Here is a 456,112-nt window from a genome sequence, read left to right as displayed (position 1 = left end):
ACGCCTCGCCGGAGGCGGCGGCCGGCGGCACCATCGCGCTGGTCGAGGACGGCGACATCATCTCGATCGACATCCCGGCGCGCAAGGTCGAGCTGGAGGTCTCCTTCGAGGAGCTGCACGAGCGGCGGCTGAAGCTGGAGGCCGAGGGCGGCTACCGGCCGAAGAACCGTGAGCGGGAGGTCAGCCAGGCGCTGAAGGCCTACGCGGCGATGGCCACCTCCGCCGACAAGGGCGCGGTGCGCGACGTCAGCAAGCTCGGATAGCCGGCTGGGATAATCGGCGGTGTGACCGACGATCGCACCGCCCCCGCCGCTTCCCCCGCCGCTGCCCCCGTGCCCGAGCCCATCCGCTTCTTCGGCACCAGCTGGGTGGACCGGGGGCGGGGTTACTGGCTGCGGCGCGTGCTCGTGCCGATCGGGGCGCTGGCCACGGTGGTGGCCGGCGCCCTGGTGCTGCGCTTCGCCGTGGACGGGGTGCAGATCTCCAAGGCCGGCGGTCTGGTCGACGGGCTGCTGATCGGGGCGATCGCGGTCTGCTCGTGCCTGGCCGCGCTGCGCAACTGGAAGCAGCTCGCCGAGGGCCGGGACGCGCTGACGGGCTGGATGGCCGAGGAGAAGTCGCTCGGCGCGGTCTGGCTGATCGGCTGCGTCGGCGCGGCGGCGGCGTACTTCGCCCGCAGCCTGACCGAGGCGCCCGGCGAGGCGGCCCGGCGGGCCGACTACCAGCGCGCCACCGAGCGGTACGAGCGCCGCTCGGCCGGCCGCGCGGGGCGGCCGGGCAAGCGGCGCAAGGGGTGAATCAGGTGCGGCTGGCGGTGCCGCACTTTCCGTCGTCGGGGAGCGGCTTGCTGCGGTCGTAGGGATCGCTGGTCGGCCCGCTCGAGGGGCCCGGGTCGTCGTTGCCGACCACGGTCTGCGGGAACTCGGGCTCCAGCCAGCCGTCGCCTGCTACGCAGTAGTTGTTGGCCGTGTCGCTCTGCCCCTTGCCGAAGGTGATCTTCGTCGGGTCGTTGCTGTAGCGGGTGTGGTCGAAGAAGCGGAAGTCCTGCTGGCGGCGGACGATCTCACGGGTGACCGGGGTGCTGCCACTGAGCTGCAGCCAGGCCGCGGACTGGGCCCCGCCGTCGGTCGGCGCACTGGTGGCGCCGCCACCGCCTTGCGGGGAGGGCTGGGCAGCGGGCCGGTACACATGGGGGCCCGGGACCAGGGCGTAGACGAAGGTGTAGTCGGTGTGCACCAGCAGTCCGTTGTCACCGTCGCCCTCGAAGGTGACCCGCCCCTGCACCTTGACCTCCTGGCTGGCCAGAACTGCGGTGTCAGGGTTGAAGCGACTGAACCAGCTCGTCGGATCGTGATCCGCGCTGGGATGCGAAAGTGCCTGCATGGCCGCATCGCGCTCCTCACGGGCCATCAGGTCGAGTGCGGCCTGCGGCGTCCCACCGGCCAGGGCGGTCGGGTCCAGGTTGGCCGCGACCAGGAACTTCTTGACCGTCTGGAGCTGGCCCGCCACCGCGCTCGTACTGAACGTCCCGGTGGCCTGGGACCGCCGCACTTGCCCGGAACGCGCCGGGCTCTGTCGGCTGCCGCGTGCGTCCGAGCCGGCGTCCGCGGCTACTTCCGGGCGGCCTTGACCGAGCCGACCACGCCGGCTATCAGCAGCAGCACCCCGGCCGGCAGCAGCGAGGTGAAGAACGCGCCGAACACGCCCCAGCTCCCGAGCAGGGTCAGCGCCAGGGTGTTCAGCACCAGCAGCGCGCCGGCCGCCGGGAGCACCGCCTGCCACGGATGCGCGTCCGCCCAGCGGCGCAGCCGGCGGTCGCCGGTGTCCCGGCGCAGCTGCCCGCCCACCGTGCCGACCAGGAAGAAGAAGAACAGCGCCAGCCCGGCCGGCCCGGCCAGGATGCTCGTCGACCACTTGCCCGTCAGGACGTCGACCCCGAGCGCCGCAGCGCCCACCACAGCACCGACTGCCGCGCCGGCCCGCCACGACCCGAGGGTCGTCGACGCGACGGCCAGCTGCCGGTTCTCACTCCGCGACAAATCTCCGTGTCCCATACCTCCACGGTGCTCCTCGGCAGCCCCCGAAGCCATAGGGGCAACCCCCGAGTTTTCCCCTACGGGACCCGCACCGGACCCGTACTGGACGGGCGTCCGCTCGTTGGACGCCCACCCGCCCGGGTCGGCGCCGAGTGCGAGGATGGCCCCAGTACCGTCGCGGTGATCAAGGAGCCACGCCATGACCAGCAGCGCTGCCCACCCCCAGCGGATCGCCTTCCTCGGCACCGGCAAGATCGGTGAAGCCCTGCTGTCCGGGCTGCTGAGGGCGGGCAAGGACCCGGCGGACGTCCTGGTCACCGCGCGCCGCCCCGAGCGGGCCGCCGAACTGGCCGCCAGGTACGGCGTGGGCGTCACCTCCAACCGGGAGGCGGCCAAGCTCGCCGACACCCTGATCCTGGCCGTCAAGCCGCAGGACATGGGCACCCTGATCGAGGAGCTGGGCCCGCACATGACCGCCGACCGGCTGGTGATCTCGGCCGCCGCCGGCATCCCGACCCGCTGGTTCGAGGCCCGGCTGCCGGCCGGCACCCCTGTGGTGCGGGTGATGCCCAACACGCCCGTCCTGGTCGACGAGGGCATGAGCGTGATCTCCGGCGGCTCGTACGCCCGCGAGGAGCACCTGGTGCGGACCGAGGAGATCTTCCGGGCCGTCGGCAAGGCGCTGCGGCTGCCCGAGGCGCAGCAGGACGCGGCCACCGCGCTGTCCGGCTCCGGCCCGGCGTACTTCTACTACCTGGTTGAGGCGATGACCGACGCGGGCATCCTGCTCGGGCTGCCCCGGCAGGTGGCGCACGACCTGATCGTGCAGTCCGCGGTCGGCGCCTCGGTGATGCTGCGCGACTCCGGCGAGCACCCGGTCAAGCTGCGCGAGGCGGTCACCTCGCCGGCCGGCACCACCATCTCGGCCATCCGCGAGCTGGAGAACCACGGTGTCAGGGCCGCCCTGCTCGGCGCGCTGGAGGCGGCCCGCAACCGCTCCCAGGAGCTCGCATCGGGCGGGAAGTGAGCCGGGCGGTGCGCTATGACCTGGTGATCTTCGACAATGACGGCGTGCTGGTGGACAGCGAGCCGATCTCCAACCGGGTGCTGGCCGAGTACCTGACCGAGCTCGGCTACCCGACCACCCAGGCGGACTCCTACCGCGACTACATGGGCTGCGCGGCGCACACCGTGCACGACGTGATCGGCGAGCGGTACGGCGCGACCCTGCCGGCGGGCTTCGACGAGGCCTTCCACGCTCGGGTGTTCGCGGCCTTCGGCGCCGAGCTGACGCCGGTGGCCGGCGCCGACCGGCTGCTCAAGGAGCTGGGCCGGCGCGGCCTGCCGTACTGCCTGGCCTCCTCGGCCCACCACTCCTGGATCCGCACCGCGCTGGACCTGACCGGCCTGCGCGCCTACCACCCGGAGCCGCGGATCTTCAGCGCCCAGGACGTCGGCGTCGGCAAGCCCGCGCCCGACCTCTTCCTGCACGCCGCACGGACGTTGGGCGTCGAGCCCGGGCGCTGCCTGGTGATCGAGGACAGCCGCAACGGGGTGCTGGCCGCCCGTGCGGCGGGCATGGACGTCTACGGGTACGCGGCGCTCACCGATCCGGCCAGGCTGATCGGGGCCGGTGCGACCGGGCTGATCGGTTCGCTGGACGAGGTGCCGGAGCTGCTGGGGCGCGGCTAGGCCTTAGCTCGGCTGCTCAGACCGGGTGTTGCTCGGACCGGTTGTTGCTCAGCGAGGGTGCTGCTCAGCCCGGTCGGCCTCAGTTGCCCGGCTGGTCGGGAGCGGGCTTGGGCGGCGTGCGGCGGCGGCGCCGCGGTCGATGCGGCATCAGTTCCTGCTGGCGTGCGGTGTCGGCGGCCCGGACCAGTGGTATTCGCGGCGGGAAGGCCAGCACGGTCGCTTCGGTGCCGGTGCGGGGGGAGGTGGGCTCGCGCGGTGCGGGCGGCACGATTGCTGTGGTGGGCTCCGCCGCGCGGCTGTCGTTGTGCTGCCCGGTCCTGCCGAACTCGCTGCCCGGGCCGGTCGTTCCGGCGGGCTGCTGGCGCTGCCAGGCGTAGCGCAGGGCGTCCTGCCAGCCGTCGGCGTACGCGCGCTCGCGGGTGCGGTCCAGCTCGTCCTGAGTGATCACGACGATCCCCGCTGGGAGGTTCTGCTCGACCAGCGCCGCCAGGATTCTGCTGACAGCGGCCGGTTCCAACTGCTGGCGTCCCGTGGCTCCCCCGGGGGCTGACTGTCCGAGCAGTGCGAGCAGGTCGAGATCGGACTCGTCACCTGCTGCATGCGGCGGCTTCGCCCCGCCTGCCTGGTCGTTCTGCCCCGCCACGCGCTGAACGCCTCTCGCCCATCCGGCCTCAGCCCGCTGCGAGCCGCCGTGTGGTTGTACCTCCCGCCACGCTGTCGCGGTCCGTGCCCTGCTCGGTGCCCGTCGTCTCCGGTGTGAATTGCTGGGCGACCTTGATGAACATCTCACGTCGGTCGTCAGGGATGCCCAGTGCCTCGGCTACCTGCTCCAGAGTCATCCGCGCAACGACGTAGCCGCTGTCGGACGTGCCGGAGATTACCCCCACCGCAGGGTAACCGACGACTTGTGGGAGATCTTCCTCGGTCAGCTTGCCCGACCGGATGAGGATCTCGCGGATTGGGATGTCCAAGGCGCGGGCGAGCCCGCGCATAGTGTCCAGATCGGGCATGCTCTGACGCTGGAGCAGCCGGGTCACGGCCGCCCTGTGCACCCCGGCGTCTTCGGCGAGCTTGGACTTCCCGCCGCCCCGGGGACTGTCGATGTCATAACCGCGAGTGCGCATGAGCTCTTCTACCCATGCTGCGAACCGGTCGATGTCAGTGCCTGTGGGCATCATCAGTGGTCTGCCTCCCTCCACCCTTTCGCGCATCGCGTAACCAGGTTACCGCTCGCGCGCGAGCGTAATGTGCGCTTTCGCGCGCGCAACGGTGACGTTTTGATTGAGAACGCGAGACTTTGCGGCGCGTTGCACCCATCCGTCACACGAGTCCCGGCGAGCTCCGGCAAAAAGGCGCTTGCGTGCGCAGGCGCAACGAATCAAGATGGGTGCGAGCCCGCAACATCCTGGCGGACTTCCTTCAGCTGCGCCCTTGCCGTGCCTTGCCGTGCTTTGCCGTGCCTCACCAAGCCGTGCCTTGCTGCCTCGCCGTGCCCTCGCGCCCCCCTTTCAGCCTCGCTGCCTCTCCGGATCCTGGAGCTTCCTCGCCATGCCCGCTTCTCCCACCGCCCCGGATGACGACCTGCTCGACTGGCGGCTCGCCGCGGCCTGCGCCGACCTGCCGGCCCGTACGGTCTTCGCCACCCGCGCCGCGCAGGCCGCCCCGGCGCTCGGCCGCTGCGCCCGCTGTCCCGTGCGGCGGGAGTGCCTGGACGCCGTCGACCCCGGCCACTCCTGGTTCGACGGCGTCTGCGGGGGCCGGCTCTGGCGCAACGGCCGGGTGGTCGTCCAGAAGACCAAGAAGAAGGCCGACTGACTCCGGTCGGCGCGGTGCCACCCGTTCGTCGCTCGTCGCTCGTCGCTTTGTAGCTCAGCGCACCACACTCACGGAGGACCGATCCCCATGACCGAATCGTCCGACTTCGCCGGTCGCCACGCCGCTCGCGCGGCCCTCTGGCTGGACATCCTGGACCGCCAGTTCCCTGAGCTGCTGGAGGAGTTGGTGCCGGGTCGGCCCGGCGCGCGGATCCGATCGGGACCGGCCCCCGCGCCGGCCGCGCTCGCCGCCCTGGCCGCCCGGGACCGGGCTGATCGCGCGGCGGCGCTCTGGAACGAGCAGCACGGACTCACGGCGGCCGGCGGGGGAGCGGCGCCGGTGAACCTGCACATCTCCGACGCGGTGCGCGATATCACCGACGGGGTGGTGGAGTTGGAGGAGGCGGTCTGGGAGAAGCTGCGGATGGGCCGCCCCCGGCGGGCCGACGTGCCGACCCGGCTCGGCCGACTGGCGTCGCTGCTGGGCAAGGTGGCCGAGCAGCCGGTGCTGGCGGCCCATGTGCTGGACGAGGTACGGCGGATGGCGCGCCGCTGCGCCGGTGCGCTGGGTGAGGCGGAGTCGCTGGTCAGGGTGCGCGGTCGCTGCCCGTGGTGCGACTCGGTGTCGCTGCGGGCCTTCCCGGCCTGGCGGGCGGTGCTGTGCGTCAACCCGGGCTGCCGCTGCACGGAGGCGGACTGCGGATGCACCACCAGCCCCGGGCACCGGCACTCCTGGCAGGAGACCTCGTGGGGGCAACTCGCCCTGGACGCCGGGGTGGACGAGGAGGCGCTGGCGGCCCTGGTCGACGACGCCGAGGCCGAGCCGGCCGGCAGCTGCGAGACCGTCGAGGTGGCCCGATGAACAGCGTCCTCACTGCTCTGCCCGCCGGTACGGCCCTGGTCACCGGCGTGATGGCCGCCGCCGAGGTGGAGGTGGCCCCGGCCACCATCCGCAAGTGGGTCCAGCTGGGCCACCTGGCCGCCGCCGGCCGCCGGGGGAAGGCCCTGCTCTTCCGCCTGGAGGACGTCTTCGCCGCCGAGCGGGCCACCCGCCGCCGCCACGAACGCTCCTGACGCTCTACCGCCCTACCGCTCTACTGCTCCTGCTCGACCCCGATGCCCCGCCGCAGCTCCTGTGCGGCGGGGCATCGTGCTGTCCGGGCCTGGATGGGCTGCGTCTCGATCGAAGATCTTTCCCGAATAAGTTGCGATCGCGCGCGCACTCGGCCACGATAAGTGCAGCGGCGGAGCTGTGCCCCACACCAGGGGGCGCGGATCCGCCGCTTCGCGTTGGGCGGCTCGGCCCGGCGGGTGTACGGCCTCCCTCCCTCGCATCGCACCGAGGCTCCGGTCACCCCACCGAGGTTCGAGCCGCCCAACGCAGCCAGGCTCCTGATTCCCGTCAGAGAGATCAGAGAGAAAGGAGCAGCACTCCATGACCACTCCCACCCCTGTCGCCTTCCCGGACGCCGAACGGGTCATCGTCGACTTCCTGAAGAACCGCCCGGAGCTGGCCCCGGCGACGGTCAACAACGTCGTACCGACCGGGTTCAACGGCACCCAGGCTCTCGTCCTGGTCTCGCGCACCGGCGGTTGCTGGATCGACGACCAGCATCTCGACCTCCCGCAGGTCGACCTGGAGGTCTACGGGCCGGACAAGCCCAGCGCCCAGGCGCTGATGCTGCTGGCCAGGGCCGCGGTGATGCTGCTGCGCGGCACCACGTACGGCACCGCGACGATCATGGACGTAGTCGAGACGGACGGCCCGCGCTGGCTGCCCGACTACAACAACCCGACCGGCAACCGGTACCGCAACACGGTGCGGCTCACCATCAAGCCCGCCTGAGCCACCTGAGCCACCCAGTCTTCCTTCCCCCCGAGCCTCGCTGACCCGAGGCTCCCCGTGAGCGCCCTTCGCGCGCTCACCCCCTGATCGGGCCCCGTCCACACCGGCGGGGCCTTCGTCGTTCCCGGACCCGGGAGCGGCATCGCGCTAGTACCCAAGGAGTCACCATGGCTGGTCCCAACGCCGGCGAAATCCGCGTCGCAGGCAGCGGTCGCATCCTCATCGCGCCGGTCGGCACCGCCGCCCCCGCCGACACCGTCACCGCGTGGGGCGCGAACTGGCTGGACCTCGGCTACACCTCCACGGCCGGCGTCAAGCTGACCAAGAAGGACAAGATCGACCCGGTCCACAGCTGGCAGTCCGCCAGTGCCGCGCGTCTGATCTTCGCGGAGCGCGACCTCAAGGTCCACTTCCAGATGATCCAGATCAACGGCGAGACCCTGCCGTTCTTCCTGGGCGGCGACCCGCTGATCCAGGGCATGAGCACGGCCACCCCGCCCGTGCCGACCGGCATCTACCAGTACAACCTGCCCACGATCCCGGGGGCGAACGAGAAGGCCCTCGGCATCGAGTTCACCGATGGTGCGGCCATCACCTACCGCATCGTCATCCCGCGCGGCCAGGTCACCGACACCGAGGACATGACCCTGACCCGCACCGCCGCCATCTCGCTCGGTGTCACCTACACCGCGCTGGCGACCAACGACGCCAACCCGCTTGCCACCTTCCTGATGGGTGACAAGGGGCTGGGCGACTAACACCCCGCCGCCGGCGGCAGCTTGACCCGGGCCCGGGGGCTCTCCAGCCCCCGGGCCCTCCCCTTTCACTCCCTTCTCTTCCGTAAGGAGCCCCGCATGGCCCGCTTCGATGTCAACGCGGCCCGCGCCCAGCGCCTGGAGGCGCTCGGCCGCACCTGGACCTTCGAGCTCGACGGCGACGTCTTCGAGCTCCCCACCGAGCTGACCCGCAAGGTCGCGCGCAAGCTCACCAACCTCGACGACAACGACGTCGACGGCCTGCTGAAGCTGCTGCTCGGCGAGCAGCAGTTCGAGCGCCTCAGCGAGCACGAGCTCACCATGCCGGACGTCGCCGCCATCCTGGAGGCGTACGGCAAGGAGACCGGGCTCGGCCTGGGGGAAGGCTGAGCCTCGGCGAGTTCGTTGATGAACACGCTGAGGCCCTCGAAGCCGACCTGCTCAAGCACTACGGCGTGGACCTGCTCGACTGGCACCGCGGCCGGCTCTCCTCCCGCCGGCTCGCGGTGCTGATCAGGCACCTCCCACGCGACAGCGCCCTCAACCGCGAACTCCTGGGCGAGGCCGTGGACTGGTCCGTGACGGACTATCTGCTGGCCCACGTGGTCGACCACTTGGCGGTCGCCAACTGGATGTTCGCCACCATCAACCGCGACGAGGACGCCGACCCGCTGGACCCCCCGGAGCCGGTGGCCCGCCCGGGGATCGACGGCGAACACGCGTCGGAGGACACCCTGGAGGACGCCGCGGCGGAGTCGCCGGCCGAGATCGCTCCGGGGCCCACCGCCATCGAACTGGCCGGGTTCTTCGCCTGAGACAGCTTTACAGCTCACCGCCATCCGAAAGCTGACCGGGAGCCGCGGGGCACTTCGACGCGCCGCGATTCGCCGGCATCCGCTATTCCGAGCAAAGGCTGTCGGGACTTGGGGCGGTAGGCGAAGAAACGAGATCATTGGAGGATTTCGTGGGATCTGACGATAGCAAGCCAAAAGACCCGACCCCAGACGACTTCAAAGAGTTCAAGAACATGGTGGGCCAGTGGCTCACTAATCATGGTCTCAGTCCGAATTCGTGGGCACAAGGAATCAGTAAAGCATTCCCCCATGACAGTTCGGTCAGTAATCAGGCTGTCTACTACCAGTCGCAGCTCCTGAGCATCAATCCCGACATGATGAATGCCAATCCCCACGGCCTCTCCTTCATGGGTCACGAAGTGTTCAAGTGGCCCTGGAGTGACGGCATCGAGAAGCTTCTTTCGAAGATCAAGGGGACTGAGCAGCACAAGGCCGGGACGAAGGAGGGGATCGATAGCGCCGCTGCCGACAAGGCGCTGGTGAAGGCCGGCGGCAAGTTCGATACCGAGGCGGCCAAGTTGTCCAAGAGGATAGACAACGAGCTGACGCCGCTCCGGAAGAAGCTTGCGGATATCAAGGCGCAGAAGGCGACGCTGGATAAAGACGTCGCCGAAGAAAAGGCGCAGCTCGACGCGCTCGGGGTCGATGAGAAGGTCACCAAGGGCTATTTGAGGGACAAGATCAAGGAACTGGAGACGGCCAGACAAAAGGTGCAGGGGTACGAAACAAAGGCTCAAACCTCCGCCAATAACGCTGCCGATGCGGCCAAGAAGGCAGAGGAGGCAATGAGTAACACGGAGAAGTACGTCAAGGATATCAAGACGCACCTCGACAGCATGAAAACGACGGTCGACGATCTTGCTACCGCCATCGGCAAACCATGATGGGACACGCACATGAGTAGCCTGAGCAGCGCCCTCGGGTCTGCCTCCTCCAGTCTCGCCAAGTTCAAGACCGCTATCTCCGAGGCGGCCACCGGAACCGACAAGCTCAAGACCGCGGTCTCCGGGGCAGCCACTGGAACCGACAAGTTCAAGACCGCCGCCTCCGAGGCGGCCACTGGAACCGACAAGCTCAAGACCGCCGCCTCGTCCGCCGGTACCGCGGTCAGTGGGATCAAGACCAAGACCGAGGAAGCCAGCAAATCGCTCAATCATCTCCAGGGGAGCGCGGAGAAGTCCGCGTTGGCGGTCGAGGAGAACGGCAAGGCCGGGGCCACTGCCGGTGGGCTGATGGGCAAGTTCAAGCAGGGCCTCGGTCTCGGTGAAGAGGGCATGAAGGGCCTCAATGGGGCCATGAAGGCCAACCTCATCGGTCTGCTGCTGATGCTGCTGGCGCCGTTGATCCAGAAGATCATCGACATGGCCATGCAGTCGAAGACCATGCAGAAGATCATGTCCGAGGCCTTCAAGGTCATCCACGATGTCATCGACACCGTGATGAAGGCGATCGGCCCGATCATGAAGTCGGCCGGCGACATCATCGCCAAGGTCTGGGATGGCATCAAGTCCGCCATCGAGACCGTGGTGAAGTGGATCTCGACCGCGATCTCGCTCTACTTCAATGCGTACAAGGCGGTCATCGAGACCGTCCTGCATGTCGTCCTCTCGATCGTCACCGGGGTGTGGAACGGGATCTGGGGGGCGATCTCGGGGCCGCTCAACATGATCAAGAGCGCCACTTCCACCGTCTTCAACGCGGTCAAGGACGGGCTGAGCAGCGCCTGGAACGGCCTCGCGGGGATCGCGCAGTCCGCGTTCAACGCCGTGCTGGGTGCGGTGAAGGCGCCGCTCAACGCGGTGATCGGCCTGGTCAACATGGCGATCGGCGCGATCGACGGCATCCACATCAGCATTCCGTCCTGGATCCCGGGAATCGGCGGCAAGGGTTTCGGCGTCAACATTCCGAAGATCCCGATGCTCGCCAACGGCGGCATCGTCGCGCCGAGCGCCGGCGGCACGCTCGCGCTGATCGGCGAGGGCGGCCAGCACGAGGCCGTCATCCCGCTGGACCGGCTGGGCGCGATGCTCAGCTCCGGCGGCGGCACGAATCAGACCCTGCAGCGGCTCGCCGCGGCGCTGGAGGCGCTCGCCGTGCGCCCGGTGCAGGTCCAGGTCGACTCGCAGACGATCGCCCGTTCCGTGATGGTCGGTCAGCGCCAGCTCGTCCGGCGCTGATCCGGCGATCACCCTGATCCGTCGATCGGCCGGCTCGCCCGGCCGGTCGACCGGCCCGGTCGACCGATCGGCCTGCAATCGACCCAATCAACTGACGTAACGTCAGAAAGGAGTACGGTCATGCCACACAATCTGTGGATCGGCCGCCCGGGCTCGCTCCTGGAGATCGTCCAGGCGGCGAAGAGCTTCGACCGCACCGCCGACCTCGGGGTCACCCAGTTCACCTCGCTGGGCGGCCGGGCCACCGTGGTGGTCACGCCGAAGCCGGTGCGCCGGACCAAGGTCGCCTGGGAGTCGCTGGACCAGGCCACCGCGTCGTTCCTCGACCGGTTGGCCCGCCGGGTCGACGGACCGGGTCCGATCGCGGTGATCGATCCGGTCGCGGTCAACCTGCTCGAGCCCTCGCAGGCCGCGGGCACCGCCCGGCCGGGGAGCCTGGGCGCGAACCAGTGGTTCATCAACGTCCCGTCCGGCGTCAATCCCGCGACCGCCGGCTCGATCGTCGAATCCACCTCGACGCCGGGCGCGTTCGGCTTCACCTCGCTGACCACCACCACCTCCATCGGCTGGCGCCACCCGGTGTGGGTCGGCATCCCGGTGATGCCGGGCATGACCGTGTCGTTCTCCCCGCCGGCCGGCTTCCCGGCTTCCACCACCCAGGCCGAGGTGGACTTCAAGAGGGCGGACGGCACCTACATCACCGGCTTCACCGCCATCGGAGGGCCGGTGACCGCGACCGTGCCGCCGAACGCCGCCTTCGTCACCCCGGTGGCTCAGACGGGTCAAATCGGCACCTTCTCGCTGGCCGGGGCCTGCCTCACGATCAACGGTGACGTCCCCAGTCCCGCGCTGGCCGGCGACGGCTGCCCGGGCGTGTCGATAGTCGGCTACACCGATGTGCTCGGCGCCCATCTGCCGTACCGCAACGTCTCCCTGGAGCTGCTGGAGGTGGGCAGTGCAGTCGGGTAATGCGGCCCTCAGTGCGGCGCTGGCCTCGGGGGAGCGGTCCTATGAGCACGTCGGCCGGTTCGGCGGCCAGGACCTCTCCCCGCAGATCCAGAGCTGGCAGCTCGACCAGGCCTACAACACCGATCTGCCGGACGCCATGCGGGCGTTCTCGGGCAGCTCCGCCGCCCAGTTGCAGGTTCAGCTGTCCGGCAGCTACGGCGTCCCCGCGCCGGTGCAGTACTCGCCCTGGGCGCCGCGCTCGTCCGGTGACGTGGTGCGGCCCGGCCAGTCCGTGGTGTTCAGCACGGGTCTGAACACGAACACCCAACTGCCGCTCTTCCGCGGCTCGGTGCGCAGCCGCAGCGCGGACTCCGGCACCGACGCGGTGCAGATCGTCGCGCTGGACGGCGCGGAGCGGCTGCGCGGTCCAGCGGTGCTGCCACGGCCGTACGCGGGCTTCTTCGGGCAGCGGCCGGTCGCCAGCGCGACCTGGTGCGTGGATGAACTCCTGCGCCAGGCGGGCATCTTCACCTGCCCGCAGCCTCGCTCCACGGCGTACAGCGGCCTCACCTCGCCCTACACGGTGGTCTACGCGACGCTGCACGGCGGCTTCGTGCCGGTGTACGGCATCCCGGAGGACGTGCCGGTGCCCTCGCAGTACACCTGGACCAGGGCGGCGGCGCCGTTCGAGATCGGGGTGGTGCCGACAGCGCCCGGGATGATGATGTCCTGGATGCCGCGCGAGCGCGCCACCGCGCCCTTCGGCGGCCTGCTGCTCGAGGCTTACGTCAACACCCTGGTGGGCGCACCGAACGGCAAGCAGGTCATCCTCAAGGCGGTCGTCGACCGTACCGGCGCCCAGTACGGCGCGGTGCAGGTCACGGTCGACTTCTCGACCGGCATCGTGACCGCCTGGTCGGGCATCGACGGGACGACCACCGGGACCAGCACGACCTGGACCTTCCCCCAGCTGCTGACCGAGAAGGGCAACTGGCACCTGGGCGCCGTGGTGGACTTCGAGTGGTCGGTCAACGGCACCTACGACGCCAACCACAACTGGACCAGCAACGCGCCGGTGGTCGTCCCGATCCTGCGGGCGCCCGACGGCACCATCCTGACCGGTGGCGGCGGCGAGCTGGACGGGACCGGCATCCAACTCGCGGGCGAGCTCTACAAGGTGGAGGTGGTGACGGACTTCGTCACCGAGTGCGTCCAGGTCACCGCGGGTGTCAGCGCGCAGTTCCCGGTGGCCAACTTCGAGCAGACCTGGAACCGGGGTGCCCGGCTGGACGATGTCAGCCTGCCGCTCTACTCGATCCCCCAGGTCAGCGGCAGCCAGTGGGATGTCATCACCGAGATCGCCAACGCGGCGCTCAGTACGGCCGAGTTCGACGCGTACGGCATCTTCCGCTGGCGCAACCACAACCGCTTCGACGCGGGTAACCCGGCCGAGCTGACCCCGGTCAGGACCGTGACCACCACGCAGGACATCTCGTCGATCACCGTCTCCGAGGAGATCGACGCCTGCCGGAACTACTGCATCGTGCCCTACCAGGACTGGACGCAGGTCACGGCCACGCCCAGCCTGACGCAGACCGACACCTCGGTGCGGACGATCCCGCCGGGCGGCTCGAGCACCCAGGTCAGCGTCCCGTTCCTGCTGGACGCCGCGGAGTTCGACGTCGGTCCGGTGCTGGTCGAGGACGACGTGAAGACGTACAACGGCTCGGTGGTGCGGTTCGCCAGCTCCACCGTGGCCAACAGCCCGGCCATCAAGGGGCAGGTGGAAGTCGACGTCGAGCGGTCGAACGGCGTGCTGACGCTCTACATGCGCAACTACTCGACCAACCCGCTGTACACCACCACGAAGACCGGGACCACCTCGTCGCTCACCATCGTCACGATGAAGCCCAGCGCCGACCCGGTCGAGCGCCAGGTGGTCGCCCTGGACACCACCAGCCAGGGCATCTACGGGGTCCAGAGCTACACCGCGTCCACCAGCGACTGGCTGCAGGACGCGGGAGCGGCCGCGCAGCTGTCGACCTGGCTCCTGAACGCCGGCCGGTACCCGATCCCGGTGTACAGCAACGTCGAGGTGCTGTACGACCCCAGGCTCCAACTCGGCGACGTGATCCAGCTGGTGGACTACTCCGGCGCCTACATGGCCACCCCGGTCTGGGTGGTCGGGAACTCGGTGGTGGCCGACACCGACGGCACCGTGACACAGACCCTGACGCTGCGCGGAACCCAGTACAACGGCGCCGCGCCCGCCGCGCTGACCCCGGACCCGGCGGTGGACCCGAATGCCTGGATCCTCCAGCAGTTCAGCCAACTGCCGCTGATCTACCCGACGTTCGCTGACATCAAGAGTTCCGGACGTCAGTACCAGAACCTGCTGAACCACTGATCCGTCCCTGTTCGACCTTCCCTTCCAGGAGTGGCAGATGAGTACACCCCCGGCAACCACTACGCCCACCCCGACCCCGGTGACCCTGAGCGCGGACCAGCTGACCTCGCTGGCCCAGGCGATCGCGCAGCAGCTGCCCCAGCTGCTGATGACCCGTGACCCGTCTCCGCTCTCGGCCGGCGACGCGGTCGACACCAGCGGCGTCGTAGTGAGCCCCGTCCCGGTCACCGTGGTCACCGTCGCCCCGGTGTTCCCGCAGCCGCCCGGTGCGGCGCCGACCGACGGCAGCTCGTCCACCACCACGCCGGCCCCCGGAGCGACCTCATGAGCACCACCACCCCGCTGAACGGCCTGCCGATCCCGCAGGAGACGGACCCGGCCGACGTCCCGACCGCCTTCGCCAACTTCGCCGGCGCGGTGGACTCGCGGCTCGTCATGCGCTTCGCCAGCACGACGGCGCGCGACCTGGTGATCACTTCGCCGATCGCCGGCATGATCGCCTACGTCGGCAACGGCTTCACCTACTACACCGGTTCTGCCTGGGTCCTGATGCAGGACCTGCCGTTCGCGCTCTACCAGCAGACGGTCGCGCAGAACGTCGCGAACCTCACGCCGACCGCGATGACCTTCCCCGCACCGGTGTTCGACGGCAGCAGTGGTTACAACGCGGCCAACCCGACGCGCTACACCCCTACCGTTTCGGGGTACTACCAGGTCAATGGGCAGATCTCCTACGCTCCGAACATCACGGGCGGCCGCTGCCTCAACCTGATGAAGAACGGCAACGTCATCTTCGGCCAGCAGGCGGCCTCGGCCATCCCCACCACCTACTACAACGCGACCGTCGCCGTCTCGGCGGTCGCCTACTTCAACGGCACCACCGACTACCTGGAGATCTACGCCCACCAGAACAGCGGCGCCACCCTGGCCACCGTCCCGTCGGCGACGCAGTTGAGCGTCCTGCGGGTGCACACCTGACAGCCGCGCACCTCCCGCACCTCGGGCAGCCCCCGTCCCACCGGGGGCTGCCACCCGTACCGAAGGAGAACTGACCGATGGCACGTATGCCCGGCGCCGAATGGATCGGCCCCACCCCCAACCTCTACCCGGGCGGTATGTCCGAGCACCGCGGCCTGGTCCTGCACATCCAGGACGGCAGCGAGGCCGGTACCGAGTCCTGGTTCAAGGACCCGTCCTCGCAGGCCTCCTCGCACTTCCTCAACCCCAAGTCCGGCGGGCTGCGCCAGCTGGTGGACACCGACGACGCGGCCTGGACCGAGATGGCCGGCAACCGGAGTTGGGTCAGCGTCGAGAACGAGGGGCTGGGCGGCGACAGCCTGACGGACAGTCAGATCGAGAACTGCGCACAGCTGCTGGCCTGGCTGCACGGCCAGTACGGCATCCCGGTGCAGCCCACCGACGACCCGAACGGGACCGGGCTCGGCTGGCACGGCATGGGTGGCGCGGCCTGGGGCGGGCACTACGACTGCCCGGGCAACGCGGTGCTCGCCCAGCGTCCGCAGATCATCGCCCGCGCCCAGCAGCTGGTCGGCGATCCCGTGCGCAGCGCCCCGAGCCCGGCGCCCGCGCCGCACCCGGGCTGGCCGGGGGAGTACCTGGCCGTCAAGTCGCCGATGCTGCACGACGACAACGTGCAGACCTGGCAGCGGCAGATGGCGGCCCGGGGCTGGTCGATCGCGGTGGACGGCTGGTACGGACCGGCCTCCGCCGCCATCTGCCGGCAGTTCCAGCAGGAGAAGGGCCTCGGCGTCGACGGCATCGTCGGCCCGGTCACGTGGGACGCGGCCTGGACCGCACCCGTCACCTCCTGACACGCGGTACCAGCGGGGCGCATCCGGCACTGCCGGGTGCGCCCCGACCCATGTCCCCATGTCCTCGCTTCCCCTCACCGAAAGGCCCTTACCATGTCGGAGAGCGCAACCCGCACTGTCCGTACCGCCGTTCAGACCCTGCTCGGCCTGCTCGCGGCGCTGCCGCTGCTGGTGGACGGCGGCACCGTGTCGAGAACCTTGCCCGGCCTCGGCGTGGCGCTCGCTGTGGCGACCGCCGTGACCCGGGTGATGGCGTTCCCCGCCGTTCAGCAGCTGCTCCCCGGCTGGCTGCGCACGCCTTCGGCGCCGGCCGCTGCCGCTGCGCCTGCCGCCGCTACGCCCGCTGTCGCTGAGCCCGCCGCTGCTGCGCCGGCCGCCGCCGCTGAGTCGGTGGCCGCTCAGGAGCCGCCTCGATGAGCGATCACGTCACCGGCGTGCAGTCCGTCGACGCCCTGGTCGTCTGGTGCGGCGCACTGGCGGGCCTGGCGGCGGCCGCCGGTCTGCTCTGGCGGCTGACCAGGGGGTTGCGCCGTTCGATGCGCAGGGTCGACGAGTTCGTGGACGACTGGAACGGCACGACCGGGCGCCCGGGCGTGGCGCCGGCCCACGAGGGTGTGATGGCCCGGCTCGGCGGGATCGAGACGCGGCTGACCGCTGTCGAGCACGAGCTGCGCCCCAACTCCGGGAGCAGCATGAGGGATGCCATCGATCGGGTGGACGAACGCACCCGCTCCTTCGCGGGCGGCTAGAACTGCACATCGGGGGACACCGCCATTCGGCGGTGTCCCCCGATCGTTGCGTTGGACCCCTCCCCAAAAGTCGGTCCACCCCCTACGCTCGCGCCAATATCTTCGTACCGGCCAGTAGGACTGCGTCGGTGGTGAGCGAGGTGCCGGATGTCCACCGAGGTCACGGCCCGGCTGCGGCAGGCCCGCACCGCGCTGCTGGTCAGCTTCCTGCTGCAGGGCACCACCTTCGCGCTGCTGGTCACCCGGATCCCGGGCATCCAGCGGCGCTACGGGCTGAGCGACGGGACGCTGACGATCTTCCTGGCCGCGGTGCCGATCCTGGCCGGCGTCGGCTCGATCACCTCCGAGCAGATCGTCAAGCGGACCAGCCCGCGCACCGTGCTGCGGATCGTGCAGCCGGCCGTCTGCCTGACCCTGGTCGGCGTCGGGGCCGGCGACCGGCTCTGGGCGCTGGGTCTGGCGCTGTCCGCCTTCGGCCTGCTGGTCGGCGCGTTGGACGCCAGCATGAACATGCTCGGGGTCGGCCTCCAGCACCGCTACGGACGCTCCATCATGCTCGGCTTCCACGCCGCCTTCAGCCTCGGCGGCATCATCGGCGCGCTGCTGGCCAGCGCCGGGGCGCACCTGCCGCTGCTCACCCTGTTCGGGGCGAGCGCGGCCGTGCTGATCCCGGCCGCGCTGGTGGCCGGGCGGTTCTTCGCCGGTCCGGCCGAACTGGGCGACGCCGTCCGGGAGGCCGCGCTGGCCGCCGCCCGCTCGATCCCCTGGCGGCCGCTGCTGCCGCTCTGCGCCGCGATGGCCTTCGCCTACATCGCCGACTCGACGGTCTCCAACTGGAGCGCCAAGTACCTCACCGAGACGCTGCACAGCTCCGACCAGGTGGCCGCCCTCGCGTACGCCGGCTACATGGTGGCGCTGCTGCTCGGCCGCACCGTCGGCGACCGCACCGTGCAGCGCTGGGGCGCGGTGGCGGTGGTCCGCACCGGCGCCGGGGTCGCCGCGCTCGGCTTCGCCGTCGCTGCGCTGGCCCCGGCGGCGTGGGCCGGGATCGCCGGGTTCACGGTGCTCGGCATCGGCATCTGCGCGATCATCCCGCAGGTCTTCGCGGCCGGTGGGCGGCTCTTCCCGCAGGATTCGGACGCCGCGGTGGCCCGGCTCAACCTCTTCAACTACGTCGGCTTCCTGGTCGGTTCGCCGCTGGTCGGCGCCATCGCGGGCGCCAGTTCGTACCGCTGGGCGCTGATCGCGCCGATGCTGCTGGTGCTGATGGTGGTCCCCCTCGCGGGGCACTTCGCACCGACTCAGGTCCACCAACTACCGTTGGACCATGCCCCCAGCCGAGCCTGACCAGCCCTGCGGCCTGCACCTGTTCTGGGACGAGGCCGTCACCGCCTACGACTTCGGCCCGGGGCACCCGATGGACCCGACCCGGCTCGCGCTCACCATGCGGCTGGTGGAGGCCTTCGGGCTGACCTCCGCCCCCGGCGTGCAGCTGCGCGCGGCGCCGCCGGCCGGCGACTCCACGCTCCAGCTGGTGCACCGCCCCGAGTACGTCGAGGCCGTCCACCGGGCGGCCCTGCACCCAGAGCAGCGCGACGCCCGGCACGGCCTCGGCACCGAGGACAACCCGATCTTCCCGGCCATCCACACCGCCTCCGCGCTGATCGCCGGGCAGTCGGTGGGCGCCGCCGAGGCGGTGTGGCGCGGCCCGGCCCGGCACGCCGTCAACTTCGCCGGCGGCCTGCACCACGCGATGCCAGGCGAGGCCTCCGGCTTCTGCGTCTACAACGACGCCGCGATCGCCATCGCCCGGCTGCTCGAACTCGGCGCCGAGCGGGTCGCCTACGTGGACGTCGACGTCCACCACGGCGACGGCGTGCAGCACGCCTTCTGGGACGACCCGCGGGTGCTCACCATCTCCCTCCACGAGCACCCCGGCACGCTCTTCCCGCGCACCGGTTGGCCCACCGAGAGCGGCGGCGAGCGGGCGCCGGGCTCGGCCGCCAACCTGCCGCTGCCGGCCGGTACGGGCGACGCGGGCTGGCTGCGGGCCTTCCACGCGCTGGTGCCCGAGCTGCTGGCCGCCTTCCGCCCGCAGGTCCTGGTCAGCCAGCACGGCGCGGACACCCATCTGCACGACCCACTGGCCCACCTCGCGGTCAGCGTGGACGCGCAGCGCGAGGTCGCGGTGAGCCTGCACGAGCTGGCCCACCGCTACTGCGAGGGCCGCTGGGTGGCGCTCGGCGGGGGCGGCTACGCGGTGGCCGAGGTGGTCCCGCGGACCTGGACGCACCTGGTGGCCGTGGCGGCCGGCAGACCACTGGATCCGCAGGCCGAGACGCCCCAAGCGTGGCGCGCCGAGGTCCGCCGGCTGACCGGGGGCCCGGCGCCGGAGCGGATGACGGACGGCGCCGAGCCGTCCTGGCGCGACTTCGCGGAGTCCGGCTACGACCCGGGCGACCGCCTCGACCAGGCGATCCTGGCGGTCCGGCGGGCGGTCTTCCCGCACCACGGCCTGCTGCCGTGACCAGCCGCGGCGCCGCCCGCCCGGTCAGCCGCGCCGACCTGCTGGCGCACCTGACCCGCCGCCGGCTGGCCGGCCCGGACATCCCGACGCCCCGGCAGAAGAACCTGCGCAGCTACCGGCTGTTCGGCCAGGGCGACCCGGAGGCGCTGATGGGCCTGGACCCGGAGGGCCGCTGGGGGCCATCGGTGGTCCTCGAGCTGATGGCCGAACGCTGCGGGGTGCGCCCCGAGTTCGGCTACGGCCACGGCCCGGACACCATCGACCCCGAGCGCACGGTGGCCGCCCTGGACCGGCTGGCCGCGCTGCTGCGCGCCACCGCCCGGCGCCGCGGCAGCGTGCTCGCCGGGACCGGCCACCCCACCCAGTTGGCGGGCTTCCACGGGGCGCTCGCAGGGGCGCTCGCCGCCGCGGGGTGCGCCGTTCGCACGCCTGCCCGGGGCGCGCGCCTCCGCACGCCCACGCCCGGCGGTGAGCGGTTGTGCGCCCTCGACTACGTCGGCCCGGTGGCCGTCCTGAGGGCGCTTGACGGATCCCCCCGCAGTGGAAGACTCGCCTCCGGCTCCGACCTGCTGCACACCCACTCGGCGCTGCCGGTACGGCTGGCCCTGGCGGCCCTGGCCGAGGAGGGCCATCCGCTGCCGGACCTGGTGCTGGGCGACCACGGCTGGCTCTGCGGGGCGGGCCGGCTGGGCATCGCGGCGGGCGGCCCGGCGGACTCCAACGACCCCGCGCCGTTCGTCGGCGAGGCCGAGGGAACGGTGGCGGTGGTGGTCCCGGTGGACGACGGGGCGCAGGCCGACTGCTACAGACCGCTGAGTGACTACGTACTGCAACAGGCGGATCTCTGACCGTACAAGGACTCGGCACCCCCCTCTTCCCACTGGTACCACCCGCAACTACTCTGGGGATACGCGTGTGTCGGTGGAGTCACCGGAGGGGAAGCCGGTGCCTTGCACACGGATAAAAGGGTCGGGTGAGGTCATGGGTTCCGGCGAACGCCCCTTGCAAGAGGTCAACTTTCTGACCGTGGCGGAAGTCGCCTCGGTCATGCGGGTGTCCAAGATGACCGTGTACCGCCTGGTGCACGGTGGAGAGCTTCCGGCCATCCGGGTCGGCCGCTCCTTCCGGGTCCCCGAGCAGGCGGTCCACGACTATCTGAAGGACTCCTACGTCGGCCGCCAGAGCGCGTAGGACGGGGGTCGGATGGTCCCGATTACAGGGCTGGGCGCGCGGACGGTAGGCTAGGCCCTCCGTCAGTCGTATGGACTCCGTCTCTCACGGGCGGGAGTCTCAGTGAGCGAGGGTTGTTCCGTGGGCTCTGTCATCAAGAAGCGTCGCAAGCGTATGGCCAAGAAGAAGCACCGCAAGCTTCTGAAGCGGACCCGCGTGCAGCGTCGCAACAAGAAGTAATACTGCTTGAGCCTCGCTCCAGCTGTGCTGCTGCCCGTCTCGGCCTTGGCCGGGGCGGGCAGCGTCATTTTCCGCCACCTGACGCGGTACGGTGCAGACACGGTCCGGTACAGGGAGGGCACACAGTGGGCAAGGTCGTGCTCGTCACCGGAGTGGCCCGCCATCTCGGGGCCCGCTTCGCCGAGCGGATCCGCCGTCAGCCCGGTGTCGAGCTGGTGGTCGGAGTGGACGTCGAGCCCGCGCGCCGCGTCCCCGGGCCGCCGGATGACCCGGACGGCCCCCTCGCCCGGTACGTTTTCGCGCCGGCCGACCTGCGCCGCCCGGCGATCGCCCGGGTCCTCGCGGAGCACGCCGTGGACACCGTGGTGCACCTCAACGTCAGCGCCACCAACCCGGGTGCCCCCGGCCGCGCGGCGGTCAAGGAGATCAATGTCATCGGCACCATGCAACTGCTCGGTGCCTGCCAGCAGTCGACCACGCTGACCCGGCTGGTGGTGAAGTCGACCACCGGCGTGTACGGCTCCACCCCGCGCGACCCGGCGGTCTTCGGCGAGCGGACCCAGCCCAAGCACCTGCCCTCCGGCGGCTTCGCCAAGGACGCCGCCGAGGTCGAGGGCTATGTGCGCGGCTTCGGCCGGCGCCGCCCGGACATCGCGGTCGCCGTGCTGCGCTTCGCCAACATCGTCGGCCCGGCGGCCGACACGCCGCTGAGCGAGTACTTCGCGCTGCCCGTCCTGCCCACCGCGCTCGGCTACGACCCCCGGCTTCAGTTCGTGCACGAGGACGACGCCGTCGAGGTGCTCCGGCTGGCCGCCCTGGACCCGGTCCGCGGCACCACCAACACCGGCACCTTCAACGTCGCGGGGGAGGGCGTGCTGCTGCTCTCCCAGTGCGCCCGCCGGCTCGGCCGCCCGACCGTGCCGATACTGCTGCCCGCGCTCGGCTGGGTCGCCGCGCTGGCCCGCCAGACCCGGGTCACCGACTTCTCGCCCGAGCAGATCGGCCTGCTCACCCACGGCCGGGTGGTGGACACCACGCAGCTGCGCGAGACCTTCGGCTACCAGCCGCGGTTCAGCACCCCGGAGGCGTTCGGCGACTTCGCCGCGGCGCAGAGCCGCGGCCTGCTGCCACCGGAGCGGCTGACCGCGGTCACCGACCGGCTGGCCGCGCTGCTCGGCCCCGAGCATTCGACCCGAACCGACAGGAGCTGAACCGAGGATGACGGCCGCGAGCGAGCGAGCGACAGGTCCTGCCAAGGTCATCCCGATCGAGACGGCGCCCAGCTGGACCCCGAACGACGGGGACAGCGGCGGCGCGGGAGCCTTCGCCTCGCTGCTGGCCGGGGCGGTCGGCGACGCGCTGGCCGGGCGCCTGGGGCCGGTGGCCGAGTCGGTCCTCGGCAAGGGCTGGGAGGGCCGCGCGGCCAACGGCCTGGCCTTCCTGCGCCGCCGGATCACCGGCGACTACGAGGTGGACGAGTTCGGCTTCGACCGCGAGCTGACCGAGGAGGTCTTCCTCTCGGCGCTGCGCCCGCTGGCCGAGAAGTACTTCCGGATCGAGGTCCGCGGGGCCGAGAACATCCCGGCCGAGGGCGGCGCGCTGGTGGTGGCCAACCACTCGGGGACGGTCCCGCTGGACGCCCTGATGACCCAGGTGGCGATCCACGACCACACCCCGAACCACCGTCATCTGCGGATGCTGGCCGCGGACCTGGTCTTCGTGCTGCCCGGCGTCGGCGAGCTGGCCCGCAAGGCCGGCCACACGCTGGCCTGCAACGAGGACGCCCAGGCGCTGCTGGAGCGCGGCGAGGTGGTCGGAGTCTGGCCGGAGGGCTTCAAGGGGATCGGCAAGCCGTTCTCCGACCGCTACAAGCTGCAGCGGTTCGGCCGCGGTGGTTTCGTGGCCTCGGCGCTGCGGGCCCAGGTGCCGATCGTGCCCTGCTCGATCGTGGGGGCCGAGGAGACGTACCCGATGCTCGGCAACGCCAAGACGCTGGCCCGGCTGCTCGGCCTGCCGTACGTGCCGATCACGCCGACCTTCCCGTGGCTGGGGCCGCTCGGGGCGATCCCGCTGCCGACGAAGTGGACCATCCAGTTCGGCGAGCCGATCCGCACCGACAACCACCCGCCGGAGGCGGCGGATGATCCGATGCTGGTCTTCAACCTGACCGACGAGGTGCGCGAGACCATCCAGCACACGCTCTACCGGCTGTTGGTGCAGCGCCGCTCGGTCTTCTTCTGAACAGCTGCGGCCCGCACCCCCGACTCGACGGGCGTGCGGGCCGCAGCGGCGTGCTTAGACCGACCGGTCTCAGCTGCCGTTCCCACCGCTCAGGCCGAGGCCGGGGAGCAGGCCCGGGATGAGCGGCGGCAGGTTCAGCCCCGGGTCGACCTGAGGCGTGCCGCTCGGCGAGCTGCCGACGGCCGGCGCCCCCGACTGGGCGCCGCCGACCGGGGCACCCGCCGCGCCCTGGGGCGTGCCGGAGGCCGACGCGGCGGCGTTGCCGCCACTGCCCGTCAGGCTGCCGGTCAGGCCGTTGACCAGCCCGTTCACCTGGCCGCCGACCGCGCCGCCGGAGCCCTGGCCGGTGCTCTGGCCCGCACCGCCGGCCGACGGACGACTGCCGCCTGCTGCCCCGGACGCGCCGGAGCCCGCCGCGGAGCCCGTACCGGCGCCCGGCTGCTGGCCGTCGCCGGCCGCGGACGAGGACGAGCCGTTCGGCGCGTCGGCCGACTGGACCGCGCCCGGGTGACCGGCGGCCGGGTCCAGGTGCAGCGGTGCGACGTCCTGGTCCATGGCGCCGAAGAGCTGGTCCATCTGACCGGCCATCGGGGTCAACTGCGCGGGCAGGTGGCCCTGCAGGTCGTTCCAGTGGGTGTCCTGGCCCTCGCTGAAGGCGGCCAGTCTGCGCATCGGGTCCAGCGAGCCGTTGGCCCGGTAGACCGAGCGCAGCAGGTCGCGGCCCTTGGCAGCCTCGGCGTGCATGTCGTCCAGCGCCGCGCCGAGCTCGGCCACGGTGGCCGGGCTCAGCGTCGCGGGGTCGTTGTCCTGGCCGACCAGGCTGCGGGCCTCGGCGAGCCGGGTGGACGCCTGGTCGAGCAGCAGGGCGCCGCGCTCGGAGTCCGAGTTGGCCAGGTCGAGGCGCAGCCCCTCCAGACCGCGCTTCATGCCGTACAGGGTGTCCCCGGGCAGCGCCTTGGTGCTCGCGGCGGCCACTCCGGCGAGGCTGCCGACGGTCACCCCCGCCACCAGGCCGCCGATCGCGAACCGTCTCGTCCAGCGCCGCCGCCGGCCGACCCGTTCGGCCCGGTGGCGCCGCTGACCCGGCACGGTCGGCAGTCCGCCGCCCGCCATCGCCTGCTCGAACGCGGCCATCAGTTGCGCGCGTTGGGTGACACGCACCTCAACGTCCAGTCCGGGCGCGGTGATCGCGCTCAAGGACTGGGCCGTGTTGAGGAGTTCGCCCATCCCCGGATTGCTCGCCGGTTGTCCTGTCCGGTGGGCCTCCAGCGCCTCGGCGAAGGCCTTCGCCCGCCGGTGCTCCAGCACGTTTGCCGTCACGGGCCACACCTCCCTTCGTCGTTGTCGACTCCCCGGCCTGCCGGACGGTTGCCACGGCGGGCCAAATCCACTCCATCGGGTGACAGTGCGCGACTTGGCTTGACCGCGCGACCCGAGGTGGTTTGCACGCTGGGCAACGAGTGGCGAGGGGGGTCGGTTACGCACGAGTGATCATGTGACCGCCCATTCACCCGGACGTGTAAGAACGGACCGGAGGATGACCGCTGAGCTGACGCCGGTACCGGTACCGGTACCGGTATCGGTATCGGTATCGCCACGGGTGCGGTCATCGCGCGTCGGGCGGCAGCAGACGGGCCAGCGTGCGCACGGCACGGTACTGCAGGGTCTTGATGGCCCCCTCGTTCTTGCCCATGATCCGCGCGGTCTCGGCCACCGAGAGGCCCTGCAGGAAGCGCAGCGTGACGCACTCCTGCTGCTGCGGGTTGAGTCGGTGGACGGCGTCCAGCAGGGCCGCGTTGGACAGCGACTCCAGGACCGAGTCCTCGGGGCTGCGCTCGCACTCGTTGGAGTCCAGCATCTCGCCGGTGGTGACCTCCAACCGGAAGCGGCTGGACTTGAAGTGGTCGGCCACCAGGTTGCGGGCGATGGTCACCAGCCAGGCGCCGAAGTCCCGGCCCTGCCAGGTGAAGGTGCCGATCCGGCGCAGCGCCCGCAGGAAGGTCTCGCTGGTGAGGTCCTCGGCGGTGGCCCGGCTGCCGACCCGGTAGTAGATGTAGCGGTAGACCGTGTCGCAGTAGTGGTCGTACAGCCGCCCGAACGCCTCGCTCTCGCCGGCCTGGGCCCGTTCGACCAGATCCATGATCGGATTTTCGGACTCGACGCCGGGCGGCGGCAGCGTCCTGGTCCGGCCGCGGGTGCCGGCGCCGCCCGCGGTGGTGCTGCGACTGCGGGTGCCGGCGCCGCCCGCAGCGGTGCTGCGCAGTGCCGTGCCCGGCCCGAACGAGGCACCGGCCGGGACGAGTTGGGGGGAGGCCAGGACGAACTGGTCGCGGAGCAGGGAGCGGAGCAGGCGAAGATTGCGCGAGGCGACAGCGGGCACAGCGACGGCGGGCTTGGCGACGGCGGGCGACGGGGACAAGGGGGGCGCGAAGCTCCCTGGAAGGGTGGTGGCGGGCGACGGGCGGGCGGGAGCAGGCGCGTCGTTCCGGACGGGTGGGTACACGGGACTCCCAGAGGCAGAACTGTGGACGGATCACCTCCGCCTGCGCGGAGTGCACACTCCTCGTCACCCCGCCGGGGGGACACGTGGGTTGGGCGTGCATCCAGGAGAGAATAACGCTTTGTGCAATGACAGCTACACCCTGTGGCCGAAGTGGTCGAATGGGATCCACTTCGCGTGGTATATGAGCTGAAAGTGACCGAACAAAGCTCCGAACTGCACGCCCTACGCGATCATATGGTGGCGGAGTGTGACCAATTCCGAGGTCGGCCGGGCGAATTCCCTGCCCTGGGGGCCGCCAATCCCAGACTTTCCGCGGCGTTCGAACGATCAGAACCGGTCAGTCGGGCGGCCCGGCAAGGACACTGGCAACACGTCAGGGGCGGCGGCGCCGCAGCGCCACTCCCGCCACGGTGGCACCGGCCACCACGCCGAGCAGCGCCGCCGCCGGGATACCGATCCGCGCCGCCTTGCGACCTGTCCGGAAGTCCTGCACCCGCCAGCCCTGGGCCCGCGCGTAGCGGCGCAGCGCGCCGTCCGGGTTGACCACGAAGGGATGCCCGACCAGCGACAGCATCGGGATGTCGTTGGCCGAGTCGCTGTACGCGGCGCAGTGCGCCAGCTCCAGCCGCTCGCGCCGGGCGAGCGCGCCGACCGCGGCCGCCTTGGCCGGGCCGTGCAGCATCTCGCCCACCAGCCGCCCGGTGTACCGGCCGTCCTCCGCCTCGGCGACGGTGCCCAGCGCGCCGGTCATGCCCAGCCGGCGGGCGATGATCCTGGCCACCTCCAGCGGCGCGGCGGTCACCAGCCAGACCCGCTCCCCGGCGTCCAGGTGCATCTGCACCAGCGCCCGGGTGCCCGGCCACACCTTGGCGGCGACGATGTCCTCGAAGATCTCCTCGCAGATCTCCTCCAGATCGGCGGTCCGCTTGCCGGCCACCAGCGACAGTGCGGTGTGCCGGGCGTCGGCGATGTGCTCCGGGTCCTCGGCGCCGTGCAGTCGGAACCAGGCCTGCTGCCAGGCGAACTTGGCCATCTCGCGCCGGGAGAAGAACTTGCGGCGGTACAGGCCCACGCCGAGATAGAAGACCGCGGCGCCCTGCAGGATGGTGTTGTCGCAGTCGAAGAAGGCGGCGCCCTGCGGGTGGGCCGCTGACGCCTGCCGGTCCTCGGCCTCGCCGGTCTCCTCGACGGGCGCCGGCGTGTCGCGCAGCGCCCGCTCGGCGGCGTCGGCAGCCGCCTCGCCCGCCAGGGCGGTCCGCTCGGAGGAGGAACGCCTTGCCTGGGTGAGCCTTCGCAGCGCGGCCATCTTTCTCCTTGCGTGGGATTCCGCGACTTCAAGCGAGGAGGGATACGCGTCCATCGCCCGCAGAGCCGCGAAGCGGCGTAGTAATCTGTCGCCCTGCCCTCTGGGCAGCGGTCAGGGCTTGGCCGCCATGAGGCTCGAATGGGCCAAGTGAGAAGCCACCTTGTTCGCGGGGTGGAGGAGTCACGGCACCGAGCATAGTCAGCTGCGGTGAACAGCGTGTGTGGGCGGTAGGGCACACGAGCGGTACCGGTCGCGGCGCACAATGGGGCGATGAGTCCACTGCTGCGCCGCGACAGCCGCGACAAGAGCCCCAAGCCCGCCGACCGTACGGTCACGCTGATCGGGAAGCCGGGCTGCCATCTCTGCGACCAGGCCCGGGAGGTGATCCTGCGGGTCGTCGGCGACCTCGGCTCGGGCTTCGAGGAGCGGGACATCACCCAGGACGAGGAGCTCTACCGCACGTACGCGGAGCAGATCCCGGTGACCCTGATCGACGGCCGCCAGCACGACTTCTGGCGCGTCGACGAGAAGCGCCTGCGCACCGCGCTGCTGAAGTAGCACCCGCACCGAGTAGCACCCGCCACCCCCGCCGATCGGCGGGTGGGTCGGGTCGAATCGTTGCCGGAACGACTCGATTTCGGCTCAGTAGGGGCTCTCTCATCTGTCTACGATCAACCTCGTTCCACGCGGCCGGGGTATCGAACTCAGAGGAGGGCAGCCATGGTTCCCGGGCGCGCCCTGCCTGCCGGGGTCGGCGGTTTCGCCGTGATCGACATCGAGGCCAGCGGCAACAGTCCGTGGCGCCACCGGGTGGTGGAGATCGGCGTGGTGCTGCTGGACACCGCGCTGCGGGCCGAGACGGAGTTCGCCACCCTGGTCGACCCGAACGGCCCGGTCGGTCCCACCCATGTGCACCGGATAACCCAGGACGACGTGGTCGGCGCCCCGCGTTTTCGTGAGATCGCGCCGTTTCTGCTCGAACTGCTGGCCGGACGCGTCCTGGTGGGCCACCATGTCAGCTGTGACCGGGCCTTCCTGGAGCGTGAGTTCGCCCGGATCGGGGTGTCGCTGCCGGCCGTCCCGCTGCTCTGCACGATGCGCCTGGCCCGCCACCACCTCCCGCAGGCCGGCGGCTTCGGCCTGGCCGCCTGCGTGGCGGCGGCCGGTCTCGGCGACTTCCATCCGCACACCGCGCTCGGCGACGCCCGGGCCGCCGCCGACCTCCTGCGGCACTGCGCGGCGGCGCCCGAGGCCCCGGACGCGCCCGCACAGCCGCCCGAGGCCTGGGCCGAGCCGCTGCGCGAGGCGTCCGTGCTGGCCTGGCCCCGTCTGGGCCGGTCCCGGGTGCGCGTCCTGCGGCGGGTGGGGTACGAAGCGTGATGCGCGTCACTGTGGCGGGACAAATCGGACACCATCTTTGTGCACACGTTCACAAACGCATAGCCTGGCAGCCAAAGCCCAGCTTCACCCACAGGAGCACCGTGGCAATCGGCCGATCCACCCCGAAGTCCTCGCCCCCCAGCCCTGCCGACGGAGGCTCCATGCGCCGCACCCCTGTGGGACGTCAGACGCGCGCCCGCGGTATCCCCGAGGCGACTGTCGCCCGACTCCCGCTCTACCTGCGCGCGCTGACCGCGCTCTCCGAGCGCTCGGTGCCGACCGTCTCCTCCGAGGAGCTGGCCGCTGCGGCCGGGGTCAACTCCGCCAAGCTCCGCAAGGACTTCTCCTACCTGGGTTCCTACGGAACCCGGGGCGTGGGCTACGACGTCGAGTACCTCGTGTACCAGATCTCCCGTGAGCTGGGTCTCACCCAGGACTGGCCCGTGGTGATCGTTGGGATCGGCAACCTCGGCCACGCGCTGGCCAACTACGGCGGCTTCGCCTCCCGCGGTTTCCGGGTGGCGGCCCTGCTGGACGCCGACCCGGCCGTGGTCGGCAGCAGCGCGGCCGGCCTGCCCGTGGTCCACATGGACGAGCTGGAGGCCATCGTGGAGAGCCAGCACGTCTCCATCGGGGTCATCACCACCCCGCCGGGCGCCGCGCAGCAGGTCTGCGACCGGCTGGTCGAGGCGGGCGTCACCAGCATCCTGAACTTCGCGCCGACCGTGCTGACCGTTCCGGACGGCGTGGACGTGCGCAAGGTGGACCTCTCGATAGAGCTCCAGATCCTGGCCTTCCACGAGCAGCGCAAGGCCGGCGAGGAGCCCGACCAGGGCCGCACCGGCGAGGAGTCGGTGCTCGACCGCGCCCCCGGCCCGGTCCGCGCGGCCGCCGCCAAGCTGCGCAGGGCGGCCGGCGCCGCCAAGGACGCCAAGGACGCCAAGGCGGAGAAGACCGAGACCGACGCCGAGCGGCCCGCGGTGATGCCGGCATGAGCTTGCTCGTCGTGGGTCTCAGTCACCGCACCGCCCCCGTGGGCGTCCTGGAGCGCGCCGCGCTGACCGGGGACGTCCCCAACCGCCTGCTGCACGACGCGGCCGCCACGGCCACCGTCTCCGAGGCGGCCCTGCTCAACACCTGCAACCGGATCGAGCTCTACGCGGACGTGGACAAGTTCCACGCCGGCGTCGCCGAGCTCTCGCTGCTCCTCGCCCACCACAGCGGCGTGGACCTGGAGGAGCTGACCGCCCACCTCTACGTCCATTACGAGGACCGCGCCGTCCACCATCTCTTCTCGGTGGCCTGCGGTCTGGACTCGATGGTGGTCGGCGAGGGCCAGATCCTCGGCCAGCTGCGCGACGCGCTCGCCCGCGCCCAGGAGGAGCACACCGCGGGCCGCGGCCTGAACGAGCTCTTCCAGCAGGCCCTGCGGGTCGGCAAGCGCGCCCACAGCGAGACCGGGATCGACAAGGCCGGCCAGTCGCTGGTCACCTTCGGCCTGGACCAGATCGCCGTAGGCGCCGGCGCGATCGCCGGCAAGCGGGCCCTGGTGGTCGGCGCGGGCTCGATGAGCTCGCTGGCCGCCGCCACGCTCTCCCGGGCCGGGGTCAGCGACCTGCTGATCGCCAACCGCACCCCCGAGCGGGCCGAGCGGCTGGCCGCGAGCCTGGGCGCCCGGACGGTGGAGTTCGCCAAGGTCCCGCAGGCCCTGGCCGACGTGGACCTGGTGATCTCCTGCACCGGCTCGGCCGGCGCGGTGATCGCCGCTGCCGACGTCGCGGCGGCCGTCGCGGTCCGTACCGCGCCCGAGCCGCTGGCCTTCCTCGACCTGGCGATGCCGCGCGACGTGGACCACGCGGTCCACGAGCTGCCCGGTGCGCTGCTGGTCGACCTGGAGTCGCTCTCGCAGGCGCACGCCGCCACCCCCGGCGCGGGGGACGTGGACGCGGTCACCGGGATCGTCGCCGACGAGGTGGCCGCCTTCGGCGCCGCCCAGCGCGCCGCGCGGATCGCGCCCACCGTGGTCGCGCTGCGCGCGATGGCCTCCGAGGTGGTCGGCGCCGAGCTGGCCCGCCTCGACTCCCGACTGCCCACCCTGGACGAACGCTCGCGCGCCGAAATGGCGCAGACCGTCCGCAGGGTGGTCGACAAACTGCTGCACGCACCGACGGTGCGGGTCAAGCAGCTGGCCGCCGAACCGGGCGGTGCCTCCTACGCGGACGCGCTCCGCGAGCTCTTCGATCTCGACCCGGGCGCCGTGCAAGCGGTGTCCGGTACGCCGCTCGGGCCGCAGACGCAGCCCGCCAGCGGTAGTCTCGCGGGCGGAGCGGCCCGATGAACCACCATATCGACCACCAGCACGACCGGGATGATCACGTGATGAATGGTCAGCTGAGTACCCTACAGGGCCAGTTGGACGCCGAAACGATACCGCTGCGGCTGGGCACCCGCCGCAGCGCACTGGCGATGGCCCAGTCGGGCATGGTCGCCCGGGAGGTCACCCGGGTCACCGGTCGGCCTGTCGAGTTGGTGGAGATCACCACCTACGGCGACACCTCCCGCGAGCACCTCGCGCAGATAGGCGGCACCGGCGTCTTCGTCTCCGCCCTGCGCGACGCGCTCCTCGAGGGCCGGATCGACTTCGCCGTCCACTCGCTGAAGGACCTGCCCACCGCGGCCCCCGAGGGCCTGCTGCTGGCAGCCGTCCCCGAGCGCGAGGACGCCCGCGACGCCCTGGTCGCCCGCGAGGGCCTGAACCTGGCCGAACTGGTCGAGAAGTGCGCCGGCCGTCCGGCTCGGATCGGCACCGGCTCGCCGCGCCGGATGGCGCAGCTGAACGCCTGGGCCACCGCCAACGGCGCCTCGATCGAGACCGTCGCGATCCGCGGCAACGTCGACACCCGGATCGGCTTCGTGCACTCCGGCGAGCTGGACGCCGTCGTGCTCGCCACGGCCGGCCTCAACCGGCTCGGCCGCGGCGCCGAGGTCACCGAGCACCTCGACCCCGAGCTGATGCTCCCGGCCCCCGGCCAGGGCGCGCTCGCCCTCGAGTGCCGGGCCGACGCTGTGGAGCTGGCCGCCGCCCTCGGCGCGCTCGACCACGCACCCACGCGCGCCGCGGTCGTCGCGGAACGTGCCCTGCTGGCCGCGCTTGAGGCCGGCTGCTCCGCCCCCGTCGCCGCACTGGCGACCGTGAGCAGCAGATCCGAACTGCGGCTGGAGGGCGTCGTCGGCACGATCGACGGCGCCACCTTGCTGATGATGTCCACCACTGGCCCGCTTGTCCTGGACGAGACGGCCGAACGGCAGGCGGCGGCCCTCGGCCACGCGCTCGCCGCCCGGCTGCTCGACGGGGGAGCGGCCGGTCTGATGGGGGAGCGAGCCTGATGAGCCCCACCGCCACCGCCGATCGGTCCGGACGCTGCACCTTCCTGGGCGCGGGCCCGGGTGACCCCGGCCTGCTGACGCTGCGCGCGGTCGAGGTGCTGGCCTCGGCCGACATCCTGATCGCCGACCCGCTCACCGCCGCCGCCGTGCGCACCCACTGCCCCGAGGGCGTGCAGGTGCGGACCACGGCTGCCACGGACGCGGACGCCGCCGCCACCGACATCGGCGGGTGGGGCGACGCCGCCTCGCTCGCCAAGCTGGTCGCCGACGCCGTCACGGCCGGCAAGCACGTGGTGCGCACCGTCGACGGAGACCCGGGCCTGGACGGCCGGGCCGCCGAGGAGATGCTGCTCTGCGCCAAGGCCGGGCTCGCCTTCGAGGTGATCCCGGGCGTCGCCCAGTCGGTCGGCGTGCCTGCCTACGCCGGCGTCCCGCTGCGCGGCAGCAACGGCGCCGACGTGCGCTTCGTCGACGGCGCCGCGCTGGTCGCCGGCGCCCTGGTGGACCTCGGCGCGCCCGAGACCACGCTGGTGGTGCGCACCACGCTGGGCCAACTGCCGGCCACCGCCGCCGCGCTGGTCACGCACGGCCGCAAGCCCGACGCCGCGCTCTGCGCCACGCTCTCGGGCACCACCACCCGCCAGCGCACCTTCACCGCCACCCTGGCGACCATCGCGGCCGAGCTCAAGGTGGCGCGGGTGCTGCCCTCGCCGGTCTCGGCGCCGGTCGACCCGGCCACCTCCGTGATAGCCGTGGTCGGCGAGCAGGTCGCGCACCGCTCGTCGCACTCCTGGTTCGAGACCAAGCCGCTCTTCGGCTGGAACGTCCTGGTGCCGCGCACCAAGGAGCAGGCCACCAGGCCTCTCCGAGCAGCTGCGCTCCTACGGCGCGGTACCGCAGGAGGTGCCGACCATCGCGGTCGAGCCGCCGCGCACCCCGCAGCAGATGGAGCGGGCGATCAAGGGCCTGGTCACCGGCCGCTATGAGTGGATCGCCTTCACCTCGGTCAACGCGGTGCGCGCGGTCCGCGAGAAGTTCGAGGAGTACGGCCTGGACGCCCGGGCGTTCGCCGGGATCAAGGTCGCGGCGGTCGGCGAGACCACCGCGCAGGCGCTGGTCGACTTCGGCGTGAAGCCCGACCTGGTGCCGTCCGGCGAGCAGTCCGCGGCCGGCCTGCTGGAGGACTGGCCGCCGTACGACCCGGTCTTCGACCCGATCGACCGGGTGCTGCTGCCGCGCGCCGACATCGCCACCGAGACCCTGGTGGCCGGCCTGGTCGAACTCGGCTGGGAGGTGGACGACGTGACGGCCTACCGCACCGTGCGCGCCTCGCCCCCGCCGGCCGAGACCCGCGAGGCGATCAAGGGCGGCGGCTTCGACGCGGTGCTCTTCACCTCGTCCTCGACCGTGCGCAACCTGGTCGGCATCGCCGGCAAGCCGCACAACGTCACCATCATCGCCTGCATCGGTCCGGCCACCGCCAAGACCGCCGAGGAGCACGGCCTGCGGGTGGACGTGATGGCCCCCGCGCCGTCCGCCTCCGCACTGGCCCAGGCCCTGGCGGACTTCGGCGCCGGCCGCCGGGACGCCGCCACCTCGGCCGGCGAGCCGGTGTACCGCCCCAGCGAGCGCCGCCCCGGCTCCCGTCGTAAGGCGCGCTGACCTCCAGGAGGAGAGTCATGTCCGATTTCCCGTCCGTCCGTCCGCGCCGCCTGCGCACCACTCCGGCGGTGCGCCGGCTGGTCGCGGAGACCCGGCTGCACCCGGCCGAGCTGATCCTGCCCGCCTTCGTGCGGGAGGGGATCAGCGAGCCGGTCCCGGTCAGCTCGATGCCCGGCGTCGTCCAGCACACCCGTGACACCCTGCGCAAGGCGGCGGTGGAGGCGGCCGAGGCCGGCATCGGCGGCATCATGCTCTTCGGCGTGCCGCAGACCAAGGACGCCTCCGGTTCGGAGGGCACCAACCCGGACGGCATCCTGCAGCAGGCCATCCGCGACGTGGTCGCCGAGGTCGGCGACCAGCTGGTCGTGATGTCGGACCTGTGCCTGGACGAGTTCACCGACCACGGCCACTGCGGCGTGCTGGCGGCGGACGGCAGCGTGGACAACGACGCCACGCTGCTGCGCTACGCCGAGATGGCCGTGGTGCAGGCCGAGGCCGGGGTCCACATGGTCGGGCCCTCCGGGATGATGGACGGCCAGGTCGGCGTGGTCCGCCGGGCGCTGGACGCGGCCGGGCACCAGGACGTCGCGGTGCTGGCCTACACCGCCAAGTACGCCTCCGCCCTCTACGGTCCGTTCCGCGAGGCGGTGGCCTCCTCGCTCAAGGGCGACCGCAAGACCTACCAGCAGGACCTGGCCAACGCCCGCGAGGCGCTGCGCGAGCTGGAGCTCGACCTCGCCGAGGGGGCCGACCTGGTGATGGTCAAGCCGGCCATGCCCTGCCTGGACATCCTGCGCCAGGTCGCCGACCGCTCGCCGGTCCCGGTGGCGGCCTACCAGATCTCCGGTGAGTACTCGATGGTGGAGGCGGCCGCCGCCAACGGCTGGATCGAGCGGGAGCGGACCATCATGGAGTCGCTGACCTCGATCCGCCGGGCCGGCGCCGAGCAGATCCTCACCTACTGGGCGGTCGAGGCGGCCCGGCTGCTGCGCTGAGCCGGTATGAGGGAGGGGGTGTCGGCGCGCGCCGACACCCCCTCCCTCATACCCACTCAGCTGTGGTGGTGCCAGCCGTCGAGCTCGACCTCGCCGGCGCCCTCGCCGCCGGTGGCGGTGTCGGTGGCCCAGAGGCTGTGCTCGCCCATGGTGTGGACGTGGTGGGTGCCGGCCCAGCCCGCGCCGCCGCCGGCCACGAACACCGGGTGGGCCGAGACGACGCCGCCGCCGGAGCCGCCGACGGAGACGTGGGCGTAGGCCGGTGCGGCGACACCGGCGATCATCAGTGCGCCGGCCGCGACGGCCGCGGCCCGGCCCAGGATCCTCTGCATGAGGTCGGTCCTCTCTCTGATTTCTCTGACAAGGCGTCCGGGGGGTATGGACGCGATCGGGGCCGGGGAGAGGTCCTCCCCGGCCCCGCTGTACTGCTCCGTTGAGTCAGGTACCGCTCTGGAGGGTCAGGTGCTGCCGGTTGCCCCGAAGGAGCTGGATCAGCCGATCAGGTGCGACAGCGCGCCGTCACCGTTGGACTGGGTGGCCTGGCCCACGTTGCAGGTCTGGTGCAGCTGCTGGTTGAGGACCGGCACGTCGACCTGGATCGGGATGAGGCCGACCTGGACGTGGTGGACCTCGGGCAGGCAGATGTTGGCGTTGTCCAGGGTGTGGTAGTTCGGGCTGTGGTCGCCCGCGGTGCCGGTGGTGTTGGTGCCACCGTTGCCCTGGACGGAGGCGGCCGAGCCGTCCGCGTCACCGATGGCGAGGGAGGGGGCGGCGGACATGGCGACGGCGGCAGCGGCCAGGCCGGCGACGGCGAAAACCTTCTTCAGCATGGGGAGCTCTCTTTCGAGGTAGCGCGGTGAGGGGGCGGGGTGGTGCGGGACACCGCTGGCTGCGGTGGTGGAACGGGAAGCCGGGGCCCGGCCGAGGGGCTGGGGGAGCGGCCGCGTCCGGGCCCGGAACTGAGGGAAGGTCAGCCGATCAGGTGCGAGGCGATGCCGTCACCGTTGGACTGGGTGGCCTGGCCCACGTTGCAGGTCTGGTGCAGCTGCTGGTCGCCGACCGGGATGTCCGCCTGGATCGGGATGAGGCCGACCTGGACGTGGTGGATCTCCGGCAGGCAGATGTTCGGGTTGTCCAGGAAGTGGAAGTTCGGGCTGTGGTCGCCCCAGGTGCCGGTGGTGTTGGTGCCACCGTTGCCCTGCATGGAGCCGGCCGAGCCGTCCGCGTTGCCGATCGCCATGGCGGGGGCGGCACCGGCGGCAAGCGCGGCGGCCACCAGGCCGACGGAGGCGAGGGTCTTCTTGATCATGGTGATTCCTCTCTGGATTACTTCGTCTGCTGCTCGTCTGCTGCGTCTCGGAGCATGGCGCTGAATAGATCTGGTCTGTGGTCACTGCGGACTTCGCGGCGTATTCAGGAATGCGATCACGTCCGACAGTTACTCGGGCTGCCGGCTGATCGGCTGTCCGATCCGGCCGTCGTCGTGCGGTGACATCGATATCAAAGAATGGCGGGCCGGAAAGTTACGCGAGGCTCGGCGAGAAAGTTTTCCCGGTCTCCGGACACTCGGCGTGTCGATCTGACTATTGATCCGTTCGAGGTAAGGTCCGCCCACTCCGGGGGCTCCGGATCGTTGAGGCAGATTGGCCTCGGCTGTATTCATCAGCGAGGCGCTGTCCGGAAGCTCTCAAGAGATCGGGTATGAACACGATGAAGTTCTCCAAGCGGACCGGTGCGCTGCTGCTCGCCGTCGGTGCCTCGGCGATCGCCGGCCAGGGTGTGGCGGCGGCCGCGGGGCCGCTCTCCCCGAGCAAGGTGCAGGAGCTCGAAAACGGCCTGGCCACCAAGTCGGTGCCGTTCCGGGTGCCGCTGGAGACGGTGAGCCAGGCGGCGCCGCTGCTCCCGCTGGGCGGCGACATCCGGGGCGCGGTGCCCGCCTCCCCGGTGCTGCCCCCGGTGCCGGCCACGCAGGACCGCCACCAGCTGATGCCGGACCGGGTGGTGCCCGCGCTGAACTTCAGCAAGGTCGGCCCCAGCCTGGAGACCGCGCTCCCGCTGCCGGCCGTGGCGGACGGCGTGCGCCCGGGCGACTTCTCGCTGGACGCGCCGGCCGCGCCGCTCAAGGCCGTCGGCCCGGCGGTGGGCCTGGGCCAGCCGGTGCTCTTCAACGAGGGACCGGACGGGCAGCTGCACGACGGCTCGCTCTCGGCCGGTGACCTGGACCCCCACTTCATCCCGGCCGCGGTCTCCGCGGTCCCCGGTGCCAAGGCGTCGCTGGGCGGTTCGGACCGTCACCTGTCGCTCACCGACGCGGTGGGCGACCTGCTGACCACCACCGACGCCGCGGCGGCCGAGTCCGCGGGCTGAGCAGTCCGCAGGTCCGCGCAAGGGGCCCGGTGCGTGGACGCGCACCGGGCCTCGACGCGCTCAGCCCGGCAGGGCGGAGAGCAGCAGCTTGGCGCCGGGGATGTCCTTGGCGCCGCCGCCGTTGCTCAGCCCGCTGGTCAGGCCGGTGGAACTGAGCGGCTTCATCCCGTTGTCCGGCTTCACGGCGACGACGTTGCTCAGCGGGTCGGCCCCGGACTGCGCGAACGGGTCGAGCCGCAGGTCCTTGGCCGGGGCGATCACGTACGGGAGCGCGCCCAGCGCCGGTCCGACCTGGGTCGGCTGGAGCTTGCCGCTCGGCGCGGGCTCGGCGGCCGCCGCCGAGCCGGCCTGACCGAGCAGCAGCACTGCTCCCAGCGCGGCCAGCAGACCGCTCGCGGTGGTCTTGGCGTTCAACGCGGGTTCCTTTCGCAGAGGCTTCGGTAGCGAACTTCGCGGAGACGGAACCGCCCCCCGGACAGGGGAGTCCGAGGGGCGGTGCGCACGAGACGTCCGCTGGTCAGCAGTCGTCGTCGTCGTGGTGCATGGCCTCGGCGTTGACGCAGGTGTTGCCGAACGCGGGGTTGAGCAGGCCGATCACGTCGACCGAGTTGCCGCAGAGGTTGACCGGGATGTGGATCGGGACCTGGGCGTTGTTGCCGGAGAGCACGCCGGGGGAGTTGGCGGCGACGCCCTCCGCACCCGCGCTGGCGGCGGCCGCGCCGGCCCCGCCGAGGATCAGGCCGACGGCTGCCGTCGACAGGATCGCGAGCTTCTTGGTCTTCTGCATGGGAGTCTCCTTGTGGATCATCACGAGGTGGGACGCCGCGCGCTCGGGGCGAACCGGGCGCGCGGCAGGCTGTCGCGAGGCGACGAACCGGGCTGCTGTCAGCCGTTGTTCACGCAGGTGTTGCCGAACGCCGGGTTCAGCACGCTGATGACGCCGATGCTGTTGCCGCAGAGGTTGACCGGAATGTGCACCGGGACCTGGATCAGGTTGCCGGAGAGCACGCCCGGCGAGCCGGCCGCGACGCCCTCCGCACCCGCGCTGGCGGCGGCCGCGCCCGCGCCGCCGAGGACCAGGCCGGCCGCGGCGACGGAGAGGACGAGGGACTTCGAGAACTTGCGCATGAGAGTTAATCCTCCGTTGATTTCCAGGGACGGTATTTCCCGGGCACCGGGCGAAACCGGAATGGCAGCCGAAAGGTTTCGGGTGGCCCCCGGCTGTCACTCCGGCGGCGGATGCCGAAGCCCGGCATTCGTGAACCCGGCCCGGATACCGGCGGGCGTGTTGCGTGCGTGCGTGTGCGGGATGAATCAGCTTCCGGAAGGAAGAACGACCGACGGCGCGGTGGGAAACGGGTGGCGGCGCAGCGGGCGGCCGCTGTCTGCGGATACGTCTGAACGGGTGACGGTGGCCGCCAGGGCGCAACCTCGGAGCGCGCGCATCGTTGACGATCATGCACGCATCGTGCTCAGTAACAAGGAGACTCAAATGAGCGTCAAGAAGGCTGCCGCTGTCGGCGCCGCTGTGGTCGGCATCGTTGCCGCGGGTGCCGGGTCCGCCCTCGCCAGCTCCGGTGCCGAGGGCGCCGCTGTCGGCTCGCCGGGCGTGCTGTCCGGCAACCAGCTCCAGGTGCCGGTGCACATTCCGGTCAACCTCTGCGGTAACAGCGTCGATGTGATCGGCCTGCTGAACCCGGCGTTCGGCAACACCTGCGTGAACCAGGGCTGATTCGCCCGCAGCGAGCCGCCGTCCGTTGCCTCTCCTCCTGAGGCGACGGACGGCGGCTCTGTGCTGTCCACCCAGGTCCACCCAGGTCCACCCACATTCGAGGAGAACCTGAGGATCCCTCAAGTTTCCTTGTCCCGCGTCTTGTTGTGTTACTTGTCAGTACCTACGATGTGACTCCGCTCACAGTGGAACTCCGCCCCCCACCTAGGAGTCATACGTGATCAGGAAACGTCACTCAGCTCCCCCCACCGCCCTGCTGGCCGTAGCCGCTCTGGTCGCCGCGCTCGGTCTGGCCACCGGCGCCCCACCGGCTCACGCGGCCACCCGAGCCGATCTGCCCAGCGCCATCGTCTCGATGGGAGACAGCGCGATCTCCGGCGAGGGCGCCGGAACCGACACCAGCGACGGCTACTTCCCCGGCACGGACGGCCCGTCGAACTACTGCCACCGGCACCCGCAGTCCGAGATCTTCGACACCGGCCTGACCGGCGTCACGCCCGTGGACCTCGCCTGCTCCGGCGCGCAGACCGGCGACCTGACCAGCGACCCGACCCTGGCGAAGATCACCGGTGGCGGCAGCGGTGACTACGGCGAGCCCAAGCAGGACGTCCAACTCGCCCAGACCGCAGCCAAGTACAACGTCAAGATGGTCGTCGTCACGATCGGCGCCAACGACAACTTCGACTTCAGCGGGATCATGGAGAGCTGCCTGGCGCAGTACTTCCCGATCCCCAAGTCGCAGGGCTGCCGGGACACCATCGGCAGCGCCACCATCCTCCAGCGCGCGCAGGCCGTCATCCCCAAGGTGGTCGCTGCGATCACCGACGTCCGCCAGACCATGCGCAACGCCGGCTACCCGGACGGCTCCTACCAGCTGGTCTACCAGTCCTACTTCACCCCGATCACCCCGGACATCCGCAGCAACGACTACGCGACCAAGATCAACCAGGGCTGCCCGGCCTACCCCGAGGACCTGGCCTGGGGCCACAACTGGGTGGTGCCGACCTTTGACGACGCGCTGCGCCAGGCCGCCGAACAGGTGCCCGGCGTACGGTTCCTGGACGAGCGCCGGGTCAGCTACGGCCACGAGGTCTGCGCGGAGTGGACCAGCTCGCCGTACGAGTACACCAACGGCGACGTCATCGACCTCTCCGAGAACACCCGCAACGGCTGCGACTACTCGATCGGCATCCTCTCGCTCTGCGAGAACGAGATCCGGCAGTCCTACCACCTGCGGGTGGCCGGCTACCAGGGCGAGGGCTCCTGCCTCGGCGCCTTCTACAACGGCGCCGCGCAGCAGGAGGCGTACTGCACCCTCGACCAGGCCGACGGCACCGCGCTGATGCCGCTGACACCAGGTCAGCCGTTCAACGACACGCCCGAGGACGGCGCCTGGTACCAGCTCACCAACGCCTCCAACGGCAAGGTGCTCGACCTCTCGGGCGGCGGCACCTACGGCGACAGCACCAATGGGCGGACCGCGATCAGCTATCCGGCCACCGGCGGGCTCAACCAGTCCTTCGTGCTGGAGGCCAAGACCGGCGGCAGCTACGAGATGGACTTCAGCGGCAACCGGAACATGTGCCTGGACGCCACCGGCGGCTCCACCGCGCCCGGCACGGTACTGGAGCAGTGGGCCTGCAACGGCGGCGGCAACCAGCACTGGGTGATCGAGCCCGCGGGCAACGGCCAGTACAAGCTCGCCGACTCGCAGGACACCTCGAAGGTCGCCACCGTCAGCGCCTCGGTCGACGGCCAGGGCAACCCGATCGTCCAACTCGCCGCCGACACCGGCGCGTCGAGCCAGCTCTGGCAGCTCACCAAGCTCGGCATCGTCTACCTGCACGGCTGACGATCCCCGCTCGGCCGGTGGGGTGGGAGGTCGGTCCGGCCGACTTCCCACCCCACCGTCGATTCACCCTCGGTGACGCTCCGACGTGCGGCCCGGCCAGAGCCCTGAGACCGTCGTTGGTGAGGCCCCCTCACCCAGGAGAGAGACCATGACGAAGACCAAGAACAAGACCAAGAGCCACGACGCCAAGAAGAGCCCGCAGGTCAAGGGCGCGCCGATGGAGGCGCCGCCGGCCGAGGACAAGATGACCGAGGGCAGCACGACGGAGTTCGCCCGCAAGGGCAAGCAGAAGCGCTTCGGCCACAACTGACCGCCCAGCCAGGCGCGCACCCGACCGGGGTGCGCGCCTGACTCATGGCCAGACCAGGCAGTACAGCTGGTGCCCCGCGTCGTGCAGCCGGTTGGCGAAGTCCTGCCACTCGTGCAGCATCGAGTAGATGACGAACGCGTCGCGCGGGCCGCGGCGGTCGGGGACGGTGGACCAGATGAAGGCGGCGGCGCCGAGTTCGGTCTCGTCGGCCTTGCGCAGGGGCTCCACCACGGTGTGCGGGAGCTGGACGACCGCGTAGTCGGGGTGCAGCACGACGAGTTCCAGCGGCGGGACCTGGTGCAGCGGGACGCCCTGGATGCCGGTGAGGACCATCGCGCTCATGGTCTCCGGCTTGATCTTGGTGGAGAGGTGCCCGTTGGGCGAGCCGCTGGTCTCCATCAGATCGCCGAGCCGGCCGAGCGAGCCGAGTTCGCCGGCGTCCAGACCCAGGCCGCCGGGGCCGAGTGCGGTGGGGACTCTCGCGGCGGTGGCGCGGTCGGGTGCGCCGAAGTACTTGTAGGTCACCCCCACCCGTCCTCCACCCCGCCTTCCCGCCGTGGCCTTCTCGAAGCCGTCGTGCGCCTCGGACACTCGGACCATCCTCACCGGAATTCGCCGGAACCGACAGACCTCCGGGACCCCCGGTGTCCCTCCGGCGGCCTCGTGCACGGCGAACCGTGCTCACCCCAGTGTGCGGGACGAGGGGACAGTGGCCGCACACGGATCATCGTTCCAGATGATCGGCTCCGACATGCAGAGGTAAAGGACACGATTTGAGACCGGACCGGTTTGAGAGGATGTGGTCTCGTGAGCTACCCCTATGAAGCACCTCAGTCCCAGCTGCTCTTCGACCGCGCCTCGATCGTGACCCCCGGCGGGGTGAACTCCCCGGTGCGCGCCTTCCGCGCGGTGGGCGGCACGCCGCGCTTCATGGTGTCCGGCAACGGGCCCTACCTGACCGACGCCGACGGTCGCGAGTACGTCGACCTGGTCTGCTCGTGGGGGCCGATGATCCTCGGCCACGCCAACCCGGCCGTGATCGAGGCCGTCCAGCAGGCTGTGACGCGCGGCACGTCCTTCGGCACGCCCGGGCAGGGCGAGGTCGAGCTGGCCGAGGAGATCGTCTCCCGGGTGGCCCCGGTGGAGCAGGTCCGGCTGGTCTCCTCCGGCACCGAGGCGACCATGTCGGCGATCCGGCTGGCCCGCGGCTTCACCGGCCGGGCGAAGATCGTCAAGTTCGCCGGCTGCTACCACGGCCACGTGGACGCGCTGCTGGCCGCTGCCGGCTCGGGGGTGGCCACCTTCGGGCTGCCCGACACGCCCGGGGTGACCGGAGCCCAGGCCGGCGACACCATCGTGCTGCCGTACAACGACCTGGCCGCCGTCGAGCAGGCCTTCGCCGCGCACGCCGGGCAGATCGCCTGCGTGATCACCGAGGCCTCGCCCGGCAACATGGGCGTCGTCCCGCCGGCCGCCGGCTTCAACGCGGGCCTGGCCCGGCTCTGCCGCGAGAACGGCGCGCTCTTCATCTCCGACGAGGTGATGACCGGCTTCCGCGTCTCCAAGGCCGGCTGGTACGGCCTGGAGGCCGCCCACGAGGGCTGGGCCCCGGACCTGCTGACCTTCGGCAAGGTGATGGGCGGCGGATTCCCGGCCGCGGCCTTCGGCGGTCGCGCCGACGTGATGGCCTACCTGGCGCCGGCCGGCCCGGTCTACCAGGCGGGCACCCTGTCCGGTAACCCGATCGCCACCGCGGCGGGCCTGGCCCAGCTGCGCGGCTGCACCGACGAGGTGTACGCCACCGTCGACCGGGTCGCCGACACCATCTCCGGCCTGGTCACCGACGCGCTGACGAAGGAGGGCGTGACGCACCGGCTGCAGAAGGCGGGCAACATGTTCTCGGTCTTCTTCACCGACGAGCCGGTCACCGACTACGACTCGGCGAAGCGTCAGCAGGCCTACCGCTTCACGGACTTCTTCCACAGCCTGCTCGCCGACGGCGTCTACCTGCCGCCGTCCGCCTTCGAGTCCTGGTTCGTCTCGGCGTCCCACGACGAGCGGGCGATCGAGAAGATCGCCGCCGCCCTGCCCGCCGCGGCCCGTGCCGCGGCCGCGGCCCAGCCCGCCCAGAACTGAGAGAAGCAGATACGTGAGCGCCAAAGAGATCACCGTGGTGCACCTCATGCGGCACGGCGAGGTGCACAACCCTGAGGGCGTGCTCTACGGCCGGCTGCCGGACTACCACCTGTCCGAGCTCGGACGGCAGATGGCCGACCGGGTCGCCGAGCACCTGGCCGACCACGACATCACGTACGTGGTCGCCTCCCCGCTGGAGCGCGCGCAGGAGACCGCCGCGCCGATCGGGTCCGCGCACGGTCTGGAGGTCGCCAGTGACGACCGGCTGATCGAGGCGGAGAACATCTTCCAGGGCAAGACCTTCGGCGTCGGCGACGGCTCGCTGCGCAACCCGCGCTACTGGCAGCACCTGGTCAACCCGTTCCGTCCGTCCTGGGGCGAGCCGTACATCGAGCAGGCGGTGCGGATGATGGGCGCGCTGGCCGCCGCCCGGGACGCCGCGCGCGGGCACGAGGCGGTCTGCGTGAGCCACCAGCTGCCGATCTGGACGGCCCGTTCGTTCGCCGAGAAGCGCCGGCTGTGGCACGACCCGCGCCGCCGGCAGTGCTCGCTCGCCTCGTTGACCAGCTTCACCTACGAGGGGGACAAGCTGGTGTCGGTCGGCTACCGCGAGCCGGCCCGCGACCTGCTGCCGGCTCACCTGACCGGCAAGGGTTCCAAGGGCGACGTGCCGGTGGCCAAGAGCTTCGGGGCCTGACCGGCCGCAGCACCCGCGGGATCTGATCCCGTCTTTACACCCGCAGCTCAGGGAGGGTCCGGACCGCAAGGGCGGACCCCCCTAAAGCGTCCCAAAGTCCCATGCGAAACTTTTCACATGTCTGGTACGTCGCACCCCCGGCCCTCGGCCGGGCGGACCCCCACCCGCCTGCGTCTTGCCGCGGCTCTGGTCGCCACCGCCGCCGCCCTCACGCTCGCCGGCTGCAGCTCGTCGGGCTCCTCGGGCGGCGGTGACGCGCAGGCCGGCTTCGTGATCGGCAGCGGCGGTATCGACACCGCGCCCGTCGCCGACCGCCAACCGGCCCCCGCCATCTCGGGCAAGACCCTGGAGGGCGCCAACGCCGCCCTCTCCGACTACCGCGGCAAGATCGTCGTCCTCAACATCTGGGGCTCCTGGTGCTCGCCCTGCCGGGCCGAGGCCAAGGGCCTCGAGCAGGTCTACCAGCAGTTCCAGGGCCAGGGTGTGCAGTTCCTCGGCATCAACACCCGGGACACCAGCATCACCAACGCCAAGCAGTTCGAGGACGTGAGCGGGATCACCTACCCGAGCCTGTACGACCCGGACGGCACCCAGATCCTCAAGTTCCCCAAGGGCAGCCTGAATCCGCAGTCCATCCCGACCACCATCGTGATCGACCGCCAGGGCCGGCTCGCCGCGCGGGCGATGAAGGCGCTCTCCGCCGACGACCTGACCGCGATGCTCACGCCGATCCTGGCGGAGCCGAAGTCGTGAGTGCGGCCCTGCTCGCCATCGGGGAGACCAACGGCACGGTGCTGAACGGCGCCCTGCTGCTGGCCGTGCCGGTGGCGCTGGCCGCCGGGCTGGTCTCGTTCTTCTCGCCCTGCGTGCTGCCGCTGGTCCCGGGCTACCTCTCGTACATCACCGGTTTCTCGGCCGCCGACCTCGCCGACGCGCGCGGGGCCAGGCGCGGCCGGATGCTGGCGGGCTCGCTGCTCTTCGTGCTCGGCTTCACCGCCGTCTTCGTCTCCGGCGGCGCGCTGTTCGGCTTCTTCGGCCAGACCCTGCTGACCTACCGCCACACCATCTCGCTGGTGACCGGCGTGCTGACCATCCTGATGGGGCTCTCCTTCATGGGGCTGCTCCCGGGATTCACCATGCGCGAGGTGCGCTCGCACCGCCGCCCGGTGGTCGGGCTGCTCGGCGCGCCGATGCTCGGCGTGGTCTTCGGGGTCGGCTGGACCCCGTGCATCGGCCCGACCCTGGCCTCGCTCAACGCGCTGGCCATCCACCAGGCCAGCGCCGGGCGCGCCGCGTTGCTGATGGCCGTCTACTGCCTGGGCCTCGGCGTACCGTTCGTCGTGGCGGCGCTGGCCTTCCGCCGCGCTCTCGGGGCGTTCAGCTGGATCAAGCGGCACTACCAGTGGGTGATGCGGATCGGCGGCGGCATGCTGGTCGCGGTCGGCCTGCTGCTTGTGACCGGCGCCTGGGACCAGCTGGTGAACCAGCTCCAGTACCTCTTCCCCGCCGATTCGATCGGAATCTGACCGTGAGTGACACCGACCTGAGGCCCCCGGCGGACGAGGAGTCCGCCGAGCGGATGAGCAGTGCCCCGGTCGAGGCGGAGGCCCCCGCCGGCATAGGAGTGTTCGGCTGGGTGCGCTGGATGTGGCGCCAGCTGACCTCGATGCGGGTCGCGCTGATCCTGCTCTTCCTGCTGTCGCTCGCCGCCATCCCCGGCTCGCTGATCCCGCAGACCAGCCAGAACGCCTTCAAGGTGCAGACCTGGCAGGCCGCGCACAAGACGGTGGCGCCGATCTACCAGAAGCTCCAGCTGTTCGACGTCTACAGCTCGGTCTGGTTCTCGGCGATCTACATCCTGCTCTTCATCTCGCTGGCCGGCTGCATCATCCCGCGGACCTGGCAGTTCGTCGGGGTGATCCGGGCCATGCCGCCGGGCGCCCCGCGCAACCTGACCCGGATGCCGGTGTACGCCGCCTGGCACACCGACGCGGACCCGGAGACCGTCAACGCCGCCGCCCACCGGCTGCTGCGCAAGCGCCGGTTCCGCTCGCACCTGAGCACCGGGACGAACGGCGCGGTGGCCGCCGAGAAGGGCTACCTGCGCGAGGTCGGCAACCTGCTCTTCCACCTCTCGCTCTTCGCCCTGCTGGCCGGGTTCGCCTGGGCCAGCCTGGCCAGTGGCACGGGCGGCAAGCTGGTGGTCGAGGGCGACGGCTTCGCCAACACGATGACCCAGCTGGACGACTTCACCGGCTCGGCCTTCTACGGGCCCGAGGACCTCGACCCGTTCGGCTTCAAGCTCGACAACTTCACCGCCAGCTACCAGACCAGCGGCGACCAGATGGGCAACGCCCGCGAGTTCATCGCGCACATCCGGTACTGGCAGGGCGAGGACAGCAGCAAGCTGAAGGCCGGCGACATCCAGGTCAACCACCCGCTGGACATCGGCGGCAGCAAGGTCTTCCTGATCGGCCACGGCTACGCCCCGGTGATCACCATCAAGGACGCCACCGGCAAGGTGGTCTACCACGACACCGTTCCCTTCCTGCCGCAGGACCCCAACCTCACCTCGACCGGTGTGATCAAGGTCGGCGACTACGGGGACAAGGACGGCAAGAAGGTCCAACTCGGTTTCTCGGGCTTCTTCCTGCCGACCGCGCCGGCCAACTTCGGCCCGACCACCGGCCCGATCTCGCTCTTCCCGGGCGACGCGTCCCCGCTGCTGGTGCTGACCGCCTACGAGGGCGACCTCGGCACCGACTCGGGCCTGCCGCAGAACGTGTACCAGCTGGACCTGACCCACATGACCCAGCTGCAGCAGGACGGCGGTCCGGCCAAGGCCAAGATGACGCCGGGCCAGGTCTGGCAGCTGCCGGACAACTACGGCACCATCTCGTTCGACTCCTACAAGCAGTGGGCGACCTTCAGCGTCTCGCACCGCCCGGGCAACTCCGTCGCCCTGACGGGTGCGGTGCTCGCCGTGCTCGGCCTGATCGGCTCGCTCTTCGTGCAGCGCCGCCGGATCTGGGTCCGCGCGGTGGCCGGCCCGGACGGCCGGACGCTGGTGGAGCTGGCGGGCCTGGCCCGCAGCGAGTCCGCGCGGATCGCCGAGGAGCTGGCCGAGCTGGCCGTCGACCTGCAGGACGACGCCCCGGCCCTGGACGAACCCGCAGTCGAACCTTCCGGCGCACCCTCCGCCGAACCGTCTGACGAACCATCAGACGCCGTCCCCGTCCCTGCCGACTCGGAATCCAAGGAGTAGACGGTGATCAGCGCCTCCGGGGTCAACCCCCATCTGGCTGACCTGTCCAACAAGTTCATCTACTCGGCCATGGCCGTGTACCTGCTGGCGATGTTCGCCTACATGTTCGAGTGGACCTTCGGCAGCAAGGGTGCGGTGGCGGTCCGTTCCGCGGAGCAGGCCACGCTGGCCCAGACCGCCGCCGCAGCCACCCTCCCCGAGCAGGCGAAGGCGGCCAAGGCGGCCAAGTCGGTGACCGTCACGGTCGCCTCGCCCGGCGGCGGGACCACCACGCTGACCCGGACGGCGCTGGCCGGCGAGGGCGCCACCGTGGTGACCAGCGGTCGCGGCGACGGCGAGGCGGTGGACGGTCCCGGGGCCGCCGGCACCAGCGAGAAGGGTGACCTGGCCGGCCGGATGGCCGTCTCGCTGACCGTCCTCGGCTTCCTGATCAACGCGAGCGGTGTGATCGCCCGCGGCCTCTCGGTGATGCGCTGGCCGTGGGGCAACATGTACGAGTTCTCCTGCGCCTTCGCCGTCTCCACGGTGGCAGCGTTCCTGGTCCTGTTGGCGGCGAAGAAGCCGGTCCGCTGGCTCGGCCTGCCGGTCGTGCTGACCGCGGTGCTGACGCTGGGGCTGGCCACCACGGTGCTCTACACCGACTCCGAGCAGCTGGTGCCCGCCCTGCACTCGTACTGGCTGGGCATCCACGTGACCACCGCGATCATCTCCGGCGGCGCCCTGCACGCGGGCTTCGTGGTCACCGCGCTCTACCTGGGCAAGGACACCTACGACAAGCGGATCGCGGCCGGCAAGACCACCGGGCCGTTCAACACCGCGGCCTCCGTCTGGGACCGGCTGCCCGCCGCCTCGACGCTGGACAAGCTGTCCTACCGGATCAACGCGATCGTCTTCCCGCTGTGGACCTTCACCATCATCGCGGGCGCGATCTGGGCCGAGTCGGCCTGGGGCAAGTACTGGGAGTGGGACCCGAAGGAGACCTGGTCCTTCATCACCTGGGTCGCCTACGCCTGCTACCTGCACGCCCGCGCCACCGCGGGGTGGAAGGGCCGCAAGGCCGCCTACCTGGCCTGCCTGGCGTTCGCCTGCTTCGTCTTCAACTACTACGGCGTCAACATCTTCATCACCGGCAAGCACTCGTACGCCGGTGTCGGATAGCAGCTGCCGAGTCCTGCGGAAACGGTGCAGGCCCCCGGTGCGGGTGCCTGCACCGTTTCCGTTGTCGAACAGGTGTCAGATTGCCGGTGCTGGGGATGTCTTCGGATGGACCGAGCTCCGACTAGGTCGTACGTATAGGTACCAATGGTGCGGGGAGGCCGCCGTGGACAGTGAAGAGATCATGCTGACGGTCCGGATCACCGTCCGCGAGCGCACGCTGCTGCGTCAGCTGGCGCAGGGCCACCGCAGTGATGTCTCGGAGGTGGTGGCCGACGGGCTGATCGACGTGCTGCCGACGCTGCAGGGCACCGCCAGGGCGTACGGGCTGCTCGCCGCGCTGGCCGAGCCGGCGCCGTGCGCGCTGACGGTCTGGCTGCCGGCCCCGCTGGCCGATCTGCTGGTGCCCGCCGCCGCCCAGGTGGCGCTGGCCACCGGCGTCCGACTCGGCTCGGGTTGCGCGATGCTCGGGGCGGCGCTGCGGCTCTGGCTCGCGCAGGAGCCGGAGCGCCTGGCGGCGAACCTGAGCGTGATGCACGCCGGACGCCCGGTGGGCCTGGTGGCCGCCTGAGCGCCCACCAGGCCCACCAGCTTGCTACGCGGCCTGCTGCCAGCTGACGGGGGAGTAGTACGCCGGGCGGCGCTCCAGGCGCTGCCAGCGGGCGATCGGCTCCAGCCGGGCGGCCGCCGCGGCGGCGGCCTGCTGAGTGGCCGCGCGGGCCAGCAGGACGGCGGTGAGCGCGGCGAGCTCCTCGTCGCTGAGCGTGCCTCGGGTGACGCGGATCATCGGTTCGTTGATGCTGCTCATAGTCTGTTTTCTCCCCCTGGCAGATATCTGATGAAGGGCACGGGCCGGTACGTCAGTACTGCGCCCTACATGGGCGGGTTGCCGTGCTTGCGGGAGGGCAGGTCGGCGTGCTTGGTGCGGAGCATGGCGAGGGCGGCGGCGAGGACGGTGCGGGTCTCGGCGGGGTCGATGACGTCGTCGACGAGGCCGCGTTCGGCCGCGTAGTACGGGTGCATCAGCTCGCTCTTGTACTCCTTGATCTTCTGGGTGCGCATCGCCTCGGGGTCTTCGGCGGCGTTGATGTCGCGGCGGAAGATGACGTTGGCGGCACCCTCGGCGCCCATCACGGCGATCTCGTTGGTGGGCCAGGCGTAGGAGAGGTCGGCGCCGATCGAGCGGGAGTCCATGACGATGTAGGCGCCGCCGTAGGCCTTGCGCAGGATCAGCTGGATGCGCGGGACGGTGGCGTTGCAGTAGGCGTAGAGGAGTTTGGCGCCGTGGCGGATGATGCCGTCGTGCTCCTGGTCGACGCCGGGCAGGAAGCCGGGGACGTCCAGGAGGGTGACCAGCGGGATGTTGAAGGCGTCGCACATCTGCACGAAGCGGGCGGCCTTCTCGGAGGCGTTGATGTCCAGGACGCCGGCCAGGGACTGAGGCTGGTTGGCGATCAGACCGACGACGTGGCCGTCGATGCGGGCCAGGGCGACGATGACGTTGGTGGCCCAGCGCTCGTGGATCTCCAGGTACTCGCCGTGGTCGACGATCTCCTCGATGACCTTGCGCATGTCGTAGGGGCGGTTGCCGTCGGCGGGCACCAGGTCCAGCAGAGCCTCGCAGCGCCGCTCGACGGGGTCCTCGGCGGGGGTCGCCGGCGGCATCTCGCGGTTGTTCTGCGGCAGCATCGACAGCAGGAAGCGGACCTCCTCGATGCAGGAGGGCTCGTCGTCGTAGGCGAAGTGCGAGACACCCGAGACGGCGGAGTGCACGTCCGCACCGCCCAGACCGTTCTGGCTGATCTTCTCGCCGGTGACGGCCTGCACCACGTCGGGACCGGTGATGAACATCTGCGACGTCTCGCGGACCATGAACACGAAGTCGGTCAGCGCGGGACTGTAGGCGGCGCCACCCGCGCAGGGGCCCAGCATCACCGAGATCTGCGGGATCACCCCCGACGCCCTGGTGTTGCGCTGGAAGATGCCGCCGTACCCGGCCAGCGCCGTGACACCCTCCTGGATCCGCGCACCCGCTCCGTCGTTCAGCGACACCAGCGGCGCACCCGCCGCGATCGCCATATCCATGATCTTGTGGATCTTCTGGGCATGCGCCTCACCCAGCGCCCCACCGAAGATCCGGAAGTCATGCGCGTAGGTGAACACCGTCCGGCCGTTCACCGTGCCCCACCCCACGATCACACCATCGGTGTGCGGCTTCTTCCCCTCAAGACCGAACCCCGTCGCACGATGCCGACGCAACGGCTCCACCTCATGGAACGACCCCGCATCCAACAGCAGATCGATCCGCTCACGCGCCGTCAACTTCCCCTTGGCATGCTGCGCCTCGGTCGCCTGGTCACTGGGACCACGCCGCACCTGCTCACGCAGTTCGTGCAGCTCGGCCACCCGGCCGCGCGTATCGGTCGGCCCGTCAGCGTCGGCGGGGGCGCCGTCCAGCACCGTCATCTCGAACTCCAAGGTGTGAGGCGAGTGTCCGAGCAGTCGGTGTCGGCTTTGTCTCTCCCGGCTGCGATTCGCGTCTTCACCTATGACAGTACGAGGGGAGACCGCTCCGTTTCGGCGTTGGTTCCGTACAAGGTCAAGGCTGATTACATGTCGGAGCCGTACAGAAGTGCTTCTGGGCAGGGGTAGCCGAGGCCTGGGGTAGGGGTTGTGGCGCAGTTCACTGCGGCGAGGCGGCGGCGCCGGTCGCGGTGGGCTGGGGTCGACGGCAACTGTGCAGCTCAGGGCCGGTGCGGGGGGTCGGCTGCCGGGGTGCGCGGGGCTCCGGCGGGGGCGGCCGCCGGGGAGCGGGCCGGGTGCCGGGTTTGCGGGCCGTCATCGTAGGGATGCACCAAAACCCGTGGTTGACCGGCCCGGGCGGGCGCGTACCCGATACTTGGCTGCATGGCATACGACGATCTCCGCTCCTTTCTGCGGGCTCTGGAACGAGATGGCGACCTCAAGCGCATCAAGGTCGAGGTCGACCCCCATTTGGAGATCGGGGAGATCGTCGACCGGGTGCAGAAGGCCAAGGGCCCGGCGCTGCTCTTCGAGAACGTCAAGGGCTCCTCGATGCCGCTGGCGATGAACGTCTTCGGCACCGAGCGCCGGCTCGCCAAGTCGCTCGGGCTGAAGTCCCCCGACGACATCGCCGAGAAGATCGCCGGCCTGCTGAAGCCCGAGCTTCCGCACGGCTTCACCGGCTTCCGGGACGCTTTCGGCAAGCTCGCCTCGATGGCGCACGTGCCGCCGCGCAAGGTGAAGCCTACCGAGGCGGCGGTCCAGGAGGTGGTGCTCACCGGGGACGACGTCGACCTCGACGCGCTGCCCGCGCTCTTCACCTGGCCGCTGGACGGCGGCTCCTTCTTCAACCTGGGCCTGACCCACACCAAGGACCCGGACACCGGCATCCGCAACCTAGGCCTCTACCGCCTCCAGCGGCATGACAAGCGGACCATCGGCATGCACTGGCAGATCCACAAGGACAGCCGCAACCACTACGCGGTGGCCGCCAAGCGCGGCGAGCGCCTGCCGGTCGCGATCGCCTTCGGCTGCCCGCCGGTCGTGACGTACGCCGCCACCGCGCCGCTGCCGGGCGACATCGACGAGTACCTGTTCGCGGGCTTCGTGGCCGGCGAGCGGGTGAAGATGGTCGACTGCAAGACCGTCCCGCTCCAGGTGCCGGCCGACGCCGAGGTGGTCCTGGAGGGCTGGCTGGAGCCGGGGGAGATGCTGCCGGAGGGCCCGTTCGGCGACCACACCGGCTTCTACACCCCGCAGGAGCCCTTCCCGGCGCTCACCATCGACTGCGTGACGATGCGCCGGCGCCCGATCCTGCAGTCCATCGTGGTCGGCCGCCCGCCGACCGAGGACGGGCCGCTGGGCAAGTTCACCGAGCGGTTCTTCCTGCCGCTGCTGAAGATCATCATCCCGGACATCGTCGACTACGACCTGCCCGAGGCCGGCGGCTTCCACAACTGCGTGATCGTCTCGATCGACAAGAAGTACCCCAAGCACGCGCAGAAGGTGATGCACGCGATCTGGGGTGCCCACATGATGTCGCTGACCAAGCTGATCATCGTGGTGGACGCCGACTGCGACGTGCACGACTACCAGGAGGTGGCCTGGCGCGCGCTGGGCAACACCGACTACAGCCGCGACCTGAGCGTGGTCGAGGGCCCGGTGGACCACCTGGACCACGCTTCGTACCAGCAGTTCTGGGGCGGCAAGGCAGGTATCGACGCCACTCGCAAACTGCCCGAGGAGGGCTACACCCGCGACGGCGGCTGGCCCGAGATGGTCGCCTCCGACCCGGCCACCGCCGCGCTGGTGACCGAGCGCTGGACGGAGTACGGACTGTGAGCGCCACTGCCGACGCCTTCGAGGTCCCGCCGAACAAGGCGAAAGCCTTCCTGCGCCTGGTGCTGATCGAGCACTCGGTCTTCGCCCTCCCCTTCGCCTACATCGCCACCCTCACCGCGATGTTCCTCGCGGACAAGCGGGTGCACTGGGGCGAGCTGCTGATCGTCACCGTCGCCATGGTCAGCCTGCGGACCTTCGCGATGGCCGCGAACCGGATCATCGACCGCGAGATCGACGCCCGCAACCCGCGCACGGCCGGCCGCGAGCTGGTCACCGGCGCGGTCTCGCTGCGCACTGCGTACACCGGCTCGGGGATCGCGCTGCTGGTCTTCCTGGGCGCCGCGGCGCTGCTCAACCCGCTCTGCCTGGCGCTGGCGCCGGTCGCGGTGGTGCCGATGGTGGTCTACCCGTACGGCAAGCGGTTCACCGACTTCCCGCACGCGATCCTCGGCCTGGCCCAGGCGATGGGCCCGGTCGGTGCCTGGCTGGCCGTCACCGGCAGCTGGTCCTGGGAAGCCGTGGTGCTGGGCCTCGCGGTCGGCATCTGGATCGGCGGCTTCGACCTGATCTTCGGCTGCCAGGACGTCGCGGCGGACCGCGCGGAGGGCGTGCGCTCGGTCCCCGCCCGGTTCGGCGTCCCCGCCGCGCTGTACGGCGCGCGGGCCTGCCACCTGGTCACCACCGGCCTGCTGCTCTGGTACGGAGTGCTCACGCACGCGGGTCCGGCCTTCTTCGTCGGCCTGGTCGTGGTGGTCGGCGCGTTCCTGTACGAGCACTCGATCGTCAAGCCGGGCGACCTGTCGCGGCTCAACCGGGCGTTCTTCACCACCAATGGGTTCGTCGGCGTCTCGCTCTTCGTCTTCGCGCTGCTCGACCTGGTCCTGCGTGGTCTGCGGATCGGCTGACCCGGCTCTGCGAGGCCCCCGCCCGGACGGTTCAATCCCGTCCGCGCGGGGGCTTCTGCGCGATGATTCCGGTACCCGAGCCCGGAGGAGATCGCGATGATCGGCACCCTGCAGTGCGTCGTCCTGGACTGCCACTACCCGGCCGCGCTGGCCCGCTTCTACGCCGCGCTGCTCGGCGGCGAGGTGGACCGGCCGGACCAGCACTGGTCGCTGGACGAGGGCTGGTCCACTCTGCACACCCCGGGCGGCCTGGTGCTCGCGTTCCAGCGGGTGGCGGACTTCCACCCGCCGCAGTGGCCCGATCCCCGCCACCCGCAGCAGTTCCACCTCGACGTCGGCGTCCCGGACCTCGACGCGGCCGAGCGCGAGGTCGTCGCCCACGGTGCCGCGCCGCTGGATCGCGATGGCAGCTGGCGCGTCTACGCCGACCCGGCCGGCCACCCGTTCTGCCTGGTCCATCAGCCGAATTGATCATAAGAAAATCTGTCAGTGTGACAGATCCGCTCTCCTGGTGGTGATTTCGTCCCCCGGGTGCTGCTGGATTGAGCCACACTCCGACGTGCGGCCGCCCGGGCCCGCCCGGGTGGCGGTGATCTTGGCGGTCGGGGCGCGAGGCTCGGTGACCGACCGTCCGTTCGGGGTGCCGTCGGTGAACTCGACGGCGGGTCGCCGGTGTTCGGCCCGAACGTGACCGAGGGGGCCCGAGCCCCGGCGCCGCGGTGCTGCCAAGGGGGTGGGCAGGCGGTATTGGCGAATTAAATTCGCACAGATGTTCAATAGCATGGGGGCTTTGATAGCGTCTGCTGCCGCCGGTCGGTTATTCCCGACTGCATTATTCACCTGATTTCAGCGCCCGCCGCCCCCGCATTTCCGTGACCCCGGGAGATTCGCCATGTCGACAGCAGCCGGCCAGGATGCCGAGCAGGATCGTATACAACTCAGCCTGAGCACCGCCGCCGCGCGGACCCTGGCCACCACCACCAAGTCCGTTCCGCAGATGCGCGGTATCAGCTCGCGCTGGCTGCTGCGCCGACTGCCGTGGACGGAGGTTTCCGGCGGCACCTACCGGGTCAACCGGCGACTGTCGCTGGCCGTCGGCCGGGGCCGGGTCGGCTTCGTCCAGGCCGGTGCGGACGATGTGCGGATCATCCCCGAGACACTGCGCGAGATCCCGGTCCTGCGCGGCTTCGAGGACGACGCCCTGCTCGCCGAGCTGGCCGGCCGGTTCACGGTGCGCGAGGTCCGCAGCGGCGAGGTGCTGGTCGAGGAGGGCCAGCCCATCCAGGAGGTCTTCATCGTCGCCCACGGCCGGCTCGACCGGATCACCACCGGGAAGTACGGCGACCAGAAGGCCGTCGGGGTCCTCTCGGACGGCGACCACCTGGGCGACGAGGCCCTGCTGCAGAGCGACCCGCTGTGGACCGCCACTGTGAAGGCCGCCACCGCCGGCACGGTTCTGGTGCTGCCGTGGGGTTCCTTTCTCAGCCTTTTCAATCGCGCGGAAAACCTGCGCGAGCATATTGAGGCGTATCTTTCCGGCGTCTCCCGAAAGGTCAATTCCAAGGGTGAGATCGAGGTCGCTGTCGCGGCCGGCCACGAAGGCGAGACGGAGATTCCCGGCTCGTTCGTGGAATACGAGGTCGCGCCCCGCGAGTACGAGCTCTCCCTCACCCAGACGATTCTGCGGGTGCACTCCCGGGTCGCCGATCTGTACAACGACCCGATGAACCAGTTGGAGCAGCAGCTCCGGCTGACGGTCGAGGAGATCCGCGAGCGCCAGGAGTGGGAGCTGCTGAACAACCGCGAGTTCGGCCTGCTGCACAACGCCGCCTACGACCAGCGGATCAACACCTGGTCCGGGCCGCCCACCCCGGACGACATGGACGACCTGCTGTCGATGCGCCGGGGCACGGACATGTTCCTCGCCCACCCCAAGGCCATCGCGGCGTTCTTCCGCGAGTGCACCAAGCGCGGCATCTACCCCGACCACGCCGACGTCAACGGCCACCGCGTCCCGGCCTGGCGAGGCGTGCCGATCTTCCCCTGCGGCAAGATCCCGATCACCGGCGGGCACACCTCGTCCATCCTCGCGATGCGCACCGGCGAGCAGGACCAGGGCGTCATCGGGCTGCACCAGACCGGCATCCCGGACGAGTACGAGCCCAGCCTGAACGTCCGCTTCATGGGCATCGACGACAGCGCGCTGATCAAGTACCTGGTGACCGCCTACTACTCGGTCGCGATCCTCGTCCAGGACGCCGTCGGCATCCTGGAGAACGTCGACATCGCGGCCCCCCGGTCCTGACCCGCCCGCTCCAGGAGGACCCGATGGCAGCCCTCGACGCCGCTCCGGCGGCTCGTCCGATCCCGCAGGGCCCGACCGGCCTCGGCACGTCGGCGGCCCGTGCCGCCACCCTGCTGCGGCCGCGCACCCCGGCGGCCGCGCCCGGGCCGGCGACCGGCCGGCGCATCCCCGAGCTGTACTGCCCGCCGCACCTGCGAGACGACCACGCGCTCGGCGAGGAGGTCAACGAGCGCCTGGCCCGCTGGGCCGGCGAGGTGGGCATCTACGCCGGCCGGACCGAGAAGTTCCGGCAGGCCAACTACGGGCGGCTGCTGATGCTGACCCACCCGGACACCGACGACCCGGACCGACTGCTGGCCGCCGGCCGCTGCATGGCCGCGGAGTTCGCCGTCGACGACTACTTCTGCGACGAGGCCGCCGCCGGCGACCACCCGCAGCGCCTGGGACCGCAGTTGATGCTGGCCCAGGTGGCGATCGACCCGATGCGGATGCCCACTCGCTACCACGCGCGCTACGAGCGCGAGATACGCGAGCAGCCGGTGTGGAACGCGCTGCGGCGCTCGGTGGACGCGCTCGCCGAGTACGCCAGCGGTTCGCAGATCAACCGGCTGCGCCAGGAGATCGCCGGGCTCTTCCTCGGCATGGACGCCGAGGCGGGCTGGCGGATCGAGGGCACCCCGCCGGCCGTCTGGGAGTACCTGGCCAACCGCCAGCTGAACAGCTTCCTGCCGTGCCTGACCCTGGTCGACGCGATCGGCGGCTACGAACTGCCCGCCAACGTGTACGGCCGCCCGGACGTGCGTCACGCGACCCTGCAGGCCGCCCTCGCGTCCGTGCTGCTCAACGACATCTACTCGGTGCACAAGGAGGCCGGCGCCGAGGGCATCGAGTACAACCTGCCCTCGGTGCTGATGGCGGAGGACGGCTGCTCCCTCGACGAGGCGATCCAGCGTTCCGCCGACATCCACGACGAGCTCATGCACTCCTTCGAGGCCTCTGCGGCCGCCCTCGGCCTCACCGGCGACCCCGTGCTCACCCGCTACCTGGGCGCCCTGTGGGCGTGGCTCGGTGGCAACAGGGAATGGCACGCCAGCAGCCCCCGCTACAACCACCAGTAAAGGAAACCGACATGACGATGCTCGAGAACCCCGCTGCGACCGGCTCCGAGGTCCTGGTCACCAAGTACCAGAAGTCCGTGGCGGAGTACTGGAACAAGGAGAAGGACCCGGTCAACATCCGCCTCGGCGAGGTCTCCGGCACCTTCCACCACCACTACGGCATCGGCGATGTCGACTGGTCGGTCCTCGAAGGCCCCGAGGACACCCGCGAGGAGCGGACGATCAAGGAGATGCACCGACTGGAGGCCGCCCAGGCCGACTTCCTGCTCGACCAGCTCGGCCCGCTGGGCCCGGGCGACCGGATACTCGACGCCGGGTCCGGCCGCGGTGGCACCAGCTTCATGGCCAACCAGCGGTTCGGCTGCCAGGTGGACGGCATCTCCATCTCCGAGGAGCAGGTGAAGTTCGCCAACCAGCAGGCCCAGCAGCGCGGTGTGGCCGACAAGGTGGCGTTCAACTTCCGCAACATGCTCGACAACCGGTTCCCGGACGCCACGTTCCAGGCGATCTGGAACAACGAGAGCACCATGTACGTCGACCTGCACGCCCTCTTCGCCGAGCACTCCCGGGTGCTGAAGCAGGGCGGCCGCTACGTCACCATCACCGGTTGCTACAACGATGTGCACGGCCGCCAGCCGTCCCGCGCCGTCAGCCAGATCGACGCGCACTACATCTGCGACATCCACCCGCGCAGCGAGTACTTCGCCGCGATGTCGGCGAACAACCTGGTCCCGATCAGCGTCGTCGACCTGACCGCCGCCACCATCCCGTACTGGGAGCTGCGCGCGCAGTCGGAGGTGGCCACCGGTGTCGAGTCGCCGTTCCTGACCGCCTACAAGGAAGGCAGCTTCCACTACCTGATGATCGCGGCCGACAAGGTCTGATCCGACCCGTCAGCCGACCCGTCAGCCGAGCCGCAGCCGGTCGCCCACCCGCAGAGCGCCGGGGGCGGCGACGGTGGCCAGCGCGTCCAGGCGGTTGTCATGGGCCCGGGCGATCACCCGCAGGATCTCGGGGGCGTGCGGGAGCCCGGGCTGCGCCATGCCCGTCATCGCGCAGCGCTCGCTGGCGCGGACGAACGCCAGCCGGGCGCCGGAGGTGAACTCGGCCTCCCGGCCGAACCACGCGTCCTCGACGAACGGGGGCGTCCCGGGCGGGGTGCGCAGCACGATGTTGGGGCGAAAGCGCCGCTCGTCCACCAGCGCGCCCGGCACGGCCTCGCGGACCCAGTCCAGGGTGGCGGTGCTGAGCACGCTGACGGGGAGCTGGTCGAAGTGCGAGATCTCGTCCTCGCGGGCCAACTCGACGTCCTCGCGCTGCAGGTACGCCCGCAGGAACGCGGTCGGGTCGGCCACCGGTCGCCCGAGCGGGTCGAGCAGCTCGGGCCCGCCCAGGTGGTGCCCGAGCCGGGAGCCAAGGCGCAGCAGGCCGTCCATCCGGCGAAAGCGCCGGGTGTTCTTGCCCGAGCCGAACCTGCCCTGGCCGTCCCGCACCGCGTACAACCGGTCGCCGGCCAGGCCCCGTTCGTCGACGCCGACCTGCGCCAGACGCTCACCGGCGGTGGATTTCACGGGGTATCGCCAGAGCCGCTCGACCACACCGATGATCTCTGCCATGGGCAGGCAGCCTATCGGGGGGTATCACCCTTGGTCTAGACCTATGACCGCTTCTTGCCCTGCGCCGCCCTGGACGCCTTCGCGCTCTTGGCCTGCCCGCGCCAGTACGCGATCACCTGGTCCCGGTGCACGGCGAAGTCGGGGTCGGGGTTGCTGGCCGTGTTCACCGGATACGGCAGGGTGTACTCCTTGCCGTTGGTCAGCTGCAGCTTCAGCACGGACGTGGTGCGCATCTGCTTCTCGCTCACCGAGGCGACCTCGCTCCACGGATGCCGCTTCATCGGCACGAAGAACCGGTGGATCCGGATGCCCTCGCCGCTGAGCGTGGTCCGCCCACCGGCCGCCCCCGCCGCGAACAGCGCGACCATCACCACCACGAGCGAGATCAGCCGCATCGCGGCGCTGTGGTTGACCAGCAGCGAGACGGCGGTGAGGGCGCCGAAGAGCAGCGCGATCCGGATCACGAATCGTACGAGGCGGCCCGGCGAGAGGGAGAAGTTCAGGGTGTCCACGGGAGGGAGGGTACGTCGCCGCAGCCCCGAACGCTGATCCGATCAGGTGACGTTGCCCGGATCGGTACGCATTCGCTGCCAGCAGGAGAGGATCTGGTCCCGCTGGACGTCATAGGTCGGGTCGGACTTCCCGGGAGCGCGCATCGGGCGCGGCAGCGCGAACCGCTTGCCGTCAGCCAGCTCGACCCGGAGCAGGAAGGTGCCGCCCTTCGTCGTTTCCTCCTGGATCGAGGCGATCTCGGCCCATGGGCGCAGGGCCGCCGGAACCCCGGCGCGCCGGACCTGGATGCCCGCGCTGCCGACTTTGGTACGGGTTCCGAGAACCAAGCCGAGGTAGCCGGCCATGAACACCGCGTTCCAGGCGATGGTGCTGATGGCGAAGCGATGGGCGCGCATCATGCCCAGTGCGTCCGTGAGCGCCATGCAGAGCAGCAGTCTCAACGCATAGCGACGGACCACGGCGGGGGAAGAAGTGAAGATCAGATTGTCCACCGCCGGACAGTATCGGCATCTCCCCGCGCCGCCTACCGCTTATCCGATCTTCGCCACCGCTCGGATCGGGGCGCCGTCTGCCGCCGCCAGGCGTAGCGGGAAGAGGCTGACGGAGAGCGGTTTGTCACGCGCCTGGGCCTCCAGCAGGGCGGTCAGGTCGGTGAGGTTCTCCGCGATCACCGCGCCGCCCGGGGCTCCCAGCAGGACGCGGTGGGCGGTGAGGACCGGCTCCTCGGCGGGCGGGGCGCCGTCGTGCTCGTCGGTGAGGCCGGCCAGGAGCGCGGCCACCGCCGGGTCGGCCGGGCCGGGGTCGGGGGTGGGGTCCACGCTCAGCGCGTCCACGCCCACCGTCCGCACGCCCGCCTCGACGATCGCCCGCGCCGCGCCCGGGCTGAGGTAGGGGTGGGCGAGGTAGCGCTCGGTGCCCCAGAAGCGCGGCCAGCCGGTGGCCAGCAGCAGCACGGCGCCGGGCGTCACCCGGGCCAGCGCGGGGGTCAGCTGCTCGGGGGTGATCGCGGTGCGGGCCGGCAGCGCGCGCAGGTCGGCGACGACGGCGGGGCCGGTGAAGAGCTCCAGCGGCAGCCCGTCCAGGGTCGGCCAGGTGACGTCCACGTGGTACGGCGCGTCCACATGGGTGCCGGACTGCGAGCCCAGGTGCACGCTCAGCACGTTCACCCCGGCCGTGTCGGTGGTCATCGCGGGGGTCAGGGCGACCTCGGGATCGCCCGGATAGACGGGCATGCCGGTGGTGACCTGGTGGGTGAGGTCGATCAGGGTCGGCGCCTGCTCAGGAGTCACAAGGGCATCCTCCCGCGTTGCAGGCCCTAGGGTGCGGGTATGGGCAAGGCGGCTATGGACAAGCAAGTGAACGAGGTGCGGCGGCCATGGGTGGTCGGCGTCTCCGGGGCGTCGGGGACCCCGTACGCCGCGTCGGTGATCCGCGCGCTGCTGGCGGCCGGCGAGCCGGTGGACCTGGTGGTCAGCCGCGCCGCCCGGCTGACCATCCTGGACGAGACCGGCATCGCCTTCCGGGACGCCCACTGGCAGCAGGACCTCGCCGCGTGGCTGGAAGTCGAGCCCACCGACGTCCGGTACTGGCCGGCCGGCGACTTCGCGGCCGGCCCCTCCAGCGGCTCGTACCCCGCCAAGGGCATGCTGGTCGTCCCGGCGACCACCGGCGCGGTGGCCGGGATCGCGCTGGGGCTGAGCAAGGACCTGCTCCAGCGGGCCGCCGCCGTCACCCTCAAGGAGCGCCGCCCGCTGGTGGTCTGCGTCCGCGAGGCCCCGCTCGACGGGGTGACGCTGCGGCATCTGGTGGAGCTCGACGCGGCCGGCGCGGTGGTGCTCCCCGCGTCGCCCGGTTTCTACGCCGGCGGCTCCACGGCCCGGGAGTTGGTGGACTTCGTGGCCGGCCGGGTGCTGGACGCGGTCGGTGTGGAGCACCGGCTCTACCGGCGCTGGGAGGGCGAACTGGGCGCGGCGAGGGCGGAGGGGGCGTAGGAACGCCCGCGCCGGGAGAGTATGTTCTCTGCGATATCCGGGTTGGTCCCAGGGTCGGCCCTTGGATTCCGGATAATGATCTCTGGGTCTGGCAAGGTTCGGAAGGACGCGGACGGTACATGGACACGGTGGACAGACAGCTCATCCAGGCGCTCCGCGAGAACGGCCGCGCCTCCTACGCAGAACTGGGCCGTCTGGTGGGCCTGTCGGGCCCGAGCGTCACGGACCGGATCAACCGCCTGGAGCAGGCCGGGGTGATCACCGGCTACCGGGCCACCGTCAACCCGGCCTCGCTCGGCTTCGGCGTGACCGCCCTGATCGGCCTTCAACTCACCGACGCCGCTGACCACGAGGACGTCGCGCACCGGCTGAAGGACCTCGGCGAGGTCGAGGACTGCTGGTTCATCGCGGGCGACGACTCGTACATGCTCAAGGTCCGGGTCTCCGACGTCGAGGGGCTCGAATCGGTCGTCAAGCGGCTGTCGGGCACCAAGGGTGTGGCCCGCACCAGGACCACCGTCGTACTGTCCACCAAATGGGAGAACCGGGTCAGCGAGCTGCCCCTCGACGCGGGAGAGTGAGACCGGTATGGCCCTGGTGAGCCTGGAGGACCTGCGCGCCGCCCAGCAGCGGATAGCGGGAGTGGCCGTCCGCACCCCGCTGATGCCCTGTCCGTGGGCCGAGGACGGCAACCGCCGGCTCTGGCTCAAGCCCGAGAACCTGCAGCCCACCGGCGCCTTCAAGATCCGCGGCGCCTACAACCGGCTGGCCGCGCTGACCGCCGCCGAACGGGTTCGCGGCGTGGTCGCCCAGTCCAGCGGCAACCACGCGCAGGCGGTGGCCTACGCGGCGCGGCTGCTCGGCATCAAGGCCGTCATCGTGATGCCGGACACCTCGCCCGAGGTCAAGGTGGCCAACACCCGCTCGTTCGGCGCCGAGGTGCTCCTGGTGGCCCCCGCCGAGCGCGACCTGGTGCCCGCCGAGCTGACGGAGCGCCACGGGTACGTCTGGGTGCCGCCGTACGACGATCCGTACATCATCGCGGGCCAGGGCACGGTGGGCCTGGAGATCGGCGAGGACGCCCCGGACGAGCTGGACACCGTCCTGGTGCCGGTCAGCGGCGGCGGCCTGATCGGCGGCACGGCCGCGGCGATCAAGCTGACCACCCCCGGCGTGCGGGTGATCGGCGTCGAGCCCGAGCTGGCCGCCGACGCGGGGGAGAGCTTCCGGGCCGGCGAGCGCATCGCCTGGCCGGTCGACCACACCTACCGCACCATCGCGGACGGCCTGCGCACCCCGTCGGTCGGCGCGCTCAACTTCGAGCACCTGCAGGCCTATGTCGACGACATGGTGACGGTCAGCGAGGAGGAGATCCGCTCCGCGGTCGCGGTACTGGCCCGGCGCGGCCGACTGGTGGCCGAGCCCTCCGGCGCGGTGACCACCGCCGCCTACCTCCACCGCGGCGCCGAGTTGGGCGGCCGGGTCTTCGCGGCCGTCGTCAGCGGCGGCAACCTCGACCCGAAGCTGCTGTCGGAGTTGCTGACCGCCTAGGCGTAGTCTCGGTTGCGGCCATCACCGGCCGAGGAATCGAAGACAGAGGAGGCGGGTCGCCGCATGGACGCAGGGCTCAAGCGGGAGCTGGAAGCGAAGGTCTACGCGGGTGAGCGGCTGACCCGCGAGGACGGCATCGCCCTGTACGAGAGCGACGACCTGGCCTGGCTGGGCGGGCTGGCGCACCACGTACGGACGGTGAAGAACGGCGACGTCGTCCACTTCAACATCAACCGCCACCTCAACATGACCAACGTCTGCGCGGCCTCCTGCGCGTACTGCTCGTTCCAGCGCAAGCCGGGCGAGAAGGACGCGTACACCATGCGGATCGAGGAGGCCGTGCGGCTGGCGAAGGCGATGGAGGTGGACTCGCTCACCGAGCTGCACATCGTCAACGGCCTGCACCCGACCCTCCCGTGGCGCTACTACCCGCGCTCGCTGCGCGAGCTGAAGGCCGCGCTGCCGAACGTCTCGCTGAAGGCCTTCACCGCCACCGAGATCCACTGGTTCGAGAAGATCAGCGGCCTGTCGGCGAGCGAGATCCTGGACGAACTGATCGACGCCGGCCTGGAGTCGCTGACCGGCGGCGGCGCGGAGATCTTCGACTGGGAGGTCCGCCAGCACATCGTCGACCACGAGACCCACTGGGAGGACTGGTCGCGGATCCACCGGCTGGCTCACAGCAAGGGCCTCAAGACCCCTTCGACGATGCTCTACGGCCACATCGAGGAGCCCCGCCACCGGGTCGACCACGTGCTGCGGCTGCGTGAACTGCAGGACGAGACCGGCGGCTTCCAGGTCTTCATCCCGCTGCGCTACCAGCACGACTTCCACGACTCCAAGGACGGCGTGGTCCGCAACAAGCTGATGGCCCGTACCGAGATGGCCACCGGTGCCGAGGCGCTGAAGACCTTCGCGGTCTCCCGGCTGCTCTTCGACAACGTGCCGCACGTCAAGGTCTTCTGGGTGATGCACGGCGTCACCACCTCGCAGTTGGCGCTCAGCCACGGCGCGGACGACATGGACGGTTCGGTCGTCGAGTACAAGATCACGCACGACGCGGACAACTTCGGCACCCCCAACAAGCTGAGCCGCGACGACCTGCTCGACCTGATCCGCGACGCCGGCTTCCGCCCCGCCGAGCGCAACACCCGCTACGAGATCATCCGCGAGTACGACGGTCCTGACCTCGGCCGTCGCGAGACCCCGCAGGCCATGCGGCTCTGAAGCGGAGCCTCTTCACGAGGATTTATGACGGCTCGGGTTTCCCAACTGCGGCGCGATTTGCGAGGATCGACCGCATGTCCGGATCCCATCGTGCTTCTGTACAGCGCCGCCGCAGTGCCGGTCCCGCCGCCGCGGGACCGCCAGGCGGCGCCGGAGCGGGCCCCCGGCAGCAGAGCCGGGGGCAGCGCCGCAGGGCACGCAGGCGGCGCGGGCGGGCCACTCTGGGGACGGCGGTGCTGCTCATAGCGGCCGCGGTGGGCTGGTTCAGCTTCGGCCCCGGCGGGGTGCTCAGCGCCTCCAGTACGGACGCCGCGCTGGCGCAGAGCGCGCCCGACACCCCCGTGCCCACGCCCTTGTCCACCCCGGACAGCGCGCCCGCGCCCACCGCCGGGAGCACCCACACCCAGGCGCCCACCGCCGACCGCTCGGACCGCGCGGACGGCACCTTCGCCTCGATACCCGGCCTCGGCGTGAAGTTCGCCGCCATGATCCCGGCCGGCAGCAACCAGGTGGTGCTGGCCTCCGGCGCCGGCAAGGACTCCTCCGCCTCCTCGGTGACCCTGTGGAGCCGCACCCCGGACGGCCGCTGGCGCGCCGGGACGACCTGGGCCGCGCACAACGGCTACTCCGGCTGGACCGCCGACCACAGCGACGGCGACCTGCGCAGCCCGATCGGCGTCTTCACACTCAGCGACGCCGGCGGCCTCAAGGCCGACCCGGGCAGCCGCCTCCCGTACCACCAGGACAACGGCTTCGTGGCGACCGGCAACGGCTTCAGCGGCGAGCCGCTGGCCGGCGCCTTCGACTACGTGGTCGCCATCGACTACAACCGGGTGACCGGGGACTCCCCGCTGGACCCCCGCGAGCCGCTGGGTGCGAGCAAAGGTGGCGGGATATGGCTGCATGTCGACCACGGCGGTCCGACGCATGCTTGCGTCTCGCTGTCCGAGGGCACCATGATCGAGCTGCTGAAGACCCTCGACCCGGCCGCCCACCCCGTGATAGCCATGGGTGACGCCACCTCACTGGCGGCTTGACCTGTTGATGACCGAGCCTGACCCGTTGCAGGACAAGGGCTCTTGTCGAGCCCCTACAGCATCCGGCTCGGTATCCTGTCACAGGCCGTGAGCATCTTGCGGACTGCTAACGGGTTGAGTGGCAGCATGACCGGTTCCCGCATCGTGGCGCTCGGCCACTACCAGCCGCCCAAGGTCCTCACCAACGACGACCTGGCCCAGGTGGTCGACACGGACGACGAGTGGATCCGCAGCCGAGTGGGCATCCGGCAGCGGCACATCGCGGTGGACGAGACCCTCGTCGACCTCGCCACCGAGGCCGCACAGAAGGCACTCGCCGCCAGCGGTCGGCGTGCCGACGAGATCGACCTGGTGGTCGTCGCGACCTGCACCGCCGTCGAGCGCAGCCCCAACACGGCCTGCGCCGTGGCGGCGCGCCTCGGCATCCCCGCGCCCGCCGCGTACGACATCAACACCGTCTGCTCGGGCTTCTCCTACGCGCTGGCCACCGCCGACCACGCGATCCGGGCCGGCGCGGCCCGCCGCGCGCTGGTGATCGGCGCCGAGCGGATGTCCGACACCCTGGACTGGAGCGACCGGACCACCGCCGTGATCTTCGCCGACGGCGCCGGCGCGGCCGTCGTGGAGGCCCAGGAGGACGACGCGGAGCCGGGCATCGGCCCGGTGGTCTGGGGTTCCGAGCCGGAGAAGAACGACGCGGTGACCATCACCGGGTGGAAGCCGGTGATCAGCCAGCAGGGCCAGTCGGTGTTCCGCTGGGCCACCACGCAGATCGCCCCGCTGGCCCGGCAGACCTGCGAGAAGGCCGGCATCGACCCGAGCGAGCTCAAGGGCTTCGTCGCGCACCAGGCGAATCTGCGGATCATCGACGCGATCGCCAACAAGCTCGGCGCGCCGAACGCGGTGATCGCCCGCGACGTGGTCGACTCGGGTAACACCTCCGCCGCCTCGATTCCGCTGGCGCTCAGCAAGCTGGTCGAGCGCGGCGAGCTGACCACCGGCGACCCGGTGCTGCTCTTCGGCTTCGGCGGCGGTCTCGCGTACGCCGGGCAGGTCGTGCGCTGCCCCTGAGGCGGACATGCGTGTGGGCGGGACCCGAGGTCGGGGTCCCGCCCACACGCATGTCCGGCCGGCGCGCTGCGGTACGTCGGCGAACCTCCCCCGAGGACACGGCCGCCGCCCGAGTTCCACCGGACAGGAGACCGGGGCCACGCGCAAGCACAGGTATTGCAGGGTTGTAGGACTGGTCTACTTGGGTGCCTTCTTGCCGGTGACACCCAGGTACACCAGGGGAGCGAGCGTGGGCTTGAGGTCCTTGATCTTGACCCCCCACGAGGTGAAGGCCTTCTGGTGCTCGGCTGCCGAGGCCAGCAGCGAGATCAGCGAGCCGGCGACGGCGGCGGCATCCTGTGCCTTGTCCGCCTGGCCCTTGGCCTGGAGATCCTTGACGGCATCCGCGAGCGGCTTCGCCACCGAGTTGAGGACGGTCATGCGGATCTTGAAGAACCGCTTGTCCCCTTCCGCGGCACCGAGGGTGACCACACGCAGAATGGCGTCGTTCTTGCGCCAGAAGGCAAGGAATCCGTCCACCAGTTCTTCCGAGGTGGTGGTGCCGGACTTTCCTGCCCAGGACTTTCCGTCGACGAGCTCTTTGAGCTCGACGCTGTCCTTGGCCATTTCCTCTGCGATCTCAAGGACGGCGCCCTCGACATCTGGGAAGTACTGATAGAAGGTCGCGGGGGAGGTTCCCGCCATACGGGCGACGTCGATGACCTTGACGTCCCGGTACGGCGACGTGCTGAGCATCTCGCGGAGGCAGTCGAGCAGCTTCTGCCGCGTCTCCTGTCCGCGTCGCCCGGCGACGCGACCGTCGACGGTGCGAACTTGTCCTGTCATGCCGTCAGCTTACCGCGCACCGATCATGGCGCGATTCGGTGATGCGACTATTAGTCCACTTGGGGGAGGTAATCAGGGGGGCGATAGAGATATTCGAAGCCCCCCCGTGTGCTGATGGCGGCACAGAGTGACGGCCAGTGCGCTGAAGGACAGTCGGGTAGCTCTGTGTAGTCCCGTGCGTGAATGCGGTGAACGCCGGAAGGTGCGTCAGATCGCATCATCCGGGGCGGATCCGACGCGATGACAGCGGGAACCGGCCATCGGGACGCGACACGGGGACGGGCCCGGGCAGGGGGAGATTGGCTCAGACGCCGGGCGCATTGGAGAATCAACCTCGGCGCCCGATCGGGTGGCGTGCTGACGGGGAGGTGGCAGCGGAGTGGACCAGCTGACGGCGCAGGATCCGAGGCGGATCGGGCCCTTCGAGGTGCTCGGACGTCTGGGCGCCGGTGGGATGGGGCTGGTGTATCTGGCGCGCTCCGCGTCCGGCCGCCGGGTGGCGATCAAGACGGTGCGCGGCGAGCTGGCCGAGGACGAGCTGTTCCGGGTCCGCTTCGCCCGCGAGATCGCGGCCGCCAAGACGGTCGGCGGTTTCTACACCGCGGCCGTGGTGGAGGCCGACGCGGATGCCAGGGTGCCGTGGCTGGCCACCGCGTATGTGCCCGCGCCCTCGCTGGAGGAGCTGATCGGCGAGTGCGGGCCGCTGCCCGTGGATGCCGTGCGCTGGCTGGTGGCCGGGATCGCCGAGGCCCTGCAGTCCATCCACGCGGTCGGCCTGGTGCACCGTGACCTGAAACCGTCCAATGTGCTGGTGGTCGAGGACGGCCCGCGGGTGATCGACTTCGGCATCGCAGCCGGGGTCTCCAGCTCCCGGCTGACGATGACCAATGTCGCGGTCGGCACGCCCGCCTATATGTCGCCCGAGCAGGCCAAGGACAGCCGCAGTGTCACGGGCGCCAGCGACGTCTTCTCGCTCGGCTCGCTGCTGGTCTTCTGCGCCACCGGCCACCCGCCCTACCGCGGCGGCAACCCGGTGGAGACGGTGTTCAAGCTGCTGCGCGAGCAGCCCGACCTGTCCGGGCTGCCGGTCGAGCTGGTGGACCTGGTGCGCGCCTGCATGCGGCCGGCCGCCGAGCACCGGCCGACGCCCGCGCAGATCCAGGCGGAGCTGGCGCCGCATCTCTTCTCCCGGGACGACGCGGGCGAGGAGGTCGGGGAGTGGCTGCCGCCCAACGCGCTGGGCCTGATCGAGCAGCGCAAGCGCGGCCGCCGCCAGCCGCCCGCGCCCCCGGCGCCCGTCCGGGTGCCGCCCGCGCCGACCGTGCCGCCGGCCGTTCCCGCGCCGGTCGGTCCGCTGTCCGGCGGTCCGCTGCCGGTCGCCTCGGCGGTCGTCCCCGAGCCGTACCTCTCGGCGAACCCGGTGGCGGCGAACCCGGTACCGCCCGCGCCGGACGCCCGCTGGGGTGCGCCGAACGGGCAGCGCCGGCCGGAGGCGGTCGACCCGCGCACCGGCGAGCACGGCCCGCTCGGCCGTCCGCACCGGCCTCAGCCGCCCCGCGGGGTGGCGGAGGGCGAGGCGGCCACCGCCAAGCTGGGCGCGGCCCGCAGGCACCGCGGCGGCCCGGCCGCCGAGGAGATCCAGCTCTCCGGCGGGGCCTCGGTGCGGATAGGGCCCGGCCCGCAGGCGCATGGCGTCGAGCCGGCCCGGCCGCCGGGACCGGCGCCCGCCGAGACCGACTGGGTCCGCCGGGGCGGCACCCCGTCCGCGCCGCTGCCGGTCGTCGAGGCGCCGCAGGCCCGCTGGCGGCCCTGGCGGTTCCGGATGTCCAACGACGTCTGGGGCACCCCGCTGGTGGCCGACGGCACCCTCTTCATCTCCAGCTTCGAGGTGCACGCCCTCGACATCGGCTCGGGCCGGCGCCGCTACAAGACCCGGGACGTGGCCTGGGCGGTCGCCGTCGATGCCGGGCGGCTGCACGCCGCCGACGGCCCGCACCTCTACACGGTCGACGTCGCGGACGGCACCGAGCGCTGGCGGACCTCGCTGGACGGCTGGGTCTACTCGCTGGACGCTGCCGACGGTGTGCTCTGCTGCGGCCTGCGAGGCGGGGGCGTGCAGGTGCGCTCCAGCGCCAACGGCGCGGAGCTGTGGCGCGCCGACGACGCCCAGCAGGACTACGAGAACCCGCAGTCCGGTCCGGCCCTGGTGGCCGGCGCGGTCTACTACTACGGCGCCGGCCGACTGCGCTGCGTCGACCCGCGCAGCGGGCGGCTGCGCTGGACGGTGCCGGTCGGCGAGGACGTCCCGTCCCGGCCGGTCGCTCGGGCCGGGATGCTCTATGTGACCGCCGGGACCAGGGTCTACGCGCTGGATGCGGCGACCGGCGCCGAGCGCTGGCGGTTCGAGGCGCCGGTGGTGCTCTTCACCCCGCCGACGCTGGACGAGTCGCCCGCGCCCGCCGTCTACGTCGCCGACTACCTGGGCACCCTGTACGCGCTGGACGGTGCCTCGGGCCGGGTCCGCTGGCAGGGCCGCACCGCGAGCCGGCAGGGCGCCGAACCCGTGGTCGTGGCGGACGGCACCGCGCTGATCGCCAGCGGCGAGACGCTGTACGCCTTCGAGACGGCCAGCGGACGCGAGCTGTGGCGCTACGCGGCCCGCGGCGAGGTGGTCGGCGCGCCCGCGGTCGCCGACGGCCTGGTGCACCTGGGCAGTCGCGACCACTCCCTGCACACGGTGGAGCTGGCCAGCGGCCGGCTGCGCTGGGAGCTGGGCACCAAGGGCGAGCTGACCGGCTCCCCGGTGGCGGTCGGCGGGCGGGTCTTCGTGAGCAGCAAGGACCGCTGCGTCTACGCGCTGGACGCCCGCTACGGCACCGCCGTACCGGACCAGCGGTAGCCGCTCAGGCCCGACGGGCCTCGGGGTGGCGGGCGCACCAGCCCTCCCACGCCGAGGCCACCATCTCGCGCAGGCCGTGGCGGGCGTGCCAGCCCAGCTCGGCGGCGATCAGCTCGGCCGAGGCGACCACCCGGGCGGGGTCGCCGGCCCGGCGCGGGGCGAGCTCGCCGGTCGCGTCGTAGCCGGTGACCCGGCCCACGACGTCGAGCATCTCCCTGACCGAGACGCCCTCGCCGCGGCCGATGTTGAGCACCAGTGAGGTCCGCCCGACCGGGTCCTCGCCGAGCCGGCGGACCGCGGCGACGTGCGCGGAGGCGATGTCCGAGACGTGGATGAAGTCGCGTACGCAGGTGCCGTCCGGGGTGGGGTAGTCGGCGCCGAAGATCAGCGGGGCGCGGCCGGCCGCCAGCCGCTCGAAGACCATCGGGACCAGGTTGGAGGTCCCGGTGTCGGCGAGGGCGGGGGAGGCGGCGCCCGCGACGTTGAAGTAGCGCAGCGCGGCGGTCGACATCCCGTACGCCCGGCCCGCGGCGGCGACCAGCCACTCGCCGGCGAGCTTGGTCTCGCCGTACGGGTTCATCGGCAGGCACGGGGTGGACTCGGTGACCAGGTCGACGTCCGGCATGCCGTAGACGGCGGCGGAGGAGGAGAACAGGAAGCGCCTGACGCCGCCCTCGACGCAGGCCTCCAGGACGGTCTGCAGACCGGTGACGTTCTCCCGGTAGTAGTGCAGCGGCCGCTCGACCGACTCGCCGACCGCTTTGCGCGCCGCGAGGTGCAGCACGCCGGTGATCCGGTGCTCGCGGATCACCTTGTCGAGCGCCGCGCGGTCCAGACTCGACCCCTCCACCAGCGGGACGGTCTCGGGCAGCCGGGCGGCGTCGCCGCTGCTGAGGTCGTCCAGAACGGCGACCCGCTGCCCGTCCTCGAGCAACTGCCGCACCACGTGCCCACCGATGTAACCGGCGCCGCCGACGATCAGCCATGTCATGCGGGGATCGTAGAGGCGGATCGCCGCGGGCTGCCGCGCGGCACGGCGCGCCGCTGACCGAGAAAAGGACATAACGGTGAAATGCTGACAAAAGTCGGCCCAGTGCCCGGCTTTGGCGCGCCCCGGGCGCCCTCGGCCGCGGCGCCCGGGGCCGTCCCATGCGTTTGGAACCGGAGGCAGCTCAGGTGCATCCCACCAAGGACCACAACCGTCCGATCCCGGCCGGCCCGCGCCCCACCGGGCCGAAGGCGCTCCCCGCGCTGTCCGGTGCGGCGGTGCTGGCCGCCGTGCTGGCGGTCGGCGGTTGCAGCAGCAGTGCGCCGTCCACCTCGTCCACCGCCGCCTCGTCCTCCTCGTCCCCGTCCCCGTCCGGCGCGCCGGCGCCGACCACCAGCGACCAGCTGCAGAACGAGTACCAGCAGGTGATCGCCAACGTGCTGCCGTCGGTGGTGCAGATCACCACCGCCGCCGGTCTCGGCTCGGGGATCGTCTACGACGACAAGGGCGACATCGTCACCAACGCGCATGTGGTCGGCACGGCGACCAGCTTCGACGTCACCCTCGCCAACAGCACCACGACGCTGCCGGCCACCCTGGTCGGCAGCTACCCGGACGACGACCTCGCGGTGATCAAGCTGAGCAGCCCGCCCAACGGCCTGCGTCCCGCGACCTTCGGCAACAGCGCCAAGGTCGAGGTCGGCCAGATCACCCTGGCGATGGGCAGCCCGCTGGGCCTGTCCAGCAGCGTGACGGAGGGCATCGTCTCGGCCATCGCCCGGACCGTCTCCGAGCCCAGCGGCGGTGGCTCGCCCGGCGCGACCATCGGCAACATGGTGCAGACCTCGGCGGCGATCAACCCCGGCAACAGCGGCGGCGCCCTGGTGAACCTCTCCAGCCAGGTGATCGGCATCAACACGCTGGCCGCCGTCGACCAGGAGGCCAACGGCGGCGCCGCCCCCGGGATCGGCTTCGCGATCCCCAGCGCCACCATCACCAACATCGCCGACCAGCTGATCAAGACCGGCAAGGTCACCAACTCGGGCCGGGCGGCGCTCGGCATCACCGCGCGGACCTACTACGGCAGCGACTTCACACCGGCCGGTGCGGTGGTGGTCGGAGTCACGGCGGGCGGACCGGCGGCCTCGGCCGGGCTGCAGGCCGGTGACGTGATCACCCAGATCGGCACCACCCCGGTCACCTCGCTGAGCTCGCTGACCACGGCGCTGGCCTCGCTCAGCCCGGACAGCAAGGTCACCGTCACCTACCTGCGCGGCGGGCAGACCAAGACCGCCGACGTCACGCTGGGAACGCTCAGCGCCACCTCCTGACGTCCCCTCCCGCCGGTCCGGCGGCGGTGCACCGCGCAAGGGTCACCGCCGCCGGACCTCCTGCTGCCGGCACGTGCTACGGGCGGGCGGCACGGGTGCGCCAGGGCAGTTCGACGGTGACCGTGGTCGGGCCGCCCTCGGGGCTCTCGACCAGGAAGACCCCGTCCACCGCGCGGCACCGCTCGGCCAGGCCGGCGAGCCCGCCACCCGGCCGGAAGCCGCCGTCCGGCGCCACCGCACCGCCGCGCCCGTCGTCCGCGACCTGGAGCATCAGCCGGTCGGCGGAGCGCCAGGCGTCCACGGTGGCGCTGCGCGCGCCCGCGTGCTTCGAGGTGTTGGTGAGCAGCTCGCTGACAGTGAAGTAGGCGATGCCCTCGACGGCGGAGTCCGGGCGCTCGACCAGGCCGTCGGGGCCGGTCAGGTCCACCTGGACCCGCACGCCGCCCGGCACGGTGCAGCGCGCGGCCACGGCGGAGAGCGCCGCGCTCAGTCCGCGGTCCGTCAGCACCGCGGGGTGGATGCCGCGGGCGAGGTCGCGCAGCTCCTGCAGGGCGAGCTTGACCTCGCCGTGCGCGGAGTCGACCATCCTGGCGGCGGCCTGCTGCTCGGCCGTCAGCTCGGTGTCCAGCAGCTTCTCCTTGGCCAGGCCGAGATCCATGGCGAGCGCAACCAGCCGGGCCTGCGCGCCGTCATGCAGGTCGCGCTCGATCCGGCGCAGGTCGGCGGCGGCGGTGTCGACCACCGCGCCGCGGTCCTCCTCCAGCTCGCGCACCCGCTCGGTGAGCTCGCTCGGGCCGAGCAGCAGCTCGACCATCATGCGGTCGAAGGCGGCCAGGTAGCGGGCCACCCACGGGAGCACCGGCCAGCCGACGACCAGGCAGACCAGCGTCACGGTGAAGCTGACGACCCCCCACGGCATCATCAGCAGCGTGAAGAGCACCGAGCGCCAGCTCACCCCGTCGGTCAGCGAGGCGAGCACCCAGGCCGCGGGCCCGGGCTTGGCCGGCTTCAGCGGCGCGGGCTCCTCCACCACTGCGCCCAGCGCTCGGCGGGCCCGGAACCGGGCGAACGCTCCCAGTCGGCGGGAGCAGGCCAGCGCGCCGGCGGCCAGCGGCAGCCCGACCACCGTCACCGAGAGGCCCGCGCCCACGCTCAACGTCACCGCCGTGAAGACGAAGGAGGCGATGCCGATCGGCAGGTTGAGCAGCAGGTGCTGCACCTCGCGCCACAGCTGCGCGCCGTACAGCGGTCCGCGTTCGCGCTGCTGCTTGCCGGGCTGGTCGCGCTGGGGCTTCATGGTCGGCGGTCCGTCCTGGGGGGTGGGGCGGGCGGGGTGGTGGTGCTGGGGTATCAGCTTGGCGCGGTCAGGGGGCCGGTCGCACGGGGGCTGGGGCCCCTTTTCCTCGGGGGATAACCCCACCTCGCACACGCGTAACGGCATGCTGGGGAGGGCAGCGGTGTCCACGAGGCGTCTTACGGGCCGGGCAGGGTGTGGGTGTGATCGGGCCGGGGACTTAGACTCACGGCTGAGCGAGGTTATGGAAGTGTAAAGACGTGCGGTGATCCGGGCCCCAGCAGGCCCCGGAAGCACGGCACGGCGGATCTGGAGGCGAACGCATGGAGGGGCCCTTGGCCGCTGCCGTCGCGGCCGATCCTGCGGCGGGGAGTGGCTATTTCGACGCATATGCGGCGGTTGGCCTGCTCGCTGTGGTCGGCGTGCTCTTCGTCATGGTGAGCTTCACGGCGAACCGGCTGCTGCGCCCGGCGATCTGGTCGCCGGAGAAGCTGCTGACCTACGAGTGCGGCGTGGACCCGGTCGGCGAGGGGTGGGCGCACACCCAGGTCCGCTACTACGTCTATGCCTTCCTCTACGTGATCTTCGCGGTCGACGCGATCTACCTGTTCCCGTGGGCGACGGTGTTCGCCAGCGCGGGATACGGCATGGGCACCCTGGTCGAGATGTTCATCTTCCTGGGCTTCCTCGCGGTCGGGCTGCTCTACGCCTGGAAGAAGGGCGTTCTGGAATGGACGTGACGCACTCCCACTCGCACGCGCACGGTTCTTCGGACGGGCCGGTCCCGCTCGGCATGCCCGACGCCTCGCGGCCGGGGGCCGGCGAGCTCGCCGAGCGTCGGCTCGGACCGTTGGCCCGGCTCGCGCCGGACCCGGTCAAGGTGGTGCTCAACTGGGGTCGCCGCTACAGCCTCTGGTGCTTCAACTTCGGGCTGGCCTGCTGCGCGATCGAGTTCATCGCGGCCTCGATGGCCAAACACGACTTCATCCGGATGGGTGTGATCCCGTTCGCGCCCGGCCCGCGTCAGGCTGATCTGATGATCGTCTCGGGCACGGTGACGGACAAGATGGCGCCCGCCGTGAAGCGGCTCTACGAGCAGATGCCGGAGCCGAAGTACGTCATCTCCTTCGGTGCCTGCTCCAACTCGGGCGGACCGTACTGGGACTCGTACTCGGTGACCAAGGGCGTCGACCAGATCATCCCGGTGGACGTCTACGTGCCCGGCTGCCCGCCGCGGCCGGAGGCGCTGATGCAGGGGATCCTCAAGCTGCAGGAGAAGATCGCGGCCGAGTCGCTGGCGGAGCGCTACACGGGCCCGTCGGCCGGCGCCCTGCGGCGACCGCTGGTGCCGGGGCCGGGGGGTGCGCAGTGAGCGGCGCATGGGGCGATGTCGAGCAGACCGCGGCCGCGATCGGGCCGTGGGCGACGGTCGCGCAGGCGTACGAGCTGGTGACGGTCGACGTGCCGGCCGAGCACTGGATCGAGGCGCTGACCGCTGCCCGGGACACCCTCGGTCTTGGCTACTTCGACTGGCTGAGCGCGGTGGACGAGCTCGGCGAGGGCTTCTCGGTCGCGGTGCACCTGGCGGCCGCCGGGGACGGCTCCGCCGTGCGGCACCTGCTGCTGCGCACCCGGGTACCGCGTGAGGGCGCGTCGCTGCCGACGGCCGCGGGCGTGTACGCCGGGGCCGGGTGGCACGAGCGGGAGACGCACGAGATGTTCGGGATCGGCTTCGAGGGCCACCCGCACCTGGTGACGCTGCTGCTGCCGGACGGCTTCGAGGGCCACCCGCTGCGCAAGGAGTTCGTGCTCGCGGCCCGGGTCGCCAAGGCCTGGCCGGGCGCGAAGGAACCGGGCGAGAGCGAGGGGGACGGTCCGGCGCGGCGCAAGATGCAGCCGGCCGGGGTGCCGGACCCGAACGAGTGGGGCCCCTTGAAGGGGACGCTGCCGCCGGTCGCGGAGCGGCCCGCGCGCGGTGCGCGGGCTCCGCGCGCGGGAGCCGGTGCGGAGGGTGCGCCCGCGGTGCGGGCGGACCGGCCGCGGCGTACCCGCAGCATCGCGGAGGGTTCGACCAGCCAGGCGGCTCCCACCGAGGCTCCGGTCTCGGACGCGCCGTGGCACTCGCCGGTGCCCGCGCGCGAGCCGGCGCCGGCGCCATCGCCGCAGCCCGAAGCTGAGCCCCAGAAGTCGGCCGAGCCGACGTCCGACACCAGCTCGCAGGACGGAGACAGCGCGTGAACCTGCTCGACACACTGCTGCGCTGCGTCGCCGTCCTGGTCGTCTTCCTCACCTTCCCGCTGATCATCGGTCAGACCGAGCACAAGGTGATGGCCCATATGCAGGGCCGGCTCGGCCCGATGTACGCGGGCGGGTTCCACGGCTGGGCGCAGCTCGTCGCCGACGGCGTGAAGTTCGCGCAGAAGGAGGACATCGTCCCGGCCGGGGCCGACCGGCGGATCTTCCAGCTGGCACCGGCCGTCTCGCTGCTGCCGTACCTGATCGTGTTGCTGGTGATCCCGGTGGGCCCCGACGGCTTCGTCGGGCAGTCGGTGGATGCCGGGATCTTCTTCGTGCTCGCCGTGATGGGCATCGGGGTGATCGGCAAGCTGATGGCGGGCTGGTCCTCCGCCAACAAGTACTCGCTGCTCGGCGGCCTGCGCGCGGCGGCCCAGCTGATGTCGTACGAGCTGCCGATGGTGCTCGCCGCCGCCTCCGTGGCGATGGCGGCCGGCACGCTCTCGCTGCCCGGGATCGTCCACGCCTTCCACTGGTGGTGGCTGCCGTGGCAGGCGATCGGCGCGTTCGTCTTCTTCACGGCCGGCCTGGCCGAGCTGCAGCGCCCGCCGTTCGACATGCCGGTCGCCGACTCCGAGATCATCTTCGGCGCGTACACCGAGTACACCGGCCTGCGCTTCGCGTTCTTCCTGCTCTCCGAGTACGCGGGCATCCTGGTGGTCAGCGCGCTGACCACCGTGCTGTTCCTCGGCGGGTGGCACGGTCCGCTGTCCGACAGCCTCGGCTGGCTCTGGACGATCCTCAAGACCTTCGCGCTCGCCTTCGTGGTGATCTGGCTGCGGGTCACCTACCCGCGCCTGCGCGAGGACCAGTTGATGAAGTTCGCCTGGACCGTCCTCGTCCCGCTCGCGCTCGTCCAGCTCGCCCTGACCGGCATCATCAAGGTGGCGATCTCCCAGTGAACCTCCCCGGCTCCGGCCTGGCCAAGGGCCTCGCCGTCACCCTGCGGACGATGACGAAGAAGACCGTCACCGCGCAGTACCCCGAGGTGCAGCCGCACCTGCCCCCGCGCAGTCGGGGCGTGATCGGGCTGCTGGAGGAGAACTGCACGGTCTGCATGCTCTGCGCCCGGGAGTGCCCGGACTGGTGCATCTACATCGACTCGCACAAGGAGACCCTCCCCGCGGTCGACCCGAACGCGCGCGCCCGCACCCGCAATGTGCTGGACCGTTTCGCCATCGACTTCTCGCTCTGCATGTACTGCGGGATCTGCATCGAGGTCTGCCCGTTCGACGCGCTCTTCTGGTCCCCGGAGTTCGAGTACGCGGAGACCGACATCCTGGAGCTGACCCACGAGCGGGACAAGCTGCGCGAGTGGATGTGGACCGTGCCAGCCCCGCCCGCGCTGGACCCGGCGGCCGAGGAGCCCAAGGAGATCGCCGCGGCGCGCAAGGCCGCGGACAAGCTGGCTGCCGCCGCCGCTGCCGCATCCACCGGGGGTGAGGACGCGTGAGCTTCCTCGCCGCCGCGGGCTCCCTCACGCCCGCGACCAGGGGTTTCCTCTCCCCGACCGGGGTCGAGATCGTCTTCGTCCTGGTCGGCCTCGCCGTGCTGGGCGCCGCCGTCATCTCGGTGAGCACCAAGCAACTGGTGCACGCCGCGCTCTGGCTGGTCGTCGCCCTCGGCGGCCTGGCGATCGAGTTCCTGCTGCTCACGGCCGAGTTCGTGGCCTGGGTGCAGGTGCTGATCTACCTCGGCTCGGTGGTGGTGCTGGTGCTCTTCGGCCTGATGCTCACCAAGGCGCCGATCGGCCGTTCGCCGGACGCCGACTCGGGCAACCGCTGGGTGGCCCTGCTGGTCGCGCTGGCCGCCGCGGGGACGCTGGTGACGCTGGTCGTGGACGCGTTCCGGACCTCCTGGATCGACCTGGGCGCGGGCGGCGGCAGCGCCGCCGTGACCGGGGCGAGCCTGTTCCGCACCTGGGTGCTGCCCTTCGAGGCGCTCTCCGTGCTGCTGCTGGCCGCGCTGGTCGGGGCGATCGTGCTGTCGCGCTCGCGGCAGTCCGGCGAGGCCAAGCCGCGGGCCGGCAAGCTGCGGGCCGGCAAGCCGGTCGGCGCCGTCCGTCATCCTGCAGTCTCCTCCGAGCGGGAGAGCTGACCGCCGATGCACCTCGCCTACCCCGCCGTCCTCGCCGCGCTGCTCTTCAGCGTCGGTGTCTACGGCGTCCTCGCCCGGCGCAACGCCGTCCTGGTGCTGATGTCCGTCGAGCTGATGCTCAACGCCGTCAACCTCAACCTCATCGCCTTCGACGCCTGGCTGCGCGACGCGCTGCACGCCGGGCAGGCGCTCACCCTCTTCACCATCACCATCGCCGCCGCCGAGATCGGCCTCGGTCTCGCCATCGTCCTGATGGTCTTCCGGACCGGGGGCACGGCGGACATCGACAAGCTGACCGCGCTCGGCGACCGGGTCGCCGAGCGCCACGACACCGACGACGCGTCGAAGGGCCAAGCCGTCTCGTGAACACCGCCCTCCCCGTGCTCGTCCCCGCGCTGCCCGCGCTCGGCGCCGCCGCCCTCTTCGCCACCGGCCGCCGCGCACCGGGGTTCGCCCGACCGCTGGCGATCGTGCCGGTCGTGCTGTCGGCCGTGCTGGCGCTGGTGACGGCGCTGCAGCTCGGCACCGGCCGCACCCTGGACATCGCCACCCGGCTGACCCCGACCGGCGGCCCCGACATCTCGCTCGCGATCCACCTGGACGGCTACACCTCGCTGGTGACCGTGCTGGTCGGGCTGGTCGCCAGCTGCGTGCAGATCTACTCGACGGCCTATCTGCGCGACGACCCGCGCTACCCCTCGTACGCGGCGCTGGTCTCGCTCTTCACCGCCGCGATGTTCCTGGTGGTGTACTCCGGCGACCTGATCGTGCTGCTGGTCGGCTGGGAGATCATGGGCATCTGCTCGTATTTCCTGATCGGCCACCACTGGGAGACGGCGGACGCCCGGTCGGCCTCGCTGAAGGCGTTCCTGGTCACCAAGCTCGGCGATGTGCCCTTCCTGTTCGGGCTCTTCCTGCTCGGCTCCGACGCCGGGACGTTCCGGATCAGCGGCGTGCTGGCCGCGGCGGCCGACGGGCGGCTCAGCCACCCGACGCTGATCGCACTGCTGCTGCTCGGCGGAGTGGCCGGCAAGAGCGCGCAGTTCCCGCTGCACAACTGGCTCCCGGACGCGATGGCCGGCCCGACGCCGGTCTCCGCGCTGATCCACGCCGCCACCATGGTCGCGGCCGGCATCTACCTGGTCGCCCGCCTGCTGCCGGTCTTCCTGCTGTCGGGCGCCGCGCTGGTGGTGCTCGCGGTGATGGCCGCCGTGACGATGATCGGATCGGCACTCTGCGCGCTCGCGCAGGACGACATCAAGCGGGTGCTCGCCTACTCCACGGTCGGCCAGCTCGGCTACATGGCCGGCGCGCTGGCCGCCGGCGACCGCGAGGCGGCGCTGTTCCACCTGGTCAGCCATGGTGCGTTCAAGGCGCTGCTGTTCCTGGCCGCGGGCGTGCTGATCCACGCCGCGCACACCAACTCGCTCTCCGCGATGTCCCGGATGCCCTGGCTGGCCCAGCGCGTCCCGGACGCGCGCTGGACGCTCGGCATCGGCCTGGTGGCGCTGGTCGGGCTGCCGCCGTTCTCCGGCTTCTTCAGCAAGGAGTCCGTCTTCGCGGCCGCCGAGCACGCCGCCCAGGGCGACGCGCTGACCAACGGTGTCGGCGCCGCCTCCGGCGTGCCGCAGGCGGCCGGCTGGATCGTGCTGATCGCGGCCGCGGTCACCGCGCTGCTCACGGCGGCGTACGCGACCCGGCTCTGGCTGCTGGCCTTCCCGCCGCGCGGCGCCGCCATCGCCCCCGCCGACACCGCCGTCCCGCGCGGTGCCGCCGACGAGGGGCATGCCGCCGCGCTCGCCGACACCGGCGAGGACCTGCCGGTCGCCGCGCCCGCCGTCGCGACCGCACCCTCGGTGCACACCGCCGAGCCGGCCGCGATGCGCTGGACGCTGTGGGTGCTGGCGGTCCCGGCGATGGCTTTCGGCATCGCCGGACTGCGACCGGAGTGGCTGCCCGCCCTGTTGGACGGCGGCTCGCTGCGGCCGACCCTGGCCACCGCCGTGATCGGCACCGGCCTGGCGGTGGCCGGTGTGCTGATCTCCTGGGCCGCCTGGCGGACCGTCACCAGCCGCGCCGCCCGGGCCCGACTGGCCGAGGCCGAGCGGGTCCCGGAACAGGGCACCGCGCCGCACGCCGAGTCGCTCGCGCCGGCGCCGGCGCCGCAGTCCACGGAGGCCGTCGACCCGGGCCGGTTGCTGCTCGGACCGCTCTACGGACCGGCCCAGCACGGCTTCGGCGTCGACCGGCTCTACGACCGGCTCTTTGTGGGCCCGACCCTCGGCGCCGCTCGGCTGGTCCGCTTCCTGGACCGCGAGGTCGTCGAGGGCTATGTGCAGGGCGCCGGGGGTGGCGCCCGGATGCTCGGCTGGGCCGTGCGGCGCGCCCAGAGCGGCAACGCGCAGACCTACCTCAGCGCGCTGCTCGCGGGCGTGGTGCTGATCGCCGTCTTCGTGGCGGTCGGCACATGACCCAGCTGCGACTCCACCTCCTCCTCGCCAACCCGTCCACCGCAGCACGCCCAGGGAGCCCCCGATGAACGCGGTCCTCATCGCCCTCCTGGTGCTGCCGCTGCTCGGCGCCGCCCTGACGCTGGCACCGGCCACCGTCTTCGGCGCCGAAACCGCGACCCAGGAGAAGCGCGCGCTGCGGTTCGGCGCGCTGGTCACCGGACTGGTGCTCGCGCTGACCGTGGCGCTGGCGGCCGGCTTCGACCGCGCGCACTCCAGCCGGATGCAGGCGGTCACCGACACCGCGTGGATCCCGTCCATCGGGGTCCGCTTCCACCTCGGGGTCGACGGCATCTCGCTGCCGCTGCTGGTGCTCACCGCGCTGCTCACCTTCCTCTGCGCGGTGTACTCCACCAGGCGGCTGCCGGACGGACCGGCCAGTGGGGGGCAACAGAGTCCGTCCGCCCGGGTCTTCGTCGGACTGCTGCTGCTGCTCGAAGTCGGCATGCTCTCCACCTTCGTGGTGCTCGACCTGCTGCTCTTCTTCCTGGCCTTCGAGATCGTGCTGATCCCGATGTATTTCCTGATCGCCCGGTGGGGGAGCGGGGCCAAGACGGCCTCGGCCAACCGGTTCATCCTCTACACGCTGCTCGGCTCCGCCGTGATGCTGCTCGGCTTCCTGCTGATCGGTCTGAAGGCGGGCACCTTCGACATGACGGCGCTGGCCGCCGCGCACGGCCACGGCCTCTCGCACACCACCCAGGTGCTGGCGGCGCTGGCGATCGGCCTCGGCCTGGCGGTCAAGGCGCCCGCCTGGCCGCTGCACAGCTGGCTGCCGGACGCGCACACCTCGGCCCCGACCGTCGGCTCGGTGCTGCTCGCCGGTGTGCTGCTCAAGATGGGCACGTACGGTCTGGTCAGGGTCCTCCTCCCGGTGGTGCCGCAGGGTGCGGCGACCCTCGCCCCGTACCTCGGGGCGCTCGCCGCCGTCGGCGTCGTCTACGGCTCGCTGGCCTGTCTGGCCCTCGCCCGCCCGGGCAGCAAGGGCGATCTCAAGCGGCTGATCGCCTTCTCCTCGGTCGGCCACATGGGCTTTGTGCTCCTCGGCATCGCCTCCCTCACTCCGGTGGGTGTCAATGGCGCGCTCTTCGCGAACATCGCCCACGGTCTGATCACCGGTCTGCTCTTCTTCCTGGTGGGTGCCCTCAAGGACCGCTACGGCACGGCGGACCTGGACACCCTCGCGGGTGCCACCGGCGCCGCGCTCTACGGCCGGGCACCGCGGATCGGCGCACTGCTCGCCTTCGCCGCCGTGGCCAGCCTGGGCCTGCCCGGGCTGGCGGGCTTCTGGGGCGAGGTGCTCGCGATGTTCGGCGCGTTCGACCCCGCCGCCGGGCTGTCCCGCCCCGCGTTCGTCACGTACATGGTGCTGGCCGGTCTGGGCACCCTCCTGACTGCCGCTTATCTGCTGATCGTGGTGCGCCGGGTCTGCATGGGAGACCCCAAGCAGCCCGCCCTGGTGTCGGACATCGCGGACCTGCGCCCGTACGAAGCCGTCAGCTGGACGCCGCTGGCCGCGCTGACGCTGGTCGCCGGCCTCTGGCCGGCCCTGCTGCTGGGTCTCTCCAACCCGGCCGTGAAGCACCTCCTCGGGGGTGGCTGACCGATGATCAGCTCCGTGTCCGCGCTCGTGTCCGTCGCCGCCGGCCACCAACTCCTGGGGCAGCCCGCCGTGAATTCGACCCTCCTCGCTGTGAGCAACCCCGGTGGCCTGATCCAGTCCGTCGACTGGGTGGCCATCGCCCCGCCGCTGATCGCCGCCCTGACGGCGATCGGCGTTCTGCTCGCCGACCTCTTCCTGCCGGTCCGACGGAAGAAGCTGCTCGGCCCGCTCGCCGCGGCCGGCCTGGCGCTGGCCCTGCTCGCCCTCCTCCCACTGACGGATGGTCACCCTCGGTCCACCTTCTGTGTACCGAACGTAACAGGCGCCACTGACAACGCGGGCTGCAGCTATGTCGCCGACCACTTCACGCTGGTCTTCCAGCTGCTCGCGCTGGGCGGCGCGCTGATCGCCGCGCTGCTGTCGCTGCACACCGTCGAGGAGCAGGAGCTGCCCTCCGGCGAGTACTGGTTCCTGCTGCTCAGCAGCGCCACCGGAGCCGCGCTGCTGCCCGCCTCGCGCGACCTGGCGACCCTGGTGGTGGCGCTGGAGGTGGTCTCGCTGCCGTCCTTCGCGCTGGTCGGCCTCAAGCGCGACGGGCGCGGCGGCGAGGCGGCGCTGAAGTTCTTCCTCTCCTCGGTGACCGCGACGGCCGCGATGCTGCTCGGCGTCAGCTTCGTCTACGCCGCCACCGGCAGCCTGCACCTGTCCGCCATCGCCGACGGCCTCGCGCACACGCCGGGGCAGCTCAAGCCGCTGGCCGAGGCCGGAGCCGCGCTGACCCTGGTCGGGTTCGCCTTCAAGGTGGCCGCCGTCCCGTTCCACTTCTGGGTGCCCGACACCTACACCGGCGCCCCGCTGCCGGTGGCCGGCTACCTCTCGGTGGTCGGCAAGGCGGCCGGCTTCGCGGGTCTTGCGCTGGTCACCAGCATCGCGTTCCGCCCCTACGGCCACACCTGGGGCCTGCTGCTGGCCGTGCTGGCCGCCGTCACCATGACGGCCGGCAATGTCGCGGCACTGCGCCAGCGCTCGGACACCGCGCACGGCGCCGTCCGCCTGCTGGCCTGGTCCTCGGTGGCCCAGGCGGGATACCTGCTGGTGCCGCTGGCCGCGGCCGGCTACGCCGGGACAGCGCACCCGCTGGGCGCCACCGTCGCGTACGCGCTGATCTACGGTCTGGTCAACCTCGGCGCCTTCGGGGTGGCCGCGGTGGTCGGCCGGACCAGCCCCGCCAACCGGCTGGACGACTACCAGGGCCTCTTCGCCCGCCGCCGCTGGGCGGCGCTGGCGCTGGCCTTCTTCCTGCTCTGCCTGGCGGGCCTGCCGCCGGGCGTGGTCGGGCTCTTCGGCAAGGTGGTGGTCTTCCGCGCCGCGGTGGACGCCGGCCTCGGCTGGCTGGCCGTGGTGATGGCGGCCAATGTGGTGATCGCGCTGTACTACTACCTCCAGTGGACGGCCAAGCTCTTCGCCGCACCGGCCGCCTCGGTGCTGCCCGACGAGCGCCGGCTGCCCGCCTCGCTCAGTGCCACACTGGCGCTCACCGCGGTCGGTGCGGTGGTGCTCTCGGTGGCCCCGCAGCTGGTGATCCAGGTGGTCAGCGGCTCGCTGTTCTGACCGAGGAGGTCCGCCCGGGGGCGTGAAGGGAACCAGGACCAGGCGTCCCTCCGTTGACCGGACAGAGGGATGTGAGCAGAGGCTTCCCACCGCACCACTTGGAGGGTCTGCCGTGCATCGCCAGCACAACGGGTTGAGAACGGCCGTCCTGCTCGGCACGCTGTCAGCACTGATCCTGCTGGTCGGCAGCCTGTTCGGGCGGACGGGGCTGATCATCGGCCTGCTGGTCGCGCTCGGTACCAACGGCTACGCGTACTGGAACAGCGACAAGCTCGCCCTGCGGGCGATGCGCGCCCGCCCGGTCAGTGAGATCGAGGCCCCCCGGCTGTACCGGATCGTCCGCGAGCTCTCCACCAGCGCCCGGCAGCCGATGCCCCGGCTCTACATCTCCCCGACGCCCGCGCCGAACGCCTTCGCCACCGGGCGCAACCCGCGCAACGCCGCCGTCTGCTGCACCGACGGCATCCTGCAACTGCTGGACGAGCGGGAGCTGCGCGGCGTCATCGGCCATGAGCTGAGCCATGTCTACAACCGCGACATCCTGATCTCGTCGGTGGCCGGAGCGCTGGCCTCGGTGATCATGTTCCTGGTGAATTTCGCCTGGCTGATCCCGTTCGGCCGCGACGAGGACGACGACGGACCCGGGCTCATCGGCACACTTGCCATTCTGATCCTGGGCCCGCTCGCCGCAATGCTCATCCAGATGGCCGTCAGCCGGTCCCGGGAGTACCAGGCGGACGCCGACGGCGCCCGGATCACCGGGGACCCGCTCGCCCTCGCCAGCGCCCTGCGCAAGCTGGACGCGGGCACCCAGCGTCTGCCGCTGCCGCCCGAGCCGCAGCTCCAGACGGCCAGCCACATGATGATCGCCAGCCCGTTCCGCCCGGGCGAGGCGGGCACCCGGCTGTTCTCCACGCACCCGCCGATGGACGAGCGGATCGCGCGGCTGGAGCGGATGGCCGGGCGCCCGTAGCGCGGGGCGCGGGTACTACTGTCCTCCACGACGCGGACGGTCCGCGGAGCAGACGCCAACGGAGGTCGATGTGTTCGTCGTGACCCTCACCTACACCGTGCCGCTGGAGCGGATCGACGAGCTGGTGCCCGAGCACGTCGCCTGGCTGGAGACCCAGTACGAGGCCGGCGCCTTCCTGGCGTCAGGCCGCCGGGTGCCGCGCACCGGCGGAGTGATCCTGGCCCGCGCCGAGAGCCCGGCCGCCCTGGACGCGATCCTCGCCGGCGACCCGTTCGCCCGCGCCGGGGTGGCCACGTACCAGGTGACCGAGTTCCTCCCCAGCATGACCGCACCCGAGCTCACCGCCCTGACGGCGCCCGCGCTGGTCGAACGCCGCGACGCGCGTCCTGGCGGCGCCTGACGGTCCGGGCAGGCGACCTGAGGACGTGGGAGGCTTGGAGCATGAAGGTGCTCAGCTTTGTGCTCAACGTGATCTGGCTGGTCTTCTGCGGCATCTGGATGGCCATTGCCTATGCCATTGCGGGAATCGTCTGCTGCATCCTGATTATTACGATTCCGTTTGGCATTGCGAGTTTCCGTATTGCCGGCTATGTGCTGTGGCCGTTCGGGCGCACGACGGTCGAGCGGCCGGACGCCGGGGCGCCGTCGTGCGTCGGCAATGTGATCTGGGTGGTGTTCGCGGGGTGGTGGCTCGCGCTGGCGCATATCGCGACGAGCATTCCGCTGTTTGTGTCGATCATCGGGATCCCGTTCGGCTGGGCGAACCTGAAGATGATCCCGATCTCGCTGATGCCGCTCGGCCGCGAGGTGGTCTCGACGGACGAGAAGTTCGGCGGACGCTGACGCCTAGCCGATCGCCTCACGCAGCGTGCGGAACTCGGCCGCCAGCGTGGTGGGCGTGTAGTGCGCGTTCAGGCCGCTCGGGTTCGGCAGGACCCAGACCTCGGTGTCGCCCAGCCCGTCCGGCTGGCGGCCCACCGTGGTGCGCGGCCTGCCGAAGGCCGTCCGGTACGCCCCGATGCCCAGGACCGCCAGCACCTGCGGCCGCAGCCGGGCCACCCGCTCGGTCAGCGCCGCGCCGCCCGCGCGGAACTCGTCCGCGGTGAGCTCGTCCGCCTTGGCGGTGGCGCGGGCGACCACGTTGGTGATGCCCAGGCCCAGCGCGAGCAGTTCCCGCTGCTCGTCCGGGCGCAGCTGGCGGGGCGTGAAGCCGGAGCGGTGCAGGGCGGGCCAGAAGCGGTTGCCGGGCCGCGCGAAGTGGTGACCGGTCGCCCCTGACCAGAGCCCGGGGTTGATGCCGCAGAACAGCACGCGCAGCCCGGGGGCGGTGATATCGGGAATGGTCGCGTCGCGGGCGGCGGCGAGTTGCTCTGCGCTGGGGCGGGAGGAAGTCTGCACGGAGCCAGTCTGCCCCGGGTCAGATCCTGGCCTTCGCCGGTCGGGTGACCTGGTCGTCCTGGTCCTCAGGACGCTGCGCCGCCTTGCGCTCGGCGCGCAGTCGGGCCCGGCGGTCGAGCAGGCGGGTGAGGCCGAAGTAGATCACGGCGGTGTAGGTCCAGCCCGCCAGGATGTCGACCACGAAGTGCTCGCCGCCGTAGACCAGGGTGAATGCCATCGCCAGCGGATAGGCGACCAGCACGATCCGCACCCAGCGGTTGGAGACCGGCCAGAAGAACAGCGCCAGCAGCATCGGGTACGCGGCGTGCAGCGAGGGCATCGCGGCCACGTCGTTGTCGAAGCGGCTGCCGTTCTCGAAGAGCGATCCGGCGCGCGGCAGGCCGCTCTGGTTCAGCACGTCCTGGACGATCCGGGCGATGGCCGGCAGGTGCCCGTTCTGCGCCGTGAGCCACGGCGGGTCGGCGGGGTAGAGGACGTACGTGGCGAACGCTGCGAAGGTGAGCGCCAGGTAGAGCGCCACCAGGCGGGTGAACCGCTCGTGGCGCTTGCGCCAGAGCACCGCCATGACGACGAAGACCGCGAAGAAATGCGACATGTAGACCGTGGTGGCCAGGTAGTCGTACCAGTGCAGGTGACCGGGTGTGTACAGCAGGTGCTGCAGCCGGACCGTCCAGACCTGCCCGCCGCCGACGACCTTGTCGAACGCCACCTGCGGTGCCCAGTGCACGGCCCACGGCGTGTGCGAGCCGTAGCCGCGCAGCAACGAGTACGCCCAGACCGCCGCCATCACCGGTACCCAGTCGCGGAGCACGCGCAACCAGCCGAAGCGGTTGCCGCTGTGCACCGCGGCGGCTATCAGCGCGCCGATCAGCCAGACGAAGACCAGGTCGTTGTTGTACGGGAGACCGTTGTCGTTGACGTAGCGCCACAGCGCGACGAGGTAGATCGGCCACGCCAGCAGACGCAGGTACTGGGCCTTGGCCCGTACCGCGCTCAGATGAGTCCGCCAGTCCGTGCTCCGGGGAGCGGCATGCGGCGCCTCGGAGCGCGGCGTGTCGGCGGTGGGCCGTGCGGAGTGGAACAGGCTGGTCACCGGTGGCGTCCCCTTCGCGAGGTCAGGTCGGTCAAGCCGGGTCAACGTAGCAGCGCAATCTTTAAGAATCACTGAGTGCGGAAGGACTTCTTTCGCACTGCGCTGGGTCCGGCAAGTACCGTCGTGCTCTGCGGTCTGCCCGGGTGGGTCGGAGGCCGCACACCAAAAACTCAGAAAACCGCTCCGAGCAAGTGGTCCGTTGGGTCAGCTGGTGGTCATGCACCGGGCACAGATTCGTCCCTTCACGGTTTCTGCCGCTCGGGTCCCCGGGATCTCCACCTCCCCCACCTCTCGCCTGCCCATTCGACCCCGCCGCAATCCTTGCCGGCCCGTCGGCTCAGCGGACGTACAGGTACGAACGCAAAGGGTGAGGGCGCCGCGATTGCGACGCCCTCACCCGTGCCCTGCTGGGCCGCCCTCGGCGGCCGCTACCGGCTGGCTCAGCGGTAGTTCACGAACTGGAGTGCGAAGTCCAGGTCCTTGCCCTTGAGCAGGGCCTGCACCTCCTGCAGGTCGTCCCGGCTCTTGGACGAGACGCGCAGCTCCTCGCCCTGGATCTGCGCCTTGACGCCCTTGGGGCCCTCGTCGCGGATGATCTTCGAGACCTTCTTGGCGTTGTCCTGGGAGATGCCCTCCTGGATCGTCGCGAAGATCTTGTACTCCTTGCCGGACAGCTGCGGCTCGCCGGCGTCCAGCGCCTTCAGCGAGATGCCGCGGTTGATCAGCTTGGTCTGCAGCACGTCGAGGATCGCCTTGACCCGCTCCTCGCCGCTGGCCTTCATCTCGATCTTGTCACCCGTCCAGCCGATGTACGCCCCGACGTTCTTGAAGTCGTAGCGGCTGGCGAGCTCGCGGGAGGTCTGGTTGATCGCGTTGTCGACCTCCTGCTTCTCGACCTTCGAGACGATGTCGAAACTGGAGTCGGCCATCTGTGGTGGTCTCCTTGCGGTGTCGGCGGCACTGTCGGCGCCCCGCCGGATGCGGAGCGGTCACGGGCCCAGCCTATCCAGCGGCACCGCCCGCCGACCCTTTGATCATCAGGTGACCAATCGAGTGGCGGAGCACCCCCAGTCATCAGGTATCGTTTACGACGTCGAACGGGGCGCGAGCCTCCGCGAGACAAACATCCTGGCTGGTTGCCCGAGCGGCCAAAGGGAGCAGACTGTAAATCTGCCGCGCAAGCTACGCAGGTTCGAACCCTGCACCAGCCACAGGATATGAGACCGGCCCCGAACCGTGGAAACGCGGTTCGGGGCCGGTCTTCTTTGTGCCCGGGGCTCTGAACTGGCATGGAAGGGCGGACGGTCGTTCGTGCTCTGGCCGGGCGGCGGTTGACGCGGGGTCAAGGAGGCGTCAAGGATGCCGGGCGCGGCGTATCGAACGTGTAGGGCAGGTTGGCACGGGTGGGCGTCGTGGAGACGATTCGAGCAGTTTGCCGACCACGGAGGTTAGTCAGATGTCCCCCTCGCCGCTCGCGGCCCTCGCCGAGCCTCCTGATACCGGGCTGCCTGCCAAGAAGGCCAAGGAGAACGACAAGCTCTCCGCGTTCGGGGGCCTGGCCGCGCTGTCGCTGGACGCGATGGCGTCGGTGGCGTACGGGCCGGAGTCGATCGTTCTGGTGCTGGCCGCGGCAGGCAGCTACGGGTTGGGGTTCACGCTGCCGGTGACGGCGGCGATCGCTTTGCTGCTGGCGGTGCTGACGGCCTCGTACCGGCAGGTGATCGCGGCGTTTCCGGACGGCGGCGGGTCGTACGCGGTGGCCAAGGCGTACCTGGGGCGGCGGACCGCGCTCACGGCGGCGGCTTCGCTGATCGTCGACTACATCTTGAACGTGGCGGTCTCGGTGACGGCCGGGGTGGCCGCGCTGACCTCGGCGTTTCCGAACCTCTACGACGACCGGGTGTGGCTCTGCCTGGCGGTGCTGGTGGTGGTCACGCTGGTCAACCTGCGCGGGATCGCCGAGTCGGCTCGCTGGTTCATGGCGCCGACCGCGGTCTTCGTCCTCTCGATCATGGCGATCATCGTGATCGGGCTCTTCCGCTCCGCGCCGGCCAGTACGGCGGCCGCCGCCGGGCACGCCTCGGCGCTGGCCCAGAACGCCACCGGCGTCGGCGCGCTGCTGCTGCTCAAGGCCTTCGCCTCCGGTTGCTCGGCGCTGACCGGGGTGGAGGCGGTGGCCAACGCGGTGCCGTCGTTCCGGACGCCGCGGGTCAAGCGGGCGCAGAACACCGAGATCGCGCTCGGCGCGGTGCTCGGGGTGATGCTGGTCGGGCTGGCCGTGCTGATCGGCCGATTCCACCTCCAGCCGGTGCAGGGCGTCACGGTGCTCGCCCAGCTGGCGGACGCCTCGCTGGGGCATGGATTCGGCTTCTACCTGGTGCAGTTCTCCACCGTGCTGCTGCTCGCGCTGGCGGCGAACACCTCGTTCGGCGGGCTGCCGGTGCTGCTGCGGCTGCTGGCCCGCGACAACCACCTGCCGCATGTCTTCGCGCTGCGGGCCGACCACCAGGTGCACCGGCACGGCGTGCTGTTCCTTGCGGGTGTCTCGGCGGTGCTGCTGATCGGCTCGGGCGGGGACGTCAACAGCCTGGTGCCGCTCTTCTCGATCGGCGTCTTCGTCGGCTTCACGATCTGCCAGGTCGGCATGGTGAAGCACTGGTTGACGGAGCGCGGGGCCGGCTGGCGCGGCCGGGCGCTGCTGAACGGCTTCGGCGCGCTGCTGACCGGGGTGGCCACCCTGGTGGTGACCGGGACCAAGTTCACCGAGGGCGCCTGGGGCATCGTGGTCGCGCTGCCGCTGCTGGTGCTGCTCTTCGAGCTGATCCACCGGGCGTACGGGCGGATCGGCGCGCGCCTTGAGCTCGGCCGGATCCCCGGGCCGGTGACGCGTCAGCGTTCGCTGGTGGTGGTGCCGGTGATGTCGATCTCGCGGCTGACCAGGGAGGCGCTGTCGGCGGCCGTCTCGCTCGGCGACGAGGTCCTCGCGGTGACCGTGGTGCACAGCGATCCGGACGCCGAGGACCGCCAGGCCACCGAGGCGCTGCGCCGGGACTGGGAGCTGTGGCAGCCGGGCGTGCCGCTGCTGGAGGCCCCTGACGCGCACCGACGACTGGGCCGGCCGCTGGTCGCCTTCGTCAACGAGCTCGGCACCGAGCACGCGTACGACCGGATCACCGTGCTGATCGCGGAGGTCGAGCCGGTGCACCTCTGGCAGCGGGCGCTGCAGAACCAGCGCGGGGCGCTGATCGACCGGGCGCTGCGGCAGGGCACGGACGCGGTGGTCTGCCGTCTGCGGTTGCGGATGTAGCACCGAAAGTCGATCTGAACCCCTCTGGCCTGCGGAAATCCGCAGCCGGGTGGGCGGTGCCGAGTCCGCTGGACCCCCGCGAGTCGATGGTCGTCTTAACGTCCTGCACGCATACGCTCGCGCTGTGTTCAACGTGCCCTCGGCGCTCAAGCGCCTCGTGATCGGTCGGGCCATGCGCAGCGAGGAGCTGGGCGAGACCCTGCTGCCCAAGCGCATCGCGCTGCCGATCTTCGCGTCCGACCCGCTCTCCTCGGTGGCCTACGCCACCGAGGAGATCCTGCTGGTGCTCACTGTCGGCGGCACCGCCCTCCTCTACCTCACGCCGTGGATCGCGGCCGGGGTGGTCGCGCTGATGGCGGTCGTGGTGATGTCGTACCGCCAGGTCGTGCACGCCTACCCCAGCGGTGGCGGCTCGTACGAGGTGGTGACCAGCAACCTCGGGCCGAACGCGGGCCTGGTGGTGGCGGCCTCGTTGCTGGTCGACTACGTGATGACGGTGGCCGTATCGGTGGCCTCCGGGGTGGACAACATCATCTCGGCGATCCCGGCGCTGAGCGACTACCGGGTGTTGATGGCGGTGCTGTTCGTCGCGATACTGGCGGCGGTGAACCTGCGCGGGGTGCGCGAGTCGGGCAAGGCGTTCGCCGCGCCGACGTACCTGTTCATCGGCGGCATGATGCTGATGATCATCACCGGGCTGATCAAGGCCGCGCTCGGGCACGCGCCGGTGGCCTCCAGCGCGAAGTACCCGATCATCCCGATCGACCACAAGAACACCCTGGCGGGCCTGGGCCTGCTGCTGCTGGCCCTCAAGGCCTTCGCCTCCGGCTGTACGGCGCTGACCGGTGTCGAGGCGATCTCCAACGGTGTGCCGGCCTTTCGGGCTCCCAAGTCGAAGAACGCCGCGAGCACGTTGGCGGTGATGGGCATCACCGCCGTGGTGATGTTCGTCGGGATCACCTGGCTGGCGCTGCTCACCAAGGTGCACAAGACCGTCGACACCTGCCAGTTGCTGGGCTACCCGGGGGACTGCCACACGGCCTCGCAGCCGACGGTGATCGCGCAGCTGGCGGCCTCGATCTTCGGCGGCGACCACAGCTTCCTCTTCTACTTCATCCAGGCGGTGACCGCGCTGGTCCTGATCCTGGCCGCGAACACCGCCTTCAACGGGTTCCCGCTGCTGGCCTCGATCCTGGCCCAGCACCGCTTCCTGCCACGCCAGATGCACACCCGCGGCGACCGCCTCGCGTTCTCCAACGGCATCATCGCGCTGGCCGTGGTGAACATGCTGCTGCTCTGGGCGTACAAGGCGGACGTCACCAACCTGATCCACCTCTACATCCTGGGTGTGTTCACCTCCTTCACGCTGTCGCAGATCGGCATGGTCAGGCACTGGAACGAGCTGCTGACCACCGAGACCGACGCCTCGGTGCGCGGCGCCGCCCAGCGCTCGCGGGTGATCAACAGCTTCGGTGCCTGCGTCACCGCGCTGGTGCTGGTGATCGTGATGATCACCAAGTTCACCGAGGGCGCCTGGCTCGCAGTGGTGGCCGCCGTGCTGCTGTTCGGGATGATGCGGGGGATCCGCCGGCACTACGACGCGGTTGCGGACGAGCTGTCGGTCGACGACCCGCACGCGGAGTCGGTGCGGCCCTCGAAGGTGCACGGCATCGTCCTGGTCTCCAAGATCCACAAGCCCACGCTGCGCGCGCTCGGCTACGCGCAGGCGTTCCGGCCGGACACCCTGGAGGCGCTCAGCGTCGCGGTGGAGAAGGAGGACACCGACGAACTGCGCGAGCAGTGGGCGCTGTTCGACATCCAGGTGCCGCTCAAGGTGCTGGACTCGCCGTACCGCGAGATCACCAGGCCGGTGGTGGCCTACGTCCGCTCGGTGCGCCGTTCCAGCCCGCGGGACGTCGTCGCGGTCTTCATCCCCGAGTACGTGGTCGGCCGCTGGTGGGAGCACCTGCTGCACAACCAGTCGGCGCTGTGGCTGAAGAGCCGGCTGCTCTTCACCCCCGGGGTGATGGTGATCAGCGTGCCGTGGCAGCTCTCCTCCTCCAGCCGCGCCGACCACCCGGCCCGCCGGGCCCCGGGGTCGGTGCGCCGCGGTGAGCCGCCGTCGCGCGACGACGTCCTGCCGAAGGCCGACAAGGTCGGCTGACCGTTGGGGACTGGCCCCCGGGGCGCGGCAGCAGGAACGGGCCGCGCACCGGGGGCCTCGGCGTGCCCGGGGGCGGTGCGGAGATGACGGTCCGATAACGCCGGTGCGGGTGGCCATCAAGGGGGCGTCAACGTTCCCCATACGCCCGTATGGACGGCGTCAGGACTCCGAAGTGGCGGCGAAACGGCTGGTTTGCTGCTTCAGCCGGCCCGCCGCCGGTGTCGTGAGGCCTAGCGGCCACCCACGGCCAGGCTCTTTATCGCCTTGGTGGAACCCATGCTCGATCTCGTCTTCGTCGGTGTCACGGTCGCCGTGTTCGCCGTCCTCGCGCTGGTGGTGCGGGGGGTGGAGAAGCTGTGAGTGCCGAGAACATCGCAGGTCTCATCGTCGCTGTCGCGCTGGTCGGCTATCTGGTCGTGGCGCTGATCTTCCCGGAGAAGTTCTGACATGGGCTCGACTTTGGCCGGCTGGATGCAGGCCCTTGCACTGGTGGGAGCGCTGGCCCTGTGCTACCGCCCCCTCGGCGACTACATCGCCAAGCTGCTGACGACCGCGAAGCACCTGCGGGTCGAGCGCGGCATCTACAGGACGATCGGGGTGGACGGGGACGCGGATCAGCGTTGGCCGGTGTATCTGCGGTCGGTGCTGGCGTTCTCGCTGGTGTCCGTGCTGTTCCTGTACGGGCTGCAGCGGGTGCAGAACCACCTGATGCTCAACCTCGGCTTCAAGGCCGTGGGGCCGCACGGGGCGTGGAACACCGCGATCTCGTTCGTCACCAACACCAACTGGCAGGACTACGCCGGTGAGGCGACGCTGGGCCACACGGTCCAGATGGTCGGCCTCACCGTGCAGAACTTCGTGTCGGCGGCGGTGGGCATCGCGATCGTGGCGACGCTGATCCGCGGCTTCACGCGCTCCCGCACCGACCGGGTGGGCAACTTCTGGGTGGACCTGACCCGGATCTGCCTGCGGCTGCTGCTGCCGCTGTCGATCGTGTTCGGTCTGGTGCTGGTCGCCAACGGTGTGATCCAGAACTTCCACGGTTTCCACGACCTGGCGACGCTGGGCGGCGACACCCAGTCGATCCCGGGTGGTCCGGTGGCCTCGCAGGAGGTCATCAAGGAGCTGGGCACCAACGGCGGCGGGTTCTTCAACGCCAACTCGGCGCACCCCTTCGAGAACCCGACCGGGTTCACCAACTGGCTGGAGATCTTCCTGCTGCTGGTGATCTCCTTCTCGCTGCCGCGCACCTTCGGCAAGATGGTGGGCGACCACCGCCAGGGCTACGCGATCGTGTCGGTGATGGGCCTGTTCTGGGCCGGGTCGGCCGCGCTGATGACGTTCTTCGAGTCCGGTCACGGCGGTGTGGCGCTGCAGGCGGCCGGTGCGGCGATGGAGGGCAAGGAGGTCCGCTTCGGTATCGCGGCCTCGTCGCTGTTCGCGTCCTCGACGACGCTGACGTCCACCGGTGCGGTGGACGCGGCGCATGACTCGCTGACGCCGGGCGGCGGCGGGGTGGCGATCTTCGACATGATGCTCGGTGAGATCGCTCCTGGTGGTACTGGTTCGGGTCTGTACGGGATGCTGATCCTGGCGATCGTGGCGGTGTTCGTGGCGGGCCTGATGGTCGGTCGTACGCCGGAGTACCTGGGCAAGAAGCTGGGCGGGCGGGAGATGAAGTTCGCCTCGCTGTACATCCTGACCACGCCGGCGATCGTGCTGATCGGCACGGGTGTCGCGATGGCGCTGGGCGGTGAGCGGGCGAATATGCAGGCCTCGGGGCCGCATGGCTTCTCCGAGGTGCTGTATGCGTTCACGTCGGCGGCCAACAACAACGGGTCGGCGTTCGGCGGTCTGACGGTGACCTCCCCGTGGTGGGACACCGCGCTGGGGTTGGCGATGGTCTTCGGGCGGTTCCTGCCGATGATCTTCGTGTTGGCGCTGGCCGGGTCGCTGGCCCGCCAGCAGCCGGTCCCGGCCACCGAGGGCACGCTGCCCACCCACAAGCCCCTGTTCGTCGGTCTGCTGTCGGGCGTCGTCCTGATCGTCGTCGGCCTCACCTACTTCCCTGCCCTGGCTCTCGGGCCGCTCGCGGAGGGTCTGCACTGATGTCCACCCCCACACTCGTCTCCCCGCCCCCCGTCCAGGAGGAGCAGGCCCCCACCCACCGGGTGGCGTCCAATCTGCTGGACCCCAAGGTGCTGCTCGCGGCGGTCCCCGACGCGATCCGCAAGCTCGACCCCCGGGTGATGGTCAAGAACCCGGTCATGTTCGTGGTCGAGGTCGGCTCGCTGGTCACCACGGTGGCCGCGATCGCCAGCCCCAGCGTGTTCGCCTGGGCGATCACCGCCTGGCTCTGGCTGACCACGATCTTCGCCAACCTGGCGGAGGCCGTCGCCGAGGGCCGCGGCAAGGCGCAGGCCGAAACCCTGCGCCGCACCAAGACCGACACAATGGCCCGCCGGCTGCTGGACTGGCCCGCCTCCCAGGCCGAGGAGTCCGTGGCCGCCACGGAGCTGCGCCTGGGGGACCACGTGGTCGCCGAGGCCGGCGAGATCATCCCGGGCGACGGCGACGTCGTCGAGGGTGTCGCCTCGGTGGACGAGTCGGCGATCACGGGCGAGTCCGCGCCGGTGATCCGCGAGTCGGGCGGTGACCGCTCGGCGGTCACCGGCGGCACCAAGGTGCTGTCCGACCGGATCGTCGTCAAGATCGCCTCGGAGCCCGGCAAGTCCTTCATCGACCGGATGATCGCGCTGGTCGAGGGCGCGGCCCGGCAGAAGACGCCCAACGAGATCGCGCTGAACATCCTGCTGGCCTCGCTGACCATCGTGTTCCTGGTGACGGTGGCGGCGCTGCAGCCGATGGCGACCTTCGCGGGCGCCCCGCAGACCATGGTCGTGCTGGTGGCGCTGATCGTGGCGCTGATCCCCACCACGATCGGCGCGCTGCTCTCCGCGATCGGCATCGCCGGCATGGACCGCCTGGTGCAGCGCAACGTGCTGGCCATGTCGGGCCGCGCGGTCGAGGCCGCCGGCGACGTCAACACCCTGCTGCTCGACAAGACCGGCACCATCACCCTCGGCAACCGCCAGGCCGCCGAGTTCCAGCCCGCCAACGGCGTCGCCGTCGACGAGCTCGCGGATGCCGCGCAGCTGTCCAGCCTCGCGGACGAGACGCCCGAGGGCCGCTCGATCGTGGTGCTCGCCAAGACCGGGTACGGCCTGCGGGCCCGCACCCAGGGCGAGTTGACGCACGCCACCTGGGTCCCCTTCACCGCGCAGACCCGGATGTCCGGAGTCGACCTCGACGAGCCCGAAGGAATCCACGCGGTGCGCAAGGGCGCGGCCGCCTCGGTCGCCACCTGGGTCACCGACAACGGCGGCACCGTCGGAACCGACGTGAGCGCCCTGGTCGACGGGATCTCCGCGGCCGGCGGCACCCCGCTGGTGGTGGCCGCCAAGGCCGGCACCGCACCCGCCCGCGTCCTCGGCGTCATCTACCTCAAGGACGTCGTCAAGGAGGGCATGCGCGAGCGCTTCGACGAGCTGCGCCGGATGGGCATCAAGACCATCATGATCACGGGTGACAACCCGCTGACCGCCAAGGCGATCGCGGACGAGGCGGGCGTGGACGACTTCCTCGCCGAGGCCACGCCCGAGGACAAGATGGCGCTGATCAAGAAGGAGCAGGAGGGCGGCAAGCTCGTCGCGATGACGGGTGACGGCACCAACGACGCCCCGGCGCTGGCGCAGGCCGACGTCGGTGTGGCGATGAACACCGGCACCATGGCGGCCAAGGAGGCCGGCAACATGGTGGACCTCGACTCCAACCCCACCAAGCTGATCGAGATCGTCGAGATCGGCAAGCAGCTCCTGATCACCCGCGGCGCGCTGACCACATTCTCGATCGCCAACGACGTCGCGAAGTACTTCGCGATCATCCCGGCGATGTTCGCCTCCGTCTACCCGGGGCTGAACCACCTGAACATCATGGCGCTGCACAGCCCCAAGTCGGCGATCACCTCGGCGATCATCTTCAACGCACTGGTCATCATCGGCCTCATCCCGCTCGCCCTGCGCGGCGTCAAGTACCGCCCCTCCGACGCCAGTTCCATGCTGCGACGCAACATCCTGATCTACGGCGTCGGCGGCCTGATCGTGCCGTTCGTCGGAATCAAGGCGATCGACCTTATCGTTCAGTTCATTCCCGGCCTGCGCTAAAGACACGGAAGGAGAACCCACCTCATGTCCAAGCCACTGCCCACCTCCATCCGTACACATCTGAGCGCGCTGCGCCTCCTGCTGGTGATGACCGTGATCCTGGGGGTGCTGTACCCGCTGCTGGTGACCGGCGTCAGCCAGGTCGCGTTCAGCGCCAAGGCCAACGGGTCGATCGTGAAGTCCGCGGACGGCAAGGAGATCGGCTCCAGCCTGCTGGGGCAGAACTACAACCTGCCGAAGAAGACTGCTGCTTCTGGTTCAACAACGGGCAACGACCCCAACGAGCAGGCGCAGCCGGACCCGAAGTGGTTCCAGCCGCGTCCCTCGGCGGCCGGCGCGGGCTACGACCCGCACAGCTCCTCGCCCTCCAACCTGGGCCCCAACGACGCGACGCTGCTGAAGGACGTCAACGACCGCCGGGCCGCGGACGCCGCGTTCGACGGCGTCGACCCGGCCACCGTGCCGGCCGACGCGCTGACCGCCTCGGGCTCGGGCCTGGACCCGGACATCTCCCCGGCCTACGCCAAGGAGCAGACCGCCCGGGTCGCCAAGGCCCGCGGCCTGTCCACCGACACGGTGGCCGCGCTGGTCGCCAAGTACACCGACAGCCGTTCGCTGGGCTTCCTCGGCGACCCCGGCGTCAACGTCGTCCTGCTCAACAAGGCACTCAGCGAGACCAAGTGAGCACAACGCAGCATGATTGACCGGCTGACCGGCCCAGGCTTTGTGCCCGGGCCGGTCGGTCCGCGTTTCCGCCCCTGTTCCCGTATTCCTGAAGAGGACTGATGGCCCGCGATCTCGCCTCCGACACCTCACCCCGGCGCGGCCGGCTGCGGGTGTATCTCGGCTCGGCCCCCGGTGTGGGAAAGACCTACCGGATGCTGGACGAGGCAAGGCGCAGACAGGAGCGCGGCGCGGACGTGGTGGTGGGCTGGATCGAGTGCCACGGCCGCCGGCACACCGAGAACATGCTGGACGGCCTGGACGTCGTCCCCCGGCTGACCCGCAGCTACCGGGACGCCGACTTCCGCGAGATGGACATCGACGCGCTGCTCGCCCGCAGGCCCTCGGTCGCGCTGGTCGACGAGCTCGCCCACACCAACATCCCCGGCGGGCGCAACGCCAAGCGCTGGCAGGACATCGAGGAACTGCTCGCCGCCGGGATCGACGTCATCACCACCGTCAACATCCAGCACCTGGAAAGCCTCAACGACGTGGTCCAGAAGATCACCGGCATTCCCCAGCGTGAGACCGTCCCCGACGAGGTGGTCCGCCGCGCCGACCAGATCGAACTGGTCGACATGGCCCCCCAGGCGCTGCGCCGCCGGATGGCCCACGGCAACGTCTACAAGGCCGAGAAGGTGGACGCCGCGCTCTCCAACTACTTCCGGGTCGGCAACCTCACCGCGCTGCGCGAGCTGGCCCTGCTCTGGGTGGCCGGACGGGTGGACGAGGGCCTGCGCGACTACCGCGCCGCGCACAACATCGACCGCGTCTGGGAGACCCGCGAGCGCGTCGTGGTCGCCCTCACCGGCGGCCCTGAGGGCGAGACGCTGGTGCGCCGCGCCGCCAGGATCGCCGACCGCACCGCCGGCGGCGAGCTGCTGGCCGTGCACATCACCCGCAGCGACGGCCTCGCCGGGGCGTCGCCGGGTGCGCTCGCCAACCAGCGCCAGCTGGTGGAGAGTCTGGGCGGCAGCTACCACGTGGTGATCGGCGACGACATCCCCACCGCGCTGCTCGACTTCGCCCGCGCCATGCACGCCACCCAGCTGGTGCTCGGCACCAGCCGGCGCGGCCGGATCACCCGCTTCCTGACCGGGCCCGGCATCGGCGAGACCACCGTGGACGCCTCCGAGGACATCGACGTCCACATGGTCACCCACGAGTTCACCGGCCGCGGCCGACTCCCCTCGCTCGGCCGCCGGCACTCCCGGGGCCGGACGATCGCGGGCTTCACCTCCGGCCTGCTGCTGCCCTTCGCGCTCACCGCCGTCCTCTCCCAGACACGCGACAGCCTGAACCTGACCACCGTCGCGCTGCTCTTCCAACTCGGCGTGGTGGCCGTCGCGTTGCTCGGTGGATCGGCCTCCGCGCTGGTGGCCTCGCTGATCGCCTCGCTGCTGCTCAACTACTACTTCATCCCGCCCATCCACACCTTCACCATCGGCGAGCCGAACAACGTCATCGCCCTGGTGGTCTTCGCGGTGGTCGCGCTCACCGTCTCCACCGTGGTGGACCGGGCCACCCGGCAGACCGTTCGCGCCGCCCGCGCCACCGCCGAGGCCGAGACGCTCAGCACCCTGGCCGGCACCGTGCTGCGCCGCCACGACGGGGGCGGGAACGGTGGCGGATCCGCCATCCCGACGCTGCTCGAGCAGTCCCGGACGACCTTCGGGCTCGACTCGGTCGCGCTGCTCTCCCGGGAGAGCGGTGAGGTGATCGCCCGCAGCGACGCGCAGGGGCAGCCCGCCTCGGCGCGCGACCGGGAGGTCACCGAAGTGCCGGTCGGGGCGGGCGCGTTGCTCATCCTCTCCGGCCGCAGGCTGCCCGCCGACGAGCAGCGGGTGCTGACCGCGTTCGCCGCCCATGTCGCCGCCGCCCTAGAGCGCGACCGACTGGCGGCGGTGGCCGCCGAGGTGGAGCCGATCAAGGCGGCGGACCGGATGCGCACCGCGCTGCTGGCCGCCGTCAGCCACGACCTGCGCACCCCGCTGGCCGCCGCTCTGGCCTCGGTCGGCTCGCTGCGCAGCCCGGACGTCGAGTTCTCGCCCGAGGACCAGGCCGAACTGCTGGCCACCGCCGACGAGTCGCTGATCAAGCTGACCCGGCTGGTCGACAACCTGCTCGACATGAGCCGCCTGCAGGCCGGCGCGCTCACCCTGCACCTGACGCCCGTCCACCTGGACGAGGTGCTGCCGCGCGCCCTGGACTCGCTCTCCGCCCCCCCGTCGCCCGCCACCACCCTTGCCGGAGACCCTGCGGGTCGCACCCCCTTTGACGCGCCCGTCCAGGCGCTCGACCTCGCCGAGGTGCCGCCGGTGCTCGCCGACCCGCCGCTGCTGGAGCGGGTGCTGGCCAACGTGATCACCAACGCGCTGCGCCACAACGCCCCCGGCGCCCCCGTGCTGGTCAGCGCCAGCGTCCACCTGGACCGCGTCGAGATCCGGATCGCCGACCGCGGCCCGGGCATCCCGGCCGCCGACCGCGCCCGGGTCTTCCTGCCGTTCCAGCGCCTGGGCGACACCGACAACACCACCGGCGTGGGCCTGGGCCTCGCGCTCTCCCGCGGCCTGGCCGAGGCGATGGGCGGAACCCTGGAGGTCGAGGACACCCCGGGCGGCGGCACCACCATGCTGCTCACCCTGCCGGCCGCCGAGGAGGGGGCATGACACACATCCTGGTCGTCGACGACGAACCGCAACTGCTGCGCGCGCTGCGGATCAACCTGCGGGCCCGCAAGTACGAGGTGGCCACCGCCGAGACCGGCGGCGGCGCGCTGGAGGCCGCCGAGCAGAGCCGGCCGGACGCCGTGCTGCTCGACCTCGGCCTGCCGGACCTGGACGGTGTCGAGGTGATCCACCGGCTGCGCAGCCGCCATCCGGCGCCGATCATCGTGCTCTCCGGCCGCAGCGGCGCGGACGACAAGATCCAGGCCCTGGACGCGGGCGCGGACGACTACGTCACCAAGCCGTTCCTGATGGACGAGCTCTTCGCCCGGCTGCGCGCGGTGCTGCGCCGCCCGGTCGGTACCGAGCCGACCGCGCAGGTGGTGATCGGCGAGCACGTGGTCGACCTGGTGGCCTGCACGGTGCTCCGGGCGGACGGCGCGGCCGGGCAGGTGCGGCTGACCCCGACCGAGTGGCGGATCCTCAGCATGCTGCTGGCCAACCCGGGCCGGCTGCTGCCCGGCCGGCAGATCCTGCGGGCCGTCTGGGGGCCCGAGCACGAGCACCGCGGCAACTATCTGCGGGTCTATCTCGCGGGCCTGCGACGGAAGTTGGAGCGAGACCCGGCCCGTCCGCGGCACCTGCTCACCGAGCCCGGGATCGGCTACCGCTACGAGCCCTGACCGCGGCGTGGCAGGGGAGGCGCTCATGATGCGTCAGGACGGGGACCCCGGTCGCCAAGGGAACGTCAGGGCGGAGCAGAATTGATCTCCGCACCCCGTCAGGGGGAGTACCACAGGGGGAAGGGACGCGCGGGCCATGGCAGCGGGAGTCAGAACGAGGGTTGCACCGGGGAAGACCTCGTCGGGGGAGACGGCGTCGGGTAGCGTCCGCAGCAGGTCCGTCCCGCAGCTGCTGCGGACGGCGCTCGGCGGCGGCTGGACCACCCCGCGCCGGGTGCGGGCGCTGACCGCGCTCTGCCTGGTCGCGCTGGTGGCCTTCGGCGCGGTCGCCGCCACCGTGCTCGGCGGCGCGCGCGGCAGCATCGACACCATCGGGCACCGGGCCGCGCCGCAGGCCGTCCGGGCCTCCGACCTGTACTTCGCGCTCAGCGACATGGACGCCCAGGCGGCCAACCTGCTGCTGGTCGGCGCCGATCCGGCCGACGCCGGACGCCGCAAGGCCACCCAGGACGTCTACGAGCAGCGCCGCGCGCAGGCCGACGGCGACCTCCAGCAGGCCACCGCGGCCGCCGCCGGGGACCCGGCGGCGCAGCGCGCGGTCGCCTCGGTGCTCGGCGCGCTGGGCCAGTACGAGGCCCTGGTGGCCCGATCCGAGCTGCTGGAGGACCAGGGCAAGGACCAGCCGGGCAAGCCGTCCGCCGACGCGCTGGACGCCTACCGGCAGGCCACCGGCCTGCTGCGCCAGCAGCTGCTGCCCGGCGCCGACCAGGTGGCGGCCGCCAGCGAGGCCACCGTGGACGGCAGTTACGCCTCGCAGCGGTCCGACCTGGCGGCCGGCTGGTGGTGGCTGCTGGCCTTCGGGGTGCTCGCCCTGCTCGCCCTCGGCGCGCTGCAGCGCACCCTCACCGTGCGCTACCGCCGGCTGGTCAGCCCGCCGCTGGCGCTCGCCCTGGTGCTCACCGCGGCCGGCCTGGTCTACGGGCTCTCGCTGGTCTCCGGGGCCGACCAGCACCTGAAGGTGGCCAAGAGCAGCGCCTACGACTCGGTGATCGCGCTCAGCCGGGCCCGTGCGGTGGCCTACGACAGCAACGCGGACGAGAGCCGCTACCTCAGCGACCCGGCCGGGGCCGCCGGCTACGAGCGGAGCTTCTTCGACAAGACGCAGTCGATCGCGACGATCGACGGCGCCGATCTGGCCGCCTACAGCGGCGACCTCAACGAGCGGGCCATGGCCCTCCAGGCCGACCCGAAGCAGGTGGGCTTCGGTGGCTACCTCGGCACGGAGCTGCGCAACATCACCTTCCCCGGTGAGCAGGCCGCCGCGGACAAGGTGCTGTCGACGTTCCAGACCTACCAGGCGGACGACCACAAGCTGCGCCTGCTGAACACCCAGGGCCGCCTCGCCGACGCCGTCACCTTCGACACCGGCAACGCCCCGGGGCAGTCGAACGCCGACTTCGGTCTGCTCTCGGACGCCTTCTCGGACGTCATCGGGATCAACCAGAAGGCCTTCGACCAGGCGGTCGCGCAGTCCGACGGCGACCTCGGGGCCGGTGCGACGACCGCTGGTCTGGTCCTGCTGCTGGCGGGCCTGGGGCTGACGCTGGTCGCCGTGCGGCCCCGGCTGGCCGAGTACCGCTGAACGATCAGTGGTGGCCGCTCTGGCGCGGGAGCGCCAGGGCGACCGTGTCCGCGAACTCGCGTACCGCGCTGGTACGGCTGACGACCCGTCCGCTGTGCACCACCAGCCGGCTGTGGCCGCCGGAGAGCGCGCCGGCCAGGCTGTCGCCGCGCACCGCGAGCAGCTCGGCCGGGAACCCGGCGTCCACCCGGACCGCGGGCAGGCCCATCAGCAGCCGGGCCTGGTGGCTGACCGCCTCGTACGCGGCGGCGCTGCTCAGCGCGCCGGAGGCGGCCAGCAGGTAGGCGGCCTCCAGCGGGTCGGCGCGGCCGACCGGGTTGACGGCGTCCCGCAGCGAGCCACTGCCGGCCGCCAGCGGCACCCGGGCCGCCGCCAGCTCGCGGACCAGACCGGGCCGCAGGCCCTCCGGGCGGCCGTCCACTCCACAGCAGGAGCCGCTCTGCGGCAGGCAGACCACCCGCATCCCGGCCGCTCGCAGCGCGGCCGCCGCGCCCTCCGTGAGCGCGTCGCACGGCCCGAGCGTGACCCGGGGGCGCAGCGGGGCCAACGCGGCCACCGTGCGGGCCAGTTTGGCCGGCTCGGCGCCCCTGGTGTGCAGATCCACCGGGCAGTCGAACTCCAGCGCCGCCTCGACCAGCACCTGCACATAGCCCGCCGGGTCCGGGTCCAGCTCGGGGCAGCCCCCGACGGCGTCCGCGCCCAGCCGCAGCGCCTCGCGCAGCGCGGCCCGGCCGTCGGCGCCGGCCGCCCCGGTGAGCAGCCGCGGGACCGCCACCGCCTGCAGCTCGGCCAGTCCGCGCAGGGCCTGGCGCGCGGTGAGCACCGCCTCCAGCCGGCGCAGCCCGTGGACGTCGCCGATCCGGACGTGGGTGCGCTGGGCGGTGGCGCCGTAGCCCAGCGAGGTGAGCGAGGCCTCGGTGACCCGGCGGATCAGCTCGGCCGGGCTCTCCGGGGCCGGTGGGCGGGCGAGCCGCGGTGCCCCGGCGGCGGGGGGCGGGCCGGGCTGAGCAGCCGCGGTGGGCGGCGGCAGCGCGGCGGAGAAGGCGGTGTCGTGATGGGCGTGCGGCTCCGCGGGGGCGGGCAGCAGCAGGTAGCCGGCCAGGTCGATCCGGGCCCCGGAGGCCACCGGGGGCACCGCGTGGGCGGCTCCGGCGGGCAGTGCGGTCTGCGGCAGCGGGCCCAGGCTGCCGACCGTGCCGACGGCCTGGATCCGGTCGCCGCTGATCCGTACGTCCACCACGCGCCCGTCGGCCAGCCGGGCGCCGGTCAGCAGCAGGACGGGGCCGTGGCCGAGGGGGTTGCCGCCGAACGGGCCGGGGCCGGGGGAGCCGGGCTGCGGTCCGTCGGTGGGTGCGCTGTCCGCGCTCATCGGCCGGCTCCTCCCAGCTGCGGTGCGCCGGTCCAGCGGCTGGCCGGCGCCGATAAAGATCACTGGCGGTCGAGCCTATGGTCAGTTCGGGTACGGAGCCGGGAGGCTCGCGCGAGTCGCGGGCGAGTCGAACGCGCAGCCTTGGCTCGCTGCTCTGTGCAGGCCGCCCACCTGCGATCTTGCGGCCGGGATACGGATTTCACCTCTGGCCCGGAAACGTGTAATCTCTTCCTCGTTCGCCCCTATAGCTCAGTCGGTAGAGCGTCTCCATGGTAAGGAGAAGGTCTGCGGTTCGATTCCGCATGGGGGCTCTGGTGAACGGGACTTCCGCTTCGGCGGGGGTGCTGGTCATCAAAGCGGTGTAGCTCAGTTGGTAGAGCAAGCGGCTCATAATCGCTGTGTCACCGGTTCAAGTCCGGTCACCGCTACCCCGCGTAGTCGGTCGGGAGGTCGAACTCCCGATCGGCTACTCTTGTCGTGTCATCACTCATTTGTCCAGGAAGGCACTCCCGTGGCTGCCACCGATGTCCGCCCGAAGATCACGCTGGCCTGCGTGGAGTGCAAGGAGCGGAACTACATCACCAAGAAGAACCGGCGTAACGACCCGGACCGTCTTGAGATGAAGAAGCACTGCCCCCGCTGCAACTCGCACACCGCGCACCGCGAGACCCGCTGACCCCCTAGGGCGTTCAAGTGGGCCTGTGCACTCAGGTCATAGGCTTCAGGCCGCATCCCTCATCGAGGGGTGCGGCCTGAAGTCGTATCCGCCCCAAAGGAATCCGAGGAGTAGCCATGCCGCTCGACCCCTCCTTCATCGGGCGGACGTATCCGCCCACCGAGCCGTACGAAGTGGGCCGGGAGAAGATCCGTGAGTTCGCCGTCTCGATCGGCGACACCAACCCGTTGTACACCGATCCGGAGGCCGCCAAGGCACTTGGGCACCCGGATGTGATCGCCCCGCCGACCTTCCCGTTCGTGCTCAGCTACCGGGCCGCCGCGCAGGCGGTCGAGGACCCGGAGCTCGGCCTGGACTTCAGCCGGGTCGTGCACGGTGACCAGCGGTTCGTCTACACCCGTCCGGTCCGGGCCGGCGACCGGCTCACTGTGACGATCGTCATCGACAACATCAAGTCGCTGGCGGGCAACGAGGTCCTCACCGTGCGCGGCGAGCTGCACGAGGCGAGCGGCGAGCACGTGGTGACCTCCTTCATGACGCTGGTGGCCAGGGCGGCCACCGCAGAGGCGGGGGAGTGATGATGGCGATCAGCTTCGACGAGGTCGAGGTCGGGACCGAGCTCCCGGCGCGGTCCTTCCCGGTGACCCGCGCCACACTCGTCCAGTACGCGGGCGCCTCCGGTGACTTCAACCCGATCCACTGGAACGAGAAGTTCGCGCTGGAGGTCGGCCTGCCCGACGTCATCGCGCACGGCATGTTCACCATGGCCGAGGCGATCCGGGTGGTGACCGACTGGGTCGGCGATCCCGCCGCGGTGATCGAGTACGGCGTGCGGTTCACCAAGCCCGTCCCGGTGCCGAACGACGGCGTCGGCACGGTGATCGAGGTCAGCGCCAAGGTCGCCGCGCTGCTGGAGGACCGCCGGGTCCGGGTCGACCTGCTGGTGAAGAACAACGACCTCAAGGTGCTGGGCATGTCGCGGGCCGTGGTGCAGCTCGGCTGACCGCCGCCGTACGTAGCCGAAGGGCCGGGGAGCGCTCCCCGGCCCTTTCGGCTGTCCGCAATCTGCCAGGGCGTGTCCGGGAGCTGACCGCCTGCTCCCCTGTTCGCCCCCCTCCTCCCGCTGGTGTGCTTAACAGCGTGGTCGGAACCGGTCCAGGTCCCGACGCCGGATGCGGAGGAAGGCACAGGATGTGCGGGATCACCGGATGGGTCGACTGGGAAAGAGATCTCACCGACTGCGTGGCGGTCGTCCGCGCGATGACCGACACGATGGTCTGCCGCGGGCCTGACGCCGAGGGCTACCGGATCACCCGGCACGCCGCGCTCGGGCACCGCCGGCTCTCCATCATCGATCTGGAGGGCGGCGCCCAGCCGATGGGCGACGAGCAGCGCGGCGTACTGCTCAGCTACAGCGGCGAGGTCTACAACTTCCGTGAGCTGCGGACCGAGTTGGAGGGTCTCGGGCACACCTTCCGGACCAGGTCGGACACCGAGGTGGTGCTGCGCGCCTACCTGGAGTGGGGCACCGACTCGGTCGCCCGGCTGAACGGCATGTTCGGCTTCGCGATCTGGGACGCCGAGCGGGAGGAACTCCTGCTGGTGCGCGACCGGTTGGGCGTCAAGCCGCTCTACTACGCGCAGACCCCCAGCGGTCTGCTGTTCGGCTCCGAGCCCAAGGCAGTGCTCGCGAACCCGCTGTTCCAGCCCGAGTTGGACGACGAGGGCATCTCGGAGCTGCTGCTCACCCCGCCGCTCAAGACGCCGGGGCACGGCGTCTTCCGCGGCCTGCGCGAGGTGCGGCCCGGCCACCTGGTCCGGGTGAGCCGCTCGGGCGTGCGCGAGCAGCGCTACTGGCAGCTGGTCAGCGACACCCACCAGGACGACCTGCCCACCACCATCGCCACCGTGCGCTCGATTCTCACCGACACCGTCTCGCGCCAGCTGGTCTCCGACGTGCCGCTCTGCTCGCTGCTCTCCGGCGGCCTCGACTCCAGCGCGATCACCGCGCTGGCCGCCGCCGAACTCACCGGACAGGGCGCCGGCAAGCTCTCCACCTTCTCGATGGAGTTCCGCGGCAGCGAGGAGCACTTCAAGCCGGACGCGCTGCGCCCGAGCCTGGACACCCCGTTCGCGCACGCGGTGGCCGGGCACCTGGGCACCCGGCACACCCACATCGTGCTGGACCCGCAGGACCTGCTCGCCGACCAGCTCGACACGCTGCGGGCCCGCGACCTGCCCGGCATGGGCGACATGGACGTCTCGCTGCTGCTGCTCTTCAAGGAGGTCCGCAAGCACTCGACGGTCGCGCTCTCCGGCGAGTCGGCGGACGAGGTCTTCGGCGGCTACCCGTGGTTCCACGACCCGGAGGCGCTGAAGAACCCCGGCTTCCCCTGGGCGCACGGCCGCACCGGGCGCTACGAGGTGCTCGACCCGGGCCTGCTGCAGCGGCTCCAGCTGCGCGAGTACGTCAAGGACCGCTACGTCGAGGCGATCGGCGAAGTCCCGTACCTGGACGGCGAGGAGGGCATCGACCGGCGGCTGCGCGAGGTGTTCCACCTCAACCTGACCCGGTTCCTGCCGGCCCTGCTGGACCGCAAGGACCGGATGAGCATGGCGGCCGGCCTGGAGGTGCGGGTGCCGTTCTGCGACCACCGGCTGATCGAGTACCTGTGGAACATCCCGTGGTGGATGAAGAACGTCGGCAGCATCGAGAAGGGCCTGCTGCGCAAGGCCGTTGGCGACCTGCTGCCCGAGGAGGTGGCCAACCGGCCGAAGAGCGCGTTCCCGGTGGCCCAGGACCCGGCGTACGACGCGGCGGTGCGCGACCGGCTGCGCGACATCCTCGCGGACTCCAACTCCCCGCTGCTGAACCTGGTCGACAAGGCCCGACTGACCGCCACCCTGGCGGCGCCGACCGGCGAGTGGAACGGCCCGCAGAGCACCGCGTGGCTGGGCTACCTGCTGGAGGTGGACACCTGGCTCCGCACCTACCGGGTGCGGATCCGCTAGAGCACCCGCCGGGCGCCGCAGCCGACCTGCTGCGGCGCCCGGCGCGGCTCTGCCGCAGTGCCGGCTGGTGCCGGCCGAATACCTAGGAGACTTTCATGACAGACCAGTTGGCGGCGCCGTCCGGCCCCGCGGCCGGACAGGGGCCACCGGCTCCACCGCCGCCGGCACCGGGTCGCTGGGCCGCGCTCGTGGTGCTCAGCCTGTCCCTGGTGGTGGTGACCCTGGACACCTCGGTCCTCAACATCGCCCTGCCCGCACTGGCCCGTTCACTCAAGGCGACCACCGCCGACCTGCAGTGGATCACCGACGCCTACACCCTGCTCTTCGCCGCCGCACTCATTCCGGCGGGCAACCTGGGCATGCGGTTCGGTGCCCGCCGGGCGCTGAGCGGCGGCCTGCTGGTCTTCGTGCTCGGCTCGGTGGCCGCCGCGCTGTCCTCCTCAGCCATCGAACTGGTGGGCTGGCGGGCGCTGATGGGGCTCGGCGCGGCCTTCGTGATGCCGGCCACGCTCTCCCTGGTGGTGATGCTCTTCCCGCCGCAGGAGCGGGCCAAGGCGATGGGCGTGTGGGCCTCGGCGGCCGGGGTGGGCGTGCTGCTCGGCCCGATCGTCGGCGGGGCGCTGCTCGACCACTTCAGCTGGAGCAGCGCGTTCTGGGTGAACGTGCCATTGGTGCTGCTGGCGCTGGCGGCGGTGTTCAAGCTGGTCCCGAACGTGCCGGGGATGCGCGGCGGTCCACTGGACCTGCCCGCGCTGGTGCTGGTCACCGCCGGGCTCGCGCTGCTGGTGGACGGCATCATCGAGGCGCCCGACCGGGGCTGGCTGGCGGCCACCACGCTGGGTGAACTGATCGCCGGGGTGGTGCTGCTGGCCGCCTTCGTGGTGTGGGAGCTGCGCCAGGAGCACCCGATGGTCGACGTCCGGGTGTTCCGTCAGCGGGCCTTCTCGGTGGCCTCGCTGGCGCTCGCGGTGACCTTTTTCGCGCTCTTCGGGGTGCTCTTCGCCCTCTCGCCCTACCTGCAACTGGTGCACGGCTACAGCCCGTTCAAGGCCGGTCTGGGTGGGATCCCGTTCGCGGTGTCGATGATGGCCTCCTCGGTGGGCAGTGGCGGATTCGCGGCCAGGGTCGGCGTGCGCGGCACGCTGGTCAGCGGACTGCTGCTGGCGGCGGCCGGCCTGAGCGGGCTGTCGCTGCTGGGCCCGCACACCGCGTACGTCGCGGTGGCCCTCTCGATGGCCGCGGTCGGCACCGGGATGGGCGCGATGATGGCGCCCGCCACCGTGGTGATCATGAGCTCGGTGCCGCCCCGCTACGCGGCGATGGCCAGCGCGCTCAACAGCACGGTGCGCGAGCTGGGCGGGGTGCTGGGCGTCGCGGTGGTCGGCAGCATCCTGTCGGCCGGGTACCGGGATCGGATGAAGTCGCTGGCGGGCGCGCCGGGTTCGGCGCTCAAGGACCTGCCGGGCGCCCACCTGACGGCGGCCCGGCTGCCGGCCGAGCAGGCCGGTCCGCTGGTGAGCGCGGCCGACCGTGCGTTCACCTCGGCGCTGACCACCGGGACGGCGGTGGCGGCGGTGGTGCTGGTGGTGGCTGCCGTGCTGGTGGCCTCGCTGATGCCGCGCAATGTGCCGACCGGGCCGCCGCCGGGTGCGGGTGGACCGCCGCCCGGGCACTGACGGTTCGGTAGTTGCGTTCGGAAGCGGCCCCCGGTGTCGGGGGTCGCTTCTGTCAGGTTGTCAGGTTGTCAGCTTGTCAGCAGTTCGGCGGACGGCTGCTGCGCCGCCCCGGCCGGGGCGGGGGCCTTGAACCGGCTGACCCCCGGGACGGCGAGGGCCGCCAGGCTGGAGAGCACGGTCACCACCGCCGCGGTCACCAGCACCGGCCGGTCGCCCAGCACGGCGACCAGCGGACCGGTGGCCGCCAGGCCGGCCGGCGTCAGCGCGAAGGCCGCCAATTGGTCGACGGAGAGCACCCGGCCGAGGTACTCGCCCGGCACTCCCTCGATCAGCGCGCTCGACCAGTAGACGACGGCCAGCGCGACGGCGAAGCCGCCGATCGCGTAACCACCCAGCAGCAGCGGCAGGTTGCCGCCGCCGAGGATGCTCAGGGGCACGGCCGCGTAGCAGACCAGGCTCAGCATCGAGACCAGCCCGGGCCGGCTCGGCCGCCAGCGGGAGGTGACGTACAGCGCCGGGAGCGCGCCGACGGACTGCGCGGCCAGCACCAGGCCGTAGGCGGAGGCCGGGTGCCCGCGGCCGCTCAGCACGATCGGCAGCAGCGTCTGCGCGGGCGCGGAGGCGAAGAGCAGCTGGAGGCAGAAGACCGCCATCCCGGCCTGGATCCACGGGATTCCGCCCACTACCCGCAGCCCGCCGAGGGCGGCCGCCCACGGGCGCTCGCCGCCGGCGGCGCGGGGCGCGCGGACCTCCCGTACGGCGTACAGCGTGGCGATGCTGAACAGGAAGGTGGCCGCGTCGATGCCGAAGGCCGCGCCCGGGCCGGTGAGGGTGATCAGGCCGGCGCCGCAGAGCATGCCCAGCAGGATCGACAGCCGCGAGGAGAGCGTCATCATCGCGTTGACCCGGTTGAGGTCGGCGGGCTCCACCAGGGTGGCCGCCAGGGCGCGGAAGGCCGGCTTGGAGAGCGCCTCGCCCGCGCCGACCAGGAAGGTCAGCGCGACCAGCGCGGCCGAGGGCACCGACGTGGCGGTCAGGGCGACCGCGCCGACCAGCGCGAACCGCGCCAGGTCCGCGATCATCATGATCCGCCGGCGCGGCAGCCGGTCCGCCAGCACGCCGCCCACCAGCAGGCAGAGCACCAGCGCCAGCGCCCGTCCGGCGAAGACCACGCCGATCAGGTCGGCGTTGTCGTGCCGGCCGAGCAGCAGGGCGACCACGGCGAGCGGCAGGATCTGGTCGCCGGCGGCGCTCACCGTCTGGCCGGACCAGAGCAGTCGGAAGGCCGGGTACCTGCGCAGCACCAGCATCAGCGGTCGCCGGGCCCGGTGGTGACGTAGCCCTGGAGGACCAGGCCGCCCAGCAGCCGCTCGATGCCGTCCGGGTCCGCCAGCAGTGCGCGCAGCTCGTCGGCTCGGGCGCCGGTGCGCAGCCGCTCCAGCAGCGGTGCGAGCGAGCCGGGGACGGTGATCAGGCGGTCGCCGAGGGCCAGTGCGATCCGCTCGCCCTGGTCGGCGGCGCCGGCCGTGACGCCCTCGGCCAGCCGGAAGGACGGCGCGGCCTGCTGCCAGCGGGTGACCGAGTCCAGGCCGTCCAGCAGGTCGGACAGCGCGCTGCTGGCGGGCTCGGGGCGGGCGGTGCCGGCGAGCAGGCCGCCGAGCACCGCGGTGGGGTTGAACGAGCTGAGGGCGTCCGCCAACTCGCCCGCGTAGGTGGCGAACTCGGCCTCGTACGCGTCGGTCCTCGGCGGTCCGACCGGGAACTCGGTGGACCACGCGTACTGTCCGGTCAGATCCCGGCAGAGGTCGGTGAGCAACTCGCCCCAGGCCGGCGGCCGGGCCGCGATGGAGAGGTGGATCGACATCGACTCGACCGCGACCGCGACATGCGGCGCGCAGATCGGCACATAGAGCAGGTCGCCGGGCTGGAGCAGGTGCTGGATCAGCGGCTCGCCGACGTCCTCGCTGAGCGTGCGGGCCTGCGGGCGCAGCGGCTGGAGCTGCGGGTAGACCCGCCAGGCCTTGCTGCCGGCCAGTTGCTGGACGAACACCTCCTCGCGGTCGAAGTGCAGGTCCAGGCCCTGGCTGCCGGGCGGGGTGACGAAGACCGAGGCGTGGAAGCGCAGTCCGAGCCGGGCCGAGAGCGCGTCACAGAACCGGGCCAGCCCGGGCAGGTAGTCCTGCACCTCGTCCAGGACCAGCGTCGCGCCGCGTCGGAAGGCGTCGGCGACCACCTTGGGCAGCACCGAGTCGTCGGCCCAACCATGGCCCACCGGACGGGACTTGGTGTACTGCTCCTTGGGCAGCAGGCCCTTGCCCGGGCCGCCGACCACGCGCAGGTACGGCGGCCGCAGGGCGCGCGAACGCAGCAGGTCGAGCACCTGCTCCGCGCTCGCCGGCGGGTCGAGCACCTCGGCCGCCGGGATCAGCAGCGGGGCGCGGCCCCAGTGCTCGGAGACGAAGGCGTCGTCGGCGATCAGACTCTGGACGGTGGCGATGGTCATCGGGACTCCCCTCGGGGCGGTCCGCTCAGTGGCGGGTAGCGGTAGTCCACCGGCAGCAGTCCTTCGTCGAGCAGCGGCCGCCCGGCGGACAGCGCGTAGGCGGCGAACTCCTCCTCCGGGTCGACTCCGAGCAGGGCCTCCAGTTCGCTGTCCTTGAAGGCCACCGTCTGGAAGGCGCCGAGCCCGAGGCCGGTGCAGGTCATGGCGAAGGTCTGGCCGTAGTGGCCGGCGTCGTACATCCACAGCCGGTAGGCGCGCGGGTGGCGGTACTTGTAGGCGATCCGCTGCGCGACCACGGTGGTGAAGCAGGTGAACGCCCCCGCGCAGGTCTCCTTCTGATGGTAGGTCAGATCCGCGAGCTGTTCCCGCCCGAGGTCGGGGACCAGCAGTTCCAGTGCGTGCGTGAGTGGTTCGTAGTGGTAGAGGCCCGGCGGCACGCCCTCGACGTTGAACGCGGCGACGTAGCACTCGACTTCGTGCCGCCCGCCGGCGCTGGCGCTGGCCCGCAGCTGGCGGACGCCGAAGGCGCCGGCGTCGATGGTCCGCAGCGGGGCGAAGCTGTAGTGCAGCACGGTGGCCAACTGGTCGAGCCGGACCGGCTCGGGTGAGAACACCCGGTAGGTGCGGCGGCGTTCGAGGGTCTCGCGCAGGTCGAGGGTGAACGGGCTGAGAGTCCGCGGCAGCAGCAGCCTGGGCGCGCCGGGGTAGCTCTTGCTGTCGGCGGGCTCGGGGCCGCTGTCCAGGATCGCGGCGACCACCTCGTCCCGGCCCTCGTGCACGGTGTAGTCGGCGTCCCTGGCCACCCGGTGGAAGCGGCGGGCGGCCGGACCCCAGTGCTGCCAGGCCTCGCCCTCGTGGCGCTCGACGGCCGCCTCGGTGTCCAGCAGGCCGGCTGCCACCAACTGCCGTAGCACTGCCTCTGGTTCACGTCCGGCCAGCTCGCTGGGCAGCTCGACCTCGTCGATCTCGCACCAGTCGGTGAGCTGGAGCAGGAGGCGCAGTACCGCGGGGGGAACCCGGAGCCGGGTGGGGTTGCGCGGATGGTCGATCTCGACGAACTCGGCGGTGACGGTGGAGACCAGTGGGGAGTGGGAGCGGACCTTCATGGCCTCTCACAGGGGTCGCGGAGCGGGTGGACGGGCGGAGTGGGCAGGTGGAAACGGTGGAAACGGAGAGGACAGATGGGCCGTGCCGGAGCCGGCCCACCTGTCGTCCGGGAACCACGGGGACTAGCGGCCCGGGTGGTCCAGCAGGGGGCCCTCTTCGACGACGATGATGATCTCCTCCATGGCGGAACACCTCCTTATCCATAATCGACGGGACGGGGGAATCGGCGGCCGCCGGAAAGCGGCTGGTCTGTGGTCCGGGAATGCGTGGAGAAATCCGGAGTAAAGACGCTTCAGGGTGGGGCGCCTTCGCCCCGGACGGTGTTTCCCGGTACACAGGATAAGAGCCCTCACATTCCCGGTCCGGACACCCGGCGGACATTTCTTTCGCCCGCCGACCCGCCCGCCGACCCGGCCTGCGAAACGCGAACGCCCGCACCGGCGGGCCGGTGCGGGCGTTCGGGGTGGTGGCGTCAGTCCTTGGTGGAGCGCTCCTGCTCGGTCACCCGGCGGGTCGCCTCGGCCCAGTCGATCGGTAGCTCGGAGGCGTCCGGACTCCAGAAGACGAACACCGAGTTCTTCATCACCCGGCGGATACCGGCGACGATCCGGGCATGCGGATCACTGCGCGAGAAGTCGTTCAGCGCGGACTGGTTCTCCCAGGCGGAAAGGGTCCAGAAAGTCCCGCGCAGTGGCTGGGCCCGCAGCGAAACGCCCACCACCCCCGGCGACTTCCGCACCTGGCGCCAGATGATCATCGACTGCAGAAAGAAGTTCGGGACATTGAGCAGCGATTTGACCTCCAGTTTCGAGGCCATCACCACGACCTCGCCGCCGGTGACGCGCGGTTTCGGGGGCAACCAGGGGATCGTCGGCATCTGTTGCTCTCTCTGTTCGGCTGTTCCTCCCGGCGAAGGGCGCCCTCCGTCGGACGGTGGAATCCCGGTACGTCTGCACAAGAGTCAGGACCCCGCTGATCCGGACACCTTGCCGCTCGGCGACCCAACGAAACCTTCGAACCAGCCCATCGGGCGCTGTTGTTGACGATCTTTCGGGCCGCCCATAGCGTTCGTGCCACTCGCCGAACAGTACCCCCGGGACGCCCGGGACGGGTTCGGCCGATGGACTCGCTCCAGAGGTTTCACTCCTCTGTGCTTCGCCGCGCAACGCTCCCGTACGCATGCCCGTACCGCTGTCGTACCCATGCCCGTACCCATGCCTGTGTTCCCACAGGAATCCCTAGCCGAGGGGCTGTCATGAGCACCCGTGTCGCTGTCATCGGTGCCGGTATCTCCGGCCTGTCAGCCGCCTATCACCTGCCGCCGGACGTCGAGGTGACCGTCTACGAGAAGGAGGACCGCCCGGGTGGCCACGCCAACACCGTGGAGGTGGTGGAGGGTGACCGGACGATCGGCATCGACACCGCCTTCGTGGTGTTCAACTCCCGGACCTACCCGCAGATCAGCGGCTTCTTCCAGGAGCTCGGCGCCACTGCCCTGGACCACACCGGCGGCTTCAACTTCTTCGACCTGGACCGCGGACTCGACTACGGCACCGCCGAGTTCGAGCTCTCCGAGGCCGAGATCACCGAGCGCTACCCGGCGGACTTCCTGACCCTGTGGCGCGACGCCGAGCGGTTCCACCGCGAGGCGCCCCGGGACTTCCTGCGCAAGCGCACCGACCTGCCGCTCGGCGAGTACCTCGACCGCGGCGGCTACAGCGACGCCTTCCGCTACGGCTACGTGGTGCTGCTGGCCACCGCCGTCTGGTCGGTGCCGGCCGAGCTGATCTGGGAGATGCCGGCCACCACGGTGATCGCCTTCTTCATGTCGCACGACCCCGGCGGCCTCGGCGGCCGTACGGTCTCCTGGAAGACGGTGGCCGGCGGCAGCGTCAACTATGTGCGCCGGGTGGTCGAGGCGATCAACGGCAAGGTCCGCACCGGCGCCCCGGTCACCGGGGTGCGCGAGGACGCCGACGCCGTCGTGGTGAGCACCGCCGACGGCCACGAGAGCTACGACTACGCGATCGTCGCCACCCACGCGGACCAGACGCTCGGGCTGCTGGAGCGCCCCACCGCCCGGCAGGCCACGATCCTGGAGAAGGTCCGCTACAGCTCCACCAGCGCGATCCTGCACCGCGACCCGGCGACCATGTCGCCCGACCGGGCCCGCTGGGAGAGCTGGAACTACGGGCTGAAGACCGTGGACGGGACCACCCGCACCTGGGTGGCGTACTACATGAACGCACTCCAGGGCTTCACCGCCGAGCACGACTACTTCGTCACCCTGGACTCCCCGATCGTCCCCCGCGACGACCTGGTGATCCGCGAACTCCCGTACACCCACCCGATCATCGACATGGACGTCCGGGCGATGCAGAAGGACATCCACTCGGTCAACGACACCGGGCGGATCAAGCTCGCGGGCTCCTACTTCCACTCGCCGAAGATCGGCCCCGACCTGATCGGCTCGCACGAGTCGGGATTCGTCTCCGGGCTGCGCGCCGCCGCCGCCGTCGGACGCGACATCGACCGGTCCACCGCCGGCTGACCCACCCCGGGCAGCCGCACCAGCTCCTGGGCCGTCCCGGCCCGTCCACCCGATTCCCCTGGAGGGATCTCATGCAGCACGTCACCGCCGAGGACGCGCAGGCCTGGCTCATCGACAAGCTCGCCACCCGGCTGTCCATCGACCCCGAGCAGGTCAACGTCGAGCAGTACTTCGACGAGTTCGACCTCGACTCCACCGAGGCGCTGATCCTGGCCGGCGAACTGGAGAACTGGCTGGGCTTCGAGCTGGAGGCCACCGCGCTCTGGTATACCACCCGACCATCGCCGCGCTCGCCGAGCACATCGCCGAGGAGAGCAGCAACCGTGTCGCCACTGCCTGACAGACCCCGCGCTGCGGCCCGGCCCCTGCTGGCCCGGCTACGCCCGGCCGCGGGCCACGACCGCAGCCACGTCTACGCGGTGCACCCCGGCGCGCTGGCGGCCTCCGCCTGGGCACCCGCCGCCGCGGCGCTGCCCGAGGGCGCGGCGTTCGGACTGCTCGACCTGCAGCTCGTCCCGGAGTACTTCGCCGCCGTGTTCGCTCCCGAGCGGACCGTCATCGGCATCGAGGAGCTCGCCGCCCGCTGCCTGGCCGAGCTCACCGCCGCCCGCCCGGCCGACGCGCCGTTCGCGCTGGTCGGCTGGTCCTTCGGCGGGGTCGTCGCCTTCGAGATGGCCCGGCAGGCAGAGCGGGCCGGCCTCGGCGAGCTGCTGACCGACCTCGTGCTGCTCGACAGCATCGCGCCGGTGCCCGACTACCAGCGCGGCGAGGAGCTGCTGGAGCCCGAGATGCTGCTGCGCTGGTTCGCGATGTACCTGGCGGCCAAGCGCGAGCAGCCGCTGGACTGGCAGCCGGGACCGGTCGCCGAGCGCCGGCTGCCCGAGCTGCTGGCGGCCGCGACGGCGCAGGGCGTGCTGCCCGCCGACACCGAACTGCCCGGGCTGCGCAAGCTGTTCGACACCTACCTGGCCGGACTGCGGCGCAACAACCGGTTCGCGCTGGCCTACCGGCCTGGCGCGCTGGACCGCACCATCACCCTGCTCAAGCCCGCCGACTCGCTGCTGCCGAACGACGGAAGCCTGGGCTGGGACCAGCTCAGCACCCGGCCGCTGCGTCACCTCGACGTCGCCGGCGACCACTACACGATGCTCCGCCAGCCGGCCAACCTGGCCGTACTCGCCGAGCTGCTGGCCGAGCCGGCCGCTGTCTGACACCCGCGGAGCGGTGCCCCGGGACGCAGCCGTCCCGCTGTCGAGCACCCCCGATCCCACCGGGCTGCGGCCGCAGACCGATGATTGAGAGGACCCCCGTGAACGCACCGTCGACTCCGGACGCCACCCGGCGTCTGGCCGACACGCCCGTCGCCATCGTCGGGCTGGCGGGCCTGTTCCCCAAATCACCGAATGTGCGTGATCTCTGGCGCAACGTCGTGGGCGCCGTCGACTGCATCGAGGACGTCCCGGCCGGCCACTGGAACCTGGACGACTACTACGACCCCGACCCGATGGCCGAGGACAAGACGTACTGCCGGCGCGGCGGCTTCCTGCCGGAGATCGCGTTCAACCCGATGGAGTTCGGCCTGCCGCCGAACATCCTGGAGGTGACCGACATCCTCCAGCTGCTCAGCCTGGTGGTCGCCCGCGACGTGCTGCGCGACGCCGGCGCCGAGAAGTCCTGGTACGACCCGGGCCGGACCGGGGTGATCCTCGGCATCACCGGCGCCAACTCGCTCACCCAGCCGCTCTCCGCCCGGCTCCAGACACCGGTGCTCAAGGAGGTCGTGCGCAGCTGCGGACTCAGCGAGCGGGACGCCGACGAGATCGCCGACCGCTTCAAGAAGGCCTACATCCCGTGGGAGGAGAACTCCTTCCCCGGCATGCTCGGCAATGTGGTGGCGGGCCGGATCGCCAACCGCTTCGACCTCGGCGGCACCAACTGCACGGTGGACGCGGCCTGCGCCAGCTCGCTGGCCGCCGTCAAGCTCGCGGTCAGCGAACTGGTCGAGGGCCGGGCCGACTTGATGATCTCGGGCGGCTGCGACGCCGAGAACACCATCCTGATGTACATGTGCTTCAGCAAGACCCCGGCCTTCTCCAAGAGCGGGCTGATCCGGCCCTTCGACGACTCGGCCGACGGGACGTTGATCGGCGAGGGCATCGGCATGCTGGCGCTCAAGCGGCTGGCCGACGCCGAGCGCGACGGCGACCGGGTCTACGCGGTGCTGCGCGGCATCGGCACCTCCAGCGACGGCCGGTTCAAGAGCATCTACGCACCGCGCGCCGCCGGCCAGGAGGTCGCGCTGCGCCGCGCCTACGTCGACGCCGGTGTGAGCGCCGACGCCGTCGAGCTCTTCGAGGCGCACGGCACCGGCACGGCGGTCGGTGACCACACCGAACTCACCGCCCTCAGCGCGGTGGTGGCCGAGGCGACGGACCCCGCCGCGACCGGCGCGGAGGCCCAGCACGCCGCGATCGGCAGCATCAAGTCGCAGATCGGGCACACCAAGGCCGCGGCCGGCGCGGCCGGCCTGATCAAGGTCGCGCTGGCGCTGCACCAGAAGGTGCTGCCGCCCACCATCAACGTGGTCGCCCCGAGCAGCGCGGTGGACTTCGGCAAGACCCCGTTCTACGTCAACTCCCAGGCCCGGCCGTGGATCCTGGACCCCAAGCGCCCGGTCCGCCGGGGCGCCGTCTCGTCGTTCGGCTTCGGCGGCACCAACTTCCACATGGTCCTGGAGGAGCACGGCAGCGAGGGCGGCCGGGCCACCGTGCTCGGACCGGTCGCGCAGACCGGCGTCTGGCACAGCGCTGACCCGGCCACCCTGGCCCAGCGCCTGGCGGACGGCGCCGCGGCCGACCCTGAGGGCGCCATCCCGGCCGGGCACGCCCGGATCGGCATCGTCGCGCGCAGCGCCGAGGAGTTCGCCGAGCTGCGCACCCTCGCGGCGGGCCAGCTGCTGGCCCGGCCGACGGCGGACGCCTGGCAGCACCCCAAGGGCATCAGCTACCGGCGGGCCGCGCTCGCCGGTTCGGGCAAGGTGGCGGGCCTCTTCGCCGGCCAGGGCAGCCAGTACGCGGGCATGGGCCGGACGGCCGCGCTCGCGGTGCCGGCAATTCGGGCCGCCTTCGACCAGGCCAACCAGGGCTTCACCGAGGGCGAGACGCTGGGCCGGGTGGTCTTCCCCTCGCCCGCGTTCGACGACACCACCCGGGCCGCGCAGGAGGAGGCGCTGCGTCGAACCGAGTTCGCGCAGCCCGCGATCGGCGCGCTGTCGGTGGGCCAGTACCGCTGGCTCAGTGCGCTGGGCCTGTCGCTGGACGGCGCGATCGGGCACAGCTTCGGCGAGCTCACCGCGCTGTGGGCGGCCGGCTCGCTGCAGGACGAGGAGTTCTTCGCGCTGGCCCGGGCCCGCGGCGCGGCGATGGCGCCGCCGAAGTCGGCCCCGGCCGGCTTCGACGCGGCCGGCTTCGACCCGGGGGCGATGGCCGCGGTGCGCGCTCCGCTCGCCGAGGTCGAGGCGCTGATCGCGAAGTACCGCGAGATCACGGTCTGCAACCTCAACGCGCTGGACCAGATCGTGGTCGGCGGCCCGGTCGCCGAGATCGAGCGGCTGGTCGCCGACGCGACCGGCGGCGCGGTGTCGGTACGCCGGCTGCCGGTGGCCGCCGCGTTCCACACCCGCTTCGTCGGGCACGCGGCCGAGGCGTTCCGGGCCGCCGTGGCGCGCGAACGGGTCCGGGCGCCGCGCCTGCCCGTCTACGCCAACAGCCCCGGCGCCGCGTACGGCGAGGACGAGGCGGCGAACGCCGAGACGCTGGTCGGCCAGTTGCTGAAGCCGGTCGACTTCAGCGCCCGGATCAAGGAGATGTACGACGCGGGCTTCCGGGTCTTCGTCGAGTTCGGCCCCAAGCGGGTGCTGTCGGAGCTGGTGCGGCAGATCCTGAACGACCCCGAGGTGGTCGTGGTCTCGGCGGACGCCGGGCCCAAGAAGGACAGCGAGCTGGCGCTGAAGAGCGCCGCCGTCGAACTGCGCGTGCTGGGGCTGCCGTTGACCGGGATCGACGACGACGTCGAGCCCGAGGTGGCCGAGCCGGCTCGCAAGGGGATGGCGATCCCGCTGCGCGGCATCAACTTCGTCACAGACAGTCGACGATCCGCGTATAGAGAGGCACTCGAAGTGGAATACACCCCGGAGTCCCTGGTCGCGCCGCGACCGGCGGCCGTGGCGGTGCAGCCGGCGCCTGCGCTTGCAGCTCCCGCTGCGCTTGCCGCTCCTGCCGCTCCCGCCGCGGTGCCGGTGCTGGTTGGCGCCGCTGCCGACGACGTGCCGAGCGAGGAAGGGCTGCGGCTGCAGGGGCAGATCCTCGACACCCAGCTGGACGTGGTGCGCGAGGCCCTCCAGGCGCTGGAGCAGAACGCCGCGGCGGGCGGGCGGCCGGACACGGACGGCGCGCTGCGGCTGATCCGCGAGCACGGCGCGTCCATCGCGGCGGCGCATGAGCGGGCCACCCGGCTGCTGATCGAGGTCCTGCGGCCGCAGGACGAGACGGCGGCGGTGGCGGCTCCGGTGGAGGCTGCGGTTGAGGTTCCGGCTCCCGTGACTGCGGCTGCGGTTCCTGCGCCTGCGCCTGCCTCTTCCGAGCCGGCTCCGGTTGCTGGTGTGGCTGGTGCTGCTGTGCTGGCTGCGTTGTTGGAGATTGTGGCGGAGAAGACGGGTTATCCGGCGGAGATGTTGGAGCCGGAGATGGATCTGGAGGCTGACCTCGGGATCGACTCGATCAAGCGTGTTCAGATCATGGGTGCGTTGGCGGAGCGGTTCCCGGTGGCGACGGAGATTCAGCCGGAGCAGCTGGGTGAGTTGCGGACGTTGAGCGACATCGCGGGCTTCCTGGGCGGCGCGGCCGCAGAGACCGCCTCTGCCCCAACTGTGGTGGTGGCGGCCCCCGTTGAGGCGGTGCCGGTTGCTGGTGTGGCTGGTGCTGCTGTGCTGGCTGCGTTGTTGGAGATTGTGGCGGAGAAGACGGGTTATCCGGCGGAGATGTTGGAGCCGGAGATGGATCTGGAGGCTGACCTCGGGATCGACTCGATCAAGCGTGTTCAGATCATGGGTGCGTTGGCGGAGCGGTTCCCGGTGGCGACGGAGATTCAGCCGGAGCAGCTCGGTGAGCTGCGCACGCTGAGCGACATCGCCGGCTTCCTGGGCGGCGCGGCCGCAGAGACCGCCTCTGCCCCAACTGTGGTGGTGGCAGCCCCCGTTGAGGCGGTGCCGGTTGCTGGTGTGGCTGGTGCTGCTGTGCTGGCTGCGTTGTTGGAGATTGTGGCGGAGAAGACGGGTTATCCGGCGGAGATGTTGGAGCCGGAGATGGATCTGGAGGCTGACCTCGGGATCGACTCGATCAAGCGTGTTCAGATCATGGGTGCGTTGGCGGAGCGGTTCCCGGTGGCGACGGAGATTCAGCCGGAGCAGCTCGGTGAGCTGCGCACGCTGAGCGACATCGCCGGCTTCCTCGGTGGCGCGGCGGCAGACGCCGCCCCTGCCCCGACTGCGGTCGCGGCGGCCCCCGTCCGGATCGACTACCCCACCGCCCCCGGCATCGGCCGCAGCTTCGCGACGCTGCGCGAACTCCCAGCCCCCGACACCCTGGTGGACGCCTACCGGACCCGCCGCGCGGCCCTGCTGGTCGACGACGGCTCGACCCCGGCCCGTCCGCTGGTCGCCGCCCTGAAGTCGGCCGGCTGGCAGACCCACGTGCTGGTGCTGCCCGGTGCGTTCAGCGCGGTCGGGCAGGCCGACTCGGTCCGTACGCTGCGCAGTTGGGAGCCGGCCGAGCTGGCCCGAGTGGTCGCCGAGGTGCGCGCCGCCGCCGGCCAGCTGGACCTGGTGGTCCAGCTCGCCGCCGCGACGAGCGCCGCCTGGGACGACGCCGGTCGCCGGCTCACCCACGCCCTGCTGCTCGCCAAGGAGACCCGCTCGACGCTCACCGGGCAGTCGGCGAGCGGCCGTTCCGCCTTCGTGGCGGTCACCCAGCTCGACGGTGCGAGCGGCTACCGCGGTGTCAGCGGCCCGTCCGCGCTGCTCGGCGGTCTCGGCGGCCTGGTGAAGACGCTGGCCATCGAGGAGCCCGAACTGTTCTGCCGGGTGGTGGACTTCGCGCCCGGTCTGGACGAGGCCGTGCTGGGCCGTCGCTTTCTGGCGGAGCTGACGGACCCGGCCGCCTCCCCGATCGAGGTCGGCCACGACGCCGCCGGCCGTCGCACGGTGACGCTCTCCGTCACCCCGCCCCCCGTCGCGCCCACCGGCACCCCCGCGCTGACCGCCGCCGACGTCCTGGTGGTCACCGGCGGCGCCCGGGGTATCACGGCGGACTGCCTGCACAAGCTGGTGTCCGCCTGGCCGGCCGGGCTGCTGCTGCTCGGCCGCAGCGAGCTGGCCGAGGAGCCCGCCTGGGCCCGCGGCCTGGACGCCGCGCCGCTCAAGCTGGCCATCGTCCAGCAGCTCACCGCGCAGGGCGAGAAGCCCAGGCCGCGCGACGTCGAGGCGATCTTCCGAGGGATCACCGGCAGCCGTGAGATCGCGACGAACCTGGAGCGGCTGCGGTCGGCCGGCGCGACCGTCGAGTACCTGGTCGCCGACATCGCCGACCGCGAGGCCGTCCGCCGCGTACTGGTTCCGCACCGCGACCGGATCACCGGTGTGGTGCACGGCGCCGGGGTGCTGGCCGACCGCCTGATCGCCGACAAGTCGGCGGCCGACGTCGAGCGGGTGCTCGCCACCAAGCTGACCGGCCTCGGCAACCTCCTTGAGGTGCTGGACGGCGTCGCCCTGCGGCACCTGGTGCTCTTCTCCTCGGTGGCCGGCTTCTTCGGCAACCGCGGCCAGGCCGACTACGCGATGGCCAACGACGCGCTGAACCGGCTCGCGGTCTCGCTCAAGAAGCAGAGCCCGCAGACCCGGGTCAGCTCGATCAACTGGGGCGCCTGGGACGGCGGGATGGTCACCGACGAGCTGCGGGCGATGTTCGCCTCGCGGGGCGTCGACCTGGTGCCGCTGGCCACCGGGACCGGCATCTTCGCCGAGCAGTTCACCGCCGAGCACGCTGACGACGTGGTGATCGTGGCCGGTCCGACCGGTCCGCTCTCGGCCCCCGCGCCGATGGCCAACTCCTCTGCGGTGGTCGACCGTTCGCTGACCGGCCTGGTAGCAGAGCCGATGCTTGCTGATCACCGGGTGGGCGGCTCCGCGGTGCTGCCCGCGACCATGGCGCTCGGCGCGGTGCTGAACGTGGTCGAGGCGACCACCGGCACGGCGGTCACCCAGGTGCGGTCGTTCAAGGTGTTCAAGGGGGTCGTCCTCGGCGACCAGGGCCCGGCCCGGCTGCGGCTGGCGGTCGGTACCGGCCCGAAGTCGGCCGCCGGTGAGCTGGACGTGCTGGTCTCCGCGGTGGACGAGGCCGGCACCAGCCGCCCCGCCTACGGCGCGACCGTCGCGGACGGCGCCACCACCGCCCCGGCGGATCGCGGCGACCTCGCCGCCGCTGCCCGGGCGACCACCGGAACGGACGCCGCCCACCTCTACCAGGACGGCACGCTCTTCCACGGCCCCGCCCTGCAGGGCCTGCGCCGGGTGCTGGACAGCAGCCCCGAGCGCCTGCTGCTTGCTGCGAGCCTGCCCGCGAGCGACTCCGCCAAGGGCGCGTACGGCTCGGCCGTGCACCACCCCGCGCAGGCCGACCTGCTGCTGCAGGCCGGGCTGGTCTGGGTGCGGCTCTTCCGGGGCACCGCGAGCCTGCCACTGGAGATCGAGCGGATCACCCTGCACGCGCCGCTGCCCGCCGACCAGGAGTTCCTGATCGCGGTCGAGAACGTCATCCCCGGCAACTCGGGAGTCGTTGCCACCGTGACCGCGACCACGCTGGACGGCCGGGTGCTGCAGGTCCTGGAAGGGGTCGCACTGATCGAAGACCCGGAGTTGGACGGGAAGTTCCGTCAGTCGTCGCGCCTCGGCGCTCTCGCGGTCTGACCGCGGCGTCCCGGAGGCGGATCCCATCATGGGCAACTACGCGATCGTAGGACTGGCCTGCCTGTTCCCCGGGGCGGCCACACCCGACGAGTACTGGCAGAACCTGGTAGCGGGAGTGGACTCCCGCACCGAAGGCGGCTCCCGGATCTTCGGCCACCGGCCGACGGTCCGGGAGACCGACCCCGAGGACCGGCACCGGATCTACTGCACCCGGGGCGGCTTCCTCGACTCGTACTCCTTCGACCCCGCCGGCTACCTGCTGCCGGCGGACTACCTGGCGGGCCTGGACCGCTCGTTCCACTGGGCCCTGAAGACCGCGGCGGACGCGCTGTCCGACGCGGGCGACCCGCAGCGGGCGGCCGGACCGGCCAGGTGCGGTGTGGTCTTCGGCAACTACCCGTTCCCGACGCCCGCTTCGAGCCGGCTCACCGAGCCGCTCTGGGACACCGCGGTGACCGCCGGCCTGCGGGCCGCCGGTCTGCCGGGCGGCGCCGCGTCGCTCCCGGCGCCCACCGGCGGCCCGGCCGCCGCCCACAACCTGTGGGCGGGCGGTCTGCCCGCCCGGGTGGTGGCCGAGGCGCTGGGCCTGGGCGGCCCGCAGTTCACCCTGGACGCGGCCTGCTCCTCGGCGCTGTACGCGCTCAAGCTGGCCTGCGGCTACCTGGAGGCCGGCCGGGCGGATGTGATGCTGGCCGGCGGGGTCTGCGCGCCGGACCCGACCGTCATCCACCTCTCCTTCTCCGACCTGCGGGCCTACCCCGAGAACGGCTTCAGCCAGCCGTTCGACGCCCGCTCGCGCGGGATCATCACCGGCCAGGGCGCCGGGATGATCGCGGTCAAGCGGCTCGCCGACGCCGAGCGCGACGGCGACCGGGTGTACGCGGTGATCGACGCGGTGGCGCTCACCAACGACGGCACCGGCAAGCACCTGCTCGCCCCGAACGCGACCGGCCAGTGCGGCGCGTACCGGCTGGCGTACCAGCAGGCCGGGATCGACCCGAGCGCCGTGCAGTACCTGGAGTGCCACGCGACCGGTACCCCGCTCGGCGACGGCACCGAACTCACCGGCGTGAGCGACTACTTCGGCGCGCATGGCGAGGTGCCGCTGCTCGGCTCGGTGAAGGCCAACATCGGCCACCTGCTCACCGTCGCCGGCCTGAGCAGTCTGCTCAAGGTGGTGCTCGCGCTGGCGCACGGCACGCTGCCCCCGACGCTCGGCGTCGAGCAGCCGCTGCCCGGCGCCGCCGGCGAGCGGGTGGTCCGCGCGGCCACCCCGTGGCCCGCCGGACAGGTCCGGCGGGCCGGCGTGTCGGCGTTCGGCTTCGGCGGCACCAACGCCCACGTGGTGCTCTCCGAACCCGGCGCCCGGCCCGCCCCGGCGAGTGAGCCGGCCGAGCCGGCCGCGATGCCGACCCTGTCGATCATCGGCATGGGCGCGCACTTCGGCCCGTTCACCGACCTGGACGCGCTGGAACGGGCCGGCTACGAGGGCCTCGACGCCTTCCGGGAGCTGCCCGAGCACCGCTGGCGCGGCTTCCAGGAGAAGCTGGCGGGCAGCGATCGCGCGGGGTATGTCGAGTCCTTCGAGGTCGACACCGTCTCGTACCGGATCCCGCCCAACGACCTGGAGCACTTCAACCAGCAGCACCTGCTGATGACCCGGGTCGCCGAGGAGGCGCTGCGGGACGCCGGCTACCGGCGGCCCACCGCCCAGGACAAGGGCAGCACCGGCCGCCGGGTGGCGGTCGTGCTGGCGATGGAGATGGAGCCGAGTGCGCACGGGCACGGCGCCCGCTACGACCTCGGGCGCAAGCTCGCCCAGTGGTGCGAGTCGGCCGGCGTACGGCCCTCGCCCGAGCAGCTCGCCGCGCTCACCCGGGTGGCCAGGAACGGCATCCACGACTCCATCGAGCCCAACGAGGTGCTCAGCTACATCGGCAGCATCATGGCCAGCCGGATCTCCTCGCTGTGGAACTTCACCGGCCCCTCGTTCACGCTCTCCGCCGACAGCGCGAGCGGCGCCTGCGCCCTGGACGTGGCGCGGATCCTGCTGCTCGACCCCACCGTCGAGGCGGTGCTGGTCGGCGGCGTGGACCTGGCGGCCGGGCCGGAGTCGGCGCTCGCCCGCGAGCTGCTGGAGCCGGGCGGCAACGGCCGGCCGGCCGGTGAGGGCGCGGGGGCCGTGGTGGTCACCCGTCCGGAGCTGGTCCCGGCCGGGCACACCGTGTACGCCTCGCTGGACGGCCTGGCGATCGGCTACCCCGACAGCCCGTCCGTGCTGCCCGAGGTGCGGCCGGAGCTGGTGGCCCGCACCGCCGAGGCCGCGCTGGCGCAGGCCGGGCTGCGGCCCGCCGAGGTCGAGCTGGTCGAGGCGGGCTACGCCGGGATCGGCCGGGCCGGCGCGGACGAACTCACGGGCCTGGCCCGGGTCTGGGCCGGGGACGGCAGCGGGCAACTGCGCACCGCGCTCTCCTCGGCGGCCGCGACCCTGGGCGACACCGGCTGCGCCTCGGTGCTGGCCGCCGTCATCAGGGCAGCGCTCTGCCTGCACCACGGCTACCTCCCGGTGGCCTCCCGTCCGGTGGCCGCCGAACTGGTGGAGCGCTCCGCGTTCTTCCAGCCCGGCGAGTCGCAGCCCTGGCTGCGGGCCGACCGGGAGTCCCGGCGGGCCGCCGCGGTGAGCGTGCTCGGCAGCGCCGGCACCTGCGCCCACCTGGTGCTCACCGGCCGTACGGTCCGCGGTGAGCGGGTCGGCTCCGACTGGGCGCGTTCCGGGGCACCCCTGGTGGTGCCGGTCGGCGCCGACGGGATCTCCCAACTGGTCGACCGCATCAGCTGGTTGAAGGGCCGACTGGAGAGCGGGGCGGACCTCGGCGCACTGGTCGAGGAGAGCTCGGACACGGCTGCGGCCGCCCGGCTGCGGGTGGCTCTGGTCGCCGACGACCGGGCCGGCCTGATCCGCCAACTCGCCCAGGCGGCCCGGGATCTGCCCGAGGTGCACCGCACCGGGGGCGACTGGGCCGCGCCGTCCGGCAGCTTCTTCACCTCCCGGCCGGTCGGCTCGGGCGGCAAGGTGGCGCTGGTCTTCCCGGGCGCGTTCAACTCCTATCTGGGGCTGGGCAGCGCGCTCTTCCGCGCGTTCCCCGGGCTGCTGCCGAAGTTCGAGGAGCAGACCCCGCGCCCGGCCGAACTGCTGCGCGCCGCCGCGCTCTACCCGCGCACCGCGGTGCCCGCCGACCGGCGGGAGCTGATGCGGCTGGAGGGTGCGCTGATCGAGGACATCCCGCTGATGCTGGCGGCCGGCACCAGCTTCGCCCTGCTGGCCACCGACCTGGTGCGGGAGCTGCTGGGCATCAAGGTGCACGGCGCCTTCGGCTACAGCCTCGGCGAGTCCAGCATGATGTTCGCGATGGGGGGTTGGGCCAAGGGCGCACGCAACGACGTGAAGATCAGCGCCTCGCCGCTCTTCGTCGACCGGCTGCGCGGACCGAAGCTGACGGTACGTCAACTCTGGTCCATCCCATCGGAGGTGCCGGACAACGAGGTCTGGGGCACCCATGTGGTGCTCGCCCCGGTCGGTGAAGTCCGGGCGAAACTGCCGGACTTCGACCGGGTCTTCATCACCCATGTCAACACGCCGGACGAGGTGGTGGTGGCCGGCGACCCGGCCCAGTGCAAGGACCTGATCGACGCACTGGCCTGCCGCAGCGCCCGTGCCCCGGCCAACCACGTGATGCACTGCCCGGTGGTCGACTCGGCGCTGGAGGAGCTGGCCGACCTCAACCGCTACCCGGCGGGCGAGGTCGGCGACACGGTGCTCTACAGCAGCCGGCACTACGCGCCGATCGAGGAGTTCGGCGAGGAGCAGATCGCCCGCAACATCGCGGTGACCCTGCGCGAGACGGTCGACTTCCCCCGGCTGGTGCAGGCTGCCTACGCGGACGGGTACCGCTGCTTCATCGAGGTCGGCCCGTCCAGCACCTGCGCCCGCTGGGTGCAGGAGACGCTGGGGGCCGCCCCGCACCTGTCGGCCTCGGTCGACCGGCGCGGCTCGCGCGGGGTCTCCGACCTCGCGCGGCTGGTCGCGCGGCTGGTCAGCCACGGGGTGCCGGTGGACCTGGGGGTCTTCCGGCCCGGTCCGGACGCCGCCGCGAAGCCGCCGGGTGTGCGGACCTTCGCGGTCGGCGGCGAGCCGGTCGCCGCCCTGGTCGAGGCGGGCGCCGGCGCGCTGGCCGCGACCTGGCCGACCGGTCTGCCGCTCATCCCCGAGCCCGAGCCTGCGCTCATCCCCGAGCCCGCGCCCGAGCTTGTTCTTGTGCCGGCCGCCGGCGCCACCACTGCCGCCGCCGCACCCCTGCCCCCGTCCGTGCGACCGGCCACCACCCCGGCGCCGAGGACGGCCCCCGCTCCGGTCGCCCAGGCCGCCGCCACCGAAACGGAACCCACCATGTCTCAGCGACCTGCCGCGCCGCCCGCCCCCGTAGTCGCCCTCGTCCTGGAGCGTGAGCCGATCACCATGGTGCCGCTCGCCGCCGTCCAGCTGGCCGGCCCCCCGGCGCCCGCCCCCGCGGTCGCGCCTGCCGTAGCAATCGCGACCGCGCCGGAGCCCGCACCGTGGACCGGCGCGGCGGGCACCGCCGCGAAGCCGGCCGCCGCCCCGCTGTCACCGGCGCCGACCCCGCGCCCGTCCAGCGTGGCCGAGCTGCGCCGCCAGATGCTGGCCGCCCACCAGGAGGTGCTGGCCGGTCAGCACGAGCTGCGCCGCCAACTGACCGAGCTGCTCTCGGCCGTGGCCCCCACCACCACACAGCTGAAGCCGCGCCCGCCCAAGCCCGAGGGCGTGATCTGGGACGAGCACGACCTGCTGGAGTTCGCCACCGGCCGGGTCTCGGCGGTCTTCGGCGAGAAGTTCGCCGAGATCGACACCTTCCGCCGCCGGGTCCGGCTGCCCGCCCCGCCGTACCACTTCGCCACCCGGGTCACCAAGCTGGACGCCGAGCCCGGCGAGTTCCGGCCCTCGTTCATTCGTACCGAGTACGACGTGCCCGAGGACGCCTGGTACGCGGTCGACGGCCAGGTGCCGCCGGCCGTCGCGATCGAGGCGGGCCAGTGCGACCTGCTGCTGATCTCCTACCTGGGCGCGGACTTCACCAACCGGGGCGAGCGGGTCTACCGCCTGCTGGACAGCAGTCTGACCTTCCACGGCGACCTGCCGCAGGTCGGCCAGACGCTGCGCTACGACATCTGGATCGACCAGTTCGTCCGGCACGGCGAGACCATGATCTTCTTCTTCCACTACGACTGCTACGCCGATGGCAAGCTGATCCTCCAACTCAACAACGCCTGCGCCGGGTTCTTCACCGACGAGGAGCTGGAGAGCTCGCTCGGCATCATCGAGGGCACCCTGCGCCGCAAGGACGCGGACCCCGCGCCCGACGGCATCACCCCGAGCGCCTTCAAGCCGATCGCGATCAGTGAGCGCACCACGCTGAGCGCCGCCGACCTGGCGCTGCTCGCCGAGGGCGGCATCGGCGAGGTGTTCGGTCCCGAGCACGCCCGCCCCGAGGGCACCAACCCCTCGCTGCGGCTGCCGAACGAGCTGCTGCGGATGGTCGACGAGGTCACCCTGCTCGACCGCACCGGCGGCGGTTACGGCCGCGGCCGGATCGAGGCCGTCAAGCACCTGGTGCCGGACGGCTGGTACTTCGACTGCCACTTCAGCGACGACCCGGTGCTGGCCGGCTCGCTGGTCGCCGAGGGCGCGGTGCAGCTGCTGCAGACCTATGCGTTCTCGCTCGGCCTGCACCTGGCCCTGCCGGACGCCCGCTTCCAGCCGGTGCCCGGCCTGCAGACCGAGGTCAAGGTGCGCGGGCAGATCACCCCCGACTGCGCGGAGATCCGTTACCAGCTGGACATCACCGAGCTGAGCCTGCTGCCCAGGCCCACCGTGGTCGCCGACGTCCTGGTGCTGCGCGACGGCAAGCCCGCGATCAGCGTGCGCGGCCTGGCGATCCGCCTCCAGGAGAAGCCCGGCACCCCGTTCCGCCCCGAAGCCGGCGGCGCGACCCCGCACTTCCTGGGCCGGCGCAACCGCTCGGGCGAGCCCGCGCTGCTGAACGAGTTCCACATGGCGCACGCTGCCAAGGGCGACCTGGCGGTCGCGATGGGACCGGAGTTCGAGGTCTACGCCGACAGCCGGGCGCCCTACATCCCCAACGGCGACTTCCTGTTCGTGGACCGGGTGCAGGCCCTGGAAGGCGTCCGCGGCGCGGCCAAGCCCGGTGCCGTAATGGTCACCGAGTACGACGCGCACGCCGACTCCTGGTACTTCGCCGAGAACGGCTACCCGGCGATGCCCAACTGCGTCTACATGGAGTCCAGCCTGCAGGCCGCGATCCTGCTCGGCTACTACCTCGGCGCGACCCTGGACTCGCCCGCCGAGCAGTACAGCATCCGCAACCTGGACGGCCGGGCCACCCTGGTCAAGGACGTCGACCTGCGCGGCAAGACCGTCCGCCACCACTCCACACTGCTCTCCAACGACGCCATCCCCGGCGCGATCCTGCAGAACTACCGCTACGAACTCTCCGCCGACGGCGAGGTGTTCTACACCGGCGAGTCGCTCTTCGGCTTCTTCAACGAGAAGGCGCTGGCCAACCAGGTCGGCCTGGACGGCGGCAAGCACGTCCCGCAGTGGCTGGACCAGCAGCCGGCCCGCCCGGCCGGGCTGCGCCGGATCGAACTGGCCGACTACCGCGCGGCCGAGCCGGGCCGCGGCGGCGCCAAGCTGGCGCGCGGGCGGCTCGACCTCGTCGAGTGGATGGAGCTGGTGCCCGACGGCGGCAAGCACGCCGCCGGCTACCTGCGCGGCCACCGCTCGATCCGGCCCGAGGAGTGGTACTTCAGCTGCCACTTCCACCGCGACCCGGTGATGCCGGGCTCGCTCGGGGTGGAGGCGGTGCTCCAGGCGATGCAGGTCTACGCGGTGGAGACCGGCCTGACCGCGGGCCTGGCCGACCCGCACTTCGCACTGGCCGCCGGGGTGCAGACCACCTGGCGCTACCGCGGCCAGATCCTGCGCACCGATCCGGACATGGAGTTCGACGTGCACATCCGGGAGGTCCGGCGCGAGGGCGGCCGGATCGTGCTGATCGGTGACGCGAGCGTCTGGAAGTCGACGCTGCGCATCTACGAGCTGGGCGGCGTCAGTGTCGAAATCCGCGACGGACAGTGAGGAGCACCCCCATGAACTTCCTTCAACTCCCCAGGTGGGCAGGGACGCAGGAGCCGGACTCCAGTGAGGCCGGGGTGCACCGCGCACTGCTGCGACTGACCGAGCCCTGCTACATCGTGCGCGGCCCGCGCGGCCTCGCCGCCGTCACCGGCGGCACGGTCGGCGGGTACGGCGACCACGAGATCGTCGCGGCCGTCCCGCCGCTGGGCCCCGAACGCCTCGGCAGCGCGGCCTTCCTGGCGGCGCACGGGGTCGACTACGCCTACATGGGCGGGGCGATGGCCAACGGCATCGCCTCCGCCGACATGGTGATCGCGCTGGCCCGGGCCGGCTTCCTCGGTTCGTACGGCGCGGCCGGCCTGCTGCCGGAGGCGATCGAGAAGGCGCTGACCCGGTTCCGCGAGGAGATCCCGGGCCTGCCCTACGCCTGCAACCTGATCCACAGCCCGAGCGAGGAGCGCCTGGAGCGCTCGGCCGTCGACCTGTACGTGCAGCACGGGGTCCGCTGTGTGGAGGCCTCGGCCTTCCTCGCACTCACCCCGCACCTGGTGCGCTACCGGCTGGCGGGCCTGGAGGCCGGCGGGCCGCACGGCGTGCTGGCCCGCAACCGGGTGATCGCCAAGGTCTCCCGGCCCGAGGTGGCCGAGCAGTTCATGCGCCCGGCACCCGAGGCGATGGTCAGGGCGCTGCTCGCGGCGGGGGAGATCACCGCCGAGCAGGCCCGGCTTGCCGCCCTGGTGCCGGTGGCCGAGGACATCACCGTCGAGGCGGACTCCGGCGGCCACACCGACCGCCGTCCGCTGCCCGCGCTGCTGCCGGTGATCCTGCGCCAGCGCGACCGGATCGCCCGGGAGACCGGTCTGCCGCAGCGGATCCGGATCGGCGCGGCGGGTGGCATCGGCAGCCCGGAGGCGGCCGGCGCGGCCTTCGCGATGGGCGCGGACTACATCGTCACCGGCTCGGTCAACCAGTCCTGCCTGGAGGCCGACACCTCGACCGCGGTCAAGGCGCTGCTCGCGCAGGCCGACATCGCCGACTTCGAGATGGCGCCCGCCGCCGACATGTTCGAGATGGGCGTCGAGCTGCAGGTGCTCAAGCGCGGCACGCTCTTCCCGATGCGGGCCAAGCAGCTGTACGAGCTGTACCGGACGTACGACGGGATCGACGCGATCCCGGGGCCGGTCCGGGCCCGGCTGGAGCAGCAGGTCTTCCGGCGCTCACTGGAGAGCGTCTGGGAGGAGACGGTGGACTACTTCGGCCGCCGCGACCCCGACCAGCTCGCCCGCGCCGCCGACCACCCGCGCCGGCGGGCCGCGCTGATCTTCCGCTGGTACCTGGGGATGGCCTCGCGCTGGGCCAAGGTGGGGGAGGCCGAGCGCGGTCCGGACTACCAGATCTGGTGCGGCCCGGCGATGGGCAGCTTCAACAGCTGGGTGCGCGGCAGCTACCTGGCCGCGCCCGAGCACCGCCGGGTCGCCGACGTCGGCCGCCACCTGATGATCGGTGCGGCCTTCCAGCTGCGGCTCTCCGCGCTGCGGGCGGCCGGGGTGGAGCTCTCGCCCGGCAGCTCCGGCTACCGTCCGGCGCCCGAGGAGCAGTCGGCGCTGCCCGAGCCGATCCTCCGGGGGACACCGTGACGCTGGTCCAATCCCTCAGCGCCGCCGAGCAGTTGGAGTCGGTGCTCGGCGACCCGTGGCAGCCCGCCAACCCGTACGGCTTCGCGGCCGGGGTCCAGCGCGACCTGCTGGGCCGGTTCCCGACGGCCTTCGCCCGCGAGCTGCGCCGCAACGGGTTCCAGCTCAGCTGCCTGCCGACCGCGCTCGGCGGCACGCTGGCCTCGATGGAGCAGACCCTGCTGCTGATCCGCACCGCCGCCCGCCGGGACGCCAACGCGATGCCCGCGACGCTCTTCAGCGTCTCGGCGGTGATGGCGGTGCTGGCGGCCGGGGACGCGGCGCAGCGTGAGCTGGTGGCGAGCTGGGTGGCGCAGGGCAGCACGCTGGCCTTCGCGCTCTCCGAGGAGCACGCCGGCAGCGACGTGCTGGCCAACACCTGCCGGCTGCGGCCGGCTCCCGGCGGCTGGCTGCTCAAGGGCACCAAGTGGCTGGTGGGTCGGGCCTCGGACGCGGACGCGGTCTTCGTGGTGGCGCGCACCGGCGAGCGCGGTCCGGGGGCGTTCAGCGCGGTCCTGCTGGGGCCCGAGCAGCTGGCCGACCCCCGGGTGCGGCGCCGGCTGAGCACCACGACCACCGGGATGCGCGGTGTGGACTTCGCCGACCTCTCCTTCGAGGACTGCCCGGTCCCGGCCCAGACCATGGTGGGCCGGGCCGGCGAGGGGTTGGCCGGGGCGCTGCGGGCCCAGCAGGTGGTCCGGCTGATGAGTACGGCCGGCTGCCTGGCCACCGCGGACACCGCGCTGCGCACCGCCCTGCGGTTCGCCGGCTGCCACCGGGTGGGTGGCCGCCCGGTGGTGGAACTCCCGTATGCCGAGCGCGAGTTGGCGGTGGCTGCGGCGGAGCTCTGCGCGGCCGACCTGACCGGCCAGCTGGCCGGTCGACTGCTGCATCTGGCGCCGGCCCGGTTCGGGCTGAGCTCCTCGGTGGTCAAGCGGGTCGCCACCCTGCTCACCGGCTCGGTGATCCGGCGCTGCCGCTCGGTGCTCGGCGCCCGGGCGGTGCTGGTCGGCGGGCCGGGCGCGGTGCTGGACAAGGCCGCCCGGGACAACGCGATGGTGGAGGTGATCGACACCAGCGCGCTGGGCAACCTGCGGGCGATCGCCCTGCAGCTGCCGGGCTACGCGACCCGCGCCGGAAGTCCGGCCGAGCCTGCGGGGCTCTTCGAACTGGGCACGTCGGTACCCGAGTTGGACCCGTCGCTGCTCGATCTCGGGGTGCGGCCGACCGACCCGGTGCTGCACGGCCTGTTCGGCGGCGCGGCCGCGATCGCCGAGGACCTGCGCGCCGCGGCGGTCGGCGGAGACCCGGCGGCCGCCCGTGCGGCGGAGCTGGTCATGCTGCTCGCCGAGAGCCTGGAGCGGCTCTTCGCCCAGGCTGCCGAGGCTCAGCGGGACCCGTCCCGGGCCCTGCGCTGCTCGGCCGAGCTGCTCGATCTGGCCGACCGGCTCTGCCCGTTGTACGCGGCGGCGGTCGCCGCCCAGGTCTGGCGCGCCAACCGCGGGCGCGCCCTCTACGGCGGCCCGCCCGGCGCCGCCGACTGGCTGACCGCGGTCCTGGAGGCGCTGCTCGCCACGGCCGACGGCCGCGACCCGCGCCAGGCCGGCCCCGCGGTGCTGCCCGCCTACCGCCGGGTCGCTGAACTCCTGGACACCGGAAGGCTGTTCACCGCGCTGCCGCACCGGCTCGCGGAGAGCTGGGCCGAGCCGACCGACCCCGCACCCGACCTGGAGCGCCTGCTCGCCGCGCCGTGCCTCTCGAAGGGAGAGCCGCAATGACCGACCTGCTCGCGCTGATGCGCGACCTGGAGCAGTACCTGGGCGATCCGCACGACCCCGCGAGCCCGATGCCCTACCGCCGGATCCTGGAGCTGGACGAACGCGAGGAGTACCCGCACGAGTTCGTCGACCTGCTGCAGCGCTGGGGCCTCTACGACTGGATCGTGCCGGCCGCCAACGGCGGCCGCGCGGTCAACGTCGAGGACGGCTTCAACCTGTTCCGGCTGGTCGCCCGCCGCGACCCCACCACCGCCACCGCGATGGTGCTCACCAGCCTCAGCTACATGCCGGTCTGGGTGGCCGGCGACCCCGAGCAGCGCCAGCACTACGCCGACCTGGTGATGGGCGGCGGCAAGATGGCCTGGGGCCTGTCCGAGCGCCGGCACGGCAGCGACATCCTGGCCAACGAGATGTCCGCCCGCCGGGTGGACGGCGGCTGGGTGCTGAACGGCGAGAAGTGGACGATCGGCAACGCCACGGTCGCCGACGTCGTGATGCTGCACGCGCGCACCGGCGAGAAGGCGGGCCCGGCGGCCTACTCGGTCTTCGCGCTGGAGAAGCGGCTGGTGGCTCAGGGCCAGTTCGAGGAGCTGCCGGACATGGCGCTGCACGGACTGCGCGGCCTGGACATGAGCGGCATCAGCCTGCACGACTGCTTCCTGCCGGACGCCGCGCTGCTCGGCCGGGTCGGCCAGGGCCTGGAAATCGCCCTGAAGAGCAGCCAGTTGGCCCGGGTGGCGATCAGCAGCATCGCGATGAGCTGCGCGGACACCGCGCTGCGCAGCACCCTGGACTTCGCCGCCCAGCGGGAGATCTTCGGCAGTCTGGTCGTCGACATCCCGTACTCCCGGCGCCAGTTGGCCGAGTGCTTCGCCGAACTGCTGATCGCCGACGCGGTCTCCTGGGGCGCCGTCCGCAGCCTGCAGCTGAGCCCCGACCAGACCAGTATGTGGTCCTCGCTGGTCAAGTACTTCGTGCCGGCCCTGCTGGAGGGCACCGTCAACCGCCTCTCGGTGGTCCTCGGCGCCCGCTTCTACCTGCGCGAGGACCCCCGGCACGGGATCTTCCAGAAGACGCTGCGGGACTTCCCGATCTCCAACTTCGCCGACGGCAACAGCGTGGTGAACCTCAAGAACATCGCGCTCCAGCTGGAGCCGATGTTGGAGAACGCGCTGCACGGCGACCCGGCGCTCGCCGAGCGGGCCGCCGAGCGGATCGTCCCGCTGTTCGATGCGAGCCGGCCGATGGAGCCCTACCAGCCCGTCAGACAGCAGCTGTTCAGCCGCGGCACCGACGACCTGGTGCTGTCGCTGCCCGCCGCCGTCGAGGGCCTGCGGCAGGCCGCGCAGCAGGCGGACGGACCGCAGGCCGGCTGGCTGGCCCGCGCCGCGGACGCCGGAGCGCTGCTGGTCCAGGAGCTGCACCGGCTGGGCGCCGAACGCGAGAAGCTCGTCGCGGACCTCGGCCGGGCTGCCGCGCAGTCGGCCGAACTCTTCGACCTGGCCAAGCAGTACGCCGTGCTGGGCGCCGCGACCGCCTGCATCCGGATCCACCTGGACGGCGGCGACGCCATCGACGAGCGGCTGCGCTCGGGCGCGGTGCTGCTGCTCTGCCTCGACCAGCTGCAGCAGCGGCTGCACCCGACCCGGCGGATCACCGGGCCCGCCGAGACCGACGCGGTCGCCGAAACACTGCTGGCGTTCCACCGGGAGTCCCGGCTCTTCTCCCTGCGGGCCTTTGAACTGGCCCCGGCTGCCGACTAGGAGGCCACCATGTCCCAGACGCTGTCCGCGGCGGCCGACGGGCCGTCGGACCTGCTCGCCGACCGTGCGGACGTCTGGCTGCTGCCCGAGGACAGCGTCGACGCGTTCGCCGCCGCGCTCGGCGGACTCGCGGCGCTCACCGACCAGGAGCGGCAGCGTCACGACCGGCTGATCTCGCCGGCCTCCCGCCGCCGCTTCCTGGGGGCCAGGCTGCTGGCCCGCCGGGTGCTCTCGGAGTACGCCGACGTGCCGCCCGAGGGCTGGCGCTTCAACACCGGCACCTACGGGCGACCGGAGATCGAGGGCGCCGACTGGGGGCTCGACTTCAACATCACCCACACCAACGGCCTGATCGCCGCCATCGTGGTGCGCGACCTGCGCTGCGGGGTCGACGTCGAGCAGACGCCGGCCCGCCCGGAGGCGGTCAAGCTGGCGCCCAAGGTGCTCACCCACCTGGAGACCGAGGTGCTGGCCCGGCACACCGACACCCAGCGGGGCCTGGCCTTCGCCGACTCCTGGGTGGCCAAGGAGGCCTACACCAAGGCCACCGGGATGGGCATGTGCCGGGGGTTCGACGCCTTCTCGGTGCACCTGCTGCGGGACGGCAGCTTCGCCCTGGTCGACGACGAGATCCCGGCCGAGGAGCGCCCGCTCTGGCAGGTCGAGGTGCTCCAGGTGTGGGACCGCTTCGCACTCGGGGTGGCCATCCGGCACACCGAGGCGCAGCCCGGCCCGGTACCCGTACGGCTGCGCTCGGCGATGGCCGAACTGCTGCCCGCCGGATCGTCCGGACCAGGACAGTCCGGGTCCTGACAACCTCGCTCGCTTGTCCGGACCGCTCGCTGCCCTTGCAATTGACCTGTCGCCAAGGGGGAGGCCTCACATGCACGGCACACCCAACTCGGATCTGCTGACCAGATGCTCGAAGGGAGAACAGGCGGCCTGGGACGAGATGGTGGAGCGGTTCACCCGCCTGATCGGCGCGGTGCTCCGCTCCTACCGGCTCAGCGCCGCGGACGCCGAGGACGTCCGTCAGCTCACCTGGCTCAAACTCGTCCAGAACGTGGACCGGATACGCGATCCGGAGCGGCTCGGCCACTGGCTGGCCACCGTCGCCCGGCGCGAGGCGCTCAAGGTGGTGACCCGCGGGCGGCGCCTGGTGGTGGTCGGCGACGCCGAGACGCTGGACGGCTACGTCGGCCACGGCGAGAGCCCCGAGCAGCTGCTGATCGCCGCCCAGCAGGCGGGGGAGGTGGCCGGCGCGCTTGGCTGCCTGTCCGGGCAGTGCCAGGAGCTGCTGAAGCTGGCGCTGGCCGATCCGCCCGCCTCGTACGACGAGATCGCCGCCGCGCTGGGGATGACCGTCGGCTCGGTCGGGCCGATTCGTACCCGCTGCCTGCGCCGGCTGCGCCGCGCGCTGGACGCCAAGGAGGCCGCCGAGGCCGGCCAGGAGGTGACGGTATGACCAGGTACGACGTCTCCCAGGTGGTGCGGGTCGCGGTCGAGGAGACCTTCGGCCTGCGACCGGGCGAGTACTGCCCGGACACCGCGCTGCTGGGCGAGCTCGGCGTGGACTCGCTGAGCCTGCTCGACCTGATGTTCCGGGTCGAGTGCAGCCTGCCGGTGCTGCTGTCGCCGCGCTGGTGCGCCGAACAGCTGCAGGGCCCGGTCCCGGACGGCGAGTTCTGCGACGAGCGGGGCCGGATCACCCGGCGCGGACTGCTGCAACTGGGCCGGGTGATGCCGCAGATCGTCCCCGAGGAGTGGAGCGAGGGCCGGCTCACGCTGGACCGGATGCTGCTCTTCCTGACGGTCGGCAACCTGGTCGCGATGATCGAGTCCGCGCTGGGCGCCGAGCACTGCGTCAGCCATGCCTGAGCCGGGCCGCACCGTGCTGCGGGTGGGTGCGTACTCGGTCGGCTCGGCGATGCTGGAGCGGCTGCTGCGCCACCATCCGCAGCGCGTCCGGGCGCTCTTCCGGGACTGGGACGGCGATCTCGCCGGGCTGCCGATCGACCGTCTTGCCCGGCTCTGGGCGGTGCGCCAGGCGGCCTTCCGGGCGCTGGCCGCGCCGCCGCGGATCGCCGGCCGGTGGACCGAGATCGAGGTCCGCTGCCCCGGGGACGGTCCCTGCACGCTGCTCTTCCACGGCGAGGTCGCGCGCTATGCCGCCCAGGTCCTGCGCGGCGACGTCCAACTCTCCGTGACCACCACCGGGGGCATCACCACCGCCTTCGCCCTACTGACCCGCACCGCCACCCCACCGGACGCGCCGACCGAGGAGCCCACGTGAGCGCGAGCACCACCGACCACGCCACCCCGTCCGCCCAGGCCCCCGCCCAGCTGCTGATCAGTCGCGACGCCGCCACCGGCGAGGCGCTGGGCACCGTCGAACTCTCCACCACCGGCGTCGTGCTGGGCGCCACCCGGCGGGCGGTCGCCGCCCAGGCCGACTGGGCGGCCCGCCCGGCCCGCGAGCGGGCCCGGGTGCTGCTGCGCGCGGCCGACCTGCTGATCGAGCGGGCGCCGCAGGCGATCGAGCTGCTGGTCCGCGAGAGCGGCTCGATCACCGCCAAGGCCTTCTTCGAAGTCCACGCCGCGGCAGGCGAGTTGCGGCACGCCGCCGGCCTCGCCGGGCAGCTCGACGAGAGCGCGAGCGAGGTGGCGGGCCCGGACCCGAGCCGGGTTGCCACCATCCGCCGGGTGCCGCTGGGCGTCGCGGGCGTCATCGTCCCGTGGAACTTCCCGCTGCTGCTGGGGATGCGCTCGGTGGCGCCGGCCCTGGCGCTGGGCAACGCGGTGGTCCTCAAGCCCGATCCGCACACCCCGCTGTCCGGCGGCCGGCTCTTCGCCGAGGTGCTGGCCGAGGCCGGCCTGCCCGCCAACGTGCTGCAGGTGGTGCACGGCGACGCCGAGGCGGGCCGCGCCCTGGTCGAGGCACCGGACGTCGCGGTGGTCTCCTTCACCGGCTCGACCGAGGTCGGACGCGAGGTCGGCGCGGCCTGCGGCCGGCTGCTGAAGCGGGTGATCCTGGAGCTCGGCGGGCAGAACGCCTTCATCGTGGCGGCCGACGCCGACGTCGAGCTCGCCGCGTCGGCCGGCTCCTGGGGCGCCTTCCTGCACCAGGGCCAGATCTGCATGGCCGCCCGCCGCCACCTGGTGCACGAGGACCTGGTGGAGGCCTACACCGAGGCACTGGCCCGGCACGCGGCCGCGCTGCGGATCGGCGACCCGAACGGCTCCGACGCCCAGATCGGCCCGCTGATCGACGCCCACCAGGTGCGCCGGGTGGCCGACGCGGTGGAGCGGGCCGTCGCCCAGGGCGCCAGGCTGGTCACCGGTGGCCGCCCGGACGGCGCGTTCTTCCCGCCCACCGTGCTCGCCGACGTCTCGCCGCGCGCCGACGTCTTCCACACCGAGGTCTTCGGCCCGGTCGCGCTGGTCACCCCCTACCGCGACGAGGACGAGGCGGTGGCGCTGGCCAACGACAGCGACTACGGGCTGACCGCGGCGGTCTACTGCGCCGATCCCGAGCGGGGCGCGGCGATCGCGGCCCGGCTGCGCTGCGGGACCGTGCACGTCGGCGACCAGACCGTGAACCACGACCCGGCCCTGCCGTTCGGCGGCGTCGGTGCCTCCGGCAACGGGGGCGGCTTCGGCGGCCCGGCCGGCGTGGAGGCCTTCACCCGCTGGCACACCCGCACCGTTTCCACCCCCAGCCGGGGCTACCCGTTCTAACCGGAAGAGATCGCAAGTGATCGCAAGTGATCGCAAGAGATCGCAAGAGAGAGGTCCGTCATGGCAAACAAGGTCCAGACCGTCCCGCAGATCGCGGATCCGCCGGCCGGCACGGTGGTGTTCCTGATCGGCATGCGGGTGAACAACTTCTGGCTGGTGCACCGCTGGCTGCCGTCCTTCATCGCGATGGTGCCGATGCTGATCGAGCTGAACAAGCAGCGCGAGTACGGTTTCCTCGGATCGCGGACCTGGCTGAACCGGACCGTGCTGGTGCTGCAGTACTGGCGCAGCATGGATGACCTGCTCGCCTATTCCCGCAACTCCGAGGCCTCGCACCGGCCGGCCTGGCAGCGCTTCAACCGCGCCATCGGGGACCACGGTGCGGTGGGGATCTACCACGAGGCCTACATCGTGGATCCGGAGAAGATGCACACCGTTTACCGCAACATGCCGCCGTTCGGAATCGCCAAGGCCACTGCGGGCAAGGCCCAACGCGAGGCGAAGCCGGTGCGCAACTGAACGATCAACTACCTTGTGTTTCACCTTTATTGACGATTCATCAAAGCTCTGGGCCGATGCTGGATTTTCATGCATTGGGCATGCGCGTTTCTCCTGTGTCTTGCTAGCCTGTGGCCGCTGGATGCCAGGCTGCTCCGGTGGCGGCGCCGGCTGCCGTCCGAACAGGCTCGGCGGATCATTCTTGGGGGAAGCGTGATCGAAAACGGGTTCTCGCTCGACGTGCCCAATGACCCGGAGGCACCTGCCGCCGTGCTGGATCCGGAGGACGTTCGGATCTACCGGTTCTTCCTGGAGATCTCGACCAGTCTGGAGAGCTGCCTCGACTCGCTCGATCTCGAACCCTCGGAAACCCGCCGGCGCATCGTCAAGCTGGTCTCCCAGCACCTGCTCCGCCCGAGCCTGGCCACCCCGGGCGGATACGAGGCCGCGCCGCCCGACCTGGCGGTCGCCGAACTCACCGCCCCGCTGCAGGTCGAGGCGCACCGGCTGATGCGGCACAGCGATCGGACCAGGCGCGAACTGGGCGCGCTGGGTCCGATCTACCGCTCGCAGCAGCGCAAGCAGTTCGCGAGCTCCACCACCGAGATGCTGACCGAGAGCGAGAAGGTGCGAAGACGCCTCACCGACCTCTCGGGCGCGGTGCAGAACTCCGTGCTGGCCGCCCACCCCACGATGGGACCGCCGGAGGCACTGCAGGCCGCCCTCGAACTGGACCGCGAGCTGCTCAGCCGCGGTGTCGAGTACCGCTCGGTGGTCCCGCACACCGCGCGCCGCCAGCGCGACTCCTTCCAGCACATCATCTCGCTCCAGGAGCTCGGCGCCCAGGTCAGGACGGCCGCGGTGGTGCCCGGCCGGATCATCCTGATGGACGGGTCGGTGGCCGTCGTCTCGGTCCAGGGCGGTGGCGCGGCGCTGTTCCGCGATCCGCCCGTGGTGGACTTCCTGGCCCTGATCTTCGAGCACATCTGGGACAACGCCAGGCCTGTGACCGGCGCCGAGTACGAGGAGGGCATCTTCGAGGAGATCGAGCTCTCGATCCTCGGTGAGCTCACCCGCGGCCGCTCGGACGACTTCATCTCGCGCCGGCTGGGCATCTCCACCCGCACGCTGCGCCGCTATCTCGCCAGCATGTGCGGGAAGTTGAAGGTGGAGACGCGCTTCCAGCTCGGCATGGCGGCGGCCCGTCTCAACCTCGCGGACGATGCCGACGGGCCCCAGTAGCCGCGCCCCGCCCGCCCGCTGCCCGCCCGCCGCCCTACCGCTGCCCGCCGCCCGATCGCTGCCCGCCGCCCATCGAGAGCGGCGATGCCCCGCAACGGCCCCTTGGATGGCGGCCGCCTGTACTTCCCCCGCGCCCCGGCCCGACGATGGCGAGTGCCGCGCGGTCACGTCCGCCCCACCCCGGCGCCTGTCACCGCCGCGCCGGGATGTCGCGCGCCCTCGTGAACTCCCTTTCGCAGCAACCCTTTTCCGAACGGAGTTGCCCGATGACCTGGCTACCCGACGCCCCCGAAGTGCTGAAGTTCGGCGGCTCGACCTTCCGTACCGAGGCCGGCTACCCGCAGCTCGCCGCCGCGCTGGACCGCCGGCTGACCCGCACCCGGCGCCCGCTGGTGGTGGTGGTCAGTGCGATGAGCGGCGAGACCGAACGGCTGCGCGCCCGGCTGCTGCGGACCGATCCGCAGCCGCAGGACGCCACGCTGGCAGGCCTGGTGACGCTGGCCGACACCGTCAGCGCCCAGCTGCTGGCGGCGGCGCTGCAGCGTTCCGGCCGCAGCGCGGTGGTGCTGGCCGGCCACCAGCTCGGACTGTGCACCGACTCCACCTTCCTGTGGGCCCGACTTGAGGCGGTCGATCCGGCGCCGCTGCGCGCGGCGCTGGCCGAGCACGAGGTGGTGGTGGTGCCCGGTGGCCAGGCGGTGGACCGGTCCGGCCGCCCGACCTGGCTCGGCAAGAACAGCTCCGACCTCTCGGCGGTGGTCCTGGCGATGCTGCTCGAAGCCCCGCGCTGCACCATCCACTCCGATGTGGACGGCGTCTACAGCGCCGATCCGAACCTGCTGACCGGTGCCCGGCTGATGGGTGAAGTCTCCTACCGGACAGCCGAGTTGATGTCCCAGTACGGCGCCAAGGTGCTGCACCGCGGCGCGGTCGCGCTGGCCCGCCGGCGCGGCATCGAGATCGTCTGCCGGCTCAACCGGCCGCCCTACCGCTCGGGGACGACCATCGCGGCCGGTGGTGGCGGATCCAGCGCGGTGGTGGTGGACCGCCGGGCGGTGGCGCTGGCATACCCGGACGAGCCCGCGGCGGCCGAGGCGCACCAGACGCTGTGCGGCGCCGGGGTCGAGGCCGTCCGGGTGGGCGCGGAGCCGATCGTGGCCGTCGGCGGCTATCTGGACCATGAGGCGTTCCACCGCGGCGCCGGGCTGCGCCCCGGTCGGCCGGTGGGCGTGCCGGTGACCGTGGTCCGACCCGACGGCGTCGACTGCAGGATCGCGGCCGACCCGACCCGGGCGGTCCGGCTCGCCCAGCGCCTGCACGACGAGCTCTACCCCGACCCGCTCTACGCCGACTCGCTCCACGCCGACCCGCGGGTGGCACCCCGCACCGCCCAGCTCGAAGGAGTGTGAACCGATGACCACCGTCCTGGACCCCGCGCTGACCCTGAGCGCCCTCGAACCCGCCCGCACCTTCGCCGAGTTGACCCTGCCCGACCTGGCGAGCCGCGCGCTGGGCCGCCGACTCGGCGGGCTGCCCGCCCCCGACCGGGCCACCGGCATCGACCACGCGCTGACCCGCTACCACCAGCTCTTCGCCCAACTGCCCACCGGGATCCTGTGCGAGCTGCTGGACTTCGGGCGCCATATCGACACCCCGGGCGTCCTGCTGGTCCGCAATCTGCCGGTGGACCGCGAGCTGCCGCCGACCCCGGTGGACGGCGGTCCGAGCGAGGCCAAGCGCTCCTTCGTGGCCGAGGGAGTCCTGCTGGGGCTGAGCGGTCTGCTCGGTGAGCCGATGGGCGTGCTCACCGAGAAGTCCGGCCGGCTGGTGCACGACGTGGTGCCGGTGGCGGCAGGCGCCACCACCCAGACCAACCAGGGCTCAGCGGTCTTCCTGAACTTCCACAGCGACATCGTGCACGACCCGATCGGGCGCTACGACCTGGCCAACCCGGACTTCCTGGTACTGAGTTGCCTGCGCAGCGAGCCCGAGGGCACGGCCAGCACCTACTACGCCGACGCCCGGGACGTCCGGGCCGCCCTCGACGACCGTACGTTCGCCGAACTCCGCAGCCCGCTTTACCGGTTGAACGCTCCCGGCAGCTACACCCGGGCCTTCGCGGGCGGTGGCGAGGTGCTCTCCGACGCCGTGCCGATCATCAGCGGCTCCCCGGAGTACCCGGAGATCACCGTCTCGGCGAACGGCGTGCGACCGCTGACGGAGGCCGCCGCTCTGGCGCTGGTGCGCCTGCAGGCGGTCTGCCGCGAGGTCGCGCACGAGGTGCGGCTCGCCCCGGGCCAGGCCCTGCTGGTGAACAACCGCAAGGGGCTGCACGCCCGTTCGGCCTTCTCGGCCAGATACGACGGCACCGATCGCTGGCTTCAGCGCAGCTATGTCCGGCGCAACCTGTGGAGCATCCGCTACCGGGTCACCCCTGACGACCGCCGGGTGCACTTCTGAGCGGCGCCGTTCGGTCTCACCGCCCGCTCCTGGGGGCCAGGTCCTCACCGATGAACTGGATGGTCTGGTCGATGAAGAGCCGCATCTCCCTGGTCAGTCGCTTGCCCTTGCGCCAGGCGAGCTGGGTGTGGACCTGGAACGGCACCTCCCAGGGCAGCTTGACCAGGATCCCCGCCTCGATCGCGTCCGCGACGGTCACGGTCGGCAGCAGGCTCACCCCGAGGCCGGCGCCGACTCCGCGCTTGATCGCCTCGATCGTGCCGAATTCAAGAAATGGAACCGGATCGCCCGATCCGTCACTCAATTCAGATTCGAACAACTCCCGATAGGCGCAACCCGCTTCGGTGGACAGCAGCGGCACCTGCCGCAGGTCCGCCGTGCTGATCCTGGTCGCCGAGGCCAGCGAATGGCCGGTGGCGCAGACCAGTACCAGCGGCTCCGCCCCCAGTACTTCACTCTGGACACCGGGGTGCTGCGTTTCGGCTTCCATCAGGAATCCCATGTCGTACATTCCCTGGCGCAGTGAATAGCAGGTCTCGGCACACAGGCTCGGCCGCAGCACCAGGTGGAGCAGGGGGTAGCGGTGGTGAAAGAACTCCAGGAGCGGTGGCATCCGGTAGGAGGTGATGCTCTCCATCGATCCGATGGTGAGGATCCCGGCCGGGTCGCCCGCCCCCATCGCGGCACCGCGGGCCTCGTCAGCCAGTGAGAGGAGCTGCTCGGCGTACGGCAGCAGGCGCTGCCCGGCCTCGGTGAGCTGGATCTTTCCGCTGAGGCGCTCGAAGAGCTCGACGCCCAGCGAGGACTCCAGGCCCTTGACCTGGGCAGTGATGCTCGATTGCGCGTAGCTGAGTTCGGCGGCGGCGCGGGTGAAGCTCATGACGGTCGCGACCTTGTGAAAGGTCGTCAATTGGCGGATATCCACTGCCCCTCCAGGCTGTGCGGCACAGGTATTCGCTACTACGGCCAGAGCAGCGTGTCCGTGGACGGCGCGGGAGCCGGCGCGGTGGAAACGGGGCTGCTCGGTGCGGGAGTTCCGTCCGCGTATGCGGTGTTGTGCTCGGCGAGCACGCCGATGGCCCCGAAGGCAAGCGTGATCAGAAGGGCCAGAGTGGAGACCGAACGCTTCAGCATGTGAATTCATCCTCTGTGATCGATGTCGGATCGATGTCGCCGATTTCCTTTGGCACGACTAGAACACCAGCACCGCTCAAGTGTTTCTAGAGAGGGAAGATGTCCGGCCGAGGCCTGGGCCTGTCAGCATTGGGACAGTCACCGATCAAAGCCCGGTCCGACCGAGGACACCGCCGCCGGGGCCCCGGGGATATCCGCTGATGGGAGCGGGTGCCCGGGGAAGTGGTTGACAGGGTAGTGATTGGCCACTAACTTGGCTGTCATGGCGAAGACGAGCATGCGGATGAGTGCCGAGGAGCGGCGCGAGAGCGTCATCCGGGCCGCGATCACCGAGTTCGCGAAGCACGGGTACCACGGCACCTCGACCGAGGCGATCGCCCGTCGGGTCGGGGTCTCCCAGCCGTACCTCTTCCGGCTCTTCGGTAGCAAGCAGGCGCTGTTCCTGGCCGCCGGCCGCAGCTGTACGGCCGGCATCCGGGCGGCGTTCGAGCGCGCGGCCGAGGGCTGCGACCCCGAGCAGGCCAGGGACGCGATGTCCCAGGAGTACCAGCGGCTGCTGGAGGACCGCGAGCGGCTGCTGATGCAGATGCAGATGTACGTCGCGGTCAGCTCCGCCGAGATCGAGGGCGACCACGAGTTCGGCGCGGCCGTCCGGGAGTCCTGGTCCGAGCTGTACGACTTCGTGCACCTCACGCTCGGTGCGGACTCGCGCCAGACCGCCGACTTCATGTCCTTCGGCATGCTGATGAACGTCCTGCTGCTGCTCGGCTACCCCCAGGACCACCGGGTCTGGGACGGCCTGCTGCGGGGGACTCCCGCCGACGCCGACACCCCGTAGCGTGCCCCGCCGTTCGCGGCGGCTTTCGCTGCCCCCAAAACTTAGTGACTAATAACTATCCTCGCTCCACGGGAACAGGACACAGGAACAGGACCACGCCATGGCAAAGGACAGCACCACCGCCATCAAGCCGGACCCCGGCGCCCCCGCGGCCACCCTCGGCCGTCCCGTCGTCTGGACCCTGGTGATCACCAGCCTGGCCGGCTTCATGGCCTCCCTGGACAACCTGGTCGTCACCACCGCACTGCCCTCCATCCGCGCCAACCTCGGCGGCGGCCTCTCCGACCTGGAGTGGACGGTCAGCGCCTACACCCTCACCTTCGCGGTGCTGCTGATGTTCGGCGCCGCGCTCGGCGACCGCTTCGGCCGCCGCCGCTTCTTCATCGCGGGCCTGGCCGTCTTCACCACCGGCTCCACCGCCGCCGCGCTCGCCCCGAGCATCAACTGGCTGATCGCCGCCCGCGCCCTGCAGGGCACCGGCGCGGCGGTGATGATGCCGCTCACCTTGACCCTGCTGACCACCGCCGTCCCGGCCGCCCGGCGCGGCATGGCCTTCGGCATCTGGTCCGGCGTCAACGGCCTCGCCGTCGCCACCGGACCGCTGATCGGCGGTGTCCTCACCCAGCACCTCTCCTGGCAGTGGATCTTCTGGCTGAACGTCCCGATCGGCCTGGCCCTGCTGCCGCTCGCCCGACTGCACCTGTCCGAGAGTCGCGGCAGCGGCGCGCGGCTCGACGTGGTCGGCACCGCCCTGGTCAGCTCCGCGCTCTTCGGCATCGTCTTCGGCCTGATCCGCGGCAACTCCGACGGCTGGACCAGCACCCCGGTGCTCGGCGGCCTGCTCGCCGGCGCCGTGCTGCTGGCCGGCTTCGTCGGCTACGAGCTGCGCACCGAGGCCCCGATGCTGCCGATGCGGCTCTTCCGCAGCCGGGCCTTCTCCGCGATCAACTCCGCCAGCCTGCTGATGTTCCTGGGCATGTTCGGCTCGATCTTCCTGATCAGCCAGTCGCTGCAGGGCAGCGGCGGCTACACCCCGACCGAGGCCGGCGTCCGGATGCTGCCCTGGACCGGCATGCCGCTGATCGTCGCGCCGATCGCGGGCATCCTCTCCGACCGGATCGGCGGCCGGCCGATCGTGGCCACCGGGCTCGGCCTGCAGGCGCTGGGCCTGGCGATGTTCGCCCAGGTCGCCTACCACCACGGCTCGTACGGCGCCCAGGTGCCCTCACTGGTGGTCTGCGGCATCGGGATGTCGCTCTACTTCGCGCCCACCGCCAGCCTGGTGATGGCCAGCGTCCGCCCGCATGAGCAGGGCATCGCCTCCGGCGCCAACAACGCGATGCGCGAGGTCGGCGGGGCGCTCGGGGTGGCCGTGCTCTCCTCGGTCTTCTCCGCGCACGGCGGCTACGGCTCCGCCCAGCACTTCACGGACGGCCTGGTGCCCGCGCTCTACGTCGGCGCCGCCGCGGTGGCCGTCGCCGCGGTCTGCGCCCTGCTGATCCCCCGCCGCCGCCCGGCCACCCCGCCCCACCCCGCCGCCGTCCCCGCCGACGACACCCGCACCCTCCAGTCCGCCTGACCGCAAGACCGCGAGCCGGTGCGCACCCCGCACACCGGCTCACGGTCACATCCGGATGTCCCGCACCCGCAGCTCCTTCGCCACCTCGGTGATGAGGTACGGACTCACGGGCCGAAGGCCTCGCGTTCGGCCCGTCGGCTGTCCTCGTGCGCCTTGATCGCCGCGTCGAACTCGCCTCTGCGGGCGCGCTCCGCGAGGCGCTCGGCTGCCCGGACCCGCTTGACCCGCCGGACGACTTCGAGGAGCGCGGCGTTCACGGTCTCCTTCTTCGTGCGCATCCCGAGGATCCGCATCGCCTCGGAGAGGATCTCGTCGTCGATGTCGATGTTGGTCATGCTCATCGGGGTGGCCTCCATGCGGAGTGTGACTCGGCTGTCCACATCATGTGCAAGGTAGTCCGCGCGAGGCCGGTCGCGGCGGGAGTGCGCTCGGGGGCACCCGTACGCTGGGGGCGTGCTGGTACTTGAAAACGCCCCCCTCGCCCCGCTGACCACCCTCCGCCTCGGCGGGCCCGCCCGCCGGCTGGTCACCGCGGAGACGGACGCCGAGGTCGTCGCCGCCGTCCGCGAGGCCGACGCCGCCGGTGAGCCGCTGCTGGTGATCGGCGGCGGCAGCAACCTGGTGATCGGGGACGCCGGCTTCGACGGCACCGTGCTGCGGATCGCCACCCGGGGCTTCGCGCTGGACGGCACCGCGCTGGAGCTGGCGGCCGGCGAGGTCTGGTCCGAGGCCGTCACCCGGACGGTGGACGCGGGCCTGGCCGGTATCGAGTTCCTGGCCGGCATCCCCGGCTCGGCCGGTGCCACGCCGGTGCAGAACGTCGGCGCGTACGGCCAGGAGGTGGCCGGCAGCATCACCGAGGTGGTCGCCTACGACCGGGCGGCGGGTGAGACCGTCACCCTGGCCAACGCCGACTGCGCCTTCTCCTACCGCCACAGCCGCTTCAAGGCCGCCCCCGACCGCTACGTGGTGCTGCGGGTCCGCTTCGCGTTGGAGGACGCCGCCGGCCAGTCCTCACCGATCCAGTACGCCGAGGTGGCCAAGACGCTGGGCACCGCCGCCGGCGAGCGCGTGAGTCTGCGCGCTGCTTATGAGAGCGTGCTCGCATTGCGCGCCGGCAAGGGCATGGTGCTGGACCCCGCCGATCATGACACCTGGTCCGCAGGATCCTTCTTCACCAACCCGATCCTGACCCCGGAGCAGTACCAGGCGTTCCTGGCCCGGGTCGACGCCCGCGCCCTGACCGCCCCCGCCTTCCCGGCGCCGGACGGCCACACCAAGACCTCGGCGGCCTGGCTGATCGACCGGGCCGGCTTCACCAAGGGCTACGGCTCCGGCCCGGCGACCCTCTCCACCAAGCACACCCTGGCGCTCACCAACCGCGGCCTGGCCAGCACCGAGGACCTGCTCACCCTCGCCCGCGAGATCCGCGATGGCGTGCACGCCGCCTTCGGCGTCGAGCTGGTCAACGAGCCGGTGATGGTCGGCGTCCAGCTCTGAGGCGTCAAGCTCTGAGACATCAAGCTCTGAGGCGTCAAGCGACGGACACGGGAGCCGTCAGCCACGCGTCGATGTCGGCCAGCAGCTCCTTCTGCACGCTCTCCGGGGCCTGCGAGCCGCGCACCGACTGCCGTGCCAGCTCGGCGAGTTCGGCGTCGGAGAAGCCGTGCACCTCGCGCGCCAGCCGGTACTGCTCGGCCAGCCGGGAGCCGAAGAGCAGCGGGTCGTCCGCGCCGAGCGCCAGCGGCACACCGGCGTCGAAGAGGGTCCGCAGCGGCACCGCGGCCGCCGTCTCGTAGACACCGAGCGAGACGTTGGAGGCCGGGCACACCTCGCAGGTGATCTGCCGGTCCGAGAGCCGCTGCAGCAGCCGCGGATCCTCGGCGGCCCGCACACCGTGCCCGATCCGGCCGGCCCCCAGGTCGTCCAGGCAGTCCCGCACCGACTCGGGACCGGCCAGCTCCCCGCCGTGCGGGGCGGCCAGCAGGTCACCCCGGCGGGCGATGGCGAAGGCCCGGTCGAAGTCCCTGGCCAGCCCGCGCCGCTCGTCGTTGGAGAGCCCGAAGCCCACCACGCCCTGGTCCGCGTAGCGCACCGCGAGCCGGGCCAGCGTCCGGGCGTCCATCGGCGACTTCATCCGGTTCGCCGCCACCAGCACCCGGATCCCCACACCGGTGGCCGCCGAGGCCTCCCGCACGGCGTCCAGGATCAGCTCCAGCGCCGGGATCAGGCCGCCCAGGCGCGGGGCGTAGGAGGTCGGGTCGACCTGGATCTCCAGCCAGCGCGAGCCGTCCAGGACCTCGTCCTCGGCGGTCTCCCGGACCAGCCGGCGGATGTCCTGCTCGTCGCGCAACACCGAGCGCGCGGTGTCGTAGAGGCGCTGGAACCGGAACCAGCCGCGCTCGTCGGTCGCCCGAAGCTTGGGCGGCTCACTGGAGAGCAGCGCCTCCGGCAGCCGGACCCGGTACTTCTCGGCCAACTCCAGCAGGGTGGCCGGGCGCATCGAACCGGTGAAGTGCAGATGGAGGTGGGCCTTCGGCAGGCCCAGGACGTCTCGGCGCGGCGGCTGGTGTTCCATCAGCCGATCCTGCCGTATCAACCCCCGCAACGGGAACCGCCCCCTTGAAGTCCCTCGGAAGGGTGAAGGGGGCGGCACCGCCGATGTGGACGCGGGCGGACGTCAGTCGCGGGCCTCGCCCAGCAGCTTCTGCATCCGGGCGACCCCCTCGGCCAGGTCCGCGTCACCCAGCGCGTAGGAGAGCCGCAGGTAGCCGGGGGTGCCGAAGGCCTCGCCGGGGACGACCGCGACCTCGGCCTCGTCCAGGATCAGCGCCGCCAGCTCGGCCGAGCTCTTGGGCCGCTTGCCGCGGATCTCCTTGCCCAGCAGGTCCTTCACGGACGGGTAGACGTAGAAGGCGCCCTCGGGCTCGGGGCAGAGCACGCCGTCGATCTCGTTGAGCATCCGCACGATGGTCTGGCGGCGGCGGTCGAATGCGGTACGCATCTCGTCCACGGCCTTCAGGTCGCCGCTCACCGCGACCAGGGCGGCGCGCTGCGCCACGTTGTTGACGTTGGAGGTGGCGTGCGACTGGAGGTTCGCCGCGGCGGCCACCACGTCCTTGGGGCCGATCAGCCACCCGACCCGCCAGCCGGTCATCGCGTAGGTCTTGGCCACGCCGTTGACCACGATGCACTTGTCGGCCAGCTCCGGCAGCAGCGCGGGCAGCGAGGTGAAGGTCGCGTCGCCGTAGACCAGGTGCTGGTAGATCTCGTCGGTGAGCACCCACAGGCCGTGCTCAAGGGCCCAGCGGCCGATCGCCTCGGCCTCGGACTGGGTGTAGACGGCGCCGGTCGGGTTGGACGGCGAGACGAAGAGCACCACCTTGGTGCGCTCGGTGCGGGCCGCCTCCAGCTGCTCCACCGACACCTTGTAGCCGGTGGTCTCGTCGGCCACGACCTCGACCGCGACGCCGCCGGCCAGCTGGATCGACTCGGGGTAGGTGGTCCAGTACGGCGCCGGGACGATGACCTCGTCGCCCGGGTCCAGGATGGCGGCGAAGGCCTCGTAGATGGCCTGCTTGCCGCCGTTGGTCACCAGGACCTGCGAGGCCTCCACCGCGTAGCCGGAGTCCCGCAGCGTCTTCGCCGCGATGGCCGCCTTGAGCTCCGGCAGACCGCCGGCCGGCGTGTAGCGGTGGTTCTTCGGGTCCCGGCAGGCCTCGACGGCAGCCTCGACGATGTAGTCCGGGGTCGGGAAGTCCGGCTCACCGGCGCCGAAGCCGATCACGGGCCGGCCGGCCGCCTTGAGGGCCTTGGCCTTGGCATCGACGGCGAGGGTGGCGGACTCGGCGATGGCGCCGACGCGGGCGGAGACCCGGCGGTCGGCGGGGAGGGCGTTAGCGGGGGTGGAAGCGCTCATACCTGCATCGTCGCAGACCCCGCCCGACCCGGGCATCGCTGTTTCAGCATCCGTACCTCTGACGTCTCATCGGGTCCGCCCGGTGAAGAGGTTCGACCAAACGCCTCTGAACCCGTACACTCACTGATCGATGGCTCCGGCCCGCACCGAAGCACCAGCAGCGTTCACAACGCAGACGGCGCGATGGGGTAGGTTGGGGGGCATCTCAAGTGCCGCAAGGCGCTGTAGGGCACTAGCTCAATTGGTAGAGCACCGGTCTCCAAAACCGGGGGTTGGGGGTTCGAGTCCCTCGTGCCCTGCTGCTTGATCCAAGTCCAGCCCGTTCGCTCCGACCGAGCGAGCGGGCTTGATGCGGAGAGGGCCCCACTAGCACTGCCTTTCGCCGGATCGCTCGTGCTCCCCGCGGCACGCCAGTGACACTCGGCAGGACCCGGATTCAGGTGAGGACGAGTGACGGAGACCACGGGCTCCACCGCAACGCCTGAGAGCGGCAACCCCGAGGGTGCCGAGGACGCGGCGCCCATCGAGGATGCCGCGGAAGGCACTGCGAGCGCCGAGAGCGACAAGACGCTCTCGCGACGCGCCCGCAAGCGTGCCAACAAGGCTGCCGGCGGCGTCGAGAAGGGTTCGGGCAAGCGCGCCAAGCGCAGCCTGGCCTCGCGCATCGGGCTCTACTACCGCCAGATCATCGCGGAACTCCGCAAGGTCGTCTGGCCCACCCGCAACGAGCTGATGAACTACACCAGCGTCGTGGTCGTGTTCGTCGCGGTCATCATCGGTGTGGTCGCCACGCTGGACTGGGGCTTCGCCAAGGCCAGCTTCTGGATCTTCGGCTGACCGTACGGACCTCGTGCGGACCCCGTACGGACCCTGTTCGAGCACACAGCTTTCCCCCGACCCGGATCGGCCCCTGAACGACGTCGAAGAGACGTCCGGGGGACCGGTCCGGGTCGAGCTGTCTGCACCTGCCGGACGAGCCCGCTACCGTTGACTCGGTACTGTTGAGACTTCGAGCCGCACCGAACCCCGCCCGCGCCAGCGGCGCGCGGCGCCGGAGCGGGGCGGAGCCGTACCATCTCCACACCTCCAGGAAAGAAGCAGCCACCGTGTCTGAGTCCCCCCTGTACGACGCCGACGAGACCGTCCGCGAGGCGGATGAGGATGTCGCCGCCGACCTGGATGCGGCTGAGGCTGCCGATGCCGAGGCCACCGACTTCTCCGACGAGGCCGAGGACGCCACCGAGGTCTCGCAGGACGACGAGCAGGACGCCGAGCAGATCGTCGACGCCGTGGACGGCGACGAGGACGAGGTCGAGGCTGCGGACGAGGCCGAGGCCGGCGTCCCCGCCGAGTCGGCCGCGCTGCACGAGGTGAGCGACGAGGAGGCGGAGGCCGGCGAGGCCTTCGACGAGTCCGAGCAGGCCGATGCCGCGGTCGAGGAGACCGAAGAGGCCGAGGAGGACGTCGACCCGGTCGCCAAGTTCCGCGAGGAGCTGCGCACCGCCCCCGGCGAGTGGTACGTCATCCACACCTACGCGGGTTACGAGAACCGCGTGAAGCAGAACCTCGAGCAGCGTGCCGTCTCGCTCAACGTCGAGGAGTACATCTTCCAGGCCGAGGTGCCGCAGGAAGAGGTCGTCCAGATCAAGAACGGCGACCGCAAGACGATCCGGCAGAACAAGCTCCCCGGCTACGTGCTGGTGCGCCTGGACCTGACCCCGGAGTCCTGGGGCGTCGTGCGCAACACCCCGGGTGTCACCGGATTCGTCGGCAACGCCTACGACCCGTACCCGCTGACCCTGGACGAGGTCGTCAAGATGCTCGCCCCCGACGTGGAGCGCCAGGCGGCCAAGGACGCCGGCAAGCCCTCGCCGGTCAAGCCCAGCGAGATCCAGGTCCTCGACTTCGAGGTCGGCGACTCGGTCACCGTCACGGACGGCCCGTTCGCCACCCTGCAGGCGACCATCAACGAGATCAACCCGGACTCGAAGAAGGTCAAGGGCCTGGTCGAGATCTTCGGCCGGGAGACCCCGGTCGAGCTCTCCTTCGACCAGATCCAGAAGAACTAGTAAAAGCTTCGGATTCGGGGTGGGGCCACCGGCTCCACCCCGAACCCGTTTTGGCCCAGCAGCGCATCCGCGTTAGCCTGGTCCGCTGTGTGTACTCTCGCCCGGGTGTCGCCCCGGTCCGTACACACCCATCCAACGGAAGGACCCGGAGAGACATGCCTCCCAAGAAGAAGAAGATCACGGGGCTTATCAAGCTCCAGATCAAGGCCGGCGCGGCCAACCCGGCTCCGCCGGTCGGCCCCGCGCTGGGTCAGCACGGCGTCAACATCATGGAGTTCTGCAAGGCCTACAACGCCGCGACCGAGTCGCAGCGTGGCATGGTCGTGCCGGTGGAGATCACGGTCTACGACGACCGCTCCTTCACCTTCATCACCAAGACTCCGCCGGCCGCACGCCTCATCCTGAAGGCCGCGGGCGTGGAGAAGGGCTCCGGCGAGCCGCACAAGACCAAGGTCGCGAAGATCAGCGCCGCCCAGGTCCGCGAGATCGCCACCACCAAGCTCCCCGACCTGAACGCCAACGACATGGACGCCGCGGAGAAGATCATCCGCGGGACCGCCCGGTCGATGGGCATCACGGTCGAGGGCTGAAGTCCTTCTTTTCCCATGTGGTAGGGCCCGCGCGGCCCGTACACACCACGACTCCACAACTCAGGAGCAGCAGTGAAGCGCAGCAAGGCTCTCAAGGCCGCGGACCTCAAGGTCAACCGCGACCGCCTGTACGCCCCGCTTGAGGCCATCCGCCTCGCCCGCGAGACGTCCACCACCAAGTTCGACGCGACCGTCGAGGTTGCCATGCGTCTGGGCGTCGACCCGCGCAAGGCCGACCAGATGGTCCGCAGCACCGTCAACCTGCCGCACGGCACTGGTAAGACCGCCCGGGTCCTGGTCTTCGCGACCGGTGACCGTGCAGCGGCTGCGGAGGCTGCGGGCGCCGACATCGTCGGCTCCGACGAGCTCATCGACGAGGTTGCCAAGGGCCGCCTGGACTTCGACGCCGTCGTCGCCACCCCGGACCTCATGGGCAAGGTCGGCCGCCTCGGCCGCGTGCTCGGCCCGCGTGGTCTGATGCCGAACCCGAAGACCGGTACGGTCACCCCGGACGTGGCGAAGGCTGTCACGGACATCAAGGGCGGCAAGATCGAGTTCCGCGTGGACAAGCACTCGAACCTGCACTTCATCATCGGCAAGACCTCCTTCACCGATGAGCAGCTGGTCGAGAACTACGCCGCGGCGCTGGACGAGGTCCTGCGGGCCAAGCCGTCCGCCGCCAAGGGTCGCTACATCAAGAAGACCGCGGTCTCCACCACCATGGGCCCCGGGTGTCCAGGTGGACCCGAACCGCACCCGCAACCTCCTCGTCGAGGAGGACCCGGCGTCGCTCTGATCCTCACCGGATCTGAGGCGCCGTAAGGTCTGAAGCATCATCAGGGCCCGCACTCCCACCGGGAGTGCGGGCCCTGTGCTGCTTCGGTGGGGAACCGAACCCGGCTGCGGAACCGTCCTTACCGTCAGTTAGAGTCCGCTGGTCGTTCGATCAGAAAATCCAAATGGGGGATGTTGTGCGCGTGGTTCGGATCGCTTCGGCAGTAGCAGCGTCGGCCCTGCTGGTCGGGGCCCTGTCGGCCTGCGGCAGCAGCGCGAAGAAGAGCGCGGACGCCGTGCCGGGTGCGGCGGGAGCCGCGAATTCGGCGGGTGCGGCCGCGGCGGGCGGCGGCGTCGGCGCCAAGGCGGACCTGCTGGCCGCCGCAGCCGTGATGCAGAAGGCCGCCAGTGCCAAGATCGCCGTCAGCACGGCCGGGGACAAGTCCGACCAGGGCAGCGGCCTCTACTCGTGGGGCGCCCAGCCCGAGCTCGACCTCTCCGAGCAGCAGTCCGGCCAGGCGATGAAGGTCCGGATGGTCGACAACGTGATGTACCTGGGCGTCGACGACCAGCAGGCCGCCCAGCTCGGCGGCAAGCACTGGCTCAAGCTCGACGGCAACGGCCCGGCCGGCAGCCTGAACGGCAACTTCCAGGCGCTTGCCATGATGATCAACCCGTCCGTCCAGCTGGCCGCCGCCGCGCAGGCCGGCCAGCTCAGCACCATCGGCTCGGAGTCGGTGGGCGGCGTCAGCACCAAGCACTTCCAGAGCGTGATGCCCACCGCGACGCTGGTGGCCGCAGTCCCGAACCTGCAGGACTCCGACCGCAAGGCCGTGCTCGCCGCCCTCGGCCAGGGCGGCTCGACCATCACCTCCGACTTCTGGCTGAACGCCCAGCACCAGCTGGTCCAGCAGAAGGTGGTCGGCTCCAACGGCTCCTCGGCCTCGCCGGCGGCCGGTGCGATCAACGCCACCACCACGCAGTACTCGGACTTCGGCGTCAAGGTCAGCGTCACGGCCCCGCCGGCGAGCGACCAGGTCGCCCCGGCCGACTCGCTCAAGCTGCTCGGCGCGATGGGCGGCGTGCGACAGGGCTGAGCACCGGCCGGGCGACCCGCTCAGGGCTGACCAGGCCGGGCGTGGCAACCTGAAGGGACGGCGGCGAAGCAGGAGGCAGGAATGGCGGCACAGCGCAGGGCGGCGGCAGCGGTGATCGCCGCCACGCTGATAGGGGGGCTGGCGGCCTGCGGCGGGGGAGCGGCCCAGCCGGCCCGGAACCCGGCCTCGCCGTCCGCCCCCGCCACCTCTTCGGAGGGCTCCAAGTCCGCCGACCGCTCTCCGCACGGGGTGATGCTCTCGGCCGAGCAGGTGCTGCAGACGGCCCGCCGGGCCAAGCTCAGCTACCAGCAGACCTCGACCGGGGCGAGCGCCGGACCGAGCGACACCGACAGCGGCGACGGCGCGCTCTTCTGGGCCCCGCGCACGGTCATGCAGCTGCAGCGCACCACCAACGGGGTCACCAGCGGGCTGATCGTCCTGGACACCGTCGCGTACCAGGGCGGTGACGCGGCCACCGCGGCGCGCCTGGGCGGCAAGCACTGGGAGAAGTCCGCCGAGGTCACCGGCCCGGACGGGCGGATCGAGACCCCGTTCGCCCCGCTGATCGACCAGCTCAACCCGCTGGAGGCGGTGACCGGCGCGGCCGCCGCCGGCGACCTGCAGTCGCTGGGCGAGGAGAAGCTGAACGACAGCACCGTCCAGCACTACCAGGCCACCCTGTCGGTGGCCGACTACGTCGCGGCCCAGCAGCCGCTGCTGACCGCCACCCGCCAGCAGGGGCTGACCACCGCGCTCTCCCAGGGCGGGGTGCAGACGCTCACCCTGGATCTGTGGCTCAACGACCACGACCAGCTGGTCAAGCTGCAGCGGACCGGCCAGGGCGCCAAGGGCGGCCTGAACGAGACCGTGCTCTACAGCGACTACGGCGGCGCCTTCTCGGTCCAGGCACCCGACGAGAGCGACACCCAGGACGCGGGCTAGCCGGGCCGCCCGCGGCAATTTGGCTCACGCGCCGTTGACCCGTACTCTGGTCAAAGCCAAAGACCGCTGGTTGTCGCCAGATGTCCGCAAGGACTCGGGTGACCGAAGGATCTGCGCCTAGTCGCAGGCAGCCCGCGCAGGAGTGTTTGGAGCTTGGACTTCCGGTCCGCGCGGTTCGCCGCCTGACTGTTGAGGTTCTTATGAGCCCCGTGCGCCTGCGCACCGGGGCTCTCAGTCTTTTCTGCAGAGCATTCCTTCTCCGTGCGGTCCCAGGCGTAGTAGGTCGACTTGTCCAAGGTCGGCCGACCTCGACATCACGGAAGGAGGCGTAAGCCTATGGCAAGGCCTGACAAGGCTGCTGCCGTCGCGGAGATCACGGACAAGTTCCGTACCTCCAACGCTGCAGTGCTGACCGAGTACCGCGGTCTCTCGGTGAAGCAGATCAAGAACCTGCGTCGCTCGCTGGGTGACAACGCCCAGTACGCCGTGGTGAAGAACACGCTGACCAAGATTGCGGCCAACGAGGCCGGGATCTCTTCGCTCGACGACCTGTTCGCGGGTCCGACGGCTGTCGCCTTCGTCACCGGTGACCCGGTGGAGTCGGCGAAGGCTCTGCGTGACTTCGCCAAGGAGAACCCCGCTCTCATCATCAAGGGCGGTGTCCTTGACGGTAAGGCGCTGACCGCCGATGAGATCAAGAAGCTCGCGGACCTCGAGTCCCGCGAGGTGCTGCTCGCCAAGCTGGCCGGCGGCCTGAAGGCGTCCATGGCCAAGGCCGCGGCGACCTTCCAGGCTCCGCTGGTGGAGTTCGCCCGCACTGCCGAGGCACTCCGCGCGAAGGTCGAGCAGGGCGGTGCCGGTACGCCGGCTCCCGCCGAGGCCGAGGACACCACCGAGGCTGCCGAGTAATTCAGGCCCTGGCCTGAAGAGCTCAGCGTCCGGTACCTCCGGTCGCAGCGGGCCCGTACGCCCGCCATCCCGTACATCCGGCACCTGCCGACAAAGTGGAAGGACGCCATCATGGCGAAGCTGTCCCAGGACGAGCTGCTCGAGCAGTTCGCGACCCTGACCCTCATCGAGCTCTCCGAGTTCGTCAAGGCGTTCGAGGAGAAGTTCGACGTCAAGGCTGCCGCCCCGGTCGCCGTGGCCATGGGTGGCGGCGTCGCCGTTGCCGACGAGGTCGAGGAGCAGGACGAGTTCGACGTCATCCTCGAGTCGGCCGGCGAGAAGAAGATCCAGGTCATCAAGGAGGTGCGCGCCCTGACCTCCCTCGGCCTGAAGGAGGCCAAGGACCTCGTTGACGGCACCCCGAAGCCCGTCCTGGAGAAGGTTGCCAAGGACGTTGCCGAGAAGGCCAAGGAGCAGCTCGAGGGCGCCGGCGCCAAGGTCACCGTCAAGTGATCTAGCGCTCCCCACGGAGCACTTCGGGCCGGGCCGGCCACCTGTTCGCAGGTGGTCGGCCCGGCCTGCTTTCGTTTCCGGGCATCTTCGCCGGCGGCTTCGGCCAGGCTGGCCGATTGTGCCCTCGGCACTGTCGGTCCGGCCCGGTATCGTGATCGTTGTCGTCGACCGCCGGGTCGTCACAGCCTGCCGACAGGGTCCTCACCACGGGTTCTTGTAACGCCGGGGCCGCCCGGAGCGATGAACTGCGCGAGGCCCCCACCGCAGGCGGGGGCCTTGACGAACCGCACGCGGCGCGCGATTCTCAAGGCGCGCGCCGACACCGCGGAGGCGGTCGGACGTTAGTTGGAGTGTCCCCGGATGCATAACCCGGGGTCGCGGCGGGAAATGACTCCACGTGAGTCGCGGTGCCGGCCTCGTTGCGAGGTGGGGCACCGCTGCGGTGCGTAGTGGCGGTAAGGCAGGGACCACCCTGCGGTTCGGCCCCCGGGAGGGGGCGCGGGGCCGCTCGGTTGGCTACCGGAGGGAGTGTCCGATTCGGTCTCCGAATCAGGGCTGGACAGCAGTGTGCCTATTGGCTACACTGTCCCTTTGCGCTGCCTGTTAGCTGCTCCGTGACTCGTCGCCCGGAGTTTGCGCTGCCCTGAAGGGGCCTGGCATCGCCTCCGCAAAGCGGCTCTGACCTGGGATTTCCTCCCGGCTGAGACCCACGGCGCCGGAGGCGGGACCAGCCCGACAAGAGCCGGCCGGTACGCGCGCAGTGAGCTCCGAGCCCTCGGAAGGACCCCCCTCTTGGCCGCGCCGCGCAACGCCTCGAACAACGCTAATTCCACCGCCCCGCTCCGCGTCTCCTTCGCGAAGATCAAGGAGCCCCTCGAGGTCCCGAACCTCCTGGCCCTGCAGACCGAGAGCTTTGACTGGCTGCTCGGCAATGCGGCCTGGAAGTCCCGGGTCGAGGCGGCCCTGGAGAGTGGTCAGGACGTCCCCACGAAGTCCGGTCTGGAGGAGATCTTCGAAGAGATCTCCCCGATCGAGGACTTCAGCGGGTCGATGTCGCTGACCTTCCGCGACCACCGTTTCGAGCCGCCGAAGAACTCCATTGACGAGTGCAAGGACCGCGACTTCACCTTCGCGGCACCGCTCTTCGTCACCGCCGAGTTCACCAACAACGAGACCGGTGAGATCAAGTCTCAGACGGTCTTCATGGGCGACTTCCCGCTCATGACCCACAAGGGCACGTTCGTGATCAACGGCACCGAGCGTGTCGTCGTCTCGCAGCTGGTCCGCTCCCCGGGCGTCTACTTCGACTCCACCCTGGACAAGGTGTCCGACAAGGACATCTTCTCCTGCAAGGTCATCCCCTCGCGTGGTGCCTGGCTGGAGATGGAGATCGACAAGCGCGACATGGTCGGTGTCCGCATCGACCGCAAGCGCAAGCAGTCGGTCACCGTCCTGCTCAAGGCCCTCGGCTGGACCAACGAGATGATTCTCGAGGAGTTCGGCGAGTACGAGTCGATGCGCGCCACCCTGGAGAAGGACCACACCCAGGGCCAGGACGACGCGCTGCTGGACATCTACCGCAAGCTGCGCCCCGGCGAGCCGCCGACCCGCGAGGCCGCGCAGACGCTGTTGGAGAACCTCTACTTCAACCCGAAGCGCTACGACCTCGCCAAGGTCGGCCGTTACAAGGTCAACCGCAAGCTGGGCAACGCCGAGTCGCTGGACTCCGGCGTGCTCACCGAGCCCGACATCATCGGTGCGATCAAGTACCTGGTGAAGCTGCACGCGGGCGAGACCGAGTGGCGTGACAACGAGGGTCGCGACATCGTCGTCGAGGTCGATGACATCGACCACTTCGGCAACCGCCGCCTGCGCAACGTCGGCGAGCTGATCCAGAACCAGGTCCGTACGGGTCTCGCCCGTATGGAGCGCGTCGTGCGCGAGCGCATGACCACCCAGGACGTCGAGGCGATCACGCCGCAGACCCTGATCAACATCCGGCCGGTCGTCGCCTCCATCAAGGAGTTCTTCGGCACCAGCCAGCTGTCCCAGTTCATGGACCAGACGAACCCGCTGTCGGGCCTGACCCACAAGCGTCGTCTGTCCGCGCTGGGCCCCGGTGGTCTGTCCCGTGAGCGCGCCGGCTTCGAGGTCCGTGACGTTCACCCGTCGCACTACGGCCGCATGTGCCCCATCGAGACCCCTGAAGGCCCGAACATCGGTCTGATCGGCTCGCTGGCCTCGTACGGCCGGGTCAACGCCTTCGGCTTCATCGAGACCCCGTACCGCAAGGTCGTCGAGGGCATCGTCACCGAGCAGGTGGACTACCTGACCGCTGACGAGGAGGACCGCTACGTCATCGCGCAGGCCAACGCCCCGCTGACGGACGACCTGCACTTCGCCGAGCCGCGTGTCCTCGTTCGTCGCCGTGGTGGCGAGATCGACTACATCCCCGGCTCCGAGATCGACTACATGGACGTCTCGCCGCGCCAGATGGTGTCCGTCGCCACCGCGATGATCCCCTTCCTGGAGCACGACGACGCCAACCGCGCGCTCATGGGCTCCAACATGATGCGTCAGGCGGTGCCGCTGCTGAAGAGCGAGGCCCCGCTGGTCGGCACCGGCATGGAGTACCGCTGCGCGGTCGACGCCGCCGACGTGATCGTGGCCGAGAAGGCGGGTGTCGTCCAGGAGGTCTCGGCCGACTACGTCACCGTGGCCAACGACGACGGCACGTACACCACGTACCGCGCCGCCAAGTTCACCCGCTCCAACCAGGGCACCGCCTTCAACCAGAAGGTGCTCGTGGACGAGGGCGCCCGGGTCGAGGTCCACCAGGTCCTCGCCGACGGCCCCTGCACCGACGAGGGCGAGATGGCCCTCGGCAAGAACCTCCTCGTGGCGTTCATGTCCTGGGAGGGCCACAACTACGAGGACGCGATCATCCTGTCGCAGCGCCTCGTGCAGGACGACGTCCTCTCCTCGATCCACATCGAGGAGCACGAGGTCGACGCCCGTGACACCAAGCTGGGCCCGGAGGAGATCACTCGGGACATCCCGAACGTCTCCGAGGAGGTCCTCGCGGACCTCGACGAGCGCGGCATCATCCGGATCGGCGCCGATGTCGTCACCGGCGACATCCTGGTCGGCAAGGTCACGCCCAAGGGTGAGACCGAGCTGACCCCGGAGGAGCGCCTGCTGCGCGCGATCTTCGGTGAGAAGGCCCGTGAGGTCCGCGACACCTCGCTGAAGGTGCCGCACGGCGAGCAGGGCAAGATCATCGGCGTCCGCGTCTTCGACCGCGAAGAGGGCGACGAGCTTCCCCCGGGCGTCAACCAGCTGGTCCGGGTCTACGTGGCCCAGAAGCGCAAGATCACCAACGGTGACAAGCTGGCCGGCCGTCACGGCAACAAGGGTGTCATCTCCAAGATCCTCCCCGTCGAGGACATGCCGTTCCTTGAGGACGGCACGCCGGTCGACATCATCCTGAACCCGCTGGGTGTCCCGTCCCGAATGAACCCGGGACAGGTACTGGAGATCCACCTCGGCTGGCTCGCCAAACAGGGCTGGGACGTCTCCGGCCTCGCCGAAGAGTGGGCCCAGCGCCTGCAGGGCATCGGCGCCGACAAGGTCGAGGGCGGCACCAACCTCGCCACCCCGGTCTTCGACGGCGCCCGCGAGGACGAGATCACCGGCCTGCTGGACCACACCACGCCCACCCGTGACGGTGAGCGCCTGGTGAACTCCACCGGTAAGGCCAAGCTGTTCGACGGCCGCTCCGGCGAGCCGTTCCCGATGCCGGTCTCGGTCGGCTACATGTACATCCTCAAGCTGCACCACCTGGTCGACGACAAGCTGCACGCCCGTTCGACCGGTCCGTACTCGATGATCACCCAGCAGCCGCTGGGTGGTAAGGCGCAGTTCGGTGGTCAGCGCTTCGGTGAGATGGAGGTGTGGGCCCTTGAGGCGTACGGCGCGGCCTACGCGCTGCAGGAGCTCCTCACCATCAAGTCCGACGACGTCCTGGGCCGCGTGAAGGTCTACGAGGCGATCGTCAAGGGCGAGAACATCCCCGAGCCGGGCATTCCCGAGTCCTTCAAGGTGCTCATCAAGGAAATGCAGTCGCTCTGCCTCAACGTGGAGGTGCTGTCCTCGGACGGCTCCAACATCGAGCTGCGGGACTCCGACGAGGATGTCTTCCGCGCAGCCGAGGAGCTCGGTATTGACCTGTCCCGGCGCGAGCCGAGCAGCGTCGAAGAGGTCTGACGGAGGCCGGGCCGGCCACCTACCAGGTGGCCGGCCCGCCCCCAGGCCCCCCTCAGACCAGATGAACGACTTTCGACTTACGAAAGAGGGCTTGACGACCAGTGCTTGACGTCAACTTCTTCGACGAGCTCCGCATCGGCCTCGCGACCGCCGACGACATCCGCCAGTGGTCCCACGGCGAGGTCAAGAAGCCGGAGACCATCAACTACCGCACCCTGAAGCCCGAAAAGGACGGACTCTTCTGCGAGAAGATCTTCGGTCCGACCCGGGACTGGGAGTGCTACTGCGGCAAGTACAAGCGCGTCCGCTTCAAGGGCATCATCTGCGAGCGCTGCGGCGTCGAGGTCACTCGCGCCAAGGTGCGTCGTGAGCGGATGGGCCACATCGAGCTGGCCGCGCCGGTCACCCACATCTGGTACTTCAAGGGTGTCCCCAGCCGCCTCGGCTACCTGCTCGACCTGGCGCCGAAGGACCTCGAGAAGGTCATCTACTTCGCCGCCTACATGATCACCTGGGTGGACGACGAGCGTCGCCAGCGCGACCTGCCGTCCCTCGAGGCGCATGTCTCGGTCGAGCGCCAGCAGATCGAGAACCGCCGGGACTCCGACCTGGAGAACCGCGCCAAGAAGGCCGAGACCGACCTCGCCGAGCTTGAGGCCGAGGGCGCCAAGGCCGACGTGCGCCGCAAGGTGCGCGAGGGTGCCGAGCGCGAGATGAAGCAGCTGCGGGACCGCTCGCAGCGCGAGATCGACCGTCTCGACGAGGTCTGGGCGCGCTTCAAGAACCTCAAGGTCCAGGACCTCGAGGGCGACGAGCTGCTCTACCGCGAGCTGCGCGACCGCTTCGGCACGTACTTCTCCGGCTCGATGGGCGCCGCGGCGCTCAAGGACCGCCTGGAGACGTTCGACCTGGCCGAGGAGTCCGAGCGGCTGCGCGAGATCATCCGCAGCGGCAAGGGCCAGAAGAAGACCCGTGCGCTCAAGCGCCTCAAGGTCGTCTCGGCGTTCCTGCAGACCACCAACAAGCCCAACGGCATGGTGCTGGACTGCGTCCCGGTCATCCCGCCGGACCTGCGTCCGATGGTGCAGCTGGACGGTGGCCGCTTCGCGACCTCCGACCTGAACGACCTGTACCGCCGCGTGATCAACCGCAACAACCGCCTGAAGCGCCTCCTCGACCTCGGTGCCCCCGAGATCATCGTGAACAACGAGAAGCGCATGCTTCAGGAGGCCGTCGACGCGCTCTTCGACAACGGCCGTCGTGGTCGCCCGGTCACGGGCCCCGGCAACCGTCCGCTGAAGTCGCTGTCCGACATGCTCAAGGGCAAGCAGGGTCGTTTCCGTCAGAACCTGCTCGGCAAGCGCGTCGACTACTCGGCCCGTTCGGTCATCGTCGTCGGCCCGCAGCTCAAGCTGCACCAGTGCGGTCTGCCGAAGGCCATGGCGCTGGAGCTCTTCAAGCCGTTCGTGATGAAGCGCCTGGTGGACCTCAACCACGCGCAGAACATCAAGTCGGCCAAGCGCATGGTCGAGCGCGCCCGCCCGGTGGTCTGGGACGTCCTCGAAGAGGTCATCGCCGAGCACCCGGTGCTGCTCAACCGTGCACCCACCCTGCACCGACTCGGCATCCAGGCCTTCGAGCCCCAGCTGGTCGAGGGCAAGGCCATCCAGATCCACCCGCTCGTCTGCACCGCGTTCAACGCGGACTTCGACGGTGACCAGATGGCCGTCCACCTGCCGCTCTCCGCGGAGGCGCAGGCCGAGGCCCGCATCCTGATGCTGTCCTCGAACAACATCCTGAAGCCGGCCGACGGTCGCCCCGTCACCATGCCGACCCAGGACATGGTGCTCGGTCTGTTCTTCCTCACCTCGGACCGCGAGAAGGTGAAGGGCGCCGGTCGCTCCTTCTCCTCGACCGCCGAGGCGATCATGGCCTTCGACGCCCGCGAGCTGGACGTCCAGGCCCCGGTCGACATCCGCCTGCCGATCGGCACCGTCCCGCCGCGTGGCTGGACCCCGCCGGTGGACGAGGACGGTCAGTCGACCTGGTTCGAGGGCGAGCCCTTCCGCCTGAGCACCACCCTGGGTCGCGCGCTCTTCAACGAGCTGCTGCCCGAGGACTACCCGTTCGTCGACTACGAGGTGGGCAAGAAGCAGCTCTCCGCGATCGTCAACGACCTGGCGGAGCGCTACCCCAAGGTCACCGTCGCGGCGACCCTGGACAACCTCAAGGCGGCCGGTTTCCACTGGGCCACCCGCTCGGGCGTCACCGTGTCGATCTCCGACGTCGTCGTGCCGCCGAGCAAGCCGCAGATTCTCGAGGGCTACGAGGCGCAGGCCGAGAAGGTCCAGAAGAACTACGAGCGCGGCCTGATCACCAAGGACGAGCGCAGCAGCGAGCTCGTCGGCATCTGGACCAAGGCGACCAACGAGGTTGCCGAGGCGATGAACGCCAACTTCGAGAAGACCAACCCCATCTTCATGATGGTGGACTCCGGTGCTCGAGGAAACATGATGCAGATGCGTCAGATCGCCGGTATGCGTGGTCTGGTGTCGAACGCCAAGAACGAGACGATTCCCCGTCCCATCAAGGCGTCCTTCCGTGAGGGCCTCACCGTTCTCGAGTACTTCATCTCGACCCACGGTGCCCGTAAGGGTCTGGCCGACACCGCGCTGCGTACCGCCGACTCCGGCTACCTCACCCGTCGTCTGGTCGACGTCTCCCAGGACGTCATCATTCGCGAGGAGGACTGCGGCACCGAGCGCGGCCTCAAGCTGGCGATCGGCACGGTCGAGAACGGCGTCCTGCGCAAGACGGACGACGTCGAGACCAGCGTCTACGCCCGCATGCTGGCCGAGGACATCACGATCGACGGCAAGCTCATCGCCACCGCGAACACCGACCTCGGTGACGTGCTGATCGACGAGCTCATCCGGCACGGCATCAGCGAGGTCAAGACCCGCTCGATCCTGACCTGCGAGTCCGCAGTCGGCACCTGTGCCTTCTGCTACGGCCGCTCGCTGGCCACCGGCAAGCTGGTCGACATCGGTGAGGCGGTCGGCATCATCGCCGCCCAGTCCATCGGTGAGCCCGGTACCCAGCTGACGATGCGTACCTTCCACACCGGTGGTGTGGCAGGTGACGACATCACGCAGGGTCTGCCCCGTGTCGTCGAGCTCTTCGAGGCCCGTACCCCCAAGGGTCTGGCCCCGATCTCGGAGGCCGACGGCCGGGTCCGCATCGAGGACACCGAGAAGACCCGCAAGCTCGTCGTCACCCCCGACGACGGCACCGAGGAGATCGCCTACCCGATCTCCAAGCGCATCAAGCTGCTGGTCAGCGAGGGCGAGGCGGTCTCGGTCGGCCAGAAGCTGACCCAGGGCACGATGAACCCGCACGACGTCCTGCGGATCATGGGCCAGCGTGCGGTCCAGATCCACCTGGTCGCCGAGGTCCAGAAGGTCTACAACTCGCAGGGTGTGTCGATCCACGACAAGCACATCGAGATCATCATCCGGCAGATGCTCCGCCGCGTGACGATCATCGAGTCGGGCGACGCCGAGCTGCTCCCGGGCGAGCTCGTCGAGCGCGGCCGCTTCGAGACCGAGAACCGTCGCGTGGTGTCGGAAGGCGGCCACCCGGCCTCCGGCCGCCCCCAGCTGATGGGTATCACCAAGGCCTCGCTGGCCACCGAGTCCTGGCTGTCGGCGGCCTCCTTCCAGGAGACCACCCGGGTGCTCACCGACGCGGCGATCCACGCCAAGTCGGACCCGCTGCTGGGCCTCAAGGAGAACGTCATCCTCGGTAAGCTCATCCCGGCCGGTACGGGTCTGCCCCGCTACCGCAACATCCGGGTCGAGCCCACCGAAGAGGCCAAGGCCGCGATGTACTCGGCCGTCGGCTACGACGACTACGACCTGTCGCCCTTCGGCGCCGGCTCCGGCCAGGCGGTCCCGCTGGACGACTACGACTACGGCCCCTACACGGGCTGACAGTCACCGCTTCAACGCCGCAGGGCGGCCACCCCGTTTCGACGGAGTGGCCGCCCTGCGGCGTTTCCTCCCCGGTCTAGCCCTTCCGCGGGCCCAGCAGCTTGGCCGCCAGCGCCTCCGGGGTGCCCGGGCCCGAGCCGTAGTACGGCCGGGCGGCGGTCAGCGAGGGCAGCTCCAGCGCCGCGCGCTCCTGCGGGGCCCGCTCCACCACGGTGCTGCCGGTCTCGGCCTCCAGCACCGGGGCGTAGCCGCCCAGGCGCAGCGCCGCAAGCGTGTCGGTCGGCGAGGCGGTGCTGATCAGGACGGTCGGCGCGATCCGCCGCAGGCCGAGCTTGGCCAGCACCCGGGCCCGCGAGAGCTCGGTGACCAGCGCCTCGTCGTCCGACCTGATGCAGCAGGCCGAGCGCACCACCCGGATCCGGCCGTGGGTCCGCGCGGCGTCGTTGACCAGGTACGACAGCGGCTGCGGCAGCGGCTGCCCGCCCTCGGAGACCTCGGCCAGCCGGGTGAGCAGCTCCTGCGGGTCGGCGCCGGAGTCCAGCGCGCGGCGCACCGAGGCGGCGTCGATCCGCCAGACCACGGCGTGCCCCTCGGACTCCCGGGTGGCCACCGAGCCGAGCAGCTCGGTCAGTTCGGGCGCGGCCGGTCCCGCGACGACCGCCGTCAGGTCGGCCTGGAACCGGGCGGTGGTCCGCGGCGGCGGCACCAGCTCCACCAGCGCGGCGCGTAGCGCGGCGACGGCGGCGGCCAGCGCGGGGCGGCCGGTCAGCGCGGACCCGGCCCCGGGGACGGCCGGGAAGTAGCGGTCGGCGCCGGCCCGCAGCAGGCCGAGTACGGCGTGCCCCACGGGGGTGAGCGCGCCGTGCGCGACCACACCGAGCAGCTCCGCCTCGGTCAGTGTGGCGGAGATCCGTGCCAGGGTGCCGGGTTCGCCGGTGACGGCGGCCGGGCGGTGCCAGGCGGCGGCGAGCGCGAGGTCGCCCAGCGCGTCCTCGTCGATCGCCGCCGCCTGGCCCAGGCCCGTGCCGGGCGGCAGCACCGCGAGGGCCTCAAGGACCGTGCGGCGCAGCGCCACGGCGCCCGGGTCCTGCGGGGAGACCAGCGCCACCGGGGTCTCGCTCTCGTCCGGCCAGTGGCTGAACACCTCGGGCGTCACCGCCCAGGTGGCGATCAGCGGGACCAGCCGCTCGGCGGGGGAGTCGGCCAGCCAGCTGTCGTAGCGCGCAGTCGGCAGCATCCGGGCGGGCGGCAGCGGCGCGGGCTTGCGGCTGCGGCTGGGCGGGGGCAGGTCGCGGTGCGGGGCGATCAGGCCGGCGTTGGCGCTCAGGTCCAGCCAGAGCCGGGTCTGCGCCTCCGGCGCGCCGATCAGCTTGGCCAGTCGGCGGGTGTCGCGCACCGCGATGCCGCCCGCCTTGCGCACGGCCAGCGGCCCGGCGGCGGTGGCCCGCAGCAGCAGCTCGACCCGGGTGGCGGTGCTGGTGGCGGCGGTCTGCGCCTCGCCCAGCGGGTGGGCGGGCAGCGGCCGGGAGGCCGCCACGACCGGCGGCTCGGGGTCGTAGCCGAGCGGCATCTCGCCGTCGCGCAGCGCGGCGGCGATCTCGTACGGCAGCTCGACCAGGTCGGGCCCGATCGGGATCAGCATCCCCCGGGCGGCCAGCCAGTCGGTGCCCGGATCGCCCGAACCGGCCGCCCGGAAGCGGAACTTGCTACCGGCGCTGTAGTACTGGCCGTGCTCCGAGACGAAGCAGTGGGTGCGCAGCAGCGGCGGTCCCGGCACCAGCCGCTCCAGCAGGTCCAGGGCGTCGGGCGGGGCCTGGGTGACCAGTTGGCGCACCGCGGCGCGGTCGCCGAGCCGGTCGGTGATCAACTTCTGTGCGGCGTCCCGGGTTCCGCCCGCCCCGAGGCCCAAGTCGGCGGCGATCTGGTGGATTTCGGCCGCCTTGTAGGCCGCGCTGAGCAGCACGTCCACCGGCCGTCCGTAGCCCTGGAGTTCGCCGGACTGCAGGTGCAGCAGCGGGGGGACGGTGAGCGCGGTGCCGTGCGGGGGCAGCAGCAGCGCGCGGTCGGCGAGCTCGGCGAGCACCGCGTCGAGCTCGCCGGGCTGCCCGGCCAGCGCGGCGCGCAACCGCGCGCGCGGCACCGCCCGTTCGGACGGCTCCAGGGCCGGCACGGCCGTCCGCTGCGCCGGCGTGACGGGCGACCAGCCGGCGAAGCCCGCCGCCCCCGGCCGCGGCGCGGGCACCGGTGCGGGCCCGTGCAGCTGCTCGGCCAGCACGGCGACGGCCGCCAGCACCTGGATCTGAACCTGGTTCAGGTCGTGCAGGGCCAAGGTCACCGAGGCGTCGGTCAGCAGGTGCTGGGCCAGCCGGGCCGGCGTCTCCAGACCGGGTCCGCCCGCGTACGGCAGCTCGCGCTGCTCCAGCAGTTCGACCAGTTGCTCGGGGGTGCGCCGGGTCAGCCAGGACTTGAGGGAGGTCGCGCTGTTCACCGGGCCAGCGTAATCAGTCCGGCGGACCACCCGTGTCCATCGGCCCGTTAGCCGGGTGCGCGGGCGCGCGGCAGCTCATAATGTCGGCCCCTAGGCTGACGGGATGAAGCACTTCGATCCGTGGTCGGCGCAGTTCATCGCCCACCCGTACGACGCCTACGCCGAGTTGCGCGAGCAGGCGCCGGTCTGCCGCTACGAGCCGACCGGCCAGTGGCTGATCTCCCGCTACGAGGACGTCAGCGCGCTGCTGCGTGATCGCCGGCTGGGGCGGACGTACACCCACCGCTTCAGCCACCAGGAGTTCGGGCAGCAGGAGCCCGACCCGGCGCACGAGCCGTTCCACACGCTCAACAGCAACGGGCTGCTCGACCTGGAGGCGCCGGACCACACCCGGATCCGCCGCCTGGTCTCCAAGGCCTTCACCCCGCGGATGGTCCAGTCGTTGCGCCCCACGGTGGCCCGGCTGGCCGACGAACTGGTCGGCGCCCTGCTCGCGGACGGCGGCGGCGACCTGATAGCCGCCGTCGCCGAGCCGCTGCCGGTCGCGGTGATCGCCGAGATGCTCGGCGTGCCGCCGGCCGACCGCGGGCTGCTGCGACCCTGGTCGGCGGCGATCACCGGGATGTTCGAGCTCAACCCGACGCCGGAGACGGCCCAGCGGGCGGTGGACGCCAGCGTCGAGTTCTCCGACTTCCTGCGCGCGCTGATCCGCGAGCGGCGCCGGCAGCCGGGGACCGACCTGATCTCCGCGCTGATCCAGGCGCAGGACGAGGGCGACGCGCTCAGCGAGCAGGAGATGGTCTCCACCTGCGTGCTGCTGCTCAACGCCGGCCACGAGGCGACCGTCAACACCACCGGCAACGGCTGGTGGGCGCTCTTCCGCAACCCCGAGCAGCTCGCGCTGCTGCGCTCCGACGTCCCCGCGCACCTCCCGACCGCGATCGAGGAGCTGATGCGCTACGACACGCCGCTGCAGATGTTCGAGCGCTGGGTGCTGGAGGACATCGAGGTGGGCGGAGTGCGCATCCCGCGCGGCTCGGAGGTCGCGCTGCTCTTCGGCTCGGCCAACCGCGACCCGGCCCGGTTCGCCGACCCGGACCGCCTCGACGTCACCCGCGCCGACAACCCGCACCTCAGCTTCGGCGCGGGCATCCACTTCTGCCTCGGCGCCCCGCTCGCCCGGCTCGAACTCACCGAGTCCTACGGCGCGCTGCTGCGCCGCGCCCCCGCCCTGACCCTGACCGCCGAACCCCGCTGGCAGCCCGGCTACGTGATCCGCGGCCTGACCGAACTCCTGGTGACCACCTGATGACCACCACCCGCGCCACCGGCGCCCTGCTCGGCCTGGCGGTCGGCGACGCGCTCGGCCACCCCACCGAGTTCATGCCGCTGTCGCAGATCGCCGCCTACTGCCCCGACTGGCGCGAACTCGACCTGCCCAAGCCCGCGCTGGTCACCGACGACACCCAGATGACCCTCGCGCTGGCCCGCGGCCTGCGGATCGCGCTGGAGCGCGGCCCACTCACCCCGCTGCGCCTGGAGCGCCCGGTCCGTGAGGAGTTCGTCGACTGGTGGCGCTCGCCGGAGAACAACCGCGCCCCTGGCCGGACCTGCCTGACCGGCTGTTTCCTGCTCAGCAAGCCGGAGCGGCGCTGGCAGGAGGCCAGCCAGGTCGACTCCAAGGGCTGCGGCGCCAATATGCGGGTCGCCCCGCTCGGCCTGGTCCGCGAGCTGACCGAGCGCCAACTCTCCGGCGCGGCCCAGCTGCAGTCCGCGCTCACCCACGGCCACCCCACCGCGCTCGCCGCCAGCGACCTGACCGCCTACGCCGTCCGGCTGCTCGCCCAGGGCACCGAGCCGGCCGGGCTGCCGGCCGCACTGCGCGCGTACGCACTGGCGAACCGCACCCGCTACGACGCGTTCTGGCTCGGCGACCTGGTCTTCCGTGCGCACGACCACTCGGCGGAGGAGTTCATGGCGAGGGGCTGGGACGACTGCCTGGGCGTGCTCGACCGGCTGGACGCGGCGCTCGCCGTGCCCGACCGCGAGGCGGATCCCTGCCTGGCCACCGGGGAGGGCTGGATCGCCGAGGAGGCGCTGGCCACCGGCCTGCTCTGCTTCCTGCTCTTCCCGGACGACCCGGTCGCCGCCGTGCGCCGCGGGGCGTACTCCAGCGGCGACTCCGACTCGATCGCCTGCCTGGCCGGCGCCTTCGCGGGCGCGCACGGCGGCGCGGAGGCGTGGCCCGAGGACTGGGTGCGCCGGATCGAGCACCGCGACGAGTTGCGCGCGCTCGGCGCGCTCTGGGACTGAGCGCCCGTCAGCCCGCCGGGTAGCGCCCCTCGAGGGCGCTGCCTGAGGCGGCGAAGAGGTCCACCAGGTCGTCGGCCACCCGCAGCAGCACGTCCCGCCCCTCGACGGCCGCCACCCACTCGCCCGGCAGCGCGCTCAGCCCGTACGCCGCGCCCAGCAGGTTGCCGCAGACCGCGCCCACCGAGTCGCTGTCGCCCGAGTGGTTCACCGCCAGCAGCAGCGCCCGCCGCACCCCGACCCGCTGCGCCACCAGCGCGCAGTACACCGCGATCGCCAGGCACTCCTCGGCGATCCAGCCGAGCCCGACCCGCTCGACCACGTCCTCGGACGGCTCCTCGCCGGCCGCCAGCGCCACCGCCCGGCGCAGCGCCACCACGGTCTCCGCGCTCTGCGGCCACCGCTCGACCTGCGCGATCACCTGGTCGACGGCGGTGGGCAGCGGCTGCCCCGCGACCACCAGCTCCACCAGCGCCGCGAAGGCGCCGGCCGACAGATAGCCGGTCGGATGCCCGTGGGTGATCTGCGCGCACCGCCCGGCCAGCTCGAACGCCCAGTCAGGACCCAGCCGCAGCAGCCCGAACGGCGCCGAGCGCATCACCGTCCCGCAGCCCTTGGAGTGCCCGTTCACCGGCCCGGCCTGCCCGAACGGCGCGGGCTGCGGGTAGACCGGGTGCTCCTCCAGGCCCGTCCAGCAGGCCCGCCCCGGTGCCCGGCGCGCGTACAGGAACGGCTGGCGCAGCAGCCACCCGTCGTACGGCGCGGGCAGCGGCCGCTCGTCGGGCGCGTCCTGCTGCTGGGTCAGGAACCAGCGCCGGTACGCGGCGTGCAGGGCGGGCCCGGCGCCCTCGGGGCCGCCCGCCAGCCGGGCCCGGATCAGGCCCTCGGCCGTGAACAGGGTCATCTGGGTGTCGTCGGTGACATCGCCCGGCCGGTCGTCGGTCCTGCCCCGGTAGGAGCGGTGCTGGGGCGGCTCCAGGCCGCCGACGCCGGCCGGGCCGTACTGCTCGCGGATCTGCTGCAGCTGCAGGAACTCCACCGGCCAGCCCAGGGCGTCCCCGACCGCCCCGCCCAGCAGCGACCCCCGCACCCGCTCCCGATACCCCTCCACCGACAACCCCCCCGCTCCCCTGGCGCTTGCTAGCGCTTTCCGCGCGTGACCTTACCCCGCCGCTCGTGCAGCGCGGCCTTGTCGGCGGCGGCGCGGCCGGCCGCCCAGCCCTCGCCGTCGCTCACCCGCACCCGCTGCGAGGTGAGCTTGGGGAACATCCGCCCGGTGGCCGAGTCGACCGCCTGTTCGCGCGCGGCCAGCGCCGGCAGCAGCCGCTCGTCCGGCACCAGCTGCTCCGCCGTGCCGTCCTCGCGTTCGTGCCGGCCGGCCGCGGCGTCGGCGGTGGCCTGCTCGGTGGCGGCGACCAGCCGCTCGCGGATCCGGGCCGCGTAGGACACCAGGAAGGAGTGCCGGAACGCCTTGGTCCGGGAGGCCCCGTCCAGGTGCTGGCGACTGCCGGCCTTGTTCATCGCGCTGGTGGCCTGCACCAGCAGCGAGGTGTAGAGCAGCTCGATCGCGTCCAGGTCGGAGTCGAAGCCGATCACCGTGCAGAAGCCGAACTCCTTCGCCCACACCACCCGGCACCGGTTCGCCGCCGCCACCGCGTCCAGCAGCATCGCCTTGGGCCCCTCGTACGGGTTCTCCACGCCGATCCGCAGCGCGCCCGGCGCGTCCCCGTTCGCGTGCCCGGCCGAGAGCAGCGCCTCGTCGATGCTGTGCTGCGCCATCAGCTGCTGGGCCTTGGCGGTCAGCGCCTCGGCCTCCTCGGGGAACTCGGTGGACTCGGCCTTCGCCAGCAGCCCCCGGATCCGCCCCAGCATCCGCGGCTCGCCGGGCGTCGGACGGGTCGCCCGGTGCTCCACCCGCCGCGCGCCCGGGGCCGGGGCGACCGGTGCGATCACGGGCAGCCGGCCGAGCAGCCGCAGCAGCTGCAGGACGGCCGTCGCCAGCGCGAACCGGTCCAGCCGGTGCCGCTCGGCGAAGCCCGGCAGGTAGTGCTCGTCGGCGGGCCACCAGACCTCGGCGGCCAGCTCGCGCAGCTGCTCCTGCCAGCGCCGGTCCAGCACGGCGGGGGAGTAGCGCCGGGCCTCGGCGGCGACCAGGTCCACCAGCAGCGCCAGGTGCACCGGCGCCAGGTCGCGCCGGACCAGCCGGGCCAGGTCCGCCGGGCGCCAGCCGTTCTCCCAGAGCCGGGCCAGCGAGCGGTCGGTCACCCCCACCAGCGCCCGGCTCACCTGCGGCCAGCCCTCGGCCGAGGCGGCGAGCAGCGAGGCGCCGCCGTCCAGGGCGCCGTCCAGCTGCCGGTCGGTCGCGCCGAGCACCCCCGCTATCGCCCGCTCGACCAGTTCCCCGGTCTCCGACCCCGCTGTGCCCTGCTTGTCCCTGCTCATCCCGCAATAGTGCCGCACCCGCCACCCTGCTTCGGAAACCATTCGAGTCGTCCGCTCGTCCTGCTTGGTGATGCCACGTCCGGTAGCGGGCGCGGTGATCTCTGTGACAATGGGCTTTCCGGGTCGGGAGGAGACCACATGAGCGGCATGCAGCCCTGGCAGGCTTCGCCGCCCCCGTGGGACCGCCGGTCCGACGGCTGGCAGCCGCAGGCGACCCCGCAGGCCGCGATGCGGGCCGCGCACACCGACCGGGACCGGACCGTCGACGTGCTGAAGGCCGCCTACGCGGAGGGCCGGCTGTCCGCCGAGGAGTACTCCGAGCGCTTCGACGCCGCCCACCGGGCCCAGACGTACGGCCAGCTCTCCCAGCTCGTCGCGGACCTGCCCAGCGGCCCGATCGCGGTGCCGTTCGGCCTGAGCGCCCCGGCCGTCCCGATGACCTTCCTGCCGCCCCGGCCGCGCAGTACCAACGGCCTGGCGATCGTCTCGCTGACCCTGGGCATCCTCACCGTGCCGACCGCGGGCCTGCTCGCCATCCCGGCCGTGGTGACCGGCCACGTCGCCAAGAACCAGATCCGCCAGCGCGACGAGGACGGCGACCTGATGGCCACGATCGGCCTGGTGATCGGGTGGATTGCCACCGCCGGCTGGCTGCTCCTGCTGCTGTTCGGAACGGTGCTGGCCGCGGCGCACGGCTGACCGCGCCCCATTTGTTTTGACCGCACCCGATGCGCTAGGTACGCTCTGACCTTGTGCCTGGGGTGTCCCCGGGTCCTTGTGCGTGCATCCAGACCGGCCGCCGCGCCACGCCGGAGTGCTTCTCAGAGCGCTTCGCGCGCGCGAGCTCCGTCGGTGCACATCAGCACCATGGGATTCCGCGATTCTTCCGCAGCAGCCCTCGCGGCTGGGCCGGAAGAAGCCCAACACACCCGACCTCGTGGGTCGGCGTGAGCTGGGAACACCGCAGGTTAGATCTACCAAGCGATGGCACACAGAAAACGGAGAAACGGTGCCTACGATCCAGCAGCTGGTCCGAAAGGGCCGGCAGGACAAGGTCGAGAAGAACAAGACGCCCGCGCTGAAGGGCTCCCCGCAGCGCCGTGGCGTCTGCACGCGTGTGTACACGACCACCCCGAAGAAGCCGAACTCGGCTCTCCGTAAGGTCGCCCGTGTGCGCCTCACCAGCGGGATCGAGGTCACCGCCTACATTCCGGGCGAGGGCCACAACCTGCAGGAGCACTCCATCGTGCTCGTGCGTGGCGGTCGTGTGAAGGACCTGCCGGGTGTGCGTTACAAGATCATCCGCGGCTCGCTCGACACCCAGGGTGTCAAGAACCGCAAGCAGGCCCGCAGCCGCTACGGCGCCAAGAAGGAGAAGTAAAAAATGCCTCGTAAGGGCCCCGCCCCGAAGCGCCCGGTCATCATCGACCCGGTTTACGGATCCCCCCTGGTGACGTCGCTCGTCAACAAGATCCTCCTGCACGGCAAGCGCTCCACCGCCGAGCGGATCGTCTACGGCGCCCTCGAGGGCGTTCGTGAGAAGACCGGCTCGGACCCCGTCGTGACCCTCAAGCGCGCGCTTGAGAACGTCAAGCCGGCGCTTGAGGTCAAGTCCCGCCGCGTCGGTGGCGCCACGTACCAGGTTCCGGTCGAGGTCCGTCCGGGCCGCGCCGCCACCCTGGCGCTGCGCTGGATGGTCGGCTACTCCCGCGCCCGTCGCGAGAAGACCATGACCGAGCGCCTGATGAACGAGATCCTCGACGCCAGCAACGGCCTGGGCGCTTCGGTGAAGCGTCGCGAGGACACCCACAAGATGGCCGAGTCCAACAAGGCCTTCGCGCACTACCGCTGGTAGTCCGAACCCCGTCACTAGACAGAGAGAGAACGAGCCACCATGGCTGCAACCTCCCTTGACCTCGCCAAGGTCCGCAACATCGGGATCATGGCGCACATCGACGCGGGCAAGACCACCACCACCGAGCGGATCCTGTTCTACACCGGTGTCTCGTACAAGATCGGTGAGGTCCACGATGGCGCTGCCACCATGGACTGGATGGAGCAGGAGCAGGAGCGCGGCATCACGATCACGTCGGCCGCGACGACCTGCCACTGGACGGTCGACGACAGCGACCACACGATCAACATCATCGACACCCCGGGCCACGTCGACTTCACCGTCGAGGTGGAGCGTTCACTTCGCGTGCTCGACGGTGCTGTGACGGTGTTCGACGGTGTCGCCGGTGTCGAGCCCCAGTCCGAGACCGTGTGGCGGCAGGCTGACCGCTACGGCGTTCCGCGCATCTGCTTCGTCAACAAGCTGGACCGCACGGGCGCGAACTTCTTCTTCTGCGTCGACACCATCGTGGACCGCCTCGGCGCCACCCCGCTGGTGATGCAGCTCCCGATCGGCGCCGAGGGCGACTTCGCCGGCGTTGTCGACCTGGTGCGCATGAAGGCGCTGGTCTGGACGGCCGAGGCCGCCAAGGGCGAGATGTACGACGTCGTCGACATCCCGGCCGACCTGGTGGACCAGGCCGAGCAGTACCGCGAGGAGCTGCTGGACACCGTGTCGAACGTCAGCGACGAGGTGATGGAACTCGCCATGGAGGGCGAGGACATCCCCGAGGAGCTGCTGGTCGCCGCGATCCGCAAGGGCACCCTGGCGTCGGCGTTCACGCCGATCTTCTGTGGCACCGCCTTCAAGAACAAGGGCGTTCAGCCCCTGCTCGACGCGGTCGTCAAGTACCTGCCGTCGCCGCTGGACATCGAGTCCATCGAGGGCACCAAGCCCGGCGACGACACGGTGAAGATCTCCCGCAAGGCCTCGGACGACGAGCCGCTCGCGGCGCTGGCGTTCAAGATCATGTCGGACCCGCACCTCGGCAAGCTCACCTTCGTCCGGATCTACTCCGGGCGCCTTGAGGCCGGCACCGCCGTCCTCAACGCGGTGAAGGGTCGCAAGGAGCGCATCGGCAAGATCTACCGGATGCACGCGAACAAGCGTGAGGAGATCGACTCGGTGGGCGCCGGCGACATCGTCGCCGTCATGGGTCTCAAGCAGACCACCACCGGCGAGACCCTGTCCGACGAGAAGCACCCGGTCATCCTGGAGTCCATGGACTTCCCGGCCCCGGTCATCCGCGTCGCGATCGAGCCGAAGTCGAAGGGCGACCAGGAGCGTCTGGGCACCGCCATCCAGCGTCTGGCCGAGGAGGACCCGTCCTTCCAGGTCAACACGGATGAGGAGACCGGCCAGACCATCATCGCGGGTATGGGCGAGCTGCACCTCGAGGTGCTGGTCGACCGTATGAAGCGTGAGTTCAAGGTCGAGGCCAACGTCGGCAAGCCGCAGGTCGCGTACCGCGAGACGATCCGCAAGGCCGTCGAGCGTATCGACTACACGCACAAGAAGCAGACCGGTGGCTCCGGCCAGTTCGCGAAGATCCAGATCGCGATCGAGCCGCTCGAGTCCGGCGAGGGCTACGAGTTCGTCAACAAGGTCACCGGTGGCCGCGTGCCGAAGGAGTACATCCCTTCGGTCGACGCCGGTTGCCAGGAGGCCATGGAGTTCGGTGTCCTCGCGGGCTACGCACTCCAGGGTGTCCGCGTGACGCTGCTCGACGGTGCCTCGCACGACGTCGACTCCTCGGAGCTGGCGTTCAAGATCGCCGGTTCGATGGCCTTCAAGGAGGGCGCTCGCAAGGCGTCCCCGGCTCTGCTCGAGCCGATGATGGCCGTCGAGGTCACCACGCCCGAGGACTACATGGGCGATGTGATCGGCGACATCAACTCCCGCCGTGGCCAGATCCAGGCCATGGAGGAGCGCAGCGGTGCTCGCGTCGTCAAGGCGCTCGTCCCGCTGTCCGAGATGTTCGGCTACGTCGGTGACCTGCGCAGCAAGACCTCTGGTCGCGCGAGCTACTCGATGCAGTTCGACTCGTACGCCGAGGTTCCGCGGAACGTGGCGGACGACATCATCGCCAAGGCCAAGGGGGAGTAAGTCCCGCAATCGGGACTTACCACAACCCTTAGGCTATTAGGAGGCAAACCCGGCGGGGTCCACCCCGACCCCGCCGGCGTCTCCGCCCCCACCCGCGGGACGGCATGGAGCGCAACCGCGCCCCGTACCCAACCCGATCAAAGACCAACTGACGTCGTACGGCGTACAGAACTGTCCTCAGGAGGACTGCAGTGGCGAAGGCGAAGTTCGAGCGGACGAAGCCCCACGTCAACATCGGCACCATCGGTCACATCGACCACGGTAAGACGACCCTTACCGCGGCGATCACCAAGGTGCTGCACGACGCGTACCCGGAGATCAACCCCTTCACGCCGTTCGACCAGATCGACAAGGCGCCGGAGGAGCGGCAGCGCGGTATCACCATCTCGATCGCGCACGTCGAGTACCAGACCGAGGCGCGTCACTACGCCCACGTCGACTGCCCCGGTCACGCGGACTACATCAAGAACATGATCACCGGTGCGGCCCAGATGGACGGTGCGATCCTCGTCGTCGCCGCCACCGACGGCCCGATGCCGCAGACCAAGGAGCACGTGCTCCTGGCCCGCCAGGTCGGCGTCCCCTACATCGTTGTCGCCCTGAACAAGGCCGACATGGTGGACGACGAGGAGATCCTGGAGCTCGTCGAGCTCGAGGTCCGCGAGCTGCTCTCCGAGTACGAGTTCCCGGGCGACGACCTGCCGGTCGTGCGCGTCTCGGCGCTCAAGGCGCTCGAGGGCGACGCCGAGTGGGGCGCGAAGCTCCTCGGCCTCATGGAGGCCGTGGACACCGCGATCCCGACCCCGGAGCGCGCTGTCGACCAGCCGTTCCTGATGCCGATCGAGGACGTCTTCACGATCACCGGTCGTGGCACCGTCGTCACCGGTCGTATCGAGCGTGGCATCCTCAAGGTCAACGAGACCGTCGACATCATCGGCATCAAGACCACCAAGACCACCACCACGGTCACCGGTATCGAGATGTTCCGCAAGCTGCTCGACGAGGGCCAGGCGGGCGAGAACGTCGGTCTGCTCCTCCGTGGCATCAAGCGCGAGGACGTCGAGCGCGGCCAGGTCATCATCAAGCCGGGTTCGGTCACGCCGCACACCGACTTCGAGGCCCAGTCCTACATCCTGTCGAAGGACGAGGGTGGCCGTCACACCCCCTTCTTCAACAACTACCGCCCGCAGTTCTACTTCCGTACCACGGACGTGACCGGCGTCGTGACCCTCCCCGAGGGCACCGAGATGGTCATGCCGGGCGACAACACCGCCATGACCGTCGCGCTGATCCAGCCGATCGCCATGGAGCAGGGCCTGAAGTTCGCCATCCGTGAGGGTGGCCGCACCGTCGGCGCCGGCCAGGTCACCAAGATCATCAAGTAATTGATGCTCTGACCTGTCTGCACCGCAGGCTGCAGCAGTTCCACCGAGGGCCCTGGCCCCTTCCACCGGAAGGGGCCAGGGCCCTCGGCCTTTCCCCCCGCATGCCCGCTGGGGGGCACACGCAGAAGGCCCCCGCCGGGTGGCGGAGGCCTTCTGCTGGAGCGTGGTGACCCTACTCGGAGCGCAGGCTCCGGTAGTACTCCTGGCACCGCTCGAAGGTCGGCAGGCCGTCGGCGGCGAGCACCTCGGCCAGCGACGGGGCGGCCGCGTCCCGGGCGGAGAGCAGCGGCTCGTCGGTCGGCCACTCGATCCCGAGGTCGGGGTCCAGCGGGTGGATGGAGTGCTCGGCGGTCGGGTTGAAGGTCTCCGAGCAGAGGTACGACAGCGTGGCGTCGTCGGTCAGCGCGCAGAAGCCGTGCCCCATGCCCTCGGGGATGTACACCGCCTTGCGCTCCACGTCGTCCAGCCGGACGCCCTCCCAGGAGCCGAACGTCGGCGAGCCGACCCGCAGGTCGACGATCACGTCGAGGACGGCGCCGCGCACGCAGGTGACGTACTTCGCCTGACTGGGCGGCACATCCGCGAAGTGCACACCGCGGACGACACCGCGCGAGGAGACCGAGAGGTTCGCCTGGGCGAGACGCAGCGGGTGTCCCACCGCCTCGGCGAGCCGGTCGAACCGGTACCACTCGGTGAACTGGCCGCGCGGGTCACCGTGCAGCTGCGGGGTGATCTCGAACGTTCCGGCAAAGCCCAGTTCGCGGATCTTCATCGGTTCTCCTCGGCGAGGTTCTCTTCGGTCAGCAGGTCCAGGAGGTACTGCCCGTAGCCGCTCTTGAGCAACGGGGTCGCCAGCGCCCGCAGTTGCTCGGAGTCGATCCAGCCGGCCCGCCAGGCGACCTCTTCGATGCAGCCGATCTTGAGCCCCTGGCGCTCCTCGATCACCCGGATGTACTCCGAGGCCTGGACCAGCGAGTTGAAAGTGCCGGTGTCCAGCCAGGCGGTTCCCCGGTCGAGCACGGAGACCTGGAGCTGACCCTGCTGCAGATAGACCTCGTTCACCGCGGTGATCTCCAGCTCGCCGCGCGCGCTCGGCTTGAGCCCGCGGGCGATCTCCACGACCTGGTTGTCGTAGAAGTAGAGGCCGGGGATGGCGTAGCGGGACTTGGGCCGCTCGGGCTTCTCCTCGATGGAGACCGCCTGCCCGGCCGCGTCGAACTCGACCACGCCATAGGCCGACGGATCCGACACGGGGTAGGCGAACACCCGCCCGCCGACCGGGTCGTTGTGCTCCTTCAGCCTGGTCCCCAGACCGCCGCCGTGGAAGATGTTGTCTCCCAGCACCAGGGCGACCGGCTCGTCGCCGATGAACTCGGCGCCGAGCACGAAGGCCTGGGCAATCCCCTCGGGGCGCTCCTGGGCGAGGTACTCAAGGCGCAGTCCGAGCTGGGAACCGTCGCCGAGCAGTCGCTGGAACTGCTCTTGGTCCTGGGGGGTGGTTATCACCAGGATTTCGCGGATGCCCGCCATCATCAGGGTGGTGAGCGGGTAGTAGACCATCGGCTTGTCGAAGATGGGCATGAGCTGCTTCGAGACGGCTCGGGTCAGCGGCCAGAGACGCGAGCCGGTGCCGCCCGCCAGGAGAATTCCACGCATGGCGACTACCTTAACTACTCAAAGCATCATGACTAGCTGATGATCTACCGGTCTATGTCACGGTTTGACCATGGGTCGTGCTGTGAGCGCCGACGGCCGTGCGCGGTCATCGCGGATCAGGCCGTCGGGGCGGGCACCTTGAAGACCCAGCGCCGATAGGCGAAGTAGTTCACGCCGGCGCTCAGCACGATGGTGACGGCCTTGGCGTAGAGGTAGTAAAGGCCCAGCTGGGACAGGCCGCTGACCAGCACGACCGTCAGGACCCAGTTCATGCTGGCGAGGATCAGGTAGCGGACGAACTGCCCGCCGGCGGGAGATGTGCTCCCGAACGACCAGAACCTGTTGATGGTGAAGTTGACCAGGAATGAGGTGAAGACCGAAAGGAAAGTCGCCACCCAGAGCACGACATGCAGATAGCCGTGCAGGACCACCAGGAGGCCGAGGTCGACGCCTGAGCCCGTTCCGCCCGCGATGATGAAGCGCACGAGGCTGTGCCGAAGCAGCGCCCCCCACCGACTACCCGCTATTGCGGGGGTCTCGGGCGGGACGTCCATGGTAGTCACGATTGCGTAGTCTACGGCACGGCTTCCGAAGTGCCGGACGGGGCTTATGGCCTGCGGGGTGTCAGGGTAGGGTCAGGCCCCGTGACTCCCAGAGCAGCAGCCGACGAGGCTGAGCGGCACCCCGTCCCCGGCTTCGCTGACAGTCCCACAGGTCGAAGTCGCAAGCGTTACACCTGGCTTGTCGCCTTCCTGGGCTTCTTCTTCCTCGCGGCCGGCTGGGCACTCGCCGCGCCGTTCGACGGGACTCCGGACGAGGGTGAGCACGTCGTGCGCGCCTACGGTGTGGCAAGCGGGGACTTCGCTCCGGCGCCCACCACGGCCGGCCTGGGCACAGGCGCCTTCCAGACCGTGCCGGCCTCCCTGGTGCGGGTCAACTGCTGGTTCTTCCACCCGGACACCACGGCGGCCTGTGCGGTGCCGCCCGGTGGCAGCACCCACCTGGTGAAGACCCCCACCCGGGCCGGGCGTTACAACCCCGTCTACTACCTCGTCGTGGGCTGGCCGCTGCTGCTGTGGCCGACCATGAAGGGCGTGCTGGCAGCAAGGCTGGTCAGTGCCGCCCTCAGCGCCGCGATGCTGGCCATCGCGGCCGACAGCGCGGTCCGCTGGACCCGCCACCGGGTGATGCTCGCCGGCGTGCTGGCCGCGGTGACACCGATCACCCTGAGTCTGGCCGGGGCCGTCAACCCCAACGGCCTGGAGATCGCCGCAGGCGTGGCGCTCTCCGCGCTGCTCATCCCGATCCTGCTCGACCCCGAGGTGCCGCTGCGTCGGGCGTCGCTCGTCCAGGTCGCCGTCGTGGGTGCGGTGCTGATGTTCCTGCGTGCGCTCGGCCCGCTGTGGTGTGTGGCGATCGTCGGCATCCTGCTCGTTCCCACCCACCGCGCGCTGCTCGACCGGCTCTGGCGCTCCAAGCCGGCGCGCTGGGCGACGGGTGCGATCGTGGCGGCCGGTCTCTTCGGTGTGGCCTGGACCGTGATCATGAAGGCCAGCCAGCTGGCCGTGCTGAAGCTGGGCCCCACCTACGGCTTCCAGGACATCCTGCGCTTCGAGTTCTTCAACCGCTGGGGCAACTACGTCAACGAGATGATCGGCGTGATGTCCTGGCTGGACACCGACCTCCCGGGGCCGGTGTACACGATCTGGTACATGGTGCTGGGCGTCCTGGTGGTGGGCGCGCTGGCCTTCGGCACCCGGACCGACCGCTGGCGGATGTTCGCCTTCTTCGCGGTCACCTTCGGGGTGCCCACGGTGTCCGAGATCATGACGGTGAACCAGTACGGGTTCGCCGCCCAGGGGCGCTACATGCTCCCGATCGCGGTGGCCATGCCCATCTTCGGGGCCTTCGTGCTGGGTCACCGCCGGGTACTGAACGAGAAGCACTCCGCCGGTCTGACCCGGCTGGTGGCGGTGGTGGTCGTCACGCTCCAGCTGGTCTTCCTGTGGTGGACGATGCTGCGCTGGCAGATCGGGCAGAGCGTCATGATGGCCGACACCCACCTCAACCCGCTGGCCGGCACCTGGCACCCGGAGGTCGGTTCGCTGGCGCCGCTGCTCGCCGCCGTGCTCGGTGCGGTGCTGATGATCGGCTACGCCTGGACCAGCACCAGGCCCGCCCTGCGGCCGTCCGAGCAGGACGGCGCCGGCGACCGGACCGAGACGTCGGTCATGGTCCCGGAGCGCTGACCGGACGAACAACGAGAGCGGGGCTGGGGCCTGTGGCCCCAGCCCCGCTCTCGTTGTTCCCTCGTGTTCGTTCAGTCTCCGCAGAACCCGTGACCAGCGGCCCGCAGACGGCCCGCTAGCGCGCTGCCGACTCCAGAGTGGACGGCGGGACCTGCGCGTTCTCGGTAGCGGCGCTGAACGCCTTCACCGGCCGGAGCAGCGCGAGCACCATCGCCGCGGCGACCATGAACGAGCCGCCCGCGTAGGCGATCGAGACCCGCGTCGCGAGATCGCCGGGAACCAGGGTGATCGCGGCCAGCACGGCAGTGCCGACGACCCAGCAGATCAGCTGCAGGCCGTGCCGGCGCAGCACCATCAGGGCCTGGCCCAGCACCATGGCGAGCATGTAGCTGAGGGTGCCGAGCGAGAACCAGACGAAGTTCCAGGACGTCAGCACATCCGGCGCGCGCAGCAGCGTGTGGATCAGCCACGGCCCCAGCACCACCGCCGGCACACCGCCGCTCAGACCCAGGCCCGTGACGACCACGCAGGTGCGCCGGAGCATCTTGACGAAGCCCTGCTGGTCGCCCGCCGCGGCGCTGCTGGCCAGGCCGGACAGCAGCGACGCCTGCAGGGACCCGAAGACGAAGAGCGGCACCCGGGCCAGCACCAGGGCGCTGAGCAGCGCGGTGACCAGGTCGAGCGCCTGCGGGTTCAGCAGCTTGGTGCTCATCACCGCGGCGTTGACCACGACCTGGGCCAGCACGGTCGAGCAGACCAGGATGCCAAGACCGCGGCTCAGGTCCCCCCAGCTGATCTGCGGCCCGGGCAGCGCGGCGCGCAGCACGAACGGAAGGGTCACCAGCAGGGCCGTCAGCGGCGCCACCGCCAGGATCAGGCTGAACGCCAGCGCGGAGTGCAGCCCGGCGGCCGCGCACCCGAAGGCCAGCCCGATCCGCAGGCAGCCGTCCACACCCAGCTGAATCCCGTAGATCTTGAACAGGCCGAGGCCGGCCAGGATGCCGCGGGTGACGTAGCACAGCGCCATGCCGATGAACGCGGCTCCGAGCGCCGCGACCAGCTTCACGTCACGGTCGAACAGGGTGTCCGCGATGGGCCGGGCGAAGACCGCCAGCAGGGCGAGCGTGGCGGCCAGTATCCCGGTGGTGAGCAGGGCGGCCCGGCGGAGCACCGGAGCGGCCCCCTCGCCGTCCACCGCGCGGGCCGCCACGATCCGGGTGAGCTCCTGCTCGACGGGGAAGAACAGCCCGATCCCGGCCGAGAAGACGATCGTCCAGAGCACCGAGACATCGGCCCTGGGCGTCGCCGCGAGGTTGGCGTTGGCGACCGCGATGTGGATGTACGACGCGGCTCCGAGCACCACTGTCCCGGCGCCCACCGCCTGCGTACCTGGGGGCAGCGCCTTGAGCAGTTTCGCTACTGGGTTCATCAAACGGGCTTTCCGGGAGAACGACTACCTGTGCCGACGTCCGATGGAGAGGTCAGCGCGAGCCGAAGGCGTGGCGCAGCATGGCGGCGACCCCTGGGCGGCCGGCATGCCTGGCAGCCTTGGGGAGGAGTGCGAGGGCGTGCAACCGGGAGGAGTAGTGCCGCCGGGAGGCCTTGGCCGCCCGGTGCCAGCCGAGCTCGGCCATCCGGACGGCGGTCTCCAGGAAGAACTGCTTGGCCTCCTGGAACCGGTGCCCGGTGTAGGCCTTGGCCGACGACTCGCTCTCGGTGTGCCGACGGTAGCTGAAGCAGACCTCGGGTGTGGTGGCCAGCGTCTCACCGGCCACCAGCAGGTCGACCACCAGCGCCAGGTCCTGGATCACCCCGAGGTCGGACCGGAAGCCGTAGGGCTTGACCAGGTCCGTGCGCCAGCAGATGGACGGGAAGTAGAGCCAGTTGCCGCGCAGCAGGCTGATCGCCAGTGCCTCGCCGCCGAGCGGCGCGTCCTGGGGGCCCTTGGGCGCGTACAGCTTGCGCTTGGTGCGGTCCGCCAGGGTGTCGACCGGGCGGCCGTCACTGCCGATCACCTGGACGCCGGGCTGGATCATGGCCGCCTTGGGGTCGCGGGCGACCGCCTCCCGGATGACGCGCAGGTAGTTCGGGTGCATGAGGTCGTCGCAGCCCATCAGCACCAGGTGGTCGTACTCGGCCAACTCCACACAGTGGTTGAAGTTGCCGCTGACGCCGAGGTTCCGCTCGTTGCGGAAGTAGCGGACCCGGCTGTCCCCGAGGGACTCGAACCAGCCGGGTACCTCGGGTTCCTGACCATCGTCGACGACGGTGAGTCGCCAATCCTCCCCGTCCTGAGCAAGGACGCTCCGGACGGCGTCCTGCATCAGTCGGACATCCCCGTAGTACGGAAGGAGGATCTCGAAGCGTGACACGAAGAGCACCTAGGCCTTGACGGGGAGCTGTTGCTGCTGGGAACGGATCTGCGAAGCGAACGCGTCGTAGGAGGGTGACCCGGGGGCCAGCTCGCGAAGGCTCTTCGGCATCCGGCGGATCATGGCGAGCAGGAGCACCAGGCCCGCCCGGGTCAGGTAGACCATCGCCCGGAACGGGGACGCGCTGGGACGGCCGGTGGTGCGGGCGCGCATCGCCACGGGCACCTGCCGGATGGTGAAGCCGACGCGGGCCGCGCCGACCATGCTCTCGATGGTGTCGCCGAGGTACTCGACCGGGTACCAGCGGGAGAAGAACTCGATCAGCGGCTTGTTGCAGGCACGGAAACCTGACGTGGTGTCGGTCAGCCGCGTGCCGGTTATCTTCGACAGCACGCCGGAGAGCAGCTTCATCGCCCACTTGCGCGGGCCGCGCACCTCGTAGTCGCCGGTGCCGGCGAAGCGGGCGCCGACCACCAGGTCGGCCTCGCCCTTCTCCAGCTGGGCGAGCAGGACGGGGACGTAGGCGGGGTCGTGCTGCCCGTCCGCGTCGACCTGGATCGCGACGTCGTAACCGTGCAGGGCGGCGTAGCGGTAGCCGCAGCGCATCGCTCCGCCGACACCGAGGTTGAACGGCAGTCGGGCCACCGCGGAGCCGGCCGCCTCGGCGACGGCCGCGGTGTTGTCCGAGGAGCCGTCGTCCACGACCAGGGTGTCCACGTACGGCAGGTGTTCCTGGATCTCGCGCAGAACGGAGGGCAGGCCCTCTTCCTCGTTCCAGGCGGGCAGGATGATGAGAACCCGTCGGGTGTGGCTCACGAGAGCACCTCTGGTTCGGCAGCTGCGGCGTCGTCAGCCGGGCGGGACAGCGGTATGGGATATCCGCCCTGCTGCACGAGGTGAGCGCGGATCAGTGCGACGTCTTCGGCGAGGGTCCTGGTCTCTGCCTCCAGCCGGCTGGCCTCCCAGCTGAGGTGCAGGCTCACCAGCAGGATCAGCACGAAACCGGCGAAGAGGACCAGACTGGCGCCCGACTGGACACCCAGCCTCTTGGCGGTGGAGTCGAGCAGGTCGGGGATGAATCCGAGAGGGGCGACGACTATGCCGATGGCAAGCCAGATCGCCGCGTACTTCTCTCGAAGTTGCTGACGGCGCAGCAACTCGAGGATGTACCCGAGCACCAGCAGACCGGTGATCGAGGTCAAGGTGGAGAGTTGCACGGAAGGAGAGCCTTTCGACCTGCAAACGGGGCCCAGTGTGAGAACACCATAAGGCACTCAGGCCGAACACCTGGACGTGGGGTCGCTGGCCTGTGCCCCACATCCAGGCGTTCGTGTCCGGTCTACCCGCCCGTTACGGGCTGTGCTTCTGCGGCCAGTTGAGCGAACACCGGCTGTTCCAGGGCCTGGCGCAGCAGGGTCTGCCAGGCAGGCATGGGAGCGAGTCCGGCCTCGGCCCAGCGTTCGTGACCGAGAACACTGAAGGCGGGGCGAGCGGCCGGTCGGGCGAACGCCGCCGCCGTGGTCGGCCGGATCCGCTGCGGGTCGAGGCCGGCCAGCTCGTAGGCGGCTCGCGCCAGCCCGAACCAGCTGGTGCTGCCGGCGGCGGTGCCGTGGTAGACCCCCGCGGGGGCCGCGCCGGCCAGCGCCCGGTCACCGAGGGCGACCAGCCGCTCGGCCAGGGCGTACGACCAGGTCGGCTGACCCAGCTGGTCCTCGACCACGTCGACGGTCTCCCGCACGGCCGCGAGCTTCAGCATCGTGGCGACGAAGTTGGGGCCGTGCTCGCCGTACAGCCAGGCGGTGCGCACCACATAGCCCAGCTCGGGAAGCAGCTCGGCGACGGCGCTCTCGCCCACCAGCTTGCTGCGTCCGTAGGCGTTCAGCGGGCCCGTCGCGGCGTCCTCCGGGTACGGCTCGGTGGCGTTCCCCGGCAGCACGTAGTCGGTGGAGACGTGCAGCAGCACGGCGCGGTGCTCGGCGCAGGCGGCGGCCAGATTGCGGACCCCCGCGCCGTTGATCGCGGTCGCGGCGGCCTCGGACTCCTCGGCGCTGTCGACATTCGTCCAGGCGGCCGCGTTCACGACCACGTCGTGGCCGGCCACCGCCGACCGGACCGCGGCTGGGTCGGTGATGTCCAGCTCGGCCCGGGCGAGACCCGTGACCTTGATGTCCGGACGGGCCCGCAGGACGGCCAGCAGATCCTGGCCGAGCATCCCCGCGGCCCCGGTGACCAGCCAGCTGCTCATGCGCTCAGCTCGGCCTTCGACTTCAGCGGCTCCCACCAGGCGCGGTTGTCGCGGTACCAGGCGATCGTGCTCGCCAGGCCGTCGGCGAAGGAGACCTGCGGCGCGTAGCCGAGCTCGTTGCCGATCTTGCTGATGTCGATCGAGTAGCGCAGGTCGTGGCCCTTGCGGTCAGCGACGTGGTCCACCATGTCCCAGCCGACACCCGCGGCGTCCAGCAGCAGCCCGGTGAGCTCCTTGTTGGTGACCTCGGTGCCGCCGCCGATGTTGTAGACCTCGCCGGCCCGGCCGCCGCGCAGCACCAGGTCGATCCCGCGGCAGTGGTCGGAGACGTGCAGCCAGTCCCGGATGTTGCCACCGTTGCCGTACAGCGGCACGTGCTTGCCGTCGATCAGGTTGGTGGTGAACAGCGGGATGACCTTCTCCGGGAACTGGTAGTACCCGTAGTTGTTGGAGCACCGGGTGACCACCACGTCCATCTTGTGGGTGCGGTGGTAGGCGAGCGCCAGCAGGTCGGAGGAGGCCTTGGAGGCGGAGTACGGCGAGTTCGGGGAGAGCGGCCACTCCTCGGTCCAGGAGCCGCTCTCGATCGAGCCGTACACCTCGTCGGTGGACACGTGGACGAACCGGCCGACGCCGTGCTTGCGGGCGGCGTCCAGCAGCACCTGGGTGCCGACCACGTTGGTCAGCACGAAGGGCCCGGCGCCCGCGATCGAACGGTCCACGTGCGACTCGGCCGCGAAGTGCACCACGGCGTCGTGCCCGGCCATCACCTGGTCGACCAGGTCGGCGTCGCAGATGTCGCCCTTGACGAAGCTGTAGCCGGGATGCTGAGCGACCGGCGCGAGGTTCGCCTCGACGCCGGAGTACGTCAGCTTGTCCAGCACGGTGATCCGGATGTCGGTGGTCCCGGGGGACAGCAACGACCTCACGAACTCGGAGCCGATGAATCCGGCACCGCCGGTGACGAGGATACGCATGTGGAGGGACCCTATCGATGGAGCATCGGAGACGGACAACCGGTGTGTTGGCGCACCGGGCCGCGCGAGATTGTGCCTGAGACGGCCCGAGCAGACTACAGCCGAACACCCGAACCACTTCAGAGCGAGGTACGCCGGTGCCTGTTAGCGGCTCCGGATTCCACCGACTCGCGGGCCGCCGGTGCGGGCACGACGGCCGGCGCGGCGCCATCCATGGCGGGGCCGTGCGCGGCCGGACGCCCCCGCAGGAACGGCGGGAGGAGCTCGCCCAGCGTCCGGTCCTTCCACCGGAGCGCAGGACGCTCGACCAGGTGCCACGAGCAGGCCGCGGCGCCCAGTGAGACCGTGAACGCGATGGCGAGGTAGGGCAGCAGGCCCCACCGGTTGCCGTGGAACGCCACCAGCCCCTGCTCGACGATGAAGGAGTAGATGTACAGCCCGTACGAGAGGTCGACCTTCGAGCCGATCCGGGTCAGCGGACGCGGAGTACTCACGCCGCACCAGATGACCAGGTAGACGAAGGCGGGGATCCCGACCACGGTGAAGCCGCCGTAGTGGAACGTCCCCACGCACAGCGCGGCACTGACCAGGGCAAGCGAGCCGTGCACCGGCAGCTGCTCGCGGTAGAGCTGGGCCAGGGCGCCGAGACCGAAGATCACCATCAGCGGCAGCAGCTGGCTCAGGCTGATGGCGCCCAGGAACGGCAGGGTCCAGTTGTCCGGCGTGGGTGCGTAGATGTACGACCGCAGCTGCGGGGCGCCGGCCACGATCGTCCAGAGGTAGAGCCAGCCGCCGAGCACCAGCAGCAGGACGACGGCGCGGTTGCGCCGCAACACCTCGGTGGCTGCCAGCGCGGCCACCGCGAGGTAGCAGAGCATCTCCAGGCGGAGTGACCAGATCGACCCGTTGATCTCTCCGGGGATGGGCACGTGCGCGAGGATCCCGGAGATTCCCGCCTGGCCCCAGCTGAGCGACCAGTTGGCCTGGAGGTAGGCCCAGGGCCCGCTGGGGTCGTGGAGGTACCTGTGGAGCGGGATGCCGTCGTGCCTCGCCAGGATGGGCCCGGCGATGAAGACCGTCACCAGCAGGCAGGCCCAGAAGCCGGGAAGGATGCGCACCATGCGGTGCCACAGGAAGCGGCGAAGATTGATTCGCATCGCGCTCCGGGTGATCAGCAGCCCGGAGAGGGCGAAGAATCCGCAGACGGCGAGGTCTCCCAGGCCGACCTGGTGGTGGCTCGGCTCGTAGAGCGGTGAGCTGAGCCCGAAGCCGATCTGCCGCCCGTGCGCGACGACGACGGCCAGCGAGAGCAGCAGTCGCAGCAGGCCGAACCCGTTCTGTCTCGCTGAGAGCTTATCGGCCAGGGAAGGCCACGACCGCGGGCCTGTCATGCCGGGCAAGTGAACGCATCCTCCGAAGTTGTCACGGGACACGCGCAGCGAGCGGCCCGGTGGGGTTCGCCTCACCGGGCCGCTCGCTGCCGCTGTTCTGACGGTGCCTAGGCAGTGATCAGCTTGTCGCCGAAGGCGGAGGCGCCGCCGGGTGTGTCCGCGGCTCCGTCGTCGGTGGTGCTGACCCGCTCGCCGCAGTGCGCCAGGAGCAGCCACAGGGTTGCCAGGCAGCCGAGGCCGCTGACGCAGACCCACAGCATCCAGGTCCCCGGCGGGCTCCAGTGCGCGCTCATCATCAGCAGCGAGCCGTCCTCGCCGACGGTGTAGTTGCGCAGCGTCCAGACGAACGCGAAGAACTGCGCCGCCGCCAGCATCGAGCCGAGCAGCAGGAACAGGCGGGGGCGGAGCAGACCGGCGCCGGGGGAGCGCCTGACGATCACCGCGGTGGCGAGTATGGGGAGTCCCACCGCGTAGGGGAGCAGGTAGCGGCCCTGCCAGATCATCCCGACCGAGTGGGCCTCCAGGCCCTGGGCGAAGATCGGCAGCAGCACGATGGTCGTCCCCAGGCAGGCCAGGCTCAGGATGTCCCGCCACCTCGCGCAGGTCATCGCGAGCAGGACGAGCAGCAGTACGCCGCCGATCCAGAAGGCGATGCTGAGGAACGGCGCGCTGACGTCGAGCCAGCCGAAGTTGCCGATCATCTGCTGGAGGTAGTCGCCGGTCGACAGGAAGGTGTGCTTCGCCGCGGGCGCGAACGCGAGCGACGAGGAGGCCTTGATCGTCGAGTGGTCGGGGTGCATCCGGGTCCAGATCTCCGCGGTCACCAGCGCGAGCCCGATGCCGCCGGTCCACCACCAGGAGGCCCGCTCACGCAGCACCGCGCGCACCGCGCCGCCCTCGGCCGCCACCAGCCCGAAGAACGCGATGCCGGCGATCCACAGCAGTCCGAGCGGGCGGATCTCCAGCAGGATGATCGCCGGGATGGCGATCCGGGCCAGCCGGCGCCGCAGCAGATCGGGTCTGGGATCCATCAGGACGGCCAGCGTCGCCGTCCAGCAGAGCAGCGCGGCCGAGTTCTCCAGGCCGTTGGGGTTGACCACCCCGTTGAGGAACAGCACCATCGGCGTCGCGGCGGCCAGCACGCTCAGCTGCGCCAGTGCCGGGCGCCGCGACTCGGCGGCGGTGACCAGGGCGCTGGCCAGCAGCATCGCGGCGAGTGCGGCCGAGATCAGGCGCATCAGGTAGACACCGACGGGGCCGTTAACGAACAGGCTGGGCCAGCCGACGGCGATGTAGTAGAGCGGGTTGTAGCGCCCCGCGCTCGTGGTGGTGAGGGTCGTCCCGGTGGGTGCGGGCTTCACCCGCAGAGCCGACTCGCATTCGGTGGCCGCGTGGTGCGGGATGCAGTCGGTGTAGCCGTTCAGCAGCCCGTACCAGCTGGGGACCTTGACCTGCTGGACGGCCCAGGTGGTGTCGACGTTGGCGACGGTGAGCTGCTGCATCTTCTCGGTCCCGCTGAACTCCCCCCGGACCACGGCGGCCGCGTGGATCGCGTGTGCGGGCTCGTCCGGTGCGGCCATCAGCGGGGTGCCGATCGACCAGGCTCCCCCGAGCGCGAAGAACATCAGGAAAGCGCTGACCCACAGACGGCGTCGGCTCCGTGCAGGCCAGGAGATCATGGCCCTGAAGAACGTTATCACTTTGTGGCTTTCTTAAACGGAGTCGGCGACTCTGCGGTCAACTGGTCTTCCTGCCGTGCGAATCTCAGTCCGGCGACTGCACTCTATGTACGAAGCGGCTCATTATCGCCTGAGCGCACGGGTGCGCCAGCGCCTTCCACCCCGACCGGCGTAGTGCTGCGACGAGCCGGACGCCGCGCGAGGCCGAGGTTCTTCAGGCGCAGCGCGGGCTGCTCCACCAGGTGCCAGGACAGGGCTGCCAGGACGAGCGAGCCGGCCAGGCTCAGCAGGAAGAACGGGACCACGCCCCACCGGGCGAAGTGCAGCTCGGCGAGTCCCTGCTGGACGACGAAGGCGTAGATGTAGAGGCCGTACGAGTAGTCGCGCTTGCTGCCGATCTTGTTCAGCGGTGCGGGCATCCGCATCGCCGCGAAGATCAGCAGGTAGGCCAGCGCGGGCATTCCGAACAGCGCGAAGCCGCCGTAGTGCAGGGTGCCGGCGAAGACGGCGAGCGCGACCGCGGCCAGGACGCCGCTGATCGGCAGCCGGTCGCGGAAGAGCTCGGCGAGGGTGCCCAGGCCGAACATGAAGAGCATCGGGACCAGGTAGTCCGAGGACAGCGGCCCGAGCAGCGGCAGCGAGTAGCTGACCAACCCGTGCAGCGGCGCGTATGTCGTCATCCGCAGGTGCGGGAACGTGAGCGCGGTGCTGACCAGGATGTAGTAGGCCCAGGCCATCAGCAGGACGACCACCCAGCGCGCCCGGCGCAACACGGCCGCGGCGGCCAGGAAGCCGACGCTGAGGTAGCCCGCCATCTCGTAACGCAGCGTCCACAGCGAGCCGTTGAAGGCGCCGGCGTGCGGCACGTGGCCGAGCAGGTTGGCGATGCCGTACTGGGTGGAGCCCTCGGCCCAGTTGGCCCGCAGGTAGCTCCACGGGCCCGTCGGGCTGGAGAAGAGGGCGGACAGCGACTGCTTCTCGTGGATCGCGACCAGCGGTGCCATCACGAAGGCGGTCAGGAAGAGGCAGACCCAGAGCCCGGGCAGCAGGCGAAGCGCCCGGTGCCACAGGAAGCGGCCGGTGGTCAGGCGCATCCCGCTGCGGGTGATAAGGAGGCCGGAGAGCACGAAGAAGCCGGCGACGGCCAGCGCGCCGACGTTGGTCTGGTTGTGCGAGATGCCGACACCGAGGTCGGCCTTCCCGTAGCCCAGGGGGAAGGAGTGCGAGGCGATCACGGAGATGGCGAGCAGCAGGCGCAGCAGCCCGAACCCGTTCTCCCGCGACCAGCTGCTCGCCAACGTCGGTACGTTGAAAAGACGTTGGCGGAAACCTGATGTACTCATGGTGCTCGCCTCCCCTTACCTCTCCGAGGGCTCTCTGGTCTGTTCTGTCGGTTGGCCAGGTGGGCGGCTCGGAGTCCGCGGCCGGAGTGTGGTCGAGCGGGCATCAGCACCTGGGATCAAGTCCGGTCCCTCGGTGAGATGCTGAGGTCCATTTCCGAATCAGTTCGAACCGAAGGCTACCCGCACCCCATGAGGGCTCGCGCAGGAGGTGCGCGCAGAGGGACCGTTCGGGCAGCCGTGCGTCGTATGGGGATGCGCTGGTCGGGACTGCTCCGATTGGCTTCTACGCCATCTGGTGTGGCAGACTGTCCCAGTTGCTCGGTTGAGTGCCGATGCTACGCGCCTCCCGCCGGGAGGACTGGAAGCGAGTCCCAAGTACTCGTCGTTCCCGTGATGGCCGTTCATGTGTTCACGTGCTTTGTGTGAACGCAGTGGTGTGTAAGCGACACCGCGGCAGCTGCGGGGCGGACGTACGGGAATCTTCCGGGAAGCGTGGGCGGGGCCTCGACCCGGTACCTGGTGGGTGCAATGCCTGCCGATCCCGCAGAACACCGAAAAGGCCGCCTCGAAAGAGACTGGCCCTTTGGCTTTTTGCAAGCGAGGGCGCGACACGCCCGACCGCGTGGGTCGGAGGGTAACCACCCAGGGGTGCCACCGGACCCAATCCACCAGCGGATGAAGCCGGCCGTAGAGGCGACACGGACAAAAGGACTACTAGTAGCCATGGCGGGACAGAAGATCCGCATCCGGCTCAAGGCCTACGACCACGAGGTGATTGACTCCTCGGCGAAGAAGATCGTCGAGACCGTCATTCGCACTGGTGCGCAGGTCGCGGGCCCGGTGCCGCTGCCCACTGAGAAGAACGTCTACTGCGTCATCCGCTCGCCGCACAAGTACAAGGACTCGCGCGAGCACTTCGAGATGCGCACCCACAAGCGTCTGATCGACATCCTCGACCCGACCCCGAAGACCGTTGACTCGCTGATGCGCCTCGACCTTCCGGCCGGCGTCGACATCGAGATCAAGCTCTGAGAGGCGCGACGAAGATGGCAAAGCAGATTAAGGGCATCCTGGGCGAGAAGCTCGGCATGACCCAGGTCTGGGACGAGAACAACCGGATTGTTCCGGTGACCGTCGTCAAGGCCGGGCCGAATGTCGTGACCCAGATCCACACCGCTGATGGCACCGGCTACGACGCCGTGCAGATCGGCTTCGGCGAGATCGACCCCCGCAAGGTGAACAAGCCCCTCGCGGGTCACTTCGCCAAGGCCGGTGTCACCCCGCGCCGCCACCTGGTCGAGCTGCGTACCTCGGACGCGTCCGAGTACACGCTGGGCCAGGAGATCACCGCTGAGCTGTTCGAGGCGGGTGTCAAGGTCGACGTGACCGGCACCTCCAAGGGCAAGGGCTTCGCCGGTGTCATGAAGCGTCACAACTTCAAGGGCCTCGGCGCCGGTCACGGCGTGCAGCGCAAGCACCGTTCGCCCGGCTCGATCGGTGGCTGCGCCACCCCGGGTCGCGTGTTCAAGGGCATGAAGATGGCCGGCCGGATGGGCCACGAGCGCGTGACCACCCAGAACCTGACCATCCACGCCGTTGACGCGGAGAAGGGGCTGCTCCTGATCAAGGGCGCAATCCCCGGTCCGAACGGCGGCCTCATCCTCGTCCGCACCGCGGCGAAGGGGCTGTGAGGATATGAGCACCATTGACATCCTGTCGCCCGCGGGCGACAAGACCGGCACCCTTGAGCTGCCGGCTGAGATCTTCGACGCCAAGGTCAGCGTTCCGCTGATGCACCAGGTCGTCGTCGCTCAGCTCGCCGGCGCCCGTCAGGGTACGCACTCGACCAAGCGTCGTGGCGAGGTCCGAGGCGGCGGCCGCAAGCCGTACCGCCAGAAGGGCACCGGCCGCGCCCGTCAGGGCTCGACCCGCGCTCCGCAGTTCGCCGGCGGTGGCGTTGTCCACGGCCCGAAGCCGCGTGACTACTCGCAGCGGACCCCCAAGAAGATGATCGCCGCCGCTCTGCGTGGCGCGCTCACCGACCGGGCCCGTCACGACCGCATCCACGTCATCACTGGCGTGACCGCGACCGAGGCGCCGTCGACCAAGGCTGCCAAGGGCCTGTTCGGCAAGATCACCGAGCGCAAGAACATCCTCCTCGTCGTCGAGCGTGCCGACGAGCTGGGTCTGAAGAGCGCCCGCAACCTGCCGAACGTCCACATCCTGGACGCCGGTCAGCTGAACACCTACGACGTGCTCGTCTCCGACGACGTGGTCTTCACCCAGGCCGCCTTCGAGCGTTTCGTGGCGGGTCCCGCCGCGTCCGCCAAGGCTGTGGCTGCTGAGGGCGAGCTCGAAGGGAGCGCCGCCTGATGGCTGCAGAGATCACGAGCAAGACGTTCACGGACCCCCGTGACATCTTGGTGAAGCCGGTCATCTCGGAGAAGAGCTACTCGCTCCTCGACGAGAACAAGTACACGTTCGTCGTGTCGCCGGGTGCCAACAAGACCCAGATCAAGCAGGCCGTCGAGGCGGTCTTCTCGGTCAAGGTCGAGTCCGTCAACACGCTCAACCGTCAGGGCAAGCGCAAGCGCTCCAAGACGGGCTTTGGCAAGCGCAAGGACACCAAGCGCGCCATCGTGACGCTGGCTGAGGGCAACCGCATCGACATCTTCGGTGGTCCGGTCTCCTAACGGAGATCGTGCCGTCGATAAGGACGAGGACGAGAGAGCCAAATGGGCATCCGCAAGTACAAGCCGACTACGCCGGGCCGTCGTGGCTCCAGCGTGGCCGACTTCGTAGAGATCACGCGGTCCACGCCGGAGAAGTCGCTGGTTCGCCCCCTGCACAGCAAGGGCGGCCGTAACAACGCCGGTCGTATCACCGCTCGCCACCAGGGTGGCGGACACAAGCGCGCCTACCGCGTGATCGACTTCCGTCGTCACGACAAGGACGGCGTGCCGGCCAAGGTCGCGCACATCGAGTACGACCCCAACCGCACCGCGCGCATCGCGCTGCTGCACTACGCGGACGGCGAGAAGCGCTACATCATCGCCCCCGCGAAGCTGTCGCAGGGTGACCGTATTGAGAACGGCCCCGCGGCCGACATCAAGCCGGGCAACAACCTGCCGCTGCGCAACATCCCCGTCGGTACCGTCATCCACGCTGTGGAGCTGCGTCCGGGCGGCGGTGCCAAGATGGCCCGCTCCGCCGGCGCCGGTATTCAGCTGCTGGCTCGTGAGGGGCGCTTCGCGACCCTGCGTATGCCGTCCGGCGAGACCCGCATGGTGGACGCGCGTTGCCGCGCCACCATCGGCGAGGTCGGCAACGCCGAGCAGTCGAACATCAACTGGGGCAAGGCCGGCCGTATGCGCTGGAAGGGCGTTCGCCCGACCGTGCGTGGTGTGGCCATGAACCCGATCGACCACCCGCACGGTGGTGGTGAGGGTAAGACCTCCGGTGGTCGCCACCCGGTTTCGCCGTGGGGCAAGAAGGAGGGTCGTACTCGTAAGCCGAACAAGGCCTCGAACGCCCTCATCGTGCGCCGCCGCAAGACCAACAAGAAGCGCTAGGAGCAGGTCAGATGCCGCGCAGTCTCAAGAAGGGCCCCTTCATCGACGGCCACCTCATCAAGAAGGTGGACGTCCAGAACGAAGCGGGTACCCAGAACGTCATCAAGACCTGGTCCCGCCGCTCCGTGATCAGCCCGAGCATGCTCGGTCACACGATCGCGGTGCACGATGGTCGTAAGCACGTCCCGGTGTTCGTCACCGAGTCGATGGTCGGCCACAAGCTCGGCGAGTTCGCGCCGACGCGTACGTTCCGCGGTCACGTCAAGGACGACCGCAAGTCGAAGCGTCGCTAGTCGCCAAGCGGATAAGCAACGACTCATGACTTACACCAGCAAGGGGACAACCATGGAAGCCAGGGCCCAGGCGCGGTACATCCGCGTCACGCCCATGAAGGCCCGCCGCGTGGTGGACCTCATCCGTGGCCTGAACGCCACGGAGGCCCAGGCGGTCCTGCGTTTCGCTCCGCAGGCCGCTACCGTGCCGGTCGGCAAGGTGCTCGACAGCGCCATTGCCAACGCCGTGCACAACTACAACCACAACCCCGCGGACGACCTCGTGATCAGCGAGGCGTACGTCGACGAGGGCCCGACCCTGAAGCGGTTCCGTCCGCGTGCCCAGGGCCGCGCCTACCGGATCCGCAAGCGGACCAGCCACATCACCGTGGTCGTCAGCAGCAAGGAAGGGACCCGGTAATGGGCCAGAAGGTTAACCCGCACGGGTTCCGCCTCGGCATCAGCACGGACTTCAAGTCCCGCTGGTACGCCGACAAGCTGTACTCGGACTACGTCAAGGAAGACGTTGCCATTCGTCGCATGATGACGAAGGGCATGGAGCGCGCCGGTATCTCGAAGGTTGAGATCGAGCGCACCCGCGACCGCGTCCGGGTCGACATCCACACCGCCCGCCCCGGCATCGTCATCGGTCGCCGTGGCACCGAGGCCGACCGCATCCGCGGCGACCTCGAGAAGCTGACCGGCAAGCAGGTCCAGCTGAACATCCTCGAGGTCAAGAACCCCGAGCTGGACGCCCAGCTCGTGGCTCAGGGCGTCGCGGAGCAGCTGTCCTCCCGCGTGTCGTTCCGCCGTGCCATGCGTAAGAGCATGCAGGGCACCATGAAGTCCGGCGCCAAGGGCATCAAGGTCCAGTGCTCCGGTCGTCTCGGCGGCGCCGAGATGAGCCGTTCGGAGTTCTACCGCGAGGGTCGTGTGCCGCTGCACACGCTGCGCGCGAACGTCGACTACGGCTTCTTCGAGGCCAAGACGACCTTCGGCCGTATCGGCGTGAAGGTCTGGATCTACAAGGGCGATGTCAAGAACATCGCCGAGGTCCGCGCTGAGAACGCTGCTGCCCGCTCGGGCAACCGCCCGGCCCGCACCGACGCCCGCCCCGCGCGTGGCGGCGAGCGCGGTGGCCGTGGTGGCGAGCGCGGTGGCGCAGCCCGTGGCGGCCGTCGTCCGGCGAACACCGAGGGCGCTGCCCAGGTGACCGCCGAGGCGCCGGCTGTCGAGAGCACCGGAACGGAGGCCTGACCGACATGCTGATCCCCCGTCGGGTCAAGCACCGCAAGCAGCACCACCCGAAGCGCCGCGGCGCTGCCAAGGGTGGCACCGAACTCGCGTTCGGCGAGTACGGCATCCAGGCCGTCACCCCGGCCTACGTGACGAACCGGCAGATCGAGTCCGCTCGTATCGCCGTCACCCGTCACATCAAGCGTGGCGGCAAGGTCTGGATCAACATCTACCCGGACCGTCCCCTCACCAAGAAGCCTGCCGAGACCCGCATGGGTTCCGGTAAGGGTTCGCCGGAGTGGTGGATCGCCAACGTTCACCCGGGACGGATCATGTTTGAACTGTCCTACCCCAATGAGAAGGTTGCTCGTGAGGCGCTCACCCGCGCTGCTCACAAGCTCCCGATGAAGTGCCGGATTGTCCGGCGCGAGGCAGGTGAGAGCTGATGTCGGCCGGCACCAAGGCTGCAGAGCTTCGCGAGCTCGACAACGACGGACTCGTTGGCAAGCTGCGCGAGGCCAAGGAGGAGCTGTTCAACCTCCGCTTCCAGGCGGCGACCGGGCAGCTCGACAACCACGGACGGCTCAAGCTCGTCCGTAAGGACATCGCGCGGATCTACACCCTGATGCGCGAGCGCGAGCTGGGCATCGAGACGGTGGAGAACGCCTGATGACTGAGAACACCACCAACGAGACTGAGGCGCGCGGCTTCCGCAAGACCCGTGAGGGTCTCGTCGTCAGCGACAAGATGGACAAGACCGTCGTTGTCGCCGTCGAGGACCGCGTCAAGCACGCTCTGTACGGCAAGGTCATCCGCCGTACGAACAAGCTGAAGGCGCACGACGAGGCGAACGCCTGCGGCATCGGCGACCGGGTGCTCCTCGCGGAGACCCGTCCGCTGTCCGCGACGAAGCGCTGGCGCGTCGTCGAGATCCTCGAGAAGGCCAAGTAACGAAGTTGTCCGGGTACGGCCGTATGTGCATCGGGCCCCTCGCGGGGCGCCGGTGTGAGCAGCGGCCGGCCCGTCAACTCTCGTTGACGATCAGGAGAAAGCTGTGATCCAGCAGGAGTCGCGACTGCGGGTCGCCGACAACACGGGCGCAAAGGAAATCCTTTGCATCCGCGTTCTCGGTGGTTCCGGTCGCCGCTACGCCGGTATCGGGGACGTCATTGTCGCGACCGTCAAGGACGCGATCCCCGGTGGCTCGGTGAAGAAGGGTGACGTCGTCAAGTGCGTCATCGTCCGCACCGTGAAGTCGCGCCGTCGTCCCGACGGTTCGTACATCCGGTTCGACGAGAACGCCGCGGTTGTTCTGAAGAACACCGATGGTGACCCCCGTGGAACCCGCATCTTCGGCCCGGTGGGCCGCGAGCTGCGCGACAAGAAGTTCATGAAGATCATCTCGCTTGCGCCGGAGGTGCTCTAACCCATGGCGAACAGCATGAAGATCAAGAAGGGTGACCTGGTTCAGGTCATCACCGGCAAGGACCGCGGCAAGCAGGGCAAGGTCATTCAGGCCATGCCCGAGGCCAACAAGGTTCTCGTCGAGGGTGTGAACCGGGTCAAGAAGCACACCAAGCCCGGCCAGGGCACCGCCGGTGGCATCATCACCGTCGAGGCCCCGGTGCACGTTTCCAACGTGCAGCTGGTCGTCGAGAAGGACGGCAAGAAGGTCGTCACTCGCGTTGGTTACCGCTTCGATGACGAGGGCAACAAGATCCGCGTTGCCAAGCGAACCGGTGAGGACATCTGATGTCTGAGACGACCATCGAGAACGTCGAGAAGGTGGCCCCCCGCCTCAAGACGCGTTACAACGACGAGATCAAGCCGCAGCTCAAGGAAGAGTTCTCGTACGAGAACGTCATGCTGATCCCCGGCCTGGTCAAGGTCGTGGTCAACATGGGTGTGGGCGAGGCCGCCCGCGACTCCAAGCTGATCGACGGTGCCATCCGCGACCTCACCGCCATCACCGGCCAGAAGCCGGCGGTGACGAAGGCTCGCAAGTCCATCGCGCAGTTCAAGCTGCGTGAGGGTCAGCCGATCGGCACCCACGTCACCCTTCGCGGTGACCGCATGTGGGAGTTCCTGGACCGTCTGGTGTCGCTGGCTCTGCCGCGTATCCGCGACTTCCGTGGTCTCTCCCCGAAGCAGTTCGACGGCCGTGGCAACTACACCTTCGGTCTGACCGAGCAGGTCATGTTCCACGAGATCGACCAGGACAAGGTCGACCGTCAGCGCGGTATGGACATCACCGTCGTGACCACCGCCCAGACCGACGACGAGGGCCGGGCGCTCCTGCGCGCTCTGGGCTTCCCGTTCAAGGAGGCGTAAGCACATGGCGAAGAAGTCCCTTATCGCGAAGGCCGCTCGTAAGCCGAAGTTCGCGGTCCGTGCCTACACGCGCTGCCAGCGCTGTGGCCGTCCGCACTCGGTGTACCGCAAGTTCGGCCTGTGCCGTGTCTGCCTCCGTGAGATGGCGCACCGCGGCGAGCTGCCGGGCGTCACCAAGAGCTCCTGGTAGTCCAGGACCTCGGGTAACGCCAACGCGAGACACAGTGGTGTCCGACCCCACATCACCTGCTTTTGGGCTCTCGTACGAGATCCCGTAAGGTAGTGGGGTCGGGCCCCCTGTCGCGGCAGCTCCATAGCTGCTCGTGATCTTCTTCGGAAGGCTCGCACCCAGTCTTACTAACGCCGCAGGTCCCCTGCGTCTGTGCCCCCGTCGCACTCCTCGGAGTGCGACGGGGGGACCTGGCGCGGAGAAACCACGGCGAGAGAGGCCTGAGGCCATCATGACCATGACCGACCCCATCGCAGACATGCTCACGCGTCTGCGTAACGCGAACTCGGCGTACCACGACACCGTGGCGATGCCGGCTAGCAAGATCAAGTCGCACGTCGCGCAGATCCTGCAGCAGGAGGGTTACATCTCCAGCTGGAAGGTCGAGGAGCCGCAGGAGAACGAGGTCGGCAAGAAGCTGACCATCGAGCTCAAGTTCGGCCCCAACCGCGAGCGCTCGATCGCTGGTATCAAGCGCATCAGCAAGCCGGGCCTGCGGGTCTACGCAAAGTCCACCAACCTGCCGAAGGTGCTCGGCGGCCTGGGCGTGGCGATCATCTCCACGTCTTCGGGTCTCCTCACCGACAAGCAGGCCGCCAAGAAGGGCGTAGGCGGAGAAGTTCTCGCCTACGTCTGGTAATTCGGGAAACGGAGGTACAGCAATGTCGCGTATTGGACGGCTGCCCATCCCGGTTCCCGCCGGCGTGGACGTCACCATCGATGGCCAGACGGTCGGCGTGAAGGGCCCCAAGGGCACCCTGACGCACACCGTTGCCGCGCCGATCGAGATCAGCAAGGACGAGACCGGCACCCTGGTCGTCTCGCGCCCGAACGACGAGCGTCAGTCGAAGGCCCTGCACGGCCTTTCCCGCACGCTGGTGGCGAACATGATCACCGGCGTGACCGCGGGCTACCGCAAGTCGCTGGAGATCAGCGGTGTTGGTTACCGTGTCGCAGCGAAGGGCTCCAACATGGAGTTCCAGCTCGGCTACAGCCACCCGATCCTGATCGAGGCCCCGGAGGGCATCTCCTTCGTGGTCGAGTCGCCCACCAAGTTCCACGTGGACGGGATCGACAAGCAGCTGGTCGGCGAGGTTTCGGCCAAGATCCGCAAGCTGCGCAAGCCCGACCCGTACAAGGCCAAGGGCGTCAAGTACGCGGGCGAGATCATCCGCCGCAAGGTCGGAAAGAGCGGTAAGTAAGCCATGGGTCTTTCTGTCAAGATCGGCAAGGGCAACGCCTACAAGCCCTCTGCCCGCAAGCGCCGCGCCATCCGCGTTCGCAAGCGCGTCACCGGCACCGAGGTTCGTCCTCGTCTGGTCGTGACCCGCACGAACCGCCACATCTTCGCCCAGGTCATCGACGACGCCAAGGGTCACACCCTCGCGTCGGCGTCCACTCTCGACGTGTCCGTCAAGGGCGTCGAGGGCGACAAGAGCGAGCTGGCCAAGAAGGTCGGAGCCCTGGTCGCCGAGCGCACCAAGGCCGCCGGCATCGAGACGGTCGTTTTCGACCGTGCGGGCAACCGTTACGCGGGGCGCATCGCCGCCCTGGCGGACGCCGCCCGTGAGGCTGGGCTCGACTTCTAAGCCGCTCGTCGGCTCAGTCGACGGACGTAATCGAGAGAGGTAATTCCAATGGCTGGACCCCAGCGCCGCGGTAGCGGCGCCGGCGGCGGCACCGGTGGCGAGCGGCGCGACCGTAAGCGTGACGACCGGGGCAACGCCCCCGCCGTCGAGAAGACCGCTTACGTTGAGCGCGTTGTCGCGATCAACCGTGTCGCCAAGGTTGTCAAGGGTGGTCGTCGTTTCAGCTTCACCGCGCTGGTCGTGGTGGGCGACGGTGACGGCACCGTAGGTGTCGGTTACGGGAAGGCGAAGGAGGTTCCGGCCGCCATCGCCAAGGGTGTTGAGGAGGCCAAGAAGAACTTCTTCAAGGTCCCCCGTATCCAGGGCACCATCCCGCACCCGATCCAGGGCGAGAAGGCCGCCGGCGTCGTGCTCCTGAAGCCGGCGTCCCCCGGTACCGGCGTTATCGCCGGTGGCCCGGTGCGTGCCGTCCTGGAGTGTGCCGGCGTCCACGACATCCTGTCGAAGTCGCTCGGCTCGGACAACGCGATCAACATCGTGCACGCCACCGTGGCTGCTCTGAAGGGCCTTGTTCGCCCCGAGGAGATCGCTGCCCGTCGTGGCCTGCCGCTGGAGGACGTGGCTCCGGCCGCCCTGCTGCGCGCTCGCGCGGCCGGCACCGCCGCTGCGGCAGGGGCGGGTGTCTGATGGCTCGCCTGAAGATCACTCAGACCAAGTCCTACATCGGTAGCAAGCAGAACCACCGCGAGACGCTGCGCTCGCTGGGTCTGAAGCGTATGCACGATGTGGTCGTCAAGGAGGACCGTCCCGAGATCCGCGGGATGGCCCAGACCGTGCGTCACCTCGTCACGGTCGAGGAGGTTGACTGACATGAGCGACTCTCCGCTCAAGATCCACAACCTGCGGCCCGCCCCGGGTGCCAAGACCGCCAAGACCCGTGTTGGTCGTGGTGAGGCATCCAAGGGTAAGACCGCTGGTCGTGGCACCAAGGGCACCAAGGCCCGTTACCAGGTTCCGCAGCGCTTCGAGGGTGGGCAGATGCCCCTCCACATGCGTCTGCCGAAGCTCAAGGGCTTCAAGAACCCCTTCAAGATCACCTTCCAGGTGGTCAACCTCGACAAGCTGGCCGAGCTCTACCCGCAGGGTGGAGAGGTCACCGTCGAGGGCCTGGTCGAGAAGGGCGCGGTTCGCAAGAACTCGCTCGTCAAGGTCCTGGGCACCGGCGAGGTCTCCGTCGCGCTGCAGGTTGCGGTTGACGCCGTTTCCGCTTCGGCCGCCACGAAGATCACCGCCGCCGGCGGCACCGTCACCGAGCTGATCTGACTTCAGGTCACGCGAGGCTGACACAGCTTCACGGGCTGAGCCCCGTCCCTCTTTCGAGAGGGGCGGGGCTCAGCCTTTTGTGTGTTCATCCGCACCCGATGACGGACCCGAATCCGCGCTGTTCCGGACGCATCCCCGGCCAAATGCGGGCATCCCGGCCCGGCCGGGCGAAGCGCATGGCGCACGAGCTTCATTCGGGTGGCCACACACTGTTAGAGTCCGTGGAGTTCCCTTGTAGGCTGCGACAGTCTGCCTTGTGGTAGCTGGACCAACCTCAACTCCCCCCATCAGGACCGACCCTCCCGCCGACGACGCGCGGGGGGCGCAGGAGGCACCGTGCTCAGTGCGTTCGCGCGGGCGTTCAAGACGCCCGACCTGCGCAAGAAGCTGCTGTTCACGCTGGGCATCATGGTGCTGTTCCGGATGGGTGCGCACGTTCCCGTTCCGGGCGTCAACTTTGTCGCCGTGAACACATGCGTGAAGCAGGCGAACAACGGTCTCTTCGGCCTTGTGAACCTGTTCAGCGGTGGAGCCCTGCTCCAGCTGACCATCTTCGCGCTCGGCATCATGCCCTACATCACCGCCAGCATCATCCTTCAGCTGCTGACCGTCGTGATCCCGCGACTGGAAGCGCTCAAGAAGGAGGGGCAGGCCGGTACCACCAAGATCACCCAGTACACCCGTTACCTGACCATCGCGCTGGCCATCCTCCAGGGCACCGGCATCGTGGCCACCGCGTCCAACGGCGCGCTGTTCTCCACCTGCCCGGTCGGCAACCAGGTCGTGCCGGACACCTCGGTGTTCCGGATCGCGGTCATGGTCATCACGATGACCGCCGGTACCACGATGATCATGTGGCTCGGTGAGCTGATCACCGACCGCGGCATCGGCAACGGCATGTCCATCCTGATCTTCACCTCGATCGCGTCCGGCTTCCCGGGCCAGCTCTGGGCGATCAAGAAGGCCGGCACGCTCGGTGGCGGCTGGATCGACTTCTTCGCCGTGCTCGGTGTGGGCATCGTCGTGGTGGTCCTGGTCATCTTCGTCGAGCAGGCCCAGCGCCGGATCCCGGTGCAGTACGCCAAGCGCATGATCGGACGTCGTGCCTTCGGTGGCACCTCGACCTACATCCCGCTGAAGGTGAACCAGGCCGGTGTCATCCCGGTCATCTTCGCCTCGTCGCTGCTGTACATCCCGGCTCTGGTGGCTCAGCTGACGAGCAGCAAGGCCGGCTGGGCGGTCTGGATCCAGAACAACTTCACCAAGGGTGACCACCCGATCTACATGGCGACGTACTTCGTCCTGATCGTGTTCTTCGCCTTCTTCTACGTCGCCATCTCCTTCAACCCCGAAGAAGTTGCCGACAATATGAAGAAGTATGGTGGCTTCATCCCGGGCATCCGGGCAGGCCGTCCCACGGCCGAGTACCTGAACTACGTGCTCACCCGCATCACGTGGCCGGGATCGCTCTACCTGGGCCTGATCGCGTTGATCCCGATGATCGGCCTCGTCGCCCTCAAGCAGAGCACAACCATTCCGTTTGGTGGCACCAGCATCCTCATCATCGTCGGCGTTGGACTCGAAACTGTGAAGCAGATCGAGAGCCAGCTCCAGCAGCGTAATTACGAAGGGTTCCTCCGCTGATGCGTATCGTCCTCGTCGGACCTCCCGGGGCCGGGAAGGGTACTCAGGCGCATGTTCTGGCCAAGACCCTGTCCATCCCGCACATCTCCACCGGCGACCTCTTCCGGGCCAACATCAGCCAGGGCACCCCGTTGGGGCTCGAGGCGAAGGGCTACATGGATGCGGGTCGGCTCGTACCGGACGAGGTGACCATCGGGATGGCCAAGGACCGGCTCGCCCAGGAGGACGCCGCCCACGGCTTCCTGCTGGACGGGTTCCCGCGCAATCTCGTCCAGGCCAAGGCGCTGGACGAGATCATGGCGGAGTCCGGCATCGCCCTGACCGGCGTGCTGGACCTGGAGGTCCCCGAGGACGAGGTGGTCAAGCGGATCGCCGGCCGCCGGCTCTGCCGCAACGAGGGCAGCCACGTGTTCCACGTGGACTACAACGCCCCGGCCGTCGAGGGTGTCTGCGACGAGTGCGGTGGCGAGCTCTACCAGCGCTCGGACGACACCGAGGACGCGGTGCGTACCCGGCTCGAGGTCTACCACACCGAGACCGAGCCGATCATCGCGTACTACCAGGAGCAGAAGCTGGTGACCACGATCCCGGCGCTCGGCAAGGTCGACGAGGTCACCCAGCGCGCGGTTGCCGCGCTGGAGCAGCGCAAGCAGGCCTAGTAGCGCCTGCACAGCCTTCCCCGCGTGCCCACGGCCGCGGTGCCCCGCTCGGGGCACCGCGGCCGTGTGGCGTCGTGCGGCGTCGTACGGTTGAGTCAGCGAACGGCCGCCCGGCAAGGACCGCGCGGTACACAGACGAAAGGCGTGGCCAGATGGTGGAGATCAAGACCTCCGAGCAGATCGCGAAGATGCGGGTGGCCGGCCTGGTCGTCGCCGAGGCCCTCAAGGCCTGCCGCGCGGCGGTGGCCCCCGGGGTGAGCACGCAGGACCTGGACGACATCGCGTCCAAGGTGATCGCCGAGCACGGTGCCACCTCCAACTTCCGCGCCGACCACGGCGGCCTGTGGTTTCCCGGAGTGATCTGCGCCTCGGTCAACAACGAGGTGGTGCACGGGATCCCCGGCAGCCGGGTGCTGGTCGAGGGTGACGTGATCTCCATCGACTGCGGCGCGATCGTGGACGGCTGGCACGGCGACGCCGCCATCACCGTCGCGGTCGGCGAGGTCAGCCCCGAGGTGGAGATGCTCAGCCAGGTCACCGAGGGCTCGATGTGGGCGGGTATCGCCCAGATGAAGAAGAGCAACCGGCTGGTCGACGTCTCCAAGGCGATCGAGGGCTTCATCCGCCGTCAGCCGCTGCCGCCCAAGGGCAAGTGGGGGATCACCGAGGGCTACGGCGGCCACGGCATCGGCACCGCGATGCACATGGAGCCGCACGTGCTGAACTACGTCGAGCGCGGTCGGGGCAAGGGCCCGAAGCTGGTCCCCGGCATGGTTCTGGCGATCGAGCCGATGGTGTCGCTCGGTACTCCGCACACCACCGTGCTGGAGGACGACTGGACGGTCGTCACCAACGACGGGACCTGGGCCGCGCACTGGGAGCACTCGGTGGCCGTGACCGAGCAGGGCCCGCTGGTGCTGACCGCCTTCGACGGCGGCAAGGCTCAGCTGGCGGCCCTCGGCGTGACCGCCGCCCCGGATCCGCTGGGGTAATTCGGCCCCTCGGGCAGCCGGTATCGTCTCTGGTTCGAACAGCAGACATCACCGGACATTCAGGGGAGAACAGTGCTCAAGGGCTTCCGCGAGTTCATGATGCGCGGCAACGTGGTCGACATGGGCGTCGGCATCGTCATCGGCTCGGCCTTCACGGCGGTCGTCGGCGGTTTCGTCAAGGCGTTCCTCACCCCGCTGGTGGGGGTGGTGGTCGGCGCGGCCGGTGACTTCGGCTCGGAGAGTTCAAGGATCGGCGGCGTGCTCTTCCCGTGGGGTCAGTTCCTGAACGTGCTGATCACCTTCGTGATGACCGCCGCGGTGCTGTACTTCTGCGTGGTGCTGCCGGTCGCCAAGGCCAGCGCGCGCTACCTGCCGAAGAAGCCGGCCGGGCCGGCGAAGCGTCCGTGCCCCGAGTGCCTCACCGAGATACCCGAGGCCGCGACCCGCTGCGCCGCCTGCACCGCCCCGGTGCACCCGGTCGGCGTCGGCACCCACTACTGAGCTCGGTTTGGGTTCCACGTACCGGTAACGTACGATGGACTGTCGGCTCACTCGTAGCGTGCTTTCGCACGCCCTCTTCCTTCGGGACGGGGTGAACCCAGGTTCGCACGAGCGTGCCGCATACGGTAGCCGGTCCCGGAAGGTGGATCTCGCAGTTCATGGCAAAGAAGCAAGGCGCCATTGAGATCGAGGGCACCGTGATCGAGTCTCTCCCGAACGCCATGTTCAAGGTTGAGCTGCAGAACGGTCACAAGGTCCTCGCGCACATCAGCGGCAAGATGCGGATGCACTACATCCGTATCCTCCCGGACGACCGGGTCGTTGTGGAGCTCAGCCCCTACGACCTGACGCGCGGTCGGATCGTCTACCGCTACAAGTAAGGGATGGCTTTTCGCCTTGCGGCGAGGGGCCTGTCAGATCTAGACCCGGAGAACCTGAACCATGAAGGTCAAGCCGAGCGTCAAGAAGATCTGCGACAAGTGCAAGGTGATCCGCCGTCACGGCCGGGTCATGGTGATCTGCGACAACCTGCGCCACAAGCAGCGCCAGGGCTGATCGTCCCCTCGCATTTCTCGTACGTCTTTGCGTGAACACAGTTTCGCGCGACGCACACCAAACGTCATACACGGGCTGCCCGATCCGTCCCCGCGACGGACTGCCACCCCCGGTCAGAGGCCGGGGCTCCCTCAGCGAGAGCTGTAGGAGTAGGTAGCTCGTTAGACCTCTGAAAAACCACAGGAGCCATGAATGGCACGCCTCGCCGGCGTTGATCTCCCCCGCGAAAAGCGGATCGAGATCGCCCTCACGTACGTCTACGGCATCGGCCGTACCCGCGCCCAGCAGTCGCTGGCCGAGACTGGCGTGAGCCCCGACATCCGCGTCCGCGACATCAGCGAGGAAGACCTCGTCAAGCTCGCGCAGTGGATCGACGCCAACTACACGGTTGAGGGTGACCTCCGCCGCGAGGTGGCCGCCGACATCCGCCGCAAGGTCGAGATCGGCTGCTACGAGGGTCTGCGTCACCGCCGCGGCCTGCCCGTCCGCGGTCAGCGCACCCACACCAACGCGCGTACCCGCAAGGGCCCGCGTCGCGCGATTGCCGGCAAGAAGAAGCCGGGCAAGAAGTAGTCCGCCCGTTAACCGGACATCCCTCCGGCCCGCGGGTTAGCGGACCGACCACCTCAGTAGGAGAAACAGACTTATGCCCCCCAAGGGTCGTCAGGCTGCCGGCGCGAAGAAGATCCGCCGCAAGGAAAAGAAGAACGTCGCCCACGGGCACGCTCACATCAAGAGCACGTTCAACAACACGATCGTCTCGATCACCGACCCCGCGGGCAACGTGATCTCCTGGGCCTCTGCCGGCCACGTCGGCTTCAAGGGCTCGCGCAAGTCCACCCCGTTCGCCGCGCAGATGGCCGCTGAGGCCGCTGCCCGTCGCGCGCAGGAGCACGGCATGCGCAAGGTCGACGTCTTCGTGAAGGGTCCGGGCTCCGGCCGCGAGACCGCGATCCGTTCGCTCCAGGCCACCGGCCTGGAGGTCGGCTCGATCCAGGACGTCACCCCCACCCCGCACAACGGCTGCCGTCCGCCGAAGCGTCGCCGCGTCTGACCTGAGGTCGCGGTCCGGCTTCGGCCGAATCGGTCCTTCGTGTCTGACGCACAGCGTCGCTTAGCTCTACCCCTTGCGTCGGCCTCCCGCTTCGTGCGGGAGGCCGTACGCTTGGTCTTGTTCGACGTCAAATAGTGGGCGTCGAAAACAACTGGAGGATCCAAAATGCTGATCGCTCAGCGCCCTTCGCTGACCGAAGAGGTCGTCGACGAGTACCGCTCGCGCTTCGTTATCGAGCCGCTTGAGCCGGGCTTCGGCTACACCCTCGGCAACTCCCTGCGCCGCACGCTCCTCTCCTCGATCCCGGGTGCCGCTGTCACCAGCATCCGCGTCGACGGTGTCCTGCACGAGTTCACCACCGTGCCGGGCGTCAAGGAGGACGTCACCGACCTCATCCTCAACATCAAGCAGCTGGTCGTCTCCTCGGAGCACGACGAGCCGGTCGTGATGTACCTGCGCAAGCAGGGCCCGGGTGTGGTCACCGCCGCCGACATCGCGCCCCCGGCCGGTGTCGAGGTGCACAACCCCGAGCTGGTTCTCGCCACGCTCAACGGCAAGGGCAAGCTGGAGATGGAGCTGACCGTCGAGCGCGGTCGCGGCTACGTCTCCGCCGTCCAGAACAAGGCCTCCGGCCAGGAGATCGGCCGCATCCCGGTCGACTCGATCTACAGCCCCGTGCTGAAGGTCACCTACAAGGTCGAGGCCACCCGTGTCGAGCAGCGGACCGACTTCGACAAGCTGATCGTCGACGTCGAGACCAAGCCCGCCATGCGCCCGCGCGACGCCATGGCGTCGGCCGGTAAGACCCTGGTGGAGCTGTTCGGTCTCGCCCGCGAGCTGAACATCGACGCCGAGGGCATCGACATGGGCCCGTCCCCGACGGACGCCGCCCTGGCCGCCGACCTGGCGCTGCCGATCGAGGAGCTCGAGCTCACCGTTCGGTCGTACAACTGCCTCAAGCGCGAGGGCATCCACACCGTGGGTGAGCTCGTCGCCCGATCCGAGGCCGACCTGCTCGACATCCGCAACTTTGGTGCGAAGTCGATCGACGAGGTCAAGGCGAAGCTGGCCGGCATGGGCCTGGCCCTCAAGGACAGCCCGCCCGGATTCGACCCGACCGCCGCCGCCGACGCCTTCGGCGCCGACGACCTGGACGACGCGGGTTACGCGGAGACCGAGCAGTACTGATCTTGGATGGGGGGCGGCCCTCGGGTCGCCCCCCGTTCGATGCAAGAAAGCAAGTCGTCCGGGCAACAGTGCGCGGACGCCCGTTCCGGTACCTGATACGGCCGGATTCGGAGATTTAAGGAGCTACCATGCCCCGTCCCGCGAAGGGTGCCCGCCTCGGCGGCGGCCCGCACCACGAGCCGCTGCTGCTCGCCGGCCTCTGCCGGGAGCTGTTCCAGTACGGCCGCATCACCACGACCGAGGCCAAGGCCCGTCGGATGCGCCCGCTGGCCGAGCGTCTCATCACCAAGGCGAAGGTCGGTGACATCCACAACCGTCGTATCGTCCGCAAGACGATCACCGACGTCTCCGTGCTGCACACCCTCTTCACCGAGATCGCGCCGCGCTACGAGAACCGCCCGGGTGGCTACACCCGTATCACCAAGATCGGTCCCCGTCGTGGCGACAACGCCCCGATGGCCGTGATCGAGCTGGTCGAGGCGCTGACCGTCGCGCAGACCGCCGTCGGCGAGGCCGAGGGTGCCACCAAGCGTGCCGCCAAGGACGCCGAGGTTGCCGCTGCAGTCGAGGCTCCCGCTGAGGACGCAGTCGAGACCGCCTGAACACCCTGAGGTGTTGTACGGGCCCGTTCTCCCAGTGATGGGGGAGCGGGCCCGTTCCTTTCTACCGGGAGTAGTGGCAGTGCTGAAGGATTGTGAGCAGCCGGAGCGGCAGGACGGTCCCGCCGAGGGGACCGTGCGGATCCGGCTGGACCTGGCCTACCAGGGGGCGGAGTTCTCCGGGTGGGCGCGTCAGCCCGGGCGGCGCACGGTGCAGGGGGAGATCGAGAGCGCGCTGCAGATCGTGACGCGCTCCGCCGAGCCGTATGACCTCACGGTGGCCGGCCGCACCGACGCCGGGGTGCACGCGCGCGGTCAGGTGGCGCATGTGGACCTGCCGGTGGAGCTGTGGGCCGAGCACGGCGACAAGTTGCTGCGCCGGCTGGCCGGTCGGCTGCCGGGGGACGTCCGGATCTACCGGCTCTCCGAGGCCCCGGCCGGCTTCGACGCCCGCTTCGCCGCGATCTGGCGCCGCTACGCCTACCGGGTCGCCGACCACCAGGGCGGGGTGGACCCGCTGCTGCGCGGCCATGTGCTGTGGCACGACCGGCCGTTGGACATCGACCTGATGAACGAGGCGGCCCGACTGCTGCTCGGCGAGCACGACTTCGCCGCGTACTGCAAGAAGCGCGAGGGCGCCACCACCATCCGCACGCTGCTCGACCTGCACTGGGAGCGGGTCCCGGCGGATGGCCACACCGCGGGCGTGGCGGGGGAGTTGGCGGTCGCCACGGTCCGTGCGGACGCCTTCTGCCACAACATGGTGCGGGCGCTGGTCGGCTCGATGCTGCTGGTCGGCGACGGTCACCGGCCGGTGGAGTTCCCCGGCCAGGTGCTGGCGGGCCGGGTGCGCAACAGCGCGGTCAATGTGGTCCGGCCGTACGGGCTGACGCTGGAGGAGGTCGGCTACCCGGCCGACGACCAGCTCGCCGCCCGCAACCGGGAGGCCCGCCGGATGCGTACGCTGCCTGGCCAGGTCTAATCCGTTTGGGCCAGGAGCCCTCGGCGAGGCAAAATCGCCCCCATGGGACACGTCGAGATTTCGCACCTTGAGTACTACCTGCCGGACGGGCGGGTGCTGTTCGACGACGCGTCCTTCCGGGTCGGCGAGGGCTCCGCGGTCGCTCTGGTGGGCGCCAACGGAGCCGGCAAGACCACCCTGCTGCGCATGATCGCGGGCGACACCCAGCCGCACGGCGGCACGGTGACGGTCAGCGGCGGCCTCGGGGTGATGCGCCAGTTCGTCGGCACCACCGGCCGTGAGGACCAGCGCGAGACGCCGGGCGCGCTGGCTCCCGACGCCTCGGTCCGGGACCTGCTGGTCTCGGTCGCGCCGCAGCGGATCGCGGTGGCCGCCCGCGCGGTGGACGCCGCCGAGCTGGCGATGATGGCGCAGGACGACGAGAAGAGCCAGATGGCCTACGCCCAGGCGCTCGCGGACTGGGCCGACGCCGGCGGCTACGAGTACGAGACCGACTGGGACGTCTGCACGATGGCGGCCCTCGGGATCCCCTTCGACCGGGCCCAGTTCCGCGGCCTGAACACGCTCTCCGGCGGCGAGCAGAAGCGCCTGGTGCTGGAGGCGCTGCTGCGCGGCCCCGAGGAGGTGCTGCTGCTGGACGAGCCGGACAACTACCTGGACGTCCCCGGCAAGCGCTGGCTGGAGGGGGCGATCAAGGCCAGCTCCAAGACCATCCTGTTCATCTCGCACGACCGCGAGCTGCTCTCCTGCTCCGCCGACAAGATCATCAGCGTCGAGTCCGGCTTCGGTGGCGGCGGTAGCAGCGTCTGGGTGCACGGCGGCGGTTTCGACTCCTTCCACGAGGCCCGCAAGGAGCGCTTCGCGCGCTTCGAGGAGCTCGGCCGCCGCTGGGACGAGGAGCACGCCAAGCTGAAGAAGCTGGTGGTCACGCTGCGCCAGGCGGCCTCGGTCAGCCACGCGCTGGCCACCCGCTACGCCGCCGCGCAGACCCGGCTGAAGAAGTTCGAGGACGCCGGCCGTCCCGAGGAGCCGCCGCGCGAGCAGAACATCACCATGCGCCTCAAGGGCGGCCGCACCGGCGTGCGGGCGGTGACCCTGGAGAAGCTCGGGCTCACCGGCCTGATGCAGCCCTTCGACCTGGAGGTCTACTACGGCGAGCGGGTGGCCGTGCTGGGCTCCAACGGCTCCGGCAAGTCGCACTTCCTGCGGATGCTGGCCGGCGACGACACGGTGGCCCACACCGGGACGTGGAAGCTCGGTGCACGCGTCGTCCCCGGCCACTTCCGGCAGACCCATGCTCACCCCGAACTGTTCGGCCGCAGCGTGCGCTCGATCGTCGAGGAGGAGCACGCGCTGGCCCGTGGGGCCGCGATGGGCGCGCTGCGCCGCTATGAGCTGGACCGCCAGGAGGAGCAGCGCTTCGAGTCGCTCTCAGGTGGCCAGCAGGCCAGGCTGATGATCCTCAAAATGGAGCTCTCCGGCGTCACCGCGCTGCTGCTGGACGAGCCCACCGACAACCTGGACCTGGACAGCGCCGAGGCCCTCCAGGAGGGCCTGGAGGCCTTCGACGGCACCGTGCTGTGCGTCACCCACGACCGCTGGTTCGCCAAGAGCTTCGACCGCTTCCTGGTCTTCGGCTCGGACGGCCGGGTCTACGAGTCGCCCGAGCCGGTCTGGGACGAGACCCGGGTGGTCAGGGACCGGTGACCCGGGCGGTGATTTGGACCTGCGCCGGGTGGCCGGTAAGGTAGGCCCTTGTTGTGCGTATTGGCTCGCTCCATCTCACGTGAGAGGTCGGTACGCCGGAGATACCAGGCCGATGACCAGCGGCTCCCCCTTGAATTGCGTCCAAGCGGGTCCGGGCTGATCCCTCGTCCAGGTGCTCCTGTCAGGACTCACTCACTGAAAAGCGAAGGCTACGACCGTGCGTACGTACAGCCCCAAGCCCGGCGACGTCCAGCGTCAGTGGCACGTCATCGACGCGCAAGACGTTGTGCTCGGCCGCCTGGCCTCCCAGGCCGCCAACCTCCTCCGGGGCAAGCACAAGGCGATCTACGCGCCGCACGTTGACACTGGTGACTTCGTCATCATCATCAACGCGGACAAGGTGCACCTGTCTGGGAACAAGAAGACCCAGAAGCTGGCCTACCGCCACAGCGGTTTCCCGGGCGGTCTCCGCTCGGTGCGCTACGACGACCTCCTGGACAAGAACCCGGAGAAGGCCGTCGAGAAGGCCATCAAGGGCATGATCCCCAAGAACACCCTGGGCCGCCAGATGCTCTCGAAGCTGAAGGTCTACTCGGGCGACCAGCACCCGCACGCTGCGCAGCAGCCGGTGCCGTTCGAGATCACCCAGGTCGCGCAGTAATTCCGGCCACCAAGCCCCCCATCACTGAAAAGCTGAGGAACACCGTGGCCGAGACTGCCGCTGAGACCACCCTCGAGGTCGACTTCAACGACGAGGTGGAGCTCACTGAGTACACCTCCGAGGACGAGACCTCGTACTCCACCGAGTCGCTTGCCGGCCGCTTCGCCGAGGCCATCCCGGCCGCCGGCCTGGGCCGCCGCAAGGAGGCGATCGCCCGCGTGCGCATCGTCCCCGGCACCGGCAAGTGGAAGATCAACGGTCGCACCCTGGAGAACTACTTCCCCAACAAGGTGCACCAGCAGACCGTGAACGAGCCCTTCAAGCTCCTTGAGCTGGACGGCCGTTACGACATCATCGCCCGTATCTCGGGTGGCGGCGTCTCCGGTCAGGCCTACGCGCTGCGCCTCGGCGTGGCCCGTGCGCTGAACGAGGTCGACGTGGACAACAACCGTCCCGCCCTCAAGAAGGCCGGCTTCCTGATGCGTGACGCCCGTGCCGTCGAGCGCAAGAAGGCCGGTCTCAAGAAGGCCCGCAAGGCCCCGCAGTACAGCAAGCGCTAGTCACGCCGCGGGGATGCGTACCAGGACAGGTGCGCACCCCGCAGGTGGGACAGTGACGCCCCGGAGCACTCCATGTGCTCCGGGGCGTTGTGCTCCCTGGACCGGTCAGGCGGCCAGGGACTCCTCCCCGCGGGCGGGGTGGGCGCTGGGCGCCCCCGCCGGCGGCCGGCGACAAAGGACGAAACAGTGGCACGACTCTTCGGTACGGACGGCGTACGCGGTGTGGCCAACGAGGGCCTGACCGCCGAGCTGGCCCTGAGCCTCTCGGTGGCGGCGGCCCATGTGCTGGGCGACGCCGGTGCCTTCGCCGGGCACCGCCCGGTCGCGGTGGTCGGCCGCGACCCGCGCGCCTCGGGCGAGTTCCTGGAGGCCGCCGTCATCGCGGGCCTGGCCAGCGCGGGCGTGGACGTGCTCAAGGTGGGGGTGCTGCCCACCCCCGCCGTGGCCTACCTGACCGGCGCGCTCGGCGCGGACTTCGGCGTGATGCTCTCCGCCAGCCACAACGCGATGCCCGACAACGGCATCAAGTTCCTCGCCCGCGGCGGCATCAAGCTGGACGACGCGATCGAGGACGCCATCGAGGCGCACTACCACCGCTACTCGTACGGCGCCGACGAGGACTGGACCCGCCCGACCGGCGAGGCCGTCGGCCGGGTCCGCGAGTACAACGAGGGCTTCGACAAGTACGTCGCCCACCTGGTCGCGGTGCTGCCGAACCGGCTGGACGGCGTCAAGGTCGTCATCGACGGCGCGCACGGCGCGGCCGCCCGGGTCGCCCCCGAGGCCTTCGCCCGCGCCGGCGCCGAGGTGGTCTACACGCTGGGCGCCGAGCCCACCGGCCTCAACATCAACGACGGCGTCGGCTCCACCCACCTCGACCAGCTGTGCAACGCCATGCGCGAGCACAAGGCCGACTTCGGCATCGCGCTGGACGGCGACGCGGACCGCTGCCTGGCCGCCGACGCAGAGGGCAACGAGGTGGACGGCGACCAGATCCTCGCCATCCTGGCCGTCGCGATGCGCGAGGCCGGCACGCTGCGCCGCAACACCGCGGTCGGCACCGTGATGTCCAACCTGGGCTTCAAGCTGGCCATGGAGCGCGAGGGCATCGAGCTGGTGCAGACCGCGGTCGGCGACCGCTATGTGCTGGAGGCGATGAAGGCGCACGGCTACGCGCTGGGCGGCGAGCAGTCCGGTCACGTGATCCTGCTGGACCACGCGACGACCGGCGACGGCACGCTCACCGGCCTGATGCTGGGCGCCCGACTGGCCGCCACCAAGCAGCCGTTGGCCGATCTCGCCGCGGTGATGACCCGGCTTCCGCAGCTGCTGATCAACGTCAAGGGCGTGGACCGCAGCCGGGTCGCCGACTGCGCCGAGCTGACCGCCGCCGTCGTCGAGGCCGAGGCCGAACTCGGCAGCACCGGACGGGTGTTGCTGCGTCCGTCCGGCACCGAGCCGCTGGTCCGGGTAATGGTGGAGGCGGCCGACCAGGAGCAGGCCAAGGCGATCGCCGAGCGGCTGGCCGAGGCGGTCCGTACCCACCTCGGCTGACCCGTAAGGGAGTTACAGCTTTCGCAGAAGGGCGCGACGGACCTTGTGGTCGGCGCCCTTCTGCAGCACCAGGGTCGCCCGGCCGCGGGTCGGCAGCACATTCTCCAGCAGGTTGGGCTTGTTGATGGTCCGCCAGACCTGGCGGCCGTACTCCAGCGCCTCCTCCTCCGGCACCTCGGTGAAGCGCTGGAAGTAGGAGTTCGGGTCCTGGAAGGCTGTGTCGCGCAGCTTCTTGAAGCGCGAGAGGTACCAGCTCTCGATGTCGTCGGTGCGCGCGTCGACGTAGATCGAGAAGTCGAAGTAGTCGGCCACCGCGAGCCGGGTGCGGCCGTCGGTGCCGGGCAGCGCGGGCTGCAGGACGTTGAGTCCCTCGACGATCAGGATGTCCGGGCGCTGCACGGTCAGCCGCTCGCCCGGCACGATGTCGTAGACCAGGTGCGAGTAGACCGGCGCGCTGACCTCCTGCTTGCCGGCCTTCACGTCCGCCACGAAGCGCATCAGCGCCCGGCGGTCGTAGGACTCGGGGAAGCCCTTGCGCGCCATCAGGCCGCGCCGGCGCAGCTCCGCGTTGGGCAGCAGGAAGCCGTCGGTGGTCACCAGCTCGACCCGGGGGTGCTCGGGCCAGCGGGCCAGCAGCGCCTGCAGCAGGCGCGCGCTGGTCGACTTGCCGACCGCGACCGAGCCGGCCACGCCGATGATGAACGGCGTGCGGGTGCGCTCGGTGTCGCCCATGTCCAGGAAGCTGCCGAGAGCGCCGCGCAGCTCGTGCGTCGCGTGGATGTAGAGGTTGAGCAGGCGGGAGAGCGGCAGGTAGACGTCCCGCACCTCGTCCAGGTCCAGGGCGGTGCCGAGGCCGCGAAGCTGCTCCACCTCCTGCGCGGAGAGCGGCAGCGGCGTTCGGTCGCGGAGGGCGCTCCACTCGGCCCGGGAGAGATCGACGTACGGCGACGGCGATGGGCCGGGCGCGGCGGCAGCGCCCCGCGTACAGAGTTCGGTCAGCACATCGTCCATTGTGGGCCGTCCGGAGCCGGGCGGGTGCTGTGGTGTCGGTCACGCACCGTTGCCCCGGTCGTGGCTTGGGTGAAAACAGACCGCCCTTATGCTGACACACATGTGCGGAATCGTTGGATATGTGGGCTCTCAGCCCGCGCTCGAAGTAGTGATCGCAGGGCTGCGGCGGCTGGAGTACCGGGGGTACGACTCAGCCGGCGTCGCCATTCAGACGGCTGACTCCTCAGGGCAGTGGAGTCTGGCCACCGACAAGCGGGCCGGCAAGCTCGCAAATCTTGAGAAGTCGCTCGCCGAGACCCCTCTCCCCGGCGGCACCACCGGCATCGGCCACACCCGTTGGGCCACCCACGGCGGACCGACCGATGCCAACGCCCACCCCCACCTGGACGACGCCCTGCGGGTGGCCGTGGTCCACAACGGCATCATCGAGAACTTCGCCTGGCTGCGCGCCGAGCTGGCCGAGCGCGGCCACACGCTGCGCTCGGAGACCGACACCGAGGTGGTCGCCCACCTGCTCGCCGAGGCCTACACCGGCGACCTGGCCGAGGCCATGCGGATCGTCTGCCGCCAGCTGGACGGTGCGTTCACGCTGGTCGCGGTGCACGCGGACGCACCCGACGTGGTCGTCGGCGCGCGGCGCAACTCGCCGCTGGTGGTCGGGCGCGGCGTCGGCGAGAACTTCCTCGCCTCGGACGTCTCGGCGTTCATCGCGCACACCCGCGAGGCGATCGAGCTGGGCCAGGACCAGGTCGTGGAGCTGCGCGGCGACGCGGTGACCGTCACCAACTTCGACGGCACGCCCGCCGAGGTCCGCGAGTACCACGTGGACTGGGACGCGTCGGCCGCCGAGAAGGGCGGTTACGACTACTTCATGCTCAAGGAGATCGCCGAGCAGCCGAAGGCCGTCGCCGACACCCTGCTCGGCCGGATCGGCACCGACGGCCGACTGACCCTGGACGAGGTGCGCATCCCGGACTCGGTGCTGCGCGAGGTCGACAAGGTCGTCATCGTGGCCTGCGGCACCGCCTTCCACGCCGGCATGATCGCCAAGTACGCGATCGAGCACTGGACCCGGGTGCCCTGCGAGGTCGAGGTCGCCTCGGAGTTCCGCTACCGGGACCCGATCCTCGACGACCGCACGCTGGTGATCGCGATCTCGCAGTCCGGCGAGACCATGGACACCCTGATGGCGCTGCGGCACGCCCGCGAGCAGGGCGCCAAGGTGCTGGCGATCTGCAACACCAACGGCTCGACGATCCCGCGCGAGTCGGACGCGGTGCTCTACACGCACGCCGGACCCGAGGTCGCGGTCGCCTCCACCAAGGCGTTCCTGACCCAGCTGGTCGCCTGCTACCTGGTCGCCCTCTACCTGGGCCAGGTGCGCGGCACCAAGTGGGGCGACGAGATCCGCGCTGTCATCGAGCAGCTCGCGGACGCGCCGCGGCAGGTCGAGCAGGTGCTGGAGACCATGGAGCCGGTGCGCGAGCTGGCCCGGTCGCTGGCGGACGCCAACTCGGTGCTCTTCCTCGGCCGCCACGTGGGCTTCCCGGTGGCGCTGGAGGGTGCGCTCAAGCTCAAGGAGCTGGCGTACATGCACGCCGAGGGCTTCGCGGCGGGCGAGCTGAAGCACGGTCCGATCGCGCTGATCGAGGAGGGTCTGCCGGTCGTGGTGGTCGTGCCGTCCCCGCGTGGGCGGTCGATCCTGCACGACAAGATCGTCTCCAACATCCAGGAGATCCGGGCCCGCGGCGCACGCACCATCGTGATCGCCGAGGAGGGTGACGAGGCGGTCGTGCCGTACGCCGACCACCTGATCCGCATCCCGGTGACGCCGACGCTGCTGCAGCCGCTGGTCGCCACCGTCCCGCTGCAGGTCTTCGCCTGCGAGCTGGCCACCGCCAAGGGGCACGAGGTCGACCAGCCCCGCAACCTGGCGAAGTCGGTCACGGTGGAATAGCCCCACCCGGGACACCGGCCCCTGGCGGGCCGGTGTCCCGTATCGTCGGCGGGGTGATCATCGGAGTGGGAATCGACGTCGCGTCCATCGAGCGGTTCGCCACCGCGTTGGAGCGCACGCCGGAGATGGCTGATCGGCTGTTCACCCCGGCGGAGCAGTTGCTCCCGAGCGGCGCCAGGCGCAGTGCCGCCTCGCTGGCCGCGCGCTTCGCCGCCAAGGAGGCGCTGGCCAAGGCGGTGGGCGCGCCGGGCGGGTTGGAGTGGCACGACGCGCAGGTGGTGGCCGAGGAGTCGGGCCGGCCGACTTTGCACGTCACGGGGACGATCGCGGCGCTGGCCGCCGAGCTGGGGGTCAGCTCCTGGCACCTCTCGCTCAGTCACGACGCCGGAGTGGCCACAGCCGTGGTGATCGCGGAGGGCTGAGGGGTCGGTTTCCCGGGGTTGGTTCCTCCCCTCTCCGGTAGCGTCGAGGCATGCGCCACGCTCACACGGTCGAACAGGTCCGCGCCGCCGAGGCCGCGCTGGCCGGCCAGCCGCTGATGGACCGCGCAGTGGCCGGCCTGACCGCCACCTGCGCGCGACTGCTGACGGAGCGTCGGGGGCGGGTCTACGGCAGCCGCGTCCTGGTGCTGGCCGGCAGCGGTGACAACGGCGGCGACGCGCTCTTCGCGGGCGCCCGGCTGGCCCGCCGCGGCGCGGCCGTCAGCGCCGTGCTGGTCAGCCCCGAACGGGTGCACGTCGCGGCCCTGGCGGCCCTGCGCGCTGCCGGCGCCTGGGTGACCACGGATCAGGAAGTCGGCCTGGCCGACTTCGGGCGCGCAGACCTCATCCTCGACGGCATCGTCGGCATCGGCGGACGCGGCGGTCTGCGCCCGGCCGCACAGCCGTACGCGACGGCGCCGCGCAGCGGGGTGCTGGTGGCGGTGGACGTGCCCAGCGGGGTCGACGCGGACACCGGCGAGGTCGCGGGCGTGGCGCTGCGCGCCGACGTCACGGTGACCTTCGGGACGTACAAGCCCGGCCTGCTGGTGGACCCCGGGGCCGGCCACGTCGGCGCGCTCCAGCTGGTGCCGATCGGCCTGGAGCCCCCGCAGGCCGCCGTGGAGTGCCTCCAGCACGCCGATCTGGCCGCCCTGCTGCCCTGCCCCGGCGCCGAGAGCGACAAGTACCGCCGCGGCGTGCTGGGCCTGCTGGCAGGATCCGAGCGCTACCCGGGCGCGGCCGTCCTGGCCACCGCGGGCGCGCTGCACGGCGGCGCGGGCGCCATCCGCTACCAGGGCCGGCCGGCCGAGGAGGTGGTCCGGCGCCACCCCGAGGTGCTGCTCGGCCCCGGCCGGGTGCAGGCCTGGGTGGTCGGCCCGGGCTCCGGCGACGACGCCCCCGAGGCACTCTCCGACGCGCTGGCCTCCGACGTCCCGGTGCTGGTCGACGCCGACGGGCTGACCGAGCTCGCCCGCCGCGGCCCCGCCGAGCTGGCCGGCCGCAGCGCGCCGACCCTGCTCACCCCGCACACCGGCGAGGCCTCCCGGCTGCTCGGCGGCGCCGCGACGCCGGAGCAGATCGGCGCCGCCCGGCTGCGCCACGCCCGCGACCTGGCGACCCGCTACGGCGCGACCGTCCTGCTCAAGGGCTCGACCACCGTGGTCGCCCGCCCGGACGGCGCCGTCCGGGTCAATCCCACCGGCACCTCCTGGCTCGCCACGGCCGGCAGCGGCGACGTGCTCGCGGGCCTGGCCGGCGCGCTGCTGGCGGCCGGGCTCGACCCGTGGGACGCCGCACCGGCCGCCGCCTATCTGCACGGCCTGGCCGGCCGGTTCGCCGCGGGCCCGGACGGCGGCGCCCCGATCACCGCATCCGAGGTCGCCGCCGCCCTGCCGACCGCCTGGCGGGGCATCGCCGCAGGTCTGGGAGACTGAGCAGGATGACAACTGCGACGACGACCGGGACCGCCATGCTCGCTGACGGAGTGCGCGCCGAAGCCGCCATCGACCTGGCGGCGCTGCGCGGCAACCTCGCGTCGCTGGCCGAGCGGGCGCCGAGCGCCGAGTTGATGGCCGTGGTGAAGGCCAACGGCTACGGCCACGGCGCGCTGCCGTGCGCCCTGGAGGCGCTGGCGGCGGGCGTCCGCTGGCTCGGCACCGCCACCCCCGACGAGGCGCTCGCGCTGCGGGCGGCCGGCATCGGCCCGGAGCGGGCCCGCATCCTGTGCTGGCTCTGGACCCCCGGCGGGCCCTGGGCCGAGGCACTGCGGGCCGCGCTGGACATCTCGATCAGCGGCCGCTGGGCGCTGGAGGAGCTGCTCGCCGCCGTCCGGCTGACCGGCGTCCCGGCCCGGATCCACCTCAAGGCGGACACCGGCCTCGGCCGCAACGGCTGCCAGCCGCACGACTGGCCCGACCTGGTGGACGCCGCGCTGTGCGCCCAGGCGGAGGGCCTGGTCCAGGTGGTCGGCCTCTGGTCGCACCTCGCCGCCGCCGACGAGCCCGGCCACCCCTCGGTCCGCGCCCAGCAGGAGGCCTTCACGGCCGCCCTGGAGCACGCCGAGCGGGCCGGGGTCCGGCCGGAGGTACGGCACCTGGCCAACTCGCCCGCCACCCTGCTGCTCCCGGACACCCACTACGACCTGGTCCGCACGGGCCTGGCGATGTACGGGCTGTCGCCGGTCCCGGACATCGGCGGCCCGGCCGACTTCGGGCTGCGCCCGGTGATGGCACTGAACGCGCGCCTCGCGCTGGTCAAGACCGTCCCCGGCGGACACGGCGTCAGCTACGGCCACCTCTACACCACCCCCGGCGAGACCACGCTGGGCCTGGTGCCGCTCGGCTACGCGGACGGCCTGCCCCGGCAGGCCAGCGGCGCCGGGCCGGTGCAGATCGACGGCAAGTGGCGCACGGCCGCCGGGCGGATCGCGATGGACCAGTTCGTGGTGGACCTGAGCGGTGAGACGCCGGAGGTCGGTGCGGAGGTGCTGGTCTTCGGCAACGGCGAGCGCGGCGAGCCGACCGCCGAGGACTGGGCCCGCGCCGCCGGCACCATCGCGTACGAGATCGTCACCCGGATCGGCTCCCGGGTGCCGCGCCGCTATCTGGGCGGAACTCTCTGATGGCCGAGCCCGCCGGTTCGGCCGGCCCCGCCGGGGTGAGCCGGGCCGGGCTGATCGGCATCTCGGTCGGCGTGGTCGCCGCCGGCGCGGCCGCGGGCGTCGCCATCGAGCGCCTGACGGTGGGCCGCGCCACCCGCCGCCGGGCCCGTGAGGAGCTCGACGCGACCGCCCCGTTCGGCACCCTGCGCGGGCGCCCGCGCACCGTCGCCGCCGCCGACGGCACCGAGCTCTACGTCGAGCTGGACGGCCCCGAGCCGGCCGCCGACGCGCTGACCGTGGTGTTCTGCCACGGCTACTGCCTCAACCAGGACAGCTGGCACTTCCAGCGGGCCGCGCTGCGGGCCGGCCTGCGGCTGGTCTTCTGGGACCAGCGCAGTCACGGCCGCTCCGAGCGCTCGCGCTCCTACCTCGCGGGGGAGCCCGCGAGCATCGACCAGTTGGGCGCGGACCTCGGGGCCGTACTGGACGCCGTGGTGCCCACCGGGCCGATCGTCCTGGTGGGCCACTCGATGGGCGGCATGACGGTGATGGCCCTGGCCGACCAGCGGCCGGAGCTCTTCCGCGAGCGCGTCGCGGGGGTGGCGCTGATCGGCACCACGGCCGGCGACTGGGACACCGTGACGTTGGGCCTGCCCGCGATGGGCGCCCGGGTCTGGCGGCGGCTGGCGCCGGGCGTGCTCAAGGCGCTGGGCAGCCAGGTCGGCCTGGTGGAGGCGACCCGGCGGATCGGTGCGGACGTCGCCGCGGTGCTCTACCGGAGGTTCTCCTTCGGCGCCAAGGACGTCGACCCGGCGGTGGCCAGGTTCGCCGAGCAGCTGCTGGACAGCACCCCGATCGACGTGGTGGCCGAGTTCTACCCGGCGTTCGGGGCGCACGAGAAGGCCACCGCGCTGAACGCCCTGGCCGGGCTGCCGGCCTTGGTACTGGCCGGCACCAAGGACCTGCTGACGCCCGCGGCGCACAGCGAGGCGATCGCCGAGGCCCTGCCGGGCGCCGAGCTGGTCATCCTCCAGGACGCCGGCCACCTGGTGATGCTGGAGTGCCCCGACGAGGTCGACCACCGGCTGGCCGCCCTGCTCCGCCGCGCCGCCGCCCACGCCGGCGCTGCGCCGCTACCGGCGTCCGTCCAGCGGCTGGCAGCGCGGGACTGAGCGCCCGCCGGGTGTGGCACCGTGGTGGTCCACCGAACTGTCGAGGAAGGGCACCGGCGCTGTCATGGGCTCGCACACCACTCTCACCGTCCCCACCGCCGAGCGGATGGGCGAGCTCGGCAAGCGGCTGGCCGGCCTGCTCAGGCCCGGTGACCTGGTGCTGCTCTCCGGTGAGCTGGGGGCGGGCAAGACCACGCTGACCCGCGGCCTGGGCGCGGGGCTCGGGGTGCGCGGCGCGGTCACCTCGCCGACCTTCGTGATCGCCCGGGTGCATCCCTCGCTGGTCGGCGGGCCCGCGCTGGTGCATGTGGACGCCTACCGGCTCGGCGGTCTGGACGAGATGGAGGACCTCGACCTGGACGTGTCGCTGCCGGAGTCGGTGATCGTGGTCGAGTGGGGTGAGGGCAAGGTCGAGGACCTCTCCGAGAGCCGCCTCGAACTGCGGATCGAGCGCACGCTCGGCGGCCTTGAGGAGAGCGACGAGCGCCGGGTCACCCTGAACGGCCTCGGTGCCCGCTGGGACGGCGTCGATCTCGCCGCCCTGGACGCCGGGTGACGGGTTTTCCGACGCGCTGTCGGTAAAATGTTGCGGGTACGGTGCCGGGCGTGATGGGATGGGCACGTCAGTTAGGTATGCCTAACTAGGGAGGCGCCATGTCGAGCAGCACCCCCACGCAGGAGACCGCCGCCAGGACACCTGCCCGCGAACACGAGGTCGGGATGCGTGAGCTGCTGGCCGCGGGCGCCGCGGCCGCCGCCGTCTGCACGCCGCCGAGCCGGCCGGCTCAGGCGATCACGGTGACCCGGGTGCCGGTCGGCGCGAAGTCCCAGAGCGTCTGACCGTCCTCCCGGCTCTCCCGGACGCCGCCGGTCTTCGCCTTGGGATCGGCTGCCGGGGTCGCCCCGTCGATCGCGGCACTGAAGCCGAAGACCGTGCCGTTCTGCTCGGCGAACCGGACCACGTGCTCGATCTGCCGGCCGTCCGTGCCGGTGGCCTCGGCGGCGCGGCTGTAGACGCTGAAGCTGCCGGGTGCCGGGCTGACGGAGCCGGGCTCCACCAGGAAGGCCGCCTGCACCTGCGGGGTCTTCTTGGGGTCGACCAGCCACACCTGCTTGGCGCTGACCGAGTAGACCACCCGGCGGCCGGTGCCGGAGGACGCGGGCAGCGTGGCGAGGGCGGCCGTGGGCGCGGCGCTCGGCGAGCCGGCGGCGGTCGGGGAGGCGGCGGCGGGCGATCGCGGCGCCGTCGCGGCGGTCCGCGTCTCGGCGCCGTTCGCCTGGATGGCCAGCAGGCTCACCACCGCCAGGGCGCCCAGCGTCAGACCGGTGACCACGACTCCAGGACCCAGCTTTGCCACGAGCGCTCCCACCATCGGTTGCCGTATCGGAGTGGTGCCGTCGGCCCCATCGTGCCAGGTTCGCGGGCGTGCTCGGCGACGCTGTGAACGTGTGTTCCGTACCAGGACAAAAGGTCGAGCCGCCGACCCTCTAACCTGGAGCCGTGCTGCTGCTCGCGTTCGACACCGCTACCCCCGCCGTCACCGCCGCCGTCCACGACGGCACGGCCGTCCTGGCGCAGACCCACCAGGTCGACGCCAGACGCCATGGTGAGCTGCTGCTGCCCGCCATCGGCGAGGTGCTGGCCGCGGCCGGCGTCGACAAACGCGACCTCACCGCCGTGGCGGTCGGGGTCGGCCCGGGCCCGTACACCGGCCTGCGGGTCGGCCTGGTCACCGCCGCCGCGCTCGGCCACGCGCTCGACCTGCCGGTGTACGGCGTCTGCACGCTGGACGCGATCGCCCACCAGGCCCGTGCCGAGGGACTGACCGGCGCCTTCACGGTGGCCACCGACGCGCGGCGCAAGGAGGTCTACTGGGCCTCCTATGACGCCGACGGCGCCCGCACCGAGGGCCCGGGCGTCGACCGGCCCGCCGAGCTGACGGCCTGTCCGGTGGTGGTGGGCGCCGGCGCGCTGCTCTACCGCGAGGTGTTCGGGGACGTCCGCGCCCCCGAGCACGTCTCGGCCGGCGCACTGGCCGACTTCGCCGCCACCGAGCTGGCGGCCGGCCGCGAGCTGCTGGCGCCGGTGCCGCTCTACCTGCGCCGCCCGGACGCCCAGGTGCCGGCCGGCTACAAGGCGGTGCTCCCGGCGTGACGGCTGCGAGCGTGCGGACCGAGCTGCGGCCGATGCGCTGGTGGGACATCGAACCGGTGCTGGAGCTCGAGCGCCGGCTCTTCCCCGAGGACGCCTGGTCCGCGGCGATGTTCTGGTCCGAACTGGCCGAGGCCCACCCGGGCGGCACCCGCCACTACACCGTGGCCGCCACCCCCGACGGCGCGATCGTCGGCTACGCCGGCCTGATGGCCGTCGGCGCCGAGGGCGACGTGCAGACCATCGCCGTCGACGAGCGCCACCAGGGGCAGGGCCTCGGCGCGGCGCTGCTCACCGACCTGGTCGAGGAGTCCGTCCGGCGCGGCTGCGCCGAACTGCTGCTGGAGGTGCGGATCGACAACTTCGGTGCCCAGCGCCTCTACGAGCGCTTCGGCTTCGCCCCGGTCGGCATCCGGCGCGGCTACTACCAGCCGGCCAACGTGGACGCCCTGGTGATGCGTCTCGACCACCCGAACGACGATGTGAAGGAACCCCGCCATGGCTGACGAACCGCTTGTCCTGGGCATCGAGACCTCCTGCGACGAGACCGGCGTCGGCATCGTGCGCGGCACCACCCTGCTGGCCGACGCGGTGGCCTCCAGCGTGAACGACCACGCCCGCTTCGGCGGCGTGGTGCCCGAGATCGCCAGCCGCGCGCACCTGGAGGCGATGGTCCCCACCATCCAGCGCGCCCTGGACACCGCCGGCATCAAGGCCTCCGACCTGGACGGCATCGCCGTGACGGCGGGCCCCGGACTGGCCGGCGCGCTGCTGGTCGGCGTCTCGGCGGCCAAGGCGTACGCCTGGGCGCTGGACAAGCCGCTGTACGGCGTGAACCACCTGGCCTCGCACATCTGCGTGGACCAGCTGGAGCACGGCCGGCTGCCCGAGCCGACGATGGCGCTGCTGGTCTCCGGCGGCCACTCCTCGCTGCTGCTGACCGCCGACATCACCAGCGACGTCCGCCCGCTCGGCGCGACCATCGACGACGCGGCCGGCGAGGCCTTCGACAAGGTGGCCCGGGTGCTGGGCCTGGGCTTCCCCGGCGGCCCGGTGGTGGACCGGATGGCACGCGAAGGCGACCCCAAGGCGATCCACTTCCCGCGCGGTCTGAGCGGCCCCAAGGACCCGGAGTACGACTTCTCGTTCTCCGGCCTGAAGACCGCCGTCGCCCGCTGGGTGGAGGGCAAGCGCCGGGCCGGCGAGGACGTCCCGGTGGCGGATGTCGCGGCCTCCTTCCAGGAGGCGGTCACCGACGTGCTGACCCGCAAGGCGATCAAGGCCTGCCGGGACAACGACGTGGACCACCTGATGATCGGCGGCGGCGTGGCGGCCAACTCGCGGCTGCGCGAGATGGCCCAGCAGCGCTGCGACAAGGCCGGCATCCGGCTGCGGGTGCCGCGCCCCGGGCTCTGCACGGACAACGGCGCGATGGTGGCCGCGCTCGGCTCGGAGATGGTCTGGCGCAACCGGACGGCCTCCGCGCTGCACCTGTCGGCCGACTCCTCGCTGCCGGTCACCGAGGTCTCGGTGCCGCACACCGATGTGCACGGCCAGGCGTACCGGCAGCTGGGTGGCGGGGCGTGACGACGGTCGCGGCGATGTGGGAGGCGCGCGCGGCCGAGGGCCGGGCCGGCGAACTTCTGGCCTGGGCCCGCGCGAGCGCGCTGCCGGCACTGGCCGGGGCCGATCGGGTCGAGCTGTTCAGCGCGCCGGGGGACCGGGTGCTGCTGATCAGCTGGTGGGACGGGCTCGACCCGGTCGCGGCTCCCGAGCCGCCGGCCGGGCTGCTGGCGCGCCCGGTGCACCGCTGGTCGTTTACCAGCGAGTACGTCACTCCGGCGCGGTAACGTTCGTGGTCGAAACCTGACCGAACAGCACATATGGGGGGCACCGCGCCGTGAGGACGTACGACTGGGGCCGGGCGAGGACGTATCTGGCCGGTTCGCTGGTGGTGGCCGCCGCGATCAGCGGCTGCGGCAGCAGCGCGGGCCCGCACAACGCGCAGGGCGGCCCGCCGGCGGCCGGCCAGCCCGCGCTGCCGCCGCCGGCCACCACGCTGCCGACCGGGGCACCGTCCGGGGCCGTCGACCCGGCCGCCTGGGCCAAGTGGAAGCTCCAGCCGCTGCCGGCCGCCCCGCCGGCCCCGGCGGTCAAGCCCGTCAAGCTCACCAAGACCGGCACGGTCCCGGTGATCAGCTCGATCCCGACCACCGACAAGGTGGTCTTCGTGACGATCGACGACGGCGCGGAGAAGGACCCCAAGTTCATCGAGATGATGAACGACCTGAAGGTCCCGATCACGATGTTCCTGATGAACGACACCATCAAGGACAACTACGGCTACTTCAAGCCGTTGCAGGCGCTCGGCAACTCGATCCAGAACCACACGCTGCACCACCCGGCGATGAGCACCAAGTCGGCCGCCGAGCAGAAGGCCGAGGTCTGCGGCGACCAGCAGGTCATCACCCAGCAGTACGGCACCGCGCCGTTCCTGTTCCGCCCGCCGTACGGCGACGGCGCGCACACCCCGACGCTCAACACGGCCGTCCAGCAGTGCGGTCCGCGCGCGGTGGTGATCTGGCAGGAGACCATGCAGATCCACGACATGCAGTACCAGACGGCCGACAAGAAGCTGAAGCCCGGCGACATCATCCTGGCGCACTTCCGCGGCCCGTCGGAGCTCAAGGGCGAGACGATGACCGAGATGTTCGGCGAGCTGCTCAGCCGGATCCAGGAGCAGGGCTTCGCGGTGGCCAGGCTGGACGACTACATCCAGCCGCCCAGCTAGCCCGCGGCCTTGACCGGCTGGGCGAGCATCATCATCGGGGTGCTGCCGATCCGGGTCATCACGACCGTCGCCTCGTTCGCGCCCTCGGGTTTGAGGGCGCGGCGCAGCTCCTCCGGGGTCAGGCCGATGCCGCGCTTCTTGATCACCACGGTGCCGACGCCGCGCGAGCGCAGCAGCGCCTTGAGCTTCTTGATGTTGAACGGCAGCACGTCGGTCACCTCGTACGCGTGCGCGTAGGGGGTCGGGACCAGCTGATCGGACGTCAGGTAGGCGATCATCGGATCCAGTAGCGTGCCGCCCACCTGCTCGGCGACCTCGGCGACCAGGTGGGCGCGGATCACCGCACCGTCCGGCTCGTAGAGGTAGCGGCGGATCGGGCCGGCGGGAGGGTCGGGGAGCCGGCCGCCGGTCAGCGTGCGCCCGCCCGGCAGCAGGGTGGCGCGGTGCGGCTCGGCGGCCTTGGTGCCGAACCAGAGCACGGCCTCCTTGACGTCCCCGTGGTCGGAGACCCACTCGGCCTCGGCGTCCTCGGGGACCGCGTCGTGCGGGATGCCCGGCGCGATCTTGAGCGCGCCGTACGGGGTGCTCCGGCCGGCCTCGATGGCCCAGGCGAGCGGCGGGGAGTACGCGGCGGGGTCGAAGACCCTGCCCTTGGTGGTGCGCCGGGCGGGGTCGGTGAAGACCGCGTCGAAGCCCTCGACGGCGGTCTCGGTGACGTCGGCGCAGCGCACCTCGATCAGCTCGGCGAGCCCGAGCGCGGCGGCGTTGGCGGCGGCAGCCGCGCAGGCCAGCGGGTCGCGGTCGACGGCGAGCACCGCGATCCCGGCCCGGGCCAGCGCGATCGCGTCGCCGCCGATGCCGCCGCAGAGGTCGGCCAGCCGCCGCACGCCGAGCGCCGCGAAGCGCTGCGCGCGCCACTCGGCCACGCTGCGCCGGGTGGACTGCTCGACGCCGTTGGGCGTGAAGTACATCCGGTCGGCGTCCTCGCCGAACTTGGCGCGGGCCCGCTGGCGCAGCTGCGCCTGCCCGATCGCTGCGGAGACCAGCTCGGCCGGGTGCTCGCGGCGCAGCCGGGTGGCCAGCGCCAGCTCCTGGCCGGGCGCGTGCTCCCGCAGCTCGGCCAGCAGCTGCTGGCCCCGGTCGGTGAGCAGGGCCTCAAAAATCTCGATCTCCACCCGCCCATTGTCCCCGGCGGCGGCGCGCCCGGGGACACCGCTCGGATCGAATCGCTGGGCGCGCCGTTGGCACTCTGGTTGACTGAGTGCTAACAGCGGCCTATGGTCGTTCTTGGCACTCCCCCCAGGGGGAGTGCTAACGCGAAAGAGTGGCCTGACCCCCGCGACGGCAGGCCGCAGACGTCGCCACCTACCTGATAGACAACCCCGTAATCTCCGAAGGGGAACTCGGACGTGACCACCGCCAGCAGCAAGGTTGCCATCAAGCCGCTTGAGGACCGCATTGTGGTCCAGCCGCTCGACGCCGAGACCACCACGGCCTCCGGCCTGGTTATCCCGGACACCGCCAAGGAGAAGCCCCAGGAGGGCGTTGTCCTGGCCGTCGGCCCGGGCCGCTTCGAGGACGGTAACCGTCTTCCGCTCGACGTCGCCGTCGGCGACGTCGTCCTGTACTCCAAGTACGGCGGCACCGAGGTGAAGTACCAGGGCGAGGAGTACCTCGTCCTCTCGGCTCGCGACGTTCTCGCCATCATCGAGAAGTAAGCAAGTCCGGCGGGCCCCGTGCCCGCCACCTCGCCTCGCCCCGGATCCGTGTCATCACTGACAGGGGCCCGGGGCGTGGTTGTTGGCTCACGTAGACACCCCAAGGAAACGGAACCATGCCGAAGATCCTGCAGTTCGACGAGGACGCCCGCCGCTCGCTGGAGCGCGGTGTCAACAAGCTCGCCGACACCGTCAAGGTGACCATCGGTCCCAAGGGCCGCAACGTCGTCATCGACAAGAAGTTCGGCGCTCCGACCATCACCAACGACGGTGTCACCATCGCCCGTGAGGTCGAGCTCGACGACCCGTACGAGAACCTTGGCGCGCAGCTCGTCAAGGAGGTCGCCACCAAGACCAACGACGTCGCGGGCGACGGCACCACCACCGCCACCGTGCTGGCCCAGGCCCTGGTCAACGAGGGTCTGCGCAACGTCGCCGCGGGTGCCGGCCCGGCCGCCCTGAAGAAGGGCATCGACAAGGCCGTCGCGGCCGTCACCGAGCACCTGCTCTCGATCGCCCGTGAGGTCGACGGCAAGGACGACATCGCCGCCGTCGCGTCGCTCTCCGCGCAGGACCCGCAGGTCGGCGAGCTCATCGCCGAGGCGATCGACAAGGTCGGCAAGGACGGTGTCATCACCGTCGAGGAGTCGAACACCTTCGGCGTGGAGCTGGACTTCACCGAGGGCATGCAGTTCGACAAGGGCTACCTCTCGCCGTACTTCGTGACCGACGCCGAGCGTCAGGAAGCGGTCCTCGAGGACCCGTACATCCTGATCAACCAGGGCAAGATCTCCTCGATCCAGGAGCTGCTCCCGCTGCTCGAGAAGATCCTGCAGGGCGGTGCCTCCAAGCCGCTGCTGATCATCGCCGAGGACGTGGACGGCGAGGCGCTCTCCACCCTCGTGGTGAACAAGATCCGTGGCACCTTCAACGCGGTGGCCGTCAAGGCCCCCGGCTTCGGTGACCGCCGCAAGGCCATCCTGGGCGACCTGGCCACCCTGACCGGTGCCACCGTCATCTCCGAGGAGGTCGGCCTCAAGCTCGACCAGGCCGGTCTCGACCTGCTGGGCACCGCCCGCCGGGTCACCATCACCAAGGACGAGACCACCGTCGTCGACGGTGCCGGCGACCACGAGGCTGTGGCCGGCCGCGTCGCCCAGATCAAGGCCGAGATCGCCAACACCGACTCGGACTGGGACCGCGAGAAGCTGCAGGAGCGCCTGGCCAAGCTGGCCGGCGGCGTCTGCGTGATCAAGGTCGGCGCCGCCACCGAGGTGGAGCTCAAGGAGCGCAAGCACCGCCTGGAGGACGCCATCTCGGCGACCCGTGCCGCGGTCGAGGAGGGCATCGTCGCCGGTGGTGGCGCCTCTCTCGTGCACGCCCAGAAGGTGCTCGACGGCGGCCTCGGCCTGTCCGGCGACGAGGCGACCGGTGTCGCGGTCGTCCGCAAGGCGCTCGCCGAGCCGCTGCGCTGGATCGCCCAGAACGCCGGCCTCGAGGGCTACGTCATCACCCACAAGGTCGCCGAGCTGGAGGCGGGCTTCGGCTACAACGCCGCCACCGGCGAGTACGGCGACCTGCTGAAGGCCGGCGTCATCGACCCGGTCAAGGTCACCCGCTCCGCGCTGGAGAACGCCGCGTCGATCGCCTCGCTGCTCCTCACCACCGAGACCCTCGTGGTGGAGAAGCCGGCCGACGAGGACGCCGCTGCCGCCGCGGGTCACTCGCACGGTGGCCACGGCCACTCGCACTGAGTAGTCGCCGAAGGCCCGGCCGCCCCCGCTGAGCGGGGGCGGCCGGGCCTTCGGCGTACCCGGCGCCCGCGCGGTACGGGCGCGCAGTCGTGGGGCGTAGCGTGAACGCATGATCGAGGCTCGCCATCTCCGGGTCCTGCGGGCCGTCGCCCGCACCGGCTCCTTCTCCGCCGCCGCCCGCGAACTGGGCTGCACCCAGCCGGCCATCAGCCAGCAGATGAAGGCGCTGGAGAACGCCGTCCAGCTGCCGTTGGTGGTCCGGGTGGGCCGTGGGATGCAGCTGAGCGAGGCCGGGCAGGTGCTGCTGAAGCACGCCACCGGGATCCTGGCCGGACTCTCGGCGGCCGAGGAGGAGGTGGCGGCGATCGCCGGCCTGCGGGCCGGACGGGTGCGGTTGGTGTCCTTCCCGACCGCGAGTTCCACTCTTGTGCCGCCCGCCGTCGCCCAGCTGCGGGGCGCCCATCCGGGGGTTCGCGTGTCGCTGGTGGAAGCCGAGCCGCCGGAGTCGCTGGCGATGCTGCGCGGCGGCGAGTGCGAGATCGCGCTGGCCTTCCGCTATCCGGGTTCGGCCGCCGCACCGGTGGCGCCGGCGCACTCCGGCAGCCGGGCCGCGCGGGCCGAGGCGACGTTGGCGGCCGCCGAGACGGCGGCCGCCAACGACTGGTCCGATCTGGTGGTGCGGCCGCTGCTTGACGACCCGTTGGTCGGGCTGCTGCCGGCCGGACACCGGCTGGCCGACTGCGGTGAGCAGCGGCCGGCGGCGCTGGCCGAGCTGGCCGAGGAGCAGTGGATCGCGGGCTGCCCGCAGTGCCGCGGGCATCTGGTGGAGCTCTGCGCGGGGGCCGGATTCGAGCCCCGGATCGACTTCGCGACCGACGACTACCCGGCGGTGGTCGGCTTGGTGGCGGCTGGGCTCGGGGTCGCGGTGCTCCCGCGGCTCGCGCTGGCGGCGGTCCGCTGCGACGGGGTGGCGGCGGTCCCGGTGCACGCGGGGTCGGGTGGACCCGCGCTGCGGGAGGTCGTCGCGCTGACCCTGCCGGATCTGGTCGACGTGCCGGCCGTCGCGCTCATGCTGGACCGGCTCGCCGCGGTGGCGGCCGGTCGCTGATTCGGGGGACCAAGGGGTCGGGTGTCGTCGGGTGGGCGTGCTGGGCGGAAGAAACGTTTCTGCTCACTGACGTGCGGTCAGTGGTACCTCGATCAGTCGGTTGCGCGAACGGCCCTGCAGCTCCTCGCGCTCGTCCTCGGTGAGGCCGCCCCAGACGCCGTACGGCTCGCGCACCGCGAGCGCGTGGGCCGCGCACTCGGTGCGGACCGGGCAGCGCATGCAGACCTCTTTGGCGCTCTGCTCGCGTGAGCTGCGGGCGGCGCCGCGTTCCCCCTCGGGATGGAAGAACAGTGAACTGTCCACGCCGCGGCAGGCGGCGGAGAGCTGCCAGTCCCACAGGTCCGCGTTCGGGCCGGGGAGTCGGGAGAAATCTGCCATGGCTCATTCCCTTCGGCGAGGCATCGAGGCGTCGGGGGTGGACGCCTGGAAATATGACTTACGGCGACCTACTGGACAAGTCATCCACAGAGTTACACAACAGTCAATGATCGTACAAAAGGTATGAAAACGGGCGAACGGGGCACGAGGTTTGACGGTCGCCGGTGTCGCGAGCGGGCCCCGCGGCGCGTCGGCTGCGCTGTGTGGACGGCCTCCCGATGCCGTACTCCGGCGTGCGCGTCCTGCGCCCACCGCGCGCCACGTGCGCAAAAGAGCGGCCGTTGCCCCGCGATGCGACTGATCGGTAATGGGTTGGCCACGTACAGTGGTGGAGATGGCCCTGAAAGCCGTAACTCATTCGAGTGACGGTCGTTGGAAGTGCGGAGGCGGTTGGCAGGCGCCGGGTGAACGGGAACGATCGCGCGATGGCAGCGATCCGAACGGGGTCCGGCGCCGAAGAGGCCGTGTCGGAGAGATTCGTACCAGCCAGGAGGCTCAACGTGACGCGGATCAGCTGCGGAGGACGGTCATGACATCCGTTCTCGTTTGCGACGATTCACCGCTCGCTCGGGAGGCGCTGCGCCGCGCGGTCGCCACCGTGCCGGGTGTCGACCGGGTGACCACGGCGACGAACGGTGAGGAGGTCCTCCGCCGCTGGGTGGCCGACCGCTCCGATCTCGTCCTGATGGACGTCCGGATGCCCGGACTCGGCGGGGTCGAGACGGTCCGCCGACTGCTGTCGGCCGACCCGGGCGCCCGCATCATCATGCTCACCGTCGCCGAGGACCTCGACGGCGTGGCGCTGGCGGTCGCCGCCGGGGCGCGCGGCTACCTGCACAAGGACGCCTCGCGCGCCGAGCTGCGGGCCACCGTCACCCAGGCGCTCGCCGACCCGACCTGGCGGCTGGCGCCCCGCCGGCTGCGCAGCCCGGACATGGGGGCGGCCCCGACCCTGACGGCACGTGAGATCCAGGTGCTGGAGGGGATGAGCCACGGCCGGAGCAATGCGGAGATCGGCCGCGAGCTCTTCCTCTCCGAGGACACCGTGAAGACCCACGCCCGCCGGCTCTTCAAGAAGCTCGGTGCCTCGGACCGCGCCCACGCGGTGGCTCTCGGTTTCCGCTGGGGCCTGGTCCGCTGATTGCGGTCGGCCTCGCCCTGGCGCGCCCCTTTTCCTCCGCAACGGAGGGAGGGGCGTGCCGGGATATAGGCCGTTGCGGCTCGCAGGCTGCACCATGGAGGGGTGGAACACCTCGGGGAGCAGCGGACAGGCACTGCGGCGGACCGTCCGGTCATCGACAGCGAGGACGGCGGAGGTGGGCAGGTGCCGGCTGCGGATAACGTTCAGGTGCACAACTCCGGACGCGGTGCGACGTTTTCCGCCGCGACCAGGCACCATGGACCGATGCGTGACGACGAGGCCGCCGACCCCGGCGAGGCAGACCCGGGCGGGGCCGCACCCGATGACCCGGCCCGTGAACCGTCGTCCCCAGGCGGCCGAGGCCGCCGTCAGAGCACCCACACCGGTACCTCGCCGCTGATCGCTGAGCTGGTGGGGGCCGCCGTGCGGGGCGAGGGTCCGGCGACTGACGCCCTGTTGGCCTATGTCCACCCGCTGGTGCTGCGCTACTGCCGGGGCCGGCTGGTCCGGCTGCCCGGCGGCGCCCGGCACCACGTCGACGACGTCGCCCAGGAGGTCTGCGTCGCGGTGCTCTGCGCGCTGCCCCGCTACCGGGACGAGGGCCGGCCGTTCGAGGCCTTCGTCTACAGCATCGCGGCGCACAAGATCGCCGATCTGCAGCGGGCCGCGATGCGCGGGCCCGGTTCGACGATCATCCCGCCGGACGACCTGCCGGAGCTGCCCGACGAGGCGCTCGGCCCCGAGGAGCGGGCGCTGCTGAGCAGCGACGCCGCCTGGATGCGCGAGCTGCTGTCCAACCTGCCGGCCCGTCAGCGCGAGCTGGTGCTGCTGCGGATCGCCGCCGGGCTCTCGGCGGAGGAGACCGGCGAGGTGCTCGGGATGTCGCCGGGCGCCGTCCGGGTGGCCCAGCACCGCGCGCTCAGCCGACTGCGGGCGCTCGCGGAGGAGTCCGCCTAGCGGGACCGGTCGTACCGGAATGGCCCACGCGGGGTGGGTGTTGTCAAGGGGGCGCGAGCTGACATTCCCGGTGCCAGTACCATGGGGTATCGGCGCCTGGACAGGTGGCCAAAGATTCGCACCCGAGCGCGGGGTTCTGTTGGAGCTTCCTCCAAGCGCGGTGCTTCTGGTGGCCTGGACCTGAGCCGGTGAGCGCGCGGGTGCGGTGCGGCCGTCACCACGGTCACCGATCACCCGCACGGAGCGAGCAACGCGCCCGCCACCCTCAGCGGGGCGTGCACAGATCGACAGCCGCCACGGGAAGGTGCCCAATGTCTTACAACGCCGCAGGTGTACCCGAGAAGTTCGCCATGCTCGGGCTCACCTACGACGACGTCCTGCTGCTGCCCGGGGCCTCGTCGGTGCTGCCCAACCAGGTCGCCACCGCCTCCCGGGTGTCGCGCAACGTCCAGGTGAACATCCCGCTGCTCTCCGCGGCGATGGACAAGGTCACCGAGGCCCGGATGGCCATCGCGATGGCCCGCCAGGGCGGCGTCGGCGTGCTGCACCGCAACCTTTCCATCGAGGACCAGGCCAACCAGGTCGACCTGGTGAAGCGCTCCGAGTCCGGCATGGTCACCGACCCGATCACGGTCGGCCCGGAGACCACCCTGGGCGAGGCCGACGCGCTCTGCGCCAAGTTCCGGATCAGCGGTGTGCCGATCGCCGACGAGAGCGGCAAGCTGCTGGGCATCGTCACCAACCGCGACATGGCCTTCGAGTCGGACCGCAGCCGCAAGGTCCGCGAGATCATGACGCCGATGCCGCTGATCACCGGCAAGGTCGGCATCTCCGGCGAGGACGCCATCGCCCTGCTGCGCCGGCACAAGATCGAGAAGCTGCCGCTGGTCGACGACGAGGGCCGGATCAAGGGCCTGATCACCGTCAAGGACTTCGTCAAGGCGGAGAAGTACCCGCTGGCCGCCAAGGACTCCGAGGGCCGGCTGCTGGTGGGCGCCGCCGTCGGTGCCAGCGCCGAGGCGTTCGATCGCGCGCAGGCGCTGGTCGAGGCCGGCGTCGACTTCCTGGTGGTGGACACCTCGCACGGCCACAACAGCAACGCGCTGGAGTGGATGGCCAAGATCAAGTCGGCGGTCCGGGTGGACGTCGTCGGCGGCAACGTCGCGACCCGCGACGGCGCGCAGGCGCTGATCGACGCCGGCGTGGACGGCGTGAAGGTCGGTGTCGGCCCGGGCTCGATCTGCACCACCCGCGTGGTGGCCGGGATCGGCGTCCCGCAGGTCACCGCGATCTACGAGGCGGCCGTGGCCTGCCGTGCGGCGGGCGTGCCGGTGATCGGCGACGGCGGCCTGCAGTACTCCGGTGACATCGGCAAGGCGCTGGCCGCCGGTGCCGACACCGTGATGCTCGGCAGCCTGCTGGCCGGTTGCGAGGAGTCGCCCGGCGAGCTGCTCTTCATCAACGGCAAGCAGTTCAAGTCCTACCGCGGCATGGGCTCGCTGGGCGCCATGCAGTCGCGCGGCCAGGGCCGTTCGTACTCCAAGGACCGCTACTTCCAGGCCGAGGTGGGCTCGGACGACAAGCTCGTCCCCGAGGGCATCGAGGGCCAGGTGCCCTACCGCGGCCCGCTGTCGGCCGTGCTGCACCAGCTGGTCGGTGGCCTGCGGCAGACCATGGGTTACGTCGGGGCGGCCACCGTGGCCGAGATGGAGAGCAAGGGCCGGTTCGTCCGGATCACCTCCGCCGGGCTCAAGGAGAGCCACCCGCACGACATCCAGATGACCGTCGAGGCACCGAACTACCACAGCCGCTGAGACTCCCCGCGAAGGCCCGCCGCCTGGACCCCGAGGTCCGGGTGGCGGGCCTTCGTGCGCACCGGGTCCGGTCGTCCGGGATACTGGGGGCGATCGTGAGCAGCAAGCAGCAGAGAGGCTCGAAGTGACTGAGATCGAGATCGGGCGAGGTAAGCGCGGCCGCCGGGCGTACTCCTTCGACGACATTGCCGTCGTCCCCAGCCGCCGGACCCGGGACCCGAAGGAGGTCTCGATCGCCTGGCAGATCGACGCCTACCGGTTCGAGCTGCCGTTCCTGGCAGCCCCGATGGACAGCGTGGTCTCGCCCGCGCAGGCCATCGCCATCGGCCAGCTGGGCGGCCTCGGGGTGCTCAACCTCGAAGGGCTGTGGACCCGCTACGAGGACCCGCAGCCGCTGCTCGACGAGATCGCCGAGATCCCCGACCAGGCCGTGGCCACCCGCCGGCTGCAGGAGATCTACTCCGCGCCGATCCAGGCCGACCTGATCAAGCAGCGGATCAAGGAGGTGCGCGACTCCGGTGTCGTCACCGCCGCCGCGCTCTCCCCGCAGCGCACCGCCGAGTTCTCCAAGGCCGTCGTGGACGCGGGCGTGGACGTCTTCGTGATCCGCGGCACCACGGTCTCCGCCGAGCACGTCTCGGGCGCGGCCGAGCCGCTCAACCTGAAGCAGTTCATCTACGAGCTGGACGTCCCGGTGATCGTCGGCGGCTGCGCCACCTACACCGCGGCGCTGCACCTGATGCGCACCGGCGCGGCCGGTGTGCTGGTCGGCTTCGGCGGCGGCGCGGCGCACACCACCCGCAACGTGCTGGGCATCCAGGTCCCGATGGCGACCGCGGTGGCCGATGTGGCCGCCGCCCGCCGCGACTACATGGACGAGTCCGGCGGCCGCTATGTGCACGTGATCGCGGACGGCGGCGTCGGCTACAGCGGCGACATCGCCAAGGCGGTGGCCTGCGGCGCGGACGCGGTGATGATCGGTGCCGCGCTGGCCCGCGCCACCGACGCCCCCGGCAAGGGCTTCCACTGGGGCATGGAGGCCGTGCACGAGGAGCTGCCGCGCGGCAAGCGGGTCAACCTCGGTACGGTCGGCAGCACCGCGGAGATCCTGGCCGGCCCGTCGCACACCCCCGACGGCACGATGAACCTGTTCGGCGCGCTGCGTCGGGCGATGGCCACCACCGGTTACTCCGAGCTGAAGGAGTTTCAGCGCGTCGAGGTGACGGTCAGCCACCGCTGATGAGACTCTCCGGGTGGTGGGTCATCACTCGGGCGAACGGGTGCGAGGCCGGTGCGGTCGTCCTTCGGGCGGCCGCACCGGCGTGTTTGAGGGTCGAATCCGGCCAGAGCTGACAAACCGAGGGGCCGCGTGAACAATCGCCGCGGGTACAGGGGATGATGGAGGCTTGGCCGTCCCGGTGTCCGTGCGAACCGACGGCCCGTCACCCGACCGGCAGCAGCACATGGGGGAACGCCCGAATGACCCAGCCGCAGGGCACTTCAGGACGCGTCCTGGCCGGCCGCTACCGGCTCGACTCGATCCTCGGCAGCGGAGGGATGGGGACCGTCTGGCGGGCCGAGGACGAAATGCTGGGCCGGATCGTGGCGGTGAAGGAACTGCGCATGCACGGCGGCGTGGACGATGACGAGAAGCACCGTCTGATCGTCCGTACGCTGCGCGAGGCCAAGGCCACCGCCCGGATCCGGCACGCCGCCGCCGTCACCGTCTACGACGTGGTCGAGGAGGACGACCGGCCGTGGATCGTGATGGAGCTCGTCGACGGCCGCTCGCTGGCCGAGGTCATCAAGGAGGACGGGCCGGTCGCGCCGATCCGGGCCGCCGAGATCGCGCTCGAACTGCTCGGCGTGCTCGGCGCCGCGCACAGCCACGGGATCCTGCACCGCGATGTGAAGCCGTCCAATGTGCTGATCGGCGAGGACGGCCGGGTGGTGCTCACCGACTTCGGCATCGCCAGCGTGGAGGGCGACACCTCGGTGACCTCCACCGGGATGCTGGTCGGCGCGCCGTCGTACATCTCGCCGGAGCGCGCCCGCGGGCAGAAGCCCGGGCCGCCGGCCGACCTGTGGTCGCTGGGCGGGACGCTCTACGCGATGGTCGAGGGCACGCCGCCGTACGACCGGGGCTCCGCACTGGCCACGCTCACCGCGGTGATGACGGAGGATCTGCCCGCGCCGGCCAACGCCGGTCCGCTGCGGCCGGTCATCGAGGGGCTGCTGGACAAGGATCCGGTGCTGCGGCTGGACGCCTCGGCGACCCGGTCGATGCTCAAGCGGATCGTCGCCGAGTCGACGACCAAGACGGAGTCGACGACGGTGGTGGTGGCGCCGGTGGTTGAGGCGGCGTCAGCCAAGACCGACGCCGTCGCCAAGGCGGGCCAGGGCAAGGCAGGCCAGGGCAAGGCAGGCTCGGCCAAGGGTGGTTCGCCCAAGGACGAGCCGACCAGGGCCGGCCTCGGCAAGGAGAGCGCGGCCAAGCCGAAGAAGAAGGGTGTGCCGGGCCTCGGCACCGTCCGGGTGGGCAGCGCGCTGGCCGCCGCGGACGGTTCGCCGGCGGTGGTCCCGAGCGCCGCTCCGGCGGTCGCCGACCCCGCTGCCACCGGCACGTGGTCGCGCAGCGGGACGCTGGCGGCCGGCAGTCGGCTGCGGCGCTGGCAGCTGCTGGCGGCGGTGTTGGTCGTGCTGCTGCTGATAGCCGCCGGAGTCTGGCTCGCGAAGGGCTCGAACGGGGCCGCCGACAAGGCCGCCCCGCCCGTCGTCCCGGTCCGTTCGTCGACGGTGGGCAACGTCACCTCGGCCGGGCCGTCCCCGGCGTCGCCCGCCACCAAGCCGGCGGCGGCGCCGTCGGCCAGTGCGCCGGCCACGCCCGCGCCGCAGAGCGCGGCCCCGACGCCCCCCGCCACCCCGGCTGCCTCGGCGCCCGCCTCGCCCGCCTCGCCCGCCGCGCCCGCCGTCCCCCCGGGTTACGCGGCCTACCAGGACCCCTCGGGCTTCACCGTCGACCTGCCCACCTGGCTGGTCTTCGACCAGGCGGACTCCGGCGCCACCAGCCACGTCTTCCAGGGCAACGGCCTGCGGCTGCAGATCGACTGGACCACCACCCCCGGGCCCAGCGCGGTCGCCGCCTGGCAGGCGGAGGAGCCGTCGGTCCGCGACAAGGTCAGCAACTACCAGCAGCTCCAGCTCAAGGCGATCAGCTACCGGCAGTGGAGCAACGCCTCCGACTGGGAGTGGACCTTCGGCTCGGGCACCACCAAGCACTCGCTCAATCGCGGCTTCGTGACCGGCAAGTACGGTTATGCGCTCTACTGGACCTCGAACGACAGCGACTGGAACTCAAGCGCGAACAGCCTGGCCAGGCAGACCGCCTTCGACACCTTCCAGCCCGCTCCCTAGCGAGAGGCGACAGCCGTGAGAGCCGGCCCTGGACACACGGTGGCAGGCCGCTACCAGCTGACGGCCCGTCCGGAGCCATCAGTCGAGCACGGTGAGGCCGAGCACGGTGAGCAGTGGCACGCGGTGGACGACCGGACCGGCGTCCCGGTGCTGCTGGAGGCGCTGGAACTGCCGGAGGTGCTGGCCCCGGACCTCTACGACGCCGACAGCCCGGCCCCGAGCCGCTGGCTGGACCCGGCGGAGGTCGTCGCGCAGGCGCGGGCGGCGATCGCCGCCTGCCCGGAGCACCCGCGGCTGCGGCAGGCCTTCGACGTGGTCGCCGAGGACGGCGCGGTCTGGATCGTGGGGGAGCTGCCGCCCGCCGTCGAGCTGGCCGAGCTGCTGGTGGACGGCACCCTGGCGCCCTACCGGGTGGCCGAGCTGGCCTCGGACCTGGCGGGCGCGCTGCGCGCGGTGCACACCGCGGGCCTGGTGCACGGGAACATCGGGATCGAGCAGGTGCTGGTCTGCGAGGACGGCGCCGCGCTGCTCGGCGGTCGCGCGCTCGGTGTGGCACAGGAGGCGCTGGCCCGCGCGCTGGGCGGTCCGGACGGGCGGCGCCGGACGGAGGTCAGGGCCGGGCTGGTCGGCCTGGGAGCCGAGCGCTGGGCGCCGGAGCTGCTCACCCCCGCCGGGACGGCGGAGCAGGCCGCCGACTGCTGGGCGCTGGGCGTGCTGATCTACCGGCTGCTGCTGGGGCACGGCCCGTTCCCCGAGCAGAGCCCGACCTCGCTCTTCGCCGCGGTGCGGTCCGGCTGGCCGACGTCCACCGAGGGCTGCGGGCCGCTGCGCCCGCTGGTGGACCGGCTGCTGGCCGCCGACCCGTCGGCGCGTCCGGGCGCCGAGGAGATCCGGACCTGGCTCACTGGGCTGCTGGCGACCGCGCCCGAGCCGTACCAGCCGGCGCAGGAGCCGGCGCACCTGCCGGTGCTGCGCCCCGCCCGTCCGCTGGTGTTCCGTCGGCGTGCCGCGGCCCCGGCGGTGGCGCCCGAGCACGCCGCTCGGCACGCCAGGGCGGCTTCGTCCGCGCCCTCGCCGGTGCTGCTGGTCGGCGGGGTGCTGACCGCGATGCTGCTGGCGCTGGCGGCCGTGGTCCTGCTGGGCGGCTGAGACCGGCTGAGACCGACTGAGTGCCGGCTGTGGTAACGGTCACAGGGGGGTCACGTGACCGGGTCGCGATATCGATGGCCGAACAGGGCGCCTAATCTGTGGGGAAGACATTGTTCGAACGGTGATCAGTCGCGTGGTGCACCGAAGAGGGGGAGCGGTCGCCATGAGTGGACAGGACCAGATCGGGCCGGAGAACGTGTCCGAGGCGCAGAACGTGTCCGAGGCGCAGGGCCGGACCGCCGAGCAGGAGCAGGACCAGGATCAGGCCCCGGAGCCGGCCGCCGCGCCCGCGTCCGCGGACAGAGCCGCTGCTCAGTGGCCGCAGCCCCCGCAGGCCGCCGAGCGGTTGCTGGCCGGCCGCTACGAGCTGGGGGCGCGGCTCGGGCGCGGCGGCATGGGGACCGTCTGGCGGGCCAAGGACCGGATGCTGGACCGCGAGGTGGCGGTCAAGGAGCTCACGGTCAACCACCTCCCCGAGGAGGACCTGGCGATCCTGCAGTCCCGGATGAAGCAGGAGGCCCGGGCCGCGGCCCGGATCAAGCACCCGGGCGTGATCACCATCCACGACGTGCTGGAGCAGGACGGCCGCCCGTGGATCGTGATGGAGCTGATCGACGGCCGCTCGCTCGCCGATGTGATCACCCAGGACGGCACGCTCTCCCCGCGCGAGGCGGCCGAGGTGGGCGTCCAGGTGCTGGCGGCGCTGCACCGCGGCCACCAGCTCGGGGTGCTGCACCGGGACGTGAAGCCGGCCAACGTGCTGCTGGAGCACGGCACCGGGCGCGCCGTGCTGCTGGACTTCGGCATCGCCAAGTTCGAGGGCTCCGGTGAGCTGACCCGGCCCGGTGACCTGGTCGGTTCGCCCGACTACCTGGCGCCCGAGCGGGCCCAGGGCGAGCGTCCGGGGCCGAGCTCGGACCTGTGGGGCCTGGGCGCCACGCTGTACGCGGCGGTGGAGGGGCAGTCGCCGTTCCGCCGGGACTCGCCGCTGAGCACGCTGGCCGCGGTGGTCTCCGAGCCGCTGCCCGAGCCGCGCCGGGCCGGTGCGCTCGGGCCGGTGCTGGCGGCGCTGATGGCCCGCGAGGTGGCGGACCGGCCCAGCGCCGACGAGGCGCTGCGGATGCTGGCCGAGGTGACCGCCGGGCACACCGTCGGCATCAAGCTGGCCCCGCGCGGGACGCCCCATCGGACCCCGACCCAGTCGGTGCCGGTGGTGGATCGCAACCAGGTCGAGCCGGACGCGGCGCCGACCCCTGAGTCGGTGGCGACGGCGGTGCAGGCCGACGCCGGCTCGACGCTGCCCACCGAGGTCCGTCCCGCCGCGGCCCCCAGGCGCGGGCGTACCGTCCTCAAGGTGGCGCTGGCCGGCCTGGTCGCGGCGCTGCTGGCCGGGACGGCGGCGTATGTGGTCACCCACCAGCTGCACACCACCCCGGTCGCCATCGCCCCCGGCCCCTCGCCGTCCGTGACGCCCACCGAGGACGCCACCGGCTCGCCCGCGCCGCTGGATTCGCCGCCGGCCGGCTACACCTGGCAGCAGGACGATCAGGGCTTCCGCTTCCTGCTGCCGACGGACGGCGGCAGCTGGGTCCGGACGGCGAAGGACAACAACATCTTCTACACCCCGGACCTGCAGCGGCACCTGATCCAGTTCGCGGTGTCGGTCGGCCAGTTGGAGTCGCCGCTGGCCCACGTGCAGAGTCTGGCGGCGGTCGACAGCAAGCTGAAGGACTACCACCAGGAGAGCCTGGGGGCGACGCAGGTGCACGGCCACCAGGCGGCCCGGTGGGTGTGGACCTTCACCTGCACCTCGAGCTGCCCCAACCCCGGTCCGCGCAAGGTCTTCTGGGAGGAGTTCCAGGACTCCGACGGCACCGCGTACGCGATGCTGTCCTCCGGTCCGGCCTCGGACGCCACGCTGACCGAGGCACGCTTCATCGCCCTGCTTAACAACTTCACGGTCACCCACTAGGTTTCCTGTTACCGACGGGTATCTAACTGCCGCTCCAGGGCCTAGGCTGCGCCCATGACGGACATTTCGGCAGAGAGCCGCGGCACACGCCGCAACCCCGTGGCACCGGGCGCCGGCCGTACGGTCGCCTCGGCGGTCCCGCAGTCCCTGGTCGCCCGGCTGGCCCGCGGGGTCACCGCGGGCGGCGAGGGCGACCCGGTGGAGACCACCGCGCCGCTGACCGGTGAGCGGCTCGCCACCCTGCCGCAGTCGACGCCGGCGGACGTCCAGGCTGCCTACGGGCTGGCCCGGCGCGCGCAGCAGGCCTGGGCCGCGCCGCCGGTGCGCCGCCGGGCCGCCGTCCTGCTGCGCTTCCACGACCTGCTGCTCAGGCGGCAGGACGAGGGGCTCGACCTGATCCAGGCGGAGACCGGCAAGTCCCGACTGCACGCCTTCGACGAGATCATGTCCGTCGCCATGGCGGCCCGCTACTACGGGCGCCGGGCGCCGGGCTACCTGCGCGACCGCCGCCGCGGCGGGGCGATGCCGGTCCTGACGCACACCGTCGAGGCGCGTCGGCCCAAGGGCGTGGTCGGGCAGATCTCGCCCTGGAACTACCCGCTGGAGCTCTCGGTCGGCGACGCGCTGCCGGCCCTGGTCGCGGGCAACGGGCTGGTCACCAAGCCCGACACGCAGACCGCGCTGACCGCGCTCTGGGCCCGCGAGCTGCTGATCGAGGCCGGGCTGCCGGCCGAGCTGTGGCAGATCGTGATCGGCGACGGACCGGTGGTCGGCCCGGCCGTGGTCGAGCAGGCGGACTACGTCTCGTTCACCGGCTCCACCCGCACCGGTCGCGAGGTGGCCCAGCGGGCGGCCGCCCGACTGGTCGGCGCCTCGCTCGAACTGGGCGGCAAGAACCCGATGCTGGTGCTGGCCGACGCCGACCTGGACCGGGCCGCGGAGGGCGCGCTGCGGGCCTGCTTCTCCTCCGCCGGCCAGCTCTGCGTCTCGATCGAGCGGCTCTTCGTGCACCGCTCGGTGGCGGACCGGTTCCTGGCGGCGTTCGCCGAGCGGACCAGCGCGATGCGGCTCGGCGGCGGCCTCGCATACGGCGCCGACATGGGATCGCTGGTCTCCGAGCGGCAGTTGGAGGTGGTCAGCCGGCATGTCGAGGAGGCGGTCAAGGCCGGCGCCACGGTGCTGGCCGGCGGCCGGGCCCGGCCCGATCTCGGCCCGCTCTTCTATGAGCCCACCATCCTGGACGGGGTCACCGACCAGATGCCGGTCTGTGTCGAGGAGACCTTCGGTCCGGTCGTCTCGGTCTATCGCTTCGACACCGAGGAGGAGGCCGTCGCCCTCGCCAACTCCTCGTCGTACGGCCTGAATTCGAGCGTGTGGACGAAGGACGCGCGGCGCGGCCGGGCGATCGCGGCGAGGCTGCGCACCGGCACCGTCAACGTCAACGAGGGCTATGCGGCCGCCTACGGCTCGGTGGCCTCGCCGATGGGCGGCATGGGCGACTCCGGCCTCGGCCGGCGGCACGGATCCGACGGCATCCTGCGCTACACCGAGGCGCAGACCATCGCCACCCAGCGGCTGGCCCCGATCGCCCCCTCGCACGGCCTGAACGACGAGCGGTTTGCCGCGCTGCTCACCACAGGGCTCCGGATCATGAAGGCCATCGGCATCAAATGAGCTCCGACGAGAGGGAGTTGAAGACAGTGACGGACGACGGGAGGGTCGACCCCGACCTCGGCCTCGACTACGACTACGACTACGACGTGATCGTGATCGGCTCGGGCTTCGGCGGCTCGGTCGCGGCGCTGCGGCTGACCGAGAAGGGCTACAAGGTCGCCGTCCTGGAGGCCGGCCGCCGCTTCGCCCGGGACGAACTGCCCGCCAACTCCTGGGATGTGAAGAACTACCTGTGGGCACCGGCCCTCGGGCTCTACGGCATCCAGCGGATCCACCTGCTGGCCAATGTGCTGGTGCTCGGCGGGGCCGGCGTGGGCGGCGGCTCGCTCAACTACGCCAACACCCTGTATGTGCCGCCGAAGGCCTTCTTCGAGGACCGCCAGTGGCAGCACATCACCGACTGGCAGGAGGAGTTGGGCCCCTTCTACGACCAGGCGCAGCGGATGCTGGGGGTGCGCACCAACCCCACGACCACGCCCTCGGACGTCCACCTCAAGGCCGCCGCCGAGCGGATGGGCGTCGGCGACACCTTCCACCTCGCGCCGGTCGGCGTCTTCTTCGGCGACGGCAAGGACGCCGACGGCACGGCGAAGGCCGCGCCGGGGGCGGAGGTCGAGGACCCGTACTTCGGCGGCGCCGGACCCAGCCGCAAGGCCTGCGTGGAGTGCGGCGAGTGCATGACGGGCTGCCGTCGCGGCGCGAAGAACATGCTCACCGAGAACTACCTCTACCTGGCGGAGGCCAACGGCGCCGAGATCCACCCGCTCACCACGGTGGCCCGGCTGCGCGAACACGGTGAAGGATTCGCCGTCGACGTGCGGCGCACCAACGCCCGCTCGCGCGACGCCGAGCGGGCCGGCGCGCGGACCCTGACCGCCGCCAGGGTGGTGGTCGCGGCCGGGACGTACGGCACCCAGACGCTGCTGCACCGGATGCGCGCGCAGGGCCGGCTGCCCCGGATCTCGGCCCGGCTCGGCGAGCTGACCCGGACCAACTCCGAGGCCCTGGTGGGCGCGCAGACCACCGACCGGCGCTACGGGCGTCCGGTGGACTTCACCAAGGGGGTGGCGATCACCTCGTCCATCCACCCGGACGAGAACACCCACATCGAGCCGGTGCGCTACGGCAAGGGCTCCAACGCGATGGGGTTCCTCTCGATCATCCAGGTGCCCGGCGCCGGGCGCGGACCGCGCTGGCTGCGGGCCGGGAGCACCGCCGTCAAGCACCCCGTGGTGTTCGCCCGGTCGTTGAGCAACCGCAAGTGGTCGGAGCGGACCATCATCGGCCTGGTGATGCAGTCGGTGGACAACTCCATCACCGTCTCGTTGAAGCAGAAGGGGCTCGGCAAGGGCAAGTTGACGTCCGGCCAGGGGCATGGCGCGCCCAACCCGACCTGGATCCCGGCCGCCGAGGAGGGCGCCAAGGCGCTGGCGGCGGAGATCAACGGCTTCGCCGGCGGCACCGTCGGGGACCTCTTCGACATCCCGATGACCGCGCACTTCATCGGCGGCTGCCCGATCGCGGACAGCCCGCAGGACGGCGTCGTCGACCCGTACCACCGGCTCTACGGCCACCCGGGGATCAGCGTGGTGGACGGCTCGGCGATCTCGGCCAACCTGGGCGTCAACCCCTCGCTGACGATCACCGCGCAGGCCGAGCGGGCGATGTCGATGTGGCCCAACAAGGGCGGGGCGGACCAGCGTCCGGCGCAGGGCGAGCCGTACCGCCGGGTGGCGCCGGTCGAGCCGGTGCGGGCCGCTGTGCCGGCCGGGGCGTTCGGGGCGCTGCGGCTGCCGCTGCTGGCGGTGCCCGAGGTGCCGAAGCGTCCGTAACAGCGGGCGCCGTCACGGTTGTTACAGAGTCGGCCGCCGGGTGTTACACGCCCGGCGGTCGACCGTGAGGAGCGATTCCTAGCGTAGCCAGCGTCAACCCCCGGCCAGTCCGGCCGGGGGAGACGAGCTCTCGGAGGACTCCTCATGTCAGGTGCTTTGAACGTCCGGCGTTCCGTGCGTCTCGCGCTGGTCTCCTGCGGTGTCGCGACCGTGCTGTTCGGGTCCGGCGCCGCGGCCTTCGCGGACGGCCCGAGCCCGACGCCCGCCGCCTCCGCGCCCAGTGCCGTCGCGCCCGCCGCCACGCCCACCGCCGCGCCGGGTGGCGTGATGTCGACCCCCACGCCGAGCGTGGGCGGCTCGAACGTCCCGGCCGTCAAGAACACCGCCGGCCCCGCTCCCACGCCCTCGGCCGCGTCGGGCACCCAGCAGGTGACGACCGTCCCCAAGGGCGGCGCGCAGACCGGTGAGGCGGACAGCGGCCGCTCCACCGGCACCTGGGTGGCCGGCGGGACGCTGGGCGCCGTGGGCGTGGCGGCCATCGGCTTCGCCGTCGTGCGTCGCCGTGCCGGCGCACAGGCGTAGTCGGGCCGGTCGTGGCCGGCGTCCCCGGTGGGCGCCGGCCGCGACGGCCGGCTTGATCGCGCTGCTGCTCGGCGGGCTGGTGCTGGACCACGACCCCGCGCCGCCGCCGGTCCGGATCAGCTCGGCGGCCGCGGTGCCGTCCACCCAGTCGGTTCCCGACGCCGCCGCTGACGTACCGTCCACCGCCCCGGCGGCCGCCCCCGGCCCGCCCTCCCCACCGGTCCGGCTGACCATCGCCTCGATCGGGGTGGACGCACCGGTCGCCGCAGGCGGCCTCAACAGCGACGGGACCGTGCAGACCCCGCCGCTGGACCAACCCGCGCAGGTCGACTGGTACAGCGGCGGCCCGGCTCCGGGCCAGCTCGGCCCGGCCGTGCTGCTCGGCCACATCAACACCCGTAAGGGACCGGCCGTCTTCAGCCGCCTGGTCGACCTGCGGCCGGGCGACCGGATCGACATCCGCCGGCAGGACGGCAGCACCGTCTCCTACCGGGTGCGCGGACTCGACCAGAAGCCGAAGAACGAGTTCCCCACCCAGCTGGTGTACGGCAACACCACCAACGCCCAGCTGCGGCTGATCACTTGCGGCGGAACGCTGGAGAGCGACGGCCACTACAGCGACAACATCATCGTCCTGGCGGACCTGATCGGTTCGTAGTTCCGGGCGTATTGCAGACTGGGGTCCCGCACACCGCCCCCACCTCCGGAAAGGCGCCATTCGCGTGAGGAACCGGCTCAGCGGCGTGATGCTGCTGCTTCTGCTCGCCATAGCCGCGACGGGCTGCGCCGACGGCGGGCAGCTGCACGACGCCGGACTCACCCCCGCCGTCACCGAGCGGCCCACCCCGCAGCTGCTCTGGGCGGCCGACGCGACCTCCGCACCGCCCTCGCCGGCCGCGCCGAGCAGCCCGAGCGCGCCGGTGCCGCTCACCGGGATCACCGCGACCAGCGACCGGATCGAGGATCTGCCGCTCAGCACCGTCCTGCAGAAGGACCCCGGGCTGAGCGCGGACGAGCGGTCGGCGCTGGCCGGCTGCGACGGCTGCACGATCCGCCCCGCCCAGTACCGCGACCTCACCGGGGACGGGCGCTCCGAACTGCTCGCCGCGCTGGTCACCCCGAGCCGCGCGTACCTGCACGTCTACGCCCTGAACAACCGCCAGGTCCTGCCGGTCCTCGACCTCACCCTGCAGCTCGGTTTCACCGCGGACACCGTCGGCACGGACCTGGTCGTGCATGAGCCGACGCAGGCTACCGAGATCATCAGCACCTACCAGTGGGACGGGGCACGACTGCTGTTCAAGGACCAGCAGGTGCTGGGCGCGCCGCTCTGCACGCCGGCCAAGGCGCCGGTGCCCACCCCCACGTCGTCGTCGGGGGACCGTCCCACGCCTGCCGTGGTGCCGGAGAAGTCCGGGCCTTCCGGGGTGGCGCCCGCAACACGGTCCGCGGCGCCTGGGCCCGCACCCGCGACCCAGTCCACGCCGCCACCCGGATCGCAGATCGCGGTGCCGCTCGTGCCCCCCACCACTCCCACGGCGAAGCGCTGATGAGCACCCCCGCGCCCGGCGCGCCGCGGATCCTGCTGGTCGAGGACGACGAGGTGATCCGCGAGGCGACCCGGATGGCGCTGGAGCGCTACGGCTTCCCGGTCGACACCGCCGCCGACGGCCTGGAGGGGCTGGAGCGGTTCCGCGCGGAGCCGCCGGACCTGCTGCTGCTCGATGTGATGCTGCCGCTGCTCGACGGCGTCGGGCTTTGCCGGCGGATCCGCGAGGAGAGCCAGCTGCCGATCCTGATGATGTCCGCGCGCACCGAGCCGATCGACGTGATCTCCGGCCTGGAGGCGGGCGCGGACGACTACGTGGTCAAGCCCTTCGAGACGGCGGTGCTGGTGGCCCGGATCCGCACCGTGCTGCGCCGCACCGGTCCGGCTGTGACCGCGGCCGCGCAGCCGCCGCAGCCGCAGTCACAGCCGCCAGCGCAGTCGCAGCCGGCGAGCGCGCAGCCGGAGCAGCGCTCGGTCCGGGTGATCGACGGCCTGGCGGTGGACACCGACGCGCTGGAGGTCAGCGTCGACGGGCGCCGGATCCCGCTGACGCCGACCGAGCTGCGGCTGCTGCTGGAGTTCACCGCGGCCCCGGGCGTCCTGCTGGAGCGTCAGACCCTGCTGGAGCGGGTCTGGGACTACTCCTGGGGCGCCGACAGCCGGGTGGTGGACGTCCATGTGCAGCGGCTGCGCGCCAAGATCGGGGCGGACCGGATCGAGACAGTCCGCGGCTTCGGCTACAAACTCCGGCGGGCCCGATGAACCTGCGCCGCCAGATCGCCGCCACGGTCGCCGCGGTCTCCGTACTGCTGGCCCTCGCGGTCGGCCTGCTGGTCCATCAGGCCTCGGTCCGCCAGCACGTCGAGCAGGCCCGCAGGTCCGCGCTGGCCGCGCTCTCCCAGGTGCTGAACGGCTACAGCCAGACCGGCACGCTGATGGGGTGGGACTCGAAGATCGACGACCCGGACCTGCCCCCGGCGCTGCGCCGGCTCGCGAAACAGGGGCACCAGGCCTCGATGCTCGGCCCCAGCCCGGACGGCACCGCGATGTGGGCGGCGGCCGGCACCGGCACCCGGATCTTCTCGGTCCGGGTGGACTTCGCCGACGACGAGAAGGCCATCGCCGACCTGGACCAGTCGATCCTGCTCTCCGCCTCGCTCTCGGTCGCCGTCACGGTGCTCGCGGGCGTGCTGGCCGCCGACCGGATCAGCAAACGGCTGCGCACCGCGGCCCGCACCGCCCGGACCATCGCCCAGGGCGACCTGGACGCCCGGATCGGAGCGCTGGGCGGCGCCCGTGACGAGGTGGCGGAGCTCGCGGCGGCCGTCGACTCGATGTCGACCGTGCTGCGCAGCAAGCTGGCCAACGAGCAGCGCTTCACCGCCGACGTGGCGCACGAGCTGCGCACCCCGCTGACCGGGCTGCTGACGGCGGCCGAACTGCTGCCGCCGGGGCGGCCCACCGAACTGGTGCAGGGCCGGGTGCGGGTGCTCTGCAGCCTGACCGAGGACCTGCTGGAGGTCTCGCGGCTGGACGCCCGGGCCGAGTCCGCCGAGCTGTCCGCCGTCCCGCTCGCGGCGGTGGTCACCCGGAGCCTGGCCGGCTCGGCCACCTCGGCCGGTGCGCCGGTCGAGCTGCGGATCGAGGGGCAGGCGTTGGTCAGCACCGATGTGCGCCGTCTTGACCGGGTGCTCTCCAACCTCGTCACCAACGCGCTGCGGCACGGCGCCGCCCCGGTCGAGGTGGTGGTGGACGGGCGCGTGCTGACCATCCGCGACCACGGTCCCGGCTACCCCGAGGACGTCCTGCGGGACGGTCCGCAGCGCTTTCGCACCGGCGCGCGCGAACGCGGGCACGGTCACGGGCTCGGGCTGACCATCGCTCAGGGCCATGCCGAGGCGATCGGGATCGACCTGCGGTTGAGCAACCACCCCGACGGCGGCGCGCTGGCCGAACTCACGCTGCCCGGCGCCGACGCGGGCGACGAGCCGGGGGCGCCCGGCGGGCAGGACCGCCCCGCGAGCCGCCGCCGGCTGCCCCTGCTGCTACGACGAAGCGGCCGGCCGCCGGCCGCCGGGTAAGGCAAAGGGCCCCGCGGGGGAACGGGGCCCTTTGTCGCTCAGCACGCGGCGTCAGGGCTGCGCCGGTGCTGGGACGACGGCGCCGGGGGAAGAGCGCCGTCTATTCGGTTGGCTCTGCGGGACGCGATCGCGCGCGTCGGGCGGTACCCGAGCGTGCTCTGTCCACCGGCTGCTCACTAAGCGTGAGGTGATAATCGTTACCACTGTCGGTGGGCGACGGCATTGATTCGGACGGCCCGCCGGTCTGCCGAAGCCCCCCGGTGAACCCCCTGCACAGCATCGTGGTGGACAGAGGACGTGCTCTGCAACCGATTCGGCCGAGTTCGGCACAGTCCATTTCTCGCCGGGCCCGCTCCTGACAGCTTGTCAGCACTCGGTGGCGAGGACTCGCCCGGACTGACACGCAGTGTCACGCTGTGTAGCGCCCGGGAGGGATGCGCCGGGTGGTGCGACGGCGGCCCCGGGCGTCCCCGGAACCTGCCGCCGCACCTCCTGGTGCAGTCATGGGCCGGCCGCTGTCCCCTGCCGCCGGTCCACCTCACCCGCGCGCGGTCCCAAGGCGCGCCGAACACCCGGTCGGACCGGGGACGGAGCGCCACGCGCGCGAGTGGACTGGAAACTTCCACGCGTGGTCCTGCCGAGCCGTACGTGTCGACTGCCCAGGCGCCGGGCCGGTGCGTCGTACCTGGGTGGTGCGGCGCGGTCGTACGGTCGCTGGGTGCAACGAGTCCGCTCCGTCGCCGGACACGGGCGGGCCGCCCGGCAAGCGGGTGAAACCGGCAAGTACGTACCCCCGGTAGACTCGACGTGACACCCCCACACCGCTGCCGGAAGGCCGTCCGTGTCCTCTGCTACCCCCGACCAGTCCGTACCGTCGGTCGACACCGTCCTGGTGGTCGACTTCGGCGCCCAGTACGCCCAGCTCATCGCCCGCCGGGTGCGTGAGGCACGGGTCTACAGCGAGGTCGTCCCGCACACCATGCCGGTGGCGGAGATCCTCGCCAAGAACCCGAAGGCGATCATCCTCTCCGGAGGCCCGTCCTCCGTCTACGCCGAGGGCGCGCCCTCGATCGAGCGGGAGATCTTCGAGTCCGGCATCCCCGTCTTCGGCATGTGCTACGGCTTCCAGCTGATGGCGACGGCCCTCGGCGGCACCGTCGACAACAACGGCAGCCGTGAGTACGGCCGCACCCCGATGACCGTGACGCAGCCCGGCTCCTCGCTCTTCGAGGGCACCCCGGTCGAGCAGTCGGTGTGGATGTCGCACGGCGACGCCTGCTCCGCCGCTCCCGAGGGCTTCACCGTCACCGCGAGCACCGACGGCGTGCCCGTCGCCGCCTTCGAGGACGACGAGCGCAAGCTCTACGGCGTCCAGTACCACCCCGAGGTCATGCACAGCACGCACGGCCAGCAGGTGCTCGAGCACTTCCTGTACCGCGGCGCGGGCCTGGCCCCGTCCTGGACCGCCGCCAACGTGGCCGAGGAGTCGATCGAGGCCATCCGCGCCCAGGTCGGCACCAAGCGCGTGATCTGCGGGCTGTCCGGCGGTGTGGACTCCGCGGTGGCCGCCGCTCTCGTCCAGAAGGCCGTTGGCGACCAGCTGACCTGCGTCTTCGTCGACCACGGCCTGCTCCGCAAGGGCGAGGCCGAGCAGGTCGAGAAGGACTTCGTGGCCGCCACCGGCGTCAAGCTCAAGGTGGTCGACGCGCAGCAGCGCTTCCTGGACGCGCTGGCCGGGGTCAGCGACCCCGAGGAGAAGCGCAAGATCATCGGCCGGGAGTTCATCCGGGTCTTCGAGCACGCCGCCCGCGAGGTGGTCGAGGAGGCCGGCGCGACCGGCGAGCCGGTGGAGTTCCTGGTCCAGGGCACCCTCTACCCGGATGTGGTGGAGTCCGGCGGCGGCGCCGGCACCGCCAACATCAAGTCGCACCACAACGTCGGCGGGCTCCCCGACGACATGCAGTTCAAGCTCGTCGAGCCGCTGCGCCGGCTCTTCAAGGACGAGGTCCGGATGGTCGGCCTTGAGCTCGGCCTGCCCGGCGAGATCGTCTGGCGCCAGCCGTTCCCCGGCCCGGGCCTCGGCATCCGGATCGTCGGCGACGTCACCAAGGCGCGCCTGGACCTGCTCCGCGAGGCCGACGCGATCGCTCGCGCCGAGCTGACCGCGGCCGGCCTGGACCGCGACATCTGGCAGTGCCCGGTGGTGCTGCTCGCCGACGTCCGCTCGGTGGGCGTGCAGGGCGACGGCCGCACCTACGGCCACCCGATCGTGCTGCGCCCGGTCTCCTCCGAGGACGCCATGACCGCCGACTGGTCGCGGGTCCCCTACGAGGTGCTGGCGAAGATCTCGACCCGGATCACCAACGAGGTCCCCGATGTGAACCGGGTGGTGCTGGACGTCACCAGCAAGCCCCCGGGCACCATCGAGTGGGAGTAGCCCGCAGGCTGCACCCCCGCTGATTGAACGGCCGCACCGCCATCCGCGTATCCGCGGGTGGCGGTGCGGCCGTTCGCGGTCGATCTGCGGTCGATCTGCGGTCAGATCTGACGCGGAGTGATCGGATACCGCCGAAAGCACGTGAGAACGGGCAGAATGCGGACAGTCCCCGTCTGGAACTGGCGGGCCGTACGGGAAGGTGGCGACATGATGGAGGGGACCACGGACACGGTCGAGGCCGGGGGTGCCGCCTCCGCGCCGGGCGCCGACGGCTCGGGGAACGGCGGACGGGCGGCCCGATCGGCTGCTCTCCAGGCGTTCGGGCGGCGCTATGCGCTGCTGCCGCTGCGTCTCTTCCTGGGGGTCACCTTCGTCTACGCGGGCCTGGACAAGCTCGCCAACACCCACTACCTGGCCGGTTCGAGCGATCCGCAGTCGTTCTACGCGCAGACCCTGGCGGCCAAGGCGGCCAGCCCGATCGGCTGGGCGCTGGAGCCGGCGCTGCACGCGCCGACCTTCTTCGGGCTGCTGATCGCCTTCGGCGAGCTGGCGGTCGGACTCGGCACGCTCTTCGGGCTGCTGGGCCGGGTGGCCGCGGCCGGCGGGGCCGCGCTCAGCCTGACGCTCTTCCTCACCATCAGCTGGAACGTCTCGCCCTACTACCTCGGCAACGATCTGCCCTATCTGCTGGCCTGGACGGCGCTCCTGCTGGCCGGGACGCCGTATCTCTCGGTCGACGGCTACCTGGCCCGGCGGGCCGAACGGGACCGCCAGCGCGGGCTGACCGAGAAGGAGGTGCGCCGCCGCACGGTGCTGGACGGCGGCATCGCGGCGGTGGCGCTCGGTGGGGCGGGGTTGCTGGCCGGCTCGCTGACCGCCACCTACATCCGCAGGAAGCCGAAGGCCGCGGCGGCCGGCTCCGCCCCCACCGGGGCCGGCGGCAGCAAGGTCTCGGTGGCCGTCGCGGACGTACCGGTCGGCGGCTCGGCCACCGTGAAGGACCCGTCCAGCGGCGACGCCGTCTACATCGTGCAGCCGACCACCGGGCAGTACTGCGGCCTCTCCTCGGTCTGCACCCACGCCGGGTGCACGGTCGACCCGCCCAAGAACGGCCAGCTCTCCTGCCCGTGCCACGGCTCGCGCTTCGACGCCGCGACCGGCGCGGTGCTGAACGGACCGGCCGTCAAGCCGCTGCCGAAGTACACCGTCACCAAGGACGGCGACCGCCTCGACCTCGGCGCCGTGCAGCAGTCCTGAGGCTGTGACGCTCGAGATCTGCCGCCCGCGACCTGCTGCCGCCCGCTAGTCGCTGCGGCCGCGCCGGGCCATCGCGGCCACCGCGCCCGCGAGACCCGCGCCGCCCAGCACGATGAAGGTGACCGGCACGATGATCCGGCCGTCCACCGCGAAGTTGTTCAGCGAGGCCACCAGATAGAGCGTGCCGAGCACGGTGAAGAGCCCGCCCGCGAGGAACGAGAAGAGGTCGAGCCGATGCCGCTTCATCCCTGCACCACCTGTACGTCGCCGAGGCCGACCTCGATGTCGAGGTCGATGGTTCCCTTGGACTGCTGACCCTGCGCGGGAGCCAGCTGCACCGTCCGGTCGGTGCCGAGGCCGCCGCCCAGCGTGCGGTCCGGCAGCGTCACGTCACCGGCCGCACTGCGCACCGTGAGCATCACGTCGACGTCGGGCGGCAGCGTCACATGCACGTCGCCCGCGCCGAGCTTGGCCGAGGTGGTGACGGTGCCACCGGCCGGGTTGACCGCCGAGAGGTCGAGCGAGAGGTCTCCGAGCCCCAGCGAGTAGCTGGGCAGCACGGCGGACGCGCTCGCCGGGGCCCAGCTGCGATGGCCGGCCGCGGAGTTGATCGAGGCCCCGGCGGTGCCGAGGGCGCTCAGCAGCAGGGTGATCAGCAGCGCCGGGATCGCCAGCACCCGGGCCCGGCCGAACTTCGCGCCGAGCAGCAGGGTCAGGCCCAGGCCGAGCAGCGCGGTGGCCAGCGTGGTGGAGAGCAGCACCGAGGTGCTGTGCCGTGCGCTGCCGGACCAGACGGCCGCGGCGGCGCCCGCCGAGACCAGCAGACCCAGTGGTGCGAGGAAGGAGCGCGAGCGCCGGCGGCACACCTCGGCGGGGGGCGGCGGTGCGGCGGGTGTGGCCGACTTGCGCAGCGGGTCGCCCGTCGGCAGGTCGGGCCGCTGCCACCAGGGCTGCGAGGCGTACGGGCTCTCGTAGCGGCTTTCGGCCCTGGTCTCGGCCCTGCTCTCGTACGGGTTGCGCTCGGGGTGCCGCGGGTCCCACAGGTAGCCGCTCGGGCTGGGCGGCGGGGTGTCCTGCGGGGGGGTCTCTGTGGTCGAACGCCCGCCCGGCTGGCGTTCGCCCTGCCAGTGCGAGGCGGCCTGGGCGAGGTCCTCCTTGGCCAGGCTGACCCTCTCCTGGAACTCGCTTCTGCGGGCCGTCCACTCGGTGTGGAAGTCCGCCCGCCAGGTCTTCCAGTCCGCCAGGGCGGAGGGTGCCGGCTCGCCGTCCTGCCGGGTCGGGCGGTCGTACGGGCCGCCCGGGCGCGGCGGGGGCGGGACCTGCCCGGCCGCCCGGCGGCGGCGCTCGGGGTCGTAGCGCACCGCGAAGAAGATCATCGCGCCCAGCAGCAGCAGCGGGAACACCGAGTCGCCGCTGCCCATCCAGGAGAAGAACACCCCGGTGCCGATCACCGTGAGCAGCACCGCGCCGATCGACTGGCCGTCCACCCGCCCGGTCAGCACCCGCTGCAGCTCGGTCCGGCCGTGCTTGCCGTCCGGCTCCTCGGTCGGCACGATCAGCCAGGCCAGGCCGTAGAGGAAGAGCCCCAGCCCGCCGCTGAGGCAGAGCACCGCGACCACCACCCGGAAGATCACCGGGTCTATGTCCAGGTGGCGGCCGAGCCCACCGCAGACGCCGGCCAGCACGCGGCGGTCCTCGCTGCGGGTCAGCGGCGGGCGCCCGTCCTCCAGGCCCTGCTGGATGGGCTGCGGATCCTCCGCCTCGCTCTGGTCGTCCGTCATGCCTCCATCCTGCGGGGTGCCGGAGCCGGGCGGGAGCCGTCCTGCCCCTGTCCCTACCCTGATATGTCCCTGAGAGGGGATCAGGGCCCAACCCTGATGCGCCCGTGGGCGCACCCGTGTGACCATCGGTGGCGTGGCAGCCCCCGGTAGCGACCCGACCGCAGTGCCCCCGGCCTCCGACACCGTGTCGGCGTCGGGCACCGAGCCGAGCCCGGAGGCCGTCCGGCCGCCGATCCGCAAGCTCTACCGCACCCCGCAGGGGCGGATGCTCGGCGGTGTCGCGCACGGCCTCGCGGTCCACCTCGGGCTGCCGGTGGCCTGGGTGCGGGTGGCCTTCGTGCTGCTCTTCTTTGCCAACGGCATCGGCGGGCTGCTGTACGCGGCCTTCTGGTTCGTGGTGCCGATCGGCATCGGCGAGCCCGCGCGTGGCAGCGGACTGGGTGTCACCTATGTGTGGGTCAATGGCGCGTTCGTCCCGGCGGGCGCCTCCGGCGTGAGCCCCGAGCCGCTGCTCAAGGGCCGCCGCGGCCGGATCGGGCGGCTGCGCGACCTGCTGCAGCGCACCTTCCAGGGCGAGCCGGCGCCCGCGCCGGCCGGCGACGGCTCGGCGTCCTCGGCGGGCGCCGCCAGCCGGCAGAACCTCGGGCAGCTGGCCGCCCTGCTGATGCTGGTGATCGGCATCATGGCCCTGCTGAACGCGCTGCACATCCAGTCCTCGCAGCCGTTCGCCTGGCCGCTGCTGGCGATCGGCGTCGGCGTGGCCCTGGTCTGGCGGCAGGCCGACGACTCCCGCTGGCAGCGCTGGTTCGGCCTGGACCCGGGCAGCAAGCGCAGCAGCGCCTTCGTCCGGGTCGGCGCCGGCGTGCTGCTGGTCACCGTCGGCATCATCGGCTTCCTGGTGCTGCAGGGCTCCGACTCCACGCTCGCCTCGGTGCTGCAGGCTTCGCTCGCGGTGCTGGCCGGCGTGCTGGTGCTGACCGGTCCGTACGCGCTGCGGATGTGGCAGGACCTGGGCACCGAGCGGACGGCCCGGATCCGCGCGCAGGAGCGGGCCGAGATCGCCGCGCATGTGCACGACTCGGTGCTGCACACGCTGACCCTGATCCAGCGCAACGCCGAGGACTCCAAGGAGGTGCTGCGCCTCGCCCGGGCCCAGGAGCGCGAGCTGCGGCTCTGGCTCTACCGCCCGGAGGCCGCCGCCGAGGCCGCGCCCGACACCCTGGCCGAGCGGATCCGCGAGGTGGTGGCGGAGGTGGAGGACCGGCACGGGGTCCCGGTCGAGCTGGTCTGCGTCGGCGACTGCCCGATGGACGAGCGGATCTCCGCCCAGATCCAGGCCGCGAGGGAGGCGATGGTCAACGCGGCCAAGTACGGTGGCGGTGGACCGGTGCAGGTCTACGCCGAGGTGGAGGGGCGGACGGTGTCGGTGTTCGTACGCGATCACGGGCCCGGATTCGACCCGGACACCGTGCCGGAGGACCGGATGGGCGTACGGGAGTCGATCATCGGCCGGATGAAGCGCAACGGGGGCACCGCACGGGTGCGGCCGGCGCCCGACGGCGGCACCGAGGTCGAGCTGGAGATGGAGAGAGCGGATGACTGAGCCTGTGTCGACCGACGGGATCGCGGCCGGCCGCGTGGCGCGGGTCGTGCTGGTCGACGACCACCGGATGTTCCGCACCGGTGTGCGCGCGGAGATCGGCCGGACCGAGACGACCGGCATCGACGTGGTGGGCGAGGCCGACGACGTCGAGTCGGCGGTCCGGGTGGTCGCCGAGACCCGGCCGGACGTGGTGCTCCTCGACGTCCACCTGCCCGGCGGCGGCGGGGTGGAGGTGCTGCGCCGCTCGGCCGCCGTGATGGGTGAGCCGGGCGGGGTGAAGTTCCTGGCGCTCTCGGTCTCCGACGCGGCCGAGGACGTGATCGGGGTGATCCGCGGTGGTGCGCGCGGCTATGTCACCAAGACCATCACCGGCACCGACCTGGTCAACGCGATCTTCCGGATCGGCGACGGCGACGCGGTCTTCTCGCCCCGGCTGGCCGGCTTCGTGCTGGACGCGTTCGCCGCCACCGACACCCCGCCGGTCGACGAGGATCTCGACCGCCTCACCCAGCGCGAGCGCGAGGTGCTGCGGCTGATCGCCCGCGGCTACGCCTACAAGGAGATCGCCAAGCAGCTGTTCATCTCGGTCAAGACGGTGGAGAGCCACGTCTCGGCCGTGCTGCGCAAGCTCCAGCTGAGCAACCGTCATGAGCTCACCCGCTGGGCCACCGCCCGTCGCCTGGTCTGAGCCGCCTGGTCTGACACCCGTTCGGCTGACAGCGTTGACCTGATAGAACTCCTCTGCGCGTTTCGGCGTAGCTTCACTCGGCGTGAAGCGTGCCCAGAAAGTCATCCAGGGGAGTGGGTCAGTGACCACCCAACTTGCCGGTCCGGCGGCCTCCGAAAAGGTGCGGTCCCGCTACGTGGGCCTTCGAGGGGCGGCGGGTCGCAGCGGGGGCCGCCGCCTGCTCAGGCGGCTGCTGGGCTCGGGCCGCTACGCGGCGCCGGCCCTGCTGGGCTACGCCGCGGTGCGCGCCGTCGGCGTGCTGGTGGTGCTGCTCTGGCACCAGAAGCACGGCGAGAGCGGCCTGCACCGGCTGAGCACCTTCTGGGACGCCAACTGGTACCAGGACGTGGTCAGGCACGGGTACTCGTACTCCGTCCCCGGTCCGCTGGGCCGGTACCAGGCCTACGCCTTCTTCCCGGTCTACCCGGCGGCGATCAAGCTGGCCTGGTGGGCACTGCCCGTATCGGTGAACCAGGCCGCCCTGCTGGTGGCTTGGGCCGCCTCGCCGGTCGCCGCCTGGGGCGTCTTCGCGACCGCGGCCGAGCTCTACGGGCGCCGGACCGGTGTGATCGCCGCGGTGCTCTGGGGGGTGACGCCGTACGCGCTGGTGGAGAGCCTGGCCTACTCGGAACTGATGTTCACCGCCTTCGCCGCCTGGGCCATGTACGCGGCCATCACCCGCCGGTGGATCTGGGCCGGTGTGTTCAGCACGCTCGCGGGTCTGACCCGTCCGACCGGCGTCGCGGTGGCCGCGGCGGTCTGCGCGGGCGCCGGCTGGGCCCTGCTCGCGCAGTGGTGGCAGGGCCGCCGCGCCGAGCTGCCGCAGGGCGAGCGGGTCGCCTGGTGGCGTCCGGTGCTCGGCGCGCTGATCGCGCCGGCCGGCTTCGTCGGATTCGTACTCTGGGTGGGTATTCAAAAGGGCAGTGTTGACGGCTACTTCAAGGTCCAGGAGGCCTGGGACTCGCACTTCGACTACGGACATTCGACGGTGGAGTCGCTGAAGGGCATCCTGACCACCGGCAACACGCTGTGGCTGGCCGACGCGGTGGTGGCCGCCACGCTGGCCGCATCCGTCCTGCTCTTCCTGCTCTCGGCGCTCCAACGCCAGCCGCTGCCGCTGCTGGTCTTCAGCGGCGTGGTCCTGCTGATCGCGCTGGGCGACGCCGCGTACTTCAACTCCCGGGCGCGCTTCCTGCTGCCCGCCTTCGCGCTGCTCTTCCCGCTGGCCGGCACGCTGGCCAGGGTCCGCACCCGGGGCGCGGTCGCGACGGTGCTCGGCTTCGCCGCGGTCTGCTCCGCCTGCTACGGCGGATTCCTGGCATTTGTCTATACCAACTCGCCGTGATGAAGTCAACTCCGGTATTCGGCCTGGGAGTAGCGCGTCGCGAAGCCCGGTAAGGTCTGCTTCGCCCGCCACGGGCGGGTGTGGCGCCACCCGTGCCACCGACCCGTCCCCGGACCCGAGAGCGTCACCTGTGACCGATACCGCCATCGGCCCGCCCCGGCAGCCGGCCGCCCCGGCCGCCGGCGGTGAGACCGGACCGCGCCCGGCCTCCAGCCGTCCCAGGCTCTATGTGCTGGACGGGTTGCGTCTGGTGGCCGCCTTAGGAGTTGTGCTCTTCCACTGGGTCGGCGTGCAGAGCTTCCCGGCGGTCTGGCGGGGCCAGGACGCCAAGTTGATGCCGTTCGCCCACCTGATCGGGTCGTACGGCTGGACCGGGGTCGAACTCTTCTTCCTGATCAGCGGATTCGTCATCTGCATGTCCTGCTGGGGCAAGTCGGTGGGCGACTTCGCCGCCTCCCGGGTGGCGCGGCTCTTCCCCGCGTACTGGTTCGGCGTGCTGCTGACCTCGGCGGTGCTGCTGATCTCACCGACCGTCTGGGGTGCCGACACCTCGCGGCCCACCGCCAGTCGGATCTTCAGCAACCTCACGATGCTCAACGACCCGCTGAACGTCGACCCGATCGACCCGGTGTACTGGACGCTCTCGGCCGAACTGCGCTTCTATGTGCTGTTCGGACTGGTGCTGGCCACCGGTCTGACCTACCGCAAGGTGGTCGCCTTCTGCGGACTCTGGGCGCTGGCGGCAGCCTTCACCCCCAAGGCGGACATGCCGCTGCTGGAGATCATCACGCAGTCCACCTACGCGTGGTACTTCATCGCCGGCATGGTGATGTACCTGATGTACCGCTTCAAGCCGAACCTGCTGCTCTGGGGCCTGTTGGGGATCTGCTGGCTGATGGCGCAGGAGCGGATCAGGTGGGTGATCGACGCCAACCACTACGCGACCTGGCACCACCTGTCCTGGAGCCTCACCATCGCCGCGATCACCGTCTACTTCGTGCTGGTGCTGGGGGCGGCGCTGGGCTGGTTCGACCGCGTGCAGTGGACGTGGCTGACCTTCGCGGGCGCGCTGACCTACCCGCTGTATCTCGTACACCAGGAAATCGGCTGGGAGTTGATCTCCTGGCTGCGCGGGCGCGGGCTGGCGCCCTACCCGACGCTGGTCTGCTCGCTCGCTACCATGTTGGTTGCCGCGTGGTTGATCCATCGGACGGTCGAGCGGCCCCTTGCCCCGATCATGAGCCGGGCCATGAAGGCGTCGTTCGCCCAGGTGCGCGACGCCGCCGGATCGCAGCGCCGCTGAGTGCAGCACGCCGCGGGCGCCTCGGACGCGTCCGACCAACCTCCAGACAAAGGGCGGGTCATGGGAATCAGAACAGCTGCCACGCCGGACAGCGGCGCCTGGCTGCGGGCCCGCGCCTCGGTTCCCGCGCTGGCCGCGGCGGTGCTGATGTTCTGCGTCACCGTCCGCAACGGGCGCCTGAGCGGCATCGACATGATGGACAACAGCATCGTGGTCAAGGCCGCGAAGACCTTCGTCGACGGTGGCTCGCCCTACGCGGACAAGCGGTTCCTCTACTTCCCGAGCTCGGTGCTGATCGCCGCCCCGCAGGCCTACCTCTCCGAGCAGTTGCTGAAGTGGCTGGTCCCGGCGTTGACCGCGGGCATGGTGATGGCGGGCTGGTTCTTCGCGCTGCGGATCTTCCGGGTGTCGGTGCTGAGCCGGCTCTCCGTGCTGGGCGTCCTGCTGATCTGCTTCCTCGGCTCGTTCCGCAACCTGGTCCAACTCGGCAACTGGACGGCCTACTCGGCGATGGCGCTGCCCGCCGCGCTGCTGCTGGCCCACCGCTCCAAGTGGGTGTGGGCCGGTGTCGTGGTGGGGCTGGCGATGGCGACCAAGCCGATACTCGTTCCGCTGGCCCTGCTCTTCCTGATCGCCCGGCGGCCCAGGGCGTTCGCGGCGGCGGTGGTGGTGCCGGCGGCCTTCGCGGCCGTCGCGGCCGCGCTGATGCCGCAGCCGGGCCTCTTCTTCACCAGGACGCTGCCGTTCCTGCTGCACGGCCAGGACGCCTTCGCCCGCCCGTACGACGCCTCGTTGGGGACGCTGCTGCCCCGGCTCGGCGTCCCGGACGGGGTCGCGCTGGCCGGCGCGGTCGCGCTGGCGGTGGCGCTGCTGGTCGGCGCCTGGCAGCGCTGGCGGGTGGGCGGTGACGAGGCGCTGCGGCTGGTGGAGAGCGGCGCCATGCTGATGCTGGCCGCGCTGGTCGTCAGCAAGCCCTCCTTCGACCACTACCTGTTCGTGATCCTCCCGGTGCTGATGGCCTCGGTGGTCCGTCCGGGTGCGGCCGCGCGCAGCGTCTGGATGGGTCTGGTCCTGATCCCCAGGCTCGCCGGCTTCGACTTCCCGCAGCTCAACCCCGTGCAGAACTGGGCGTATTCGGTGGCGGCCGTCAACGTGGTGTTCTCACTCGTCCTGCTGCACCGCGCGTTCTTCGCGGGCCGGCGGCCGGCGCGGGGCGGCGCCGATCCGGTCATCGGGGCGGCGGCGGAACCGGTGGAGCAACCGGTCGGTCTCTGAAGGCAGTGCCAGTACCCGTGAACGGTGACGACCGAGCCCCGGAAGGTTCTTCGAGCATGAGCATCAGTGCTGTCGCGAGTGACGCCCCCGCCGGTCCGGACGAGTCCGGGGAGCGGCAGCCCCTGGGCCCGCTCGCCCGCCTGCGGGCCCAGGGGCCGCCGCGGCTGCTGCGGCTGCTGCGGATGGACTGGCTCTGGGTGGCGCTGCTGACCGCCGGCATCGGCCGGTACCAGGCGGGCAAGCCGGAGCTGTGGCGCGACGAGCTGGCGAGTTGGAGCGCCGCCACCCGCAGCACCGGCCAGCTGCTGGAGATGCTGCGGCACGTCGACGCGGTCTCCGGGGCCTACTACCTGCTGCTGCACGAGTGGATCTCGATCGCCGGCGATTCGCCGGTGATGATGCGGATACCGTCGGTGATCGCCATGGCGGGCGCCTCGGCGTGCGTCGTACTGACGGCGCGGCGGCTCTTCGACCGGCGCACCGCGCTGCTGGCCGGACTGATCTTCGCGACGGTGCCCTCGATCTCGCGCTACGCGCAGGAGGCCCGCTCGTACGCCTTCGTGGTGCTCGCGGTCTCGGCGGCGATGCTCCTGCTGCTGCGCGCCCTGGAGCGGCCGACCTGGCGCCGCTGGCTGGCGTACGCCGCGGCCGTGACCGCGTCCGGGCTGTTCCACATCGTCTCGCTGCTCTTCCTGGCCGCGCACGCGCTGATCGTGCTGCTGCGCTGGTGGCGTGACCGCTCCCGGCGGCCGCTGATCGGCTTCACGGCGGCGGTGACGGTGGGCCTGATCCCGCTGATCCCGCTGGTGATCCTGGGCCGTCGGCAAGTCACCCGGCAGATCGGCTGGGTGCAGAAGCCGGTGCTGCAGACCTTCGCCGACATCTGGAGCCCGCTCTTCGGCTCGGCCCTGGTCTGCGGCTGTGTGCTGGCGCTGGCCGTGCTGCCGTCCGCCTGGCCGCGCGGGCGGCGCCGGGCCTTCGAGATCGGCCTGGTCGCCTCGCTGCCGATCCTGCTCAACTGGTTCGTCTCGCAGGGCAACACCTCGTACTTCTCCGAGCGCTACATGCTCTTCACCGTTCCCGCCTGGTCGGTGCTCGCGGCGGCCGGCCTCGGCGCGCTGCGTCCCCGGGTGCTCGGGGCGCTCGGCCTGGTGGGGATGGTGCTGCTCGGGTTGCCGGACCAGGGGGGCCTGCGCGACGTCAACTCGCACGAGTGGAGCGACACCACGGCCGCTGCGCGGATCCTCATCAAGGGCTACCAGCCCGGGGACGGCTTCGCGCCGCTGCGGTCCACCTCGGCCTGGATGATGATCGACTACCAGATGGAGTACGACATGCCCCCGGCGGTCAAGCTCCACGACGTCTTCACTGCCAAGACCCCGGCCCAGGCCCAGGACCTCTTCGCGGTGGAGTGCACCGACCCGGTCGCCTGCCTGGGCGACACCGCCCGGGTCTGGGTGGTCACCACCGGGGACAACCCGAGCCCGGTCTACGGCTTCCCGAAGAACGAGGCCGACGCGTTGATGTCCGCGTACAAGGCGGCGGACATCGAGCATGTGCGCGGGCTCACGGTGTCCCTGCTGGTACGCCAGTAGCCGGTCCGGCCGGTTTTCTGGACCGGCCGGCTCTGTCAGTCGCGGGTCATAGACTCGGAGGGCCATGAGTAGCCTCTTTGACGACCTCCCGCTCCCGGGCTTCGAGCTGAAGCCCTCCTTCGCGACGCCCGCGGACCACGCCGAGGAACCTCCACCGGAGGAGTACCACGGTCCGGAGGGCGGCTACGAGGAAGAGATCCCGCACGATCTCTTCCAGACCGACTACGCCGCAGCCACCGCCCGCGACGCCTTCCACCGCAACGGCGCCCACCGCACGGTCGTCGATCCGGCCCAGCTGCTGGAGGGGATGAACGACCCGCAGCGCGAGGCGGTGCTGCACGCCGGTTCGCCGCTGCTCATCGTGGCCGGCGCGGGCTCGGGCAAGACCCGGGTGCTGACGCACCGGATCGCCTACCTGCTCGGTGCCCGCGGGGTGCAGCCGGGCGAGATCCTGGCGATCACCTTCACCAACAAGGCGGCCGGCGAGATGCGCGAGCGCGTCGAGCAGCTGGTCGGGCCGCGCGCCCGGTCGATGTGGGTCTCCACCTTCCACAGCGCCTGTGTGCGGATCCTGCGCCGGGAGAGCAAGCGGCTGGGCTTCACCTCCAGCTTCTCGATCTACGACTCGGCGGACTCGCAGCGGCTGATGTCGCTGGTCTGCCGGGATCTGGACCTCGATCCCAAGCAGTTCCCGCCGAAGTCCTTCACCGCCAAGGTCTCCAACCTCAAGAACGAGCTGATCGACGAGGAGACCTACGCGGCGCAGGCCGCGAACCCGATGGAGCGCAAGCTCGCCGAGGCGTACGCGCTCTACCAGCGCCGCCTGCGGGAGGCCAACGCGCTGGACTTCGACGACATCATCATGACCACCGTCAACCTGCTGCAGGCCTTCCCCGACGCGGCCGAGCACTACCGGCGCAGGTTCCGGCACATCCTGGTCGACGAGTACCAGGACACCAACCACGCCCAGTACATGCTGGTGCGCGAGCTCAGCGGCGGCGCCGCCGGCTCGGCGCCCAAGCGCACGGTGGACGGCGACTTCGTCAACCCGGCGGCGGCCGCGCTGGCGCAGGTGCCGCCCGCCGAGCTGTGCGTGGTGGGTGACGCGGACCAGTCGATCTACGCCTTCCGCGGCGCGACGATCCGCAACATCCTCCAGTTCGAGGAGGACTACCCCGACGCCGTGACGATCCTGCTGGAGCAGAACTACCGCTCCACGCAGACCATCCTGAGCGCCGCCAACGCCGTCATCGAGCGCAACACCAGCCGACGCGAGAAGAAGCTCTGGACGGCCGGCGAGCACGGCGAGAAGGTCATCGGCTACGTCGCGGACGACGAGCACGGCGAGGCGCAGTTCATCGCCGAGGAGATCGACCGGCTCACCGACGCGGGCGACGCCCGGCCGGGCGACGTGGCGATCTTCTACCGGACGAACGCCCAGTCGCGGGTGTTCGAGGAGGTGTTCATCCGGGTCGGCCTGCCGTACAAGGTGGTCGGCGGGGTGCGCTTCTACGAGCGCAAGGAGGTCCGGGACGTCCTGGCCTACCTGCGGGTGCTCTCCAACCCCGAGGACACCGTGCCGCTGCGCCGGATCCTCAACGTGCCCAAGCGCGGCATCGGCGACCGCGCCGAGGCGATGATCGACGCGCTGTCGGCCCGCGAGCGGATCAGCTTCGCGCAGGCGCTGCTGCGGGTGGACGAGGCGTACGGGATGGCCGCGCGCTCGGCCAACGCGGTGCGCAAGTTCAACGAACTGCTGGCCGGGCTGCGCCAGATCGTCGAATCGGGCGCCGGACCGGCCGCGGTGCTGGAGGCGGTGCTCGAGGAGACCGGCTACCTCGCCGAACTGCAGTCCTCCACCGACCCGCAGGACGAGACCCGGGTGGAGAACCTCCAGGAACTCGCCTCGGTGGCCCTGGAGTACGAGCAGGATCCGGGTGAGCGCCCGGACGCGGGGGAGGAGGGCGCGCCGCCGGTCGGCACGCTGGCCGACTTCCTGGAGCGGGTCGCCCTGGTGGCCGACTCGGACCAGATCCCGGACGACGAGGACGGCTCGGGCGTCATCACGATGATGACCCTGCACACCGCCAAGGGCCTGGAGTTCCCGGTGGTCTTCCTGACCGGCATGGAGGACGGGATCTTCCCGCACATGCGGGCGCTCAGCCAGGTCAAGGAGCTGGAGGAGGAGCGCCGGCTCGCCTACGTCGGCCTGACCCGCGCGCGCGAGCGGCTCTACCTGACCCGCTCGGTGCTGCGCAGCGCCTGGGGCCAGCCCGCCTACAACCCCGCCTCGCGCTTCCTGGACGAGATCCCGGGCGAGCTGGTGCAGTGGAAGCGCACCGGCGCGGCCGCGATGCCGGGCTCGCGCGGTTCGGGGTCGGGCTCCTCGCGCGGTTCGTCCTCGCTGTCCGCCGCCTCGCCGAAGGCGGGCTGGGGCAAGTCGGCGCGCAAGGTCACCGAGCGCGAGGTGGTCGCGCTCGCGGTCGGCGACCGGGTCAGCCACGACACCTTCGGCCTGGGCACGGTGGCCGGCACGGAAGGCGTCGGGGACAAGGCCAAGGCGACGATCGACTTCGGCAGCTCGGGCCGCAAGGTGCTGCTGCTGCGGTACGCGCCGGTGGAGAAGCTTTAAAGAGGTTGGGGGCCTGTGATTTTCCCCTCCTCTTGAGGGGTGGCACGGTCATGGGCCTCCAGTGACGCTAACCTCCCCTCAGGTCTGTTATCGGTGGTTAACGTGGAGGCAGTGATGGGTGTGTCAGGCCCGATCCGGGTCGTGGTCGCCAAGCCGGGGCTCGACGGTCACGACCGGGGCGCCAAGGTGATCGCGCGCGCCCTGCGGGACGCCGGCATGGAGGTGATCTACACCGGTCTGCACCAGACGCCCGAGCAGATCGTCGACACCGCCATCCAGGAGGACGCCGACGGCATCGGCCTGTCGATCCTCTCCGGCGCGCACATGACGCTCTGCGCCCGGGTGCTCGTGCTGCTCAGGGAGCGCGACGCGGCGGACATCAAGGTCTTCTGCGGCGGCATCGTCCCGGACGAGGACATCGTCGAGCTGAAGGCGATGGGTGTCGCGGACATCTTCACGCCGGGCACCCCGACCCGCGACGTGGTGGCCTGGGTCGAGGCCAACCTGCGCGCGGCCGGCTGAGCCTGGCAGGACCGGGCCGTGTGCTGCGGCCCGGTCCTGCCCCGCCATCTCAGCCGTTGTCGTTCAACTCGGCGAGCATCGCGGCGCGGAAGCGCAGCGTGCCCGCGAGTCGCCCGAAGGTCTCGGCCCACGCGCTGTCGGGCGAGGCGTCGGCGGCCAGCGCCTCCACGGCCGGAGCCGTCGCGGGGGAGAGCGAGCGCTCGGTCATGCCGAGCACCCCGCTGTGGCTCCACGGGTACGCCCCCGAGGCAGCGGCCCGCTCCAGGGCGGCCACCACCGCCGTGCTGAGCGGCGGCGTCCACGGGGTGGCGCAGGCGCCGAGCAGCTGAAAGGCGTCGCCCAGGCCGTGGGTCTGCAGGAACGAGGACGTCCAGGCGGCCCGTTCGGCCGGCGGTAGCACGGCGAGCAGCTTGGCCGGCGAACCCGCCGTCCGCACGCTGCCCGCGCGGCGCGGGGCCGGGCCGAGCAGCGCCCGGGCCCAGCGGGCGTCCTGCTGGCGGACGGCGGCGCGGGCCCAGGCCTCGCGCAGGTCGTCACGCCAGCTGTCGCTGCCGTCCTCGCCGTCCGCCGGGTCGCCGTCGTCCGCGCTGACCGGCAGGGCGAGCAGCTGATCGTGCGTCAGGTCGAACCCCGTCGTCCAGGCGGCCAGCGGGGTGGCGGCCACCACCTCGCCGAACCACCAGGCGCGCTCGCCGCGGCCGGTCGGCGACTTGGGCGCTATGCCGTCCCGCTGCATCGCGCTGTCGCAGGCGGTCGGCGGGCTGACCAGCAGCCGCCCGTCCGCCACCTGCACGAGCGCGCGGGCCCGCTCGGCCATCCGCGCGCCCAGCGCCGAGCCGGGCAGGGTGGAGAGCAGTTCGGCGGCGGTGGTCCGGACGTTCTTGCTGCGGTCGCCGAGGGCGGCCTCCAGGAACGGCTCGTCCGCCTCGGAGAGGCCCTCCTGCAGCGCGTCCAGGAAGAGCAGCCGGTCCTCGGCGCGCTCGGTGGACCAGGTGCCGCGCAGCAGTTCAAGCGCGGCCGGCGGGTCGCTGCGGCGCAGCCGGGTGAGGTGGGTGACCCGTTCGGCGAACAGACCCTCGTGCCAGGTCTGCTCGCTGCCCGCGGCCCGGCTCTCGACGGCGGTGCGCCGGACGTAGCTCCAGTCCGGGTTGTGCTCGGCCAGCCAGCGGCCGAGCGGTCCGGCCAGTGCCACCGCGTCGCCGCGCAGCTCGCTGCGCGCCCGCGCGGCGTCCAGCAGCGCGGGGACGAGTGCGGCCGGCGGCCGGTAGTCCAACTCCCGGGCGCCGGCCAGCCACTGCGGCAGCAGCTCGGCGAGGTTGGCCAGTGCGCCGACGCCGGTTCCCGATCCCGTGCCGGAGCCGGTGCCGGATCCCCGGCCGGAGAGCAGCACCGCGAGTCGGCGCGCCGCGGCGTCGGGCAGCGCGCGGCGCTGGTCCGGCGGGGCGGCCGGTTGCGGCGGCCCGGCCGGGACCGGCAGCAGCCCGGCGCGGCGCCGGACGGTGGCGAGCGCGGCCAGCTCCAGCAGGGCCGCCGCCGGGTCGCCGCGATCCACCGCGCCGGCCGCCGCCGCCAGCGCGCCCGTCCCGGAGGCCGGCGGCAGCGGGCGCCGGTCGGTGCCCAGGAGCGCGGTGGTCCGCAGCTCCTCCCAGAGATCCGTCTGCACGCTGGTCACCCGCTCACTCCCGTCGCCCGGCCGTTCTCGCCCCACACCGTGACCGGGGCGAACCCCCGGTGCCCGCACTCGCCGAAGACCGTCACCGGACGGCCCGCGGAGATCGCCGCCAGCCGCCAGAGCGCCGACTGCGGCGTCCCGTGGACGGGCAACGCGCCCTGCCCGTCGGTCAGTTGCCAGCCACCCGGGCCGGGCACCGGGACCACCCCGGTCAGCACGGTCGGCCAGGAGTCCAGCCATGGATCGTCCGCCACCGCCTCGCCGTACCCGGCGAGCGCCCGTACGGTCGAGACGCCGGGCGGCACGGCCTCGGCCTCGGGCGGCGCCTCGGGCCCGCCGTGCCGGGTGCCGAGCACCGCGCGCAGTGGGCGCGCGTTCGGCTGGAAGGCCAGTTCGGCCTCCAGCAACTGCCCGGTGGGAATGGCCAGTTCGGGCGCCTGACCGGGGCGGCCGAAGGCCAGCAGCAGGGCCGGGTGGCCGGTCTTGGCCCCGCGCAGCCAGAGTCGTCGGGTGGTCAACCGCTCGTCCGCGACATCCTGGCGGCCGAGCACCAGCCAGCGGTCCCGGACGGTCGGGCCGGCCAGCAACTCGGCGCTGTCGGTGCTGAATCCGATCCGGGAGCGGACGGTGGCCGCCAGTGGCTCGGGCAGCTCGCCGACCCGCTCGTAGGCGGCGGCCAGCAGGTGCAGCAGCGCATAGCGGGAGAGCAGCGACTCCTCGTCGAGGTCCTCCAACTCCCGCACCCGGCTGGCGAGTCCGGGAGCCTGCGCGTCCACCATCCGCGCCGCGACCTCCTCCCACGGGCTGGCCGCGGTGCTCTGGTCGGCCAGCCCGTGCCGCACCCGGTCGGCCAGCCGCAGGCGCAACTCCTGCGCCCCGGCGGCCACGCGGGCCGAGCGCCGCTCGGCCCGCCGGCGGGCCGCCGCCGGATCCGCCTCGGCCCTGGGCGCCCGCTTCTGCTCGGCCCGGTCCTGGCGATCCGCCAACCAGGCGCCCGCCCACTCGGGCGGCTCGCCCCCGTTCGGCACCGCCTGCGCCCCGACACTCCACAGCAGGAGCAGCCCCAGCGCGTGCTTGCACGGGAACTTCCGACTCGGACAACTGCACTGGTACGCAGGCGTGGCGAGCTCGACCACCGTCCGGTACGGCGTACTCCCACTGCCTTTGCATGCCCCCCAAAGCGCCGTTCCATTGCACCCCACCCCCGACCACGGCCCCGGTCCGGACAACTTCCCGGCGGCCTTCGACGACGCGGCGTCGGGCGAGAGGGACAGGACATGCTCAGTGCTCCAGCGTTCCTCCATGCCTCGAACGCTAGGCCGGGGGACTGACAAGCGGCCTCGGTGCCCGCCGTGCAGCGGATACGCCCCGGCCGCGCCGGGCGGACCCGAGGGCTGCCTGACGAAGATTCAGGAACTTCCGCCGGATGTCTATCGATGACCTGATCACGTGGCTAGCATGAGCGAGTCGCCACGTCTGCTGTGGTGAATGATCTGTGCTCCTCCATGAACTCACACGGCAATCGAAAGAGGGTCACCATGAGTGCACTGGCATCGGACATCCGCGATGCGGGGCCGCTGGTCGTCGAGGACGAGCTGATCGAGTTCGAGGAGGAATTCGACGCTCCGCAGGCCTGCATCTACAACCACGTGACGTTCACCCCCTTCCTCACGGAGGTCTGGACCTGCGCGGGGAACTCCTGACCGACCGGTCGTAGCAGGTCCCGTGCTCGACGGTGCAGCCGTCGAGCACCGGACCCGGAGGGGTAGGGGGGATGGAACTGTACGCGCGACTGGCCGAGTTGACGGCTGAGTGCGGGCGCCGTCAGTACGCGGACGACACCTGGTTGTACTTGCAGGACCCGAAGATGCCGCCGTGCGCCCACGGCTGGAAGCTGCACCTCTCCACTCGGCCGGACCGGCTCGCGCAGCTGATGGAGCGGGTCGTGCCGGTGCTGCTGCGGTACACCTGTGACGTCAAGTTCGCCGTCGACGCCGAGGTGCTGCGCACGCTGAACGCCGGACGGCAGAACCCCGCCGCCGTCGGCAAGGCGGCCACCGTGTACCCACGGGCCGCGGATGTCGCGGGCCTCGGTGCGGAGTTGGCGCAGGCGCTGGTCGGGTGGGCCGGGCCGCGGGTGGTCAGCGATCGCCAGGTGCGGCCCGACGCGCCGGTCTACTACCGCTACGGGCCCTTTCGCGCGGGAGACGCCGAGCACACCATGGCCGGCCCGGACGGCAGTTCGTTCCCCGGTCTCGCCGAGGCGGCCTACCGGCAACCGCCCTGGGCGCGGGACCCCTTCCCCGCCGCCGGCACCAGCGCCTCGGCCGTCACCACCCGCGTCGGGGACGGCCGTTACCGGATCACCGCGGGCATCGCCCGCGCGGCCCACGGTCACGTCTACCGGGCCGTCGAGGTCACCACCGGCCGGCCGGTGGTGGTCAAGCAGGCGCGGGCCCACGTCGCCGAGGACCACGACGGCGTCGACGCGCGCGGCCGGTTGCGCCGGGAGCGTCAGGTGCTGACGAGGCTGGCCGGGGTCGACGGCGTCCCCGAGGCGGTCGACTACTTCCGACACGGCGAGGACGAGTACCTGGTCAGCACCGACTGCGGCCCGCGCGACCTGCGCCGCGACGTGCTGGCGTCCGGCCCCTACTGCGACGACAGCACCGAGGACGAGCACCGCAGTTGGCGCCTGCTGGCGCAGGGGCTGCTGCGGATCCTGGACGACGTGCACGCGCGCGGTGTGGTGCTGTGCGACCTCAAACCCGACAACGTGGTGATCGACCCGTCCGGGGGCTGCCGGCTGGTCGACTTCGGCGTCAGCGCCCTCGACGGGCGTCGCCCCGGCGGAGCGACCCCGGGCTACGGCCTGCCGCCGTCGCTCGCCGACCCCCGTACCGCTCAACCCGCCGACGACTACTACGCCTTGGGCGCCACCCTGTCCTACGCGAGCACCGGCCTCGACCCGGTGGTGATGGACCCGGACCCCGTGACCAACCGCGCCCGCACCCTCGCCTGCCTCGCCGGCGTGCTCCCCGACCCGCTCCGGCATCCGGCCCGGACGCTGATCGCCGGGCTGCTCAGCCTCGACGCCGCCGAGCGCACGGCTGCCGCCGAACGCCTGCGCAGCGGGCGGGACCCCGTCGCCCGCGCCCGCCGTGCGCTGCCGTCGCCGCCCCTGATCAGCAGCGATCTGCTCGACGACGTCATCGGCCACACCCTCGCGTTCTGCGTGCGCGCGGCGCGGGAGCAGGTCGCCGCGGGGGTGACGGACAGGGCGCCCCGGGAGTCGCTCTCCCTCTACCAAGGCAGCGCCGGCCTCGGCCTGGAGCTGCTGCGGCACCCCGACGACCCGGACGCCCGCGCCGCCGTCGCCGAGCTGGCCCGCTGGACCGCCGCCCATCCCGCCCGTCCCCTGCTGCCGCCCGCGCTCTACGAGGGCCGGACGGGCGTCGACCTGTTCCTCGCGGAGGCGGCCGAGACGCTCGGCACCGAGCCCCCGGACGCCGCCGTCGGCCCGGACGGCGTCGGCTCGGTCGACGGCTGGTTCCCCGCCGGCCTGCTGGACGATCAGATCGCGGGCGCGGCAGGCATCGGCACCGGGCACCTGCTGCTGGCCGAGCGGGCGCGCGCGGCAGGTCGGGAGCCCGAGGCGGCGTACCACCGCGCCGTGGCCGCACAGTGCGCCCGCGGCCTGCTCGAAGGGCGCTACGGCCGCGGCGTCATCAGCACGACTGCCCGGCCCGGCGCGGCGGCGGTCCTCGACGGGGCCGCCCACGGCCGCGCCGGAGTCGCCCACTTCCTGCTGGCGCACCACCACGCGACCGGCGACCCGGCCTCCGGCGCCGCCGCCGAACAGGCCGTCGCGGCGCTGGCCGCGGCCATGCCCGGCATCCTGGCCGCAGCCGCCCGCCCCGGCGCCACCCGGCGCTACGGCTCCTGGTGCCGCGGACTGGCCGGCATCGGCCCGGTCCTGCTCCGGGCAGGCGTCGGGAACGGGGACGAGCGCCTGGTGCGGCTGTCCGCCGACGCGGCGCGCGCCTGCCGGGCGCTGGCCCCCAGGATGAGCCAGGTGGTCCAGTGCTGCGGCCTTTCCGGGGTGGGAGAACTCCTCCTCGACGTGGGAGCGGTGACCGGGGACGTGGAGTTCCGGCAGGGCGCCGAGGAGGTCGCCGCGCTGATCCTGACCCGCAGCGGCGGCCCGCCGCGCCGACCGGTCCTGCCCGACACCTCGCTCAGCGCGGCGTCCGGGCAGTGGGCCGGGGGAAGCGCCGGGGTGCTGTCGTTCCTGCGCCGGCTGCGGCAGGGCGGCCCCCGGCTGGGACCGGCCTGAGTCGGTGCTCGGGGGCGGTCGTGGTGTCGCGGTGCTGCTTGGCCAGGTCGGCCACCACGGCGGCTGCCTGCTGGTCGGCCGGCAGGGGCGGCAGGGTCACGCGGCCGCGGGCGGCCTGCTCTTCGAGAGCCCGGGCCAGGGCGTCCGGGGTGCGGGGCCAGGGGGCAAGGCCGGCGCGGGCCAGGACGCCGGCGTTGGCGCGGCCGTGGCCGGACAGGACCTCGTAGCTGACCGCCGGCAGTCCGGCGACCAGGGCCTCGGTCAGCGAGAGGCCGCCGGCGTTGTGCACCAGGACGTCGGCGGCGGCCATCAGGCGCGGCACGTCGTTGCGCCAGCCGAGGGCCACCACGCCGCTCAGCGCCGCGATCCGCCGCCGCAGGCTCTCGTTGCGGCCGCAGAGCACCACCGGGACGGTGCGGTCCACGGCACGCAGTGCGCGGACGCCGGACATCACGTCGCCGAGCCCCATCGACCCCGCGGTCAGCAGCACCATCCGGTGGCCGAGCGGCACGCCGAGTTCGGTGCGCACCGCCTGCCGGTCGGCCGCGTCGACCGGTTCGGCGAAGGCGGCGGGAGCCAGCGGACCGGCGGGCCGCATCGGCACGCCGTACCGCTTGCTGCCCTCGGCGGCGGTGGCCGGGGTGACGGTGAGGTGCACATCGACGGCGGGGTGCACCCAGAGGCGGTGCGGCGCCGGGTCGGTGAGGTAGCAGACGGCGGGCGCCTTGAGCGTGCCGTCCGCCCTCAGCATGCCCAGGCTCTGCGCCGCGAACGGGAAGGTGGTCACCACCACGTCGTAGTCCTGGCCGTCCGGGCCCAGCCAGCCCGCCAGCTCGCGGGCGGCCTGTCGGCAGAGCCGCAGGGTGAGGCTGCGCACCAGTGACTCGCGCTCCTCGCAGCGGAACAGCCAGTCGAACACCTCGGGCGTCCGGCCGGCGCTGAACGTGTAGCCGTCCTGGAGCAGGCGCTGGTAGCGGCGCGGCAGCGCGTCGAGGTAGTCGCGGTAGGTGGCGTCGATGCCGCGCGCCTCCAGCCGCCGCACCAGTTCCCTGGCGGCGCCGTTGTGGCCCGCTCCGACGCTTCCGGTGATCACGAGCGCGCGCAGCGGCCGGGTCGGTCGGTCGACGTGCGAGGGCGATGCGCAGCCGCCTTCGGCGGCGACCAGGGATGCGCGGTGGAGGAGTCGCATGTTCTTCCGCTCGGCGAGGAGCGCCTCGGCCGCCGTGCGGCGGGGCGCTGTGAGCTGGTGGGGGAGCAGGCGGGAGGGGGCCACGCCCGGTGAACTGCCGTTATTCCCTCCGGCATTGGCTGAACCGTAGGGCACCCCTGAGGCGCCGCCGAGCTCGCCCGTGTGAGCAGCGAGCGGCCACTGGGTGAACTTCGCTGCGCGCGGCGGGCGACCGTGCTGGGCCACGCTGCGTTGTCAGTGCCGTACGGCAGGGTGGTTGTCGCAGGGCGGGGTGTCCGAAGCCGACCCCTGTGCCTGTCAGCTGCGCCGTTGCTCTCCTTGATTTCACCGCCCCGCCCGCGGCACGGCTGTGCCCGGTGGCCGACCCAGGAGCCGTCCTATGACCACCACCACTCCCGAGGTCCTGCGGCAGCACGCCGAGGACGCCTTCGCCGCCGAGTTGGCGGCGCTGGCCGCGCAGGACGAGCGGCCGCGGCCCGAGCGCTGGCGGCTCTCGCCGTGGGCCGTCGCCACCTATCTGCTCGGGGGTGAACTGCCGGACGGCACCGTGATCACGCCCAAGTACGTCGGTCCGCGCCGGATCGTCGAGGTCGCGGTGACCACGCTGGCCACCGACCGGGCGCTGCTGCTGCTCGGGGTGCCCGGGACGGCGAAGACCTGGGTGTCCGAGCACCTGGCCGCCGCGATCAGCGGGGACTCGACGCTGCTGGTCCAGGGCACGGCCGGCACGCCGGAGGAGGCCGTGCGCTACGGCTGGAACTACGCCCAGCTGCTGGCCCACGGCCCCAGCCGGGACGCCCTGGTGCCGTCGCCGGTGATGCGCGCGATGGCGGACGGGAAGATCGCCCGGGTCGAGGAGTTGACCCGGATCCCCGCCGACGTCCAGGACAGTCTGATCACCATCCTGTCCGAGAAGACGCTCCCCATACCGGAGTTGGGCGGCGAGACGCAGGCCGTCCGGGGTTTCAACCTGATCGCCACCGCCAACGACCGCGACCGCGGCGTCAACGAGCTCTCCAGCGCGCTGCGCCGCCGGTTCAACACGGTGGTGCTGCCGCTGCCGGCCAGCCTGGACGAGGAGGTCGACATCGTCACCCGCAGGGTGGAGCAGCTCGGCCGCTCGCTCGAGCTGCCCGAGCTGCCCGGCGGCGCGGCGGAGATCCGCCGAGTGGTGACCGTCTTCCGCGAGCTGCGCGACGGCATCACGGCGGACGGCCGGACCAAGGTCAAGTCGCCGACCGGCACGCTCTCCACCGCCGAGGCGATCTCGGTGGTCACCAACGGCCTGGCGCTCGCCGCGCACTTCGGCGACGGCGTGCTGCGGGCCGGCGACGTGGCGACCGGCATCCTCGGCGCCGTCGTCCGCGACCCGGTGGCCGACCAGGTGATCTGGCGCGAGTACGTCGAGGGCGTGGTCCGCGAGCGGGACGGCTGGAAGGACTTCTACCGGGCCGCGCGTGAACTCTCCCGCTGACAGCGGACGGCTGACAGCGGCACCGGACAGGCCCTAGCAGGGGAGGGGACCCATGACTGACGATGTGACACTGCTCGGCATCCGCCACCACGGACCGGGCTCGGCCCGCGCGGTGGCCGCCGCGTTGGAGCAGCTGCGGCCGGACGCGGTGCTGATCGAGGGGCCGGCCGAGGCCGATCCGATCATCGCCCTGGCGGCGGACCCGGAGATGGTGCCGCCCGTCGCGCTGCTCGCCCACGCGGTGGACGATCCGGCCCGGTCCGGGTTCTGGCCGTTCGCCTCCTTCTCCCCGGAGTGGGTGGCGATCCGGTACGGGCTGGCGCACGAGCTGCCCGTCCGGTTCATCGACCTGCCGGCGGCGTACGGCTTCGCCCTGGCGGCCGAAGGGGCGGCCGAGCACGAGGGAGAACCCGACACCCTGCGCCTGGACCCGATCGCGGTCCTCGCCGAAGCCGCCGGCCAGGACGACGCCGAGCGCTGGTGGGAGGACGTCGTCGAGCACCGCACGCCCGGCGCCGACGCGCTGGCGCCGTTCGAGGCGCTGGCCGAGGCCATGACGGCGCTGCGCGAGCCGCCGCCCGACACCCCGCCGCCCGGAGCACCGTCGCTCACCGCCTCGCCGCTCACCTCCCGCCGCGACGACCTGCGCGAGGCGTACATGCGCCAGCAGATCCGCGCCGCCCGCCGCGCCGGCCACCGCCGGATCGCCGTGGTCTGCGGCGCCTGGCACGTCCCGGCGCTGAGCGCGATGCCCACCGTCGCCGCCGACCGCGCGCTGCTCGCCACCCTGCCGAAGAAGCCGAAGACCGAGATCACCTGGGTGCCCTGGACGCACCGCAGGCTCGCCCAGCACACGGGTTACGGCGCCGGCATCGAGTCGCCCGGCTGGTACCACCACCTGTTCTCCACCCGAGGCGACACGCTGGCCCGCTGGCTGACCCGGGCCGCCGAGCTGCTGCGCGCCGAGGACCACCCGGTCTCCTCCGCACATGTGATCGAGGCGGTCCGGCTCGCCGAGACGCTGGCCGCGATGCGCGGGCGGCCCATCGCCGGGCTGACCGAGACGCTGGACGCCGTCCGGTCCGTCATGTGCGACGGCTCCGACGTCGCGCTCGCGCTGGTCCGCGAGCAGCTGGTGGTCGGCGAGGCACTCGGCGAGGTGCCGCCGGCCACCCCGACCGTCCCGCTGCAGCGCGACCTGACCCGGCTGCAGCGCAGCCTGCGGCTCAAGCCGGACACCGAGCCGCGCGAGCTGGTGCTCGACCTGCGCAAGGAGCTGGACGCCGCGCGCTCGGTGCTGCTGCACCGGCTGCGGCTGCTCGGCATCGCGTGGGGCACCGAGACCCGGTCCGCCGTCAACTCCACGGGGACGTTCCGGGAGAGCTGGCAGCTGAGCTGGGACCCGGAGTACGCCGTTCGGGTGGTGGTGGCCGCGCAGTGGGGGACGACGGTGGAGCAGGCCGCCACCGGCAAGGTGGCCGAGCTCGCGGCGAAGGCCGCCGAGCTCGCCGACCTCACCCGCTTGGCGGAACAGTGCCTGGTGGCCCGGCTGCCGGCCGCGCTGCCCGCCGTGATGCAGGCGCTCGCCGACCGCGCGGCGCTCGACACCGACGCCGGGCAGCTCGCCGAGGCGCTGCCCGCCCTGGTCCGGGCGCTGCGCTACGGCGATGTCCGGGGCACCGACAGCAGCGCGCTGGACGGCGTGGCGCGCGGGCTCGCGGAGCGGATCTGCGTCGGCCTGCCGCCCGCCTGCACCGGGCTCGACGCGGCGGGCGCGGCCGACATGCGCACCAGGCTGGACGCCGTGCACGCCGCCGTCGGCCTGCTGGAGCAGGGCGGCCCACCGGGGGAGCCGGTGGCCGACACACCGGCCGACACACCGGCCGACACACCGGCCGACATGCTGTCCGACACACCGGCCGACACGCTCGCCGACCGCTGGGCCGCCGCGCTGCGCTCGCTGGCCCGCCGCGAGCCCTCGGCCGGGCCGGCCACCGGCGTCCCCGGCCTGCTGCGCGGCCGCGCCGTCCGGCTGCTGCTGGACGACGCCCGGCTCGACTCGGCCGAGGCCGGCCGCCGGATGCGCCTGGTGCTCTCCACCGCCAGCGCCCCGGCGGACGCGGCCGGCTGGATCGAGGGCTTCCTCTCCGGCGGTGGCGCCCTGCTGCTGCACGACCCGCAGCTGCTCGAACTGCTGGACGACTGGCTGACCGGCGTGCCGGGCGACACCTTCACCAATGTCCTGCCGCTGCTGCGCCGGACGTTCTCGGCGCTGGAGCCGGGGGTGCGCCGGACCGTCGGCTCCCGGGTGGCCGCCGGGCCGCTCGGTGCCGCCGGGTCCGCCCGGTCCGCCGCCGCAGACCCGGTCCGGGAGGAGACGCTGGACGCCGTCCGCGCCGACGCGGCGCTGCCGACGGTGGCCCTGCTGCTCGGCCTGCGCACCCTTGCCCCCGATGCCGCAGCCCCTCGGATCCCGCACCAGTCCGACCGAAGGAGCAACCGATGAGCACGGCGACCACCCCTGAGGCCGACGAGCGGCTGCGCCGCTGGCGGCTGGTCCTGGGCGGCGAGGCCGACGGCACCGGCTGCCGGCTGACCGGCCGGGACGCGGGCATGGACCGCGCACTGACCGCGCTCTACCGCGGCACCCCCGAACCCGCGCCGCAGACCGGCCGCGCCGCCTCCCGCAGCGCGGGACTCGGCGGCTCGGCCCCGCAGGTGGCCCGCTGGCTGGGCGACATCCGCGAGTACTTCCCCACCTCGGTGGTCCAGTTGATGCAGCAGGACGCGATCTCCCGGCTCGGCCTGGACCGGCTGCTGCTGGAGCCCGAGATGCTGGCGGCGGTCGAGCCGGACGTCCACCTGGTCGGCACCCTGCTCTCGCTCAAGCACGCGCTGCCCGAGACCACCCGCGAGTCGGCCCGGCTGGTGGTGGGCAAGGTGGTGGCCGAGCTGGAGCGCCGGCTCGCCGACCGGACCAGGGCCACGCTCGGCGGCGCGTTGGACCGCAGCGCCCGGGTGAACCGCCCGCGCCACCGCGACATCGACTGGGACCGCACGATCCGGGCCAACCTCAAGAACTACCTGCCCGAGGAGCGCACGATCGTCCCCGAGCGCCTGGTCGGCTACGCGCGCGCCCAGCGCGCGGTGAAGAAGGACGTCATCCTCTGCATCGACCAGTCCGGCTCGATGGCGCCCTCCGTCGTCCACTCAGCGGTGTTCGGCGCGGTGCTCGCCTCGATGCGCAGCCTGGACACCCGGTTGGTGGTGTTCGACACCTCCGTGGTCGATCTGACGGAGCAGCTGGCCGATCCGGTCGACGTCCTCTTCGCCACCCAGCTCGGCGGCGGCACCGACATCAACCGCGCGCTCGCCTACTGCCAGTCGAAGATCACCCGTCCGGCGGAAACCGTCGTCGTCCTGATCAGTGATCTCTACGAGGGCGGGATCCGGCACGAGATGCTGCGCCGGGTGGCCGCGATGAAGGCGGCCGGCGTCCAGTTCATCGCCCTGCTCGCGCTCTCCGACGAGGGCGCCCCGGCCTACGACCACGAGCACGCCGCCGCGCTGGCCGCGCTCGGCGCCCCGGCCTTCGCCTGCACGCCGGACGCCTTCCCCGACATCATGGCCGCCGCCATCGAGAAGCGTCCGCTGCCGATTCCGGACGGCAGGTGAACGCAGGGGGTGAGCGCAGGGCGCGCGAGTCGTCCCCGCACGCCCGTTGTGACGGTTCTCACCAAAGCGGAGCCGGTCCTCGGCGAAACACCCCCCGCCGACGGGGATAACCTGCCAGACGGACGTGACGCGCGTGTTGATTGACGTGTGCGCCCGTGGCTGTGTGGGCCGCAAGGCCACAAACTCTGCGTACCCGCACCGCCCCGACGACCCGCAGCGAAGATCCTGCCGTGGCACGCTCGTAGAGACACAATCCGCGACCACGAACAAGGACGAACACACGTGGACCTGTTCGAGTACCAGGCGAGGGACCTCTTCGAAAAGCACGGCGTACCCGTGCTCGCCGGCGAGGTCATCGAGACCCCCGAGGCCGCCCGCGAGATCGCGACCCGCTTCGGTGGGCGTGCTGTCGTCAAGGCCCAGGTGAAGGTCGGTGGGCGAGGCAAGGCCGGTGGCGTGAAGCTCGCCTCTGACCCCGAGGACGCCGTCGCCAAGTCCGCCGCCATCCTCGGCATGGACATCAAGGGCCACACCGTTCACAAGGTGATGCTGGCCGCCACCGCGGACATCAAGGACGAGTACTACGTCTCGTTCCTGCTGGACCGCACCAACCGCACCTTCCTGGCGATGGCCAGCGTCGAGGGCGGCGTGGAGATCGAGGTCGTCGCCGAGGAGAACCCCGACGCGCTCGCCAAGATCCCGGTCGACGCCAACGAGGGCTGCACCCCCGAGAAGGCCCGCGAGATCGTCGCCGCGGCCAAGTTCCCGGCCGAGGTCGCCGACCAGGTCGCCGACGTGCTGGTCAGCCTGTGGAAGGTCTTCATCGCCGAGGACGCGCTCCTCGTCGAGGTCAACCCGCTGATCAAGTCCGGCGACGGCAAGATCATCGCGCTCGACGGCAAGGTCTCGCTGGACGAGAACGCCGAGTTCCGTCAGCCGGGCCACGAGGCGCTCGAGGACAAGGCCGCGGCCAACCCCCTCGAGGCGGCCGCCAAGGCCAAGGGCCTGAACTACGTCAAGCTCGACGGCGAGGTCGGCATCATCGGCAACGGCGCGGGTCTCGTGATGAGCACCCTCGACGTGGTCGCGTACGCCGGTGAGGCGCACGGCAACGTGAAGCCCGCCAACTTCCTCGACATCGGCGGCGGCGCGTCCGCCGAGGTGATGGCGAACGGCCTGGAGATCATCCTGGGCGACCCCGACGTCAAGTCGGTCTTCGTCAACGTCTTCGGTGGCATCACCGCCTGTGACGCGGTCGCCAACGGCATCGTCCAGGCGCTCGCGCTGCTGGAGAGCAAGGGCGAGGCCGTCACCAAGCCGCTCGTCGTCCGCCTGGACGGCAACAACGCCGAGCTGGGTCGCAAGATCCTGACCGACGCCAAGCACCCGCTCGTTGAGCAGGTGGACACCATGGACGGTGCCGCTGAGCGCGCCGCCGAGCTGGCGAACGCCAAGTAAGGAAGAGGGACTACTAGCATGGCTATCTTCCTTACCAAGGACAGCAAGGTCATCGTCCAGGGCATGACCGGCTCCGAGGGCATGAAGCACACCCGCCGCATGCTCGCCTCCGGCACCCAGATCGTCGGCGGCGTGAACCCGCGCAAGGCCGGCACCACGGTCGACGTCGACGGCACCGAGGTCCCGGTCTTCGGCTCCGTCGCCGAGGCCATCGAGAAGACCGGCGCCGACGTCACGGTGATCTTCGTTCCGCCGAAGTTCACCAAGGACGCCGTCGTCGAGGCGATCGACGCCGAGATCGGCCTCGCGGTCGTCATCACCGAGGGTGTCCCGGTCCACGACTCGGCCGCCTTCTGGGCGTACGCCGGTGCCAAGGGCAGCAAGACCCAGATCATCGGCCCGAACTGCCCCGGCCTGATCTCCCCCGGACAGTCCAACGCGGGCATCATCCCGGCGGACATCACCACCGCGGGCCCGATCGGTCTGGTGTCGAAGTCCGGCACCCTGACCTACCAGCTCATGTACGAGCTGCGTGACCTCGGCTTCTCCTCGGCCGTGGGCATCGGCGGCGACCCGGTCATCGGCACCACGCACATCGACGCCCTCGCGGCGTTCGAGGCGGACCCGGAGACCAAGGTCATCGTGATGATCGGCGAGATCGGCGGCGACGCCGAGGAGCGTGCGGCGGCCTACATCGCCAAGCACGTCACCAAGCCGGTCGTCGGCTACGTCGCGGGCTTCACCGCCCCCGAGGGCAAGACCATGGGCCACGCCGGCGCCATCGTCTCGGGCTCCTCGGGCACCGCGGCCGCCAAGAAGGAGGCCCTGGAGGCCGCGGGCGTCAAGGTCGGCAAGACGCCGTCCGAGACCGCTCGCCTGGCCCGTGAGCTGGCGGACTCGCTCGGTCTCTGACCGGGTCTGACCGCTTCCTGAACAACGCCTCGCCCCGGACCGGGTCTCCCGGTCCGGGGCGAGGCGTTTTCGGTCGCCTGTTCTACCGCGGCGGCCAGGCGGGGGACGGTGCGGTGCGGGCGGAGCCGGGGCAGGGGCGGGGGACGCCGAGCGGGCAGTCGGACGGTCCGGCGGCGTGCGGGGGCCGCACGGCGGTGAGGAGCAGCGGCTGCCGCGGGCGCCCGGCGGCGTCCGGGATGGTGGCGGTGGAGGGCTGCTGGATGGGGGCGTCGGCGGGCGACTGGTCCTGCGTCACACCGGGCGAGTCGCTGTCGGCGGGGCTCGGCGACGCGCCGGCGGCCGGCGTTGCGGCGCTTGCGGCGGTTGCGGCAGCCGTCGGTGACGGCTGGTCGGCGGGCAGGGCGGGACCGGCCACCAGGACCGCCGGCTGACCGGGCACCGGACCGCACCACGCGCTGCGGAGGCCGGCCGCGTCGAGGTGGCCGGGCGCGGCCGGACCGGCGCTGCCGGTCTCGGCGGTGGTGCAGACCGGCAGCGGCTGCGGCCGGGCGGCGAAGAACGTCGACGGCCCGTGCCCGGCCAGCAAGCCGCCGAGAGCCGCCCCGGTGGCCAGCACCAGCAGCCCGAAGGCCGTCGGCGCCGCCGCGGCGCGCAGCCGTCCGGCGGTCCTGACCACGGCGGGCGACGGCTGCCGCGGCGGCGGGCAACCGCGCACGGCCGCCGCGTAGAGCAGCCCGCCGAGCCGCTGCCCGAAGCCGTCGGCGGCCGGGTCGGCGCCGACCAGCCGTGGGACGGCGGCGGCGAGGGCGGCCCGGGCGGCGCGCACCCGGTCCTCGACGCCCGCCGCGCTGGTGTGCACCTCGGCGGCCACCGCGGCGGGCGGCAGGCCCAGCGCGTCGTGCAGCACCAGGTCGCGCCGCCGGGGGCGGGAGAGCCGCAGCAGCGCCTTGAGCAGCGCCCGGTCACGATCCGTCAGGCCGTCGGCCGGCGCGCTCGCGGGCTCCTCGGCGACCTTGATCCGCCGTCGTGGCAGCTGCCGGGCGCGCGTGCGGAGCGGGCCGACGCGGTGCCAGGGGGAGAGGGCCGCGTCGAACGCGCGGGCCCGGATCCAGGCCTCCGGGTCGGGCTCGGCGCAGACCGCGGGCCAGCGGTTCCAGGCGGAGCCGAAGGCCAGCCGGACGGCGTGTGCGGCGCTGTGGCGACCGGCGGTGAGCAGGTAGGTCTGCTGGACGAGGTCGTCGTGGCAGCGGGCGTAGAGCGCCTCGAAGCCGGCCCGGGTCGGTTCGGGCGCGGGGTCTGCGGGAGTGGGATCTTCGAGCGCGGGGTCTGCGGGCAGCGGCTCGGCCGGCGTGGGGTCGGTCGGCGTCGGGGCGGCGAGTGCGGCGGCCTCCGCGCGGGTGCGCACTCCGAGCTTGCGCATCGCCCGGTGCAGGTGGGTGCGCGCGGTGCTCGGGGCGATGCCCAGCGCCTCGGCGATCGCCCGGGTGTCGAGGCCCGCCACCAGGTGGGCCAGCGCCTGCGCCTCGCGCGGTGAGAGCAGCCGCAGTAGCTGCTGCTGCGATGACTCCGGCTCAGCGGTCTCGGAGGTGGTCATCGCGCGCGGCTCGCTCGAAAGTGACACATAACCAGATAATCCGGGACACGGCGAGCGCACGCTTCCTCACAGGGCAGGACGGGTGACGTTGGCACCATGGGGGGCTATGACGCACCACCTGATGGACCGTCCGCTCCAGCGCGGCGTCGACTCGCTCGCCTCCGGGCCCGTAGTCGCGGGATTCACGGCGGCGCTGGTCGGGCTCGCGACGACCGCCGCGCCCGTACTCGTCCTGTGGGTCCTGTCGCCCTATCCGCAGGACACCGCCGGCGACGCGGGCAAACTGGTCGGCGGTGTCTGGCTGCTGGCCCACGGCGGACCGCTGGTCAGAGGCGCCGGCGCGGCCCCGCTCTCGCTGACGCCGCTGCTCGCCACGCTGCTCACCGTCCTGCTGGTCTACCGGGCCGCGGAACGCACGGTCCGGCGGGCGGGCGGGCGCGCGGGGGGCGTGCCGGCCGCGCTCTGCGCCGGTTATCTGGCAGTGGCGCTGCCGGTGGCCCTGGAGTGCTCGACGGCCGCCGGGTTGCGCGCCCGCGTGCTGCCGGACCTGCTGGCGGTGGCCGCGCTGGTCTACGGCACGGCCACCGTCGGAGCCGGGACCGGGGCCGTCCCGGTCCCGCGCTGGTGGCCGGCGCGCGCGGCGCGGCTGCGGGCGTGGACGGAGCGCTGGACCGGCCCGCTGCCCGAGAGCGCCGAGCTCGCCGCGGCCGTCCGCCGAGCCGCGACGGGCGGGCTGCTGACGCTGCTGGCCGGCAGCGCGCTGCTCTTCGCGGTACTGGTCCTGCTCGGGACGGACCGCACCGACCCGGTGGTGCGCGCGCTCACCGGCGGCGGCGCCTCGGCCTCGGTCGGCCTGCTGTTGAGCTGCCTGCTGCTGGTGCCCAACGCGGTGCTCTGGTGCGCCTCGTACGCGCTGGGCTCGGGGTTCCTGCTGGGGGCCGGGACGATGGTGGCACCCGATCGGGTGACGCTGGGGGCGGTGCCGGAGTTCCCGCTCTTCGCCCTGGTGCCGAGCACGGCGTCGCTCTGGCAGTACGCGGTGTTCGCGCTGCCGGTGCTGGCGGGGTCGGTCTGCGCCGGGCTGCTCGGGCGGACGGCGGCGGCCGGGGGCCGTCCGCTGGCCGACCGGGTGGCGGGGCCGGACGACCTGTCGGAGGAGCTGTTGGAGGAGGAGGACGAGCGGGCGCCCTGGTGCTGTGCGGCCACCACGCTCGCCGGCGTCGGGGCCGCGCTGGCGGTCGGGACGGCGGTCGCGCCGGCGGCCTGGCTGGCGGGCGGCGCGGTCGGCGCGGGCCGGATGGCGGTGCTCGGGCCGTCGCCCTGGTGGGCGGGGTTGCTGGCGGCCGGGTGGTTCGCCGCGCTCACGGTGCCGGGAGCGCTCGGAGTGCGCTGGTGGCTGCTGCGCCCGGCCGGGAGTGCCGGGATCACCCGGAGCACCGGGAGCGGTAGGTGGTCCGGCTGGGTGGCCGGTGGCCGCCGCGCCCTGGACGCCGCCGTCGCCCTGGTCCGCCCTCGATCAGATGAGAGCGATGTCGAGGGCGACGGCGAGGGCGGCTGAGCTGTGCCGGCGTCAGTTCTGCGGGTCGGTCTCGCTGGCCAGCCAGTGCGGGGCCAGGGTGGAGCAGCTCTGCGTGGCGGTGTTGGTCAGCGCGTCGTTCAGGCAGGTGAAGTAGGGGCGGTAGGCCAGGCTGAGCCCGAACGAGCCGAGCACCAGCGCGACCGCGACGCCGCCGGTGATCAGCCCGCCCAGCGCGGCCGGCGCCTGCGGGCGGCTGCGCTGCCCGTACACGGGCTGCTGCGCGGCGGCGCCGGACGGGGTGCCGGTGGACGGGGTCGCTGCGCCCGTGAGGTCGGCGACGGTGGCGGCGGAGCCGGCCGGGGTCGGCGCCGGGTCCTTTCCGGCCGCCCGCAGCGCGCTGATACCCCAGTACAGCGCGAGCGCGCCGAGCAGCAGCGCCACGTCCGGGATGCCGTACACGCCGCTGAAGAGCGCGGCCATGCCGCTGAGCAGGGCGAATCGCGAGCGGCGGTGCACCGGGTCGTTGGGGTCGAACCGCGGCTGCTGCGGGGCCTGCGGGCGCTCGGGCCAGCCGGGGCCGCCGTTGCCCTGCCAGTTCGGGCTCCACGGGTGCGGCGGGGAGACGGGCGGGAGTCCTGGCTGTCCGTCCGGGCCGCCGCCGGTGGCGTCCGAGCCCTGGTCGGTGCCGTCCTGGCCGCCGCCGACAGGACGCCCGGCTGCTCCCGCCTTCGGCTGCGGGATGCGCGGGCGCCACGGCTGGTCCGGGGCGTCCTCCGGCGGCGGCGCGAAGGGGTTGCGCTCGTCGCTGTTCTTGCCGCTGCTCATGGGCGTCGGGATCCTCATCGTCGTCGGGCGTCGGCAGGGCCGGGGTGGAGCTGCGGCGGGGTCGGGCCGACCTCGCCGGCGTGCGGGTGGGCGCCCCGCGCGCGGTGCACCGCCCCCCATGATCCCGCAGCCCGTTGCGAGGCGGCGGGCGGCCTGCCGTTCGATGCGAAACCGCGTCCCGTCGGGCCGACCGAGCGGCGGAGGAGATCCCGCTCTCATCTACGCGCGTCACGCGTAATCCCAGGTAGGAACGCTGTTCAACCAGCCGTTATCGTGGTGACGGTCAGCAGCTCCCCCAGGTTCCCCGGGGCCCGCAGCGCAGCGGGGTGTCCCGGCGTACCCGTCCGACCGCTCGACCTGCCGCCCGTCCGTAGTGGCCCCACCGCCGGTGGATGTACCAGCGGGCAGGCACCCCGACATACGGAGACTCGCGCAGTGGCCGCCGCTTCCACGCTCGCCTTCCCGCCTCCCGTTGCCCGGCCGGCCCGCTTGGTGGTCCTGGTCTCCGGCTCGGGCACCAACCTGCAGGCGCTGATCGACGCCGTGGCCGACCCCGCGTACGGCGCCGAGATCGTCGCGGTCGGGGCCGACCGGGACGGTATCGCCGGCCTGGAGCGGGCCGAGCACGCGGGCATCCCGACCTTTGTCCACCGGATCAAGGACTTCCCCGGCCGCGCCGACTGGGACGCCGCGCTGACCGCCTCCGTCCAGGAGTACCGCCCCGACCTGGTGGTCACCGCCGGATTCATGAAGATCCTCGGCGACGACTTCATCGCCGCGTACACCGGACGCATCGTCAACACCCACCCCGCCCTGCTGCCTTCCTTCCCCGGCGCCCACGGCGTCACCGACGCGCTCGCGTACGGGGTCAAGGTCACCGGCTGCACCGTCCACCTGGTGGACGGCGGAGTGGACACCGGCCCGATCATCGCGCAGGGCGTCGTGGAGATCACCGACGCCGACTACGCAGATGGCGGCGAAGCGCTGCACGAGCGCATCAAGACTGTCGAGCGCACCCTGCTCGTCGACGTCGTGGGCCGCCTGGCCCGCGAAGGTCACCGCATTGAAGACCGAAAGGTATGGACACCGGCATGAGCGCCGCCCCCAGCACCACGCCTCCCGTCTCCGAGAACGTCCGCCCGATCCGCCGTGCGCTGGTCAGCGTCTACGACAAGACCGGTCTGGAGACCTTGGCCCAGGGTCTGCACGCCGCCGGGGTGGAACTGGTCTCGACCGGTTCCACCGCCGCCCGGATCGCCGCCGCCGGCGTCCCGGTGACCGAGGTCTCCGAGCTCACCGGGTTCCCGGAGTGCCTGGACGGGCGCGTGAAGACGCTGCACCCCCGCGTGCACGCCGGTGTGCTCGCCGACCTGCGCCTCGACTCGCACCGCGCGCAGCTGGCCGAGCTGGGCATCGAGCCGTTCGACCTGGTCGTGGTGAACCTCTACCCATTCGCGGCCACCGTCGCCTCGGGCGCCACCCCGGACGAGTGCGTGGAGCAGATCGACATCGGCGGTCCGTCGATGGTCCGCGCCGCCGCCAAGAACCACCCCTCGGTCGCCGTCGTGGTCGACCCGGCCCGCTACACCGACGTGCTGGCGGCGGTGAAGTCCGGCGGCTTCGACCTGCTGACCCGCAAGCGGCTGGCCGGCGCGGCCTTCGCGCACACCGCCGCGTACGACGTCGCGGTGGCGTCCTGGTTCGAGTCCTCGGGCTACACCGAGTCCGAGGAGGCGTTCCCGCAGTTCCTCGGCGCCACCTGGGAGCGCTCGAACGTCCTGCGCTACGGCGAGAACCCGCACCAGAGCGCGGCGCTCTACGTGGACGGCACCGGCGGGCTGGCGGGCGCCGAGCAGCTGCACGGCAAGGAGATGTCGTACAACAACTACGTCGACACCGACGCCGCTCGCCGCGCCGCCTACGACCACGACGGCCCGGCCGTGGCGATCATCAAGCACGCCAACCCGTGCGGCATCGCGACGGCCGCTGACGTCGTCGAGGCGCACCGCAAGGCGCACGAGTGCGACCCGGTCTCGGCCTACGGCGGCGTGATCGCGGTCAACCGCCCGGTGACGGTCGCGCTGGCCGAGCAGATCGCGCCGATCTTCACCGAGGTCGTCGTCGCCCCGGCGTTTGAGGACGGCGCCGTCGAGGTGCTGGCCCGCAAGAAGAACCTCCGCGTGCTGCGCGCCCCCGAGGCGCCCTGCGAGCGCCGCGAGGCCCGCCGGATCAGCGGCGGCCTGCTGTTCCAGGAGACCGACCGGATCCACGCGGCCGGCGACGACGCGTCCACCTGGACGCTGGCCACCGGTGAGGCCCTGTCGGAGACCGAGCTCGCCGACCTGGTCTTCGCCTGGCGCGCCTGCCGTGCCGTCAAGTCCAACGCGATCCTGCTCGCCAAGGACGGTGCCTCGGTCGGCGTCGGCATGGGCCAGGTCAACCGCGTCGACTCCGCGAAGCTCGCGGTCGAGCGGGCCGGCGAGCGCGCGGCGGGGTCGTTCGCGGCCTCGGACGCGTTCTTCCCGTTCGCGGACGGCTTGCAGATCCTGATCGACGGCGGCGTCAAGGCCGTGGTCCAGCCGGGCGGTTCGATCCGCGACGAGGAGGTCATCGCAGCTGCGGCGGCGGCCGGCGTGACGATGTACTTCACGGGGACGCGGCACTTCTTCCACTGAGGTAGCGCGAACAACTGACGGGCCGTGGGCATCGCCCACGGCCCGTCAGGGCTTTTCAGCCGACGAAGTGGTCGAACTCGCCTGCCTTGGCGCCTAGGAGGAACTTGGCGAACTTGGTGGGGGTGGTCCGGATGATCACGTCACCGGTGTCGGACTCGCGCATCTCCACCATGCCGTCCCCAGTTGCGCGAACCTCGACGCAGGCGTTACTCGATCCGCTGAACGAAGACTTCTGCCAGTAGTTCTCAGACATTGTTGCCTTTCAAATCTCTTCTATCATCCCGAGAATGAACTTCCGTGAATCCTGTGGAGCCAGGGCGACGTTTTCGGTGGTACTGAAGATCGCGCGATAGGCCAGAAGCTCAGCTTCGGCATCGATGAAGATCGGCGCGTGGTGGACGTCGATCTGTACGGTGTCCAAGCCCGGAACTTGGCCGGATGCCAGCATCATCGTCTCGCCGCTTCCCGGAAAAGTGTCAACGGCGAAGGGGATGACTCGGATGGTCACGCCGGGAATTTCAGAGTCCTCCAGCAGTGACGCGAGCTGGTTCCGTAGTCCTGACCGACCGCCGAAGCGCATGCGCAAGGCGGCTTCGTGGATGAACGCCTCATAAGGCTTGCCGGCGGCCTCGGTCAGAAGATCCCTGCGCTGTGCGCGGAAGGCTGTTCTTGCGTCGCTTTCGTGCTTCGGGAGAGCGGGGACGAGTCGGGTGAAGACCGCGGATGAGTACTCTGCCGATTGAAGCAGTCCGGGAATATAGCTCGTTACCGCCGTGCGGATGCTCGTGGAGAAGTACTCCATCTCGGCAACCTCGATGATGCCGGTCGGGATGATCCCGCGGTACTCCTCCCACCAGCCCTTGGTGCGATCCTGGACTATCTCGACCAGGGCGTCGATGAGGGGCTGATTCAGGCAGCGGCAGGCGGCGGCAAGGCTTCTGAGGCGATCGGCGCTCACGCCGATCCGGCCGCTCTCCATCTGGCTGACCTGGGTGGCCTCGATTCCCAGATGCTTCGCCAGAGCATGGCCGGTCATTCCGGCGTGCTCGCGCATCTTGCGCAGCTCGGCGCCGAGTCGACGCTGACGCAGGGTTGGCATGCTACGTGGCGGCATGACGCTCTTCCTTCGGGTGAGTAGCCACCAGTGTGCCGTGGCCCGCGTCGAAGGGTCCACCTGGTCGAGCACACCGGCAAGGCCGGACCCCCGATCGAGGGAACTTCGGCCAACCAGGTATACAGCTGTATACGTTGGCGCTACGGTCAGTCTCACATCGCTAGCCGACGGACCGTCAGTAACTGTCCCCCGACGACCGAAGAGCACCTGCACGCCCACACCCGGGCCTTGCGTCACGCTCACGGTGCCGGGCCCGAGGCGAGCACCCCCCTACCCTGCGGAGCACCCATGTGCGTCCTCAAGCCCCCTGGGCAGATCCCCAGTTGGGACCTTCACCGCGAACTCCTTGGCAACACCCTGACCGCTGCCGGGTGGCAGCGCGACGACCGGCGTGACGCCGAGACCGTCCTCTATGAGCTCCTCGCCAACGCCTACCGCCACGGCGAGGGCACGCCCACCGTCGTCCTCGTCCTCCTCACTGCCCGTGCCCTGCGGCTCATCGTCGCCGACGAGTCGCCCCGCGAGCCCATCGCCCAACCCGCCAGCGCCGAAGCCGAGTTCGGGCGAGGCCTGCTGATGGTCACCGGACTGGCCGACGCCTGGGGTGTCGAGCGCCGTACGTACGGCAAGGCCGTCTGGGCCCACCTGAGCAAGGGGGCAGCGGCATGAGCGGCGACGATGGGTGGGAGCCCAACCAGCCCGGCGACGCCGAGACCCGCGCGCTGAGCGTGGAGCAACTGCGCGGCCTGCTCGACCAGTTGCACGCCGTCGGCAAGCCCCTCGGCGTCATCTTCCCCAGCGCGGACTGCGGCGGGCGGACGATCGACGGAGGCCGGCTGGTCTCCTTCGGTGGCGGCCCCGCCTCGACCGTCGTCAACCTGCTCCACCTGCTGCGCGAGCACGTGCGCCGGGCCGACGAGTAGGGCGGGCCGAACCAGTGCGGTGCCGCGCCTCGGTGGGGTGCGGCGCCCTTTAACTGTCCCTGCGTGGCTTGCTACTTCGTGCGGATGACGACCGAGCCGACGATCTTGTCGGCGAAAGTCTGACCCTTGGCGTCCCAGAGCGGCCACAGGAAGCCGATGAGGCAGCAGAGCGCGTCGAGTATGTGCAGGAACCGGCGCCGGACCGCCTGACCCCAGCCGAGCAGCTGGCCGTCCGCCTCCCGCAGAACCTGGATCCCCATCACCTTCTTGCCCGGCGACTGGCCGGTGGTGCCCTCCATTCTGCCCAGCACCACGGTCGCCACGATGCCCACCAGGTTGGAGAGCTTCGCCGCCGGGGTCAGCATCAGCAGTGCCGCGGGGATGGTGCAGATCAGCCAGTCGAGCAGGTAGCCGGCGGCGCGGCGGCCCCAACTCGCCAGCACCGGAGGGCTCGTCGGACCGGACTGACCGTTGTAGCCGGAGTGGTAGTCGTACGCAGGGTCGAGGTTGGGCTGGTAGCCGGAGGATGTGGTGGCGGAGTCGTACGGGTTGCTCAAGGAATCCGTCTCTCGGGAAGCGGGTGGGCCAAGCGAACGGCTCGGCTCCCGTCGCGGGAGCCGAGCCGTCAGACGCAGCGGTGGTGGTACTACTGCGCGCGGATCACCAGGCTGCTGACGATCTTGTCGGCGAAGGTCTGGCCCTTGGAGTCCCAGAGCGGCCAGAGGTAGCCGATGTAGCAGACCGCGCCGTCCACGAAGTGCGCCAGGCGGCGGACGAAGGCCATGCCGAAGCCGAGCGGCTTGCCGTCGGCCTCGCGGACCAGGCGCAGGCCGAGGGCCTTCTTGCCGATGGTCTGCCCGGTGCTGCCCTCACGGGCGGTCTGCCAGAGGGCGAGGCCCAGCGTCAGCAGGAAGGTGATGCCGATGACCGCGAGGCCGCCCGAGCTGGCGCCGGCCGTGGTGTTGGAGCAGTCGGTCAGGCCGGTGGTGGGGTCGGTCTGGCAGTTGTTCTTGACCGCGCTGACGAGCATGACGCCGCCGATGATGTAGCCGATGATCAGCGGCAGGCCGATGATCAGGCCGTCGAGCAGGAACGCACCCACGCGCGCACCCCAGCTGGCGAGCACCGGCGGGGCCGGGGCGTAGCCGCCGTACGGGCCCTGCGGCGGCATGCCCTGCGGCGGAATGCCGTAGCCGGCCGGCGGCTGCTGCGGGTAGCCGTAGCCCGCCTGCGGCGGCTGGCCGTACGGGTTCTGCTGCGGCGGGACGCCGTAGGGCGCCTGCTGCGGCTGGCCGTAAGGGTTGTTGGGGTTGTTGGGGTCGGGCGGGTAGGACACGGATTGCCTCCGGGCAGCTGGGACTCAAGGGTCGTGCGGGACATGGGGACAGCGGGTGAGAGTAGCCGAGAGCGGTGACGGTCAGACGCCAAGCCGGTTGAGCTGCCAGATCCAGGCGCTGACGGCGGCTCCGGCGATCAACGCCGTACGCGTGCGCGGGGTCTGCCGCCACCACCAGGCGCCGCCCCCGAGCGGGGCGGTCAGCAGCGCGACCACGGCGACCGCGGTGACCGGGTTGGCCGTCAGGGCGGCGAGCCAGTGGCCGTGCCCGGCCTCGATGAAGACCGTGGTGCTGCCGCAGGCGGGACACGGGATCCCGGTCAGCCGGCGCAGCGGGCAGATCACCCCGGGGTCGTGCGCGTCGTGCAGCGCGCCCACCGCGAGCGCGGCCGCTGCCGCCAGCGCGCAGCGCAGCGCCGTACGGGCCAGCCGACCGGTCGGTGAGGGCGCGGCGGACGCGACCCGGACCGGGGCGATCACGGCATGGGTTGCTGCTGGTGGCCGGCCTGTTGGTACGGACTGCTCATTGGTGCTCTTCCCCCGGCGTCGGACATGTGCTTGGCCTATCGTCAACTCTCGTGCGGCGAGCTGTCCAGCCGCCGGTGCGCCGCTGAACGCAACTGTGGCGCAACCGCAACCGGACCCATACGTTCCGTTAGGCATGTTCCGTTAGGGTCGGGCCGTCCAGGCGGCGGAGTGTGCCGGAGCAGCCCCGCCGATCCGGGAGGATAGGGCCAACATCGTCATGGCGGCTGAGCGCCAGGCCGCTCGCTAGGTCGAGGGATTGCTCCATGAACGCGGTACGAGTGGGCCGGTCGCGCCGTCGGCCGGTCAAGACCACGGGCACGCTGCCGCCGGAGGGCTCCGGGCCGGCCATGGATCGCGGGCACACGCTGCCGATACGGCAGTGGCCGATAACGCTGGTGCTGGCCGTGGTCGGGATCGGCCTGGGCCTCACCGTGTACGCCGACTTCCGGTTCGGCCTGCTGGTGATCGGCGGCGGGCTGCTGATCGGCGCGATACTGCGGCTGCTGGTGCCGGAGGTCGGGCTGCTCGCGGTGCGCAGCCGCTTCACCGACGTGCTGGTGCTGCTCTTCCTGGGGCTGGTGATCATCCTGCTCGCCCTGGTCGCCCAGCCGGACCCGTGGCTTCAGGCCTCGGTGCTGGAGGACTTCGGCAAGTTCCTCGGCCGCCGCCACTGACCACCCGGCAGACCGCAGTGCCCCGGCGGCAGGCCGCTCCCCCGATCCCGCGCTCCTTGCGATAGCCTGACGCGGGGTCTCTCGATGTCGAGAGATCCTCCTCGGCTCCAGTGCGTCGGCCAGCCCTGCGTCGCTGCTGTGGAGCGTGGCACCTGGCGATCGCAGGAGTAGGAAAAATGACTCGCACCCCCGTCAACGTCACCGTCACCGGAGCGGCCGGCCAGATCGGCTATGCGCTGCTGTTCCGTATCGCCTCCGGCCACCTGCTCGGCGCGGACGTGCCGGTGAACCTCCGCCTGCTGGAGATCCCGCAGGGCCTCAAGGCCGCCGAGGGCGTCGCCATGGAGCTCGACGACTGCGCCTTCCCGCTGCTGCGCGGCATCACCATCACCGACAACGCCGCCACCGCCTTCGACGGTGCCAACGTGGGCCTGCTGGTCGGCGCCCGCCCGCGCACCGCCGGCATGGAGCGCGCCGACCTGCTGCAGGCCAACGGTGGCATCTTCGGCCCGCAGGGCAAGGCCATCAACGACAACGCCGCGGACGACATCAAGGTCCTGGTGGTCGGCAACCCGGCCAACACCAACGCCCTGATCGCCCAGCGCAACGCCCCCGACGTGCCGGCCGAGCGCTTCACCGCGATGACCCGCCTGGACCACAACCGCGCGGTCGCCCAGCTCGCCAAGAAGTCCGGCGCCGCTGTCGCCGACATCACCAAGGCGATCATCTGGGGCAACCACTCCGCCAGCCAGTACCCGGACCTCTTCCACGCGGAGATCGCCGGCAAGACCGCCTTCGAGGCGACCGGCAGCGACCTGGCCTGGGTCGAGAAGGACTTCATCCCGACCGTCGCCAAGCGCGGCGCGGCGATCATCGAGGCCCGCGGCCTGTCCTCGGCCGCCTCGGCCGCCAACGCCGCCATCGACCACGTCCACACCTGGGTCAACGGCACCCCGGCCGGCGACTGGACCTCGATGGGCATCGTCTCGGACGGCTCGTACGGCGTGGAGCCGGGCATCATCTCGTCCTTCCCGGTCACCACCAAGGACGGCAAGTTCGAGATCGTCCAGGGCCTGGAGATCTCCGACTTCTCGCGCGCCCGGATCGACGCCTCGGTCGCCGAGCTGGTCGAGGAGCGCAACGCGGTCCAGGAGCTCGGCCTGATCTGAGGCTGAGCCGAGCCCCTCGGCTCGGCCGGTAGGCACAGCGGCCGGTCACCTCCCTCGTCGGAGGTGGCCGGCCGCCGCCGTAAACTGCTCGACCGTGAACGAAACCCTCGAAGACGCCGCACTCGTCCTCGTCTTCATCGTCCTCGGTGGGCTGTTCAACATCGCCGAGATCTCGCTGATCTCGCTGCGCGAGGGCCAGATCCGCTCGCTGGCCGAGCGCGGCACCAAGCGCGCCTCGCGGGCCGCCCACCTGGCCGCTGACCCCAACAGGTTCCTGGCCGCCGTGCAGGTCGGGGTGACCTGCATGGGCTTCCTCTCCGCGGCCTTCGGCGCGGACACGCTGGCCGGCAAGCTGTCCCCGGTCTTCGTCCGGCTCGGCCTGTCCAGCGGCGTATCGGACGCCGTCGCGCTGGTCGGTCTGACCCTGCTGATCTCCTACATCTCGCTCGTCCTCGGCGAGCTGACCCCCAAGCGGATCGGCCTCCAGCGCACCGTGCCGATCGCGCTGCTCGCGGCGCCGGTGGTCGATGTGATGTCGGTCGCGCTGCGCCCGGTGATCTGGCTGCTCGGGCGCTCCACCAATCTGATGGTCCGACTGCTCGGCGGCGACCCCAAGGCCGGTCGCGGCAGCATGAGCTCCGAGGAGCTGCGCGGCCTGGTCGCGGCCAACACCGAGCTGGGCAGCGACGAGCGGGCGCTGATCGCCGACGTCTTCGCGGCCGGCGAGCGCCAGGTGATCGAGGTGATGGTGCCGCGCACCGAGGTCACCTTCCTGGACGCCGACCAGCTGCTCACCGAGGTCCGCGAGGAGACCAGCTCCTCCCCGCACTCCCGCTACCCGGTGATCGAGGGCTCCTACGACGCGGTGGTCGGCTTCGTGCACGTCCGCGACCTCTACCGGTCGCTCGGCCAGCAGGCCGTCCGGGTCCGCGACATCGCCCGGCCCGTCAAGCTGCTGCCCGCCACCAAGCGCGTGCTGGAGGCGATGAGCGAGATGCGCCGGGAGGGCCACCACCTGGCGATGATCGTCGACGAGTACGGCGGCACCGCCGGCATCGTCAGCCTGGAGGACCTGGTCGAGGAGGTGATCGGCGAGATCCGCGACGAGTACGACGCCCAGGAGACCACCACCACCCGGCAGCTGGCCGGCGGCGGCATGGAGGTGGACGGGCTGCTCAATCTGCCCGACTTCGCCGAGGAGGCCGGCGTCTCGCTGCCCGAGGGCCCGTACGAGACGGTGGCCGGCTATGTCGTCGCCGAGCTCGGCGAGCTGCCCTCGGTGGGCGACCAGGTGATCACCGAGACCGGCGTGCTGCTGACCGTCGCGGCGCTGGACGGGCGGCGGATCGACCGGATCCGGGTCAGCGCCGCACGACTGGCAGATCCTCCAAACGAAGTGGTGTCCTGACCGCTCGCCGAAGCTGGAACAATGTCCCCATGGTCAACGCAGCGGTCAACGGTCCGGTGAAGGACCGCCCTCGGGTGCTCTCCGGCATCCAGCCCACCTCCGGCTCGTTCCACCTGGGCAACTACCTCGGCGCGGTGCGCCAGTGGGTGGACCTGCAGGAGTCCAACGACGCCTTCTACATGGTGGTCGACCTGCACGCGATCACCGTGCAGCAGGACCCGCGCACGCTCCGCGACAACACCCGGATCTCGGTCGCCCAGCTGCTGGGCGCCGGCCTGGACCCGGAGCGCTGCACGCTCTTCATCCAGTCGCATGTGCCCGAGCACGCGCAGCTCGCCTGGGTGATGAACTGCCTCACCGGGTTCGGCGAGGCCGCCCGGATGACCCAGTTCAAGGACAAGTCCGCCAAGCAGGGCAGCGACCACACCTCGGTCGGCCTCTTCACGTACCCGATCCTGCAGATCGCCGACATCCTGCTCTACCAGGCCGACGCGGTGCCGGTCGGCGAGGACCAGCGCCAGCACCTGGAGCTCACCCGCGACCTGGCCGAGCGCTTCAACAGCCGCTACGAGCCCACCTTCACGCTCCCCAAGCCGTACATCCTCAAGGAGACGGCGAAGATCCTGGACCTGCAGGACCCGACCGCCAAGATGAGCAAGTCGGCCTCCTCGGCCAAGGGCCTGGTCAACCTGCTGGACGAGGCGAAGGTCAGCGCCAAGAAGTTCAAGAGCGCGGTGACCGACACCGACACGGTGGTCTCCTACGACGAGGAGCACAAGGCCGGCGTCTCCAACCTGCTGCGGATCCACTCCGCGCTCAGCGGGCAGAGCATCGACCAGCTGGTCGCGCACTTCGAGGGCAAGATGTACGGCGCGCTGAAGACCGAGCTGGCCGAGGTCTTCACCGCGTGGGTCGCGCCCTTCCAGCAGCGCACCCAGGAGTACCTGGACGACCCGGCCGAGCTGGACCGGGTGCTCGCGGTCGGCGCCGAGAAGGCCCGCGCGGTGGCCTCCGAGACGCTGGCCACGGTGTACGACCGCATCGGCTTCCTGCCGGCCGCCAAGCACTGATGCAGCTCGCCCCCGCCACCGCCGATGGTGACGGCCTGACCGAGGCCGTCACCATCGGCGTGTCCGTCTCCGTTCCCGAGCCCTTCGGATCGGCGATCCAGGACGCCCGGGCCGCGCACGGCGATCCGCTCGCGCGGGCGATACCCACCCACATCACGCTGCTGCCGCCGACCGGGATCCCGGCCGGCGCGCTGCCCGAGGTGCGCTCGCACCTGGCGGCGGTGGCCCGGGGGTACAGCTCGTTCCAGGTCCTGCTGCAGGGCGCCGGCAGCTTCCGGCCGGTCTCGCCGGTGGTGTACCTGCGGGTCGAGGAGGGCGCGCAGGAGTGCCGCGAGCTGGAGGCGGCGATCCGCTCCGGGCCGCTCGCCCGCGAGCTGGCCTTTCCGTACCACCCGCATGTGACGGTGGCGCACGGCCTGCCCGAGGCGGTGCTGGACGCGGCCTACGCCGAGGCGCGGGCCTTCCAGGCGTCCTTCGCGGTGCCCGGCTTCAGCCTCTCGCGCTTCGGCGCGGACGAGATCTGGCGGCCCTGGCAGTCCTTCGACTTCGGCGCCTGACGGGCCTTAAACCGATACGGTCTCCGGCTCCTCCCGCTGCGGCTGGGCCGCCCGAGCGGTCCCGAGCGCCTCGCGGCGGGCGGCGATCAGCCCCAGGCAGAGCGGGCCGACGAAGAGCGGCACCACGTTGTAGCGGAACAGCTCCGCCGGGTTGGCGGCGATCAGCGTCAGCTGCAGCCCGACCAGGATCCCGCCGAGCGCGTACACCGCCCGGCGCCGCCGCCCGGCCGCGTACAGCACGAGCGCCGCATAGGTGAGGTAGCACCAGGTCGCGCCGCGCCAGAGCAGCCAGTCCAGCTGGTTGACCTTGCTCGCGGTCTGCAGCCACACCCCGGCCTTGTGCAGGGTGGTGGAGAGCGGGTGGCTGCTGAGCGCGGGCAGGTACGGGCTGCCGACCATCTTGCCGTTCGGCGCCGTATGCCCGGCGCTGAGGTCGGCGGTGGCCGCCGGGGCGGTCCAGCCCCACAGGTCGGGGGAGCGGTCCAGCGGCGAGATGACGGTGCTCGCACCGTTCTGAGCGAAGTCGGAGAACGGCGACCAGGCGATGTGGGCGCGGCAGATCCGGGCGCTGATGACGATGTCCGGCCGGGTCTTGAGCACCTTGGTCCACAGCGTGAGCAGTTGGCCGTTGAGCCGGTCGGCGGCCGCCCGGTCGAACGGCGCCGAGCTGTTGGTCAGCGCGTCCCCCGAGTAGCAGTTGCCCCCGGCCTGCCAGGTGCTCAGCGGGGCCACCTCGGCCAGCAGCCGGGTGTCCGCCGGGCTGAAGAGGTACTGCGCCTCGTCGTAGGCGACCGCGATGTCCGAGTAGTTGAGCGCGAAGACCGCGTCGGCGGGCGGCTGCTTGATCCCCACCGCCGGGTAGAGCCAGAGCTGGCCGGCCAGCGGCACCAGCACGGCCGCCGCCGTCAGCGCGGCCAGCAGCGCGCGCAGCCCGGGCAGGGCCAGCAGCAGCGCCACCCCGGCGATCAGCACCATGCCCTCGTTGGCGTTGCGGAACAGGCCGACGCCGAACAGGCCGAGCGCGAGCATCAGCAGGTCGAAGCGGATCGCGCCCGGACGGTAGCCGGGTGCCAGGGCGAGCGTCCCGGCGAAGCGACGGCCCAGCAGACGCGCGCCGGCCGCGAAGACCAGCACGGCGCTGATGGTGAACGGCACGTCCTTCCACACGAAGACCACGAAGGTCCCGGTCGGCGGCAGCGCGGCGACCGCCAGCGCCGCGCCCGCGCTCCAGCGGGCGCGGACCCCGAGGCCGCGCAGCGCCACGCAGGCGTAGCCGAGGACGGCGGACATCGCGGTGGTCTGCAGCAGGGTGAGCACCGCGAACTGCCCGGGCAGGTGCAGCGCCAGCCAGACGAAGCAGTCGTAGAGCACCGAGTGGTCGGAGGCCCAGTTGCCGGTGGTGACCTGCCAGGTGTACATCACCGAGTCGAAGCTGATCAGCCCCGGATAGAAGGCGGCCCACCAGAACAGCCAGATCGCCTGCGTCCCCGCCAGCACCGCCAGCGGCAGGCGCCACGGTGCGGGGATCCGGGCCGCTGCCCGGCGCAGCTGCGCCGAGCCCGGGAGACGGGCTGGGGCGGTCTTCGGCATCGTGGTCTCCGTCGGACGGGCGGCAGCCCGGGCATGGCAGACCGGGGGTGGTGGTCGGCCGCAGGCGGTGAGCTGCGCTCCACCATAACGGTGAGTTCTGAGTGGCGGATCGCACTCTGCGATCACTCGACTGCCCTGCAACGGTTGGTGGGTATTGGAACGCGAATGGTAATGTCGCGCCGCTGAGCTATATGAGTATGAGACGACGATTCCTTGCCCCCGCTCGGCAGGGCCGGAGCAGCTGACCTCTCTCACTGCGTCCCGCGCACCAGTGTCCTAATCAGAGTCCTCCAAACGGAAGTTTCCGCGCGTGCGATCTTCGATGAGCTCCCTCGGCCGGCGGCGCGAGCAGGACAGCACCTCCCCGGCAGCTCCGGCGGCGGACACCGGGGAGGCGGGCGGAGCGCTTCGCCCGGCAGCCGGTTGGATGCGCCTCTCCGCGCTCCTGGACGCCAAGCGCTGGGTCTGGCCGGTCCTGCTGCTGCTCGGCTACCTCGCGCAGGTGGGGTTGCGCCTCTTCCTGACGCACACGCAGAACTTCCCGTCGGTCAACGCCGACGAGCCGTCGTACCTGGTGCTGGCGCGAGTGCTCGGCGGCGGCACGGTGACCGACATGCCGGTCAGGGTGCTGATACCCGGCGGCTACCCGCTGCTGATAGCGCCCGCGCTGGCGATCGCCAAGAACGCGACGAGCGCCTATCACCTGGTGATGCTCACCAACGCGCTGCTCAACTCGCTGTACCTGCCGCTGGCCTACCTGATGCTGCGCCGGCTGCGGCTGCCGAGCCTGCTGGCCTACTGCTTCGCCACCGCCGCCGCGATGCTCTCGCCGGTGGTCTTCTACGAGCAGTTCGCGATGGCGGACACCATCCTCGGCGTCGTGATGCTCGGCTGGCTGCTGGGGCTGTACGGACTGCTCGCGGAGGAGACCACCCCGCGTCGCCGGATGTTCTACGGAGCCGTGGCGGGCCTGGCGGCCGGCTACGCGCAGGCCACCCACGACCGCGGCAGCGTCGTGGTCGTGCTCACCGCCGTGCTGCTGCTGGCGACCCTGGTCCGGCGCTGGGCCCCGCGCAGCGCCACGCTGGTCGCCCTCGGCGGGCTGGCCGTCGGGGTGCTCTTCGCCCGCCTGCTGGCCGCCTATCTGGCCTCCCGGTTCCACGGCGTGCCGTCGAGCACGGTCGGCACCTCGCTGATGCACTCGCTCACCGACCTGCACGTGCTGCGCCGCACCGTCGCCCGCACCCTCGGTCAGACCTGGTACTTCGTCATCTCCACCTGGGGCGTGGGCGGCCTGGGCGTCGTGCTCTGCGCCGTCGCGCTGTTCAGGCCCACCGTGCCGCGCGTCCACCGGCTGCTCGGCGCCGTCCTGCTGGCCGCGCTGTTCGGGATCATGCTGGCCGCCGCGGCGGCGCTGCCGGGCGACGGCCGGGTCGACAACTACGTGAACGCGCGCTACGCCTCCGCGCTGGTGGTGCCGATGTTCGCGATCGGCGCGGCGGGCCTGTACCGGCTGAAGACGCGGGCGCTGCTGACCTGGGCCGCCGGCGTGGCCGGGCTGGTCGTGGTCTGCTGCGGGATGCTGCTGGCCCTGGCGGGCTCCGACCTGCGCAAGGGGTGGTTCATCCTCTGGGGCATCCCGGACGCCGCCTTCCTCGCCCAGAACTGGCACGGGCTGCAGCTGCTCCGGACGACCGCGGTCGCCCTGCTGATCTTCGCGGCCTGCGTGGCGGCGGCCGTGCTGGCCCGTCGTGCGGTGCCGCTGCTCGCGGTCGGGCTGGCTGTGCTGGCCCTGCTCTCCACAGTGGTGATCACCAAGGAGGTGGTCCGTCCGTATGTGCGCGAGCGCCGCCAGACGATCACCCGGCTGACCCAGGTGGACCAGGTCCGGCCGAGCGATCACCTGGTGATGGACGCGAGTCTCAACTGGGACATCCTGATGAGCCAGCCCTTCCAGGTCTACACCGGCTGGACCTCGACCAAGAAGCTGAAGGACGGCGAGGCGCCGCCCACCGGGGCGACCGTCGCGGTGCTGCCGCTGCAAAAGGGGCAGCAGCCCGTGGACACCTGGCCGGACGCGCCGGCCGGGTGGTCGATCCAGCTGGTGGACCCGGACTACGGGTATGCGATCTGGCGGAACCAGCAGTAGGACAGCGGGTGAAGGCCGGTCGGCCGTCGGTCCAGGACCGACGGCCGACCGGCCTTCTTGCTGCTCGTCACTGCTCGAGTATCCAGTCCACCACCCGGGCCGAGGCCCGGCCGTCGTCCTGGCCGCAGAACTGCTCGCGGAACGCCTGGTAGCGCTCCGCGTAGCCGGCGGTGGCCCCTGGGACGTCGAGCAGCGCGTCGATCAGCTGCTCGGAGGTCTCCAGCAGCGGGCCCGGCGCGTGGTTCTCGAAGTCCAGGTAGAAGCCGCGCAGGTCGTCGCGGTAGTGCTCCAGGTCGTAGGTGAAGAAGAGCATCGGACGGCCGGTGATGGCGAAGTCGAAGAGCACCGACGAGTAGTCGGTCACCAGCACGTCCGCGATCAGCAGCAGGTCGCGGATGTCCGGGTAGTCGCCGACGTCGTACAGGAAGCCGTCCCCGCTGCCGGGCAGCGCCTCGTGCACGTGCGCGTGCGGGCGCACCAGCAGCACGTGGTCGTCGCCGAGCGCCTTGCGGGCGGCGTCCACGTCGATCCGCAGGTCGAGCCGGTAGCCGCCGTCGCCCTGGTGGTCGTCGCGCCAGGTCGGGGCGTAGAGCACCACCCGCTTGCCGGCCTCGATGCCCAGCCGCTCGCGGATCCGCTGCGCCTCGGCCGGATCGCCGTCCACCAGGACGTCGTCACGCGGGTAGCCGGACTCCAGGATCTCGCCGCCGAACCGGAAGGCGCGGCGCATGATCGGGGTGGCGAAGGGGCTGGGGGAGACCAGCAGGCTCCAGTTGGGCGACTCGCGGTCCAACTGGTCGAGGTAGCCGCTGTCGGCCAGCCAGGCGCTCTCGACGTCGTAGGCGATCCGCTTGAGCGGGCCGCCGTGCCAGGTCTGTACGACGGTCTGGCCCGGGCGCCGGTGCAGGAACTCGGGGAAGTGCGTGTTGCCGACCAGGTAGCGGCTGGTGGCCAGCGCCTCGTACCACTCGGGGCTGTACGCGCGGACCGCGCGCAGCCCGTCGGGCAGCTCGGCCTGCGCGTCGTCGACCACCCAGAGGTGCTCCAACGGCGCGCCGCGGCGCACCAGTTCCTCGTGCACGGCGCGCGGGGAGTCGGCGTAGCCGCGGCCCCCGAAGACGTCGTACAGCACGGTCTGGCGCAGCGGGAGGTGACGGGCGGCCAGGTACTCCTCGGTGCGCTGGCGGGCCTGCGCCCAGCCGTTGCGCTCGGCCGGGGACAGCACCGGGTGCGAGTCCAGGATCAGCGTGTCGTGCCAGCGGCGCTGCAGGGTGACGGTCTTGCCGCCGTGCTGGACCGCCGCCGGCAGGCCGTCCAGCACCTGCGGTCCGAGCTCGAAACGCCGCTCCTGGTCGGGGCGGTTCACCGGGCGCAGCAGCAGGTCCCAGACGCCTCGGCGCAGCGGCAGCCGGCCCCCGTAGGAGGTGTCGACGCCGGCGGGCACCCGCAGGTCGAAGCGGCCGTCCGGGGCGAGCGTCACCGGGCGGTGGAACTCCGCGCTGCCGTCGCTGTGCCGCAGGACGAGTTCCAGCGGTGTGCCGTGCTGCGCCGGGCCGCTGCCGGAGAGCTCGAAGCCGTCGGAGTCGACGGCCAGCCGGTCGACGATCGGGATCGGCGGCTGGTCGCAGAACTGCATCCGGCCGTCGGCCAGCTGCTTGAGGTAGAGCACCCGCTCCTGGCCCGGCAGGGCGTACTGGCCGGTGAACCGCCCGGGCTTCTCGTCGACCATCGGCAGCAGCGTCCGGCCGCCGGCGAGCACCAGTTCGCAGTCCCAGTGCCCTATGGCGCCGGGCGCCCCGGCCGGGCGGGCGGCGATCAGCTCGTCGAACGGGACCCGGGCGGTGAACGAGCCGCCGTCGCCGGCCTGCACGGCGCAGTCGACCTCCTGCTCGGCCTCGCGGTGGCGCAGCCGCAGCACGGCCCCGGTGACGTCCACCAGCGCCCGGCCGGTCAGCACCAGGGCGTCCGGGGTCGGCTCGGCCCCGGTGATCCGGGCCCGCACGGTGGTCACCCGCAGCCGGAGCGTGCCGTCCGAGAAGTACGGCAGGACCAGCACGTTCTCGTCCACCCAGGTGAGCGGCGGGTACTCGCCGGAGCCGCACCAGTGCGCGGCGAGTGTGCCGGTGTGGTACTGCAGCCCGCTCCACAGCGTGGCCGAGACGGTCCAGGTGCCGTCCTGCCAGCGGCCGGCGCGGCGCAGCCGGCGCGGGTTGATGGTGGCGGTGAAGCCGGACCAGTCGTGGTTGAGCAGCTCCTGGCCGCTCTCCTCGGTGGCCTCGGGCAACTGTATGGGGCGGGTGAGCACCGGGATCGGCAGCCGGCCGCGGCGCCCGGTGAGGCTGAGCAGGGTCAGCGCGCTGCCGCGCCGGGCGGACGCCCGGTCATGGCGGTGCGCGAAACCGGTGAGGACGAGTCGGCCGTCCACCCAATGGGCCTCGCGGATCCCCATCCTGGGGGGTTCGACAGCGGCCGCCGCAGCCGGGGAGTCGGCCGAGGCGCGGGAGGACGTGCGGTCGGACTGGGCGGCAAGAGGCATCGGGGGGAGCGGGCCCTTCATGGCGGAAGTCCGGCCATGGCGGTGGCCGAGGAACGGGTCTGCCCCGGGGGTGGCAGAACCTGAATCCAGGGGCTATCTCATACCTCGCTACTGATCCGGGTCAATTGCCTAGTTCTAAGAGTTTCTTGAAAAAGCCATTGCTATCGAGGGATTCGATAGTTGCGCGCATGCTTAATCGGGCCCGCACAATGCCGCGCGGGCCCAAGGAAGCGTACGGCCACCGGCTCCGTCAGCGCTCCGTACCGAGCAGGGCGTCGACCACCCGGGCGGAGGCCTGACCGTCGTCGAGGTCGCAGTAGGTGGCCCGGAACGTCTCGTACTTCCCCGCGTACGGCTCGGTGGTGCTCTCCACCGAGCCGAGCGCGCTCACCAGCGCCTCGGAGGTCTCCAGCAGCGGACCCGGGGCCTGCTCCTCGAAGTCGAAGGTGAAGCCGCGCAGGTTGTCGCGGTAGTGCTCCAGATCGTAGGTGAAGAAGAGGATCGGCCGCCCGGTGTTGGCGAAATCGAACATCGACGAGGAGTAGTCGGTGACCAGCACGTCGGCGACCAGCAGTAGTTCGGCCATGTCGGGGTAGGTGGAGACGTCCCAGACGTAGCCGTTGCCCGCGCCCGCCACCTGGCCGTGGACGACCGAGTGGGCACGCACCAGCAGCACCTGGTCCTCGCCCAGCGCCTGCTGGGCGGCGTCCAGGTCGAGGCGCAGGTCCAGCTGGTAGCCGCCCTGCGGGCGCTCGCGGTCCTCGCGGAAGGTCGGCGCGTAGAGCACCACCTTCTTGCCCTCGGGCAGGCCGAGCCGCTCGCGCACCTGGGCGGCCGTCTTCTCCCGGTCGGGAGCGAAGAAGATGTCGTTGCTCGGATAACCGGACTCGACAACCGTCCCGGAATAGCGGAATGCGCGGCGCAGGACGGGCGTTGAGAAGCGATTCGGCGAGACCAGCAGATCCCAGAGCGGGACCTCGCGCTCCAGCTGGTTGAGGTACTCGCTGTCGATGAACCAGATCTTCTCGAAATCGTGCCCGATCCGCTTCAGCGGAGTCCCGTACCAGGTCTGCAGGATGACCTGCCCGGGCCGCCGGGTGACGAAGTCGGGCAGGTGGGTGCTGGTCACGATGTACTTCGAAGTGGCCAGCGCCTCATGCCACTCGGGGCTCCACTCGCGCACGGCGGTAGCGGTCCCGGGCAGCTCGGCCTGGAGGTCGTCGACCGTCCAGAGGTGCTCAAGCGGCAGGCCGCGGCGCACCAGCTCCTCGTGCACGGCGCGCGGCGAGCCGGCGTACTGGCCGCCGAGCGCCACGTTGTAGAGCACCGTGTCGCGCAGCGGGCGGCGCTGGGCGGCCGGGTAGGCGAACAGGCGCTGCTGGCGCTGGCGGTAGCCGCTGCGCTCCTCCGACGGCAGGCCGTAGTCGGCCTCCAGCGAGAGGGTGTCGTAGTAGCGCCGCTCCAGCGCGATCTCCTTGCCGCGCGAGTCCATGATCAGCGGCAGTGAGGCGAAGGACTCCGGCGCGAGTATGACCGCGGGCCAGCGGATCTCGCCGGCGTCGCCCTCGGGGCGGAAGAAGATCTCCCATGTGCCCTTGTGCAGCGGCACCTTGCCGGCGAACGAACCGGTCGGCAGGGTCGGCACCTCGACCTCGAAGCGCCCGTCGCTGATCAGCACCGGGTAGGCGTGGTCCTCCTCGCGGAACTCGTGCCGCAGCACCACCTCGTAGCGGTGCTCGCCGTCGAGCGGGAAGCGCCCGCCCAGCACGAACGAGTCCTGCAGGCCCGGCCGCACCTGGTCCACCACGGGCTGCAGCACCTGGTCGGCGAACTGCAGGTAGCCGTCGGTGTCCGGCTTGGAGGTGAGCGAGCGGGCGGTGCCCAGCGGGGCTTCGGGCGACAGCGCCAGGTCGAAGTGGGTCGGCGGCTGCCGGTCGTCCACCACGATCGGCACCACCGAGCCGTCGGCCAGCAGCAGCGCGGCGTCCCAGTGGTCGGAGGGGCGCTCGGCGGCCGCCGGGTCCAGCGCGGCCCAGGCCTCGCGGACCTCGGTGAGCTCGGCCACCGCCACCTTGGCACTGAACGGCACGGCCCGGCCGGCCGGGACGCCGAACTCGATCGGGAAGGTCAGTGCCTTGTCCGACTCCGCGTGGTTCAGCCGCAGCCGCACGCCGGCCAGGTCGGAGACCGCGCGCACCGTCCCGCTGACCTCCACCTCGCCGCCCTCGGCCCGCAGTTCGGTGACCTTGGCCCGCAGCGTCTCCACCCGCAGGTGCAGGAAGGTGTCCTTCAGCGAGGGCACCACCCGGACGTTGTCCTCCACCCAGTACGACGGGAAGCTCTGCGCGCTGTCGTGCCAGCCGCCGGAGATCCGGCCCTTGTACACGCCCGCCTTGCCGAAGCCCGCGATCAGCACCCGCCAGGTGCCGTCCTGCCACTGCCCGCGCCGCTTGAACTTCGCCGGGTCGATGACCGCGGTGAAACCGGCCCAGTCGCAGCTGTACAGGTCGTGCGGGGAGCTGGCGGTGGCTTCTGGGCTGTACCGCACCTTGGTCGGGACGGCGATCACCCGGCGGCCCTTGGCCTCGCGCAGCACGATCACCTTGACCATGTCGTGCTTGTTCTCCGCGCCCAGGTGCTCGGGGAAGGCGTGCCCGGTCAGCTGGAACCTGCCGTCCGCCCAGGCCGAGGAGTACACCCGGCTGCGCATCACCAGCGCGTTGTCCAGCCGCAGCACGTCGGCCGGCACGCTCTTGCGCCCGCCGCGCAGGAACGGGTAGTCGGCGTACGGGCGGAGCAGGCCGCGCGCGGGGGCGGCGCCGTTGCTGTCCAGCTCGAAGCGCAGCTGCTCGATGAACTCGTCCATCCGCCCCTGGAGGGTCAGGTGGTACTTCAGCTTGAGCGGTGCGCGCAGCTTGCGGACGTGCTCGGGGCCGATCGCCCGCAGCAGCCGGCTGACGCACTCCTGGTACGCGCCGCGGTACTCCTCGTCGCCCTCCAGCGTGGACTGGAAGAACATCGGGATCTCCTCGACGAGGTTGTTCTCGTCGTAGGAGTGCAGGTACTCCTTGAACTTCGGGTCGGTCTGCTTCAGCAGCCAGGCCCGGACCAGCTCCATCGAGGTCACCCGGTCGATCAGCCCGCGCGGGTTGGTGCGCATCTGGGTGATCGACATCTCGCCGACCTCGCGCTCGCGCCAGTGGTAGATCGGCTCGGAGAGCACGTCCACGCTGCGCGCCAGGTAGTGGTGCGGCACGCTGACCGGCGCGTCCTCGTAGAGGATGCCCTCGGGGTAGAGGATGCCGGCCGCCTCCCAGAAGGAGCGCCGGTAGACCTTGTTCCACGCCGTGCGGTCGGTGACCAGCGCGGGGATCTCGGTGATGTGGGTCTGCAGCCGGGTTTCCTTGAACGGCTTGCGGTGCCCGCCCGAGGGGTAGTGCCCGATGGCCCGGAACCGCAGTACGTTCCCGGTGGCGAAGTCGGAGCCGGTCTGGTCGAGCGTGGTGATCATCAGCTCGTACGCACTGGGCGGCAGGGTGTCGTCGCTGTCCACGAAGGCGATGAACTCGGTGCCCTCGGTCAGGTGCAGCAGGCCGGTGTTGCGGGCCGCGCCGAGGCCCGCGTTCTTCTTGCTGACCAGGCGGAACCGCGAGTCCTTGGCCGCGAAGGCCTCCGCGAGCGCCGCGCTGCCGTCCTTGGAGCCGTCGTCGACCATGATGCACTCGAGATCGCCCATGGTCTGGTTGGCGATGGACTCCAGGCACTCCTCCAGGTACCGCTCGACGTTGTAGATCGGGACAACGACGGAGAGACGGGGGGCCATGAGTGCGCGGGCCTTTCATCGGGGAACAAACGACCAACCTGCGGGACCGGTCCGCTGGGGACGAGTCGCTGGGCAGGCGGTACGCCGCGATACTACCCTCTGTGGCTGAGCCCACCGGGGGGTCGATCTACGGCCCCGGGGCGCGGAATCGGCGGCCGTGGAGCCGCACCCGGGGCCGGTTCCCCGTTCCGGTTCAAAACCACCACTTCAGGACTTTTCAGCAGACCGTCAGGGTAGGCGTCGGCCATGAAATTCCTGACCAGGCTGCCGGTGGTGGGCCCACTCGTGACGGCCGTGCTGCGCACCCGCGCCTACCGCAGCTACGAGCTCTTCACCGAGGCCAAGGCCAACCGGCTGGCCGGCGCCGTCACCTTCTTCGGCTTCCTGGCGCTCTTTCCGCTGCTGACCGTCGCGCTGGCCATCGCTGTGGCCACCCTCACCACCAGCCAGGTCGACGAACTCAAGCAGAAGATCTCCGACCAGGTGCCGGGCCTGGCCACCTCACTGGGCCTCGACTCGCTGATCGCCAACGCCGGCGCGGTCGGCGCGATCAGCGGTCTGGTGCTGCTGCTCTCCGGCCTGGGCTGGGTGAACACCATGCGCGGCTCGATCCGGGACATCTGGCAGCTGCCGCCGGAGGACGGCAACGTCGTCCTGCTGAAGGCCTGGGACTGCCTGGTGCTGGGGGGTCTCGGGCTGATCTCGCTGATCTCGCTGGGCGCCTCCGCGGTGGGCAGCACGCTGGCCGGCCGGCTCGCCACCTCGCTGGGCCTCTCCGACCGCGGCCCCGGCCACGACCTGCTCGCGGTGGCCGGGTTCGTGATCGCGGTCGGCGCCGACATGCTGCTCTTCGGCTACCTGCTCGCGCCGTTTCCGCGAATCGCCGGCCAGCGCCGGCGGGAGGTGGTGATCGGCGCGCTGATCGGCGCGGTCGGCTTCGAGCTGCTCAAGGTGCTGCTCGCCTCGTACCTGAGTTCGGTCTCCGGCAAGAGCCTGTACGGGGCGTTCGGGGTGCCGATCGCCCTGCTGCTGTGGATCAACTTCGTCAGCCGGCTGCTGATGTACTGCGTCTCCTGGACGGCGCTGGCCGACCCGGCCGCGGCCCGTGCCCGCGCCCGGGCGAGCGCCCAGGCCGCCTTCCGGGCCGCCCAGGATCCGGGTGAGATGGGGGGAATCTCACCCGGATGAGTGAAGGACGGCCGTCAACCATGATCGCGTCGCCCGATCGCCGTCGCGCCGGGCGGGTCCGCCGGGCCCGGACCGACCGTCCCGAGGGCGGTCGCGCTGCCGCTGCCCCGGCCGAAGGCAGCGGGCCTGCGGGCGCGCCGCCGGCGGGTCGCCAGCCAGCCGCCCGCGGCCAGCGCGCAGGCCAGCGCGGTGGCCGCGACGGTCGGCCAGCCGCCGAGACCGTACCCGGACCCCAGCAGGCGCGGGGACCCGGCCGGCGGGAGCTTGCCGACGATCTTCGACTTGGCCGGCGGCGCGGCCGCTGCGGCTGAGGCTGACGGCGCCGCTGAGGGCGGGGCCGACGACGGTGTGGCCGACGACGGCGCTGCCGTCGCGGGCACGCTGGCCGCCTCCTTCGGCGAGACCAGCACCCCGACCGGCGCGACCTTGTCCTCGGCCGCGAAGCCCCAGTCCAGCAGCGCCGCCGTCTCGTCGTAGACCTTCATATAGGTGGCCGGGTGCATCACCGCGACCAGCAGCGTCCGCCCGTCGCGCTCGGCGGCTCCGACGAAGGTGCTGCCCGCGTTGGTGGTGTAGCCGTTCTTGACCCCGAGCAGCCCGGGGTACTTGCCGAGCAGCCGGTCGGTGTTCTGGATGCCGAAGGTGCCGCGCTGCCCGTTCTTGTCCGGCGCCCCGGGGAACTGGGCGTCCCGGGTCGCGCAGTAGGAGCGGAAGTCGGCGTTGCGCAGCCCGTCGCGGGCGAACAGCGTCAGGTCGTAGGCCGAGGTCAGCTGCCCGTCCTCGTCATAGCCGTCCGGCGACACCACGTGGGTGTCCGCGGCGCCGAGCACCGCGGCGCGCTCCTGCATCTGGCGGACCGTCTGCTCGATGCCGCCGTTCATATTGGCGAGCACGTGCACCGCGTCGTTGCCGGAGCTGAGGAAGACCCCGCGCCACAGGTCCTCGACCTTGTAGTCGAGGTCCTCCTTGACGCCGACCAGGCTGCTCCCCGCGCCGAGCCCCGCGAGGTCGGACGGCGCCACCCGGTGCACGGCGGAGCGGTCGAACTTGGGCAGCACGGTGTCGGCGAAGAGCATCTTGAGGGTGCTGGCGGGCGGCAGGCGCAGGTGCGGGTTGTAGGCGGCCAGCACGTCGCCCGTCCCGGCGTCGGCGACCAGCCAGGACATCCCAGTCAGCCCGGTGGGCAGCCGCGGCGTTCCGCCGGTGGGGGTGACCTGGACGCCCTGCAGGCCCAGCCGCTCCCCGCCCACCGCGGGTCCGGCGGGCGGCGGCTCGGTCCTCGGCACGGCGGCGGCGCCCGGAGCCGCACAGAGCACCAGGGCGGCGGCCAGGGCGGCGGCCAGGGCGGCGGCCCATCGACCAGGAACGGAGGAAATCAGGTGATCAGCTGAACGCACCTGGCGACCGTACCCAGCCGCGCGCCGCCCGCCCCCGGCTCGCCGCCGACGTCCCCCGAACGGGGACCGCCCGACTGCTCCACCCGGCCGCCTGCCCATACTGGGAGGGCAGCCGGCCCCGCCCGTTAGGAACAGAGAACCCTCATGAAGCTCAGCCGCCGTACCTCCTGGTTCCTCGCCGCCTTCGGCGTCTGGTCCATGATCATCTGGACCACCTTCGTGAAGAACCTCTGGGCGGACTCCGCCGGCCAGGCCTTCGTCAACCACGACCACTCCCGCCCGACCGCCTTCTTCTGGATCCATCTGACGCTGGCCGTCACCTCGTTCGTCCTCGGCGTCATCGTCGGCCTGGTCGGGCTGCGCGGTCTCGGCGGCCTGCGCGGGCTGCGCCGTGCCGCCCCGGAAAACCTTTGACGCGTCCGGTTTGGCCTGCGAGAGTTCCTCCGGTTCGACTTGATCGAACACATTTCCACTGTGGGGGAACCACTCATGACAGACCTTCGGGGCCGCCGCCCGCGGCTCGGCCGACTGCTCGCCGGCGTGGGTGCGGCCACCTTCATGGTGACCGCCGCCGGCATGCCGACCGCCTCGGCGGCGGACCTCAAGCTGGTGATCAGCAACCCCAGCGCGCTGCCGAGCCCCGGCTTCGCCGCGAACGGCAGCCACACCGACGCCTGCGACCGCAGCACCGCGCCCGGCTGGATCAACACCGCCTCGCCCATGCTGAACGTCACCGTCCAGAACGACGACAGTGCGACCGCCAAGGTGCACTTCGACGTCCGTGACACCACCGCCAAGCCGGCCGTCAAGACCTTCCGGGGCGCGAGCCCGGTGCAGCCGGACGGCAGCGCCCACGTGCAGCTCAGCGGGCTGGTGGACGGTCACACCTACACCTGGCGTGCCAGGACCAGCGACCACGGTGACTCCGCTCGGACGGTGGCCTGCCACTTCCGGGTCGACCTGACGCCACCCACGGTCTCCGTCTCCTCCACCGACTTCCCGGCCACCGGCTCCGGCCTGTTCGCCGGCCAGAGCGGCACCTTCACCCTCGCGGGCACCGACCCGGCGCCGGCGGGCGGCACCGCCTCCGGCGTCGCGTGCTACCAGTACGCCCTCGCCCCGGCCACGCTGCCCGTCTTCACGGGCTGTAGCGCCGCCGGCACGGTGCCGGCGGCCGCCGACGGCAGTGCGAGCCTGAAGCTGAAGCCGACCGCCTGGGGCACCAACACCCTGGCCGTCCAGGCGATCGACAACGCGGGCAACGTCTCGCAGCCGACCGTCTACTCCTTCAACGCCCCGTCCAACCCCAACCCGCCGCAGGCACCGGGTGACGTCGACAACGACGGTGTGCCGGACATCCTGCTGCCGGACTCCGCGGGCAACCTGGACGTCATCAGCACCACCTCGGGCAGCACCGCGCCGAGCGAGACGGCCCTGGCGGCCAGCGCTCCCGGCGGTGGCGGCACGTGGGCCGGGGTCGAGATCAGCCACCGCGGCTGGACGCCCAACGACGCACCGGCTGACACGGTGTTCGCACGGTCCATGAGCGGCGCGTCGGGCAAGGCAAACGTCTACGTCTACCAGAACCACGGCTCGCTGCAGCTCGGACCGCAGAACGCCACGCTGCTCTCCCGGCCGACCGCCTGCCTCGACGTCACCGGCGCGACGCTCGGCTGCCCGACCGGCTTCAGCACCGACTGGTCGAGCGCCGACCAGATCGTGGCGCTGGGATCGGTGAACTCCGCCACCCCGAACGCTCCCACGCTGCTCAGCGTCGAGAACGGCAACCTGTGGCTGTTCGAGAACATGAGCTCCGTCGGCCGCTTCAGGGACGCCAAGCAGCTCACCACCGCCGGCAACTGGACCGGCTACGACCTGATCGCCCCCGGCGCCGACGCCAAGGGCAACCTGGCGCTCTGGGCCCGCGACCGGGCCACCGGCCAGCTGCACGCGTACCCGCTGCCGAAGAAGGCCGACGGTACGGTCGACTTCTCCGCCCTGGCCGACCCGACCAGCGGCGTCGTCGCGAGCGGCTTCAGCACCGCCGACTACCCCACCCTCGGCAGCTCGGGTGACATCGACGGCGACGGCACCCCCGACCTCTGGGCCGTCACCCCCACCCGTCACCTGATCACCTTCACGGGCTATGCGGTCCCCAAGGACCTCGGCGCCCTGCAGTAACCGGCAACGACCGAGGCCCTGTCCGCAGTGATGCGGACAGGGCCTCGGTCGTATCTGCGGGCGAAGCGTCAGAAGCGGCGCGTCACCAGGGCGCGCTTGACTTCCTGGATCGCCTTGGTGACCTCGATGCCACGCGGGCAGGCCTCCGAGCAGTTGAAGGTGGTGCGGCAGCGCCACACGCCCTCACGGTCGTTCAGGATCTCCAGGCGCTGCTCGGCACCCTCGTCACGCGAGTCGAAGATGAAGCGGTGCGCGTTGACGATGGCGGCCGGGCCCGAAGTACTGGCCGTCGTTCCAGAAGACCGGGCAGGACGACGTGCACGCGGCGCACAGGATGCACTTGGTGGTGTCGTCGAAGCGCTCGCGGTCCTCGGCGGACTGCAGGCGCTCGCGGGTCGGCTCGTTCCCCTTGGTGATCAGGAACGGCATGACGTCCTTGTACGCCTGGAAGAACGGGTCCATGTCCACGACCAGGTCCTTGAGGACCGTGAGGCCCTTGATGGCCTCGATCGTGATCGGCTGCTCGGGGTTGACGTCCTTCAGCAGGGTCTTGCAGGCCAGCCGGTTGCGGCCGTTGATCCGCATCGCGTCAGAGCCGCAGATCCCGTGCGCGCAGGAGCGCCGGTACGTCAGGGTGCCGTCCTGCTCCCACTTGACCTTGTTGAGGGCGTCCAGGACGCGCTCCTTGGGGTCCATGGTGAGCTGGTAGTCCACCCACACCGGCTCCGGGTGCTCCTCCGGGTTGAACCGGCGGATGCGGAGGGTGAAGGTGATCATCTGCACGCCGCCGGCCTCGGCCGCGTCCAGCGCCGCCGAGTGCGGTGCGTCGATCGTGGGGGCGCTCATCAGTACTTACGCTCCATCGGCTGGTAGCGGGTCGTGACGACCGGCTTGTAGTCAAGGCGGATGGAGGTGGTGCCGTCCTCGGCGACCTCCTGGTACGCCATGGTGTGCTGCATGAACTTCACGTCGTCACGGGTCGGGAAGTCCTCGCGGAAGTGACCGCCGCGCGACTCCTCGCGGGCCAGCGCCGAGACGACCAGCACCTCGGCCAGGTCGAGCAGGTTGCCCAGCTCGACGGCCTCCAGGAGGTCCGTGTTGTAGCGGAAGCCCTTGTCCATGATGGCCACGTGCTTGTACCGCTCGCGCAGCGCCGCGATGTCCTCGGACGCCTGCTTCAGGGTCGCGCCGGTGCGGTAGACCATGGCGTTGACGTCCATGGTCTCCTGCAGCTCCTTGCGGATCTGCGCGACGGACTCGGTACCGGTGGAGTCGCGCAGGCCGTCGACCAGCGCCTGCACCTTCTCGGCCGGGTTCTCCGGGAGCGGCGTGAAGTCCACCGTCGAGGAGTAGTCGGCAGCCGCGATACCGGCCCGCTTGCCGAACACGTTGATGTCCAGCAGCGAGTTGGTGCCCAGGCGGTTGGCGCCGTGCACCGACACGCAGGCGACCTCGCCGGCCGCGTACAGGCCCGGGACGACGTCGGTGTTGTTGCGCAGCACCTCACCCTCGACGTTGGTCGGGATGCCGCCCATCGCGTAGTGCGCGGTGGGCTGGATCGGGATCGGGTCCGTGTAGGGCTCGATGCCGAGGTAGGTGCGGGCGAACTCGGTGATGTCCGGGAGCTTGGCGTCCAGCTGCTCCGGCGGAAGGTGCGTCAGGTCCAGGTAGACGTGGTCGCCCTCGGGACCGCAGCCGCGACCCTCACGGATCTCGGTGTAGATCGCGCGCGAGCAGACGTCACGGGACGCGAGGTCCTTCATGACCGGGGCGTAGCGCTCCATGAAGCGCTCGCCGTCCTTGTTGCGCAGGATGCCGCCCTCGCCGCGAGCGCCCTCGGTGAGCAGGATGCCCATCCGCCAGATGCCCGTCGGGTGGAACTGGAAGAACTCCATGTCCTCCAGCGGCAGGCCGCGGCGGTAGACCAGCGCCTGGCCGTCACCGGTGAGGGTGTGGGCGTTGGAGGTCACCTTGAAGAACTTGCCGGTGCCGCCGGAGGCGAAGACCACCGACTTGGCCTGGAAGACGTGGATCTCACCGGTGGCCAGCTCGTACGCGACCACGCCGGCGGTCTTGCCGTCGTTGATCAGCAGGTCGAGCACGTAGAACTCGTTGAAGAACTCCACGCCGTGCTTGACGCAGTTCTGGAACAGCGTCTGCAGGATCATGTGACCGGTGCGGTCGGCCGCGTAGCAGGAGCGGCGGACGGCCGCCTCGCCGTGGTTGCGGGTGTGGCCGCCGAAGCGGCGCTGGTCGATCCGGCCGGCCTCGGTGCGGGAGAAGGGCAGGCCCATCTTCTCCAGGTCGAGGACCGCGTCGATGGCCTCCTTGCACATGATCTCGGCGGCGTCCTGGTCGACCAGGTAGTCACCACCCTTGACCGTGTCGAAGGTGTGCCACTCCCAGTTGTCCTCCTCGACGTTGGCCAGGGCGGCGCACATGCCGCCCTGAGCCGCGCCGGTGTGGGACCGGGTGGGGTAGAGCTTGGTCAGCACGGCGGTACGGCTGCGCTGGGTCGACTCGATGGCCGCGCGCATGCCGGCGCCGCCGGCGCCGACGATGACGGTGTCGTACTTGTGAATCTGCATGGTGTGTCAGTCGCCTCTGGCTTTAGCCGAGTTAGATGTTCGGGTCGAAGGTGAAGATCACCAGAGTGCCGAGCAGCACGGTGAACACCGTGGCGGCACCCATCAGGGTCTTCAGCCAGAGACGCGTGGAGTCCTTCTCGGCGTAGTCGTTGATGACCGTGCGCATGCCGTTGGCACCGTGCAGCATGGCCAGCCAGAGCATCAGCAGGTCCCAGCCCTGCCAGAACGGCGAGGCCCAGCGGCCGGCCACGAAGGCGAAGCCGATCTTGGAGACGCCGCCGTCGAGCACCAGCATGATCAGCAGGTGGCCGAGGATCAGCACCACCAGCACGACACCCGACAGGCGCATGAAGAGCCAGGCGAGCATCTCGAAGTTGGTACGGGTGCGACGAGGGGTCTTCGTCGTCCGGGTACGCGGCGGCTGGATGACGAACTCGTCGGCCGGGTTACCGGTGCCGAGCCCCTTGCCGGTGTGCGCCTGCGAAGACGAGACCAGCTCGATGTCAGAGGTGTCAGTCGACATGCCGGATCACTTCCCGAACCAGGTGAGCAGGGTGTGCTGAAGGATCGGGTAGAAGGCGCCGGCCATCAGGACGACCCAGACGCCGACGACGCTCCAGAGCATCTGCTTCTGGTACTTCGGGCCCTTCGACCAGAAGTCCACCGCGATGACCCGCAGGCCGTTCAGGGCGTGGAACAGGATGGCGGCGGTCAGGCCGTACTCCATCAGGTTCACCAGGGGCGTCTTGTACGTCTGAATGACGGAGTCGTACGCCTGCGGAGACACGCGCACCAGCGCGGTGTCGAGGACATGAGCGAACAGGAAGAAGAAGATGAGGACGCCGGTGACTCGATGAGCCACCCAACTCCACATGCCTTCCCGGCCGCGGTACAGCGTTCCAGCCGGCACGGAAAACCCTCCGGAAGCGGATGAAGGGCTCGGCCGGCTTCGGTGTCGGTCAGCCCGGCCGGGTACGGTCCACCGGCCGCGGACATCCTATCGACGCTCTGTCGGGAACCGCTCCCGGGGGGTTTGATTGTGATCAATCAGGCACGGGCGGCGTAACGCGAGGGCCCGGAGTGACGTTGAGTCACGACTTATCTCGGGAATTGTGACGGATTTTCCGCCCTCGGCACCGCGGTGCCGAGGGCGGAAAGGGCTGAGCCGCCCTCAGTGCGCCCCGGCGGTGTGACTGGCCACCAGGTGCTCCAGGCGGTTCAGTGCGATCCGGCGCAGCTCGTCGGAGGCGATCAGGCGCTCCTCGTCCGGGTCGTTGGCGAGCCGGGTGCGGATGGAGGTGAGCACGGCGTCGAGCATCTCCTCGGGGTCGACGCCGTCCAGGCAGACCACGAAGACATGGCCGAACCGCGCCTCGTAGGCGGCGTGCGCGGCCCGCAGCGCGGTGTGCGCGGCGTGGCTGCCGGGGGCGCGCATGCCGAGCAGCGGCTGCGGCATCCAGCTCTCGTCGGCCAGGGCTTCGGCGAGGTCGCTCGGCCGCAGGTCGTACGAGGCCTCGCTGGCGGCGGCCAGCAGCGAGTCCAGGTCGGGGTACGGGCGGTGCAGGGTCAGCCGCAGCGCCCAGCGGTGACTGCCGCAGCAGGCGAGCAGCGCCTCCTCGGCGGCGCCGGGGTCGGCCTCGTTGAAGCGGTGGAGCCCGACGGCGGCAGCCGGTGTCGCGGGGGCTGGAGCGGAAGCGTCGGGCCGCTGCGGAGGAATGCCGGTCGAGGGCTGTTCGGCGGTTCGGTCCGTCGAACTGTCGGCCGGAGTGTCGCTGGCCAGCGGGTCCTCCTCGTGAGGGCGGGAAGGGGCGAGCGGCGCACAGGGGAGAGGGCGTTTCGTCGCGCCGCGCCTGGAGAGCGATGGAATGGGTGGAACCGAATGGGATGCCGGGGTCGATGGGACAAGCATGGATCACAGGCGATCCATGGCGGCGATGGCCAGGGCCCGCGGGCGCTGGTTGCGCGCGAGGCGTGCGACGGCTGTCCCGGGCGTGTCCGCCCGGCTGCTGCTGCGGGTCTCCCAGCCAGCGGGACCACGGTAGTTGAGCGCTCATCAGTTGGGGAGAGTGCTCGCAGAATTCACCCTGACGAGCTATCAAGTTGTGACCCGCACACCATCGGACCATCCGACCGCACTGGTGGGCTATTCGGCGCAACGGGTCTGCGGGGCGGGCAGGGTGCCGTTGACCAGGTACGCATCAAGCGCAGTCGTCACACAGGCGTTCCCACTGCCGAAGGCCGCGTGCCCTTCACCCTCCCGAGTGAGCAGCGTCGCGTTGGCGAACCCCTTGGCGAGGTTCTGCGCCGCCGCGTACGGGGTGGCCGGGTCGTCGGTGGTGCCGATCACCAGGATCGGCGCGCTGCCCTCGGCCCGGATCGTGTGCGGGTGCTCCGGGCTCTGGAACGGCCAGTCCTCGCAGCCGGCGCCGCTGACGTCCTCGGCGGTGGTGTCGCTGTTGAGCAGCGGGGCGCTCTGCTTGAGCTCGGCCAGTACCTGCTGGACCCGGGCGGGCGAGGGGGCCGGGCTCGCGCCGTCGGCGCAGGAGATGGCCACCTGGGCGTCCTCGCTGGCGTTGTAGTGGCCGGCCGCGTCGCGTCCGTTGTAGGAGTCGGCCGCCGCGAGCAGGCCGCTGCCGTCGCCCCGGTCCATCGCCGCCGTCAGCGCCTCGCGCAGCTGCTGCCAGGACGGCCCCTCGTCGCCGTAGAGGAAGAGCAGCGCCCCGGTCCACCCCAGGGTCGAGGTGAGCTTGCGGGGGCTGCCGGTGTTCAGCGGCTTCTCGCGCAGACCGTCCAGGAAGTCGGCGGCCTTCTTGCCGGCGGCGCTCGGGTCGGTGCCCAGCGGGCAGTCACCGGGGTGGTTGGTGACGCAGTCGGCGGCGAACCGCTCGAACGACTTCTCGAAGCCGATCTGCTGCTGGACGTCGCTGTCCAGCTTGTCGGCGGCCGGGTCGATCGCGCCGTCGAGCACCAGCCGGCCGGTCCGGGTGGGGAACTGCTCGGCGTAGAGCGAGCCGAGGTAGGTCCCGTAGGAGACGCCGAGGTAGTCGAGCTTGTCCTGGCCCAGCGCCTGGCGCAGCACGTCCATGTCCCGGGCGGTGTCGCGGGTGCCGACGAAGGGGAGCAGCCTGCCGGCAGCGGCCTCGCAGGCCGCCGCGTAGTCCTTCGCGCGCTGGTCGCTCTGCGCCTTGCGGGCCACCGGGTCGGCCGGCGGGTCCTGCTGGTCCAGCGCGTCGCGCTGCTGGTCGCTCAGGCAGTGGATCGGCGAGCTGGCGCCGGTGCCGCGCGGGTCGAAGCCGACGATGTCGTAGCTGTCGTGCAGCGGGCCGTCGAAGTCACCGCGGGCGTTCTTCACCATGTCGATGCCGGACTCGCCCGGGCCGCCCGGGTTGACCACCAGCGAGCCGACCCTCCGGGCCGGCTTGGCGGCAGGCTCGCGGATCAGCGCCAGGTCGAGCGCGGCGGCGGCCGGGTGCGCGTAGTCGAGCGGGACGTGCAGCCTGCCGCACTGCAGGTCGGCCACCGCGTCCGGGCAGCCGGTCCAGGCGATCCGCTGGCCGTAGAAGGGCGCCAGCGCCGGGTCGCCGCCACCCGGCGAGGACGCCGACGCGGCGGCGGGCCGCGCGGACGAGCTGGCCGGGGCGGCCCCACCGGTGCACCCGGCCAGCAGCAGCGAGCCGAGCGCCACGGGTACGGCGAGGCGGAGGAACCAGGGGATCGTCACCGAACATGTGTAGCACCTGGTACCCCCGCCCTCTGCTAGTCCCGGTGCACCTTGTAGTTCGAGGCCTGCGCCCGCGGCCGGACCACCAGCAGGTCGATGTTGACGTGCGAGGGACGGGTGACCGCCCAGGCCACCGTGTCCGCGATGTCCTCCGAGGTGAGCGGGTGCGAGACGCCCGCGTACACCGCGGCGGCCTTGGCCTCGTCGCCGCGGAACCGGGTCACCGCGAACCCCTCCGACTTGACCATGCCCGGGGCGATCTCGATCACCCGGATCGGCTCGCCGACCAGTTCGAGCCGCAGGGTCGCGGCGATGGTGTGCGCGGCGTGCTTGGCGGCCACGTAGCCGCCGCCGCCCTCGTAGGCGGCCAGCGCGGCGGTCGAGGAGAGGATCAGCACCGTGCCGTCGCCGCTCTCCCGCAGCGCCGGCAGCAGGGCCTGCGTCACGTGCAGCACGCCCAGCACATTGACCTGGTACATCGCCAGCCAGTCGGCCGGGTCGCCCTGCTCCACCGACTCGGAGCCGAACGCCCCGCCGGCGTTGTTGACCAGCACGTCCACCCGCTCCAGCGACTGCGCGAAGGCGTCCACCGCGGCGCGGTCGGTGACGTCCAGGGTGTACGCCCGGCCGTCGATCTCCTTGGCCAGCGCCTCGATCCGCTCGGTGCGACGAGCCGTCAGGACGACCGAGAAGCCCTCGGCCGCGAGCCGCCGTGCGGTCGCCGCGCCGATCCCGCTGCTCGCCCCGGTGACCACGGCCACCTTCTGCTGCTCGGTCCCCATGGTGTTGGCCCCTCATCCGTTGTCCGTCGTGCGTGCCCTGCCATCATCTCGCAGCAGGCCCGGGCCGACCGGGCCGGGCGGGCCCGCCGCACGCGGCGGGGCCCGCAGTCCGTCCGACGGACTGCGGGCCCGCCGCGTTCATCCGGTTCAGTGCTTGAAGGACTTCAGGAAGTCCGCGCCCGGGGGAGCCGACGCCGGTCGCGGTGTCGTAGCCCGGGGTCGCCTTCAGGCCGTAGTCGGAGCCGATCTTGTACAGGCGGACCTTGAGCGCGCCGCCGACCATGCCGAGGTCCACGACGTTGCCCAGCTTGCCGTGGTCCGTGCTGTCGTCGACGTCGTTGAAGATCGAGTCGTTGTCGGCACGGTTGTACAGCGCCGGGTTGGCGAAGCCGATCGCCTTGCCGCCGCGCTCCTGGATGGCGTTGGCGAGCATGCCCGCGGTCTCCGGGGAGGAGACCGAGGTGCCGCCGTAGCCGCCCTCGCTGTAGGCGCCACCGGCCGGGGTGTAGCCGACCAGGGTGGAGGCCACCAGGTCACCGCTCATCGCGATGTCCGGGGTGGCGCGCAGCGGGGTCGCCGACTTGGTGCCGTTGGCGGCCACCATGGAGACGCTGTCCGGGACGACGCCCTGCTGGTACCACGGCTGCGGGAAGTCGGCCGAGACGCCGCCGCCACCACCGAAGTAGAAGGCGCCGGGCATCGGGGTCCAGGACTTGCCGTCGGCCGACAGCACCGAGCGCTGGTCGCCCATGCTGACCTCGTCGGCGTAGGTGCCGCTCTTGTTCATCAGCTCCAGGGCGGTGCCGCCCACTGAGGTGACCCACGGCGAGGCGGACGGCCAGTCGGCCTGCGCCTGGTTGGTGTCGGCCTGGCAGTTCACGCCGGTGGCCGCGGCACCCGGCGAGCTGTCGCCGCAGTCACCCGCGGAGACCGTGAAGCCGATGCCCTCGGCCGCACCCAGCTGGAAGAGCTGGTTCTCGGAGGCGACCACGGCGGGGTCGATGTCGCCGCTCTTGCCGTGCATGATCTCGCCCCAGGAGTTGGAGACGACATCGGCGAGGTGGTTGTTGACGATGTTCGCCAGCGCGGCGTCCAGGTCGGCGTCCTCGCAGGAGTTGGCACCCACGTAGACGACGTTGGCGTCCGGCGCGAGGCCGTGCACCATCTCGACGTCCAGCGCCTCCTCACCGGACCAGTCACCGCAGTTGGCCTGGTTGTTCCACTGGTCCGGGGTCAGCACCTCCTTGTACTGGCCCGCCGCGAACGGCTTGTCGCCGTGCGCGGTGGCGAAGGTGTTGGCGTCGGCCTGCATGGTGCCGAGACCGTACGCGTCGACGATCGCGACGGTGGCGCCCTTGCCGGACACCTTCGAGCTGGTCACGTGGTACGCCTTGCGCAGCTGGCTCGGGACGTACGCGCAGGGGGCGAACGGGTCGTTCTTCTCGTAGCCCATCGGGGCGCCCTTGGCGATGTCCGAGTCGTAGCCGTCCGCGGAGCAGGTCGGCACGGTCGGCAGGGTGGCCGGCGCCTTGCTGCTCGGCAGGGCCGACGCGGCGGCGCCCTTGGCACCGGACTCGGCGGAGGCGACCGAGACGGCCTGCGAGGAGGCCTTCTGGATCGGGTCGGCGAGGCCGCCGATGCCGATGATGGAGTTCGCGACGCTTGCCGGGACGACCGCGTCCTTGGCGGGGGCCTTGTGGGTCCCGTCCGCGGTGCGGTAGTTGCGGAACTGCGTGCCGAAGGCCTTGGCCAGCGTGCCGGTCGTGCCGGAGACCTCGACGTACTGCGCGGTGGTGGCGGTGACCTTCAGGCCCGCGCCGGTCACCCACGCGGTGACGGCCTTGACCTGCGCGGCGCTGGCGCCGAAGCGGGCCTTGGCGTCCGCGGCGGAGAGGAACTTGCCGTACAGCGGGGAGGACTCGTCCGAGACGGCCTGCGCGAAGGCGGCGAGGCCCTGCGCGTCCTGGCCGGCCAGGTAGACACGGGCGGTCGCCGGGGTGCTGTCGGGCACCGCGCCGGCGTCGGCCTTGGGGGTGGCCCAAGCGGGGCTGGAGCCGGTGAGGTCCTTGGCGACGCTCGGTTCGGCGGCGATCGCGGGATTGGCGACTGCGAACGTCCCCAGGACGAGCGCGGCGGCGGCCGGAGCCGCCACGGCTATCCGGGTGAGCCGGCTGCGAACAGCTGCTGGCACGTGGGTTCCCCACTCTCAAGACGGGCAACATCGCCTGCCGAGCAGGGATGTTGACTGCGTTTCGGGATCACCTTTGTAAGGCGACCGGACGCGGGCAGGACGGATCGTGCCGCTCACACATGGCCCCTAAGGGCACATCAGACGGTGGATACGTTTGCCTTGCGGTCGTTGTCTATTCGGTCAGACGGTCGAACCTCAAGACTTCGTCTGAATTTTTTACCTGCGCATGACCTTTGCGCCCGGACCTCGACAGATTGCCGCCATCACGGCGTCGTCTTCCGGTCGTACGGCGGGTGGCGGCGGCTGGTCAGCAGTGGTAGCAGGTCAGCGGGTTCGGACGGCCTCACGTGACCTGACGGCCGCCTGGTCGTTGCACAGGTCCAGCGCCCAGGGCGGCGGCACCGGGGAAGGCGGCCGAAACGAGATGTCATACCCACCTGCTGGCTCGCCATGCGCCAATCCGGGGACTTCTTCTGCGGAAGTCAGGCCAAACTCAAGTCGCGGACATACCCTTGTTGGGGTGAAGCATCCTCAGCCCGCCGAGCAGGCAACCCCGCAGGCACGCCCCGCCGTCGACCGCCGTTCCGCGGTCCTTGGCCGGGCCGGCTTCGACCCCCGTGCGCTGCGCGCTCAGGTCCGGGCGTACGAGGCGGAGCTGATCGCCTTCCGGCGCGACCTGCACCGCCACCCGGAGTTGGGCCGCCAGGAGTTCCGTACCACCGGTCTGCTGTGCGACCGCCTGGTCTCGGTCGGCCTGACCCCGCGCGTGCTGCCCGGTGGCACCGGTCTGATCGTCGACCTGGTGCCGCCCGGGACGCCGGCCGGCACCAAGCTGCTGGCCTTTCGGGCAGACATCGACGCGCTGCCCATCGACGACGCCAAGTCCGATGTCCCGTACCGCTCGACGGTGCCAGGGCGGGCCCACGCCTGCGGTCACGACGTGCACACCTCGATCGTGCTCGGCACCGCCCTGGTGCTGGCGGACGCGCTGCGGGCCGGCCGGCTGCGGCGCCCGGTGCGCCTGCTCTTCCAGCCCGCGGAGGAGGTGATGCCCGGCGGCGCGCTGGACGTGATCAAGGCGGACGGGATGGCCGACGTCGGCCGGATCTTCGCCGTGCACTGCGACCCCAAGGTGCAGGTCGGCCGGATCGGCCTCAAGGTCGGCGCGATCACCTCCGCCTGCGACCGGTTGGAGCTCTCGCTGGACGGCCCCGGCGGCCACACCGCCCGCCCGCACCTGACCACCGACCTGGTCACCGTGATCTCCCGGATGGCCGCCGACCTGCCCGGCGCGCTGGCCCGCCGGATGGACCCGCGCTGGGGCGTCTCGCTGGTGTGGGGGCGGATCGCCGCGGGCTCCGCGCCCAATGTCATCCCGCAGCACGCCGAGCTGGAGGGCACCGTTCGCTGCCTGGAGTTGGACGGCTGGCGTGAGGCGCCGGACGCGCTGCACGAGCTGATCGCCAAGATGGCCGAGACCGGGCGCGCCAAGTGGTCGCTGGACTACCACCGCGGGGTCCCGCCGGTGGTCAACGAGGTCGCCTCGATCGCGCAGTTGGAGAAGGCGATGACCCGTCAGTTCGGCGCCACGGGCGAGGAGGTGATCGAGGAGACCGAGCAGAGCCTGGGGGGCGAGGACTTCTCCTGGTACCTGGAGCACGCGCCCGGCGCGCTGGCCCGGCTCGGCGTCCGCGCCCCGGACGAGACCACGGTCCGCGACCTGCACCAGGGCCGCTTCGACGTGGACGAGCGCGCCATCGCGATCGGCGTCGAGCTCTTCACCTCGCTCGCGCTGGAGTACGCGCAGATCTAAGAGGTCCCGCCACGGATATGACCGGTCGACAGATCTGACACGGAGGCAACTGCGGAACGCATGGTGTGAGTCGGCCGCCGGGGCGGCGAAAGGCCGGGTCCGGGGGCCGCGTAGAGTTCCGCGGGGGAAATTCGGACGGGTTTCCCGCGGGGAGCGGCGGCGGGGGGTGGCGTGATGGCGTGCGGCGCAGCCGGCCGCCCTGGGGGGTCGACCGATCGGCCGGGCTCGGGCACGCTGGGAACCTCCGGAACCGGGCACTTTGGTCAGCCATCGGGATATGTCCTAGTTTGGCGTGCCGAAGCGCCACGGTTTGATAACAACCCCCATGGCCCGGCTACCCGTAATACAACCGTGTTCTACGCGCGTTACGGTGGCGTCCGACCACGCCAAACGGGTGTGTGAGAAGGAGATACTCCCTTGCGCCGTACAGTAAAGCTCGCCGCGGTTGTGCTCACGGGTTCCCTGGGCATTGCCTCGCTCGCCGCTTGCGGCGCAAAGAGCACCGACAGCACCACCGCTAGCGCGTCCGGCGGCTCCGGCCTCAAGGTCGGCATGGCCTACGACGTCGGCGGCCGTGGCGACCAGGGCTTCAACGACTCGGCTGCGGCCGGTCTTGACAAGGCCAAGACGGACTTCGGCATCCAGACCACCGAGGCCGAGGCCAAGACCGGTGAGGCGGACTCCGACAAGCAGACCCGTCTGGAGAACCTGGTCACCGCCGGTTACAACCCGATCATCGCGGTGGGCTTCGTCTACCAGACCGCGGTCGACAAGGTCGCCAAGGAGCACCCGAACGTCAAGTTCGCGATCATCGACTCCGACGACCCGTCGCAGCCGAGCAACGTGACCTCGCTGGAGTTCACCGAGCAGCAGAGCTCCTACCTGGCCGGTATCGCCGCCGCGAGCAAGACCAAGACCAAGGAGGTCGGCTTCATCGGCGGCGTCCAGTCCGAGCTGATCAAGAAGTTCGAGGCCGGTTACCGCGCGGGTGTCGCCTCCGTCGACCCGAGCATCAAGGTCGACGTGACCTACCTGACCACCCCGCCGGACTTCAGCGGCTTCAGCGACCCGGCCAAGGGCAAGGAAGCCGCCCAGGGCCAGCTCGACAAGGGTGACGACGTCATCTACGCCGCCGCCGGCGCCTCCGGCACCGGTGCGATCGAGGCCGTCGCGGCCAAGCCGGGCACCTGGGCGATCGGTGTCGACACCGACCAGGCCAAGCAGCCCGCGCTGGCCAAGTACAAGAGCAGCATCCTCACCTCGGCGCTGAAGAACGTGAACACCGCGGTGTACGCGTACATCCAGAGCATCAAGAACAACGCGCCGCTGACCGGCGTCCAGCGCTTCGACCTCAAGTCGGGCGGCGTCGGCCTGGCCACCACCGGTGGCTTCATCGACGACCTCCAGGCCAAGCTGGCTGCGGCCTCGACGGCGATCACCTCGGGTGCGACCACCGTCCCGACCGCTCCGCCGGCCGGCTGACCAGCCGCACCGCAGTAGCGAAGTAGTAACGCAGCAGGGGAGGGGCCCGGTGGGTCGCGCGTGAGCGCACTCCACCGGGCCCCTGCCTTCCCTGCCACGGATTCCAGGTGCCCCGAAGCGCCTGTCGCAGTCCCCCCGGAGCGCTCAGCGCATCCCCCGCAGCAACCTCGGCCTCCCCAGCGCAACGATGCGCCTGCTCACCCCCAGGAGATCGCCATCACCGCTTCCGAAACCTCCCTCAGCAAGGGGGGTAACCCCAGCGCGGGGACGGCGACCGCGGCCGTCGAACTGCGCGGCATCACCAAGCGCTTCCCCGGCGTCGTGGCCAACCACGACATCGACATCACCGTCCGCAGCGGCACCGTGCACGCCCTGATGGGCGAGAACGGCGCCGGCAAGTCGACGCTGATGAAGATCCTCTACGGGATGCAGCGACCGGACGAGGGCACCATCGCCATCAACGGCGAGCAGGTGGAGTTCAGCACCCCCGGTGATGCGATCGCCCGCGGTATCGGCATGGTCCACCAGCACTTCATGCTGGCGGACAACCTCACGGTGCTGGAGAACATCGTTCTCGGCGGCGAGAAGCTGCACGGCATCGGCGCCAAGGCCAAGGCGCGGATCAAGGAGATCTCCGACCAGTACGGGCTGAACGTGCGCCCCGACGCCCTGGTCGAGGACCTCGGGGTGGCCGAGCGCCAGCGCGTCGAGATCCTCAAGGTGCTCTACCGCGGCGCCCGGATCCTGATCCTGGACGAGCCGACCGCCGTGCTGGTCCCGCAGGAGGTGGACGCACTCTTCGGCAACCTGCGCGAGCTCAAGGCCGAGGGCGTCACCGTCATCTTCATCTCGCACAAGCTGCACGAGGTGCTGTCGGTCGCCGACGCGATCACCGTCATCCGCCGCGGCACCACGGTCGGCGACGCCGACCCGCAGCAGGTCACCGCCCGCGAGCTGGCCGAGCTGATGGTCGGCAGCGAGCTCCCCTCGCCGCAGAGCCGCGAGACGACCGTCACCGACGTCGAGATGCTCAAGGTCGAGGGCCTGCGGATCGCCAAGCTCGACGCCGAGGGCATCGAGCGGGTCGTCCTGGACGACATCTCGCTCACCATCCACAAGGGTGAGGTGCTCGGCATAGCCGGGGTCGAGGGCAACGGCCAGGCCGAACTGGTCGAGGCCATCATGGGCATGCTGGCGCTGGACGCCGGCACCGTCACGCTCGACGGCACGGACGTCAGCAACGAGCTGACCCGGGCCCGCCGCGAGGCCGGCATCGGCTACATCCCCGAGGACCGCCACCGGCACGGCCTGCTCCTCGAGGCCCCGCTCTGGGAGAACCGGATCCTCGGCCACGTCACCGAGTCGCCGAACTCCAAGGGCTTCCGGCTCGACCCGGCGGGCGCCCGCCAGGACACCCTGCGGATCGTCAAGGAGTACGACGTCCGCACCCCCGGCATCGAGGTCACCGCCGCCTCGCTCTCCGGTGGCAACCAGCAGAAGCTGATCATCGGCCGCGAGATGAGCCACCACCCCAAGCTGCTGATCGCCGCCCACCCCACGCGCGGCGTGGACGTCGGCGCGCAGGCGCAGATCTGGGAGCAGATCCGCGGCGCCCAGCGTGAGGGCCTGGCCGTCCTGCTGATCTCCGCCGACCTGGACGAGCTGATCGGCCTCTCCGACGCCATCCGCGTCATCTACCGCGGCAAGCTGGTCGCCGACGCCGACCCGGCCACGGTCACCGCCGAGGACCTGGGCACCGCGATGACCGGTGCGGCGCGCGGGCACATCGAGTCCGACGAGGTCGCGCTCGCCGAAGCCGCCGACGCCCCTGCGGGCCCCGCCACCACCACCGACACCGCTGCGGACGACGCGCAGGCGGGGGAGTGACCGACATGACCACGACTCAACCCACCTCGGGCGGCCTCGCGGCGCGCCTGCGCGGCATCGACCGCGAGAAGGTGCTGCTGGGCCTCGCCGCACCGGTGCTCGCCATCGTCATCTCGGTGCTGATCTGCTCGGTGCTGCTGCTGACCTCGGGCAAGAACCCGATCGACGCGTTCCACATCATGACCAGCTACGCCGCGGCCTCCGACGGGCAGGTGGCGATCCTCAACAAGGCGACCACCTACTACCTCGCCGGTGTCGCGGTGGCCTTCGGCTTCCGGATGAACCTGTTCAACATCGGCGCCGACGGCCAGTACCGCCTCGCGGCGCTGTTCGCCGCGTACGTCGGCAGCGTGGTGAACCTGCCCTCGTTCATCGAGGTGCCGCTGCTGCTGATCGTCGCGATGCTGGTCGGCGGGCTCTGGGCGGCCATCGCGGGCATCCTCAAGGTGACCCGCGGCGTCAGCGAGGTCATCTCCACCATCATGCTGAACGCGATCACCACCGCGGTGATCGGCATGCTGCTGGTGCCGGGCGTCTTCGCCCCGCACGCCAGCGAGAACAGCAACCAGATCCAGACCAAGATGATGGCGCCCTCCAGCAACTTCCTCTCGATCACCACCCAGGGCGGCTCGCTCTACGGCTTCATCATCATCGCGGTGATCGTCGGCGTGCTCTTCCAGCTGACGCTGAGCCGTACCCGCTTCGGCTTCGACCTGCGCGCCACCGGCAGCTCCGAGTCGGCGGCGGCCGCCAGCGGCGTCAACGTCAAGCGCATGGTGCTGACCAGCATGTGCGTCTCCGGCGCACTGGCCGGCCTGATCGGCATGCCGGACCTGCTGACCAACTCGCACTACTTCGGCCAGAACTTCCAGCCCGGCCTCGGCTTCATCGGTATCGCGATCGCGCTGCTGGGTCGCAACACCCCGCTCGGGATCGGCTTCGCGGCGCTGCTGTGGGCCTTCCTGGACGCCACCGCCGTGCTGCTGCCCCTGAAGGGCAACTTCCCGCCGGAGATCGTCAACGTCATGCAGGGCACCATCGTCATCTGCGTGGTGGTCGCCTACGAGCTGGTGCGCCGCTTCGGCCTCAAGCGCCAGCAGCAGAAGGTCGGCGCCCAGCTCGCCGCTCAGGCGGCCGCGGCCGCGAAGAAGGAGGTGGCGGCATGAGCACCGCAACCACGGCCCAGCCCAAGTCGGCTGCCAAGGCGTCCGGCAAGGGCGGTAAGAAGCTCTCGCTCCCCGTCGTCCTGCTGCTGATCGCCGGCGCCCTGCTGCTCTTCTCGGTGGTCGGTGCGGCCACCGGCAACCACGGCCTGACCTCCTCGGGCCAGATCACCGCGGCGCTCGGCGCGGCGGTGCCGATCGGCCTGGCCGGTCTGGGCGGCCTCTGGGCCGAGCGGGCCGGCGTGGTCAACATCGGTCTCGAAGGCATGATGGTGGCCGGCACCTTCGCCGGCGCCTGGGTGGGCTACCTGGTCAACCCGTGGGTCGGTCTGCTGGCCGGCATCGCGGCCGGCGCGCTCGGCGGCCTGCTGCACGCGGTGATCACCGTCGGCTTCGGCGTGGACCACATCGTCTCCGGCGTCGGTATCAACCTGCTGATCCCCGGCATCTGCCTGTACGTCAACCGGATCTACTTCCCGGACTACATCTCGGCCGGCGCCGGTGCCTCGCAGTCCCCGCCGACCAACTCGCTGCCCAGCATCACCATCCCCGGGCTCTCCTCCGGGCTTGCGGGCATCGAGAAGCACCACTGGTTCTTCGTCTCGGACATCGCGGGTGTGCTCGGCGGCCTGGTCACCAACCTCTCGGTGGTGACGGTGCTGGCGGCCGTGCTGCTGGTCGCGAGCTACTTCGTGCTCTGGCGCACCACCTTCGGCCTGCGGCTGCGTTCCTGCGGCGAGAACCCGATCGCGGCCGAGTCGCTGGGCGTCAACGTCTACAAGTACAAGTACATCGCGGTGATCGCCTCCGGCGGCTTCGCCGGCCTGGGCGGGGCCTACCTGTCGATGGTCGCCTCCAACGTCTTCCGGGACGGGCAGACCGGCGGCCGCGGCTACATCGGCCTGGCCGCGATGATCTTCGGCAACTGGCTGCCGGGCGGCCTGGCGCTGGGCGCCGGACTCTTCGGCTTCACCGACAGCCTCCAGCTGCGCGACCCCGACTCGGTGCACGTGCTGCTGCTGGTCGTGGCGATCATCATGCTGCTGATGGCCGTGTGGCACGCCTACCGCCGCAAGCTGGTCCCGGCGGTCGTCAGCCTCGTCGCCGCCGCCGGCCTGGCATTCTGGTACGCAGCCTCGGACGCTGTGCCGCGCCCGCTGATCGTGGCCACGCCGTACGTGATCACGTTGGTCGTGCTGGCGATGTCGGCCCAGCGCCTGCGGCCGCCGAAGGCCGACGGCCAGGTCTACCGCAAGGGTCAGGGCAAGTGACGCAAGAGCACGGCACGGCTGCCGCCCCCGACTGGGAGGCGCTGCGCGCGGCGGCCCGGGACGCGATGTCCCGGGCGTACGCCCCGTACAGCAAGTTCCCGGTCGGGGCGGCCGCCCTGGTGGACGACGGTCGCATCGTGACCGGCTGCAACGTGGAGAACGCCTCGTACGGGCTCGCGCTGTGCGCCGAGTGCGGCCTGGTCTCCGCGCTGCACGCCGGTGGCGGCGGCCGGCTGGTCGCCTTCACCTGCTGCGACGGTGCCGGCGAGCTGCTGATGCCGTGCGGCCGGTGCCGCCAGCTGCTGTACGAGCACGGCGGCCCGGGGCTGCTGGTCGACCTGCCGTCGGGCGTCAAGCCCATGACGGAGGTACTGCCGGACGCCTTCGGTCCGGAGCGCCTGTAGGTGTTCGCCTGCCGTTGCGGCTTTCTTGCCGCGTTGGTAGTGACGCGCGTAGAACGACGCGCGTAGAGTGACGCGGGGGCGGCCCTGAGCAGTGGCCGCCCCCGCGTCTTTCCTTTCCGTCCCCATCAGGAGCACCGCATGGACGCCATCTCCGTCATCAGGGCCAAGCGCGACCGCAACGAGCTGACCGACGCTCAGATCGACTGGGTGATCGACGCCTACACCCGCGGCGAGGTCGCCGACGAGCAGATGTCCGCACTGGCGATGGCCATCCTGCTGAACGGGATGAACCTGCGCGAGATCAGCCGCTGGACCGACGCGATGATCCGCTCCGGCGTCCGGATGGACTTCGCCGCGCTCGGCGTCCCGACCTCCGACAAGCACTCCACCGGCGGCGTCGGCGACAAGATCACGCTGCCGCTCGCCCCGCTGGTCGCCGCCTGCGGCGCGGCCGTCCCGCAGCTCTCCGGCCGGGGCCTCGGCCACACCGGCGGCACCCTGGACAAGCTGGAGTCCATCCCCGGCTGGCGCGCGCTGCTCAGCAACGACGAGATGATGCATGTGCTGCGCTCCGCCGGCGCGGTCATCTGCGCGGCGGGCGACGGCCTGGCCCCCGCCGACAAGAAGCTCTACGCGCTGCGTGACGTCACCGGCACGGTCGAGGCGATCCCGCTGATCGCCAGCTCGATCATGTCCAAGAAGATCGCCGAGGGCACCGGCGCGCTCGTCCTGGACGTCAAGGTCGGCTCCGGCGCCTTCATGAAGAACCTCGACGACGCCCGCGAGCTGGCCCGCACCATGGTGGGCCTGGGCCGCGGCGCCGGCGTCAACACCGTCGCGCTGCTCACCGACATGTCCACCCCGCTCGGCCTCACCGCGGGCAACGCGCTGGAGGTCCGCGAGTCGGTGGAGGTGCTGGCCGGCGGCGGCCCGGCCGACGTGGTCGAGCTGACCATCGCGCTGGCCCGCGAGATGCTGGCCGCGGCCGGCGTGCACGGCAAGGACCCGGCCGAGGCGCTCAAGGACGGCTCGGCGATGGACCACTGGCGCCGCATGATCAGCGCCCAGGGCGGCGACGTGGACGCCCCGCTGCCGGTCGCCCGCGAGCAGCACGTCATCACCGCCCCCGCCTCTGGCGTGCTCACCGCCCTGGACGCCTACGCCATCGGCGTCTGCGCCTGGCGCCTGGGCGCCGGCCGGGCCCGCAAGGAGGACCCGGTGCAGGCCGGCGCGGGCGTCGAGATGCACGCCAAGCCGGGCGACACCGTGACGGCCGGTCAGCCCCTGCTGACCCTGCACACCGACACCCCCGACCGCTACGACTACGCGATCGCCGCCCTGGAGGGCGGCGTCGAAGTCGCCCCGGCCGGCACCGAGTTCACCCCGGCACCGATCGTCCTGGACCGCATCGCGTAAGGGCCCTCCCGGAACCGGCGCCGCGCTCACCCCCTCGCCGTGGGTGAGCGCGGCGCCCTGCTGTCGGCTCCAACAAAGCCGCGCTACCCGGAAGTCGGCCGGGCCGACTTCCGGGCAGCAGTGGTCAGTTGATGGGTAGGAGAGACTTCTGACCGCCCTGGATCCCGCCCGTGTAGGCGCTGTACTCGGCGGGGCACTTCGTAAGTTGCGCTTCTCGCTCAGTGGTGAGGCCACCAGGATCACCTGCTGGCTGGCGCCCGGGCGCCGGGTCGTGCTGCTGACCGTGTTCGTGAAGACGAAGATGAGGGAGGCTGCTGAGGTCACCAGAGCGGCCTGGGCGCAGAAGATCTGCGAGGCCGAGCACGATGCGGCGCACGACGAGTTCAGCCGGGCGATCACGGAAGAGGAGCTGCGATGAACCACTCCCAGTGGAAGACCTCGCGGACGCATTCTCTGCTCGGCGAGCAGGTCGCAGAGGCCCCCGAAGTGGCTGCCGCGCGCCTGGAGATCCGCTATGCGCGGGCCTTCGGGCAGGCCCTCTACGACCGGCGTACCGAGCTGGAGCTGTCGCGGCTCGACGTGGCGGACCGGGCCGGCATGGCGCAGCATCAGATCGCGGAGATCGAGGGCGGTGACATCGTGCCGACCTTGCCGCTACTGGAGCGCCTGGCGGCGGCCCTGGAGGCTGAGCTGGACATCCACCTGGCGCCGGGCGCCGATGCCGAGGTGCGGTTCCACTCGCCGGCGGCCTGACGAGCGTCACGGACGCCTGCCTCTCTTATGACAGAAGCGGGGCCCACTCGATCCAGCGGGTCGCCATTCCTGTTCCGCCGGCCCGTCAGCCGTACAGGCGATCGCCGTACTGCGGGCCGTAGTAGACCTCCAGGTCGGCCAGCTCCTCGTCGCTCCGCTCCAGGCTCTTGGCGATCCGGGCGCGCGAGGGCGCGTCCTGCGGGGCCCAGGTCTCGGGCTTCCAGAGCGAGGAGCGCAGGAACGACTTCGAGCAGTGGTAGAAGACCTCCTCGATCTCCACCAGCAGGGCCAGTTGCGGGCGGTGGCCCTTGACGGTCATCCGGTCGAAGAACGGCGCGTCGCGGACCAGGCGGGCCCGGCCGTTGATCCGCAGCGTGTCGCCGCGGCCGGGGATCAGGAACAGCAGCCCGACCTGCGGGTTGCTCAGGATGTTGTGGAACCCGTCCGCGCGCCGGTTCCCCGGGCGCTCCGGCACGGCGATGGTGGTGTCGTCCAGGACCAGGGTGAAGCCGACCGGGTCGCCCTTCGGCGAGCTGTCGCAACTGCCGTCCGCCGCCGCCGTCGACAGCACGCAGAACGGCGAGGCCGCCAGCCACGCCTTGTCGTGCTCGTGCAGCCGGGTGCGCACCTTGCCCGCATCCCGGGAAGTCGGTGGCCCGAGCAGCTCCCGCAGCTCGTCCGCCGAGGTGATCTCCACCAATCCAGCTGTATCCATGGACACTTCCCCCTCAGCGCACGGTCCTGTCCCCCCGAGCCTAGGCACATGCATGGGGACGCCGTGCCGACCTCAGGGCTGCTTGAAGATGTCGTGTGTGCCGATGCGGCGCCAGATGACGTGCGGGTCACCGCCCTTGACGGGTGCTCCGTAGCCGAAGGTGGCTCGCCCGTCCGGAGCCCAGGTCATTTCCCAGATGCCGTCGTAACCCTGCATCTTCTTGACTCTGAGGCCGCGCCGGAAGCCGCTGCCGGCTCGGAGGTCTGCGACGAACTGTCCCATGGCGACGAGGAAGGCGGCCTTCTGCGCAGCGCTGAGGTTCTTCCAATCCCGTAGAAAATGGGCCAAGGACTCATACGTCGGCACGGCGCTTGACCTCCGCGAGGTCGAGACCGGCATCGTCGGCGAGCGACTGGAGGAAGGCGTCTCCGTCCATGAAGACGTCGCCGCGTTCGCCGTTGGCGAGCGCTTCGTCGACTTCCTGTTCCTTGGTCTGCCACTCGGGGGTCCAGAACCAGGCCTGATCGTCCGGGATGACCGAGGCGGGTGTCATGACGATCCGGCCGTCCTCCACGGCGACCACGAGGTGGTCCCCCTCCTGGAGATCGAGCAGTTCTCTTATCTCCTGCGGGATGGTGACCACGCCCTTCTTTCGCATCGGAGTGGACACGAGGTGCGGACGGCGGCGGCGCTTCAGGTCTGCCATACGGTAAGTCTACCTGGCAGAAAGTCTGCCGAGTGGGGTGCTCAGGCATACGTCAGCAGCTCGCCGGTGTCGAGCGTCCAGGGGCCGACGGCGATCTTGTCGCCGAAGACGAACTTCTCGCGGGCGGCGTAGCCGGGCTGGGAGTGCACGATTCCGGTGCCGTCCCGTGGGTCGACCAGGAGGTAGAGCGGGATGCCCATCGTGGCGTAGTCGCGGACCTTGGCGTCGTAGGCGCGGGAGGGGGTGGACCAGGGGACCACTTCGGTGACCAGGAGAACCGAGCGCGGTTCCTCCGCTTCGCCTGGTGCCACCGTGACGTCCGGTCGGTACAGCCGTCCCAGTCCCGGGCACTCCAGGGTGCTGCCAAGGCGGACGGTGTGCCGGGGATGGGTGTGGGGGAGTCGGGTGCGCAGCTGGTCGGCGATGTGGTGCGCCACTGTGGTGTGGGCGGCCGTCGGGGGCAGGCTCAGCAGTACCTGGCCGTCGGCGATTTCGACTTTTCCGTAGGCCGCCACCTGCTCGGCGGCTGCGCGGAACCTGGCGTACGTCGCCGGATCGGTGGTCATGTCCGGAGGGTAGCCGCGGCCGGGCTGCGGCGACTCGGCGTCGCGCGCCAGGTCGCGTACAGGGTGACGGCTGCTGCCAGGGCCATCGCGGCCAGGCCGACGGTGGCCGAGCCGGGCCAGCCGACCGAGTGGTAGGCGTCGGCGCCGAGGGTGCCGCCGAGGCTGTTGCCGAGGTAGTAGGCGATCAGGTAGAGCGCGGAGGCCTGGGCGCGGCCGTGGGTGGCGGTGCGGCCGACCGAGGACGAGGCGGTGGCGTGGCCGACGAAGAAGCCCGCGGTGATCAGGACGAGCCCGAGCAGCGCGCCTAGCAGCGAGTCGGCCAGCGAGAGCAGCAGGCCGCCGGCCGTCAGTCCGATCGCGACGTAGAGGGCGCCGCGCCGGCCCAGGCGGGCGGCGAGGCGGCCGGCGCCGGCCGAGGAGGCGGTGCCGACCAGGTAGACCACGAAGATCGAGGCGGCCATCGACTGCGGGAGGTGGAACGGCGCGGCGACCAGCCGGAAACCGACCGTGTTGTAGACCGCGCCGAAGACCGCCATGAAGAGCATGCCGAGCGCGTACAGCCGCAGCAGCAGCGGATTGTGCAGGTGGGCGGAGACCGTACGGGACAGCGCGCGGGCGTCCACGGGGGTGCGCCTGAAGTGCCGGGCGGCGGGGATCAGCAGGCGGAACGCGGCAGCGGCGAGCAGCGCGAGCAGGGCGGAGGCGGCGAGCCCCCAGCGCCAGCCGAAGCCGGCGCCGACCCAGCCGGAGACCAGTCGGCCGCCCATGCCGCCGATGCTGTTGCCGGCCACGTACAGGCCCATCGCCGAGGCGAGCGCGCTCGGGTGGACCTCTTCGGCGAGGTAGGCCATGGCGGTGGCGGGCAGTCCGGCCAGCGCCGCGCCCTGCAGGACGCGCAGGGTGACCAGGGCGCCGAGCCCGGGGGCGAACGGCAGGGCCAGCGCGATCACCGAGGCGGCGACCACCGAGCCGGTCATCACGGCGGTGCGCCCGTACCGGTCGGAGAGCGCGCTGGCCGGCAGCAGGGCCAGGGCGAGCCCGAGGGTGGCCGCCGAGGCGGTCCAACTGGCTTGGCCGGGCGTGAGGTTGAGGTCGGCCGAGAGTAGCGGCAGCAGGCCCTGGGTGGAGTAGAGCAGAACGAAGGTGGCGATGCCGGCGGCGAACAGCGCGAGGTTGGAGCGCTTGAAGTCGCGCTGCCCGGGCCGCAGTCGCAGGTCGCCGGTCGGGGCAGCAGAGTCAGCAGTGTCAGTCGGGACGGCGGCGGCGTTGGTGTCGGCGGGAGTGGTCGCGGTGCGGGCACCCGGCGCGGCGGCGACGGCTGCCCCGGGTAGGGCGGGAGGCATGGCGACGACGCTAGACCCGGCCGCGCTGATGCGTCCAATACATCAGTCGACGACAATTCATGCTGTGACGTATGAAGAGCGCTCCCCCCGCCCCGCCGAACTCGACCCGGACGCCGCCGCGGTGCTGCTGGCCCCAAAGCTGGCCCAGTTCGCGGCGGTGGCCCGGCTCGAACACGTCACCCGGGCCGCCCAGTTGCTCGGGATGCCGCAGCCCACGCTGTCCCGCGCGGTGGCCCGCCTGGAGGACGAACTCGGCGTCGCGCTGCTGGCCCGGCAGGGCCGTACGGTCCGGCTCACCCGGGCCGGGCGGCTGCTGCTGGGCTCGGTGGAGCGGGCGCTGGCCGAGATCGAGCGCGGCGCGGAGGCGGTGCGCGCCGAGGCGGATCCGGCGTCCGGGCGGGTGGCCTTCGGGTTCCTCCACACCCTGGGGACGGACGCCGTCCCCGCGCTGCTGCGCGGGTTTCGCACCGACCATCCGCAGGTGCGCTTCCAGCTCGTGCAGGACTACGTGGCCGCGATGCTCGGCCGGATGCGGGCCGGCGAGCTGGATCTCTGCCTGGTCTCGCCGATCCCGGACGACCCTGACGTGATCGTCCGTCCGCTGGACGAGCAGCGGCTCTACCTGGCGGTGCCCTCCGACCACCGCTTGGCGGGGCGGCGCCGGATCCGGCTGGCGGAGGTTGCCGAAGAGCCGTTCGTCGCGGTCGAGCAGGGCTACGGGCTGCGGTCGATCACCGACGACTTCTGCGCGCAGGCGGGGTTCGCGCCGCGGATCGCCTTCGAGGGGGAGGAGGCGGAGACGCTGCGCGGGCTGGTCGCCGTCGGCCTCGGCGTGGCGCTGCTGCCACCGGGGCTGGCGCCGCGCCCGGGGGTGGTGGACCTGGAGGTGACCGCGCCGCGGACCAGGCGGGCGATCGGCCTGGCCTGGTCGGCGGGCCGGCCGCTGACGCCGCCGGTCGAGGCGTTCCGGGATTTCGTGCTCTCCCGCCGCGGCCGACTGCTGGACCACGACTGAAGCCGACTGAGCAGCGCGGGAGGTCCGCGTGGCGGGTAGGATTCTACGCGCGTAGGCGCTACACTCCCGCAATGGAAAAGCAGATCTCTGTTCCCGCGGGCACCACGGCCCCGCGCATCCCCACCGCCGACCAGATCAAGCGCGCGCCCAAGGTGCTGCTGCACGACCACCTGGACGGCGGCCTCCGCCCCGAGACCATCGTCGAACTGGCGGCCGCCTGCGGCTACCAGGGGCTCCCCACCACCGACCCGGTCAAGCTGGGCATCTGGTTCCGCGAGGCCGCCGACTCCGGCTCGCTGGTCCGCTACCTGGAGACCTTCGCCCACACCTGCGCCGTCATGCAGACCCGCGAGGCGCTGGTCCGGGTCGCCGCCGACTGCGCCGAGGACCTGGCCGCCGACGGCGTGGTGTACGCCGAGGTGCGCTACGCCCCCGAGCAGCACCTGGAGGCCGGGCTGACCCTCGACGAGGTCGTCGAGGCGGTCAACGAGGGCTTCCGCCTCGGCGAGGCCACCGCCAAGGCGAACGGCCACCGGATCCGGGTCGGCACCCTGCTCACCGCGATGCGGCACGCCGCCCGCTCGCAGGAGATCGCCGAGCTGGCCAACCGCTTCCGCGACCAGGGCGTGGTGGGCTTCGACATCGCCGGCGCCGAGGCCGGCCACCCGCCGACCCGCCACCAGGGCGCCTTCGATTACCTCAAGGGCGAGAACAACCACTTCACCATCCACGCCGGCGAGGCCTTCGGTCTGCCCTCGATCTGGGAGGCCCTGCAGTGCTGCGGCGCCGACCGGCTCGGCCACGGCGTGCGGATCATCGACGACATCACCGTGCACGACGACGGCACCGTCACGCTCGGCCGGCTGGCCGCGTACGTGCGCGACAAGCGGATCCCGCTGGAGATGTGCCCGACCTCCAACCTGCAGACCGCGGCCGCGACTTCGTACGCCGAGCACCCGATCGGGCTGCTCAGCCGCCTGAAGTTCCGGATCACCGTGAACACCGACAACCGGCTGATGAGCGGGACCAGCATGAGCCAGGAGTTCGCCCACCTGGTGGAGGCCTTCGGCTACACGCTGGACGACATGTCCTGGTTCTCGACCAACGCGATGAAGTCCGCCTTCCTCCCGTTCGACGAGCGGCTTGCCATGATCAACGACGTGATCAAGCCGGGCTACGCGGAGCTCAAGGCCGAGTGGCTGTTCGGTGGCGTGGTCTGACGCGCGGTCTGACACATGGTCTGACGAGACGTCAGATCGCTTGGCCAATAGGTTGATCGGACTGTCCGACGAGTAACCCGAACGGGTTACACGCCTTTGGCCCACGCGCAGCACAGTGTCTACGGTGTGCCCCAGTCACTGATGACACGGTGCAGCGGCGTCCGCTCGGCGGCCGCCTCGGCGATCGCCCTGGCGGCCGTCCGTGCGCCGGCCCGACGAGGACACGAGGACGCACTCATGAAGCAGGCCACACTCAAGGTCGCCGGTACCGCGGCGCTCGGCGTTGCCATCGCTGCGGTCGCGGCCGGTTCCGCATCCGCCGCAGCCGGCACCGGCGGCCTCGGGCTCGGTGTCCCGCTGCAGGACACCGGCAGCCTGACCGGTGCCACCACCAGCAGCCTCAGCAAGACCCCGGCGGTCGGCGGCCCGGTCGCCCAGACCATGGGCACCCTCAACCCGAGCGCCGGCGCCCAGGCGCCCGCTGCGGACGCCGCGCCCGCCGGTGGCAACCGCGCGGCCGGGCTGCCGACCAACGCGCTGACCGGCGTGGCCGGCAAGGCGCAGAGCCCGGTCACCGGCCTGCTCGGTGGCGCTGTCCCGGTCAGCGGCGGCCTGCCGGGCCTCGGCGGCAGCTGAGCCCCGGCAGGCCGCCGCTGACCGACCGGTCTCAGCCGCCTCTTCCGAACGGGCCGTTCATCCTGCGCCAGCGGGGTGGCGGCCCGTTCGGCGTGCCGGGCGGCCTGGTAGGCGGGCATCAGGGTTACTGGGGGAGCAGCGGCCTGGTAGGCGGGCATCAGGGCTCCTGCGGGAGCAGCAGCCAGAGCGCCAGGTAGATCAGGAACTGCGGGCCGGGCAGCAGGCAGGATGCCAGGAAGATCAGCCGCACCGTCCACGCGGTGAGGCCGAAGCGCTCGGCCACCCCGGCGCAGACGCCGGCGATGACGCGGTTGTGGCGGGGGCGGGCGAGGGTGCGCATGACGGTCTCCGAGTGGTTGCCGGCCCTGTTCCGGCTGCTCCGGGGGCCTGTGACCATCCTGCGACCGCGGGCCGGCGCGAGCGTCGGCCGTTGTGCCGATCCGCGACCCCGGAGTCTTCCCGGGGTGTCCGGGCCGCGTCTCGGGGTCGTCCTCGGGGTCGGGCCCCGAGAGCGCGCCGCCCACGCGCCGCCCGCACGGTCAGCTTCGGCCGGCCTTGACCGCGCTCAGCGGCCGCGGGTCCACAGCCGGCCGCAGCTGCACGGCCGACGGGGTGGTGGCGGGGCGTACGTCGGGGTGCCGTACGTCGGGGTGCTGCACGTCGGGGTGCCGGACGAGCGGGCGCATCGGCGCGGCGGCGGGCGGGCTGGGCAGGTCAACTGGTGCACCGACCGGCGTGCGCTCCCGCGCGAGGCGCGCACGCAGCAGCGCGCGCCCGGCGGGCACCAGGACCAGGTGCACCGCCCCGGCGCCGAGCGCCGGGAGCAGCATGTCGTCGACGTTCAGCACCCGGCCCGCCCAGGAGGTCTCGACGAACTCCAGCGCAGTGGCGATCACTACGGTGGCCCCGACCACCTGCGCCCAGGAGGACAGCCAGGCCGTCCGCAGCCGTCCCCCCGCCAGCGGCAGCAGGACGCCCAGCGGCGCCAGCGGCAGCAGCCCGTCCGCCAGCCGCCGCAGCCCGGCGAGCCCGCCGGTCTCGAAGGCCCGGTCGACCGAGCCGAACGGCGTCAGGTTGGTGTCGTACGCCCAGGCGGTCGTAGCGGGACGCAGCGCCAGCCAGCCCATCAGGCAGAGGTAGAGCCCGAGCAGCACCAGCCCCGCGGTGCGGACCGTCCGGGACACCGGGTCGGCGGGCGCCCCGCCCGGTGGGTGCTCCGGGACGGGCGAAGCACCGAGCCCCGGCAGGGCTGCTACGGCCTGTCGACGGTTCTCGATCCGCACGCTGTCGCGCGCTCCTCGCGCGCTGGTGCCATCTCGCTGCACGTCCCCGAGGACGCGGTGACCGGGCGTCGCGGTTCCCCGCCCGCTCCGCGGACACCCGCACCCGCTCTGCTCACCCGCAGGTCGGCAGGGTGCTCGGGCTGGGAGTGGCCGTGGGGACGGCGCTGAAGAGGCTGCCGCCCGGTGTGATCCCACCCGCCGCAGCGGGGATGGGAGCGGGCGCGGCGGCGGGCGTGGAGGCGGTGCCGGTCGGTCGCGCGGTCGGCCGGGTGCCGCGCGTTCCGGGCAGCGGGTGCCCCGGAGTGATCACGACGCCCATCGCCGGACTGCTCGCAGCAGCCGGCACCTGCAGCGGGGTGGGGCAGGCCGTCCGGCTGGCGGGTGCGCCGGCGTCGACCGGGATCGCCGTCGGGCGGATCCCGCAGCCGGTGGCGAGCAGCGCCGTCAGCGCCGCCAGGCCCAGCGGCCCGACCCAGCGCGCCGCTCCTCCGGGCCGCCCGGGCGCCGCCGTCCGGTCCAGCTGACCGACCCCGTTTGGCCGACCAGCCCCGCTTGGCCGACCAACCCTGTGCAGTCGACTCACCGCCCCGACCTCCGCTCTGATCCGTCAGACGGCCCTGCCGCCCCTGCCGCTCCATCCTCGCCTGCCGACTCGCCGCCGCCCGGTTCGGGGGGTGTCAGCGGCAGGGTCAGCGTGAAGACCGCGCCGCCCCCGGCCTCGCCCGGTGCGTTGGCCGCGGTGATGGTGCCGCCGTGGATCTGGGCGTTGGCCATCGCGATCGAGAGCCCGAGCCCGCTGCCCTCCGAGCGCGCGCGGCCCTTGTCGGCCTTGTAGAACCGGTCGAAGACATGCGGCAGCACGTCCTGCGGGATGCCGGGCCCGCTGTCCGAGACGGCGACCACGATCCGGTCCGGCAGCTCGGTGACCTTGACCCGTACCGGCGAGCCGCCGTGCTTGAGCGCGTTGCCGATCAGGTTGGCGAAGACCACGTCGAGCCGGCGCGGGTCGACCACCGCCAGCACCCCGCGCGGGGCGTCCACCTCGACGGCGTCGTACCAGGCCCGGCCGTCGATGCAGGACATGATCAGGTCGGCGATGTCCATCTCGTCCGCGACCAGCCTGGCGGTGCCCGCGTCGAAGCGGGTCACCTCCATCAGGTTCTCCACCAGGTCGGAGAGCCGCCGGGTCTCGCTGACCACCAGCCGGACGGCCGGCTCGATCATCGGGTCCAGCGAGTCGGCCTCGTCCTCCAGGATGTCGGTGACCGCGGTCATCGCGGTGAGCGGGGTGCGCAGCTCGTGCGACATGTCGGCGACGAACCGCCGGCTCTGCGCCTCGCGCGCGCTCAACTCCTCGACCTGGTTGAACAGTGCCTCGGCTGTCTTGTTGAACGTCCTCGCCAGGTCGGAGAGTTCGTCGGCGCCACTGACCTCCAGTCGGGTGTCCAGCTGCCCCTCGCCCAGTTTCCTTGCGGCGTCGGCAAGTTGGCGGACCGGACGAAGGACGGTCGCCGAGGCGCCCTGGGCCAGCAGGGTCGCCGCGATCAGCGCCAGCAGCGTGGCGACGGCCAACGACCAGCCCAGCGTGTTGAGATCGGCCCGCTCGTTGTCCAGCGACTTGAACATGTACGCCGTCAGCCCGGTCGGCACGATCTGCGTCCCGCCCACCACGAACGGCTCGCCGTCCAGGTTCACCCGCTGCCAGTAGAGGTGGTGGGCGAACTGGTTCTCCGGCCCGGTCGGCCGGGTCCTGGCGACGGCGGTCATCAGGGCCGGCGGCACCTGGTCGATGGTGAACCGCGCGGTCGAACTCGCCGTGCAGCCCGGCCGGCTGCTGTCCACCACGACCACGCTGTAGTTCAGCCCGAAGGTCGCCACATCGGAGGCGAACTGGGCGAGATCGGAGCAGCTCGCGCCGGGCGGCAGGTTGGAGACGTTGCGGGTCAGCGAGGCCCGGAAGTCGATCAGCGCGTTGTCCTGGGCACGCTTGAGCACCGCGTCCCGGTTGAGCCAGTAGGCGATGCCGGAGGCGGAGGAGGCGGCGGCCAGGGCCACCACGGCGAACACCGCGACCAGCCGTACGCGAAGCGAGCTCAGCCGGAGCCGCCGCCGCCACAGGCCGGTGGCCAGGCGGCGGCCGTTCTGTTGGTCAGTCACGTGTCGGATTCGCTATCAGCAGAGGCGGTCAGGCGGGCGGGTCCAGACGATAGCCGACGCCGCGCACGGTGCGAATCAGAGTCGGGGCCGAGGGCACGTCCTCCACCTTGGCCCGCAGCCGCTGGACGCAGGCGTCCACCAGACGGGAGTCACCGAGGTAGTCGTGCTCCCAGACCAGCCGCAGCAGCTGCTGGCGGGAGAGCGCCTGACCGGGCCGGCGGCTGAGCTCCAGCAGCAGCCGCAGCTCGGTCGGGGTCAGCTGGAGGTCCTCGCCGTCCTTGGTGACGGTCATCGCCGAGCGGTCGATCACCACCGAGCCGTACGCGGAGGAGTCCGAGTTCTCCCGCTCGCCGCGCCGCAGCACGGCGCGGATCCGGGCGTCCAGGACACGCGGCTGGACCGGCTTGACCACGTAGTCGTCGGCGCCGGACTCCAGGCCGACCACCACGTCGATGTCGTCCGAGCGCGCGGTCAGCAGGATGATCGGCAGTTGGTCGCTGCGGCGGATCCGGCGGCAGACCTCGAAGCCGTCGATTCCGGGCAGCATCACGTCCAGCACGATGAGGTCGGGCCGCTGCTCCTTGAAGAGTCGCAGGCCGTCTTCGCCGGAGGCTGCGGCGGCCACACGGTGGCCCTGGCGGGTGAGAGCGAGTTCGAGGCCGGTCCGGATGGCGTCGTCGTCCTCGATCAGAAGGAGGAAAGGCACTCGCTCATTCTGGCTCACTCGGTGAGCCCCGGGAACCGCCGGGCGGGGACCGGCGTCTCCCAGTCCGACCGGAGGTACGGGACCAAGGACCCTCGCCTTGTGACACCGCTGTGACAGTTGGGGGACACGGCCAAGACGGGCGGCAGGCAGGATTTTCCATGTCGCCGCAGACGGACGGCAGCGGAGCGGCTCGAAGGAGCAGCTCAGCGGCCCCCGGGACGGCGACGGGGAAAGAACCCGCTCGTACCGATCATGGGGGCGCACGATGAACGCAACGCTTCAGACCCGGGGCATCTCGGATGCACACAACCCGGCCGTCCGCGGCGCTCGTCCGTCGGGCCGCACCCGGATCGAGCACTGCACGGGGGCCCGCCGAGTGGGCGGCGGGAGCAGGACGGGGGAGCTGTTCGGGATCGGCCGCGCGGGGAGCGCGACCGAGACCACCCAGACCCTGACGCTGCGGGGGATCCTCCCCGTGCGCGTCGAGGGCACGGACGTCCCGGCGGGGGCCGGGAGCCGTCCGCAGACCATCGGCTCGGGGGAGTCGGCGGTCGGGCCGGTCATAGCTGCGAACGTCGTCCGGCTGCTGCCGGTCGACGAGCGCAGCCGGCAGGCCGGGGCGGCGGACGTGGAGCAGGGAGGCGCGCAGGGGGAGCACTCGGCCGCCGCGGATGAGCACCTGGCGGAGTTCACCGCGTATGTGCGCGAGCGCCGCGCCTCCCTGTTCGCCACGGCCTACCACCTCACCGGTGACCGCTTCGAGGCCGAGGACCTGCTGCAGAGCGCGCTCTTCAGCACGTACCGCGCCTGGGGCCGGATCACTGACAAAGCGGCGGTCGGCGGTTACCTGCGCCGCACCATGACCAACCTGCACATCTCGGCCTGGCGCCGCCGCAAGCTCAACGAGTACCCGACCGAGGAGCTGCCGGAGACGGTCGGCGACACGGACGCGATGGGCGGCACCGAGCTGCGCGCCGTCCTGTGGCAGGCGCTCGCCAAGCTGCCGGAGAACCAGCGCACCATGCTGGTCCTGCGCTACTACGAGGGTCGCACTGACCCGGAGATCGCCGACATCCTGAGCATCAGCGTCGGCACCGTCAAGAGCAGCATCTGGCGCGCCCTGCGCCGGCTGCGCGACGACGAGCAGCTCAACCGCACCGGCGACACGGCCTTCGCCTTCGGCGAGCTGGTCGCCTGAGCACACGCACACACCACAGAACTTCCCGTCGGGGGACGGGTAAGCAGATCGCGGGGCGTCGGCACCGACTCGGGGGAGCCGCCACCGACGGGGAACCCCGCGATCGCGCAGGAACAGCTGGGCCCGGCGTCCTTGGGAGATGACGCCGGGCCCAGCTGTTTCCTGCGCGGGCAACCTCAGAGGTCGAGCAGCGCGCCGAGATCGATCTCGACGGGGAAGGGCAGCTCGACCTTCAACACCCCGGCGTGGCAAGCCCCGTCAGGCGCGGGCGCGTAGACCCCGGACTCGCGGTCGAGCCAGAACTCGTAGACCTCCGGCAGGTCGTCCTCGCCGCGCTCGACCCGCCAGTAGTAGGGAATCCCCGCCTCGGCGTACAGGCCGGGCTTGCGGAAGCGGTCGTCGGCGCGCGAGCCGGGCGAGACCACCTCGACGGCGAGCACGACCGAGGCCACCGGCAGGCACTCCAGGGTGAACACGTCCAGGCCGGTCTTGTCGAAGACCACGACGTCGGGCTTGGGCGGGTTGTACTCGTCGATGAGCACGCACTGTCCGGAGTTCACCGCGAACGGCGCCCGGCGAGCGGCCCGTAGGGCGAAGTACAGCTCATCCCGCACGGTGTTGTGCCAGTGGCTGGTCATGCCTCGGATCGCGATCGCCCCGTCCACCAGATCGAACTCGAACGGCAGGTTCCAGTCCTTGACCTGCTCGTACGTCCAGCCACGGGCCGGCGGGTGCATCCAGTCGATCGGCTCGGCGGTCATGGCTGCCCCTCACGCTGCGGTCTCACAGCAACTGCCTCCAGCCTAGGGCCTGGCCCGGACTGCCGGACCGTTTCTCCATCCGCCGAACTGGTGCGTGGGCAGCTGTCAGGCGGTGGCGACCTGGACCGGCTCGGGCCGGTGGGTGGCCAGCGCGTCGACGCGGCGGGCGGCCTCGGGGCCGGCGCAGGCGTGGGCGCCGAGGGCGACCTGGCGGGCGACGATGCCGCGTTCGGCGCGCATCAGGCGCCAGCCGCGGTGCAGCAGGTAGGGGACGGGCTTGCGGGCCTCGCGCACGTCGCGGCGAAAGCGCCGCCAGGCGGTGGTCAGCGGGCGGTTGCGCAGGCACAGCGCGTCCCCGAGCAGGCCCTCGGCCTCGCACTGGGCCACCAGTTCGGCGGCGAAGATGCCCTCGGCGATGAAGGCCGGTGCGCCGGCCAGGACGAGCGTGCGGCTGCCGGCCCGGCCGTTGGCGGGGATCGAGTAGACCGGCACCTCGGCCCGTCCGGTGTCGGCCAGCGTCCGGATGGCCGCCAGCGCGTCGGCGCGGTGCCAGGAGAGCGGCGAGTCCCAGTCGGTGCCGCCGTCGGCCAGCTGCGGCAGGCTCGGGTCGTCGCCGTCCTTGTAGAAGTCGTCGAGCTGCAGTACGGGCAACCCGGTGCGCTCGGCCAACGAGGACTTCCCGGATCCCGAGGGCCCGGAGAGCAGCACCACGCGGGCACGGGTGGTCGATGCGGGGTTCAGCGGGGAGTCACTCACGAGACACCAGTCTGACGCATAGGGCGGGGTGCTCGGAACCCATGGGACGTACATCGGTCGCACAGTGGTGGACGCCACTGGCATAGGACGGGCCCGCGCCAGGGGGGGTGAGGCGCGGGCCCGTCAGTGGCGCGTCCGGGCCCCTGGGGGGGGTAGGGGCACTGGGGACGGCCAGTCCTGTGGAGTTGTCCCGGCGGGGCCGGGGACTGTCGGGCCGGACTACTGGCCCATCGGGTGCCAGACCGTCTTGGTCTCCAGGAACGAGAGCAAACGCTCGGTGCCGGGAGCAACTGTCCAGTCCTGCGCCGACGGATCGACCGCCGGGCGCAGCACCCGCTTCAGCGTATCCGCAGCGGAGGCCTCCAGCACAGTAGCCGCGCCGGGTCCTTCGTCTGCGATCGCTCCGGTCAAGTCCAGCGCGTTCACGTCCTGGTGGGACGCGAGCGTCGGAGCGATGTCCGCGGTGCGGCCGGAGAGCAGGTTGACGACGCCGCCCGGCAGGTCGGAGGTGGCCAGCACCTCGCCCAGCGAGAGCGCGGGCAGCGGTGCGTCGGCCGCGGCGGCCACGACCACCGTGTTGCCGGTGGCGATCACCGGGGCGATCACCGAGACCAGGCCGAGGAACGAGTGCCCGTACCCCGCCTGCGGCGCCAGCACGCCGACCACGCCGGTCGGTTCCGGCACGGACAGGTTGAAGAACGGCCCGGCCACCGGGTTCGCGCCGCCGGCGATCTGCGCCACCTTGTCCGTCCAGCCCGCGTACCAGACCCAGCGGTCGATGGCCTGGTCGACCAGGGCGGCGGCCTTCTTGGCGCCGATCCCCTCGGCGGCGGCCACCTCGGCGGCGAACTGCTCGCGGCGGCCCTGCAGCATCTCGGCGATCCGGTACAGCACCTGGCCGCGGTTGTACGCGGTGGTGCCGGCCCAGCCCTTGACAGCCGCACGGGCGGCCAGCACGGCGTCCCGGGTGTCCTTGCGGGTGCCGAGCGGGGCGTTCGCCAGCCACTGGCCCTTGCTGTCGCTCACCTCGTACACCCGTCCGCTCTCGGAACGCGGGAACTTCCCGCCGACGAACAGCTTGTAGGTCTTCATCACATCAAGCCGGATGACATCAGACATCGAGGTACGCCTCCAGGCCGTGGCGACCGCCCTCGCGGCCGTACCCCGACTCCTTGTAGCCGCCGAACGGCGAGGTCGGGTCGAACTTGTTGAAGGTGTTGGCCCACACCACGCCGGCCTTGAGCTGGTTCGCCATCCACAGGATGCGCGAGCCCTTCTCGGTCCAGACGCCCGCGGACAGGCCGTACGGCGTGTTGTTGGCCTTCTCGACCGCCTCGGACGGCGTGCGGAAGGTCAGCACCGAGAGCACCGGGCCGAAGATCTCCTCGCGAGCGACCAGGTTGGCCTGGGTCACCCCGGTGAACAGGGTCGGCGCGAACCAGTAGCCACTGGAGGGCAGTTGGCATTCGGGCGACCAGCGGTCGGCGCCCTCGGCCTCGCCCGCGGCGGTCAGCTCGGTGATCCGGGCCAGCTGCGCGGCGGAGTTGATGGCGCCGATGTCGGTGTTCTTGTCCAGCGGGTCGCCGACCCGCAGGGTGGCCATCCGGCGCTTGAGCGCGTCCAGCACCTCGTCCTGGATCGACTCCTGGACCAGCAACCGGGCGCCCGCGCAGCAGACATGGCCCTGATTGAAGAAGATGCCGTTGACGATGCCCTCGACGGCCTGGTCGATCGGCGCGTCGTCGAAGACGATGTTCGCCGCCTTGCCGCCCAGCTCCAGCGACAACTTCTTGCGGCTGCCCGCCAGTTGGCGGGCGATCGAGCGGCCGACCTTGGTCGAGCCGGTGAACGCGACCTTGTTGACGTCCGGGTGCGCGGTCAGCGCGGCGCCGGTGCGGCCGTCGCCGGTGACGATGTTGACGACGCCCTTGGGCAGGCCGGCCTGCTGGCAGATCTCGGCGAAGCGCAGAGCGGTCAGCGGGGTGGTCTCGGCCGGCTTGAGGACGACCGTGTTGCCGGTGGCGAGCGCCGGGGCGATCTTCCAGGCCAGCATCATCAGCGGGAAGTTCCACGGGATGACCTGGGCGGCCACGCCGAGCGGCCGGGGGTTGGTGCCGAAGCCGGCGTAGTCGAGCTTGTCGGCCCAGCCCGCGTAGTAGAAGAAGTGCGCGGCGACGGTGGGGAGATCGAAGTCCCGGGTCTCGCGGATCGGCTTGCCGTTGTCGATCGACTCCAGCACGGCCAGCTCGCGCGAGCGCTCCTGGATGATCCGGGCGATCCGGTACAGGTACTTGGCGCGCTCGCTGCCCGGCAGCGCCGACCAGTCGCCGAACGCCTTGCGGGCGGCCTTGACGGCGCGCTCGACGTCCTCGCCGGTGCCCTGCGCGAACTCGGCGAGCACCTGCTCGGTGGCCGGGTTGACGGTCTTCAGCGCCTCGCTGCCGCTGCTGTCGACGAACTCGCCGCCGATGAAGTGGCCGTAGGAGGTGGCGATGTCGCCGGCCGCGGCGGGGGACTCGGGCGCCGGGGCGTACTCGAACAGGCCGCTCTTGCGGGCGGGTTCGGTCACCGTCGTGAGGGCCGTGGTCGGCTCGGTCTTCTTGGTGTTCTTGGCCATGGGGATCAGTCCACCGTCACGTAGTCGGGACCGGAGTACCGGCCGGTGGTCAGCTTCTGACGCTGCATCAGCAGATCGTTGAGCAGGCTGGAGGCGCCGAAGCGGAACCAGTGCGCGGACAGCCAGTCGTCGCCCAGGGTCTCGTTGACCATGACGAGGTACTTCATGGCGTCCTTGGTGGTCTTGATGCCACCGGCCGGCTTCACGCCGATCTGCACGCCGGTCTGCGCCTTGAAGTCGCGGACGGCCTCCAGCATCAGCAGTGTCACCGGGGGAGTGGCGTTGACCGCGACCTTGCCGGTGGAGGTCTTGATGAAGTCGGCGCCGGCCAGCATGGCCAGCCAGGAGGCGCGGCGCACGTTGTCGTACGTCTGCAGCTCGCCGGTCTCGAAGATCACCTTGAGGTGGGCGGCGGTCCCGTCGGGGCGGGCGCAGGCCCGCTTGACGTCCTGGATCTCCTCGAAGACATCCAGGTGCCGGCCGGAGAGGAAGGCCCCGCGGTCGATCACCATGTCGATCTCGTCCGCGCCGGCGGCCACCGCGTCCGCGGTGTCGGCCAGCTTCACCGGACGCGCGACGCGCCCGGCGGGGAAGCCGGTGGCGACCGAGGCGACCTGGATGCCGGTGCCGGCCAGCGCGGCCTTGGCGGTGGCGACCATGTCGGGGTAGACGCAGATCGCGGCGACCTGCGGGGTGCCCGGGTCGCCCGGGTCGGGGTGCTTCCCCTTGGTGCACAGGGCGCGCACCTTGCCGACCGTGTCCGCGCCCTCCAGCGTGGTCAGGTCGATCATCGAGATGGCGAGGTCGATCGCGTAGGCCTTGGCCGACGTCTTGATCGATCGCGTCCCGAGGGACGAGGCGCGGGCTTCCAGGCCGACGGCGTCGACGCCGGGCAGGCCGTGCAGGAAGCGGCGGAGCGAGGCCTCGGACGCGGCGACGTCGCTCAGGCCGCCGCCCGCAGCGCCGGGGGCGTTGGCTGCAACAGTGGACATAGTCACCACAGCAGCATATCTACGCGCGTAGCCGTCCGCTAGCGGCCCCCCTCTTCGATGCGGGAACGAGATCTGGCTACTCGGCGCCGGTTGCGGTGGAGTGCTTCGCCAGAACCTCCTGGGTGACCCGTGACAGTTGCTCGGGAGTGGGCAGCAGTGGGCGGAACTCGGCGGGCAGGGTCTGGTAGGTCGTCACGGCGAGGGGCTGGCTGCTGCTGCGCAGGGAGTACTGCACGACCTCCTCGTCCCGGTGGGCGGCGATCAGGATGCCGAGGGTGGGGTCGTCGCGCTCGGGGTCGCGGATCTTGTCGTCCACCACGGCTGTGTAGAAGCCGAGCTTGCCGAGGTGCTCGGGCTCGGCGCGGCCGATCTTGAGCTCGATGACGATGTAGCGGTGCAGGCGGAGGTGGTAGAAGAGCAGGTCGAGCCTGAACTCCTGGCTGCCGACCTGGAGCTGATACTGCCGCCCGACGAAGGCGAAGCCGACGCCGAGTTCCTGCAGGAACCGGACGATGTGCTCGACCAGCGCGGTTTCGAGATCCTGCTCGGCGTGGTCTGTGCCGAGGCGGGTGAAGTCGAGCTGGTACGGATCCTTCAGGATCTCCTTGAGGAGGTCCGAACCCTCGGGAACGGTCGCGTCGAAGTTGGTGAGCGCCATGCCTTGGCGTAGGTGCAGCCCGGTCTCGATGTGGTGCACGAGGACGTTGCGGGACCAGCCGTTCTGGACGGCCTGGCGAGCGTAGAAGTCGCGGGTGGGGCGGTCCTTGAGGGAGTCGAGCAGGATCATGACGTGGCCCCAGGGGAGTTGGGAGACGGCCTGCCTCTCGATGCCCTCCGGCCAGCTGGCTGCGGTCTTCTGCATGTAGATGAGCGAGCGCCGCGAGTAGCCCCGTTGGCCGGGAAGGTTGGTGCGTAGGTCGACGGAGAGTTGCTCGACCACCTTGGCTCCCCAGCCCTCCCGCTGTCGGCGATCCAGGATGATGCTGCCGATTCGCCAGTAGTGCGAGATCAGTTCGGTGTTCACTGCCCGGTGGACTCGGGTCTGCGCTGTGGCGATCTCTGACGTGATGTCCTGAAGAAGATCGACATAGCCGGTTGGCTGGTCGCCGCCTTCCTGAGCCGGGATACGCGCGGTGGTGTCCAATTCCTCTGTCATATGCCTCAGCGTGATGCTCGGTCATTTCGGCGGAGGGAGAACTGACGCCAAGCCCCTCGAAAGAGTGAAGTTACTCATGGGTAACAATTTGTGCAGCAGCCTGCTGCACAAATGAGAGTGATGCACGCACGGGAGAATGAGCGGGTGACCAGCGCAGAGCACCCCGTATCAGCATCCCCCCGCAAGAAGGCCGGCCGGCGTCCCGGTGCGGCCGATATCCGGCAGGTCGGGCAGCTTGCGGCGCTTGCTGCCCGCGCGACCGGGGCCTTCAGGTCAGGCGGCCGCTCTTGATGCTGTTGATCAGGCTCTGCCAGGCCGCGGTGCTGAAGACCAGGCTCGGGCCGGCCTTGTCCTTCGAGTCGCGGATGGCTATGCCTGTGGAGAGACGGGCACCTTCGATGCAGTTGCCGCCCTGCTCGCTGCTGTAGCTGGACTTGAACCAGGCGGGGTCGTGGGCGGCGGGGGCCCGGTCATGCGGCTGGTGCATCACAACTCCTTGGCTGCTTGCGTGACGATGCGGACGGATTCATCGCGGCTGGCGGCAGTAGCGATCAGGTCCGCCCACGATTCCTCGTACCGCCGGACGCGCTCACGGTCGTCTATCACCGTTGTTGAGCTGAGGGCTTCGAGGTGGATGAGCGGGCCGACCTTGGGATCCTCGAACGTCAGCATGGTGAACGCTCCGGTCATGGCCGGGTGAAAACCGGCGGCGAACGGCACGATCTGGAGCTTGATGTTGGGGGTGCTTGCGACGTCCGCGAGGTGGTTCAGCTGGTCGCGCATCAGGTCCGGACTGCCCATGACGCGGCGTAGCACCGACTCGTTGATGACGACGGCGAGCTGTGTGGGACCGCTCTCGCGCTTGAGAATCGTCTGGCGATCGAGACGGATTTTCACCAGTCGATCGACCTCGTCCTGCGGGCGGCGGGCGTGGCGAAGCAACTCCCGCATGTAGGTCTCGGTCTGGAGAAGGCCGGGCACGTACTCGGATTCGTAGGAGCGCACTTGAGCGGCGGCGCCCTCAAGTCCGAGGTAGGCCGAGAATCCGGGCGGGATGATCGACTGGTACTCCTTGCTCTTCCACTGGTCCCGATGCGTCTTGGTCACCAGGGCGTAGGAGCTGAGGAGTTCGGTCAGTTCGGGACCGGCGTCGTACAGGCGGCACAGGGCCTCGACATCCGTGGGCTGGACCCAGCCGTCGCCCGTTTCCATGCGGGTCATCTTCGCGGTGGACCACTTGACGGTCTTCGCGACCTGCGAGGCGGTCATGTTGGCGGCTTCGCGCAGGGCTCGGAGCTCGAGCCGTAGCTTCAAGCGGCACAGTGTCGGCGAACCGAGGTCGCCTGGTCCTGCCATCTATCCGCTCCCTTGGTTGCCCGTGACGCCCTTACTGCTCCCCTGCTGTGCAGAGTCGGGGCATCGACGCTGCCGACGATATCGGACACGGACCGCGTGGTGACAGCGCGTTGTGGCTCGCGCATCTAGCGCTAAAGAAATTTTCGCGAAGAGCAGTACCGAATCGAAGATTTTGGTGCATGCTATCCGTATCTGCACGGTCACACAGTGCAGTCGGCCGAAGCTGCCGTCAGATGACTCTGGTGGCGGTCCCGGCATGCCCCACCTCAGGTAAGCGCAGCAGCCCACGGAGTGCGGACCATGACCAATGCTGAGCAGCAGAACGAAGTACCCGTCCATGCGATGACTCGGCCTGCACGAGAGCGGGCGGGGGCGGAGCCTTACTGCCCGACGGCGGTGGGTGAACTCGTCCTCGATGCGCGGGCAGGACGGGTGGGGGTGTTCATGGACCGGGTCGGCGATACGGTCCACCTGCGTCCTGAGCGCGGCGGGCTTGAGTGGGAAGTGGATCCCCGCTGGCTGAGGCCGCCGCCCGCCACGCTCGCCCAGAAGAACGCACGACGAAACGGCGACTCGCGCTGCAACTCCGACAACGCCAAGGCGGCGTCGTGACCGGACGCCCGCCGAGCGTTCGCGTCCTGCTCCTGGGAGTCGTCCTCTCCCTCCTCGTCAGTGCCGCCCTGGCCTCGCTGGCGGTCGCCGCGCTCGACGCGGGCCGTTATGGCCTCCGCAGTCCGATCTGGCTGCTGACGTTCTGCGCCGCCGTCCTGGCGAGCGTCTCGGTCCTCGAACCGATCATCCGGAAGATCCAACGACGTGCCCTGCGAAGGAGCAGAAGATGAGTACTCCCCTCGGCCGTGCCATGGCCAACCCGCGCAAGGAAGCCGCCGACGCTCTGGCCGAGTTGGTCGACGCGTTGCGGGCGGCGGGCATCACGCTCCCGTCCCTCGCCATCGACTGGCGGGCGGTGTGTACGGGCATCGTGCTGGTGGAGCTGGGGGCCGCCCGGCCGGATGTGATCCGGCGGCTCGCGGCGGTCATCAGGAAGGGGGCGGCGCGGTGAAAGGAGAATTACTGGCGCATCTCGTGCACGGGGCCCGGGCGGGCGAGGCCGAAAAGTGATCGGTGTGACTCCGGGGAAGCCGGGGGTCATGCGGCAGAATCGACCCCATGACCGAATCCGACGGCACGCCCGACCCCGGCTCTGCCGCCCCCGCCGCCGAGCCGAAGTACGCAGACAACGTCTTCCGCTCGACCCCCGGCATGATCTCCGGCGTACTGCTGCTCGTGATCGCCGGTTGGCTGATTGTCGACGCCATGATCTCCAGCTCGGGCAAGACGCCCTGGATCGCGCTGGCCGCCGCGCCCGTGTTCGCGTTCCCGGTGATCGCCTACACGCTGCGCCCGGCCGTGTACACCAACCGGGACCGGATGCTGGTCCGCAACCCGCTGCGCACCATCCTCGTCCCGTGGGCGCAGGTCGAGGGCCTGCGTTCGGCCTACTCGGCCGAGCTCACGGCGGGCGGCAAGAGGTACCAGCTCTGGGCCGTCCCGGTCTCGCTTCGCCAGCGCAAGAAGGCCACCCGGACGGCCTCCCGGGCGATGGCCGACGACCGGGTCGTCCGGGTGGCCCGCGGTGCGATCCCCGGCGCCCCCGACCCCACCCGGGCGTGGTCCGACCAGGTGGTCGACGTGCTCAAGGAGTCGGTGCGGGACAACTCCGACCGGCCCACCGCCAAGGGCGAGGTCGTGGTGACCTGGTGCTGGTGGGTGATCGCGCCGACGCTGGCCGGCCTGGTGGCGCTGATCGCCATCGTCGCCGCCTGAGAGCAGCACCGGAGAAGAAGTAGACGACGGCCGCCGACCCCCCCCGGGTCGGCGGCCGTCGTGGTGACGTGCCCTGCGGCGCAGCCGTCAGATGCCGGCCGCCACCGCGAGATCCCGCTTGATCGCGGCGAGCAGCTCGGCGGCCCGCGTGCGGGCCGGGGCGAGGTCGGCGGCCGACGCCACCGGGAGGACGACCTCCAGGTAGCACTTGATCTTCGGCTCGGTCCCGGACGGGCGCACCACGATCCGGGCCGCACGCACCGCCTCGCCGCTGAGGTAGTAGCGCAGGCCGTCGGTGGGCGGCAGCTCGGGCGAGCCGGTCGCCAGGTCGTCCGCGCGGTCCACGCGCAGGCCGGCCAGGACGGTCGGCGGCTGCTCACGCAGGCGGGCCATGGCGTCCGCGATCAGCGAGAGGTCCTCGACCCGGGCCGAGAGCTGGTCGGTGGCGTGCAGGCCGTGCGCCAGCGCCAGCTCGTCCAGCAGGTCGGTCAGGGTGCGGCCGGACCGCTTGAGGTCGGCGGCCAGTTCGGCGATCACCAGGGCGGCGGTGACGCCGTCCTTGTCGCGCACGCCGTCCGGGTCGACGCAGTAGCCGAGCGCCTCCTCGTAGCCGTAGCGCAGGCCCTCGGCGCGGGAGATCCACTTGAAGCCGGTCAGCGTCTCGCCGTACGGCAGGCCGGCCGCGGCGGCGATCCGGCCGAGCAGGGTGGAGGAGACGATGGTGGTGGCGAAGGTGCCCTTGGCGCCCTGCGCGACCAGTGCGGCGCCCAGCAGCGCGCCGACCTCGTCGCCGCGCAGCATCCGCCACCCGACGGGGGACGACGCGTCGGGCACGGCCACCGCGCAGCGGTCGGCGTCCGGGTCGTTGGCGATCACCAGGTCCGGGCCGACGGCCGCGGCGGTGGCGAAGGCCAGGTCCATCGCGCCGGGCTCCTCCGGGTTGGGGAAGGCCACGGTGGGGAAGTCCGGGTCCGGCTCGGCCTGTTCGGCGACCACGGTCGGTGCCGGGAAGCCGGCCCGCGCGAACGCGGCGACCAGGACGTCCCGGCCGACCCCGTGCAGCGGGGTGTAGACCACGTCGAGGTCGCGCGGACCGGCCGGGTCGACGACGGTCAGCGCGCGCGCCAGATAGGCGTCCACCACCTGCTGGTCGAGCACCTGCCAGCCCTCGGCGGCCAGCGGGACGTCGGCCAGCGAGGCCACCGCGTCGATCTCGGCGGCGATCTGTGCGTCCGCGGGCGGCACGATCTGCGAGCCGTCGCCGAGGTAGACCTTGTAGCCGTTGTCCTGCGGCGGGTTGTGGCTGGCGGTCACCATCACGCCGGCCGCGGCGCCCAGGTGGCGGATCGCGAAGGCCAGCACGGGCGTGGGCAGCGGGTGCGGCAGCAGCGCGGCGCGCAGGCCGGCGCCGACCATCACGGCGGCGGTGTCGCGGGCGAAGTCGTACGACTTGTGCCGGGCGTCGTAGCCGACCACCACCAGATCGCCCTCACCGGCGGCGCGCACGTACGCGGCCAGGCCGGCGGCGGCCCGGATCACCACCGAGCGGTTCATCCGCATCGGTCCCGCGCCCAGCTCGCCGCGCAGCCCCGCGGTGCCGAACTGCAGCCGGTCGGCGAAGCGCTCGGCCAGCGCGGCCTCGTCCGGTCCGGCCAGCAGGGCGGCCAGCTCGGCGCGGGTCTGCGGGTCGGGGTCCTCGGCCAGCCACTGCTGCGCCCGGGTGATGAGGTCGGGGGTGCTTGCCTGAGCCATGGTGGGAATCTCCGGTGGACGGTCGGTTGGTGCGGGCAGGGCGGCCGGGGAGGGCCGGGGAGGGGTGGGCCGGGGAGGGGCAGACGGGGCGAAGAGCTGGGGGCCCGAGCCAGTGCCGACTCGGGCCCCCCGTTCAGCGCGTCAGATCCGTTCGAGGACCTTCGCGAGCAGCGCGCCCATCCGCTCGGCGGAGGCCTTGCCGGCCTCCAGCACCTCGGCGTGGTTGAGCGGCTCGCCGGTCATGCCGGCGGCCAGGTTGGTCACCAGCGAGATGCCCAGCACCTCGGCGCCGGCCTCGCGGGCGGCGATCGCCTCCAGCGTGGTGGACATGCCGACCAGCTCGCCGCCGATCACCCGGGCCATGTTGACCTCGGCCGGGGTCTCGTAGTGCGGGCCGCGGAACTGGACGTAGACGGCCTCGTCGAGGCTCGGGTCCACCTCCTTGCAGAGCGTGCGCAGCCGCGGCGAGTACAGGTCGGTGAGGTCGACGAAGTTGGCGCCGACGATCGGGGAGTCCGCGGTCAGGTTGATGTGATCGCGGATCAGCACCGGCTGGCCGGGCACCCAGCCCTCGCGCAGGCCGCCGCAGCCGTTGGTCAGCACGACGGTCTTGCAGCCCGCGGCGGTGGCGGTGCGGACGCCGTGCACCACGGTGGCCACGCCGTGGCCCTCGTAGTAGTGGTTGCGGCCGAGGAAGATCAGCGCGAGCTTGCCGTCGCTGTCACCGCCGGAGATCCGCACCGAGCGGATCTTGCCGGAGTGGCCGGCGACGGCGGGGGCGGGGAAGCCCGGCAGGTCGGTGGCCGGGAACTCGGCCAGGGTCTCGCCCAGGGCGTCGGCGGCGGGCAGCCAGCCGGAGCCCATCACCAGGGCGACGTCGTGGCGCTCGGCACCGGTCAGCTCGCGCAGGCGGGCAGCGGCGGCCTGAGCGGCGGCATAGGGGTCGGCGGTCACGGCGGACTGAGGAGATGCGTTCACAAGGTGAGGATAGACAAGAAATTCCTACGCGCGTAGACCAGCCCGTCAGGCCATGCCGGATCGTTACCCGGATGACCTAAAAACACCAGCAACGGCAGGATTTGCGGGCCTCGCTTCGGAGGATCCTTCAGCAGGGGCGTCGCCGCAGGTCGAGTACGTAGTCGTGGGGCGCGCCGGCGCTCTCCGCGGCGTCCGCGATCAGGCCCAGGTAGCGGGCGGCGGGCAGGCCGCCCTCGTAGTCGTTCAGGACGTACGTCCAGACCGGGATGTCGCCGTCCAGGGTGTGCGCGCGCAGCCGGACCTTGCGGTAGATGCCGAGCTGCAGGCCCTCCCAGCGGTCCAGGCCGTCCTCGTCCATCGGCGCCACGTCGTAGAGCGAGACGAAGACCTGCTCCTTCTCGTCCTCGACCACGGTGGCCAGCGAGCCCTCCCAGCCGAGGTGTTCGCCGCCGAAGGTCAGCCGCCAGCCGTCCAGCCAGCCGGTGCCGCGCAGCGGCGAGTGGGGGGCGCGCCGGCTCATCTGCCGGGCATCGAGATTGGTGGCGTACGCGGCGTAGAGCGACATGGCGTCAGCCTACGGGAGGCCCGGTGCGCCACCGGGCCCGGGTGTGGGCGGGATCACACACTGGAGGGTGTTCGATGTGGCGAGCATCACATCCGACTGGCCGACCGCACAAATAGTCGGCCCCGTGGTGGCGGGCCCCTCGGCGTGCGGGACAATGGTGCACGTGACTCGGATCGTGATCATCGGTGGCGGACCCGGCGGATATGAGGCAGCCCTGGTGGCGGCCCAGCTCGGCGCGGAGGTGACCGTCGTCGACCGCGACGGCCTGGGCGGATCGGCGGTGCTGACCGACTGCGTGCCGTCCAAGACGCTGATCGCGACGGCCGAGGTGATGACCGGCTTCGACAGCTCGCACGGCGAGCTCGGCATCACCCTCGCCTGCGACAGCCCCGAGCGCGCGATCAGCGTCGACCTGGGCAAGGTCAACCGCCGAGTGAAGCGCCTGGCGATCGCGCAGTCCCACGACATCACCCAGTCCGTCACCCGGGCCGGCGTCACCGTGCTGCGCGGCAAGGGCCGGCTCGGCAGTGGCGGCCAGGCCGCGGACGGCTCGCGCGAGGTGGTCGTGGAGGCCGCCGACGGCAGCACCCAGACGCTGCGCGCCGACGCCGTGCTGATCTCCACCGGCGCCCACCCGCGCGAGCTGCCGGACGCCGCGCCGGACGGCGAGCGGATCCTCACCTGGACCCAGGTCTACGACCTCGACGAGCTGCCGCGCGAGCTGATCGTGGTCGGCTCCGGCGTGACCGGCGCCGAGTTCGCCGGCGCGTACCAGGCGCTCGGCTCCAAGGTCACCCTGGTCTCCAGTCGCGACCGGGTGCTGCCCGGCGAGGACCCGGACGCCGCCGAGGTGCTGGAGGACGTCTTCCGCCGCCGCGGCATGAACGTGATGGGCCGTACCCGGGCCGAGGGCGCCAAGAGGGTGGGCGACCGGGTCGAGGTGACGCTGGGCGACGGCACGGTGATCACCGGCACGCACTGCCTGATGGCCGTCGGCTCGATCCCCAACACCGCGGACATGGGTCTGGAGGAGGCCGGGGTCAAGCTCAACGACTGGGGCCAGATCCAGGTCGACCGGGTCTCGCGCACCTCCGCGCCCGGCGTCTACGCGGCCGGCGACTGCACCGGCGTCTTCATGCTCGCCTCGGTCGCCGCCATGCAGGGCCGGATCGCGATGTACCACGCGCTCGGCGACGCGGTGCAGCCGCTCAACCTCAAGACCGTCTCCTCCAATGTCTTCACCGACCCGGAGATCGCCACCGTGGGTTACACCGCGGCGGACGTCTCCTGCGGAAAGATGGACGCCGTCGAGGTCAAGCTGCCGCTGCGGGGCAACCCGCGGGCCAAGATGCAGGGCATCCGGGACGGCTTCGTCAAGCTGTTCTGCCGCCCGGGCACCGGCATCGTGGTCGGCGGTGTGGTGGTCGCGCCGCGCGCGAGCGAGTTGATTCACTCGATCTCGCTCGCCGTGGACAACAACTTGACGGTCGAGCAGGTGGCGAGCGCGTTCACCGTGTACCCCTCGCTGTCCGGTTCCACCGCCGAGGCCGCCCGCCAGCTGCACATTCGCAAGCGTGCCGAGAACGGTTCCTGACCGTTTCACCCGCGCGCGCCCGCGTTTCGCCCGGATGGCAGGGGCGCGAGGGCGCATTGCGGCGCGCATTGTAAGGTCACACGCCGCTCCGAGGTGAGCACTTCCGGCTACTAGCGGCAAACGCCTGAAAGCAGACGGTCAGGGGCGTTACCGTCGGTTCTGTGTTTGCAGCAGAACGTCGCCAGTTGATCCTAGAAATGGTGCGCGCCAACGGAGCCGTGTCGCTCCGTGAACTGGCCCGCGTCGTCCAGACCTCCGAAGTGACCGTACGTCGAGACGTCCGGGCCCTGGAGGCCGAAGGGCTGCTCGACCGCCGTCACGGCGGCGCCGTGCTCCCCGGAGGCTTCAGCCGGGAGCCCGGCTATCCGCAGAAGACCCACCTGGCCGCCGCCGAGAAGAGCGCCATCGCCGATCTGGCGGCGACGCTCGTCGAGGAGGGCGACGCGGTGGTCATCGGCGCCGGCACCACCACCCAGGAGCTGGCCCGCCGACTCGCCCGGGTCCCGGGCCTGACGGTGGTCACCAACTCCCTCCTGGTCGCCCAGGCGCTCGCGCACGCCAACCGGGTGGAGGTGGTGATGACCGGCGGGACGCTGCGGGGCTCCAACTACGCCCTGGTCGGCAGCGGCGCCGAGCAGTCGCTGCACGGGCTGCGGGTCACCAAGGCCTTCGTCTCCGGCAGCGGGCTGACCGCCGAGCGCGGGCTCTCCACCACCAACATGCTCTCCGCGAGCGTGGACCGGGCTCTGGTGCAGTCGGCCGCCGAGGTCATCGTCCTCGCCGACCACACCAAGCTCGGCGCGGACACCATGTTCCAGACCGTGCCCACCGACGCCATCACCCGGTTGGTGACCGACGAGCACACGGCCGGCCACGACCCGACCGCCCGCGAGCTGGACGCGCTGGCCGACTGCGGGGTGCAGGTCTCGGTGGCCCCGCTCGGGCTGACGTCCGAGCCGCCCGGCCTCGCCGGCCTGCCCCAGCACCCGCCGGCCCCCGGCGTGCCGCGCCGTACGGCCGCCGCGCTGCCGCCCGCCGCCCCGCTGCCCGGTCAGCGCCGCCCGGGCACCCACGGCGGCCCGCCGGGTCACCTGCCGACCCGCTATGCCGGAGCCCGCCCCTGAACCTCGCTCCTGAACCTCGGCCTGACATGCCGGTGGCCCGCCGGTTCGTGAGAACCACCGGGCCACCAGGTGAACTGCTGTGAGATCAGTCCTTGATCTCGCTCAGTCCTTGATCTCGCAGAGCGCGGCGCCACTGCTGACGCTGGCACCGACCTCGGCACTCAGGCCGCTGATGGTGCCCGCCTTGTGGGCGTTGAGAGGCTGCTCCATCTTCATGGCCTCCAGGACGACGATCAGCTCGCCCTCAGCGACGATCTGACCCTCCTCCACGGCGACCTTGACGATGGTGCCCTGCATCGGCGAGGCGAGGGTGTCGCCGCTGACCGCCGAGCCGGCCTTCTTCACGCCTGCCCGGCGCTTGGTCTTGGCAGCCGCACCGGCGCCCGCCGCCGGAGCACCGGAGACGCCCAGCGAGGACGGCAGCGAGACCTCGATCCGCTTGCCGCCCACCTCGACGACCACGGTCTCCCGGGTGTCGACCTCCTCGCCGTCCACCGCCACGCCCGCGAACGGCGGGATGGTGTTCTCGAAGGCGGTCTCGATCCACCGGGTGTAGACGGTGAACGGGCCCTCACCGCCTTCGAGCTCGGGGGCGAAGGCGGGGTCGGTGACCACGGCGCGGTGGAACGGGATGGCGGTGGCCATGCCCTCCACCTTGAACTCGGCCAGCGCGCGGGCGGCACGCTGCAGAGCCTGCTTGCGGTCCCGGCCGGTGACGATCAGCTTGGCGAGCAGCGAGTCCCAGGCCGGCCCGATGACCGAGCCGCTCTCGACGCCGGCGTCCAGCCGCACGCCCGGACCGGACGGCGGGGCGAAGAGCGTGACCGTGCCGGGGGCGGGCAGGAAGCCGCGGCCCGGGTCCTCGCCGTTGATCCGGAACTCGAACGAGTGGCCGCGCACCGGCGGGTCGTCGTAGCCGAGCTCCTCGCCGTCGGCGATCCGGAACATCTCGCGGACCAGGTCGATCCCGGTGACCTCCTCGGAGACCGGGTGCTCGACCTGCAGACGGGTGTTGACCTCCAGGAAGGAGATCAGACCGTCCTGGGCGACCAGGAACTCGCAGGTCCCGGCGCCGACGTAGCCGGCCTCGCGCAGGATGGCCTTGGACGCCCGGTAGAGCTCGGCGTTCTGCTCCGCGCTCAGGAACGGCGCGGGGGCCTCCTCCACCAGCTTCTGGTGGCGGCGCTGCAGCGAGCAGTCACGGGTGGAGATGACCACGACGTTGCCGTGCTGGTCGGCCAGGCACTGGGTCTCGACGTGCCGGGGGTTGTCGAGGTAGCGCTCGACGAAGCACTCGCCGCGCCCGAAGGCGGCGACCGCCTCGCGGACCGCGGACTCGAAGAGCTCCGGGATCTCCTCCAGCGTGCGGGCGACCTTGAGGCCGCGACCGCCGCCGCCGAACGCCGCCTTGATGGCGACCGGCAGGCCGTGCTCGCGGGCGAACGCGACGACCTCGGCCGGCCCGGCGACCGGGTCGGCCGTACCGGCGACCAGCGGGGCACCGGCGCGCTGGGCGACGTGCCGAGCGGTGACCTTGTCACCGAGGTCGCGGATGGCCTGCGGCGGCGGACCGATCCAGGTCAGGCCCGCGTCGATGACGGCCTGGGCGAACTCGGCGTTCTCGGACAGGAAGCCGTAACCGGGGTGGACCGCGTCGGCCCCCGAGTCGGCCGCTGCCTTGAGCACCTTGTCGATGTCCAGGTAGCTGGTTGCGGGGGTGTCGCCGCCGAGAGCGTAGGCCTCGTCGGCCGCGCGGACGTGCAGCGCGTCCCGGTCGGGCTCGGCATACACGGCGACACTGGCGATACCGGCATCCGAGCAGGCCCTGGCGACGCGGACGGCGATTTCCCCGCGATTGGCGATGAGCACCTTGCGCACTGTGGCTCCCTTCTTGAACCTCGTTGAGTCTAGGGATGAGGAGGTGGTACCGGCGAGTAGCCCCAGGTGGTGAGCTTGCCCACACGGAGCGTGACCCGATTTCGTGATCACCTGCGCACGGAGCGGCAGGTCTGCAGGTGGCAACGGTACGCCCCGCAGTTCACTCCCGGTCGAGCGTGACTCCAGCCGTCAGGACCGGGTCGTGGCCTTGGCCACATCAGAGGCCCTGACCTGCGGCGGGGGCGGTTGCCGGGGCGGGGGCGAGCGAGGCCTGCCGGGTCACGTCGGCGACCTCCCGCACCACATCCGGGCCGTACGCCGCCGGGTTGACCACCCGCAGGACCAGCGCGAACGTCCCGTGCGTGCCGTAGCGGCGGGCCAACTCGCGGTGATGGGCGGTCAGATGCCGGACGGCGGCGTGGTTGGAGGTCGCGGTCTGACCCGCGATCAGGAAGGTCGGCCGCCCGTCCGGGCCGTTGTCGAGCCGGGCGAGCAGCGCGTACGCGCCGCCGAGGGCGGGGTCGTGGTCGAACAGGTAGTCCTGGCCGCCGACCCGCAGGCTCTCCCCGTACGAGCGGTCCGGGATCGGGATGAACTCCACCCCGGGCAGCCGCCAGGCCAGGTGGGCCGCCGTCCGCTCGTTGCTGGACGGCCCGCCGATGCAGAACTCGGCTTTGCCGCCCAGGCCCTGGCGCACCTGGTCGTGCGGCACGATGTCCGACCTGGCGCCGCAGTCGCGCACCAGTGCGGCCAGCTCCATCAGGGCGAAGACGTCGTTGCGCGAGACGCTCTTGGTGCTGTTGCTGCTCGTCTGCCGGTTGACCACCAGCAGACACTCGGTGCCGCCCGGCATGCCGAAGAACGCCCGGGTCCGCTCCAGTCGGCGCCGCCGCCGCAGGGTCTGCGCGAGCCAGCCGATTCCCGCGCCTATCGCGCTGGTGAGCAGCCCGAGCAGGATGTTGAGCAGACTGTCCGTCATCCCCCGTCCTCCCGATCGGCAGCGGGCGCCAGCCTAGCGGGGCGAGCGGGGCCACACCCAGCCTTCAGACCCAGAGGTCGGTGATCCGCACGTCCACGTCGGCCAGCAGCCGGCGCAGCAGCGGCAGCGAGAGGCCGATCACATTGCCGTGGTCGCCCTCGATGCCCTCGAGGAACGGCGCCGAGCGCCCGTCCAGGGTGAACGCCCCGGCCACGTGCAGTGGTTCGCCCGAGGTGATGTACGCGTCGAGCTCGGCGTCGTCGGGGGTGCCGAAGTGGACCGTGGTGGACGCGGTGGCCGAGGCGCGCCGCCCGTTGGCGCTGTCGATCACGCAGTGCCCGGTGCGCAGCACGCCGGACCGCCCGCGCATCGCGCGCCAGCGCTCCAGCGCCTCGGCCGGGTCGGCGGGCTTACCGAGCGCCTGCCCGTCCAGTTCGAGCACCGAGTCGCAGCCGATCACCAGCTCACCGTCCGTCAACTGCCCGGCCACCGCGTCGGCCTTGGCCTCGGCGAGCACCAGGGCCAGCTCGGCGGGGGTGGCGGCACTGAGGGCGTCCTCGTCCACCCCGCTGACGATCACCTGCGGGTCGAGCCCCGCCTGGCGGAGCAGCCCGAGCCGGGCGGGAGAGGCGGAGGCGAGCACGAGCGTACGGCGATCGGTCATGCCGACCAGCCTAGGGCCTGCTCACCGCACCAGCAGCAGCGCGCCCAGCACCGCCGCCGCACCTGAACGCCTGAGTACGCGTACTCAGGCGTTCAGGTGCGGCCACGCCCTAGCTGGCCCAGCCGCAGGTGCGCCAGACGTTCGGGCCGGGGTGGGGGGCCGGGGTCATCCGGCGGGCGAGGTCGTTCCACGGGGAGGCCGGGCCGCTCGCCGCGCGGCGGGCCGCCTCGGCGGCGGCCTGCGCTGCGGCGGCCCGGGCTGAGACCACCGCCAGGACGGTGGCCAGCTCCTCGGGGGTCGGCTGCCCGTGCAGCACCTGGATGGGGGGCATCTGGGGGTCCTCTCCGAGAAGTGGGGCCTACAGGGGGATGTTGCCGTGCTTCTTGGGCGGCAGCACCTCGCGCTTGCCGCGCAGGGCACGCAGTCCGCGCACGATGTGCCGGCGCGTCTCGGAGGGCGCGATCACCGCGTCCACGTACCCGCGCTCGGCGGCCAGGTACGGGTTGAGCAGGGTGTCCTCGTACTCGGCGACCAGTTCGGCCCGCCGGGCGTCGACGTCCGCGCCGTCGGCCGCGGCCTGGGCCAGTTCCCGACGGTAGACGATGTTGGCCGCGCCCTGCGCGCCCATCACGGCGATCTGGGCGGTCGGCCAGGCCAGGTTGAGGTCCGCGCCCAGGTGCTTGGAGCCCATCACGTCGTACGCGCCACCGAAGGCCTTTCGGGTGATCACGGTGATCAGCGGCACGGTCGCCTCGGCGTAGGCGTAGATCAGCTTGGCGCCGCGCCGGATGATGCCGTCCCACTCCTGGTCGGTGCCGGGCAGGAAGCCGGGCACGTCGACGAAGGTGATCACCGGGATGTTGAAGCTGTCGCAGGTGCGCACGAAGCGCGCGGCCTTCTCGCTGGCCGCGATGTTCAGGCAGCCCGCCAGGTCCATCGGCTGGTTGCCGACGATGCCCACCGGCCGGCCCTCGACCCGGCCGAAGCCGGTGATGATGTTGGCCGCGTAGAGCGGCTGGGTCTCCAGGAACTCGCCGTCGTCCAGGATGTGCTCGATGACGGTGTGCATGTCGTACGGCTGGTTGGCCGAGTCCGGGATCAGCGTGTCGAGCTCGAGGTCCTCCTCGGAGACCGTGAGGTCGGCCTCCTCGGGGTAGGCCGGCGGGTCCGAGAGGTTGTTGGAGGGCAGGTACGAGAGCAGGCTCTTGACGTACTCGATGGCCTCCTTCTCGTCCCCGGCCAGGTAGTGCGCGTTGCCGGACTTGGTGTTGTGCGTCCGGGCGCCGCCCAGCTCCTCCATGCCGACGTCCTCGCCGGTGACGGTCTTGATCACGTCGGGGCCGGTGATGAACATGTGCGAGGTCTGGTCGGCCATCACCACGAAGTCGGTGATCGCGGGGGAGTAGACCGCGCCGCCCGCGCACGGGCCCATGATCAGCGAGATCTGCGGGATGACGCCCGAGGCGTGCACATTGCGGCGGAAGATCTCGCCGTACAGGCCGAGCGAGACCACGCCCTCCTGGATCCGGGCGCCGCCGGAGTCGTTGATGCCGACGACCGGGCAGCCGGTCTTCAGAGCGAAGTCCATCACCTTGACGATCTTCTCGCCGAAGACCTCGCCCAGCGAGCCGCCGAAGACGGTGAAGTCCTGGGCGAAGACCGCGATCTGACGGCCGTCGACGGTGCCGTAGCCGGTCACCACGCCGTCGCCGTACGGGCGGGACTTCTGCTGGCCGAAGTTGACCGAGCGGTGCCGGGCGAACTCGTCGAACTCCACGAAGGAGTCCTCGTCGAGCAGTTCGACGACCCGCTCACGGGCCGTCAACTTGCCCTTGGCGTGCTGCTTCTCGATCGCGGCGGCCGAGCCGGAGTGCACCGCCTGGTCCAGCCGCTGCCGGAGGTCGGCCAGCTTGCCGGCCGTGGTGTGGGGGGCGGCCGCCGACTGGGCGGGCGGGAGAGATACGGCCTCGGTCATCCCGTGGAGTTCCTCACTCGAAAGAGTCGCGGTGGACGAGGGGAGTCCGGGCAGGACGGTACCGCGAACTACTGCGCAGTAGCGTAGCCAGCCCGGCGCCCCTGTCGTTATGGCCAGCAACACAGTGTGCTGACGGCTGGATCTGCGGGACCATGGGTCGGCCTACGGCCACGCGCTGTCCCGGTGGTGTTCACCCTAGGCTGGTGCCATGACCGAGCCGGATCGACCCCGACGCAGCGGGCTGCGTGGTTTCGGCCACGACGGCCCCTCCCCCTGGACCGACCTCGACCGACCGCCGCTGGACGCTGACGCGCTACGCCGCGACCTGGTGCTGCCCGGCGGCCTGTGGACCGCGCTGGACGTGGTCACCGAGACCGGCTCGACCAACAGCGACCTCACCGCCCGGGCGGCCACCGGCGCGCCCGAGGGCGCGGTGCTGGTCGCCGAGCGGCAGAGCGCGGGGCGTGGCCGGCTGGACCGGCAGTGGTCGGCGCCGGCCCGCTCGGGCCTCTTCCTCTCGCTGCTGCTGCGCCCGACCGTGCCGCGCGAGCGGCTCGGCTGGCTGCCGATCCTGGTCGGCGTGGCGGCGGCCGGCGCGATCAGCCGGGTCGGCGGCATCGAGGTCGGCCTCAAGTGGCCCAACGACCTCCAGGTCACCGTGGACGGCGCCGAGCGCAAGCTGGGCGGCATCCTCACCGAGCTGACCGGTGACGCGGTGGTCGCGGGCCTGGGCCTGAACGTCTCGCTGCGGGCCGACGAGCTGCCCGTCCCGACCGCCGCCTCGCTGGCGCTGGCCGGCGCCGAGGTCACCGAGCGCACCACGCTGCTGCGCGCGGTGCTGCGCGAGTTCGCCGAGCTCTACACGGAGTGGCAGGCGGCGGCCGGCGACCCGCACGCCAGCGGGCTGCTGCCCGCGTACGCGGCGCGCTGCACCACGCTGGGCCGCCAGGTCCTGGTGCAGCTGCCGGGCGATCGCGAGCTGCGCGGCGAGGCGGTGGCCGTGGACGGCGACGGCCGGCTGGTGGTCCGCAAGCCCGACGGAACCCGGCAGGCGGTCGGCGCCGGCGACGTCGTGCACGTCAGACCGGAGTAGCGCTCACCACCCGTGCGACCGGAACCGACCGATGATCGGCAGCGGATGTCCCGGATCGGACGATTCCGTGCGACCATTCCACCTGGCAACGGTGTGAGGCGCGCCACTGTCGATGCGACGGTGCGCTGCCACGCAGCAGGGCAGGACCTTGAGGCAAGTGCGGCAGACGCACGGGGACGGACCGGTGGCAGACGACGACGGCGGGGCGCCGGAGGACAGCTCGGAGGGCATCGCCACTCCTGAGTACGGCGGCGAACCCGAAGAAGCGGACGCCACCGTCGCCCTCGATCTGGAGCGGCTGATCCTGGACGCGCCGCGCCGCTACACCCCTTACCAGGCGGCCCGCGCGGCCGAGGTCCCGATGGAGCTGGCCACCCGCTTCTGGCGGGCGATGGGCTTCCCCGACATCGGGCAGTCCCGGGCACTGAACGACAGCGACGTGATCGCGCTGCGCCGGCTGGCCGGCCTGGTGGAGTCCGGGCTGATCAACGAGTCGATGGCGATCCAGGTGGCGCGCTCGACCGGCCAGACCACCGCGCGGCTCGCGGGCTGGCAGATGGACACCTTCCTGGAGAACCTCACCCAGGCGCGTGAGCCCGGCCTGACCCGCGCCGACGTCGCGTACCCGCTGGTCGAGCTGCTGCTGCCGGAGCTGGAGCAGTTCCTGGTCTACGTCTGGCGGCGCCAGCTGGCCGCCGTCACCGGACGAGTGGTGCAGGCGGCCGAGGACACCGAGATCACCAGCGGCCGGCTCGCGGTGGGCTTCGCGGACCTGGTCGGTTTCACCCGGCTCTCCCGGCGGCTCGAGGAGGAGGAGCTCGGCGAGCTGGTGGAGACCTTCGAGTCCACCTGCTCCGATCTGATCGCGGGCCAGGGCGGCCGGCTGATCAAGACCCTGGGCGACGAGATCCTCTATGTCTCCGAGGACCCGGTGACCGCCGCCGAGATCGCGCTCAGCCTGGTGGACACGCTGACCAAGGACGACACCATGCCCGCGCTGCGGGTCGGGATGGCGTTCGGCGCGGTCACCTCGCGGATGGGCGACGTCTTCGGGACCACCGTCAACCTGGCCAGCCGGCTCACCTCGATCGCGCAGCGCGACGCCGTGCTGATCGACGGCGAGTTCGCCGCCGCGCTGGAGCAGGCCGGCGCCGGCTCGCAGGGCGGCGCGGACGGCTCGGGCTCGGCCCAGTCCCAGCTCGCCGAGGCGCTGGCCGCCGCCTCCGGGGCCCCGCTCGCCAGCATGGCCAAGCAGCCGGACGCCGCGGCAGGGCCGCGCTTCCAGCTCCAGCCGATGTGGCGCCGGCCGGTGCGCGGGCTCGGCCTGGTCGAGCCGTGGCTGCTCAGCCGGCGCGTGCGCCCGCCGCGGGGCTGAGCCAGGCGAGCAGATTTGTGCAGACCTGTGCAGGTCCGCGCAGGCCTGTGAAGGTCTGCGCCGGTCGGCGGAGCAATTCCGGCAAACCGGGCATATCCTCGGCAATCCCCCCTAGTGTTGACCTCGGACGACACGAGGCCGAAATCAACGGTTGGGGCGAGCGTGGGCGGTGCGCAGGTGATGGCGGAACCCGGACATCCCGGAGCGGGCACGGCGGACCTGGTGGCGGGGGGCCTGGACCGGCGCCTACAGGCCGTCGTGGAGATGGCCCAGGAGATGGCCGGGGCGCAGAGCGCGCTGGAGGCCGTCCGGACGGCTGCCGCGCACGCCACCTCCGCGCTGAGCGCCTCGATGGCCGCCGTCTCGGTCTGGGACCGCGAGTCGGGACGGCTGCGGGTGCTGGTCAACCACGGCGAACTGGCGGCCGGCGAGGAGGAGGTCCCCGAGGACGAGTCCTACCCGGTCGCCGACTTCCCCGAGATCGTCACCTATCTGGACGAGCACTGGTCCACCGGGCGGCTGCCGCGGGCCTGGGTGCAGACCGCCGGCGACCTGGTCTCGGCGGAGGGCGCCGAACTCGGCGCGCATGCGCACGCCGGGACCGGCGCGTTCTGCCGTCAGCGCGCCGCCGGGCTGCGCCGCCGCGGCCGGTCCTGCTGCCTGGTCGCCCCGATCGTGCTGCACGGCCAGGCCTGGGGCGAGCTCTACCTGGCCCGCGGCGAGGGCCTGCCGGTCTTCACCGAGTCCGACACCCAGTACGCGACCCTGCTGGCCGCCCAGATCTCGGCCGGCCTGGCCCAGAGCGAGCGGCTGGCCGACCTGCGCCGGCTGGCCTTCACCGACCCGCTCACCGGCCTGGCCAACCGCCGGGCGGTGGACGCCCGGCTGGAGAGCGCGCTGGCCGCGCACAACCGCGACAACACGGTGGTCTCGCTGGTGGTCTGCGACGTCAACGGGCTCAAGCGGATCAACGACCAGCACGGCCACGAGATGGGCGACCGGCTGCTGGAACGCTTCGCCAACCAGTTGTCGATGGCCGGTGCCAAGCTGCCCGGCAGCCTGGCGGCCCGCCTCGGCGGCGACGAGTTCTGCCTGCTGGCGGAGGGCCAGAAGGCCGACGAGGTGGTCGCGGTGGCCGAGGAGCTGTGCGTCCGGGCACTGCAGCTCGCCGACGGCGAGGGGGTGGCCTGCGGGATCGCCTCCACCGGCGACTCGATCGGGCCGGTCACCACGCCCGACCGGCTCTTCCGGCTCGCCGACGCCGCGCAGTACCGGGCCAAGGCGGCCCGGGCGGCCCACCCGGTGGTGGCCGGCCGCAGCCACGGCCCCGGCCTCTCGCCGGACCCCACCGTGCTGCTGGCCGACGCCGCCGATCCGCACCACCGCGCCGACGGCCGGGGGCGCGCGGGTGCGGGCGGGCGCGGCGCGCACGGCGACCGCCGCCGGTTCCGCGGCGCCGCGCACAGCGCCGACCCCGGGCAGCTGCTCACCGCCGTGCTCGGTGTGCTGGACCGCGAGGGCGGCGGCCGGGTCAGCCACCCGGCGGACACCCTGGCCCGGCTGGCGGCGGTGGCCGAGACCTCGGCCCGGCTGCTGGACGCGGTGGCCTGGTGGATCAGCTACGTCCCGCCCGGCTCGCAGCTGATGCACACGGCCCGGCACGCGGTCTACCGGATGACCAAGGGCCCCGGCACCCAGGGCGAGGGTGCGGTCTCCCCGGGCGTGGCCCGGCGCGCGGAGAACCAGCGGGCCCGGATCGAGGCGCCCGACGCGGTCTTCGACCTCGACCACTACCCGCGGACCGGGCAGGCCGTGCGCGGCGGCGGCTTCGCGCTGCGCACCGGCGCGGTGGGCAACGACCCGGCCGAGGAGGCCGTGCTGGTGGTCGGCGGCTACAAGGGCATGGTCGCGGCCGGCGGCGCCAACCCGGCGGGCGGCTGGCTGCTCGAACTCTTCGCGGACGAGTCCACCCTGCCGCTGGGTCAGATCGCTCCCGCGCTTCGCGCGCTGGTCGCCGTCGCGCTCTCCGGCCCGGCCTCGCCGCCGCCGGGGTGAGCGATCCGGTCCGCGCGGGTGTAGACGTTGGCCGACTCGCCGCGCAGGAAGCCGAGCAGGGTCAGTCCCAGCTCCTCGGCCAGGTCCACCGCGAGCGAGGACGGCGCGGAGACCGCCGCCAGCAGCGGGATCCCGGCCAGTGCGGCCTTCTGGGTGAGCTCGAACGAGGCCCGGCCGCTGACCAGCAGCAGATGGCCGGTCAGCGGCAGCAGGCCCGCGCGCAGTGCCCAACCGACCACCTTGTCCACGGCGTTGTGCCGCCCGACATCCTCGCGGGCGCAGAGCAGCCGGCCGTCGGCGTCGAAGAGGCCGGCCGCGTGCAGGCCGCCGGTGCTCTCGAAGGTCTTCTGGGCGGCGCGCAGTTGGTCGGACAGGCTGTAGAGCAGCTCGGGGGCGACCCGCAGCGGGTCCTCGGCGACCGGCCAGCGCACATGGGTGCGGACGGCGTCCACGGTGTCGCGTCCGCACAGGCCGCAGGCGCTGGTGGTGAGCAGGGTGCGGTGCGCGGAGAGCGGCAGCGCGGGGGCGCCGCGCAGGGTGGCGTCGACCACGTTGTAGGTGTTGGCGCCGTCCTGGTCGGTGCCCGCGCAGTAGCGCAGGGCGGCCAGTTCCTCGGCGGAGTGCAGCAGTCCCTCGCCGACCAGGAAGCCGGCCACCAGGTCGAAGTCCTGGCCGGGCGTGCGCATGGTCACCGTCAGGGGCTCGCCGCCGACCCGGATCTCCAGCGGCTCCTCGGCGGCCAGCGCGTCCGGGCGGGTCGTCCGTTCCGCGCCCTTCAGCCGCACCACTCGTCGCCGTGCCGTCGCCCGCGCCATCCCGCCCTGCCTCCCGCTCGCCCGTTTCACCCCCCAGCATGAGGCACGCCGGGATTCCGCCGTCATGCGGTTGTCATATCTCCATTCAGCTGATCTGATAGTGCATATGGATATGCACAGTGCTGCCGCCCCCGACGCGCCGCTCGTCCTGGTCGGCAAGGCCGATGTCACCGCAGAGGACGTGCTCGCCGTAGCGCGGGGCAATGCCCGGGTCGAGATCGGCCCCGACTCGCTGGCCGAGATGGCCGTCTCGCGCGCCCGGATCGACGCCCTGGCCGCCGAGCCCCGGCCGGTCTACGGCGTCTCCACCGGGTTCGGCGCGCTCGCCGTCCGGCACATCAGCCCCGAGCTGCGGGCCCAGCTCCAGCGCTCGCTGGTCCGTTCGCACGCGGCCGGCATGGGCCCGGCCGTCGAGCGCGAGGTGACCCGTGCGCTGATGTTCCTGCGCATGAAGACGCTCGCCTCCGGCCGCACCGGTGTGCGCCCGCTGGTCGCCCAGACGATGGCCGCCCTGCTGAACGCCGGCATCACCCCGGTGGTGCGCGAGTACGGCTCGCTCGGCTGCTCCGGCGACCTCGCGCCGCTCTCGCACTGCGCGCTGGTGCTGATGGGTGAGGGCGTCGCGTACGGACCGGATGGCGCCGAGCGCCCGGCCGGCGAGCTGCTGGCCGAGGCCGGCATCACGCCCGTCGAGCTGCTGGAGAAGGAGGGCCTGGCCCTCATCAACGGCACCGACGGCATGCTCGGCATGCTGGTGATGGCCTGCGCCGACCTGGCCCGGCTCTTCACCATCGCCGACATCACCGCCGCGATGTCGCTGGAGGCGCTGCTCGGCACCGACAAGGTGCTCGCCCCCGAGCTGCACGGCCCGATCCGCCCGCACCCGGGCCAGGCGCTCAGCGCCGCCAACATGCTGGCCGTCCTCAAGGACTCCGGCCTGACCGGCCACCACCAGGACGACGCGCCGCGCGTCCAGGACGCCTACTCGATCCGCTGCGCCCCGCAGGTGGCCGGCGCCGGCCGCGACACCCTGGCGCACGCCCGCCTGGTCGCCGACCGCGAGCTTGCCGCCTCGGTCGACAACCCGGTGGTGCTGCCCGACGGCCGGGTGGAGTCCAACGGCAACTTCCACGGCGCCCCGGTCGCCTATGTGCTGGACTTCTTGGCCATCGCCGCCGCCGACCTCGGCTCGATCTCCGAGCGGCGCACCGACCGGCTGCTCGACAAGAGCCGCTCGCACGGCCTGCCGGCCTTCCTGGCCGACGACCCGGGCGTGGACTCCGGTCTGATGATCGCTCAGTACACCCAGGCCGCCCTGGTGAGCGAGAACAAGCGCCTCGCCGTCCCGGCCTCGGTCGACTCGATCCCGTCCTCCGCGATGCAGGAGGACCACGTCTCGATGGGGTGGTCGGCGGCCCGCAAGCTGCGCCAGTCGATCGACAACCTGGGCCGCATCCTGGCCGTCGAACTCACCGCCTCCGCCCGCGCGCTGGAGATCCGGACGGTCGACGGCACGGTCGCGCTCGCACCGGCCACCGCCGCCGCGCTCGCCGTGGCCCGCGAGGCCGGCGTCGGCGGGGCCGGCCGGGACCGCTTCCTGGCGCCCGACCTGGACGCGGCCGAGGCACTGGTCGCCTCGGGCGCCCTGGTGCGCGCCGTCGAGAAGGTCACCGGACCGCTGGCCTAGCGGCTACCGGCGGAGCGGGTGGGTCTCAGGCCCACTCGCTCCGCGGGGCCTGGGCCCGTTTCTGCTGCTCGCGGCGCTCGCCGTGGGCCGCGGCGAAGTTGACGCCGACGATGCCGGCCCAGCAGCTGAGCATGCCGACGATGCCCGCGGCGGAGGCGATGCCGGTGAGCGGGATCGCGAGCATCAGCGACAGGGCCGGCAGCCCGCCCCAGCCGCGCCCCCCGTGCCGCTCACGCCGACCCGGGCGGGCCTGCTCGTACGGGTTCGGCGCGTACTGGCCCATCCGCTCGGCGACCTGCTGCTCGACCCGCGCGTCGAGGCGGGCGTCGATCCGGGAGAGGAACGAGTCGACCAGCTCCGACTCGTACTCGGCGCCGAGCTCCTTGCGGGTCTGCAGAGCGGCGTCGAGATCGGTCTTCAGGTCGGACGGGCGCGGGTCGCGGCGAGGTTCCATGGAGACAGCTTGGCGGCCGGGCAAGGGCCCGGTCCACCTACCGACGGCGCTCTCAGGGGTAAATCAGGGTGACCCTGACGAACTGCCGAGCCCGCCGGCCGTCCCGGCGTACGAGACGTCATTGCCCGCAGCTGCGGACTGCTGCACAGTCGAGCGGACCACTGTGGTCCGCTCACCCCGAAGGGAGCCCCGATGACCGCGACAGCCGAACCGTCCCCCGGTCCGTCCGCCCGGTTGCTGGAGCTCTTCGACGGCCACCGCCTGACACCCACCCAGCGCCGGATCGCGCACGCCCTGGTCCGGCACGCCGGCGAGGCGCCGTTCCTCTCCAGCGTGGAGGTGGCGGAGCTGGCCGGGGTCAGCCAGCCCTCGGTCACCCGCTTCGCGGTGGCCCTGGGCTACGACGGCTACCCGGCGCTGCGCAAGCGGCTGCGCGAGCTCGGCGCGGGCGAGCCGGCCGGGCCGGAGACGCCCGCCGACGTGGTGCGCAACGAGCACCAGCAGGCCGTGCTGGCCGAGATCGCCCACCTGCGGCGGCTGGCCGAGCTGCTGGCCGACCCCGAGCCGATCGTCCGGGCGGGCCGGCTGCTGGCCGCCTCCAGACCGCTGCCGGTGCTCGGCCTGCGGGCCGCCTCGGCGCAGGCCCGCGGCTTCGCGTACTTCGCCGCCAAGGTGCACCCCGACATCCGGCTGCTGGACGAGGGCGGCAGCATGCTCGTCGACCGGATCGAGCAGGCCGCCGCGGCCGGCGCCTCGGCGCTGCTCTGCTTCGCCCTGCCGCGCTACCCGCGCGAGCTGATGGACGCGCTGGCGGTCGCCCGCGAGTGCCGTCTCACCGTGCTCACCGTCGCGGACAGCGCCTTCGCGCCGGTCGCCAAGCTCTCCGACCTGCTGCTGCCGGCCGAGGTCGGCACCGGCCTGGTCTTCGACACGGCCTGCGCCCCGATGGTGCTCGGCCGCGTGCTGCTGCAGACCATGTGCGACGAACTCCCCGGTGCGGAAGCCCGGTTGGAGGCCATCGAGCATTCCGCGGCGACCCGCGGGCTGTTCCTGGAGTAGCAGTTCGAACGCGCGGGCATCCCTTGGGTAGGACGAACGGGGGTGTCCGGATGCGCGTGATCCACGAGATGAGACCGGTCGGCCGACTCTCCTGCGGAGCGGAGGAGTGGGCCTGCCCCACCTGCGGTCGCCGGGTGACCCTGGCGGGCCCACCCGAGCCGGGTCTGACGGTGCTGGAGCCGGGCGACGAGAGCGCGGTGCACGTCGGCATCGTCGATCCCGGCCAGAGCGCCGCCGCCACCGCCGCCGAGCGCTACGGCCTCGGCCCGATCCAGGAGATCCCGCGCCCGCCGTCCATGCCGGTCCTCCCTGCCGAGCCGGCCACCGCCGCCGAGGCCGCCGAGCAGGACCGCCGCTGGCTCGCCGAGATCGGCATCGACTGGGACGGCCCGGCTGCCGCTTAGCTCTTGGCCACGCTCGGATTGCGGGCGGCGGGGACCCCGGCGCACGGTGGATGTGCGGTTTTCTTCAGCCACAGGTCTGGCTCGGTGCCTGTTGTTTGGATATATTCAGACAGACAGTTGTTGAATGAATCCATCCGGAGCGGTCCGGCCGGCAGGTAGTAGGGAGAGCGACGGCATGGTGCAGCAGCAGACGAGCGGACCTCGTGAAGTACGGGCCGCGCGCGGCACGAACCTCAGCACCCAGGGCTGGCAGCAGGAGGCCGCCCTCCGGATGCTCATGAACAACCTCGACCCGGAGGTCGCCGAGCACCCCTCCAAGCTCGTCGTCTACGGAGGCACCGGCAAGGCGGCGCGCGACTGGCGCTCGTACGACGCGATGGTGCGCACCCTGCAGACCCTGAAGCAGGACGAGACCATGCTGGTCCAGTCCGGCCGCCCGGTCGGCGTGATGCAGACCCACGAGTGGGCGCCGCGCGTCCTGATCGCCAACTCCAACCTGGTCGGCGACTGGGCCAACTGGGAGGAGTTCCGCCGCCTGGAGAGCCTCGGGCTCACCATGTACGGCCAGATGACCGCGGGTTCCTGGATCTACATCGGCACCCAGGGCATTCTGCAGGGCACCTACGAGACCTTCGGCGCCGTCGCCGCCAAGAAGTTCAACGGCACGCTGGCCGGCACCATCACGCTGACCGCCGGCCTCGGCGGCATGGGCGGCGCCCAGCCGCTGGCCGTCACCATGAACGACGGCGTGGCGATCTGCATCGACTGCGACCCGTCCCGGATCGCCCGCCGGATCGAGCACCGCTACCTGGACGTCGAGGCGACCAGCCTGGCGCACGCGCTGGAGCTGGCCACCGACGCCCGCGACCAGCGCAAGCCGCTCTCCATCGGCCTGCTGGGCAACGCCGCCGAGCTGTTCCCGCAGCTGCTGGCGATGGACGCGCCGATCGACATCGTCACCGACCAGACCAGCGCCCACGACCCGCTGGCCTACCTGCCGATCGGCGTCGATTTCGACGACATGGCCGACTACGCGGCGGCCAAGCCCGCCGAGTTCACGGTGCGCTCGCGCGAGTCGATGGCCAAGCACGTCGAGGCGATGGTCGGCTTCCAGGACAAGGGCGCCGAGGTCTTCGACTACGGCAACTCGATCCGCGGCGAGGCCCAGCTGGCCGGCTACACCCGGGCGTTCGACTTCCCCGGCTTCGTGCCGGCGTACATCCGCCCGCTGTTCTGCGAGGGCAAGGGCCCGTTCCGCTGGGCCGCGCTCTCCGGCGACCCGCAGGACATCTACAAGACCGACAAGGCCGTGCTCGACCTCTTCCCGGAGAACGAGTCGCTGCACCGCTGGATCAAGATGGCCCAGGAGAAGGTGCACTTCCAGGGCCTGCCGGCGCGGATCTGCTGGCTCGGCTACGGCGAGCGCGACAAGGCCGGCGAGCGCTTCAACGACATGGTCGCCTCCGGTGAGCTCTCCGCGCCGATCGTGATCGGCCGCGACCACCTGGACTGCGGCTCGGTCGCCTCGCCGTACCGCGAGACCGAGGCGATGCTGGACGGCTCGGACGCGATCGCCGACTGGCCGCTGCTGAACGCCATGGTCAACGTCGCCTCCGGCGCGTCCTGGGTCTCCATCCACCACGGCGGCGGCGTCGGCATCGGCCGCTCGATCCACGCCGGCCAGGTCACGGTGGCCGACGGCACGGCGCTGGCGGGCGAGAAGATCCGCCGGGTGCTCACCAACGACCCGGGCATGGGCGTCATCCGGCACGTCGACGCCGGCTACGACATCGCGACCGAGGTCGCGGCCGAGCGCGGTGTGCGCGTCCCCATGGGCGAGCTGTGACAGACACTTTCGGTGCGATGTGGGCGGAGCTGCTCCCGGTGGGCCGCTCCGCCTCGTCCGGCGGCTACCGCCGGCACGCCTGGAACGCCGCGGACGCCGAGTGCCGGGCCTGGTTCGAGCAGCAGGCCCGCTCCCGGGGCCTTGCCTACGAGTTGGACCGCAACGGCAACCAGTGGGCCTGGCTGGGCGATCCGCAGCAGGACGGCGCGATCGTCACCGGCTCGCACCTGGACTCCGTCCCGGACGGCGGCGCCTTCGACGGCCCGCTCGGCGTGGTCTCCTCCTTCGCCGCGCTGGACGAACTGCGCTCGCGCAAGGCCGAGTTCAGCAAGCCGCTGGCGATCGTCAACTTCGGTGACGAGGAGGGCGCCCGGTTCGGCGTGGCCTGCATCGGCTCCCGGCTGAGCGCGGGCGTGCTGGGCCGCGAGCAGGCGTTCGAGCTGCGCGACGCCGACGGCGTCCGGCTGCCCGACGCGATGGAGCGGGCCGGCTACGACCCCGAGGCGATCGGCGCGGACAGCGACCGCCTCAGCCGGATCGGCGCCTTCGTCGAGCTGCACGTCGAGCAGGGCCGCTACCTGACCGAGGAGCACCCGGTCGGCGTGGCCAGCGCGATCTGGCCGCACGGCCGCTGGCGCTTCGACTTCCACGGCGAGGCCAACCACGCCGGCACCACCCGGATCGAGGACCGCCGCGACCCGATGCTGACCTACGCCACCACGGTGCTCAGCGCGCGCAAGAAGGCCAAGCTGGCCGGCGCGCTGGCCACCTTCGGCAAGGTCGCCGTCGAGCCGAACGGCACCAACGCGATCGCCTCGCTGATCCGCGGCTGGCTGGACTCCCGGGCGGCCGACGAGGAGGTGCTGGACGCGCTGGTCGAGGAGATCCGCGCGGCGGCCACCGAGCGCGGCGAGCGCGACGGCGTCCGGGTCGAGCTGACCCGCGAGTCGTACACGCCGGTCGTCGACTTCGACGGCCCGCTGCGCGACCGGCTGGCCAAGCGGCTGGGCGGGGTGCCGATCCTGCCGACCGGCGCGGGACACGACGCGGGGATCCTGGCCAGCGCCGTGCCGACCGCCATGCTGTTCGTACGGAACCCGACTGGCATCTCGCACTCCCCGGCCGAGCACGCCGAGGAGGCGGACTGCCTGGCGGGTGTGGCGGCGCTGGCGGACGTTCTGGAGGATCTGGCATGTCAGTGAGCACGGTGTACTGGGCGCAGCACGCCTGGCTGCCGCACATCAACGGTCCGGTGGTCGAGCCGGACGTGCTGATCGAGGTGGCCGGCAACGGCAAGTTCGCCAAGATCACGCCCGACAGCGGCCCCTGCCCGCCGCAGGCCGTCCGGCTGGACGGCCTGGCGGTGCCCGGCCAGGCGAACGCGCACTCGCACGCCTTCCACCGCGCGCTGCGCGGCACCGTCCAGGTCGGCTCCGGCACGTTCTGGACCTGGCGGGACACCATGTACCGGTTCGCCGGCGCGCTCGACCCGGACAGCTACCTGGCGCTGGCCACCGCCGTCTACGCCGAGATGGCGCTGGCCGGGATCACCGCGGTGGGGGAGTTCCACTACCTGCATCACGCCCCCGGCGGTGCCCGCTACAACGACCCCAACGCGATGGGCGAGGCGCTGATCGAGGCGGCCGCCCGGGCCGGCATCCGGATCACGCTGCTGGACACCTGCTACCTCTCCTCCGGCTTCGGCGCCGAACTGACCAAGCCGCAGCTGCGGTTCGGGGACGGCGACGCCGACGCCTGGGCCGAGCGGGCCAGTGACCTCAAGGCCCGCGAGCACGCCCGGATCGGCGCGGCCGTCCACTCGGTGCGCGCCGTACCGGCCGACCAGCTGAGCACGGTCGCGCACTGGGCCAGGATGCGCAAGGCGCCGCTGCACGTCCACCTCTCCGAGCAGACCGCGGAGAACGACGCCTGCCTCAGCGCCCACGGGGTCACCCCGACCCGGCTGCTGGCCGACCACGGGGTGCTCGGGCCGCGCACCTCGGCCGTCCACGCGACGCACCTCACCGAGGAGGACGTCAAGCTGCTCGCCGACTCCTCCACGGTGATCTGCATGTGCCCGACCACCGAGCGCGACCTGGCCGACGGCATCGGCCCGGCCCACCAACTGGCGGGCGGCGGTTGCCCGATCACCCTGGGCAGCGACAGCCACGCGGTGATCGACCCGTTCGAGGAGGCCCGCGCGCTGGAGCTGAACGAGCGGCTGCGCACCCGCACCCGCGGCCACTGGACGGCCAACGCGCTGCTGCGGGCCGGCAGCGAGGACGGCCACGCCTCGCTCGGCTGGCCGGAGGCCGGACGGATCGAGGCCGGTGCCTTCGCCGACTTCACCGTGCTGGCGCTGGACTCGGTGCGCACCGCCGGCCCCGCGCCCCGGCTCGGCGCGGAGATCGCGGTCTTCGCGGCCACGGCGGCGGACGTCCGGCAGGTGGTGGTCGGCGGCCGGCGGATCGTCGTGGACGGCGTGCACCAGCTGGTCGCCGACGTCCCGGCAGCGCTGCGCGACTCGATCGCCGCGCTGCTTTCCTGAACGAACTCCCCGCGGGCCCGGCGGCTTTCGGGCCGCCGCGCCCGCGGGCCCGGATCCGAGAGGGCCTCATGAGCAGCACCCTGATCACCAACATCGGCAGCCTGGTCACCAACGACCCGTCCCACGACGGCCTGCTCGGCCTGGTCGAGCAGGCCGCCGTGGTGGTCGACGGCTCGGTGGTCACCTGGACCGGCCGGGCCGCCGAGGCGCCCGCCGCCGACCAGGTGTTCGACGCCGAGGGCCGCGCCCTGCTGCCCGGCTTCGTGGACTCGCACGCCCACCTGGTCTTCGCGGGCGACCGCACCGCCGAGTTCAACGCCCGGATGTCCGGCCAGAGTTACTCGGCCGGCGGGATCCGCACCACGGTGGCCGCCACCCGCGCCGCGAGCGACGCCGAACTGGACGCCAACCTGGCCCGGTTCGTCCGCGAGGCGCTGCGCCAGGGCACCACCACCATCGAGTGCAAGTCCGGCTACGGCCTGACCGTCGCCGACGAGGCGCGCGCGCTGCGGATCGCCGCCGCGCACACCCCGGAGACCACCTACCTCGGCGCGCACATCGTGGCCCCCGAGTTCGCCGACGACCCGGCCGGCTACGTCGACCTGGTGACCGGCGAGATGCTGGACGCCTGCGCCCCGCACGCCCGCTGGGTGGACGTCTTCTGCGAGCGCGGCGCCTTCGACGGCGACCAGGCCCGCGCGGTGCTGAAGGCCGGTCAGGAGCGCGGCCTGATCGCGCGGGTGCACGCCAACCAGCTCGGCCACGGCCCGGGCGTGCAGCTCGCCGTCGAGCTGGGCGCGGCCTCGGCCGACCACTGCACCCACCTGACCGACGCGGACGTGGCGGCGCTGGCCGAGAGCGACACCGTGGCGACCCTGCTGCCCGGCGCGGAGTTCTCCACCCGCGCCCCCTACCCGGACGCGCGCCGGCTGCTCGCCGCGGGCGCCACCGTCGCGCTCTCCACCGACTGCAACCCGGGCTCCAGCTTCACCAGCTCGATGGCGTTCTGCATCGCGGTCGCCGTCCGCGAGATGGGCATGACCCCGGACGAGGCCGTGCACGCCGCCACCGCCGGCGGCGCCCGCGCGCTGCGCCGCACCGACGTCGGCCGGATCGCCCCCGGCGCCCGCGCCGACCTGCTGCTGCTTGACGCCCCCTCGCCCGTCCATCTCGCCTACCGCCCCGGCGTCCCGCTCACCGCCGCCGTCTGGCGCGCGGGCGTCCGGGAGCTCTGAGGCGCATGACAAGGGCCGGTACCCCGTGCGGGGTACCGGCCCTTGTCAGCTGAAGGGCGTGATCAGTGCACGTTGCCCATGAGCTTGATGACGTTCTTGCGGTACATCACCAGCGCGACACCGGCCACGATCGCCGCGGCGCCCTGGATCGCGAAGTACCAGGTGCTGCCGGTGGCGTTGCCCAGACCCAGCTGGATGATCGCCGCGACGCAGTCGCCCGCCGTGACGGCGAGGAACCAGATACCCATCATCTGGCTGGCGTACTTCGCCGGGGCCAGCTTGGTGGTGACCGACAGGCCGACCGGGGAGAGGGTCAGCTCGCCGACCGTCTGCACCAGGTAGACCAGCGCCAGCCAGAGCGGCGAGACCTTGACGCCACCGGAGGCGGCGGCCATCGCCAGCATCATCACCAGGAAGGAGGCGCCGATCATCAGCAGACCGATGGCGAACTTCATGGTGGTGCTGGGGTTCTTCATGCGCCGGGCCAGCCAGACCCAGAGCCAGGCGAAGACCGGGGCCAGCGCCATGATGTACAGCGGGTTCAGCGACTGGAACCAGCTGGACGGGAACTTCCAGCCCAGGATCGACAGGTTGGTGCTGCTGTCGGCGAAGACGCTCAGCGTCGAACCGGACTGGTCGTAGATCATCCAGAAGACGGCCGCCACCACGAAGAACCAGATGTAGCCGCGGATCTTCGAGTGGTCGTCCGCGCTCAGGTCCTTGTCGCGCTTGATCCGGGCGAACACCACGATCGGAATCGCGATACCGGCGATCGACAGCGGCCAGACCGCCCAGTTGATGGTGAAGGTGCCGCTCAGCACGACGACGCCGTAGAAGACCGCGGCCAGGGCCAGCCAGAAGGCGCCCTTGCGCAGAATGGTGCTCTTCTCGGCCGCGCTGATCGGCGAGCTGACCACGCTGCTCTTCGGGCTGAGGTGGCGGGTGCCGAACAGGTACTGGCTGAGGCCGAGCGCCATGCCGATACCGGCGAGGGCGAAGCCGAGGTGCCAGTCGACGCTCTGTCCGACGGTGCCGATGACCAGCGGGGCGGCGAAGGCACCGAGGTTGATGCCCATGTAGAAGATGGTGAAGCCGCCGTCGCGACGCGGGTCGTTGGGACCCTCGTAGAGGTGGCCGACCATCGTCGAGATGTTCGCCTTGAGCAGGCCGGAGCCGACCGCGATGAAGACCAGGCCCACGAAGAAGGAGGCCTCGACCGGCACGGCCAGCAGGAAGTGGCCGATCATGATGATCGCGCCGCCGAGGGCGACCGTCTTGCGGGCGCCGAGGAACCGGTCGGCGATCCAGCCGCCGGGCAGGGCGAGCAGGTACACCATCGCGTTGTAGACGCTGTAGACGGCGGTCGCCGTGGCGACCGGCATCCCGAGACCGCCGTGCTTGTGATCGGCGACCATGTAGATCACCAGCAGGGCGCGCATGCCGTAGAAGCTGAAGCGCTCCCACGTCTCGGTCATGAAGAGCGTGGCGAGTCCTCGGGGGTGCCCGAAGAAGGTCTTGCCGCCAGGCGGAGCCGGCGTGATGCCGGCGTCCAGGGTGGTGGTTGACGCCATCAGTAGTGGTTCCTTGCCTGAGTCTGACTGGGACGCGCGCCAAGGGGGGTGAAGGCGGGCGTCCGAACACCGCGGGGCATCTGCACGACTTCTGGGGGGCAGGGAGCATCCGCAGCGCACGACACGGGGACGCGACTACTGTACGTCCGGTTTTTCAGTGACATCGGCGCATAAAAGACACCAAAACGGTAACGGCGTCGCAAAGTTCTACGCGCGGCGATCGTGCCAATCGATGGCAGTTTGCCATCTTATCCTTTGAAGCCATGGTCCAAGTGCGAGATCTCCGCCTCGGCCGGGTGCTCAACCGGGCGATTGCCCGATCCCGCCGCCGGTTCCCGTGGTCACCCGCTGTGAACTACTTCACACCGCCAACCGGCCGTGCGCCGCACCTCCGCGGCGACGCGATCCGGCCCGCCGCCGACCGCATCCGGCCCGGCGCGGCGCGGGTTGATCCAGGGCGACGATCAGCAGTGCCCGGGCGGACTACCATCGCCCCATGACCTGTGTGCTGCTCGCCGAGGACGATCCCGCAATCTCGGAACCACTCGCCCGTGCGCTGCGGCGCGAGGGCTATGAGGTGCTCGTCCGGGAGGACGGCCCGTCAGCCCTGGAAGCCGGCCTGGAAGAAGAGGTCGACCTGGTCGTCCTGGACCTCGGTCTGCCGCGGATGGACGGTCTCGAGGTCTGCCGCCGGCTGCGCGCCGACGGCAAGAGCTGCCCCGTCCTGGTGCTCACCGCGCGCGCCGACGAGGTGGACACCGTGGTCGGCCTGGACGCCGGCGCCGACGACTACGTGACCAAGCCGTTCCGGCTGGCCGAGCTGCTGGCCCGGGTCCGGGCGCTGCTGCGGCGCGGCAACGTCGACTCGCTCTCCACCGGCGCGCACGGCGTGCGGATCGACATCGAGTCGCACCGCGCCTGGGTCGGCGAGGAGGAGCTGACGCTCTCCGCCAAGGAGTTCGAGCTGCTGCGGGTCCTGGTGCGGGATGCCGGCCGGGTGGTCACCCGCGAGGACATCATGCGCCAGGTCTGGGACACCACGTGGTGGACCTCGACCAAGACGCTGGACATGCACATCTCCTGGCTGCGCAAGAAGCTCGGCGACGACGCCACCAACCCGCGCTACATCGCCACCGTCCGCGGGGTCGGCTTCCGCTTCGAGAAGAACTAGTTCGAGAAGAACTGAAGAGCCAGGTCAGTAGTGGTAGCGGGCCTTGAGGATCTTGATCTCCTTCTCGTCGGCCCGGTACACCAGTCGATGCTCGTCGTCGATCCGCCGGGACCAGTAGCCGGCCAGGTCACCCTTGAGGGGCTCTGGCTTGCCGATTCCGGTGAAGGGGTCACGTTGGATCTCGCCGATCAGGCGGGTGATCCGCTGCGCCATCTTCCGGTTCGACCCGAGCCAGAAGAGGAAGTCCTCCCAGCCGTCCGGGTCGAAGTGGACACTCCTCATACCTCACCGGCCAGGGCTTCCAGCTCCTCCATGGTCTTGCTGACCGCCGGGCTGGATGCCTTGTCCCTGGCGACGGCTTCCATGAGCCGCCTGGCGTTGGCGGGCGACCGCAGAAGGTAGATGGTCTCCTGCCATGAGTCGTAGTCGTCGGCCGACATGAGGACCGCGTCGCCGGCCTTCGAGGTGATCCGCACGGGAGTGTGGTCGTCGTTCACCTGCTGGATCAGAGGGAAGAGGCGTGCCCTCGCGTCACTGGCGCTTATGGCCATGGCTGCTCTCCATCTACATCAATAGGCCGTACTGACCTGGTACGAGTTAACGGTACCAGTCATGTACGTTTCTTGAGGGCCTCGACGGCCGGTCACAGGCGGCTACGCTGAGCTGGACACATTCCGAAACTGATCGCAGGGCCGCTTCGTGAAACGCAGGATGATCAACTCGCTGCTGGGCGTGGTCCTGGTGGTCGTGGTGGTGTTCTGCGTTCCGCTGGCCCTGGTCGAGAAGCAGACCATCGTCAACGCCGCCCAGGACCGGGTGGACGCCACCGCGCTGCGGGTGGCCGGCCTGGTCGAGAACCGGCTGGCGGCCGGCGAGCCGGTGACCAGCGAGCGGATCGGCAGCCAGGTCACCGAGGGCTCGTACACCGAGATCCAGATCCCCGGCATGCCGCTGATCACGATCGGCACGAAGCCCTCCGGCAGCCACCCGCTGACGGCCACCGAGTCCGGGGCGAGCGGCGAGTCGGTGACCGTCGAGCAGTCCCGCACCGACGTCGAGCACGAGATCGGCAACATGCTGCTGCTGCTCGGCGCGGTGGCGCTGCTCGCCGTGCAGGCGGCCGTCGCGCTGGCCGTCTGGCAGGCCAAGCGGCTGGCCCGGCCGCTGACCGACCTCGCCGAGACCGCCGAACGCCTGGGCTCCGGCGACCCGCGCCCGCGCGACCGCCGCTACGGCGTGCCCGAGCTGGACCGGGTCGCCGAGGTGCTGGACGCCAGCGCCGAGCGGATCGCCCGGATGCTCACGGCCGAGCGCCGGCTGGCCGCCGACGCCTCGCATCAGCTGCGCACCCCGCTCACCGCGCTCTCCATGCGGCTGGAGGAGATCACCGCGCTGGCCCAGGAGCCGGACACCGTCCGCGAGGAGGCCACCATCGCGCTGCAGCAGGTCGAGCGGCTCACCGACGTCGTGCAGCGGCTGCTCACCAACCAGCGCGACACGCACGGCCCCACCGCCGGCGGCTTCGACCTGGACGAGGTGATCAAGCAGCAGCGCGAGGAGTGGGGCCCGTCCCTGCGCGGCACCGGACGGCGGCTGGTGATCGAGGGCCTGAGCGGGATCACCGCGCTCGGCACCCCCGGGACGGTCTCCCAGGTGCTCGCGACGCTGATCGAGAACACCCTGATGCACGGCGCCGGCACGGTCACCCTGCGGGTGCGGGCCTCGGGCAGCTCGGTGGTGATCGAGGTGCAGGACGAGGGCACCGGCGTGCCGGCCGAGCTCGGCAACCGGGTCTTCGAGCGGGCCGTCAGCGGCCACAACTCCACCGGCATCGGCCTCGCGGTCGCCCGCGACCTCGCCGAGGCGGACGGCGGGCGGCTGGAGCTGCTGGCGCTTCAGCCGCCGGTCTTCGCGCTCTTCCTGGGACGGGTCGCCACCAGGTAGCCACGGACTACTTGGCGTACTGGGCGGTCTCCTCGACGGCCGGCACGCGCTCGACCTGGCTGACGATCTTGATGTCCTGCGCCTCGGGCTCGGCCAGCTCCGGAAGCGCCTTGAAGACCCAGGTGCGGTAGGAGAAGAAGCGGAACAGGGTGCCGAGGCCGGTGCCGAACGCCTTGGAGACGTTGTAGGCGATCGTGCCGTGCAGGCCCAGCGTGTAGGTCGAGAACCAGAGCGTGCCGTTCTCGATCAGCATGCCGATGGCGCTGAAGATCAGGAAGAGGGTGATCTCGCGGCGCCGCGAGGCCGCGTCACTGTCGCGGTAGACCCAGTAGCGGTAGCCGAGGTAGTTGACCACGATGGCGACCACCGTGCCGATCACCGAGCACCGCACCGGAGCCCAACCCGTCGCGTGGATCGCGACGTTGGAGACACCGAAGTTCACGAAGATGCCGACCAGACCGACTATCGCGAACTTGGCGACCTCGCCGGAGGCGCCGCGCAGCCGCTGCAGCAAGGAGGGACTCTGGTGAGCGTCGGTGCTGGTCATCGGTCGAAGTCTCCTGTGCCTGCTCAACGAGAGGAATGCAGTGTTCGCGCGGACCCAGCCCGCGCGTCACGAGCCCCTCGGCGCGGGTGCACGATCAGAACAGTGCCCGGTGGGGTCCGGCCATCCAGGCTACCGGCACTTCCTGAGGGCTTCCCGCGAGCTTCCCCCGTACCAGGGCCCGCGGGCGGCCGCGCCGGGCGCCCCGGTCGCCGGTGCACCGGCCCCGACCGGCCCGGATATCCTGGCAGCGTGACTTTCCCGGGCAGCGCAAAATTTCCAGTGGTGGGCATGGTCGGCGGCGGACAGCTGGCGCGCATGGCACACCAGGCCGGCATCCCGCTCGGAGTGCGGTTCAAGCTCCTCGCCGACACGCCGCAGGACTCCGCCTCGCAGGTCGTCTCCGACGTCGTGCTCGGTGACTACCGGGACCTGGAGACCCTGCGCCGCTTCGCGGCCGACTGCGACGTGGTCACCTTCGACCACGAGCATGTCCCCACCGAACACCTGCGCGCGCTGCAGGCCGACGGCATCGCGGTGCGGCCCGGTCCGGCGGCGCTGGTGAACGCCCAGGACAAGGGCGTCATGCGGGCCACCCTGGACGCCATCGGCGTGCCCTGCCCGCGCCACCGCCTGGTCGCCGACCCGGCAGACGTGACCCGCTTCGCGGAGGAGGGGACGGGCTACCCCGTCGTCCTGAAGACCGTCCGCGGCGGCTACGACGGCAAGGGCGTCTGGGTCGTCGACAACGAGGAGCAGGCGCAGGCGCCGTTCCTGGCGGGCGTCCCGGTGCTGGCCGAGGAGAAGGTCGACTACGTCCGCGAGCTCGCCGCCAACGTGGTCCGCTCGCCCAGCGGCCAGGCCGTCGCCTACCCCGTGGTGGAGAGCCTCCAGGAGAACGGCGTCTGCGCCGAGGTCACCGCCCCCGCCCCCGACCTCGACCCCGCGCTCGCCGGGGAGGCCCAGGCGCTGGCGCTGCGGATCGCCGGCGAGCTGGACATCACCGGGCACCTGGCCGTCGAGCTGTTCCAGACCCGGGACGGCCGGATCCTGGTCAACGAGCTCGCCATGCGTCCGCACAACTCCGGGCACTGGACGATCGACGGCGCGGTCACCTCGCAGTTCGAGAACCACCTGCGCGCGGTGCTCGACCTCCCGCTCGGCGACCCGCGCCCGCGCGCCCCCTGGACGGTGATGGTCAACGTCCTCGGCGGCGACTATCCCGACATGTACCACGCCTTCCTGCACTGCATGGCCCGCGATCCCGGCCTGCGGATCCACATGTACGGCAAGGACGTGAAGCCCGGCCGCAAGGTCGGCCACGTCACCGTCTTCGGGGACGACCTCGACGACGTGCGCGAGCGCGCCCGCCACGCGGCCGCTTACCTGAGAGGAACCATCACCGAATGAGTGCCCACCCGTCGCCCGGCCACCACCCCTATGCGGGCGCTGGCGCGCACACCTCCTCTGCTCCCGTTGTCGGCATCGTCATGGGCTCCGACTCCGACTGGTCGGTGATGGAGGCCGCCGCCCAGGCACTGGACGAGTTCGAGATCGGCTACGAGGTCGACGTGCTGTCCGCGCACCGGATGCCGCGCGAGATGATCGCGTACGGCGAGAACGCCCACAAGCGCGGCCTCAAGGCGATCATCGCCGGCGCGGGCGGCGCGGCCCACCTGCCGGGCATGATGGCCTCGGTGACCCCGCTCCCGGTGATCGGCGTCCCGGTGCCGCTGCGCTACCTGGACGGCATGGACAGCCTGCTGTCGATCGTTCAGATGCCGGCCGGTGTGCCGGTGGCCACCGTCTCCATCGCGGGGGCGCGCAACGCGGGCCTGCTGGCGGTCCGGATGCTCGCCGCCTTCGACCCCGAACTCTCCGAGCGGATGGTCGACTTCCAGGCCGAGCTGAACACCCAGGCCACCGACAAGGGCAAGAAGCTGCGCGCCAAGGTCGCCGGGTCGAGCGCTTTCGGGTTCGGCAAGTAGCAGAATCGGGGGCCATGACCCCTGAACTGCTTGCCCAAGCCCGAGCCCTTCTCGCCGACTACCCGGTGGTGGACGGCCACAACGACCTCCCGTGGGCGATGCGCTCGCAGGCCGGCTACGACCTGGACGCCATCGACCTGGCGGCCGATCAGAGCCATCGCCTGCGCACCGACCTCGACCGGCTGCGCGCCGGCGGGGTCGGTGCGCAGTTCTGGTCGGTCTATGTGCGCTCGGACTTCGCCGGCGACCAGGCCGTCAGCGCCACCCTGGAGCAGATCGACTTCGTCCGCGCGCTGGTCGACCGGTTCCCCGACCGGCTCCAACTGGCGCTGACCGCCGACGACATGGAGGCGGCCCGGGCCGCCGGCCGGATCGCCTCGCTGATGGGCGCCGAGGGCGGGCACAGCATCAACTCCTCGCTGGCCACCCTGCGCGCCCTGCACCAGCTGGGCGTGCGGTACATGACGCTGACGCACAACGACAATGTGCCGTGGGCCGATTCGGCCACCGACGCGCCGGCCGCGGGCGGGCTCACCCGGTTCGGCGAGGAGGTCGTCCGGGAGATGAACCGGGTCGGCATGCTGGTCGACCTCTCGCACGTCGCCGCCTCCACCATGCGCGATGCGCTGCGGGTCAGCCAGGCGCCGGTGATCTTCTCGCACTCCTCGTCGCTGGCGGTCTGCGAGCACCCGCGCAACATCCCGGACGACGTGCTCGCCCAGCTGCCCGGCAACGGTGGTCTGGCGATGGCCACCTTCGTCCCCAAGTTCATCCTGCCCGCCGCCGTCGAGTGGACCGCGCTGGCCGACGCCAACATGGAGGCGCACGGCCTGCACGCGCTGGAGCACACCCCCGAGGCGATGAAGGTGCACCACGCCTTTGAGGCCGAGCACCCGCGCCCGCTCGCCACCGCCGCCACCGTCGCCGACCACCTGGACCACATGCGCGAGGTGGCCGGCATCGACCACCTGGGCATCGGCGGCGACTTCGACGGCACCGCCTTCGTCCCGGCCGACCTCGGCGACGTCGCCGGCTACCCCAATCTGCTCGCCGAGCTCCTCGGCCGCGGCTGGTCCCAGGCCGACCTCGCCAAGCTGACCTGGCAGAACGCCGTCCGGGTCCTGCGCGCCGCCGAGGACGTGGCACGCGGGCTGCAGCTCACCCGCCGCCCCTCCATCGCGACCCGGGAGCAGCTGGACGCGCTCTGACCCAGCGCTCTGACCCAGCGCTACGGCAGCAGCGGTATCTCGATCGCCGGGCAGCGGTCCATCACCATCGTCAGACCGGCCGCCGTGGTGCGCTGGTACGCCGCCTCGTCGATCACGTCGAGCTGGAACCAGACCGCCGCGGCGCCGGCCGCCACGGCCTCATCGGCCACCTGCCCGGCCAGGTCACTGCGGACGAAGACGTCCACGACGTCGACCGGGAAGGGGATGTCGGCCAGCGTGGCGTACCCCTGCTCGCCGAGCACGGTCTCCGCCTTCGGGTGCACGGGCACCACGCGTTTGCCGAAGCGCTGCAGCACCTGCGCGACCCCGTACGCGGCGCGGCGCTCATTGCTGGACAGGCCGACCACCGCCCAGGTGTCCCCGGTCGTGGTCAGGATCTCGCGCGCGGTCGCCTGGTCCCGGTATTGCGGCATGCTCGTCATGCGAGCTTCAACCACGCCCCCAAGGGCGGCATTCCGTCGTCGGCGCAGTTAGCTCGGACGGCCCATCGCGCGGTACGTCCAGCCCGCGGCGCGCCAGGCGTCGGCGTCCAGCACGTTGCGTCCGTCCAGCAGCCGGCGCTCGGCGACCAGGGCGCCCAGCTCGGCCGGGTCCAGCTCGCGGAACTCCTGCCACTCCGTCAGGTGCAGCACCACATGGGCGCCCTCGACGGCCTCCAGCGGGGTGTCCGCATAGGAGAGGCTGGGGAACATCTTGCGGGCGTTGTCCATTGCCTTGGGGTCGTAGACCGTGACCTGCGCGCCCTGCAGCTGGATCTGCGCGGCCACGTTGAGCGCGGGCGAGTCGCGGATGTCGTCCGAGTTCGGCTTGAAGGCGGCGCCGAGGACGGCCACCCGGCGGCCGAGGAAGCCGCCGCCGCACTGCTCGCGGGCCAGCTCCACCATCCGGCTGCGGCGCCGCATATTGATCGAGTCGACCTCGCGCAGGAAGGTCAGCGCCTGATCCGCGCCCAGTTCGCCGGCCCGCGCCATGAAGGCCCGGATGTCCTTGGGCAGGCAGCCGCCGCCGAAGCCGAGCCCGGCCTGCAGGAACCGTCCGCCGATCCGCTCGTCGTAGGAGAGCGCCTTGCTCAGCTGGTTGACGTCCGCGCCCGCGCTCTCGCAGACCTCGGCCATCGCGTTGATGAAGGAGATCTTGGTCGCCAGGAAGGAGTTGGCGGCGGCCTTGACCAGCTCGGCGGTGGCGAAGTCGGTGACCACCAGCGGCACGCCGTCGGCCATCGGCGTCGCGTACACCTGGCGCAGCAGCTCCTCGGCCCGGCCGCCGTCGCGCACGCCGACCACGATCCGGTCGGGGTGCAGGGTGTCGCCGACCGCGAAGCCCTCGCGCAGGAACTCCGGGTTCCAGGCCAGTTCGACGCCCTCTCCGGCCGGTGCCAGCGCCTGCAGCCGCTCCAGCAGCCGGCTCGCACTGCCCACCGGGACGGTGGACTTGCCGACCACCAGGGTGGGCCGGGTCAGATGTGGCGCCAACGAGTCCACCGCCAGGTCGACATAACTCATGTCGGCGGCGAACTCCCCCTTCTTCTGCGGGGTGTTGGTGCAGATGAAATGGACGTCGGCGAACTCGGCGACCTCCTGGGAGGAGTCCGTGAAGCGCAGCCGCCCGGTCGAACCCTGGTGTCCCACGACGTGCTTGAGCAGCAGCTCGGAGAGCCCGGGCTCATACATCGGCACATGGCCGGCGGCGAGCGAGGCGAGCTTCTCGGGGTCGATGTCCATCCCCAGCACCTCGAAGCCCAGTTCCGCGAGGCAAGCGGCGTGAGTGGCGCCGAGATAGCCGGTACCGATCACCGAGATGCGCAGGGCCACGGACTTCCCCTTTGAGGGTTAGGACGAGTCAGGAGCTGATGGTATCCGCTCGGTATCGACCGACTTCCGTCGTAGGCCGATCTACCGGGAACCTCGGTGGATACCGTGTCGTGCATGTCACGTCCGGTCTAGGCAGGGCGCGGGCCTAGAATTAGGATCTACTTAACGGTAGTTAACGGTGTTGACCAAAGGGGCAATAGACCATGGCGAGCAGTTCGGACTTCGACCTCTTCCGTCTCTCGGAGGAGCACGACATGCTCCGGGAGGCGGTGCGCTCGCTGGCCGAGGCCAAGATCGCCCCCTTCGCGGCTGACGTCGACGAGCACAGCCGCTTCCCGCAGGAGGCGCTGGACGCCCTGCAGGCCAACGACCTGCACGCGGTGCACGTCCCGGAGGTGTACGGCGGCGCCGGCGCGGACGCGCTGGCCACCGTGATCGTGATCGAGGAGATCGCCCGGGTCTGCGCCTCGTCCTCGCTCATCCCCGCGGTCAACAAGCTCGGCTCGCTGCCGGTGCAGCTCTCCGGCTCCGAGGAGCTGAAGCAGAAGTACCTGGGCGCGCTGGCCCGCGGCGAGGGCATGTTCTCGTACTGCCTCTCCGAGCCGGACGCCGGTTCGGACGCCGCCGGTATGAAGACCCGCGCGGTGCGCGACGGCGACTTCTGGGTGCTCAACGGCGTCAAGCGCTGGATCACCAACGCGGGCGTCTCCGAGTTCTACACCGTCATGGCGGTCACCGACCCCGAGAAGCGCTCCAAGGGCATCTCGGCCTTCGTGGTCGAGAAGGGCGACGAGGGCGTCTCCTTCGGCGCACCGGAGAAGAAGCTCGGCATCAAGGGCTCGCCGACCCGCGAGGTCTACCTGGACAACGTCCGGATCCCCGCCGACCGCATGATCGGCGAGGAGGGCACCGGCTTCGCCACCGCGATGAAGACCCTCGACCACACCCGCGTCACCATCGCCGCCCAGGCCATCGGCATCGCCCAGGGCGCGCTCGACTATGCGGCGGGCTACGTCAAGGAGCGCAAGCAGTTCGGCAAGCCGATCGGCGAGTTCCAGGGCATCCAGTTCATGCTCGCCGACATGGCGATGAAGCTGGAGGCCGCCCGCCAGCTCACCTACGCCGCCGCCGCCAAGTCGCAGCGCACCGACGCCGACCTGACCTTCTTCGGCGCCGCCGCCAAGTGCTTCGCCTCGGACGTCGCGATGGAGGTCACCACCGACGCCGTCCAGCTCCTCGGCGGTTACGGCTACACCCGTGACTACCCGCTGGAGCGCATGATGCGCGACGCGAAGATTACGCAGATCTACGAGGGCACCAACCAGGTCCAGCGCATCGTGATGGCGCGCAACCTGCCGTAACCCGCCCTGCTCGGCACCGCGGCCCCTCCTCGATCCGTCGAGGAGGGGCCGCTGCGTTGGCCGGCTCACGTTCTCCGGCTCACGAGAAGGTCGGCACCGGGGTGTCGTTCTGGATCGCGGCGAAGACCTGCTTCGCCTTGGCGGTGTCCCACTTGACCGCCGACTCGCCCGTGGAGGTGTGGTAGTCCGGGTTGGCGATGGGGATGGTGATGCTCTTGCCGCTGCCCCCGCTGACGGTCTTCATCGCCTCGAAGAGCGAGCCGAGGTCGGTCAGGCCGGTGTTGTCGTCCACGATCAGCGTGCCCAGACCGGAGCTGATCAGCGGGTAGAGGGTGAACGGGTTGAGCAGCGTGGTCGGCGAGGCCGCCTGGTGGGCCAGCGCGCCGAGGAACTTCTGCTGGTTGCGCATCCGGCCGAGGTCCTGGTCGGCCATCTGGTGGCGCTGGCGGACGAAGGCGAGCGACTGGGTGCCGTTCAGGGTCTGGCAGCCGGCCTTGAGGTTGAGGCCGGAGTCCTGGTCCTGGATGGCCTGGGGGATGCACATGTCGACGCCGCCGACCGCGTCCACGATGCCGGCGAACCCGGCGAAGCCGATCTCGGCGTAGTGGTCGATGTGGATGCCGGTGTTGGTCTCCACGGTGCGGACCAGCAGCGGGCCGCCGCCGTTGTTGAAGGCCGAGTTGATCTTGGAGGTGGTGGCGGGGATGGTCCTGCCGCTGCCCGAGGTGTCCAGGTGGGACGGTATTGGCACCCAGGAGTCGCGCGGGATGCTCATCAGGGTGTTCCCGTTCGACCCGAGGTGCAGGATCATCATCGAGTCGCTGCGCTTGCCGCTGTCCGTGCCCGTGTGCATGGCGGTCTTCTGGGCGTCGGTCAGACCGTCCCGGCTGTCCGAGCCGACGATCAGCCAGTTGGTGCCCTTGCCGGCGGGCGGGCGGCCGTCGTACGAGGCGAGCACGTTCTGCTGGTTCAGCTTGGAGTCGGCCCAGAAGTAGGTGCCGACGGCGGTCGCGAGCACGGCGGTGACCAGGGCGAGGACGGTCACCGCGATCTTGCGGCGGCGCGGCCGGCGCGAGCGGGCCGCACCGCCCTGCCTGCTGTATCCAGTGCTGCCGCCGCCACTCGGGCGGCCCTCCTGCGACGTGTTCATGTCCCCGAGGATGCCCGATTCGTGCCCGTCCGATCCGCTTCGGACCGGCCCCCGGGGGCGCTTGTAGCAGAGTTGATGCAGGGTGGCGACGGTTCCGGCGCACGGTCACAGGCCGGCGCGGAACGCGCCCCGGGGAGCCGACCCTGAGCCGCCCGCCCGGGACCCTTAGGGGATGCGCTCACCGACCCGTACTTTTGTCCTCACCTTGGTTCCTCCCGGCGGATGACGATCCGTTCACCCCGGGCGCCTAGGTTGGAGGCATCCGCTCGACCTGGTGTGACACGGGGCTCGGGGGCGGGGGACCTAGACCTAGGAGCAACCAGTGACGACGGCAGCTGCAGCCGTGCAGACATCCGACAACCCCGGCGGCTCGCCCGCCAGTGCCGCCGCGGCGCGGCAGGTCACGAAGGCGTACGGCTCCGGGGAGACCCGGGTGACGGCGCTGGACGCAGTCGACGTGGACATCCAGCGCGGTCGCTTCACCGCGATCATGGGCCCCTCGGGCTCCGGCAAGTCCACCCTGATGCACTGCCTCGCGGGCCTGGACACGGTCACCGAGGGTCGGATCTGGATCGGCGACACCGAGATCACCGGCCTGAAGGACAAGCAGCTCACCAAGCTGCGCCGGGACAAGATCGGCTTCATCTTCCAGTCCTTCAACCTGCTGCCGACGCTCAACGCGCTGGAGAACATCACGCTGCCGATGGACATCGCCGGCCGCAAGGCCGACCAGGGCTGGCTGGACCAGGTGGTCGAGACCGTCGGCCTGGCCGACCGCCTCAAGCACCGGCCCACCCAGCTCTCCGGCGGCCAGCAGCAGCGCGTCGCGGTGGCCCGCGCACTGGCCGCCCGCCCCGAGATCATCTTCGGCGACGAGCCCACCGGAAACCTGGACTCCCGCTCCGGCTCCGAGGTGCTCACCTTCCTGCGTCGCTCGGTCGACGAGCTGGCCCAGACGATCGTCATGGTCACCCACGACCCGGTCGCCGCCGGCTATGCCGACCGCGTGCTCTTCCTCGCCGACGGCGTCATCGTCGACGAGATGCACGCCCCCACCGCCGACTCCGTCCTCGAACGCATGCGCCGCTTCGACGGCAAGCGCACCAGCTGAAGCGGGGTCAGGACTCATGCTGCTCAAGTTGTCCCTACGGAGCTTCCTTGCCCACAAGGGCCGGATGGTCCTCTCACTGATCGCCATCGTGCTGTCGGTCGCGTTCGTCTCCGGCACCCTGGTCTTCTCCAACACCGCCACCAGCACCTTCGACAAGCTCTTCGCCTCCACCGCCTCCGACGTCTCGGTCCAGGCCAAGCCCGACAAGATCGCGGGCGGCGGCGGCCAGGGCAGCGGCGACCAGAGCGCCAAGCCGCTGACCGTCCCGGCCGCGACGGTCGCCACGGTCGCCGCCCAGCCGGGCGTGAAGTCGGCCACCGGCGAGGTCATGGTCGGCAGCGCCACCCTGGTCAACCCGACCACCAACAAGTCGGTCGGTCCGACGTCCGGTGCGCCCACCCTGGTCGGCGCCTGGACCCCGACCCCGGGCAACCCGCTCAGGATCACCTCGGGCAGCGCCCCGACCGGGCCGCACCAGATCATGCTCGACGCGGACACCGCCAAGAAAGCCAAGCTCGACGTCGGCAGCCCGCTGCGGGTGATCACCACGATCGGCGACTACGACTTCACCATCTCCGGCATCGCCACCTTCACCACCACCAACCCCGGTGCGGCGATGGCGTTCACGGACGTCGCCACCGCCCAGAGCGACCTGCTCGGCAGCTCCGACTTCACCTCGGTGGAGACCTACGGCGACGGCAGCCGCACCAACGACCAGCTCAAGGCCGAGGTCTCGGCCGCCCTCGGCAGCGGCTTCCAGGTGAAGACCGCCGCCGAGCAGAAGGCCGACAGCTCGCAGAACCTCGGCTTCCTGAGCTTCATGAAGTACGCGATGCTCGGCTTCGCCGGCATCTCGCTGCTGGTCGGCGGCTTCCTGATCATCAACACCTTCTCCATGCTGGTCGCCCAGCGCACCCGTGAGATCGGGCTGATGCGCGCCATCGGCAGCAGCCGCCGGCAGATCAACCAGTCGGTGCTGCTGGAGGCGCTGCTGCTGGGCCTGCTCGGCTCCACCCTCGGCCTGCTGGCCGGCCTCGGCCTGGCCAAGGTGCTGATCCAGCTGATGAAGATGGCCGGGATGAACCTCCAGGGCTCGCTGCAGGTCGGCGCCAGCGTGCCGATCGCGGCCTATGCGATCGGCATCGTGATCACCGTGCTGGCCGCCTGGATCCCGGCCCGCCGGGCCGGCAAGATCTCGCCGATGGCCGCCCTGCGCGACCACGGCACCCCCAGCGAGGCCAGGGCCAACGCGATCCGCGCGATCGTCGGCCTGGTGCTGACGGCGGGCGGCGGCGCGCTGCTCGTGCTGGCGGCCGAGGCCAAGAAGGCCGCCACCGGCGGCGACTACCTGGGCCTGGGCGTGCTGCTGACGCTGATCGGCTTCGTGGTCCTCGGCCCGCTGCTCTCCACCACGGTGATCCGGGTGCTGGGCGCGCTGCTGCCCGCGCTGTTCGGCCCGTCCGGCAAGCTCGCCCAGCGCAACGCGATGCGCAACCCGCGCCGTACGGGTGCCACCGCGGCCGCGCTGATGATCGGTCTCTCCCTGGTGACCGGCGCCTCGGTGGTCACCTCGTCGATGGTCAGCTCGGCGACCGCCCAGATCGACAAGTCGGTCGGCGCGGACTACATCGTCAACTCGCGGACGGGTGGCCTCAGTCCGGCCATCGTGGCAGCCGCGAAGGGGGCCTCCGGCCTGGCGCACATCACCGAGGACAAGCAGCTCACCGCCGACATCACCGCCCCGGACGGCAAGATGACGCAGACCACGGTGGACGCGGCCTCGCCGACCTTCGTCGAGGACATCCACCTGCCGGTCTCGGCCGGTTCGCCGCAGGCGGCCTTCGCCGGTGGCATCTCGGTCGACCAGACCTACGCCCAGGCGCACAACCTCTCGATCGGCGACAAGCTCAGCCTCGACTACGGCAAGGGCCGCACCCAGAGCGTGCCGGTGGCGCTGATCACCACCGAGGGCAACTCGCTCTCGGACAGCCACTTCTTCACCAGCATCGACACGGTCACCCAGGCCGTCCCGGCGGCCGACCAGCCGCTGCCGAGCATGCTGCTCGGCAAGGCCGCGCCCGGTGCGGATGTCGAGAAGACCCTCAGCTCGCTGCAGGACGCGCTCACCGCGTACCCGCAGGTCTCGGTCAAGGACCAGGCCGGCTACAAGAAGATCATCCAGGACAGCGTCAACCAGCTGCTCTACATGGTGTACGGCCTGCTCGGTCTGGCGATCGCGGTCGCGGTGCTCGGAGTGGTCAACACCCTGGCCCTGTCCGTGGTGGAGCGCACCCGTGAGATCGGTCTGCTCCGGGCGATCGGCCTGTCGCGGCGTCAGCTGCGCCGGATGATCCGGCTGGAGTCGGTGGTCATCGCCCTCTTCGGTGCCCTGCTCGGTACCGGCCTGGGCCTGGCCTGGGGGATCAGCTCGCAGAAGGTGCTGGCCACCCAGGGCCTGGACACGCTGACCGTGCCGGTGAGCACCATCGTGGTGATCCTGCTGCTCTCCGCACTGGTCGGGCTGGGAGCCGCACTGCTGCCGGCCTTCCGGGCGGGCCGGATGAACGTCCTGGCGGCCATCGCCACGGACTGACCGCCCCCGAACTGCGCCGGTGGCCCCCGCGACGAGCGGGGGCCACCGGCGTTTCGCGCTTCCAGAGACGGCCCTCGGCGACGATCGCAAGGCGACACCGGTACGGTTGGCCCCGATGAACACCATGGCTGCTGAGGAGCTGCCGGCGGTCTCCGTGATCATGCCGGTGCTCGACGAGGAACGACACCTTTCCACCGCCGTCCGGCACATCCTTGAACAGGAGTACGCCGGTGACCTGGAGGTGGTGATCGCGCTCGGTCCCTCCACCGACCGGACCGACGCCATCGCCGCCGAACTGGCCGCGCAGGACCCCAGGGTCCGGACCGTGCCGAACCCCACCGGCCGCACCCCGGCCGGGCTGAACGCCGCGATCCGCGGCTCCAAGCACCCGATAGTGGTACGGGTGGACGGGCACGGCCTGCTGACGCCCGGCTACATCACCACCGCCGTGCGCCTGCTCGGAGAGATGGACGCGGCCAACGTCGGCGGCATCATGCACGCCGAGGGCGAGACCGAGTGGGAGAAGGCGGTCGCCACCGCGATGACCTCCAAGATCGGTGTCGGCAACGCGGCCTTCCACACCGGCGGCCTGGCCGGCCCGGCGGACACCGTCTACCTGGGCGTCTTCCGCCGCGAGGTGCTGGAGCGGCTGGGCGGCTACAACGAGGAGTTCATCCGCGCCCAGGACTGGGAGCTGAACTACCGCATCCGCCAGGACGGCGGCCTGATCTGGTTCACCCCGCAGCTGCGGGTCACCTACCGGCCGCGGCCCAGTGTCCGGGCGCTCGCCAAGCAGTACAAGGACTACGGCCGCTGGCGCCGGGTGGTGACCCGCTACCACCGCGGCTCGGTCAACCTGCGCTACCTCGCCCCGCCGGCCGCCCTGCTGGGCGTGCTGCTGGGCGGGCTGCTGGGCGCCGCCGTGCACCCGGCCTTCCTGGTGCTGCCCGCCGGCTACCTGCTCGGCATCCTCGGCGGCTCGGCGGTCGAGGGCCGCGGCCTGTCCCTCAAGGCCCGTGCCCAGCTGCCGCTGGCCCTGGCGACCATGCACCTGAGCTGGGGCTGGGGCTTCCTCACCTCCCCGCGCAAGCTGGCCCGCAAGGTGATCAACAGCACCTCGCCCGCCCCGGCCGCCCGCACCCACCAGTCCCAGTAGGTCGGCCGACCGCCGGTGTCCGGACTCGACCCGGACACCGGCGGCACGGGTGGGCTTCAGCCCAGGCGCAGGGTGACCCGCTCGGAGTCGATCCGGCTCTGCCACTGGTCGTCGGTCAGCGTCTCGGAGTTGCGGCACAGCACCACGGAGGCGCCGGCGGCGAGCGGCGCCAGCAAACCGGCCTCCAGCCCGGCCCAGTCGTCGTACGCCAGCGTGCTGAGCACCCGGCCGCCGCGTTCCAGGCCGAGCCGCCCGGCGCCCTCGCGGGCCAGCTGGACGGTCTGCTCGCCGCTCAACCGCAGCGGGAGCCCGTCCACCAGAGTCTCCAGCGCCGGCGACTCCGGGTCGACCGGCGAGTACGGCGCGAACCGGTCGCCCTGGCCGGGCACCTCGGCGGCGTAGTCGAGGAAGCCGTCCGGGCGCTGCGGGAAGCGGCCGCCCAGCGGGCGCAGCGCCAGGGCCACCCGTTCGCCGGTACAGGCCTGCGCCGCCTCCAGGCCGTCCGGCCCGCTGACCACCAGCCCGGCCTCGGCCGGGTCGCCGCCCGGCGCCGCGGTGACACCCACGGACCAGCAGGCCACCAGCCAGACGGCGGTCTGCCAGTGGGCGGGCAGCAGCAGCGCTGCGCGGTCCTCGGGACCGGCGTTCAGCTCGTCCTGCAGCAGGTTGGCGGTCTTGGCCACCCAGTTGTCGAACGTCCGGACGGAGAGTTCGACTCTCTCACCCGTGGCGTCGTCGTAGAACGTGACCAGGGGGCGGGCGGGGTCCTCACCGAGGGCGGCGCGCAGCAGCTCGGCGGGGGTGCGGGCGTCGGCAGCGAAAGGCGCATTCATGGTGCACCCCAGCCTAAGGCCTCGCCTGGGGGAGATGGGAGGGGCCCCGCGGGCCGTTCCTGCCTTGTCAAAGACCCGTCAGAAGTACTTGTGCGGACGGGTGGCGGGGTCGGCGATGTGGACCGATGATCCGGATTATGCGGATCTCTGTTCTCTCACTGATCGGGGCGGGCTGCACCGCCGCCCTGCTGTTGCAGGTCGCAGGCCCCGGGTCGGGCCTGTCGGTGGCCGACCAGGCCGACCCCGTGCACGGCACCGACCCGGGGATACCGGCGTCCGGTGCCGCCCGTACCACCAGCCTCGCGCTGGAAACGCCCGCCCGGGGGCCCCGCGCCGTCGGCGCGGAGCAGGACCTCACCGCGCGGGCCACGGCCGGCTACTCGCTGCTCGGCGTCAGCTGGGACGACCCGGCCGTCGCGCTGGACGGCGCCGTCCAGGTACGCACCCGCAGCGCCGGGCCCGGCGGCTGGAGCGGCTGGCGCTCGTTGCAGGCCGAGGACGAGGACCGTCCGGACACCGGTTCGGCCGAATCGACCGGTCCGCACGCGCGCGGCGCGACCGCCCCGCTCTGGGTCGGACCGAGCGACGGCGTCGAGGTCCGGGCGACCGGGCGCGGTGCGCTGCCGGCCGGGCTGCGCGTCGAGCTGGTGGACCCGGGCGCGGACGGCCCGGCGCGCGGCGGTGCGCTGGCGCCGCGGCTGCTGCCGAGGACCGACCAGGGCGCGCCGCGCCCCGGCATCGTGACCCGGGCCGGCTGGGGCGCCGACGAGTCGCTGCGCGCGTCGGGCTTCGTCTACACCGACGCCGTCAAAGTGGTCTTCGTCCACCACACCGACACCAGCAACGACTACGACTGCTCGGACAGCCCGAAGCTGATCCGCAGCATCTACCAGTACCACGTCCAGTCCAACGGCTGGCGCGACATCGGCTACAACTTCCTGGTCGACAAATGCGGCACCATCTACGAGGGCCGGGCCGGCGGCGTGGACCAGCCGGTACTGGGCGCGCACACGCTCGGCTTCAACACCGACTCCTCCGGCGTCGCCGCCCTCGGCACGTTCGACTCCGACGCGCCGCCGCAGGCCCAGCTCGACGGCATCGCCAAGATCACCGCCTGGAAGCTCGGCCTGACCGGCCGCGACGCCGGCGGCTCCGCCGACCTGGTCTCCGCCTCCGACGGCAGCCGCTACCCCACGGGCACGACGCACACCTTCGACGCGGTCTCCGGCCATCGCGACGCCTTCAACACCGACTGCCCGGGCGACGCCCTCTTCGGCCACCTGGGCGACCTGCGCGCCGAGGCGGCCCACCTCCAGGGCCGTTCCTGACGAGGTACAGACTGGACGGGTGAACGACGCCTCGTCCGAGCGCCGCTGGCAGCCCGGCCACCCTCTGGACCTGCACCGCACGCTCGCCCCGCTGCAGCGCGGCCCGGGCGACCCGGCCTGCCGGACCACCGGTGACGGCGCCGTCTGGCGGGCCTCGCGCACCCCGGCCGGGATCGGCACGCTGCGGGTGGCGAGCGCGTACGGCGAGGTGCTGGCGCAGGCCTGGGGACCGGGCGCCGAGTGGCTGCTCGACCGCCTGCCGCTGCTGCTCGGCTCGGCCGACGACCCGTCAGGGCTGCTGCTCCCGCCGGGCCCGCTGCGCGACGCGCAGCGGGCCAACCCGGGCCTGCGGCTCTGCCGGACGGGGCTGGTGCTGGAGTCGCTGGTGCCCGCGGTGCTGGAGCAGAAGGTCACCTCGGACGAGGCCTACCGGGCCTGGCGGTTGCTGCTGCGCGAGTTCGGCACCCCGGCGCCCGGCCCGGCGCCGGAGCTGCGGGTGCCCCCGTCGGCGCGTGAGTGGTGCCTGATCCCGTCCTGGGCCTGGCACCGGGCGGGTGTCGACCCCAAGCGCTCGGCCACCGTGGTGCGCGCCGCGCGGCTGGCGCCCCGGCTGGAGCAGGCATCGGGTCTGAGCGGCGCCGAGGCCGCCGCGCGGCTGACCGCGGTGCCGGGGGTGGGGGAGTGGACGGCGGCGGAGACCCTGCAGCGCTGCAACGGCGACCCTGACGCGGTCTCGGTCGGCGACTACCACCTGCCGGACATCGTCGGCTGGGCGCTGGCCGGCCGGCCCCGCTCGGACGACGCGCAGCTGCTCGAACTGCTCGCCCCCTACCAGGGCCACCGCCACCGGGTCTGCCGCCTGATCGCCCTCAGCGGCCTGCGTCCGCCGCGCTACGGCCCCCGGCTGGCGCCGAGCGACCACCGCGGGCGGTGATCACCGCACGAGCAGGAACGGCTCCGCCTCGCGGGCCGGCCGCTCCTTGGGCGCCGCCGCCGGGCGACCCACCGCGACCGCGCCCATCGGGTCCCACCCGGCGGGCAGGTCGAGCACCGCGCGCACGGTGTCCCGGCAGAACATCGTGGACGAGACCCAGGCCGATCCGTACCCCTCGCCGGCCAGCGTGACCAGCAGGTTCTGCACGGCCGCGCCGATCGCCACGGTGAACATCTCCCGCTCGGCGCCGGCCCGTCGGGCGTCGGGGTAGGCGTGCGACCCCTCGGTCACCAGGCACGGCACGACCACGTACGGCGCCGCGCGCAGCACCTCGCCGCGCGCGGTGCGCCGGGCCACCTTGGCCTCGTCCCAGCCGTCCAGCTCCCGCAGATCGCGCTGCCAGGCGGCGAGCATGGCGTCCAGCAGCGCGGTCCGCAGCTCGGCGGACTCCAGCAGCACGAAGCGCCACGGGGTGGTGTGGTGGGGAGCGGGCGCGGTGACGGCGGCGGCCACCGCGCGGCGCACGGCGGCCGGGTCGACCGGCTCGCTGGTGAACTCGCGGACGGTCCGACGCAGCGTCACCGCCTCGCGGACAGCCTCGGAGGTGCCGAGCCGGAACATGTCGTCCACGGCGGGGCGCACCAGCGGCCGGATGCCGTCGCCGTCCAGCTCGGTCACCAGCCGGGCCAGCCCGCGCACCAGCGCCACCGGGGTCCCGGTGGCCTTGCCCTTCACCAGGTCGCCGGCGGCGGCCAGTTCGTCGGCGGTGGCGGTCACCGTGAGAGCCAGCTCGTTGCCGTGGCTGTCGGCCTTGCCGCGGTGGTCCTCCAGCACATCCAGGCCCGCCGCGCCGATCGCCACGTCGGTCAGGCCGTTGCGCCAGGGCCGGCCGAAGGTGTCGGTCACGATCACCGCGACCTGGCGGCCGGTCAGCTCGCGCAGCCGCGCGCGCAGGGCGCGAGCCGAGGCGTCCGGGTCGGCGGGCAGCAGCAGCACGGTGCCCGGCGCGGTGTTGGAGGCGTCCACGCCGGCCGCGGCCATCACCAGGCCCTGCCGGTTCTCGACGATCCGGGTCGCGCCGCGCCGGGCGACCAGCCGGACGGCCTCGGCGTCGATCGCCGCCTCGCGGTCGGCGGCGTGCAGCAGTCGGCCCTCCGCCTTGCTGACGATCTTCGAGGTGACCAGCAGGATGTCCCCGTCGGCCAGCTCGGCGGCGGCCTTGGCGATCAGGGCGCCCAGGTCGGCACCCGGCTCGATCTCGGGCAGCCCGAGCACCGGCCGCACCTCGATCGACGCCGCCTCGCGGGCTGCCGCGGCAACCAGCGCCGTCACGCCCGGACCTGCTCGGCCAGCTTCAGCGCGGCTCGGGCCATCGCGGCGGTCGCGGCGGGGTCGGTCATCAGCAGCGGTACGGCCAGGCAGCGGATCCCGGCGCCGGTCACCGCGGGCACCGCCGCCGCGTCGGCCTCGTCCACCAGCCAGCCGTCCAGCAGGTCGGCGCCGTAGTGCAGGGCCACCGCCTCGGCGCTCGCCTCGACGCCCACCGCGGCGAGCACCTTGTCCGCCATCCCGCGCACCGGCGCGCCGCCGATGATCGGCGAGAGGCCCACCACCGGCGCGGCCGCGTCGGCCACCGCCCGCCGGATGCCCGGCACGGCCAGGATCGTCCCGATGCTCACCACCGGGTTGGACGGCGGCAGCAGGATCACGTCGGCGGCGGCGATCGCCTCCAGCACGCCCGGCGCGGGCGACGCGGTGTCCGCACCGACCGGGATGATCGCCTCGGCGTCCACGGCGGCGTGCAGCTTGACCCAGTACTCCTGGAAGTGCACCGCCCGGGTGCCCTCGCCGTCGGTGATCCGCACATGCGTCTCGACCCGGTCGTCGCTCATCGGCAGCAGCCGCACGCCGGGCTGCCAGCGGTCGCAGAGCGCCTCGGTGACCGCGCTCAGCGGGTAGCCGGCGCCGAGCATCTGGGTGCGCACGATGTGGGTGGCGAAGTCCTTGTCGCCGAGCCCGAACCAGGAGGGACCGACGCCGTAGGCGGCCAACTCGTCCTTGACCGCGTAGCTCTCCTCGGCCCGGCCCCAGCCCTGCTCCTCGTGGATGCCGCCGCCCAGCGTGTACATCACGGTGTCCAGGTCCGGGCAGACCTTCAGCCCGAAGAGATGGATGTCGTCCCCGGTGTTGCCGATGACGGTGATCTCGTCGCCGGGAGCGACCACGTCCTTGAGTCCGCGCAGAAAGCGCGCCCCGCCGATTCCGCCTGCCAGTGCCACGATGCGCATGCGCCCATCCTGCCAGGCCGGGCGGGCCGTTCGGGAACGGATCAGGAGAGACCGGGCTGCAACTGCGCTGCGACCGCGCCGTACTGGTTCATCTCGGTCAGGCCCGGCGAGTAGAGGTGGATGCTGACGGCCGGCTCCAGTGCGGCGTTGACCACCTCGTGCAGATAGCCCGACGAGAACACCCTCTGCCCGCCGGGGCGCAGGGTCCGCGAGTTGTCGCCCGCATCGGTCAGCGAGCGCTCGACGAGCTCGCCCTGAACCACCGTCATGACACCGGAGGAGTCGCCGTGGTCGTGGAAGCCGCTGCTCTGGCCGGGAAGCCAGCTGAGCAGCCAGACCTCGTAGCCGGGGCCGGTCTCCAGCCGGGAGTACCAGCGGGTCAGCGCGTCGTAGCGGACCAGCGGGGCCCAGCGGTCGCGGTCGGCGGCGATCTCGCGGACCAGCCGCGCGTAGCCCGCCACGGTGGTGGGGTGGCGGGGCAGGTCGGTGCGGGCCAGGTGCGGGAAGGCCAGCGGGTCCCCGGCGATGCTGACGTCGCTGAGCCCGTCGGCCCACGGGTGCAGCGGCGCGGGCAGCTGGACGGGCAGCTGCACGGTGGCGCTCGCGGCGACGGTGGCTCGGCGGGCGGGCTTGTTGCGGTCGCGATTGCGCTTGCGGGGGCGGAGGCGGTTGCGCATGGCGTGGTCCTCGGAGGCGGCTGGTGGCGGGAGGAGGGATCAGCCGGATCCGCGGGGAGTGGAGCGATGCGCGGGCGGCCTCAGTAGTCCTGCAGGCGGCGCGCAGAGGGCCGAGCGAACAGGCCGGCGCGCCTAGCGACAACAGGAACAGAGGCAGCGACAGAGCGAGCTCGCGGCATGGCGAAGCGCCAGGTGGCTGCTTCGGCGCGCGATGGACTCGGTCATGCCCAAAAGGAGACAGGCTGGAGGGGGCCGCTGTCAACTCTCTCCGACAGACATTCGGGTCACATCAGGGAGAAATCACTGGATCAGGTGATAAGTCGGCCTCTAGGTTTCGATGCGTAGATCGCCGGGAAGGCAGCCGGATGACCGGGTTGATCCCTGGTCAGGCCCGCACGGTCGACGGTGCGCTGGGCCGCATTGCCGACTGAGCGTCTGCCCCGCAACCGGAACCGGTCCGGCGTACGTCCCGGTGGGTGGGGGTTCGGATCGGCCGCCGGGTGGAGCGCGTCACCTGCGAGCTGCGGAAAGTCTGCCTTGTCCGGATATGTACACTATTTGTGAGGGCTTGGTTCCGGGGAGTGAATTCCCGACCCAATACCAGAGCTCGGCTTGACTGGGCCAGAGTGGCGCACATGTAATTTCTCTCGTGTCGTTCAGCCGATCCAGGCCAACGGCCACATGCACGGGGACGCCAAGAGTGGCAGAGGAGGCGCGCCAATGAGCGAGCTCTTTGAGCTGTTGATCGGTGAGGACACCGAAGAGGAAGAGGAACTCGGCTGGCAGGAGCGCGCACTGTGTGCCCAGACCGACCCGGAGTCCTTCTTTCCGGAGAAGGGCGGATCCACCCGCGAGGCCAAGAAGGTCTGCCTCGCCTGCGAGGTGCGTTCCGAGTGCCTTGAGTACGCCCTCGCCAACGACGAGCGTTTCGGAATCTGGGGCGGGCTCTCCGAGCGCGAACGCCGTCGACTCAAGAAGAGCGCGGTCTGACCGCCGCGGTTATTCGCAGAATCAGCCCCTTCGCAGAATCTGCGCAAGACCCACCAGCTGTGCAGGACTCACCGCAGTCGGGCAAGCGCCTCGCCGCATCGGCGGGGCGCTTTCGCGTTTTCACGCGCCGCTCGGAGCGGGGGCCGCCCGAGCTCCCGCACCGGGCTGGGCACAGCACCCCACCGGGTGGGCAACCCGTCCAGCTGGAGCCGTTAGTGTGGTGCGCCACCTGCCGTCCACCGGAACCGGGGCCTGCGCACTCGATGACTGCCTACAGCCACCAGAGCGGCTACTCAGACCAGCCCTCGTCCGCCCACCTGCCTCGCGGCCGCTACGGAGCCGGCGAATCCCGCCCACCGGCCTATCCGCGCCACCTGGTCACCGCCGTCATCGTCTCGCACGACGGCGCGCGCTGGCTGCCGCAGGCGCTGGCCGGCCTGCTCGGCCAGGACCGGCAGGTGCAGCGCGTCCTCGCGGTGGACACCGGCAGCACCGACGCCTCGCCGCAGCTGCTCGCCGACACCCTGGGCGACTGGCTCCCCGAGAGCGGTCCGATCGTCCTGGGCCGCCGGGCCGGCTTCGGCACCGCCGTGGCCGAGGCCGTCTTCAACAGCCCGCCGCTGCGCCCCGAGGACCTCCCCTACAGCCTCGACCCCTCCGGCTACGACCCGGTCACCGGCGGCTGGGACGACTTCGGCGACCCGCTCGCCTCCGAGGACGACCTGGGCTCCGGCGGCCCGCGCGAGACCCAGCCGGTCGAGTGGCTCTGGTTGCTGCACGACGACTGCGAGCCGCAGACCGACGCGCTGCGCCGACTGCTCCAGGTCGCCGACACCACCCCCTCCGCCGCCGTCATCGGTCCCAAGCTGCGCAGCTGGTACGACCGTCGCCAGCTGCTCGAAGTCGGCGTCACCATCGCCCGCTCGGGCCGTCGTTGGACCGGCCTGGACCGCCGCGAGCAGGACCAGGGCCAGCACGACCAGGTCCGCCCGGTGCTCGCCGTCTCCAGCGCCGGCATGCTGGTGCGCCGCGACGTCTTCGAGCAGCTCGGCGGCTTCGACCGCGCGCTGCCGCTGATGCGCGACGACACCGACTTCTGCTGGCGGGTCAACGCCGCCGGCCACCGCGTGGTGGTCGCCCCGGACGCCGTGCTGCGGCACGCCGAGGCCGCCAGCCGCGAGCGCCGCGCCATCGACTGCGGCGCGGCGCACCCGCACCGGGTCGACAAGGCCGGCGCCGTCTACACGCTGCTCGCCAACTCCAAGCGGACGGTCTTCCCGTACGTCCTGCTCCGGCTGGTGCTCGGCACCCTGCTGCGGGTGCTGGCCAACCTGGTCGGCAAGGACCCCAAGCAGGCGCTCGACGAGATCGCCGGCCTCGGCCACGAACTCGTCCGCCTGCCGCGCCTGCTGCGGGCCCGCAAGCGCCGTGCGCAGACCCGCAGTTACGACCCGCTGGACGACCGCAGCCTCTTCCCGCCGCCCGGTGCCACCGCCCGGCTGGCGATCGAGACCGCCGTCGGCTCACTCGGCATCGGCGGCGGTGACGACAGCAACATCGGTCGGCACGGCTCGGCCGAGTCCGGACCCGGCGAGGACGACAACGAGGTCCTCGAGGTCGAGCAGTTCGCGCTGATCAAGAAGCTCGCCCGGCGCCCGGCACCGGTGCTCTTCGCCGCCCTGCTGGTCTTCGCGCTGATCGCCGGCCGCAACCTGCTGGGCAGCGGCTCGCTGCTCGGCGGCGCCCTGCTGCCCGCCTCCGACGGCGCCTCGGGCCTGTGGAACATGTACGCGGCGAGCTGGCACCCGGTCGGCGCGGGCAGCACCGCGACCGCCCCGCCGTACCTGGCGATGCTCTCGGTGCTCTCCTGGCTGCTGTTCGACCACGCCGACCTGGCGATCACCCTGCTGCTGGTGCTCTCGGTGCCGCTCGCGGCGGTCAGCGCCTACCTGGTCTCCCGTCCGCTGCTCGGCTCCAAGCTGGTGCGGGCCTGGGCGAGCGCCACCTACGCGCTGCTGCCCGCCGCCACCGGCGCGATCGCGCAGGGGCGGATCGGCACGGCCGTGCTCCTCGTGCTGCTGCCGCCGCTGGCCCGCGCCGCCGCCGTCTCGGCCGGGCTCGGGATCCGCAAGGAGACCGCCGCCAAGGGCGCCCGCCCCGGCTGGCGGTCCACCTGGATGACCGTCGCGCTGCTCACCGCCTGCACCGCCTTCGTGCCGCTGACCTGGGCGATCGCCGTCCTGCTGTCGCTGGCCGCGCTGGTCGCGGCGGTGCTGCGCGGCGGCGCGTACGGCAGCGGTCTCGACGCGGTGCGGCTGCTCGGGCTGCGCGTCGCGGTGACCCTGGGCGTGCCGGTGCTGGTGCTCGCGCCGTGGTCCCTGCAGGTACTCGCGCACCCGTCGCGGCTGCTGCTGGAGGCCGGTCTGCCGGGCTTCGACGGCCACCAGGCCGGGGCGCTCGGTCTGCTGCTGGTCAACCCGGGCGGCGCCGGTGTGCCGCCGGTCTGGCTCTCGGCGGGCGTGCTGCTCACCGCGCTGGCCGCGCTGCTGCGCGCCGACCGCCGGCGCGCCGTGCTGGCCGCCTGGGGCGCGGCCGGCGCCTGCCTGCTCTTCGCCGTGGTGGTGGCCGGTACCAGCGTGACGCCGGCCTCCGGCGGCCTGCCGGTCGCCGCCTGGGCCGGCCCGGCCACGCTGCTCAGCGGTATCGCGCTGCTGGCCGCGGCGGCGATCGGCGCCGACGGTGCCAACGCCCGGGTGGCCGGGATCGCCTTCGGCTGGCGCCAGCCGGTGGCCGCCCTGGTGGTCCTCTCCGCCCTGCTCGCGCCGTTCGGCACCGCCGTCTGGTGGGCCGTCAGCGGCGCGGACGGCCCGCTGCACCGCACTTCGCAGTCCCAGGTGCCCGCCTTCATCGCGGAGGAGGCCGGCACCACCGACCGCTCCCGCACCCTGGTGCTGACCGGGAACGCCGCCGCCACCCAGGTGCACTTCGCGTTGGTCCGCGGCGCCGGCCTGACCCTGGGCCAGGCCGAGGGCACGGTGGACACCGGGGGCTCCACCAAGGACTCGCTGACCAAGCTGGTCGGCAGCCTGCTGGCCGGCTCCGGTGCCGACCAGGCGAGCGCGCTGGCGGGCTACGGCGTGGCGTACGTGCTGGTCGAGGACCCGATGATCGGCAAGGTCTCCGACGTCCTGGACACCACGCCCGGCCTGACCAAGATGAGCCAGGACAACGGCACCGCGCTCTGGCAGGTGACGGGCCGTCCGGCCACCCGCGCGGTGATCACCGCCGGGACCGCGCTGCCGATCCCGGTCGCCTCCGGCGCCGAGTCGATCAACACCTCGATCCCGGCCGGTCCGGCCGGCCGGGTGCTGCGACTGGCCGAGCAGGCCGACCCGGACTGGCAGGCGACCCTGAACGGCACCGCGCTGACCCGGGTCACCGTGGACGGCTGGGCGCAGGGCTTCCAGCTGCCCGCGGGCGGCGGCACGCTCGTCGTCACCCGCAGCAGCAGCCTGCTGCACACCGGCTGGATCTGGGCCCAGCTGCTGCTGGGCCTCACCGTGCTGGTGCTGGCCCTGCCGGGCCGCCGCAGCACCAAGGACGACGACCTGCCCGAGGAGGTGCTGGCCGCCGCCGCGCTGGCCGCCGCCGCCCAGGCGCAGGCGCCGGTACCCGGCAGCCGCCGGGCCCGCCGGATGGCCGAGCGCGGCGAGGGCGAGGGCGAGCAGCCGGAGACCGACCCCGGGGTCTACGGGGGCTCGCCCGGCATCCCGCAGCAGCCCACCGGCGAGCCATACCAGGCGCCCGCGCCGGTGCCCGGCTACGACCCGTACCAGCAGGCGGACCTGCAGCAGGGCGAGTACCAGCAGGTCGACCCGTACGGCTACGACCCGTACGCGGCCCAGCCGACCTACGACCCCTATGCGGCGCAGCCGCAGTACGCGGGCGAGCAGTACCCGGCGGAGCAGCCCTACCAGGGCGATCCCTACGCAGCCCAGCAGCAGCCGTACCAGCAGGAGTACGGCTACGACCCGTACGCCGCCCCGCAGGGCTACCCGCCGGCCGAGCAGCCCTGGCTGCCGGGCCAGCAGCAGCCCTACCACCCCGACGATCCCTCCTACGGCGGCGGCCACCCGCACCACGACGGAGCTGACCCGCGATGAAGAAGCCCGCCCTGAAGAAGCCGACGCTCAAGAAGCCCGAGCTCTCCCTCAAGCGCCCCGGTCCGGCCGCCCTGGGCGGCGCCAGCCGCACCGGCGTCTCGCTGCTGGCCGCCGCCGGCGTGCTGGTCCTGGTGCTGGGCGTCGCCGAGGCGCGCCCGCCGGCCGCGCCCGCCGGGCCCGCGGCGGGCGCGGCGGTCACCGCGCAGGTCGAGCGGACGGCCGCGGTCTGCCCGCAGCCGATGCAGGGGCTGACCGGCACCACCACGATCACCGCGCTCACGCCGGGCGCCGGTGGCTCGACGGCGGGCGGCAGCGGGACGGTCACGGTCGTGAACCCGCCGACCCCGGTCGCCGCGGCGCCGTCGCCCGCGCCCTCGGGTGCGCCGGCCGGCTCGCCGCCGCCATCACCCGCGGCCTCGGCGCCCGCAGCCCCGGCGCCCGCCGCGGGCCAGGCCCCGCCCGCCCCCGCCCTGCTGACGCTGACCAAGCCCGGTGTGCCGGTCAGCGTGCAGGCACCGGGCGGCGACACCGCCCCCGGCAGTTCGGCGGTCGCCACCGGTGCCTACGCGCCCGGCTTCACCGTCACCCAGACCACGATCGTCACCGACCAGCGCGGCATGGGCATGTCCGGCGTGACCTGCCAGCCCGACGGGACCGACTTCTGGTTTGCCGGCGCCGCTGCGGCGGGCGACCGGGCCGACTATGTCGACCTCACCAACGTCGGAGCGGCCTCGGCCGTGGTGGACATCAAGCTCTACGGTGCCCAGGGCGAGGTCGACAGCGACGCGGCGGCCGGCATCGCCGTCCCGCCCGGCGGCTCCCAGGCGGTCCTGCTCTCCACCCTGACCAACAACACCGCGGTGAACGACCTCGCCGTCGAGGTGGTCGCCCGCAGCGGCCGGATCAGCGCCAACCTGCACGCCTCGGACGGCTCCAACGGCTCCGACTGGATCCCCGCCTCGGTCGCCCCGGCACCCTCCCAGGTGCTGGCCGGCTTGCCCGCCGACCTCTCGGCCATGCGGCTGATCGTGATGGCCCCCGGCGGCGACGACGCCGACCTGAAGATCCAGCTCTCCGGCCAGAACGGCTGGTTCACCCCGGCCGGCCACGAGACCATCCACGTCAAGGCGGGCATGGTCAACGCCGTCGACCTCGGCCAGATCACCCGCGGCGAGGTCTCCGCGCTGCGGCTGACGCCCAGTGACCCGCAGAACGCCACGCCGGTGGTGGCCGGCCTGCGGGTCGACCGCGGGGGAAGCGGCAAGTCGGACTCCGCGTGGCTGACCGGCAGTCTGCCGATCGGCCAGCGGGCCACCGTCGCGGACGTCCGCGGCGGCGGCGCCTCCACGCTCTACCTCACCGCCACGGGCGACGCGGCGACCGTCCGGGTGACCGCCTCGGCGGGCACCGGTGGCGGCACGCCGACCACCAAGGACGTCCAGGTCCCGGCCGGCGCCACGGTGTCGCTGCCGTCGCCCGAACCGGCCGGCGGCACCGGCAACTTCGGTGTCAGCCTGCAGACGCTCACGGGCGGCCCGGTGGTGGCGGCCCGGATGCTGGCGGTGAACACCAACAGCGTGCCGATGTTCACCATCCAGGCGCTGAACGACGATCACAGCAACGTCGTGGTGCCGCAGGCGGACCAGGACCCGGGGATCCTGGCGCACTGACGGCGAGCTCAGGGCTGACGGCTGCCGGGCCGTCAGCCCTCGTCGTCAGCCCTCGCGGTCAGTCCTCGCGGTCAGTCCTCGCGGTCAGTCCTCGTCGTCGTAGCGCGGGTCGATGGCCTCCGGCGAGAGCCCGAGCAGCTCGGCGACCTGCTCGATCAGGATCTCGTGCACCAGGGCCGCCCGGTCGTCGCGGGTCTTGGCCCGGATCTCCACCGGCCGCCGGTAGACCACGATCTGGCTCTTGCGGCCCTGCCGGGCGGGCACCACCTGGCCCAGCGGCACCGAGCCGGGCACCGGATCGTCCGCTCCGGCCTCGGGCACCTCGTCGACGGCGAACTCGACGTCCATCAGCTGCGGCCAGCGCCGCTCCAGCCGCTCCACCGACTCGCGCACGTAGTCGTCGAAGAGTTCGGCGCGGCTCAGCGAGATCGGCACCTGAGGTGGCGCCAGCGGCCCGCGCAGGCCGCGACCGTGCCGGTCACGGCGCCTGGGTCCGCGCGGCGGTCCGGCGGGCGGCTGCGGTACGGGCGGCTGCGGTACGGGCGGTTTCGGTGCGGAGCTCTCCATATCACCGACGAGCCTAGCCCCAGGAGGCCCGGAAATGGACCAGACGGGCACCAACGGGCCCGCGTTCGAACGCGACACGAAACCCACTCCTGGGGGTGCGTCTTAGGCACTGGGCCATTGGTGCGGTACCGTCCACCCTCGTGAGCCCTGTACGTCGTTGTTCGCGGACCGCGTGCGGCCGACCGGCCGTCGCGACCCTGACGTACGTCTACGCCGACTCCACGGCGGTCCTGGGCCCGCTCGCCACCTACGCCGAGCCGCACTGCTACGACCTCTGCGCCGAGCACGCCGAGCGGCTGACCGCCCCGCGCGGCTGGGAGGTGGTCCGGCTGGCCGTCGACGCCGGCCCGATGCGCCGCAGCAGCGACGACCTGGAGGCCCTGGCCAACGCCGTCCGCGAGGCCGCCCGCCCGCAGGACTACGCGCCCCGCCCGGTCCGCCCCACCGAGGGCGATCCCGCCGAGGCCGGCCGCCGCGGCCACCTCAGAGTGCTCCGCTCCCCGGACAACTGAGCGTCACAACCGCGCCATCCGCACCCGGTACGCTGCTTCCCTGCCCGGACGCACGCGACAAATCGCGCATCCGCGGCGACCTATCGTGACCGTGGGCGACCAGCCCATCCCATCGACACACACCAGGGTGGAGCCGCAGTGCGCGACCTCAAGCAGCTCGTGAAGGCGTACGACGTCCGAGGCGTCGTCCCGGACCAGTGGGACGAGAGCCTGTCCCGTGCCTTCGGCGCCGCATTCGTGCAGGTCACCGGTGCCTCGGCGATCGTCGTCGGCCACGACATGCGCCCCTCCTCGCCGAGCCTGACGCGGGCCTTCGCCGAGGGCGCGGCCGCCCGCGGCGCGGATGTCACCGAGATCGGCCTCTGCTCCACCGACCAGCTCTACTACGCGAGCGGCAAGCTGGACCTGCCCGGCGCGATGTTCACCGCGAGCCACAATCCGGCCGAGTACAACGGCATCAAGCTCTGCCGCGCGGGTGCCGCCCCGGTCGGCGAGAACACCGGCCTGGCCGAGATCCGCGAGCTGGTGCAGAGCTGGATCGGTGAAGACGACACCGTGACCATCCCGGCCGTCGACGCCGTCCCCGGCACGCTGACCCAGCAGGACACCCTGCGCGGCTACGCCGACCACCTGCTCGGCCTGGTCGACCTGACCTCGATCCGCCCGCTCAAGGTCGCGGTGGACGCGGGCAACGGCATGGGCGGCCACACCGTCCCGACCGTCCTGGCGGGCCTGCCGCTGGACGTCGTGCCGATGTACTTCGAGCTGGACGGCACCTTCCCCAACCATGAGGCCAACCCGCTCGACCCGAAGAACCTGGTCGACCTGCAGGCCAAGGTCAAGGAGGTCGGCGCCGACATCGGCCTGGCCTTCGACGGTGACGCCGACCGCTGCTTCGTGATCGACGAGCGCGGCGAGCCGGTCTCGCCGTCCGCCATCACCGCCCTGGTCGCGGTGCGCGAGCTGGCCCGGGCCAGGGCGAACGGCGAGGAGGGCGCGACGATCATCCACAACCTGATCACCTCCTGGACCGTCCCCGAGGTGGTCCGCGAGCACGGCGGCAAGCCGGTCCGCACCCGGGTCGGCCACTCCTTCATCAAGCAGGAGATGGCCGAGACCGACGCGATCTTCGGCGGCGAGCACTCCGCGCACTACTACTTCCGCGACTTCTGGCGGGCCGACACCGGCATGCTCGCCGCGCTGCACGTGCTCGCCGCGCTCGGCGGCCAGCCGGGCACGCTCTCCGCGCTGACCGAGGAGTACGACCGCTACGCCGCCTCGGGCGAGATCAACAGCACCGTCGCCGACCAGGCCGACCGCTCGGCCGCCGTGCGCGCCGCGTACGGCTCGCTGGCGGGCGTCAGCGTCGACGAGCTGGACGGCCTGACCATCGCCGGCGACGACTGGTGGTTCAACCTGCGCGCCTCCAACACCGAGCCGCTGCTGCGCCTGAACGTCGAGGCCAAGGACCCGGCGAGGATGGCCGAGCTGCGCGATGCGGTGCTCGCGCTGGTCCGCGCCTGACCTCTCTCCGACCCGTGGCCCCGGCCGGTAGTCTTGCTACCGGCCGGGGCGCCGTCGCACCCCGTCGCACCCTGACGCACTGGAGTCCGCAGCCCATGACCCTCGAACCGTTCCTCCTGGAGATCCTGGTCTGCCCGCAGTGCCGGGCAGCACTGACCGAGGCCGGCACCGCCGAGCAGCTGGAACTGGCCTGCACCGGTGACGACTGCGGTCTGCTCTACCCGGTCCGCGACGGTATTCCCGTCCTCCTCGTTGACGAGGCCCGCCGCCCCGCCTGAGTCCGGAGGCCAGCCGCATGCTCGACGACAGCCTGCTCGACGACCCGGCCGCTCTGCAGCGCGCCGACCTGGACCACGCGCTGCTCGCCCTCGCCGGTGCCGGCGCCCGGGTCCGTACCGCGCTGCGGCTGGCCGAGGCGGCCGGCCTGGACCGCCTCCAGCCCGACGGCCGCCCGCGCGCTGTCCTGGTGGCCGGCCACGGCAGTGCGCTGACGGCCGGTGAGGCGCTCGCCGCGCTGGCCGGCACCGCCACGCTGATCCGGCCGCTGCCCGCTGCCGACGCCCGCCCGGCCGGCGGCAGCTCCGCCTTCAGCACCGGCCTGACCTGGCAACTGCCCGGCTGGGTGGGCCCGTTGGATCTGCTGGTGATCGCCTCGGCGGACGGCGGCGAGCGCGGTCTGATCGCCCTGGCCGAGCAGGGGTACGCGCGCGGCTGCGCCATCGCGGTGATCTCCCCGCCGGATCGACCGCTGGCCGAGGCCGCCCTCCAGGTGCGCGCGCTGCCGCTGCCGTACGTGTCGTCGGCCACCGCCGAACCGGCCGAGGCCGCCGAGCCGGACCTGCCCGCCGAGGACCCGGCCGCCCTGTGGGCCTTCCTCGCACCGCTGCTCGCGCTGGCCGCCCGGATCGGCGTCCTGCCGCTCGCCGCCCGCGCGCTGGAGGAGCTCGCGGACCTGCTGGACGAACTCGCGGTCCGCCACCGGCCGGACGCCGCCGCCTACCTCAACCCGGCCAAGGGCCTGGCCGCCCGGCTGGCCGAGACCGTCCCGCTGCTCTGGAGCGAGGGCCCGGTCGCCGCAGTGGCCGCCGACCGCTTCGCCGCGATGCTCGCGGACCGGGCCGGCCGACCCGCCGTCACCGGGCAGCTGCCGCAGGCGCTCACCGCGCACCGCGGCATGTTCGCCGGCCGGCTCGGCGCGGGCGCGGACCCGGACGACTTCTTCCGCGACCGGGTGGAGGAGCCCGATCCGCTGACCCTGCAGGTCCTGCTGCTGCGGCACGTCCCGCAGCAGGGCACCGAGCCGGACGAGCAGAGCGGCCCGGAGTCCGGCTCGGCCACCCACGGCGTGCGTCGCGCCCACCGGCTGGCGGCCAACCACGACGTGCGGCTCACCGAGTACGTCGGTCTGCGCCAGGAGCCGCTGGAGGCACTGGCCGAGCTGGTCGCGCTCACCGACTTCGCGGCCGTCTACCTGGGCCTGGCGGCGGACTCCGGGCACTGATCCGCCGGTCGGCTAGGGTCGAGAGGCCTTTTGCCACCCAGAGAACCATCCCGAACCACCCCGAACCACCCCGACCAAGGAGCAGGGCCGCGCCGATGGACCGCCTCGCCAACACCGTCCGTCCCTACGCCTGGGGCTCGACCACCGCCATCCCGGCCCTGCTCGGCGAGCAGCCCACCGGCGAGCCGCAGGCCGAGCTCTGGCTGGGCGCCCACCCCGGTTCGCCGTCCCGGCTGGACCGCGGCGCCGGCCCGCGCCCGCTGGACGAGGTGATCGCCGAGGACCCGGCCGCCGAGCTCGGCGCCGAGGCGGTCGAGCGCTTCGGCCCGACCTTGCCGTTCCTGCTCAAGGTGCTCGCCGCCGGTCTCCCGCTCTCCCTGCAGGTCCACCCGGACCTGGGTCAGGCGCGCGCCGGCTTCGCCGCCGAGGAGGCCGCCGGGATCCCGGTCGGGGCCGCCCACCGGAACTACAAGGACGCCAACCACAAGCCCGAACTCATCTGCGCGCTGGACGAGTTCGAGGGCCTGTGCGGCTTCCGCGACCCGCTGGCCAGTGCCGAGCTGATGGACAGCCTGGGCGTCCCCGGGCTCGCCCCGCTGATCGGCCTGCTGCGCACCGAGCCCGCCGAGCGCGCGCTGCGCGAGACGCTGGCCACCGTGCTCACCACCGACCCGGCGGTCGTCGAGGGCACGGTCAAGGAGGTGGCCGCGGCACTGCAGCGGGTGCTGGCCGCCGAGCCCGACTCGCCGCACGCGCCGGCCTGGGCCGGGTACGCCTACGCCGCCGAGCAGTTCCCCGCGGACGCCGGAGTGCTGGCCGCGCTGCTGCTCAACCACTTCCGGCTGCAGCCCGGCGAGGCGATCTACCTCGGCGCCGGCGTGCCGCACGCGTACCTGCGCGGAACCGGCATCGAGATCCTCGCCAACTCCGACAACGTGCTGCGCAGCGGGCTGACCCCCAAGCATGTGGACGTCCCCGAGCTGCTGCGCGTGGTGGTCTTCCAGGCCGGCGACCCGGGCGTGCTGAGCCCGGTCGAGGGCGCCGACGGCGAGGAGCTCTACCCGGTGCCGATCGACGAGTTCCGGCTCTCCCGCTTCACCCTGACGGAGGACGGCCCGGAACGCCGGGTGGACGGTCGGGCGGCGCAGATCCTGCTCTGCACCGAGGGCCGGATCCGGCTCACGGATGCCGAGGGCGAGCAACTGACCCTGGACCAGGGCCAGTCCGCCTATCTGCCCGCCACGGGCGCGCCCACCGCGCTGGCCGGCTCGGGTGTCCTGTTCCGCGCGACCGTGACCCTCTGAGGCCCGGCCGATGAGCGCCGAGGGCGGCACCCGGGCACTTGTCGCGGCGCTGTCCGCGAACCTGGCCATCGCGGTCGGCAAGTTCGCCGCCTTCGCCTTCACCGGCTCCTCCTCGATGCTCGCCGAGGGGGTGCACTCGATCGCCGACTCCGGCAACCAGGTGCTGCTGCTGATCGGCGGCAAACGGGCGACCCGCGCGGCGGACGAGGAGCACCCGTTCGGCTACGGCCGCGAGCGGTACGTCTACGGCTTCCTGGTCGCCATCGTGCTGTTCACCGTCGGCGGGCTCTTCGCGGTCTACGAGGGCTACGAGAAGATCAAGACGCCGCACGAACTGCACGGCTGGTACTGGGCGGTCGGCGTGCTGGTCTTCGCGATCTGCATGGAGGGCTGGTCGTTCCGCACCGCCTTCCGCGAGGCGAGCAAGGTCAAGGGCTCGCTCGGCTGGGCGGCGTACATCCGCCGGGCCAAGGCGCCGGAGCTGCCGGTGGTGCTGCTGGAGGACACCGGCGCGCTGATCGGCCTGGTGCTCGCGCTGATCGGCGTCGGGCTGACGGTGGCCACCGGTAACGGCGTCTGGGACGGCCTGGGCACGCTCTCCATCGGCCTGCTGCTGGTGGCCATCGCGATCGTGCTGGCACTGGAGACCAAGTCGCTGCTGATCGGCGAGTCCGCCGACGCTGCCACGGTGGCGCGGATCCGCACGGCGCTGGTGGACGGCCGCTCGGTCACCGAGGTCATCCATATGCGCACCCTGCACGTCGGCCCGGAGGAGCTCCTGGTCGCCGCGAAGATCGGGGTCCGGCACGACGACACCGCCGCGCGGGTCGCCGAGGCCATCGACGAGGCCGAGGCGAGGGTGCGCGCCGCCGTCCCGATCGCCCGCGCGATCTACCTGGAGCCGGACGTCTACTCGGCCGAGAAGGCCGCCGCCGGTCCCGACCCGGAGGCCACCCCCGGCGGCCCGGGCCACTGACGACGGGTCGGCCCCCACCCGCGTCAGTCTCCGTCCGCGTCCGTTCGGTGTAGATTCGTCCCCGTACGAGCGTCGCTGCTGATGGCGGTCGATCAGGCACCCGCGGTCACACCGCGCGCCTGGTCGAGGGAGAGAGGTCCTGCGACGGATCGTGTTGGAGCACGGCGCCCGCGGCGTCGAACGGCGGTGGACGACACCGCCGGTTCGCCGCGTCCGGACGCCCGGCTGCGACACACCCCCGGACCTTGGCCACATCCCCCCACGCAGCGAGGAGCTGACGCATGTCGTCCAACACCACCGGTGACTTCAAGGTCGCCGATCTCTCCCTTGCCCCGTTCGGCCGCAAGGAGATCCAGCTGGCCGAGCACGAGATGCCCGGCCTGATGTCCATCCGCAAGGAGTTCGCGGCCGCTCAGCCGCTGGCCGGCGCGCGGATCACCGGCTCGCTGCACATGACCGTGCAGACCGCCGTGCTGATCGAGACCCTGGTCGCGCTGGGCGCCGAGGTCCGCTGGTGCTCCTGCAACATCTTCTCCACCCAGGACCACGCCGCCGCCGCCGTCGCGGTCGGCCCCGAGGGCACCCCCGAGAACCCCTCCGGCGTTCCGGTCTTCGCCTGGAAGGGCGAGACCCTGGACGAGTACTGGTGGTGCACCGAGCAGGCGGTCAGCTGGCCGAACGGCCAGACCCCGAACATGATCCTGGACGACGGCGGCGACGTCACCCTGCTGATCCACAAGGGCGTCGAGTTCGAGAAGGCCGGTGCCGCGCCGGACCCGTCCACCGCGGACAACGACGAGTTCCGGATCATCCTGGAGCTGCTCAACCGCACCCTCAAGGACAGCCCGACCAAGTGGACCGAGGTCGCCGCCACCATCAAGGGCGTCACCGAGGAGACCACCACCGGCGTCCACCGCCTGTACGAGATGCACCGCGACGGCAAGCTGCTGTTCCCGGCCATCAACGTCAACGACGCCGTGACCAAGTCGAAGTTCGACAACAAGTACGGCTGCCGCCACTCGCTGATCGACGGCATCAACCGCGCCACCGACGTACTGATCGGCGGCAAGGTCGCGGTCGTCGCGGGCTACGGCGACGTGGGCAAGGGCTGCGCCGAGTCGCTGCGCGGCCAGGGCGCCCGGGTGATCATCACCGAGATCGACCCGATCTGCGCCCTGCAGGCGGCGATGGACGGCTACCAGGTCACCACCCTTGAGGAGGTCGTCTCGATCGCCGACATCTTCATCACCACCACGGGCAACAAGGACATCATCCTTGCCGAGCACATGGAGAAGATGAAGCACCAGGCGATCGTCGGCAACATCGGCCACTTCGACAACGAGATCGACATCGCCGGCCTCACCAAGCTCCCGGGCATCGTGAAGACCGAGGTCAAGCCGCAGGTCCACGAGTGGCGCTTCGCGGACGGCCACACGATCATCCTGCTGTCCGAGGGCCGCCTGCTGAACCTGGGCAACGCGACCGGTCACCCGTCGTTCGTGATGTCCAACTCCTTCGCGAACCAGACGATCGCGCAGATCGAGCTCTTCACCAAGACCGCGGAGTACCCGATCGGCGTCTACGTGCTGCCGAAGCACCTGGACGAGAAGGTCGCCCGTCTCCACCTCGACGCGCTGGGCGTCAAGCTCACCGTGCTGACCAAGGACCAGGCCGACTACATCGGCGTCCCGGTCGAGGGCCCGTACAAGGCGGAGCAGTACCGCTACTGACGCACGACAGCCGTACGGCCGGGGCTCCCTCGCGGACCCCGGCCGTACGGCTGTCCGCGCTGGCCTAGGCTTTCGACCATGCCCAACGGCCGATACTCGCTCCACGACCCGCACGACCACGCCCCGCTCGGCGAGGAGCGGTTCAGCTGCGCACCCGGCCCCGCCGGCTGGCGCTACGTCTCCAAGACCTACGCGCCCGACGGCAGCACGCTGGGCACCGTCGACCTCACCCTCGACTCGCGCAGCCGTCCGCTGCGGATGGAGCTGCGCTCCGGGGGCTGGCAGGTCCGCGGCGGCGCGGTGGACGGCGTCGCCTGGCTGCGCACCGATGCCGCGGATCCGGCCGGCACGCTCGCGGTCGAGGGCCACGACCGGGCACACGGCTTCAGCGGCGACTCGCCGGCCTTCCTGATCGCCACCGCGCGGCTGCTGCGCCTGACGTCGGGAGGCAGCGCCCGGGTACGACTGGTCTCCTTCACGGGCGCGGCGCTGGCCCCGCGCACCTTCGACCAGGGCTGGACGCTGGAGGGCTTCGAGGAGCATCCGACCGACAGCGGGCCGCTGCTGGTCGAGCGCTACCAGGTGGCCGACCTGGAGACGGGCGAGCAGCGGCTGGTGCACCTGGCGGGGGACGTGGTGCTGGCGGCACCGGGCATCGAACTGGAGGAGCTGCAGTCGCCGCCCAACCCGTGGCCGGCGCTCAGCCCGGGAGAGTGAACCCGCTGTCGGTGGGCTGGGGGAGGACGGGTGCGGGCGCCGCGGGCAGTGGGGCCGTCTGCGGTGCCGTCTGCGGGGCCTGGCCGGTCGTCCGGTCCCACTCTCGGCGCTGCCGCTCGGTGAGCACCGCGCCCAGGTAGCTCGCCGGGTCCAGCCCGACCGGCACCGGCCAGTTGGTCCGCGCGGCCACCTCCGCGGCCAGTCCCACCGCCATCCGGTAGGCCACCTCCGGGTCCAACTGTCCTACGCGTGACAACAGTTGACGAATCGCAAGCCAGAGCTCGGCCGGCACCGCCGACAGCTCCAACCGGACCAGCTCGGCCCCCAGCGCGTGCAGCACCTGCGGCGGGGGAGGGGCGAACGTGGTCGTCGCCCCGCGACCTGCCGCCACCCGCTCACGGATCACCAGGGTGCCCGCGAAGATATCGCCGAGCCGGCGGCCCTCGGGCGAGATCAGCGAGCTGATCGCGGCCGGAGCACCGGTCAGCATGATGATCTCGAAGAAGCCCACCAGCCCCCGGACCAGCGCATGCCGGAAGCTCACCGGCCCGCCGTCGGTCCGCACCACGCGCAGGCCGAACGCCAGCTTCCCCAGCGACTTCCCCCGTGTGAGCGTCTCGACCAGGATCGGCAGTGCGACCAGGAAGAACACCGTCAGGCTCAGCATCACCGCTGCGGCGGCAGCACCGTCCAGGTTCGGCTGGATCACCATCAGGGCCACTGCGCAGATGAAGAAGGCCGCTACCTCCACCACCAGGTCCAGCAGCACCGCGACAGCCCGGCTGGGCAGTTTCGCCGTCCGCAGACCGAGGACCACGGCCTCACCCGTCACCAGGTCGCTCACTGCACCCCGCCCGTTCCATCCGGTCCGCAACCCCACGGATCTTCAGCGGCCAACATACGGGTCCCCCCGTCGGCCGGGAAGGGCGGCATCCGGGACGACCGACCGCACCCCTTGAGCCGACCTGCCGCTCTGGCAAGCTGTGCCCCAGAGTCGGCGCCGTCCCAACCCCTTGCGCCCGTCAGCCCACTTGGAGTGAGCCGCCATGGACCTGGACGTCTTCGTCGCCGCCCACCAGGGCGAGTGGGCGCGCCTGGAACTCCTCAGCCGCCGGCGTCGACTCACCGGGACGGAGGCCGACGAGCTGGTCACGCTCTACCAGCGCGCCACCGGCCATCTCGCCCGGATCCAGTCCAGCGCCCCGGATCCCGCCCTGGAGGCGCGCCTGACCACACTGGTCGCCCGCGCCCGCAACGCCGTCACCGGAAGCCGGGCGGCCGGCTGGCGGGATGTCGGCCGCTACTTCGCGGCGAGCTTCCCGGCCGCCCTCTACCGCTCGCGCCGCTGGTGGATCCCGATCGCCGTGGTCTCTGTGCTGATGTCGGCGCTGATCGCGTGGTGGGTGTCGACCCACCCCGAGGTCCAGGCCAGCCTGGCCACCCCCGCCCAACTGCGCGAGATGACCAAGCCCGGCGGCGAGTACCAGGCCTACTACTCGGACCGCCCCGCCAGCTCCTTCGCCGCCCAGGTCTGGACGAACAACGCCTGGATCGCGGCCCAGTGCCTGGTCTTCGGCGTCTTCCTCGGCCTCCCGGTCCTCTGGGTGCTGCTGCAGAACGTCCTGAACCTCGGCATCGGCCTGGGCCTGATGGCCTCCGCCGGCCGGCTGGACCTGTTCCTCGGCCTGCTGCTGCCGCACGGTCTGCTCGAACTGACGGCGGTCTTCGTGGCCGGCGGCCTCGGCCTGCGCCTCGGCTGGACGGTCATCGACCCGGGCCCCCGCAAACGCGCCGTCGCACTCGCGGAGGAGGGGCGCGCGACCATCGGAATGGCGATGGGGCTGGCCGCCGTTCTCTTCGTCAGCGGAATTCTCGAAGCATTCGTCACCCCCTCGGGCCTCCCCACCTGGGCCCGGATCGGTATCGGGGTGACGGCGGAGACCCTGTTCCTCCTTTACGCCCTGGTCCTCGGCCGCCGCGCCGCCCAGGCCGGCCAGCGCGGCGACATCGAGGAAGCCGACCGCGCAGACCTGCAGCCTGTGGCGGCCTGACCCACTCTGACCTGGTAGTCTTCTCTCCACGCCGCAAAGACCGTTGACACGGACTGGACCGGCTAGTAGATTCGAACGGTTGGCTTCGACTGGACAACGGTCGAGAGCAAGCGCTAGTGTCCACGACACAGCAGGCTGAGGCAGGCGCATCCACGATGCGAGCCCGGCAAGCGAAACCCGGAAACAAAACCTCCGAAAGTCTTTGATAGACTTCGCTGGCAAGTTGAAGGAAATCAGCTCGGCAGAAAATGCAGCGAAGAAAGCATCGGTAAAACGGTGCGAATCGGATCTGATAAGCTGGGCGAAGAACGAAACGAAGTACTGAACGAAGCGCTCGGAGATACTGCGAAGGCAGTTCGAAGAAAGCGTCCGTTCCTTGAGAACTCAACAGCGTGCCAAAAGTCAACGCCAGATATGTTGACATCCCCGGCCTTGATCTTCGGATCGGGGTTGGAGATTCCTTTTGAAGTAATACACAGCGAGGACGCAGTGCACGTGACCACCCTATTCCGGTGGTTGTCGTGCCGCTCAACGCGGGTGTAAGCCCGGTGCTTTTAATTAGGCACAGTGGGAAGACATTCACGGAGAGTTTGATCCTGGCTCAGGACGAACGCTGGCGGCGTGCTTAACACATGCAAGTCGAACGATGAAGCCTTCGGGTGGATTAGTGGCGAACGGGTGAGTAACACGTGGGAAATCTGCCCTGCACTCTGGGACAAGCCTTGGAAACGAGGTCTAATACCGGATATGACCTGTCCTCGCATGGGGATGGGTGGAAAGCTCCGGCGGTGCAGGATGATCCCGCGGCCTATCAGCTTGTTGGTGGGGTAATGGCCTACCAAGGCGACGACGGGTAGCCGGCCTGAGAGGGCGACCGGCCACACTGGGACTGAGACACGGCCCAGACTCCTACGGGAGGCAGCAGTGGGGAATATTGCACAATGGGCGAAAGCCTGATGCAGCGACGCCGCGTGAGGGATGAAGGCCTTCGGGTCGTAAACCTCTTTCAGCAGGGAAGAAGCGCAAGTGACGGTACCTGCAGAAGAAGCACCGGCTAACTACGTGCCAGCAGCCGCGGTAATACGTAGGGTGCGAGCGTTGTCCGGAATTATTGGGCGTAAAGAGCTCGTAGGCGGCTTGTCGCGTCGGATGTGAAAGCCCGGGGCTTAACCCCGGGTCTGCATTCGATACGGGCAGGCTAGAGTGTGGTAGGGGAGATCGGAATTCCTGGTGTAGCGGTGAAATGCGCAGATATCAGGAGGAACACCGGTGGCGAAGGCGGATCTCTGGGCCATTACTGACGCTGAGGAGCGAAAGCGTGGGGAGCGAACAGGATTAGATACCCTGGTAGTCCACGCCGTAAACGGTGGGAACTAGGTGTTGGCGACATTCCACGTCGTCGGTGCCGCAGCTAACGCATTAAGTTCCCCGCCTGGGGAGTACGGCCGCAAGGCTAAAACTCAAAGGAATTGACGGGGGCCCGCACAAGCAGCGGAGCATGTGGCTTAATTCGACGCAACGCGAAGAACCTTACCAAGGCTTGACATATGCCGGAAACGGCCAGAGATGGTCGCCCCCTTGTGGTCGGTATACAGGTGGTGCATGGTTGTCGTCAGCTCGTGTCGTGAGATGTTGGGTTAAGTCCCGCAACGAGCGCAACCCTTGTTCTGTGTTGCCAGCATGCCTTTCGGGGTGATGGGGACTCACAGGAGACTGCCGGGGTCAACTCGGAGGAAGGTGGGGACGACGTCAAATCATCATGCCCCTTATGTCTTGGGCTGCACACGTGCTACAATGGTCGGTACAAAGGGCTGCGATGCCGCGAGGCGGAGCGAATCCCAAAAAGCCGGCCTCAGTTCGGATTGGGGTCTGCAACTCGACCCCATGAAGTTGGAGTTGCTAGTAATCGCAGATCAGCATGCTGCGGTGAATACGTTCCCGGGCCTTGTACACACCGCCCGTCACGTCACGAAAGTCGGTAACACCCGAAGCCGGTGGCCTAACCCGTAAGGGGAGGAGCCGTCGAAGGTGGGACCAGCGATTGGGACGAAGTCGTAACAAGGTAGCCGTACCGGAAGGTGCGGCTGGATCACCTCCTTTCTAAGGAGCACACGGCCGATTGTGAGCAAATGTCTCGCACGGTCAGCTCATGGGTGGAACGTTGACTATTCGGCACACACGGTTGGTTGATACCAGTACTGCACTTCGGTGCGTGGAACGTATCGGCGGGTCGGGTGTGTCGGGCACGTTGTTGGGTCCTGAGGGAACGGCCGTTATGGTCGTTGCTTCAGTGCCGGTCCCACGGACACTGCTCGAGTCTTCGAGTTGTGTAGGTGGGTGTCTGGTCGTTGTTTGAGAACTGCACAGTGGACGCGAGCATCTGTGGCCAAGTTTTTAAGGGCGCACGGTGGATGCCTTGGCACTAGGAACCGATGAAGGACGTGGGAGGCCACGATAGTCCCCGGGGAGCCGTCAACCAGGCTTTGATCCGGGGGTTTCCGAATGGGGAAACCCGGCAGTCGTCATGGGCTGTCACCCGTACCTGAATATATAGGGTATGTGGAGGGAACGAGGGGAAGTGAAACATCTCAGTACCCTCAGGAAGAGAAAACAACCGTGATTCCGGGAGTAGTGGCGAGCGAAACCGGATGAGGCTAAACCGTATTGGTGTGATACCCGGCAGGGGTTGCCAATGCGGGGTCGTGGGAAAGTTCTTCAGTCGTCTGCCGGCGGCTGGGTGAGTCAGAAACCGTATGGATAGTCGAAGGACATGCGAAAGGTCCGGCGTAGAGGGTAAGACCCCCGTAGACGAAATCTGTGCGGCTCACTTGAGCTTCTCCCAAGTAGCACGGAGCCCGAGAAATTCCGTGTGAATCTGGCGGGACCACCCGCTAAGCCTAAATATTCCCTAGTGACCGATAGCGGATAGTACCGTGAGGGAATGGTGAAAAGTACCGCGGGAGCGGAGTGAAATAGTACCTGAAACCGTGTGCCTACAAGCCGTGGGAGCGTCGGACACCAGCTTGCTGTGTGTCTCGTGACTGCGTGCCTTTTGAAGAATGAGCCTGCGAGTTTGCGGTGTGTAGCGAGGTTAACCCGTGTGGGGTAGCCGTAGCGAAAGCGAGTCCGAATAGGGCGTTTGAGTTGCACGCCCAAGACCCGAAGCGGAGTGATCTAGCCATGGGCAGGTTGAAGCGGAGGTAAGACTTCGTGGAGGACCGAACCCACCAGGGTTGAAAACCTGGGGGATGACCTGTGGTTAGGGGTGAAAGGCCAATCAAACTCCGTGATAGCTGGTTCTCCCCGAAATGCATTTAGGTGCAGCGTCACGTGTTTCTTGCCGGAGGTAGAGCACTGGATAGGCGATGGGCCTCACCGGGTTACTGACCTTAGCCAAACTCCGAATGCCGGTAAGTGAGAGCGTGGCAGTGAGACTGTGGGGGATAAGCTCCATGGTCGAGAGGGAAACAGCCCAGAACACCGACTAAGGTCCCTAAGCGTGTGCTAAGTGGGAAAGGATGTGGAGTCGCACAGACAACCAGGAGGTTGGCTTAGAAGCAGCCATCCTTGAAAGAGTGCGTAATAGCTCACTGGTCAAGTGATTCCGCGCCGACAATGTAGCGGGGCTCAAGCACACCACCGAAGTCGTGTCATTGCAGCAATAGGGCCAACGCCTGCTGTGATGGGTAGGGGAGCGTCGTGTGCCGGGTGAAGCAGCGGAGGAATCCAGTTGTGGACGGTTCACGAGTGAGAATGCAGGCATGAGTAGCGATACAAGAGTGGGAAACTCTTGCGCCGATTGACCAAGGGTTCCTGGGTCAAGCTGATCTGCCCAGGGTAAGTCGGGACCTAAGGCGAGGCCGACAGGCGTAGTCGATGGACAACGGGTTGATATTCCCGTACCCGCTTTGAAGCGCCAACGTCGAACCTCTGAATGCTAAAGCCGTGAAGCCGGCCCGGAGTCTTCGGACGAAGGGACGTGGTGGAGCCGCTGACCCAACAGGGTAGTAGGTGAGCGATGGGGTGACGCAGGAAGGTAGTCCAGCCCGGGCGGTGGTTGTCCCGGGGTAAGGGTGTAGGCCGAGTGATAGGCAAATCCGTCACTCATTAAGGCTGAGACCTGATGCCGAGCCGATTGTGGTGAAGTGGATGATCCTATGCTGTCGAGAAAAGCCTCTAGCGAGTTTCATGGCGGCCCGTACCCCAAACCGACTCAGGTGGTCAGGTAGAGAATACCGAGGCGTTCGGGTGAACTATGGTTAAGGAACTCGGCAAAATGCCCCCGTAACTTCGGGAGAAGGGGGGCCATTCCTGGTGATGAGTCTTGCACTCTGAGCTGGGGGTGGCCGCAGAGACCAGCGAGAAGCGACTGTTTACTAAAAACACAGGTCCGTGCGAAGCCGTAAGGCGATGTATACGGACTGACGCCTGCCCGGTGCTGGAACGTTAAGGGGACCGGTTAGTCTGGTTTCGACTAGGCGAAGCTGAGAACTTAAGCGCCAGTAAACGGCGGTGGTAACTATAACCATCCTAAGGTAGCGAAATTCCTTGTCGGGTAAGTTCCGACCTGCACGAATGGCGTAACGACTTCTCGACTGTCTCAACCATAGGCCCGGTGAAATTGCATTACGAGTAAAGATGCTCGTTTCGCGCAGCAGGACGGAAAGACCCCGGGACCTTTACTATAGCTTGATATTGGTGTTCGGTTCGGCTTGTGTAGGATAGGTGGGAGACTTTGAAGCGGCAACGCCAGTTGTCGTGGAGTCGACGTTGAAATACCACTCTGGTCGTGCTGGATGTCTAACCTGGGTCCGTGATCCGGATCAGGGACAGTGTCTGGTGGGTAGTTTAACTGGGGCGGTTGCCTCCTAAAGAGTAACGGAGGCGCCCAAAGGTTCCCTCAGCCTGGTTGGCAATCAGGTGTTGAGTGTAAGTGCACAAGGGAGCTTGACTGTGAGACCGACGGGTCGAGCAGGTGCGAAAGCAGGGACTAGTGATCCGGCGGTGGCTTGTGGAAGCGCCGTCGCTCAACGGATAAAAGGTACCCCGGGGATAACAGGCTGATCTTCCCCAAGAGTCCATATCGACGGGATGGTTTGGCACCTCGATGTCGGCTCGTCGCATCCTGGGGCTGGAGTAGGTCCCAAGGGTTGGGCTGTTCGCCCATTAAAGCGGTACGCGAGCTGGGTTTAGAACGTCGTGAGACAGTTCGGTCCCTATCCGCTGTGCGCGTAGGAATATTGAGAAGGGCTGTCCCTAGTACGAGAGGACCGGGACGGACGAACCTCTGGTGTGCCAGTTGTCCTGCCAAGGGCATGGCTGGTTGGCTACGTTCGGGAGGGATAACCGCTGAAAGCATCTAAGCGGGAAGCCTGCTTCGAGATGAGTATTCCCACCTCCTTGAGAGGGTAAGGCTCCCAGTAGACGACTGGGTTGATAGGCCGGATGTGGAAGCCCAGTAATGGGTGGAGCTGACCGGTACTAATAGGCCGAGGGCTTGTCCTCAGTTGCTCGCGTCCACTGTGTTGTTCTGAAACAACGACCCCATATCCCCACTTGGTCGGGGGTGTGGTGCGGTTGACAGTTTCATAGTGTTTCGGTGGTCATAGCGTGAGGGAAACGCCCGGTTACATTCCGAACCCGGAAGCTAAGCCTCACAGCGCCGATGGTACTGCAGGGGGGACCCTGTGGGAGAGTAGGACGCCGCCGAACAATCATTCCAAGTAACCCCCATCCGAGAAATCGGATGGGGGTTACTTGCGTTTGCGGACATTTCCCGCCCGGCGGTCTGGTGACCGGGGTGGTCGTGAGACGGCCGTCGCCCGGCATACGATCGAGGCATGGCTAGACCAGGTCCTAAGGCCCGCCCCGAACCCCAACCGCGTATCGAGCCCTTCAGCTTGTCGACCGACCCCTTTGTGATGGAGACGTCGCACGAGGTGGCCGGGATGTATCTGGCCCCGCCCGAGCGGGTCCTGGCGCTGCACGTGGACGCCGAGACGGTGCTCCGTCCCAAGCTCCGCGACGCGCTGCAGGAGCTGCGGGACGAGCCGCTGCCGCCGACGGTGACAACACTGCTCTCCAGCCTCGGCACCACCACCGAGAAGGTTCTCGGGACCCTGCACCGCCGCCGGCGCGGCGTGGAGTTCCGCCGCTTCCTGACGCAGCTGGACAGCCAGCTGCCGGAGGTCGGCGAGATCCACCTGATCTGCGACAACTACTTCACGCACAAGTCGCCGACGGTGATGAACTGGCTCCGTGCCCACCCGCGGGTGACGATGCACTTCGCGCCCACCGAGGAGGCCTGGCTCGCGCATGTCGAGCGGTGGTTCGCCTACCAGGCGGCGCGCGAGGCCTTCCACGGTGACAAGTCGTCGGCTGCCGCGCTCTCCAAGGGCATCGCGGACTGGCAGCGCGACAACCAGGCCGCGCAGGTCGAGCAGACCGAGCAGCCCGAGAGTGAGCAGGCCGAGACCGGTCGCGCGCACGTCTGGATCAAGCCGGGCCGCTAGGAACTACAGATAGGAACTACAGGCGCCCGGCGGCTTTGAGCGCGAGGTAGGCGTCGGCCAGGGCCGGCGGGAGCGCGGCCGGTGGGGCGTCCAGGACGGTCGCGCCGTGGCGGGTGAGTTGTTCCGCGACGGCGCGCCGTTCGGCCCGGGTCTGCTCGGCTGCGGCCGCGCCGTAGACGGCCTGCAGGGTGCCGCGCCCTGCGGCCAAAGTCTCCAACCGGGGGTCGGCCACGGCGGCGACCAGGACCTCGTGGCGCTGGGTCAGGCGGGGGAGCAGCGATACCAGCCCGTCCTGTGCCGAGCCGGCGTCGAGGCCGGTCAGCAGGACGATCAGCGAGCGGCGCGGGGCGAGTTGCAGGGCGGCGCTGGTGAGTGCGCGCAGGTCGGTTTCGACCAGCGCGGGCTCCAGCACGGCCATCGCGTTGGTGAACGAGGGCAGCACGTCGGCGGCGGAGCGGCCGACCACCGCGCCACGCCGGCGCAGGTCGTGGGCGAGCAGGTCCACCCGGTCACCCGCCTTGGTGGCCAGGGCGGCGAGCAGCAGGGCGGCGTCCAACGATGCGTCCAGGCGCGGGGCGTCGCCGACCCGGCCGGCCGAGGTGCGGCCGGTGTCCAGGACGATGAGGATGTGCCGGTCGCGCTCGGGCCGCCAGGTGCGGACGGCGACGGTGTGCCGCCGGGCGCTGGCCCGCCAGTCGATCGAGCGCACGTCGTCGCCCGGCAGGTACTCGCGCAGGCTGTCGAACTCGGTGCCCTGACCCCGGCTCAACAGCGAGGTGCGGCCGTCGAGTTCGCGGAGCCTGGCGAGCCGGGACGGCAGGTGCTTGCGGCTGCTGAACGGCGGCAGGGCACGCAGCGTCCAGGCGATGTCGTGCGACCCCTGCCGTCCGGCCAGGCCGAGCGGGCCGAGCGAGCGAATGGTCACCCGGTGGGCGTGCTGGTCGCCGCGGCGGGTGGGGCAGAGCTCGGTGGTGACCCGGCGCCGTTCGCCCGGCGGCACGAGCAGCCGGTGGCGGGAGGCGGTCAGCTCGGTCCCGGGTCGGAAGGCGGAGGGCGCCCAGGCGTCCCGCAGGGCGGCCCGCAGCAGCCGTCCCGAAGGGTTGGCGACGGTCAGCCCGACGCTCGCGGGCTCGCCGAGCCGCACCGAACTGTCACCCTCCCGGGTCAGCTGCAGCCCGCGGACCGGTGCGGCGAGCAGCAGATCGACCAGGACCGCCGCGAGCAGCGGCAGGGTGACGACCGCGATCCCCAGCCAGGAGGGCAGCAGAAGCCCGACCACCAGCGCGCCGAGTGCGGCGAACAGGGCAGTGCGGCCGGTGAGGGCCATGGCGGGCTCCTAACAGGGGAGTTGGCGGGGGAGGGTCAGCGCGGGGCGGGGGTCTGCGCGAGCACGGCCTGGATGACCGAGTCGGCGGTGACGCCCTCCATCTCCGCCTCGGCCCGCAGCTGGACGCGGTGGCGCAGGGTCGGCAGCGCGAGTGCCTTGACGTCGTCGGGCGTCACGTAGTCGCGGCCGGCCAGCCAGGCCCAGGCCCGGGCGGTGCTCAGCAGCGCGGTGGCGCCACGCGGCGAGACGCCGATGGACAACGAGGGCGACTGCCGCGTGGCCCGGCACAGGTCGACGATGTAGGCGAGCACCTCGGGTGAGACGGTCAGCCCGGCGATGGCGGCGCGCGCGGCGGCCAGGTCGGCGGGGCCGGCCACCGGGCGGACCCCGGCGGCGTGCAGATCGCGCGGGTCGAAGCCGGCCGCGTGCCGGCTGAGCACCTGGAACTCCTGCTCCCGGGTGGGCAGCGGGAGGATCAGCTTGATCAGGAAGCGGTCGAGCTGGGCCTCGGGCAGCGGGTAGGTGCCCTCGTACTCCAGGGGGTTCTGCGTCGCGGCCACCAGGAACGGGACGGGCAGCGGGCGCGGCTCGCCGTCCACCGTGACCTGGCGCTCCTCCATCGCCTCCAGCAGCGAGGCCTGGGTCTTGGGCGGGGTCCGGTTGATCTCGTCGGCCAGCAGCAGGTTGGTGAAGACCGGGCCGGGCTGGAAGGAGAACTCGGCGGTGCGGGCGTCATAGACCAGCGAGCCGGTGACGTCGCCGGGCATCAGGTCGGGGGTGAACTGGATGCGCTTGGTCTCCAGGCTCAGGGCGGTGGAGAGGGTGCGGACCAGCAGTGTCTTTGCCACCCCCGGAACACCTTCGAGCAGCACATGACCGCCGCACAGCAGCGCGACGACGAGGCCCGTGACGGCGGCGTCCTGGCCGACCACGGCCTTGCCGATCTCGGCGCGCAGAGCGGTCAGTGCCTGCCGGGGGTCGTTGGGCGGCGCGGCGCTGTCGGCGGGTGCTACGGGGGCGGACTGCTCGGTCACGGCTGTCGTACCTGCCTTTCCAGGGCATCGAGGTCGTCGGCGAGCCGCAGCAGTGCGGCGTCGTCGGTGGGGGGCGGGCCGTACAGCAGGGCGTGCGGCCCGCCGGGGTCGACCGGCGCGGGGAGCCGGCCGGCGAGGGCGGTGAGCAGCGCGGTGCCGTCCGGCTCGCCGACGGTCAGCGGGACGCCGAGGACGGCCGCCAGCCGGTGCCGGGCGGCCCGGCGCAGGCTCGTGGCAGCCTGTTCGCGTGCCTTGGCGCGCTGGTAGAGCCGGGCGCGGCCCTCGGTGGTCTCGGCGGCGCGGACCACCACGGGGAGGTCCTCGCTGACCACCGGACCCAGCCGACGCGCTCGCCAGAGCGCGGCCAGCACGGCCGCGAGGGCGAGCTGCAGGGCGGCCCAGGACCAGCCCCGGGGTATCAGGTCGGTGAAGCTGCGCTGCTGGGCCTGCTGCGGCGCGCTGCTGTAGTCGGGCAGGTACCAGGTGAGGTGGGGCTGCGCGCCGAGCAGGCCGAGCGCGAGCGAGGCGTTGCCGTCCTGGGCGAGTGCCTGGTTGGTGAGGAAGCGGCCCGAGCCGAGCACGATCACCTCGGTGCCGCTTGGTTCGGTGGTCCGCACCAGGGACGGATGGCCTTCGCGCGGGTAGCAGGCGAGGGTGTCGTCGTCGGCGGCGTAGAGCTGTCCGCCGAGCTGGACGCTGCCGGCCCGCTGGGCTTCGGGGAGCGAGCAGCTCGGCTGGGTGCTGGCGGAGGCGATGCCCAGCGGGACGCCGGCTGCCTCGGCGGGATGCACGTCGGGCGCCAGGATGCTCAGCGCGGCGTCGCCGGGGGATATCAGGATCACCCGGCGGTGTCCGGCGGCGGCCAGCGCGCGCAGCTGATCCGGGCTCAGCAGGTCGGGCAGCGGCAGCAGGACGGTGTCGGCGCCGGCGGAGTCGTCGAGGGCGGCGGGGGTGTCCACGGGATCGACGGTGATGCCCTGCTGGCGCAGCAGCTGCGCGGTCGCCCGGCCGCCGTCCGGGTCGGCGGAGCGCGGGTCGAGCGCGGGGTAGCCGCCGCTGTCACCGAGGCCGCCGACGAGCAGCGCGGCCAGCAGCAGGACAGCTGCGCCGAGCAGGAACCAGCGGGAGCGGCGCCAGAGTTGACGAGCCGTCGGGGACAGCGCGGTGGTCGGCGCGCTGGTCGGGGCGGCGGTCGGGGTGAGCGTCACGCCAGGCCTCCCGGGGAGGGCACGGCCGGGCGGGTGCGCTCCAGTCGACCGTCCAGCTCGGCCAGCAGCTGGTAGTCGGCGCCGGCGGCGGCGCGGTCGCCGAACGCGACGTCGTCGAAGACCCGGGCCGCCTCGCGCAGCGCGGCGGCGTGCTCGGGCAGGAACCGGCCGGCCTCGGCGGCCGCCTCGTCCGCGGTGCGGCCCGGGCGGGCATCCAGCAGGGTGCGTTCCTCCAGCGCGCGGACCAGCGCGCGCATCTGCTCCCGTACGGCCTGCGGCCAGTCGCCCGCCTCGGCGTGCCGGCGGGCCGCCGCGCGGTGCTCGGCGGCGGTGCGCGGGCCCTCGGCGCTGAACAGCGCGGCGGCGGTCTGTGCAGCACGGCCCGGCCGGCCGAGTCGCCACCACAGGCCGGCGCCGATCAGCACGGCGATCACCAGGAAGAACACCAGACCGGCGACGCCGCTGCCGGTCGTCGAGCCGATCCCGCCGAGCAGGTGGTCCAGCTGGGCCCAGAGCCAGTCGGTGACCCGCTGCGCGAGGCTCGGATCGTGCCGGTGGTAGGCCGGGTCGAGCAGCTCGTTGCGCGCGGCGTCGCGGGCCGGGTCGCGCGGCACGGCCACCGGGCTGCCGGCCGCCGCCAGTGCCCGATCCCCCCAGGTGGGCACGGCGGTCAGCCCTCCGCGGGTGGTGCGGGCCGGTCGGCCGTGCCGTAGCCGGGCAGGCCGGCCGCGCGGGCCAGCTCGATGTCCAGGGCCTCTCGGCGGATTCGCTGGTCGACGTAGAGCAGCACGTTGATGCCGGCCTGAGCCGGGATGCTCAGCATCGAGCCGATGATGGAGCCGAGGGTCGTGATGACCAGGGCCCCGAGCGGCACCGTGGCGGCCGCGGTGCCGCTCAGCGGGCTCAGCGGCGAGCCGCCCGCGGTCGCGGCCACCAGGGTGAACGGGATGGAGATCATCGCGCTGAGCATCATGGCCAGCAGGTAACCGAGCAGCGATACGCCGAGGATCCGCCACCAGGAGCCGCGCACCAGCCGCCGGGAGCGGGCCATGGCGGCGAGCACGCCCTGCTTCTCCAGCATCAGGGCCGGTGCGGACAGGCTCAGCCGGACGCCCATCCAGATGGCGACGCCCAGGCCGGCGAGCAGCACGGGGACGCCGATCAGGGCGGTGAGCGTGCTCGGGACCTGCGCCACGGACCCGACGATCAGCGGGATCGCCGAGGCGATCACGATGCCGGAGACGATCAGCGCCAGCAGCAGGCTGAGGCCCACCAGACGCCAGAGCTGCGGGCGGGCGGCGCGCCAGGCGGCGGCGACGGTGACCGGCTCGCCGACGATGGCCTTGCTGATCACGATGGTCAGCAGCGCGGTCAGCACCAGGCTGGCCAGCAGGCTCAGCAGCAGGGAGACGCCCAGCCCGATCACCGCGGGGGCGCTCGTCGTGGAGCCGTGGCTCGCCCACTCCACCGCCGCGGTGGTGCTGTTGACCAGCACCGAGACGATCAGCGACAGGCCGAGGACCGGGCGCCAGTGCTTGCGGACGGTGGAGATCGAGCCGTCCAGGATCTCGCCGATGCCCAGCGGCCGCAGCGGGATCACGCCGGGCTTGGGGCTCGGCGGCGGACCCCAGCCGGGGTACGGGCCACCGGGGCGAGCCCCCCAGCCCTGCTGCGCGCCTCCCCAGCCCTGTGGCGGCGCCCAGCGCTGCTGCGGGACCTGCTGCGCCTGCGGGGCGTGCGGGTCGCCGTAGGGCGCGCCGGTGTAGGGCGGCGGCACGGGCGCCCCACCGGGCGCGCGGTCGGCGCCTTGACCGGGGTCGGAGGGTGCCGACGTACCGTCCGGCCCGGAGGGAGTCGCGGCCGGCGGCCGGGTGTCCTCGGGCTCGGAGTCGGACGAGCTGGGGGAGACCCAGCCCGGGGTGTCGGTCATCACTGCTCCTCGGCGTGGGGCGGTGCCCCAGGATGGTGGTGTGGCGCTTTCGTGCCGCCCATCGTGCCATGGTGGCGAGAAGCACCCCAGGGGTGCCTGGTTGCTGATCGACAACGGAGTCGACGGGACCGGTCTAGTGGGGAGTTTGGGTCGATATGGGCGGTCTTGGCGCAGTGTCCGAAGGGAAAAAGGCACTGCTGTGCGGCAGGTCACAATCCGGTAATGAGAGGATGGGCGCATGAAAGGTCGCGTCCTCGTCGTAGATGACGACACCGCACTCGCCGAGATGCTCGGCATTGTGCTGCGTGGTGAGGGTTTTGAGCCGTTTTTCGTCGCCGATGGGGACAAGGCGCTTGCCGTGTTCCGGGAGACCAAGCCGGACCTGGTGCTGCTTGACCTGATGCTGCCCGGCCGCGACGGTATCGACGTCGCCCGGCAGATCAGGGCGGAGTCCGGCGTGCCCATCGTCATGCTCACCGCCAAGACCGACACGGTCGACATCGTGGTGGGCCTGGAGTCGGGTGCCGACGACTATGTGGTCAAGCCGTTCAAGCCCAAGGAGCTGGTGGCCCGGGTGCGCGCGCGGTTGCGCCGTGCCGAGGAGCCCACGCCCGAGCAGCTGACCATAGGTGATCTGGTCATCGATGTGGCCGGGCACTCCGTGAAGCGGGACGGCCGGGGCATCCCGCTGACGCCGCTGGAGTTCGACCTGCTGGTCGCGCTGGCCCGCAAGCCCTGGCAGGTGTTCACCCGCGAGGTGCTGCTGGAGCAGGTCTGGGGCTACCGGCACGCCGCCGACACCCGGTTGGTGAACGTGCACGTCCAGCGCCTGCGGTCCAAGATCGAGAAGGACCCGGAGCGTCCGGAGATCGTGGTCACCGTCCGCGGTGTCGGCTACAAGGCCGGGCCCAGCTGACGTGACGCATGACGTTCCTGCCTCCCCGCCCGGCCCGGTGGCCGGCGGGGAGGAGAGCATGGCGACGGCCGTACCGCACCGGGGCCGGATCTCGGTGTTCGGGCTGCTCGGCCGTCAGTTCCGCCGACCGGTCAACCGGATATCGGCCCTCTACCGGCGGTCCATCCAGCTGCGCGTGGTGGCCGCGACCCTGCTGCTCGCCGTCGCGCTGGTGGTGGTCCTGGGCATCGTGGTGATGGCGCAGGTCCGCACCGGTCTGCTGGACGCCAAGATGAACGCCGCACAGGAGCAGGCCCGCGGCGGCTTCACCACCGCACAGGCGCAGAGCAACGCGCTGGCCGACTCGCGTCCCAAGACCGGCAACACCGGCGACCCGAGCCCCAGCGAGACCGGGAACCTGGCTGGCCAATCAGGTCAGCAGCCTGGCCAGCGGCGGGCAGGGCGTCTACTCGGTGGTCGGGCTGGTCCCGTCCACCGACCAGAACGCGATCAGCGGCTCCTCACTGAGCCTGGCCCGGGTCACCGGCTACGTCACCCTCGCGACCATCTCCAGCCAGTTGCAGGAGGACGTCGGCAAGGACCCGGGGGTCCCGCACCAGCAGACCACCGTGATCCACCGCACCACCAGCTCGGGGCAGCAGACCTCGGAGCGCGGCCTGGTGATCGGCGAGCAGCTGCGCGGGCCCGCGAACACCGACTACCAGCTCTACTTCGCCTTCTCGTTCGCCCAGGAGGACAAGACCCTGGGTCTGGTCGCCGGGACCCTGGCGACGGCCGGGGTCTTCATCGTGGCGCTGCTCGGCGGCGTCGCCTGGCTGGTGGCTCGCCAGGTGGTCACCCCGGTCCGGATGGCGGCCGGCATCGCCGAGCGGCTCGCGGACGGGCACCTGGAAGAGCGGATGAAGATCACCGGCACGGACGACATCGCCCGGCTGGGGGAGTCCTTCAACCGGATGGGCGGGGCGCTGCACACCCAGATCCGCCAGCTGGAGGAGCTCTCCCGGGTGCAGCGGCGCTTCGTCTCGGACGTCTCGCACGAGCTGCGCACCCCGCTGACCACCGTGCGGATGGCCGCCGACCTGATCTACGACAGCCGCGAGGACCTCGATCCGATGGCGGCCAGGTCGGCGGAGCTGCTGCAGGGCCAGCTGGACCGCTTCGAGTCGCTGCTCGCCGACCTGCTGGAGATCAGCCGGTTCGACGCCGGAGCGGCGATCCTGGATGCCGAGCCGGTGGACCTGCGCGACATCGTGGCGCGGGTCGCCGACGCGGCCGATCCGCTGGCCCGGCTCAAGGGCAGCGCGGTCGTACTGCGCGGCGCCGACGAGCCGGTGGTCGCCGAGGTCGACCCGCGGCGGATCGAGCGGATCATGCGCAACCTGGTGGTGAACGCGCTGGAGCACGGTGAGGGCCGGGACGTGGTGATCCAGTTCGGCTCGGCCGAGGGTGCCGTCGCGGTCGGCGTGCGGGACTACGGCATCGGACTGAAGCCCGGCGAGGCGTCCCGGGTCTTCCACCGCTTCTGGCGGGCGGACCCGTCCCGGGTGCGCACCACGGGCGGCACCGGCCTCGGGCTCTCGATCGCCGTCGAGGACGCCCATCTGCACGGCGGCTGGCTGCAGGCCTGGGGCGAGCCGGGCGGCGGCTCGCACTTCCGGCTCACCCTGCCGCGCACCCGCGGCGGCGAGATCGGCCGGGCGCCGTTCCGCCTGGAGCCGGAGGACTCGCGCTACAACCGGGGTCTGCGGGCCCAGGGCACGCCGTACCAGCGGGCCATGCGGCCCTCCGGCGCGACGGCGCTGACCGTCACCGGCGAGCCGACGGTGGTCCCGGAGACCCCCAGCGGCACCGGCGGCGGGTTCGGACCGGGACTGGGCGGGGTGCTGAGCATCGGGCCCGGGCTCGGCTCCAAGCCGCTGCCCAAGGGACCGGTCGTGGACCCCTCGGACGTCCGTGCGGCGGCCGCCGGGTACGGCGCGGTCGGTGCCCATGTGGTGGTCGACCGTACGCTTCACCGGCCCGCTGGCGGGGCGGTCGGGCCAGCGACGACAGCGGACACGGAGGGGTCAAAGGGTGGGGACGATCAGGAGTAAGCCCGTTGCCTGGGGCGTCTGGGCTGTCCTGACCGCGCTGCTCGCGGCCGGGTGCACCACGATGCCCGACAGCGGCGATCCCGAGCGGATCGCCCCGCCGCCGGGCGCCGGGGGCGACAACGGGGTGCAGGTCAGGGTGATCCCGGTGCCGCCGCGTGACGGGCAGACCCCGCGCGAGGTGCTGCAGAACTTCCTGGACGCCTCGATCGCCGACGAGCGCGGCTACAACACCGCGCAGCAGTACCTGACGCCGAACGCGGTCAAGACCTGGCGGCCGGACGACGGGGTGGTGATCCTGCGCAACACCACGCCGGGCCCGACCGCCACCGAGAGCGACTCGGCGAGCACCCAGATATCCATCCACTCCCCCGAGGTCGGGCAGCTGGATGCCAAGCACACCTACTCGGCGGTCGAGGACGACAGTTACGAGGCTGCCTTCACCCTGGTCAATGTCGCCAAGGACGCCAGGGACGCGAGCAGGGCGCAGTGGCGGATCGACGATCTGCCGGGTGGGTTGATCGTCAACCAGACCAACTTCGCCAACACCTACCAGCAGGTGGACCGGTACTTCTACACCGCGCCCGACCCGACGCAGCCCGTCACCCAGCAGCCGGTGCTGGTGCCGGACCCGATCTACCTGCGCCGCCGGGTCGACCCGGCCAGCGCCGCGGCCACCGCCGTGGCCATGGGCCCCTCCGACTGGCTCGGCCCGGCCGTGCACTCCGCGTTCGGTGACGCCAAGATCGTCGGATCGGTCGGCGGGGACGACCCGAGGACCCCGCGGGTGCAGGTCGACGGCACCGCCGTCAACGGCGCCGGCTGCCAACTGATCGCGGCCCAGCTCTACTTCACGCTGTCCAGCCAGGCCGGCGGCAGCGGTTCGCTCGACTCGGTGACGCTGACCAACCGGCACAACTCCACGCTCTGCACGCTGACTTCGGCACAGGCCAAGGTCCTGCCGTCCGCGCCGGGAGCGCTGGCCGGCACGATCGGCGCCAGCACGCCGGCGTACTACCGCAACGAGGTCAGCGGGAGCCTGTACCGGATGTCCGGGCAGGACAACTCCGCCCCGGTGCCGGGCGCCCTCGGCGCGGCGACCCAGCCCGCCGGGCTGGCCCCGACGGCCGACCACCTGATGGGGCCGTTCGCGGTCAGCCGGGACAACAAGCAGGCCGCGGTGGTCAGCGACGATGCCAAGGACCTGTACCTGGCCGGCCTCGCGAATGGCGAGAAGCTCGGCCCGCCGGTGGCCGTCAGCCATGCCCCGAACCCCCAGCAGGGCTTCACCTCGCCCAGTTGGGACGGCTACGGCGGACTCTGGGTGGTGGACCGCGACCCGGCCGCCCCCGAGGTCCTGCTGATCCGGGGCCCGGTCCACACGGTGGTCAATGTGGACCTCCCCGCGGGTCACACGGTCGACGGGATCAAGCTCTCCTCGGACGGCACCCGGGCGGCTCTGCTGCTCAAGGACGGCAGCGGGGCGACGAGCCTGGCGCTCGGCCTGGTGCTGCGTTCCGGCACGCCCGACGCGCCGGTCGTGCAGATCGGCTCGCTGCGCCTGCTCGCCCCGCAGCTCGACGTCACCTCGGTCTCCTGGGCCGACACCGACCTGCTGCTGGTGCTCGGCAAGGAGACCGACAGCGTCCCGCAGCTGCACTACGTGCAGACGGACGGTTCGCAGATCGCCGACTCGCCGCTGCAGGCGGTGGACGGGATGACCGTGGTGGCCGCCTCGGAGTCCCGCACGGACTCGGTGCTCGCGGACTCCGCGGACCCCGAGCACGCCATCTACGGCCAGGGCGGCAACGCCGCGTGGCAGTGGCGGGCCTACGCCAAGCATGGAGCGCTGCCGGGCTACCCCGGCTGACGGCGCCGATGGACGGCGCGCGGCAGTCGCCCGCCGACGGCCCGGCGGGCGGTGGCGGCGACGGTCGCGGCGGCCAGCGGTGGCGCTCCGGCGGCGGCCAGCGCCCGGGCCGCCTCGGCGAGGCTGGCGCCGGTGGTCACCAGATCGTCCACCAGGATGATCTGACGGCCGGCCAGCCGAGGGCGCAGCGCGCGCGGGACTGCCAGTGCGCCGTGCAGATTTCGGTGCCGCGCGGCCGCACCGAGCCCGGCCTGGTCGGCGACGCCGCGGGACGGGCGCAGCGCCGGGCCGACCTGGCAGGGCAGCCCGGCGCGGCTCAACTCCCGTGCGGCGCAGCGGGCCAGGCGCAGCATCGGGTCGTGACCGCGGGCCCGCACCGCTCGCCGGGCCGAGGGGACCGGGACCAGCAGGACGCCCTGCGGGGGTCGGGTATCGGTTTCAGCCAGCGCCGAGTTGACCGCGCCGGCCAGGACGGCGCCGAGCGGACCGGCCAGCCGTAGCGCGCCGCGCTCCTTGTGGGCGAGCAGCAGCCGGCGCACCGGATCCGCGTACACCGCACAGGAGTGCACCGGCGGCAGGCCCGCCGGGGCCGGACTGGGGCCGGCCCGGCGCCCGCGCAGGTCGGCCAGCAGATCGCGGCAGGCGATGCAGAGTTGACCACCGCCGCCCTCCTCGCCGCAGCCCGCGCACGGCGTGGGCAGCAGCAGGTCGAGCAGCGCGTACAGGGGAGTGGTCAGCGTGGTGATGGGACACCTCCTGGCGGCTCGACCGGCGGCCGTAACCGGCCGCGGGTGTGCTCAGGGTGGGCCGTCTGGGCGGAGTTGTCCAGATATTTACCCTCACTTCACTCGATAGAGGGTAGACAGGGGGGAACAGCTGTCCGGCCGACTCGACTCCGCCTATGGTCCGCTGGAGAGGCGAAAAACCCGCCCGGGGTGTCTGATGAGGCTCCAGGGGGGTTTCAAGCGTCCCTGGTGGGGAGGAAGTGGAGTGAGGGCCCAGCTCGCGGCGCCGGTAGGGCGCAGTGCGGGGCCGGCGACAGATTGGCTGGCCAGGCTGGGTCTCAGCCCGGTCCGGAGAGACTCCGGATCGGCGACAGCACGAGGGATCGGAGTTCTGCGTGGACATCGTCGTCAAGGGCCGCAAGACCGAGGTGCCCAAGAGGTTCCGCGAGCACGTGGCCGAGAAGCTGGAGAAGGTCCAGAAGTTCGACGGCAAGGTGATCAGCCTCGACGTCGAGGTGTCCAAGGAACACAACCCGCGCCAGGCCGACCGGTCCGAGCGCGTGGAGATCACCGTCCGCACCCGTGGTCCGGTGATCCGGGCCGAGGCGTCCGCCGCCGATCCGTATGCGGCGCTCGATCTGGCCTCGGCGAAGCTCGACGCGCAGCTGCGCAAGTCCGCCGACCGGCGCCGGGTCCACCATGGAGCGCGCACCACGCCGCTCAGTGTCGCCGAGGCGACCGCGCGGATCGCGGCCCTGCCGGGCACGGCGACCGCGGAGGAGCTGGCCGAGCCGGCGGTGCGCAAGACGAAGGCCGGGCCGCTGGACGTCGAGGGCGACGGGCCGCTGGTGGTCCGTGAGAAGACCCACGCAGCCTCGCCGATGACGCTCGATCAGGCGCTCTTCGAGATGGAGTTGGTGGGTCACGACTTCTACCTCTTCGTGGAGAAGGACAGCGGTCAGCCCAGCGTCGTCTACCGGCGGCACGGCTACGACTACGGCGTGATCCACCTGCAGACCGACGGCCTGATGCCGAACGGCGAGGTCGGCGGCGCGGGCGGCGCGATCAACTCGCCCGGCGAACGCTGACGGCACGCACTCACCCACATCGACCCCGGCGGCCGGCCGACAGCCGGCCGCCGGGCCTGTTCGCGGCCCGTTCCGCCGGCCCTGCACCCGTCCGGGGGAGCCGGAAGATCGACAGGGCGGACCGGCTCCGGATGCCATGGAATGATGAACCCCCACAGTGACCGGTGACCGGGAGGGGCGGATGGGGGAGCAATCCGACAGGGGAGGGGGGATGAGTTCGCATCCCGAGTATGTGCCGCGGGGCGGGGAGCCGATCAGAGTTCTGGTCGTGGACGACCACGCGCTGTTCCGCCGGGGGTTGGAGATCGTCCTCGCCGAAGAGGAGGACATCCGGGTGGTGGGGGAGGCCGGGGACGGCGCCGAGGCGGTGCTCAAGGCTGCCGACCTGCTGCCGGACATCATTCTGATGGACGTCCGGATGCCGCGCCGCAGCGGGATCGAGGCCTGCACCTCGATCAAGGAGGTGGCCCCCAGCACCAAGATCATCATGCTGACGATAAGCGATGAGGAGGCCGACCTCTACGAGGCGATCAAGGCAGGCGCCACCGGCTACCTGCTCAAGGAGATCTCCACCGACGAGGTGGCCACCGCAATTCGGGCGGTTGCCGACGGCCAGTCGCAGATCAGCCCGTCGATGGCGTCCAAGCTGCTCACCGAGTTCAAGTCGATGATCCAGCGGCGCTCCGACGACCGGGACCTGGTGCCCGCGCCCCGGCTGACCGACCGGGAGCTTGAGGTGCTCAAGCTGGTCGCCACCGGGATGAACAACCGGGAGATCGCCAAGGAGCTGTTCATCAGCGAGAACACCGTGAAGAACCACGTCCGCAACATCCTGGAGAAGCTGCAGCTGCACTCCCGGATGGAGGCGGTGGTCTACGCGATGCGGGAGAAGATCCTCGAAATAGGCTGACGGACAGCAGGCCGATGGGGGCCGGTCGGGGGTGAGCCCCGACCGGGGTCGTCACGCCGCCAGCAGACGCTCCAGCTCGGGACGCAGCGCGTCCTCGTCCCAAGCCTCCACCCGGACCGCGTCGCAGCCCACCCAGTCGGCCGCCTCGCGCAGCGCCGCGGCGAGCGCCGGCAGCTGTTTGGGCTCGGCCAGCGAGAGCTGACGGGCCACCAGGGTGCGCCCCTCGCGGGCCGGGTCGACCCGGCCGATCAGCCGCCCGCCGGCCAGCACGGGCATCGCGAAGTACCCGTGCACCCGCTTGTGGCGCGGGGTGTAGGCCTCCAGTCGGTGTGCCATGCCGAAGATCCGCTCGGTGCGGGCGCGGTCCCAGATCAGCGAGTCGAACGGGGAGAGCAGGGTGGTGCGGTGGCGGCCGCGCGGCTCGCTCGCCAGCCCCGCCGGGTCGGCCCAGGCCGGCACCGGGACCCCGGCGGACGACGGGGTCGAGCCCCAGCCGGCGACGGCCACCGGCAGCAGGCCGCAGTCGGCCAGCACGGCGTCCACCTGCTCGGCCTTGAGTCGGTGATAGTCCATCAGATCGCCGCGGGTGGCCACCCCGAGCGCCTGCCCGGCCTGGCGGACCAGCCGGGTCAGGCAGTCCAGGTCGCTCGGCTCCTGGCCGTAGAGCTCGGCCGGGACGGCGAGTTCGGCCAGCTCGTAGACCCGCTTCCAGCTGCGCCGCTCGGTGCAGACCACGTCGCCGAAGGCGAGTGCCCGCTCGACGGCCATCTTGGTCTCGGACCAGTCCCACCACTCGGAGGGGGCTTCGGGGGTCCGGGGGTCGCCCCCCGAGGACTGCCGCGCGCCGCCGAGCTCGGTGGAGGTCAGCGGGCCCTCGGCGCGCAGCCGGTCCAGCACCTGCTGGTAGGCCTCGGGGCTGACCTGGTGCCCCCAGTGGTGCCCGCGGGCGCGGTAGGCGCGGCGCCGGAAGGCAAACAGCGGCCATTCCTCCACGGGCAGCAGGCAGGCCGCGTGCGACCAGTACTCGAAAGTGGTCTCCGAGCCCCAGTACGCGCGCTCCACGGCCGGGCGGCCGATCGCACCGAGCCGGGCGTACGGCACCAGCTCGTGCGAGCGGGCCAGCACCGAGATGGTGTCCAGCTGGACGGCGCCCAGCCGGCGCAGCATCCCGGGCACCCCGGCGCGCCGGTCGGGCGCGCCGAGCAGGCCCTGGGCCCGCAGGACGATCCGGCGGGCCTCGTCGGCGCTGAGGGTCAGAGCGGGGGTCGGCTGCGCTGCGGTCATGCGGGGCAGCGTAGACCCGGGCACTGACAGGCGCGGTGGTTCAGCCGGCCAGGTCGGCGGGCAGCAGCGAGCCGATCCAGGCGTCCTGGTACTCGCCGCGCTGGGCTGCGTACGAGCGCAGCGTGCCCTCGATGGTGAAGCCCGCGCGGCGGGCGAGCGCGAGCGAGGGCTCGTTGCCGACGAACGCCACCCACTCGAGGCGGCGCAGCTCGCGCTCGGTGAAGGCCCAGCGGGCCACCGCGAGCAGCGCCTCGACGGTGTAGCCGCGTCCACGCGACTCCTCGGTGGCCCAGAAGCCCACCTCTGCCGCGCCCGGCCCGCGCGCGGTCAGCGCCTGGGTGCCGACCAGCGTGCCGGTCTCCTTCTCCAGTACGCACCAGATCAGGTTGCCGCCGGTGCGCAGCCCGTCCGGAGCGAGCTGGTGGACGAAGAACTCGGCGTCCTCGCGGCGGTAGGGCGAGGGGACGACCGTCCAGCGCTGGATCGCCTCGTCCTGGCAGGCACGGTCGATCGCGTCGACGTCCGCCGGCTCGGGGGCGCGCAGCAGCAGGCGTTCGGTCTCCAGAACGGGGAGGGCGGACTGGTCGGGAGGCAGGATCGTGTACGGCATAAGGCGAGTATCTCGGCCCGCCATGGCAAGCGGAACCGAGTTTTCGTGTCCGATTTGTGATGGTACTGACAGGTATTGGCCGATCCGCTCCTACGAGTGACACGGGAATGCCGTGCTGACGCACCTCCCGGGGTGTTGGACTCCTCGCATACGATGGCCCGTGCGGTGGGGTGGACCCCGCCGTGCAGTCGTCCAGAGCCGATCCAGGCAAGGAGCCCGCTCAAGTGTCCGTCTTCGACAAGATTCTGCGCGCAGGCGAAGGCAAGATCCTTCGCAAGCTGCAGCGGATTGCCGCCCAGGTCAACTCCATCGAAGAGGACTTCGTCAACCTCACGGACGACCAGCTTCGTGAGCTGACCGACGAGTACAGGTCGCGTCTCGCCGAGGGCGAGAGCCTGGACGACATCCTCCCCGAGGCGTTCGCCACCGTCCGCGAGGCCGCCAAGCGCGTGCTCGGCCAGCGCCACTACGACGTCCAGATCATGGGTGGCGCCGCTCTGCACCTCGGCCATGTCGCCGAGATGCGCACCGGTGAGGGCAAGACCCTGGTCGGCACGCTGCCGGCCTACCTCAACGCGCTGACCGGCAAGGGCGTGCACCTGATCACGGTCAACGACTACCTCGCCGAGCGCGACTCGGAGTGGATGGGCCGGGTGCACCGCTTCCTCGGCCTCGAGGTCGGCGTGATCCTCGGCAACATGTCGCCCGCCGAGCGCAAGCGCCAGTACGCGATGGACATCACGTACGGCACCAACAACGAGTTCGGCTTCGACTACCTGCGCGACAACATGGCCTGGTCGCAGGAGGAACTCGTCCAGCGCGGCCACAACTTCGCGATCGTCGACGAGGTCGACTCGATCCTGATCGACGAGGCCCGTACCCCGCTGATCATCTCCGGTCCGGCCGACCAGGCGACCAAGTGGTACGCCGACTTCGCCAAGTTGGTGCAGCGCCTCAAGCGCGACCGCGACTACGAGGTCGACGAGAAGAAGCGCACGGTCGGCGTGCTGGAGGAGGGTGTCACCCGGGTCGAGGACTACCTCGGCATCGACAACCTCTACGAGTCGGTGAACACCCCGCTCGTCGGGTTCCTGAACAACGCCATCAAGGCCAAGGAGCTCTACAAGAACGACAAGGACTACGTCGTCATGAACGGCGAGGTCATGATCGTTGACGAGCACACCGGCCGCATCCTGGCCGGCCGCCGCTACAACGAGGGCATGCACCAGGCGATCGAGGCCAAGGAGGGGGTGGAGGTCCAGAACGAGAACCAGACGCTGGCCACCATCACCCTGCAGAACTTCTTCCGCCTGTACGACAAGCTCTCCGGGATGACCGGTACGGCCACCACCGAGGCCGCCGAGTTCCACCAGATCTACAAGCTCGGCGTCGTCCCGATCCCGACCAACCGGGACCCGAAGCGGATCGACCAGCCCGACCTGATCTACAAGTCCGAGCCGGCCAAGTTCGCCGCCGTGGTCGAGGACATCGCCGAGAAGCACGAGAAGGGCCAGCCGGTCCTGGTCGGCACCGTCTCGGTCGAGAAGTCCGAGTACCTCTCCCAGGAGCTGCGCAAGCGCGGCATCCCGCACGAGGTGCTGAACGCCAAGCACCACGAGCGCGAGGCGCAGATCGTCGCGCAGGCCGGCCGCAAGGGCGCCGTCACGGTCGCCACCAACATGGCCGGCCGCGGCACCGACATCATGCTCGGCGGCAACCCCGATCACCTGGCCACCGCCGAGCTGGCGCAGCGCGGACTCACCCCGGAGGACACCCCGGAGGAGTACGAGGCCGCGTTCCCGGCCGCGCTGGAGAAGGCCAAGGGCGCCGTGAAGGCGGAGCAGGAGGAGGTGCAGGAGATCGGTGGCCTGTACGTGCTCGGCACCGAGCGGCACGAGTCGCGCCGGATCGACAACCAGCTGCGCGGCCGCTCCGGCCGTCAGGGCGACCCGGGCGAGTCCCGCTTCTACCTCTCGCTCGGCGACGACCTGATGCGCCTGTTCAAGGCCGGCATGGTCGAGCGCGTGCTGTCGATGGCCAATGTGCCGGAGGACGTGCCGATCGAGTCCAAGATGGTCACCCGCGCCATCGCCTCGGCGCAGACCCAGGTCGAGCAGCAGAACTTCGAGATCCGCAAGAACGTCCTGAAGTACGACGAGGTGCTGAACCGCCAGCGCGAGGTCATCTACGGCGAGCGCCGCCGCGTCCTGGAGGGGGAGGACCTGCAGGAGCAGATCGGCCACTTCATGGACGACACCGTCGAGGCGTACGTCACCGCCGCGACCGGCGAGGGCTTCGAGGACGACTGGGACCTGGAGAAGCTCTGGACCGCCCTCAAGCAGCTCTACCCGCTCACCCTTGAGCTGGACGAGCTGGAGGAGGAGGCCGGCGGCTCGGGCCTGACCTCGGACTTCCTCACCAAGACGATCAAGGAAGACATCCAGGCGCAGTACGGCGCCCGCGAGGACCAGCTCGGCGAGCCGGTCATGCGCGAGCTGGAGCGCCGGGTCGTCCTCTCGGTGCTGGACCGCCGCTGGCGCGAGCACCTCTACGAGATGGACTACCTCCAGGAGGGCATCGGCCTGCGGGCGATGGCGCAGCGCGACCCGCTGGTCGAGTACCAGCGCGAGGGCTTCGACATGTTCGGCGCCATGATGGAGGGCATCAAGGAGGAGTCCGTCGGCTACCTGTTCAACCTGGAGGTCCAGGTCGAGCAGCAGGTCGAGGAGGTCCCGCTGCCGGACTCCGACGAGTCCGTGACGTTGGAGAAGGACGACTTCCGCCCGGTGCCGCAGATCGGTCAGATCAAGGCGAAGGGCCTGGAGGCTCCGGCCCGCCAGAAGCTGCACTACACGGCGCCGTCGGTGGACGGCGACGAGACCGTGATCGAGGGCGACTTCGAGGACGGCGTGGAGGACGACGACGCCGGCGACGGCCTCACCCGCGCCGAGCGCCGCAAGGCCGCGAAGTCGGCCAAGGGCCGCCGTCGCAAGGGCTGACCTCTCGGCAGTCGCATGATCAGCAGGGCGCCGCTCCGGCCAGGCCGGGGTGGCGCCCTGCCGCATGCGGGCCTGCTGGGGGCGGATCTGCCGGGCTGTCATCGGGTGTCCACGGCGGCGCACTGCCACTGCTCGGTGTCGCGGTGCTGCTCCAGCCGGAACGCCACCATGTGGTGCCGGGCCGCGAACTCGACCCGGACGCAGACCTCCAGCACGCCGGGGCCGGGCGCGAAGTCGTGCACCGGGCCCAGCTGCGGCCGCCCGGCGGCGTCCCGGCGGCGCAGCGGGCCCTCGTGCACCAGGCGGGCCAGCTGGCGGTAGCCGTCGTGGGTGGTGTGCCGGCTCAGCTGGCCGACCGGGCGGACGCCGACCAGCACCTCCACCAGACGCAGCGCGAAGCGGCCGGCCAGCTCGGCCAGGCTGCTGCCGCGGGCCGGTGCGCAGGCGGCCCGCGGATGGCGGGGCCGGCGTGGCGGGCGGTGGCCGACCCGGTGGACGTGTTCGGCCGACGGCAGGGCGGCCAGCGGATGGATCCGTGGCGGGACGGTGTCCTGCAGGGTCGCGGTCGCGGTCATGGGCGGGGTACCCCCGGGTTCGGGTGGGCGTTCGGGCGGAAGCTGTGGCACCTGTGCTATCGGCGCCGCGCGGCTGGTCTCAAGGGGGCGGCCCAGCCCCGGACGGGGGTCGCCCGAACGGCGGCTTGACGCCTGTCGCAGCAGGGTTTCGGAGCCGTTCGCGGGCCCGTACGGCCGCCGGGCAGTGGGTGGCGGTGCGCTCGAAGGGGTACACGGACGCGGGGTCCGGGGTGATCGCGCGGGCCGTATTCTGTGAAGGACCCGAAGTGGCCGAGGAACCCTGAGGAAGCGGAGCGTGCCCCCGATGCGTGTCTATGTGCCCACCACCCTGGCCGGTCTGGCCACGGCGCACCCGGACGGCGCGTTGGAGCAGTCCGCGGCGTACGCCGTGACGCCCGCGCTGCGCGAGTGGTACGTCAGCGACGACCTGGAGGAGCTGGAGTACGCCGCCCTGGTGCGCGCCGCGCAGTCCTCGCTGCGCCTGCTGGCCGCCGACCCGGCCGCCCCGCGCCGCCGGGTGGTGGTCGCGCTGGACGTCCCGGACGCCTCGGTGCGCCCGTTCGACGGCGACGAGTACCAGGACCAGGCCTCGCTGGGCCGGGTCAGCCTGCTCGGTCCGGTCCGGCTCGCCAAGGCGGCCGCCGTGCACGCCGATGTCGCGGACCAGGAGGTGGCCGAGGACGTGGCCGCCGCCGCCGCGGTCATCGCGCAGGCGGACGCGGGCGACGACGACGCGCAGTTCACCGTGGACGGCGCCGAGGACCACGAGCTGCTCTGGTACGCCACCCAGGAGATCGCCGCGCTGCTGTCGTGACGCCTGCAGTCCGGTCGCCGGCTACCTCGTTGTCAGTGTCGAGTACTACCGTGCCCAGGGTGCGAACTCATATCGTCTGGGACTGGAACGGGACCCTCTTTCACGACATGGAGGCGGTGCTCGGCGCGAGCAACGCTGCCTTCGCGACGGTCGGCGCGCCCCCGCTGACCCTGGAGCGCTACCGGGAGCTCTACGAGATCCCGATCCCGCGCTTCTACCAGCGCGCGCTGGGTTTCCAGCCGAGCAGTGCCGAGTGGGAGCGCCTGGACGCCGCCTTCCAGCAGAGCTACTCGCAGTTGAGCGGCGGCTGCGGCCTGACCGAGGGCGCCGTCGGCCTGCTCAGCGCCTGGGCGGCCGAGGGCGGCACGCAGTCGCTGCTCTCGATGTACGCGCACGAGCGGCTGGTCCCGACCGTCGAGGGCCTCGGGATAGCGGAGCACTTCCTGCGGGTGGACGGCCGCACCGGGCCCTCGCACGGCCAGAAGGCCGCCTCGCTGGTGCGCCACCTGGCGGCGCTCGGAGCGCGGGTCGAGCCGTCCCGCACCGTGCTGATCGGCGACGCGGCGGACGACGCGCTGGCGGCGCTGGAGGTCGGCGCGCACGCCGTGCTCTACACCGGCGGCTCGCACACCCGGGCGAACCTGGAGCCGGTCGGCGTCCCCGTGGTGGACAGCCTGGCGGAGGCCGTCGAGCTGGCGAGGCAACTCACAGCCTGAACCGTGTGTCGTCCCGGGCCGATCGCCGCCGCAGTCGTCAATCTGGTTTGACGCACGGGCGGACCTTGCCCGTGCGCTCTCTACGAGCGGAGCCGGCATGCCCATGGACGCGGTCACCCAGGTGCCCACCCCCAGCAACGAGCCGGTGCAGCAGTACGCGCCTGGCAGTCCGGAGCGGGCCCGGCTGGAGCTGCGCCTGGCGGAGCTGGCGGCCGAGCAGATCCCGCTGCCGATGACCATCGGCGGCGAGCAGCGGTTCGGCTCCGGCGCCCGGGTCGACGTGGTCCAGCCGCACCACCACGCCGCCAAACTGGGCGTGCTCGGCAACGCCACCCGGGAGGACGCCAAGCTCGCGGTGGACGCCGCGCTGGCGGCCGGGCGGGAGTGGCGCGCGCTCTCCTTCGACGACCGGGCCGCCGTCTTCCTGCGCGCCGCCGACCTGCTGGCCGGCCCCTGGCGGGAGACCCTGAACGCGGCCACCATGCTGGGCCAGTCCAAGACGGTCCAGCAGGCCGAGATCGACGCGGCCTGCGAGCTGATCGACTTCTGGCGCTACAACGTGCACTTCGCCCGGCAGATCCTGGCCGACCAGCCGCACTCCTCGCCCGGCGTGTGGAACCGCACCGACCACCGGCCGCTGGAGGGCTTCGTCTACGCCGTCACGCCGTTCAACTTCACCGCGATCGCCGGCAACCTGCCCACCGCGCCCGCCCTGCTGGGCAACACCGTGGTCTGGAAGCCGGCGCCCACCCAGACCTTCGCCGCCTGCCTGCTGATGCGCCTGCTGGAGGCGGCCGGCCTGCCGCCCGGGGTGATCAACCTGGTCACCGGAGACGGCCAGGCGCTCTCCGAGGTGGCCCTGGCCAGCCCGCAGCTGGCCGGCCTGCACTTCACCGGCTCGACGAGGACCTTCCAGTCGCTCTGGCAGACCATCGGCGCCAACATCGCCGGCTACCGCAGTTATCCCCGGGTGGTGGGGGAGACCGGCGGCAAGGACTTCCTGATCGCGCACCGCTCGGCCGACCCGCAGATCCTCAAGACCGCGCTGATCCGCGGCGCCTTCGAGTACCAGGGCCAGAAGTGCTCGGCGCTCTCCCGCGCCTATCTGCCGCGCAGCGTGTGGCAGCGGATCAAGGACGACTTCCTGGCCGAGGTGGACGCCCTGACGGTGGGCGATGTCAGCGACCTCTCCAACTTCATGGGCGCGCTGATCGACGACCGCGCCTTCGCCAAGAACAAGGCCGCCATCGACCGCGCCCGCCTGGACCCGACCATCGAGCTGGCGGCCGGCGGCCAGTACGACGACGCGATCGGCTACTTCGTGCGCCCGACCGTGCTGGTCTGCGCCGACCAGCGCAACGAGATCTTCTCCACCGAGTACTTCGGCCCGATCCTGTCGGTGCAGATCTACGAGGACAGCCGCTGGGAGGACGCGCTGCGCCGGGTGGACAGCGCCGCGCCGTACGGCCTGACCGGTGCGGTGATCGCCCAGGACCGCTACGCGATCGCCCAGGCCGTCGAGGAGCTGCGGTTCACCGCGGGCAACTTCTACATCAACGACAAGCCGACCGGCGCCGTGGTCGGCCAGCAGCCGTTCGGCGGCGGCCGGGCCTCGGGGACCAACGACAAGGCGGGTGCCGCGCAGAACCTGCTGCGGTGGACCTCGGCCCGTTCGATCAAGGAGACCTTCGTGCCGCCGACCGACTATCGGCACCCGTACATGCGCTGAGCGGACGACTAGTGTGACAGGTATCACATTGATCGGTCGAAGCCACGGCAGGCGACCCCAGGCACGGCTGGCACCCCCTTCCCCACCGGGTGACAGGCACATCGGCGAGTGGGCCGACCTGGGGTTCCTTGGACAAGGTGTCCAGGAATGTGCGATCTTCCTACAGCTTTGCGCCTCCCTGTCCCCTGACACCTTCGTTTCCGCCGGTTAGGCTGACTGGCGTCGTCGGGGCGTCCCGCAGGCCGAAAGACCTGTCGTACCCAGGCAAAGGGCTCTTCAAGCGTGCCTTGAGCGTCTTTCGTCCGGAATGTGCGGGAGGATTGCGGGCAGACCCGGCGGTGCACACCCACCACCACCGAGTCACGCAACGGCGCGCGACAGGAGCCAAAGAGCCATGCAGACCAAGCTGGACGCAGCCAAGGCCGAACTGCTCGCGAAAGCAGCAGCAGCCGCTGAGAACAGCCAGGTGGGGGGAGCGGCGCCAGGGGAAGGTCTCAGCAACGGTGCTCTGACCGCGTACCTGCACCACTACTACCTCCACACCGCCCCCGACGACCTGGTCGACCGGGACCCGGTTGACGTCTACGGCGCGGCCGCCTCCCACTACCGGCTGGGCCTCAAGCGCCCGCAGGGCACCGCCGAGGTCCGGGTCTACACCCCGAGCGTCGACGAGAACGGTTGGGCCAGCGGCCACACCGTGGTCGAGGTGGTCACCGACGACATGCCCTTCCTGGTCGACTCGGTCACCAACGAGTTGTCCCGCCAGGACCGGGCGATCCACCTGGTGATCCACCCCCAGCTGGTCGTACGCCGTGACATCACCGGCAAGCTGCTGGAGATCCTCGACATCGACGCCTGCTCGCGCAGTCAGTCCTCGGGCCGCGAGTGGCCCGCCGACGCGACCGTCGAGTCCTGGATGCACGTCGAGATCGACCGCGAGACCGACCGCGAGGACCTGCAGGCCATCGAGTCCGGCCTGCGCCGCGTCCTCGGTGACGTCCGCGAGGTGGTCGAGGACTGGGCGAAGATGCGCACCAGCGCGCTGCGCCTGGCCGACGAGCTCGCCGAGGTGCCCCCGGCCCACCTGCCCGAGCAGGAGGTCGGCGAGGCCTGGGAGCTGATGCGCTGGCTGGCCGACGACCACTTCACCTTCCTCGGCTACCGCGAGTACGACCTGGTCGAGCACGAGGGCGAGGAGGTGCTGCGCGCGATCCCCGGCACCGGCCTGGGCATCCTGCGCTCCGACCCGCTCAGCCACGACACCGACCACCACCCGGTCAGCGAGTCCTTCGGCCGCCTTTCCGCCCCCGTCCGGGCGAAGGCGCACGAGAAGAAGCTGCTCGTGCTGACCAAGGCGAACTCGCGGGCGACCGTGCACCGCCCGTCCTACCTCGACTACGTCGGGGTGAAGAAGTTCGACGCCAACGGCAACGTGATCGGCGAGCGCCGCTTCCTCGGCCTGTTCTCCTCCGCCGCCTACACCGAGTCGGTCACCCGGATCCCGGTGGTGCGCCGCAAGGTCCAGGAGGTGCTGGCGGGCTCGGGCTTCAGCAGCGAGAGCCACGACGGCCGCGACCTGCTGCAGATCCTGGAGACCTTCCCGCGCGACGAGATCTTCCAGACTCCCGCCGAGGAGCTGCTGGAGATCGCCAGCAGCGTGCTCTACCTGCAGGAGCGGCGCAAGCTGCGGCTGTTCCTGCGTCAGGACGAGTACGGCCGCTACTTCTCCGCCCTGGTCTACCTGCCGCGCGACCGCTACACCACGCGGATCCGGCTGCGCCTGATGGAGATCCTGATGGCGGAGCTGAACGGCGCCGCCATCGACTACACGGTCTGGTCCACCGAGTCGGTGCTGACCCGACTGCACTTCGTGGTGCGGGTGGCGCCCGGCAGCGAGCTGCCCGAGCTGACCGAGGTCGAGATCGAGCGGATCGAGGCCAAGCTGGCCGAGGCCGCCCGGTTCTGGATGGACGGCTTCAACGACCAGCTGCACATCGAGCTGGGCGAGGAGAAGGCCGCGGAGCTCGCGCACCGCTACGCCAACGCCTTCCCCGACGGCTACCGCGCCGACTTCACCGCGCGCACCGCCGTCGCCGACCTCAAGCAGATCGAGGCGCTGCACGGCGAGGGCGACTTCCGGCTGAACCTCTACCAGCCGGTCGGCGCGGGCGACGACGAGCGCCGCTTCAAGATCTACCGGGTCGGCGGCCCGATCTCGCTGACCGAGGTCCTGCCGGTGCTGCAGCGCCTGGGCGTCGAGGTGCTCGACGAGCACCCGTACGCGCTGCGCCGCTCGGACTCCACCACGGCCTGGGTCTACGACTTCGGTCTGCAGCTGCGCGAGGCCACCGAGCTCAGCGACGAGGCCCGCGAGCGCTTCCAGGAGGCCTTCGCGGCCACCTGGACCGGCCGCGCCGAGAACGACGGCTTCAACGGCCTGATCCTCACCGCCGGCCTGAACTGGCGTCAGGCCGTCGTGCTGCGCGCGCTGGCCAAGTACCTCCGGCAGGCCGGGAGCACCTTCTCCCAGGACTACATGGAGGACGCGCTCCGCAACAACGCCCACACCACCCGGCTGCTGGTCAACCTCTTCGAGGCACGCCTGAGCCCGGGTCACCAGATGGGCGCGGACGAGCTGTGCGAGGGCATCCTCGAGGAGCTCACCGGCGCGCTGGACGAGGTCGTGTCGCTGGACGAGGACCGCATCCTGCGCTCCTTCCTGCACCTGATCACGGCCACCCTGCGGACCAACTTCTTCCAGCGCGCGGCGGACGGCGACTGGCACTCCTACGTGTCGATGAAGTTCGACCCGCACGCCATCCCGGACCTGCCCGCGCCGCGCCCGGCCTTCGAGATCTGGGTCTACTCGCCCCAGGTCGAGGGCGTGCACCTGCGCTTCGGCAAGGTCGCCCGCGGTGGTCTGCGCTGGTCCGACCGGCGCGAGGACTTCCGTACCGAGATCCTGGGCCTGGTCAAGGCCCAGATGGTCAAGAACACCGTGATCGTCCCGGTCGGCGCCAAGGGCGGCTTCGTCGCCAAGCAGCTGCCGGACCCGGCGGTGGACCGCGACGCGTGGCTCGCCGAGGGCATCTCGTCCTACAAGACCTTCATCTCGGCGCTGCTGGACATCACCGACAACCTCCAGGGCGGCGCGGTCGTCCACCCGGTCGACGTGGTCCGCCACGACGAGGACGACACCTACCTGGTGGTCGCCGCCGACAAGGGCACCGCGACCTTCTCGGACATCGCCAACGGCGTGGCCGAGGAGTACGGCTTCTGGCTGGGCGACGCCTTCGCCTCGGGCGGCTCGGCCGGCTACGACCACAAGGGCATGGGCATCACGGCCCGCGGCGCCTGGGAGTCCGTCAAGCGCAACTTCCGCGAGCTGGGCCACGACACCCAGAGCGAGGACTTCACCGTCGTCGGCATCGGCGACATGTCCGGTGACGTGTTCGGCAACGGCATGCTGCTCAGCGAGCACATCCGGCTGGTGGCCGCCTTCGACCACCGGCACATCTTCCTGGACCCGAACCCGGACGCGGCGGTGTCCTTCGCCGAGCGCCGGCGGCTCTTCGACCTGCCGCGCAGCTCCTGGGACGACTACGACAAGTCGCTGATCTCGGCAGGCGGCGGGATCTTCCCGCGCAGCGCCAAGTCGATCCAGCTGACCGCGCAGGTGCGCTCCGTGCTCGGCATCGCCGAGAGCCGGGTCACCCCGGCCGAGCTGATGAAGGCGATCCTGCAGGCGCCCGTCGACCTGTTCTGGAACGGCGGCATCGGCACCTACATCAAGGCCGAGCGGGAGACCAACGCGGACGTCGGCGACAAGGCCAACGACCCGATCCGGGTGAACGGCGGCCAGGTCCGCGCCCAGGTCATCGGCGAGGGCGGCAACCTCGGCTGCACCCAGCTGGGCCGCATCGAGTACGCCCAGGTCGGCGGCCCGGCGGGCACCGGCGGCTGGATCAACACCGACGCCATCGACAACTCGGCCGGCGTGGACACCTCGGACCACGAGGTGAACATCAAGATCCTGCTCAACCGGGTGGTCGCCGAGGGCGACATGACGGTCAAGCAGCGCAACGCCGTGCTGGCCGAGATGACCGAGGAGGTCGGCGACCTCGTCCTGCGCAACAACTACGCGCAGAACGTCGTGCTGGCCAACGCCGTCGCCCAGGCGCACAGCATGGTCAATGTGCACTCGCGGATGATCAACCGGCTGGAGGCCGACGGCCTGCTCGACCGGGGCATCGAGTTCCTGCCGACCGAGCGCCAGATCCGTGAGCGCCAGCAGAACGGCCACGGGCTCACCCAGCCCGAGCTGTCCGTCCTGCTCGCCTACACGAAGATCACGCTGGCCGACGAGCTGCTCGCCACCGAGCTGCCCGACGACCCGTACTTCCGCGACACCCTGCACGCGTACTTCCCCACCGCGCTGCGCGAGCGGTTCGCCGAGGCGATCGACGCGCACGCGCTGCGCCGGGAGATCATCACCACCCTGATCGTCAACGACACGATCAACCGCGGTGGCTGCACCTTCGCGTTCCGCCTCCGCGAGGAGACCGGGGCGACCTACGAGGAGATCGCCCGTACGCACACCGCGGCCCGCGCGGTCTTCGGCCTGGAGAACATCTGGGACCAGGCCGAGGGCTTCGACAACCAGGTCCCGGCCGACGTGCTGACCCGGGTGCGGCTGCACTCGCGCCGGCTGGTCGAGCGGGCCACCCGCTGGATGCTCAACAACCGCCGCCAGCCGCTGGACATCGCGGGCACCATCGCGTTCTTCCAGGAGCGGGTGGACCAGGTGTGGAGCAGCCTGCCGAAGCCGCTGCGCGGTGAGGACCTGGCCTGGTTCGAGAAGATCTACGGCGAGCTGGTCCAGGCCGGTGTGCCGGTGGCGCTGGCCACCCGGGTCGCGGGGCTCTCCTCGACCTTCCCGGCGCTGGACATCACCGAGGTCGCGGACCGCTCCGGCAAGGACGTGCACGAGGTCGCCGACCTCTACTACGACCTCGCCGACCGGCTGGGCATCACCCACCTGCTGGACCGGATCATCGAGCTGCCGCGCACCGACCGGTGGTCCTCGATGGCCCGCGCGGCGATCCGCGAGGACCTCTTCGCGGCGCACGCCGTCCTCACCGCCGACATCCTGGCCTGCGGGCCCGAGGGTGCCACGGCCGAGGAGCGCTACAAGGCCTGGGCCGAGCTGAACGGCGGCCTGCTCTCGCGGGCCAAGACCACGCTCGACGACATAAGGGGTTCGGACACCTATGAGCTGTCCAGCCTCTCGGTGGCCATGCGGGTGATCCGCACGCTGCTGCGCACGGGTTCGATGCGCTGAGCCTGACGGCTGACGCCGACGGGACCGCACCTTCGGGTGCGGTCCCGTCGGCGTTTCCCGTTGCTACGCCTGGGTCCCTACGGCTGCGCGGCGCGCTGCAGGGCGCTGGCGAGCAGGGCCAGGTCGGTCGGGCCGTTGCCCAGCTCACGCACCGGGCGGCGGGTCGGCGGGGTGCCGAGCTGGGCCGGGTCTATCGCGACCACGGTGGGGCGCAGGGTGGCGGTGCGGGGGATCCGGCCGCTGACCCGGGCGGTCTGGAAGGCCAGCACCGCGCCGTCCGGGCGGCGCAGATAGCCGCGGCCCGGATTCTCCTCGGGCACCGCCGCGGCGTCGTCGACGCTGACCAGCAGGTCGGAGTCGGACGGGTGGTCGGTGCGCAGCGCGATCCGCCACAGCGCCGCATCGTCCACCGCGTTGCCCGCGGACAGGTCGGGCCGGCCGGTGGCGACCACCAGGTGCACGCCCAGGCGTCCGCCGCGCTCGGCCACCGCGGCCAGCGCGCGGGCCAGCGGCCGGCCGGCCGGCGAGGTGGGGGCGAGCAGCGCGTCGTAGTCGTCGACCACCACGACCAGCCGGGCGGGCAGCGCGGGGAGTGTGCTGACGGTGGCCACAGCGCCGGCGCCGGCGGCGGCCACTGGCGCGGACGCCTCGGCGGACCGCGGGCGGACCAGCGCGGAGGTGCGGGCCGTGAGCGCCTGCTCGGCGTACCAGGAGGTGAACGGGCGGCCCTGGAAGAGCTCCTCGCGGCGGGTCAGCTCCTCCAGCAGCGCGTCCGCGGTGAGCATCGCCTGCCGGGGGTCGGCGTCGGCGTCGAGATGCCCGGTGACGTGCGGCAGTTCGGCGCAGCCGGCCAGGCCGGCGCCGCGGCCCTCGATCAGCAGGACGCTCAGCCGGTCGGGGCGCTCGCCGACCGCGAGCGAGGCTACCAGGGTGCGCAGCAGCTCGCTCTTGCCCGCGCCGCGCGCTCCGCCGACCAGCAGGTGCTGGTGGCCGGCCGGGTCGGGGGCGGCCAGGTCGACGGTGCAGAGGTCGTCGCGGGTGGTGCCGAGCAGGGCGGCGGCGGTGCCGGTGGTGGCGGGCAGGTCGTCCCAGCGAGCCGAGAGCTTGGCGGGGGTGACGGTGTCCAGCTGGAGCAGGTCGAGCAGGCGCAGCGCGTCCGGCAGCGGGCCGCGGGCCGTCGGGGCGGCCTCGCGCAGCGGGGCCAGTGCCCGGGCCAGCCGTTCGGCCCAGGCGGGCGAGACGGCGTCCAGCGAGATCTCGTCGATCGCGCACCGGCTGCCGTCCGGGTCGGGCAGGTCGAGGCGCAGCTGGGTGGCGACCTCGCCGGTGACCGCCGCGGTGGCGCCGAGCCCGGCGGGCAGCTGCTCGGGGCGCTCGGCCAGGCAGAGCGGGAAGATCCCGGCCGCCGGACCCTGGCGGACCAGCAGCTCCAGCTGCCCGCGGGCCCGCTCGGAGCCCGGGTCGCCGTCCACCACCAGGACGGTGGCGGGCAGCGGCTGGTCCTCGGCCAGCCGGGCGGTCAGCTCGGACAGCCGATCCTCGGCCTGCGCGGGGTCCAGGCCGATCAGCAGCCGGCAGTCCTGGCCCTGTCCGGGGCGCAGGTGCGGCAGCCAGAGCGACCAGGCCCAGTCCTGGACCCGCTCCTCGGCGGCGCGGTGCTCGTCGGCGCCCAGCACCACCAGGCTCAGGCCGCTCGGCGGGTGCAGCGCGGCGAGCTGGCCGACCAGGGCGCGGGCGAGCCCGTTCAGCCGGGACCGCGGGCCGGTCAGGCCGAGGCTGCCGACGGCCTGCAGGTCGACGGTGACCGGGACGGCCGGCAGGACCGTGCCGGGGGTGGTGCCGGGGCCGCCCAAGGGGGTCCCCCCGGCCGAAGGCTGGGGGAGGTCGGCGGTGCCCAGGCGCAGGGTGAGCGTGTCGGGGTGGGCGGGCAGCCGCTCCCAGAGCCGGGCGCCGGGGTCGAGCGCCTCCAGCAGCAGGGCGGCCGGGTCGGGCCAGCGCTCGCGCTGGGCTGCGGCCTGCCGGGTACGCGCCCGGGCGT

General features: G+C 71.3%; 404 protein-coding genes, 4 tRNA genes, 3 rRNA genes and 8 pseudogenes (2 of these 419 only partly in view). 290 read left to right on the top strand and 129 right to left on the bottom strand.

Annotation, left to right across the window (positions count from 1 at the left end):
- Together ilvD and P3T34_RS17035 are read left to right on the top strand one after the other, a co-directional pair.
- Positions 1 to 263, top strand: partial view of a dihydroxy-acid dehydratase gene (gene ilvD, locus P3T34_RS17040; RefSeq protein WP_280666877.1) — the 3' portion only. The gene continues 1,582 nt to the left of window position 1, outside the view; 263 of the gene's 1,845 nt are visible here — the last part of the coding sequence; its start codon lies off the left edge, out of view; it ends in the stop codon at positions 261 to 263.
- A 21-nt stretch (positions 264 to 284) separates the two neighbouring features.
- Positions 285 to 797 carry a hypothetical protein gene (locus P3T34_RS17035; RefSeq protein ID WP_280666876.1) on the top strand — a complete coding sequence of 171 codons (513 nt, stop codon included), beginning with the start codon at positions 285 to 287 and terminating at the stop codon, positions 795 to 797.
- 1 nt (position 798) lies between these two features.
- On the opposite strand, the gene P3T34_RS17030 is transcribed toward P3T34_RS17035, so the two are convergent.
- Positions 799 to 1,509: a hypothetical protein gene (locus tag P3T34_RS17030; RefSeq protein WP_280666875.1), complete on the bottom strand. Its 711-nt coding sequence runs from the start codon at positions 1,507 to 1,509 to the stop codon at positions 799 to 801.
- A 101-nt stretch (positions 1,510 to 1,610) separates the two neighbouring features.
- Positions 1,611 to 2,039, bottom strand: coding sequence for a hypothetical protein (locus tag P3T34_RS17025; protein WP_280666874.1), 429 nt, complete (start codon positions 2,037 to 2,039; stop codon positions 1,611 to 1,613).
- Positions 2,040 to 2,235: 196 nt separating this feature from the next.
- On the opposite strand from P3T34_RS17025, the gene proC reads away from it, so the two are divergent.
- Both proC and P3T34_RS17015 read left to right on the top strand, forming a co-directional pair.
- Positions 2,236 to 3,063: a pyrroline-5-carboxylate reductase gene (gene proC, locus P3T34_RS17020; RefSeq protein ID WP_280666873.1), complete on the top strand. Its 828-nt coding sequence runs from the start codon at positions 2,236 to 2,238 to the stop codon at positions 3,061 to 3,063.
- A gap of 8 nt (positions 3,064 to 3,071) precedes the next feature.
- Positions 3,072 to 3,728, top strand: a complete 657-nt coding sequence (locus P3T34_RS17015) for an HAD family hydrolase (RefSeq protein ID WP_280666872.1) — start codon at positions 3,072 to 3,074, stop codon at positions 3,726 to 3,728.
- A gap of 79 nt (positions 3,729 to 3,807) precedes the next feature.
- Here P3T34_RS17015 and P3T34_RS17010 read toward each other — a convergent pair whose 3' ends face one another.
- Positions 3,808 to 4,371: a hypothetical protein gene (locus P3T34_RS17010; RefSeq protein ID WP_280666871.1), complete on the bottom strand. Its 564-nt coding sequence runs from the start codon at positions 4,369 to 4,371 to the stop codon at positions 3,808 to 3,810.
- 28 nt (positions 4,372 to 4,399) lie between these two features.
- Positions 4,400 to 4,903, bottom strand: a complete 504-nt coding sequence (locus P3T34_RS17005; RefSeq protein WP_280672168.1) for a helix-turn-helix transcriptional regulator — start codon at positions 4,901 to 4,903, stop codon at positions 4,400 to 4,402.
- A 373-nt stretch (positions 4,904 to 5,276) separates the two neighbouring features.
- Between P3T34_RS17005 and P3T34_RS17000 the strand changes: the two genes are divergently transcribed.
- The 23 genes and pseudogenes from P3T34_RS17000 (at position 5,277) to P3T34_RS16890 (ending at position 23,288) form a co-directional block, all read left to right on the top strand.
- Complete coding sequence (locus tag P3T34_RS17000) at positions 5,277 to 5,543, top strand: WhiB family transcriptional regulator (protein ID WP_280666870.1); 267 nt, start codon at positions 5,277 to 5,279, stop codon at positions 5,541 to 5,543.
- 87 nt (positions 5,544 to 5,630) lie between these two features.
- Positions 5,631 to 6,404 carry a hypothetical protein gene (locus P3T34_RS16995; protein ID WP_280666869.1) on the top strand — a complete coding sequence of 258 codons (774 nt, stop codon included), beginning with the start codon at positions 5,631 to 5,633 and terminating at the stop codon, positions 6,402 to 6,404.
- The gene (locus P3T34_RS16990) at positions 6,401 to 6,616 is read left to right on the top strand and encodes a hypothetical protein (protein WP_280666868.1); all 216 of its coding nucleotides are present in this window, start codon (positions 6,401 to 6,403) and stop codon (positions 6,614 to 6,616) included. The genes P3T34_RS16995 and P3T34_RS16990 overlap by 4 nt, the downstream gene beginning before the upstream one ends.
- Positions 6,617 to 6,977: 361 nt before the next feature.
- Positions 6,978 to 7,388 (top strand): hypothetical protein, encoded by a 411-nt coding sequence (locus P3T34_RS16985; RefSeq protein WP_280666867.1) that lies wholly within the window; start codon positions 6,978 to 6,980, stop codon positions 7,386 to 7,388.
- Between the two features lie 167 nt (positions 7,389 to 7,555).
- A complete protein-coding gene (locus P3T34_RS16980; protein ID WP_280666866.1) occupies positions 7,556 to 8,146 on the top strand; it encodes a phage tail protein in 591 nt (196 codons plus the stop codon).
- A gap of 96 nt (positions 8,147 to 8,242) precedes the next feature.
- A complete protein-coding gene (locus P3T34_RS16975; protein ID WP_280666865.1) occupies positions 8,243 to 8,533 on the top strand; it encodes a hypothetical protein in 291 nt (96 codons plus the stop codon).
- A gap of 65 nt (positions 8,534 to 8,598) precedes the next feature.
- Positions 8,599 to 8,958, top strand: a complete 360-nt coding sequence (locus tag P3T34_RS16970) for a hypothetical protein (protein WP_280666864.1) — start codon at positions 8,599 to 8,601, stop codon at positions 8,956 to 8,958.
- Positions 8,959 to 9,107: 149 nt separating this feature from the next.
- Positions 9,108 to 9,881 (top strand): hypothetical protein, encoded by a 774-nt coding sequence (locus tag P3T34_RS16965; protein WP_280666863.1) that lies wholly within the window; start codon positions 9,108 to 9,110, stop codon positions 9,879 to 9,881.
- 12 nt (positions 9,882 to 9,893) lie between these two features.
- The gene (locus tag P3T34_RS16960) at positions 9,894 to 11,174 is read left to right on the top strand and encodes a phage tail protein (protein ID WP_280666862.1); all 1,281 of its coding nucleotides are present in this window, start codon (positions 9,894 to 9,896) and stop codon (positions 11,172 to 11,174) included.
- Between the two features lie 120 nt (positions 11,175 to 11,294).
- Positions 11,295 to 12,143, top strand: a complete 849-nt coding sequence (locus P3T34_RS16955; RefSeq protein WP_280666861.1) for a hypothetical protein — start codon at positions 11,295 to 11,297, stop codon at positions 12,141 to 12,143.
- A complete protein-coding gene (locus tag P3T34_RS16950) occupies positions 12,130 to 14,529 on the top strand; it encodes a hypothetical protein (RefSeq protein WP_280666860.1) in 2,400 nt (799 codons plus the stop codon). Before P3T34_RS16955 ends, P3T34_RS16950 begins: the two co-directional genes overlap by 14 nt.
- Positions 14,530 to 14,566: 37 nt before the next feature.
- Positions 14,567 to 14,857, top strand: a complete 291-nt coding sequence (locus P3T34_RS16945; RefSeq protein ID WP_280666859.1) for a hypothetical protein — start codon at positions 14,567 to 14,569, stop codon at positions 14,855 to 14,857.
- On the top strand, positions 14,854 to 15,507 hold the full coding sequence (locus tag P3T34_RS16940; RefSeq protein WP_280666858.1) for a hypothetical protein: 654 nt from the start codon (positions 14,854 to 14,856) through the stop codon (positions 15,505 to 15,507). Before P3T34_RS16945 ends, P3T34_RS16940 begins: the two co-directional genes overlap by 4 nt.
- A 77-nt stretch (positions 15,508 to 15,584) precedes the next feature.
- On the top strand, positions 15,585 to 16,361 hold the full coding sequence (locus P3T34_RS16935; protein WP_280666857.1) for an N-acetylmuramoyl-L-alanine amidase: 777 nt from the start codon (positions 15,585 to 15,587) through the stop codon (positions 16,359 to 16,361).
- 93 nt (positions 16,362 to 16,454) lie between these two features.
- Positions 16,455 to 16,658 (top strand): annotated as a pseudogene (locus P3T34_RS16930) (hypothetical protein); the annotation flags it as partial.
- Positions 16,659 to 16,774: 116 nt separating this feature from the next.
- Positions 16,775 to 17,110 carry a hypothetical protein gene (locus tag P3T34_RS16925; protein ID WP_280666856.1) on the top strand — a complete coding sequence of 112 codons (336 nt, stop codon included), beginning with the start codon at positions 16,775 to 16,777 and terminating at the stop codon, positions 17,108 to 17,110.
- Positions 17,111 to 17,257: 147 nt separating this feature from the next.
- A complete protein-coding gene (locus P3T34_RS16920) occupies positions 17,258 to 18,457 on the top strand; it encodes an MFS transporter (protein ID WP_280666855.1) in 1,200 nt (399 codons plus the stop codon).
- Entirely contained in the window at positions 18,438 to 19,637 is a 1,200-nt protein-coding gene (locus tag P3T34_RS16915) for an acetoin utilization protein AcuC (protein WP_280666854.1), read from the top strand. The genes P3T34_RS16920 and P3T34_RS16915 overlap by 20 nt, the downstream gene beginning before the upstream one ends.
- Positions 19,634 to 20,485: a phosphatase gene (locus tag P3T34_RS16910; protein ID WP_280666853.1), complete on the top strand. Its 852-nt coding sequence runs from the start codon at positions 19,634 to 19,636 to the stop codon at positions 20,483 to 20,485. The genes P3T34_RS16915 and P3T34_RS16910 overlap by 4 nt, the downstream gene beginning before the upstream one ends.
- A 133-nt stretch (positions 20,486 to 20,618) precedes the next feature.
- The gene (locus P3T34_RS16905; protein ID WP_035802745.1) at positions 20,619 to 20,828 is read left to right on the top strand and encodes a helix-turn-helix domain-containing protein; all 210 of its coding nucleotides are present in this window, start codon (positions 20,619 to 20,621) and stop codon (positions 20,826 to 20,828) included.
- A gap of 120 nt (positions 20,829 to 20,948) precedes the next feature.
- Positions 20,949 to 21,047, top strand: a complete 99-nt coding sequence (locus P3T34_RS16900; protein ID WP_003948845.1) for an AURKAIP1/COX24 domain-containing protein — start codon at positions 20,949 to 20,951, stop codon at positions 21,045 to 21,047.
- A 125-nt stretch (positions 21,048 to 21,172) separates the two neighbouring features.
- Positions 21,173 to 22,258, top strand: a complete 1,086-nt coding sequence (locus P3T34_RS16895) for an NAD-dependent epimerase/dehydratase family protein (protein ID WP_280666852.1) — start codon at positions 21,173 to 21,175, stop codon at positions 22,256 to 22,258.
- A gap of 7 nt (positions 22,259 to 22,265) precedes the next feature.
- Positions 22,266 to 23,288 (top strand): lysophospholipid acyltransferase family protein, encoded by a 1,023-nt coding sequence (locus P3T34_RS16890; protein WP_280666851.1) that lies wholly within the window; start codon positions 22,266 to 22,268, stop codon positions 23,286 to 23,288.
- Positions 23,289 to 23,357: 69 nt separating this feature from the next.
- Here P3T34_RS16890 and P3T34_RS16885 read toward each other — a convergent pair whose 3' ends face one another.
- The 3 genes from P3T34_RS16885 to P3T34_RS16875 form a co-directional block, all read right to left on the bottom strand.
- Positions 23,358 to 24,608, bottom strand: coding sequence for a DUF5667 domain-containing protein (locus P3T34_RS16885; protein WP_280666850.1), 1,251 nt, complete (start codon positions 24,606 to 24,608; stop codon positions 23,358 to 23,360).
- Between the two features lie 286 nt (positions 24,609 to 24,894).
- Entirely contained in the window at positions 24,895 to 25,638 is a 744-nt protein-coding gene (locus tag P3T34_RS16880; RefSeq protein WP_280672166.1) for an ECF subfamily RNA polymerase sigma factor, BldN family, read from the bottom strand.
- Positions 25,639 to 26,164: 526 nt separating this feature from the next.
- The gene (locus P3T34_RS16875) at positions 26,165 to 27,097 is read right to left on the bottom strand and encodes an HAD-IB family hydrolase (RefSeq protein WP_280666849.1); all 933 of its coding nucleotides are present in this window, start codon (positions 27,095 to 27,097) and stop codon (positions 26,165 to 26,167) included.
- 270 nt (positions 27,098 to 27,367) lie between these two features.
- Between P3T34_RS16875 and P3T34_RS16870 the strand changes: the two genes are divergently transcribed.
- The 7 genes and pseudogenes from P3T34_RS16870 to hemB all read left to right on the top strand — a co-directional run bounded on the left by P3T34_RS16870 (position 27,368) and on the right by hemB (position 34,521).
- Positions 27,368 to 27,655, top strand: a complete 288-nt coding sequence (locus P3T34_RS16870) for a glutaredoxin family protein (protein WP_280666848.1) — start codon at positions 27,368 to 27,370, stop codon at positions 27,653 to 27,655.
- Between the two features lie 162 nt (positions 27,656 to 27,817).
- Positions 27,818 to 28,477: a 3'-5' exonuclease gene (locus tag P3T34_RS16865; protein WP_280666847.1), complete on the top strand. Its 660-nt coding sequence runs from the start codon at positions 27,818 to 27,820 to the stop codon at positions 28,475 to 28,477.
- 161 nt (positions 28,478 to 28,638) lie between these two features.
- Entirely contained in the window at positions 28,639 to 29,472 is an 834-nt protein-coding gene (locus tag P3T34_RS16860; protein ID WP_280666846.1) for a redox-sensing transcriptional repressor Rex, read from the top strand.
- Positions 29,469 to 30,815 (top strand): glutamyl-tRNA reductase, encoded by a 1,347-nt coding sequence (locus P3T34_RS16855; RefSeq protein ID WP_280666845.1) that lies wholly within the window; start codon positions 29,469 to 29,471, stop codon positions 30,813 to 30,815. The genes P3T34_RS16860 and P3T34_RS16855 overlap by 4 nt, the downstream gene beginning before the upstream one ends.
- A gap of 74 nt (positions 30,816 to 30,889) precedes the next feature.
- A complete protein-coding gene (hemC, locus tag P3T34_RS16850; RefSeq protein WP_280666844.1) occupies positions 30,890 to 31,864 on the top strand; it encodes a hydroxymethylbilane synthase in 975 nt (324 codons plus the stop codon).
- A pseudogene (locus tag P3T34_RS16845) lies at positions 31,864 to 33,526 on the top strand (bifunctional uroporphyrinogen-III C-methyltransferase/uroporphyrinogen-III synthase). Before hemC ends, P3T34_RS16845 begins: the two are co-directional and overlap by 1 nt.
- Before the next feature lie 17 nt (positions 33,527 to 33,543).
- On the top strand, positions 33,544 to 34,521 hold the full coding sequence (gene hemB, locus P3T34_RS16840) for a porphobilinogen synthase (RefSeq protein WP_280666843.1): 978 nt from the start codon (positions 33,544 to 33,546) through the stop codon (positions 34,519 to 34,521).
- Positions 34,522 to 34,577: 56 nt separating this feature from the next.
- Here hemB and P3T34_RS16835 read toward each other — a convergent pair whose 3' ends face one another.
- From P3T34_RS16835 to P3T34_RS16825, 3 genes are all read right to left on the bottom strand, one after another.
- Complete coding sequence (locus P3T34_RS16835; RefSeq protein ID WP_280666842.1) at positions 34,578 to 34,853, bottom strand: hypothetical protein; 276 nt, start codon at positions 34,851 to 34,853, stop codon at positions 34,578 to 34,580.
- A gap of 159 nt (positions 34,854 to 35,012) precedes the next feature.
- Positions 35,013 to 35,351 (bottom strand): rodlet layer protein, encoded by a 339-nt coding sequence (locus P3T34_RS16830; protein WP_280666841.1) that lies wholly within the window; start codon positions 35,349 to 35,351, stop codon positions 35,013 to 35,015.
- A 140-nt stretch (positions 35,352 to 35,491) separates the two neighbouring features.
- Positions 35,492 to 35,830, bottom strand: a complete 339-nt coding sequence (locus P3T34_RS16825; protein ID WP_280666840.1) for a rodlet layer protein — start codon at positions 35,828 to 35,830, stop codon at positions 35,492 to 35,494.
- A 392-nt stretch (positions 35,831 to 36,222) separates the two neighbouring features.
- On the opposite strand from P3T34_RS16825, the gene P3T34_RS16820 reads away from it, so the two are divergent.
- Entirely contained in the window at positions 36,223 to 36,888 is a 666-nt protein-coding gene (locus P3T34_RS16820) for a hypothetical protein (protein WP_280666839.1), read from the top strand.
- A 60-nt stretch (positions 36,889 to 36,948) separates the two neighbouring features.
- Here P3T34_RS16820 and P3T34_RS16815 read toward each other — a convergent pair whose 3' ends face one another.
- From P3T34_RS16815 to P3T34_RS16805, 3 genes are all read right to left on the bottom strand, one after another.
- Positions 36,949 to 37,302, bottom strand: a complete 354-nt coding sequence (locus P3T34_RS16815) for a hypothetical protein (RefSeq protein WP_280666838.1) — start codon at positions 37,300 to 37,302, stop codon at positions 36,949 to 36,951.
- A 103-nt stretch (positions 37,303 to 37,405) separates the two neighbouring features.
- Entirely contained in the window at positions 37,406 to 37,675 is a 270-nt protein-coding gene (locus P3T34_RS16810) for a chaplin (protein WP_280666837.1), read from the bottom strand.
- Positions 37,676 to 37,773: 98 nt separating this feature from the next.
- A complete protein-coding gene (locus P3T34_RS16805) occupies positions 37,774 to 38,016 on the bottom strand; it encodes a chaplin (RefSeq protein ID WP_280666836.1) in 243 nt (80 codons plus the stop codon).
- Positions 38,017 to 38,380: 364 nt separating this feature from the next.
- Between P3T34_RS16805 and P3T34_RS16800 the strand changes: the two genes are divergently transcribed.
- The 3 genes from P3T34_RS16800 to P3T34_RS16790 all read left to right on the top strand — a co-directional run bounded on the left by P3T34_RS16800 (position 38,381) and on the right by P3T34_RS16790 (position 40,782).
- Positions 38,381 to 38,620 (top strand): chaplin, encoded by a 240-nt coding sequence (locus P3T34_RS16800; RefSeq protein WP_280666835.1) that lies wholly within the window; start codon positions 38,381 to 38,383, stop codon positions 38,618 to 38,620.
- A gap of 217 nt (positions 38,621 to 38,837) precedes the next feature.
- The gene (locus tag P3T34_RS16795) at positions 38,838 to 40,472 is read left to right on the top strand and encodes an RICIN domain-containing protein (protein WP_280666834.1); all 1,635 of its coding nucleotides are present in this window, start codon (positions 38,838 to 38,840) and stop codon (positions 40,470 to 40,472) included.
- 148 nt (positions 40,473 to 40,620) lie between these two features.
- On the top strand, positions 40,621 to 40,782 hold the full coding sequence (locus P3T34_RS16790; protein ID WP_280666833.1) for a hypothetical protein: 162 nt from the start codon (positions 40,621 to 40,623) through the stop codon (positions 40,780 to 40,782).
- Between the two features lie 42 nt (positions 40,783 to 40,824).
- Here P3T34_RS16790 and P3T34_RS16785 read toward each other — a convergent pair whose 3' ends face one another.
- On the bottom strand, positions 40,825 to 41,373 hold the full coding sequence (locus P3T34_RS16785; protein ID WP_280666832.1) for a hypothetical protein: 549 nt from the start codon (positions 41,371 to 41,373) through the stop codon (positions 40,825 to 40,827).
- Between the two features lie 216 nt (positions 41,374 to 41,589).
- Here P3T34_RS16785 and hemL point away from each other — a divergent pair, with 216 nt between their 5' ends.
- The 7 genes from hemL (at position 41,590) to P3T34_RS16750 (ending at position 48,606) form a co-directional block, all read left to right on the top strand.
- Positions 41,590 to 42,918 carry a glutamate-1-semialdehyde 2,1-aminomutase gene (gene hemL / locus P3T34_RS16780; protein WP_280666831.1) on the top strand — a complete coding sequence of 443 codons (1,329 nt, stop codon included), beginning with the start codon at positions 41,590 to 41,592 and terminating at the stop codon, positions 42,916 to 42,918.
- A gap of 46 nt (positions 42,919 to 42,964) precedes the next feature.
- Positions 42,965 to 43,615, top strand: a complete 651-nt coding sequence (locus P3T34_RS16775; protein WP_280672164.1) for a histidine phosphatase family protein — start codon at positions 42,965 to 42,967, stop codon at positions 43,613 to 43,615.
- A gap of 117 nt (positions 43,616 to 43,732) precedes the next feature.
- Entirely contained in the window at positions 43,733 to 44,368 is a 636-nt protein-coding gene (locus P3T34_RS16770; RefSeq protein WP_280666830.1) for a TlpA disulfide reductase family protein, read from the top strand.
- Positions 44,365 to 45,141 (top strand): cytochrome c biogenesis protein CcdA, encoded by a 777-nt coding sequence (locus tag P3T34_RS16765; RefSeq protein WP_280666829.1) that lies wholly within the window; start codon positions 44,365 to 44,367, stop codon positions 45,139 to 45,141. The genes P3T34_RS16770 and P3T34_RS16765 overlap by 4 nt, the downstream gene beginning before the upstream one ends.
- A gap of 2 nt (positions 45,142 to 45,143) precedes the next feature.
- On the top strand, positions 45,144 to 46,880 hold the full coding sequence (locus P3T34_RS16760; protein WP_348534666.1) for a cytochrome c biogenesis protein ResB: 1,737 nt from the start codon (positions 45,144 to 45,146) through the stop codon (positions 46,878 to 46,880).
- Between the two features lie 3 nt (positions 46,881 to 46,883).
- Positions 46,884 to 48,038: a c-type cytochrome biogenesis protein CcsB gene (gene ccsB, locus P3T34_RS16755; RefSeq protein ID WP_280666828.1), complete on the top strand. Its 1,155-nt coding sequence runs from the start codon at positions 46,884 to 46,886 to the stop codon at positions 48,036 to 48,038.
- Positions 48,039 to 48,201: 163 nt separating this feature from the next.
- Entirely contained in the window at positions 48,202 to 48,606 is a 405-nt protein-coding gene (locus P3T34_RS16750; protein ID WP_280666827.1) for a hypothetical protein, read from the top strand.
- A 24-nt stretch (positions 48,607 to 48,630) separates the two neighbouring features.
- Here the strand turns inward: P3T34_RS16750 and P3T34_RS16745 are convergent, their stop codons facing one another.
- Together P3T34_RS16745 and P3T34_RS16740 are read right to left on the bottom strand one after the other, a co-directional pair.
- Positions 48,631 to 48,843 carry an acyl-CoA carboxylase epsilon subunit gene (locus P3T34_RS16745; RefSeq protein WP_280666826.1) on the bottom strand — a complete coding sequence of 71 codons (213 nt, stop codon included), beginning with the start codon at positions 48,841 to 48,843 and terminating at the stop codon, positions 48,631 to 48,633.
- Positions 48,844 to 48,908: 65 nt separating this feature from the next.
- Complete coding sequence (locus P3T34_RS16740) at positions 48,909 to 50,501, bottom strand: acyl-CoA carboxylase subunit beta (RefSeq protein WP_280672160.1); 1,593 nt, start codon at positions 50,499 to 50,501, stop codon at positions 48,909 to 48,911.
- Between the two features lie 441 nt (positions 50,502 to 50,942).
- Here P3T34_RS16740 and P3T34_RS16735 point away from each other — a divergent pair, with 441 nt between their 5' ends.
- From P3T34_RS16735 to P3T34_RS16710, 6 genes are all read left to right on the top strand, one after another.
- Positions 50,943 to 52,400 (top strand): menaquinone biosynthesis decarboxylase, encoded by a 1,458-nt coding sequence (locus P3T34_RS16735; RefSeq protein WP_280666825.1) that lies wholly within the window; start codon positions 50,943 to 50,945, stop codon positions 52,398 to 52,400.
- On the top strand, positions 52,397 to 53,305 hold the full coding sequence (mqnP, locus tag P3T34_RS16730; protein WP_280666824.1) for a menaquinone biosynthesis prenyltransferase MqnP: 909 nt from the start codon (positions 52,397 to 52,399) through the stop codon (positions 53,303 to 53,305). Before P3T34_RS16735 ends, mqnP begins: the two co-directional genes overlap by 4 nt.
- A gap of 96 nt (positions 53,306 to 53,401) precedes the next feature.
- The gene (locus tag P3T34_RS16725) at positions 53,402 to 53,776 is read left to right on the top strand and encodes a VOC family protein (RefSeq protein ID WP_280666823.1); all 375 of its coding nucleotides are present in this window, start codon (positions 53,402 to 53,404) and stop codon (positions 53,774 to 53,776) included.
- Positions 53,777 to 54,197: 421 nt separating this feature from the next.
- Positions 54,198 to 55,610, top strand: coding sequence for a family 2B encapsulin nanocompartment shell protein (locus tag P3T34_RS16720; RefSeq protein WP_280666822.1), 1,413 nt, complete (start codon positions 54,198 to 54,200; stop codon positions 55,608 to 55,610).
- Between the two features lie 23 nt (positions 55,611 to 55,633).
- Positions 55,634 to 56,728, top strand: coding sequence for a family 2 encapsulin nanocompartment cargo protein terpene cyclase (locus P3T34_RS16715; RefSeq protein ID WP_280666821.1), 1,095 nt, complete (start codon positions 55,634 to 55,636; stop codon positions 56,726 to 56,728).
- 17 nt (positions 56,729 to 56,745) lie between these two features.
- Entirely contained in the window at positions 56,746 to 57,612 is an 867-nt protein-coding gene (locus P3T34_RS16710) for a geranyl diphosphate 2-C-methyltransferase (protein ID WP_280672158.1), read from the top strand.
- 21 nt (positions 57,613 to 57,633) lie between these two features.
- Here P3T34_RS16710 and P3T34_RS16705 read toward each other — a convergent pair whose 3' ends face one another.
- The 4 genes from P3T34_RS16705 to P3T34_RS16690 are packed head-to-tail and all read right to left on the bottom strand — an operon-like array spanning position 57,634 to position 60,146.
- Positions 57,634 to 58,344 carry an MOSC N-terminal beta barrel domain-containing protein gene (locus P3T34_RS16705; RefSeq protein WP_280666820.1) on the bottom strand — a complete coding sequence of 237 codons (711 nt, stop codon included), beginning with the start codon at positions 58,342 to 58,344 and terminating at the stop codon, positions 57,634 to 57,636.
- Between the two features lie 41 nt (positions 58,345 to 58,385).
- Positions 58,386 to 58,856, bottom strand: a complete 471-nt coding sequence (locus P3T34_RS16700) for a hypothetical protein (RefSeq protein WP_280666819.1) — start codon at positions 58,854 to 58,856, stop codon at positions 58,386 to 58,388.
- A gap of 42 nt (positions 58,857 to 58,898) precedes the next feature.
- Complete coding sequence (locus P3T34_RS16695) at positions 58,899 to 59,348, bottom strand: hypothetical protein (RefSeq protein ID WP_280666818.1); 450 nt, start codon at positions 59,346 to 59,348, stop codon at positions 58,899 to 58,901.
- 39 nt (positions 59,349 to 59,387) lie between these two features.
- A complete protein-coding gene (locus P3T34_RS16690) occupies positions 59,388 to 60,146 on the bottom strand; it encodes a cyclase family protein (RefSeq protein WP_280666817.1) in 759 nt (252 codons plus the stop codon).
- 39 nt (positions 60,147 to 60,185) lie between these two features.
- On the opposite strand from P3T34_RS16690, the gene P3T34_RS16685 reads away from it, so the two are divergent.
- The 6 genes from P3T34_RS16685 to P3T34_RS16660 all read left to right on the top strand — a co-directional run bounded on the left by P3T34_RS16685 (position 60,186) and on the right by P3T34_RS16660 (position 65,734).
- Positions 60,186 to 60,848, top strand: a complete 663-nt coding sequence (locus P3T34_RS16685; protein ID WP_280666816.1) for a UbiX family flavin prenyltransferase — start codon at positions 60,186 to 60,188, stop codon at positions 60,846 to 60,848.
- 119 nt (positions 60,849 to 60,967) lie between these two features.
- Entirely contained in the window at positions 60,968 to 61,429 is a 462-nt protein-coding gene (locus tag P3T34_RS16680; protein ID WP_035800738.1) for an Lrp/AsnC family transcriptional regulator, read from the top strand.
- Between the two features lie 7 nt (positions 61,430 to 61,436).
- Positions 61,437 to 62,399, top strand: coding sequence for a threonine/serine dehydratase (locus P3T34_RS16675; RefSeq protein WP_280666815.1), 963 nt, complete (start codon positions 61,437 to 61,439; stop codon positions 62,397 to 62,399).
- Positions 62,400 to 62,462: 63 nt separating this feature from the next.
- Positions 62,463 to 63,626, top strand: a complete 1,164-nt coding sequence (mqnE, locus tag P3T34_RS16670) for an aminofutalosine synthase MqnE (RefSeq protein ID WP_280666814.1) — start codon at positions 62,463 to 62,465, stop codon at positions 63,624 to 63,626.
- Positions 63,627 to 63,859: 233 nt separating this feature from the next.
- A complete protein-coding gene (locus tag P3T34_RS16665) occupies positions 63,860 to 64,663 on the top strand; it encodes a hypothetical protein (RefSeq protein WP_280666813.1) in 804 nt (267 codons plus the stop codon).
- A gap of 126 nt (positions 64,664 to 64,789) precedes the next feature.
- A complete protein-coding gene (locus tag P3T34_RS16660) occupies positions 64,790 to 65,734 on the top strand; it encodes a beta-ketoacyl-ACP synthase III (RefSeq protein WP_280666812.1) in 945 nt (314 codons plus the stop codon).
- Between the two features lie 177 nt (positions 65,735 to 65,911).
- Here the strand turns inward: P3T34_RS16660 and P3T34_RS16655 are convergent, their stop codons facing one another.
- Positions 65,912 to 66,559: a TetR family transcriptional regulator gene (locus tag P3T34_RS16655; RefSeq protein ID WP_280666811.1), complete on the bottom strand. Its 648-nt coding sequence runs from the start codon at positions 66,557 to 66,559 to the stop codon at positions 65,912 to 65,914.
- Between the two features lie 379 nt (positions 66,560 to 66,938).
- Here P3T34_RS16655 and P3T34_RS16650 point away from each other — a divergent pair, with 379 nt between their 5' ends.
- A complete protein-coding gene (locus tag P3T34_RS16650) occupies positions 66,939 to 69,458 on the top strand; it encodes a serine/threonine-protein kinase (protein ID WP_280666810.1) in 2,520 nt (839 codons plus the stop codon).
- Between the two features lie 4 nt (positions 69,459 to 69,462).
- Here the strand turns inward: P3T34_RS16650 and galE are convergent, their stop codons facing one another.
- Positions 69,463 to 70,449, bottom strand: a complete 987-nt coding sequence (gene galE, locus P3T34_RS16645; protein WP_280666809.1) for a UDP-glucose 4-epimerase GalE — start codon at positions 70,447 to 70,449, stop codon at positions 69,463 to 69,465.
- 185 nt (positions 70,450 to 70,634) lie between these two features.
- On the opposite strand from galE, the gene P3T34_RS16640 reads away from it, so the two are divergent.
- Positions 70,635 to 71,777, top strand: a complete 1,143-nt coding sequence (locus P3T34_RS16640; RefSeq protein ID WP_280666808.1) for a trypsin-like peptidase domain-containing protein — start codon at positions 70,635 to 70,637, stop codon at positions 71,775 to 71,777.
- 76 nt (positions 71,778 to 71,853) lie between these two features.
- Here the strand turns inward: P3T34_RS16640 and P3T34_RS16635 are convergent, their stop codons facing one another.
- The gene (locus tag P3T34_RS16635; RefSeq protein ID WP_280666807.1) at positions 71,854 to 73,074 is read right to left on the bottom strand and encodes a sensor histidine kinase; all 1,221 of its coding nucleotides are present in this window, start codon (positions 73,072 to 73,074) and stop codon (positions 71,854 to 71,856) included.
- Positions 73,075 to 73,394: 320 nt separating this feature from the next.
- Between P3T34_RS16635 and P3T34_RS16630 the strand changes: the two genes are divergently transcribed.
- From P3T34_RS16630 to P3T34_RS16570, 13 genes and pseudogenes are all read left to right on the top strand, one after another.
- Complete coding sequence (locus tag P3T34_RS16630) at positions 73,395 to 73,811, top strand: NADH-quinone oxidoreductase subunit A (protein WP_280666806.1); 417 nt, start codon at positions 73,395 to 73,397, stop codon at positions 73,809 to 73,811.
- 53 nt (positions 73,812 to 73,864) lie between these two features.
- Positions 73,865 to 74,443 carry an NADH-quinone oxidoreductase subunit B family protein gene (locus P3T34_RS16625; protein ID WP_280672156.1) on the top strand — a complete coding sequence of 193 codons (579 nt, stop codon included), beginning with the start codon at positions 73,865 to 73,867 and terminating at the stop codon, positions 74,441 to 74,443.
- Between the two features lie 38 nt (positions 74,444 to 74,481).
- A pseudogene (locus P3T34_RS16620) lies at positions 74,482 to 75,171 on the top strand (NADH-quinone oxidoreductase subunit C); the annotation flags it as partial.
- Positions 75,172 to 75,311: 140 nt separating this feature from the next.
- On the top strand, positions 75,312 to 76,268 hold the full coding sequence (gene nuoH, locus P3T34_RS16615; RefSeq protein WP_280672154.1) for an NADH-quinone oxidoreductase subunit NuoH: 957 nt from the start codon (positions 75,312 to 75,314) through the stop codon (positions 76,266 to 76,268).
- Between the two features lie 50 nt (positions 76,269 to 76,318).
- Positions 76,319 to 76,819, top strand: coding sequence for a 4Fe-4S binding protein (locus P3T34_RS16610; protein WP_280672152.1), 501 nt, complete (start codon positions 76,319 to 76,321; stop codon positions 76,817 to 76,819).
- Positions 76,816 to 77,463, top strand: coding sequence for an NADH-quinone oxidoreductase subunit J (locus P3T34_RS16605; protein WP_280666805.1), 648 nt, complete (start codon positions 76,816 to 76,818; stop codon positions 77,461 to 77,463). The genes P3T34_RS16610 and P3T34_RS16605 overlap by 4 nt, the downstream gene beginning before the upstream one ends.
- Positions 77,464 to 77,469: 6 nt before the next feature.
- Entirely contained in the window at positions 77,470 to 77,829 is a 360-nt protein-coding gene (gene nuoK, locus P3T34_RS16600) for an NADH-quinone oxidoreductase subunit NuoK (RefSeq protein WP_280666804.1), read from the top strand.
- The gene (locus P3T34_RS16595; RefSeq protein ID WP_280666803.1) at positions 77,826 to 79,934 is read left to right on the top strand and encodes an NADH-quinone oxidoreductase subunit L; all 2,109 of its coding nucleotides are present in this window, start codon (positions 77,826 to 77,828) and stop codon (positions 79,932 to 79,934) included. Before nuoK ends, P3T34_RS16595 begins: the two co-directional genes overlap by 4 nt.
- A 64-nt stretch (positions 79,935 to 79,998) precedes the next feature.
- Positions 79,999 to 81,576 (top strand): NADH-quinone oxidoreductase subunit M, encoded by a 1,578-nt coding sequence (locus tag P3T34_RS16590; protein WP_280666802.1) that lies wholly within the window; start codon positions 79,999 to 80,001, stop codon positions 81,574 to 81,576.
- Between the two features lie 69 nt (positions 81,577 to 81,645).
- The gene (locus P3T34_RS16585; RefSeq protein ID WP_280672150.1) at positions 81,646 to 83,187 is read left to right on the top strand and encodes an NADH-quinone oxidoreductase subunit N; all 1,542 of its coding nucleotides are present in this window, start codon (positions 81,646 to 81,648) and stop codon (positions 83,185 to 83,187) included.
- A gap of 112 nt (positions 83,188 to 83,299) precedes the next feature.
- Positions 83,300 to 84,160, top strand: a complete 861-nt coding sequence (gene htpX / locus P3T34_RS16580; protein WP_280666801.1) for a zinc metalloprotease HtpX — start codon at positions 83,300 to 83,302, stop codon at positions 84,158 to 84,160.
- Between the two features lie 70 nt (positions 84,161 to 84,230).
- Entirely contained in the window at positions 84,231 to 84,560 is a 330-nt protein-coding gene (locus tag P3T34_RS16575) for a YciI family protein (protein ID WP_280666800.1), read from the top strand.
- Positions 84,561 to 84,601: 41 nt separating this feature from the next.
- Positions 84,602 to 85,003, top strand: coding sequence for a YccF domain-containing protein (locus P3T34_RS16570; protein ID WP_280666799.1), 402 nt, complete (start codon positions 84,602 to 84,604; stop codon positions 85,001 to 85,003).
- A gap of 3 nt (positions 85,004 to 85,006) precedes the next feature.
- On the opposite strand, the gene mug is transcribed toward P3T34_RS16570, so the two are convergent.
- From mug to P3T34_RS16555, 3 genes are all read right to left on the bottom strand, one after another.
- The gene (gene mug / locus P3T34_RS16565) at positions 85,007 to 85,558 is read right to left on the bottom strand and encodes a G/U mismatch-specific DNA glycosylase (RefSeq protein WP_280666798.1); all 552 of its coding nucleotides are present in this window, start codon (positions 85,556 to 85,558) and stop codon (positions 85,007 to 85,009) included.
- Positions 85,559 to 85,577: 19 nt separating this feature from the next.
- Entirely contained in the window at positions 85,578 to 86,651 is a 1,074-nt protein-coding gene (locus P3T34_RS16560) for a phosphatase PAP2 family protein (protein ID WP_280666797.1), read from the bottom strand.
- A 440-nt stretch (positions 86,652 to 87,091) separates the two neighbouring features.
- Positions 87,092 to 87,580 carry a YajQ family cyclic di-GMP-binding protein gene (locus P3T34_RS16555; protein WP_280666796.1) on the bottom strand — a complete coding sequence of 163 codons (489 nt, stop codon included), beginning with the start codon at positions 87,578 to 87,580 and terminating at the stop codon, positions 87,092 to 87,094.
- A gap of 201 nt (positions 87,581 to 87,781) precedes the next feature.
- Here P3T34_RS16555 and P3T34_RS16550 point away from each other — a divergent pair.
- From P3T34_RS16550 to P3T34_RS16505, 10 genes are all read left to right on the top strand, one after another.
- Positions 87,782 to 87,862, top strand: a tRNA-Tyr gene (locus tag P3T34_RS16550).
- A gap of 245 nt (positions 87,863 to 88,107) precedes the next feature.
- Positions 88,108 to 89,958: an APC family permease gene (locus P3T34_RS16545; RefSeq protein ID WP_280666795.1), complete on the top strand. Its 1,851-nt coding sequence runs from the start codon at positions 88,108 to 88,110 to the stop codon at positions 89,956 to 89,958.
- Between the two features lie 124 nt (positions 89,959 to 90,082).
- Positions 90,083 to 92,122: an APC family permease gene (locus tag P3T34_RS16540; RefSeq protein ID WP_280666794.1), complete on the top strand. Its 2,040-nt coding sequence runs from the start codon at positions 90,083 to 90,085 to the stop codon at positions 92,120 to 92,122.
- A gap of 356 nt (positions 92,123 to 92,478) precedes the next feature.
- Complete coding sequence (gene kdpF / locus P3T34_RS16535; protein ID WP_037971201.1) at positions 92,479 to 92,568, top strand: K(+)-transporting ATPase subunit F; 90 nt, start codon at positions 92,479 to 92,481, stop codon at positions 92,566 to 92,568.
- Between the two features lies 1 nt (position 92,569).
- The gene (gene kdpA, locus P3T34_RS16530; protein WP_280666793.1) at positions 92,570 to 94,231 is read left to right on the top strand and encodes a potassium-transporting ATPase subunit KdpA; all 1,662 of its coding nucleotides are present in this window, start codon (positions 92,570 to 92,572) and stop codon (positions 94,229 to 94,231) included.
- The gene (gene kdpB / locus P3T34_RS16525) at positions 94,231 to 96,345 is read left to right on the top strand and encodes a potassium-transporting ATPase subunit KdpB (RefSeq protein WP_280666792.1); all 2,115 of its coding nucleotides are present in this window, start codon (positions 94,231 to 94,233) and stop codon (positions 96,343 to 96,345) included. Before kdpA ends, kdpB begins: the two co-directional genes overlap by 1 nt.
- A 24-nt stretch (positions 96,346 to 96,369) precedes the next feature.
- On the top strand, positions 96,370 to 97,029 hold the full coding sequence (locus tag P3T34_RS16520; RefSeq protein ID WP_280666791.1) for a potassium-transporting ATPase subunit C: 660 nt from the start codon (positions 96,370 to 96,372) through the stop codon (positions 97,027 to 97,029).
- Between the two features lie 101 nt (positions 97,030 to 97,130).
- A complete protein-coding gene (locus P3T34_RS16515) occupies positions 97,131 to 99,737 on the top strand; it encodes a sensor histidine kinase KdpD (protein ID WP_280666790.1) in 2,607 nt (868 codons plus the stop codon).
- Positions 99,734 to 100,417, top strand: coding sequence for a response regulator (locus tag P3T34_RS16510; protein ID WP_280666789.1), 684 nt, complete (start codon positions 99,734 to 99,736; stop codon positions 100,415 to 100,417). Before P3T34_RS16515 ends, P3T34_RS16510 begins: the two co-directional genes overlap by 4 nt.
- Positions 100,418 to 100,553: 136 nt before the next feature.
- Positions 100,554 to 102,059: a hypothetical protein gene (locus tag P3T34_RS16505; RefSeq protein WP_280666788.1), complete on the top strand. Its 1,506-nt coding sequence runs from the start codon at positions 100,554 to 100,556 to the stop codon at positions 102,057 to 102,059.
- A 4-nt stretch (positions 102,060 to 102,063) separates the two neighbouring features.
- Here the strand turns inward: P3T34_RS16505 and P3T34_RS16500 are convergent, their stop codons facing one another.
- On the bottom strand, positions 102,064 to 103,428 hold the full coding sequence (locus tag P3T34_RS16500) for a hydrolase (RefSeq protein WP_280666787.1): 1,365 nt from the start codon (positions 103,426 to 103,428) through the stop codon (positions 102,064 to 102,066).
- A 238-nt stretch (positions 103,429 to 103,666) separates the two neighbouring features.
- On the opposite strand from P3T34_RS16500, the gene P3T34_RS16495 reads away from it, so the two are divergent.
- The 7 genes from P3T34_RS16495 (at position 103,667) to P3T34_RS16465 (ending at position 108,792) form a co-directional block, all read left to right on the top strand.
- Positions 103,667 to 103,739 (top strand) — tRNA-Thr (locus P3T34_RS16495).
- A gap of 44 nt (positions 103,740 to 103,783) precedes the next feature.
- Positions 103,784 to 103,856, top strand: a tRNA-Met gene (locus P3T34_RS16490).
- 83 nt (positions 103,857 to 103,939) lie between these two features.
- Entirely contained in the window at positions 103,940 to 104,104 is a 165-nt protein-coding gene (gene rpmG / locus P3T34_RS16485; protein WP_006604855.1) for a 50S ribosomal protein L33, read from the top strand.
- A 116-nt stretch (positions 104,105 to 104,220) separates the two neighbouring features.
- Positions 104,221 to 104,682 carry a MaoC family dehydratase N-terminal domain-containing protein gene (locus P3T34_RS16480; protein WP_280666786.1) on the top strand — a complete coding sequence of 154 codons (462 nt, stop codon included), beginning with the start codon at positions 104,221 to 104,223 and terminating at the stop codon, positions 104,680 to 104,682.
- On the top strand, positions 104,679 to 105,107 hold the full coding sequence (locus P3T34_RS16475; protein ID WP_280666785.1) for a MaoC family dehydratase: 429 nt from the start codon (positions 104,679 to 104,681) through the stop codon (positions 105,105 to 105,107). Before P3T34_RS16480 ends, P3T34_RS16475 begins: the two co-directional genes overlap by 4 nt.
- A gap of 188 nt (positions 105,108 to 105,295) precedes the next feature.
- Positions 105,296 to 107,116 (top strand): asparagine synthase (glutamine-hydrolyzing), encoded by a 1,821-nt coding sequence (gene asnB, locus P3T34_RS16470; RefSeq protein ID WP_280666784.1) that lies wholly within the window; start codon positions 105,296 to 105,298, stop codon positions 107,114 to 107,116.
- 95 nt (positions 107,117 to 107,211) lie between these two features.
- Positions 107,212 to 108,792 (top strand): DHA2 family efflux MFS transporter permease subunit, encoded by a 1,581-nt coding sequence (locus P3T34_RS16465; RefSeq protein ID WP_280666783.1) that lies wholly within the window; start codon positions 107,212 to 107,214, stop codon positions 108,790 to 108,792.
- Positions 108,793 to 108,860: 68 nt separating this feature from the next.
- On the opposite strand, the gene P3T34_RS16460 is transcribed toward P3T34_RS16465, so the two are convergent.
- The 4 genes from P3T34_RS16460 to P3T34_RS16445 all read right to left on the bottom strand — a co-directional run bounded on the left by P3T34_RS16460 (position 108,861) and on the right by P3T34_RS16445 (position 113,261).
- Positions 108,861 to 110,096: an MFS transporter gene (locus P3T34_RS16460; RefSeq protein ID WP_280666782.1), complete on the bottom strand. Its 1,236-nt coding sequence runs from the start codon at positions 110,094 to 110,096 to the stop codon at positions 108,861 to 108,863.
- A 5-nt stretch (positions 110,097 to 110,101) separates the two neighbouring features.
- Positions 110,102 to 111,295: a cupin domain-containing protein gene (locus P3T34_RS16455; protein ID WP_280666781.1), complete on the bottom strand. Its 1,194-nt coding sequence runs from the start codon at positions 111,293 to 111,295 to the stop codon at positions 110,102 to 110,104.
- Positions 111,292 to 112,401 carry a SagB/ThcOx family dehydrogenase gene (locus P3T34_RS16450; RefSeq protein ID WP_280666780.1) on the bottom strand — a complete coding sequence of 370 codons (1,110 nt, stop codon included), beginning with the start codon at positions 112,399 to 112,401 and terminating at the stop codon, positions 111,292 to 111,294. Before P3T34_RS16450 ends, P3T34_RS16455 begins: the two co-directional genes overlap by 4 nt.
- Before the next feature lie 473 nt (positions 112,402 to 112,874).
- On the bottom strand, positions 112,875 to 113,261 hold the full coding sequence (locus P3T34_RS16445; RefSeq protein WP_348534665.1) for a DUF3291 domain-containing protein: 387 nt from the start codon (positions 113,259 to 113,261) through the stop codon (positions 112,875 to 112,877).
- Positions 113,262 to 113,657: 396 nt separating this feature from the next.
- Between P3T34_RS16445 and P3T34_RS16440 the strand changes: the two genes are divergently transcribed.
- The 16 genes from P3T34_RS16440 to P3T34_RS16365 all read left to right on the top strand — a co-directional run bounded on the left by P3T34_RS16440 (position 113,658) and on the right by P3T34_RS16365 (position 143,359).
- The gene (locus P3T34_RS16440) at positions 113,658 to 114,953 is read left to right on the top strand and encodes an FAD-dependent oxidoreductase (RefSeq protein WP_280666778.1); all 1,296 of its coding nucleotides are present in this window, start codon (positions 113,658 to 113,660) and stop codon (positions 114,951 to 114,953) included.
- Positions 114,954 to 115,024: 71 nt separating this feature from the next.
- Complete coding sequence (locus P3T34_RS16435) at positions 115,025 to 116,164, top strand: thioesterase domain-containing protein (protein WP_280666777.1); 1,140 nt, start codon at positions 115,025 to 115,027, stop codon at positions 116,162 to 116,164.
- 98 nt (positions 116,165 to 116,262) lie between these two features.
- Positions 116,263 to 122,973: a type I polyketide synthase gene (locus P3T34_RS16430; protein ID WP_280666776.1), complete on the top strand. Its 6,711-nt coding sequence runs from the start codon at positions 116,263 to 116,265 to the stop codon at positions 122,971 to 122,973.
- A gap of 28 nt (positions 122,974 to 123,001) precedes the next feature.
- Positions 123,002 to 130,207, top strand: a complete 7,206-nt coding sequence (locus P3T34_RS16425; protein ID WP_280666775.1) for a beta-ketoacyl synthase N-terminal-like domain-containing protein — start codon at positions 123,002 to 123,004, stop codon at positions 130,205 to 130,207.
- 11 nt (positions 130,208 to 130,218) lie between these two features.
- Complete coding sequence (locus tag P3T34_RS16420; RefSeq protein WP_280666774.1) at positions 130,219 to 131,844, top strand: PfaD family polyunsaturated fatty acid/polyketide biosynthesis protein; 1,626 nt, start codon at positions 130,219 to 130,221, stop codon at positions 131,842 to 131,844.
- Positions 131,841 to 133,658 carry an acyl-CoA dehydrogenase gene (locus P3T34_RS16415; RefSeq protein ID WP_280666773.1) on the top strand — a complete coding sequence of 606 codons (1,818 nt, stop codon included), beginning with the start codon at positions 131,841 to 131,843 and terminating at the stop codon, positions 133,656 to 133,658. Before P3T34_RS16420 ends, P3T34_RS16415 begins: the two co-directional genes overlap by 4 nt.
- Positions 133,655 to 135,421 (top strand): acyl-CoA dehydrogenase family protein, encoded by a 1,767-nt coding sequence (locus tag P3T34_RS16410; protein WP_280666772.1) that lies wholly within the window; start codon positions 133,655 to 133,657, stop codon positions 135,419 to 135,421. Before P3T34_RS16415 ends, P3T34_RS16410 begins: the two co-directional genes overlap by 4 nt.
- A 9-nt stretch (positions 135,422 to 135,430) precedes the next feature.
- On the top strand, positions 135,431 to 136,234 hold the full coding sequence (locus P3T34_RS16405; protein WP_280666771.1) for a 4'-phosphopantetheinyl transferase superfamily protein: 804 nt from the start codon (positions 135,431 to 135,433) through the stop codon (positions 136,232 to 136,234).
- Between the two features lie 70 nt (positions 136,235 to 136,304).
- Positions 136,305 to 136,886, top strand: coding sequence for a sigma-70 family RNA polymerase sigma factor (locus P3T34_RS16400; RefSeq protein ID WP_280666770.1), 582 nt, complete (start codon positions 136,305 to 136,307; stop codon positions 136,884 to 136,886).
- Positions 136,883 to 137,299 carry an acyl carrier protein gene (locus P3T34_RS16395; protein WP_280666769.1) on the top strand — a complete coding sequence of 139 codons (417 nt, stop codon included), beginning with the start codon at positions 136,883 to 136,885 and terminating at the stop codon, positions 137,297 to 137,299. Before P3T34_RS16400 ends, P3T34_RS16395 begins: the two co-directional genes overlap by 4 nt.
- The gene (locus P3T34_RS16390) at positions 137,292 to 137,714 is read left to right on the top strand and encodes a hypothetical protein (RefSeq protein WP_280666768.1); all 423 of its coding nucleotides are present in this window, start codon (positions 137,292 to 137,294) and stop codon (positions 137,712 to 137,714) included. The genes P3T34_RS16395 and P3T34_RS16390 overlap by 8 nt, the downstream gene beginning before the upstream one ends.
- Positions 137,711 to 139,159, top strand: coding sequence for an aldehyde dehydrogenase family protein (locus tag P3T34_RS16385; protein WP_280666767.1), 1,449 nt, complete (start codon positions 137,711 to 137,713; stop codon positions 139,157 to 139,159). Before P3T34_RS16390 ends, P3T34_RS16385 begins: the two co-directional genes overlap by 4 nt.
- 60 nt (positions 139,160 to 139,219) lie before the next feature.
- Positions 139,220 to 139,678 (top strand): DUF4188 domain-containing protein, encoded by a 459-nt coding sequence (locus P3T34_RS16380; protein ID WP_280666766.1) that lies wholly within the window; start codon positions 139,220 to 139,222, stop codon positions 139,676 to 139,678.
- Between the two features lie 192 nt (positions 139,679 to 139,870).
- Entirely contained in the window at positions 139,871 to 140,899 is a 1,029-nt protein-coding gene (locus tag P3T34_RS16375; RefSeq protein WP_280666765.1) for a LuxR C-terminal-related transcriptional regulator, read from the top strand.
- A 266-nt stretch (positions 140,900 to 141,165) separates the two neighbouring features.
- On the top strand, positions 141,166 to 142,308 hold the full coding sequence (locus P3T34_RS16370) for an aspartate kinase (protein ID WP_280666764.1): 1,143 nt from the start codon (positions 141,166 to 141,168) through the stop codon (positions 142,306 to 142,308).
- 4 nt (positions 142,309 to 142,312) lie between these two features.
- Positions 142,313 to 143,359, top strand: coding sequence for a TauD/TfdA family dioxygenase (locus P3T34_RS16365; protein ID WP_280666763.1), 1,047 nt, complete (start codon positions 142,313 to 142,315; stop codon positions 143,357 to 143,359).
- Positions 143,360 to 143,375: 16 nt separating this feature from the next.
- Here the strand turns inward: P3T34_RS16365 and P3T34_RS16360 are convergent, their stop codons facing one another.
- Positions 143,376 to 144,284: a LysR family transcriptional regulator gene (locus P3T34_RS16360; protein ID WP_280666762.1), complete on the bottom strand. Its 909-nt coding sequence runs from the start codon at positions 144,282 to 144,284 to the stop codon at positions 143,376 to 143,378.
- Between the two features lie 35 nt (positions 144,285 to 144,319).
- Positions 144,320 to 144,493, bottom strand: a complete 174-nt coding sequence (locus P3T34_RS16355) for a hypothetical protein (RefSeq protein ID WP_280666761.1) — start codon at positions 144,491 to 144,493, stop codon at positions 144,320 to 144,322.
- A 262-nt stretch (positions 144,494 to 144,755) separates the two neighbouring features.
- Here P3T34_RS16355 and P3T34_RS16350 point away from each other — a divergent pair, with 262 nt between their 5' ends.
- Together P3T34_RS16350 and P3T34_RS16345 are read left to right on the top strand one after the other, a co-directional pair.
- Positions 144,756 to 145,331 (top strand): helix-turn-helix domain-containing protein, encoded by a 576-nt coding sequence (locus tag P3T34_RS16350; protein ID WP_280666760.1) that lies wholly within the window; start codon positions 144,756 to 144,758, stop codon positions 145,329 to 145,331.
- A 100-nt stretch (positions 145,332 to 145,431) separates the two neighbouring features.
- Positions 145,432 to 146,910: a DHA2 family efflux MFS transporter permease subunit gene (locus tag P3T34_RS16345; protein ID WP_280666759.1), complete on the top strand. Its 1,479-nt coding sequence runs from the start codon at positions 145,432 to 145,434 to the stop codon at positions 146,908 to 146,910.
- Positions 146,911 to 147,014: 104 nt separating this feature from the next.
- On the opposite strand, the gene P3T34_RS16340 is transcribed toward P3T34_RS16345, so the two are convergent.
- On the bottom strand, positions 147,015 to 147,251 hold the full coding sequence (locus tag P3T34_RS16340) for a type II toxin-antitoxin system VapB family antitoxin (protein ID WP_280666758.1): 237 nt from the start codon (positions 147,249 to 147,251) through the stop codon (positions 147,015 to 147,017).
- Between the two features lie 112 nt (positions 147,252 to 147,363).
- On the opposite strand from P3T34_RS16340, the gene P3T34_RS16335 reads away from it, so the two are divergent.
- The gene (locus P3T34_RS16335; RefSeq protein ID WP_280666757.1) at positions 147,364 to 148,410 is read left to right on the top strand and encodes a UDP-N-acetylmuramate dehydrogenase; all 1,047 of its coding nucleotides are present in this window, start codon (positions 147,364 to 147,366) and stop codon (positions 148,408 to 148,410) included.
- Positions 148,411 to 148,444: 34 nt separating this feature from the next.
- On the opposite strand, the gene P3T34_RS16330 is transcribed toward P3T34_RS16335, so the two are convergent.
- Both P3T34_RS16330 and P3T34_RS16325 read right to left on the bottom strand, forming a co-directional pair.
- Entirely contained in the window at positions 148,445 to 149,488 is a 1,044-nt protein-coding gene (locus tag P3T34_RS16330) for an adenosine deaminase (RefSeq protein ID WP_280666756.1), read from the bottom strand.
- Between the two features lie 102 nt (positions 149,489 to 149,590).
- The gene (locus tag P3T34_RS16325) at positions 149,591 to 150,829 is read right to left on the bottom strand and encodes a pyridoxal phosphate-dependent aminotransferase (protein WP_280666755.1); all 1,239 of its coding nucleotides are present in this window, start codon (positions 150,827 to 150,829) and stop codon (positions 149,591 to 149,593) included.
- Positions 150,830 to 151,055: 226 nt separating this feature from the next.
- Between P3T34_RS16325 and P3T34_RS16320 the strand changes: the two genes are divergently transcribed.
- The 11 genes and pseudogenes from P3T34_RS16320 (at position 151,056) to P3T34_RS16270 (ending at position 165,960) form a co-directional block, all read left to right on the top strand.
- Positions 151,056 to 151,128, top strand: a tRNA-Trp gene (locus tag P3T34_RS16320).
- A 151-nt stretch (positions 151,129 to 151,279) separates the two neighbouring features.
- Entirely contained in the window at positions 151,280 to 151,666 is a 387-nt protein-coding gene (gene secE, locus P3T34_RS16315) for a preprotein translocase subunit SecE (protein ID WP_280666754.1), read from the top strand.
- Between the two features lie 338 nt (positions 151,667 to 152,004).
- Positions 152,005 to 152,898 (top strand): transcription termination/antitermination protein NusG, encoded by an 894-nt coding sequence (nusG, locus tag P3T34_RS16310; RefSeq protein WP_280672149.1) that lies wholly within the window; start codon positions 152,005 to 152,007, stop codon positions 152,896 to 152,898.
- 155 nt (positions 152,899 to 153,053) lie between these two features.
- Entirely contained in the window at positions 153,054 to 153,488 is a 435-nt protein-coding gene (gene rplK / locus P3T34_RS16305; protein WP_280666753.1) for a 50S ribosomal protein L11, read from the top strand.
- 72 nt (positions 153,489 to 153,560) lie between these two features.
- Positions 153,561 to 154,284 (top strand): annotated as a pseudogene (gene rplA / locus P3T34_RS16300) (50S ribosomal protein L1).
- Between the two features lie 181 nt (positions 154,285 to 154,465).
- Positions 154,466 to 155,359 (top strand): hypothetical protein, encoded by an 894-nt coding sequence (locus P3T34_RS16295; protein ID WP_280666752.1) that lies wholly within the window; start codon positions 154,466 to 154,468, stop codon positions 155,357 to 155,359.
- Between the two features lie 81 nt (positions 155,360 to 155,440).
- Positions 155,441 to 156,301, top strand: coding sequence for a hypothetical protein (locus tag P3T34_RS16290; RefSeq protein WP_280666751.1), 861 nt, complete (start codon positions 155,441 to 155,443; stop codon positions 156,299 to 156,301).
- A gap of 336 nt (positions 156,302 to 156,637) precedes the next feature.
- Positions 156,638 to 157,210 carry a 50S ribosomal protein L10 gene (gene rplJ / locus P3T34_RS16285; protein WP_280666750.1) on the top strand — a complete coding sequence of 191 codons (573 nt, stop codon included), beginning with the start codon at positions 156,638 to 156,640 and terminating at the stop codon, positions 157,208 to 157,210.
- 108 nt (positions 157,211 to 157,318) lie between these two features.
- Positions 157,319 to 157,702 (top strand): 50S ribosomal protein L7/L12, encoded by a 384-nt coding sequence (gene rplL, locus P3T34_RS16280; RefSeq protein ID WP_280672147.1) that lies wholly within the window; start codon positions 157,319 to 157,321, stop codon positions 157,700 to 157,702.
- A 792-nt stretch (positions 157,703 to 158,494) separates the two neighbouring features.
- Positions 158,495 to 161,968, top strand: a complete 3,474-nt coding sequence (gene rpoB, locus P3T34_RS16275) for a DNA-directed RNA polymerase subunit beta (protein WP_280666749.1) — start codon at positions 158,495 to 158,497, stop codon at positions 161,966 to 161,968.
- A 101-nt stretch (positions 161,969 to 162,069) separates the two neighbouring features.
- Positions 162,070 to 165,960, top strand: coding sequence for a DNA-directed RNA polymerase subunit beta' (locus tag P3T34_RS16270; protein WP_280666748.1), 3,891 nt, complete (start codon positions 162,070 to 162,072; stop codon positions 165,958 to 165,960).
- Positions 165,961 to 166,036: 76 nt separating this feature from the next.
- On the opposite strand, the gene P3T34_RS16265 is transcribed toward P3T34_RS16270, so the two are convergent.
- Positions 166,037 to 168,448, bottom strand: coding sequence for a helicase-associated domain-containing protein (locus tag P3T34_RS16265; protein WP_280666747.1), 2,412 nt, complete (start codon positions 168,446 to 168,448; stop codon positions 166,037 to 166,039).
- 103 nt (positions 168,449 to 168,551) lie between these two features.
- On the opposite strand from P3T34_RS16265, the gene P3T34_RS16260 reads away from it, so the two are divergent.
- Both P3T34_RS16260 and P3T34_RS16255 read left to right on the top strand, forming a co-directional pair.
- On the top strand, positions 168,552 to 169,757 hold the full coding sequence (locus P3T34_RS16260) for a cytochrome P450 (RefSeq protein ID WP_280666746.1): 1,206 nt from the start codon (positions 168,552 to 168,554) through the stop codon (positions 169,755 to 169,757).
- Complete coding sequence (locus P3T34_RS16255) at positions 169,757 to 170,761, top strand: ADP-ribosylglycohydrolase family protein (RefSeq protein WP_280666745.1); 1,005 nt, start codon at positions 169,757 to 169,759, stop codon at positions 170,759 to 170,761. Before P3T34_RS16260 ends, P3T34_RS16255 begins: the two co-directional genes overlap by 1 nt.
- A 7-nt stretch (positions 170,762 to 170,768) precedes the next feature.
- On the opposite strand, the gene P3T34_RS16250 is transcribed toward P3T34_RS16255, so the two are convergent.
- Entirely contained in the window at positions 170,769 to 171,869 is a 1,101-nt protein-coding gene (locus P3T34_RS16250; RefSeq protein WP_280666744.1) for an ADP-ribosylglycohydrolase family protein, read from the bottom strand.
- Between the two features lie 29 nt (positions 171,870 to 171,898).
- Entirely contained in the window at positions 171,899 to 173,200 is a 1,302-nt protein-coding gene (locus P3T34_RS16245) for a DUF2786 domain-containing protein (protein WP_280666743.1), read from the bottom strand.
- A 138-nt stretch (positions 173,201 to 173,338) separates the two neighbouring features.
- On the opposite strand from P3T34_RS16245, the gene P3T34_RS16240 reads away from it, so the two are divergent.
- The 5 genes from P3T34_RS16240 to tuf all read left to right on the top strand — a co-directional run bounded on the left by P3T34_RS16240 (position 173,339) and on the right by tuf (position 178,585).
- Complete coding sequence (locus tag P3T34_RS16240) at positions 173,339 to 173,899, top strand: DUF1707 and DUF4190 domain-containing protein (RefSeq protein ID WP_280666742.1); 561 nt, start codon at positions 173,339 to 173,341, stop codon at positions 173,897 to 173,899.
- A gap of 310 nt (positions 173,900 to 174,209) precedes the next feature.
- Positions 174,210 to 174,581 carry a 30S ribosomal protein S12 gene (rpsL, locus tag P3T34_RS16235; protein WP_014144289.1) on the top strand — a complete coding sequence of 124 codons (372 nt, stop codon included), beginning with the start codon at positions 174,210 to 174,212 and terminating at the stop codon, positions 174,579 to 174,581.
- Between the two features lie 3 nt (positions 174,582 to 174,584).
- Complete coding sequence (gene rpsG / locus P3T34_RS16230) at positions 174,585 to 175,055, top strand: 30S ribosomal protein S7 (protein WP_035800817.1); 471 nt, start codon at positions 174,585 to 174,587, stop codon at positions 175,053 to 175,055.
- Between the two features lie 39 nt (positions 175,056 to 175,094).
- A complete protein-coding gene (fusA, locus tag P3T34_RS16225; RefSeq protein ID WP_280666741.1) occupies positions 175,095 to 177,200 on the top strand; it encodes an elongation factor G in 2,106 nt (701 codons plus the stop codon).
- Between the two features lie 191 nt (positions 177,201 to 177,391).
- Positions 177,392 to 178,585: an elongation factor Tu gene (gene tuf / locus P3T34_RS16220; RefSeq protein WP_280666740.1), complete on the top strand. Its 1,194-nt coding sequence runs from the start codon at positions 177,392 to 177,394 to the stop codon at positions 178,583 to 178,585.
- 172 nt (positions 178,586 to 178,757) lie between these two features.
- Here tuf and rfbC read toward each other — a convergent pair whose 3' ends face one another.
- From rfbC to P3T34_RS16205, 3 genes are all read right to left on the bottom strand, one after another.
- The gene (gene rfbC, locus P3T34_RS16215) at positions 178,758 to 179,357 is read right to left on the bottom strand and encodes a dTDP-4-dehydrorhamnose 3,5-epimerase (RefSeq protein WP_280666739.1); all 600 of its coding nucleotides are present in this window, start codon (positions 179,355 to 179,357) and stop codon (positions 178,758 to 178,760) included.
- Complete coding sequence (gene rfbA, locus P3T34_RS16210) at positions 179,354 to 180,241, bottom strand: glucose-1-phosphate thymidylyltransferase RfbA (protein ID WP_280666738.1); 888 nt, start codon at positions 180,239 to 180,241, stop codon at positions 179,354 to 179,356. Before rfbA ends, rfbC begins: the two co-directional genes overlap by 4 nt.
- A 116-nt stretch (positions 180,242 to 180,357) precedes the next feature.
- A complete protein-coding gene (locus P3T34_RS16205) occupies positions 180,358 to 180,795 on the bottom strand; it encodes a GtrA family protein (protein ID WP_280672145.1) in 438 nt (145 codons plus the stop codon).
- Between the two features lie 90 nt (positions 180,796 to 180,885).
- Between P3T34_RS16205 and P3T34_RS16200 the strand changes: the two genes are divergently transcribed.
- Entirely contained in the window at positions 180,886 to 182,490 is a 1,605-nt protein-coding gene (locus tag P3T34_RS16200; protein ID WP_280666737.1) for a DUF2142 domain-containing protein, read from the top strand.
- A gap of 115 nt (positions 182,491 to 182,605) precedes the next feature.
- Here P3T34_RS16200 and P3T34_RS16195 read toward each other — a convergent pair whose 3' ends face one another.
- The 9 genes from P3T34_RS16195 to P3T34_RS16155 all read right to left on the bottom strand — a co-directional run bounded on the left by P3T34_RS16195 (position 182,606) and on the right by P3T34_RS16155 (position 192,497).
- A complete protein-coding gene (locus tag P3T34_RS16195; protein WP_280666736.1) occupies positions 182,606 to 183,919 on the bottom strand; it encodes a hypothetical protein in 1,314 nt (437 codons plus the stop codon).
- A gap of 52 nt (positions 183,920 to 183,971) precedes the next feature.
- Complete coding sequence (locus P3T34_RS16190; RefSeq protein ID WP_280666735.1) at positions 183,972 to 184,862, bottom strand: glycosyltransferase; 891 nt, start codon at positions 184,860 to 184,862, stop codon at positions 183,972 to 183,974.
- Positions 184,863 to 184,871: 9 nt separating this feature from the next.
- Complete coding sequence (locus P3T34_RS16185; protein WP_280666734.1) at positions 184,872 to 185,678, bottom strand: glycosyltransferase family 2 protein; 807 nt, start codon at positions 185,676 to 185,678, stop codon at positions 184,872 to 184,874.
- Positions 185,675 to 186,079: a DUF2304 domain-containing protein gene (locus P3T34_RS16180; protein ID WP_280666733.1), complete on the bottom strand. Its 405-nt coding sequence runs from the start codon at positions 186,077 to 186,079 to the stop codon at positions 185,675 to 185,677. The genes P3T34_RS16185 and P3T34_RS16180 overlap by 4 nt, the downstream gene beginning before the upstream one ends.
- Positions 186,080 to 186,201: 122 nt before the next feature.
- Complete coding sequence (gene rfbD, locus P3T34_RS16175) at positions 186,202 to 187,107, bottom strand: dTDP-4-dehydrorhamnose reductase (protein ID WP_280666732.1); 906 nt, start codon at positions 187,105 to 187,107, stop codon at positions 186,202 to 186,204.
- Positions 187,104 to 188,084 carry a dTDP-glucose 4,6-dehydratase gene (gene rfbB / locus P3T34_RS16170; protein WP_280666731.1) on the bottom strand — a complete coding sequence of 327 codons (981 nt, stop codon included), beginning with the start codon at positions 188,082 to 188,084 and terminating at the stop codon, positions 187,104 to 187,106. Before rfbB ends, rfbD begins: the two co-directional genes overlap by 4 nt.
- Before the next feature lie 119 nt (positions 188,085 to 188,203).
- Positions 188,204 to 189,475 carry an acyltransferase gene (locus P3T34_RS16165; RefSeq protein ID WP_280666730.1) on the bottom strand — a complete coding sequence of 424 codons (1,272 nt, stop codon included), beginning with the start codon at positions 189,473 to 189,475 and terminating at the stop codon, positions 188,204 to 188,206.
- 107 nt (positions 189,476 to 189,582) lie between these two features.
- On the bottom strand, positions 189,583 to 191,100 hold the full coding sequence (locus tag P3T34_RS16160) for a DUF2142 domain-containing protein (protein WP_280666729.1): 1,518 nt from the start codon (positions 191,098 to 191,100) through the stop codon (positions 189,583 to 189,585).
- A gap of 158 nt (positions 191,101 to 191,258) precedes the next feature.
- Positions 191,259 to 192,497, bottom strand: a complete 1,239-nt coding sequence (locus P3T34_RS16155; RefSeq protein WP_280666728.1) for an acyltransferase — start codon at positions 192,495 to 192,497, stop codon at positions 191,259 to 191,261.
- A 723-nt stretch (positions 192,498 to 193,220) separates the two neighbouring features.
- On the opposite strand from P3T34_RS16155, the gene rpsJ reads away from it, so the two are divergent.
- From rpsJ to glmM, 36 genes are all read left to right on the top strand, one after another.
- Positions 193,221 to 193,529: a 30S ribosomal protein S10 gene (rpsJ, locus tag P3T34_RS16150; protein WP_012785157.1), complete on the top strand. Its 309-nt coding sequence runs from the start codon at positions 193,221 to 193,223 to the stop codon at positions 193,527 to 193,529.
- Between the two features lie 14 nt (positions 193,530 to 193,543).
- A complete protein-coding gene (gene rplC / locus P3T34_RS16145; protein WP_035800835.1) occupies positions 193,544 to 194,188 on the top strand; it encodes a 50S ribosomal protein L3 in 645 nt (214 codons plus the stop codon).
- Between the two features lie 4 nt (positions 194,189 to 194,192).
- Positions 194,193 to 194,870 carry a 50S ribosomal protein L4 gene (gene rplD, locus P3T34_RS16140; protein WP_280666727.1) on the top strand — a complete coding sequence of 226 codons (678 nt, stop codon included), beginning with the start codon at positions 194,193 to 194,195 and terminating at the stop codon, positions 194,868 to 194,870.
- Positions 194,867 to 195,190 carry a 50S ribosomal protein L23 gene (gene rplW / locus P3T34_RS16135; protein WP_280672143.1) on the top strand — a complete coding sequence of 108 codons (324 nt, stop codon included), beginning with the start codon at positions 194,867 to 194,869 and terminating at the stop codon, positions 195,188 to 195,190. The genes rplD and rplW overlap by 4 nt, the downstream gene beginning before the upstream one ends.
- A 42-nt stretch (positions 195,191 to 195,232) precedes the next feature.
- On the top strand, positions 195,233 to 196,069 hold the full coding sequence (gene rplB, locus P3T34_RS16130; protein WP_280666726.1) for a 50S ribosomal protein L2: 837 nt from the start codon (positions 195,233 to 195,235) through the stop codon (positions 196,067 to 196,069).
- An 11-nt stretch (positions 196,070 to 196,080) separates the two neighbouring features.
- Complete coding sequence (gene rpsS / locus P3T34_RS16125) at positions 196,081 to 196,362, top strand: 30S ribosomal protein S19 (RefSeq protein WP_030232469.1); 282 nt, start codon at positions 196,081 to 196,083, stop codon at positions 196,360 to 196,362.
- A 52-nt stretch (positions 196,363 to 196,414) separates the two neighbouring features.
- Positions 196,415 to 196,762: a 50S ribosomal protein L22 gene (rplV, locus tag P3T34_RS16120; RefSeq protein ID WP_280666725.1), complete on the top strand. Its 348-nt coding sequence runs from the start codon at positions 196,415 to 196,417 to the stop codon at positions 196,760 to 196,762.
- Positions 196,762 to 197,598 carry a 30S ribosomal protein S3 gene (gene rpsC, locus P3T34_RS16115; RefSeq protein WP_035800847.1) on the top strand — a complete coding sequence of 279 codons (837 nt, stop codon included), beginning with the start codon at positions 196,762 to 196,764 and terminating at the stop codon, positions 197,596 to 197,598. The genes rplV and rpsC overlap by 1 nt, the downstream gene beginning before the upstream one ends.
- 5 nt (positions 197,599 to 197,603) lie before the next feature.
- Positions 197,604 to 198,023 (top strand): 50S ribosomal protein L16, encoded by a 420-nt coding sequence (gene rplP / locus P3T34_RS16110; RefSeq protein ID WP_057231329.1) that lies wholly within the window; start codon positions 197,604 to 197,606, stop codon positions 198,021 to 198,023.
- Positions 198,023 to 198,247 (top strand): 50S ribosomal protein L29, encoded by a 225-nt coding sequence (rpmC, locus tag P3T34_RS16105; protein WP_280666724.1) that lies wholly within the window; start codon positions 198,023 to 198,025, stop codon positions 198,245 to 198,247. Before rplP ends, rpmC begins: the two co-directional genes overlap by 1 nt.
- Positions 198,247 to 198,528 (top strand): 30S ribosomal protein S17, encoded by a 282-nt coding sequence (gene rpsQ / locus P3T34_RS16100; RefSeq protein ID WP_035800852.1) that lies wholly within the window; start codon positions 198,247 to 198,249, stop codon positions 198,526 to 198,528. Before rpmC ends, rpsQ begins: the two co-directional genes overlap by 1 nt.
- A 103-nt stretch (positions 198,529 to 198,631) precedes the next feature.
- Complete coding sequence (rplN, locus tag P3T34_RS16095) at positions 198,632 to 199,003, top strand: 50S ribosomal protein L14 (protein ID WP_035800854.1); 372 nt, start codon at positions 198,632 to 198,634, stop codon at positions 199,001 to 199,003.
- A 15-nt stretch (positions 199,004 to 199,018) separates the two neighbouring features.
- A complete protein-coding gene (gene rplX / locus P3T34_RS16090; protein ID WP_280672141.1) occupies positions 199,019 to 199,330 on the top strand; it encodes a 50S ribosomal protein L24 in 312 nt (103 codons plus the stop codon).
- Positions 199,330 to 199,908: a 50S ribosomal protein L5 gene (gene rplE / locus P3T34_RS16085; protein ID WP_280666723.1), complete on the top strand. Its 579-nt coding sequence runs from the start codon at positions 199,330 to 199,332 to the stop codon at positions 199,906 to 199,908. The genes rplX and rplE overlap by 1 nt, the downstream gene beginning before the upstream one ends.
- 4 nt (positions 199,909 to 199,912) lie before the next feature.
- Complete coding sequence (locus P3T34_RS16080) at positions 199,913 to 200,098, top strand: type Z 30S ribosomal protein S14 (RefSeq protein ID WP_035800856.1); 186 nt, start codon at positions 199,913 to 199,915, stop codon at positions 200,096 to 200,098.
- Between the two features lie 271 nt (positions 200,099 to 200,369).
- Positions 200,370 to 200,777 (top strand): 30S ribosomal protein S8, encoded by a 408-nt coding sequence (rpsH, locus tag P3T34_RS16075; protein ID WP_280666722.1) that lies wholly within the window; start codon positions 200,370 to 200,372, stop codon positions 200,775 to 200,777.
- 22 nt (positions 200,778 to 200,799) lie between these two features.
- On the top strand, positions 200,800 to 201,339 hold the full coding sequence (gene rplF, locus P3T34_RS16070) for a 50S ribosomal protein L6 (protein ID WP_280666721.1): 540 nt from the start codon (positions 200,800 to 200,802) through the stop codon (positions 201,337 to 201,339).
- 3 nt (positions 201,340 to 201,342) lie between these two features.
- The gene (rplR, locus tag P3T34_RS16065; RefSeq protein WP_280666720.1) at positions 201,343 to 201,726 is read left to right on the top strand and encodes a 50S ribosomal protein L18; all 384 of its coding nucleotides are present in this window, start codon (positions 201,343 to 201,345) and stop codon (positions 201,724 to 201,726) included.
- Between the two features lie 48 nt (positions 201,727 to 201,774).
- Positions 201,775 to 202,413, top strand: coding sequence for a 30S ribosomal protein S5 (gene rpsE / locus P3T34_RS16060; RefSeq protein WP_280666719.1), 639 nt, complete (start codon positions 201,775 to 201,777; stop codon positions 202,411 to 202,413).
- A complete protein-coding gene (rpmD, locus tag P3T34_RS16055; protein ID WP_030300409.1) occupies positions 202,413 to 202,595 on the top strand; it encodes a 50S ribosomal protein L30 in 183 nt (60 codons plus the stop codon). The genes rpsE and rpmD overlap by 1 nt, the downstream gene beginning before the upstream one ends.
- 1 nt (position 202,596) lies before the next feature.
- Positions 202,597 to 203,049 carry a 50S ribosomal protein L15 gene (rplO, locus tag P3T34_RS16050; RefSeq protein WP_280666718.1) on the top strand — a complete coding sequence of 151 codons (453 nt, stop codon included), beginning with the start codon at positions 202,597 to 202,599 and terminating at the stop codon, positions 203,047 to 203,049.
- Between the two features lie 336 nt (positions 203,050 to 203,385).
- Positions 203,386 to 204,693, top strand: coding sequence for a preprotein translocase subunit SecY (gene secY, locus P3T34_RS16045; RefSeq protein WP_280666717.1), 1,308 nt, complete (start codon positions 203,386 to 203,388; stop codon positions 204,691 to 204,693).
- Complete coding sequence (locus P3T34_RS16040) at positions 204,693 to 205,352, top strand: adenylate kinase (protein WP_280666716.1); 660 nt, start codon at positions 204,693 to 204,695, stop codon at positions 205,350 to 205,352. The genes secY and P3T34_RS16040 overlap by 1 nt, the downstream gene beginning before the upstream one ends.
- Before the next feature lie 152 nt (positions 205,353 to 205,504).
- Positions 205,505 to 206,344, top strand: coding sequence for a type I methionyl aminopeptidase (map, locus tag P3T34_RS16035; protein ID WP_280666715.1), 840 nt, complete (start codon positions 205,505 to 205,507; stop codon positions 206,342 to 206,344).
- Positions 206,345 to 206,416: 72 nt separating this feature from the next.
- Positions 206,417 to 206,845, top strand: a complete 429-nt coding sequence (locus P3T34_RS16030; RefSeq protein WP_280666714.1) for an MscL family protein — start codon at positions 206,417 to 206,419, stop codon at positions 206,843 to 206,845.
- A 158-nt stretch (positions 206,846 to 207,003) separates the two neighbouring features.
- Positions 207,004 to 207,225 carry a translation initiation factor IF-1 gene (infA, locus tag P3T34_RS16025; RefSeq protein WP_003956442.1) on the top strand — a complete coding sequence of 74 codons (222 nt, stop codon included), beginning with the start codon at positions 207,004 to 207,006 and terminating at the stop codon, positions 207,223 to 207,225.
- 61 nt (positions 207,226 to 207,286) lie between these two features.
- Positions 207,287 to 207,400 carry a 50S ribosomal protein L36 gene (rpmJ, locus tag P3T34_RS16020; protein ID WP_003956441.1) on the top strand — a complete coding sequence of 38 codons (114 nt, stop codon included), beginning with the start codon at positions 207,287 to 207,289 and terminating at the stop codon, positions 207,398 to 207,400.
- A gap of 192 nt (positions 207,401 to 207,592) precedes the next feature.
- Positions 207,593 to 207,973 (top strand): 30S ribosomal protein S13, encoded by a 381-nt coding sequence (gene rpsM / locus P3T34_RS16015; RefSeq protein WP_280666713.1) that lies wholly within the window; start codon positions 207,593 to 207,595, stop codon positions 207,971 to 207,973.
- A 73-nt stretch (positions 207,974 to 208,046) separates the two neighbouring features.
- Positions 208,047 to 208,454 (top strand): 30S ribosomal protein S11, encoded by a 408-nt coding sequence (gene rpsK / locus P3T34_RS16010; protein WP_030232513.1) that lies wholly within the window; start codon positions 208,047 to 208,049, stop codon positions 208,452 to 208,454.
- Between the two features lie 165 nt (positions 208,455 to 208,619).
- Entirely contained in the window at positions 208,620 to 209,642 is a 1,023-nt protein-coding gene (locus P3T34_RS16005) for a DNA-directed RNA polymerase subunit alpha (RefSeq protein WP_035800873.1), read from the top strand.
- A 128-nt stretch (positions 209,643 to 209,770) separates the two neighbouring features.
- On the top strand, positions 209,771 to 210,244 hold the full coding sequence (gene rplQ, locus P3T34_RS16000; RefSeq protein ID WP_280666712.1) for a 50S ribosomal protein L17: 474 nt from the start codon (positions 209,771 to 209,773) through the stop codon (positions 210,242 to 210,244).
- 79 nt (positions 210,245 to 210,323) lie between these two features.
- Positions 210,324 to 211,223, top strand: a complete 900-nt coding sequence (gene truA, locus P3T34_RS15995) for a tRNA pseudouridine(38-40) synthase TruA (protein WP_280666711.1) — start codon at positions 210,324 to 210,326, stop codon at positions 211,221 to 211,223.
- Between the two features lie 42 nt (positions 211,224 to 211,265).
- Positions 211,266 to 212,930 (top strand): ATP-binding cassette domain-containing protein, encoded by a 1,665-nt coding sequence (locus P3T34_RS15990; protein WP_280666710.1) that lies wholly within the window; start codon positions 211,266 to 211,268, stop codon positions 212,928 to 212,930.
- Positions 212,931 to 213,147: 217 nt separating this feature from the next.
- Positions 213,148 to 213,591, top strand: coding sequence for a 50S ribosomal protein L13 (gene rplM, locus P3T34_RS15985; RefSeq protein ID WP_280666709.1), 444 nt, complete (start codon positions 213,148 to 213,150; stop codon positions 213,589 to 213,591).
- Between the two features lie 44 nt (positions 213,592 to 213,635).
- Complete coding sequence (rpsI, locus tag P3T34_RS15980; RefSeq protein WP_280666708.1) at positions 213,636 to 214,151, top strand: 30S ribosomal protein S9; 516 nt, start codon at positions 213,636 to 213,638, stop codon at positions 214,149 to 214,151.
- A 186-nt stretch (positions 214,152 to 214,337) separates the two neighbouring features.
- The gene (gene glmM / locus P3T34_RS15975; protein ID WP_280666707.1) at positions 214,338 to 215,705 is read left to right on the top strand and encodes a phosphoglucosamine mutase; all 1,368 of its coding nucleotides are present in this window, start codon (positions 214,338 to 214,340) and stop codon (positions 215,703 to 215,705) included.
- A 12-nt stretch (positions 215,706 to 215,717) separates the two neighbouring features.
- On the opposite strand, the gene coaA is transcribed toward glmM, so the two are convergent.
- Positions 215,718 to 216,716 (bottom strand): type I pantothenate kinase, encoded by a 999-nt coding sequence (gene coaA / locus P3T34_RS15970; protein ID WP_280666706.1) that lies wholly within the window; start codon positions 216,714 to 216,716, stop codon positions 215,718 to 215,720.
- A gap of 100 nt (positions 216,717 to 216,816) precedes the next feature.
- Between coaA and glmS the strand changes: the two genes are divergently transcribed.
- The 7 genes from glmS to P3T34_RS15935 all read left to right on the top strand — a co-directional run bounded on the left by glmS (position 216,817) and on the right by P3T34_RS15935 (position 223,766).
- Positions 216,817 to 218,673: a glutamine--fructose-6-phosphate transaminase (isomerizing) gene (gene glmS, locus P3T34_RS15965; protein ID WP_280666705.1), complete on the top strand. Its 1,857-nt coding sequence runs from the start codon at positions 216,817 to 216,819 to the stop codon at positions 218,671 to 218,673.
- Between the two features lie 53 nt (positions 218,674 to 218,726).
- Complete coding sequence (locus tag P3T34_RS15960) at positions 218,727 to 219,095, top strand: holo-ACP synthase (protein WP_280666704.1); 369 nt, start codon at positions 218,727 to 218,729, stop codon at positions 219,093 to 219,095.
- Positions 219,096 to 219,145: 50 nt separating this feature from the next.
- Positions 219,146 to 220,588 carry an NAD(P)H-hydrate dehydratase gene (locus tag P3T34_RS15955; protein WP_280666703.1) on the top strand — a complete coding sequence of 481 codons (1,443 nt, stop codon included), beginning with the start codon at positions 219,146 to 219,148 and terminating at the stop codon, positions 220,586 to 220,588.
- Positions 220,589 to 220,593: 5 nt separating this feature from the next.
- A complete protein-coding gene (alr, locus tag P3T34_RS15950) occupies positions 220,594 to 221,775 on the top strand; it encodes an alanine racemase (protein ID WP_280666702.1) in 1,182 nt (393 codons plus the stop codon).
- Positions 221,775 to 222,926, top strand: coding sequence for an alpha/beta hydrolase (locus tag P3T34_RS15945; RefSeq protein WP_280666701.1), 1,152 nt, complete (start codon positions 221,775 to 221,777; stop codon positions 222,924 to 222,926). Before alr ends, P3T34_RS15945 begins: the two co-directional genes overlap by 1 nt.
- Before the next feature lie 64 nt (positions 222,927 to 222,990).
- Entirely contained in the window at positions 222,991 to 223,482 is a 492-nt protein-coding gene (gene tsaE / locus P3T34_RS15940; protein ID WP_280666700.1) for a tRNA (adenosine(37)-N6)-threonylcarbamoyltransferase complex ATPase subunit type 1 TsaE, read from the top strand.
- A gap of 98 nt (positions 223,483 to 223,580) precedes the next feature.
- Positions 223,581 to 223,766: a hypothetical protein gene (locus P3T34_RS15935; RefSeq protein WP_280666699.1), complete on the top strand. Its 186-nt coding sequence runs from the start codon at positions 223,581 to 223,583 to the stop codon at positions 223,764 to 223,766.
- Here P3T34_RS15935 and P3T34_RS15930 read toward each other — a convergent pair.
- Entirely contained in the window at positions 223,712 to 224,284 is a 573-nt protein-coding gene (locus P3T34_RS15930) for a hypothetical protein (RefSeq protein WP_280666698.1), read from the bottom strand. The genes P3T34_RS15935 and P3T34_RS15930 overlap by 55 nt on opposite strands.
- Before the next feature lie 143 nt (positions 224,285 to 224,427).
- On the opposite strand from P3T34_RS15930, the gene tsaB reads away from it, so the two are divergent.
- From tsaB to P3T34_RS15905, 5 genes are read left to right on the top strand one after another with little or no spacing between them, the layout of a single operon-like run.
- The gene (tsaB, locus tag P3T34_RS15925) at positions 224,428 to 225,081 is read left to right on the top strand and encodes a tRNA (adenosine(37)-N6)-threonylcarbamoyltransferase complex dimerization subunit type 1 TsaB (RefSeq protein ID WP_280666697.1); all 654 of its coding nucleotides are present in this window, start codon (positions 224,428 to 224,430) and stop codon (positions 225,079 to 225,081) included.
- The gene (gene rimI / locus P3T34_RS15920; protein WP_348534663.1) at positions 225,078 to 225,584 is read left to right on the top strand and encodes a ribosomal protein S18-alanine N-acetyltransferase; all 507 of its coding nucleotides are present in this window, start codon (positions 225,078 to 225,080) and stop codon (positions 225,582 to 225,584) included. Before tsaB ends, rimI begins: the two co-directional genes overlap by 4 nt.
- Positions 225,577 to 226,665, top strand: a complete 1,089-nt coding sequence (gene tsaD, locus P3T34_RS15915) for a tRNA (adenosine(37)-N6)-threonylcarbamoyltransferase complex transferase subunit TsaD (protein WP_280666696.1) — start codon at positions 225,577 to 225,579, stop codon at positions 226,663 to 226,665. Before rimI ends, tsaD begins: the two co-directional genes overlap by 8 nt.
- A gap of 14 nt (positions 226,666 to 226,679) precedes the next feature.
- Positions 226,680 to 226,928, top strand: coding sequence for a hypothetical protein (locus tag P3T34_RS15910; protein ID WP_280672137.1), 249 nt, complete (start codon positions 226,680 to 226,682; stop codon positions 226,926 to 226,928).
- Between the two features lie 50 nt (positions 226,929 to 226,978).
- Positions 226,979 to 227,869 carry a polysaccharide deacetylase family protein gene (locus tag P3T34_RS15905; protein WP_280666695.1) on the top strand — a complete coding sequence of 297 codons (891 nt, stop codon included), beginning with the start codon at positions 226,979 to 226,981 and terminating at the stop codon, positions 227,867 to 227,869.
- Here the strand turns inward: P3T34_RS15905 and P3T34_RS15900 are convergent.
- Positions 227,866 to 229,044, bottom strand: a complete 1,179-nt coding sequence (locus tag P3T34_RS15900; RefSeq protein ID WP_280666694.1) for a class I SAM-dependent methyltransferase — start codon at positions 229,042 to 229,044, stop codon at positions 227,866 to 227,868. The genes P3T34_RS15905 and P3T34_RS15900 overlap by 4 nt on opposite strands.
- 234 nt (positions 229,045 to 229,278) lie before the next feature.
- On the opposite strand from P3T34_RS15900, the gene groES reads away from it, so the two are divergent.
- The 3 genes from groES to P3T34_RS15885 all read left to right on the top strand — a co-directional run bounded on the left by groES (position 229,279) and on the right by P3T34_RS15885 (position 232,449).
- Positions 229,279 to 229,587 carry a co-chaperone GroES gene (gene groES / locus P3T34_RS15895; RefSeq protein WP_280666693.1) on the top strand — a complete coding sequence of 103 codons (309 nt, stop codon included), beginning with the start codon at positions 229,279 to 229,281 and terminating at the stop codon, positions 229,585 to 229,587.
- A gap of 116 nt (positions 229,588 to 229,703) precedes the next feature.
- A complete protein-coding gene (gene groL / locus P3T34_RS15890; protein WP_280666692.1) occupies positions 229,704 to 231,341 on the top strand; it encodes a chaperonin GroEL in 1,638 nt (545 codons plus the stop codon).
- A gap of 109 nt (positions 231,342 to 231,450) precedes the next feature.
- Positions 231,451 to 232,449, top strand: a complete 999-nt coding sequence (locus tag P3T34_RS15885; RefSeq protein ID WP_280666691.1) for a LysR family transcriptional regulator — start codon at positions 231,451 to 231,453, stop codon at positions 232,447 to 232,449.
- 63 nt (positions 232,450 to 232,512) lie between these two features.
- Here P3T34_RS15885 and P3T34_RS15880 read toward each other — a convergent pair whose 3' ends face one another.
- A complete protein-coding gene (locus P3T34_RS15880) occupies positions 232,513 to 232,827 on the bottom strand; it encodes a WhiB family transcriptional regulator (protein WP_280666690.1) in 315 nt (104 codons plus the stop codon).
- 529 nt (positions 232,828 to 233,356) lie between these two features.
- Here P3T34_RS15880 and P3T34_RS15875 point away from each other — a divergent pair.
- The 16 genes from P3T34_RS15875 to P3T34_RS15800 all read left to right on the top strand — a co-directional run bounded on the left by P3T34_RS15875 (position 233,357) and on the right by P3T34_RS15800 (position 254,686).
- Positions 233,357 to 233,968, top strand: a complete 612-nt coding sequence (locus tag P3T34_RS15875; RefSeq protein ID WP_014136228.1) for a response regulator transcription factor — start codon at positions 233,357 to 233,359, stop codon at positions 233,966 to 233,968.
- A 264-nt stretch (positions 233,969 to 234,232) separates the two neighbouring features.
- Entirely contained in the window at positions 234,233 to 234,925 is a 693-nt protein-coding gene (gene shbA / locus P3T34_RS15870; RefSeq protein WP_280666689.1) for an RNA polymerase sigma factor ShbA, read from the top strand.
- A 311-nt stretch (positions 234,926 to 235,236) separates the two neighbouring features.
- Entirely contained in the window at positions 235,237 to 236,739 is a 1,503-nt protein-coding gene (gene guaB / locus P3T34_RS15865) for an IMP dehydrogenase (protein WP_280666688.1), read from the top strand.
- Positions 236,740 to 236,863: 124 nt separating this feature from the next.
- The gene (locus P3T34_RS15860; protein WP_280666687.1) at positions 236,864 to 237,979 is read left to right on the top strand and encodes a GuaB3 family IMP dehydrogenase-related protein; all 1,116 of its coding nucleotides are present in this window, start codon (positions 236,864 to 236,866) and stop codon (positions 237,977 to 237,979) included.
- A gap of 239 nt (positions 237,980 to 238,218) precedes the next feature.
- Entirely contained in the window at positions 238,219 to 240,153 is a 1,935-nt protein-coding gene (locus tag P3T34_RS15855; protein ID WP_280666686.1) for a serine/threonine-protein kinase, read from the top strand.
- A 15-nt stretch (positions 240,154 to 240,168) separates the two neighbouring features.
- The gene (locus P3T34_RS15850) at positions 240,169 to 241,302 is read left to right on the top strand and encodes a protein kinase (protein ID WP_280666685.1); all 1,134 of its coding nucleotides are present in this window, start codon (positions 240,169 to 240,171) and stop codon (positions 241,300 to 241,302) included.
- Between the two features lie 163 nt (positions 241,303 to 241,465).
- Positions 241,466 to 243,274 (top strand): serine/threonine-protein kinase, encoded by a 1,809-nt coding sequence (locus tag P3T34_RS15845; RefSeq protein WP_280666684.1) that lies wholly within the window; start codon positions 241,466 to 241,468, stop codon positions 243,272 to 243,274.
- A 54-nt stretch (positions 243,275 to 243,328) separates the two neighbouring features.
- On the top strand, positions 243,329 to 244,948 hold the full coding sequence (locus P3T34_RS15840; RefSeq protein WP_280666683.1) for a succinic semialdehyde dehydrogenase: 1,620 nt from the start codon (positions 243,329 to 243,331) through the stop codon (positions 244,946 to 244,948).
- Positions 244,945 to 246,780, top strand: a complete 1,836-nt coding sequence (locus P3T34_RS15835) for a GMC family oxidoreductase (RefSeq protein ID WP_280666682.1) — start codon at positions 244,945 to 244,947, stop codon at positions 246,778 to 246,780. Before P3T34_RS15840 ends, P3T34_RS15835 begins: the two co-directional genes overlap by 4 nt.
- A gap of 144 nt (positions 246,781 to 246,924) precedes the next feature.
- Positions 246,925 to 247,362, top strand: coding sequence for a sortase-dependent protein (locus P3T34_RS15830; protein WP_280666681.1), 438 nt, complete (start codon positions 246,925 to 246,927; stop codon positions 247,360 to 247,362).
- Positions 247,363 to 247,414: 52 nt separating this feature from the next.
- The gene (locus tag P3T34_RS15825) at positions 247,415 to 248,020 is read left to right on the top strand and encodes a class F sortase (RefSeq protein ID WP_280666680.1); all 606 of its coding nucleotides are present in this window, start codon (positions 247,415 to 247,417) and stop codon (positions 248,018 to 248,020) included.
- 64 nt (positions 248,021 to 248,084) lie between these two features.
- The gene (locus P3T34_RS15820) at positions 248,085 to 248,912 is read left to right on the top strand and encodes a hypothetical protein (protein WP_280666679.1); all 828 of its coding nucleotides are present in this window, start codon (positions 248,085 to 248,087) and stop codon (positions 248,910 to 248,912) included.
- Positions 248,912 to 249,673 carry a two-component system response regulator CseB gene (gene cseB / locus P3T34_RS15815; RefSeq protein WP_280666678.1) on the top strand — a complete coding sequence of 254 codons (762 nt, stop codon included), beginning with the start codon at positions 248,912 to 248,914 and terminating at the stop codon, positions 249,671 to 249,673. Before P3T34_RS15820 ends, cseB begins: the two co-directional genes overlap by 1 nt.
- On the top strand, positions 249,670 to 250,992 hold the full coding sequence (locus tag P3T34_RS15810; RefSeq protein ID WP_280666677.1) for a HAMP domain-containing sensor histidine kinase: 1,323 nt from the start codon (positions 249,670 to 249,672) through the stop codon (positions 250,990 to 250,992). Before cseB ends, P3T34_RS15810 begins: the two co-directional genes overlap by 4 nt.
- 841 nt (positions 250,993 to 251,833) lie before the next feature.
- On the top strand, positions 251,834 to 253,429 hold the full coding sequence (gene guaA, locus P3T34_RS15805) for a glutamine-hydrolyzing GMP synthase (protein ID WP_280666676.1): 1,596 nt from the start codon (positions 251,834 to 251,836) through the stop codon (positions 253,427 to 253,429).
- 207 nt (positions 253,430 to 253,636) lie between these two features.
- Entirely contained in the window at positions 253,637 to 254,686 is a 1,050-nt protein-coding gene (locus tag P3T34_RS15800; RefSeq protein ID WP_280666675.1) for a Rieske (2Fe-2S) protein, read from the top strand.
- Positions 254,687 to 254,731: 45 nt separating this feature from the next.
- Here P3T34_RS15800 and P3T34_RS15795 read toward each other — a convergent pair whose 3' ends face one another.
- Together P3T34_RS15795 and P3T34_RS15790 are read right to left on the bottom strand one after the other, a co-directional pair.
- Positions 254,732 to 254,932, bottom strand: a complete 201-nt coding sequence (locus tag P3T34_RS15795; RefSeq protein WP_280666674.1) for a hypothetical protein — start codon at positions 254,930 to 254,932, stop codon at positions 254,732 to 254,734.
- Positions 254,929 to 256,467, bottom strand: a complete 1,539-nt coding sequence (locus tag P3T34_RS15790) for a PspC domain-containing protein (protein ID WP_280666673.1) — start codon at positions 256,465 to 256,467, stop codon at positions 254,929 to 254,931. Before P3T34_RS15790 ends, P3T34_RS15795 begins: the two co-directional genes overlap by 4 nt.
- A 184-nt stretch (positions 256,468 to 256,651) precedes the next feature.
- On the opposite strand from P3T34_RS15790, the gene P3T34_RS15785 reads away from it, so the two are divergent.
- The 8 genes from P3T34_RS15785 (at position 256,652) to P3T34_RS15750 (ending at position 267,469) form a co-directional block, all read left to right on the top strand.
- Positions 256,652 to 258,070 (top strand): ATP-binding protein, encoded by a 1,419-nt coding sequence (locus P3T34_RS15785; RefSeq protein ID WP_280672135.1) that lies wholly within the window; start codon positions 256,652 to 256,654, stop codon positions 258,068 to 258,070.
- A complete protein-coding gene (locus tag P3T34_RS15780) occupies positions 258,063 to 258,758 on the top strand; it encodes a response regulator transcription factor (RefSeq protein ID WP_280666672.1) in 696 nt (231 codons plus the stop codon). The genes P3T34_RS15785 and P3T34_RS15780 overlap by 8 nt, the downstream gene beginning before the upstream one ends.
- Before the next feature lie 121 nt (positions 258,759 to 258,879).
- A complete protein-coding gene (locus P3T34_RS15775) occupies positions 258,880 to 260,142 on the top strand; it encodes a glycosyltransferase family 39 protein (protein WP_280666671.1) in 1,263 nt (420 codons plus the stop codon).
- 130 nt (positions 260,143 to 260,272) lie between these two features.
- A complete protein-coding gene (locus P3T34_RS15770; protein ID WP_280666670.1) occupies positions 260,273 to 261,445 on the top strand; it encodes an acyltransferase in 1,173 nt (390 codons plus the stop codon).
- A gap of 60 nt (positions 261,446 to 261,505) precedes the next feature.
- A complete protein-coding gene (locus P3T34_RS15765) occupies positions 261,506 to 262,720 on the top strand; it encodes a glycosyltransferase 87 family protein (RefSeq protein WP_280666669.1) in 1,215 nt (404 codons plus the stop codon).
- 56 nt (positions 262,721 to 262,776) lie between these two features.
- On the top strand, positions 262,777 to 264,315 hold the full coding sequence (locus P3T34_RS15760) for a glycosyltransferase family 39 protein (protein ID WP_280666668.1): 1,539 nt from the start codon (positions 262,777 to 262,779) through the stop codon (positions 264,313 to 264,315).
- Positions 264,316 to 264,379: 64 nt separating this feature from the next.
- Entirely contained in the window at positions 264,380 to 266,947 is a 2,568-nt protein-coding gene (gene pcrA / locus P3T34_RS15755; protein ID WP_280666667.1) for a DNA helicase PcrA, read from the top strand.
- Between the two features lie 114 nt (positions 266,948 to 267,061).
- Entirely contained in the window at positions 267,062 to 267,469 is a 408-nt protein-coding gene (locus P3T34_RS15750; protein WP_280666666.1) for a cobalamin B12-binding domain-containing protein, read from the top strand.
- 49 nt (positions 267,470 to 267,518) lie between these two features.
- On the opposite strand, the gene P3T34_RS15745 is transcribed toward P3T34_RS15750, so the two are convergent.
- Positions 267,519 to 269,141: a DUF5691 domain-containing protein gene (locus P3T34_RS15745; RefSeq protein ID WP_280666665.1), complete on the bottom strand. Its 1,623-nt coding sequence runs from the start codon at positions 269,139 to 269,141 to the stop codon at positions 267,519 to 267,521.
- Entirely contained in the window at positions 269,138 to 270,445 is a 1,308-nt protein-coding gene (locus tag P3T34_RS15740) for an SWIM zinc finger domain-containing protein (protein ID WP_280666664.1), read from the bottom strand. The genes P3T34_RS15745 and P3T34_RS15740 overlap by 4 nt, the downstream gene beginning before the upstream one ends.
- Positions 270,446 to 270,679: 234 nt before the next feature.
- Between P3T34_RS15740 and P3T34_RS15735 the strand changes: the two genes are divergently transcribed.
- Entirely contained in the window at positions 270,680 to 270,844 is a 165-nt protein-coding gene (locus tag P3T34_RS15735; protein WP_280666663.1) for an SflA family class IV lanthipeptide, read from the top strand.
- A gap of 71 nt (positions 270,845 to 270,915) precedes the next feature.
- Positions 270,916 to 273,477 carry a class IV lanthionine synthetase LanL gene (lanL, locus tag P3T34_RS15730; protein WP_280666662.1) on the top strand — a complete coding sequence of 854 codons (2,562 nt, stop codon included), beginning with the start codon at positions 270,916 to 270,918 and terminating at the stop codon, positions 273,475 to 273,477.
- Here the strand turns inward: lanL and P3T34_RS15725 are convergent.
- On the bottom strand, positions 273,380 to 274,750 hold the full coding sequence (locus tag P3T34_RS15725) for a glycosyltransferase (RefSeq protein WP_280666661.1): 1,371 nt from the start codon (positions 274,748 to 274,750) through the stop codon (positions 273,380 to 273,382). The genes lanL and P3T34_RS15725 overlap by 98 nt on opposite strands.
- Positions 274,751 to 275,045: 295 nt before the next feature.
- On the opposite strand from P3T34_RS15725, the gene P3T34_RS15720 reads away from it, so the two are divergent.
- The 5 genes from P3T34_RS15720 (at position 275,046) to sucD (ending at position 282,185) form a co-directional block, all read left to right on the top strand.
- Positions 275,046 to 276,140 carry an AAA family ATPase gene (locus tag P3T34_RS15720; RefSeq protein ID WP_280666660.1) on the top strand — a complete coding sequence of 365 codons (1,095 nt, stop codon included), beginning with the start codon at positions 275,046 to 275,048 and terminating at the stop codon, positions 276,138 to 276,140.
- Positions 276,141 to 276,192: 52 nt separating this feature from the next.
- Positions 276,193 to 278,646 carry a DUF5682 family protein gene (locus P3T34_RS15715; protein WP_280666659.1) on the top strand — a complete coding sequence of 818 codons (2,454 nt, stop codon included), beginning with the start codon at positions 276,193 to 276,195 and terminating at the stop codon, positions 278,644 to 278,646.
- The gene (locus P3T34_RS15710) at positions 278,643 to 279,815 is read left to right on the top strand and encodes a VWA domain-containing protein (protein ID WP_280666658.1); all 1,173 of its coding nucleotides are present in this window, start codon (positions 278,643 to 278,645) and stop codon (positions 279,813 to 279,815) included. The genes P3T34_RS15715 and P3T34_RS15710 overlap by 4 nt, the downstream gene beginning before the upstream one ends.
- Before the next feature lie 282 nt (positions 279,816 to 280,097).
- Complete coding sequence (gene sucC / locus P3T34_RS15705) at positions 280,098 to 281,273, top strand: ADP-forming succinate--CoA ligase subunit beta (protein WP_280666657.1); 1,176 nt, start codon at positions 280,098 to 280,100, stop codon at positions 281,271 to 281,273.
- A gap of 18 nt (positions 281,274 to 281,291) precedes the next feature.
- Positions 281,292 to 282,185, top strand: coding sequence for a succinate--CoA ligase subunit alpha (sucD, locus tag P3T34_RS15700; protein ID WP_280666656.1), 894 nt, complete (start codon positions 281,292 to 281,294; stop codon positions 282,183 to 282,185).
- Positions 282,186 to 282,267: 82 nt separating this feature from the next.
- On the opposite strand, the gene P3T34_RS15695 is transcribed toward sucD, so the two are convergent.
- Positions 282,268 to 283,779, bottom strand: a complete 1,512-nt coding sequence (locus tag P3T34_RS15695; RefSeq protein WP_280666655.1) for a helix-turn-helix transcriptional regulator — start codon at positions 283,777 to 283,779, stop codon at positions 282,268 to 282,270.
- Between the two features lie 106 nt (positions 283,780 to 283,885).
- Here P3T34_RS15695 and P3T34_RS15690 point away from each other — a divergent pair, with 106 nt between their 5' ends.
- A complete protein-coding gene (locus P3T34_RS15690; protein ID WP_280666654.1) occupies positions 283,886 to 285,337 on the top strand; it encodes a DUF6350 family protein in 1,452 nt (483 codons plus the stop codon).
- A gap of 12 nt (positions 285,338 to 285,349) precedes the next feature.
- Here the strand turns inward: P3T34_RS15690 and P3T34_RS15685 are convergent, their stop codons facing one another.
- The gene (locus P3T34_RS15685; protein WP_280666653.1) at positions 285,350 to 286,123 is read right to left on the bottom strand and encodes a hypothetical protein; all 774 of its coding nucleotides are present in this window, start codon (positions 286,121 to 286,123) and stop codon (positions 285,350 to 285,352) included.
- Between the two features lie 435 nt (positions 286,124 to 286,558).
- On the opposite strand from P3T34_RS15685, the gene purN reads away from it, so the two are divergent.
- Entirely contained in the window at positions 286,559 to 287,218 is a 660-nt protein-coding gene (purN, locus tag P3T34_RS15680) for a phosphoribosylglycinamide formyltransferase (RefSeq protein WP_280666652.1), read from the top strand.
- Complete coding sequence (gene purH, locus P3T34_RS15675) at positions 287,215 to 288,798, top strand: bifunctional phosphoribosylaminoimidazolecarboxamide formyltransferase/IMP cyclohydrolase (protein ID WP_280666651.1); 1,584 nt, start codon at positions 287,215 to 287,217, stop codon at positions 288,796 to 288,798. Before purN ends, purH begins: the two co-directional genes overlap by 4 nt.
- A gap of 55 nt (positions 288,799 to 288,853) precedes the next feature.
- Here purH and P3T34_RS15670 read toward each other — a convergent pair whose 3' ends face one another.
- On the bottom strand, positions 288,854 to 289,051 hold the full coding sequence (locus P3T34_RS15670) for a DUF397 domain-containing protein (RefSeq protein WP_280666650.1): 198 nt from the start codon (positions 289,049 to 289,051) through the stop codon (positions 288,854 to 288,856).
- Between the two features lie 9 nt (positions 289,052 to 289,060).
- The gene (locus P3T34_RS15665) at positions 289,061 to 289,912 is read right to left on the bottom strand and encodes a helix-turn-helix transcriptional regulator (protein ID WP_280666649.1); all 852 of its coding nucleotides are present in this window, start codon (positions 289,910 to 289,912) and stop codon (positions 289,061 to 289,063) included.
- Between the two features lie 288 nt (positions 289,913 to 290,200).
- Between P3T34_RS15665 and P3T34_RS15660 the strand changes: the two genes are divergently transcribed.
- Positions 290,201 to 290,581: an ATP-binding protein gene (locus tag P3T34_RS15660; protein ID WP_280666648.1), complete on the top strand. Its 381-nt coding sequence runs from the start codon at positions 290,201 to 290,203 to the stop codon at positions 290,579 to 290,581.
- On the top strand, positions 290,578 to 290,835 hold the full coding sequence (locus tag P3T34_RS15655) for a hypothetical protein (protein WP_280666647.1): 258 nt from the start codon (positions 290,578 to 290,580) through the stop codon (positions 290,833 to 290,835). Before P3T34_RS15660 ends, P3T34_RS15655 begins: the two co-directional genes overlap by 4 nt.
- Before the next feature lie 71 nt (positions 290,836 to 290,906).
- Here the strand turns inward: P3T34_RS15655 and P3T34_RS15650 are convergent, their stop codons facing one another.
- The 3 genes from P3T34_RS15650 to P3T34_RS15640 all read right to left on the bottom strand — a co-directional run bounded on the left by P3T34_RS15650 (position 290,907) and on the right by P3T34_RS15640 (position 292,651).
- Complete coding sequence (locus P3T34_RS15650) at positions 290,907 to 291,392, bottom strand: RDD family protein (RefSeq protein WP_280666646.1); 486 nt, start codon at positions 291,390 to 291,392, stop codon at positions 290,907 to 290,909.
- A gap of 89 nt (positions 291,393 to 291,481) precedes the next feature.
- Positions 291,482 to 292,171 (bottom strand): RDD family protein, encoded by a 690-nt coding sequence (locus tag P3T34_RS15645; protein WP_280666645.1) that lies wholly within the window; start codon positions 292,169 to 292,171, stop codon positions 291,482 to 291,484.
- 81 nt (positions 292,172 to 292,252) lie between these two features.
- Entirely contained in the window at positions 292,253 to 292,651 is a 399-nt protein-coding gene (locus P3T34_RS15640) for a DUF2752 domain-containing protein (RefSeq protein WP_280666644.1), read from the bottom strand.
- 311 nt (positions 292,652 to 292,962) lie between these two features.
- On the opposite strand from P3T34_RS15640, the gene P3T34_RS15635 reads away from it, so the two are divergent.
- The 5 genes from P3T34_RS15635 (at position 292,963) to P3T34_RS15615 (ending at position 297,577) form a co-directional block, all read left to right on the top strand.
- Positions 292,963 to 293,373: a DUF3017 domain-containing protein gene (locus P3T34_RS15635; protein WP_280666643.1), complete on the top strand. Its 411-nt coding sequence runs from the start codon at positions 292,963 to 292,965 to the stop codon at positions 293,371 to 293,373.
- 176 nt (positions 293,374 to 293,549) lie between these two features.
- Positions 293,550 to 294,542 carry a malate dehydrogenase gene (locus tag P3T34_RS15630; RefSeq protein ID WP_280666642.1) on the top strand — a complete coding sequence of 331 codons (993 nt, stop codon included), beginning with the start codon at positions 293,550 to 293,552 and terminating at the stop codon, positions 294,540 to 294,542.
- A 94-nt stretch (positions 294,543 to 294,636) separates the two neighbouring features.
- The gene (locus P3T34_RS15625) at positions 294,637 to 295,950 is read left to right on the top strand and encodes a hemolysin family protein (protein ID WP_280666641.1); all 1,314 of its coding nucleotides are present in this window, start codon (positions 294,637 to 294,639) and stop codon (positions 295,948 to 295,950) included.
- A 29-nt stretch (positions 295,951 to 295,979) separates the two neighbouring features.
- The gene (gene trpS / locus P3T34_RS15620) at positions 295,980 to 297,020 is read left to right on the top strand and encodes a tryptophan--tRNA ligase (protein ID WP_280666640.1); all 1,041 of its coding nucleotides are present in this window, start codon (positions 295,980 to 295,982) and stop codon (positions 297,018 to 297,020) included.
- Positions 297,020 to 297,577, top strand: coding sequence for a 2'-5' RNA ligase family protein (locus P3T34_RS15615; RefSeq protein ID WP_280666639.1), 558 nt, complete (start codon positions 297,020 to 297,022; stop codon positions 297,575 to 297,577). Before trpS ends, P3T34_RS15615 begins: the two co-directional genes overlap by 1 nt.
- Before the next feature lie 6 nt (positions 297,578 to 297,583).
- Here P3T34_RS15615 and P3T34_RS15610 read toward each other — a convergent pair whose 3' ends face one another.
- On the bottom strand, positions 297,584 to 299,167 hold the full coding sequence (locus tag P3T34_RS15610; RefSeq protein ID WP_280666638.1) for a hypothetical protein: 1,584 nt from the start codon (positions 299,165 to 299,167) through the stop codon (positions 297,584 to 297,586).
- Positions 299,168 to 299,477: 310 nt separating this feature from the next.
- Here P3T34_RS15610 and P3T34_RS15605 point away from each other — a divergent pair, with 310 nt between their 5' ends.
- Entirely contained in the window at positions 299,478 to 301,316 is a 1,839-nt protein-coding gene (locus tag P3T34_RS15605; protein ID WP_280666637.1) for a hypothetical protein, read from the top strand.
- Positions 301,317 to 301,383: 67 nt separating this feature from the next.
- Here the strand turns inward: P3T34_RS15605 and P3T34_RS15600 are convergent, their stop codons facing one another.
- Both P3T34_RS15600 and P3T34_RS15595 read right to left on the bottom strand, forming a co-directional pair.
- Positions 301,384 to 303,852, bottom strand: a complete 2,469-nt coding sequence (locus tag P3T34_RS15600) for a CDP-glycerol glycerophosphotransferase family protein (RefSeq protein ID WP_280666636.1) — start codon at positions 303,850 to 303,852, stop codon at positions 301,384 to 301,386.
- Between the two features lie 250 nt (positions 303,853 to 304,102).
- Complete coding sequence (locus P3T34_RS15595) at positions 304,103 to 307,675, bottom strand: bifunctional glycosyltransferase/CDP-glycerol:glycerophosphate glycerophosphotransferase (RefSeq protein ID WP_280666635.1); 3,573 nt, start codon at positions 307,673 to 307,675, stop codon at positions 304,103 to 304,105.
- A gap of 246 nt (positions 307,676 to 307,921) precedes the next feature.
- Here P3T34_RS15595 and P3T34_RS15590 point away from each other — a divergent pair, with 246 nt between their 5' ends.
- Positions 307,922 to 308,863: a YihY/virulence factor BrkB family protein gene (locus P3T34_RS15590; protein ID WP_280666634.1), complete on the top strand. Its 942-nt coding sequence runs from the start codon at positions 307,922 to 307,924 to the stop codon at positions 308,861 to 308,863.
- A 14-nt stretch (positions 308,864 to 308,877) separates the two neighbouring features.
- Here the strand turns inward: P3T34_RS15590 and P3T34_RS15585 are convergent, their stop codons facing one another.
- Positions 308,878 to 310,113, bottom strand: a complete 1,236-nt coding sequence (locus tag P3T34_RS15585) for a D-alanyl-D-alanine carboxypeptidase (RefSeq protein ID WP_280672130.1) — start codon at positions 310,111 to 310,113, stop codon at positions 308,878 to 308,880.
- 291 nt (positions 310,114 to 310,404) lie between these two features.
- Between P3T34_RS15585 and P3T34_RS15580 the strand changes: the two genes are divergently transcribed.
- Positions 310,405 to 310,674 carry a hypothetical protein gene (locus P3T34_RS15580; protein ID WP_280666633.1) on the top strand — a complete coding sequence of 90 codons (270 nt, stop codon included), beginning with the start codon at positions 310,405 to 310,407 and terminating at the stop codon, positions 310,672 to 310,674.
- A gap of 75 nt (positions 310,675 to 310,749) precedes the next feature.
- A complete protein-coding gene (locus P3T34_RS15575) occupies positions 310,750 to 312,441 on the top strand; it encodes a hypothetical protein (RefSeq protein WP_280666632.1) in 1,692 nt (563 codons plus the stop codon).
- Positions 312,442 to 312,509: 68 nt separating this feature from the next.
- On the opposite strand, the pseudogene P3T34_RS15570 reads toward P3T34_RS15575, so the two are convergent.
- The 8 genes and pseudogenes from P3T34_RS15570 to P3T34_RS15535 all read right to left on the bottom strand — a co-directional run bounded on the left by P3T34_RS15570 (position 312,510) and on the right by P3T34_RS15535 (position 321,723).
- A pseudogene (locus P3T34_RS15570) lies at positions 312,510 to 313,218 on the bottom strand (succinate dehydrogenase iron-sulfur subunit).
- Between the two features lie 68 nt (positions 313,219 to 313,286).
- A complete protein-coding gene (gene sdhA / locus P3T34_RS15565) occupies positions 313,287 to 315,029 on the bottom strand; it encodes a succinate dehydrogenase flavoprotein subunit (protein ID WP_280666631.1) in 1,743 nt (580 codons plus the stop codon).
- Positions 315,030 to 315,060: 31 nt separating this feature from the next.
- Positions 315,061 to 315,552, bottom strand: coding sequence for a succinate dehydrogenase, hydrophobic membrane anchor protein (gene sdhD / locus P3T34_RS15560; protein ID WP_280666630.1), 492 nt, complete (start codon positions 315,550 to 315,552; stop codon positions 315,061 to 315,063).
- A 6-nt stretch (positions 315,553 to 315,558) separates the two neighbouring features.
- A complete protein-coding gene (gene sdhC, locus P3T34_RS15555) occupies positions 315,559 to 315,939 on the bottom strand; it encodes a succinate dehydrogenase, cytochrome b556 subunit (protein WP_280666629.1) in 381 nt (126 codons plus the stop codon).
- A gap of 261 nt (positions 315,940 to 316,200) precedes the next feature.
- A complete protein-coding gene (locus P3T34_RS15550) occupies positions 316,201 to 316,746 on the bottom strand; it encodes a 2-oxo-4-hydroxy-4-carboxy-5-ureidoimidazoline decarboxylase (protein WP_280672128.1) in 546 nt (181 codons plus the stop codon).
- 426 nt (positions 316,747 to 317,172) lie between these two features.
- The gene (locus P3T34_RS15545) at positions 317,173 to 318,750 is read right to left on the bottom strand and encodes an alpha/beta hydrolase (RefSeq protein WP_280666628.1); all 1,578 of its coding nucleotides are present in this window, start codon (positions 318,748 to 318,750) and stop codon (positions 317,173 to 317,175) included.
- Positions 318,751 to 318,785: 35 nt separating this feature from the next.
- Complete coding sequence (locus P3T34_RS15540; RefSeq protein ID WP_280666627.1) at positions 318,786 to 319,532, bottom strand: SDR family oxidoreductase; 747 nt, start codon at positions 319,530 to 319,532, stop codon at positions 318,786 to 318,788.
- Positions 319,533 to 319,575: 43 nt separating this feature from the next.
- Complete coding sequence (locus P3T34_RS15535) at positions 319,576 to 321,723, bottom strand: S53 family peptidase (RefSeq protein ID WP_280666626.1); 2,148 nt, start codon at positions 321,721 to 321,723, stop codon at positions 319,576 to 319,578.
- Between the two features lie 622 nt (positions 321,724 to 322,345).
- Between P3T34_RS15535 and P3T34_RS15530 the strand changes: the two genes are divergently transcribed.
- The 9 genes and pseudogenes from P3T34_RS15530 (at position 322,346) to P3T34_RS15490 (ending at position 331,912) form a co-directional block, all read left to right on the top strand.
- The gene (locus P3T34_RS15530; RefSeq protein WP_280672126.1) at positions 322,346 to 323,536 is read left to right on the top strand and encodes an amidohydrolase; all 1,191 of its coding nucleotides are present in this window, start codon (positions 322,346 to 322,348) and stop codon (positions 323,534 to 323,536) included.
- A 417-nt stretch (positions 323,537 to 323,953) separates the two neighbouring features.
- On the top strand, positions 323,954 to 325,018 hold the full coding sequence (locus P3T34_RS15525) for a BMP family ABC transporter substrate-binding protein (RefSeq protein ID WP_280666625.1): 1,065 nt from the start codon (positions 323,954 to 323,956) through the stop codon (positions 325,016 to 325,018).
- A gap of 288 nt (positions 325,019 to 325,306) precedes the next feature.
- Positions 325,307 to 326,905 (top strand): ABC transporter ATP-binding protein, encoded by a 1,599-nt coding sequence (locus tag P3T34_RS15520; protein WP_280672124.1) that lies wholly within the window; start codon positions 325,307 to 325,309, stop codon positions 326,903 to 326,905.
- Positions 326,906 to 326,910: 5 nt separating this feature from the next.
- The gene (locus P3T34_RS15515) at positions 326,911 to 328,071 is read left to right on the top strand and encodes an ABC transporter permease (RefSeq protein ID WP_280666624.1); all 1,161 of its coding nucleotides are present in this window, start codon (positions 326,911 to 326,913) and stop codon (positions 328,069 to 328,071) included.
- Entirely contained in the window at positions 328,068 to 329,339 is a 1,272-nt protein-coding gene (locus tag P3T34_RS15510) for an ABC transporter permease (protein WP_280666623.1), read from the top strand. The genes P3T34_RS15515 and P3T34_RS15510 overlap by 4 nt, the downstream gene beginning before the upstream one ends.
- Positions 329,336 to 329,743: a cytidine deaminase gene (locus tag P3T34_RS15505; protein ID WP_280666622.1), complete on the top strand. Its 408-nt coding sequence runs from the start codon at positions 329,336 to 329,338 to the stop codon at positions 329,741 to 329,743. The genes P3T34_RS15510 and P3T34_RS15505 overlap by 4 nt, the downstream gene beginning before the upstream one ends.
- A 138-nt stretch (positions 329,744 to 329,881) precedes the next feature.
- On the top strand, positions 329,882 to 331,159 hold the full coding sequence (locus tag P3T34_RS15500; protein WP_280666621.1) for a thymidine phosphorylase: 1,278 nt from the start codon (positions 329,882 to 329,884) through the stop codon (positions 331,157 to 331,159).
- 184 nt (positions 331,160 to 331,343) lie between these two features.
- Positions 331,344 to 331,577, top strand: a pseudogene (locus tag P3T34_RS15495) (type II toxin-antitoxin system RelE/ParE family toxin); the annotation flags it as partial.
- Complete coding sequence (locus tag P3T34_RS15490) at positions 331,574 to 331,912, top strand: helix-turn-helix domain-containing protein (protein WP_280666620.1); 339 nt, start codon at positions 331,574 to 331,576, stop codon at positions 331,910 to 331,912. The pseudogene P3T34_RS15495 and the gene P3T34_RS15490, both read left to right, overlap by 4 nt.
- A gap of 85 nt (positions 331,913 to 331,997) precedes the next feature.
- Here the strand turns inward: P3T34_RS15490 and P3T34_RS15485 are convergent, their stop codons facing one another.
- From P3T34_RS15485 to P3T34_RS15465, 5 genes are all read right to left on the bottom strand, one after another.
- The gene (locus P3T34_RS15485) at positions 331,998 to 332,627 is read right to left on the bottom strand and encodes a pyridoxamine 5'-phosphate oxidase family protein (protein WP_280666619.1); all 630 of its coding nucleotides are present in this window, start codon (positions 332,625 to 332,627) and stop codon (positions 331,998 to 332,000) included.
- 72 nt (positions 332,628 to 332,699) lie between these two features.
- Positions 332,700 to 332,993 carry a hypothetical protein gene (locus tag P3T34_RS15480; protein ID WP_280666618.1) on the bottom strand — a complete coding sequence of 98 codons (294 nt, stop codon included), beginning with the start codon at positions 332,991 to 332,993 and terminating at the stop codon, positions 332,700 to 332,702.
- Entirely contained in the window at positions 332,980 to 333,333 is a 354-nt protein-coding gene (locus tag P3T34_RS15475; protein WP_280666617.1) for an AbrB/MazE/SpoVT family DNA-binding domain-containing protein, read from the bottom strand. The genes P3T34_RS15480 and P3T34_RS15475 overlap by 14 nt, the downstream gene beginning before the upstream one ends.
- Positions 333,334 to 333,374: 41 nt before the next feature.
- Entirely contained in the window at positions 333,375 to 333,899 is a 525-nt protein-coding gene (locus P3T34_RS15470; RefSeq protein WP_280666616.1) for a Uma2 family endonuclease, read from the bottom strand.
- Entirely contained in the window at positions 333,896 to 335,242 is a 1,347-nt protein-coding gene (locus P3T34_RS15465; protein ID WP_280666615.1) for an MFS transporter, read from the bottom strand. Before P3T34_RS15465 ends, P3T34_RS15470 begins: the two co-directional genes overlap by 4 nt.
- Positions 335,243 to 335,306: 64 nt before the next feature.
- Between P3T34_RS15465 and P3T34_RS15460 the strand changes: the two genes are divergently transcribed.
- From P3T34_RS15460 to P3T34_RS15450, 3 genes are all read left to right on the top strand, one after another.
- Positions 335,307 to 336,257: a LysR family transcriptional regulator gene (locus P3T34_RS15460; protein WP_280666614.1), complete on the top strand. Its 951-nt coding sequence runs from the start codon at positions 335,307 to 335,309 to the stop codon at positions 336,255 to 336,257.
- 71 nt (positions 336,258 to 336,328) lie between these two features.
- Entirely contained in the window at positions 336,329 to 337,477 is a 1,149-nt protein-coding gene (locus P3T34_RS15455; protein WP_280666613.1) for an adenosine deaminase, read from the top strand.
- Between the two features lie 237 nt (positions 337,478 to 337,714).
- The gene (locus P3T34_RS15450) at positions 337,715 to 338,113 is read left to right on the top strand and encodes an ATP-binding protein (RefSeq protein WP_280666612.1); all 399 of its coding nucleotides are present in this window, start codon (positions 337,715 to 337,717) and stop codon (positions 338,111 to 338,113) included.
- Between the two features lie 157 nt (positions 338,114 to 338,270).
- Here P3T34_RS15450 and P3T34_RS15445 read toward each other — a convergent pair whose 3' ends face one another.
- Together P3T34_RS15445 and P3T34_RS15440 are read right to left on the bottom strand one after the other, a co-directional pair.
- Positions 338,271 to 338,453, bottom strand: a complete 183-nt coding sequence (locus tag P3T34_RS15445; RefSeq protein ID WP_280666611.1) for a PspC domain-containing protein — start codon at positions 338,451 to 338,453, stop codon at positions 338,271 to 338,273.
- Positions 338,454 to 338,652: 199 nt separating this feature from the next.
- Positions 338,653 to 339,396: a VanZ family protein gene (locus P3T34_RS15440; RefSeq protein ID WP_280666610.1), complete on the bottom strand. Its 744-nt coding sequence runs from the start codon at positions 339,394 to 339,396 to the stop codon at positions 338,653 to 338,655.
- Between the two features lie 131 nt (positions 339,397 to 339,527).
- On the opposite strand from P3T34_RS15440, the gene P3T34_RS15435 reads away from it, so the two are divergent.
- Positions 339,528 to 339,920 (top strand): hypothetical protein, encoded by a 393-nt coding sequence (locus P3T34_RS15435; protein WP_280666609.1) that lies wholly within the window; start codon positions 339,528 to 339,530, stop codon positions 339,918 to 339,920.
- A 55-nt stretch (positions 339,921 to 339,975) separates the two neighbouring features.
- Here the strand turns inward: P3T34_RS15435 and P3T34_RS15430 are convergent, their stop codons facing one another.
- Both P3T34_RS15430 and P3T34_RS15425 read right to left on the bottom strand, forming a co-directional pair.
- Positions 339,976 to 341,553 carry a HAMP domain-containing sensor histidine kinase gene (locus P3T34_RS15430; RefSeq protein WP_280666608.1) on the bottom strand — a complete coding sequence of 526 codons (1,578 nt, stop codon included), beginning with the start codon at positions 341,551 to 341,553 and terminating at the stop codon, positions 339,976 to 339,978.
- A gap of 28 nt (positions 341,554 to 341,581) precedes the next feature.
- Positions 341,582 to 342,259 carry a response regulator transcription factor gene (locus P3T34_RS15425; protein WP_266297047.1) on the bottom strand — a complete coding sequence of 226 codons (678 nt, stop codon included), beginning with the start codon at positions 342,257 to 342,259 and terminating at the stop codon, positions 341,582 to 341,584.
- 628 nt (positions 342,260 to 342,887) lie between these two features.
- Here P3T34_RS15425 and P3T34_RS15420 point away from each other — a divergent pair.
- A complete protein-coding gene (locus P3T34_RS15420; protein WP_348534754.1) occupies positions 342,888 to 343,457 on the top strand; it encodes a SigE family RNA polymerase sigma factor in 570 nt (189 codons plus the stop codon).
- A gap of 176 nt (positions 343,458 to 343,633) precedes the next feature.
- On the opposite strand, the gene P3T34_RS15415 is transcribed toward P3T34_RS15420, so the two are convergent.
- The 8 genes from P3T34_RS15415 to P3T34_RS15380 all read right to left on the bottom strand — a co-directional run bounded on the left by P3T34_RS15415 (position 343,634) and on the right by P3T34_RS15380 (position 351,053).
- Complete coding sequence (locus P3T34_RS15415; RefSeq protein ID WP_280666607.1) at positions 343,634 to 344,218, bottom strand: Uma2 family endonuclease; 585 nt, start codon at positions 344,216 to 344,218, stop codon at positions 343,634 to 343,636.
- 105 nt (positions 344,219 to 344,323) lie between these two features.
- Positions 344,324 to 344,974 carry an ATP-binding protein gene (locus P3T34_RS15410; RefSeq protein WP_280666606.1) on the bottom strand — a complete coding sequence of 217 codons (651 nt, stop codon included), beginning with the start codon at positions 344,972 to 344,974 and terminating at the stop codon, positions 344,324 to 344,326.
- A 219-nt stretch (positions 344,975 to 345,193) separates the two neighbouring features.
- A complete protein-coding gene (locus P3T34_RS15405) occupies positions 345,194 to 346,093 on the bottom strand; it encodes an aldehyde dehydrogenase family protein (RefSeq protein WP_280666605.1) in 900 nt (299 codons plus the stop codon).
- Positions 346,086 to 347,591: an aldehyde dehydrogenase family protein gene (locus P3T34_RS15400; protein ID WP_280666604.1), complete on the bottom strand. Its 1,506-nt coding sequence runs from the start codon at positions 347,589 to 347,591 to the stop codon at positions 346,086 to 346,088. The genes P3T34_RS15405 and P3T34_RS15400 overlap by 8 nt, the downstream gene beginning before the upstream one ends.
- A gap of 5 nt (positions 347,592 to 347,596) precedes the next feature.
- Entirely contained in the window at positions 347,597 to 348,583 is a 987-nt protein-coding gene (deoC, locus tag P3T34_RS15395) for a deoxyribose-phosphate aldolase (RefSeq protein ID WP_280666603.1), read from the bottom strand.
- A 76-nt stretch (positions 348,584 to 348,659) separates the two neighbouring features.
- The gene (locus tag P3T34_RS15390; RefSeq protein ID WP_280666602.1) at positions 348,660 to 349,739 is read right to left on the bottom strand and encodes a PDDEXK nuclease domain-containing protein; all 1,080 of its coding nucleotides are present in this window, start codon (positions 349,737 to 349,739) and stop codon (positions 348,660 to 348,662) included.
- A gap of 268 nt (positions 349,740 to 350,007) precedes the next feature.
- Positions 350,008 to 350,226, bottom strand: a complete 219-nt coding sequence (locus P3T34_RS15385; RefSeq protein ID WP_280666601.1) for a DUF397 domain-containing protein — start codon at positions 350,224 to 350,226, stop codon at positions 350,008 to 350,010.
- Positions 350,226 to 351,053, bottom strand: coding sequence for a helix-turn-helix transcriptional regulator (locus tag P3T34_RS15380; protein WP_280666600.1), 828 nt, complete (start codon positions 351,051 to 351,053; stop codon positions 350,226 to 350,228). The genes P3T34_RS15385 and P3T34_RS15380 overlap by 1 nt, the downstream gene beginning before the upstream one ends.
- A gap of 342 nt (positions 351,054 to 351,395) precedes the next feature.
- Between P3T34_RS15380 and P3T34_RS15375 the strand changes: the two genes are divergently transcribed.
- The 4 genes from P3T34_RS15375 to P3T34_RS15360 all read left to right on the top strand — a co-directional run bounded on the left by P3T34_RS15375 (position 351,396) and on the right by P3T34_RS15360 (position 352,922).
- On the top strand, positions 351,396 to 351,707 hold the full coding sequence (locus P3T34_RS15375; RefSeq protein ID WP_348534662.1) for a hypothetical protein: 312 nt from the start codon (positions 351,396 to 351,398) through the stop codon (positions 351,705 to 351,707).
- Positions 351,704 to 351,937: a hypothetical protein gene (locus tag P3T34_RS15370; protein ID WP_280666599.1), complete on the top strand. Its 234-nt coding sequence runs from the start codon at positions 351,704 to 351,706 to the stop codon at positions 351,935 to 351,937. Before P3T34_RS15375 ends, P3T34_RS15370 begins: the two co-directional genes overlap by 4 nt.
- On the top strand, positions 351,934 to 352,158 hold the full coding sequence (locus P3T34_RS15365) for a hypothetical protein (RefSeq protein ID WP_280666598.1): 225 nt from the start codon (positions 351,934 to 351,936) through the stop codon (positions 352,156 to 352,158). The genes P3T34_RS15370 and P3T34_RS15365 overlap by 4 nt, the downstream gene beginning before the upstream one ends.
- Before the next feature lie 107 nt (positions 352,159 to 352,265).
- Complete coding sequence (locus tag P3T34_RS15360; protein WP_280666597.1) at positions 352,266 to 352,922, top strand: PH domain-containing protein; 657 nt, start codon at positions 352,266 to 352,268, stop codon at positions 352,920 to 352,922.
- Between the two features lie 87 nt (positions 352,923 to 353,009).
- Here the strand turns inward: P3T34_RS15360 and P3T34_RS15355 are convergent, their stop codons facing one another.
- The 3 genes from P3T34_RS15355 to P3T34_RS15345 form a co-directional block, all read right to left on the bottom strand.
- A complete protein-coding gene (locus P3T34_RS15355; protein WP_280666596.1) occupies positions 353,010 to 354,674 on the bottom strand; it encodes a phospho-sugar mutase in 1,665 nt (554 codons plus the stop codon).
- Positions 354,675 to 354,815: 141 nt separating this feature from the next.
- Positions 354,816 to 355,652: a purine-nucleoside phosphorylase gene (locus P3T34_RS15350; RefSeq protein WP_280666595.1), complete on the bottom strand. Its 837-nt coding sequence runs from the start codon at positions 355,650 to 355,652 to the stop codon at positions 354,816 to 354,818.
- 127 nt (positions 355,653 to 355,779) lie between these two features.
- On the bottom strand, positions 355,780 to 356,217 hold the full coding sequence (locus P3T34_RS15345; RefSeq protein WP_280666594.1) for a gamma-glutamylcyclotransferase: 438 nt from the start codon (positions 356,215 to 356,217) through the stop codon (positions 355,780 to 355,782).
- 154 nt (positions 356,218 to 356,371) lie between these two features.
- Between P3T34_RS15345 and P3T34_RS15340 the strand changes: the two genes are divergently transcribed.
- Complete coding sequence (locus P3T34_RS15340; RefSeq protein ID WP_280666593.1) at positions 356,372 to 357,811, top strand: NAD(P)H-quinone dehydrogenase; 1,440 nt, start codon at positions 356,372 to 356,374, stop codon at positions 357,809 to 357,811.
- Between the two features lie 161 nt (positions 357,812 to 357,972).
- Entirely contained in the window at positions 357,973 to 358,935 is a 963-nt protein-coding gene (locus P3T34_RS15335) for a DeoR/GlpR family DNA-binding transcription regulator (RefSeq protein ID WP_280666592.1), read from the top strand.
- A 102-nt stretch (positions 358,936 to 359,037) separates the two neighbouring features.
- Here the strand turns inward: P3T34_RS15335 and P3T34_RS15330 are convergent, their stop codons facing one another.
- The 5 genes from P3T34_RS15330 to P3T34_RS15310 form a co-directional block, all read right to left on the bottom strand.
- On the bottom strand, positions 359,038 to 360,813 hold the full coding sequence (locus P3T34_RS15330; RefSeq protein WP_280666591.1) for a biotin carboxylase N-terminal domain-containing protein: 1,776 nt from the start codon (positions 360,811 to 360,813) through the stop codon (positions 359,038 to 359,040).
- Positions 360,814 to 361,030: 217 nt separating this feature from the next.
- Positions 361,031 to 361,792 (bottom strand): hypothetical protein, encoded by a 762-nt coding sequence (locus P3T34_RS15325; protein WP_280666590.1) that lies wholly within the window; start codon positions 361,790 to 361,792, stop codon positions 361,031 to 361,033.
- Between the two features lie 64 nt (positions 361,793 to 361,856).
- Entirely contained in the window at positions 361,857 to 362,456 is a 600-nt protein-coding gene (locus tag P3T34_RS15320) for a nucleoside triphosphate pyrophosphatase (RefSeq protein ID WP_280666589.1), read from the bottom strand.
- Positions 362,457 to 362,565: 109 nt separating this feature from the next.
- Positions 362,566 to 362,787, bottom strand: a complete 222-nt coding sequence (locus P3T34_RS15315; protein WP_280666588.1) for an acyl-CoA carboxylase subunit epsilon — start codon at positions 362,785 to 362,787, stop codon at positions 362,566 to 362,568.
- Positions 362,788 to 362,814: 27 nt separating this feature from the next.
- Positions 362,815 to 364,431, bottom strand: a complete 1,617-nt coding sequence (locus P3T34_RS15310; RefSeq protein WP_280666587.1) for an acyl-CoA carboxylase subunit beta — start codon at positions 364,429 to 364,431, stop codon at positions 362,815 to 362,817.
- A 208-nt stretch (positions 364,432 to 364,639) separates the two neighbouring features.
- Between P3T34_RS15310 and P3T34_RS15305 the strand changes: the two genes are divergently transcribed.
- The 3 genes and pseudogenes from P3T34_RS15305 to P3T34_RS15295 all read left to right on the top strand — a co-directional run.
- Positions 364,640 to 365,524 (top strand): biotin--[acetyl-CoA-carboxylase] ligase, encoded by an 885-nt coding sequence (locus P3T34_RS15305; RefSeq protein ID WP_280666586.1) that lies wholly within the window; start codon positions 364,640 to 364,642, stop codon positions 365,522 to 365,524.
- 229 nt (positions 365,525 to 365,753) lie between these two features.
- The gene (locus P3T34_RS15300; protein ID WP_280672118.1) at positions 365,754 to 366,899 is read left to right on the top strand and encodes an adenylate/guanylate cyclase domain-containing protein; all 1,146 of its coding nucleotides are present in this window, start codon (positions 365,754 to 365,756) and stop codon (positions 366,897 to 366,899) included.
- Positions 366,900 to 367,175: 276 nt separating this feature from the next.
- A pseudogene (locus tag P3T34_RS15295) lies at positions 367,176 to 368,333 on the top strand (diguanylate cyclase); the annotation flags it as partial.
- Positions 368,334 to 368,881: 548 nt separating this feature from the next.
- On the opposite strand, the gene fdhD reads toward P3T34_RS15295, so the two are convergent.
- On the bottom strand, positions 368,882 to 369,769 hold the full coding sequence (fdhD, locus tag P3T34_RS15290) for a formate dehydrogenase accessory sulfurtransferase FdhD (protein ID WP_280666585.1): 888 nt from the start codon (positions 369,767 to 369,769) through the stop codon (positions 368,882 to 368,884).
- Positions 369,770 to 369,875: 106 nt separating this feature from the next.
- Here fdhD and hutH point away from each other — a divergent pair, with 106 nt between their 5' ends.
- Entirely contained in the window at positions 369,876 to 371,456 is a 1,581-nt protein-coding gene (gene hutH, locus P3T34_RS15285; RefSeq protein ID WP_280666584.1) for a histidine ammonia-lyase, read from the top strand.
- A gap of 25 nt (positions 371,457 to 371,481) precedes the next feature.
- Here hutH and P3T34_RS15280 read toward each other — a convergent pair whose 3' ends face one another.
- The gene (locus tag P3T34_RS15280) at positions 371,482 to 371,910 is read right to left on the bottom strand and encodes a hypothetical protein (protein ID WP_280666583.1); all 429 of its coding nucleotides are present in this window, start codon (positions 371,908 to 371,910) and stop codon (positions 371,482 to 371,484) included.
- A gap of 192 nt (positions 371,911 to 372,102) precedes the next feature.
- Between P3T34_RS15280 and P3T34_RS15275 the strand changes: the two genes are divergently transcribed.
- The 6 genes from P3T34_RS15275 (at position 372,103) to hutI (ending at position 379,002) form a co-directional block, all read left to right on the top strand.
- Complete coding sequence (locus P3T34_RS15275; protein ID WP_280666582.1) at positions 372,103 to 372,969, top strand: MurR/RpiR family transcriptional regulator; 867 nt, start codon at positions 372,103 to 372,105, stop codon at positions 372,967 to 372,969.
- 50 nt (positions 372,970 to 373,019) lie between these two features.
- Entirely contained in the window at positions 373,020 to 373,373 is a 354-nt protein-coding gene (locus P3T34_RS15270) for a hypothetical protein (RefSeq protein ID WP_280666581.1), read from the top strand.
- A 175-nt stretch (positions 373,374 to 373,548) separates the two neighbouring features.
- Positions 373,549 to 375,219: a urocanate hydratase gene (hutU, locus tag P3T34_RS15265; protein WP_280666580.1), complete on the top strand. Its 1,671-nt coding sequence runs from the start codon at positions 373,549 to 373,551 to the stop codon at positions 375,217 to 375,219.
- Between the two features lie 17 nt (positions 375,220 to 375,236).
- Positions 375,237 to 376,421 carry an allantoate amidohydrolase gene (locus tag P3T34_RS15260; RefSeq protein WP_280672116.1) on the top strand — a complete coding sequence of 395 codons (1,185 nt, stop codon included), beginning with the start codon at positions 375,237 to 375,239 and terminating at the stop codon, positions 376,419 to 376,421.
- Positions 376,412 to 377,767: a formimidoylglutamate deiminase gene (locus P3T34_RS15255; RefSeq protein ID WP_280666579.1), complete on the top strand. Its 1,356-nt coding sequence runs from the start codon at positions 376,412 to 376,414 to the stop codon at positions 377,765 to 377,767. Before P3T34_RS15260 ends, P3T34_RS15255 begins: the two co-directional genes overlap by 10 nt.
- A 68-nt stretch (positions 377,768 to 377,835) precedes the next feature.
- A complete protein-coding gene (gene hutI, locus P3T34_RS15250; RefSeq protein WP_280666578.1) occupies positions 377,836 to 379,002 on the top strand; it encodes an imidazolonepropionase in 1,167 nt (388 codons plus the stop codon).
- 62 nt (positions 379,003 to 379,064) lie between these two features.
- On the opposite strand, the gene P3T34_RS15245 is transcribed toward hutI, so the two are convergent.
- Complete coding sequence (locus P3T34_RS15245; protein WP_280666577.1) at positions 379,065 to 380,573, bottom strand: oligopeptide:H+ symporter; 1,509 nt, start codon at positions 380,571 to 380,573, stop codon at positions 379,065 to 379,067.
- Between the two features lie 496 nt (positions 380,574 to 381,069).
- On the opposite strand from P3T34_RS15245, the gene P3T34_RS15240 reads away from it, so the two are divergent.
- A complete protein-coding gene (locus tag P3T34_RS15240; RefSeq protein WP_035801071.1) occupies positions 381,070 to 381,744 on the top strand; it encodes a response regulator transcription factor in 675 nt (224 codons plus the stop codon).
- 24 nt (positions 381,745 to 381,768) lie between these two features.
- On the opposite strand, the gene P3T34_RS15235 is transcribed toward P3T34_RS15240, so the two are convergent.
- Together P3T34_RS15235 and P3T34_RS15230 are read right to left on the bottom strand one after the other, a co-directional pair.
- Entirely contained in the window at positions 381,769 to 382,026 is a 258-nt protein-coding gene (locus P3T34_RS15235) for a Txe/YoeB family addiction module toxin (protein WP_280666576.1), read from the bottom strand.
- Positions 382,023 to 382,295: a type II toxin-antitoxin system Phd/YefM family antitoxin gene (locus P3T34_RS15230; RefSeq protein ID WP_280666575.1), complete on the bottom strand. Its 273-nt coding sequence runs from the start codon at positions 382,293 to 382,295 to the stop codon at positions 382,023 to 382,025. The genes P3T34_RS15235 and P3T34_RS15230 overlap by 4 nt, the downstream gene beginning before the upstream one ends.
- 148 nt (positions 382,296 to 382,443) lie before the next feature.
- On the opposite strand from P3T34_RS15230, the gene P3T34_RS15225 reads away from it, so the two are divergent.
- Positions 382,444 to 383,688, top strand: coding sequence for an ATP-binding protein (locus tag P3T34_RS15225; RefSeq protein ID WP_280666574.1), 1,245 nt, complete (start codon positions 382,444 to 382,446; stop codon positions 383,686 to 383,688).
- A gap of 7 nt (positions 383,689 to 383,695) precedes the next feature.
- Here the strand turns inward: P3T34_RS15225 and P3T34_RS15220 are convergent, their stop codons facing one another.
- On the bottom strand, positions 383,696 to 384,235 hold the full coding sequence (locus P3T34_RS15220) for a GtrA family protein (RefSeq protein ID WP_280666573.1): 540 nt from the start codon (positions 384,233 to 384,235) through the stop codon (positions 383,696 to 383,698).
- A gap of 249 nt (positions 384,236 to 384,484) precedes the next feature.
- On the opposite strand from P3T34_RS15220, the gene P3T34_RS15215 reads away from it, so the two are divergent.
- The 3 genes from P3T34_RS15215 to P3T34_RS15205 are packed head-to-tail and all read left to right on the top strand — an operon-like array spanning position 384,485 to position 387,428.
- On the top strand, positions 384,485 to 385,642 hold the full coding sequence (locus P3T34_RS15215) for a 5-(carboxyamino)imidazole ribonucleotide synthase (protein ID WP_280666572.1): 1,158 nt from the start codon (positions 384,485 to 384,487) through the stop codon (positions 385,640 to 385,642).
- On the top strand, positions 385,639 to 386,220 hold the full coding sequence (gene purE, locus P3T34_RS15210; protein ID WP_280666571.1) for a 5-(carboxyamino)imidazole ribonucleotide mutase: 582 nt from the start codon (positions 385,639 to 385,641) through the stop codon (positions 386,218 to 386,220). Before P3T34_RS15215 ends, purE begins: the two co-directional genes overlap by 4 nt.
- A gap of 14 nt (positions 386,221 to 386,234) precedes the next feature.
- Complete coding sequence (locus P3T34_RS15205) at positions 386,235 to 387,428, top strand: dipeptidase (RefSeq protein WP_280666570.1); 1,194 nt, start codon at positions 386,235 to 386,237, stop codon at positions 387,426 to 387,428.
- Positions 387,429 to 387,448: 20 nt separating this feature from the next.
- Here the strand turns inward: P3T34_RS15205 and P3T34_RS15200 are convergent, their stop codons facing one another.
- Complete coding sequence (locus tag P3T34_RS15200; protein ID WP_280666569.1) at positions 387,449 to 387,862, bottom strand: CoA-binding protein; 414 nt, start codon at positions 387,860 to 387,862, stop codon at positions 387,449 to 387,451.
- A 57-nt stretch (positions 387,863 to 387,919) separates the two neighbouring features.
- Entirely contained in the window at positions 387,920 to 389,260 is a 1,341-nt protein-coding gene (locus tag P3T34_RS15195; protein WP_280666568.1) for a UDP-glucose/GDP-mannose dehydrogenase family protein, read from the bottom strand.
- Between the two features lie 203 nt (positions 389,261 to 389,463).
- Between P3T34_RS15195 and P3T34_RS15190 the strand changes: the two genes are divergently transcribed.
- Positions 389,464 to 390,621 (top strand): acyl-CoA dehydrogenase family protein, encoded by a 1,158-nt coding sequence (locus P3T34_RS15190; RefSeq protein ID WP_280666567.1) that lies wholly within the window; start codon positions 389,464 to 389,466, stop codon positions 390,619 to 390,621.
- Between the two features lie 79 nt (positions 390,622 to 390,700).
- Here the strand turns inward: P3T34_RS15190 and P3T34_RS15185 are convergent, their stop codons facing one another.
- Complete coding sequence (locus P3T34_RS15185; protein ID WP_280666566.1) at positions 390,701 to 391,771, bottom strand: LCP family protein; 1,071 nt, start codon at positions 391,769 to 391,771, stop codon at positions 390,701 to 390,703.
- Positions 391,772 to 392,093: 322 nt separating this feature from the next.
- On the opposite strand from P3T34_RS15185, the gene P3T34_RS15180 reads away from it, so the two are divergent.
- The 3 genes from P3T34_RS15180 to P3T34_RS15170 all read left to right on the top strand — a co-directional run bounded on the left by P3T34_RS15180 (position 392,094) and on the right by P3T34_RS15170 (position 396,631).
- Positions 392,094 to 392,882: an ABC transporter ATP-binding protein gene (locus P3T34_RS15180; protein ID WP_280666565.1), complete on the top strand. Its 789-nt coding sequence runs from the start codon at positions 392,094 to 392,096 to the stop codon at positions 392,880 to 392,882.
- Between the two features lie 64 nt (positions 392,883 to 392,946).
- The gene (locus P3T34_RS15175; protein WP_280666564.1) at positions 392,947 to 395,475 is read left to right on the top strand and encodes an FtsX-like permease family protein; all 2,529 of its coding nucleotides are present in this window, start codon (positions 392,947 to 392,949) and stop codon (positions 395,473 to 395,475) included.
- Between the two features lie 124 nt (positions 395,476 to 395,599).
- Positions 395,600 to 396,631, top strand: coding sequence for a glycosyltransferase family 2 protein (locus P3T34_RS15170; protein ID WP_280672114.1), 1,032 nt, complete (start codon positions 395,600 to 395,602; stop codon positions 396,629 to 396,631).
- A 56-nt stretch (positions 396,632 to 396,687) separates the two neighbouring features.
- On the opposite strand, the gene P3T34_RS15165 is transcribed toward P3T34_RS15170, so the two are convergent.
- Positions 396,688 to 397,464, bottom strand: coding sequence for a TIGR03089 family protein (locus P3T34_RS15165; RefSeq protein ID WP_280666563.1), 777 nt, complete (start codon positions 397,462 to 397,464; stop codon positions 396,688 to 396,690).
- A gap of 137 nt (positions 397,465 to 397,601) precedes the next feature.
- On the opposite strand from P3T34_RS15165, the gene P3T34_RS15160 reads away from it, so the two are divergent.
- Entirely contained in the window at positions 397,602 to 398,792 is a 1,191-nt protein-coding gene (locus tag P3T34_RS15160) for a peptidoglycan recognition protein (protein ID WP_280666562.1), read from the top strand.
- A gap of 19 nt (positions 398,793 to 398,811) precedes the next feature.
- Positions 398,812 to 399,726 (top strand): DNA-3-methyladenine glycosylase 2 family protein, encoded by a 915-nt coding sequence (locus P3T34_RS15155; protein WP_280666561.1) that lies wholly within the window; start codon positions 398,812 to 398,814, stop codon positions 399,724 to 399,726.
- Here P3T34_RS15155 and P3T34_RS15150 read toward each other — a convergent pair whose 3' ends face one another.
- From P3T34_RS15150 to P3T34_RS15140, 3 genes are read right to left on the bottom strand one after another with little or no spacing between them, the layout of a single operon-like run.
- The gene (locus P3T34_RS15150) at positions 399,727 to 401,049 is read right to left on the bottom strand and encodes a coenzyme F420-0:L-glutamate ligase (RefSeq protein ID WP_280672112.1); all 1,323 of its coding nucleotides are present in this window, start codon (positions 401,047 to 401,049) and stop codon (positions 399,727 to 399,729) included. It abuts the gene before it with no gap.
- A gap of 5 nt (positions 401,050 to 401,054) precedes the next feature.
- Positions 401,055 to 402,014, bottom strand: a complete 960-nt coding sequence (cofD, locus tag P3T34_RS15145; protein WP_280666560.1) for a 2-phospho-L-lactate transferase — start codon at positions 402,012 to 402,014, stop codon at positions 401,055 to 401,057.
- Positions 402,015 to 402,055: 41 nt separating this feature from the next.
- Positions 402,056 to 402,691, bottom strand: a complete 636-nt coding sequence (locus tag P3T34_RS15140; RefSeq protein WP_280666559.1) for a cysteine dioxygenase family protein — start codon at positions 402,689 to 402,691, stop codon at positions 402,056 to 402,058.
- Positions 402,692 to 403,411: 720 nt separating this feature from the next.
- Here P3T34_RS15140 and P3T34_RS15135 point away from each other — a divergent pair.
- The 3 genes from P3T34_RS15135 (at position 403,412) to P3T34_RS15125 (ending at position 409,514) form a co-directional block, all read left to right on the top strand.
- A complete protein-coding gene (locus P3T34_RS15135; protein WP_280666558.1) occupies positions 403,412 to 403,681 on the top strand; it encodes a WhiB family transcriptional regulator in 270 nt (89 codons plus the stop codon).
- A 263-nt stretch (positions 403,682 to 403,944) separates the two neighbouring features.
- Positions 403,945 to 407,844: a glycosyltransferase gene (locus tag P3T34_RS15130; protein WP_280666557.1), complete on the top strand. Its 3,900-nt coding sequence runs from the start codon at positions 403,945 to 403,947 to the stop codon at positions 407,842 to 407,844.
- Complete coding sequence (locus P3T34_RS15125; RefSeq protein ID WP_280666556.1) at positions 407,841 to 409,514, top strand: DUF5719 family protein; 1,674 nt, start codon at positions 407,841 to 407,843, stop codon at positions 409,512 to 409,514. The genes P3T34_RS15130 and P3T34_RS15125 overlap by 4 nt, the downstream gene beginning before the upstream one ends.
- Positions 409,515 to 409,598: 84 nt before the next feature.
- Here the strand turns inward: P3T34_RS15125 and P3T34_RS15120 are convergent, their stop codons facing one another.
- A complete protein-coding gene (locus P3T34_RS15120; RefSeq protein ID WP_280666555.1) occupies positions 409,599 to 410,081 on the bottom strand; it encodes a metallopeptidase family protein in 483 nt (160 codons plus the stop codon).
- Between the two features lie 140 nt (positions 410,082 to 410,221).
- Between P3T34_RS15120 and P3T34_RS15115 the strand changes: the two genes are divergently transcribed.
- From P3T34_RS15115 to P3T34_RS15080, 8 genes are all read left to right on the top strand, one after another.
- Positions 410,222 to 410,593 (top strand): DUF3499 domain-containing protein, encoded by a 372-nt coding sequence (locus tag P3T34_RS15115; RefSeq protein ID WP_280666554.1) that lies wholly within the window; start codon positions 410,222 to 410,224, stop codon positions 410,591 to 410,593.
- Positions 410,594 to 410,731: 138 nt separating this feature from the next.
- Complete coding sequence (locus tag P3T34_RS15110) at positions 410,732 to 412,117, top strand: phosphomannomutase/phosphoglucomutase (protein ID WP_280666553.1); 1,386 nt, start codon at positions 410,732 to 410,734, stop codon at positions 412,115 to 412,117.
- A gap of 95 nt (positions 412,118 to 412,212) precedes the next feature.
- Complete coding sequence (locus tag P3T34_RS15105; protein ID WP_280666552.1) at positions 412,213 to 412,395, top strand: Trm112 family protein; 183 nt, start codon at positions 412,213 to 412,215, stop codon at positions 412,393 to 412,395.
- A gap of 17 nt (positions 412,396 to 412,412) precedes the next feature.
- A complete protein-coding gene (locus P3T34_RS15100; protein WP_280666551.1) occupies positions 412,413 to 413,618 on the top strand; it encodes an SIS domain-containing protein in 1,206 nt (401 codons plus the stop codon).
- 95 nt (positions 413,619 to 413,713) lie between these two features.
- Complete coding sequence (gene manA, locus P3T34_RS15095; RefSeq protein ID WP_280666550.1) at positions 413,714 to 414,922, top strand: mannose-6-phosphate isomerase, class I; 1,209 nt, start codon at positions 413,714 to 413,716, stop codon at positions 414,920 to 414,922.
- Positions 414,923 to 414,932: 10 nt separating this feature from the next.
- The gene (locus P3T34_RS15090) at positions 414,933 to 415,898 is read left to right on the top strand and encodes a cation diffusion facilitator family transporter (RefSeq protein WP_280666549.1); all 966 of its coding nucleotides are present in this window, start codon (positions 414,933 to 414,935) and stop codon (positions 415,896 to 415,898) included.
- A gap of 281 nt (positions 415,899 to 416,179) precedes the next feature.
- Positions 416,180 to 417,628, top strand: coding sequence for an adenosylhomocysteinase (gene ahcY, locus P3T34_RS15085; RefSeq protein WP_280666548.1), 1,449 nt, complete (start codon positions 416,180 to 416,182; stop codon positions 417,626 to 417,628).
- A 78-nt stretch (positions 417,629 to 417,706) separates the two neighbouring features.
- Complete coding sequence (locus P3T34_RS15080) at positions 417,707 to 418,345, top strand: hypothetical protein (RefSeq protein ID WP_280666547.1); 639 nt, start codon at positions 417,707 to 417,709, stop codon at positions 418,343 to 418,345.
- Here the strand turns inward: P3T34_RS15080 and P3T34_RS15075 are convergent.
- Complete coding sequence (locus P3T34_RS15075; protein ID WP_280666546.1) at positions 418,329 to 419,189, bottom strand: RDD family protein; 861 nt, start codon at positions 419,187 to 419,189, stop codon at positions 418,329 to 418,331. The two genes, P3T34_RS15080 and P3T34_RS15075, sit on opposite strands and share 17 nt — an antisense overlap.
- 202 nt (positions 419,190 to 419,391) lie before the next feature.
- Between P3T34_RS15075 and P3T34_RS15070 the strand changes: the two genes are divergently transcribed.
- From P3T34_RS15070 to P3T34_RS15050, 5 genes are all read left to right on the top strand, one after another.
- Complete coding sequence (locus tag P3T34_RS15070) at positions 419,392 to 420,396, top strand: stage II sporulation protein M (protein WP_280666545.1); 1,005 nt, start codon at positions 419,392 to 419,394, stop codon at positions 420,394 to 420,396.
- A 578-nt stretch (positions 420,397 to 420,974) separates the two neighbouring features.
- Positions 420,975 to 422,496 (top strand): 16S ribosomal RNA (locus P3T34_RS15065).
- A gap of 284 nt (positions 422,497 to 422,780) precedes the next feature.
- Positions 422,781 to 425,901 (top strand): 23S ribosomal RNA (locus P3T34_RS15060).
- Between the two features lie 90 nt (positions 425,902 to 425,991).
- A 5S ribosomal RNA gene (gene rrf / locus P3T34_RS15055) occupies positions 425,992 to 426,108 on the top strand.
- The 16S, 23S and 5S rRNA genes sit together here, the layout of an rRNA operon.
- Positions 426,109 to 426,317: 209 nt before the next feature.
- The gene (locus P3T34_RS15050) at positions 426,318 to 426,908 is read left to right on the top strand and encodes a transposase (RefSeq protein WP_280666544.1); all 591 of its coding nucleotides are present in this window, start codon (positions 426,318 to 426,320) and stop codon (positions 426,906 to 426,908) included.
- 16 nt (positions 426,909 to 426,924) lie between these two features.
- Here the strand turns inward: P3T34_RS15050 and P3T34_RS15045 are convergent, their stop codons facing one another.
- From P3T34_RS15045 to P3T34_RS15025, 5 genes are all read right to left on the bottom strand, one after another.
- Entirely contained in the window at positions 426,925 to 428,235 is a 1,311-nt protein-coding gene (locus tag P3T34_RS15045) for a DUF58 domain-containing protein (protein ID WP_280666543.1), read from the bottom strand.
- A 35-nt stretch (positions 428,236 to 428,270) separates the two neighbouring features.
- Positions 428,271 to 429,200 (bottom strand): MoxR family ATPase, encoded by a 930-nt coding sequence (locus tag P3T34_RS15040; protein ID WP_280672110.1) that lies wholly within the window; start codon positions 429,198 to 429,200, stop codon positions 428,271 to 428,273.
- Positions 429,201 to 429,265: 65 nt separating this feature from the next.
- Entirely contained in the window at positions 429,266 to 430,477 is a 1,212-nt protein-coding gene (locus tag P3T34_RS15035) for a DUF4350 domain-containing protein (protein WP_280666542.1), read from the bottom strand.
- Positions 430,474 to 431,142 (bottom strand): DUF4129 domain-containing protein, encoded by a 669-nt coding sequence (locus P3T34_RS15030; RefSeq protein WP_280666541.1) that lies wholly within the window; start codon positions 431,140 to 431,142, stop codon positions 430,474 to 430,476. The genes P3T34_RS15035 and P3T34_RS15030 overlap by 4 nt, the downstream gene beginning before the upstream one ends.
- Before the next feature lie 5 nt (positions 431,143 to 431,147).
- Complete coding sequence (locus P3T34_RS15025; protein ID WP_280666540.1) at positions 431,148 to 432,407, bottom strand: hypothetical protein; 1,260 nt, start codon at positions 432,405 to 432,407, stop codon at positions 431,148 to 431,150.
- A 238-nt stretch (positions 432,408 to 432,645) separates the two neighbouring features.
- Between P3T34_RS15025 and mtrA the strand changes: the two genes are divergently transcribed.
- From mtrA to P3T34_RS15010, 3 genes and pseudogenes are all read left to right on the top strand, one after another.
- Positions 432,646 to 433,323, top strand: a complete 678-nt coding sequence (gene mtrA / locus P3T34_RS15020; RefSeq protein ID WP_035793392.1) for an MtrAB system response regulator MtrA — start codon at positions 432,646 to 432,648, stop codon at positions 433,321 to 433,323.
- Between the two features lie 58 nt (positions 433,324 to 433,381).
- A pseudogene (gene mtrB, locus P3T34_RS15015) lies at positions 433,382 to 435,416 on the top strand (MtrAB system histidine kinase MtrB).
- Positions 435,397 to 437,283 (top strand): LpqB family beta-propeller domain-containing protein, encoded by a 1,887-nt coding sequence (locus P3T34_RS15010; RefSeq protein ID WP_280666539.1) that lies wholly within the window; start codon positions 435,397 to 435,399, stop codon positions 437,281 to 437,283. Before mtrB ends, P3T34_RS15010 begins: the two are co-directional and overlap by 20 nt.
- Here P3T34_RS15010 and P3T34_RS15005 read toward each other — a convergent pair.
- Positions 437,271 to 437,837, bottom strand: a complete 567-nt coding sequence (locus tag P3T34_RS15005; RefSeq protein ID WP_280666538.1) for a phosphoribosyltransferase family protein — start codon at positions 437,835 to 437,837, stop codon at positions 437,271 to 437,273. The genes P3T34_RS15010 and P3T34_RS15005 overlap by 13 nt on opposite strands.
- A 566-nt stretch (positions 437,838 to 438,403) precedes the next feature.
- On the opposite strand from P3T34_RS15005, the gene raiA reads away from it, so the two are divergent.
- Together raiA and P3T34_RS14995 are read left to right on the top strand one after the other, a co-directional pair.
- Positions 438,404 to 439,096 carry a ribosome-associated translation inhibitor RaiA gene (gene raiA / locus P3T34_RS15000; RefSeq protein WP_280666537.1) on the top strand — a complete coding sequence of 231 codons (693 nt, stop codon included), beginning with the start codon at positions 438,404 to 438,406 and terminating at the stop codon, positions 439,094 to 439,096.
- Between the two features lie 211 nt (positions 439,097 to 439,307).
- Complete coding sequence (locus P3T34_RS14995) at positions 439,308 to 440,006, top strand: response regulator transcription factor (protein WP_280666536.1); 699 nt, start codon at positions 439,308 to 439,310, stop codon at positions 440,004 to 440,006.
- 51 nt (positions 440,007 to 440,057) lie between these two features.
- Here P3T34_RS14995 and P3T34_RS14990 read toward each other — a convergent pair whose 3' ends face one another.
- Entirely contained in the window at positions 440,058 to 441,290 is a 1,233-nt protein-coding gene (locus tag P3T34_RS14990) for a crosslink repair DNA glycosylase YcaQ family protein (protein WP_280666535.1), read from the bottom strand.
- 40 nt (positions 441,291 to 441,330) lie between these two features.
- Complete coding sequence (locus P3T34_RS14985; protein ID WP_280666534.1) at positions 441,331 to 441,900, bottom strand: GNAT family protein; 570 nt, start codon at positions 441,898 to 441,900, stop codon at positions 441,331 to 441,333.
- 224 nt (positions 441,901 to 442,124) lie between these two features.
- Here P3T34_RS14985 and secA point away from each other — a divergent pair, with 224 nt between their 5' ends.
- Positions 442,125 to 444,899, top strand: a complete 2,775-nt coding sequence (gene secA / locus P3T34_RS14980; RefSeq protein WP_280666533.1) for a preprotein translocase subunit SecA — start codon at positions 442,125 to 442,127, stop codon at positions 444,897 to 444,899.
- 98 nt (positions 444,900 to 444,997) lie between these two features.
- Here the strand turns inward: secA and P3T34_RS14975 are convergent, their stop codons facing one another.
- The gene (locus P3T34_RS14975) at positions 444,998 to 445,474 is read right to left on the bottom strand and encodes an Rv3235 family protein (RefSeq protein WP_280666532.1); all 477 of its coding nucleotides are present in this window, start codon (positions 445,472 to 445,474) and stop codon (positions 444,998 to 445,000) included.
- A gap of 304 nt (positions 445,475 to 445,778) precedes the next feature.
- Here P3T34_RS14975 and P3T34_RS14970 point away from each other — a divergent pair, with 304 nt between their 5' ends.
- From P3T34_RS14970 to P3T34_RS14955, 4 genes are all read left to right on the top strand, one after another.
- Positions 445,779 to 446,288 carry a hypothetical protein gene (locus P3T34_RS14970; protein ID WP_280672108.1) on the top strand — a complete coding sequence of 170 codons (510 nt, stop codon included), beginning with the start codon at positions 445,779 to 445,781 and terminating at the stop codon, positions 446,286 to 446,288.
- Between the two features lie 59 nt (positions 446,289 to 446,347).
- Positions 446,348 to 447,004, top strand: a complete 657-nt coding sequence (locus tag P3T34_RS14965; protein WP_280666531.1) for an HAD hydrolase-like protein — start codon at positions 446,348 to 446,350, stop codon at positions 447,002 to 447,004.
- Positions 447,005 to 447,107: 103 nt separating this feature from the next.
- Positions 447,108 to 448,733, top strand: coding sequence for an L-glutamate gamma-semialdehyde dehydrogenase (gene pruA, locus P3T34_RS14960; RefSeq protein ID WP_280672106.1), 1,626 nt, complete (start codon positions 447,108 to 447,110; stop codon positions 448,731 to 448,733).
- Between the two features lie 394 nt (positions 448,734 to 449,127).
- Complete coding sequence (locus P3T34_RS14955; RefSeq protein WP_280666530.1) at positions 449,128 to 454,074, top strand: NAD-glutamate dehydrogenase; 4,947 nt, start codon at positions 449,128 to 449,130, stop codon at positions 454,072 to 454,074.
- A gap of 77 nt (positions 454,075 to 454,151) precedes the next feature.
- Here P3T34_RS14955 and P3T34_RS14950 read toward each other — a convergent pair whose 3' ends face one another.
- Positions 454,152 to 456,112, bottom strand: partial view of an FtsK/SpoIIIE domain-containing protein gene (locus tag P3T34_RS14950; protein ID WP_280666529.1) — the 3' portion only. The gene runs 808 nt beyond the window's last position; the window shows 1,961 of its 2,769 coding nt (coding positions 809–2,769); its start codon lies off the right edge, out of view; the stop codon is at positions 454,152 to 454,154.

The sequence above is a fragment of the Kitasatospora sp. MAP12-44 genome (assembly GCF_029892095.1).
Classification (GTDB): Bacteria; Actinomycetota; Actinomycetes; order Streptomycetales; family Streptomycetaceae; genus Kitasatospora.
The sequence above is the reverse complement of the archived record's forward strand: the minus strand, read 5'-3'. Positions and strand labels throughout refer to the sequence as shown.

What these genes read in the sequence shown, in the direction of transcription:
- proC (WP_280666873.1), top strand. Translation starts at nt 2,236, where the DNA reads ATGACCAGCAGCGCTGCCCACCCCCAGCGGATCGCCTTCCTCGGCACC.
- P3T34_RS17005 (WP_280672168.1), bottom strand. Translation starts at nt 4,903, where the DNA reads ATGCCCACAGGCACTGACATCGACCGGTTCGCAGCATGGGTAGAAGAG.
- P3T34_RS17000 (WP_280666870.1), top strand. Translation starts at nt 5,277, where the DNA reads ATGCCCGCTTCTCCCACCGCCCCGGATGACGACCTGCTCGACTGGCGG.
- P3T34_RS16995 (WP_280666869.1), top strand. Translation starts at nt 5,631, where the DNA reads ATGACCGAATCGTCCGACTTCGCCGGTCGCCACGCCGCTCGCGCGGCC.
- P3T34_RS16990 (WP_280666868.1), top strand. Translation starts at nt 6,401, where the DNA reads ATGAACAGCGTCCTCACTGCTCTGCCCGCCGGTACGGCCCTGGTCACC.
- P3T34_RS16985 (WP_280666867.1), top strand. Translation starts at nt 6,978, where the DNA reads ATGACCACTCCCACCCCTGTCGCCTTCCCGGACGCCGAACGGGTCATC.
- P3T34_RS16980 (WP_280666866.1), top strand. Translation starts at nt 7,556, where the DNA reads ATGGCTGGTCCCAACGCCGGCGAAATCCGCGTCGCAGGCAGCGGTCGC.
- P3T34_RS16975 (WP_280666865.1), top strand. Translation starts at nt 8,243, where the DNA reads ATGGCCCGCTTCGATGTCAACGCGGCCCGCGCCCAGCGCCTGGAGGCG.
- P3T34_RS16960 (WP_280666862.1), top strand. Translation starts at nt 9,894, where the DNA reads ATGAGTAGCCTGAGCAGCGCCCTCGGGTCTGCCTCCTCCAGTCTCGCC.
- P3T34_RS16955 (WP_280666861.1), top strand. Translation starts at nt 11,295, where the DNA reads ATGCCACACAATCTGTGGATCGGCCGCCCGGGCTCGCTCCTGGAGATC.
- P3T34_RS16945 (WP_280666859.1), top strand. Translation starts at nt 14,567, where the DNA reads ATGAGTACACCCCCGGCAACCACTACGCCCACCCCGACCCCGGTGACC.
- P3T34_RS16940 (WP_280666858.1), top strand. Translation starts at nt 14,854, where the DNA reads ATGAGCACCACCACCCCGCTGAACGGCCTGCCGATCCCGCAGGAGACG.
- P3T34_RS16935 (WP_280666857.1), top strand. Translation starts at nt 15,585, where the DNA reads ATGGCACGTATGCCCGGCGCCGAATGGATCGGCCCCACCCCCAACCTC.
- P3T34_RS16925 (WP_280666856.1), top strand. Translation starts at nt 16,775, where the DNA reads ATGAGCGATCACGTCACCGGCGTGCAGTCCGTCGACGCCCTGGTCGTC.
- P3T34_RS16920 (WP_280666855.1), top strand. Translation starts at nt 17,258, where the DNA reads ATGTCCACCGAGGTCACGGCCCGGCTGCGGCAGGCCCGCACCGCGCTG.
- P3T34_RS16915 (WP_280666854.1), top strand. Translation starts at nt 18,438, where the DNA reads ATGCCCCCAGCCGAGCCTGACCAGCCCTGCGGCCTGCACCTGTTCTGG.
- P3T34_RS16905 (WP_035802745.1), top strand. Translation starts at nt 20,619, where the DNA reads ATGGGTTCCGGCGAACGCCCCTTGCAAGAGGTCAACTTTCTGACCGTG.
- P3T34_RS16890 (WP_280666851.1), top strand. Translation starts at nt 22,266, where the DNA reads ATGACGGCCGCGAGCGAGCGAGCGACAGGTCCTGCCAAGGTCATCCCG.
- P3T34_RS16875 (WP_280666849.1), bottom strand. Translation starts at nt 27,097, where the DNA reads ATGGCCGCGCTGCGAAGGCTCACCCAGGCAAGGCGTTCCTCCTCCGAG.
- P3T34_RS16870 (WP_280666848.1), top strand. Translation starts at nt 27,368, where the DNA reads ATGAGTCCACTGCTGCGCCGCGACAGCCGCGACAAGAGCCCCAAGCCC.
- P3T34_RS16865 (WP_280666847.1), top strand. Translation starts at nt 27,818, where the DNA reads ATGGTTCCCGGGCGCGCCCTGCCTGCCGGGGTCGGCGGTTTCGCCGTG.
- P3T34_RS16860 (WP_280666846.1), top strand. Translation starts at nt 28,639, where the DNA reads ATGCGCCGCACCCCTGTGGGACGTCAGACGCGCGCCCGCGGTATCCCC.
- P3T34_RS16855 (WP_280666845.1), top strand. Translation starts at nt 29,469, where the DNA reads ATGAGCTTGCTCGTCGTGGGTCTCAGTCACCGCACCGCCCCCGTGGGC.
- hemB (WP_280666843.1), top strand. Translation starts at nt 33,544, where the DNA reads ATGTCCGATTTCCCGTCCGTCCGTCCGCGCCGCCTGCGCACCACTCCG.
- P3T34_RS16835 (WP_280666842.1), bottom strand. Translation starts at nt 34,853, where the DNA reads ATGCAGAGGATCCTGGGCCGGGCCGCGGCCGTCGCGGCCGGCGCACTG.
- P3T34_RS16830 (WP_280666841.1), bottom strand. Translation starts at nt 35,351, where the DNA reads ATGCTGAAGAAGGTTTTCGCCGTCGCCGGCCTGGCCGCTGCCGCCGTC.
- P3T34_RS16825 (WP_280666840.1), bottom strand. Translation starts at nt 35,830, where the DNA reads ATGATCAAGAAGACCCTCGCCTCCGTCGGCCTGGTGGCCGCCGCGCTT.
- P3T34_RS16820 (WP_280666839.1), top strand. Translation starts at nt 36,223, where the DNA reads ATGAACACGATGAAGTTCTCCAAGCGGACCGGTGCGCTGCTGCTCGCC.
- P3T34_RS16810 (WP_280666837.1), bottom strand. Translation starts at nt 37,675, where the DNA reads ATGCAGAAGACCAAGAAGCTCGCGATCCTGTCGACGGCAGCCGTCGGC.
- P3T34_RS16805 (WP_280666836.1), bottom strand. Translation starts at nt 38,016, where the DNA reads ATGCGCAAGTTCTCGAAGTCCCTCGTCCTCTCCGTCGCCGCGGCCGGC.
- P3T34_RS16800 (WP_280666835.1), top strand. Translation starts at nt 38,381, where the DNA reads ATGAGCGTCAAGAAGGCTGCCGCTGTCGGCGCCGCTGTGGTCGGCATC.
- P3T34_RS16790 (WP_280666833.1), top strand. Translation starts at nt 40,621, where the DNA reads ATGACGAAGACCAAGAACAAGACCAAGAGCCACGACGCCAAGAAGAGC.
- P3T34_RS16775 (WP_280672164.1), top strand. Translation starts at nt 42,965, where the DNA reads ATGCGGCACGGCGAGGTGCACAACCCTGAGGGCGTGCTCTACGGCCGG.
- P3T34_RS16770 (WP_280666830.1), top strand. Translation starts at nt 43,733, where the DNA reads ATGTCTGGTACGTCGCACCCCCGGCCCTCGGCCGGGCGGACCCCCACC.
- P3T34_RS16745 (WP_280666826.1), bottom strand. Translation starts at nt 48,843, where the DNA reads ATGAGCAGCATCAACGAACCGATGATCCGCGTCACCCGAGGCACGCTC.
- P3T34_RS16740 (WP_280672160.1), bottom strand. Translation starts at nt 50,501, where the DNA reads ATGACGGTGCTGGACGGCGCCCCCGCCGACGCTGACGGGCCGACCGAT.
- P3T34_RS16735 (WP_280666825.1), top strand. Translation starts at nt 50,943, where the DNA reads ATGGCATACGACGATCTCCGCTCCTTTCTGCGGGCTCTGGAACGAGAT.
- P3T34_RS16725 (WP_280666823.1), top strand. Translation starts at nt 53,402, where the DNA reads ATGATCGGCACCCTGCAGTGCGTCGTCCTGGACTGCCACTACCCGGCC.
- P3T34_RS16720 (WP_280666822.1), top strand. Translation starts at nt 54,198, where the DNA reads ATGTCGACAGCAGCCGGCCAGGATGCCGAGCAGGATCGTATACAACTC.
- P3T34_RS16715 (WP_280666821.1), top strand. Translation starts at nt 55,634, where the DNA reads ATGGCAGCCCTCGACGCCGCTCCGGCGGCTCGTCCGATCCCGCAGGGC.
- P3T34_RS16710 (WP_280672158.1), top strand. Translation starts at nt 56,746, where the DNA reads ATGCTCGAGAACCCCGCTGCGACCGGCTCCGAGGTCCTGGTCACCAAG.
- P3T34_RS16705 (WP_280666820.1), bottom strand. Translation starts at nt 58,344, where the DNA reads ATGGCAGAGATCATCGGTGTGGTCGAGCGGCTCTGGCGATACCCCGTG.
- P3T34_RS16685 (WP_280666816.1), top strand. Translation starts at nt 60,186, where the DNA reads ATGGGCAAGGCGGCTATGGACAAGCAAGTGAACGAGGTGCGGCGGCCA.
- P3T34_RS16680 (WP_035800738.1), top strand. Translation starts at nt 60,968, where the DNA reads ATGGACACGGTGGACAGACAGCTCATCCAGGCGCTCCGCGAGAACGGC.
- P3T34_RS16675 (WP_280666815.1), top strand. Translation starts at nt 61,437, where the DNA reads ATGGCCCTGGTGAGCCTGGAGGACCTGCGCGCCGCCCAGCAGCGGATA.
- mqnE (WP_280666814.1), top strand. Translation starts at nt 62,463, where the DNA reads ATGGACGCAGGGCTCAAGCGGGAGCTGGAAGCGAAGGTCTACGCGGGT.
- P3T34_RS16660 (WP_280666812.1), top strand. Translation starts at nt 64,790, where the DNA reads ATGACCGGTTCCCGCATCGTGGCGCTCGGCCACTACCAGCCGCCCAAG.
- P3T34_RS16655 (WP_280666811.1), bottom strand. Translation starts at nt 66,559, where the DNA reads ATGACAGGACAAGTTCGCACCGTCGACGGTCGCGTCGCCGGGCGACGC.
- galE (WP_280666809.1), bottom strand. Translation starts at nt 70,449, where the DNA reads ATGACATGGCTGATCGTCGGCGGCGCCGGTTACATCGGTGGGCACGTG.
- P3T34_RS16635 (WP_280666807.1), bottom strand. Translation starts at nt 73,074, where the DNA reads ATGAAGCCCCAGCGCGACCAGCCCGGCAAGCAGCAGCGCGAACGCGGA.
- P3T34_RS16630 (WP_280666806.1), top strand. Translation starts at nt 73,395, where the DNA reads ATGGAGGGGCCCTTGGCCGCTGCCGTCGCGGCCGATCCTGCGGCGGGG.
- P3T34_RS16625 (WP_280672156.1), top strand. Translation starts at nt 73,865, where the DNA reads ATGCCCGACGCCTCGCGGCCGGGGGCCGGCGAGCTCGCCGAGCGTCGG.
- P3T34_RS16610 (WP_280672152.1), top strand. Translation starts at nt 76,319, where the DNA reads ATGACGAAGAAGACCGTCACCGCGCAGTACCCCGAGGTGCAGCCGCAC.
- nuoK (WP_280666804.1), top strand. Translation starts at nt 77,470, where the DNA reads ATGCACCTCGCCTACCCCGCCGTCCTCGCCGCGCTGCTCTTCAGCGTC.
- P3T34_RS16590 (WP_280666802.1), top strand. Translation starts at nt 79,999, where the DNA reads ATGAACGCGGTCCTCATCGCCCTCCTGGTGCTGCCGCTGCTCGGCGCC.
- P3T34_RS16570 (WP_280666799.1), top strand. Translation starts at nt 84,602, where the DNA reads ATGAAGGTGCTCAGCTTTGTGCTCAACGTGATCTGGCTGGTCTTCTGC.
- P3T34_RS16555 (WP_280666796.1), bottom strand. Translation starts at nt 87,580, where the DNA reads ATGGCCGACTCCAGTTTCGACATCGTCTCGAAGGTCGAGAAGCAGGAG.
- P3T34_RS16545 (WP_280666795.1), top strand. Translation starts at nt 88,108, where the DNA reads ATGTCCCCCTCGCCGCTCGCGGCCCTCGCCGAGCCTCCTGATACCGGG.
- kdpA (WP_280666793.1), top strand. Translation starts at nt 92,570, where the DNA reads ATGGGCTCGACTTTGGCCGGCTGGATGCAGGCCCTTGCACTGGTGGGA.
- kdpB (WP_280666792.1), top strand. Translation starts at nt 94,231, where the DNA reads ATGTCCACCCCCACACTCGTCTCCCCGCCCCCCGTCCAGGAGGAGCAG.
- P3T34_RS16520 (WP_280666791.1), top strand. Translation starts at nt 96,370, where the DNA reads ATGTCCAAGCCACTGCCCACCTCCATCCGTACACATCTGAGCGCGCTG.
- P3T34_RS16515 (WP_280666790.1), top strand. Translation starts at nt 97,131, where the DNA reads ATGGCCCGCGATCTCGCCTCCGACACCTCACCCCGGCGCGGCCGGCTG.
- P3T34_RS16510 (WP_280666789.1), top strand. Translation starts at nt 99,734, where the DNA reads ATGACACACATCCTGGTCGTCGACGACGAACCGCAACTGCTGCGCGCG.
- P3T34_RS16505 (WP_280666788.1), top strand. Translation starts at nt 100,554, where the DNA reads ATGGCAGCGGGAGTCAGAACGAGGGTTGCACCGGGGAAGACCTCGTCG.
- P3T34_RS16500 (WP_280666787.1), bottom strand. Translation starts at nt 103,428, where the DNA reads ATGAGCGCGGACAGCGCACCCACCGACGGACCGCAGCCCGGCTCCCCC.
- P3T34_RS16480 (WP_280666786.1), top strand. Translation starts at nt 104,221, where the DNA reads ATGCCGCTCGACCCCTCCTTCATCGGGCGGACGTATCCGCCCACCGAG.
- asnB (WP_280666784.1), top strand. Translation starts at nt 105,296, where the DNA reads ATGTGCGGGATCACCGGATGGGTCGACTGGGAAAGAGATCTCACCGAC.
- P3T34_RS16465 (WP_280666783.1), top strand. Translation starts at nt 107,212, where the DNA reads ATGACAGACCAGTTGGCGGCGCCGTCCGGCCCCGCGGCCGGACAGGGG.
- P3T34_RS16455 (WP_280666781.1), bottom strand. Translation starts at nt 111,295, where the DNA reads ATGACCATCGCCACCGTCCAGAGTCTGATCGCCGACGACGCCTTCGTC.
- P3T34_RS16450 (WP_280666780.1), bottom strand. Translation starts at nt 112,401, where the DNA reads ATGAAGGTCCGCTCCCACTCCCCACTGGTCTCCACCGTCACCGCCGAG.
- P3T34_RS16440 (WP_280666778.1), top strand. Translation starts at nt 113,658, where the DNA reads ATGAGCACCCGTGTCGCTGTCATCGGTGCCGGTATCTCCGGCCTGTCA.
- P3T34_RS16435 (WP_280666777.1), top strand. Translation starts at nt 115,025, where the DNA reads ATGCAGCACGTCACCGCCGAGGACGCGCAGGCCTGGCTCATCGACAAG.
- P3T34_RS16425 (WP_280666775.1), top strand. Translation starts at nt 123,002, where the DNA reads ATGGGCAACTACGCGATCGTAGGACTGGCCTGCCTGTTCCCCGGGGCG.
- P3T34_RS16420 (WP_280666774.1), top strand. Translation starts at nt 130,219, where the DNA reads ATGAACTTCCTTCAACTCCCCAGGTGGGCAGGGACGCAGGAGCCGGAC.
- P3T34_RS16410 (WP_280666772.1), top strand. Translation starts at nt 133,655, where the DNA reads ATGACCGACCTGCTCGCGCTGATGCGCGACCTGGAGCAGTACCTGGGC.
- P3T34_RS16405 (WP_280666771.1), top strand. Translation starts at nt 135,431, where the DNA reads ATGTCCCAGACGCTGTCCGCGGCGGCCGACGGGCCGTCGGACCTGCTC.
- P3T34_RS16400 (WP_280666770.1), top strand. Translation starts at nt 136,305, where the DNA reads ATGCACGGCACACCCAACTCGGATCTGCTGACCAGATGCTCGAAGGGA.
- P3T34_RS16395 (WP_280666769.1), top strand. Translation starts at nt 136,883, where the DNA reads ATGACCAGGTACGACGTCTCCCAGGTGGTGCGGGTCGCGGTCGAGGAG.
- P3T34_RS16390 (WP_280666768.1), top strand. Translation starts at nt 137,292, where the DNA reads ATGCCTGAGCCGGGCCGCACCGTGCTGCGGGTGGGTGCGTACTCGGTC.
- P3T34_RS16380 (WP_280666766.1), top strand. Translation starts at nt 139,220, where the DNA reads ATGGCAAACAAGGTCCAGACCGTCCCGCAGATCGCGGATCCGCCGGCC.
- P3T34_RS16370 (WP_280666764.1), top strand. Translation starts at nt 141,166, where the DNA reads ATGACCTGGCTACCCGACGCCCCCGAAGTGCTGAAGTTCGGCGGCTCG.
- P3T34_RS16365 (WP_280666763.1), top strand. Translation starts at nt 142,313, where the DNA reads ATGACCACCGTCCTGGACCCCGCGCTGACCCTGAGCGCCCTCGAACCC.
- P3T34_RS16355 (WP_280666761.1), bottom strand. Translation starts at nt 144,493, where the DNA reads ATGCTGAAGCGTTCGGTCTCCACTCTGGCCCTTCTGATCACGCTTGCC.
- P3T34_RS16350 (WP_280666760.1), top strand. Translation starts at nt 144,756, where the DNA reads ATGGCGAAGACGAGCATGCGGATGAGTGCCGAGGAGCGGCGCGAGAGC.
- P3T34_RS16345 (WP_280666759.1), top strand. Translation starts at nt 145,432, where the DNA reads ATGGCAAAGGACAGCACCACCGCCATCAAGCCGGACCCCGGCGCCCCC.
- P3T34_RS16340 (WP_280666758.1), bottom strand. Translation starts at nt 147,251, where the DNA reads ATGAGCATGACCAACATCGACATCGACGACGAGATCCTCTCCGAGGCG.
- P3T34_RS16330 (WP_280666756.1), bottom strand. Translation starts at nt 149,488, where the DNA reads ATGGAACACCAGCCGCCGCGCCGAGACGTCCTGGGCCTGCCGAAGGCC.
- P3T34_RS16325 (WP_280666755.1), bottom strand. Translation starts at nt 150,829, where the DNA reads ATGAGCGCTTCCACCCCCGCTAACGCCCTCCCCGCCGACCGCCGGGTC.
- rplK (WP_280666753.1), top strand. Translation starts at nt 153,054, where the DNA reads ATGCCTCCCAAGAAGAAGAAGATCACGGGGCTTATCAAGCTCCAGATC.
- P3T34_RS16290 (WP_280666751.1), top strand. Translation starts at nt 155,441, where the DNA reads ATGGCGGCACAGCGCAGGGCGGCGGCAGCGGTGATCGCCGCCACGCTG.
- rplJ (WP_280666750.1), top strand. Translation starts at nt 156,638, where the DNA reads ATGGCAAGGCCTGACAAGGCTGCTGCCGTCGCGGAGATCACGGACAAG.
- P3T34_RS16260 (WP_280666746.1), top strand. Translation starts at nt 168,552, where the DNA reads ATGAAGCACTTCGATCCGTGGTCGGCGCAGTTCATCGCCCACCCGTAC.
- P3T34_RS16255 (WP_280666745.1), top strand. Translation starts at nt 169,757, where the DNA reads ATGACCACCACCCGCGCCACCGGCGCCCTGCTCGGCCTGGCGGTCGGC.
- P3T34_RS16245 (WP_280666743.1), bottom strand. Translation starts at nt 173,200, where the DNA reads ATGAGCAGGGACAAGCAGGGCACAGCGGGGTCGGAGACCGGGGAACTG.
- P3T34_RS16240 (WP_280666742.1), top strand. Translation starts at nt 173,339, where the DNA reads ATGAGCGGCATGCAGCCCTGGCAGGCTTCGCCGCCCCCGTGGGACCGC.
- rpsG (WP_035800817.1), top strand. Translation starts at nt 174,585, where the DNA reads ATGCCTCGTAAGGGCCCCGCCCCGAAGCGCCCGGTCATCATCGACCCG.
- fusA (WP_280666741.1), top strand. Translation starts at nt 175,095, where the DNA reads ATGGCTGCAACCTCCCTTGACCTCGCCAAGGTCCGCAACATCGGGATC.
- rfbC (WP_280666739.1), bottom strand. Translation starts at nt 179,357, where the DNA reads ATGAAGATCCGCGAACTGGGCTTTGCCGGAACGTTCGAGATCACCCCG.
- rfbA (WP_280666738.1), bottom strand. Translation starts at nt 180,241, where the DNA reads ATGCGTGGAATTCTCCTGGCGGGCGGCACCGGCTCGCGTCTCTGGCCG.
- P3T34_RS16205 (WP_280672145.1), bottom strand. Translation starts at nt 180,795, where the DNA reads ATGGACGTCCCGCCCGAGACCCCCGCAATAGCGGGTAGTCGGTGGGGG.
- P3T34_RS16195 (WP_280666736.1), bottom strand. Translation starts at nt 183,919, where the DNA reads ATGAACCCAGTAGCGAAACTGCTCAAGGCGCTGCCCCCAGGTACGCAG.
- rfbD (WP_280666732.1), bottom strand. Translation starts at nt 187,107, where the DNA reads ATGAGCAGCTGGCTGGTCACCGGGGCCGCGGGGATGCTCGGCCAGGAT.
- rfbB (WP_280666731.1), bottom strand. Translation starts at nt 188,084, where the DNA reads ATGCGTATCCTCGTCACCGGCGGTGCCGGATTCATCGGCTCCGAGTTC.
- P3T34_RS16165 (WP_280666730.1), bottom strand. Translation starts at nt 189,475, where the DNA reads ATGACAGGCCCGCGGTCGTGGCCTTCCCTGGCCGATAAGCTCTCAGCG.
- P3T34_RS16160 (WP_280666729.1), bottom strand. Translation starts at nt 191,100, where the DNA reads ATGTTCTTCGCGCTCGGGGGAGCCTGGTCGATCGGCACCCCGCTGATG.
- P3T34_RS16155 (WP_280666728.1), bottom strand. Translation starts at nt 192,497, where the DNA reads ATGAGTACATCAGGTTTCCGCCAACGTCTTTTCAACGTACCGACGTTG.
- rpsJ (WP_012785157.1), top strand. Translation starts at nt 193,221, where the DNA reads ATGGCGGGACAGAAGATCCGCATCCGGCTCAAGGCCTACGACCACGAG.
- rplC (WP_035800835.1), top strand. Translation starts at nt 193,544, where the DNA reads ATGGCAAAGCAGATTAAGGGCATCCTGGGCGAGAAGCTCGGCATGACC.
- rplD (WP_280666727.1), top strand. Translation starts at nt 194,193, where the DNA reads ATGAGCACCATTGACATCCTGTCGCCCGCGGGCGACAAGACCGGCACC.
- rplB (WP_280666726.1), top strand. Translation starts at nt 195,233, where the DNA reads ATGGGCATCCGCAAGTACAAGCCGACTACGCCGGGCCGTCGTGGCTCC.
- rpsS (WP_030232469.1), top strand. Translation starts at nt 196,081, where the DNA reads ATGCCGCGCAGTCTCAAGAAGGGCCCCTTCATCGACGGCCACCTCATC.
- rplV (WP_280666725.1), top strand. Translation starts at nt 196,415, where the DNA reads ATGGAAGCCAGGGCCCAGGCGCGGTACATCCGCGTCACGCCCATGAAG.
- rpsC (WP_035800847.1), top strand. Translation starts at nt 196,762, where the DNA reads ATGGGCCAGAAGGTTAACCCGCACGGGTTCCGCCTCGGCATCAGCACG.
- rplP (WP_057231329.1), top strand. Translation starts at nt 197,604, where the DNA reads ATGCTGATCCCCCGTCGGGTCAAGCACCGCAAGCAGCACCACCCGAAG.
- rpmC (WP_280666724.1), top strand. Translation starts at nt 198,023, where the DNA reads ATGTCGGCCGGCACCAAGGCTGCAGAGCTTCGCGAGCTCGACAACGAC.
- rpsQ (WP_035800852.1), top strand. Translation starts at nt 198,247, where the DNA reads ATGACTGAGAACACCACCAACGAGACTGAGGCGCGCGGCTTCCGCAAG.
- rplX (WP_280672141.1), top strand. Translation starts at nt 199,019, where the DNA reads ATGAAGATCAAGAAGGGTGACCTGGTTCAGGTCATCACCGGCAAGGAC.
- rplE (WP_280666723.1), top strand. Translation starts at nt 199,330, where the DNA reads ATGTCTGAGACGACCATCGAGAACGTCGAGAAGGTGGCCCCCCGCCTC.
- P3T34_RS16080 (WP_035800856.1), top strand. Translation starts at nt 199,913, where the DNA reads ATGGCGAAGAAGTCCCTTATCGCGAAGGCCGCTCGTAAGCCGAAGTTC.
- rpsH (WP_280666722.1), top strand. Translation starts at nt 200,370, where the DNA reads ATGACCATGACCGACCCCATCGCAGACATGCTCACGCGTCTGCGTAAC.
- rplF (WP_280666721.1), top strand. Translation starts at nt 200,800, where the DNA reads ATGTCGCGTATTGGACGGCTGCCCATCCCGGTTCCCGCCGGCGTGGAC.
- rplR (WP_280666720.1), top strand. Translation starts at nt 201,343, where the DNA reads ATGGGTCTTTCTGTCAAGATCGGCAAGGGCAACGCCTACAAGCCCTCT.
- rpsE (WP_280666719.1), top strand. Translation starts at nt 201,775, where the DNA reads ATGGCTGGACCCCAGCGCCGCGGTAGCGGCGCCGGCGGCGGCACCGGT.
- rpmD (WP_030300409.1), top strand. Translation starts at nt 202,413, where the DNA reads ATGGCTCGCCTGAAGATCACTCAGACCAAGTCCTACATCGGTAGCAAG.
- rplO (WP_280666718.1), top strand. Translation starts at nt 202,597, where the DNA reads ATGAGCGACTCTCCGCTCAAGATCCACAACCTGCGGCCCGCCCCGGGT.
- P3T34_RS16040 (WP_280666716.1), top strand. Translation starts at nt 204,693, where the DNA reads ATGCGTATCGTCCTCGTCGGACCTCCCGGGGCCGGGAAGGGTACTCAG.
- map (WP_280666715.1), top strand. Translation starts at nt 205,505, where the DNA reads ATGGTGGAGATCAAGACCTCCGAGCAGATCGCGAAGATGCGGGTGGCC.
- infA (WP_003956442.1), top strand. Translation starts at nt 207,004, where the DNA reads ATGGCAAAGAAGCAAGGCGCCATTGAGATCGAGGGCACCGTGATCGAG.
- rpmJ (WP_003956441.1), top strand. Translation starts at nt 207,287, where the DNA reads ATGAAGGTCAAGCCGAGCGTCAAGAAGATCTGCGACAAGTGCAAGGTG.
- rpsM (WP_280666713.1), top strand. Translation starts at nt 207,593, where the DNA reads ATGGCACGCCTCGCCGGCGTTGATCTCCCCCGCGAAAAGCGGATCGAG.
- rpsK (WP_030232513.1), top strand. Translation starts at nt 208,047, where the DNA reads ATGCCCCCCAAGGGTCGTCAGGCTGCCGGCGCGAAGAAGATCCGCCGC.
- P3T34_RS16005 (WP_035800873.1), top strand. Translation starts at nt 208,620, where the DNA reads ATGCTGATCGCTCAGCGCCCTTCGCTGACCGAAGAGGTCGTCGACGAG.
- rplQ (WP_280666712.1), top strand. Translation starts at nt 209,771, where the DNA reads ATGCCCCGTCCCGCGAAGGGTGCCCGCCTCGGCGGCGGCCCGCACCAC.
- P3T34_RS15990 (WP_280666710.1), top strand. Translation starts at nt 211,266, where the DNA reads ATGGGACACGTCGAGATTTCGCACCTTGAGTACTACCTGCCGGACGGG.
- coaA (WP_280666706.1), bottom strand. Translation starts at nt 216,716, where the DNA reads ATGGACGATGTGCTGACCGAACTCTGTACGCGGGGCGCTGCCGCCGCG.
- glmS (WP_280666705.1), top strand. Translation starts at nt 216,817, where the DNA reads ATGTGCGGAATCGTTGGATATGTGGGCTCTCAGCCCGCGCTCGAAGTA.
- P3T34_RS15955 (WP_280666703.1), top strand. Translation starts at nt 219,146, where the DNA reads ATGCGCCACGCTCACACGGTCGAACAGGTCCGCGCCGCCGAGGCCGCG.
- alr (WP_280666702.1), top strand. Translation starts at nt 220,594, where the DNA reads ATGACAACTGCGACGACGACCGGGACCGCCATGCTCGCTGACGGAGTG.
- P3T34_RS15945 (WP_280666701.1), top strand. Translation starts at nt 221,775, where the DNA reads ATGGCCGAGCCCGCCGGTTCGGCCGGCCCCGCCGGGGTGAGCCGGGCC.
- tsaE (WP_280666700.1), top strand. Translation starts at nt 222,991, where the DNA reads ATGGGCTCGCACACCACTCTCACCGTCCCCACCGCCGAGCGGATGGGC.
- P3T34_RS15935 (WP_280666699.1), top strand. Translation starts at nt 223,581, where the DNA reads ATGTCGAGCAGCACCCCCACGCAGGAGACCGCCGCCAGGACACCTGCC.
- tsaD (WP_280666696.1), top strand. Translation starts at nt 225,577, where the DNA reads ATGGCTGACGAACCGCTTGTCCTGGGCATCGAGACCTCCTGCGACGAG.
- P3T34_RS15910 (WP_280672137.1), top strand. Translation starts at nt 226,680, where the DNA reads ATGTGGGAGGCGCGCGCGGCCGAGGGCCGGGCCGGCGAACTTCTGGCC.
- groL (WP_280666692.1), top strand. Translation starts at nt 229,704, where the DNA reads ATGCCGAAGATCCTGCAGTTCGACGAGGACGCCCGCCGCTCGCTGGAG.
- P3T34_RS15885 (WP_280666691.1), top strand. Translation starts at nt 231,451, where the DNA reads ATGATCGAGGCTCGCCATCTCCGGGTCCTGCGGGCCGTCGCCCGCACC.
- P3T34_RS15880 (WP_280666690.1), bottom strand. Translation starts at nt 232,827, where the DNA reads ATGGCAGATTTCTCCCGACTCCCCGGCCCGAACGCGGACCTGTGGGAC.
- P3T34_RS15875 (WP_014136228.1), top strand. Translation starts at nt 233,357, where the DNA reads ATGACATCCGTTCTCGTTTGCGACGATTCACCGCTCGCTCGGGAGGCG.
- shbA (WP_280666689.1), top strand. Translation starts at nt 234,233, where the DNA reads ATGCGTGACGACGAGGCCGCCGACCCCGGCGAGGCAGACCCGGGCGGG.
- guaB (WP_280666688.1), top strand. Translation starts at nt 235,237, where the DNA reads ATGTCTTACAACGCCGCAGGTGTACCCGAGAAGTTCGCCATGCTCGGG.
- P3T34_RS15855 (WP_280666686.1), top strand. Translation starts at nt 238,219, where the DNA reads ATGACCCAGCCGCAGGGCACTTCAGGACGCGTCCTGGCCGGCCGCTAC.
- P3T34_RS15845 (WP_280666684.1), top strand. Translation starts at nt 241,466, where the DNA reads ATGAGTGGACAGGACCAGATCGGGCCGGAGAACGTGTCCGAGGCGCAG.
- P3T34_RS15840 (WP_280666683.1), top strand. Translation starts at nt 243,329, where the DNA reads ATGACGGACATTTCGGCAGAGAGCCGCGGCACACGCCGCAACCCCGTG.
- P3T34_RS15835 (WP_280666682.1), top strand. Translation starts at nt 244,945, where the DNA reads ATGAGCTCCGACGAGAGGGAGTTGAAGACAGTGACGGACGACGGGAGG.
- P3T34_RS15830 (WP_280666681.1), top strand. Translation starts at nt 246,925, where the DNA reads ATGTCAGGTGCTTTGAACGTCCGGCGTTCCGTGCGTCTCGCGCTGGTC.
- cseB (WP_280666678.1), top strand. Translation starts at nt 248,912, where the DNA reads ATGAGCACCCCCGCGCCCGGCGCGCCGCGGATCCTGCTGGTCGAGGAC.
- P3T34_RS15810 (WP_280666677.1), top strand. Translation starts at nt 249,670, where the DNA reads ATGAACCTGCGCCGCCAGATCGCCGCCACGGTCGCCGCGGTCTCCGTA.
- P3T34_RS15800 (WP_280666675.1), top strand. Translation starts at nt 253,637, where the DNA reads ATGATGGAGGGGACCACGGACACGGTCGAGGCCGGGGGTGCCGCCTCC.
- P3T34_RS15795 (WP_280666674.1), bottom strand. Translation starts at nt 254,932, where the DNA reads ATGAAGCGGCATCGGCTCGACCTCTTCTCGTTCCTCGCGGGCGGGCTC.
- P3T34_RS15790 (WP_280666673.1), bottom strand. Translation starts at nt 256,467, where the DNA reads ATGACGGACGACCAGAGCGAGGCGGAGGATCCGCAGCCCATCCAGCAG.
- P3T34_RS15780 (WP_280666672.1), top strand. Translation starts at nt 258,063, where the DNA reads ATGACTGAGCCTGTGTCGACCGACGGGATCGCGGCCGGCCGCGTGGCG.
- P3T34_RS15765 (WP_280666669.1), top strand. Translation starts at nt 261,506, where the DNA reads ATGGGAATCAGAACAGCTGCCACGCCGGACAGCGGCGCCTGGCTGCGG.
- P3T34_RS15760 (WP_280666668.1), top strand. Translation starts at nt 262,777, where the DNA reads ATGAGCATCAGTGCTGTCGCGAGTGACGCCCCCGCCGGTCCGGACGAG.
- pcrA (WP_280666667.1), top strand. Translation starts at nt 264,380, where the DNA reads ATGAGTAGCCTCTTTGACGACCTCCCGCTCCCGGGCTTCGAGCTGAAG.
- P3T34_RS15750 (WP_280666666.1), top strand. Translation starts at nt 267,062, where the DNA reads ATGGGTGTGTCAGGCCCGATCCGGGTCGTGGTCGCCAAGCCGGGGCTC.
- P3T34_RS15740 (WP_280666664.1), bottom strand. Translation starts at nt 270,445, where the DNA reads ATGGAGGAACGCTGGAGCACTGAGCATGTCCTGTCCCTCTCGCCCGAC.
- P3T34_RS15735 (WP_280666663.1), top strand. Translation starts at nt 270,680, where the DNA reads ATGAGTGCACTGGCATCGGACATCCGCGATGCGGGGCCGCTGGTCGTC.
- lanL (WP_280666662.1), top strand. Translation starts at nt 270,916, where the DNA reads ATGGAACTGTACGCGCGACTGGCCGAGTTGACGGCTGAGTGCGGGCGC.
- P3T34_RS15720 (WP_280666660.1), top strand. Translation starts at nt 275,046, where the DNA reads ATGACCACCACCACTCCCGAGGTCCTGCGGCAGCACGCCGAGGACGCC.
- P3T34_RS15715 (WP_280666659.1), top strand. Translation starts at nt 276,193, where the DNA reads ATGACTGACGATGTGACACTGCTCGGCATCCGCCACCACGGACCGGGC.
- P3T34_RS15710 (WP_280666658.1), top strand. Translation starts at nt 278,643, where the DNA reads ATGAGCACGGCGACCACCCCTGAGGCCGACGAGCGGCTGCGCCGCTGG.
- sucD (WP_280666656.1), top strand. Translation starts at nt 281,292, where the DNA reads ATGGCTATCTTCCTTACCAAGGACAGCAAGGTCATCGTCCAGGGCATG.
- P3T34_RS15695 (WP_280666655.1), bottom strand. Translation starts at nt 283,779, where the DNA reads ATGACCACCTCCGAGACCGCTGAGCCGGAGTCATCGCAGCAGCAGCTA.
- P3T34_RS15690 (WP_280666654.1), top strand. Translation starts at nt 283,886, where the DNA reads ATGACGCACCACCTGATGGACCGTCCGCTCCAGCGCGGCGTCGACTCG.
- P3T34_RS15685 (WP_280666653.1), bottom strand. Translation starts at nt 286,123, where the DNA reads ATGAGCAGCGGCAAGAACAGCGACGAGCGCAACCCCTTCGCGCCGCCG.
- purH (WP_280666651.1), top strand. Translation starts at nt 287,215, where the DNA reads ATGAGCGCCGCCCCCAGCACCACGCCTCCCGTCTCCGAGAACGTCCGC.
- P3T34_RS15670 (WP_280666650.1), bottom strand. Translation starts at nt 289,051, where the DNA reads ATGTCTGAGAACTACTGGCAGAAGTCTTCGTTCAGCGGATCGAGTAAC.
- P3T34_RS15665 (WP_280666649.1), bottom strand. Translation starts at nt 289,912, where the DNA reads ATGCCGCCACGTAGCATGCCAACCCTGCGTCAGCGTCGACTCGGCGCC.
- P3T34_RS15660 (WP_280666648.1), top strand. Translation starts at nt 290,201, where the DNA reads ATGTGCGTCCTCAAGCCCCCTGGGCAGATCCCCAGTTGGGACCTTCAC.
- P3T34_RS15655 (WP_280666647.1), top strand. Translation starts at nt 290,578, where the DNA reads ATGAGCGGCGACGATGGGTGGGAGCCCAACCAGCCCGGCGACGCCGAG.
- P3T34_RS15635 (WP_280666643.1), top strand. Translation starts at nt 292,963, where the DNA reads ATGAACGCGGTACGAGTGGGCCGGTCGCGCCGTCGGCCGGTCAAGACC.
- P3T34_RS15630 (WP_280666642.1), top strand. Translation starts at nt 293,550, where the DNA reads ATGACTCGCACCCCCGTCAACGTCACCGTCACCGGAGCGGCCGGCCAG.
- trpS (WP_280666640.1), top strand. Translation starts at nt 295,980, where the DNA reads ATGGTCAACGCAGCGGTCAACGGTCCGGTGAAGGACCGCCCTCGGGTG.
- P3T34_RS15615 (WP_280666639.1), top strand. Translation starts at nt 297,020, where the DNA reads ATGCAGCTCGCCCCCGCCACCGCCGATGGTGACGGCCTGACCGAGGCC.
- P3T34_RS15610 (WP_280666638.1), bottom strand. Translation starts at nt 299,167, where the DNA reads ATGCCGAAGACCGCCCCAGCCCGTCTCCCGGGCTCGGCGCAGCTGCGC.
- P3T34_RS15600 (WP_280666636.1), bottom strand. Translation starts at nt 303,852, where the DNA reads ATGCCTCTTGCCGCCCAGTCCGACCGCACGTCCTCCCGCGCCTCGGCC.
- P3T34_RS15595 (WP_280666635.1), bottom strand. Translation starts at nt 307,675, where the DNA reads ATGGCCCCCCGTCTCTCCGTCGTTGTCCCGATCTACAACGTCGAGCGG.
- P3T34_RS15590 (WP_280666634.1), top strand. Translation starts at nt 307,922, where the DNA reads ATGAAATTCCTGACCAGGCTGCCGGTGGTGGGCCCACTCGTGACGGCC.
- P3T34_RS15580 (WP_280666633.1), top strand. Translation starts at nt 310,405, where the DNA reads ATGAAGCTCAGCCGCCGTACCTCCTGGTTCCTCGCCGCCTTCGGCGTC.
- P3T34_RS15575 (WP_280666632.1), top strand. Translation starts at nt 310,750, where the DNA reads ATGACAGACCTTCGGGGCCGCCGCCCGCGGCTCGGCCGACTGCTCGCC.
- sdhA (WP_280666631.1), bottom strand. Translation starts at nt 315,029, where the DNA reads ATGCAGATTCACAAGTACGACACCGTCATCGTCGGCGCCGGCGGCGCC.
- sdhD (WP_280666630.1), bottom strand. Translation starts at nt 315,552, where the DNA reads ATGTCGACTGACACCTCTGACATCGAGCTGGTCTCGTCTTCGCAGGCG.
- P3T34_RS15540 (WP_280666627.1), bottom strand. Translation starts at nt 319,532, where the DNA reads ATGGGGACCGAGCAGCAGAAGGTGGCCGTGGTCACCGGGGCGAGCAGC.
- P3T34_RS15515 (WP_280666624.1), top strand. Translation starts at nt 326,911, where the DNA reads ATGACCACGACTCAACCCACCTCGGGCGGCCTCGCGGCGCGCCTGCGC.
- P3T34_RS15510 (WP_280666623.1), top strand. Translation starts at nt 328,068, where the DNA reads ATGAGCACCGCAACCACGGCCCAGCCCAAGTCGGCTGCCAAGGCGTCC.
- P3T34_RS15500 (WP_280666621.1), top strand. Translation starts at nt 329,882, where the DNA reads ATGGACGCCATCTCCGTCATCAGGGCCAAGCGCGACCGCAACGAGCTG.
- P3T34_RS15490 (WP_280666620.1), top strand. Translation starts at nt 331,574, where the DNA reads ATGAACCACTCCCAGTGGAAGACCTCGCGGACGCATTCTCTGCTCGGC.
- P3T34_RS15485 (WP_280666619.1), bottom strand. Translation starts at nt 332,627, where the DNA reads ATGGATACAGCTGGATTGGTGGAGATCACCTCGGCGGACGAGCTGCGG.
- P3T34_RS15475 (WP_280666617.1), bottom strand. Translation starts at nt 333,333, where the DNA reads ATGGCAGACCTGAAGCGCCGCCGCCGTCCGCACCTCGTGTCCACTCCG.
- P3T34_RS15470 (WP_280666616.1), bottom strand. Translation starts at nt 333,899, where the DNA reads ATGACCACCGATCCGGCGACGTACGCCAGGTTCCGCGCAGCCGCCGAG.
- P3T34_RS15465 (WP_280666615.1), bottom strand. Translation starts at nt 335,242, where the DNA reads ATGCCTCCCGCCCTACCCGGGGCAGCCGTCGCCGCCGCGCCGGGTGCC.
- P3T34_RS15455 (WP_280666613.1), top strand. Translation starts at nt 336,329, where the DNA reads ATGGAAAAGCAGATCTCTGTTCCCGCGGGCACCACGGCCCCGCGCATC.
- P3T34_RS15450 (WP_280666612.1), top strand. Translation starts at nt 337,715, where the DNA reads ATGAAGCAGGCCACACTCAAGGTCGCCGGTACCGCGGCGCTCGGCGTT.
- P3T34_RS15445 (WP_280666611.1), bottom strand. Translation starts at nt 338,453, where the DNA reads ATGCGCACCCTCGCCCGCCCCCGCCACAACCGCGTCATCGCCGGCGTC.
- P3T34_RS15415 (WP_280666607.1), bottom strand. Translation starts at nt 344,218, where the DNA reads ATGACCGCCGAGCCGATCGACTGGATGCACCCGCCGGCCCGTGGCTGG.
- P3T34_RS15405 (WP_280666605.1), bottom strand. Translation starts at nt 346,093, where the DNA reads ATGTCTGATGTCATCCGGCTTGATGTGATGAAGACCTACAAGCTGTTC.
- P3T34_RS15400 (WP_280666604.1), bottom strand. Translation starts at nt 347,591, where the DNA reads ATGGCCAAGAACACCAAGAAGACCGAGCCGACCACGGCCCTCACGACG.
- deoC (WP_280666603.1), bottom strand. Translation starts at nt 348,583, where the DNA reads ATGTCCACTGTTGCAGCCAACGCCCCCGGCGCTGCGGGCGGCGGCCTG.
- P3T34_RS15390 (WP_280666602.1), bottom strand. Translation starts at nt 349,739, where the DNA reads ATGACAGAGGAATTGGACACCACCGCGCGTATCCCGGCTCAGGAAGGC.
- P3T34_RS15385 (WP_280666601.1), bottom strand. Translation starts at nt 350,226, where the DNA reads ATGCACCAGCCGCATGACCGGGCCCCCGCCGCCCACGACCCCGCCTGG.
- P3T34_RS15375 (WP_348534662.1), top strand. Translation starts at nt 351,396, where the DNA reads ATGACCAATGCTGAGCAGCAGAACGAAGTACCCGTCCATGCGATGACT.
- P3T34_RS15365 (WP_280666598.1), top strand. Translation starts at nt 351,934, where the DNA reads ATGAGTACTCCCCTCGGCCGTGCCATGGCCAACCCGCGCAAGGAAGCC.
- P3T34_RS15360 (WP_280666597.1), top strand. Translation starts at nt 352,266, where the DNA reads ATGACCGAATCCGACGGCACGCCCGACCCCGGCTCTGCCGCCCCCGCC.
- P3T34_RS15355 (WP_280666596.1), bottom strand. Translation starts at nt 354,674, where the DNA reads ATGGCTCAGGCAAGCACCCCCGACCTCATCACCCGGGCGCAGCAGTGG.
- P3T34_RS15345 (WP_280666594.1), bottom strand. Translation starts at nt 356,217, where the DNA reads ATGTCGCTCTACGCCGCGTACGCCACCAATCTCGATGCCCGGCAGATG.
- P3T34_RS15340 (WP_280666593.1), top strand. Translation starts at nt 356,372, where the DNA reads ATGGTGCACGTGACTCGGATCGTGATCATCGGTGGCGGACCCGGCGGA.
- P3T34_RS15325 (WP_280666590.1), bottom strand. Translation starts at nt 361,792, where the DNA reads ATGACGGACAGTCTGCTCAACATCCTGCTCGGGCTGCTCACCAGCGCG.
- P3T34_RS15320 (WP_280666589.1), bottom strand. Translation starts at nt 362,456, where the DNA reads ATGACCGATCGCCGTACGCTCGTGCTCGCCTCCGCCTCTCCCGCCCGG.
- P3T34_RS15315 (WP_280666588.1), bottom strand. Translation starts at nt 362,787, where the DNA reads ATGCCCCCCATCCAGGTGCTGCACGGGCAGCCGACCCCCGAGGAGCTG.
- P3T34_RS15310 (WP_280666587.1), bottom strand. Translation starts at nt 364,431, where the DNA reads ATGACCGAGGCCGTATCTCTCCCGCCCGCCCAGTCGGCGGCCGCCCCC.
- P3T34_RS15305 (WP_280666586.1), top strand. Translation starts at nt 364,640, where the DNA reads ATGACCGAGCCGGATCGACCCCGACGCAGCGGGCTGCGTGGTTTCGGC.
- fdhD (WP_280666585.1), bottom strand. Translation starts at nt 369,769, where the DNA reads ATGGCGCGGGCGACGGCACGGCGACGAGTGGTGCGGCTGAAGGGCGCG.
- hutH (WP_280666584.1), top strand. Translation starts at nt 369,876, where the DNA reads ATGGATATGCACAGTGCTGCCGCCCCCGACGCGCCGCTCGTCCTGGTC.
- P3T34_RS15280 (WP_280666583.1), bottom strand. Translation starts at nt 371,910, where the DNA reads ATGGAACCTCGCCGCGACCCGCGCCCGTCCGACCTGAAGACCGATCTC.
- P3T34_RS15275 (WP_280666582.1), top strand. Translation starts at nt 372,103, where the DNA reads ATGACCGCGACAGCCGAACCGTCCCCCGGTCCGTCCGCCCGGTTGCTG.
- P3T34_RS15270 (WP_280666581.1), top strand. Translation starts at nt 373,020, where the DNA reads ATGCGCGTGATCCACGAGATGAGACCGGTCGGCCGACTCTCCTGCGGA.
- hutU (WP_280666580.1), top strand. Translation starts at nt 373,549, where the DNA reads ATGGTGCAGCAGCAGACGAGCGGACCTCGTGAAGTACGGGCCGCGCGC.
- P3T34_RS15260 (WP_280672116.1), top strand. Translation starts at nt 375,237, where the DNA reads ATGTGGGCGGAGCTGCTCCCGGTGGGCCGCTCCGCCTCGTCCGGCGGC.
- P3T34_RS15255 (WP_280666579.1), top strand. Translation starts at nt 376,412, where the DNA reads ATGTCAGTGAGCACGGTGTACTGGGCGCAGCACGCCTGGCTGCCGCAC.
- hutI (WP_280666578.1), top strand. Translation starts at nt 377,836, where the DNA reads ATGAGCAGCACCCTGATCACCAACATCGGCAGCCTGGTCACCAACGAC.
- P3T34_RS15245 (WP_280666577.1), bottom strand. Translation starts at nt 380,573, where the DNA reads ATGGCGTCAACCACCACCCTGGACGCCGGCATCACGCCGGCTCCGCCT.
- P3T34_RS15240 (WP_035801071.1), top strand. Translation starts at nt 381,070, where the DNA reads ATGACCTGTGTGCTGCTCGCCGAGGACGATCCCGCAATCTCGGAACCA.
- P3T34_RS15235 (WP_280666576.1), bottom strand. Translation starts at nt 382,026, where the DNA reads ATGAGGAGTGTCCACTTCGACCCGGACGGCTGGGAGGACTTCCTCTTC.
- P3T34_RS15230 (WP_280666575.1), bottom strand. Translation starts at nt 382,295, where the DNA reads ATGGCCATAAGCGCCAGTGACGCGAGGGCACGCCTCTTCCCTCTGATC.
- P3T34_RS15220 (WP_280666573.1), bottom strand. Translation starts at nt 384,235, where the DNA reads ATGACCAGCACCGACGCTCACCAGAGTCCCTCCTTGCTGCAGCGGCTG.
- purE (WP_280666571.1), top strand. Translation starts at nt 385,639, where the DNA reads ATGAGTGCCCACCCGTCGCCCGGCCACCACCCCTATGCGGGCGCTGGC.
- P3T34_RS15205 (WP_280666570.1), top strand. Translation starts at nt 386,235, where the DNA reads ATGACCCCTGAACTGCTTGCCCAAGCCCGAGCCCTTCTCGCCGACTAC.
- P3T34_RS15200 (WP_280666569.1), bottom strand. Translation starts at nt 387,862, where the DNA reads ATGCCGCAATACCGGGACCAGGCGACCGCGCGCGAGATCCTGACCACG.
- P3T34_RS15190 (WP_280666567.1), top strand. Translation starts at nt 389,464, where the DNA reads ATGGCGAGCAGTTCGGACTTCGACCTCTTCCGTCTCTCGGAGGAGCAC.
- P3T34_RS15185 (WP_280666566.1), bottom strand. Translation starts at nt 391,771, where the DNA reads ATGAACACGTCGCAGGAGGGCCGCCCGAGTGGCGGCGGCAGCACTGGA.
- P3T34_RS15175 (WP_280666564.1), top strand. Translation starts at nt 392,947, where the DNA reads ATGGTCCTCTCACTGATCGCCATCGTGCTGTCGGTCGCGTTCGTCTCC.
- P3T34_RS15170 (WP_280672114.1), top strand. Translation starts at nt 395,600, where the DNA reads ATGGCTGCTGAGGAGCTGCCGGCGGTCTCCGTGATCATGCCGGTGCTC.
- P3T34_RS15165 (WP_280666563.1), bottom strand. Translation starts at nt 397,464, where the DNA reads ATGAATGCGCCTTTCGCTGCCGACGCCCGCACCCCCGCCGAGCTGCTG.
- P3T34_RS15160 (WP_280666562.1), top strand. Translation starts at nt 397,602, where the DNA reads ATGCGGATCTCTGTTCTCTCACTGATCGGGGCGGGCTGCACCGCCGCC.
- cofD (WP_280666560.1), bottom strand. Translation starts at nt 402,014, where the DNA reads ATGCGCATCGTGGCACTGGCAGGCGGAATCGGCGGGGCGCGCTTTCTG.
- P3T34_RS15140 (WP_280666559.1), bottom strand. Translation starts at nt 402,691, where the DNA reads ATGCGCAACCGCCTCCGCCCCCGCAAGCGCAATCGCGACCGCAACAAG.
- P3T34_RS15135 (WP_280666558.1), top strand. Translation starts at nt 403,412, where the DNA reads ATGAGCGAGCTCTTTGAGCTGTTGATCGGTGAGGACACCGAAGAGGAA.
- P3T34_RS15130 (WP_280666557.1), top strand. Translation starts at nt 403,945, where the DNA reads ATGACTGCCTACAGCCACCAGAGCGGCTACTCAGACCAGCCCTCGTCC.
- P3T34_RS15125 (WP_280666556.1), top strand. Translation starts at nt 407,841, where the DNA reads ATGAAGAAGCCCGCCCTGAAGAAGCCGACGCTCAAGAAGCCCGAGCTC.
- P3T34_RS15120 (WP_280666555.1), bottom strand. Translation starts at nt 410,081, where the DNA reads ATGGAGAGCTCCGCACCGAAACCGCCCGTACCGCAGCCGCCCGTACCG.
- P3T34_RS15105 (WP_280666552.1), top strand. Translation starts at nt 412,213, where the DNA reads ATGACCCTCGAACCGTTCCTCCTGGAGATCCTGGTCTGCCCGCAGTGC.
- P3T34_RS15100 (WP_280666551.1), top strand. Translation starts at nt 412,413, where the DNA reads ATGCTCGACGACAGCCTGCTCGACGACCCGGCCGCTCTGCAGCGCGCC.
- manA (WP_280666550.1), top strand. Translation starts at nt 413,714, where the DNA reads ATGGACCGCCTCGCCAACACCGTCCGTCCCTACGCCTGGGGCTCGACC.
- P3T34_RS15090 (WP_280666549.1), top strand. Translation starts at nt 414,933, where the DNA reads ATGAGCGCCGAGGGCGGCACCCGGGCACTTGTCGCGGCGCTGTCCGCG.
- ahcY (WP_280666548.1), top strand. Translation starts at nt 416,180, where the DNA reads ATGTCGTCCAACACCACCGGTGACTTCAAGGTCGCCGATCTCTCCCTT.
- P3T34_RS15080 (WP_280666547.1), top strand. Translation starts at nt 417,707, where the DNA reads ATGCCCAACGGCCGATACTCGCTCCACGACCCGCACGACCACGCCCCG.
- P3T34_RS15070 (WP_280666545.1), top strand. Translation starts at nt 419,392, where the DNA reads ATGGACCTGGACGTCTTCGTCGCCGCCCACCAGGGCGAGTGGGCGCGC.
- P3T34_RS15050 (WP_280666544.1), top strand. Translation starts at nt 426,318, where the DNA reads ATGGAGACGTCGCACGAGGTGGCCGGGATGTATCTGGCCCCGCCCGAG.
- P3T34_RS15045 (WP_280666543.1), bottom strand. Translation starts at nt 428,235, where the DNA reads ATGGCCCTCACCGGCCGCACTGCCCTGTTCGCCGCACTCGGCGCGCTG.
- P3T34_RS15025 (WP_280666540.1), bottom strand. Translation starts at nt 432,407, where the DNA reads ATGACCGACACCCCGGGCTGGGTCTCCCCCAGCTCGTCCGACTCCGAG.
- mtrA (WP_035793392.1), top strand. Translation starts at nt 432,646, where the DNA reads ATGAAAGGTCGCGTCCTCGTCGTAGATGACGACACCGCACTCGCCGAG.
- P3T34_RS14995 (WP_280666536.1), top strand. Translation starts at nt 439,308, where the DNA reads ATGAGTTCGCATCCCGAGTATGTGCCGCGGGGCGGGGAGCCGATCAGA.
- P3T34_RS14990 (WP_280666535.1), bottom strand. Translation starts at nt 441,290, where the DNA reads ATGACCGCAGCGCAGCCGACCCCCGCTCTGACCCTCAGCGCCGACGAG.
- P3T34_RS14985 (WP_280666534.1), bottom strand. Translation starts at nt 441,900, where the DNA reads ATGCCGTACACGATCCTGCCTCCCGACCAGTCCGCCCTCCCCGTTCTG.
- P3T34_RS14975 (WP_280666532.1), bottom strand. Translation starts at nt 445,474, where the DNA reads ATGACCGCGACCGCGACCCTGCAGGACACCGTCCCGCCACGGATCCAT.
- P3T34_RS14970 (WP_280672108.1), top strand. Translation starts at nt 445,779, where the DNA reads ATGCGTGTCTATGTGCCCACCACCCTGGCCGGTCTGGCCACGGCGCAC.
- pruA (WP_280672106.1), top strand. Translation starts at nt 447,108, where the DNA reads ATGGACGCGGTCACCCAGGTGCCCACCCCCAGCAACGAGCCGGTGCAG.
- P3T34_RS14955 (WP_280666530.1), top strand. Translation starts at nt 449,128, where the DNA reads ATGCAGACCAAGCTGGACGCAGCCAAGGCCGAACTGCTCGCGAAAGCA.